This is a genomic window from Bifidobacterium sp. AGR2158 (genome assembly GCF_000424225.1).
GTDB lineage: Bacteria > Actinomycetota > Actinomycetes > Actinomycetales > Bifidobacteriaceae > Bifidobacterium > Bifidobacterium anseris.
The window spans coordinates 1-461,373 of the sequence record NZ_AUJM01000011.1; the positions used below are offsets into that span (position 1 = coordinate 1).

Sequence of the window (461,373 nt, forward strand, 5' to 3'; positions counted from 1 at the left end):
AGGCGGCTTGTTGGCTCCTGCGACTGGGCTTGAACCAGTGACCGTCCGATTAACAGTCGGATGCTCTGCCAACTGAGCTACGCAGGAATACTGCTTCGTCGAATCTCTTCAACGCAACAGAAAGATAATATACGCGTCACACACACGATATGCAAATCGGCGTGTCGTCATCACGGCATCACGATTTGTTCGAGCGGCATCGCCGAATCGATCGGGAAATCCGTCGACGACGGCGTGATGCCCGCCTGCACGAGGTTCGAGCCGAGCATCGCCACCATAGCCCCGTTGTCGGTGCACAGCGCGATGCGTGGCAGTCGCACGTCGACGCCGTGCTCCTCGCCGGCCGTGAGCAGCGCCTGCCGCAGCTGCGAGTTCGCCGAGAACCCGCCGCCGACGATGAGCGTGTCCGCATCGTACTGCGCGCAGCCGCGCATCGCCTTCTTCGCGAGCACGTCGGCGACCGATGCCGCAAGCGACGCGCACACGTCGTCCACCGGAATCGGCTCGCCCGCCGCCTTGCGTTCCTCGATCCAACGTGCGACGGCCGTCTTGACGCCCGAGAAGCTGAAATCATACGGGTGCTGCTTGCCGGCGCGCCCCTGTGTGAGTCCCTGCGGCACATGGATCGCATGCGAGTCGCCGCGCTGCGCGTGTCTGTCGATGTGCGGTCCTCCCGGATACGGGAAGCCGAGCAGACGCGCCACCTTGTCGAAGCATTCGCCGGCGGCGTCGTCGAGCGTCGTGCCGACGACGTCCACATGGCGCGCGATGTCCTCGACGTGCAGCAGCGACGTGTGGCCGCCCGAGACGATGAGCGCCATCGTGTTCGTCGGCAGCGCGCCGAACTGCAGCTGCGTCACGGCGACGTGGCCGATCACGTGGTTGACGCCGTAGACCGGCTTGCCGGCGGCCCATCCGAGCGCCTTCGCGCCGGAGACGCCGACGGCGAGGCAGCCGGCGAGCCCAGGACCTGCCGACACGGCGATCGCGTCGACGTCCGAGATCTCCAGCCCGGCGTCCGCGAGCGCCTTCGAGACGACCGGCACGAAGGCCTGCGCGTGCGCGCGCGACGCGATCTCGGGGATGACGCCGCCGTAGCGTGCATGTTCGTCCATCGACGACGCGACGACGTTCGAGCGCAGCGTGCCACCCTGCACGATCGCCGCCGCCGTCTCGTCGCACGTCGATTCGATGCCGAGGACGATCGGGCCGCCCGTCGGCTGCGCCGTTTCCGTCCGCTCCGTCGTTTTCGTCATCTCCGCCGTCTGTGCCTGTTCCATGCTTCCACCTTGTCTGTCGTGCTTGTTCTGTCGTGCGTTGCCTCGTGCCCGCCGTCAGCGCGCGGCGAATCCCACGACACGCGGCCTGAGCTCGAGGCTCATTGTGTACGCATCCACGCCTTCGGGCTGATAGTACCGTTTGCGCAGCCCCATCCGTTCGAATCCGACGTCCTGATACAGCGCGAGCGCGGCGGTGTTGTCGACGCGCACTTCAAGCAGCATGCGTTCGGCGCCCGCCGCCTTCGCGTCCGCGATCATCCGTTTGAGCAGCGCGCGTCCGATGCCCTCGCGTTGATGGTCGCGCGCGACGCCGATCGTCATGATCTGCGCGTCGTAGCCGTCGTACCAGTAGCCGGCGTAGCCGCGTATGTGCGGCGCCGCGTCGGCTGCGCTGTCCGCATCATCCACGTCCGCATCGGCTGCGTCATCCGCATCGTCGATGTCGAGGTAGTACGAGCGCGCGGGGGCGTCGAGCTCCTGCGCGATGGCGCGTTCGCTCCATGCGCCGGTGCCGAAGAGGTCGCGTTCGAGCGCGCCCATCGCCTTGACGAGCGTCGCGCGGTCGAGTGCATCGGCGGTCACGATCATGCCTGCGCCGTCCCCTCGTCCGTCTTGTGCGCGGGATCGTGGCTGAGCACATGCTTGAGCGGATTCGGCACGCTGACGTCCGGGCGACGCAGATACAGCGGTTCGACGGCGCCCGCACCCTCGTCTGCCGGCGCGTGCGACTGGGCGACCTGCGCGAACAGCCTGAGCCCTTCGGCGCCCATGTCGAGCACGGCGAGGTCGCTGACCGTCTCCACATGTTCGAGGGCTGCCCATGCGGACGCGTACTTGCACGCGCCGTGTCCGATGACGTCGATGACGACGTCGACGCCGGGGTGGGCGACGCGGTAGTCGTCGACGGCCGCGCGCACGCGTTGCGCGATATGGTCGGGCGCGTCGATGTCCATGTCGATGAGCGTCGTCGGATCGCCGTCGTCGGCGTCGAGGTCGGCGTACAGGCCGAAGTAGAGCTGCTTGCGGCGCGCGTCGTTGACGCTGAGCGTGAGCGCGACGAGCGGCGCATCGTCGTCGACGACGCTCACGGCAGCGTAGTCGAAACGGTCGGCGAAGCGCGCGTCGTGGCGGTGCACGGCATGCATGAGCACGGCGTTCGGCGTCAGATCGTCCTGTCCGAGCAACGTCGCGCCCGTCGCGTAGGCGATCGCCTTCGCCGTGACGATGCCGGCGCGCAGCCCGGTGAACGGCGCCGGCCCGACGCCGACGACGATGCGTTCCACTTCGTGCGGCGCGACGCCCGCCTGACTGCAGGCGTCGGCGATGTCATTGCGCAGCCGCTCCACATGGGTGCGCGAATCGTGTTCGACGACCGGGGCGTGTCCGACGATTCCCACGGTCGATCCGAACGATGTGTCGATGACTAAAGTGTGCATGTTCCGTCTTTTCGTTGCAGTGCGTTGTCCTATTGCAGTGCGTTGTCGTGTTGCAGTGCCTCGCCCTCCGCGGATGGGCGCGGCTCGAAAGCGTCAAGGAAGCCGGCCCAGCGCGCACCGACGCCGGTGAGCGTCGCGTAGCGCACGCCGTCGCTCGTCAGTTCGGCACCGTCCGTCAGCTGCCCGACGGGTCGTTCGAGCACGACGTCGAGCCGTTCGTCGGCAAGCGCCGCGGCCATCTGTTCGCCCCATTCCATCAGGACGACGGCGTGTTCGTCGACGTCTTCGAGCTCCTCGTCCAGTCCGAGCGATTCGAGCTCGTCGAGGAGCCGGTCGACGCTGTCCTGTCCGGGCGCGTAGTCGACGCCGCCCAGACGGTAGGCGTCGACATGGATGAGGTGCGCGGTCCGTCCGTCCGCGAAGACACCGTCGAGTTCGCGCGCAATCGTGAATGTCGGCGATACGATCGGTTCGTCGATGCCGAGGCCGGCACCGAATCCCTGGACGAAGGTCGTCTTACCAGCCCCCAGGGGGCCCGACAGCAGAATGACCTCGCCGCCGCGCATGCGTTCGGCCACGGCGGCGCCGAGCGCGCGCATGTCTTCGGCGTGCGGCAGCGCGAATCGTTTCGATTCCATGTCCTTCGACCTTCCGATGTTGGCGATGTCGTCCCCGACCATGTTACTCAACGCCTTTGTTCGCGATGAGCTCTACGCAGCGCTCGATCGCCCAGGCGACGTCGCCGCCCGTCGTCTTGCACTGCTCGTCCGCCCAAGCGAGCCGACGCACGCATCGTCCGAGCGCCTGCGACGACCAGCCCGCGAGCTGCCGCTGCGTCTTGCGGATGAGCCATGGCGGCATCTTCGCCTCGGCGGCGGTGATCGAGCCGGCACGCACGGCGGAGGCCTTCGCCAACGAGCGCAGCTTCATCGCGAGCGCGCCGACGAGCGCGATCGGGTCGACGCCCTGGGCGAGCGCCGAGCGCAGCATGACGACGGCCTGCGCGCCGTCGCAGGCGAGTGCGGCGTCGGCGACGTTGAAACCGGTGACCTGCGGGTTGGCGATCATGTAGCGGTTGACCTGGTCGAGCGTGATCGGGTCCTCGTCGAAGTCGGTGCACAGCTGGCCGATCATCGCGCACAGCTCGCCGAAGCCGTGTTCGCCGAAGACGGCGGCGAGCTGTTCAGCGGCCTGCGGTTCGACGCGCCGGCCGCGACGTTCGAATTCGCCGATCGCGAAGTTGCGTACGCCGCCCTTCTCCTTGAGCGCCTTGAGATCGTCGACCTGCTGCACGGCCGCGCCGGCGCGCCGCAGCTCGTCGACGAGACGTTTGCCTCTGGGGCCGCCGGCGTGGCGCATGACAACGCCCGAGGCGTTCGGGTCGCCGGAGGATTCGCGCACGTAGGCGACGAGGGCCTTGCCGAGCGATTCGTCGGCGTCCTCGAGATGGGTGAGCAGCACGCCGGCGCGATCGCTCAGCAGCGACGGGCTGACCGCCTCGTCGAAGTCGTAGCCTTCGATGGCGCGCGCGTCGAGTTCGACGAAGTCGGCATCGCGGTGGTTGTCGAGCCATCGGCGCACGTCGGCGCGCGCCTCGCGTTCGTTGAGGAACTCGATGCCGCCGAAGACGATGACGCAGTTCGCGTCGTTGTTCACTCCCATAGTCCCAATGTGTGCGCATCGTTGGACAATCACGGCGCCTCCCCGCTCCGCGCGTATATGCCCCAGCGCCGCCGCCGTGCGCGTCGCCGACGGCCGGCTCTGCGATGCCCGTTTCGTCGTCGTCCGGCCTCGCGCCGGCCATCTCGTCGCCGATCTGCGTGACGTACGCCGTGCCGTGCGACGCCGGCATGCGCGGGACCACGCGGCCGCCAGCGCAGACACGTGAGCATCGCCCATGTGCGCTCCCACCACAGACGCATCCGGACGAAGGGCGCGGGCGACGCGCCGATGCGCCGTCCGGACACGGCCGTGCACTGTTTGGACATGTCGTCACGCAGACGCGCCATCGCACGCAGCAGGACGACGATGAGCACCACGAGCGTCTCGGCGCCGGCAAGCCGCAGCGCACCCGCCGTATCCGACGGCCACGCGAGCTGCGCGGACCCGTCGTCCGCACCGAAGACGTCGGCGGCGATCTCGACGCTTTTCGTGCCGAGCGACGCGCACCAGGCGAGCGCGAATCCGAGCGTCGGCATGCACCAGGAGACGGTGTACGCACCCAGTCCGCACACCGTCGCCATGTCCATCCACGGCGCGACGAGCAGGTTCGCCGGCACCGCCCACAGCGCGATCTGCGGCTGCATGAGCAGCTGCAGCGGCGACGTGAGCAGCTGCGCGCCGATCGTCGTGGCGAGCGCGTCCGCCATGCGCCGCGGAAGCCATCGACGCAGCACGGCGGCGAGCGGCCCCGAGACGAGGGCGATGCCGAGCACCGCCGCGCAGGACAACGCGAAGCCGAAATCGGCGGCGCGAGCGGGTTTGATGACAATCGCGACGATCGCCGTCCATAGCAGCAGCGGCGTCGTCTGCTCACGCCTCCCGAGCAGCACATAGCCGAGCGCGAACAGATGCATGACGACCGCCCGCGTGATCGATTCGCTCGGCACGAGGACGGCGGTGAGCGCCACGACGGCGGCGGCACGGGCAGCGGCGACCGCCCAGCGCGGCGCGAGCGTCCACGAGCACAGCACCGTCGCCGCCGAGGCGAGCAACGCATAGTGACCGCCGGAGACGGCCATGAGATGGATGATGCCCGCACGCCGGCATCCCTCCTCAAGTCGGCTCGCGTAGACCTCGTCGACGGGCTCACCCTCACACAGCGCGTCCTGACCGAGCACGCCGAGCGTCAATCCCGGCACGAGGACGCGTCCCTGATCCGAAAGCCCGTCGGCGACGGCGAAGAAGCGCCGCTGCATCGTATGCACGGCGCGTCGCCACGGCGCCGGCGCACGCAGCACGACGGCCGTATCGGCGTCCGCGGCGGCCACCGTCAGCTGCAGCGTCCGCTCATCCCACGGCGCGCGCGCGAGCGTGCCGGACAGTCGGTATTCGCCGCCCTGCACGACGCGCATGCACAACGCGTCAGGCAGCAGCACCCGCACGTCGACGTCCGACGGCATGCGCACGCCACCCGTCTGCACAGCGCCTATCTGCACAGCGCGCGTGGAGGCATGCACCGTGCAGGCGGCCGCGCGCGACGCCGAACGCAGCGCAGGGGCGCGCGTGCGGATATCGACGGTCGCCCGCGCGGAACCCGTACGCGACATGCGGATCGCCGGATCGGCCATGTCGTGCGTCGTCGCGACGGCCGTGGCGAACGCGCCCGTCAGCGCCGCCGCCATGCACACCAGCAACCATGAGGCGCAGCGCAGCGCGGGCGGCGCATGCCCGGCGCGCGCATGGCGCAGCCACGCGTGCACGCCGTGCACCGACGCGAACATGACGGCGCTCGCGCCCAGACACAGCACGACGGCGAGACCGCGCATGCCGCCCGCGCCCTCCTGCAGCGAGGCCGTACCCTCCTGCGGCAGCACGGCGCGCGTCGCGAGCGCCGCCGCCCACAGGCACAGCGCGGCGGGCAGCATGCGCAGGTCGCGTCGCCCCGATTCGCCGTCGGCCCAACGTGCCATGAGGCCGCGCACGCCGTCGGACGCGCGGGGACGTCGCGACGTACGCGTCCGCTGCGCTGTACGCGTATGCTGTGCTACATGCGTCCGCCGTACCGTGCTCGTCATCGCACCGTCACCTGCCCGCGGATCTTCTCGAGTGTCTTCGGGCCGATGCCGTCGATGTTGAGCAGTTCGTCGACCGCACCGAGCCGTCCCACGCGCATGCGATAGGCGATGATGTTCGCCGCCGTCACCGGACCGATGCCCTTGACCGTTTCGAGCTGCTCCTGCGTCGCCGTATTGAGATCGACGAGCTGCGGCGTCGGCTCGGGCGTCGCCTGCTGCTGCTGCGTCGGCGACTGCGTTTGCTCAGGTGACGGCGTCTGCTGCGGCGACTGCGTCTGTTGAGATGACTGTGATGATTCAGACGGTTGTGTTGATTCAGACGACTGCGCCTGTTCGGACGTCTGCGTGCTCGGCGTGCTCGTGCAGGACGGGGCGTCGGATCGCGTCGCGGCGCGTGGTGACGTCACGACGGGCGTAGGTTCGCCCGATGTGGATGCTAGATTAATCGACTGACGTACGAGCAATGTGAGGCTCGCCGCGAGCATCACGACGAGGATCGCCATGACGACGAGCGCATGCACCGGCTCGATGCTCAACCGCGGGCGTGTGCGCGCCGGCGACGCACGCTCCTCATCGTCGGCGCGCACGCCGGCGAGTCCGGACAGCAGCTCCCGCGCGCCGTCATTCCCGATGCCAGCATCTCGCGCGCCGTCTCCTCTTGCACCAACGTCCCTCTCATCGCCATTCTGTACACCACTGTCCTGCATACCGTTGTCGATCGCACCGCCATTTCTTGCACAGCGGTGCATGGCGTAGTCGTCCGCGGCGGGGTCGTCCGGCAGGTAGTCGTCCGGTATGTAAGCGTCCGGTACGCAGTCATCCGGTACGTAGTCGTCCGCCGCGTCGATGACCGTGTCCGCACGGCTGGATGGGACGGCGGGGCGCGGCGGCAACGGCACATCAAGTCCTGCCGCGGGCCTCATGCGCATCGTGCGCCCCGTGCGCATCGCGCCGCCTCCTCGCGTCGGGATGGCCGGCCGGACTTCATCATCGTCGTGGATCATGGACCCCACTATCGCGTCACGGGCACGGACGTGTCCACATGGACGGAAGCATGTGTACGGACGCTCCCCTTGTCCACATTCCACCGAGAGCCAAGAACGGCGTCATCGCAACGAAAAAGGAGGGCGCCCCGTGTGGGGACGCCCTCCTTGCGGCGTGTCGCGATCAGTTGCCGGGAACGACCGACACGATCTTCGGCGCCTTGACGATGACCTTGCGCGGAGGCACACCGCCGAGACGGTCGGCGACCGCCTCGAGCGCCATCTTCTCGAGTTCGTCGGGGTCGATGTCCGGGCTCACCTCGAGCTTGGCGCGTACCTTGCCCTTGATCTGCACGACGGCCGTGACCATGTCCTGTCCCACGTAGCGTTCGTCCGCCTGCGGCCATGGATGGTGCGCGAGCGAATGGTCGTGGCCGAGCCTGCTCCACAGCTCCTCGGCGATGTGCGGGGCGATCGGCGAGACCATGAGGATGAGCGGCTCGATCGCCGCGCGCGGCACACGCTCGAGGCCGGTCAGGTGGTTGTTGAGCACGATGAGCTTCGCGATGGCCGTGTTCGGACGCATCGCCTCCATCTCGACCGTCACGTCGGCAATCGTGTTGTTGAGCAGCTTGAGCGTCTTGTCATCCGGCGTCTCGTCGACGACGGTCGTCTCGCCGGTCGTCTCGTCGACGACGTTGCGCCACAGGCGCTGCAGGAAGCGCATACCGCCGACGACGTTGCGCGTGTTCCACGGACGGGACTCGTCGAGTGGGCCCATGCTCATCTCGTACAGGCGGAAGGTGTCCGCGCCGTAGTTGTCGTACATGTCGTCCGGCGTCACGATGTTCTTGAGGCTCTTGCCCATCTTGCCGAACTCGCGGTTGACGTGCTGGCCGTGCCACGTGAAGGTCGGCTCGCCGGACGCGTCCGCTGGGCCCTCCTCGACCTCGTCGGCCGGGACGTATTCGCCGCGGTCGTCGGTGTAGGCCCAGGCCTGGATCATGCCCTGGTTGAACAGCTTGTGGAACGGCTCGCTGGAGTCCACATAGCCCAGATCGAAGAGGATCTTGTGCCAGAAGCGCGAATAGAGCAGATGGAGCACGGCATGCTCGACGCCGCCGATGTACAGGTCGACGCCGCCGGACGTGCCGGCCGTCGGATTGTGATCCGGGCCCATCCAGTAGTCGTATTCGTCGCGTTCGACCATGTGCTCAGTGTCGTGCGGGTCGAGGTAGCGCATGTAGTACCAGCACGAGCCGGCCCAGTTCGGCATCGTGTTCGTCTCGCGGTGGTAGCGCTTGGGGCCGTCGCCCAGATCGAGCGTGACGTCCACCCACTCCGCGTTGCGGCTCAACGGCGCCTCCGGGTTGGACTGCGCGTCCTCCGGGTCGAAGGTCTTCGGGCTGTAGTCGGGCACCTCGGGCAGATCGATCGGCAGCATCGAATCGGGCACGAGATGGGGCACGCCCTCGTCGTCGTAGACGATCGGGAACGGCTCGCCCCAGTAGCGCTGACGGCTGAAGAGCCAGTCGCGCAGACGGTAGCTGACGGCGCCCTTGCCGACCTGCGCCTGCTCGAGCCACGCCGTGACGGCGGCGATCGCGTCGTCGACGCGCATGCCGTTGATGTCGAGCGCGTCGCCGCGCGCCCACGTGGCGTCGACCGACGAGTTGACGACGACGCCATCATGGGAGACGAACGGTGCCTTGCCTTCGTAGTTTGCGAGCGAGTCGCCGCTGTTGGGTAGCGGTTCGACGGTGTAGATGACCGGCAGACCGTACTTGGTCGCGAAGTCGTAGTCGCGCTGGTCGCCGCCCGGCACGGCCATGATCGCGCCGGTGCCGTAGTCCATCAGCACATAGTCGGCCGTGAACACCGGCAGTTCGGCGCCGGTGATCGGGTTGATCGCGTACAGGCCGGTGAACAGGCCGGTTTTCTCCCCCGCGTCGTTGACGCGGTCGGCCGCGGTCTTCGCCTCGGCCACCATGCGGTAGGCGGCCATCGCCTCGAGCGGCGTCGCATAGCCGCCGGTCCACTGCTCGGGCACGCCGTCGGGCCACTGCTCGGGCACGTGCCCCAGCAGCGGATGCTCGGGCGAGACGACGCAGAAGGTCGCGCCGAACAATGTGTCCGGACGCGTCGTGTAAATCTCCATGTCCTCGAGCGTCTCGCCGGTGCGCACCTTGAAGTGCACGGACGCGCCGTGCGACTCGCCGATCCAGTTGCGCTGCATGAGCTTGACCTTCTCGGGCCAGTCGATCGTGTCGAGATCCTCGATGAGGCGGTGACCGTAGGCGGTGATGCGCATCGACCATTGGCGCAGCTCGCGCTGGAACACCGGGTAGTTGCCGCGCTCGGAGCGTCCCTCGGCGGTCACCTCCTCGTTCGCCAGCACGGTGCCCAGACCCGGACACCAGTTGACCGGCGACTTCGAGATGTAGGCGAGACGGTAGCCGTTGAGCACGTCGGCCTGCTCGGCCTCGCTCAGCTCGTCCCATGCACGGCCCTCATGGCCGTCGATCGCGCGCTCGCCGGAGCGGAACTGCTCGACGAGTTCGCCGATCGGGCGCGCGCAGCCCATCGAACCGCTCGGGTTGCGCTTGTCCGGGTCGTACCATGCGTCGAAGATGCGCGAGAAGATCCACTGCGTCCAGCGCACATAGCCGGGTTCGATCGTCGCGAAGGAGCGGCGGTCATCGAAGCTCAGGCCCATGCGGTGCAGCTGACGGCGCATGTTCGCGATGTTCTGCTCGGTCGTCACGCGCGGATGCTGACCGGTCTTCACGGCGAACTGCTCGGCCGGCAGGCCGAAAGCGTCGTAGCCCATCGCATGCAGCACGTTCTCGCCCTTCATACGGTGGTAGCGGCTCACCACGTCGGAGGCGAGGTAGCCGAGCGGATGGCCCACATGCAGGCCCTTGCCGGACGGGTAGGGGAACATGTCCATCGCGAAGAACGGCCGGCGGCCGTCCGCGTGGCGTCCTTCGCCGTCGGTCAGCTCGCCTTCGACGTTCGCCGCCCAGAACGTGCCATGCTCGTCCCAGATCTTCTGCCATTTGCCTTCGATGGTCTGCGCCATCGCGGCGTTGTACCGGAATGCGGACTGATCCGCATCATGCGCCTGCGCCTGCGCGCTCGGTTCGATCTCACTCATAGGGCACGATTATCGTTTTTCAGCTGGACAGTGCCCCGCCGGCCGTCCGCAGTACGAACGCGCGGTTCAGCTCTCGTCGCGCGAGGCGACGATCGTGGGCGGATTGAGCGCGAAGTCGGTGCCGATGCCGAGCGCGCGCTCCGCGTCGTCGGTGATCCTGTCCCATGTGCCGTCGTCGATCATGTCCTGCAGCACCATGTTAATCTGTGCGACGAACTCGTCGCGGTCACCGCCGGTCGCGACGGCGTAGCCGCGGCGGCCAAAGGGCGCGTCGACGAGGTCCGCGTAGGCGGCGCCCGCCTCGGAGCGCAGCCCGGCAAGCACCGGCCTGGAGCCGGCCACGGCGTCGCTTTCGCCGGCGAGCAGCGCGGAGACGCACTTGTTGAAATCGGATTCCTCGCGCCAGCGCACGCCGTCGACGCGGCGTTCCAGCTGTCCGCGCACGTCGTCATCCTCGACGACGCACACAGTGCGGCCGCGCATGTCGTCGGCGCCGCGGATCGTCTTCCTCTCGTCGGCGCGCACGAGCAGCCCGTCGTCGGCGATCAGGTACGGTCCCGAATAGCGCACGTCGCCGCCGCGCGAGGCGAGCTCCTTCGTGAACGCGCGCGCGTCCTTGCCGCCCTCGTAGGCATACGACGTCATCGCGAAGTCGATCGTGCCGTCAGCGAGCATCGCGTCGCGCCGCGCCATCGTCATCGGATGGAAGACGATCTGGCGGTTGCTGTAGCCGATCTTCTCGGCGACGTATTTGGCCACGTCGACGCTCAGGCCGCTGTAGCCCTCCTCGTGGTACCAGCTGACGCCGGGCTCGTCGACGGCGACGCCGATGTTGATCATCGGCCCATCGGCCTGCCCGGGCACGGACACCTGCACCGACGTGCCGCATGCGGCAAGCGGCGATACGGCCGCCGCGGCGCACAACATCGCGATGATCCTCGTTCCTCCACGGCTACGCATGCGACCTCACTTGAACAGACGGGAACGGGTGAGGAACCACATCACGAGCAGGGCGAGCAGCATCGCGAGGACGATGATGATCAGGAATCCCCAGCGCGAGCCGGTGAAGGGCATGCCGAGCATGCCGTTCTGGAAGTTCATGCCGTACATCGAGAAGATGAGCGTCGGGATCGACAGCGTGATCGAGATGATCGTGAAGATGCGCATCACGTTGCTCAGGTTGTTGGAGACGACCGACGAGAACGCGTCGGTCATGTTCGCGAGGACGCCGCTGTAGATGTTCGCCATCTCGATCGCCTGCTTGTTCTCGGTGATGACGTCGTCGAGCAGGTCCTCGTCCTCCGGGTACTGCTTGATGCGCGAAAGCGTCGTGAGCTTCTCCATGACGATCTCGTTTGATTTGAGCGACGTGTTGAAATAGACGAGCGTCTTGCTCAGCTCGAGCAGCATCAGGATCTCGCGGTTCTGCATCGAATGGCGCAGACGCAGCTCGAGCTTGTCGGTCTCGCCGTCGATGATGCGCAGATAGCGCAGGTACATCGTCGCGTTGCGGTAGAGGATCTGCAGGATGAAGCGCGAGCGCATGAAGGTGTTGAATCCGCGGATCGTGCCCTCCATGAACGGGTGGAGCACCGGCGTGTCCTGCATGCACACGGTGACGATGAGCGTGCGCGTGACGATGATCGACAACGGGATCGTCTCGTACCAGTTGCGTCCGGAGCGCTCCCCGACCGTCGGGATGTCGACGATGATCATCGTGTAGTCGTCCTCGACGTCGACGCGCGAGCGTTCCTCGTCGTCGAGCGGCGCGCGCAGGTCGGCGAGGTCGATGCCGGTCTCCTGGGCGACGGTGGTGAGTTCGACGTCGGTGGGGTCGCACAGCGCGAGCCATGAGCCGTTCTCCGGCTTGTCTATCTGTTCGACCTGTCCGTGAACGGTGCTGAACATGCGCAGCATGAGATCACCCGCCTCTCATTTCCATTCGCCGGGCCGCGCGGGGACGCGGCCAGTGTTGCGTAGACGTCGACGGTGCAGTGGACGCCGACAGTGTGTGAACGTCGGCAGTGCACACGCCGACGGTGCAGCCATCGACAGTACGACCATCGACATGCAAGCATGAACAGCTTAGCCGCACCTATGAGACACGCCGTCCGGGGCGGCCCCGGGCGGCGTGGCGTGGATTGGTTTGTTGATCGGTGAGGGGATGCGTTCAGCCGGCGATTGGCTTCCACATCGGCATGTCGGGGCTGCGCAGCTCCTGGGGGCCGTTCTCCCAGTCGACGAATTCGGCGATCTGCGGCCCCCTGTTGAACTCGGCCAGCAGCCAGCGGTCGCCGTCAGCGCCGCGTTCGAGGGCCATGCGCGACCAGAAGGCGTTGCGCATGCCGTCGAGGCCGTTGGCCTCGTCGACGTCCATGCCCAGCAGCGTCGCGATCGTCGCGACGATCCACGAGCCGTGGGAGACGACCATCAGCGTTTCCTCGCCCGGCTCATCCCGCGCCTCGCGCACATAGGAGCGGATCGCCTCGGCGCCGCGCTCGCCGACCTCGCGTCGGCTTTCGACGCCGTGGGTGAGTTCGCCGCCCTCGTGGCGCTTCCATGAACGGAAGTCCTCGGGCCAGCGCTCGAGGATCTCGGCGCGCGTCATGCCCTCCCATTCGCCGAAGGCGCGTTCGCGCAGCCGCGGATCGAGCCGCACGTCGAGGCCGAGGATGTCGGCGAAGGCGTGCGCCGTCTGCTGGGCGCGGAACAGGTCGGAGCTGACGACGCGCATCGTGCGTGCCGCGGCGGGCGCCTTGCGGTACTCCTCGATATCGGCGGCACGCACGGCGCTCACGGGCGGCGTCGGCAGCAGGTCGGGATGGGCGGCGATGTTGCTCACCTTCGCCCAGTAGTAGCGCTGCGCGAGCGCGAGGCCGCTGTGGTCCACCTGCCATTGTCCGATGATGTCGAGGGGGACGTCGATCTGTCCCTGCAGGCGCCGTTCGAGATTCATCGAGGTGCGCCCGTGGCGCAGCATGACGATGTCGGTAATCATCTTTCCTTCTGACTCCTTACTTCGGGGATGGCGGCGGTGCGGCGGGCGGCTCAGTCCTTCTCGATCGTCTTGCCGGCGTGCGCGCCGGCGGACAGGTCCTCGATCATGTTGATCGTCATGACCGGCACGCATGCCGGGACCTTCGTGCCGCGTTCCTCGGCGAGCTTGACCTGCTCGTCGTAGATCGCGTCGTCGGTGTGCAAAACGACCTCGCCGCGGAAGCGGTATCCCTTCTTCTGCTCGAAGTTGACGAACGCGATGACGAGCGGGCTACCGTTCTCGAGGTTGCGGTAGGTCTGGCCGGCGGTGCGCTCGTGGTAGGCGAGGTGCTCGTCGTCGAGCACGAACATGCTCATCTTCGGGCCGAGGTCCGGGATGCCGTCGGGGCTGACGGTGGCGACCCACGCGAGGTTGTCCTTGATGAAGTCCTTCATTGCTTCGGTAAGCTGTGCCATAGGGGGCTCCTTTCTGTACGCTCCCCACACTACGCGGCCGCGGCCCGCCACACGCCCCGTTGCGCTGTGAAGTGAGCCGGAGGCATGTCGTCTTTCCCACATGTGACCTCGCTCACGTCGGCGTCCCACGCCTCAAAAACTTGCGCCGATAACGAAAAACCCGGCCGAAGCCGGGTGAAAATCTGTCGTGGAGCTAAGGGGATTCGAACCCCTGACCCTCTCCATGCCATGGAGATGCGCTACCAGCTGCGCCATAGCCCCGAATTGGGGGAATCTGTTGCCAGATACCTTCGTGGAGCTAAGGGGATTCGAACCCCTGACCCTCTCCATGCCATGGAGATGCGCTACCAGCTGCGCCATAGCCCCGTCGGCTTTCCAGCCAACTCGAGATAGCCTACATCATGGATTCACGATATGCAAAAGCCCGGCGTGTCGCGTTGTGCGGCATGCCGGGCTCCGCTGTCGTCATGGGTCACTGGGCCTGCTGTCCGACGTCGTCCTTCTGCCGTCCGTCGTCCTGCTGGCCCGTGCCGTCCTGCCCCGAGTCGGTCGATGCGCCGGACTGCGATCCGTCGGCGGCGTCCGTCTCCTGGCTCGCCGACGGCGACGCGCTCGGCTCGACGATCTGCGAACCCGAGCCCGAGTCGTCCTTCGTGCCGGACTCGTCGTCCTGCCGGCTGTGCCCGTCCGTCGACTGCGTGGGGGAGGAACCCGGCGACGACGTCGCATCCGTCGACGGCGTGATGACGGTCGCCGACGGCGACGGCGAGAGATCGCCGCCCTCCTCGCTCGTCATGCTCGGGCTGACGATGTCATGGACGACCGAATCGGTGCCCCTGCCGCCGGTGAGTGCGAGGATGACGCCGGCGGTCACCGCGACGGCGATCAGGCCGGAGACGACGGCGACGACGATCGCCACGCGCTTGTCGTGACGGGTGAGCTGCGGCCTGCCGTGCGACGCCGCGGCGGACGCATCCGACGTGACAACGCGACCCTTGCGGCTGCCGCCCTTGCGCGACGAGCCGTGCTTGCGCGTGTCGTCGGCGGCGTCATCGGCGTCGCCCTCTCCCTTCTCGCCGAGCTGCTGCGCGGCGGCGTCCTGCAGTTTCTTGCTCGACGCGTCGATGACGTTCTGATAGATCTGCGAAGCCGATGTCGACACGATCGAGGCGACGGCGACGCCGATCACCGAACCCGCGATGCCGATCTTCGACGACAGCAGGAACGACGTGACCGCCGCGAGCGCGCCCGCGAGCAGCTGGGAGAACGATAGTCCTTTGAGAAAATTCTTCACGATCGATTCATCCGGTCATGGCGCGTCCGGCGCCCAGGACGGGCGTCGGACGCGGCGGTGGGCAAAACTGCCATAAGCATAGACCAGTTCACTGTCCGTCAGCCGCATGCCGTGTCGGGTTCTCCCACAGCTCAGTGTCGGCGAGCGCGGGCCCGTGGTTGTAGTCGACGAGGATCCAGCGGTCCGGGTCGTCAAGTCCGGCGTTGACCAGACGCGCCCAATGCGCGTTGCGCATCGACGTGACGGAGACGAAATCCGGCAGCGCCGATCCGATGCCGAAGAGCACCTGCAGCGTGTTCTCGATGAGCGCGCCGTGGGAGAAGACGAACAGGTCGGTACCCGCTCCCGCCCGGTGAGACCAGTCACGCAGCGCCTCGACGCCGCGGGTGCCGGCATGCTCGTGGGATTCGGCATGGTGGCGCATCTCGCCGCCCAGACCGCGGCACCACAGCGCGAAGTCCTTCGGCCACTGCGCGTCGAGCTCCTCGCCGGACATGCCCTCCCAGTCGCCGAAGCTGCGTTCGCGCAGCCGCGGATCGGTGTGGACCTCGAGGCCGAGCGGGTCGGCGAACAGATGCGCGGTGCGGCTCGCGCGCCGCAAATCGGAGGCGACGACGAGCTGGCGCGCGCCCGGATCACGTTCGACGTAGAGCCTGCGCAGCGCGTCGCCGGTCTGGCGCGCCTGCCACAGCCCGACATCGTCGAGCGGGATGTCGATGCTTCCCTGGACGCGGCCGGCAAGATTGTACGAGGTGCGCCCATGCCGCACGAGCGTGATCGAACGCACCGTCTCGATCGCCGTCATTGTCGCGTCTCCGTCAGGCGGCGTCGTCGGCCGGCGCTTCGGGCAGTTCGAGGTCGATGCGCGGGCAGTCGCGCCACAGCCGCTCGAGATGGTAGAAGTCGCGTGCCTCCTCATGCATGACATGGACGATGAAGTCGCCGTAGTCGAGCAGGATCCACTGCGCTTCCTGGATGCCTTCGCGGCCCTTGGGCTGCAGCTTGCCGCCCTTCGTGTACAGGTCCTTCTCGATCTCCTCGGCGATCGCAAGCACCTGACGCTCGTTCGTCGCGGACGCCAGCAGCATGCAGTCGGTGATGCCGATCAGGTCGCTCACGTCGTAGGCGACGATGTCCGACGCCTTCATGCGGTCGGTCGCGGCCGCCGCGATCCTCACCGATTCGATGGATGATTCAAGTGCCGTCATATCAACGCTCCCAAGCTGGTTTCCAATGCTGCACGATGTGCTGCGTGTTCTCCGAATAGACCATCGCGTCATCCGGCACGTCATGGCGGATGACTGATCCGGCGCCGCTCGTGACGTGGTCGCCGACCTCGACCGGCGCGACGAAGAGGTTGCCGGCGCCAATGTGCACGTCCGAGCCGATCGTCGTGTGGTTCTTGTGCACGCCGTCGTAGTTCGCCGTGATCGTGCCGCCGCCGATGTTCGTGCGCTCGCCGAGGTCGGCGTCGCCCACGTAGCTCAGATGCGGCACCTTCGTGCCGTCGCCGATGTGCGCCTTCTTCATCTCGACGAAGGCGCCCGCCTTCGACCCCTTGCCCAAGTCGTTGCCGGCGCGCAGATACGTCCACGGGCCGATCGTCGCGTCGCGGCCGATGTGCGACTCCTGCACGCGCGAACGTTCGACGTGCGCGCCGGCGTCGACGGTCGCGTCGATGAGCGTCGTGTAGGGGCCGACGACGGCGTCCTCGGCGACGACGGTGCGCCCCTGCAGGAAGCAGCCGGGCAGGATCGTCGCGTCCGCGCCAATCGTCACGTCGTCCTCGATCCACGTCGTCGACGGATCGAGGATCGTCACGCCCTCACGCATCCAACGTTCGCACACGCGCATGTTGTGCGCGCGGGCGAGCGCGGCGAGCTGCACGCGGTCGTTGACGCCCTCGACGCTCAACGGGTCGGGCGCGGCGAAGGCGCCGACCTTGCCGCTCGCCTTGGCCGCCTTGAGCGCGTCAGTCAGATAGAACTCGCCCTGCGCGTTGTCCGCGTCGAGGTCGGCGATCGCGTCGGCGAGCACATGCGCGTCGAAGACGTACACCGACGTGTTCACCTCGCGCACCGCCAGCTCGCTGCTGTTCGCGTCCTTCTGCTCGACGATCTTGAGGACGTCGCCGTCGGGATCGCGGATGATGCGGCCGTAACCGGTCGGGTCGTCGAGCACCGTCGTGAGCACTGTCGCGTCGTCGCCGCTCGCCGCATGGTAGTCAAGCAGCGCGCGCAGCGTCTCCGTGTCGAGCAACGGCATGTCCGAGGCCGTGATGAGCACGTCGCCATCGAGGCCACCGTCGGGCGACAGGCGGCGCATCGCGCACTGCACGGCGCGGCCGGTGCCGGGGATGTCGTCCTGTTCGACGATCGTCACGTCGGGGTCGTAGCCGCGCGCCGCCTCGGCGACGCGTTCGCCCTGATGACGCACGACGACGGCGAGCGTCTCGGACCCGAGCGCCTCGACGGAGGACATGACGCGTTCGAGGAAGGTCTTTCCCGCGAAGGTGTGCAGCACCTTCGGCTTCGACGAACGCATGCGCGTGCCCTCGCCGGCTGCCAGCACGATTGCGGCGGTTACCGTCATCTGTTCTCCTTTGGTGGATTGGGCCGATGGCCCGTCATGATCCCTGATGCGAAAGGCGTCCGCATCCAAACGTCGAAAGCCGGATGCGGACGCCGCTGGCTCCCCCACCTGGACTCGAACCAAGACAAAGGGTTCCAAAGACCCGTGTGCTGCCATTACACCATGGGGGAACGGCGGGTCGCGCCCGCCAAGTATCCATTATGCCATAGGGCCGGACCACAGGTCCTCCCCCGCCCGATCAGGCGAAGAGGAAGCCCTGCCCGTGATGCTCGGGATAGGTCTCGAAGAGCTCGGCGACCGAGCCGTCCTCGAACACGGCCTTGATCGCGCTCGCCAGCAGCGGAGCAATCGACAGCACCGTCAGGCCGTCCCAGCGCTTCTCCTCGGGGATCGGCACCGTGTCGGTGAGCACGACCTCGCGTGCCCCGCAGCTCTTGAGCCGTTCGACGGCCGGCCCGGAGAGCACGCCGTGCGTCGCCACGACGGTCACCGACTTCGCGCCGGCCTCCTGCAGCACCTTGCACGCGCCGGCGATTGTGCCGGCCGTGTCGATCAGGTCGTCGACGAGCACGCAGTCCTTGCCCTTGACGTCGCCGACGACGCGGTTGGCGACGGCCTGGTTCGGCCGCGTGATGTCGCGCGTCTTGTGCACGAAGGCGAGCGGGCCGCCGCCGAGGCGCTGCGCCCACTGCTCGGCGACGCGGATGCGGCCGGCGTCCGGGGAGACGACGGTCACGTTGTCGAGCTGGTTGGAGAAGCGGTCGCGGATGTAGTCGACGAGCACCGGCATCGCGATGAGATGGTCGACCGGGCCGTCGAAGAAGCCCTGCGACTGCGCGGCATGCAGGTCGACGCTCATGATGCGGTCGGCACCGGCCGTCTTGAGCAGGTCGAAGACCAGACGGCATGAGATCGGCTCACGGCCGCGGTGCTTCTTGTCCTGACGCGAATAGCCGAGCAGCGGGCTGACGGCGGTGATCGAACGCGCCGACGCGCGCTTGAGGGCGTCGATCATGATGAGCTGCTCCATGATCGCCTGATTGACCGGGCTGCTGTGGCTCTGCAGCACGAAGACATCGGCGCCGCGCACGGACTCGGTGTATCGCACGTACATCTCGCCGTTCGCGAAATCGTAGGCGGTCGTCTCGAGCACGTCGATGCCGAGCTGGTCGGCGACGTCCCGGGCGAGCTTGGGATGCGCCCTTCCGGTGACGAGTATCAGGTTCTTGTCTGGTTTGCCTTCGAGGATTGCGCTCACCGTATCTCCAAACGTCAGTTGGTTCGTAACCGTGTCCTCAGTGTAGTGCCGACAGCTGACGTGCGCCGGCGCGCGCGTTCAGTCGCACGTGCGGTACAGGCCGTGCTTGCCGATGTACTGGACGACGCCGTCGGGCACGAGATACCACACTGGCTCGCCGTGCGTCGCGCGCTCGCGCACATCGGTCGACGAGATCGCCAGCGCCGGGATCTCGAGCATGTCGACGCGTCCGGCCGGCAGCGTGACCGCCGACGAATAGCCGGGGCGCGTGACGGCGACGAAATGCGCGATGCGGAACATCTGCTCGACATCCTTCCATCGCATGATCTCGGCGACGGCGTCCGCGCCGGTGATGAAGAACAGCTCGGCGTCCGGGTACAGCGCGCGCAGATCGCGCAACGTGTCGATCGTGTAGGTGACGCCGGGACGGTCGATGTCGACGCGCGAAACGGTGAACTTCGGGTTCGACGCGGTCGCGATGACGGTCATCAGATAGCGGTCCTCGGCGTTCGTCACATGCTTGTCGAGCTTGAACACCGGCCGTCCGGTCGGCACGAAGACGACCTCGTCGAGGTCGTACACCCACGAGACCTCGGAGGCGGCGACGAGGTGGCCGTTGTGGATCGGGTCGAAGGTGCCGCCCATGATGCCGATGCGCGGGCGCGCATGCCAGTTGCCGCGCGGCGAGCGGCGCCCGGGCGGCGAGACGAGATGCGCCGTCGCCGCGTCGGTCACGGACAGCTCGGCCATGCGACGCGGCGCGCCAGTGGCCGCGTCGGCCACGGCATCGGCGTCGGCGGGGACGTCGTTCGTCATGTCGGCATACGTCATGTCAGTGCTTCTCCTGGGCGTCCGCCGCGGCGCTGTCCGCGGCGACGCGGTCGATCTCCTGCTGCAGCGTCAGTTCCTGCGCGCGGTCGTCGGCGGCCTCGCCGTCCGGATCGATCTTACCCATGTCCTCGTTCCACTCGTCCTGCACGACACGCCGGATCTCGGCGAAGGTCGGCAGCAGGAAGGACGGCTGGAACGCGCGGCGCACATGGGCGACGCGCTCGGTGATGCGGATGAGTGTGTCGGTCATGCCGTCGATGTCGTTGTCGCGTTCCATCGAGCGGAAACGGTCGATGTAGTCCTCCATGAGCACGATCTGCTCGACGACGTCGCGGTAGCGTTCGTCGTCGACCTCCACGACGTCGTCGGCGTCCGTCTCCGGCCAGCCGATGAGCACCGCGTCGGCGTACTCGAGCGACGCGCGCTGCCCCGCCGAGGCGATGCCATCCTCGATCTGCACGAGGAACACGTAGCGCACGAGGCTGAGCCGTTCGGAGGCGACCTTGAGCAGGTTGCGCCGGTCGGCGAGGTCGACGCCCCACGGGTTCGCGAGCACGTGGGCGTCGTCGAAGGTGACGGTCGGCATGCCGTCGCGCACGCCGCAGGTCACGTCGGCGCCGCCGGCGGCCGCGCGCGCGGCGGCGTGCGCGTCAACGTCGTTCATATTGGCGTCGTTCACGTCGACGTCGTTCACGTCGTCGCTCATGCCCTCACCTGACCCGTGCCGCAGCCGATCCACTTCGTCGTCGTCATCTCCTGCAGACCCATCGGGCCGCGCGCATGCATCTTCTGCGTGGAGATGCCCAGTTCGGCGCCGAAGCCGAACACACCGCCGTCGGTGAAGCGCGTGGAGGCGTTGACCATGACGACCGCCGAGTCGATGTCCTTCGTGAACCGTTCGATCGCGCCGTAGTCCTCGGCGAGGATCGCCTCGGTGTGATGCGTCGAATAGCGGTTGATGTGCGCGATCGCCTCATCCATCGAATCGACGACGCGCACGCCGATCTCAAGGGCGAGGTACTCGGTGCCCCAGTCGGCCTCGTCAGCCTCGAACAGCTTGATGTCGCGGATGTTCGCATCGCCGATGATCCGGTAGGCGACCTCGTCGGCGTGCATGACGACGTCCTCCTGCGCGAGCGCGCGCGCCACGGCCGGCAGGAACTCGTCGGCGACGTCGCGGTGGACGATGAGCTTCTCGGCGGCGTTGCACACGCCGACGCGCTGCGTCTTCGCGTTGAGGATGACCGGAATGGCCTTGGCGAGGTCGGCGGAACGATCGACGTAGATGTGGACGTTGCCGGCACCGGTCTCAATGACCGGGACCTTCGAGTTCTCGACGACGGCCTGGATGAGCCTGGCGCTGCCGCGCGGCACGAGCAGGTCGATGTGGCCGCGCGCTTCCATCATCGCGGTCGCGCCCTCGCGGCCGTAGGCGTCGACGGTGCCGACGAGCGCGTCGTCGAAGCCGAGTTCGCGCAGCGTGTCCGCGACGATTGCGAGCGTCGCCGCGTTCGTGCGCTGCGCCGCATGGCCGCCGCGCAGGATCGCCGCGTTGCCGGACTTGATGCACAGCGAGATGACGTCGACGGTCACGTTCGGCCGCGCCTCGTAGATCATACCGATGACGCCCATCGGCACGCGCACCTGCTGCAGACGCAGGCCGTTGGGCGCCTCGAAGCCGCGCACGACCTGGCCGACCGGGTCGGGCAGCGTCGCGACGTGGCGCATGTCGTTCGCCGACGCGGCGATGCGCGTCACGTCGAACTTGAGACGGTCCAGCTTGCCGGCGTCCATGCCTTCGGCGAAGGCCTGCTCCATGTCGAGGGAGTTCGCCCCGGCGATCTCGTCGGCGCGCGCGTCGAGCGCGTCGGCGATCGCCTCGAGGATGCCGTTCTTGACGTCGGTCGTGGCTTTCGCGAGCTTCGCCTGCGCGGCCCCGGCACGGTCGGCCATCGCGCACACCGCGTCGAAGACGTCGTCGCTGACCTTGTTGTGTTCGCTCTGTGTGTTCGTCATACTTGCACATTAGTGGACGCCATGCCCTCATGCGGCGCATCGTCCACGCATCGTCCACGCATCATGCACACGTTTTCTCTTTATATCGTGCATACATCGCGCGCGCATCGCATAAGCATCACGCACGGCCGCGCGTTCCGCAACACGGACAGCGCGCCCGTGGCTTTCGTTGGTGAAGCCTATACTGAAAATCATCCACACACTGCCATCTTCCTACATTGTTAAGGACGGACGAGTGAACAAGTTCCACAGCACACGCAGCACGACCGACTCACTGACCTCGAAGCAGGCGATCCGCAAGGGCATCGCGGACGACGGAGGCCTGTTCGTCACCGACGAACTCGGCGAACGCCTCGTCCCCATCGACGATCTGGCCGGCAAGAGCTATCAGGACATCGCCTACGACGTGCTTTCCGTGCTCCTCGACGACTTCGGCGAGGACGAACTCAGGGAATGCATCGCAAAGGCCTACGGGCCGCAATGGTCGGACGGGCGCATCACGCCGGTCAGGCCGCTCGGCGAGGACTGGGTCATGGAACTGTTCCACGGCCCCACCTGCGCGTTCAAGGACGTCGCGTTGCAGATCCTGCCGCGCTTCATGGCGCGCACGACGCCGGCCGACGGCGACCCGGACGAGAAGATCATGATCGTCACGGCCACCTCCGGCGACACCGGCAAGGCCGCGCTCGCCGGCTTCGCCGACGCCGAGGGCACCGGCATCACCGTCTTCTACCCGCAGGGCCGCGTCAGCCGTGTGCAGGAACTCCAGATGACGACGCAGACGGGCGGCAACGTCAACGTGTGCGCGGTCGAAGGCAACTTCGACGACGCGCAGTCCACCGTCAAGAAGATCTTCGGCAACAAGGAGCTCGCCGCGCGCCTCGAAAGGGACGCGCACGTCGTGCTCTCGTCGGCCAACTCGATCAACGTCGGCCGCCTCGTGCCACAGGTCGTCTACTACTTCTCCGCGTACGCGCAGCTGCTCGAGGCCGGCGCGATCAAGGTCGGCGACGCGGTCGACTTCGTCGTGCCGACCGGCAACTTCGGCGACGTGCTCGCCGGCTACTACGCGAAGATGCTCGGCCTGCCCGTGCGCCAGCTCGTCGTCGCCTCTGACAGGAACAACGTGCTCTTCGACTTCCTGACGACCGGCACCTACAACCGCAAGCGCCCGTTCTACGAGACGATCTCGCCGTCGATGGACATCCTCGTCTCCTCGAACCTCGAACGCATGCTCTACTACATGAGCGAGAAGGACCCGCGCCTGACCGCCTACCTGATGAACGACCTTAACGAATGGGGCGCCTTCGAAGTGCCGCCGGAGCTGCTCGTCCAGATCCGCCGCCTGTTCGCCACCGGTTGGGCCGACGAGGACCAGGTGCGCCAGATGATCGCCGAATGCTGGGACGAACACGGCTACGTGCTCGACCCGCACACCGCCTGCGGCTACTTCGTCATGAACCAGATGCCCGCCGAAGCCGGCGTGCCGCGCGTGCTGCTGAGCACCGCCAGCCCGTACAAGTTCCCGCGCGTCGTCAACGAGGCGCTCGGCCTCAAGCACGACGGTACCGACTTCGAATGCATGGACGAACTGAGCGAGAAGACCGGCACCGAGATTCCCACGATGCTGCGCGCCCTCGAAACCGCCGACGTGCGCTTCCGCGACTGCGTCGAGATCTCCGACATGGGCCACTACGTCGAACAAAGCGCCGACCGGCTCTGATGGCCGCCGCCCTTGACCTGAGAACGCCCGCAGTCCCCGACTGCGGGCGTTCTTCATCGTTACGGGCAGCACGTCGTTACGGGCAGCACATCGCTACGGGACGCACGTCGCTACCGGTAGCGACGACAGCCGATGCCGCTACCGGTAGCACTCCCCTTTCATCGAATTTCAACGCAGCCGGCGCGGCGCGTCATCGAAATCGAACAGTACGCCGTCGGCGAGCGCGCAGATGCGCGCCCAAGCATGATCCGACGAGTCGTCATGCACGGCCCACACCTGCATCCCCACCGACTTCGCCGACCGCATACCGGCGAACAAATCCTCGAACACCGTGCAATGCCGTGGATCGACGCCGACCTTCTTCGCCGCCAGCAGATATACGTCCGGATGCTCCTTGCCCCGATCGCCCGCATCGTCCACGCCGACGACGGCGTCGAACAAATCGATCATCCCCGCATGACTCAGCGCAGGCGTCCGCAGATTCGGCAGCATCGTCGTGGCGACGGCGAGTTTTGCGCCGCTGTCCTTGAGCGCACGCAGATATTCGACGGCATGCGGCTTCGGCTCGACGATTTGCGCGTACATCCCCTCCGCCATGGCGTTCCACTCGTCGACGAGCGCCTGCGGCGTGTCGTGCAACCCGAAACGCTCGATGGTGTATTCGGCGATCTCCATGAACTGCATGGCGCTCACCTTCGCCATGTAGTCGTCGGGAACCGCGATGCCGCGTTTGGCGAGGAACTCCTCATCGATCCGATCCCACACGCCCATCGAATCGAGCAGCGTCCCGTCCAGGTCGAAGATCGCGGCGCGTCCCGAATTGTCGACGACGCCGTCGCCATCGTCGACGTTGATGCCGCTACCGGTAGCGACGTTGCCCGCCGACGTGCCTCCCATAGGAATCGTGCCCATGCTCTTCTTCTCCTTTTACTGATTTACTGACTCACTGACTCACTGATTCACTGATTTGTTGATTCACTGATTTGTTGACGTCCTTTTCTGACTGTCGTCGTTCGTTTTGCGCTTGTCATCACGCTACCGGTAGCAGCACGACCACGCGTAACGACGACCGTTAGCGGCAGCAACTACTGCTACCGGTAGCAGCGTCCGCTACCTGTAACGCGCATCGCTACCGGTAGCGGCGAACGTCGCCGTCAGCGTTCGCCACCCGTAACGACGATTGCGTCACGCGGCAGACGGCTACCGGTAGCAGTCGCCGCCCGTAACTGATGTTGGCCGCCCGTAGCACAGCATGACTGCCCGTAATCAACGATCACTACCGGTAGCAGCCACTGCCCGTAGCAACGGCCACTCCTGATTGGCGACGACTTCCTGTAATCAATGACGACTGCTCACAGCAGCTGCTGCCCGTAATCAACACGATGACTACCCGTAACGATCACAACGACGACTACCTGTAGCGCTACCCGTAGCACTACCCGTAGCGAGACATGGGACACGAAACACACGCGACGGCGGCGCTCACAGTCAGGTCAGACGGGAGGCTGCCAGGAGTTCCCTGGCGTGTTCGAGGGAGGTGGGGGTCGTGCTGCCATCGAGCATGCGCGCGATCTCCTCGGTGCGCGCATCGCCGATGACCTCGCGCACATGCGTGCTCACGACGCCGTCGCCGTCCTCGCTTTTGCCGACGACGAACTGGCTGTCGGCCCACGACGCGACCTGCGGCAGATGCGTCACGACGATCACCTGCGCATGCCGCGCAAGCCGCGCAAGCCTTCTGCCGAGCTCGACCGCGGCCTTGCCGCCCACGCCGGCGTCGACCTCGTCGAAGATGAAGGTCATCGACGGAACCGTGTCATCCGCGGCACCATCCGCACTACCCGTACCATCATCAGCGCTACCCGTACCACTCTCCGCACCGTCCGTCTCGCCGGACGCGCGTTCGCCGGCGCATGACAGCTCAAGCGCGAGCATGAGACGGCTGAGTTCGCCGCCGGACGCGCTTTTGCCCATCGCGAGCGCCGGCGATCCCTTGAACGGCGTGAACAGGAATTCGACGTCGTCGCCGCCGTTCGCGTCGAGCGCGTCGGCGCCGTCGCGCGCATGCACGTCGATCGTCAGTGATGCGCCGGCCATCGCAAGCTGCGCGAGTTCGCCGTCGACGTCCTTCGACAGTCGTTTCGCGGCGCGCTCGCGCGTCTTCGTCAACACGACGGCCGCCTTGCGTGCGGCGTCGAGGCAGCGTTCGCGTTCCGCCGTGAGCTCACCGAGCTTTTCGGGAGACGCGTCGAGATCCTCCACGTCGAAACGCGCCTTGTCGCGCCATGCGATGACGTCGTCGAGCGTCGGCCCCCATCGGCGCGTGAGCTCGTCGAGTTCGTGGATGCGCCCGTTGATCGTGTCGAGGTCCTCCCCCGACTCGTCGAGGTCGAGCTGCTGCGACAACGTGAACGAGATGTCCTCGAGTTCCGCCTGCAGCGAATCGAGACGGTCAGCGCACTGTTCGAACACGCCGCCCAGGCGGATGTTGCGCAGCGCCTGCGACGCGTAGCGGACAAGCTCGTCGGCGCCGCGGTAGTCGTCGCCGTCGCCCTGTGCGGAGTCGAGCGCCGCGAGCGCGCCGGCGACGCCCGCGTTGATCTGCGCGGCGTGTTCGATGCGTTCGCGTTGGCCTTTGAGTTCCTCGAGTTCGCCCGGCTGCGGGTCGACGCGGTCGATGCGCGCAATCGATTCGCGCAGATAGTCCGCCTGCTGACGCATCGACGATTCCTGCGAGCTGAGTCTGCGCAGACGGTCGTCAATTTCGCGGTACGTGTTCCACGCCTTCGCGTAGGTGCGCCGCTGCCTGCCGTTGTCCGCGCAGCGGTCGAGGAACTCGCGTTGCCTCGCCGGCGATGCGAGGCGCAGCTGGTCGCTTTGCCCATGGATGGTGATGAGTTCCGCCGCGAGCGATGCGAGCACCGATTTCGGCACCGTCCTGCCGCACAGGACGGCGCGCGAACGTCCCGACGCGGGCACCGTGCGCGACACGAAGACCTCCCCGTCGTCGGCCGCCGCGCCCGCCTGTTCGGCGATTGTGAGCGCTGCGTCGCCGTCGTTGACGAGGAAGATGCCCTGCGCCCACGCCTGCTTCGCGCCCGCGGAGACACGGCCGGCGTCGGCGGCGCCTCCGGAGATGAGCCTGATCGCGCTGAGCAGCATCGATTTGCCGGCACCGGTCTCGCCGGTGATCGATGTCATGCCGCGCGCGGGAACGAGCTTCGCTTCCCTGATCGGTCCGAGATCACGCAGTTCGAGTTCTTCGAGCACCTGTCACCGTTCCTGTTCCGTCGAGGCGCCGGTCGCTGATGCGCCGTTCGTCGATGCTGCATCGTTCGTCGACGCATCGCCCGTCGTTGCCATGTCCGCGTTTTCGGGATCGTCGAAATCGCCCTGCCCGCGCAGCGACGTGTCGACGCGCGCGCCGCCCGCCGGATGCAGGTCGCGCCACCCGACGACCGGAAGGTTGAACTTCGTGACGAGTCGACTCGTGAACGGCGCGTCGGACAGCCGCGCCAGACGCAGCCGTCCGGACGACTGGCGGATATCGACGCGCGCGCCGCGCGGCAGCGGCCGCTGGCGGCGTCCGTCGCAGCAGATCCAGCCGTCGGATGTCGAATCGTCGTCGATGCGGATGGAGAACGTCGAATCCGAGCCGATGACGATCGGCCGGGAGAACAGCGCGTGCGCCGCGAGCGGCACGAGCAGCAGCGCCTCCACCGTCGGCCAGATGATCGGGCCGCCCGCGGAGAACGCATACGCGGTCGAGCCGGTCGGCGTGGAGACGATGATGCCGTCGCAGCCGAAGGAGCTCATTGCCACACCGTCGACGGCGATCGACAGCTCGACCATCTTGCCGCGGTCGGCGCGTTCGATCGTGATGTCGTTGAGCGCCCAGTCGCCGAGCGGCTCCTGCGCGCCGGGCAGCCACACGTCCACATGCGCGATCATGCGTTCGTCGATTGTGTAGTCGTGCACGGCGATGCGGTGGATCGCCTCATGGATCTGGAAGCTCTCAAACTCGGCGAGGAAGCCGACATGGCCCATGTTGATGCCGAGGATGGGCACGTCCGTGCAGGTGACGAGTTCGGCGGCGCGCAGGATCGTGCCGTCGCCGCCGAGCACGAGCACGATCTCGGTGTCCGGGGCGACCTTCGGCGACGGCGAACCGAAGTCGGGCGCCTCCGTGTTGTCGATGACGGCGACGTCGAATCCCTCGTCTCGCAGCTGCGCGATCGCGTTCTCGACGACCGCGCTGCGCCGGAGCCTTTCGTGGGTCACGACGACGACATGGCGCGACCCTCTCGTTTCCGCTGCCTGCATGGACACCCCTTTACGCATGATGTTTCCCCTCACAGTGTAATGGACGCTGTGCCGTGCGCGACAGGAACGCGACGGTCGCCGCCGCTGGGTGCGCCGTCGCCGCACGCGTCGTTAAGGGCAGCACCTCGTTACGGGCAGCATCGTTACGGGCAGCACTTCGTTACGGGCAGCATCGTTACGGGCAGCATCGTCATGACGTCGCTACGGGCTGCACCTCGTTACGGGTAGTCGCATCGCCGCGGCATCGTTACGGGCGGCAGCATCGCCCCGCCATCGTTACGGGCTGCCGCATCGTTACGGGCAGCATCATCGCCACGGGTGGCATCGTTGCTACGGGCAGCGGCATCCTTACGGGCAGCCGTCGCTCATTACGGGTTGCACGCGGCCATCACGAGACTCGAGATATTCGAGATCACGTGCATCCCGTAAGACGACACGACATACGATGCGCATCCCGTAAGGCAGCGCGCATCCCCTAAAGCAACGCGCAGCGTGCATCCCGTAAACGATGTGCGTCCCGTAGAGAATCACGCGCATCACATAAAACAACGTACGTCCCGTAAGACAACATACGATGTGCAGTTCGTAGGCAATCCACATCCCGTAAGACGACACACGACGTATGTCCCGTAAGGCGACGCGCAACCCGTAGCGACGTCGGGGCGGGCTTGCGCACGTCGGACAAAAAGCACGCGCGAGTGGGCGAAACGTCGCCGACCCATCTACAATGGCAGCGTATCGACAACACGGATGGCGACCAATCGGAGGCAGCATGGCCAATCTCCTGTTCGACGAATCGGCGTCGAACAGCGACGCGTCGAAGGGATACGCCTGGTGGTTCTCCGGCGACACCTTCGAACAAGCAGCCGCTAACGAACGCCGTCCACTCAAACGTTCGCTCTCCTACCGGCTCAATTCGCATCCGGGACGACTGACGATCCTCTACTTCCTGCTGCTCATCAGCGTCTCGACGGGGTTGCTGCTGCTGCCGATAGCCACGCAGCCGGGCGAGAAGACCGAATTCTCCACGGCGTTCTTCACGGCGGTGTCCGCGCTGTCCACCTGCGGAATCTCGATCGTGAACACCACGACGCACTGGACGTACTTCGGGCAGGCCGTGCTCATCTTCTCGGTGCAGCTCGGCGGCCTCGGCGTCATGACCTTCGCGTCGCTCATCGCGCTCGCGGTCAACCATCACCTCAAGGCGATACAGCGTCTGCTCACGGCGAACGAACTCGGCACGAACAAGCTCAGCGAGATCCGCGGCGTCCTGACCGTCGTCCTCACAACGACCTTCGTCATCGAGCTCGTCACGTTCATCGCCCTGTTCCCCGGCCTGTTCCACGTCAACAAAGGCGACGTCGGCAGCACGTTGTGGGAATCGCTCTTCTTCGCCGTGATGGCGTACAACAACGCCGGTTTCACGCCCGACGGCGCCGGCCTGTACGTCGACAACTGGGCGGTCGGCATGCCGATCATGCTCTCCGCGTTCTGCGGCACCCTCGGTTTCCCCGTCATCCTCAACATCTACCGCACGGCGCGCCGCCACCAGAGTCCGAAACGGTGGAGCCTGCATACGAAGATCACGCTCGTGACGACCTTCGCGATCGTGTTCGCGTCCCTCATCTGGTTCCTCACGGTCGAATGGGACAATCCGGCGCTGTTCAAGTACGCCGACGTCGAAACGCGCATGCGGCGTGCGATGGTCGCCGCCGTCATGCCGCGTTCGAGCGGCTTCGACCTGTCCTGGGTGCCGCAGGTGAGCGAGGCGACGAAGGTGTTCATGAGCGTCGTCATGTTCATCGGCGGCGGAAGCACGTCGACGGCCGGCGGCATCCGCGTGACGACCTTCGCCGTCATCCTGCTCGTGTGCAAGGCCGCGTTCACCGGGCACAGCGACGTCACCGCGTTCAAACGGCGCATCCATACGCACGTCGTCATGACGGCGGTGAGCATCACGACCGCCTGCTTCGCGCTCGTGCTCGTCGCCTCGATGGCGCTCATGCTCATCACCGACGCGTCGTTCAGCCACGCGATGTTCGACGCGTGCTCCGCGTTCGGTCTGGGCGGATATTCGGTGGGCGTCGCAAACGTGGACGACCCGGCCGCCCTGTATATCCTCGCCGCGACGATGATCGTCGGACGCATGGGACCGATGACGCTCGCCTACGCCGTGAGCCGCCCCCGTCAAAGCGAGGTCGTGCGCTACCCCACCGACCAGATCGTCGTCGGCTGACCGAGTTTTTCGATTTCTCTTTCCTCGCACTGCGCGCGTTCTTCGCGTTTCCCTCGCCTCACCGTTGCTTACGGGCGGCACGCGCGCCGCGCCCGCTTACGGGAAGCACCTGCCGCATTTGCTTACGGGAGGTATCGATTACGGGCAGCACATCGCTACGGGTAGCACATTGACTACGGGCAGCATCGCAACGTCGTCTGCAGACGACGGCCACATGCACGCGGATGGCGTCCTGATCATCGTTACGGGACGCACATCGTTACGGGCAGCGCAACGCTACCGGCAGCACATCGTTATCGGCAGCGCATCGTTACCGGATGCACATCGTTACGGGTAGCATGCTGTAGCGGAACACAAAACGGATGCGCGGGCAACTCGCCGCCGACGTATCGACTACCGGTAGCACCCACAAATCCAGAGGAGGTCACAATGGCAGATAATCGCAGCGTGCTCGTCGTGGGACTCGGCCGTTTCGGCAGCGCGGTCGCCACGACGCTCGACGAGATGGGACAGGACGTGCTCGCCGTCGACAAGGACGCCGAACTCGTCAACCGCTGGTCCGCGCAGATCCCCACGGTCCAGGCGGACATGACCGACGTCCTCGCGCTCGAGCAGCTCAACGCCGCGGACTTCGACATCGCCGTCGTCGCGATCGGCGACAGCGTCGAGGCATCCGTCATCACCGCAGGCAATCTGCTCGACGCAGGCATCTCCGACATCTGGGCGAAATCGGTGTCCAAGGAACACGCGCGCATCCTGCAGCGCATCGGCGCGCGTCACATCATCAATGCGGAAACCGACGCCGGCAAACGCGTCGGCCATCTCGTCTCCGGCAACTACCTCGACTACATCGAGCTCGAAGGCGCCTACAACGTCGTCAAAATCCACACGCCGTCCCAGTTCGTCGGCTATACGATCGGCGACGCGAAGATCCACGACCGTTACGGCATCACGATTGTCGGCGTCAAATCGCCGGGACATGAGTTCCAGTACGCCTCCAACGACCTCGAGCTGCGCCGCAACGACGAACTCATCATCATGGGCAAGCAGGACCAGATCGACCACTTCATCCGCGGCTGACCTTACCGGTAGCACGCCGCGCTTGTCTCGATGAGCGATCTTGGGGTGCCGCCGAGTGCAGTTGCGCTTGCGGGTGGCACGTTCATGCGCAGCCCGTAAGCGCAGACTTGCGTCGTGCCTACGGGCTGCGTTTTCTTATGGGTTGCTGCATTCTCTTACGGGCAATCTTTTCTTACGGGTTGTACCCTCTTACGGGCAGCGCGTGCTTGGAGCGGACACATGCTTGGAGCGGCGCGTGCCTACGGGTAGCGTTTGCTTACGGACAGCATGCTACCTGTAACGATGTGCATCCCGTAACGTTGCACTACCCGTAGCAAAAGTGCTGCCGATAGAGATGCTACCCATAACGCAACGCACTACCCGTAAGCAAAACGCGCTGCCCGTAGCGCGTCACCCTAAGCATGTGCCCCGCTGAGCGTGCGCTGCCCGTAAGAGAGTGCATCCCGTAAACAAAAAAGCGCTGCCCGTAAGACAGCGCTCGGATACGTACGTCGCGGAATCACGGCATTCGCGCGTAGAGCAGGTACTCCAGATTGCCGTGGGTGCCTTCGATCGGCGATGGGGAGGTCGCCACGACGTGCAGGTCGCAGGCGCGCGCGCATTCGACGACGTGATCGAGGGCGGCGCGCCGCTTCGCCGGGTCGGTGACGATGCCGTGTTTGCCGAGACCTTCGCGTCCCACTTCGAACTGCGGCTTGACGAGCAGCACGATCTGCGCCCCCGGCGCCGCGATCCGCGCTACGACCGGCAGCACATAGGTCAGCGAGATGAAGGAGACGTCGGAGACGATCATCTGCGGGCGGTACGGCAAATCGTCGGCGTCGACGTCGCGGATGTTGACGCCGCTCATCTCGATGACGCGCGCGTCCGAGGCGATCCTCGGATCGAGCTGCCCATGGCCGACGTCCAACGCGATCACATGACGCGCTCCCCCACGCAGCAGCACGTCGCAGAACCCGCCCGTCGACGCGCCGATGTCGAGGCAGTCGAGCCCCTCGGGACCCGTCAGCCCTTCGGCGGCGAAGACATCGAAGGCGCCCAGCAGCTTGTATGCGCCGCGCGACACGTAGTCGTCGGCGCCACGCACCTCGATATGCGCGTGCGCGCCCACCTTCGTCGATGCCTTGCGCGCCTGCACGCCGTCGACGTACACGTGGCCGTCGTCGACGAGCCGGCGCGCCTTGGCGCGCGAAGACGCCAACGCGCGCGCAGTCAGCACGACGTCAAGCCGTTCGTCCGCGCCCACGTCACGCCCCATCGACGTCGAAGGAGAACGAGGGCAGCATCACGCCATCCAAGTCGACGCCGTCGTCGCGCAACGCCCAGCCGAGCGCGCACGCCGCACGCAGCGCGTCGACGCTCGTCACATCATCGACGGCGATCGCGTCGTCGGCGAACCACGCCTTCGCGTCACGGCAGCGGAACACGTCGCCGCGCACGCCGCCGCCGCGCTCGCAGGTGACGGCCGGCTGCGCCTCGTTGAGTCCGCGCAGATCGAGCGACACATAGGTCGGCCGCAGCTCCTTCGGCGCGCGGATGAGCAGATCCGGATCGGTGACGCCGGTGAGCACGAGCAGCGAATCGTAGCCGCCGCGGTTGCCGGCTTCGATGTCCGTGTCGAGACGGTCGCCGATGGCGAGGCTGTCGGTAACCGAGACCATGCCCTCGCCGTCGTGTGCGGCGAGCATGCGCGCCTCGTCGTACATCGCCGGCTCCGGCTTGCCCGCCGACGCGACCGGCCCGACACCCGTCGCGTTGACGACGGCCTGGATCATCGAGCCGCAGCCGGGCGCCACGCCGTGTTCGCGCGGAATCGTTAGATCACGGTTCGTCACAAAGTAGCGTGCGCCGCGTTCGACGGCGAACGACGCCTCGGCGAGCTGCTGCCATGTCATCTGCGGATACCAGCCCTGCACGACGGCGGTGGGCGCGGCGCCCGCGTCGTCCACGCCGGCGTCGACGATGCGCAGTCCCGCCTTGCGCACCTCGTCGCGCAGATGGTCGGCGCCGACGACGAACACGTCGGCACCCTCCTCGACATGCCGTGCGACCATGCGCGCCGCGACGACGGACGACGTGATCACCTGCCACGCGTCGACGTCAAGTCCGAAGCCGCGCAGCTGTTCGGCGACCGTTTCCTGCATGCGCGACGAATTGTTCGTCGTGTATTCGATCGTCATGCCGCGGCCTTCGGCGTCACGGATGGCGTCGGCGGCGTGTGCAACCGGCTTCTTGCCGTAGTAGACGACGCCGTCGAGGTCGAGCAGGGCGAGACGGTAGCGCCGCGACAACGGCGTGTTCGTTGGTTTCAGCACGCCGCGCTCACTCCGTTTCGCTCTTGAGCTGCTCTTCGTAGTCGCCGACCTCGACGTCCTCCTCGTCCGTGTCGTCCTCGGCGTCGGTCAGATCGGGGTCGCCCATCACGCCTTCCTCGTCGCGGCGCGTGTTGCGTTCCTGCATCTGGGCGGGTTCGATGTCCATTTCGGCGCCGGCGCGCTGCTCCTCCTCGGGGATGCGCGTCTCGTCGTCCATGTTGACGCCGTCCTCGTCGTCCAGCGGCGCGTACTGCGCATCGTCGGGCGTCACGCCGAGCTTCGCCTGCAGATCCTCCGGAAGATCCTCGACGTCGTAGTCGACGACGAAATCGTCGCTCGTCTCGTCCTCGTCTACGTCGGCGTAGCGCGCCTCGAGATCGTCGATGAGTTCGTCGAGCGCGACGGCCTCGTCATCACGTCCGGCCTTCGTCAGGAAGTACTGTTCGGCCTGCGCGGCGCGCATGCGGTATTCGCCGGCGAGTCCCTTGGCGTGCACGAGCTTGGAGACGACCTCGATCGCCTGATTGACCATGCCCATGTCGTTGAGCGCGCCTGCGTAGACGAGGAACATCTCCGCCTTCGCCTCGCCGGTGAGCTGCTTGGCGTTGTCGGACAGCGCGATCTCGACGGCCTTCTTCGGCTTGCCCAGTCCGCGCTCGCAGTCGGCCATGAACGGCAGGTAGTCGAGGTAGCCGTTCATGCGGAACGCCGTCTGGAATTCGCGCAGCGCGAGCTTGTAGTCGCCCTGACGGTAGGCGACCATCGCAAGCGTCTCGCGGGCGATGTCGACGCGCGACGCCTGCTTGGCGGCCCACTTGGCATGCGCGAGCGCCGCCTGCGGGTCGTTCGCCTCGAGCGTGTACGCGGCGAGGATGTGCAGACCGATGTTCTCGGCATGCTCCTTCGCAAGTCCGCGCAGACGTTCGCGCTCATCCTTGCTCAGCATGCTCCATTCGAGGCCCTTGGGCATGACCGGCTCGCCCGGACGGCGGTCCGTGTACGGGTTCTGCGACGGGAAGCTGACGGTGCCGTCCGAGTTCCTGCGCGAGTGCGACATGTATTCGGCGCGCTTGCGCTCGTGGTGTGCCTGACGTTCGGCGCCGTCGTAGCGCGGGTTGCGACGATCGTTGCTGTTGCGGTCGCCACGATGGAAGTCGCGACGATCGTTGTTGTTGCGGCGGTCGTTGTCGCCACGACGGAAGTCACGACGGTCGTTGTTGTCGCCACGACGGAAGTCACGACGATCGCCGTTGTTGTTGCGACGATCGTTGTCGCCACGACGGAAATCGCGACGATCGCCGTTGCCGTTGCGCTCGCCGCGGTGGAAATCACGGTGACCGTTGTTGTCGTCACGGCGGAAGCTGCGACGCTGGCCGTCACCGTCACGACGGAAGTCACGACGGTCGTCGTCGCCGCGGCGGAAATCACGACGCTGACCGCCGTTGCCGCCACGATGGAAGCCGCGACGCTGACCGCCGCGCTCGTCGTCGCGCCCACGGAAACGATTGCCCGAACGCTGGCCGTCGTTGCCGTTGCCGTTGCGATGGAAACGACGCTGGCCGTCGCCGTCACGACGGAAGTCGCCGCCGCCTTCGCCGTCGCGGCGGAAATCATCATTCCTGCCGCCGCCGTTCGCGTTGCGGTGGAAGTTGCGTCCGCCGCCATTGCGGTCGCCGCGGCGGAAGTTCGAGCCGCCGCGCGAACGGAATCCGCCGCCGGAGCCGCGACGCTGGCCGCCGTTGCCCGATCCGTAGCGACGGTTGCCGCCCTGGGAATGATGCTGTGATCCGCGTTCGTCTGCCATGTTCGTACCTTTTCATTCAAGAGGCGGGCATGTGCGCCCGCCTCGTCCGTCATTGTCTTCCAGTGTAGCCAATCGGCGATGCCGATCCGTCGTTTCGGCTGTCGGTGTGCAAGAAATCAGCCGAGTTCGACGACGCCGAGCGCCTTCTTGCCGCGGCGCAGGATCGCGAAGCGTCCCTGCAGGAAATCGTCGCCGCCGAGCAGCTGCTCCTCATCCCCGACGCGCGCGTTGTTGAGGTACACGCCGCCGGACTTGATCGTCTTCCTCGCCTCGGAGATCGACTTGAACAGACCTGCCCGGACGCCGGCTTCGCTGATGCGGTCGCCGGCGGCGGCTTTCGCGAAGGCCTTGGCGCCGTTCTCGTCCTCGACTTTGAGTCCTTCGAGCGCGGCCTCGAGGATGTCCTCGCTGATTTCGGCCACGTCGCCGCCGCGGCCGAACAGCGCCGTGGAGGCCTCGATGGCCTGACACGTCGCGTCGTCGCCGTGCACGAGGCTCGTGACCTCCCATGCGAGCGCGCGCTGCGCCTCGCGGGCGCCCGGGTTCGTCTCGGTGGCTTCGAGCAGCTCCTCGATGCGCGCCTTCGGCAGGAACGTGAAGGCCTTGAGCAGGCTCTCCATCTCGGCGTCCGGACGGTTGACCCAGAACTGGTAGAACTTGTAGGGGCTGAGCATCGAGGCGTCGAGCCAGACGGCGTTGCCTTCGGACTTGCCGAACTTCTTGCCGGTCGCGTCGGTGATGATCGGGCTGGCCATGACGTTGACGTTGACGCCGCGCACCTTGTGGATGAGGTCGAGTCCGGATGTGAGGTTGCCCCACTGGTCGGAGCCACCAAGCTCGAGGACGCAGTCGAAATGGTCGTACAAGTGCAGGAAATCATTGCCCTGCAGCACCTGATAGCTGAATTCGGTGAAGGAGATGCCCTCCTCCGAGTTGAGACGGCGAGCGACGATGTCCTTCGACAGCATCGTGCCGACGCGGAAGTTCTTGCCGACGTCGCGCAGGAAGTCGAGCACGTTCATCGTCGCGGTCCAGTCGTAGTTGGACACGAAGGTCACGGCGTTGTCGCCCTCCTGCACGAGGATGTCGCCGATCTGGATGCGCAGACGCTCGCACCACTGTTCGACGACGTCCTTCGGGTTGAGGATGCGTTCGCCGGACTGACGCGGATCGCCGATAAGGCCGGTGGCGCCGCCGACGAGGGCGATTGGATGATGTCCGGCCTCCTGCAGGTGGCGCATGATGATGAGCTGCACAAGATTGCCGATGTGCAGCGACGGCGCTGTCGGGTCGAAGCCGCAGTAATAATGGATGGGCTCCCCGTTCAATGTCTCGGCGAGTCGATCCCTGTCGGTGGATTGCGAGATCAACCCGCGCCATTGCAATTCATCGAGCACGGAGTCGAATCCGGCTTCCTTGAAATCGATGACGTGAGCCATGCCAAACATCTCCTTGTGAATTTTTCGAACGTGTTCCCCCGACCTGCTCCCGGCGCGGGCAAACATTGTCAGTGTGTCACACCTCGCCGACACTGCCCAGACAGCCCCGGCGCTCCCCGAACGGCCGTACGAGCGACGACCAAACGACAACCCGACGACGCTCTGCGCCCGCCCTTCCCTTACAGGCTGCACTTGCTACGGGCAGCACATTCTTACGGGCTGCACGTTCTTACGAGAGGCATCCTCTTACGGGAGGCACCTCCTGCGCGAGACTACCGGAAGCATCCCGTACGTTACGGGGAGCACACCGCCGATCGTTATGGACAGCACCGCACTCTCTGGCGCCGTCACGTTCTTACGGGCAGCACTCCTCTTTTACGGGCAGCACCTGCACCCGGGTCGTTGCCGACGTCATCAAGCAACGGGCAGCTCGTTCTTACAGGTCGCACTCCTCTTACGGGAAGCACTGCGTAGCGACGCACTTCAGCGCTCATCTCTCCTCATCGTCAACGCTACGGGCGGCATCTTCTCCTGTTTTCTTCCTCTTACCGGCAGCCATCCGAATCGTCACCGCACGCCGCAGTCATCGGGACGACCGCCACCTCCTCAACGTCATCGTTCTCGCCTTACCGGCGGCACCGCTCCCCCACCTGTTCGTGCTTACGGGCGGCACGCGTACGCCGCACACGCCGCAGTCGCGACGCAATCGTCTCCTGAACGGCGCTCACCGTGTCGGCGACGTTGACGATGACTCCCTCGAGATATCGCGGCGGCACCGGCGTCAGCGGAAACATGTGCGTGCGAATACTGTTCAAGACGACGTCGTCGAGCTCGAAATCGGCGCGCGCGTTGGCTTCCGCGGTATACGGATGACGGAATCCGTGCAGCCGATGACTGCCGCCGTCATCGTCGTGCCAATCGTAAAGGAAGTAGTCGTGCAGCAATGCCGCCCGTACGAGCGCGCGCAGATCTACACAATTCCACAGGCGCAGCCGGTCGGCGATCCACACGCTCAGCGCTGCCACCCGTAACGAATGCTCATACGTCGTGACGTCGCCGTGTTGCAGGCTTCTCCTTTCGATCTCCATATGCTCGTGCTTCAGGATGTCCCGCCCATAATGACGCACTATGGTATCGATGCGCTCGCGACTCAGCACGTGATCTCCTTTGCAATCCATCCGCTTCGAGCCTTCCACTAAGACGGCCGCGTCGGCGCAGCCCGTAAGAGCGACAACCCATAGGATGCACTGCCCGCAAAGCATGCACGATGGCGATCGTGTGCCCGTGCGGGACGTCTTCGACACTGTTAAGGGATGCCACCCGTAACGACGACCACCCGTAAAAGAAAGTGCCACCCATAACAACGGATGTTCGCAAGAGCGCCGCCGGTAACGATGACCGCCTATGCGAGACAACTGCCTGTAACGACGATTACCGTAACGACAACTACCCGTAACAATGGCCACTCGTGATGATGACTACTCGTAACAGCAACGACTGCCCGCAACAACAACGACCACTCGTAACGACGACAGCTACCCGCAACAACAACCACCCGTAAGAACGCGCACATGTCTGCGTGCAGACGGGAAGGGCGGCGCACTGTGGCACCGCCCCTGCTTTGGACGTCCCTCGACGGGGCGCGTCACTGCTTCTTCGTGAGGGAGCCTGCCGCCTTGTAGGCGATGCCGTCGCTCTTGATCTGGAACATGCCGTGCAGACGTTCGATCTGCGACTTCGCGGACATGATCTGTTCGCGCACACGCGTCGGCGCCGTGCCTCCCTTGCCGGCGCGCGCAGAGACGGACCCCTCGGTCGACAGCACCTCGCGCACCTTCACCGCCTGCTCCGGCGGCACGAAATCACGGAAGATCTCGATGAAATCGTCGTCGGACAGATCCCACAGCTCCTCGTGGCGGCTTTCGGCGAGCTTGACGCATGCGCCGGAAAGCTCATGCGCGTGGCGGAACGGGACGCCGTTCTTAACGAGCCACTCGGCGATATCGGTCGCGAGCGCGAAACCGGTCGGCGCCTCCTGTTCGAGACGCTGCGCGTTGAAACGCATCGTGCGCACCATGCCGGTGAACGCGGGCAGCAGCACTTCGAGCGTGTCGGTCTGGTCGAACACCGCCTCCTTGTCCTCCTGCAGGTCGCGCGCGTACGCGGTGGGCAGACCCTTGAGCGTCGCGAGCAGGCCAGTGAGGTCGCCGATGAGACGGCCAGCCTTGCCGCGCGCGAGTTCGGCGATGTCCGGGTTCTTCTTCTGCGGCATGATCGACGAGCCAGTGGAGTACGCGTCGTCGAGCGTGACGAAGCCGAACTCCTGCGTGTTCCAGATGATGATCTCCTCGGACAGTCGGGAGACGTCTACGCCGATCATCGCGGCGATGAACGAGTATTCGGCGACGAGGTCACGACTCGACGTGCCGTCGATCGAGTTTTCGGTGACCTTCGTGAAACCGAGTTCGCGCGCGACGGCCGTCGGCTCCAGCCCGAGCGTGTTGCCTGCGAGTGCGCCGGAGCCGTAGGGGCTCGCGTCGACGCGGCCGTCCCAGTCGATGAACCGTTCGACGTCGCGCAGCAGCGGCCACACGTGCGCCATGAGCTGATGCGCGAGCAGCACCGGCTGCGCGTGCTGCATATGCGTGCGACCCGGCATGACCGTGCGTCCCGCCGCCTTCGCCTGTTCGCACAGCGCGTCGGCGAGCGCGAGCACCTGCTTGGCGACGATGCGCGCATGGCGGCGCAGCCACATGCGGATGAGTGTCGCGATCTGGTCGTTGCGGGAACGGCCGGCGCGCAGCTTGCCGCCGAGTTCGTCGCCGGCGATGTCGATGAGTCCGCGTTCGAGCGCCGTCGCCTCGTCCTCGTCGTCCTCGATCGGCGCGAATTCGCCGCTGTCCACGCGGCGCTGCAGCTCGTCGAGCGCAGCTTCCATGCGCTGCAACTCGTCGGGGGTGAGCAGGCCCGCGCGGCCGAGCGCGCGTGCGTGGGCGCGCGATCCGGCGATGTCGTCGTCGGCGAGTCGCCAATCGAACTGCGTGGATTTGCTCAGCAGCGCGAGCTCCGGCGACGGACCGGAGGAGAAACGGCCTCCCCACAGCGCGAGATGCTCGCCCGACGGCTGCTGCGACGCGGCCGTCGTGGTCTCGATGTCGGTCGTTTCGACGATGTGTTCGTCACTCATGTTGTCTCCATGTCTTCTTTGTTGTCGCGTTCTTCTTGTTGTCGCGCCGACGACGTGCCGCGTCATGCGCACGTGTGCTACGGGTGGCGCGCGTCGCATCGTGCGCCTGTGCTTGCCGCCGATGCCCAATCCTACCGATATTCGAAGAAATCCGTCGTCGATTGTCAATCGTCGATCATCGATTATCGCGCGACCGTCAGGCGATGCAGGCGTTACGGGATGCATCATGGCGACCGATGCCACCCGTAAGCAGGATGCGCGTCGCCGCAACGATCATCGACGTCGCGCATTTTGGAATCGCCGAGCGATCACGGACGTGCCACCCGTAACGCATGAGTCGACAAAGGTCGACGAGGGTCGACGAAGAATGCGCTACCGGTAGGAGATGTGCCGCCCGTAAGCGAGCGACGACGTGCCGCCCGTAAGCGATGCACGGCATCAACGTGCCGCCCGTACGCGATGCACAAACGTCGACATACTCCCTGTAAGCGCACGTCGTCGCACTACCCGTAAGCGAACGCCGACGCATGTGCGAGGCACGTTTGCAAAAAGGGCGGGGAGACGCCCAGCACGGACGGCCGGACGTCTCCCCGCTCGAGGTGTGCGCGCAGACGGCGCGTGCGACGTCACTCGACGTCGTTGTCGGGAACCTCGATGCCGTTGCCGAACTTGACGTCGCGCGCGGCGGCGACCTTCGTCGGCAGACCGTAGATCTCGATGAAGCCGTTCGACGCGTTCTGGTCGAAGGTGTCGCCGGAATCGTAGGTCGCGAGGTTGTAGTCGTAGAGCGATTCCGCGGAACGACGGCCGACGACTACGGCGCGGCCGCCGTGCATGACCATGCGGATTTCGCCGGAGACATACTGCTGCGTGTCGTTGATGAACGCGTTGAGCGACTTGACGGCCGGCGAGAACCACTGCGCGTCGTAGACGAGCTCGGCCCAGCGCTTGTCGATGTCGCGCTTGATGCGGTGCTGCTCGCGTTCGAGGCACATGTTCTCGAGCTCCTGATGCGCGGTGATGAGCGCGATCGCGCCCGGCGCCTCGTACAGCTCGCGCGACTTGATCCCGACGAGACGGTCCTCGATGAGGTCGACGCGGCCGATGCCCTGCGCGCCGGCGCGGCGGTTCATCTCCTCGATTGCCTGCAGCGGGGTGACGTCGCGGCCGTCGATCTTGACTGGCACGCCCTGCTTGAATTCGATGACGACCTCGTCCTCGACCGGCGGGAAGTCGGGATCGTCGGTGTAGGAGTAGCAGTCCTTCGTCGGCGCGTTCCACGGATCCTCGAGGAAGCCGGTCTCGATGGCGCGGCCCCACACGTTCTGGTCGATCGAGAACGGGCTCTTCTCGGTCTGCACGATCGGCAGCTTGTGGTCGTTCGCGTAGGCGATTTCGACGTCGCGCGTCAGCGACAGGTCGCGGATCGGGCTGATGGCCTTGAGTTCGGGGTCGATCGACTGGATCGAGACCTCGAAGCGGACCTGGTCGTTGCCCTTGCCGGTGCAGCCGTGCGCGATCGTGTCGGCGCCGAACTGATGGGCGGCGCGCACGAGATGCTTCGTGATGAGCGGACGCGAGATCGCGGAGACGAGCGGGTACACGCCTTCATACATCGCGTTCGCCTTGAGCGCCTGCATGCAGTACTCGTTCGCGAATTCGTCGCGCGCGTCGACGATGTACGCCTCGACGGCGCCGCACGCGAGCGCGCGTTCCTTGATTGTCTCGAGGCTTTCGCCGCCCTGGCCGACGTCGAGTGAGACGGCGACGACGTCCTTGCCCGTGCGGTCCTTGAGGTACGGGATGGCGACCGAGGTGTCGAGACCACCGGAATACGCCAGCACAATGCGATTCTGTTCGCTCATGAGTTGACCTTTCTGTTCAGATATTCATAAGTATATACAGTCCTCTGTATAAATATTCATCCGTGTCCACCAACGGCGTCGTCATCGTCTCCCCTCGCTACCGGTAGCGGCAACGACGTGCCACCCGTAAGACGATGATGACAACGATGACGATGACGGCAGCGACGACGCGGTGTCGGGGACGCGATCCATCAGCGCGCCATCAACGTGAGCGTCGTCTTTCATGACCTTCGGCACATCTGGGATTCCGCGATGCACGACACACGGCGCACAGCGCACCCGTACGACAGGCGACACGCGACGTGCAACGGGCAGCGCATCCCGTAACACATGACGCACAGCGCGCTCCCCACCATGCACCTCCACACCGCGCGGCATTTCCATACTGCGCGCTCTCGCCGCGCACAGCACAACAACAAAACAGCACAACAACAAAAAGGGAAGGCCGCGCGAGGCGCAGCCTTCCCTGAATCGGTTTCGTCACGGAGCGATCGACTCAGCTCTGCGTGGAGGCGACGTCGAGCAGCCACGCGGAGCGGCGTTCCGCCATCGTCTCGTCCACGCAGATGACGAGGACGGTGTCGTCGCCGGCGATCGTGCCGAGGACGCCGCCTATCGGATGCTTGTCGATGACGCTCGCGACATACTGCGCGGCGCCCGACGACGTGTGCACGACGATGAGGTTACGGGCGGAGGCCACGGACGTCACGAGGCCGGACAGGATGCGCGTCATCTGCTGCTGCGCGCGCTCGTCGCTGTCGACTCCGGTGGCGGGAATCGGCTGGTCGTCGATCGTGTACGCCACCTTGCCGTCGGGCAGCCGCGTCTTCGTCGCGTTCATCTCGTCGAGATCGCGGCTGAGCGTCGCCTGCGTCACCTCGATCCCCTGATCGGCGAGAATCTCGGAAAGCTGCGACTGCGACGTGACCACATGGTCGGCGAGCGCCTGTTCGATCGCGTTGAGACGCGCGGCACGGCTGGCGGGACGCTGCAACGGCGTCGTCGAATCCGTCATCAGACAAGCAGGCTTTCGTCGCCGCGCTGCTTGCCAATGAGCCACGTCAGCAGCGCCTTCTGCGCATGCAGTCGGTTTTCGGCCTCGTCCCAGACCACCGACTGCGGACCGTCGATGACGGCGGCGGTCACCTCCTTGCCGCGGTAGGCGGGCAGGCAGTGCTGGAAAAGCGCATCGGGCTTCGCGAGCGCCATGAGCTCCTCGTTGACCTGATACGGCCAGAACGGCTTCGAGCGCACGGCGTACTGGTCCTCCTCGCCCATCGACACCCACGTGTCGGTGAAGACGCAGTCCGCGTCACGCACCGCCTCCTTCGGATCGGTGGTCACGAGGATGCTGCCGCCCGTAGTGGCGGCGATCGCCTCGGCGTCCTGCACGACGGCGTCGTCGGGGAGGAATCCGTTGGGACCCGCCACCCGTACGTGCATGCCGGCGACGGCACCCGCGAGCAGGTAGGAGTTGGACATGTTGTTCGCCGCGTCGCCGAGGTAGGCGATCGTCATGCCTTCGAGCGCGTCCACGCCGCCTTTGAACTGCGCGATCGTCAGGAAGTCGGCGAGCACCTGGCACGGGTGGAATTCATCGGTGAGGGCGTTGACGACCGGCACCGTCGCGACGCGCGCCATCTCCTCAATGCGCGACTGTTCGAAGGTGCGCCACACGAGCGCGTACGCCATGCGCGTGAGCACTTCGGTGGTGTCGGAGATCGGCTCGCCGCGGCCGAGCTGGGAGCCCGACTTGTCGATGACGAGGGGGTAGCCGCCGAGTTCGGCGACACCGATCGAGAAGCTGGAGCGCGTGCGCGTGCTCGGCTTGTCGAAGAGCACGGCGACGCCCTGCGGTCCCTCGAACGGGCGGTGGTAGAACCTGTTCTCGCGGAACTTCATGCCGAGTTCGAGGATCTGCTTCTGCTCGTCATGGTTGACGTCGTCGTCGCGCAGCATGTGACGGAGCTGTCCCATGATGGCCTCCTTTTGTGCTTGTTGTGTTGTGGTTGGTGGGTTGATGGAGTGGGTGTAGTCGGTGTAGTCGGTGTAGTCGGTGTTGGTTGGGTCGGTTGGGTCGGGTTCGCCGTTACAGGTCGTACGCTACGGGTGGCCGCTCTCACGGTAGTGATATTACGGGCAGTCGTGCTACGGGCGGCGCGATCGTCTCAGGCGCATGCATCGCCGACGTCGTTACGGGAAGCACGACCCGTCAACGGAATGCCGACGATGCCGCGCGGCATCACCTCCGTATCCACCCGCCTGAGACGGCGAACGTGTGCCGATGGACGTGCCACCCGTAACGATGACTGCCCGTAAGTGCGCGCACATCCCGTAAGAAGATGTGCTACCCGTAAGCGGACATGCGTCCCGTAAGCAACGTGCCACCCGTAAGCGAACGCGACTGCCGTAGAACGACGTGCATCCCGTAAATGGAAGTGCTACCCGTAAGCGATTGCGCATCCCGTAAGCAGACACACATCCCGTAAGCGGACGTGCCACCCGTAACGGCGACAGGAAATCAGTCGTTGGGCAGGTCTTCGGGCAGCTGGGCGAGGATCGCCACCGCGTCGTTCACATCCTGCTCGCTGACGACGAGCGGAGGTGCCAGACGGATGACGTCGGGAGCGCACGCGTTGACGATGAGCCCGTGCTCGAGCGCCCAGTCCACCGCGGCATGCGCGCACGGACGCTTCAGCACGATCGCGTTGAGCAGACCGCGGCCGCGCACCAGCTCGAACAACGGGTTGTCGGTGGCGCGCAGGTCGGTGCGCAGCTGCTCGCCGCGCACTTCGGCGCACTGCACGAGCCCCTCGTCCTCGATCACGCCGATCGTCGCGAGCGCGGCCGCCGCACCCAACGGGTTGCCGGCGAAGGTCGACCCGTGGGTGCCTGGGGAGAACAGCGAGGACAGCTCCTCGCCGAAGCTGATCATGCCGCCCATCGGGAAGCCGCCGGCGACGCCCTTCGCGAAGGTGACGATGTTCGGCGTGACGCCGCCGAGGTCCTCGCGCTGGAACGCGAACCAGGATCCGGTGCGTCCGATGCCGGTCTGCACTTCGTCGATGATCATCAGCGCGCGCCTCTCGTCGCACAGCGCACGCACGCCGCGCACGTAATCGGCGTCAAGCGGCAGCACGCCGGCCTCGCCCTGCACGAGCTCCATGATGACGGCCGCCACCGGTCCCTTATCGGCGGCATCGAAGGCGGCGCGCATCGCATCGATGTCGTTGGCGTCGACGAATTCGACGTTCGGCACAAGCGGCTCGAAGGGCACGCGGATCGCGGGTTTCCAAGTCGCCGATAGCGCGCCCATCGTGCGCCCGTGGAAGCCGTGCGTCAGCGCGATGATGCGGTACGGCTTGTCCGTGCCGAGTTCGTCGCGCAACCGCGCCCCGTAGAGTTTCGCCATCTTGAGCGCCGCCTCGTTCGCCTCCGCTCCCGAGTTGCCGAAGTAGACGTGCGATCCCTGCGGCGCGCCGGCGAGCGTGATGAGTTTTTCCGCGAGCTTAATCTGCGGACGCGTCGCAAAGTAGTTGCTCACGTGCGCGGCCTGCGCGGCCTGCGCGGCGACCGCCTCGATCCACTTGGGATGCGCATAGCCAATCGAATTGACGGCGATGCCTGCGAGGAAATCGAGGTATTCGTTGCCATCGACGTCCCACACGCGTACGCCCTGCCCATGGTCGAGCACGCGCAGCGGCGTGCCGAAGACGTGCATGTGCACGTCGTTGTATTCGTCGAGCAGCCGCTTGTCCTCCGTGAGCGCACCGCGCGCCGCGTTATCGGTAGCAGTCACGTTCACGCTACCGGTAGCGATCTGCGAATCGTTCGTGTCATGCTCGGTTGTCATATGCGTTCCTCATTTCCAGTCCTTCGCCGGGTTCGACCATCGTGCCGATTCCGGCGCTTGTGAATACCTCGTTGAGTATCGAGTGCGGCTTGCGGCCGTCAATGATGTGCGCCTGCTGCACGCCGCCGTCGATCGCGCGGATGCACGCCTCCATCTTCGGGCGCATGCCGCTTTCGAGCCGTGGCAGCATGTCGCGCAGATCCTCGACGCCGATGCGTCCGATAAGCGAATCACGGTTCGGCCAGTCGGCGTACAGACCATCGACGTCGGTGAGGATGATGAGCTTGTGCGCGCCCAACGCGGTCGCGAGCGCGGCAGCGGCGGAGTCGGCGTTCACATTGAGCACCTCCGTCGCATCCTCCTCGTTCGGGGCGACCGACGACACCACCGGTATGCGTCCCGAATGGATGAGGTCGATGACGGCGGACGCGTCGACGCCGATGACGTCGCCGACCAGGCCGATGTCGGTGGGCTTGCCATCGATGACCGGCATGCGCTGCGTCGCCGAGAAGAGCGCGCCGTCCTCGCCCGACAGTCCCACCGCGTACGGGCCGTGGGCGTTGATGAGGCCGACGAGCTCGCGCGATACCTTGCCTGTGAGCACCATGCGCACGACGTCCATCGCCTCGGGCGTCGTGACGCGCAGGCCGCCCTTGAACTCCGAATGGATGCCGAGAGCCTTGAGCATCTGTGAAATCTGCGGGCCGCCGCCGTGCACGATTACGGGATGCAGACCCACCTGACGCAGGAACACCATGTCGTCGGCGAAGCAGCTCTTGAGATGATCGTCGACCATCGCGTTGCCGCCGTATTTGATGACGACCGTCTTCCCGTAGAACTCCTCCAGCCACGGCAGCGCCTCGATGAGCACCTCCGCCTTCTGGTCCGGACGCAGATCCGTATGCACGTCCAGGTGGAAGCCCGGACCTTTCAGTTGTTTCGTCATGATTCCTTATCGTTCTCCTATTCTCGCGCCGTCGGCATCCGCGCGTCCGCGCTCCCAGCGCCACCCGTGTCACCCGCTTACGGGTAGCACGTCCTCTCTCTTACGGGTAGTCAGATTTTTTACGGGCAGTCCTTTCTCTTATCTCTTAGTGGTAGCGTCTCTTAGTGGTAACGCACGCTTTTTCCTCTTAGTGGTAGCGCACGCTCTTACGGGAGGCACACCGTTATTGGCAGCGGATTGGGCCACCCAACGACGAACGACCTTCCGCGGCCGATCGATATGACCTGCCACCCATAAGAGCGAACTGCCCGTAGGATCGACGCACTACCCGTAAGCGTGACGCGCCGCCGCAACAACCTGCCACCCGTAAGAGCGGCAACCGCCGCCCGTAGCAGCGGGAGGCGTTGCCGCGCGCCGCGTTCAGCTTTCGTAGTCGGCGTTGATGTGCACGTATTCGTGAGTGAGGTCGTCGGTCCACACAGTGGCGGTGGCGTCGCCGACATTGAGTCCGATGACGATGTCGACCTCGCGCGCCGTCATGTCGACTTCGCTGCGATCGCGCCCCGGCTTGCCGCCGTCGCACACCCGCACCCCGTTGACGTCGACGGTCACCTGATCGGGGTCGTAGGGCGCGACGTCCACCGGCACGGTGCCCACCGAGCTGACGATGCGTCCCCAGTTCGGGTCGTTGCCGCTGATTGCGCATTTGAGCAGGTTCGACGCGGCCACTGCACGCGCGCAGGCGAGCGCGGCGTCCTCGTCGGTGGCGCCTTCGACGGTGATCTTGATGTCGTGGCTCGCGCCTTCGCCGTCGCCGATGATCTGGCGTGCGAGCGACGCGCAGCAGCCGGCGACGAGCGCATTGAACTCGTCCGCGTCCGGCGTGATGCCGGAGGCGCCCGATGCGAGCAACAGCACGGTGTCGTTCGTGGACATGCAGCCGTCCACGTCGATGCGGTTGAACGACGTGTCGACGGCGGCGCCGAGTGCCGCCCGTAGCTGTTCGGGCGTGACGACGGCGTCGGTCGTGATGACGCACAGCATCGTCGCGAGCTGCGGCGCGATCATGCCTGATCCCTTGACCATGCCACCGATGCGGAATCCGTTCGATCCCAGACGCGTCACGGTCTTCGGCTTTGTGTCCGTCGTCATGATCGCGTGCGATGCGTCGTCGCCCGCCTGGACGGTGTCGTCGAGGGCGTCGAACGCGGCCTCGACGCCGGCGAGCACCTTGCTTAGTGGCAGCAGTTCACCGATGAGACCGGTGGAGCATACGGCCACGTCCTCGACGTCACAGCCGAGCAGTTCGCCGGCCTTGCGCGCCGTCGCCGCCGCCTGCTCGTAGCCTTCGAGTCCGGTGCATGCGTTAGCGCCGCCGGAGTTGAGGACGACGGCGTCGAGTTGACCGTCCTTGACCGCTTCGCGCGACCACTGCACGGGCGCGGCGCAGAATCGATTCGTCGTGAACACGCCGGCGGCCGCCTTGAGCGGGCCGTTGTTCACGACGAGCGCGAGGTCCTTCTTTCCTTCCACCGACGAGATGCCTGCAACCACGCCGGCCGCCGTGAATCCTTGTGCAAACGTTACGCTCATGGTGCCACTCCGATCTTGCTGAGTCCTGTTTCTTCGTTGAGTCCGAACGCGAGGTTGAGCGATTCGACCGCCTGCCCCGCCGTTCCGCGATTGAGGTTGTCGATCGCCGCGAATGCGTGCAGCGTTCGGCTTCGTCGGTCGACCGCCACCTGCACGTGCGCGGCGTTCGAGCCGAGGACGTTCTGCGTCGCCGGCATCACACCTTCGGGCAGCACGAACACGAATGGCTGTCCTTCGTACGCCTTCGTCCATACGGCGCGGATGTCGTCGTCATCCATGTCGAGCGCCTTGTCGGTGAGTTTCGCGCTCACCGAAGCGAGGATGCCGCGCGACATCGGCACGAGCATCGGCGTGAACGCGAGCATGAACTCGTTCGCTGCTTCGGCGCCGAGGCCTGCCGCATGCGCGAAGTTCTGCAGGATTTCGGGGATGTGGCGGTGCGTGCCGCCGACCGAATACGGCGTCGCCGAATTGAGTGCCTCCGAGGCGAGCAGATTCGTGCGCTTGAGGCTTTTGCCGGCGCCCGAATAGCCGACGGCCAGGTCGGCGACGATCGTGTGCGGCACGATGAGATTCTCGGCGATCGCCGGCTGCATCGCGAGCGTCGTGGCCGTGACGTTGCAGCCGGGCCCCGCAATGCGCCGCGTCCCCCTTCTTACGGGCAGCGCGTCCTGCACGTCCTCCGCCTGCCGCATCTCGCTTACGGGCAGCACATCCTGCGCCCCTCCCGCGTCGTGCATCTCGCTTACGGGCAGCACGTCGTCCGCAGCGACGCCGCTGATGACGTCGCGCTGGCGCAGGTACCGCCCGTTGGCGTCCTTGCCCAGAATGAGCTCGGGCATTCCGTAGGTCCAGTGTTCGTAGAACGCGCCGCCGTAGTAATCGTCCCATGCCTGCTGCATCTCCAGACGATGGTCGGCGCCCAGATCGACGACGGTCGCCGACTCGTCGAGCTGCGCGGCGAGCGCACCCGATGCCCCGTGCGGCAACGCCAGAATGATGACGTCGTGTCCGTTGAGCGCCTCGGCCGTCGTATCGACGATGGTCAGGTCGGCCAGCTGAGGGATATGCGGCTGATAGGCGCCGAGCTTCTCACCGACCGACGAATGACCGGCGACGGTCGTCACTTCGAAATTCGGATGGGTCGCGAGAATGCGCAGCGCCTCCCCACCCGCGTAACCGGTCGCACCCGCGACCGCGACGGTGTACTTCGTCATTCCCGTTGCCTTCCTTTCCGACCCCGTCGGGGCCGTGCCGTCAGTGTTCGCCGTTGGTCGCCAATCCTCCGCCGCGCGTCCACACATCCGCGACCCTTACGGGTGGCATCCCATCGTCTCGGCATCCGGCGGCCAATTCCCTTACGGGTAGCATTCCGATTCCGCGAACCGCGACGCGCGCGTGCATATGCGCATGTGCATCGGCGACTTCCGCGACGTGGCCGTGACACCCCGAACGGGCCGTCATGCCTTACCGGCTGCAGTCGACCCTTCCGCCGGCGCCATGCGCGCGAAGTACACAAAACAGCCTGATCCGAGGATTCCGCGTTCGCGCACATGCCGCCGGTAACGGTCGACGACAGGAGCCGCCATCAGAGCATCCGATGCGACCAACTTTTTGGTTATACAGATGACGATACACTTTATGCAGTACATTGCATAATTATGCATTCATGATCGCGAGAAAGTGCCGCGCTCCCCTGTGCTTGCGCGTGCGTACGCCACCCATAAGCGCAGCCGATCGATGAAACGACGAAGAAGACGCCCAAACGACGAAGAAGACGCCCAAACGACGAAGAAGACGCCCATCGCCTTGATACGACTACCCGTAAGCATGACCATAGCGCACGTCTACTCAACACGACTACCCGTAAGCATGACGACACACATCGATTCATCACGACCACCCGTAAATACGACCACCCTAAACACGACCACCCATAAAAACACGACCACCCATAATCACGACCGCACATCCGCCAATCCGCGTGCCGACGCCGACGTTTCCGCGGCGCACGCCGCCGCGATCCACGAGATCACGCCGCCGCAATCCGCACTACCGCGCAGCCGCACTTCGACTACGCCACGCAGTCCCAGCCGGGAAGGGGCGCGCGCAATGCCTGGTCGGCGATCGCCTCGAGCGGAATCACGTCGTCGGTCATATAGCGCACGCCGGTGCGCTCCTCGAGCGCGTATGCGACGCGTCTGGCCATCCATGCGCGTGCATCGGGCGTCGCCATGTCGACGCGCGTCACCTGCACGTACCGCCATCCGGAGCATTCGATCTTCGCGCGGCGTATGCGATCGCGCTCCAGCTGGTTGAGATGATGCGCGCCGTCGTACTCGCAGATGACACCGGCCTCGACGAACACCAGGTCGCCGCGCACGACGGTGCCGTCGTCCAGCATGATCGACAGGTTGGCGACGGGCTCCGGCAGTCCACGTTTCCTGAGTTCCAGCGACAGCCGCGCCTCCTGCGGCGACTCCATGTTCGCGCACAGCAGAGCGATCGCGCGACGCGCCTTCTTCACGCCGCGCGGCGCACGTTTGCGACCGAGGGCGTGCAGCTTGCCGAGTCGTTCCATCCGCGTAACGAACACGTCAAAATCCTCGATTGTGACGCGCTTGTGCACGACGTTGCGCATGAGCAGGCAGTCGCCGAGCGTCACAAGTTCCTCCAGCGACAGGAAACGGGCGAGCATGAACCACGCGCATACGACGCTCACGCAGCGCACGCCGGGCATCGGCTCGACGATCTGCAACGGGATGTTCATGTGATAGTACCGCGCGCCGCGCAGTCGGGTGCGCGTGTTGCGGCGTGTCGCGAGGACACACAAGTCGTCGCCGCTGACCGTCTCCCCGTACTTGGGCAGCGTGCGCGGCAGCGGCACACCTTGCAATCGCAGCGCGGTGAACCCGCCGAACAGCAGGTCATGGCTGACTCTCGCGCGTGCGTCCATGCATCGCGCGATCTCCTGCGCCTGCAGTTCGATGAGCTGCAGATGCATCGGCAGCAGATTCGGCGCGCTGCCCTCGCGGAGCCTGCGCTCGTACTCGTCTTCATCGCCGACCGTTTCGTAGGCGGCAGCATCCATTCGCGTTTCCATGTGACGACGGTACGGACGCGTCATGAGCCGTGTCTACCCCGGCGGGGGTATGTGACCGGATGGGTGTGTCGACGGCGTGTCGCCGGCGTGTTGCCGGCGTGTCGTTGTGGATAACTTCCTGAGGACCATGTTTTCCCGTGCGATTGGCGCCATTTCCCCTGTTCGCCTTCCGCGATGCCGTCCGTTGTGACGTCGTCTGGGGCACTGTCGTCTACGACGATGTCGTCGATCTCCCGATTCTCCACCCGCTTACCGGCAGCTCCCCCTCGTGCATCCTTCCCCATGCACAATGCTTACCGGCAGCAGCACACGCGCTCGCCCACGTCACCCCTCGACGACGACGTCATGCTACGGGTGGCACTGCGACGCCGTCGTCGGACTCGATTCACATCCCCATCGCAGACGTCACGCCGTTACCGGATGCACCGCCCGTAGACGACGGCGAAGGCGTCGGCGTGGACGTCGCGGAAGAAGTCGGCGTCGGCGTGGGCGTGGAGCCGTCCGTACCACCCGTAGTGCCGTTGAGTCCCAGCATGTGCAGCATGTCGTTGAGGACGTCCTGGGTGGAAACGCCGTTGATCATCATCCAGATCATCGCAATCGAATAGATGACGTTGATGATGACGGCCGCCAGCGCGAAGCCGAAGCCCTTCATGCGCATCAGCTTCGTGCGGTACATCCCGAAAGCGCCGAGCAGCGCGGGCAGGAACGGTACGGGCAGCAGCAGCGACAGCGCGAACGCGACGATCGAGCTGACGTCCCAACGCCCGTAGTACACGTTCTGGTTGGGGTCGTCGAGGTCGATGCCCTGCACATAGCGGGGCAGTTTCCCGCGATTGTCGGCATTGTAGTTGCGGCGATCGCCGAATGGCGCGTTCGGGTCAGCGTTCTGTCCGGTTCCGGGCGCGGCGGGCCACTGCCCGTAGCCCGCTGCCGGCGGCATGCTCATCGGATTCGGCTGACGCTGGACCGCACGGCGCTGCTCGATGCGGATCTCCTCGTCGCGGGCCTCGCGCTCGACCTGTTCGTGCGTCTCTCCGCCTTCCGGACGTCCGAAGAGATACGGGTCGTAATCCGGCGGGAACTGGTTGTCCATCGCGCCGTACGCCAGAGCGTTCGGCTGTCCCTCGACCGGCATGTCGGTCTCCAAGATGGCCTGCGACACTTCCGATTCCGGAATGTTCGCAGCGTTTTTGTCTTTTGAGTCGGCTGGCGCATCAGCGGTCGTCGACGACGCGCCGGCGGACGCAGTTGGCGCGTCGGACTGCGTGGGCAGCGCGTTCGATCCTTCTGTTTCAGGACGGCTCGTCGATTCGGACGCATCCGAGCACGATGCGGTCGGCACGGCGTTCGCATCGTGCTCGGATGCGTCCTGCGGCTTGTTCTGTTCCGGTTCGCTCATCTCATGTCCTTACCGGTCGTCGGTCACGACGTCCATTCTTGCGTTGTCCTGACATATACATCTATGCCATCTATGATGTCGCGCAACCAGCCGCCTGCTACGGGTGGTTGCGCTCGCCCGCGGCCACCGATCCGTCGTCGCGTACGGCCGCCTCCCGTAGCGCAGATCCCGGCGGCGACGTCGACCCAGTCTTACGGGCGGCACTCGTTTCACAATCGGGGTGCCGCCTGTCGCGGACGATCATCATCGTCGGCATTCGTGTCTTGACCGGCGTGGGCGGACGACCGTCGCACGACTGACGTTCATCGATACACACGCTACCAGTAAGAGAAAACGCCCGCATAACTTGCTGCCCGTAAGCGCAATCCCCGACCATCGGGCGCCCCTGGGGCAACCGCCTGTAAACACCGACGCCGCGTACGGGCGATGCATATACGATCCCTTGACGACTACTTCGCAACGCCATCCCGTAAGCGCATGCCGCCGCCCGTAAGAGTTACGACTGCGGGAGGCAGCCGCCCGTACGGACTCCGCTTACGGGCAGCAACCACCCGTAAGCAGACACCCATAATCGACTACCCGTAAGCAACCCGCCGCCCGTAATAACAGCAGCCGCCCGTAAGCTCATCGAACCTCAAGGGACGACGATAACGACGACGGCGGGGGATGACGTGCGACACGTCGCCGTGTCGCACGTCATCCCCCGCCGCGGCGGTCACGCGCGCAACTGCGCGCCGAGCGTCGCCGCGCGCTCGACGATCCTCGCGCGGATCGCCTCGCTGTCCTCGCTGGTGAGCGTGCGGTCGGGCGCGCGGAAGGTCACTGCATACGCGAGCGACTTCTTGCCTTCGCCGAGCTGGTCGCCTTCGTAGACGTCGAACAGTTCGATCGATTCGAGTACGTCGCCGGCGGCCTGTCGGATCGCCTCTTCGAGCTCATGCGCGGTCAGCGCGTCCGGCATCGTGAACGCGAGGTCCTGCTTGACCGGCGGGAACGTCGAGATCGGCTTGGCCTGCACCGGCTTGTCGCTCAATGTCGCGAACAGCGCGGTCAGATCGATCTCGAAGGCGGCCGTGTGATGCGGGAAGCCGAGTTCGTCGTCGACCTTCGGATGCAGCTCGCCGACGAATCCGACCGTCTCGCCTGCCGCGACGATGCGCGCGGCGCGTCCCGGATGCCACTGCGCGGGCACGTCCTCGGCCTTCGGCTGATCGAGCACGATGTCGGCGCCGAGGCGCTTCGTGACGCGGCGCGCCACCTCGACGGCGTCGCTCCAGTCGACGACGCGCCTGTCGCCGAGCCATCCGTCGTCCTCGGCAAGCCCGGTCATGATCGCGGCCACGTGCAGCGGCTGTTCGGGCAGACCCGCGTCGAGCGCGGCGAGCTGTTCGTCGGTCGGCTTGACGGCGCCGGGCAGCGCGGGAATCGCCGGCGCGTTCGGATCGGCGAGGTAGACGTGGCCGATCTCGTAGCAGCTGACGTTCTCGATGCCGCGGCGCAGGTTGCGGCGCACCGTCTGCGCGAGCGTGAGCAGCAGCTCGCGGCGCAGGAACGGACGGTCGTCGGCGAGGGGGTTGACGATCTGCACGCTCACCGGCTCGACCTGCTCGGCGTCGATCATGAACGCCTTATAGTCGGCGGGACCGACGAAGGGGTAGCTGAGCGTCTCGACGAGGCCGTATTCGGCGAGCTCGTTCGCGACCTCACGCTTGCGTCGCTGGTCGGAGGTCAGTCCCACATGGCCTTCGACGGGCGCGTGCGGCACGCGCGTCGGGATGCGGTCGTAGCCGTAGATGCGCGCGATCTCCTCGACGAGGTCGCACGCCTCGTTGAGGTCGGGACGCCACGACGGCGGCGTCACCGTGAACTCGCCGTTGCCGCCGCCGCCGACAACGCAGCCAATGTCGGTGAGGATGCCGTTGATCTCGTTGAGGTCGAGGTCGAGACCGGCCACGCGCTTCGCTTCGCTCGCCTTGAAGACGATCGGCGTGCGTCGCGGCGTCGTGTCGACGTCCTGCGGCGTCAGCGACGGCGTCGCCTCACCGTACTTCTCCAGCAGCTCGGCGGCCATCTGCGCGGCCGCCGGCTGCAGCTTGTCGTCGACGCCGCGTTCGAAACGTCGCGACGCCTCAGAGGGGATCTTGTGGCGGCGCGCCGAACGCGCGATCGTGATCGGGTCGAAGTGCGCGGCCTCGAGCAGGATGTTCGTCGTCTCGTCGGTCACCTCGCCGTACATGCCACCCATGACGCCGGCGATGCCAAGGATACGCGAACCCTGCTGCCCGTTGGGCGAATCGGTGATGAGCAGATCCTCGGGATCGAGGTCGTGTTCCTTGCCGTCGAGCGTCGTGAGCTTCTCGCCCGCCTTCGCGCGGCGCACGACGATCGGGCCTTCGATCTTGTCGAGGTCGTAGGCGTGCATCGGCTGTCCGAGATCGAGCATGACGTAGTTCGTGACGTCCACCGGCAGCGACAGCGAGCGCATGCCGGCGCGCGTGAGCCTGCGGCGCATCCAGTTCGGCGTCGCGCTGCCCGGCTGGTAGCCGCGCACGGTGCGTGCGTAGTAGCGGTCGCAGCCGACGACGCCGTGGATCGGGTTGTCGTCGTCGATGATGACGTCGATGTCGCGCGTCGTGTCACCGGTGTCCTCGACGTGCGGGACGCGTTCGTCGAGCGCGGCGACCGGATCGGTGAACTTCGCGCCGGTCGAGTTGTGGAATTCGCGTGCGATGCCGCGGTAGGAGAACGCGTAGCCGCGGTCGGGCGTCACGTTGATCTCGAGGATCGGCTCGTCGAGGTGCAGCAGGTGCATCGCGTCGTCGCCCGGTTTGAGCGCGTCGTATTCCTCGGGCGTGAAGCCGTAGTCGCGCAGCAGGATGATGCCGTCGTGGCTGTCGCCGAGCCCGAGTTCGCGCTCCGACGCGCACATGCCGTCGGAGATGTGTCCGTAGGTCTTGCGCGGCTCGATCTTGAAATCGCCAGGCAGCACGGCGCCGGGCAGCGTGACGACGACCTTCTCGCCCGCCTTCATGTTGGGCGCGCCGCATACGATGCCGCGCGGCACCTTGTTGCCGTTCTCGTCGACGTCGTTGTATTCGTCGCCGACGTCGACGTGGCACCAGTTGATCGTCTTGCCGTTCTTCTGCGGCTCGGGAGTCGCGTCGACGACGTAGCCGACGACGATCGGCCCAGTCAGCTGCGAGGTGTGGATCTCCTCCTCCTCGAGTCCGACGCGCACGAGGTCCTTCGCGAGCTGCTCGTAGGTCAGTCCCTGAGGGACCTCGACGTCGTCGCGCAGCCAGTCAATATCTACCATTGGCATTGGGTATCACTCCCCCATCACAAACTGTTCGCTGAAACGCACGTCACCTTCGACGAGGTCGTGCATGTCGTTGATGTCGTGGCGCAGCAGCAGCGTGCGCTCCACGCCGACGCCGAACGCGAAGCCGGTGTAGTCGTCCGGGTCGATGCCGGCCGAGCGCAGCACGTTCGGGTTGACCATGCCGCAGCCGCCCCATTCGATCCAGCCGGGGCCGCCCTTCTTGTCGGGGAACCACAGGTCGATCTCGGCGCTCGGCTCGGTGAACGGGAAGTAGCTCGGGCGCAGGCGGCTCTTCGCCTCGGGGCCGAACATCGCGACGGCGAGCTTGTCGAGCACGCCTTTGAGGTCGGCCATCGTCAGGTCCTTGTCGACGGCGAGCGCCTCGACCTGGTGGAAGACCGGCGTGTGCGTCGCGTCGAGCTCGTCGGTGCGGAATACGCGTCCCGGGCAGGCGATGTACAGCGGCACGCCGTGGTTGATCAGGCCGCGCACCTGATCGGAGGAGGTCTGCGTGCGCAGGACCATGTTCGAGCCGACGAAGCCGGCGGCGTCCTTCGCCTGGTTGCCTTTGACGTAGAAGGTGTCCTGCATCTGGCGCGCCGGATGGTCGGGGCCGAAGTTGAGCGCGTCGAAGTCGAACCATTCGGTCTCGACCTCGGGGCCATCGGAGATCTGCCAGCCCATGCCGACGAAGAAGTCCTCGATGTCCTCCATGAGCTTGGGCAGCGGATGGCGCGCACCGAGCGGGCGGCGCCTTACGGGCAGCGTCATGTCAATCGTTTCGGAGGCGAGTTCGGCGGCCTCCTCGGCGGCCTTGACCTCGGCCTCCTTCGTGCCGTACGCGCGCCCGAAGTCGGCGCGCAGCTTGCCCATGAGCTTGCCCGCCTCCTTCTTCTGATCCTTGTCGAGCGAGCCGATCGCCTTGCTGGCGAGCGTCATCGCCGACTGCGCGCCGGCGTACTTGCCGCGGATGGCCTTGAGTTCCTCCATGCTGGAGGCTTGTTCGATTGCGGCGATGCCTTCGGCGACGGCTTGCTGCACCGCATCGGCATCGAATTGCGTGTTCCCTGCCACGAGTTACCTTTCATCAACAGGCGTCTTCTGGCGCGAAATCGCGTCATTCCAACGTTTTATCGACTTCACATTCTTTCAATACGACTCGACATAGCCAACGTCATCAGCATGACCGCCGCGCTCGTGCCGAGATTGAGCGATTCCGCTTTGCCGTAGATCGGGATCGAGCATACGACGTCGGCGCGCGACAGCAGCGCGTCGTCGAGGCCGCGCGCCTCGTTGCCGAAGAGCACCGCCTTCGCGCCGTCGAGCGCATCCCCCTGCCGCACGAGGTCCGGAAGGCTTACGGGCGGCATCTGTTCCGTCCCGTACACGTCGGCGGCGATGACGCTCGCCTTACGGGCCGCGCACATATCGAAGAAGGCGTCCTCGTCCATGCGCAGCACCGGCAGATGGAAGAGCGATCCCGTCGTCGCGCGGATGACCTTCGGATTGAACACGTCGACGCAATCGCCGACGAGGACGACGGCGTCGCAGCCGGCGACGTCGGCGCTGCGGATGACGGTGCCCGCGTTGCCGGGGTCGCGCACCTGCCAGAACGCGGCGATGAACGGGCGCGGCGTTTCGGGTATCGTCGACAGCCGTTCGCGGCATCGTTCGAGGTCTCCGACCGCGAACACGCCCTGCGCATCCCGGCTCACATGGTCGATGGCGTTACGGGTCGCTTTGTGCACGTAGACGCCTTCGCCCATCGCGAGTCCGGCGAGCGATGCGACGGTCGCGTTCGCGAAGGCCGCGTCGGGGGCGTCGCCGTCGGCGGCGACATACAGGTCGCGCACGACGTCGGGCTGCCAGGTGAGCGCCTCCCGCACCGCCTGCGGCCCTTCGATGATGAACCGTCCGCTTCGTTCCCTATGCTTACGGGATGCAAGCTCGACGAGCCTGCGCACGCGTTCTGACTTCGTGTTCGTGATTACATGGTTGTCGATCGGCATACCCGCCACCCTACCGCGATACCCAGTCCTGCCCGTAGGCTTCTCACCACCGTCTCCACCTGCGAATCCTTACGGGCAGCATCTCCACGTACGTCTCCTTACGGGCAGCGTTCTCCTATACACGATTCCCTATGGGCAGCATCGGTATCGGTATTGCTTACGGGCAGTCCCCTCTTATGCTTATGCAGACGTCATCCATGACATGCACGATTGCTTACGGGCAGCACGTTCCCCTTTGCCGATATCGGTCTCTATTTACGCGCGGCATCAGCGCTTGCGCAACCTTACGGGAAGCATCAGCGTTCCTTACGGGCAGCACGTCCCTCTTATCGCACTATCGGCCGTCCTCTTCCTTTATGGGCTGTGTTTTACAGGTAGCTGTCATCTCTCTTTCTCGTGGAGAGCCGCAATCACGATAATGCGTCTGCGCATACGAACGAATGTCCCTCTCCCTCTTGCGAGCATGTTCGGAGATCGTTCTTCAGGAGATTGTTCTTCAAGGGTGTGCCACCGCCGATATCCAGGAAGTCGCCGAATCGTCGACGTCTTTGCGCTGCTTCCCGTAGCTTTCCATACCGTTCCCCGAGGATGCGCGACTGCTACCGGTAAGGCATCCGCAGCCATCCCGCGAGAGCCACCCGTAACGAATGAGTACCTCACGCACGATTGCCGCCGGTAACGCACGAGCGTCACCGGCAATGTGCGACACCACCCGTAGCGCGCGATGCCACCCGTAACGTAACGACGTGACGGTAAGACGCCTCTCGATAACCGAGACGCCACCGCTAACGCACGACACCACCCATAGCGCGAGACACCCCGATAACCGAAACACCACCGGTAACGCGACGGCAGCGCACATCCGCCGACCATCCGCGAATCGGCGATCTCCGCGTCGGCGACGTTATCAGTTGAGTCACAGTCGGCTTTCAGGAAACCGTCGGCGATGATTCGGCGTCGTTCCAGCGATTCCCACGACCGGCCCCAACTTCGGACTTTACGCTGGCGGCGTACGGCAACCGTCGGCACCACCAATACCAACCATACAGACCAATGAATCTTCGAAGGACGACCATGTTCATCATCACCAACGCGATGAGGAACATCACCCGCAACAAAGGGCGCAGCGCGCTCATGATCATCATCGTCGCGATCGTCACCGCGGCGGCCACCATCGGACTCGCCATCGTACAGGCGGCACAGCGGGCGCGCACGGATGCGCTCGCGAACACGACGCTCTGTGCGCAGATCACGCTCGACCGCGGCTCGTTGATGGACAAGTCGCGCTCAAACGGCGCCGGCGACGGCAAGCCGGACATGGACGCGATGCGCGAGGCCGTCGCCGGCAAGACGCTGATGCTCGCCGACTACGAGCAATACGCCAAGACGTCGTACGGCGTCGCGTCGTCGTATTACATCGAGACGGCGTCCGTCGCCTCTGCAAACGATGGCATCGAAGCGGTCGACACGAACGGCGGCACCATCAAGGAGAACGCGGACACGAAACAGTCGACGCAGTCAGACGAGACGAACAACAACGCGCAATCGAACAAAGCAAACGACGGCGCGCAGTCGAATCCGCCGCAGATGCCCGATGCGGGCACCCCTCCGGAAGGCAGCGGCGCGCAGATGACGGTCGGCGACTTCTCACTCGTCGGATTCTCCAGCGACGAGGCCATCGCGAACGCTCCGAACGGCTCCTTCACGATGGACAGCGGCCAGGTCTTCGGCTATGACACCGATGACGATAACGATGTCATCATCTCCGACACGCTCGCCGCTGCGAACGACGTCGAGGTCGGCGACTCGATCGTCGTCGCGAACGTCGCCAACGAGGACACGACGTACACGTTCAAAGTCGTGGGCATCTACAGCAACACGAACGATTCGTCGGCGCCGATGGGCGGCCCGATGTCGTCGAACGCGAGCGACCCGGCGAACGCGATCTACACGTCCGCGTCCACGCTCGACAAGCTCGGGCTTACCGCCGATAAGACGATCGACGTGACTGACGCGCACGGCGACACGCGCGCGATGCAGGCGGCGACGCTCAGCTATACCTATGTGTTCGACGGCAAATCCAAATACGATGAATTCGTCCGCAGCGTAAAGGCTGCGGGTCTCGGCGACGAATACACGGTCACTTCGCAGGACGTGCAGCAATATGAAGCGAGTCTGCTGCCGATAGAGAACCTCGCGAAGTTCGCGAGGACGCTGCTCATCGTGGTGCTGGCGGTGGGCGCCGTGATACTCGTCGTGATGACGATATTCAACATCCGCGAACGCAAGTACGAGATCGGCGTGCTCACGGCGATCGGCGTGCGCAAAGCCAAGGTCGCGGCGCAATACGCGGTGGAGCTGCTCGTCGTGACGCTCATCGGCCTCGCCGTGGGCGTGGGCGTCGGCGCGGGCGCATCGGTGCCGGTGTCGAACGCGCTGCTTTCATCCCAGATCGAGGCGCAGCACACGCAGCTCGCCCAGCAGCGCGAACAGTTCGGCCGCGACATGCAGCCCGGCGGAGGTCCACGTCCGGACGCCGACGCTACGGGCAGCAGCGGCACCGACGCTACGGGTGGTAACTCTACGGGTGGCACCGACGACGTCCCGAGCAACGGGCAGCAGCTTGGCAACGACGTGCGTGACGGCTTCGGCAGGACGTCGCAGGCGATCGCGAAACTCAACGCGACCGTCAATTGGGCCACGCTCGGATGGATGCTGCTCGTCGGACTCGGTCTGACGTTACTGGCGGCATTCGTCGCCGCGGTGTTCGTCATGCGATACGAGCCGCTGCAGATCCTGGCCGATCGTTCATGACACGCCGTGCCGCCATCGTCGTTGCGATCGCCTATGCCCTCGCCGCTCAGCGCGTGACCGCCGTACGATCGGCGGCGCGCGCCCGACCGACGACTTCGCGCACATCGTTACGGGAGGCACGAGCCATCACCCGTCGTCATCGACGACACGCCGCACACAGACACCACAAATAATCATCAAATAATCAGGCATCTATCGATTTCAAAGGAGCACATCATGACGAAGACACCCATGCCGCAGACAGATACAGTGCACGACGAGGACGTCGCCCGTAAGTCGGTGCTTGTTCTGGACGACGTGAGCTACGCCTATGCGAAAAACGGACGGAACGTCATCAGCCACGTCAGCACATCGTTCCGCAGCGGCGAAGTGACGGCAATCGTCGGTCCGTCGGGCGCCGGAAAGACGACGCTGCTGTCGCTGATCAGCGGCCTGACCACACCGACCGCGGGCGCCGTGCTCTTCGACGACCGCGATCTGGCGACGATGGACCGCTACCGGTACCGCAGTCGCGACATCGGCGTCATCTTCCAGAGTTTCAACCTGCTGCCGCAGCTCACCGTCCTGGAGAATATCATGTTGACGATGGATGCTTCCGGTAAGCGTTTCGACCGCCCGAAAAAGGACATCGCGCTCGATCTGCTCAAGCAGGTGCATCTGCCCGAACGATACGCAAACGAACGCATCCTGCATCTGTCCGGCGGCGAACAGCAGCGCGTGGCGATCGCCCGCGCGCTGAGCGACGACCCGCGCGTCATCATTGCCGACGAGCCCACCGGCAACCTTGACGGCGCGACGCAGGCGGACATCATGCGAATCTTCACCGATCTGGCACACAAGGACGGCCGCTGCGTCATCATCGTCACGCACAGTCCGCAGATCGCCGAGCAATCGGACACGGTGTTCAGGCTGAATCCGCGCCCGCTACCGGCGACGTGTGCTACCGGTAGTGGGCGCCGTTCGCCGCATCGCAGTCGATAACCATTACGGGCGGCAATCACTACGGGCAGTAATCACTACCGGTAGTAGTCACTACCGGCAGTAGTCACTACGGGCAGCGCATCCGTTATCGGCGCCACACGTGCTACCGATAACGGCGTACGCACTACCGGTAGCAACAACTACCGGTAGCACTGCACGCGCTACCGATAACGACAACCACCGATAACGACGCGCGGTGTCGACGCGGCTTGCCGCCGTATCGACACCGCGCGTCCTCTCCATTCGCCCACGCCGCACACTGCACACGACACATGCGGCGAGCTCTCAGTTGCCCATGAACGAGAACGTCCCGGCGAACGCGGCGCTCACCAATGCGATCGTCGGCAGCGCGGCGCAACCGATAAGGAACCACCAATCGCGCGCATGCACTTCGCTCACACGCGCGTGGCTGCGCGGGGCGACGCCGCCGAAACCACGCGCCTGCATCGCCGTCGCCAGCGTCGTCGATCTGCGGATGGACAGCACAAGCAACGCGAACGCCTGAGGGAAGAACGCAGCGACCTTGTTGTCGTCGCCGAGTCCGCGCGAGCGCCGCGACGCCGTGAGCGCCGTCCAATCATCCTGAAGCACCGAGAACAGCCGCATTCCCGCCAATCCGCCGTAGACGAAACGATCGGGCAGATGGAGCAGCTCGCTGAATCCGTCGGCCAGGTCGGTCGCGTCGATGCCGAGCACGGCGATGATCGCCGGAATGCCGATTGCGAGGATGCGCAGCGCCGTAGCGAGCGCCAGCTGCGCGGAACGGTCGGTGACGGCGATCCACCCCCACTGCCACCAGACGTCGCCGCCCTGCTTGCCGTACAGCAGCACCGCGAGCGCCGATCCCGGCGCACCAATGAAGATCGGCCATGTCGATTTGATCACCCGCCACGGCGTGAAACCGATGATCATCAGCACGAGGAATTCCGCCGCAAGCGCAACGGTGGCGGAGACCCAATCGAGGCTGAGCAGAAGCGGCAGCGACGCCAGGAACGCGCCGCCGAGCCGGAACACCGGGTTGAGCGACGCCAGATACGGCGAACGACTCGCCGGCTTGATGCGATCGTGCCGTTCGTTGACGGCGCTCACCTGCACGATCTGCTCGCCGTGCATCGCCGCATCCGTCGTCTTCGAGGTCGATGACGCCGCCGACGCCGCCACGACGTCGACATTTTCATCATCATCGTCGACACGCCCACGCTTACGGGTGGCACGTTCATCATCGTCGACACATCCACGCTTACGGGTGGCACTCCCTATGCCGTCCGTAGCAGCATCGGCATCGTCGATGCCGACGACGGCGCGCTTCGGCGCGACACGACTACCCGTAACCGCGTCGACGTTATCAGCAGCACCGCTGGCAGCGCCACCCCTAACACCGCTACCCGTAACGACACAACTACCCGTAACGACACAACTACCCGTAACGACACGGTCGTCCGAATCATCGTCATCCGCAGCATCGTTGTCGCTACCGGCAGCGCCGCCACCCGTAACATCGCTACCGGCAGCACTACCCATAACATCGCTACCGGCAGCACTGCGCGCACCGCCCGTAACGCGACAGCCGCCCGCTTCGGCGGCGACGAGTTCGACGACCCTCGCGCCGAGCGCGGTCACCAGCTCGCGGTCGTGCGTCACGACGATGATGCTCACGCCGTCGCCGCGCAGACTCAGGATGAGCCGCACGATCTGCATCCAGGTGCGCCGGTCCTGCCCGAAGGTCGGCTCGTCGAGGATGAGCACCTTCGGCGCGGCGGCGAGCGCGGCGGCCACGGTGAGCCGTCGTTTCTCGCCACCCGAAAGCGTGTACGGGTTCACATCCGCGTACTGCGCGAGATGGAAACGCGCGAGCAGCTCCTGCGCGCGCGCACGCGCCGTCTCCTCGTCGATGCCGGTGCGTCGCGGCCCGAGCATGACCTCATCGAGAACGCTCGAGCACGCGAACTGATGCTCCGGATTCTGGAACACGTACGAGATGCGCGACGCGAGCTCCGTCGAACTCCAGTCGATCGGCCATGCGCCGTGCGTCCCTTCGGCGAGCGATGCTCCGGCCACGACACGCCCGACGACCGGCTCGAGCAGTCCCGCGAGCGTGAGCGACAACGTCGATTTGCCGGCGCCGTTCGCGCCCACGAGCGCCGTGATCTGCCCGGGGCGGAACGACACGCCGATGTGTTTGGCGATGGCGTCGCCGTTCCTGCCGATGCCGAGGTCGTCGGTGCTCAGCACGATGTCGCCGCGGCCGCGCGCGGGGTCGCAGTCGGGCTCGCCGTCGACGTGCATCCGCGTGATCTCGTCGCCCTGCCGCCGGTAGCGTTGGGGCACCCAGATGCCGAGTTCGGCGAAGTCGATCGTCTCGTCGCCGAAGACCTCGTCCGGCGTGCCGTCCGCGATGACGACGGTGTTGCGAAAGCCGTCGCGCGCGATCTCGTCGTCGTATCCCTGCTGGCTGACGGCGCGTTCGTCGTCGTTTTTTTCGAGGCCGAGCACGACGACGCGGTCGATGAGGTCGATCCAGCGGTCGGCGCGGTGTTCGACGAGCACCATCGTGCATCCCGTACGTTCGAGCACGTCGCGTACGGCGCCGACGATCTGCACGACGCCGTCGGGATCGAGGTTCGCCGTCGGCTCGTCGAGCAGCAGCACCTTCGGTTCCATCGCAAGCGCGCCGGCGAGCGCGAGACGCTGCATCTGTCCCCCCGACAGATGCATGACGGAGCGGTCGAGCTGCAGTCCTCCGAGTCCGACTGCGTTCAGCGACGCGTCGACGCGCTCCCATATCTCTTTGCGTGGCACGTCGAGGTTCTCCGGACCGAACGCCACGTTGTCGCCGATGCGCTGGAAGATCGCCTGCGCGTCCGGATCCTGGAGCACGAGTCCGACGGCGCCGCGCGCGCGGTGCACTTCGACGCCATCGATGTCGATGACGCCTTCGGTGACGCCGCCGTCCGCGTCCATGACGGGCTCGTCGCCGTCGTGTTCGGCGAGCGTGGCTGCGTCCTCGTCGCCGAGCAGTCCCGCAGCTCCTTCGAGGATCGTCGATTTGCCGATTCCCGACGCCCCGAGCAGCAGCACATGCTCGCCCGCATCGATCGTCAGGTCGAGGCCGCGCACGGCAAATCGTTCGCGTGACGCGTGGCGGTATCCCCATTTGCGCATGCGCAGCGTACCGCCACGGCGCACTTCGTGTTCCTCTCCGTTCGCGCGATCGGCCACACGCGTCGCCGACGTGGTCGTGTGTTCGTTTGTCTGAGGCACTCGAATCGTTTCCTTTGCTTGAACTCGTTGCGCATTCGCCGCCGACCTGCGCCGGCAGGTGCCGCCCCTAACGTTACCGGTGGCACCCGTCGGCGAACCGCCCGTCACTTTCACCGCTACCGGTAGCGTTCCGTTACAGGTAGCACCACTGTTACGGGCAGTACCGCCGCTACGGGCAGCACCACCGCTACGGGCAGCGTTCTCATTACCGGTAGCGTTCCGTTACGAGCAGTCCTATCGTTATGGGCAGTACCTCCGTTATGGGCAGCGCTTCCGCTATGGGTAGCGTTCCGTTACGGGCAGCACCACTGCTACGGGCAGCATCCCGCCGACGCGTCGTCCACCATCCGTTACGGGCGCCACCCTGCGATGTGCCACCCGTAGGATCTGCGGAAAGGCGACGTGCACCTTCCGCATCGCACCGCCACATCCGCATCGCGTCATGCATCGTTCGCTTCCGTGGTCTTACGGGCGACATCCCCCGATGCACTGCCCGTAAGCGTCGACCACAGTCGAAAACGACGTGTCCCATGGCGCTACCCGTACGCGTCGGCGGTACCCTCCGATGTACCACCCGTAGCGACGGATGCAGATGACGGCTGCGACTCGCGGCCCTGTACGGCGAATCCGACAGCGGCGACGATCGTCGAACACTGCCACCCGTAGCGATGAATTCGCCGATGCCGACGATTGCCCGTAGCACGACAGCTGCCAGTAACGGCGAAGATCGCTACCCGTTTCTCCTGAGTACACTGACCTCCGCCACCGCGACCGTCGTCCCGCGACGCCCACGTCCGCTACCTGCCGAGCGCCGTCTTCTTCGCTCGACGGATCCGGCGTCCCGATTCGAAATCGTCGAGGGCACCCGTCTTCGCGATCGCGATGTAGAGGTACCACATCGCGACGCCGGCAATCAGCGCACCGGAGGCGACGGTCGCCAGCAGATAGACGACGCCGTACGTCTTTCCAACATCGATCGCCTGCAGGTTCGTGAAGAATGAGTACGCCCAGCAGCCGACGCCGCTCAACGCGCCCGAAAGCACCGTCGTGCCGAGGTTCCATTTGCGGTACAGGAACACCGCGAAGCCGATTTCGGCGCCCAGACCCTGGGCGAAGGCGATGAGGAAGGTGCTCACGCCGCCCCACATGTTGCCCATGAGCGCCTCAAGCACGCCGGCGACGAGCTCCGCGTAGAGCGCCGCACCCGGCTTGCGCACGATGATCGCCGCCAAAGGGCCGGCGAACAGCCACAATCCGTTGATGATGCCGGCGAGCCCCGGTACGACGGCCTCGAGAAACCCCCACGGGGCCGCGGAGAAGAAGGCGACCAGCCAGTAGATCAGCGCGGACGCGACGCCCACGACGGAAGCCACGGCAATGTCGACGACACGCCATTTCATATTCGGTTTCGCTTCGATGATGGAAGCAGACATAACTTGTGCCTTTCTTGTCTCGCCATGGCGACGAATCGCCATGGATGTTCAGGCACGGGAAATCTACGACGTCCGTGCGCCGGCATTGTCCGGATTCACGTTCAATCGGTCGAGGTACGCCCTCTCTCAGCCGGCGTCCGCACGATGCGTCATCGTGCGGACGTCAGCCCCCGTGTCGCCCAAAAGTCTATGACGACCCGCCGACCGTGGACGACGTCGCCGCCGCGCCGAGCGACACCGTCCGCGCAACGTCCGCGCAACGTCACTCGACGTCACTCGACGTCCCTGTTCGGGATCTGTTCGACATTCGTGCAACGCCCGCGCAACGTCCCCGCATCGCCCACGCATCGCCCACGCATCGCCCACGCATCGTCCACGCATCGTCCACGTGATGTTCACGTGATGTTCACGCGACGCCGACAATCGCCACGGCGACTATAGTCATGCTCAGTATCGTATGATCTTATGGGCGGCAGGACGTGCAGCCGCATGCCGCACCTAACGGAAGGCCGATATGCAGTTCATCATCGTGGACAACGACCCGCGCGCCGCGGACAGCGTCGCAGGATTCATCAGATCCGCCTATCCCCAGGCGATCATCCATCAGCTGCGCGGCACCGAGCAGAACATCATCGAGGAATGCGACGTCGCCGACCTCGTTGTGATGGACATGCAGCTGTTGAACGAATCAGGCCCCGAGCTGTGCGCGAGGCTGCGCAGAACCAATGGACGCACGCCCGTGCTCGGCATGACCTGCTTCCCGAAGGCCTACTATGACAAGCAGTTCCGCGCTGCGGGCGGTCAGGGGCTCGCGCACAAGGAGGAGCTCAGCAAGTTGCTGACGATGGTCAAACTCTTGCTGCGCGGCGGCGCCGAGCCGGGATATCTGCCCCCGGAAGCCGCGCAGCGTGCCGTGCTTGAGCGCGACGCCCGCGCGGAGGCGACGGGCGACGAGGATCGGCTCAACACGCTGACGCCGACCGAACGCACCGTGTACCGTCTCATGAGCGAATACGGCAACGATCCGTCGCGGATCGCCGAGCAGCTCGGCGTCAAACCTTCGACGGTGCGCACCCACATCCGTGCGATCCGCTGCAAACTCAATCTGCCGACGACGAAGGACCTCATGCGTCTGCTGCTGCGACGTCGCAAGCGGTAGCGTCCGCGCATCACCGTCCGCCGCTGTCGATGTCGACGAATCGACTGATGGAAACGTGCCGATATTCGCGACAACGACTGCCGCTTATACGCGACCTCGTATGCGCGCATGCATTGCTCGCGTACGTCATCCGCGCATTGTCCCTGTCATCTTGATAGGCGATGCGACGCTTCCGCGCCGCCGCCCGTGGTATCGTCGACGCCGCATGCACCGACCCCTCCGACCCGTGCCACCCGTAGGATTTCACGACAGCCGCCCGTAACGATGCGCTTGTGCTACCCGTAAGATTCCGCGACTGCTACCCGTAAGACTAGGGCGGCGCACGCGCTGCCCATAAGAGCAACGCACGCGCCGCCCATAGCGATGCTTTTGGGGGGTCAACGATGCTTGAACAGTTTGAAGAGCTGCGACTGGCGCACCGTGAGACCGGTGACCACGGCCGCGATGATCACCGCGGCGGCCGTCGCCAACGGCGCCCTGCATGCGGTCTGGATGACCGTCTGCGCATCGGACGGCGCCATCCGCACGCAGTAGGCGCATATCAGCGCGCAGGCGCTCACGGCACCCAGCGCCGACCAGACGAACGCCTCCACCCCTATGCCCAACAGCTGCGCGCCTTTGGACTGGCCTGAATGCAGCGCGCCGGCATATTCCAGACGTCTGCGTTGCACGGCATAGACGCCGATCGCCACGCCGCACAACGCGGCGAGCACCGGCACCCATCGGGTGGCGCGCGCGACATACGTCCTGTACGGGTCGTATTGCGCGTCGAATCCCTTGTTCACGCCGATGACTGCCGCCTGCATGCTGCGGCCGTCGGCGATCAGCGTGGAGTACATCAGGTCACTCGCCTCCTGCGAATGCGGCCATTGCCTCACCCAGCATTCGTTGAACCGCTCCCCCGAAGCCTGCCGCGGAATCAGGAACGTGTATGAGAACCGGGTGTCGCGTCCGTCATTGGGCCACGCATACACCTGTGCGACTTCCATGACGCCCTGACTGGTCTGTACACGGCTTCCTTCACTCAGGCCGAAGTCACGTGCCACGTCTTCGGGAATCCACACGCCGGAGGTATCCACCTTCGTGATGTGCGCATCATTGGATGCGATGAGCTCGAGCATGCCCGGACTGACTTCGAACGACTGCAGCGCCTTGCCCGGCGTGGACAGCAACGCAATCTCCGCGCCGGCATCCACGGCGCCCGCATGCATGCCAGCGCTTGCGGTACCCTCCGGCAGCCCATCGCATGCCACGCCGTCCACACCGCCGTCCGTGGCGATCATGTCGGCGTCGGCCAGCGCATTCACGCGCGTCTGCACCTCCTGCTGCATCGTGATGATGTCGTATGCCTCATAGCCGCCGAACAATACGCCGCACAGCAGCACGGCGAGGCACAGGACGACGGCGTGCGCCGTACCGGAGTCGATGTTGCGCATGGCTTCGGAGAACACCGAACGGATCTTCATGGCTGCTGCACCTCCTCGTCTTCCCGTGGCGCATAGTGCGCCAGATCGATGATGCGCCCGCAGGCGTCCCGCGTATCGGGGTCATGTGTGGCCACGAGCACGATCATGCCCTGTCCGGCCAGATTGCCGAGCACATGACTCACCGAGTGCGCGGTGCGCGTGTCCAATTGGGCGGTGGGCTCGTCCACAAGCAGCATGTCCGGATGCGAGCACACGGCCCGTGCGAGCATGAGCCGCTGCGCCTCGCCGCCGGACAGGTCACTGAACCGCCTGTCGGCGGCGTATTCAAGATCGAACATCCCCATGGCTTCCAACGCCTGCGGTTCGGCCTGTCGGCGGGTCATCCCCTTGGCGAGCAACGGGAACACCGCATGGTCCAGCGCGCTGCGGTTGGCCACGCCATACGGGTTCTGGAACACCCAACCGGTGCGCGTGATTTCCTCACGTCTGACCGAGCCGGCGTACGGCTTCTCCCACCCGGCCAGAATGGACAGCAACGTGGACTTGCCGCAGCCGGACGGCCCGCATATGGCCACGGTACTGCCAGGTTGCACAGTGAAGCTCAGATGTTCGAACAACAGATCGGTGCCGGCGAAACGATGCGCCAAATCCTCCACAACCAACTGCATGATCACTCGCAATGCAACGTGTTGAGCTGCGGCCCGATCACTACGGTCTTGATCTGGCCGACGTTCCCGTTGACCGGTTGCACGAGGCTCGCGCCGAGCTCGCTGCTGATGATCTGCACAGGCATCGCGGAGACGTCATCGGAGTTGCGCACGGCGATGCACGCGGCCGTGCCATCGACGTCGAACACCGCGGCCGCCGGCACACGTAATACCTGGATGGTGTTGGCGAACGTCACCTGGGCGTCTATGCCCGCCGCACGTTCCTCCGGCGTCTTGCTGGCGTAGGCTTCCGTCTGCGCGATCTGCCGCAGTGTCTCGGCGTCGGTGATCTCCACGCTGCCTGCCGGCAACGCCGAGGTCACGCCGCACACGGTGATGCTGCGTTCCTGATCCGACGGCCGGCCGCCACGGATCGTGAGCTTCGTCAACGTGCCGGGAACCGTGCCGATCGCGGTCGCCGCGCTGACCGTGGCGCCCTGCTGTGCGCTCCAGTTGCGCACATTGACCACGTCTGCGGGAATCCACATCGTATCGGCGAGGCTCAGCTCCTCGGTGCCGGCGTTGCCCGAGTCGATCATCAGCTGTCTCCAACCGTTGCCGGTATTCCAATTGAACACATCCGAACCGGGCACCGAATCGTATCCCAACCTGCTCAGTTCGTCATTGAGCGAGCGCACGTCCTCGCCCTTGTCGCCGGTCTTGAGATCCCGGAACAGCGGCGTGTCCGTATGCAGCGCCACGACCACTCTGTCGTTGACCTGGTAGACGCGCGTGCCCGAGCGAATCTCATCATCCGTCCAGTTTTCCGTCACGATGCCGGACGCATTGCCGAGCAGTTCCTTGTCCGCGGAGATGGTGGGCACCACGTTGACCTGTTGCGCGCCGGAGTAGTCCTGTACGCTGGCACCCGCCGACGTCAGCGTCCTCGCGGCGCCCAATGTGACCGGAGCCCTGTCCGGCAGCCATAACGCGCATGCGCATACGGTCAGTGCGGCCACGGTGATCGCCGTGAGCAGCACCCACGTCCATGCCGCGACGCCATGTCTCATGTTACGCCGCTTGCGCTGCTTCGTTCCCTGATGAACCATAGGTCTTCCCCCTCCGACCGGCTTCCCTGCCGTTACGTTCCGTGTATTTATCGTTCAGTGATACAGGCGATAAACGCGCAATGCAACCAATCTACGCATTTTGCGCATATGGGTCCCCCGGCGTGTCGCATATACGCAAAACGCGCAAGTCGGTTGACGCCATCCGATATGCAATGCCATGCTGTACTCGACATCGATGCAGGGAATCGATGTACAACAATTGGACGAAGAAGTCCTACGAAGAAAGAAAGGAGAAGGAGTCATGAAAGTGAAATCCTTCGTCAAAGGTACGGTGTCCGCACTGCTGGCCGCCGGCGTCGCCCTCAGCTGCGCATCCGTGGCCAACGCGGCAAGTGCTACCTACTACCCGATCAGCAGTGGTGTGATCGAGAACGGTTACTACCGCGGCAGCTATACGGCCGCCGCCAAACGCTCGTACATTACGCTGAGTTCCATGTCACATACCACGAAATGCTACGCAAAGCAGGACGGGCATTCCACGGAGGCGTCCAGCGTCGGCAACCCCGGCATGGGGTGCAGCGCCGTCCAGACCGGCACCGATCTCACCGTCGGAGACTACGTCAGGTATGTAGTGTCCTGATTTGAATACCATCAATATTTCCGTCAGGTTGAATCAGAACATCAATCGATTCAACCTGACGGAATTCCAATTATTTATAGTAATGGATACCAGACGATGAATACCAAACGACTATATTGCGCGGTCCTGGCAGCAGGGCTCCTTATCCTCACCGGCTGCGGCACCGTCAACGCATCACCCCAACACGCACCCACTGGCTCATCCACTGAGGTGGCCTCCGCAAAAATCGCGTCATCGCTTTCCGAGCGCATTCAGAATCTTCTTGCGATGAATGATACGATGGCACAGCCGATGTCCGAGAAGCAAATAGCGATTCTCAAAAGAGCCCTTGACCATGACGGCAAAGTGTCCAAAACTGATTACGATCAAGCATGGAGCAACTACCAACAGTGCGTCATCGATAAAGGTTATGCGGCCCCTACCAGCACCATATATTCCGACGGGATCCGCGGCAGCACAACAGTGACCGACGCCGACGACCGAGGAGAAGACGCCCTGCATAAGGCCCAAGATGATTCAGATGCCTGCAGATTGAGCGAGTATCAGTCGGTGGATGAGATGTACCGATTGTCCTTAGGCAATCCACAGCTGTACGCCGACCGTGATGAAGGCTTCGTGGACTGCCTCAAACGCAAAGAACTGGTGGATCCCTCCTACACCGCACAACAGTTCAAGAAGGAATTCGAGCAAAGCGGTGAGGAGTACTCGGCAAACCCGGAACAGTATCCCCCCAAAGAAGCTTGGCAAAAGTCACAGGAGGTCTATTCCTTTGACTTTTACGACAGTCAGGTGCAATACTGCTTCGCCACCAATGGGCATGACGTGAAGACATGGGCGCCCGAATCGGATGAGGGTGTGTGGCATCCATTCCGCAACAACAACCAATAACGTCCACGCCATGATGAGGGAATCATGAAGGCATAACGGACGACACCCACACACTCCATCGGACGTCAACGCATGAAGAAGGTGAGATGATGAGGAACTCACATGGATGGAAGCTCGCGGTGCTCGCCATCGCGGTATTGGTCACGACGGCTTCATGCACGAACGGCCACAACCAGACCGACGTGGACGGCGCGACGACCGCACCACAATCCGACGTATCCGATGCAGGCGCCAACGCGAAGCTGGCCTCATCCTTCACGGAACGCATCAACACGTTGCTTGAGCTCGACGACCAAAGCGACGAGGCGGACCGCATGAGCCAGCAGCAGCGGGACATGCTGCAGCGGGCGCTCGCGCATGACGGCATCGTCAGCAAAGCGGATTACGAGCAGGCGTGGGAGAACTACAAACAGTGCCTCGTCGACAAGGGATACACCAAGCCCGATCTGCCTCGGTACGCCAACGGATTGTACAGTCCGATCAAATCCACCGACAGCTCGACGCTGACCGAGGAGGAACGCGACAAGCTGATGGCGGATATGCACGCATGCTCGAACCATTATGTCGCAGTGGACGAGATGTACCGCTACAGCATAGCCAATCCGGATATGCTCTCCAACAACGAGGAGGCGGCCGTCGACTGCCTGCACCGTAAACACGCCGCCGAATCCTCGTACACGGCTGCCGAATACCGCCGGGACAACGCCTCCTACGAAACATATCTATCGCAGCATTCCGAAGACCCCGACCGTTACGAGCAGGCGCGCAGACAGTACAGGCTGGATCTCGGCAACGGTGACGTCGTCACCTGTCTGGTCGCGAACGCCAATCAGATGTACACCGACGACACCAACCCATGGAAGCCGTTCGGCTGATGAATATCGGCTAATGAATATCAATAGATAGTAGAAATAGATAATAGATAGTGGAATCATCAAAAGCCATGGCGCAGACGGATCCGCCCGTCTGCGCCATGGCTGGCATGAGCACGCCGAAATCGGGATGGCATGAACATGCTTCATAGGAGGGAGGAAGACATGCATCTGATGATGGTGGAGAACGATCCGCGCGCCGCGGAGAACATCGCCAGCTATCTGAGGTTGCAATGTCCGAACATCAGCATCCACACCTTGCGCGGCAATGAACATGATGTGGTGACGCAGTGCGACGGATCGGATATCGTGCTCCTCGACATGCACCTCATTCCCCAGTCGGGTCCGGCAATTTGCAGACAGCTTCGCACCATCAACGACCACACCCCCGTGCTCGGCATGACATGCATCGCGATGGAGCATTATCTCGACGAGATCACGGCGGCGGGCGCGCAGGGACTGATGCAGAAGGAACAGCTGGCATACCTGCCCAAGCTCATCGAACTGCTTATTCAGGACGGTACGACGAGGGGATTCCGAACCGCCCGCGACGCGCATGCCGCAATCATGGAGGCGACCCGATCCGGCGAGGCCGACCACGGTACACTCCCCGCGCCGCGCAATCCACTCACGCCTCAGGAACAGGAGACCTTCGCGTTGATGCGGCAGTATGGCGCGGACAGTGCGACCATCGCCGCGCACATGGGGCTGAGCGCCTCCACCGTACGCGGCTATATGCGCAACATCGCCGCCAAATACGGCGTAGGCTCACCCAAGAACGTCGTCAGGCTGCTGCTGAACGGACGTTGACGACGGCATCCAGGTGTGGCACGCGGTCATCTCCGCTGATCGGCAGTTCGACGTAGCCTTTCCAAACGCCGTCCACCCGTTCATGGCTGAATGTACCACCCATCGACGTGATGAGCGAGCGCAGGACGCGGATGCCGTTGCCTCCCTGTATCTTCGCTTCGCTCGATTCGGCGATGTCGTTCTCGTAGACGATGCGTACATGGGCGGCGGTCTCCTCCATGCGCACCTGATATCGCCCCGCGGCGTCGCCGTGTTTGAGGATGTTGGCGTAGATCTCGTGGCAGATCAGCATGACCAGTCCGTCGATCTCCCGATCATGGACGTTCGCGTCGCGCATGACATCCACCTCGGTGTCGCCGGCGAATCCATGCCGATGCAGCAGTTCGTCGCCCGCTTTCCCCTGATTTTTCAGTACCGTGGCGATGTCCTCGTCCCGACTGTCGGACAACCGCAGCGACATCGAATCATCACGCAGCTGCATGATGATCCCACGCAGGTCGCCTAAGGCGTTGCTGGCGTATTCCCCGACGCGTTCCCACCGCTCGTCGTCCGATTTGCCCGGATCGGCGTTCCTCAGCTGTACCTCCATCGAGATGAGGGCGAGCTCCTGGGACAGGGCGTCATGCAGGTAGGCGGCCAGATACTGGTTCGATTCCAGCTGCCTGACCTTGACTTCGAGCTCCACGGCTTTGCGCAGCTGTTCGTTGCGCCGGTCGTTCCAAGCCAGGAACCGGCCGACGACGACCATGGCGAGATACACCATGCAGAACGCCGTGCAGCCGTAGGGGGAGAAGGAGCCCAGCTTGACGTTCGTCTCTATGCATGTATATGCGGCCATGACGAACCACAGGGCCGCGGCGATCCTGGTCGATGTCTTATAACTGATCAGCACCACGGCGAGGAACAGGAAGTAGGCCGTGAACTGCCCGTAGCCGGGGATGGCGTATTCGCCGACGCCGTTGAGCAGCAGCACCGCGACGGACGCCCACACCGGGAACCAGTAGCAGCATACGACGATGGCCTGGGCCACCATCAGCCACACCATGGTGCCGGCGGAGGGCTTGGGCATCGCGTACACCCATACGTTCAGCTCATACAGCACCGAGAACACGATGATGAAGAAAGCGATGTATGGGTGCCGGATGCGCCTGATCCCGCGTCCTTTCGACGTCATTGCGCGTGCGCCCTGCCTCAGATCAGGCACAGGCCGAGCCAATGCAGGAACGCATTGCAGCCCCTGCCCGATTCGGCCGTGGTCGGCGCGGCGTCCATCGTGTCGACCTGCATGGAGGCGGCCGGCGCGGCCTGCATGGAGCATACCAGACCGATGGAGGCGATGATGGAGGCAATGGACATGATGATCTTCTCCTTTATTCGTGATGATCCCATTCGGGATCATCCGTGGTTTCAGTTCCTGCCAAGCTTATCAAGCAGCAGCGCCTCGGCGATGACGTCCTTCTCGAGTCCGGAGACGCTCACCGATTCGTTCGGACTGTGCGCGTTCGAGATCGGGTCCTCGGGGCCGGTGACGAGCACCTGCGCGTCGGGGAAGATCTTCTGCAATTCCGGGATGAACGGGATCGAACCGCCCTCACCCTTGTTCACCGGGGCGACGCCGAAGGCCTCCTCGAGCGCGGCGGCCGCGTCGGCGCTCGCCTCGCAGTCGGGATCCATCGCCCAGCCCATGCCGGCGTCGAGCGGCGTGACGTGCACGTCGGCGCCGAAGGGCGCGTTGCCTTCGAAGAACTCGACCATCGCGTTCATCGCGGCGTGCGGGTCCTGCAGCGGCGAGACGCGCAGACTCACACGGAACGTCGTCTCCGGGCTGATCACGTTGAACGAACCGTCGACCGGATGAGCGTCGAAGCCGATGACGGTCGCGCTCGGCTTCGTCCACAGCCGCGAGGCGAGCGAGCCGTCGCCGGCGAGCCGGTAGGAGTCGACGACACCCGCCGCCGCGCGCATGTCCGTCTCCTCGACGTCGCGCTGCAGGCCGCCGATCGGGTCGCCGCCCTCGACGCCCGGGATTGCGAGCGCGCCGTCCTCGTCGTACATCTTCGCGATGAGCATCGCCGCGAGCGTGTTCGCGTCCAGGATCGGGCCGCCGTACTGGCCGGAGTGCACCGGATGCTCGAGCACCTTGACATGCACGTCGCAGGTCGCGTTGCCGCGCAGCGACGTCGTCAGCGACGGCACATCGGGCGCCCAGTTGCCCGAGTCGGCGACGATGATCACGTCGGAGTCGAATTCGTCGTGGTGTTCCTCGATGAAGGGGATGAAGCTCGCCGAGCCCATCTCCTCCTCGCCCTCGAAGAAGATCTTGATGTTGACGCCGAGGTCGTCGCCGAGCGCCTTGAGCGCGCCATAGTGGATCGCGATGCCGCCGGTGTCGTCGCAGGTGCCGCGTCCGTACAGGCGGTCGCCCACCTGCGTGACCTCGAAGGGGTCGGTGTCCCATTCGTCCGGGTCGGGTACGGGCTGCACATCGTGGTGTGCGTACAGCAGCACCGTCGGCGCGTCCGGATTCGTCTCGAGCGAGCCGATGACTTCCCATGCACCCGCGGATCCGTCGGGGTTGTGCGACTGCACGACGCGCGCGTCGACGCCGACCTCGCGCATGATCCGCGCGACGTACTGCGCGGACTCCTTCATATGATCGCCGGTGATGCCCTGTGCGGACACCGACCTGAGCGCCACCTTCTGCCGTACGACGTCCATGATGCCCTGCCAGTCCGCCGCCACGCGCGCGCGGATCTCCTGTGCCGATATCTCCATGTCGTTCCTTTCGTCATTGCCGCCCGTGCCGCGGCGCGGCCATCCGACCGTCGACCCGTCTGCGTCGTCTGCGCCGTGCGCATCCCGTACGTTGCGCGCATTGCGCATGTGCACGTCGTTCGTCGTGTGGATCGCACGGCGAACGACGAAGCGTCGCATGTGCCGCCCGTAACGTCGAAGCCGATCGCATCGACGCTCCTGACGCTTACGGGTCGTATGTTTCGATTGTCGATTGTAGGCGGCTTCACCGTTCCGCGCCATGTCCTGTGCCGAGGGCGGCGGCGTGGCCTCGGCGTCGATGTCTTCACGTACGCTCGGCTTCATGGCAGTGAACAAGAAGGACGAAGGCAACGAAGGACAGGTCGCGCGCAACGCGCACGGCGAGAACGCGCAGCTCAAGGATGAACAGGGCGGCAAGGGACGTCCGACGCCGAAACGCAAGGAGGCGCAGGCGAAGAACATCCGACCGCTCGTGCCGAAGGACAGCGCCGCACAGCGCAAGGCGGCGAAGCAACGCATGCGTGAACGCGAAAACCGCGAATACGAGGCGATGCGCACCGGCGACCTGCAGAACATGCCAAAGGCCGAACGCCTCCCCTGGCGCGTCTATGTGCGCGACTATGTGGACGCCCGATTCAACATCGGCGAGTTCTTCATCCCCGTCGCGCTCGTCATCCTCGTGCTGTCCGTCATCGTCACGGCCTTCGCCAGGCAGATCCCGTACAGCATCCAAATCACGCTGATCCTGATGACGCTCCTGTACGTGTATCTGTTCGCGATCATCATCGACGTCGTCGTGATGTGGCGCAAACTCAAGAAACTGCTCATCGCCAAATACGGCGAGCAGGCCGTCGCCAAGGGCATGCGCACCGGATCCTATGCGTGGAGCCGCGCGATCCAGCTGCGCCGCTGGCGTCTGCCGAAGCCGCGTTACAAGAAGCGCGGCCACTGGCCCAAGTAAATCGTACGCAAACGCGATGCGCGGGGCGGTAGGGAGTCAACGATTCCCCGCCACCCCGCGCATTTTGTTGTTCGGGTGGTCGCGTGACCGCGTCGTGTCGCGCGCTCTCGCTGCGTCGCATGTTACGGGCAGCACCGTTCTCTTACGGGCAGCTCTTTCGTTACGGGCAGCGTTCTTCGTTACGGGAGGCGCCCTCTTACGGGACGCATCATTCTTACGGGAAGCACCTTCGTTACGGGCGCCATCTCGTTACGGGCAGCATCTTCGTTAGCGGTAGCACTCGAACTCTGCCGTCACTCTCCTTCTCCTCGCAGGCCGCGTGCTCCCGCTTGATCGATATGGGAAGTATCCCTCCCGTACACATAATCATGACCTCCCGTAGCCACATCGACGATCGCGATCACGATGAGCGCGATCGCCACGACTGCCCATAAGCGCGACGCCTGCTTCGTGCGTCGGTGATGCTCTGCACATCGGAAACGTGGAATCAGTACAACGACTGCCTGTAAGCCCAAACGATCACCCTCAGAAACGAGGACTGCCCGTAACTACCCGTAACAACGACAGCTACCCGTAAGCGTGAACAGCGCCTACCTGTAACGAAACGGCCACCCATAACGATGATGACTACCTGTAGCAACGACGACCACCCGTAAGCACGAACAACGATGACAGCTACCCGTAAGACAAGCACCTACCCGTAACGACGATGACAACAGCTACCCGTAACAACAGCCGCCGCCCGTACGCCGCAGGGCGTCGCAGCGCGGCGGCCTTTGCGTCGCATGCATTACAATGGTTGCCGGTCCATCGGTAGTACACCGCAGCTTTCTGGAGGCATCGTGGCATCCCAACATTTCGACATCGCAATCATCGGCGCCGGACCCGGCGGCTATTCCGCCGCCCTGCGCGCAGCCGAACTCGGCAAATCGGTCGTCATGATCGAACGTGACGAGACGCTCGGCGGCACCTGCCTCAACCGCGGATGCATCCCGTCGAAGGCGCTCATCACCGCCACCCGGACGCTCGACGCGCTCGCACACGGCGAGACGATGGGCATCGTCTCCAAACTCGAGGAGATCGATTTTGGACGCCTGCGCGACTATCGCGAACACACCGTCGCGACGCTCGTCGACGGACTGCGCGCGCTCATCGAATACCGCGGCATCACCGTCTACCGCGGCGACGCGTCGCTGGGCGCCGACCGCCATGTGCGCGTCGTACCCTCCGCCGGCCAGGAGCATGTGCGCAGATTCACGAAAAACGGCGGCTTCGACGAGATCACCGGCGACCTCGACATCACGGCCGACGACATCGTGCTCGCTACCGGCTCGCGCCCACGTGACCTTCCCGGCACGACATACCACGGCGCGATCGTCGATTCGACGGCCGCGTTGTCGCTCAACACGTTCCCCCACAGCGCGGTCATCATCGGCTCCGGCGCCGTCGCGCTCGAGTTCGCGTCGATTTGGAACAGCGCGGGCAGCGACGTGACGCTGCTCATCCGCAAGGACAACGTGCTGTCGAAAAGCGACCGCCGCGCCGCGCTCGCATTGTCACGCGAACTCAAACGACGCGGCATCAACATCATCCGCGATGCGCACGTTCGCAGTGTCGATACCGGCGTCAACCTCGGCGCGACCGTGCACTACACGCTCGGCGATGACGACGAGGAGCGTACGATCTGCGCGGAGATCGCACTCGGCGCGATCGGCCGCGCGCCGAACACGGATGAGCCGTGGTTCGCCGACTGCGGCGTCGCGCTCGACGACGCCGGCATGGTCGTCATCGATGAATACGGTCGCACGAACCTCGACCATGTCTGGGCGTTGGGTGACATCACCGCCGGCCACGCGCTCGCGCACCGCGCCTTCGCGCAGGGTCTCGTCATCGCCGAGACGATCGGCGGACTCAAGGCGCGGCCGGTGAACGAGGACGCGATCGCGAACATCGTGTTCAGCTCGCCGGAGTTCGCCACCGTCGGACTCACGCTACGGGATGCGCAGGCGGACGCACGCTACACCGACGTCAGGGAGACCGTGTTCCCGGTGATGTCGAATCCGCGCATGGTCATGAACGCCACCGGCGGCTCCTTCTCGATCGTCAGTGGCCGCGACACGTCCGGCGACGACACCGAGTATGTGCTCGGCGTACACATCGTGGCACCGGATGCGAGCGACATGATCGCCGAAGCCCAGCAGATCATCGCCAATCGCATTCCGCTGCACGAGGCGGCCGACGCGATCCATCCGCATCCGACCTTCAGCGAGATGCTCGGCGAGACGCTGCTCAAGGCCGACGGCCGCCCGCTGCACACCCGCTGACGCCGCAGTTTCTTCGATTTCCCAGCGGGGTGACGCCGTCCACACGACGACGTCACCCCCTTTTTTCGTAACTCTGTCGCGCCCGCGCATCCCTTACGGGTTGTACACGCTTACTCTTACGGGCAGCGCACTTCTTACGGGCGGCACCCTCCTACGGGCAGCACACACTTATGGGCAGCGCACTTCTTACGGGCAGCACATCTCCGTCCTCTCGCATCTCTTATCGGTAGCACGCCACACTTCTTACAGGCAGCGCACTCCCTCGCCGCCCACCGAACAATTCACGAGAACCGCGGTCACGCTTATCGGCGGCATCGATGTAACACAAGAGGGGATGGTCAACTGATAGAGTATGGAACCATTGCAACAGCACGCATCCGATAGCGTTCGAAAAATGTTCGCAAAGCAATTAGGAGAGGCGATACATGGCATCGAAGGACGAGCAGCCGAAGAAGAAAAAGCGCGGCATGTTCAGCCAGATCAAGCAGATCTACCAGTTCACGCATAGAGAGGACAAGGCGCTGCCGTGGATCGTCGGCGGCGTGTTCGCGGTTCCGATCGTCATCGGGCTGGTCTGCGGATTCGTGTTCCACTGGGGATGGTTCGGGTGGATCAGTTGGATGATCCTCGCCGCCGTCACCGGCTTGCTGTTCGCCACAATCGTGCTCACGCGCCGCGCGGACGCCGTCGGCTTCAAGCAGCTCGAGGGTCAGCCGGGCGCGGCAATCAGCGTCCTCGGCAACATGAAAAGGGCCGGCTATGACTTCCCGCAGGAACCGGTGTGGGTCGACCCGCGCTCGCATGACGCGATCTGGCGCGGCACCGGCTATCAGGGCATCTATCTGATCGGCGAGGGCGACTACGGCCGCGTCATGCGCGCGATGGACCGCCAGGAGAAGATGATCAAAGGCGTGACCGCCGGTTCGCAGATCCCGATCTACCGCATCTGCGTCGGCACCGGCCCCAAGCAGGTGCGTCTCAAGGATCTGCGCAACGTCATCCTTAAGAAGCGCACGTACATCCCGAACACGAGCTCCAACAAGCTCGTGCGCACGGTGAAGAAGCGCCGTCGTTTTGTGATGACGAAGGATCAGCTGATCACGCTTAACGAACGCCTGCATACGCTGCAGCGCAAGAGCAGCATGGGCGTTCCCAAGGGCATTGACCCGATGCGCATGCAGAAGGTCAGCAAGCGCGCGATGCGTGGACGCTGATTCTCGTCGTCTAAACTGTTCGGGACCGGTTTCGCCGGTCCCTTTTTCTTTGTCTATATTTTGTTCACCTGTATTTGTTCGCTGTGATTGATCCGTCCGCGAGCGCAGCCGACGTCATCTGCACGACTCTTCTGTGACCTTCCGCATCGTCATTGCATAGTCGATGCATAATCAACGATTGCGCAAAAGAGGGAGGCTGCCCGTAAGCAACGGGCGCCCGTAAAGAGACGACCCCCGTAAGGAGACGACAGTTCGTAGCAATTGCGGCACGTAAGCGATCGCTACCCATAACACTCGCTACCTGTAACGACTGTCTCCCGTAACGAACATTTTCCTTACGGGTAGCACCGAGGCATACGCCACCCGTAAGAGATCGATCACCGTATGCATGGACAACCGTCATCACTTCCGATGATCACGACCACCCGTAATGAAAATGAATAGTGTTGTCCGCACGAACAAGCCGACGACGACTGCCCGTAACGACTGCCACCCATATGAATGACCCCCGCAACAACCGCTACCCGTAACGATTGCGGCCCGTAGGAACGACCACCCGTAAGAAGAACGACCACTGCCCGTAAGAACGGCAACGGCATCACGATGTCCACATTGTGCGCAGGGGCATGATGGCGGCGGTGCGTCCTCCGTGACGCGGCATCGCCGTCGTTTCAACGTTTCCGACGTGCCGACGATTGCGCCCTTACCGCCCGAAACATATTCGTAACTCAAACTTCGAGTGAGCGAAACGCTGCGACCTATGCTGATACCCGTAACCACTTATTGAAAGGAGCGGTCCCGTGACCACACTCGAAACCAAGGAAGACGCCGAGGCCCTGATCAATCAGGAAGGCATTGAATATGTCTCCGTTCGCTTCACCGATCTGATTGGTGTTCAGCAGCACTTCACGGTCCCTGCCAGCGAATTCCTCAATGACGCATTCGACGAGGGCATGCCGTTCGACGGTTCCTCCATCGAAGGCTTCCAGGCCATCAACGAGTCCGATATGAAGCTCGTCCCGGACATCACGACCGCCTACGTCGATCCGTTCCGCAAGCACAAGACGCTCAACGTCGCGTTCTCGATCGTCGATCCGCTGACCGATGAGCCGTATTCGCGCGATCCGCGTCAGGTCGCGGCGAAGGCCGAGGCCTATCTGAAGTCGACTGGCATCGCCGACACCGCCTCCTTCGCTCCGGAAGCCGAGTTCTTCATCTTCGACAAGGTCCGTTTCGGCAACGACATGCGCGGCTCCTTCTACGAGGTCGACTCCATCGAAGCCCCGTGGAACTCCGGTCTCGACGTCGAAGAGGACGGCACGCCGAACATCGGCTTCAAGAACCGCGTCAAGCGCGGCTACTTCCCGGTCCCGCCGATCGACCACACGCAGGATCTGCGCGACGACATGGTCTCCAACCTGCAGAAGGTTGGCCTCATCCTCGAACGCGCGCATCATGAGGTCGCCGGCGCCGGCCAGCAGGAGATTAACTATCGCTTCAACTCGCTGCAGCACGCGGGCGACGACCTGATGAAGTACAAGTACGTCGTCCACGAGACGGCCGCGCTCGCCGGCAAGGCCGCGACCTTCATGCCGAAACCGATCGCGGGCGACAACGGTACCGGCATGCACTGCCATCAGTCGCTGTGGAAGGACGGCAAGCCGCTGTTCTACGATGAGAAGAACTACGGCGGACTGTCCGACATGGCCCGTTGGTACATCGGCGGCCTGATCAAGCACTCCTCGTCGGTGCTCGCGTTCACGAACCCGTCGCTCAACTCGTATCACCGTCTCGTCCCGGGCTTCGAGGCGCCGGTCAACCTCGTCTACTCCGCGCGCAACCGCTCCGCCGCGATCCGTATCCCGCTCGCGGGCACGTCGCCGGCCGCCAAGCGCATCGAGTTCCGTGCTCCGGATCCGTCGTGCAACCCGTTCCTCGCGTTCTCCGCGCAGCTCATGGCGGGCCTCGACGGCATCCTCAACCACATCGAGCCGCCGGAGCCGGTCGACAAGGATCTCTATGAGCTTCCTCCGGAGGAGCATGCCGGCATCAAGCAGGTGCCGTCGTCGCTCGCCGAGGCGCTCGACGCCCTCGAGGAGGATCACGACTTCCTAACCGCCGGCGACGTCTTCACCGAAGACCTCATCGAGACCTGGATCGACCTCAAGCGTGGCGAGATCGATCAGGCCCGCCTGCAGCCGACCCCGCTCGAGTACGAGCTCTACTTCCACATCTGATTCCTTAGGAATCCGATAAAAACGGATGGCATTCACGCAATGCCATCCGTTTTTTCATTGCCCTCCTCCGACGCCCCGCCCATCCCCATCGTCTCCCCATCCCTATCGTCTCGCCCGCCACCTCTTACGGGTAGTACATCCCCTTATGGGCGGTGCATCCCCTTACGGGCAGCACCTCCTTCTTATCTTATGGGCGGCACGTCCTTCTACAGGTGGTATGTCTCTTACAGGCAGCACTGCTTACCGGCAGCACTGCTTACAGGGTGCATCTCTCCTCCACTTTCCTCACTCTCCTACTCCGTCCACGCTGCATCATCGTCATCGCGTTATCGACCGACCAAAATACATGCCCTCTGCTTTACTGGATGCTGACACGGGGGCTTGCCAGGCAGGCTGAGAGGAAGCGTGAGCTTCGACCGCATGAACGTGAATCGGGTAATGCCGACGCACGGACGTCTCTTTCCCCGTGCCTTCCACCATATGAATTTCCATATGACTATGACAAGGAAAGGCACTCCCATGACCGATACCGAAATCAATGCCTCCCGCATCCCGTACGCGTCACGCCGATGGCGCGTCGTCGATCTGGTGACCGCCACCGCCATCGCCGCCGCGTCCGGCCTCATCTTCTGGGTGTGGGATTTCGTCTGCACGGCACCGCTGGCGCTGTTCGGCGCGCTCACCCCCGGTTTCGAAGGCATCCTCAACGCGTTCTGGCTGTTCGCAGGCCCGCTTGCGGCCATCATCATCCGCAAACCCGGCGCAGCGTTGTATGCGGAGACCGTCGCGGCGATGCTCGAACTGCTGCTCGGCAACCAATGGGGAGCAGGCGGCTCCCTCGTCGTCGGCATCATGCAGGGGCTCGGCGCCGAACTCGGCTTCGCGCTGCTCGCCTACAGGGTGTGGAATCTGGCGAGCACGATGCTTTCCGGCGCTTTGGCCGGTCTCGGTTGCGGCATCTACTACTGGATCACGAATCCAGGCTGGGGCACGCTGCGCGCGAGCGTCTATCTGGGCACGTCGGTGGTCTCCGGCGCGCTCATCGCGGGCGGCTTGGGCTGGGCGCTCTACCGAATGCTGCTGAAGACCGGCGCGCTCGACCATTTCGTATCCGGACGTCGATGACAATCGACTGCAACCCGTAGTCGTCGGGCGCATGTGCCTGCGATGCTTACGGGTTGCATATCGGTGACGCGTCCCTTCTTCGAAACCGAAATGAGGCGTCTGCGCGGGCGTTGCGATCCGCCGTTTCCGGATCGCAACGCCCGTTGCCGTTTCGTTCGCCTCTGGCGCGCCGCCTGCGCATGCAATACAGTGGGTCGTTGTTCGACCCTGACGACAATTTGCCTCGGGTCCTTTTCCCATTCATGCAGAAAGGCATCGAAATCGAATGAGCGATGAGACGACGATCATTGAACACGCCGTGCTGGAACGTTTGGATCACGTCATCGACCCCGAATTGGGTCGTTCCGTGACGCAATTGGGAATGATCGCCAACATCACCGTCATTCCGACTTCCGGCGCCGCGTCCCCCGACGCTACCGATGACGTTTCCCCCCATGCTACCGGTAGCGCCTCCTCCATGCTTACGGGCGGCACTCCCAACGCCGCTGCCCGTAACGCCGCCGACACCGACGTTGATCTTACGGGTAGCACCGACGACCCTGCCACCCGTAACGACGCTGCCCGTAGTAGTAGTGCCACCCGTAACGATGTCGACGATGCTGCTACCGGTAGCAGTGCTACCCGTAACGATGACGATGACGATGCTACCGGTAGCAGTGCCGCCCGTAGTGATGTCGACGATGCTACCCATAGCGGTGACGACACCGCCGCACGCGGGCGCGCGTATGACGTGGTCGTCGAGGTCGAGTTGACGGTGCCTGGCTGCCCGTTGTCCGAGCAGATCGCCGCGCAGATCGAGCAGGCGGTGCGCAGCTACCCGTACGCACGGCTCACGCCACGCATCAACGTCGGCACGATGGCCGACGAAAAACTGCAAGCGCTCGTCAGCGACCTCAAGGCCGCACGCCGCGAGAACCCGTTCAACAAACCCGGCATCAAGACGCGCATCTTCGCGATTGCCTCCGGCAAGGGCGGCGTCGGCAAATCGTCGATCTCAGCGAATCTCGCAGCCACCTTCGCCGCACTTGGCTATGACACTGCGGCGATCGACGCCGACATCTACGGCTTCTCGCTGCCGCGCCTCTTCGGCGTGCACAGCCAGCCGACGAATCTCAACGGCATGCTGATGCCGGTCACGTCGTGGGGCGTCAAACTCATGTCGATCGGCATGTTCGCTGGCTCCGACCGCGCGATCCTGTGGCGCGGCCCCCGCCTGCAGCGTTCCCTCGAACAGTTTCTCGCCGACGTGTGGTGGGGCGAGCCGGACGTGCTCATCCTCGATCTGGCGCCCGGTACCGGCGACATGGCGATCTCCGTCGCGCAGGCGCTGCCGAACGCCGAACTCGTCGTCGTCACGACGCCGCAGCCTTCCGCCTCCGACATCGCCGTGCGATCCGGACTCGTCGCGCTGCAGGTGCCGATGCACGTGCGCGGCGTCGTCGAGAACATGAGCTATTTCGACCATGCCGGCGAACGTCTCGAAATCTTCGGCGCCGGCGGCGGTGAACGCGTCAGCGAACAGCTGTCACGCGCACTCGGCCACGACGTGCCGCTGCTCGCACGGCTGCCACTCGATCCACGCATCCGCGAGATCGGCGAAAGCGAAGGACGCCCCGCCGTGCTCAACGAGGACGGCACGCTGCGCGACGACGACTTCGGCGACACCTTCGTCCGCCTCGCGCGCACACTCATCGACGACGTACCACCGACGTCGGCCGCCGATAAGCGCTGACGTTTCCGCGATGTTGTGACAGTGTCATGTCGTCGACGTCGTCACAATCTGCGCTAACGTCATCGTGACGTGATGACGCCATCTTCATGATGATGTCGCGTCGTCACGACTCTCGTCAGCGGCGTCGTGACGTCACGACGTCATCATGACACCATCATAACGCCGCCACATCGCCGCCAATCCGCGCTGATGTTTCCGCGACCCTCACTGCCACAGTCACCACGCCACAGTCACCGTGCCGCCGTCGCCAATCCGCGTCACGCCTCGGCGGACACGCTGCGTTCGTTGGCGTGCGTCTGCTTGACGCCCGCGACGGTGCCGGTGGCGAGCAGTTCGTCGAACTGCCGTTCGTCGATCATCGGAATGCCGAGCGCCTCGGCCTTGGCCGCCTTCGAACCCGCATTCGCGCCGACAACGACCCAATCCGTCTTCTTGCTGACCGATCCAGCGGCGCGACCGCCGCGTTCCATGATCGCCTCCTTCGCCGAATCGCGCGAATAGGTCTCCAACGAGCCGGTCACGACGACGGTCTGTCCGGCGAGCGTCTGCGGCAGGTCGCTCCTATCCGCCTCCATGCCGACGCCGGCGCGTTTCCATGCGGCAAGCACCTTGCCGCGCCAGCTCGTCGGATCCTTCGCCTGCGCGAACCAGTCGACGACCGATTCGGCGATCTCGGGGCCGATGCCGTCGATCTGCATGAGCTCGTCGACGGTCGCGTCCTCAATCGCGTCGAGTGTGCCGAAATGCTGTGCGATGAGACGCGCGGTTGGCGGCCCGAGCCGGCGGATCGACAATGCGACGAGCACACGGTCGAGGTCGGTGTGCTTGGCCTTGTCGACCTCGTCAAGCATCTTGCGGGTCGTCTCCGTGGGACAGATGTAGATGTCGCGGCCGCTGCGCTCGTCGACGCCGACGACGACGCCGTCGGAGGGCACGGGCTTCGCGTCGCTCGCCTTCGTCGGCGTCGTCCAGAACGCCGGCACGCGGTGCCACAATCCCGATCCTCCGATGCGTTTGCGCACCTTGCGCCGCCTGCCGTCCTCGATTTTCTCGCTCACCTCGATGATCGGCGCCTCGCGCCACACGAACACGTCCTTGAGATGGCGCGCGTCGAGGTCGAACACATCCGCCTCGCTCGACAGCACCGGCTGCTGCACCTGAGGCAATCCTAGCCCTTCGGGGGCTATGTACGGCTCGGGCTCCTCGCCCGGCCGCACGCGCAGTTCCATGACGTTGGGCGCGTACGCCTCGATCGAGGCCGGTCGGTTGTCCTCCGGGTTCGTCAGCGCGATCGCGCTCTGCTCGCCCAGATGCTCGATGTCGAAGGCCTTGCGCGAGGCGAGGTTGATGATGCGTTCCGTCAGCTGCGCCGGGCACGATTCGGCGTTCGGGCACCGCAGGTCCTTGTCGCCCTCTTTCATCGGACGCAGCAACGTGCCGCACGACGGGCAGTGCGTCGGCATGTGGAACTCGCGCAGCTGCCCTTCGCGTCCCTTGCGGCGCGCGAGCACGGGGCCGACGAGTTCGGGGATGACGTCGCCCGCCTTGCGCACGACGACGACGTCGCCGATCAGGATGCCCTTGCGCTTGACCTCATAGCCGTTGTGCAGCGTCGTGCGCGAGACCGTCGAACCGGCCACGTAGACGGGTTTGAGGATCGCGACCGGCGTGACGCGGCCGGTTCGTCCGACCTGCACGACGATGTCGAGCAGCTCGGTGTTCACCTCCTCGGGCGGGTACTTGTAGGCGATCGCCCAGCGCGGCGCGCGCGACGTGGCGCCCAGACGCCGCTGCAGGGCGAGGTCGTCGACCTTGACGACGATGCCGTCGAGCGCATGTTCGATGTCGTAGCGGTGCTCGCCGTAGTATTCGATCATCTCGATGATCTCGTCGAAGTTCGTCACCTCGCGTGTGTGCGGCGAGACCGGCACGCCCCACCGCTGATACAGCGCGTACGCCTCGGACTGGTCGTGCACTTCGTCGGCGACGTCGACAGGCTTGCCCGGCCCCCAGACGAGTTCGCCCAGGCCATGCGCGTAGAAGCTTAGATGCCTGCTCGCCGTGATGCGCGGATCCTTCTGGCGCAGCGAACCGGCTGCGGCGTTGCGCGGATTGGCGAACGGCGCCTTGCCTTCGTCCTCCTGGCGTTCGTTGAGCGCATGGAAGTCGTCCCAGCGCATGAACACCTCGCCGCGGATCTCCACGAGTTCGGGGATGTCGCCTTCGGGGCCGCCGAGCGTCGCGGGGATTGTCTGGAACGTGCGCACGTTCATCGTGATGTCCTCGCCGGTCACGCCGTCGCCGCGCGTCAGGCCCTGCGTGAGCACGCCGTTGCGGTAGATGAGGTTGAGCGCGAGCCCGTCGATCTTGATCTCGCAGGTCATCGGCAGCGGCTTGCCCTCGGGCCAGTCGAGCGCCGCGCGCACGCCGTCGTACCAGGCGCGCAGCTCCTCGTAGGAGAACACGTCGTCGAGGCTCATCATGCGCGACGGATGGCGCACCGAGGCGAACTCGTTCGAGAACGTGCCGCCCACGCGCCGCGTCGGCGAGGACGGTGAATCAAGCTGCGGGAACGCCGCCTCGAGCCGCTGCAGGCAGCGCATGCGCGCGTCGTAGGCGGCGTCGGAGGACACCGGCGCGTCGTCCACGTAGTAGGCCATCTGGTCGGTTTCCACCCATGCTGCGAGCCGCGCCCACAGCCGCGCCGCCTGTTCGGCGCTCAGGGCGTCCACGTCGAGGTCGTCGAGGTCCATCGCGTCGTTGTCGTCGTATCGAAGCGCGTCGATCCACTCGTCCGAGCCGATGACGTCCTTCGCCTCCTTCGCGTCCTCGCCGCCGCCAACTGCTGCCTGCATGTGCCGCACCTTTCCGTCCATGTCTTCCGGCCGTCCGCGCCCGGCGCGCCGAACCGTCCGGCCCTTTCCCAATATATCGGCCGCACGACGCCGACCCGCCGCCGATGCGGCGAAAACCTTACGCGTTGAGCGAGCGCAGGAACTGTATCTGCACGATGTCCGTGTCGTCGCCGACGAGACGCATCGCGGCCACGGCGAGCGTGCGCGCCGGGACGAACATCGCACGGTCGACGCACATGCGCGCCGCGTCGAGCACGATTGGCACGACCTCGGTGCGCGGCCACACCGGCACGTCGTGTGCCTCGAGCGTGTCCATCGCCTCCTGCAGCGTCAACGGCAGGCGGATGCACTGCGACTGCGCGCGCGCCCTCACCTCGTTCATCTCGGTCGTCCGCGTCGCCGTGTCGTCGCCGATCGCCCCGCTGAGCATGTATGCGGCGTAGGCGACGTCGAACTCGTCGTGCATCCACGCGGCCTGCGCGAGACGGTAGTAGGCGTAGGCGGCGTCGGATCGGTCGAGCGAGACGCGCAGCACGTTCAGGCATGCCGCCCTCGCCGAATCCCAGTCCTCGTTCTGCGCGAGCTGCACGGCGAGCTTGAGATGCGTGAGCGCGTAGGACGGTGCATAGGCGACGAGCGCGTTGAGATGCCTGAGCGCGGCGCCGGGCCCGTCGAACTGTGCGAGCGCGTCGGCGAGTTCGAGATGCGCGTAGAACAACGTGTCCGGAATGAGCACGGTGCGTTCGTCCGGCAGCGCGAACAGACGGTTGTAGACGACGCGGTCGGCGTACGAGTTGAAGTAGCGCGGCACGCCGTCGATGTCGCGATACACGTCGTCGAGGGCGTCGACGACGCGTTCGACGCCCTCGAGCGCCTGCTTGGGCTGTCCGGCGAAGAAGAGGTCGCGCGCCTTAAGCCGCGCGTCATCGAGGTCCTTCAGCAGCGTCGACGTGAAGTCGGGCGTGTCGTCGCCGTCGATGAGCGCGGACGTGATGTCGGTGGCGTGCGCAAGCAGTTCGGGGTCGCCGATCCGTTCGATGACGTCCATCGCCTGCTGCGCCTTCGTCGCCGACGACATGCTCGTGTCGGCGGCGAGCGTGTGGAAGCGGCCCAGCGCGTTGCTGATGAGATCGTCGCGTTGGATCGCCAGACCGAAGGTGTCGTCGGCGCCGAGCACGTGCGCCGCGCCCGGGTCGAGCCTCCTGTCGTGCTCCTCGGGGGCGTCCTGCGCGCCCTGCTGCGAGAAGCGCGCGTCCGAGATCGAGAATCCCGGATCCACCGTCCTCAGTCCCCCGTCGTCGTCGAACGCGAGCGCCGCGTCGAACATCCGATAAGTGCCGACCGGATCGGCCAAGCCGTCCTTCTCCAGTCGTTCGAGGAACGCGGCGCGCGTGAAGACGACCGTCGTCAGCGTGCGCATCGTCGGCCCCTGCCGCAGTCTTTCGATCGCGTCGTCGCCAAAGCCCGCGCCCGCGCCCGCGGACGTCGCGGTGCGCGCGCCGCCGGAGCCGTCCGCCGTCTGCGCCGTCTCCTCGTGCTCGTCGTGTGCATTGTGCGCTGCGTCGTGCGTCGCGTCGAAAGGCGGCGCGTCGTCGGCGTGTTCGTCGTGATTGATGTCGTCGAAGGCGAAGGCGACCTCGTCGATGCCGCCGCCGCGCATCAGCGCGTCGAAGTCCTCGTCGCCGTCGCTGCCCCCATTTTCGTCGCGCGCGACGTCCATCGACGGCACGGCGGGCGGCGTCATGATGCGCGTCGGATTGCCGTGGCGGTCGCCGTCCTTCGGCCCCGACTTGCCGCCGAAATGGTCGGCGTCGGCGTCGCCGAGGCGTTCGAATGCGCTGAGCGCGTCGTTGATCGTCGAATGGATGACGTCGTCCTGTTCGGCGATCGCCTCCTCGAGGCCGGGCGACTCGATGCGTATCGCCACCTCGTCGATTCGCGCGTCAACGCCGAACATGAGTGCCGCGAGCATGACACCGACGCGCAGGTTGTAGCGTGCGCTCATCCGTGCGCGCCACGCGTCGTCGGTCGGCGTCCAGCACCGACGTGTCGCGTCGTAGACGCCGCGCGGCATGAGCGCCGGACCGGCCACCGTGAACGCGAGCGCGGCGGTGCTGCCTTCGAGGTTGAGTCTGAAGTCGCAGTCGAAACGATACGGCAGCCGCATCGAACGGATGAGCCGTGCGAGCGACTGACGCACGACCCATTCGCCGTGCCGACCGTCGCCGATGCCGTCTGCATGCGCGACGTCGTCATCAATATTGACATCATCGATATCGATGCCAGCGCCGCCGACGTCAGCAGCGTCATCATCGTCGTCGTTCGCGTCGCGCAGATCCTCGGCGAACAACGCGCCGGCGGCCGCGCGCCGTTCGCGCACCGGGTCCGGATGCTGCATCGCGATCGCCTGCGCCGTCAGCTCGGCGAGGGCGACGAAGTCGTTCACGACGCCGAAGTCGGCGTCGTCAGGGTCGATGTCACGCGACGAGTCGAAGGCGATAAGCGCCGGATTCTCAAGGAACGTGCGGTCGACGAGCGCGACCTGCGCCGCCGTCGCCGTGTCCTCGGTCGGCCGCGAGCCGCGCGCCGCGTTCCCGTCGAGCCATGCACGCAAAGCGGCGACGCGGTTGAGCGCGCCTTCGATCTTGAGCGACGTGAGCGCGGCGTCGAAAGGCATCGGCATGTCCCACGTCAGGAAATAGTTGCCCGAGTACGGCGAACGCAGCGTGTGCATCGGCTCGGCGCCGTGGTCGGGCAGCAGTCCCGGCACGTCGTCGAGCGCGCCGGATTCGCGCATGAGCCTCATCGCGTACTCCTCGAGTCCCGACACACGCATGCCGAGCATCCTCGTTTCCTCCTCGTCGCGCACGCTCATGCGGATCGCGCTCAATGGTGCCTGCCGCGACAGACGCCACGCCAGGTCGGCGGCGCCGAAGGGGATGAGACGGCCGCGCAGCCGCGGCTGCAGATAATCGGCGAAGAAGGCGACGGTCACGGCGTCGCGGTAGCCGAGCCCGGTGCGCAGCGCGTCGGGCAGGTCGGCGCGCATCGATTCGAGCGTGTAGCCGGCGGAGGCCTTCGTCCATCGTCCCACGGCGACGCCGTCGGGCTCATCGAACGCGACGACGACGCCGCGACGCACGCCGCCGCGACGCACGGACGCGTCGTCCGCTTCGAGCACGAGTCGCGGTTCGAGCGACTGCAGGTCGGCGCGCGGCTCGCCGGTCGCGAACACGCGGCCGCGGTCGTCGGCGAGCGCGAGCTGCACGAAACGGTCATGACGGACGAACAATCCGATAGCGAAGGTGCGCGTGCCGGGGATCTGCAGCCAGCCGGGCGTCGCGTCGTGACGTTCCATCGGGAATCCGTCGAACATGCGGCGGCGTGCGAAGGCGCCGACGCGGTAGGTCTGCGCGTCCGGCGGCACATCGTCGCTCCAGCGGAACATCGTGCGCAGCGACCTCAGCGCGCGTGCGAGCGACGGCGGCAGCACGTCGCCGTCCGCGCCGGCATGCGCATGCGCGCGTGTGCGGGTGTGCGCGTCGTCCGTCGCCGTCGTCTCGATGGGTGCCGTGTCCCCGCGGCCGCGGCCTTCCATCCGTCCCCGTCCTGTGCGCGCTGCGTGCCGTTGTCTCATACGACTAATGTACAACGTGCCCACCGATACCCATGGTGCCGTTAGAATAATGGCTGTGATTTCCCGCTGTCTCCCCCGGCCGCGCCGATGGCGCATCCTGCGTTCGGCGCTCGTCGCGCTCGCGCTCATCCTCATCGCCGAATGCGTCGTGTGCAATCTCGCGCATTGGCGTTCGATCGGCGCGTCCACCGACTCCGCGTCCGCCTCCAACGCGCTCGGGCAGGGACTGTCGCGCACCGCGCAGGGACTGCTCGAAGTGCGCGACCCCGCCGGCGCCTACGTCGAGGTGAAGGCGGACGGCAGCAGCGACTACTGGCGCGCCGACGCGACGCCGGCGACGCATGTGCAGGCGGTGCGCGACGGCGCACGCGGCGACGACGTCGTCTCCACCGTCCATCTGCGGCTGGCGACGCGCGCCGGCGACGGCTGGGACATGGACTCCCCCGGCGTCGTCGTCTCGCCGGCGACACCGTCGGCGCTGCTGTTCCGCGCACCGGCGCGTGGACTCGTGCGCGTCTGGATCGAGGAGCCGCGAGGCACGCTCGTCCCGATCGAGAACTTCCGCGCGAACGTGCGCGTCCCCTTCGTCTTCGACTGGGCGCGCGTCGCGACGATGGCCGTGGCGGCCGCGCTCGTCATCCTGCTGCTGCCGTCGACCGGCCTGTGGAGCATCGCGCTGGACGTCTCGAACCGACGGCAGCGGCTCGTCTTCGCGTTCGCCGCCGGCGCGCTCGGCGTCTACGTCGTCGCGCGCAGCGTCATGATCATCGGCTACGCGCATCCGCTCGTCTTCCACAAGGACGGCGGCTACACCTTCGACTTCGATCAGTACGGACACCTCGCCGACGCGCTGCTGCACGGACGCGGCTCGCTCGACCTTCCCGTCCCCGACGCGCTCGCCCGCGCCGACGACCCCTACGACGCCGGCGCGCGCGCGCGCATGCTCACCGACGGCGTGACGCCAATCTACTGGGACTACGCGTTCCACGATGGCCGATGGTACTCCTATTTCGGCGTGCTGCCCGCGCTCGTGCTGTTCGCGCCGTTTCGCATCGTCACCTCGTGGTTCACGCCGGGCGGCCTCATGCTGCCAACGACCTGCGCGCAGCTGTGGCTGATGGCCGGCGTCACCATCGTCGCCTGCCTGCTCGTCATCCGCCTGCTCGCGCTCGTCGCGCCACGCACGTCGCTCGCCGCCGTCATGCTGCTGTGCGTCGCGACGATGCTCGGCGCGAACCTGCCGTATCTGTGGTTCCGCACGAACTTCTACTCGATCCCCTTCTCCTCGGGTCTGCTGCTCGCGATGCTCGGCCTGTGGCTGTGGCTCGGCGCCGTACGCGTGCGTGACGACGGTGGTAACGGCGGTAGCGGCGGACGCACGCTGCGGATCGTTTCGATGCCACATGTCGCGTGGGGCGCGCTGTGCATCGCGGCGACGATTGGCTGCCGTCCGACCTTCACGTTCACGGCGCTGTTCGCGCTGCCGCTGTTCCTGCCCGAACTGCGGCGCGCGGTGCGAACGCGAGCGCGCGGACGCATCGCGCGTCTCGCCGCCGCGCTGCTGCTGCCCGCGATCGTCGCGGCGACGCCGATCCTCGTCTACAACCAGCTGCGCTTCACGTCTCCCTTCGACTTCGGCAACGCCTACCAGCTCACCGTCACCGACATGACGCGTTTTCACACGCCCGCCGGCAACATGCCGCTGACGGTCCTGTATTATCTGTTCCTGCCGCCGCGTTTCACCGGCACGTTCCCGTTCCTCGCGTTGTCGCCGACGCCGCTGCCGAGCTGGTCGTTCACCGAGCCGTGCGTCGCCGGCCTGTTCGCGCTGATGCCGCTTGCGCTGTGTGCGTTCGCGTTGCCGTGGCCGGCGGTGCGTCGCCGATGTGGCGTCTGGTGGCCGACGCTCGTCACGGCGCTCGCGCTCGCGATTGCCCTCGTCGTCTTCGATGCCTTCGTCGGAGGCCTCGGTTGGCGTTACATCGCCGATTTCGGATGGCTGTTCATGGTGGCCGCCGTGCCCGTCGTCGCCTTGACGATGCGTCGATGGCCGTGGACGCGCGCACTCGTCACAATCGTCGTGTGTGCGTCGCTCCTGCTCGCCGTAGCATCCTGCTTCGTCATCGGCCGCGACGACATGCTCCTTACCAACGACCCAGCCCTCTTCCACCAAGTGCGCACCTGGTTCCCCCTCCTGTAAGCCCGTACTCCTGTAATCCCCGCTACCGGTAGCCCCCACTGTTACGGGCAGCACCTTGTTACGGGCAGCACCACTTGTTACGGGTAGCACCGCTTGTTACGGTTAGCACTCGGCGCTATAGGCAGCATCACTTGTTACAGGCAGCACCACTCTGCCACCGGTAGCGGTAGCGCTACCGGTACGGGCAGCATTCGTCGTTACCGGCAGCACTCATCTCTATAGGCAGCATCTATCGTTACGAGTAGTACCTATTGCTATGGGTCGCATCACTGTTACAGGCAGCACCACCGCCGCAGTTCGGCACTCGCGTTACCGACGCACCCGCGTTACGGGCGACATCGTCACTGCCAGTAACAAACAGCGCCTGCTACCGGTAGCAGGCCCTACGGGCAGCACTTCTTCGTCACCGGTGGCGCTTCATGCCGCTACCCGTAAGGACGTTCGCTGCCCATAAGATCATCCACTGCCCATAAGACCACCTGCTACCTGTAAGAACGTCCACTACCCGTACAATCACTCGCTACTGATACGACCATCCGCTACCCGTACACGAATGTGCTGCCCGTAAACGCCGGCAGACGGATATGCTGGCACATGGAGGCGCATGGATACAATGGCCCTATGAGCGTTTTCGATTCGTTGTTCCACTCCCGCCGCCACCAGACACCGGCCACGACCGTCGACATCGCGATGCACGGCGCCGGCTACGTCTACTCGGACGGCGCCGTCGGCTGCGAACCCACCGACCTGCGCATCGCGCACGACGGCGGCAACGTGGCCGTCATCGGACTCAATGGCGCCGGCAAATCGACGCTCATCCGAATGATCGGCGCACAGGAGTCGCCGACGTCCGGCGTCGTCGACTACATCATCGACGGCGAGCCGCGCGACCTGTCACGGCGTGCGGACCGTCCGGTCATCGCCTCGGCGGTCGGCTATGTCGACCTCGAGCATGTGCGCAGCCATTTTCAACGTGCGAAATCACTCGAGGACGCGCTCGACGGCTATCTCGAACGCCACCATGTGCCGCCGGCCGAACGCGCCGCCCGCATCGGCGACCTGCTCGCCGCCTTCGATCTGAGCGAAGTGCGCCATATGCATCTCGACACGCTCGACGGCGAACGTCTGCATCTGCTCGCGATGGCCGTCGCCTGCTGCCATCTGCCGGCGATGCTCGTCGCCGACGAACCGACGCGCGGCCTCGACGAAATCAGTTCGGCGCATGTCGCGCAACGGCTGTTCCGCTACGGCAAGCCGGTCGTGTTCACGACGCACGACGTCGAACTCATCGCCGACGAACGCTATGAAATACGGCGCGTGCTCGTCATGGACGAGGCGCACATCGTGTTCGACGGCGACCCGAAGCACGCGACCGATTTCTACACGCAGCTCATCCGCAGCAAATATCAGTCGATGTCGAGCCGCTGACGCACCGCGTCGAGCACGGTCGCGACGTTGCACGCGAACTGCGGCGCTTCAGGCAGCAGCGAAATCGCAAGGTAGCCGTTCGACGTCATATCGAAGAAATACCCCGGCTGTCCGCTTGTGCACATGTTGTCGATCATCGACAGAACGAGATCGTTCTCATCGATGACGCCGGGAAAACGCAGCAGCACGTTCCAGCCGCCCTCGGCGCGCAGCACGTCGACAACACCGAGATCGTCCTCGTCGAGCATCCGGTGCAACGTCGCCAGGTTCGCACGAATGCGCGCGCCGACGGCGTCGAGTTGCTGCGGCGCCTCGCGCAGCATCGCCGGTATGCGGTTGGCGACGATCTCGCTCATCGGCAGGAAATCATCGGCGATGATGTCGAGTCGCCGCCGTGCCTCGCGCACATCGTCCGCGGGGCCGGACACGCGAATCCATCCCACCTTCGCGTGCGGCGCGGCCAACGTCTTCGAAAAACCGTCGAGCGCAAACGTGAGCACGCGCGGCTCGCCGGAAAGTCGACGGTTGCCGTCGAACGGCTCCAACGGGTAGTCGAAGAACACCTCGTCGGCGATGATCGCGATTCCGTACCGGATGCACAACGCGACGAGCGCCTCACGCTCGGCCGGCTTGATGTACGATCCGGTCGGATTGTTCGGGTTGATGACGACAATCGCACGGATGCGCCGTTCGGTATCCTCGGCGAGCATCCGTTTGATCTGCGGGATGTCGATGAACCACGAGCCGTCGAAGCGCAGCTGGTAGAAGCGCGCCTCGACGCATTCGAGCCGGGCGATCGATTCGATGAGCGGATACCCTGGCTTCGGCGCGAGCACTGCGTCGCCGGCGTCGCACAACAGTTTCATCAGCCACGCATACGCCTGCGACGTCGAACTGAGCAGATAGACATCATCAGCCTCCGCCGTGCCGTTATCGGCAGCAGCGTCGTTACTGGCGGCACTCACCCGCATATCGTTATCGGCAGCAGCATTCGCGCTCACGTTATCGGCAGCAGCATTGTTATCGGCAGCGCCATCGCTACGGGCAGCACCCCCGATTCCCTCTCCTCTATATATAAGGTCATCCGCATGCGCATGCGTACGGGTGGCACTCTCGACGGTGCCGCCCATAGCGACGTGCGCGGCGACCGATTCGTCGGAGGCGTCAGCCGCATCCGGAACGTAAGGCTCGACGGTCGCGTTGATGTACTCGGCGATCGCCTCACGCGCGTAGCGCTGTCCGCGCGGCTCGGCGGCATAGACCGCCGATAGCGACGACGGCGCCAGGCCATGCCTCGTCGGATTCGAATCATTGAGCGCGAGCGGCCGTATCCCCTGCGCCTTCAACGCGGCTTCGGCCTTCGCGATCGGATTTGGCTCGTCGATGTCTACTCTCTGGGAAAAACGCACGTCTCCAATCTACGCGCACCTCCACATCTTCGTATCTTTGTTCGATTTCCAACGACCTTACGCAAGCAGCAGCCATCCGCCGCCCGTAGCGACTGCCACCCGTAATGACTGCCCGTAAGAGACGACTGCTCGTAACGACTGCCCGTAAGCAACGACTACCCGTAGGCAACAACTACCCGTAACAACGAGATCACGCTCACTACGTCTCTGCAACAACGACTACCCATAACGATGACTGCCTGTAAAAAACAACGTCCCGTACCAACGGGCGTTCACAACAACGACCGCCCGTAAGCAACGACGACCGATCGCACTAACGATCGCTCGCGAAGAGACGACTACCCGTAAGCGACAACCACCCGTAACCACCATCATCATTGATATCGGGTCGCCCATGACGAAGGGCGGCCGTCGGAGTGTTCGCTCCGGCGACCGCCCTCATGACGGTTCGGCGTCGTGTGCGACGCCTCACGCGCATGCCGAATCAGTCAGCGTTCTTCTGCATCTTCGTGCTCGCGTAGTACGCGGCGCCGATGATGCCGGCCTCGTTGTGCAGCTTCGCGGCGACGATCGGCGTCTTGATATCGATATACGGCAGGAACTTCTCCGAGACGCGGCTCACGCCACCACCGACAACGAACAGCTGCGGGCTGAAGTACAGCTCCATCAGGCTGTAGTACTTCGTCAGGCGCTTCGCCCACTTCTTGTAACCCATGTCGAGCTTTTCGCGCACCGAGGAAGCCGCGTACTTCTCGGCGTCACCCTTGCCCTTCGGCAACTGGATGTGGCCGAGCTCGGTGTTCGGGATGAGCACGCCGTCGTAGATGAGCGCGGTGCCGATGCCGGTGCCGAGCGTCGTCGCGATGACGAGACCCTCCTGGCCGGCCGCCGCGCCGAAGCGCTGCTCGGCGACGCCGGCGGCGTCCGCGTCGTTGACGACGGTCACCGGACGGCCGCAGGCCTCCGAGAAGACCTCGGTGACGTCGACGCCGATCCACGACTGGTCGAGATTGGCCATGTAGTCGAGCTTCTGTCCAGGCTTGACCGGCGCCGGGAACGCGATGCCGACCGGAACATCCTCGGGCACCTCGAAGTGCTCGAGCTGCTGGCGGACGATGTCGCCGACCGCCTTCGGGGTCGAATGTTCCGGAGTGAGAATCTTCAGACGCGGCTCCGCGAATTCGCCCTTCTCCAGATTGACCGGCGCAGCCTTGATGCCCGATCCTCCAATGTCCACGCCGAACGCCTGTGCGGTCTCAATCATCGTCAACCTTCCTTACCGTTTCCAGGGGTGTCACCCAGTGATTCACCATCTCGGGCCCGTCCGCGGATGCGTCATGCGTCCGTGGATGACGGCCTTACTACATGATATATTAGTTCAACCAGTAAACATTCGTGTTTTGCAAACTATCCACATTATGAAACGGTGTTTTCTGATAACGATTGCCATGTTGCGTTTCCTCGCGCTCCCGCATCGCACAAGGGTTTCCCTGACCATCGTTTTCCCGATGACGTCCCGTCCGACGCCGTTTTCAGACGCATCCGTCACCGCCGACGACGTCCGTTTATCCCGACCTGCGTATACAGATAGAGAACGTAGTTTCAGGGAAGGTGCAATTCCTTACTGGCGGTAGCGCCGCGCATCCGATGCGCCCACGGCGAAGCCCGCAACCCGCGAAAGCGGTGGATTCGGTCGGATTCCGAAGCCAACGGTGACAGTCCGGATGGAAGAAACGGAGCTCTGCGATGAGCACGATCAACGATGCCCTCATGCCCGCATCCAACCAGCCGACCGACGGTGAACACCCAGCAACCGACGGCGCCACGAATCCAACGTCCCCCACTGCTACCGGTAGCGCATCCGCTACGGGCAGCACTGCGACCGCTACCGGTAACGCTGCCACTACCGATAAGGCATCTGCTACCGGTAGTGCCATCTCTGCCGATACCGCCGACGCCAACATCACTCCTATCGGCAGCACCTCCGACGCCGCTGCCGATAACACGTCTGTTACCGGTAGCGCTGCGACTACCGATAAGGCATCTGCTACCGGTAGCACAGTAAGCGATGTATCTGCCACCGGTAGTGACACCTCTGCCAACGCCAACGTCACCGCTACCGGCAGCACCACCGCGTTCTCCACGCATTCCACGCGCGCGTTGCGCGATCATCGTCCCGACGACGCGCATTCGACCGGCGTCGGCGACGCAGGACGCTGGTCCACACGCCGCATCGCGATGTACGCGCTGTTCGTCGCGCTTGCGATGGCCGTCAGCTTCCTCGAATTCCCGCTCATGCCCGCGGCTCCATGGCTCAAATACGACCCCTCCGGCGTCGTCTGCCTCGTCGCCGGTTTCGCCTTCGGCCCATCGGCGGCCGCGATCGTGAGCGTTCTCGGTTTCCTCCCCCACCTCTTCACGAATCCGTGGGGCACTCTGATGGCGGTGCTCGTCGCCCTCGCCCTTTCGGTGCCCGCCGCCCTCATCTACCGTCGCCGTCGCACGCGCGCGTCGGCGCTCGTCGGCATCCTCGTCGGCGCACTGATCGCGCTCGCAGTCGCAATCGGCGCGAATCTTGTCATCACGCCGATGTACGCGTACATGTCGATGGCCGACGTCGCGAAGCTCATCGTTCCGGTGCTGCTGCCGTTCAACCTCATCAAGTTCGCGCTCAACGGCGTCATCACGTTCCTGATCTACAAGCCGATCTCCACGCTGCTCAACCGGGGTCAGCGGTGACGGCCGCCCCTCGCACCGTCGTCGACATGCGCGACGTGCGGTTCAGCTACGACAGCGGCGCGACCTGGACGCTCAACGGCGTCGATCTTCAGGTGCGCGAAGGCGAACGCGTCGCCCTCGTCGGATCGAACGGCTCGGGCAAGTCGACGCTGTCGCTGCTCACCGCAGGACTCGCCGCCCCCGACGGCGGCACCGTGAAACTCGCCGGCGAATCCGTCTTCGACGATGACGGCGGCGCGCACGCGGACGCGTACCGCCGCGCGCGCCGCGACATCGGCATCGTCTTTCAGAATCCGGAAGATCAGATCGTCACGACCGTCGTAAGCGAAGACGTCGCGTTCGGTCCAGAGAATCTCGCGACGCCGCGCGAGCAGATCGGCGAACGTGTGCATGACGCGCTCGCGACGGTCGGCATGACCACGTTCGCCGAGGCGAACCCGGTGGATCTTTCGGGCGGTCAGCAGCAGCGCGTCGCGATCGCCGGGATGCTCGCGATGCGTTCGCGACTGCTCATCCTCGATGAACCGACGGCGATGCTCGATTCCGAGGCGCGCGCCGACGTGCTCGCCGCGCTCGACGATATCCAGGCGCGCGGCACCGCGATCATCATCGTGACCCACGACGCCACCGAGCTCGTGCACGCGACGCGCACGCTACGTCTGGAACACGGCCGTCTGCATCCGGTAACCGAATCCGCCCATCCACTGCCCGTAGTTTCCCCCTCGTCCTCCCCGACCCCGATGTCACTACCGGTAGCAACGTCCGATTCCCTATCGGCAGCGCCATCCAACTCGCTGCCGGCAGCGTCCTCTCCCGCCGATCTCTTATCGGGTGCACGTTCGGCGTCGGCTGCATCCTCTTCCGACTCTGATTCCTTACCGGATGCACCCTCCACGCATCGTCATGGGGTGCCGCCCGTAACATCGACGCCGGCGGTCATCTTCGACCATGTGACCTTCCGCTACCCCGGCTGCGCCAACGCGGTACTCGACGACTTCTCGCTACGGGTGACGTCCGGCTCGACGCTCGCGGTCGTCGGCAGGAACGGCTCGGGCAAGACGACCTTCGCGAAACTGTTGTGCGCCCTGCTGAAACCCGAGGCAGGATCGATTCGCGTCGCCGACATCGAACTCGTCCACGCGAATCGCAAGGAACGCGCGGCGCTGCGTCGCGGGCTCGGTTTCATCATGCAGCATCCCGAACGTCAGCTGTTCGCGAAGACGGTCGCGCAGGATGTGGCGTACGGTCCACACAACCAGGGGCTTTCCGACGCCGACGTGCAGGAGAGGGTGGACGAGGCGCTGCGGCTTGTCGGCGCCGAACATCTGTCGGCGCGCGACCCCTTCACGCTTTCGGGCGGCCAGCAGCGGCTCGTCGCGATCGCCGGCGTGCTCGCATGCCACCCGAAAGTGCTCGTCATGGACGAACCCACCGCGTCGCTCGACGACACGGCGCGCGCACGCATCCGCGACATCATCCGCAATCTGCGCATGCGCGGCGTCACGATCATCATGATTACGCACGATCTCGCGATGGCGCATGCGCTCGCGGACGCCATCGTCGATTTCCCGCCGTCGAACATCGCGACAGCGCGCGCCGACACCTCCGATGCTACGGGCGGCACGACGAACATCGCGAAAAACGACGCGCGCGTCCCCGTTTCCGAAGGCGCCGGCGACGTCTCCGCCACCGCTACCGGCAGCACTGCCGATAACGCTACCGGTAGTGAAACTGCCACCGGTAGCACTGCCGATAACGACGTCACTACCGGTAGCGGCAGCTCTGCCGATAACACCGCCGGCAACATTATCGGCAGCAGCGACGCTACCGGTAGCGGTCACACTACCAATAGCAACGCTGCCACCACTAACGACGCTGCCACCACTAACGGCAGCACGAGCCCTAGCGGCAGCACCACCGTTAACATCGCCACCACCCATACCGCGCACCCGCACGTCGCTACCGGTAGCGACACCGCGCACGCCGCCGACACCGCGCACGCCCGCGATCGATCATCGCGAGACACGCCGCCGGAAACGATTTCCATGAGTGACCCCGACTATTCCTGGATATCCTCCCTCGACCCGCGCGCGAAGATGCTCGGCGTCCTTGCGCTCATGTTCACGGCTTTCGCGATGTCGACGTGGCCGCAGCTCGCCGTCGGATTCGTCGCGACCACCGCGATCACGCTCGCGAGCCGTGTCGGTCTGCATCGTCTGCTTGCGTCGGTGCGCGTCTTCCTGATGCTGTTCGCCGTGAGCGGCCTGCTCAACCTCGCCGTCGTCCGCGACGGCACGCCGCTACTGCACATCGGCGGATGGACGATCACCACGGGAGGCGTATACGTCGCGCTCCTTTATATTTTGCGTTTCGCGTTTGTCATCATCCTCGGTGCCGTCATGTTGCTCACGACCACGCCGACGGCGATGTCGAACGCCTTCGAACGACTGCTGCATCCGCTGCGCCGATGGATCCACGTGCAGGAGATCTGTCTGGTGCTCTCGCTCGCGCTGCGGTTCCTCCCCACGCTTGTGCACGAAACCGTCTCGATTCGCGACGCGCAGGCTGCGCGCGGCGGCTCGATCGAATCAGGCGGCATAATCAAACGGATGCATGCGATGTGCGCAATAGTCATCCCCGTGTTCGCCGGCGCGATACGACACGCCGACAACCTCGCACTCGCACTGGATGCCCGCTGCTATCAGGAAGGCGTACGACGCACACAGTGGCATCCGCTGACGATGCGTACGCGCGACTGGCTGTTCTGCGGCGGCGTTGCAATCGTCATCGCGCTGGTCATTCTGGCACATGTGTTCAATATGTGAACAAAACGCGTGAGGCAGGTCACAATATGCCATGATGTCTTTCAGCGACAAGCGAACAAGTGATGACACAATCTTCATCTGTTCGCGAAACAGAGACGAATCAACGTCAACGGAGCGGAAATCATCGCCCACGGTTCCCACAAGGAACAAGCCGTGTACGAATTCCCTTCGCGAGTCGTATATGTGCGGCCGTCCGGCAACCACGGACAGCCGCACATCTTTTTTCGCGTCCGACGATCGTCAATCCGCTGATGTCGCGTCGCACGCCGTGACATCGCTGCCCGTAAGCGCGCACGTCCCGTAAGCAATGCGCCGCCCGTAAGCGAGACCTTCCCGTGAACGATGCACTACCCGTACGAGAGACATCCTCTGTACCAACGCTGCCCGTAAGCGAGACCCTCCCGTAGAGCGTTGTGCCATCTGTAGACACGTGCTCCCCGTAAGCACAACACACTTCCCGTAAGCATGTGCTACCCGTAAGCACACACTCCCGTAAGCACACACTCCCGTAAGCGAGACGTTGCGCAACAGGGTGCGGCGAGCGCGCGTTCCTCGCATCGCTGATTACGGCGCGCGTCAGGCGCTCCCCTTCTACGATGGGACGCACAGGAACAAGTCCTTTCGATCTCGGCGCCGTCATTCCGCGGTGCACAACGCGCACAACGCGCACAACGCGCACACAGCGCACACAGCGCACGCGGCGCGCAGACGGATCGGAGGGATGTCACAGCGAACGAGGAATCGAGGAATCGTGAAGCCCACAGCACATGACGTCATACTCAACAACGACGTGCTCATCCCACAGGTCGGTCTCGGCGTCTTCCGGACGCCCGACGGCCCGACGACCGTCGACGCCGTGCACGCGGCACTCGAATGCGGCTACCGTCACATCGACACGGCGAGCATCTACGGCAACGAGGAGTCGGTCGGCGAGGCCGTCGCCACGAGCGGCGTGCCACGCGAGGACGTGTTCATCACGACGAAGCTGTGGAACGAAGACATCCGCAAGCACCGCACGATGGACGCGTTCCAGGAGAGCCTCAACCGTCTCGGCACCGACTACGTCGACCTCTACCTCATCCATTGGCCGGCGGAAGGCTGGCAGGACGCGTGGGACGCGATGCAGGAGATCTACCGCAGCGGCCGCGCACGCGCCATCGGCGTAAGCAACTTCGCGAAGAACCACCTCGATGAGCTGCTGGCGAACACCGACGTCAAGCCGGCGGTCAACCAGATCGAATCGTCGCCGACCTTCCCGAATCAGGACATGGTCGACTACTGCCGCAAGCTGGGCATCGCCGTCGAAGCGTGGAGCCCACTCGGAGGCACCGGCAGCGATCTGCTCAAGGACGAACGACTCATCGAAATCGGTGAAAAGTACGGCAAGTCGTCGGCGCAGGTCGTCATCCGTTGGCATCTGCAGCGTGACGTCATCGCGCTGCCGAAGTCGGTGCACAGCACGCGCATCCAGCAGAACATCAACGTCTTCGATTTCGAACTCGACGACGAGGACATGCGCAAGATCAGCGCGATGGACACCGGCAAGCGCAACGGCGCCGACCCGAACGACTTCGACTTCTGACGCCACGCGCCGGCGTCGTCTTCGCTGGTGCGTCGATCGGGTGCGTCGGATATGATGGTGCGGTTACGCACTTGATGAATCGATGAATCACGTCACAAGAAGGAAGACGACACCCATGGCATTGACGAAGAAGCAGACGAAGCAGCTGCGCGCGATGGCGAACCAGCTCAAGCCGCTCGTGTACATCGGCAAGAATGACCTGAGCGAATCCGCGATCAGGCAGGCGGACGAGACGATTGAGAAGCGCGAACTGATCAAGGGACAGGTCCAGGACGGCTCCGGCATGGATGCGCGCGAGGCCGCCGAACGTCTCGCCGACGCACTCGGCGCCGACGTCGTGCAGGTCATCGGCAACCGTTTCATCCTGTTCCGCGTCTCGAAGCGCGACGACGTCGAGCACATCCGCCTCGTGCGCGAGTGAGACTGCGCGCGAACAAGATTGTGCGCATGTGAGACTGCGCGAGTGAGTCACCGTCGATTGAACGACGACGCAAACGAAGAATGATGTGGGGATGGATTCCGCAGCTGTTGGCGGAATCCATCCCCACATCGTTTTCATCGCACGCCCGCGGCCAACCTACGGGTGGCACGCCATAATCGCTTACGGGCAGCACTGCTTACGGGCAGCACATCGCAATCCCTTACGGGCAGCACTGCTTACGGGCAGCACTCTGTGATTCTTACGGGCGGCACATCGCAATCCCTTATGGGCGGCACATCCCGTCGATTCACTGCGCGTCGATCGCCGCCCATTGCGGCTTCCAGCTCATCTGTTCGTCGTATGCGCTCGCCCAGAACATGTATTCGTTCTCGACGCCGTGGATGAACAGTTCGACGAGCCGCTCGCGTTTCTCTTCGTCGGCGTGCGCGACGAGTCGTTCGATGTGCGCGAGCAGCCACGCCGACGACTGCCAGAACTCGTCGGTCTTGTAGGTGTCGATCCAACTCTTGTACGGGTTGTCGTCGAGCGTGTCGGCGAATTCGGCCGCGAGCCGCTGCCCGTAGTCGGCGTACACCCAGGCGCACGGCAGCACGGCGACGAGCACGTCGAGCAGGTCGCCGCCGTACGCGACCGACAGCATGTGCGTCGTGTACGCGCGTGCGAACGCCGACTGTTTCGCGTGCGCCATCTCCTCGGGCGTAATGCCGTACGACGCCAGATAGTCGCTGTGCAACGATTTCTCGACATCGAAGATCGCGCGCTGCACGTCGACCATGAACTTCATGATCTCCGCATCGTCGGTCTTCGTGAGCGCGAGCGCATGCACCTTCGCGTAATCGTTGAGATACAGCTCGTCCTGCTTGAGATAGAACGCGAACTTGCGTGTCGGCAACGTGCCCGCGCCGAGTTCGCGAATGAACGGTTGCCTGTAGCCTTCCTCCCATACCAGATTCGCCGCGTCGCGCATCCGCTGTGCAAACGGCGGCAGATTCGTCAGCGTGATGGCGGATGCGTTGCCGGATTCGGCTGTAGTCATAATCGTCTCCCTACGATGGTGTCAACCAACAGGTTCAAAGGGTCAGACCGAAGTCTTCTCAACCCCTGACGTACTCACGCGGATCGCGTAATCGCTTCGGGGTTCCCCTGCGTGTGTGTCGCGCATGACGCGCGCCCCCAGTATGTCAGCATTCCCCGACGACCCCGCGCATACGGGCAGCCGTTGAGATTACGGGTGGTCGTCGTTCTTACGGGTAGCCTCACTCTGTACGGGTTGCAGTCATTTCTTCGTTACGGGTGGCCGGCGTTGTTACGGGTGGTCGTTCTCTTGCGGACAGTCGCATGGCTTACGGGGTAGCGGCCTGCCGATCGCGTACGGGCGGCGGCTTCTTCTTACGGGCAGCCTTGCCTCCGCCCGCACGACGACCACCCATAAGAGAGCGACCACCCGTAAGAACGATGATCGCCCGCAGCAGTGATGGCACCCCGTAAGCGAACGATCATGTGCTGGCGCAACGACTACCCATAAGAGAACAGCTACCCGTAAGAGAACAACTACCCGCAACGGCGATAGCTACCCGTAACGACAGCAGCTACCCATAACAGTGATGACTGCCAGCAACGACGACTACCCGTAAGAAATCCGCCGCCCGTAAGAACGACGGCTGCCCGTCAGAGAAGAGCAGCTGCCCGTAGATGACTACCCGTAAGAGAACAGCTGCCCGTAACGGCGACGACTACCCGTAGGAACGCCGACCGTCCGTAGACGATTTGCCGCTGGCATGCGGGGGATTTCGTATACTACTGGTATGAGATTGATCGGCAATATTCTGTGGCTCATCCTTGGCGGTCTGGAGATCGCGTTCGCGTGGCTCGTTGTCGCTCTTGTGCTGTGCATCACGATCGTCGGCATTCCACTCGGGGTCCAGGCGTTCAAGATGGCGAAGCTGACGCTGACGCCCTTCGGCACGCATGTCGTCTACGGCGGCGGTGCCGGATCGCTGCTGCTCAACATCATCTGGGTCGTGCTCGTCGGTCTGTGGATGGCGATCGGCTACTGCGTCGCCGGCCTGGTCAACTGCATCACGATCATCGGCGTGCCCTTCGGCATCCAGAGCTTCAAGATGGCCAAGCTGGCGCTGTGGCCCTTCGGCTCACAGATCATCTGAGACAGCCCAACCACATCCAACAGCGCAGGGGCGGCCCGCATCCCGTCATCGAGAAGCGGTCCGCCCCTGACCTTTTCCCCCGTCCGACCTTCCCCGCGCGTCACTCACCCGCGCCGACCGTCGACCGCCGATCAATAGCCGTGCGAATGCAGGTACGCGTCGTCGAATCCGAAGTAGTGCCCGATCTCGTGCAGCACCGTCTTCTGGATCTGCGTGATGAGTTCCTTGTGCGTGTGGCAGACGCGCTCGTGCGGGCCGCGGAAGATCGTGATGACGTCCGGCAGTTCGCCAGCGAAGCTGAACCCGCGTTTCGTGATCGGCGTGCCCTGATAGAGGCCGAGCAGTTCGCCGTGTTCGACGTGGGCCGACGCGAGCTGTTCCTTCGACGGTTCGTCGGCCGTCGTGATCGCGATGTTCTGCAGTGCATCCTTGAATTTCTGCGGCAGCCCCGCGATCGCCTCGCGCACGGCGGCGTCGAAGTCGCGCTTACTGATCTCCATCGTCGTCTCCTTCCATTCCCTGATATCCGCCGTCATCCTCGATGGCCGCGACCGCCGTCTCCACTTCGCGCAGTCGCACGCGCAGATCGCGTTCGATATCGACGCCGTCACGCCGTGCCTCGCGCACAATCCGCAGGATCCGGTCGGCGTAGTCGTCCGTAAGCGCGCTCGGCGCGTCGAAGGCGGCGTCCAACGCGTCCGCTCGCTCCGACTTGCCGATCCGCGAGACGACCTTCGCGGCGCGTGGCAGCGCTCCCTGCGCCTTCGAGATGCCGTCGAGCACCGATGCGCGCCGCTTCTCGCGTTGTTTCATCCGCTCCCACAGCGCAAGCGTGCCGTCGGCGTCGAGCGGCTGCGCCGTCTCGTCGTCGGGCGCAAACACCTGCGGATGACGTGTGATCAGCTTGTCGACGAGCCTGTCGCACACCTCGTCGAGGTCGAAGGGGTCGTCCGGATCCTCGGAGCACACCTGTGCCTGGAACACCGACTGCAGCAGCACGTCGCCGAGTTCCTCGCGCATGTTGTCGCGATCATCGGTTTCGACGGCGTCGACGTACTCGTAGGTCTCCTCGAGCAGCGGCTTGAGCAGCGACTCGTTCGTCTGCGCACCGTCCCACGGACAGCCGTCGGGACCGTGCAGGATTGCGACGAGCGCGCGCACGCGTCCGAACGCGTCCGGCGCGTCGCGCACGGGGTCGAGTTTCGAGCATCGTTCGTAGCCTTCCGGCAGCCGGTAGCCGCCGCCGGCGTCCTGATTGCGCGTATCCGCCATCGTTCAGTCGCGTCCGAGCGGGTTGACGCCCTCGTTCGCCGGCGACGTCTCGTTGTCGTAGACGAAGGCGTGCAAATGGTCGTCGAGCGCGTCGTCTTCGGCGTGCACTTCGGCGTCCTCCTTCGGCGTATGCGGCTCGTTGTCGAGCACGATCGACTCCGCGCGCCGCGTGAGTCCCGCCTTGTCGTAGAACGAGTAGTCGCATGCGCTGTCGGTGAACAGGAAGTAGCGTTCAACGCCTGCCTGATGGAAACGGTCGGTCATCCATTTAAACAGATGGGCGCCGACGCCCTTGCCGCGCATGTCCGGGCGCACAAGCAGCAACACGAGCTCGCCCTGATAGGCGTGGCCGTCCTTCTTCGCCTCGGCGATCATCCTCAGATTCGTGTCCTCGTAGCGTTTCATGTCGCGCAGCGCCTTGCGTCCGCGCGCCGACGTGAGCAGCGACGCGAGCAGCCGCATGTTGTGCACATGGTGGTCGTTGAGTCCGTTGCGGGTCTCATGCGAATCGATCCTGCCGAGCACGACGCCGACGATCTGCCCGTCGCTGACGGCCACCTGTGCGGCCGTCGCGCGGCCGAGGCAGTGCTCCAGATCGATTTCGGCGAGCTTCATCTCGAGTGCGTGATCCATCGTCGGATCGGTGTGCCATGCGTCGCACAGCATCTGCGTGATCGCCGGGTAATCCTCGCGGCGCAGCGTCCTATACGTGATTGCTTCGTTCATACCTCACATGCTACGCGCCGCACGCGCCGCCACGCCGTGATTCACCTTCCGGCGTGCGCGACATTGTCCGTCAGCACCCGCGTGCACGCTGTTGTCGCCGTCGACGTCACACGAGACGTCCGCAGGCGCCGTCGATGTCCCGCAGACGCCTGAGCAGACGGATGAGGACGCCGCTTTCGAGGCATTCGGCGAGGTATCCCTCGTTGCGGCGCTCGCGGTAGACGATCATCGTGACGAGCGCGTCGATGAGTTCGGCGTCGAGTGTGGAGACGTTGAGGATCGGGATTGACACGTCCTTGTCGAGCCCGTACCGGCGCAGTGTGCGCACGTAGTCGTGGTCACCCTGGTTGATGACGATGTCGATGAAGCTCAGGACGACCTCGTTGTAGACGCAGTATCCGACGTTGTGCATCGCGAGCGGCCCCTCGGTGAGGAACTCGACGTGGTAGAGCGGCTCCGACGGAGTCTCGAAGGGTTCGATGTACGAGGTGAGCCAGTCGTAACGTGGCCCGTCGGGCTCGTCCTCGCGTATCACGTCGATCACATCCGCGTAGTGGCCGAACCTGGCGCGGTCGATGTCCGCCGCGTCCGCCGTGCGCGTCATTGCACTGCCCTTGAGCTCCGTCGGGCTCGGCAGCGTGATGCGGAAGCGGTAGCGGCGCGCGATCTCGAGCACCATCGCGACGATGTGCGCGCACACGTGACGCGAGCGCGCGACATCGCAGGTGCAGACGACCTTCGCGACGACGTCGTGCCGCATGAGCAGATCCACCCGTTCCTCGTGTCCTCCGTCGCGCACGACGGCATGCCGTATGCCGAAGGACGTGTCGACGAGGTCGACGACGGCGTCCTCATCGAACAGCCGTGCGCCCGCCGCGAGCGCCTCCGGGCTCGACCATGACGCGAGTTCGCGCATGCCGCGGCCGATGATAATGCCCGATTCAATGAGACGCAGACGCGACTGGTTGCCGATGCGCAGCGTGGCGCGGCGTTCGTCGGGGATCTCAAGTTCGCGTTCGGCGGCCATTTCGATTGTGTCGTGCGCGTCATGGCGCCGGGGGTCGGCGTTGAGTTCGTTGATGCGCACGATGTCGGAGTTCTTGATCGCTGTGCCGGGGATGCGGTGCCAGGCACTGACGATCTGCAGCACCTTGGAGTCCTCGTACAGCACGATGAAGTTGCGTCCGATCGACGCGTACCACCATTCGTCGAGCGCGTTGTTGGCGACGTCCATCATCGCGTCCTTGGCGACCTTCCAGCTGGGCATGTGCCGCTCGTCGGTGTGGAACAGCTCGGCGAGGTTGGTGCGGAACGCCTGCGAGTACATGACGCCGCCGGTGACGCCAGAGGACATGAGCGCGCGGAACGACCGGTAGGTCACGGGCACCGACGCGATGTCGCACTGTTCGTAGACGGTGCCGGGTCCGTAGGTGATGAGCGGGTCGTCGCCGCGCAGCGAGCCGTCGAGCGTCGGGTATTCGCACAGCGTCATCGCGCCGCATTGCATGCACTGTTCGAAGACGCGGCCGCCGGGCAGCGTGACACCGGTGTCGAACTCGCAGTCGTAGTTGTAGTGGGCGAGCGACGACGATGGGATGAACCCGAACATCTGCGGACCTTGCGTGTCGAGTCCGTGCAGCGGCGCTCCACATACGCACTGTCTCCTGACCAAGCCTACCTCCTTCACCGGCCGACGACCGTAGGGGCATTATCCCTGTGACCCGCCTTTTGAGAAAATGATTATCAGCCTCCAGCAGAACAGGGAGCTCAATAGTCATCTTTTGCCATCTGTGATGGGTTTAGTATAGCATTCTGTTCTCTGATAGCGAACTGCACACGTTGATCGCGACACGCTCGCGACGGCGTCCGCAGGCATGCTGCAGACGCTTACGTAACCGTAGGAAGCACGGTCGTGCGACGGCTACGGCAGGGCGCATCGCGCATGGTTTTTGTATCAGCGACCGAGTAATCGTATATCTATGAGCGAAGACAACATCAAGCGCGTCGGACGCGCCGACGACGAAGTCACGAACGCGACGACGATCGTCAAGGAATATACGACCCCGCTGCACGAACCGATCGATCCGGACATCAACCTGTTCGATTTCCTCGCCCGTCGCGCCGAGCGCGACGCGGACGGCTCGATGGTGTGCTATAAGGACGACGCCGGCGCTTGGCAGACGTTCTCGGCCGCCGAGTTCCGCGACAAGGTCATCCAGATCGCGAAGGGACTCATCGGATGGGGCGCGCGCCCGGGCGAATCAATCGCGATCATCGCGCACACCCGCTGGGAATGGGTCGCGCTCGACCTGGCGATCATGGCGATCGGCTGCGTGACAGTCCCCGTCTACGAGACGAACTCCCCCGCGCAGATCCGCACCGTCTTCAACGACGCGTCGGTCGTGCTCGCGTTCGCCGAGGACGACGGCCAGCGCGACAAGGTCGAGTCCATCAACGCCGACGTCGCATCGCTGCGCGCGACCTACATCATCGAATCTGACGCCGTCGACGCAATCATCGCCTTCGGCGCGCATGTCGGCGACGACGAATTCGAGAAGCGGCGTAAGGCTGCGCATGGCGAGACGCTCGCGACGATCATCTACACCTCCGGATCGACCGGCACGCCCAAGGGCATTGAGATCAGCCACCGCAGCATGGCCGCCGAATGCATGCATGCGCTGCAGTACATGCCGCGCGCGATCGACATCCCCGACCGCCGTCTGCTGCTGTTCCTGCCGATGTCGCACGTCTTCGCGCGATTCATGACGATCGTCGCCTTCGCCGGCACGCTCACGCTCGGCCTGAGCAGCAACATGAAGACGATCATCAAGGACTTCGAATCCTTCGGCCCGACGCTGCTGCTCGCCGTGCCACGTGTGTTCGAGAAGGTGTACAACGCCGCCTCGCAGCGCGCCGGCAGCGGCTTCGCCGGACGCATGTTCCTGCGCGGCGTCAAGGCGGCGCAGAACTGGTCGTCCTACGAGCAGTCGGGCGAGAAGATGCCGCTGTCGGTCAGGATGAGGCACGCGTTCTACGATCGTGTCGTCTACAGGAAGATCCGCACCGTCTTCGGCCCGAATGCCGACTTCGCGATCACCGGCGGCGCGCCGATGGATCCCGACCTCGCGCACTTCTACAACGGCATCGGCATGCCGCTGCTCGAGGGCTACGGCATGACCGAGACCTGCGGACCGGTGAGCGTGAGCCTGCCGGAGAACAACCACATCGGCACGATCGGCCAGCCGCTGTGCGGAACGACGGTCGGCATCGCCGAGGACGGCGAGCTGTGCTTCCGCGGCGCGAGCGTGTGCATGGGCTACCACAACCAACCGGAGGTCACCGCGCAGCAGATCACCGACGGATGGCTGCACACCGGCGATCTCGGCGACGTCGACGAGGACGGCTTCATCACGCTCACCGGACGCAAGAAGGACCTCATCATCACCGCCGGCGGCAAGAACGTCTCCCCCGGCCAGCTCGAGACGACGGTCATGACGTCGCCGGTCGTCGCGCAGTGCCTCGTCATCGGCGACCGCAAGCCGTTCATCGCCGCACTTATCACGCTCGACCTCGACGACGCGAACGCATGGCTCACGTCGCAGGGCGCCGCGCCGGCCGCCTCCCTCGAGGAGCTGTCGAAGAACCCGATCGTCTACGCCGAGGTCGAACGCATCGTCAACAAGGCGAATGAAGGCGTCTCGCGCGCCGAATCGATCCGCAAGTTCGAGATTCTGCCCGACGAGTTCACGCAGGACAACGGCATGATCACGGCGAGCCTCAAGACGCGCCGCAAGCAGATCATCGACCACTACCGCAAGCTCATCGACACGGTCATCTACGTGCCGCGCAAGAAGTAAGCGCGCAGGCGACATCCGCTTGTCGTCGACGCCATATGCGAAGGCGCGCGGGTCCAGATGGGCCCGCGCGCCTTCGCATATGTGTAGCTGCAGACGCCGACGGTCAGCGGCGGAGCATGCGCTGCGAGCGGCGGCGGAAGGCGGCGAACAGCATGCACCACGAGGCCACGACGATAAGCAGCATGAGCGCGAAGGTCCACATGCCGCCGACCGCAGTCGCATGGGCGAAGCGCGGCGTGCCCTGAACACCCTCCCCCGCCTGCGCAATCGCGAACACCGTCGAGAAGAGCGTCGTGCCGGCGGCGCCGCCGAACTGCAGCGACGTGTTGAACACGGCGTTGCCGTCGGGGGAGAATTCGGGCGCGACGTCGTGCAACGCCGAGGTTAGGATGTTCGAATAGCCGAGCGCGTAGCCCACGCCGAACACGAAATACAGTCCGGCGAGCAGCGCTGGCGTCATATGCATCGAGCATGCGAGCATGAGCGCGAGCGCCACGATGCATGCGGCGAACGCGCACAGGATCGGCCGCGTCGCGCCGTAGCGGTCGTAGAACATGCCGCCGACCGGCGCGAAGAACGCGCCGATGAGCGCGCCCGGCAGCACGAGCAGGCCGGCGACGAGCGCCGTCGTGCCGAGCGAGAGCTGCGCGAGGTTCGTGATGACGTAGCCGAAGCCGATGCCGACCATGGGCATGAGCAGGTAGGCGGCCAGATGGAACAGGACGACGCGGTCGCGCATCCACCCCAGACGGATGAGCGGCGAATACGAGCGCCGCGTCGACCACACGAAGAACACGAGGGACGCGACGCCGACGACGAGCGCGACCGACGCGACGATGATGGTGGAGACGACGCGCCTGCCGGACACGGCGTCGCTGACGGCGACGCCCGCCTGATTGATCGCGAGGATGAGCGACGCCAGTCCGACGACGATCGCGAGGAACTGCAACGGGTTGAGTTTGACTTCCTCGAGCGGCCTGCGCTGGCGGATGCAGATCAGGCCGATCGGCAGCGAGACGAGCAGCACGACGGGGATGACGAAGACGAAGATGCTGCGCCACGGCAGCACGCTCGTCACGGCGCCGCCGACCGTCGGGCCGATCGCCGGCGCGACGGTGATGACGAGGGAGCCGACGCCCATGAGTCTGCCGACCTTCGCGCGTGGCGACTGCTGCAGGATGATGTTCATCATCAGCGGCGTCGCGACGCCCGATCCGACGCCCTGGATGACGCGCGCGAGCAGGATGACGGCGAAATTAGACGTGAAGATCATGATCGCCGAGCCGACGACGGCGAGGACGACGGCGGCCACGAAGGTCGAACGCATCGTGAAACGGCGGTTGAGGTACGAGGACAGCGGCATCGTGACGCCGACCGACAGCAGGTAGATCGTCGTGATCCACTGCACGGTCGCCATGTCGACGCCGAATTCCTCCATGAGCTGCGGGAACAGCACCGTCATGACCGTTTCGGTGAGGATGCCGATGAACGCGAGCGAACCCACCGCCACGATCGAGCCGATGAGGCGGCGCGGGATACGTTCGTCGGCCGCGTTCGGGGTGGTGCGGACGGCCTCTTGCGCTGCGGTGGTGGCGACGTTCGGGTTCCCTTCGCGCTCGGCGGTGTCGGTGAGTTTCGTCTGTTTCACGCTCAAAACGGGCATGCTCCTTCCCGTTTCTGCGCACCCCGCGACGGGGAACGCAGAAACGCCTCTGTCTGTGTTGCTGTTGCTGATCGCCGACAATGTCTGTCGATCGCCGGCGATGTCGCAGTCGTGACGACTATCGATGATCGGCCGTGCCATCGCGCATCGGCGACGCGCCCGGTGCGCCCGCCCTGTGCAGGATCGAGCGGATGGCCTCGAGACGCGGCCCGAGCTCGTGCTCGTAGCCTCTGTCATTGGGATGATAGTACTCGCGTCCCACCAGTTCGTCAGGCATGTACTGCTGCGCGGCGACGGCGCCGGGGGCGTCGTGCGCGTACTGGTAGCCGCGGTGATTGCCCCAGCTCTCCATCAGCTTCGTCGGCGCGTTGCGCAGATGCAGCGGCACCTGCCCGATGCGGCCGGCATCGACGTCCGCGAGCGCCGCGTCGATCGCCAGATAGCTCGCGTTCGACTTCGGCGCCGTCGCCACGGCAAGCGCGGCCTCCGAGAGGATGATCCTCGCCTCGGGCATGCCGATCATCGCCACCGCCTGCGCGGCGGCGACGGTGACCTGCAGGATCTGCGGCGCGGCCATGCCCACCTCCTCGGCGGCGGCGATCATGATGCGCCGGGCGATGAACCTCGGGTCCTCCCCCGCGCGGATCATCCGCGCCAGATAGTGCAGGGTGGCGTCCGGATCCGATCCTCGCATCGATTTGATGAACGCGGAGACGACGTCGTAGTGGTCGTCGCCGTCCTTGTCGTAGCGCACGGTGGCGGCGTCCATGACCTGCGCGACGACCTGCGGCGTGATGACCGGCTTGGACCTGTGTGACCCGCCTGCGGCATGCTGCGGCTCGTCGAGCGCGCCGGCGGCGGCCTCGAGTATCGTCAGCGATTTCCTTGCATCGCCGCCCGCCATGCGGATGATGTCGTCGAGCGCCGCGTCGTCGAGCGTGACCTTGCCGTCGAGTCCGCGCGGGTCGTCGACGGCGCGCGTGACGACCTGTTTGAGTTCGTCCGCCTCGAGCGATTCGAGCTTGACGACGACCGAGCGGCTCAGCAGCGGCTTGATCACCGAGAAGCTCGGGTTTTCGGTCGTGGCCGCGATGAACGTGACGTCGCGGTTCTCGACGCTCGGCAGCAGTGCGTCCTGCTGGGATTTGGAGAAGCGATGCACCTCGTCGATGAACAGGACCGTCTCCTTGCCTTCCGTCACGAGCCGTTCGTGGGCGCGCGCGAGCACGGCGCGCACGTCCTTGACGCCGGAGGTGACGGCGGACAGTTCCTCGAAGACACGTCCCGATTGCTGCGCGACGATATAGGCGAGCGTCGTCTTGCCCACGCCGGGCGGCCCGAACAGGATGATGGAGCTCGGCGCCGTCAACGATCCGCGCGACGCGGGGTCGGCGAGTCTGCGCAGCGGCGAGCCCTGCGCGAGTACGCGTCGCTGTCCGACGACGTCGTCGAGCGTCGTCGGACGCATCCGCACGGCGAGCGGCCGCACGAGTTCATCATCGGCATCGGCGGCCGAGAACAGGTCTTCCGTCATGACCTCCAGTCTAACGTCTTTTGCTTCGAACATTTGTTCGACACGCTGTCGCTGCGGCCGCGCCGCGCCTCGCATTAGACTGGACGATATGACGGATGCAACGAAGTACGGTTCCCTCGGCGAGCTCGCGCCGAGCTGGGGTTCGCATATGGAGCCCCTGAGCGACGACGAGATCTACGAGCGTTTCTTCACGTGGGTCAACGACGTCAAAGGCATCGAGCCATGGCCGCATCAGGAGGAGGCAATCATGGACCTGCTCGCCGGCGACCACGTGATCCTCAACACGCCCACCGGCTCGGGCAAGTCGCTCGTGGCGCTCGGCATGCACTTCGCCGCGCTGTGCACCGGCAGGCGCTCCTACTACACGGCACCGATCAAGGCACTCGTCTCCGAGAAGTTCTTCGACCTCGTCGAGGTGTTCGGCCGCGACAACGTCGGCATGATCACCGGCGACTCCCACATCAACGCCGAGGCGCCGATCATCTGCTGCACGGCGGAGATCCTCGCGAACCAGGCGCTGCGCGAGGGCGTGCACGCGGACATCGGCTGCGTCGCGATGGACGAGTTCCATTTCTACGGCGATCCCGAACGCGGCTGGGCGTGGCAGGTGCCGTTGCTCACACTGCCGCAGACGCAGTTCCTGCTGATGAGCGCCACGCTTGGCGACGTGTCCGCGATTGCGGACAAGCTCGAGATGATGACCGACGCCGACGTCGACGTCATCGCCGATGCGCCGCGCCCGGTGCCCCTCTCCTACGAGTACACGCTCAACCCGCTCGAGAAGACCGTCGAACTGGCCATCGACAAGCATGAGACGCCGGTCTACGTCGTGCACTTCTCGCAGGACGCCGCCCTCGACACCGCGCAATCGCTCGCGAGCGCCGGCGTCTCCAGCAAGGAGCAGCGCAAGGCGATTGCCGAGGCCATCGCCGGCACGAAGTTCACGACGGCGTTCGGCAAGATCCTCAAGCGGCTGCTGTCCAACGGCGTCGGCATCCACCACGCCGGCATGCTCCCGCGCTACCGGCGTCTCGTCGAACAGCTCGCGCAGAAGGGCCTGCTGCCGGTGATCTGCGGCACCGACACGCTCGGTGTCGGCATCAACGTGCCGATCCATTCCGTCGTGCTCACCCAGCTCACGAAGTTCGACGGCTCGCATATGCGCCGTCTGCGCGCCCGCGAATTCCATCAGATCGCAGGCCGCGCCGGCCGCAGCGGCTTCGACACCGAGGGCCTCGTCATCGCCGAAGCTCCCGAATACGAGATCGAGAACGCGAAAGCCGTCACGAAGGCCGGGGACGATCCGAAGAAGCTGCGCAAGATCAAACGCAAGAAGGCACCTGAGGGGTTCGTGACGTGGAACGAGCAGACCTTCGACAAGCTGATCGACGTGGCCCCCGAGACGCTTGTCCCCCAGATGCGCATCACCCATGCGATGGTCCTCAACGAGGTCGAGCAGGGTGGAGACGCGCGCCGGCGCATCGATGCGCTCATCGACGACTCTCAGCAGACACCCGAGCAGAAGGACCAGCTGCACACGCGCGCCGACGAGATCTTCACGACGCTGTTCGACACCGACGTCATCGAGACCGAGGATCGCCCCGACGGTGGCAAGGACTACTACCTGACGGTGGACGTGCCACGCGATTTCGCGCTCGACCAGCCACTGAGCCCGTTCTTGCTCGCCGCGCTCGAACTGCTCGACCCGGACAGCGAGACCTACGCGCTCGACGTGATCTCGATGGTCGAGGCGACACTCGAGGATCCCAAGCAGGTGCTGCGCGCGCAGGAACGTCAAGCGCGCGACGCCGCGATGGCGGACATGAAGGCGGACGGCGTCGACTACGACGAGCGCATGGAACGCATCCAGGAGATCACCTATCCGAAGCCTCTGGCACAGCTGCTCGACGCCGCCTTCGCCACGTACCGCCATGATGTGCCGTGGGCGAACGACTACTGGCTGCGCCCGAAGTCGGTCGTGCGCGACATGGTCGAGACGGCCTCCGACTTCACCGGATACATCACCCGCTACAACATCGCGCGGTCCGAGGGCACGCTGCTGCGCTACCTGTCCGACGCCTACCGCGTGCTATCGCGCACGGTGCCCCCGGAGAAACGCGACGAGCGGCTCGACGACATCATCGCTTGGCTGCGCGTCGTCGTCCGTTCGATTGATTCGAGCCTCGTGGACGAATGGGAGAACGCCGGGCGTCTCGACGCCGGCGAGGCGGCGACGCTCGCCGCGCCGGCCACGGCGGACGCCGTCGTCGAGGACCGCCGCGGCCTGACCGTGCTCGTGCGCAACGCGCTGTTCCGCCGCGTCCAGCTCATCGACCTCGACGATCCGGAGGCGCTCGGCGCGCTCGACAAGGATTGGCATTACGGCGTGCACGAATGGGAGGACGTGCTCGACGCGTTCTACGATGAGCACGAATACGTCGCCACCGACATGAAGGCGCGCAGCGGCGAGTTCTTCATCATCGACGACCGCGACGAGAAGCGCGGCCACACGTGGACAGTGCGGCAGATCCTCGATGATTCCGACGGCGACCACGACTGGGCGATCACCGGCGTCGTCGATCTGGACGCCACGCAGGAGCAGGGCGAAGTCGTCTTCCGAGACTACAGCGTCAGGAACATGACCGAATCCGAGTGAGGCGCGCCCGCGTACAACGATCGGTGTGCGCGACGACTGCAACGGCTGCTGCTGCAACAGCTACGAAGACTGGAACAGCTGCAACAGCGGCAGCGGCGATCGGAGCGCGGACTCGGCTCACGAATCCGCGTTGAGTCGACGGATCGCCTCGTCGCGATCCACGTCGAGCGGCGGCCACGTCATGTTGAAGTTCTTCATCGTCGTGCGCAGCAGTTCGGAAACGACGATGCGCGAATACCAGCGTTCGTCGGCGGGCACGAGATACCACGGCGCATACGAGGTGCTCGTGCGTTCGAACACGTCCTGCCATGCGGCCATGTACTCGTCCCAGCGGTCGCGCGCGTCGAGGTCGCTCGGATCGAACTTCCAGTATTTGCGCGGATCATCAAGACGGTCGAGGAAATGCTTGCGCTGCGCCTCCTTACTGGAGACGAGGAAGATCTTGATGATCGCGCATCCGCTGGCGACGAGGTCGCGTTCGAAGGCGTTGATTTCGCCGTAGCGTTCCTGCCACACCTCCTGCGGCACGGTCCCGTAGATGTGCGGCATGACGATGTCCTCGTACTGCGAACGGTCGAAGATCGAGATCCAGCCGTTCGCCGGCAGCTCCTTGCGGATGCGCCACAGATAGTCGTGCCGCTGCTCCTGCGGCGTGGGTGCGCCGAAGCCATGGTAGTGGATGCCCATCGGGTCGACCTGACTGAACACATGACGGACGATGCCGCCCTTGCCGGAGGCGTCCATGCCTTGCAGCACGATGAGCAGCCGATGATGGTCGCCGCGTATGCCGTTGGCGTACATGAGCCGCTGATAGCGGGCGATTTCGGTGGCGCTCAGCGCGATGAACCGTTCGCCGTCGTTCTGGTCGCCGTCGAATCCAGGGGTCGAGCCGGCGTCAATGGCGGTGAGTTCGGTGTTCGCCGAGAACCGAAGCCGCTGCGCCGGAGGCAGCGTCCACACCGAGCTGAGCATGTCGCTGGATTTGGCCGCGCGCGCAAGACGTTCGGTGATCGTATCGGCGGCTTCGACGTCCTGTGCATGCGAGGCGATCCGCTTCATCGTCTTCTTGATGTTCTTCGACTGCTTGTCTTTCGCCATACCCCAAGTCTACCGCCGTCCCCTTTCCCCCCTCTTCCTTACTGTCAGCACTCCATTCTTACCGGCAGCCACCCTTACGGACAGTGCCACCCTTACGCGCACCACTCCATTCGTCCTTACGGGCAGCATCGGTCACGTTCGACGCCGACGCTTCATTATCGGCAGCGCATCATCGCAATCGACACCTGCATCCGCTACCAAAGCGAATGCCCGTAACGACGTGCTGCCCGTAACAACACGACTGCCCATAACGACGAAGGCGGCCACGGGCAGAGCGGGAAACAGATTCCTTTTCCAACCGTGGCCGCCTTACGACCGTGGTGCACGCAGCCGCGTCACGACCTTCCGGAGCCCGGCTTCATGCGGCCGCCGAGACCCTTGAGGTGGTGCTGATGGCCGTCCTTGGCGACCTGGCTTTGCGGCTGCGTCTCGTCGTAGCCCTGCGTGTAGCGCGTACGCCTCCAATTGTGAATCGACGCGTTCGTGCCGCGGTGATGCACATGGTAGAGACGCTGCGAACCGCCCAACGGACGCTCCTCGCGCGCGACGGCGATCTGGTTGACGTTCGACGGGTCGAGGATCGCGATCGGCGCGACCGGCTCGGCCTCGGTGGGCGCCATCGTGCGCTGCTGCATGCGCACAGGCAGCCATTCGGCGAGCCTCGACAGCAGCCAACAGAGGATGAAGTAGATGACGCCGGCCACGACGAGCGTCTGCAGGATGTTGAAGTACATCGAACCCAGTCGACGCGACTCCTGCAGCAGATCGGTGTACATGATGATCGAGCCGAGCGCCGTGTCCTTGAGCACGACGACGAGCTGCGTGACCGCCGCCGGCATCATCGCGTAGATCGCCTGCGGCACTTCAACGCTCAGCAGCGACTGCGTGCGCGTCAGGCCGAGCGCGACGGCCGCCTCATGCTGCCCGTTGGGAAGGTTGCCGACGCCAGAGCGCACAAGCTCGGCGACGACCGAGCCGTTGTACAGCACGAGCGAGATGACGACCGCCCAATACGCCGGGCTCGGCAGATCCATGAACGCGAACCAACGCCAGAAGAAAATCATCATGATGAGCACCGGCACGGCACGGCAGAATTCGATGACGACGCCGCACACACCACGCACGAGCGCGTTCGGGATCAGTCGTCCCACGCCGAACAGCAGACCGAAGACGACGGCGCCGATCACGGCGAGGAACGTCGCGCGCAGCGTCGCCCACAGGCCGGGCAGATAGAAGTCGGCCCATGCCTCGCCGTCGAGCGCCGGCTTCCACAGCTCCCAGCTGAGCTGGTTCTCGCCGTCCGGCGGATTGTGCAGCCGCATGATGATGAGGACGGCAATCGCGATGAACACGATCGCGGCGCTCCAGTTGATGATCTTGATCCTCTTGAGCATCCTCGGACCGGGCTGGTCGAAGAGCAGTGCGCTTTCATTTGCGGCCATGACTCACCTCCGAACCGCGAGCTTGTTGGACAGGAACGTCGTCAGCAGACCGATCGGGATGATCAGGATGACGTAACCGAACGCGAAGATCAGGAAGATCTGGATGATGACGTCCGGACGGAACTCAATCATCTCGCTCATCAGCGACGAGGTTTCGGTGGCGACCGACGCCGCCGCCGCGACCGTCGAGTTCTTGAGCAGCGCGATGAGCGTGTTGCCGAGCGGCGCGACGGAGCCGCGCAGCGCCTGCGGCATGATGATGAGCGTCGCCGACTGCATGAAGTTGAGTCCCATCGCGCGTGCCGCCTCCGCTTGGCCGAGCGGCACCGTGTTGATACCGCTGCGCAGCGATTCGCAGACGAACGCCGCCGTGTACAGCGACAGGCCGACGACGGCGAGCCAGAAGAAGTTCGTCTCGAAGTTGTCGGAGAAGCTCAGCTTGAGCTGCGCGAACGCGCCGAGCACCATGAAGACCATGATGATCGTCAGCGGCATGTTCTTGAAGAACTCGACGTAGCCGCCGGCGACGTGGCGCATGGACGCGATCGGCGAGATGCGCATGAGCACGAGGACGATGCCGAGGATCGCCGAGAACAGCGCCGACCAGAACGTCAGTTCGAGGTTGACGAGGAACGCGGCCGGTATGTTGTACTGCTGGAACAGCGAGATGAATCCCTCCATGTCACTCCCCCTCGTCCGGTTTCGGCGGATTGTACTTCGGGTTCGGTTTGTAGCCGGTGCCTTCGGTCGCGCTTTCGATCGCGCGCTCCCATTCGCCGGTCTTCTCCATGTCCTCGATGGCCGCGTTGATCTTCGTCGCGAACTCCTTGGAATCGGCGTCCTTCTTGATGCCGACGCCGTAGTATTCCTCGGTGAACGGCTTGCCGACGACCTTGAGCTTGCCGCGCGACGCCGAGGCGAGGCCCGCGAGGATGATGTCGTCGGTCGTCACGGCGTCGACGATGCCGGAGAGCAGCGCCGTCGCGCATTCCGCGTAGCCCGGCTGCTCCATGAGCTGCACCTCCTTGGCGAATTTCTCCTTGACGACCTTCGCCGACGTCGATCCGGTGACCGAGCACAGGCGTTTGCCGTTGAGGTCCTGCGGTCCCTTGATCGAGTCGTCGTTCGCGCGGACCATGAGATCCTGTCCGGCCACGAAGTACGGGCCAGCGAAATCGACCGCCTTCTTGCGTTCGTCAGTGATCGAATATGTGGCGAGGATCATGTCGACGTCGCCGTTCTGCAGCATCGCCTCGCGCTGCTTGCTCGGCGCCTCCTTGAACACGATCTGCGAATCGGTGTAGCCCAGCTGGTTCGCGATGTAGCGGGCCACGTCCACGTCGAATCCCTCATAGGTGCCCGACTTCTTGAATCCGAGTCCCGGCTGGTCGAATTTGATGCCGACCTTGATGACGTCGCCATCGTCTGCGCTGCTCGATCCGCATGCCGCCACCCCCGCGGCGCACGCGAGCGCACACAGCGCGGCGAGCCCTTTGCGCAGCAGTGTGCGCATGGTTGTTCGTTGGGTCATTGTTCCTTCTTTGCTTGCTTTCCTTCGCCGGGCCGCCCGCTCCTCCCGCCGGCGTCGCCGGCGTCGTGTGCGGACACCGACGCGCGGCGTCAGTGGGTGAGGATCTTCGACAGGAAGTCCTTCGCGCGTTCCGTCTGCGGATGTTCGAAGAACTCGTCCGGCGTGCCGCGTTCGAGGATCTGCCCGTCGGCCATGAAGATGATGCGGTCGGCGGCCTTGCGCGCGAAGCCCATCTCATGGGTGACGCACAGCATCGTCATGCCTTCGTGGGCGAGTTCGACCATGACGTCGAGCACTTCGTTGACCATTTCCGGATCGAGCGCCGACGTCGGCTCATCGAAGAGCATGACCTTCGGGTGCATCGCGAGCGCACGCGCGATCGCGACGCGCTGCTGCTGGCCACCGGAGAGCTGCGACGGCATCTTGTTCGCCTGGGAGTCGACGCCGACGCGCGCAAGGAGGTCCATCGCTTCGCGTTCCGCCTGCGTGCGGTCCATGTGGCGCACCTTGATCGGCGCAAGCGTCACGTTGTCGAGAATCGTCTTGTTCGCGAAGAGGTTGAAGGACTGGAAGACCATGCCGACTTCGGCGCGCAGCTGCGCGAGCGCGCGTCCTTCCTTCGGCAGCGGCTGTCCGTCGATGCGGATGACGCCCGAATCGATCGTCTCGAGACGGTTGATCGTGCGGCACATCGTCGATTTTCCGGAGCCGGAGGGGCCGACGATGACGAGCACTTCGCCCTTTTTGACTTTGAGATTGATGTCGCGCAGCACGTGCAGATTGCCGAAGTGCTTCTCCACGTGCTCGAGTTCGACGAGGTAGCGGTCGTCGCCCTGCGCGCCCTGTTGTGTTGCTGTAGTTGCTGTCATAGGCGCACAGTCTAAGGTTTGCGTGTTTCAAATGGCAAACGCAATAAGGAACGTTCGCCGATTCCGAATCTTTTTTAGTCAGATCGTGGAATGTTGTATCATTACCCGCTCTGTGCGGATGGGCGCGCCGATGAGGGACGGGTATCGTTCATCGGCGCGCCCGTCCCGATGCGCGTGCGCTATGCGCGATGTATGGGTGCGGGAAGTGTTCGGCGGTCGTTGTTTCAGACGATGCGCTTGTGCGAGGCGAGGAACTGCACGGCCTCGGCGATCGCGGAGTCGCGGTCGGCGCCGGTAAACGGATGGCCGAGGTGCGCGTACAGGCTCACCGCGCAGTTGGGCATCGCCGCGCCGTATTCTCTGGCGGCCCCCTCGCCGATGACGGCGTCGTCCTCGCCCTGGATGGCGAGCGTCGGTCCCTTGAACATCGCCGTCGTCTCATAGATCGGCAATGTCTGCGCAATGCGCACGTATTTGCCGGCGACCGTCTTGCCGTTGGCAAGCGTGATCGTATCGGGGACGTGGTTCACGTCGAAGGGCACACCGAGCAGCGTGCCGCGCAATGCGTCGTCCTTGATCGTCGCGGCCGGCGCGAGCATAACGAGATTGTTGATGACGTCGGAGTACATACCCGCCGTCATGCCGGCGATGACGCCGCCCTGCGAATGTCCCATCAGCGAAATCTCGGTCGGCTGGATGCACATGCGCACATAGTCGAGCACGGCGATCGCGTCCTCGATCTGGTTGAACACGTCGGAATTGGCGAAGTCGCCGTCGCTGCTTCCGCGGCCGTTGAAGTCGAAACGCACGACGGTGAAGCCCTGTTCGACGAGTCCGTCGGCGATCTGCTGGTAGACGTCGCCTTCCTTGGCGCCCATGTCGCGCATGAACCCGTGCATGAAGATGACGGCCGGCCCGTGCGGCGCATCCTGCGGCCGTTCGACGAGTCCGCGCAGCGTGAGCCCATCACGTGTGATGTTGATTTCCTCGCTTGTCTTGTCCGTCATCTGCCATCCTCCTGACCATTGGCGTGCACTACCGGCAATCGTAGACGTCACCGCCGCACCCGTCCCCCATTCAAGCCGAGAGCCAACCTCCTACCGGTAGCTTTCAGATTCCTTACGGGCTGCACGGCGATTCCTTACGGGCTGCACGCGTTGATTGCTTACCGGCAGTACCGCTACCGGTAAGCGTCCCCTTGCTACCGGTAGTCGAAACAACACCGGTAAGCAATCAGCATTGCTACCGGTAGTCAGTACAACGCTGCTACCGGTAGGAGTGGGACGGGAGGGCACGCACACTGCTTGGAAGAGGACGCGCGGCGCAGCATACGCACAAGGGCGGGGCGGAACTCTTGGGTTCCGCCCCGCCCCTACATCGACGAAGCGATATGCATCAGCCGGATGCGTCCATCAGCACGTCCAAATCGACGTCCGAATCAACGTCCACACCAGCCGGAGAGACTCAGTCGTCCTCCTCCGGATCGTAGTCGACGCCGGTCTCCGCACGCTGCTCGTCGCTGATCGGCGCAGGTGCGCCTGTGAGCGGGTCGCGGCCGCCGCCGGCCTTCGGGAAGGCGATGACGTCGCGGATCGAGTCGGCGCCGGCGAGCAGCGCGACGGTGCGGTCCCAGCCAAGCGCGATGCCCGCGTGCGGCGGCGCGCCGTACTTGAAGGCCTCAAGCAGGAAGCCGAACTTGTCATTCGCCTCCTCAGGCGTGATGCCGAGCACGTTGAGCACGCGGTCCTGGATGTCGTCGCGATGGATACGCACCGAGCCGCCGCCCATCTCGTTGCCGTTGCACACGATGTCATACGAGTCGCTCATCGCATGCTCCGGATCCTGATCGAAGGTGTCGATCCAATCCTTCGACGGCATCGTGAACGGATGGTGCATCGACGTCCACTTCGAGTGGCCGACGGCCACGTCGTCGTCATCCGGATCGTCGGTACGCTTGAACAGCGGGAAGTCGACAACCCACGTGAACGCGAACTCGTCGGGCTTGAGCAGTCCGGCGCGCTCGGCGAGTTCGACACGCACGGCGCCGAGCAGCAGCTGCGAGGATTCGCGAGCGCCCGCGGCGAAGAACACCGCGTCGCCGTCCTCGGCTCCGACGGCCTCCTTGAGACCTGCGCGCTCAGCCTCGGACAGGTTCTTCGCGACCGGTCCCTTGAGTTCGCCGTCCTCGGCGAAGACGACGTACGCGAGACCCTTCGCACCACGCTGCTTCGCCCAATCCTGCCACGCGTCGAACTGACGGCGAGGCGTCGCGGCGCCGCCCTTGAAGAGCACGGCGCCCACGTACGGCGCCTGGAACACGCGGAACGGCGTGTCCTTGAAGTAGTCGGTGAGCTCGACGAGTTCGTTGCCGAAGCGCAGATCCGGCTTGTCCGAACCGTACTTGTCCATCGCGTCCTGCCACGTGATGCGGTCGATCGGCAGCTTGATGTCGTAGCCGTCGGCCTTCCAGATCGCCGCGATGACCTGCTCGGCCATCGCCATGACGTCCTCCTGGTCGACGAAGGCCATCTCCATGTCGAGCTGCGTGAACTCGGGCTGGCGGTCGGCGCGGAAGTCCTCGTCGCGGTAGCAGCGCGCGAACTGATAGTAGCGTTCGACGCCCGCGACCATGAGCAGCTGCTTGAGCAGCTGCGGCGACTGCGGCAGCGCGTACCACGAACCCGGCACGAGACGCGCCGGCACAACGAAGTCGCGCGCTCCCTCCGGCGTCGACTTGATCATCGTGGGCGTCTCAACCTCGGTGAAGCCGAGCTTGTCGAGTTCGGTGCGCGCGGCGCGCATCATGTCCGAACGCAGCTTGACGTTGCGCTGCATCGCCGGACGACGCAGATCGAGATAGCGGTACTTGAGGCGCACGTCCTCGCCCGGCAGCTTGTTCTCGGATTCGTTTTCGAGCGCCGTGGACACCTGGAACGGCAGCGCGTCCGACTTGGCGAGCACGTCGATTTTGTCGGCGACGACCTCGACCTTGCCGGTCGCGAGATGATCGTTCTCGTTGCCTTCCGGACGCAGGCGCACGGTGCCTTCGACCTCGATGACGTATTCGCTGCGCAGCGGCCGCGCCAGCTCCTCGTCGTTGATGACGACCTGCACGAGTCCGCTGTTGTCACGAAGGTCGATGAAGGCGACGCCGCCGTGGTCGCGGCGACGGTCGACCCAACCGGCGAGCGTGACGCGTTCGCCGACGAGATCCTCGGTAACCTCGGTGGCGTGATGGGTGCGATAAGCCGTCTGGCTCATACTTCCTCTATTCTGTTCGTTTTTCGGTTGTTGTGGTTCGTTCGTTTGCGCCGACGCGCGCCGCGTCGACGAGACCGTGTCCGCTCGACGCGCAGCGCCGCGGACAGTGGCGACTCAGGCGTTCGTCGTCACCGTTTGCCGGGCATACACAGTATCCGGCTCCCATGACTGCGCATCGGCGTCGATCTGCTCGCCGCTGACGATGTTCTTCACCTGGTCCGGGCCATCGTCCGTCGGGTCCTCGTTGGGGAACCACACGTACGGGATGCCGAGTTTGTCGGCGTATTTGATCTGCTTGCCGAGCTTGGCCGCGCTCGGTGCGACGTCCGCCGCGATGCCGCGCGCACGCAGCTGACGCGCGACCTCGTTCGAGTCGGCACGGTTCTCCTCGTTCCACACGGCGACGAGGACGCACGCCGGCGAGATGCGCGACGCGGTCGCGCCCGCCGAGTGCAGCATATAGGAGACGAGCCTCGACAAGCCGATCGACAGGCCGACGCCCGGGTATTTGCGGCTGCCCTGCGTCGCGAGGTTGTCGTAGCGGCCGCCCGAGCAGATCGAGCCGAGCGAGTCGGCGCCGTCGAGGAAGGTCTCGTAGACGGAGCCGGTGTAGTAGTCGAGTCCGCGGGCGATCTTGAGGTCGGCGATGACGGAGCCGGGACGGATGCGCGCGGCCTCGTCGACGATCATCGTCAGCGTGTCGAGGCCTTCCTTCGCCATCGCGTAGTCGTCGCCGTCCATATCGATGTGGTGGATCTCGCACAGGCCGTTGAAACGGTCGATGAGCGCGCCGCCGTCGGACGCGGTGATCTGCGCGAGTTCGAGGCATGCCTTCGCCTGGTCGGGCGTCGCGCCGCATTCGGACACGAGCAGCGAGGCGACCTCGTCGGCGCCGATCTTGTCGAGCTTGTCGATCTCGCGCAGCACGCCTTCGATGTCTTCAAGGCCGAGGCCGCGGTAGAAGCCTTCGGAGAGCTTGCGGTTGTTGGCGTGGACGGTGGCCTTCGGCAGACCGAACTCACGCAGCCGTTCGAGCGCGCCGACCATGACGAGCGGCAGCTCGACCTCATAATGCTCGGGCAGCGTGCCTTCACCGACGACGTCGATGTCGGCCTGCACGAACTCGCGGAAACGGCCCTCCTGTGGACGTTCGCCACGCCACACCTTCTGGATCTGCCAACGCTTGAACGGGAACGGCAGCTGGCCCGAATGCTCGACGACGTAGCGGCTCAGCGGCACGGTGAGGTCGAAATGCAGACCGAGACGCTGCTCGACGGGGGTGTCGGACTCATGGCCGACCTCCTGCAGACGCGAGAGCAGGTAGATCTCCTTGCTCGTCTCGCCCTTCTTGAGCAGGCTCGACCCCTGTTCGATCGCGCGGGTCTCGATGCCGATGAACCCGTTGAGTTCGAATACTTCACGAAGCGTGTCGATGACACGCTGCTCCACTACGCGTTCAGAGGGGAGCCACTCTGGGAAACCTGAGATAGATGCACCTTTTGCCACGGTTCCACATCATAAGGGATGTCGCGGAAAATGTATCGATACCATTGCCTACACTAAGGGCGTAAGAGTGTGAATACGTTCCCATTCTTACGTGTCCACCAAGCCTAAGGAGCTGACCATGGCCGACAACAACGTCACCGAACCCCAGACCAACGACCCGACGCAGCAGAGCGCTGCCACCGAGGCGGCGAAGAGCGCGAAGGCGGCGCCGACGCCGGCGGCCATCAAGGCCCATGCTCCCTCACCGGCGGCGTTCGCGAAGAGCGCGACGCATGCGCCGGCGGCGAAGACCGGCGGCTTCGGCGAATCGGAGATCAAGGACGCGGAGCGCTTCGGCCGTGTCGATGACAACGGCACCGTCTACGTCAAGGACGGCGACACGGAACGTGAAGTCGGACAGTTCCCGGACGCCTCGAAGGAAGAGGCGCTCTCGCTGTACGCGCGCCGCTACCTCGACCTCAAGGCGAAGCTCGATCTGTTCGCGCAGCGCCTCAAGTCGAACTCGATCAAGCCGCGCGAGATCGACGAGACGGTGACAGCGCTCGGCGAGGAGCTCGCCAAGCCCGACGTCGTCGGCGACATCCCGGCGCTGCGCACCCGTTTCGAGGAGCTCAAGACGAAGGCGCAGGAGAAGAAGACATCAATCGCCAACGCACGCAAGGAGGCCGTCGCGAAGGCGGTCGCCGAACGCACGAAGATCGTCGAGAAGGCGGAGGAGCTCGCCGCGAACCTCGGCGACAACACGAACTGGCGTTCCACGGCGGACAAGTTCCGTTCGCTGTTCGACCAGTGGCAGCAGCATCAGCGCACGACGGTGCGCATCGACCGTGCGGACGCGGACGCGCTGTGGAAGCGTTTCTCGTCGGCGCGCACGACCTTCAACCAGTCGCGCCGCAAGTGGGCGCAGGCGCGTGACAACGAGCGCGCGACCGCACGCAAGGCCAAGGAGGCAATCATCGCCGAGGCGAACGAACTCAAGGATTCGACCGCCTGGGTGGAGACCTCGCATCGTTTCAACGATCTGATGGCCCGCTGGAAGCAGGCGGGACGTGCAGGCCGCCAGGAGGACGACGCGCTGTGGGCGCAGTTCCGCGAGGCGGCGGACACGTTCTTCAACGCGCGTCAGGCCGACCGTGACCAGATGAACACCGCCGAGAAGGAGAACCTCGCGAAGAAGGAGGCGCTGCTCGTCAAGGCCGAGGCGCTTGTGCCGGTCAAGGACGAGGCCGAGGCGAAGAAGGCGCGTCAGCAGCTCGCCGAGATCCAGGAGGAATGGGATCAGATTGGCTACGTGCCGCGCGAGGACATGCACCGCATCGAGTCGCGTCTCGACGACGTGGACAAGCAGATCAAGGCCGTCGAGGACGCCGCATGGAAGCGCAGCGACCCGGAGGCGGACGCCCGCAAGTCCAGCTTCGAAGGACAGCTCAAGGCGCAGCTCGATGAACTCGACGAGCAGATCGCCAAGGCGAGCGACCCGAAGGTCAAGGCGAAGCTCGAGGCCGAAAAGGCCACGAAGGAGCAGTGGCTCAACGCGATCATGTGATCGCCGCCAGCCGCATCGCAGCCAATACAAAGAGAAAGAGGAGGGATGCGCCCAAGGGTGCGTCCCTCCTTTGTTGTCTTTGTGCGTTGTCTTTGTCGCCCTCCCCCGCCGCCTTCCGCTACCGGTAGCACTGCTCCCCAATCCTTACGGGCGGTTCGCATCGCACGCGACGCTTACGGACAGCATTGTCTTACGGGCAGCATGGTCGTATGGGCACGGTCTTCTTACGGGCGGTATCACTCACGCATCATGCTTACGAGCAGCACTACCCGAACGCACACATGTCGTTGCCTGCGATGACATGCGCGGAGACAACAACAGTGCAACGGACACCCGAATCGGATATCCGCTGCACCATGAAGAACACTGCGATCGATAAGAAATCGCAATCACAAAAACAATGCATAATCAGCGCATCGCAGGCAGCGCCCCGTAAGCGAGGAGGTCGTCGCCCGTAAGTGCCACCCATAGGCGATGCCACCGCTAAGCAGCACCGCCCGTTATCGGTAGCGCGCGCCACCAATAAGCGCCGCTACCGGTAACGCGATCGCTACCGGTAGCGGTCGCAGATGTCACTCGAAGAGAACCATGTTCGGGTCGTCGGTGGCGGTCTCGTACTTGGTGCCGTCATAGACGAGGAAAGCGCCGGACTGCATGTCCTTGCCGCTCAGGTGCTCCATGTTGACTTCGCTGATCTCGTTGACGATGGCCGCGAGCGCCGGACCTTCCTGAATGTACTGCGCGGCGTTGAGCGAAGCCTCCTGCTCGTCACGCGGCGCGGCGGCGAATACGTCGTCGGCGTAGGCGCCGATCGCGGTGCGCAGCGGATCGTCGGCATCCTCGAACTGCGCGCCGAGCCACGACTTCACCGTCTCATGTGCGATCGTGAGCAGCGGCGTGCGGAAGCTGTCCGTCTTCAGCGACGAGCGCATCGTGTCCACGTCCTGCGCGGCCGTGTCCTCGTTGATGAATGACGTTTCCTCATCAGATCCGACATGTGCCGCGATCGTCGAGACCGCCGCCTTGACGAAGTCCGACGCGAGCGCGCCGACACCTTCGCTGTCAGGGAAGTATCCGTCGAAGGCGTCGTGCTGATACACCTCATATGCGCGCGTCAGCGCCTCCGCGTCGATTGTCTGCGAGTCAATCGTGCCAAGTTCCAAAGCAGCCATAGTGCAAGTCCTTTCGTATTCATCGTCTTTTTCGATGACTACTGACGATGGTAGGCGCGCCGCCCGTGACCTCCAATGATTCTCCCCATCAGGGGAATCGCCGGATATGCACGGCCATTTCGGCATGGTTCTGCCGCATTTTCCGCCCGCCGCATTTACGCATGGCGAACCGACCTGCATGCGGCGTCGCGTTGTGCAAGGGACCGCGCATCCGGTAAGCATGAACGATGTGCCGCCCGTAAGAACGACGCCGCCTATAAGAGTGACGTGCTGCCGATAAAACGATGCCACCCGTAAGTGCAAGGTGCTGCCTGTAAGAATGACGCTGCCCGTAAGAACAACGCCGCCCGTAAGAGTGAGGCTGCCTGTAAGTACAACGACCCGTAAGGATGACGTACCGCAAGAACGACGTGCTACCCGTAAGCACAACGACTTCCCGTAAGAGCCACGCCTTTACAGCCCGGAAAAACGCGAAAGGGCGCGCACCGGAGTGGTGCGCGCCCTTTCGCGTAGGGTCAAAGGCCGTCAGCGGCAGATCATTCGGCGCCGCCAACCGGCTGCGGCTCCTCAACGACGATGTCCTTGCTCTCGTCGCCCTCGTCGGCCGCGGGCAGCTCGAAGGGTTCGCCCTTGAAGGTGAACTCGCCGAGGATGCCGTCGCCTTCGGCGTCGACGATCACGCGTTCGTTGTCCTTGAGCTCGCCCATCAGGATCTTCTCGGAGATCGTGTCCTCGATGTCGCGCTGGATGACGCGACGCAGAGGACGCGCACCGAGCAGCGGATCGAAGCCCTTCTCCGCGAGCAGATCCTTCGCCTTGTCCGTCAGGTCGAGCTCCATGTGGCGCTCGAAGAGACGATCGTTGAGCTGCTTGACGTCCAGATCGACGATCTGGCGCACCTGCGGCTCGGTGAGCTGGCGGAACACAATGATGTCGTCGAGACGGTTGAGGAACTCGGGACGGAACTGCTGCTTGAGCTCGTTCGAGACCTGATCCTTCATCCGCTGGTAGCTCGACTCGGTGTTGTTGCCCATGTTGAAGCCGGTGTTCGCCGCTTTCGCGATGTCACGCGTGCCGAGGTTCGTCGTCAGGATGATGATCGTGTTCTTGAAATCGACCTTGCGTCCCTGACCATCGGTGAGATGGCCGTCGTCGAGCACCTGCAGCAGCGTGTTGAAGATGTCTGGATGCGCCTTTTCGATCTCGTCGAAGAGCACGACCGAGAACGGCTTGCGACGCACCTTCTCGGTGAGCTCGCCGCCCTCCTCGTAGCCGACGTATCCCGGAGGCGCGCCGAAGAGGCGCGACGCCGCGTACTTCTCGGAGAACTCCGACATGTCGACGCGGATGAGCGCGTCCTCATCGTCGAACAGGAACTGCGCGAGCGTCTTGGCGAGCTCGGTCTTGCCCACGCCGGTCGGGCCGGCGAAGATGAACGATCCTGCAGGACGCTTCGGATCCTTGAGTCCCACACGCGTACGACGGATCGAACGGGACAGCGCGGAGACCGCCTCGTCCTGGCCGATGATGCGCTTGTGGAGCTCCGATTCCATCGACATGAGCTTCTTCGATTCCGCCTGCGTGAGCTTGAACACCGGGATGCCGGTGCTCTGCGAGATGACCTCGGCGATGACGTCCTCGTCGACGACCATGCGGACGTCGGATTCGCCTTCGCGCCAGGCCTTCTCCTTCTCCTTGCGTTCGCTTTCCAGCTTCTCCTGGCTGTCGCGAAGCTCGGCGGCCTTCTCGAACTCCTGATCCTTGATCGCCTGGTCCTTGTCCTTGGCGATCTTCGCGATGCGGTTGTCGAGCTCCTTGAGCTCCGGCGGGGCCGTCAGACGCTTGATGCGCAGACGCGCGCCGGCCTCGTCGATCAGATCGATCGCCTTGTCGGGCAGGTTGCGGTCCTGAATGTAGCGCGCGGAGAGCTCCGCGGCCGACTGCAACGCGCCGTCGGTGATCGTCACGTGGTGATGGTTCTCGTAGCGCGCACGCAGACCCTTGAGGATCTCGATCGTCTCGGCGATCGACGGCTCGGCGACCTGAATCGGCTGGAAACGACGTTCGAGCGCCGCGTCCTTTTCGATGTACTTGCGGTATTCGTCGGTCGTCGTCGCGCCGATCGTCTGCAGTTCGCCACGAGCGAGCATCGGCTTGAGCATATCGGATGCGCCAAGTGCGCCGTCCGCGGAGCCCGCGCCGACGATCGTGTGGATCTCGTCGATGAACAGCACGATGTCGCCGCGCGTCTTGATCTCCTTGAGCACCTTCTTGAGGCGCTCCTCGAAATCGCCGCGGTAGCGCGATCCTGCGACCATCGAACCAAGGTCGAGCGAATACACCTGCTTGTCCTTGAGCGTCTCGGGAACGTCGCCCGCGACGATCTTCTGCGCGAGCCCTTCGACGACGGCGGTCTTGCCGACGCCCGGCTCGCCGATGAGCACCGGGTTGTTCTTCGTGCGACGCGACAGCACGACCATGACGCGCTCAATCTCCTTGCTGCGTCCGATGACCGGGTCGAGCTTGCCTTCCTGCGCCTCGGCGGTGAGGTTGCGGCCGAACTGGTCGAGGATGGCGGAGCCGCTCTGGCCGCGCTTGTCCTGCACGCCGCCGGCGTTCGCCATGTCGCCCTTGTCGTCCGAACCGTTCGAATTGCCACGGATCATGTCGATCGTCGTGGTGCGCAGTTCCCCGAGGTCCACGTCCATCTTGATGAGGACCTGAGTGCCCACGCCTTCACCCTCGCGGATGAGGCCGAGCAGGATGTGTTCGGTGCCGATGTAGCTGTGCCCCAGCTGCAGTGCCTCACGCAGCGAAAGCTCCAGCACCTGCTTGGCGTGCGGTGTGAAGGGTATGTGGCCGTTCGGCGCCGCATTGCCCTTGCCGATCATCTCTTCGACCTGCTTGCGCGTGTCCTCGAGCGTGACGCCTTTGGCCTCCAGGGCCTTTGCGGCGACGCCCTCTCCCTCACGAATCAGGCCGAGCAGCAGATGCTCGGTGCCGATATAGTTGTGCTGGAGGGCACGAGCCTCTTCCTGCGCGAGCACGATGACGCGCCGCGCACGGTCGGTAAACCGTTCGAACATGCTTGTCCTTCCATGACTTGGTAATTCCACATCACTCTACAGATTTCTGATGACGTTTATTTCCACGTCGTCCGAGTTTCTCCGCCGGACGACTACGTTATGCTTGAAGACGGTGAGCGAAGCCGTGCGCCGGAGCGTGCGCGGCGGGGAACACGGCCGACGCCGCATGGGCGACGCGGCCCATCCATCTACCAACGAAGGAGCAACGCATGAGCGCAACCATCGATTCTCTCAATCCCTCCGGGGACATCGTCGTCGGCGTCGACGGCTCCCCCGAATCGTTCTCTGCGCTGCGCTGGTCGCTGCAACAGGCGCGGCTTTCCGGGCAGCGCGTCAACGCCGTGTACGGCTGGTCGTATTCGTGGGACATGGGTCCCGAACCGTCGAACAAGGAGGAGGCGGACGCGCTGCGCAAGCGCATCGCCGACGAACTGCACGTCTGGGTGGAGTCGGCGTCGAAGGACATGGATCTCGCCGACGAGCAGATCAAACTGACGTCGTTCCGCGCGGCGGCGAGCACGGCGCTGCTCGAGATCGGCGCGAACGCGCAGCAGATCGTCATCGGACGCCGTTCGATGAGCCGTGTCGCCCGCTGGCTGCTCGGCTCGCTCTCCTCGTCGCTCGCCGAGGAGGCGACCGTCCCGGTCACGATCATCCGCAGCGCGCAGGACGAGGACATCGACGTGCAGGATCAGATCGCGAACGCGTTGTCGCCGAACGATCAGGACGTGCATTTCGTGACGCCGCACGTCGAGATCCCGCGCACGGCGCGCCCGATCGTCGTCGGCGTCGACGGCTCGGACACGTCGCGACGCGCGCTCGTGTTCGCGGCCGGCCTCGCGAAGCTCAACGACGCGCCGCTGCACGTCATGTTCTTCTGGAGGATCAAGGATCTGGGCACCGTGCCCGGATACGAGACGAGCGTCGCACCGATGGAAGTCGCCCAGAAGTACGCGATGCACCGCCTCGAGGAGTTCATCGACACGACGAAGCTGCCGAAGTCGCTCGACGTGACGCCGAACGCGTTCCACATCTCCCCCGGCAAGGGTCTCGTCAGCGCGTCGCGGTACGCGCGCCATGTCGTCGTCGGCTCGCGCGGACTGAACGGATTGGACGCGCATTTCCTCGGCTCGGTCTCCAAGCAGGTGATTAATTCGGCCGAATGCAACGTCACCGTCGTGCACTGAGCGATGTACTTGCGGCGCGGTTCACCCTGAGCTCAGCGTCGCGGCGCATCCGGCCGCATCGGCGCATAGACTAAGTGGATTTGGAAGGCTGATGAGGACACGATGACGAACGACACGCATGCACAGGACGAGAACGCGAACAACGATGACGAGATGAACGGCGATGTGAACGACGGCGGCACGACGTCGGCGCATGAGATCGAGGAGTCGGTCTCGGCGGACGACGCGACGAAGGAACCGTCGACCGACACCGTCGAGTTCAATCGGCCCTCGCCGCCGTCCTTCGCGCCGCATGCCACTGGCAGCGACGACGATGATGACAATGACAACGATATCGGCGACAACGATGCCGATGACGACAGCGACGACAGCGAAGGCTACAAGTCGGCGCTCGCCAAGCACAAGGATGGCGACGACCATCCAGATCATGAGGGCCATGACGAGCTGCGCCGCTCAACGGAACGCCGCCACCGGCTGCCGTGGCTGACAATCGTCATCGGCGTGCTCGTGCTGTGCGCGGCCTTCGGCTACCTGTACGCGAACGGCAACATCAACGGCACGCCGCGCGCGCAGGCGATGAGCTCATGCCAGACGGAGGCGGCGAAAGCGTCCGAGGCGAAGCGGCTCGCGGACATGGCGATCAGCTCGGCGAAGTCGTACATCGACGACCCGAAGACGACGATTGACTCAACCGACCTGCGCCGCCTGAACGTCCTGATGGACGACGCCGGCAAGGAGCCGGCGATCCCGGCGTGCACGATCACGACGCGTGACAACGATCTCAAGGCGCACGCGAAGACGTCGAAGGAGCTGCACGACGTCTACATCACAATCGCGAAGGAGCTGCTGGCGATCACCGGCGGCACGATCGACGGCCTCGACGCCGCATCCTCCACCGAGACGACGACGCCGGAGCCGACGGCGACCGTCACCGAGGAGCCGGCCGTGACGCCGACACCGACCGCCACCGAGGAATCGTCGCCGACTCCGGCGCCAAGCGCGAGCGCGTCGTCGTCCGCCTCGCCGTCGCCGAGCGCGACCTCCTCGCCGTCCTCGCCGTCGTCACCGAGCGCGTCGTCGTCGCCGAGCGCGTCGTCGTCGCCGTCGTCCGACGCTTCCACCGACCAATCGACGACGTCGCATACGAAATCGCAGTCGGCAAGACAATCGAATGCGAAGTCGGACGCAGCCTCCACGGCCGACCGCTGACGGGTGCCTGATACGCAACTGAAGCGGGGCGTGTGACGAATCCTGTTCGTCACACGCCCCGCTTCACGTATGGAGTCAGCTGTGCTTGTAGACTGCCGGGCGTCAGTCGTGCGCCTCCTGATACGGCTCGGCCGTGTCGTCGTCCGCCGTATCAGCATCCGCAGCCACGACATCTTCCGTGGGTTCGACTTCGTCCGCGGTTTCGGCCTCGGCGATCTCCTCCGTCGTCTGCACGGGATCCTCTGGTGATTCCTCGGTTTCTTCGACCTCTTCCGTGGATTCCGCCTTGGCAGATTCCTCGGCAGCCGCGTCCTGTGCATCGACCTTCGCCTTGAGCGTGTCGTCGAAGTCCTCGCCTTCACGCTCGGCGTCGCCCGTCAGTTCGGCGACGATCTGCGTGTGGCCCATCGTGTCCGCATCGTCCGCGTCGGCGACGACCTCATGCTGCTCGTCGGCGACGATATCGTCGGCCGCGTCGACGATCTGCTGCGCCGACGTCTGCTGCTCCGTCGTGGCCGTGTCCTCATCGACAATCGTCTCGTCGGCGACCTCACGCGGTGTATCGGCGTCGGGCATCGGCACGTCGGCGTCCTGCGCGGCGCGGCGTTCCTCGTCGCGCAGGACGGCAACCGTCTGCGCAGCCGCATCCTCATGACCGTGCTTCTTCGCGTCGACGACCGTTTCGATCAGTTCGACGTCGCCGCGTTCCTCACGCGGACTCTGCGCGACGATGTCGATGTGCACGTCGTCGTAGGCGGGCTTCGTCTGGATCCACAGACGGCTCGGCTCGGGCGGTTCAATCTGCGAATGCTCGCCACAGCCGTGGTCGAGCGAGACGACGCGGCCGTCGTCGGGACTCCACCGGTTCGCGCAGACGCCGAACATCTCGGACAGGTCACCGCGCAGCGGAATGAAGAAGCCACATGTCGAGCACACGTTGCCGTTCGCCGTCTTCGTCGACAACGACTTCGGTCCGTGCGGGCCGTCGTACCAACGCTGCGCCGTCTGCGCGCGTCCGATCGCCGACATCACCGAACGCCGCGACAGATCGAACTCCTCGATGACGTCATGCAGATCCTGCTGCGTCGTCGCCGAACCGTCCTCGCCGTGCGCGTCGTCGACATGTCGATGTTCGGTATCCTCGGCGTTGTCGATGCTTGCGACGTTCTCGACGCCCTCGGCGGCCTCGGTCACCGTTTCGACGCCCTCGGCGACCGCCGCGGCGTCGTCGAGCCGCGTCTCGGTGACCGTTTCCGCCGCCGATTCGGCAGCTGATTCGGCGTTCTCGGCCGTATCCTTCACCGCGTCCTCATTGATTTCGCCATGCGTCGACTCGATTTCGGCGACCGTCTCCTCGGTGACGCCGGGCTCAAGCCGTTCGTCGTCGGACTCGGTGCCGATCGAATCGGTCACCGACAGGTCCGACGGTTCGAGACGATCCTTCCACGGCACCCACGGCGGCGGCAGCAGTGCCTTGTCGGTCGGGATCAGCGACGCCTCGTCGACGGTCCATCGGTCTGCCTCGACGTCGTGGAACAACGTGACCGACCACTGCCAGCCTTCGTAGCCGACCATCGTCGCCACGAAACGGAAATCGGTCACGCCGTCCGAGGTCGTCTCGCTCGTCACGAAGTCGCCGACATGGGCGGCATCCTGCGCCGTGTCGATCGCGACGGCGCGCGCGAGCGCCTCCGGGTCAAATTCTTCTGCCATCGTTCATTCCTGTACGTCGAAGTTGTCCGCAACGGCGCGCAGCAGCTGCGCAAGCTTGCGGCTGTCCGTCTGCGACGGGTAGCGGTGGCGGCGCAGCTGGTTGCCGGCGTTGTCGAGGAGCTTGATGAGGTCCTCGACGATCGCGGCCATGTCGTCCGGCTTCGGGCGCGTCGCCTTGACGAGCGACGGCGCCGCCTTGACGGGCGTCACGTTCATCGCGACCGGTCCGCGGCTGGCGTCGACGACCGAGTATTCGACACGGGCGCCTTTGCGCAGCTCGCTCACCCCAGCAGGGAGCGAAGTCTGGGGAAGGAACACGTCCGAACCATCATCGCCGGTGATGAATCCAAATCCCTTCTTCGCATCGAACCAACGTACACGTCCGCTAGGCATGTCCACCTCTCACTTACCAGATTGTCCTGTTGCCGCCATCCGTTGGGCGGCCCCGCGTTCTTACCAAAACTTCATTCTACCGCACCGCCTGCGCATCCGTCGAGCGCTTGCGCTCGGCATAGCCGCACATTGACTCCGCGCCCGTCCGCTCAGCCCTGACGGCGCCGTCCTCTGCTCTGCCGGTCCGTCCGCTCCGCACCGGCGTCCGCAGGCTGCGGCGATGCAGCGGCGCCGGAGGACTCGCCGTGCCCGCGACGCGCGGTGTCTTTACGTGCGGCATCCTTGCGTGTTGATTCCTTGTGCGCAGTGTCCTTACGCGCAGTGTTCTTACGCGCAGATTCCTTACGCGCAGATTCCTTGCGCGCGGCGTCCTTATGCGCCGTGTCCGCGGCGGCCGCATCCTCCAACGTCGTGTCGTCGCCGTGCGTGAGCGGCAGGACGAGCGTCAGCGTCAGGCCGCCGCCGTCGCTTTCGCCTGCACAGATGAAGCCCTGATGCGCGTTGATGACCGACTGCGCGATCGCCATGCCGAGTCCGGTGCCGCCTTTGAGGCGCGCACGCGACGGGTCGGCGGTGTAGAACCGTTCGAAGATTCTCGGACGTGCCTCGGCGGGCACACCCGGGCCGTGGTCGGCGAAGCGCGCGACGGCGACCATCATGCCGCGGTTCGTCGTCGCATATTCGGCGGCCGCGCGCAACACCCGCACCATCGATTCGTCATCGGGCGGCAGCTGCGTCAGTTCTTCCGCGTCCATCGACACGCCGATGACGCCGAGCGAGAGTTCGACCGGCGAATCCTGCGGCGTGTAGCGGTGGATGTTGCCGACGATGTTCGTGACGACCTGCTGCAGCCGTGCACCGTCGGCGATGATCGTGACCTTCGGCAGCGGCCCGTCGGTCATCGCCAGCCGCGGATGCGCGGGATCGTTGAGATTGAGGCCGACGACGCCGGTGCGGATCCGGCGTTCCGGGTCGAGCGCGTGCAGGTCGCTCGCCGAATCCGCGAGCACGACACCGAGGTCGACGCGCTGCGTGATCGAGATGCCGCGGCCTTCGTCAAGCCTGGCAAGCGACAGCAGATCCTCGACGAGCACCGTCATGCGCGCGCTCGACGCCTCGATATGGTCGATCGAATCGTCGGCGCGTGCGAGCGCGTCCGCCGGGTCGCCGGCGCCGCGCTGCATCTTGTACAGCTCCGCGTAGCCGTGGATCGCGGCAAGCGGCGTGCGCAGCTCGTGGCTCGCGTCGGAGACGAATCGTTTCATCTTGTCGGTCGTCGCCTGCTGCTGGCGGAAGCTGTGTTCGATCTGCGCGAGCATGAGGTTGAGCGAACGCGCCAGCGAGCCGATCTCAGTGCCCTCCGGCGCCGAGGGAATGCGCTGCGAGAGGTCGCCGTTGGCGATCTTCGCGGCCGTCTTCTCGATGCGTTTGAGCGGTTCGAGCGTGCGTTGCACGAGTAGCGCACTGACGACACCGCCGAGCATGACGACGGCGATGCTCACCATGACGCAGAACTTCGTCAGATTGTCGATCATGTCGATCTGGTTGCCGAGCGACAGACCGATGTAGATGATGCCGCGGTCATGCTGGATGCCGTTCGCGTCCTCGCTGATCCAGCGCAGCGCGACTACGCGCCACGGATATTCGGCCATCGTCATCGTCGAATGGTCGGGCGTGCGCGTCGCGTTCGACGTGTCGACGATCGCCGGCGTCGTATAGGGCTTGGCGAGTTCGTGGCCGGCGAGGTCGCCGTTCTCGGGCAACCGCGGGCGCGAGACGACGCCGTCCTTGTACACTGGCTGCAGCAGCACCGTCGACGTGTGCGAGGTCGCGTCGTAGGCCTGCACGTAGTAGCTGATCATCGGGTTCGACGCGTTCGCCTTGTCGTTGAGCAGCACCGTGTTCTTGAAGACGAGCTCCGCCTGCTGCAGCAGCTGGCTGTCGGTGCGCTGCATCATGTAGTTGCTCACGAGCTGCGTGATCGCCAGCGAGATGCACACAGTGCCCACCGACAGCAGCACGATGATCGACGCGACGAGCTTCGCACTCAACGAGACATGCGCCAATGGGCCGTCCTCGCCGCGCGAGGACGTGCCCGTGCCGGTCTTGCCCATCGTCTGTGCCTCCCCTGATTGCCTGCCGTCGCCGCGCTCAGCTGCGTGGAACCCTGATCATGTAGCCGATGCCGCGCTTGGTCTCGATGAGCGGCTGCACCTTGTGCTTCGTGCCGTCCTCGTCGGTCACCTCGAGGTCGTCGACCTTCTTGCGCAGATAGGAGATGTACGATTCGACGATCGCCGCGTCGCCGCCCCAGTCGTACTGCCAGACATGGTCGAGGATCTGCGCCTTCGACAGCACACGTCCCTCGTTGTCCATCAGGTAGCGCAGCAGCTTGTATTCGGTCGGGCTCAGCTCGATCTGCTGGCCGGCGCGCGTCACGTCGTGCGAATCCTCGTTGATCTCGAGGTCGCCGACGCGGATGATCGGGTCGTCCTCGACGTGTTCGCGCGTGCGGCGCAGGATCGCGCGAATGCGCGCGACGACCTCCTCGAGGCTGAACGGCTTGGTCACATAGTCGTCGCCGCCGACGGTCAGTCCCATGACCTTGTCCTGCGTGTCGTCGCGCGCGGTCAGGAAGAGGACCGGCGCGTCGATGCCTTCCTGGCGGATGCGGCGCGTGACGGTGAAGCCGTCGATGTCCGGCAGCATGACATCGAGGATGACCAGATCCGGCTTCGTGCGTTCGATGACCTCGATTGCCTCGGATCCCGAGGCAGCGGTCTCAACCTCGTAGCCGGCGAAGTGCAGCGAGGCGACGAGGAGTTCGCGGATGGACGGTTCGTCGTCGACGACGACGATCTTTGCTTCAGTACCTTTGCTCGCGTTCATACCGTTCATGATGACCTCGCCGACTGAAGGTTTCCTGAATGTCCGCTGTGAGTTCCGTTTCGTCGCATCCGTGCGCGCCGGCGACGACTCAGCCCTTGTATTTCGCATGCGGGTCGTCCACCTGGGCGGCGGCTGCGGCGGCGGATGTGTCGTTGGTAGGGGCGTCGTCGGCGGACGCGGCGGGCGATGCGGCAGCGCCGGCGGCGGCGTCGGTGTTCTTGGCGGCCGTATCGTCGGCGGTCTTGGCGGCGTCCGCATCGTCGTCGTGCACCGCTTCCTCCTCGCCGGAGACGTCCTTGGCGTCGTCGACCTCGCGTCGGCGGCGCACGACGATGACGACGCCGACGACGACGGCTGCGAGCGCGACGACACCGATGAGGACGGCGATGCCGACCATCGTCACCGAACTCGACGTCGACGTGTCCTTCTCTTTGATGATGACGTCCATCATGTCGATCGCCGAACGCGCCCAGTCGGGGCTTTCGCCGGCCTTGACGCCGGTGAGCGGCGCCGAGGCGGCCTCGGAGAGCGCGTCGACGCTCTTCTGGCTGCTGAGCCATTCGTCCGAGCCGGGCGAGACGACGACGGCGAGGTTGCCGTCGTTCGTCGCGACGGCGAGCAGCACGGTGTTCGGCGCCGGATCGAGCGAGCGCAGCGTCTGGCGCGCCCAGTCGTCGGGCGAATCGGTCGAGTTGAACGAGTCGACGTAGATGAGGCGCACCTGCACACCGGTGCGTTCGCGTGTGCGCGTGATCGCGTCGGAGACCTTCGCGATGTCATTGCCGAGCAGGTTCTGCGTGTCGAGGATGTAGCTGCTGTTGGGATCGACAGTCGTCTCATCGGTCGGCGATGTCGACGGCGACATCAACTGTGACGTCGTCGGCGACGGCGTCGCCTCGTCGGCGGACGCGGTCGGCGCCATGAGCGACGCCCCGGCTGTGACGGCGAGGACGAAGGCGAGCACGACGGCCGCGCAGCGGCGTGCGAGCTGCGCCGTCACGCCGCGGGAGAAATGTGGACGACGGTACCGTCCGTACACATGGGTCGTTGCGCCTTGGTTCTCGATTCGCATTGTCATACAGTCCACAGTACCGGTCGGCGGTCACATGCCCTCCGGCGTTCCGTCTCGGCGGAACAGGTCATCAAGACAACGGAAGAAAGGAACAGGCAGATGCCCCAGTATCAGGTGGATTCGGAACGCATCCAGGCGTCGGGCGCCGCCGTGTGCTCGTCGGTCGCCCAGATCAGGCAGGCGGTCGGCGGCATGTACGCGAACCTCAACGCGCTGCAGGACTGCTGGCATGGTGCCGCGGCGACGCAGTTCACGGCGCTCGCCGCGCAATGGCGCGCCGCGCAGCAGCAGATGGAACGCTCGCTCGAGGCGATCCAGCAGGCGCTCACGCAGGCGTCGACGGTGTACGCGGACGCCGAGCATGCGGCGGCGCGGCTCTTCTCCGCCGGCTGACACGGCGCGGGCAGCCGCGTCCCGGATCGGCCGGACCACGCACGTCCGGACGACGTCCGCATGAGAGAGGTCCCGGCTTCCCCCTCGGGAAACCGGGACCTCTCTTCATCAGACAGCCGTCAGACGGCGGCATCCGTCGCCGTCAGTGGCATGCCATGCGGTGGTGTGTCATAGGCATCGATCAGTAGCCCATGTCCTGGCCAGCGCCGGCGGCCGGAGCCGGTTCCGGCTTGTTCGCGACGACGGCCTCGGTCGTCAGGAACAGGCCGGCGATCGACGCGGCGTTCTGCAGCGCGGAACGGGTGACCTTGACCGGGTCGGTGACGCCGGCGGCCATCAGGTTCTCGTAGGTGTCGGTCGCGGCGTTGAAGCCTTCGCCCTCGGGCAGCGACAGCACCTTGTCGAGCACGACGTCGCCGGACAGGCCGGCGTTGTCGGCGATCTGCTTGAGCGGGGCCTCGACGCCGCTGAAGACGATCGCGGCACCGGTGGCCTCGTCGCCGTCGAGCTTGACGTCCTTCTCGGCCTTCGCCGCGGCCTGCACGAGCGCGACGCCGCCGCCGGGCACAAGGCCCTCTTCGATGGCGGCCTTCGCGTTGCGCACGGCGTCCTCGATGCGATGCTTGCGTTCCTTGGCCTCGACCTCGGTCGCGGCGCCCACCTTGATGACGGCGACGCCGCCGGCGAGCTTGGCAAGACGCTCCTGAAGCTTCTCACGGTCGTAGTCTGAGTCGGTGTTCTCGATCTCGGCGCGGATCTGCGCGACGCGAGCCTCGACATCCTCCTTCGAGCCGCCGCCGGAGACGATCGTCGTCTCGTCCTTGGAGACGATGACCTTCTTCGCGGTGCCGAAGACGGACAGGTCGATCGAGTCGAGCTTGAGGCCGATCTCCTCGGAGACGACCTGGCCGCCGGTGAGGATGGCCATGTCCTGCAGCATCGCCTTGCGGCGGTCGCCGAAGCCCGGTGCCTTGACGGCGCAGGACTTGAAGGTGCCGCGGATGTTGTTGAGGATGAGGGTCGGCAGCGCCTCGCCGTCGACGTCCTCGGCCACGATGAGCAGCGGCTTGCCGGTCTTCATGACGAGCTCAGCGATGTGGACGACGTCCTGCTGCGAGGAGACCTTGTTCGACGTGAGCAGGATGTACGGATCGTCGAGGACCGCGGTCTGGTCCTCGGCGTTGGTGACGAAGTACGGAGAGATGTAGCCCTTGTCGAAGCGCATGCCCTCGGTGAACTCGAGGTCGAGGCCGAAGCGGTTGTTGTCCTCGACGGTCACGACGCCATCCTGGCCGACCTTGTCGAGCGCCTCGGCGATCTTCTCGCCGACCTCGGGATCGGCGGCGGAGATCGTCGCGGTCGCAGCGATCTGCTCCTTCGTCTCGACCGGCTTGGCGGATGCGACGAGTTCCTTGACGATGGCGTCCGAGGCCTTCTCGATGCCGCGGCGCAGCGCGATCGGGTTCGAGCCGGCGACGACGTTCTTCAGGCCCTCATGCACGAGCGACTGGGCGAGCACGGTCGCGGTCGTCGTGCCGTCACCTGCGACGTCATCGGTCTTCTTCGCGACTTCCTTGACGAGCTCGGCGCCGATGCGCTCGAACGGATCCTCGAGGTCGATCTCCTTGGCGATGGAGACGCCGTCGTTGGTGATGGTCGGCGCACCGTAGGTCTTGTCGAGCACGACGTTGCGGCCCTTCGGTCCCAGCGTCACCTTGACGGTGTCCGCGAGCTTGTCGAGACCGGCCAGCATGCCCTGGCGCGCTTCCTCATCATATTCAATGATCTTTGCCATATGTTCCTCCGCTATGGGATAGATACGTCATTACGACATCACCCGGAACATCGGAGCGGCCGCCGACCGTCAGCTTTCAGCGATCACTCCCATCGCCCGAGTGCTACATGGCAGATTAGCACTCTCACCGCTTGAGTGCCAACCCGACATGCTGCACATTGCGCTGTGGGCAAGAATAGCCCTGCTCCCATCCGACCACGCACGGCCGTCGCGTGCGGCGGACGTCGGCGGATACGACAAGGCCGGACCCTTCCCGCTGGTAGTCGCATGCGGGTCGCGGTCCGGCCTTGGACGAGGCTTGCGGCGAGACGCTACCGCTGAATCACCGATACCTTCGTCGCACGAAGCCCCTTCGGTGTGTCCTCCAGTTCGAACTCGACGGCGTCGCCTTCGCGCAGCGTGCGGAAGCCATCCGACTGAATCGCCGAATAGTGGACGAAGACGTCGTCGCCTCCCTCCGCCGTCGTGATGAAACCATATCCCTTGCCCGCACTGAAGAACTTGACGGTTCCCTGTGTCATTTTCCCTAATTCTTTCTTTAGCCAAACCATAAATGACCACGACCGGCAGGACCCGTGACCTAAAACGTCCCCAATCATCGGGAGCCAGACCGCGATCGCGATTCCAGTGTAGCCACCCATATGCCCCACGACGCGACCCGCGCGCCGCATATGGACGCCCGGAGAGCCCCCGCAACGAAAGAAAAGCGGGTCCGCGCGCCTTTGAGACACGCGAACCCGCGAAGCGATGGGGCCACAGGATGCTCACTGCATGAGCACGACGACGATCGGCGCGCCGATGCCGGGCGCCTGCTCGATGGTGGCGATGCCGAGCGTGGAGGCGACTGCCTGCGCCGTGGCCAGATCGGCGTCGTTCTGGTACCACACGACCGTCTGCCCCGGCAACGCCATATCGCCCGGATTCATCGGCGTGGCGTTCGGGTATCCGTCGGCGACGAGCTTCTGCGCCTCGGTGGACGCGTAGCCCTCCCGCGTCGTTCCGTTGACGACGCTAATCGCCGCCGCCTTGTTGACCTGCTGCGACTCCTCGGGCGTCGGCGCCTCGGAGGATTCGGACGGCGACGCCGACTCGGAGGGCGACGTCGATCCGGCGGGCGATGCCGACTCGCTTGCCGACGCCGATTCGCTCGACGACTCGGACGGCGCGGCGGCCGTCGTCGTCTGCGCGACCTGCGCGCTTGAGATCGACGACGACGAGACGCGTCCGCGCAGCAGGTTCGCCGCCTCGCCGGAGAAGATGCTCCAGAACAGCACGCCGGCGGCGACCGCGGCGATGATGACGATGACGAACGGCGTGAGCCTGACACCCAGGGAGCGTGCGCCCCGGTGCACGCCGACCGGTCCCTGCGGCGGGTCATCGTAGGCGTCCTTCGGGTAGGAGTCGTAACCTTCGCTGTCCTTGCGAGCCATAATGGTCCTTCCGTGTCTTACGAGCGTGTGCGCGGCCGGCGCGGCCGTCAAGGCGCGCGCACGACGTTCCCGCAACTCACTATAACGAAGGCACTGGGCACGCCGCAACGCCGCCGGCCCGCGCCGCGCGGTAGCCTTGGAACCATGAGCAGACCATGCAGACCACTGAACGAATCGATCGACCCGCAATGGGCGCTCGCCCTCGCCCCCGTCGAAGAGCAGATCCACCACATGGGCGACTTCCTGCACGAGCAGGCCGCCGAAGGCAAGCAGATCCTGCCGGCCGCGCACAACATCCTGCGCGCGTTCCGCGAACCGTCCTTCGACGCGGTCAAGGTGCTCATCGTCGGGCAGGACCCGTATCCGACGCCTGGATACCCGGTCGGCCTGAGCTTCTCGGTGGCGCCCGACGTGCGTCCGCTGCCCAAGAGCCTGATCAACATATATAAGGAACTGCAGGACGACCTGCATGTGCCGCCGCCGCGCAACGGCGACCTGAGCCCGTGGACGCGACGGGGCGTCATGCTGCTCAACAGGAGCCTGACCGTCGAGGCGCACCATCCGAACAGCCATCAGGACAAGGGCTGGCGGCCGGTCACCGACGCGGCCGTCAGGGCGCTCAACGGCCGCGTCGATGATCAGGGCCGGCCACTGCCCCTCGTCGCGATCCTGTGGGGCCGCAACGCGCAGACGCTCGCGCCGCTGCTGACGAACGCCTTCATCATCGCCTCGGCGCATCCGAGCCCGCTGTCCGCCTCGCGCGGCTTCTTCGGCTCACGCCCGTTCTCGCGCGCCAACGCGGCGCTCGAGGCAATGGGCGCCTCCCCCGTCGACTGGTCGCTGTAAACGGGGCGGGGCATCAGACCGGGCCTTGAGCGAACCGCCCCGGTTACGCCGAGCGCAGCCCGCGCTCAAGCATGACAAGTACAATGTGCTCTCGAATCTATCCGTACTACAGAAGAGTGCATGCCATGGCCTTGTTCCAACAGCAACCACAGACGCCACCAGCCGCCCCTCCGGCGGCACCCAAACCCCCGGCGCTGTCCGCACAGGACGCGGCCCGTGCGCAGCAGCTCGTCGCCCGGATCCGCAACCGTTTCACAGGCACGCTCGTCGGTCAGGACAACCTGCGCGAATCGCTGATCACGACGCTCGTCGCCGGAGGCCACATCCTCATCGAATCAGTGCCGGGACTGGCGAAGACGACGGCCGCCCAGACGCTCGCTACCTCGGTGTCCGGCACCTTCAAACGCGTGCAGTGCACGCCCGACCTGATGCCCTCCGACCTCGTCGGCACGCAGGTCTTTGACTTCTCAACGCAGCGCTTCTCGACGCAGATCGGCCCGATCCACGCGAACTTCGTGCTCCTCGACGAGATCAACCGTTCGAACGCGAAGACGCAGTCGGCGATGCTCGAGGCGATGGCCGAGGGCGCCACGACGATCGGCGGCCAGCGCATCCCGCTGCCCAAGCCGTTCATGGTCATCGCCACGCAGAACCCGATCGAGGAGGAGGGCACCTTCAACCTGCCCGAGGCGCAGATGGACCGCTTCATGATGAAGGCCGTCATGACCTATCCGACGCCCGAGCAGGAGGTCGCGATGCTCACGATGCTCACGCGCCGCGGCTCCGACACGCTCGACCCGACGGCCGTGACGCCGGACGTCGTCTCGATCGCCGACGTCGAGTTCCTGCGCACCGCCGCGCGCCATGTCCACGTCGCGGACCCGATCATGAAATACGCGGTCGACATCGCCGACACGTCCCGCGGCGGCGGCCCGAAGCCGGTCCAGGGACTCTCGTCGCTCGTGCGCCTCGGCGCCTCGCCGCGCGCCTCGATCGCGCTCGTGCGCATCGGTCAGGCCTCGGCGCTGATGGCCGGCCGCGACTACGTGATCCCCGAGGACCTCAAACGCTTCGCCCACGAAGTGCTGCGCCACCGCATCCTGCTGACCTTCGAGGCGCTCGCCGACGGCGTCGACGCCGATCAGGTCGTCGACCAGATCGTCAGGGCGGTCCCGGTTCCATGATCGACGCCCGCCGACACGAAGACCCGGTGCGCCGGCGCATCGAGGCCCTGGGCACGTCGATGTCGCTGCCGACCGTCGCGCGCGCGCTCGGCGTGCTCGAAGGCGAACACCGCTCGCCCCGGCGCGGCGGCACCGACGACCTGCTCGACGTGCGCGCCTATGAGATCGGCGACGAGGCGCGTCAGATCGACTGGAAGATCAGCGCACGCTCCGGACGCACGATGGTCGTCCAACGCGAGCGCCGCTCGTCCAGCCGCGTCCATCTGCTGCTGGACGGCGGCCGCGAGATGACGGCCACGTGCCCGTCCGACGAACGCGCGTACGCCGTCGCCGCGAACGCGCTGTGCATGTTCGCGGCGCTGACGCTGCGCCGCAGCGACGACGTCTCCCTTGTGCTGGGCGACGCGTCGCGCATCACGCGCGTGCCGTTCCACGGCGGCTTCGCGCAGTTCGAACGCAGGATCGACGAAGCGATCGACCGCCGCTGGACGCAGCCGCGCAACCTCGGCGCGCTGCTCGACTACGCGATCCGTCTGCGCGACCGCCACGCGCTCGTCGTGCTGGCGACGTCCGACGCCACCGTCGGCGACGACGAGCTGCGCCGCATCCGTCGCATCGCGCAGACGCACCCCTTCGTCCTCATCGATGTCGCCACCGTCAACCCCTTCGCCGCCGAGCCCGTGCCCGGCCGGCGCGGCGTTCGCGTCAGAAACGGCGCGAACGGGCGGCGCGTCCCGGCGTTCCTGACATGTCGCGCGCTCGCCGACGAGGTCGCCACGCACCGCGCGTACCGTGTCTCGGCGCTGCGCCAGGAGCTGTCGCGCTCCGGCGCGCGGCTCATCCACGCCGATTCGAGCGAGGCAATGTTCCATGATTTCGTCCGTCTGATCTCGCTGAGCCGTCTGGGCACGCCCGGCGCGCGCTCGCATCTGCGCACCGATCGCGCCGACAGGGAGGTGTCCACATGAGCCCGTCCGTTCCGACGACGCTGCTGCTGGCCGTCCAATCCGACGACCTGCGCCCGGTCGCGGCCCCGGATCTCGCGCCGCAACTGTGGATCTGCGCCGGCGTCGCGATCGCCGTCGCGATCGTCTGCGTCGCGATCGCGTTCCTGCCGCGCCGCGCGTCCGCGAAACGACGCGAGACCGGCGCGCACGCCGACGGTTCCGACACGCGCGCGTGGCTGGCGCGCATCGACGCCGTTGTGCGCGACTACGACGCACAAGCGACCACGGCCGACGAGGCCTATGCGCGCCTCGCCGCGATCGCGCGCGCCTTCGCGTCGGCGCGTTCGGGCCGTCCGCTCGCCACGCGCACGCTGCATGACCTCGAACGCGAGCCGCGCGGCGGCGACGCCGGCAACTGGGACGCGCTGCGCATGACGATCGCCGCCCTCTACCCTCCCGAATTCGCCGACGACGACCATCCGAGCGTGCGTGAGGCGTCGGTGGCGACGGCCGCCGGCTGGGTGTCCGATCTTGTGGAAAGGTGGCGCTGACGATGCTGCACTGGCAATGGCCCTGGGCGATCCCGATCGCCTTCGCCGCGGCGTGCGCGATCGGCGCGCTCGCCTTCTGGCTCAACGCGCGCGGCGGCGCCGACCCGGCCGACGCCGTGGCCTGGGACGTCGACGACGGTCTGGGCACCGAACGCGGCTCGCGCATGCTGCGCCTGTGGCGCCGGCTCAACCATGCGGCCGGCGCGCTCATCGCGTTCGCGCTCATGCTCGCCTGCGTGTTCGCGGCGCGCCCGGCGCAGGTGGACGAGCAGGCCGAACGCAGCGCGACGCGCGACATCGTGCTGTGCCTCGACGTCTCCGGCTCGGCGCTGCCCTACGACCGTCAGGTGATTGACACGTACCGTTCGCTCGTCACGCGTTTCCGCGGCGAACGCATCGGCATGAGCATCTTCAATTCGACGTCACGCACTGTGTTCCCGCTCACCGACGACTATGCGATGGTCAGCCGCCAGCTCGACGAGGCGAGCACGCTGCTCAAGGGCGTCGAGTCGCAGGACGACATCGACGGCATGAGCGACAGGCAGTACCAGCAGGTCTCCGACTGGCTCGCCGGCACGCAGAACCGCAAGAACGCGACGAGCCTGATCGGCGACGGCCTCGTCAGCTGCGCGGCGATGCTGCCCGGCTTCTCCTACGGCAAGTCGTCGTCGGACATGAGCCGTGACGCGTCGATCGTGCTGGCGACCGACAACGTCGTCTCCGGCACGCCCACCTACACGCTCGACGAGGCGCTCACGATGACGTCGAAGGCGCACATCGCCGTCGACGGCCTGTTCTCCGGCCCTGCGCAAATCGAGGGCGACGAGGCGACGACACGGATGCGCACGCTCATCGAACAGCATGGCGGCGTCTTCCTCACGCAGTCGAACGGCGATTCGGTCGACGCGCTCGTGCGTTCGATCGACGCGCGGCGCACGAAGGACGTCGAGGAGGCCGGCCGCGCCGCATGGACGGACGCGCCGGGCTGGTGGACGCTCGCGCTCGCCGTGCTCGCCGGCGCATGGCTGCTTGTGGCATGGAGGTTGGCACGATGAACGGATTCACCTTCGCACCCGCGCTCGGCTGGATCGCCGCGTCGATCCTCGCGGCCGCGCTCGCCGCGCTCGCCGTCGGCGTCATTGTGCTGCATGCGCGCCGTCCGGGCGACGAGACGATTGGCATGTGCATCAGGCGCGTCGTGATCTGCGTGCTGCTCGCCGTGCTCGCGCTGACGCCGAGCATCGCGACGACGACGACGAGCCGCGCCGTCAACGCGACCGACGTCGTCATCGCGACCGACGTCACCGGCTCGATGGGCGTGACCGACGCGACCTACGGCGAGCGGCGCGGCATCAGCCGTCTCGACGCGACGAAGGCCGCGATCGACGACATCACGGCGAGCTACGCGAACTCGAGCTTCGCGGCGCTCAGCTTCGGCTCGGCAGCCACGCTCGACGTGCCGCTGACGCCGGACGCGGCGGCGATTGACCATTGGGCGTCCTCGCTGCACACCGAGGCGACGACCGCGTCATCGGGATCGTCGGCGGACGCGGCGATCGACCAGCTGCTGCTGACGCTCAAGTCGATCCGCGACGCGCATCCCGACGACCGCATCGTGCTGTATCTGATCACCGACGGCGAGCAGACGATCCCGACGTCGCGGCGCACGTTCTCGTCGCTGCGCCGCTACCTCGACGACGCCTGTGTCATCGGAGTCGGCACCGAGGCGGGCGGCAAGGTGCCACGTCCGGCCGCCGACGGCGAGGAAGGCGGATGGATCGTCGACCCGTCGACCGGACAGCCGGGCGTCTCGATCATGGACAGGCGGCAGATCGAGTCAATCGCCGACGAACTGAGCGGCTCCGCGCTGTTCACGACGGACGGCGGCACCGTCGCCTCGTCTGCGATCACGAAGGAGTCGCGCCAGTGGCGCGCGACGACGACGGACAAGGAACGCGTGCGTGTCACGCCGGTCGTCTGGCCGGTCGTGCTCGTGCTGCTCGCCGTCATGGCGTGGGAGGCCGGCGCATGGTTCGGCCAGTCGAGGAGGCTGCTGCAATGAGCAAGGCATCATCCAACAACGCGACGTCCAAGTCGACACGACGGCCGCGGCGTCTGCCGCTCGCCGCGCGCATCGTGCTGCTCGTCGTCGCCGTCGCGGCCGTCGTCGTCGCCGTCTGGTCGTTGTGGAACGTCCACGCCACCGCCGAGAACATCGACGCCACGGCGACGCTGACGCGCACGATCGACGAGGCGGCCAAACCCGACGCCGACTTCAAGCGGCTACTCGCGCAGCAGCGGCAGACCGACGCCCGCTACGACGCGCTGCTGGACGCGAAGGCGACGCTGCTGCCCGAACTCGTCTCGAACGTCGAGCGCAACGCGCGCACCTCCAAGACGCTGACCGGACGCCTCGAGGAGAGCCTCGCGCAGCAGGAGCGCGACAAGCAGTCGCAGGACGCCGGCGGCACAACGACCCAGAACGCTGAGCGCGGCGCCGACCCGGCGCTCGACGAGCAGGAGCAGCGCAAGCTCGAGGAACTGCTCAAGAACAACGAGCCGACCGAGGGCGACGCGTCCACGTCGACGCAGGACGGCAAGCGCACGCAGCAGGGAGGCACCGCCGGCAGCCAGGACGCCAAACCCTGGTGAGCGGCGCCGTTGACGCCCTCTCCTCCGTCTGCCTATCAAATCGCATCAATCATATCAATCACAGGCCCTGCCGCATCCGCAAATTGTGGACGCGGCAGGGCCTGTCTACATCCTGTGTGGACACAGGCGGATGTTATCCACACGTCGTGTCGTCCACATTTCGGGGCTGAGCCTGCCTTCCGGTCACAATGGTCCGCTCGGCTGGACACGGCGGACGTCGTCGGCGTCCAATGGAGGCATGGACACGACATACGACATGATGCGAACGGCCGAACCGATGCACGGACGCCGGCCGATACGACCACTGGACGGCGCTTCGGCGCTCATGCCGCCGACGACGATGGCGCCGCTGCTGCGCGACGACGGCACGGCGATGCTCGAGGCCGTCATGGCCGACTGCCATCAGCTCATGCGACGCATGGCAGACGAATGCGCGACGACAATCGACGAGGCCGTCGGCGCGCTCGGCGCCGCACGGATCGACGGATGGCACGGCACGGCCGCCGAACTCTACCGCGAGCGCATCCGCTCAGCCGGCACGCAGGCGCGCATCGTGCGTGCGCAGGCCGGGCTCGCGCCGGCGATGCTGCTGGGAACGGCGGGTGCATGATGACCAGGCAAGTGACCTCCTCGGTGCACGGTGGCTCCTTCAGCGTCGCCGATGACGGTGCCTACCTCGAGGCGTGGGCGCGGCTCGACGCGACGCAGACGGCGCTGAAGGCCTGTGCCGCCGCATGGACGCGCACGGCCTTCGCGTTGTCGACGCGGCAGATGGACATGCTCGCCAGGCAGCCCGCGATCGACGCGGCCGGTACAAGCGGCGCCATGTCGGCCGCGCTGACGCATCGCATCACGCGCGCCGTCGACGCCTGTAACGACGTCGGCGCGATGCTGCGCCGCATCGGCGACGAATGCGGACGCCTCGCCGACCTCGTCGCGCGCGCCCACGGCCTGTACAACGCGGCCGAATCAGACAACCGATGGATGACCTCGAAGGTCGTGCAGATGCTGACGACGATCAATCCGTTGGCGATGACGGCCGTCGCCGTCGGCACGGGTCTGGGCGGGGCGGCGTACGGGAAGGCCACGGAAGGCTCCTTCGGCGTCGCGCACGCATCGCACGCCACCGCGTGGATGCAGGAGGGGCTGATGGCCGGCATCGGTACGCGGCTCAACGCGTTGAATGAGATGGGCGGCCTGGCCGCGATTGGCGATGACGGTCGGCATGTCGCCGGCGCGGCCGGACGGATCGCGGCGCTCAGCGCGCCGATCAACGACCGTCTGCAAGGCGATCGTCTCATCGTGACGCGGACGTCGCTGAACGCCGGCGAACGGCCGGTCGGCTACGTAGACGGCACGGCCGGGGCGCTGCACGACCTGCGCCGGCTCGGGGCGGCGAACGGCGACGGTGCACGCACGGGGCTGTCCTATGCGACGATCGCGATCTCACGCTATGCGCGTGCAGACGGCACGAACGCGTGGCTCGTGACGATCCCCGGCACCGACGGGCAGCCGGATTCGCCGTTCGGGTGGGAGCAGAACGTCGAACTCATGGGCGACGACGCGGCCCGACGGGCGCGGGCGGACAGCGCGCGCTTCGTCGCCGAGGCGATGCGGCTCGCCGGCATCGACGCCGGCGAGCCGGTCGCGCTCATCGGGCATTCGCAAGGCGGCATCGTCGCGGCGACGCTCGCGAGCGACTACGTCGACGAGTTCGCCATCGAGCACATCGTAACCGCCGGCTCGCCGATCGCGAACCATCCGATCGGCGAGGACGTGTGGGTGACGAGCATCGAGATGGACGACGAGCTCGTCGCCGCGCTCGACGGCGCCGCGAACCCGGAGCACGAGCGCTGGCTGACGGTGCGCGGCTCGCTGAGCGAGGCCGACGACGACCGTCCGCTCGTCTCGAGTCCGGTCGACATTCCCGACGGGCCGCTGCGGATGACGCACGACCTCGCCTTCCACGAGGCCGCGTACGCGAGCGCCGCGCAGCTCGGCTCGCCGGCGCTCGAACGGCACGACGCGCATCTGCGCGGAACGATCGCGGGCGAGTATCAGGGCACGACGTACTGGCGCGGCCGCATCGGCGACGACGGAGACAAGTGAGCGCCACACCCCGGCGTCTCATGGATGGGACGCCGGGGCCGCCGCGTTCACGGTTCTGCGTAGAGTGAAGGACATGAAGCTTACCGACATCACCCCCGCCATCGCGCTCACGCCGCTTGATGGCCGTTACCATGCCCAGACCGCCGAGCTCGTCGAATATCTCAGCGAGCCCGCCCTCAACCGCGAGCGCATGCGCGTCGAGGTCGAGTGGATGATCATGCTCGCCAACGGCTACGCCGGCAACGGCTGGAAGCCGATCGTCCCCGGCGTCGAGCCGCTGACCGAGCAGGAGCAGGCCTTCCTGCGCGCGATCCCGGAGGAGTTCGGCGCCGAGGGCATCCGCCAGCATGCGGCGCACGAGGCCGTCACGCACCATGACGTCAAGGCCGTCGAATACTACATCGACGACCAGCTCGACAAGGCGGCCGACGTCCTCGGCCACCCGACGCAGCTGACGGGACTCAAGACGCTCGTGCACTTCGCCTGCACGTCGGAGGACATCAACAACCTGTCGACGGCGCGCTGCGTCAAGAACGCCGTCGAACGCGTCTGGCTGCCGGGCATCGACGCGATCGTCGACCTGCTCGCCGAGCAGGCGGAGCGTTTCAGGGACCTGCCGCTGCTGTCGCTGACGCACGGCCAGCCGGCCACGCCGACGACGCTCGGCAAGGAACTCGCCGTCTACGTCTACCGCCTCAACCGTCAGATCAACCATGTGCGCGCGCAGCAGTACCTCGGCAAGATCAACGGCGCGACCGGCACCTTCGGCGCGCATCTGGCCGCAATCCCGGACGTTGACTGGATCGACGTCTCGCGCGTTTTCGTCGAGGACCGCATGGGCCTGACATGGAACCCGCTGACGACGCAGATCGAATCGCACGACTGGCAGGCGGAGCTCTACGGCACGATGAGCCATGCGAACCGCATCATGCACAACCTGTGCGTCGACGTGTGGATGTACATCTCGCGCGGCGTGTTCGCGCAGGTGCCGGTCAAGGGCGCGACCGGATCGTCGACGATGCCGCACAAGATCAATCCGATCCGCTTTGAGAACGCCGAGGCGAACTTCGAGATCTCATGCTCGCTGCTCGACACGCTTTCGGCGACGCTCGTCGAATCCCGTTGGCAGCGCGACCTGACCGATTCGACGACGCAGCGCAACATCGGCTCGGCGATCGGCTATTCAGTGCTCGCGCTGAACAACCTGCTCGGCGGCCTCAAGTCGATCCATCCGAACGAGACCGTCATCGCGCGCGAGCTCGACGAGAACTGGGAGGTGCTTGGCGAGCCGATCCAGACGGCGATGCGCGCCTGCGAACTCGCGGGCCTGCCCGGCATGGAGAAGCCCTACGAGAAGGTCAAGGAGCTGATGCGCGGCCATGAGATCGGCCAGCAGGACGTCGAGGCCTTCATCGACTCGCTCGCCTTCGACGAGGCGAGTGCAGCGCGCCTCAAGGCGCTGACGCCGGCGACCTACGTGGGCGCCGCCTCGAAGCTCGTTGACTACGACCGCTGACCATCGCCGCCTGCAACTGCGGAACAACGGACCGCCGTCCGGTCGCCCGCGAATCATCGATGATCCGTACGGCGTCCGGACGGCGGTCCGTTGTTCGCCGGCGCCCATTCGCCCACGCCCATCCGTGCATCCCCTGTCCATGTCCGTGTCCACGGCCGGCCGGGTTTGGCAGCCGCTCCCCTAGAATGGTAGGGTTCGAAGGCGGCACGACCGGCGTGGACGACGCCCGCCGCCGCCACCCACAGGAAAAGGACGCCGATGCAAGCATCTGAACAGGGAACGCCTGCGGCTCGGCCGCACGACGGCGACGGGCCGCAGGCCGGCGACGTCGTCATCGCCGACAACGAGCCGAAACGCGCGCATGTCTTCTCCGATCTGCTCCATGCGGCCGCCGCTCTCATCTCCGGCGTGCTCATCATCGTGTTCGCCGTCTATCTGCGCGGCATCACACAAGGCGTCGAAAGCGACGCGCACACGGCGGCGCGCGCCCTCGAATGGCTGCTCGACGTGCCCGCGTCGTTCCTACAGCAGCTCATCGTCGTGTTCACCGTCGTCAGCGTGCTCGTCCAGCTCGTCATCAACCGCGACTGGCTGCGCTCGGCTTGCGCGGTCGGCGCGCTCATGCTCGGCTTCGGCGCCGTCTGGGGCGTCTCCTATCTGCTGTCCACGCAAGGCTCGGCGATCCTCGTCAACTCGCTGCTGTCGACCGGCACGCACACCGGCACGACGCTGCTACCCGATTTCTACGCGTCGATCGGCGCCTTCCTGACGGTGGCGGGTCCACGCCGCATGCATTCGACCGTCAAATGGGGCTGGAACGTGCTGTTCATCGGCGCGCTGCTACTCGTCGTCAGCTCGTGGAACTCCGTCCCCGGCGTCATCGTCTCGATCCTCATCGGCCGCATCGTCGGCCTCGTCATCCGCTTCGCGATCGGCACGCCGAACTCGGGTGCCTGGGGCGTGCACGTCGTCTCGGCGCTACGCCAGATAGGCCTCGACCCGACCGAGCTGCGACTGCGCGACGCCGACGGCGCACACGACGGCATCCTGCGCACGTCGCTCGAGGACGACCTCGTCGAGAACTCGCGCATCTACTCGTGCCGCACGAAGGACGGCGCACGCTACGTCGTCTCCGTCCTCGACAACCAGCTGCACGTGACCGGCTACCTCAACCAGATGTGGCAGCTCATCCGGCTCAGCGGCGTCGCCGTGCGCCACGACCGTTCCGCCGTCAGCGCGACGCACCACCATTTCGCGATGCTGCTCGGGCTGCGCAACCTCGGGCTCGCCTCGATGCACCCCTACGGCGTCGTCGATTCCGGGGAATCATCGATCCTCGTGCTCGACCGCGACTCGGCGCTGCGTCCCGCCGACGTCGACCATCTCGATGACGAGGCGATCGCCGGATACATGACCTATCTGCGGCGCGCGCACCGGCGCGGCTACACACACCGGCGCATCACGACCGACGTCCTCGCCCGCACGAGCCATGGCACGCCGGTCATCGCCGGCTGGCAGAACGGCGACGACGCGAGCTCGCCGGCCAACATCTCGCTCGACAAGGTGCAGCTGCTCGCCCTGTTCGCCGCGCTTGTCGGCATCGAGCGCACGCTGCGCGTCGCACGGCGCGTCTGGGGCGACGACACGCTCGTCAACCTCACGCCCTTCGTGCAGAAGGCCGCCGTGCCGGCGTCGACGCGCACATTGCCCGGCTGGAACAAGACGCTGCTCGAGGATCTGCGCAAGGCGATGGGCGCGCTCGCTCCCGAGGAGGTCTCCGAATCGCTCGAACAGGTGACGCTGTCGCGCTTCAGCGCACGTTCGTTCTTCGCGCTCGCGCTGCTCGTCATCGCCGTCGTCGTCGTCATCACGCAGATGAACCCGAGTGAGATGATCAAGGCGGCGCGCGACGCGAACATCTGGATGGCGCTCGTCGTGCTGCTGTTCAGCTTCCTCGCCTGGGTCGGCTCAGCCGTCTCCCTTGGCGGCTTCATCGACCCCGACCGCCGCCATCCGCTCGGCATCCTGTTCTCGCAGATGGCCGCCGGCTTCACCGCCGTCTCGATGCCCGCCGGCATCGGCCCAGCCTTCGTCAACCTGCAGTTCCTGCGCAAAAGCGGCTACCGCAACACCGTCGCCACGGCGATCATGAGCGCCGTGTGGGCCGTGCAGGCCGCCGTCACCGTGCTGCTGCTCATCGGCATCGGCATCTTCACCGGCCGCAACTCACTGTCGAGCATGGTGCCGACGAACACGCTGATCATCGTCATCGCCGCCGTCGCGCTCATCGTCTCGGTCGCGATGGCGATTCCGCCGGTGCGCAAGAAGGTGACCGACAAGTATCTGCCGCTCGTCAAATCGTATGCGCGCAGCCTGCTCGAGACGTTGACGCAGCCGACAAAACTCATCGTGAGCGCCGCCGGCGGCCTGCTGCTCAATCTGGCCACCGGCTTCGGCTTCTGGGCGGCGCTTGAGGCCTTCGGATACTCAACGAACCCGATCGAGACGACCTTCATCTTCCTGCTCGCGAACACGCTCGGCTCCGCCGTGCCGACGCCGGGCGGCCTCGGCGCCGTCGAGGCCGCGCTGTCGGTCGCGTTCACGGCCGTCGGCGTGCCGTCGACGATCGCGATCTCGGCGACGCTCGTCTACCGTCTCGGCTTCTACTGGCTGCGCATTCCGGTCGGCGCGCTCGCGATGAAGTGGCTCGACAAGCACAATCTGATCTGATTTCAGGCCTCCGAAGGGGCCATGAGGACGCCTTCGGAGGCCCAGATGGGCGCGCCAAACGCGAAAAAGTTCCCAAAACCCTTGCGAAACGCCGCTTTCCACACATTTATGCGCTAAGATTCATTACTGAACATGTGGTTGAGACGTGCAATGGGCTCAACCCCTGAACCAAGAAGGATGCTCACATGGCATACAACAAGTCTGATCTCGTCACCAAGATCGCTCAGAAGTCCCACCTGACCAAGGCTCAGGCTGAGGCCGCCGTCAACGCATTCCAGGATGTGTTCGTCGAGGCCATGAAGTCCGGCGAAGGCCTGAAGCTGACCGGTCTGTTCTCCGCTGAGCGCGTCAAGCGCGCCGCCCGCACCGGCCGCAACCCGCGCACCGGCGAGACCATCGAGATTCCGGCGACCTACGGCGTGCGCATCTCGGCCGGCTCCCTGCTGAAGAAGGCCGTCACCGAGTGATCGGCTGACCATACCGAGTCATCGAACCGATGAGGCCCCGACCAACGCTGGTCGGGGCCTCATCGGTTCTCCTGTGCCATCAAGCACATCGAATATACACTCAGACGGCCGCGTCACCCTCCCCTGCATCACCGGCAGCATCGACGAGTGCGAGCAGCTGTGCATACCGCTCGTCGCCGACGGCGTCGAATGGGTCGAGGATCATGACCTCGTCCTTGACCGGTTCGGTGAGCCGCAGCTGCGTCCAGTCGCACGACCATGTCACCGGCGCGGCCTCAGCATGGTCGACGAAGGCGCCGCGCAGCACGGCGCGCGTGCCTGCAGGCGGCGTCGTCACGGCCGCCTCGATCTGCGCGTCGTCGCACAATGTGCGCATCATGCCGTGCCGCGTCAATGAATCGAACAACGCGCCATTGGCGATGTCGTGGTAGTCGAGGTCGAGCTGCGCGAGCCGCATCGGGTCGACGGTGCCGCGAGCGGCCAGACGCGCGGCGAAGCGCCGCTTGCATGCCCAGTCGGCACGGTCGGCGAGCGATTCCGCGCCGTCATCGCCATCATCGTCGCCATCGTCGAGCGCGTCGAGGCCACGTCCCCAATCGCCGAGCACCTCGTCGAGCGTCGTGAGCGGGTCGCCGGCGAGGGACGCGGCGACCTCGTCGCGTCGCGCGTCGACGAAATGCAGCACCGCGCCGAGCACGCGCCGCTGCAACGCGAGCGGGCTCGTCGTCGTGCCGTCGGCGAGCCGCAGCGTCGCGCGGGCACCGTCGGTGTCGACGGCTAGGTTCGCCTCGACCGGGTCGGCGAGCGCAATCGATTCGAGTCCGGTGGGTGCCGCATGCCGTGCGCCCCATTCCATCAGGCACAGCACGAGATGCGTCGTCGCGAGCTTCATCATCGTCGCCCACTGCGAACGATTCGAATCGCCGATGATGACGTGCAGGCGGCGGAAGGATTCGGGGTCGGCGTGCGGCTCGTCGCGCGTGTTGATCATCGGCCGCGAGCGCGTCGTCGCCGATGAGACGGTCTCGTCGACGAAGGCGGCGCGCTGCGTGACGTGCCAGCGTGCACCGTCGAAGCGGCCAGCGCCGGTGAAAATCTGGCGGGTGATGAGGAACGGCAACAACTGTGTTTCGATCTGCGTGAGCGCGACGCCGCGGCGCACGAGGTAGTTCTCATGGCAGCCGAAGGAGTGGCCGGCGCTGTCCGCGTTGTTCTTGAACAGGTGGACCGTCGCGTGCTCGCCGTGCGTTTCGCGCAGACGCCGCTGCGCGTCGAGCGCCATGTCGCGCATGATCCGCTCGCCGGCGCCGTCGGCAAGCGTCGCGTCGCCGGGCGTGCGCGCCTCGGCAGTCGCGTATTCGGGATGCGCGCCGACGTCGAGGTAGAGCCGTGAGCCGTTCGTCAGGTAGGTGTTCGTCGAGCGTACGCGACGCATGATCGGCTGGAACATCATCATCGCGACCTGTCCGGCGTCGCACGGGCGCGATGCGCCGGTGACGCTCACGCCGTATTCGGTTTCGATGCCAAAGATGCGCGCAAAGTCGTCGACATGCGTCGACGCGCAGGCGTGGCCGCGGTTGCCGCTGTCATGCAGCTGCGGCATCACTGGCCGCCCTTCTGCACGAAGCCGTTGACGTATTCCTCGGCGTTCGCTTCGAGCACCTCCTCGATGTCGTCGAGGATCGCGTCGAGGTCGTCAATCGCGGCGTCGGCGCCCGTCTCCTGCGTGCGGAGCGCCGCGTCGGCAGCCGCCGTCTGGTCGTCATGCGTGTGTGCTGTGTTGCGCTGTTCCTGTGGCATCGTCGTTCCTTCGGTGCAGGTCGTCGTTGTAGGCGAATCATCGATATGTGATTGCCAGACTACTGCATTAGAGCGGACGATGGTAGCGGCAGCGTCGTCGTCGACGTCGCTACTGCGCGTTGTCGGAAGGCTGCGCGTTGTCCCAGGACTCGACGAGGTAGGGCTTGAGGTCATCGAGGATGAGACCGTTCGTCGCAACGAGGTTGTTCTCGCTGCGCCAGTGAATCAGGTCGCCGCGCCAGTTGCTCAGCTGGCCCTGCGCCTCCCACAGCACGACGGCACCGGCGGAGAGCGCCGGGACGTCCCATTTGTGCAGATGCGGCTCGAAGTAGGCGTCGTAGGTGCCGTCGGCGACCTTGCACAGATCGAGCGACGACGGACCGACGCGCTTCATGTCGGCGGGGCGTCCAGCGATGTCGGCGACGACCTTGAGCGCGTGGCGCGCCTCGTCGGATTTGAACGACATGCCGAAGCCGATGACCGAGCCGTCGAGGCTGCTCGTCGTCGACGGCATGATCTTCTCGCGTTTCTCGCCGAGCGGCGTCGCGCGCATGCGGATCGCGCCGCTGCGGCGCGCGGCGATGTAGGTCAGCTGCAGCGCCGGGGCGTGCACGACGCCGAGGATCGGCTGCGCGGAGCCGAACTCGTTGAATTCGAACAGCGAGACGGTGACCGACCATTCGGCCATGTTGCGCGTGTAGTTGATGACGCCGTCGATGCCGCCGATGCACCAGTAGCGGTCCCCCGCATGCCATTCGTCGCTGCGTTCGTCCCAGCGGCCGTTGAACGGGTCCACATAGGTGAGGCGGTTGTAGATGAACTGGCTGAGGCGGCCGTCCAGTTCGAGCCCGCGCGAATAGTCGCGTGCCGCCGCGCTCACCTCGGTCAGGCTCCGTGGCGTCACCTGGTTGCTGAGCGCGTGTTTGCCGGCGTCCTGAGCGATGCGGGCGACCTGCATCGCCAGGTCGCGCAGTTCCATCGTCATCGTGCCCGTCCTCGTTTCTCGTCGGTTGCGTCCTCGGGGCGCGCCGGCGTGTTCACGTCGGCCGTCGCGTCCCGCCGGCATCGCTTCGATACGGCGTCGGCCATGATGTCGGGACGCAACGACGACCGAAATAAGTATAACGTTTGCATAGCCGCTCCAGCCATCATACCGCACGCCTGCCACCGTCGTCGCACGCGGCGTCGACCGGCGCGCCACCGAGCGCGCGCAGGGCCTGCCATGCGTCGTCCGCATCGGCGAGCGCGTCGGTGCAGGCCTCTTGCGTAAAGGCGCGCGGATCGCTCATGTCGAGCGTCCACTGCCTGCCGTCGGCGTCGTCGCGCGTCGTGACACGCGTCCACGATACGGCGCGCAGCTGCTGGGGCCATCGGCGCACAAGCGTTCCGCGGAGCCACGCGCGCGTGTCCACGGGCGGCTCGCCCACGGCGGCGGCGATCTCCTCGTCGCTCGCCGTGCGTTCGGTGCGCGACCTCACCTTCGCATAGATCGATTCGGACTCGTCGAGGCTCGCCCAGCGCAGGTCGATCGCCTGCAGCCGCGGATCAGCCAACGCCTGATCGAACGATTCGCTCGGGTGCAGCCTGCGGCGCATCCCCTCGACGATCTGCCATTTGCACAGCCATTCAAGGCGGCTCGCCTCGGCAGACGACTGCAAACGTTCGCCGTCGTCGGCGTGGCGCATGGCGGCCACGTCAAGCAGCGCCTGCTTCCACATCGCCATGACCGAGCGCGTCTCGCGATCCGGCCACACCGGCTCGCCGCGCGTGTCGGTGCCGTGGACGGCGGCGGCCGTCTCGTAGACGAGCGCGCTGAGCATGACCTGGATCTGCCACGCCGTCATCGTGCCGCCGTGCGCCATCGCGAGCGGCTCGGCGAGCGTCAGGTCGTGCGAGACGCGGTGCATCGCGTCGACCGGGTCGTCGAGCCGCAGTTCCTCGAGGCGTGCGGCGACGTCGATGCCGGCTTCGTCGGCGTGCTCGAGCGTCCACAGCAGCATGCTCGTCGTGCCGAGCTTGAGCACGCGCGGCACGTCCATGCGGTTCGCGTCGCCGACGATGACGTGCAGCCGGCGCATGTCGGCGGGCGCGTGCGACTCGTCTCGCGTGTTGACGATCGGACGGTCGAAGGTCGTCTGCAGCGCGACCTGCATATGAAAATAATCAGCGCGCTGGCTCAGTTGGTAGCCCGGCCGCTCGCCGCGTTCGCCCAGACCGATCCTGCCCGAGCCGGTGTACTGCTGGCGCGTGATGAAATGCGCCGTCATCATCGCCGCGGTCGTGTCGAAGGGCACGTCGCGGCGCATCAGATAGTTCTCGTGCGAACCCCAGCTCGCGCCCTTGCCGTCGACGTTGTTGCGGTAGAGCCGCAGCGTGCCGTCCTCGTGTCCCTCGGCGTTCGCGCATGCGGCGGCGCGGCGCATCAGCACGTCGCCCGCCGTGTCGTAAACGACCGCCGTGAACGGGTCGTCGGTCTCCGGCGACGAGTATTCGGGATGCGCATGGTCGACGTAGAGCCTGCCGCCGTTGGCGGCGAGCACGTTCGTGATCTGCGGCTGCGGCTCGTCGGTGAGCATCTCCGGGCGCGCGGCGGCGCGTTCAAGGCGCTGGCCGCGCATGTCGTTGATCGGGTCCTCCTGACGGTAGTCCCAGCGGATGGTGCGCGCCGCCTCGTCGCCGGCGCCGGCGATGACGTCGAAGGACCACTGCACCGGGTTGCCGCGATCCGCCATAACCGCGTACTCCGTCTCGGTGCCGATCACCCTGCGCACGCTCATGCGCGCCCCCTTCCCCGGTCCGACCCGTCGCCGGCGCCGCCGTCGTTGTTGCTGACGTTGTCATTGTTGATGTCGTCATCATTGTTGGTGCCGTCGTTGTCGACGACATCATCGTCGCGCCGCAGTTCGACGACGTGGCCATCGCCGAGCGCGTTGACCTTCGCCCATTGCACGGCGTCGATGCCGCCGAGCGTGTCGCGCACCGAACGATGCTCGTCGTCCACGGCCGCCGCGATCATCGCGGCGTCGAGTGCGACGGTCTCGCCGCTTCCGACGCTCGCCTTGACGGCCGCCGTCTTCGCACGATCGACGATGTTGCGCAGCATCGCGCCGGAGACGACGTCGGCGAGGTCGAGCGAGCGGCTCGAGCCGTCATCGAGCACGGCACGACCGAGCCTGCGCGCGCCGTCGCGCCGGTAGACGTCGTCGACGAGCGTGCGCGCGAGCGCAGCCGCGTCGACGCCGTCGGCGTACGGCAGCCGCGGCGTCAGATAACGCGCCGTGATCGCGAGCGCGGCATCCCTGTCGGGACGGTCGACACGGATCTTGACGTCGAGCCTGCCAGGGCGCAGCACGGCCGGGTCGATCATGTCGACGCGGTTCGACGCGCCGATGACAATGACGTTGTCGAGCCGTTCGACGCCGTCGAGTTCGGCGAGAAACTGCGGCACGATCGTCGTCTCGACGTCCGAGGAGACGCCCGAGCCGCGCGTGCGCAGCAGCGCGTCCATCTCGTCGATGAAGACGATGACGGCCTGTCCTGAGGCGGCGCGTTCGCGCGCGCGATCGAACAGCAGGCGGATGAGGCGTTCGGATTCGCCGACGTATTTGTTGAGCAGCTCGGGGCCTTTGACGGCGAGGAAGACGCCGCGCGCGCCGTCGCCGGCGAGTTCGTGCGCGATCGCCTTCGCGATGAGCGTCTTGCCGTTGCCGGGCGGCCCGTACAGCAGCACGCCCTTGGGCGGCGTCAGCCTGTAGGCGGCATACAGGTCGCGATGTTCGAACGGCAGCTGCACGGCGTCGCGGATGCGCGCGATCTGCGCGTCGAGGCCGCCGATGTCGGCGAAGGAGACGTCCGGAGCCTCCTCGAGCAGCAGCTGCGCCGTGTCCTCGCGCGGCACCATCGCCACGGCGAAACGGTTCGACGGGTCGACGACGACACGGTCGGCGCACGTCAGGCGCGCGTCGCGCAGATCATGGGCGCGGCGCACGAGACGACGGTCGCCGGAGGCGTCGACGATGATGACGCGTCCGTCGTCGAGCACGTCGTCGACGGCGCGCACGGCTCCGACGGTCTCGGCTGCGGCGGTCGCGACGACGACGAGGTTCTCGTCGAGCAGCAGCGTCATACCCGGCTCGAGTCGCGCGGCGTCGACCTGCGCGGCCACCGGCACGATCATGCGGCGCGCACCGTGCATCACCTCGACGCTCGCGTGGCGCACACCGTGGTCGTCGCTCGCGCATTCGTGCAGCCGCAGCATCGTCGCGAAACCCAGCGGGGGTCTGGTGAACTGCTCGAGTTGTGATTTCGCCTTGGCGAGCTCGTCGGTCGCGCGCCGAAGGGCGGCCGCGAGCGCGTGGTTCTTCGCCTGCAGCCGGTCGGCGTACGCGGCGAGCGCCTCGGGGGAATCGGCGGCGGGACCGCCGGAAACGTATGGATCGTGCATCGTCCACCTCGCCATGCGCTTCATCGGATGCTTCCCACGCGCGGTGCGGACGGTTCCGGCGCAGCGCATGACGAAAAAACGGCCGGACGGCGTCCTTCGCCGCATCGGGTGTCGCCCCGTGAGGCGACACAAGCCCAAGTGTAGCGGAAGAGCGCCGTCCGGCCCTGACTTCAACGCGTAGCGCGTACCGTCATGCTACCCGTCGGAGCGTGTTGCGCGGCGCTCGCGTATCAGATTGCGAATCCATCGTGCGCCGAAGAAGAGGAGGACGGCGGCGAAGACGACGATGATGACGTCCTCGAACACGTTGAGCACGCCGAGGATCGAGCACCAGCGGTCGCCTAACATGTATCCGGCGGTGACGAGCACGGTGTTCCACACGGCCGAACCGAGGAAGGTCCACAGTGAGAACTGCGCGAAGTTCATGCGGTTGAAGCCGGCCGGGATTGAGATGAGCGAACGGACGACCGGGATGACGCGGCCGAGCAGCACCGACCAGGTGCCGTATTTCGTGAACCAGCGGTTCGCCTTGTCGACGTCGTCGCGGCTGACGCCGGGGATGCGGTCGGCGGCGCGGTGGATGCGGTGCAGGCCGAACCAGCGGGCGATGCCGTAGAGCGCCCATGCGCCGAGCAGCGAACCCATCGTCGCCCACAGGATCGCGGCGACCAGTCCCATGCTGCCGCGCGCCGCCGTGAATCCGGCGAGCGGCAGGATTATCTCGCTCGGGATCGGCGGGAAGATCGATTCGAGCGCGATCGCGAGCGCGACGCCGACTCCGCCGACCGTCTCCATGAGCTGCACGAGCCATGCGGTCATCGAGCCGATGAGGCCGTCCGAGCTCGTCGCGCACTGCAGCTGCTCGTCGACCGGAATCTGGGAGAGAATCATCGAAAAACGCATTGCACCATTGTCCCAACGTTTTTCGACAATCGTCACTATGAGCCCAACACCTTTGCAAATCCTTGACGATACGGCCGATGAGGACACGGCCTCCATGCCCGCGGCCGACGCGCCCACGCTGCGTCGCCCCGGCCTGCTCGTCATGGACGTCGACTCCACACTCATCGACGAGGAGGTCATCGACGAGCTCGGCGAGGCCGCGGGCGTCGGCGAACGCATCAGCGCGGTGACGGCGCGCGCGATGAACGGTGAACTCGATTTCGCGCAGGCGCTCGACGCGCGCGTCGCACTGCTCGAAGGACTGCCTGTGTCGATCTTCGACGACGTGTACCGCAGGCTGCATTTCACGAACGGCGCGCTCGAGCTCATCGACGAGCTGCACGCGCACGGCTGGAAGGTCGGCGTCGTCTCCGGCGGATTCCATGAGATCGTCGACCGGCTCGCCGAGTCGGCCGGACTCGACTACCGCATCGCGAACCGGCTCGAGGTGGACGACATGTCGCGCACACTCACCGGACGCGTCGCCGGGCCGATCGTCACGAAGGACGTCAAACTGCGCGCGATGCGCCGGTGGGCGGCGGACAACGGCATCGACGCGGACCAGACGATCGCCGTCGGCGACGGCGCGAACGACCTGCCGATGATCGGCGAGGCGGCGCTCGGCATCGCGTTCTGCGCGAAGCCGGCCGTGCGCCGCGCCGCGCCGCATACGATCGACGAACGCGACCTGACGCGTGTCCTTGGCTATCTGCGGCGCTGACGCGCGATTCCAATCGACATACAGTTCGATGTACAGTCGATTCGATATATATACGACGCGGCCGGCGGCACCGATCAAGTGCCGCCGGCCGCGTCATGTTTCACGCGTGTTCTACGGCTGCATGTCGCGCAGCCGCTCGATGTCCTCAGTCGAGGAACGCGCCGGGTCCCAGATGCGCGCCGCGCGCCCATTCGGCCGCGCCCATCTCCTTCTTGCCTTGCGCCTTGACGAGCTGCAGCTCGAGTGCCTCGGTGCTCGTGCCGACCCACACATGATGTTTCGTGGCGCGCAGCTCACCGGGCTTGAGGTCGTCGGGGACCTCGACGCTTTCGCGCAGCTCGGCGCTCGCCGGCGACGCCTTCGTCACATGCAGCGTCGTCGGCGCGAGCGCGTCGCCCTGCACATGCAGGTCGCACCATGCGCCCGGCAGCGGCGTGCAGGCGCGGATCTGGCGGTCGAGCGCGAAGACGGGCACGTCGAAGCGCATGTGCGCGTCGTCGTGAGAGATCTTCGCGGCCACTTCGAAGGCGCCGGCCGGCTGTTCGACCGGCGTGATCTGGCCTTCGGCCATGCCTTCGAGCGAGGCGGCGAGCAGATGCGCGCCGTCCTCGGCGAGACGGTCGAGCAGTTCGCCGGCGTTCTCATGCGCGCCGATCTCGACCGTCGACTGCGCGAGCACCGGACCTTCGTCCATGCCCTTCGTGACGCGGAACACCGACGCGCCGGTCACCGATTCGCCCGCCCAGATCGCGCGCTGCACCGGGGCGGCGCCGCGCCACTGCGGCAGCAGCGAGAAATGCAGGTTGTACCAGCCCAGCGGCAGCGCCTCGAGCACCGGCTCCTTGAGGATCCTGCCGTAGGCGACAATCGCGGCGGCTTCGGCGCCGGTCGCCTTGAGCGCCGAAAGGAAGGCCTCCTCGTTCGGATCGCATTCCATGACCGGCAGCCCCAGTTCGAGCGCGGCCATCTTTACCGGGCTCGGCATGAGTTTGCGGCCGCGTCCGGTCGGCGCATCGGGGCGCGTGAGCACGGCGACTACCTCGAAATGCTCGGTGTCCTTCGCCAACGTCCTCAACGAGGGCACCGCCACCTCCGGCGTGCCCGCAAACAGTACTCGCAGCATCCTCACGTTCTCCTTGTTCGTTGTCCATCCATATCCATGACGTCGTCATCGCGGCGCCGCCGGTCGTCCCCCCATCGTAGTCGACGAGGCCGGCACGCGAGGCGTGTCGCCGTGAGCTGAGCGTCACAGCAGGTCTTTGGGATCGACGCGGAACCGAAGTTCGCCGAATTCGCGCGCCGCGACGTGCGTGGCGACGGCGGTGCGCAGCCGCGCCGCCAGTTCGGCGCGCCGCGCGTGCGCAACGAGGACAACGGCCCTGACGCGGTCGCGCATCTGCTCGAGTTCGCGCGAGTCGACGGTGCGTTCCGGTGGAATCGGCACCGGGCCGAGCACCGCCGGGAACTCGTCGTCGCCCAGCCGCAGTCTCGCCCAGTCGCCGTCGCCGACGACGCCGATGCGCCGCAGCGCCTCGGCGACAGCGTTGCGCTGCCCCCACACGCAGGCGGCGCTCACGACCGGCGGCAGCCCCGCCTCGCGCCGCTGCGCGAGTTCGGCGGCGGCGAGCATGCGTGAATCCCACATCATCAGCGACTGCGCGATCACCGGATCGGTCTCGCCGATGAGCAGTCCCGCTCCCCCGTCGGCGCGCGGCGCGCACAGCGCCATCGCACGCATCCAGTCGCGCAGCACGTCGATGTATGCGTCGATGTTCTGCCGGTACAGGCTCGTCCACGCGTCGAGGATCGCGACGGCGCGGTAGGCGCCGGCGCGCACGCGCGGCTCCGCTCCGGGCGTCGCGATGACGATTGCCGGCGCGTCGGCGACCTGCTCGATGACGCCTTGCGGCTGATGCGGGCTCGACAGGATCATCGGTACGCCGCGGAAGAGCCCCTGCAGTTCCTGCGCGGTGCCGGCGGCACCCACGCGCACGACGCGCATGCGATCGCCGCCGCAATGCGGGCAGTGCCAATCGACGGCCGGCGCGCCGCACCAGCGGCAGCGCGGCGTCGCGTTTGCTCCGACGCGTTCGAGTGGCCCGGTGCAGCGCAGACAACGCGCCTGCCGCAGACAGCGCGCGCACACGAGCGATTCGCTGATGCCGTCGGAGGGAATCGAAAACAGGACGGGACCGTGCTCGAGCGCGCCCGACAGCACGCGCACGGCGGTGTGCGGCACGCGAGCGCCGATGCTCGGATCGGCGAGCCTGGCCAGTTCGTCGCGGTTGAGCCAGCGCACCGGCGGCGCGGTGGCACGTGCGACGTCGCGGTACGGCACGATCGCCGTGCTCGGCCCGCTCACGGCGACCGGCATCGCCGTCGTATCCTCGCATTCCCATTGGCTGAGCACGCTGCGCGCATACGCCATTGCGACGAAGACGCCGTCGTGCAGCCGCGCGCGCAGCCGGCACACGCCGCGCGCGTTCGCGTATGGCATCAGCCCGTCCGCGTACTGGTAGGCGCCGTCGTCGAGCACGGCGAACAGCACGGGTCCCGACACCGGCGCGTACATCGCCGCGCGCGTGCCGACGACGCAGCGCACGCGCCCCGAGGAGACGGCGAGGTAGGAACGGTAGCGTTCGGCCGGCCCGAGCGATCCGCTGAGCACGGCCACGTCGCCGGCCCACGTATCGCCGTCGGGCGCGAAGGCGGACAGTCCGGTGCCTTCGAGCGCGCGCATGAGCTCCCACACCTCGCGCATCGACGGCATGACGAGCACCGCCGACGTGCCGTGCGCGAGCGCCGACGCCGCCATCCACGCGAGGTCGTCGATGGCCAAGCCGGCGACGGCGTCGACGACGAAGGATTGGAAACGGCCCGCGCCGAGCGCGTCGGCGAGGACGTGCGCCTGCTCGTAGCGGCGCGCGAAGTCGCCGCGCATCGCGACGACGGCGGCCGCGCGGGCGTTGTCGATCGATGGGACGTCGGATCGCGTGGCATCGGTTGGTGTGTCGTCGGGCTGCATGACGACGTCTTGCGCAGCGGCGAACTGTGCAGCGGCGAACTGTGCCATCTCCTTGTCTACGGCGGCGATGCGCTGCGGCAGCGCGACGCGCACGATATTCGCGCATGTGCCGCCGTATGCGTCGGCGATCGCGGCGACGTCGCGGCGCATCTCGTCGCCCATGACGACGCCGCTGAGCACGCGTTCGATGTAGCGCAGCGCCGACGCGTCGGTGTCGCTGTGCTCGACGCGTTCCCAGATGATGCCGGAGACACGCTGGCCGCCGAAACGCACGCGCACGAGGCAGCCGGGACGCGCCGCGTCGTCGAGGCGTTCGTCGATCAGATAGTCGAAGCAGCGTCCCAGATGGGTGGCCTGGATGTCGAGGACGACGCGCGCGACCGGCAGCTGCGCGGCCGGCGTATGGGTCGCCTTGCCGCGCGTGCGCCGCGTGCGCGGCTGCATGCCGTCGAAGGTCGGCTGCATCGCTTCGCTCATGCTCATGATTCCCAGTGTAACGGCCGTCTCGGCGGCCGCCGGCTCAGTGAATCTGCTGAATCCGTCTCAGTGGCGGGGCCACCACGGGCGCAGCGGATAGACGTCGGTGCCGTTCGCCTGCGGCTTGACGGCGAGGAACTGGTGCACCTGGATGTTGTTCATCTCGAAGTTGTAGGCGCAGCCGGCCATGTACAGGCCCCACAGGCGTGCCTTCGGCGCGCCGACGAGGCGGACGGCCTCGTCCCAGTGCGCGACGAGGTTCTCGTTCCAGCGGTGCAGAGTCAGCGCGTAGTGCTGGCGCAGGTTCTCCTGGTTGACGACCTCGAAGCCGGTGTCCTGGATAACCATCTCGATCTCGGCCGGGCTCGACAGTTCGCCGTCGGGGAAGATGTAGCGGTCGATGAACTCGCCCGCCTTCTTGCCCTGATGCGAGTTGCAGCGCGTGATCTGGTGGTTGAGCAGCATCGCGCCCGGCTTGAGCTTGTCGTAGATCTCCTTGAAATACGCCGGATAGTGCTTGTGGCCGACGTGCTCCATCATGCCGATCGAGCAGATCGCGTCGAAATCGCCTTCGGGCACGTCGCGGTAGTCCATCAGGCGCACCTCGGCGAGGTCCTCGAGGCCCTCGCGCCTGATCCAGCGCTGCGCCCATTCGACCTGCTCTTCGGAGAGCGTGACGCCGAGCACGCGGATGCCGCGCCTGGCGGCCTCGATCTCCATCGATCCCCAGCCGCAGCCGATGTCGAGTAGGCGCGAGCCCGGCCGGAGCGCAAGCTTGTCGAGGATGAGGTCGAGCTTGGCCTTCTGCGCGGCCTCGAGCGACATGTCCGGCGAGTCGAAGACGGCGCAGGTGTAGGTCATCGACGGACCGAGGAACAGCGCGTAGAAATCATTCGACTGGTCGTAGTGGTAGCTGACGGTCGCCGCGTCGCCGGCCTTCGAATGCGGCAGCAGGCCTTCGGTCAGACGGCGCAGCCTGCCGGGGCCCTCGATGCTCGGCGGCGCGGGACGCCGGATGCCGTGGGAGGCGATCGACGCGAGCGCATGCGCGAGCTGCGCCGGGTTCGGCGTGCGCAGATACGGCTTGACGGCCACGAGGTCGCCGAACAGGCGGTAGGGGTCGCCCGGCACGAGCTGCGGCGAGTCGATGTCGCCTTGCAGATAAGCGCGCGCCAGCCCGAGTTCGCCGGGCGCGTTGACGAGATGGTAGACGGCCCGCGAATTGTTCACGGTGAGCGTGACCGGCGCGTCCGGGTCGCCGAAGCTCGAACCGTCGAAGGCGGTCACATGAATCGGCGCGTCCGGTTTGACGAAGAGCCCCACCATCTGCGCGACGGTCATCGATGCCATTGTTCGTTCCTCCTCATATACGCTCTGCACGCGTGCGGCCGCACGGTATGTTTCCGGCCACGTGCGGCCGCACGATGCCGGTTGTTCCGGCGACCATTGGTCCCAGCTTGTTCCAGCAGTCTATCCAAGCGAGGTTGCCGGGCCGTTCAGCTGCCGGTAAAACCGACGGGACGCCATCGCGGCCGATGGCGTCCCGTCATGGTGTTCACTTTCCGTCGCGTTCGGCGGCGATCGCGTCCCTGAGTGCGTCGACGCGGTTCGTCGCCTCCCACGGGAAGTCGGCGTCCTCGCGTCCGAAGTGGCCGTAGGCGGCCGTCTTCGCGTAGATCGGGCGCAGCAGGTCGAGTTCGTCGACGATCGCGGCCGGGCGCAGGTCGAAGACGCGGCGCACGGCGCGCTGGATCTGCTCGCGCGTCACGCCGTCCATCTCGGTGCCGTAGGTCTCGACGTTGATACTCACCGGGTCGGCGACGCCGATCGCGTAGGCGACCTGCACCTCGACCTTGTGCGCGAGGCTGGCTGCCACGATGTTCTTCGCGACCCAGCGGGCCGCGTAGGCGGCGGAACGGTCGACCTTGCTCGGGTCCTTGCCGGAGAACGCGCCGCCGCCGTGGTGCGCGGCGCCGCCGTAGGTGTCGACGATGATCTTGCGGCCGGTCAGGCCGGCGTCGGCGGCCGGGCCGCCCATGATGAACGAGCCGGTCGGGTTGACGAGCACACGGTAGTCGTCGTGGCGCACACGGTCGGCGAGGACCTCGTCGAGCACCGGCTTGATGACGTGTTCGTCGAGTTGCTCCTTGAGCCAGTCCTGACGCACCGACGGGTCGTGCTGCGTCGAGACGAGGACGGTGTCGAGACGCACCGGCACATCATGCTCGTCGTATTCGATCGTCACTTGCGTCTTGCCGTCGGGGCGCAGGAACGGCACCTCGCCGGACTTGCGCACGTCGGTCAGGCGCTTGGCGAGACGGTGCGCCAGATGGATCGGCAGCGGCATGAGCACGTCGGTCTCGTCGCTCGCGTAGCCGAACATGACGCCCTGGTCGCCGGCACCCTGCGCCTCGTAGCGTTCCTCGCGCGACGCGGCGCTTTCGGCCTCGCGGCTCAGCCGCGACACACCCTGGTTGATCTCGGGGCTCTGCTCGGTGATCGACACGAGCACGCCGCACGAATCAGCGTCAAGGCCCACCTCGGAGCTCGTGTAACCGATGCCGCGCACGACGGAGCGCACGATGTTCTGGATGTCGCTGTAGCCTTCGCTCGAGACTTCACCGAAGACGAAGAACTGGCCGGTCGTCGCCGAGGTCTCGACGGCGACGTGCGAATGGGGGTCCTGACGCAGCATGTCGTCGAGGATAGCGTCGGAGATCTGGTCGCAGATCTTGTCCGGGTGCCCTTCGGTCACCGATTCCGCGGAAATCAACTTGAGTTCGGCCATAAAACTCCCCTGATGCTGGTGGTGTGGGATGCGGCGGGCGCATGGGTTGGACACGTCCGCGACACATCATAGTCGCTTCGTCGCATATTAGACGACCTCCGATTTCCGATGCCGGATATTACGCGACATGGGAAACCGGAGGTCGTGTTCCGATCGGCGGTGCGGCCGAGGTCGTTCGCGGACCGTCAGCCGTGCGCCCTCATGGGATCAGTTGCCCTCGTTGAGGTCGTCCTCGCCGAGGGTCTCCTCGAGCAGGCCCTCGTTGATCTCGCGGAACGCGATCGACAGCGGCTTCTCCTGGCTCTGGTACTCGACGAGCGGGCCGACGTTCTGGAGCAGTCCCTCGTTGAGCTGCGTGAAGTAGGAATTGATCTGACGGGCGCGCTTCGCGGCGAAGATCGCCAGCGCGTACTTGGAGTCCGCGTGCTCCATCAGGTCGTCGATCGGCGGATTCGCAAGTCCGGTCGGGGTAGGCTCGGTACCGAATGCCATAGTTGAGGTCTCCAAATCACTCGCACGATGCTTGTTCAGCTTGTTCAAAACAGTCATTCTATCTCAGGGCGCAGACCCGTACACGCCCCGTGCGCAAGTCCGCCCGCCGCGCGCACCGGATCGGTTCGGCGACGTGATTCGGCGACGTACATTGTCAAGGTTCCGCGAAGATTTCCCACGATATGACCATTCGGCGGCACGCCGCTCACCCGGTGCTGTTGAATGACGTGTTATGGAAATGCGATCTGCGAAAATCATGAACGGACGAATGTTCGCCGGCGCCCGCGCGCTCTACCGCGCCGCCGGCGTCGATGGCAAGGACTTCGGCAAGCCGATCGTCGCCATCGCGAACTCCTTCGACGAGTTCGTCCCCGGTCACGTCCACCTCAACAAGGTGGGACGCCTCGTCTCCGAAGCCGTCAAGAAGGCCGGCGGCATCCCGCGCGAATTCAACACGATGGCCGTCGACGACGGCATCGCGATGGGCCACACCGGCATGCTCTACTCGCTGCCGAGCCGCGAGATCATCGCGGACACGGTGGAGTATCAGGTCAACGCGCACTGCGCCGACGCGCTCATCTGCATCTCGAACTGCGACAAGATCACACCGGGCATGCTGATGGCCGCGCTGCGCCTGAACATCCCGACCGTCTTCGTCTCCGGCGGCCCGATGGAATCGGGTACGACGGTGTTGCCCGACGGCACCGTCAAGGAGAACACCGACCTCATCGACGTCATGTACGCGTCGGCCGACGACGACATGACCGACGAGGACCTGCTCGCCTACGAGCGCACCGTCTGCCCGACCTGCGGCTCGTGCGCCGGCATGTTCACGGCGAACTCGATGAACTGCCTGACCGAGGCGATCGGCCTCGCGCTGCCCGGCAACGGTACCGTCCTCGCCTCCCATGGCTACCGCAGGCAGCTGTTCGAGCGCGCCGCACAGACCGTCGTCGACATCGCGAACCGTTACTACCACGAGGACGACGAATCCGTCCTCCCCCGTTCGATCGCGACGAAGCACGCCTTCGAGAACGCGATGACGATGGATGTGGCGATGGGCGGCTCGACGAACACGGTGCTGCATATCCTCGCGATGGCGCAGTCGGCGGACGTCGACTTCACGCTCAACGACATCGAACGCATCTCGCACACCGTCCAATGCATCTGCAAGGCCTCCCCTTCGGGCGAATGGGAGATCTCCGACGTGCACCGCGCCGGCGGCATCACCGGCATCCTCGGCGAGCTCGACCGCGCCGGCAAGCTGCACCGCGACGTGCATTCGATCGACTATCCGTCGCTCGAGGCGAAGCTCGACGACTGGGACATCATGCGCGAGACCTGCACCGACGAGGCGAAGGACTTCTTCAAGGCCGCGCCGGGACACATCGTCTCCCCCGAACCGTGGACGCACGAAACGAAGTTCGATTCGCTCGACACCGACCGCGTCGCCGGCGCGATCCACGACGTCGAGCATCCGGCGGTCACCGAGGGCGGCCTCGCCGTGCTGCGAGGCAACCTCGCCCCCGACGGCTGCGTCGTCAAGACCGCCGGCGTGCCGAAGGAGATCTGGACCTTCCGCGGCCCGGCGCTCGTCGTCGAATCGCAGGAGCAGGCCGTCGAGGTCATCCTCAACGACACGCTCAAGCCCGGCCAGGCGCTCATCATCCGCTACGAGGGTCCCAAGGGCGGCCCAGGCATGCAGGAGATGCTCTACCCGACCTCCTTCGTCAAGGGCAAGGGCATCGGCAAGGAAGTCGCGCTGATCACCGACGGCCGCTATTCGGGCGGCTCCTCGGGTCTGTCGATCGGCCATGTCGCGCCGGAGGCCGCCAGCGGCGGCACGATCGCGCTCGTCGAGGATGGCGACATCATCTCGATCGACATCCCGAACCGCACAATCAACGTCGAACTGTCCGACGAGGAGCTTGCCGGACGCCGCGCGAAGCTCGAGGCCGGCGACGGCTACGTCGCGCACCGCGACCGTCAGGTGAGCCAGGCGCTCAAGGCCTTCGCCGCCTTCGCGCGCTCCGCCGACAAGGGCGCGACGCGCGATCCGGAGCTCATCGACCGCCTGTCCGGTCTGGCCTGACCGAGGCCGCCGCGCGCATAGCAGCGGGCCCCGCCGATTCCGATGAATCCGGCGGGGCCCGCTGCTGTATCTACGTCTGTGTTGCTGTATCGGTATCGCTACTGGACTCTATTCGGCGATGCCGTATTCGTCGGCGATGATTCTCCACAATTCGTCGGCGGTGCGTTCGACGTCGCGGTTGACGATCGTCATATCGAATTCGGATTCGGCCGCCAGCTCGACCTTCGCCGTCTCGAGGCGCCGCGCCTGCTGCTCGGGCGTCTCGGTGCCGCGTCCGGCGAGGCGCCGCTTGAGCTCCTCGAAGCTCGGCGGCGCGATGAACACGGTGACGATCTCGAGTCCGAGCTCCTTCGCCCGTTCCTTGACGCGGCGCGCGCCCTGCAGATCGATCTCGAGCAGCGTCGGCGTGTTCGCGTCCAGATGCTCGCGCACCGGCGCCAGCGGCGTGCCGTAGTGCGCCATGCCATGCACGACGGCCGTTTCGAGGAACTCGCCGGCGGCTTCCTTGGCAGCGAATTCGCCTTCGTCCATGAACCAGTAGTCGACGCCGTCGCGTTCGCCGGGGCGCGGGTCGCGCGTCGTCGCCGAGACCGACACCCACACCTCAGGATGCTTGGCGAGCATCGCCGCCTCGACGGTACCCTTGCCGACCGCCGTCGGCCCGGTGAGCACGACGAGCCTGCCGCCCTTGCCGGCGTCGTTCGCCTCGTCGACGATGACCTGTGCCTGCTGCTGTTGCGAATGTCCCACGTTGCGCTTCCCGTATCTCGTTGTCATGCGACGACGCCGCCGCATGGGTTGGTCTGGTGATTGAACTGATGATTGATTGAATCGTTCTGCCGACTGTGCGCTCTGCCAACTGTGCGGCGTCGATCAGTCGAGCGTCTCCTCCATCAGCGCGAGACGCACGTCGAGCGCGATGCTTTCGGTGGCCTGGATGAGCGACTGGATGTTCGGACCGTGTTCGGCGATCGCGCGCGAGACGGTGACGAGGACGTTGCCGTGGGTGCCGCGGAACACGGTCTTCAGATCGCGCGCCTCGGCACCCTGCCAGCCGTAGCCCGGTGAGAGGATCGGCCCGGTGAAGCTCGACGGCGCCACGCCGCTTTCCTGCAGCCACTGGCCGATCGTCGCGCCGATGATCAGGCCGACTGAGCCGAGGCCCGGCGTGTCCATGTTGTATTTCTGCGCGGTGTTGGCGATGCCGTAGGCGACCGTCTGGCCTTTGTACTCACCGGTCTGGCGGATCGCCGTCTGCAGGCTCGCGCCTTCCGGATTGGACGTAAGCGACGCGATGAACACGCCGCGTCCGTTGTTGAGCGCGTCCTCGATGACTCCGCCGAGCGAACGCGCGCCATAGTACGGCAGCAACGTGATCGCGTCGGCGAGCATCGGCGCATTCGGCTTGAAGTAGGCGTCGGCGATCGCCGAGATCGTCGTCGACAGGCCGCCGTGCAGGCAGTCGACGATCGTGATGATGTCCATCTGCCGCGCGGCGAAGAGGACGCGTTCGAGCGCCGCGTAGCCGCGTGAGCCGTAGCGCTCGAACATCGAGGTCTGGAATTTGACGGCGGCCGCGCGTCCGTTGGCCGCCTGCAGCATGCGCATCGCGTAGAGTTCGGCGCCTTGCGCGTCGATGTCGTAGCCCCAGTCAGCGAGCAGCTTGCGATGCGGGTCGATGCCCACGCACAGTGGGCCGTACTGTTTCATCGAATTGCTCAGCCGCAATCCGAAATCGGATCGCAAAACAAGCTGCTCCTGCGTGCTGGGGTCGGTCATGATGCTGCTCCTCCCCTTGGTGTGAAGGTCGGTTATCCGTTGTCTTTCGCACGGCGCTCAAGGGCGAATAGCTCACGGGCATGCTCCTGAATGCTCATGACCTGGTAATCGTTCGCCTTGACCGCCTCTATCGCCAATAGTACCGCAGAGAACTCGGTCATCGTTGTGAACTGCGGCACATCGGCGGCGATCGCCGCGGCGCGGATCGAATACCCGTCCGAACGCGAACCACGCGAGTTCGGCGTGTTGAGGATGAGGTCGATCTTGCCTTCCTCGATGAGCTCGACGACGTTCTTGCCGATGCTGCCGGGCGCCTTCGTCACCTCGACCGGAGCGTTCGGGTCGGTGTCGACGCGCGCCGTGATCTTGTCGACGATCTTCGAGTCGATGCCGTAGCGACGCAGCACCGAGGCGGTGCCTTCGGTCGCGCAGATCGTGAAGCCGAGCTCGGCGAGACGCACGGCGAACAGCGGCAGCTGACGCTTGTCGGTGTCGTTGACCGAGATGAAGACGGTGCCGGAAGTGGGCAGGCCGCCTTCGTACGCCGAAAGCTGGCTCTTGGCGAAGGCGTGCGGGAAGTCGCGGTCGAAGCCCATGACCTCGCCGGTCGAACGCATCTCGGGTCCGAGCAGGATGTCGACGGTCTTGCCGACCGGCGTGCGGAAGCGCTTGAACGGCAGCACCGACTCCTTGACGGCCACCTGCTGGCCGATGCGCACATCGCCGCCGTCGCCGTGCGGCAGCAGCAGGCCGTTGTCGCGCTGCTGCTGGATCGTCTCGCCGACCATGATGCGCGCCGCGGCCTTCGCGAGCGCGACGCCGGTCGCCTTCGACGCGAAGGGCACGGTGCGCGATGCACGCGGGTTCGCTTCGATGACGTAGAGCGTGTTCGCCATGAACGCGTACTGCACGTTGATCAGGCCCTGCACACCGCAGCCCTTGGCGATCGCGAGCGTCGCCTCGCGCAGACGGCGGATCTGGTCGTCGCTCAGCGTGCTCGGCGGCAGTGTGCACGCCGCGTCGCCGGAGTGGACGCCGGCTTCCTCGATGTGTTCCATGATCCCGCCGATGTACAGCTCATGGCCGTCGAAGAGCGCGTCGACGTCGATTTCGATCGCGTCCTGCAGGAACTTGTCGATGAGCAGCGGCGAGGGCAGACGACCGGAGACGACAGTGTCGGCCTTCGCCTGGTCGAGCGCGCGGTTGACGTACTTCTCGAGCTGCGCGTCGTCGTAGACGATCTCCATGCCGCGTCCGCCGAGCACGTAGCTCGGGCGCACAAGCACCGGGTAGCCGATCGAGTGCGCGGCCTCGAGGGCCTCGTCGAGGCTGAGCGCGGTGCCGAAGCGCGGCGCGTTGAGCTTCTCGGCACGCAGCACCTCGCCGAAGAGCTCGCGGTTCTCGGCCAGATCGATCGATTCGGGGGTCGTGCCGAGGATCGGCACGCCCGCCGCCTTGAGGCGCGCGGCGAGCGAGAGCGGCGTCTGGCCGCCGAGCTGCACGATGACGCCCTTGATCGGCCCCATCTTCTTCTCGGCCTCGTAGATCTCGAGGACGTCCTCGAAGGTCAGCGGCTCGAAGTAGAGACGGTCGGACATGTCGTAGTCGGTCGAGACGGTCTCCGGGTTGCAGTTGACCATGATCGTGTCATAGTCCTTGCCGAGCTCCTGCACCGCGTGCACGCAGGTGTAGTCGAACTCGATGCCCTGGCCGATGCGGTTGGGGCCGGATCCGAGGATGATGACGGCTTCGCGGTCGCGCTTGCGCAGCTCGGTCTCGTCGGCGTAGCACGAGTAGTAGTACGGCGTGGCCGCGTCGAACTCGGCGGCGCAGGTGTCGACGGTCTTGTAGACCGGGTGCAGCCCGTAGTTCCAGCGCAGTTCGCGGATCGTGTTCTCGCCGGCGTCGCCCAAGCCGCGCAGATGCGCGATCTGCAGGTCGGACAGGCCTGCGAGCTTCGCCTTCTTGAGCAGGCGCGGCGAGAGCGTCTCGGCGTCGCGCACCTGCATCGCCATGTCGTTGATGCGGGTGAACTGGCGGATGAACCACGGGTCGATCTTCGTGGCCTCGAAGATCTGCTCCTCGGTGGCGTCGCCCCAGATCGCGCGCATGAGCTGCAGGTAGCGGTGCTCAGTCGGCGTCTTCATCGCCTCGAGCAGCTCGTCGACCTCGTCCTTGCTTGGCTTCTCGCCATCCCAATTGAAGCCCATATCGCGCTTGTCGATCGAACGCATCGCCTTGCCGAGCGACTCCTCGAAGTTGCCGGCGAGCGCCATCGCCTCGCCAACCGACTTCATCGACGTCGTCAGCGTCGGGTCGGCGCCCGGGAACTTCTCGAACGCGAAGCGCGGCACCTTCGTGACGACGTAGTCGATCGTCGGCTCGAAGCTCGCCGGCGTCGACTTCGTGATGTCGTTCTGGATTTCGTCGAGCGTGTAGCCGAGGGCGAGCTTCGTCGCGATCTTCGCGATCGGGAAGCCGGTGGCCTTCGACGCGAGCGCCGACGAGCGCGAGACGCGCGGGTTCATCTCGATGACGATGATGCGGCCGGTCTCGGGGTGGATCGCGAACTGGATGTTGCAGCCGCCGGTGTCGACGCCGACGCCGCGGATGATCGCGATGCCGATGTCGCGCAGCTTCTGGTATTCGCGGTCGGTGAGTGTGAACACCGGGGCGACGGTGATCGAGTCGCCGGTGTGCACGCCGACCGGGTCGACGTTCTCGATCGGGCAGACGACCACGACGTTGTCGTTGCGGTCGCGCATGAGCTCGAGCTCGTATTCCTTCCAGCCTTCGATGCCCTCTTCGATGAGCACCTCGTCGGTCGGCGAATAGTGGATGCCGGCACCGGCGATGCGGTGCAGCTCCTCGGTGTCGTGCGCGATGCCCGAGCCGAGGCCGCCCATCGTGAACGACGGGCGCACGACGAGCGGGAAGCCGAAGCGTTCGGCGATCGCGTCCACTTCCTCGAGTGTGTGCGCGATGTCGGAGCGTGCCGATTCCGCGCCGGCCTCCTCGACGACCTGCTTGAACGATTCGCGGTCCTCGCCGCGGTCGATCGCCTCAAGCGAGGCGCCGATGAGCTCGACGTTGTACTTTTTGAGCACGCCGGCCTCGCCGAGGGCGACGGCCGCGTTGAGCGCGGTCTGGCCGCCGAGCGTCGGCAACAGCGCGTCGGGGCGTTCCTTGGCGATGATGCGTTCGAGGATCGGCGTGGCGATCGGTTCGATGTAGGTGGCGTCGGCCATCTCCGGGTCGGTCATGATCGTGGCCGGGTTGGAGTTAACGAGGATGACGCGGATGCCTTCCTCACGCAGGACGCGGCAGGCCTGGGTTCCCGAATAGTCGAACTCGGCGGCCTGACCGATGACGATCGGGCCGGAGCCGATGACCATCACCGACTTGATGTCGTTACGCTTGGGCATTCGTGGATTCCTCCTTGGCATTCTTGGCGTTGGCGTCGTTCATCATCGCGACGAAACGGTCGAACAGATAGGCGGCGTCGTGCGGACCGGCTGCGGCCTCGGGATGGTACTGGACGGAGAAGGCGGGGATGTCGACGCACTGCAGGCCCTCGACGACGTCATCGTTGAGGTCGACGTGGCTGACGAAGACCTTGCCGTAGCGGCCGTCGTCGAACGGAGCGTCGACGGTTTGACCGATCGGGGCGTCGACGGCGAAGCCGTGGTTGTGCGCGGTCACCTCGACCTTGCCGGTCGTGACGTCCTTGACCGGCTGGTTGACACCGCGGTGGCCGAACTTGAGCTTGTAGGTGCCGAAGCCGAGCGCGCGGCCGAGCAGCTGGTTGCCGAAGCAGATGCCGAAGAACGGGTATCCGGCGTCAAGCACGCGGCGCAGCAGCGCGACCATCTGATCGGCCTGCTCCGGATCGCCCGGTCCGTTGGAGAAGAAGACGCCGTCGGGGTTGAGCGCCTCGATCTGCTCGAAGGTCGTCGTCGACGGCAGCACGTGCACGCGGCAGCCACGTTCGGCCATGCGGTGCGGCGTCATCGCCTTGATGCCCAGATCGATCGCGGCGACGGTCGCGACGGGTTCGCGTCCCTCGAATTCGCCGGTCGGTTCGATGACGTAGGCTTCATCGGTGCTCACCTCGTCGTACAGGCTCATGCCCTTCATCTGGGGCGTGGCACGCACGTCGGCGAGCAGTGATTCGATCGTGCGCGGCTCGCCATCGGCGTCGACGAGCGCGTCGCCGGAGAAGATGCCGGCGCGCATGACGCCCGCATCGCGCAGATGGCGCACGAGCCTGCGCGTGTCGATATGGCTGATGCCGACGATGCCGTCGGCGACGAGCGCATTGTCGAGCGTGCCGTCGGCGCGCCAGTTGCTCACCGTCGGGCTAGGGTCGCGCACGACGTAGCCGGCGACCCAGATGCGCGAGGATTCCGGATCCTCGTCGTTGACGCCGGTGTCTCCGATGTGCGGGAACGTCTGCACGACGATCTGACGGTCGTAGCTTGGATCGGTGAGCGTCTCCTGATAGCCGGTCATCGCGGTGGAGAAGACGATCTCCCCGCGCGTCTCGCCGCGCGCGCCGTAAGGTTCGCCCACGTAGACCTGACCGTCCTCGAGCACGAGGACGGCGTCGTCGGCGGTGAAAGCGGATGCCGAGTCGATCTGGTTCACCCAAACCCCCATTCATCAAAGGTTGTCGAAAAAACGATGGATAGCGGCCGGTTGAGACTCGCGACCCGGCCAAACGCGTCGGCTTATTCGGCCTGGTCGGATCGCCCATCCTTGCCGTCGGGATGCTCGGCGGCGCTTATCGCGCTGAGCAGGCCGTGGATGAAGGACGGCGCATCGTCGTCGCACAAGGTCTTGGCGAGGTTGATCGCTTCGTCGATGGCCACTTTGTCGGGAACCTCGTCGTTGTAGACGATCTCCCAGGTCGCAATACGAAGGATATTACGGTCGATGACGTGCATGCGGCGCACCTTCCAGCTGGTGGAATGGTCGTTGAGCATGCGGTCGATGTCACGCCGATGGTCGGCCACGCCGCGCACGATTTCGACGGCGTAGTCGGGAAGCGGTGTCTGCGCGCCCGGTTCGGCGATGCGCTCATCAAGAAGGGACAGGATGTCCTGTCCCTTCTCGTCCGCTTCATACAACGTGTTCAGAGCCCTCTTGCGAGCGGTGGAACGTGCCATGGAGCTGATGGTCCTTACTGGTTGTGCCTGATCAGTTCTCGCGGCCCAGGTAGGAGCCGTCCTCGGTGCTGACCTTGACCTTCTCGCCTTCGCCGATGAACAGCGGCACTTGGATCTCGGCGCCGGTCTCGACGGTCGCCGGCTTCGTGCCGGCGTTCGAACGGTTGCCCTGCAGGCCCGGCTCGGTGTGTGTGACGGTCAGGACGACGGACGCCGGCAGTTCGACGGACAGCGGCTGGCCGTCGTGGAAGGAGACGATGCAGTCGGTGCCTTCGAGCAGGTACTTCGCCTTGTCGCCGACGAGCGTCTTCGGAATCATGACCTGGTCGTAAGTGGTCATATCCATGAAGACGAAGTTGTCGCCGTCGTCGTAGGAGTACTGCAGCGTGCGGTTGTCGACGGTCTCGAACTCCATCTTCATACCCGCGTTGAAGGTCTTGTCGACGATCTTGCCCGACAGGACGTTCTTGATCGTCGTGCGCACGAAGGCGGGGCCCTTGCCCGGCTTGACGTGCTGGAACTTGATGACCTGCCACAGCTGGCCGTCCAGGTTGAGGATGGATCCGTTCTTGATGTCGTTGGTAGTCTGTGCCAAATTACTCACCTATTCATTCGACGTGTCGTACAGCTATACAAAGAGCCTTGCATATTATGCCAGCACCTCCATACAGGGACCACGTAAGCGTCCTGCGGAACCCGTGTAGCGGACGCATGGCTGGCCGCCCACGGTTACGCCGTCGACCGCAACGGGCGGCCGCCGCCGGCGAAACGCGCTATACCTGTGTGCAGTACCTACGTCAGTACCTACGTCAAGGAGGCATCCATGATCGATCCACTCGTCAACGACGCGCTGCTCGACGGCCGCTCCGTCATCATCGTCGGCGCCGCGCCGCTCGCCGACAAGGTGACGACGTTCCAATCCCTCGTCGACGCCGTCGCCGATATGCGCAAGCTCGCCATCATCGACGAGAAGCACGTCCTGCCGACGGTGCCGCCGTCCGCAAACGTCATCGACGTCGAGTTCAAGGGCGTCGACACGATCCACCGCGAGATCCGCGAGCATGACGACACGGCCGTCGCCGTACCGAACATGCGTCGCGGCGACATCGTCCGTCTGCTGATGGACTTCGCCGGTCAGGAGAACGGTCAGGTGCTCCTGATCAACGACGCGCGCTCGGACGCCGAGGACACGCTGCGCAACGACCTGCCGATGATCCTGCTCAAGTCGTCGCCGTCCGGCCATACCGAGTTCTCCGATGCAGCGATCAAGGCGATGAATCCGGTCGTCGTCTCCCTCGACGAGAACGGCAACGTCGACTCGCTCAAGGTCGTCGATCTGCACAAGGAAGGCCTGCACACGGTCACGTTCCACTGATCACGTTTCACCGATCCGTCCGCCGCTGCACATGACGGCCGCCTGCGCGTCCACTTGGCCGCGCAGGCGGCCGTTTCTTGTGGCTGCCCGTTTTTGCAACTGTCCAGCTTTTGTGACTACGCACAAAAATCGCCGCGCCTCTCCCCGCGATTCGCACAACGCGCGCACATGCCGCGCGTCCGTAGACTGGGCACGTTCGCCGCGCCTTCGGGCGCGCGCATGTCCATGTCCGCCATCGAAAGTGCAGCATCCATGATTCGCAGCAGAACCGCGCAGCTCATCCTCCAGACTTTCTACGTCGCGCTCGGCGCCGTCGGCGTCCTCGGCAGCCTCGGGCTGTACGACGCCGAGTTCGACGCCGACTTCTTCGTCTACTTCACGAACCTGTCGAACTACCTGTGCATCGCCGTCGTGCTGTGCGAACTCGTTCAGACGGCGCACCGCCGCGACGACGGCCCGGTCACCTTCGCCCCGCAGCTCAAGTTCGTCAGCGTCATCGCGATCCTGCTCACGTTCTTCGTCTTCAATCTGCTGCTCGCCGGGCAGCCCGACCGCGACCCCGCGCAGAACTTCCAGGTGACTAGCCTGCTCTTCCACGTCGCGCTGCCGCTGCTGTTCACCTTCGACTGGCTGCTGTGCTACGAACATCGCCGCGTCCGCTGGACCTATCCCTTCGCTGCGACGATCTTCCCGCTGTGCTACGTCGGCTTCGTCTACATCCGCGCATGGCTGTGCCATTTCGATCCCAGCACGCCGCTGCTCTACCCCTATTTCTTCCTCGATGCCGCACAGCTCGGCGTCGGCGGCGTCCTGCGCTGGATCGGCGTCCTGCTCGTCGCGTTCATTACCTTCGGCTATCTGATGGTCGGCCTCGACCGTGTGCTGCCGACCAACGCCGACGCGCCCGCTGTGGCGCGCGCCTCCGCGACCCAAGTCGACTGATCCGCAACCGCCACTTCTCCCCCGCAGCCGCCCACCCGGGCGGCTGTTCTGGTATACGGCGGCTGTGTGCCGCCCAGATGGCAGTACGTGATTGATGTCAACCACAAACTTCCACCCACAACCTTCACAACGGCAGTCTGCGATTGACCGCAACCGCCGACTGCCGCGGACCACCCCAGAAACAGCAGTACATGGTTGACCTTAATCACCGACTTCCATCAGCGGCCCCCACAATATCAGTCGGTGATTGAGCAATCATCAACTTCCACCAAATCCTCACATTGGACCCCCAACACGCCGCAGATACAAGGAAGCCCCCACCGGTTGGGGTGGGGGCTTCCTCAGTCGCGTACTACCGCGTCAGATCCGCTGAAACAAAATCAGCCGAGGATCTTGGTGACACGGCCCGAGCCGACGGTGTGGCCGCCTTCGCGCACTGCGAAGGTGAGGCCCTCTTCCATCGCGATCGGCTGGATCAGCTCAACCGTGAAGGTCGCGTGATCGCCAGGCTGAACCATCTCGACGCCTTCCGGCAGCGTGATGACGCCGGTGACGTCCGTCGTGCGGAAGTAGAACTGCGGACGGTAGTTCGAGAAGAACGGCGAGTGGCGGCCGCCCTCATCCTTGGTGAGGACGTAGACTTCGCCTTCGAACTTGGTGTGCGGGGTGACCGAACCCGGGGCGGCCACAACCTGGCCACGCTCGACGTCGGTACGGTTGATGCCGCGCAGCAGCAGACCGGTGTTGTCGCCAGCCTCGCACTCGTCCATCTGCTTGTGGAAGGTCTCGATGGAGGTGACGGTGGTGGTCTGGGTCGGGCGGATGCCGACGATCTCGACGTTGGTGTTGATCGGCAGGCGGCCACGCTCGACACGACCGGTGACGACGGTGCCACGACCGGAGATCGTGAAGACGTCCTCGATCGGCATCAGGAACGGCTTGTCGAGGTCATGGACCGGCGTCGGGATGTAGTCGTCGACGTCGTTCATCAGTTCCTTGACGGTCTCGACCCACTTCTCGTGATCCGGAGCATCGTCGTGCAGCGCGCCGTAAGCGGAGGTGTGGACGACCGGGCAGTCGCGATCGAAGCCGTTCTCGTCGAGGAGGTCACGGACCTCTTCCTCGACGAGCTCAATGAGCTCTTCGTCATCGACCATATCGCACTTGTTCAGCGCGACGAGGATCTTCGGGACGCCAACCTGACGGGCGAGCAGGACGTGCTCGCGGGTCTGGGCCATCGGGCCGTCGGTGGCGGCCACAACGAGGATCGCGCCATCCATCTGGGCGGCGCCGGTGATCATGTTCTTGACGAAGTCGGCGTGGCCCGGGCAGTCGACGTGAGCGTAGTGACGCTTCTCAGTCTGGTACTCGATGTGGGCGATGTTGATGGTGATACCACGCTGCTGCTCTTCCGGAGCGGCGTCGATCTGGTTGAAGTCGTACTCCGGGTTCAGATCCGGGAACTCATCGTGCAGGACCTTGGAGATCGCTGCGGTGAGGGTCGTCTTGCCGTGATCGACGTGGCCGATCGTACCGATGTTAACGTGCGGCTTAGTACGCTCGTACTTTTCCTTTGCCATGTGTTTGTCCTCCTGGACGTTCTCGTAGTAAGCCTTGATCGCTCAAGGCACTTGCTACAGTTTACTGGGTTTCTGGGTTGTCGCCACTTGTAGAGCCCGAACCCAGTCAGCGCTACAGAATATTAGCGCTGACTGGAGACAGGTTCAAGCCAAATGGCAGCGCGTGTCACTCGCCGCGCTGGGCCTTGATGATCTCGTCCGCGACGGCCTTCGGGACCTCCGCGTAGGAGTCCATCTGCATCGTGAACATCGCACGACCCTGGGTCTTGGAACGCAGGTCGCCGATGTAGCCGAACATCTCGGACAGCGGGACCTTCGCGTCGATGACCTTGACGCCGGTGGCGTCGTTCATCGACTGGATGGCGCCACGACGGGAGTTGAGGTCGCCCATGACGTCGCCCATGTACTCCTCCGGGGTACGGACCTCGACGGCCATGATCGGTTCGAGGATGACCGGCTTGGCCTTCGGGGCGGCTTCCTTGAAGCACATCGAGCCCGCGATCTTGAACGCCATTTCCGAGGAATCGACGTCGTGGACCTGGCCGTCGACGATCGTCGCCTTGACGCCAACGACCGGGAAGCCCGCGAGGATGCCGGATTCCATGGCCTCCTGCACGCCGGCATCGATCGAAGGGATGAACTCCTTCGTGATGTGGCCGCCGGTGACCTCGTTCGCGAACTCGTAGACCTCGCCGTTCTCGGTGTCGAGCGGCTCGAAGTTCATGAGCACCTTCGCGAACTGGCCGGAACCACCGGTCTGCTTCTTGTGCGTGTACTCCTGGCCGATGACGGCCTTGCGGATCGTCTCACGGTAGGCGACCTGCGGTTTGCCGACGTTGCACTCGACCTTGAACTCGCGGCGCATACGGTCGACGATGATGTCGAGCTGGAGCTCGCCCATGCCGGAGATGAGGGTCTGGCCGGACTCTTCGTCGGTCTTGACCTGGAAGGTCGGATCCTCGTCGGAGAGCTTCGCGAGGGCGAGGCTCATCTTCTCCTGGTCGGCCTTCGTCTTCGGCTCGACGGCCACCTCGATGACCGGGTCCGGGAAGGTCATGGACTCGAGTGAGATCGGGTGCTTCTCATCGCACAGCGTGTCGCCGGTCGTGACGTTCTTCAGACCGACGAAGGTGTAGATGTTGCCCGCCTCGGCCGCGTCGACCGGGTTCTCCTTGTCGGCGTGCATCTGGAAGATCTTGCCGACGCGTTCCTTCTTGCCCTTCGTCGAATCGAGCACGTTGTCGCCCGGCTTGACGGAGCCGGAGTAGACGCGCACGAAGACGAGCTTGCCGTAGAACGGGTGGGTCGAGATCTTGAAGACGAGCGCCGAGAACGGATCGTCGAGCGTCGGCTTGCGGTCGATCTCGATGGACTCGTCAGACGGGTCGAAGCCGACGATGGACGGGACGTCCTCCGGGCTCGGCAGGTAGTCGACGACGGCGTCCAGCATCGGCTGCACACCCTTGTCCTTGAACGCGGAACCGCACAGGACCGGGTAGGCCTGACGCGAGATCGTGAGCGTGCGGATGCCCTTGCGGATCTCCTCTTCGCTCAGTTCGCCGGTCTCGAGGTACTTCTCGATGAGCTCCTCGTCAGACTCCGCGACCTGGTCGAGGAGTTCGGCACGGTACTGCTCGGCGCGTTCCTTGAGATCGTCCGGGATGTCCACGGTGTCGTAGTGCGCACCCATGTCGTCCTTGACGTCGTTCCAGACGTAGGCCTTCATGCGGATCAAATCGACGACGCCGACGAAGTCGTTCTCGGCACCGATCGGCAGCTGGACGACGAGCGGGGTCGCGCCGAGCTTCTCCTTGATGGTGTCCACCGAGTAGTAGAAGTCGGCACCGAGCTTGTCCATCTTGTTGATGAAGCAGATGCGCGGGACGCCGTACTTGTCGGCCTGACGCCACACGGTCTCGGACTGCGGCTCGACGCCTTCCTTGCCGTCGAAGACGGCGACGGCGCCATCGAGGACGCGCAGCGAACGCTCCACCTCGGCGGTGAAGTCGACGTGGCCCGGCGTATCGATGATGTTGATCTGGAACTTGTCGCCCGTGTCATGGGTCTGACGGTTCCAGAAGCAGGTCGTCGCGGCGGACTGGATGGTGATGCCGCGCTCCTGCTCCTGGGCCATGAAGTCCATCGTCGAAGCGCCGTCGTGGGTTTCGCCGATCTTGTAGTTCTTACCGGTGTAGTACAGAATACGCTCGGTAGTGGTGGTCTTACCGGCATCGATGTGCGCCATGATGCCGATGTTACGAACCTGGTTGAGGTTGGTAAGCACGTCCAGTGCCATGAATGTTCCTTAACTCTTCGTTTCTGTGGCTAATTACCAGCGGTAATGAGCGAAGGCCTTGTTGGCTTCCGCCATCTTGTGCGTGTCCTCGCGACGCTTCACGGAAGCACCGAGGCCGTTGGAGGCGTCGAGGATCTCGTTGGCGAGACGCTCAGCCATCGTCTTCTCACGACGGGCGCGGGAGAAATCGGTCAGCCAACGCAGCGACAGCGTGTTCGCGCGGGCCGGCTTGACCTCAACCGGGACCTGATAGGTCGCACCGCCGACGCGGCGGGAACGGACCTCGAGCGACGGGCGGATGTTGTCCAGCGCGCGCTTGAGCACCGCGACCGGCTCCTGGTCAGTCTTCTCCTTGACCATGTCGAGCGCCGAGTAGACGATGTCTTCGGCGATCGACTTCTTGCCGTCGAGCAGAATCTTGTTGATGAGCTGTGCCACGACGGTCGAGCCGTAGATCGGGTCCGGCAGCAGCTGGTGTTTCTTGGCGGGTCCTTTACGTGACATATCTCTTACTTCGCCTTCTTTGCTCCGTACAGGGAACGGCCCTGCTTACGATCCTTGACACCCTGCGTATCGAGCGCGCCGCGCACGATGTGGTAGCGCACGCCCGGCAGATCCTTGACACGGCCGCCGCGCACGAGCACGATCGAGTGCTCCTGCAGGTTGTGGCCCTCGCCCGGAATGTAGGCGGTGACTTCGACGCCCGAGCTCAGGCGCACACGAGCGACCTTACGCAGAGCCGAGTTCGGCTTCTTCGGCGTCGTCGTGTACACACGGGTGCACACGCCGCGGCGCAGCGGGCTTCCCTTGAGCGCCAGCGTCTTGGACTTCTTCGGCTTTGCCTTACGTCCCTTACGGACAAGCTGTTCAATAGTAGGCAACTTGAATTCTCCGATTCAGTGGTTTCTGTTCTTCCTAGTGAAGCCGACTGATCGCAGCCTCACTCTCCCCCGATGCACTGAACGAAGAAAAGACAGCCACTGTTCACCGGCCCGATGACCCTTCGTTCTCTCACTGGTCGCATTGCTGCGCATGATGCAAACGAACTCGGGGATATCCCAGCACATGCTCCTGTCACATAAGGTGCGCGGCTGGCACACACAATCGATGAATATACCACGAAGCCCGGATAACAATCAATTGTGAAGGCTCCCTCGGTGTGTCTTCACAATTGGCTCTCCACCGCCGCGTCCTTGTCGTATCCCACTGCGTCCCGTTCCATCTTCCCCGTCGACGACCCACCCCGCAAGCGGGCCCATCCGCGGGCAGAATCCTCGCCCCTACCGACAAACCAACCCGCTCCGGGGCGACCCATCGCCGGAGTCGACGAACCAACTCGCAACTAGACCCTTCCGCAGGCCGAACCGTCGCCAACGTCGACGAACCGACCCGCATTGCGATCCCTCCGCGGGACGGATTGTCGACGCGGACGACGGAACGGGGCGGAAGCGCCGGCCGAGAACGGGCGCGGAAACACGAAGACCCTCCGCGAGGGAGGGTCTGAGGTGGGGTGGCTAACGCGGCTCGAACGCGCGACCTTCTGAACCACAATCAGATGCTCTACCAACTGAGCTATAGCCACCATCGCAACGGTTCCGTGAAGAACCGGGCAACAGATGAACACTATACACCATCCGCCCCCGACCCGTTCCCACGGCGTGTCGCATCCGGTGCACGGCCTGTCGCGAACCAATCGGGAGTAGACTGGAGACATAATTCAACAGGGCTACAACATGAAGCGCATGTGGCGCTGCAACTCCTTTCCAGCATGATGGTTTCCTTGATCAACGGTGCATGGTTTCCTGATGCGAATGAATGACGCATGAGCCGCATGAATGATGGATTGAGATCGAACGGCGCTCCTGATCGAGACGACCCGCACGGCGTGCATCGAAGGCGATACCCGCCCCACGGCCACGCCACCCGCTGGCAGCGGCTGGCACCCCGAAAGAGGCTGACCCCACCGAAGAGGTACACCACAACACTAGGGTCCGATTCCGCAGGAGGATCCAGCGGGAGTCATCCACGAGGAGCCGACGCACAGCGCAGGCGCAGACACAGGCACAGCGCAGGCACATGGTGGTGCGAACGCGACGCGCATCCCCGCGGATTCGACACAGCGCAGGAAGGCGCACAGGTCGTCCGACGACAGTGAGGATGAGGTACAGAGGAAACAGAAAAAACAGACGAGGCGGCCCCCGAAGCTACCTAGACACTCCGGGGGCCGCCCCTTTTTTTGTGTTCGGACTTCCCTCCGTTCCCATACCAGCGTTCCCATACCAGCCCCCGCACCGCCATCGTCTACGCTGGAACCATGATGATCCTCGCCCTCCCCGCAGCCGCCACATCCGTGGCAACCGCCACAACCGCCGCAACCACCGCCGATTTCATTGCGCGCCGCCAGTTCGCCCCGTGCTACATCTGGCTCGACATCGCGTTCCTCGTCCTGTACGCCGGACTGCTGCTGTGGCGCCGTCGCCGCATGACGGTGCTCATCGGCCTCGCCGCCGGGCTCCTCTACTTCGCCGTCGACTTCGGCATCTTCCATCTGGCCCTCCATACGCGTTCGATCTCGCCGAACGCGTCGTTGTTCTGGGTGCTGCTGTGGATGTCGATGAGCTACGGATTCACGAACTTCACCTGGATCTGGCTATATCTGCGCCGCGACGACCGTCTCATCGAATGGTCGACGCTGATCTTCGGCTGGTGGTTCTGCGCGCCGCTCATCGCGCAGACGCTCACGTCGCGTTTCCTGCCCGGCCAAGCCGCGCACCCGATCGTCATCCAGCGCACGACGGGCGCCTACCACGGTTGGATGGCGCTCATCCTGTTCGTCGGCTACGCGGCCGTCATTGTCCACAACCTGGGCTTCGCCCTGCGTCCCGCGCTGCGCATCGACATCCGGTGGCTGCTCGTGTGCGGCATCGGCATCCAGTTCGCGTGGGAGCTCGCGCTGCTGCTCGGCGGTATCCGCAGCGCCGGACTGAGCCCGCTGCAGTCGCTCAAGCCGCTCGTCATCGATTCGCTGTTGGAGACGAACCTCTGCATGCCGTACATCTACCTGATCTTCCTCGCCGTCTCCGCTCGCTGGCATGAGGATCTGAGCGCCCGCATGCCCGCGCTCTCACTGGCGCAATCGCTCGAACGATCCGTCACGCGCGCCCCGCGCGTCCCCCGCCGTCCGTTCACCGTCACCGCAATCCGCGGCACGCAGCCGCCGACCGACTAGACTTGCCTACGATACGGACCACGCATATCCCGACCCAACACGTCCAGACCCAAGGAGCCCATCATGCTGTCCTTCCAGAACGATTATTCCTCGACGGCCGCGCCGCAGATCCTGACCCGCATGCAGCAGATCGAGCACGAGCAGCACCCCGGCTACGGCACCGACGACTATTGCAAGATCGCGGCGGACAAGATCGTCAAACTGTGCGACGACCCCGAGGCGCAGGTGTGGTTCCTCGTCGGCGGCACGCAGACGAATCAGACGGTCATCTCGGCGATCACGCCGCAGTACGCGGGCGTCGTGTGCGCGGACAGCGGCCATATTAACACGCATGAGGCGGGCGCGATCGAGGCCACCGGCCACAAGGTGCTCCCGCTGCCAAACGAGGACGGCAAGATCACGGCGGCGCAGCTCGACGACTACTGCGAGCGCTTCTATGCCGACGCCAACCACGAGCACATGGTCTTCCCCGGCGCCGTCTACATCTCCCAGCCGACCGAATACGGCACCGTCTACACGCTCGAGGAGCTCGAGGCGCTCTCCCAGGTCGCGCACGACCGCAAGCTGCCGCTGTTCATCGACGGCGCGCGCCTCGGCTACGCGCTGACGAGCGACGGCAACGACGCGAACCTCGACGACATCGCGCGCGTCGCCGACGTCTTCACGATCGGCGGCACGAAGGTCGGCGCGATGTTCGGCGAGGCCGTCGTGTTCACGCGCGGCAACACGCCGAGGAACTTCACGACGCTCGTCAAGCAGCACGGCGCACTGCTCGCGAAGGGTTGGCTGCTGGGTCTGCAGTTCGACACGCTGTTCACCGACGACCTGTACTTCAAGCTGTCCGAACATGCGAACAAGGAGGCCGACAAGATCCGTCAGGCGCTGACGGACAAAGGCTACGACGTGGCCTTCGTCTCGCAGACGAACCAGATCTTCATCACCGTCTCCGACAAGAAAGCTGCCGAACTGGCCAAGCATGTGACGCTCGGTTTCATGGAGGCCGTCGGCACCGACCGCGTCATGCTGCGCATCTGCACGAGCTGGGCGACGACCGACGAGCAGACGGCCGAACTGATCTCCTACCTGTGAGTTTCCGTGAATTGATTTTTGCGAACCGATTCCCTCGCTGCATCGATTCCGAATACGGCTGCGGCCGCCGACGTCCCGTGACGCCGGCGGCCGCAGCCGTTCTTATCATCTTGTGCGATGTCCTGCGCACAATGTCATTACCGTCATTACCCGCGCGACGTCACCGTCCGTCCGAATTGCCGGCGGCGCGCTTGCCCGCCTGATGCGCGGCGATGACCTCGCGTTCCATCCGCACGAAGCGTTTCACCGACTGTTCGACCGAATACGTCTCCTTCGTGTGTTCGGCGTAGGTCTGCCCCCACTCGTTGAGTTCGCGCGGATGGTCGATCCACCAGTCGATGCGGTCGGCAAGCCCTTCGGGATGCCCGACCGGATACGACGACTCCGGCGTCAGCGAGAACTGCCCGGCCGCGCTCAGCGGCGAATCGGCGATGACCGGCACGAGGCCGCACGCCATGCCTTCGATGACGCTCACCGATTCGAGATCGGCGATCGACGGATGGCACAGCAGGTCGCACGAGCGCAGCAGATCCGGCATGTCGGCGTTGCGGTGGAAGCCGATCGTCGCCGGGCGTTTGAGCAGCTTGCGCGCCTTGCGCATGACACGGCGCCTGATCGGGCCGGTTCCGGCGATCGTCAGATGGATGTCGTCGGCGTGCGCGCTCATCGAGATCGCCTCGATGAGCTCCACATGGTTCTTCTCATTGGCGAGCCTGCCCGAGGCGATGATGCGGAACGGCACGCCGGCGGGCTCGGCGCCTGGACGCTGCTGCTTCGCAGTGAACCTCGGCTGGTAGCCGTTCGAGATGACGTAGATCGGCTCGCCGTAATGGTGTTCCTCGAGCAGATGCGCGCCGAGCCTCGTCGGCACATGGATCGCGTCGACGTTGCGGTAGAGCCAATGGTGGAAGAGCCAGTACAGGAACGAGTTCATGCCGGGGATGTAGCGCAACGGACCCGCCGAATACATGACGTTCTCCGGCTGCACGTGGAATCCGGCGGTCACCGGCAGCCCGTGCTCGCGCGCGTTCTCGAGCGCATGCCGTCCGAACTTGAACGGCTCGTAGATGTGCACGACGTCGACGCCGTCGAAGGCGCGGTCGAAGAGCGTACGGCTCGGCTGCGCGAACTGCATCTGCTGCTTCGCCGAGATCCAGCTGACAAGCGGGATGCGGTTCTCCCTCGCCGGGTATTCGGGCGCGCCGATGCCGACGAGGCGCACCTCATGCCCCTGCCGCCGCAGCTCCGCCGCCCATTGGGTCGCCGAATTGGAGGTACCGTTGCCGCCGTTGCCGGACGTGTCGACGACGAGCGCGACCTTGAGCGGCCGTTCGTCGTGCTGCTGCTCCGCGTCAGCGGATGCCGTGTTCTGTTGTGCGCACATAGTCGTCCAGTCTAGCGGCCGCGGCGCCGAACCGGCGGTTCGTGCCCACGCGGCGCCCACGGCGCGGCCGTGCACTGCCGGTGGCACAATGGTTGCCATGACGAAAATCGATTGTGCACTCGGCACCCCCAACGGCAAACATCCCACCCGCGCGCTCCTGCTCGGCTCCGGCGAGCTCGGCAAGGAGGTCGCGATCTCGCTGACGCGTCTCGGCGTGCGCGTCATCGCGGCCGATTCGTATGCGGACGCGCCGGCGCAGCAGGTCGCGCACGAGGCGCACGTCGTCGACATGGCGAACGCCGATGCGTTGCGCGCACTCATCGCCGACGTGCATCCGGACATCATCATCCCCGAGGTCGAGGCGATCGCGACGTCGGTGCTCGAAACGGCAGAGCACGACGGCGTGCGCATCGTGCCGAGCGCCAGAATCGCGGCGACGTGCATGGACCGCGAGGCGCTGCGCACGCTCGCCGCGCGCGAACTCGGACTGCCGACGACGACGTTCCGTTTCGCCGGCACCCTCGACGAACTCAGGCAGGCGGCCGACGCGATCGGCTATCCGTGCGTCGTCAAGCCGGTCATGAGCTCCTCCGGGCACGGCCAGTCGGTCGTGCGCGCCGCAGACGGCGTCGACGACGCGTGGACGGCGGCGCAGCAGGGACGCCGCGCGCACGACGAAGGCGACGTCTCCCGCGTCATCGTCGAGCGTCTCGTCGACCTCGACTACGAACTGACGATGCTCACGGTCAGCTCGATCTCGGGCGTCGTCGTGTGCGAGCCGATCGGACAGCGGCAGCAGGACGGCGACTACCGCGACTCGTGGCAGCCGGCGAACGTGGCCGCCGACGTGCTCGAGGAGGCGCGCCGCATCGCGCACGCCGTCGTCGAGGGACTCGTCGCGCGCGCCGGCACCGACACGGCGTGGGGCGTCTTCGGCGTCGAACTGTTCGTGCTCAAGGACGGCACCGTCCTGTTCAACGAGGTCTCGCCGCGGCCGCACGACACCGGCATGGTCACGATGATCAGCCAGCGGCTGAGCGAATTCGACCTGCATGCGCGCGCGATGCTCGGCGTGCCGGTCAAGGAAGGCCACGTCGCGCTCAACATCCCGAAGTACACGGCAGCCGCGAGCCATGCGATCGTCGTCGAGGGACACGGCGAGGCCGAATTCCACGACCTCGACGAGGCGCTCGCGCAGCCGGGCGTCGACGTGCGCGTGTTCGCCAAGCCGAAGGTCGACGGTCACCGTCGCATGGGCGTCGCGCTCGCGCTCGGACAGGACGTCGAGGAGGCGCGTATCCGCGCCGTCGAGACCGCGCAGGCGCTGCAGATCAGCATCGTGTGAGCCGCGCGCGGGCGCGCCCCGCACGTTGTTTGAAACGTGAGAAGGGACGCGCCCATGTTGCCGCCGCTTGCTAGGCTGAGGGCGTCAGTTCACAGCGTTCCATTCCTCTTATCCACGGAAGGCAGAAGCAACACCATGCAGAAGATGGACAAGCTCTACGAGGGCAAGGCCAAGAAACTGTACGCAACGGACGACCCGGACGTCCTGTGGGTCGAATACATGAACCAGGCGACCGCCGGCAACGGCGCGAAGAAGGCTCAGATTGAAGGCAAAGGCAGCCTCAACAACCGCATCACCTCGGTCCTCTTCGACCTGCTCAAGGCGCGCGGCGTGGACTCCCACTTCATCAAGCGCATCTCGGACACCGAGCAGCTCGTGCGCTCGATGGACATGTATCCGCTTGAGATCATTATGCGCAACACGGCGGCCGGTTCCTTCGCGAAGCGCTACGGCGTCGAGGAAGGCACGAAGCTCGAGCGCCCGATCCTCGAGTTCTGCTACAAGTCCGACGAACTCGGCGACCCCTTCATCAACGACGACGGCATCGTCGCGCTCGGCCTGGCCTCCGACGAGGAGCTCGCCGAGATCTCGAAGCAGGCGCGCGCCGTCAACGACGCGCTGCTCGACATCTTCTCGAAGATCGACGTGCAGCTCGTCGATTTCAAGATCGAGGAAGGCAAGACCTCCGACGGCACGATCCTGCTCGCCGACGAGATCACGCCGGACACGTGCCGCCTGTGGGACCTGAAGGACGGCTCGGGACAGATCGAGCATCTCGACAAGGACCTGTTCCGCCGAGACCTGGGCAACATCATCCCCGCCTACGAGGAGATCTACGACCGCCTGACGGCACTCGCCGAGCAGGAAGGCATCGAACGCGCCGAATGACGCCGACGGCCCGCATCCGGCACCCACCGGATGCGGGCCGTTTTGCCGTCCCCGGCGGCGCGCCGCCTGTGGCCGCGTGCCCTTCATCCCCCAATTTCATTGCATTCCTACCCATTCCACCTGCAACCATCAGAGTCAAGAGAGCAAGGAAGAACCGTGGTTTTCCGCGTATATGTTGAAAAGAAGCCGGGCTTTGACGTCGAGGCCCAGCAGCTCACCCAGGAACTCAGGACGATTCTGGGCATCAAGCCGCTCGAACGGATCCGACTGATCAACCGCTACGATGTCGAAGGCATCGGCGAGGAGCTGTTCGGACAGGTCGTGCCGACCGTCTTCAGCGAGCCGCAGTCCGACGAGGTGTCCTTCGACCTTCCCGACTTCGGTGACGATGCCGTCTTCGCCGTCGAGTTCCTGCCCGGTCAGTTCGACCAGCGAGCCGACTCGGCGAGCGAATGCATCCAGCTCATCAGCCAGGGTGAACGGCCGACTGTGCGCTCGGCCACGCTCTACGCGCTCAAGGGCAACCTGAGCGCGCCGGACATCGACGCAATCAAGAAGTACGTCATCAACCCGGTCGAAGCGCGCGAGGCGAGCCTCGCGACGCGCGACACGCTCGCGACGCAGATCCCGACGCCCGGCAAGGTCGAGGTCATCGACGGTTTCCGCGACATGGACGACGAGCAGCTCGAACGCTTCATCGACGACCGCGGGCTCGCGATGGACGTCGCCGACCTGCAGTTCTGCCGCGACTACTTCGTCGGCGAGGAACGCGACCCGACGATCACCGAGATCAAGGTCATCGACACGTACTGGTCCGATCACTGCCGCCACACGACCTTCGGCACGCAGCTCGACCATGTGACGATCGACGACGAGACCGTCCGGGGCGCCTTCGAACGCTACCTGAGGATGCGCGAGGAGCTCGGCCGCGGCGACCGTCCGGTGACGCTGATGGACATGGGCACGCTCGGTGCGAAGTGGCTCAAGGCGAACGGCATCCTGACGAACCTCGACGAATCCGAGGAGATCAACGCGTGCACCGTCAAGGTGAAGGTGGACGTCGACGGCGAGGACGAGGACTGGCTGTTCCTGTTCAAGAACGAGACGCACAACCATCCGACCGAGATCGAACCCTTCGGCGGCGCGGCGACCTGCATCGGCGGCTGCATCCGCGACCCGCTGTCGGGACGCTCCTACGTCTATCAGGCGATGCGTGTGACCGGCGCGGCCGATCCGCGCACACCTATCGACGAGACGCTCGAAGGCAAGCTGCCGCAGCGCAAGCTCGTCACGACGGCCGCGCACGGCTACTCCTCCTACGGCAACCAGATCGGTCTGGCGACCGGCCAGGTCGATGAGATCTACCATCCGGGATACGTCGCCAAGCGCATGGAGGTCGGCGCCGTCGTCGCGGCGACGCCCGCCGACCATGTGCGCCGCGAGACGCCGGCGCCCGGCGACCGCATCATCCTGCTCGGCGGCCGCACGGGACGTGATGGCATCGGCGGCGCGACCGGCTCGTCGAAGGCGCACAACGTCGAATCGCTCGAACTCGACGGCGCCGAGGTGCAGAAAGGCAACGCGCCCGTCGAGCGCAAGCTGCAGCGCCTGTTCCGCCGCGGCGACGCGTGCCGCCTGATCAAGCGCTGCAACGACTTCGGCGCCGGCGGCGTCTCGGTCGCGGTCGGCGAGATCGCCGACGGCCTCGACGTCGACCTCAACCAGGTGCCGAAGAAGTACGAGGGCCTCGACGGCACCGAGCTCGCGATCTCCGAATCGCAGGAGCGCATGGCCGTCGACGTGGCCGCCGAGGACGTCGACGAGTTCCTCAGGTACGCCGCCGAGGAGAACCTCGAGGCGTCGGTCATCGCGACCGTCACCGAGGAGCCGCGCATGGTCATGCGCTGGAACGGCGACGCGATCGTCGACCTGTCGCGCGAGTTCCTCGCGTCGAACGGCGCCGACAAGCATCAGGACGCGCATGTGACCATGCAGGACGGCTACGTCACGCCGTTCAACGAGGGCACGCTCGCCGAACGCATGGACACGATGCTCTCCGACGTCAACGTCGCCTCGAACAAGGGCCTGTCCGAGCGCTTCGACTCGACGATCGGCGCCGGCACCGTGCTGATGCCGTTCGGCGGCCGCACGCAGCTGACCGCGCCGATGGCGATGGTCGCCAAGCTCCCGGTGTTCGGGGAGACGACGACTGCGTCGGCGATGGCGTGGGGCTTCAACCCGTACATCATGGAGAAGAACCAGTTCACCGGAGCCTACCTGTCCGTCGTCGAATCGCTCGCCAAGCTCGTGGCCGCCGGCTTCGAGCATGAGAAGGCGTATCTGAGCTTCCAGGAGTACTTCGAGAAGCTGCGCGACGAACCGGAACGCTGGGGCAAGCCGCTCGCGGCCGTGCTCGGCGCGCTGATGGCGCAGGTCGACCTCGGCGTCGGCGCGATCGGCGGCAAGGATTCGATGTCCGGATCCTTCGAGGACCTCGACGTGCCGCCGACGCTGATCTCCTTCGCCGTCGCCGTCGGCAACATGAACCGCGCAACGAGCCCGGAGTTCAAGCAGGCCGGGCACCGCGTCGTGCGCATCGCGCCACGCTACCTCGCCGATGGCCTCACGCCGGACAAGGACGCGCTGCTCGAGGCGTTCCACGTCGTCGAGGAGCTCGTCGACTTCCATGACGCGCTCGCCGTGGCCACGCCGGGATACGGCGGTACCGCGGAGTCGCTGTTCCGCATGACACTCGGCAATCGGATCGGCGTCAGGCTCGACGACTCGATCACCGTCGACGACCTGTTCGCGCCGGCATACGGCTCCTTCATCGTCGAACTGACCGATGACGCGAAGCTTCCGGCGACCTCGAACCTCGTCGAGATCGGCTTGATCGGTGAGACCACTGACGACTACGTCTTCCATGCGGCTAACGAGGATCTGCCGATGGCGCGGCTGCAGGAGACGTGGGAGCGCGGCCTCGAATCGGTGTTCCCGTATCGCACGCCGGCCGGCACCGAGAGCGAGCAGGTCGAGACGATCTCCTTCGAGACGGATCGTCGCGTGCAGTATTCGGGACCGAAGATCGCCAAGCCGCGCGTCGTCATCCCGGTGTTCCCCGGCAACAACTGCGAGTACGACACAGCGGCCGCGTTCGAACGCGCGGGCGCCGAGGTGACGACGCTCATCGTCAACAACCTCACGCCGCAGGCCGTCGCCGACTCCGCTCAGGCGCTCGTCGACGAGATCGGCCGCAGCCAGATCGTCATGATCCCCGGTGGTTTCTCGGGCGGCGACGAACCGGACGGTTCGGCGAAGTTCATCACGGCATTCTTCCGCGCGCCGGCCGTCACCGAGGCGGTGCGCGATCTGCTCAAGAACCGCGACGGCCTGATGCTCGGCATCTGCAACGGCTTCCAGGCGCTCATCAAGCTCGGCCTCGTGCCCTTCGGCGACATCGTGCCGATGACCGACGCGTGCCCGACGCTCACGTTCAACGAGATCGGACGTCACCAGAGCCGTCTGGTGCGCACACGCGTCGCGTCAAACCTTTCTCCGTGGCTTGCGAAGACCGAGGTCGGCGATGTGCACACCGTCGCGATCTCGCATGGTGAAGGCCGTTTCGTCGCATCTCCCGATATGCTCGCGCAGCTCGCCACGAACGGCCAGATCGCCACGCAGTACGTGGACGAGGACGGCGTGCCGAGCATGGACCTGTCGGTCAACCCGAACGGTTCGTTGCTCGCCGTGGAGGGCATCACGAGCCCTGACGGCCGTGTCTTCGGCAAGATGGGCCATTCGGAGCGTTCCGGCAACGGCCTGTATCTCAACGTGCCGGGCAACACCTACCAGCCGATCTTCGAAGCCGGCGTCGAGTACTTCGGCTGAGACGGCGTTCGGCGAACGTCTGGGCGGCCCCGCGGAATTCGTTCCGCGGGGCCGTTCCCATAAGGAGCAGCTGCGTGTGGATACGCAGCTATAAGTAAGGAGGAGCTCATGAGCTTTGCCTCTTCGCAGCCGCGTCCCATGCGGCGCGCCGAGCGCGAGGTGACCGATCCGGCGCAGATCGAGCAAATCCTGCGCGACTGCGATGACATGCGCGTCGCCTATCAGGATGCGCAGGGATTGACGATCGTGCCGGTCAACTTCGCATACACGGCCGATTTCGGGACCACACCGCACCGGCTCACGTTGTTCGCGCATTCGGCGGTCGAGGGGCGCAAGATCGACGCGATCCGCGCCGCCGGCAACGCGCTGCCGGTCGCGTTCGAAATGGACTGTGACACACGGATTCACACCGGTCACACGCCCTGCGCGACGACGACGGAGTTCCGTTCGCTCGTCGGCACCGGCACGGCGAGTCTGGTCGACGACGTTGAGGAGAAGATCGCCGCGTTGCGCCTGCTGCTCGAGCAGTGCGCCGGCATGCCCGACGCGCCGCTGCTCCCCCGTCAGGTGAGCAAGGTGGCCGTGTGGCGCATCGATGCCATCGACTTCAAGGCCAAGCACCATCCTGCACCGGCCCGGCACCGCGACTAGCGCCCCTATCTGCGATTTTAGGGTGGGCACCTCCGGAGACTTGACCGATATTCGTGCGCTTCCTATCGCTTTTGTGTGCATATGGTAGGTTCAAGGGGTATCCGAGCAGAGGTCTTCAAAACAGCACCACCCCAAAATCGCAGATAGGGCCACAACACCCATGCGCCATCACTCCATACGATGGGTCGACCATCCAACCGCAACCACCCAACCGCATAGCTCGATTGTTTGCCTGGACAACCGAGCTATGCGGCCACGGTGGCATCCAGCGGGGAATGCGCATGGGCAGAATGAGCGGTCGCATGCGGATCTGAGACAATATGTGCGCATAACCGCCAATCATGTGCAAATATGTGCGCATACGATGATCCAAGCCGAGATAGCCTCCTTCCCTGCGGCGCATATCTCGTTTTTTCATATGAATTACCGAGATATGCGTCCGACCTTGGCTGGTTCGGCAGGCGACATGAATCAATGCCGCCGATCATACCCAAGCACCATTCCGCGCCGGCTATGCCCCGACTGCCCTCCTCCTCGCCTTTCATAACGAACGCGGGCCCGCGCACCCAACCGGATGCGCGGGCCCATCTCCGTCAGCGGAGACCAGCGGATCGTATCTACAATCCCAGGATCTGCTTCTTCTTGAGGTTGAACTCCTCCTGCGTGAGGATGCCGGCGTCAAGCAGTTCCTTGAGGTTCTTCAGCGCCTCCATCTGCTCGGACAGCGACATCGACGACTGCGCGGACGGCTGCGCAGAACCGCTCTGCGCCGCCGCGTCGGACTGCGCAGCCGACGTCGTCACCGCGGCGTTCGCCGAATTGACGAGCTGCCCCATCTGCTGCCCGGGCATCGCGCCGGTCATCGGGTTGACGCCCTGTGCGAAGCCGACGCCGAGCATCATGCCGCCCATATCGCCGAATCCGTTGTCCTGCACGCCCTGGGCGATCTTCTGCTGCGCCGCGATGTTCGACGCCTGCTGCGAGACGTTCTCGTATGCGGTCACGTTCATGCGGTTCGCCGCGTACTGCTTAACGAGTTCGCGCGATTCCGGCGTGAACTCGATGCTTTCGATGCCGATACCGGCCAGATGGATGCCGAAGCGCGACTCCCACGTGCCGGCGTTCGCCGCGTCCGCCGAGATCGCCTGTGCGATCGCGTTCGCTTGGCTCGGCAGTTCGGAGATGCGGTATTCGTTCGACAGCGAATTGAGCGCGACCGAGAACGACTGCATGAATTCGCTCAGCAGCTGCGATTTCGTCTTCGGCTCGTCGAAGCTGATGTAGTCGACGTTCGGCGGCACGAACTGTCGGATGAAGGCGGTCGGGTTCGTGATGCGCAGCGACATCATGCCGCGTGCACGGATGTCCAGATCGGTGTCGTAGAACCTGTCGTGGTACATCAGCGGCGCCGGCGTGCCGAATTTGAGGCCGCGGATCTCGCGCAGGTTGACGAAGGCGACGCGCTTGTTCGCCACTGGCTCGCCGCCGTACTTGAAGCGTTCGCCGATCTGACCGAAGATCGACTTGCCGATGCCGTCGCCGGCGAAGACGCTGTCGGTGCCGCCGGTGCGGTATTCATAGCCGCCCGATTCGGTGATGATGTTCTCGATGCCCGACTGGTCGAAGATGAACGCGGCCGTGTTCTCCGGCACGTAGATGCGTGACCCATTGGAGATCACCGCGTCCGAATGCCGCGTGTTCGAGCCGCGCCCGCGGTTCGTCTCCTGGTAGACGCCCGGCATCAGCGCCGCATGCTCGTCGAAGCGGTCCACGGTGATGATGTCGAGCCACTGGTCGGCGAAGGTGCCGCCCAACGCCCCGGTGAATGCCCTGATTAACGCCATAGCTGCCTACTTTCTGAAGTTCCCGTGGATATGGTTTAGAGGTGTTCGTTCCTGCCGCAGTATTCGCATGTGACCGACGCGCCTTCGGTGCCGTGCAGCGCGGCCCCGCAACCGAAGCAGGTTTTCGACACCGTCTTCGCAGCCTTCGGCTTAGTCAGGCCGCTCATGTTGAACGCCTCCGCCATCTCCTTGGTCGCGCCGCTCAACGCGCTGGCGATGCCGCTAATGAACGTCTTCGGCGCACCGACGATGTCCTCATCGCTGCCGGTGATCTCCTTGTTGATACCGTTCGCGAGCTTCATGAGATCCGTATGGGACTCCATACGCAGTTCGATCTTCCCTTTGCGTAGCAGAATGTCGCATTGGTGGTTGTCGCCTTTGTCGATGATGAGCTGTGGCTTGCCGTTCACCACCTTGATATCGCGCAGCGCCCACGAGAACGTGTGGTCGATGTCCTTGCCGAACATCTTGATCTGCGTGTACGTGAACACGAGACTCATGTTGGTCAACGTCAGTTCTCCGCGCTCGAAGCCCTTGAAATCGGGGCTTTCGCAACCGACGCCGTCAAACTGCGCGATGATGCCTTCATTCGGCAGCAGATCGATGCTGTGCATATCTGTCCCTCCTCACTTCCTTGTGGAATGTGCTTCTCTCAGCTAAATTCACCGTACCAGAGCGGCCTTAGCTGTCATGCGCTGGCGACTGCGTTCTTGTTGCCGCGCTTGACGACGATCATCCAGATCGATCCTACGATGACGGCGACGGCGGCGATGTAGAACAGATAGACGCCGAAGCCGAGGCTATAGGATCCGTATGGGGTGAAGCTCATATTGAAATAGACGTAGGTCAATGTCGCGATGATCGCGAAGACGAGCGTCGGGATGCCTTTCGCGGCGATCGCGAAGATGAGCGCGAGCACACCGCATGCCGCGATGACGATGATTATGCCGAGGATGACCTCGGATACGCCGAAGCTCATGTTCGCGATCTGCTGCATTTCCTTCCACCGTTCCGCGATCGTGAACGCCGTCATCGTGTCATTGCTTGCCGTGGCGTATGGCAGCACGAGTGAGACGAGCATGACGAGTGATCCGATGATCGTGAGCGCGCGCGGTCCTGCGAGTGATGTCCTCTTCATGATGACTCCTTATATAGAAAAGAAAGATTGATTGAATGAATGGATGATTGCTACCCATGACTGATTTGGACGACGATCGACGCGCACAGCAGCAGTACTGTCGCGACACATGCGATCGCGAGCGCGATCAGGACAAGGTTGCGTCCTGACACGTGCCCTCGGCGCCCAGTGACCGCGAATGCCACGCCGCATATGGTGAACATGAGGATGATGAACATGAGGGCGCCGCTCCAGTTCGGGCTCCATTCGTCGAAGCTTGATACGCCGTATATCGCGCCAAGGCATGCGACGACGACCGCGGCGATCGCCCATTTTGAACGTGGTCCGTTGTTGTCCGCGGTGATCCAACGCCAGAACCGCCGTTTCGCGATGACATCCGAGGGAACGACGGTGCTCTGCGCGGCCATCTGTTCGGCAAGCTCACGGTACAGGCGGCTGCATGCGCCACTGCTGTCGTTCGCGCCGAGCGGCGCGTCGATGATGACCGCACTCTGTTCGCCGCTTTCGACGACGCGCGCCTCGTATGTACCACCACCGTTTGGAAGATGGAAACTCACGGTGCGCGCGGCGTCATCGTTGCCGACCACGTCGAATCCCGCACTGTACCGCAACGTCTGCAGCAACGTGGCATAGGTCTGCGCGACGGGCGCTTGATAGCTTTGCCGAGCTACTGGCACGCGGTGTGTCGCGGGATTCGATTCGGTCATGATGGGTCCTTCGGATAAGTGGATTGTGATTGGGAGTGGGAATGGGAGTGGATCAGCCGACCGAGGCGAGCCGCTGGTTGACGCGGTTCATGACCCCAAGGTAGTACTGCAGATCGGCGTCGGTCCATGTGGACTGATCCATTCCCTCGATCTTCTGCGTCATATCCGAATATTCCTGCATCATCTTGAGGTATTCGGTCATCATGCCGGACTGGTCGGAGGACGAATTGTACTTCTCCATGAAGTCGCAGTACTTGTTCATATACGACTCGTAGGAATCCATCGCTTCCTTGACGGCAGGGGTCACGCCACCGGAGTTCTGGTTCTGCGCCTCCTGCTGCTTCTTCGCTTCCTCCTCCTGGGCCTTCCTCCCCTGCTCTTCGAGGCGCTTCTGCTCCTCCTCGGCCTTCTTGCGCTCCTCCTCGGCCTTCTTCTCCTCTTCGGCCTTCTTCGCGGCTTCCTCCTCGGCTTTCTTCTGAGCTTCCTCCTCTGCCTTCTTTTCCTTTTCGCTCATATCAGCGCGATATCGTTCGGCAGATTTGACTGTAACATCCATTTCTCCGAAAGAACTATAGTGTGTTAAATCAATATAGTTTCCCTCAGAATCTTTTGCACTATAGTCAGAACTTGAGCTTTTGTAATCTCCAACGAATCCATTGTCCTTTGTCTTGCTCACGTATTCTGCGAACTCAGCATCATCGACATTACAGACCTTGATACTCACGTAATCCGCATCATCATTCCATACATAACCCTTGAGTTCATTGGGCTTCGGAGCTTTCGCACCTACACCAGCCGTCGGCCAGCTAATTGCTTCGCAGAAGGGGTCGTCAGCAGCGGAAGAAGACGCGCTGGAGTCAGAGGACGACGATTCCCTCGCCCTGGAACCGGTTGCTGTGGCACCGATGAGCGACAGCACCAGCGCGACGATGGTGGCGCCCGCAGCGATCACCGTGAACAGACGGCCATGTTCCTTGCCCGGCTGCGTATTCAGATACGCAGCCGCACACAACACCGCGGCGATAACCGCGAAGACGATGCACAGCACAACCGGCGGATGCATACCGAGGGCCACAAAACCGAAAATCAGGAACACGACGGAGACCACAAGCGCGACAATCGCCATCGTGGACGTCTTGCCGGTGTTCTCGTCGGTCAGCAGCGCTGCGAACTTGTTCTTCGGCGCGCGATGCGTCGGGGCGCCCGACTGATTCTCGCCGGCGGCGGCGTCCGCAGCCGGAGCAGCCGATGCCACAGGCGCCTCCGGCGGTGTCGGCATCGTCTGTGTCGGCTGTTCCTGCGTGTTGAGCACGGTCGTCGTCGTGGCCGGCATCGTCTGCGTCGCACCCTGCACCATCAGCTGGTCGCCGAGATCCTTGTAGAATTTTGCGATTTCCGACTGCGCATCTTCGCCGGCTTCGACCGGCACCGTCACCTGCACGATGCTGGAGGAAGGATCGGAGCCTTCCGCCACCTTCGCAACGAACAGTCCACTGATGCTCGGAGCGCTGAACGTGACGGTCCTTGTCTGATCGTCCTTATGGATCAGATCGAATCCAGCGCTGAACTGCAACATCTGCTCCAATGCCCCGTATACGTCATGCGTCGATGCCATATATGTCTGTTGACTCGGCTGCGAACCCGCTCCCGGATTCACTTCTGGCGTGGCCATGGCTTCTTCCCTCCTCGTTGGCGTCAGGGTGCGCGGATGCATGACCATGCATCCGCGCACCCGATCACCTATCGGTCGTTCTGCTCCGGCAGAGAACTCCCCATGGCGGCCGCCGGGCTCCCGTCGTCCGCAGGACGCGGACGGCCGTCGTCCGACGACACCTCGCGTGCCACCTCATCCAACTCTCGAACGCCGCGCAGAATCATGCTTGCCAACTGAGCGAACATATCTGCACTCCTTTCTGACGAGAGATACTCCACGACCGGCCTTCGGTCATGGCGGACTTGTGTCCTGTCATGCTTCTCGTCATTAAGGGGCATGTTTTATTCGCGAACCGTTCTCCTTACTCTCGCGAAATCGGCGGTTTTCCGGGGATTATGACGAGTTCTCTGCCCTGTTGTTCCATTCTCGAAGCTTCGTCATATAGTGTCAATGACATATCATGTTATAAATACGCGGATTAAGAGAAGGGGAATATAGCATGGATGATATAACCCAGCTTCGCGCCGCCTGCTGGCGGCAACGACTGCGCGAGTGTCTGAAGGAGCGTGGCCTCACACAGGTGGAATTCGTCAGCGCGCTCAACCGCACCTATCTGACGCGCTTCCACCAGAAGGACGTCAGCAGGTGGCTCAACACCGGCAACCAGACCGCCAACGGCGTCATCGGCTTTCCCAAATACGAGACGATGATGCTCATCGCTGACTTCCTCGGCGTCGACGTGGGCTATCTGACCGGCGAAACCGACGAGACGTCCTTCGATCTGGAGAAGGCGAGTTCTTATACGGGTCTGAGCAGCGACGCCATCCTGTCCATCCGCCAGTGGATCGACGCCCCCGACAACTCCCCCGATGCCGAGCTGCGCGATTGGCGCGCCGATACGATCAACCGCCTGTTCTTCTCCTCGTATTTCGACGAGCTGGCGGCCAAGATGCTCACGCTCTACGAGATGTCCACGATCTGCTACACCAATCCCGAGCGCTTCCAGAATCTGATGCGATCGCTCGCCGCCAGCAGCGATATGCCAAACGACCTGACCTTCCAATTGATCATCGGCGCGTTCTACGGCATGGCGAATGAATCGTTCTCGGCGCTGCTCAAGGACGCCTACCCCACCCCGATCGAACAGCAATTCGAGTATTCCCTCGACATGCAGGACATGGCGGACAAGCAAGAAGATGAAGATGATGAAGATGATGAGGATGATGAGGATGATGACGAAGATGAGGGAGACATCTCCGATCCCGAAGACCTGTGGTTCGGCGCGCTCTGAAATCCACCACCCGGCGCATACGCGACCGCACCGACATCCGCATCCACATCGGTTCCGGCATATATTACATCCATGACATAGGGCATCCGCGTTGCCACATAGCGAAGCGCCTCGGCGGCGATGCAGTCAACGACGCATCGCCAACGAGGCGCTTCGTTTCTATATCCGCCTATCGTCGCAACGATCAACGATCGCTCGGCTTTCCGGCGGCTTGCTCAGGCGTCCTTGTCGCCGCTCTGCTGGAACGTGAAATGCAGTTGGGTCTCCGGACTGACGCTTCTGACGATGGACGTGTAGAACGACTTCGCCTGCTCTTCGAGAATGTCCCTGTTCGAATCGACGTATTCCTTCTTCGCCTTCTCAGTGAGGATGTTGTTGACCATGTCGAGGGAGTCGATCTGCTGCGTGCCGAAGCTCAACGCCCCATTCTGTTCGACTATCACCCGGTACTCGGGATCGTCGTAGCCGATGAATTTGAACTCGGGAATCGTGATATAGAAGGCGTTCTCGCCGGTCTCCTCGATGACGACGTCCTTGCCCTCGAATCCGAGCTTCGCATCGAAGGTGTACTGGATGAACCGCGCACGTTCGGTGCCGGGAATCTCCATATTGAAGAAATGGCTCTTGTTCTCCTTCGATATGATGCCGGTCACGCCCAGTCTCAGCAGCGACACCTCCCTCGTCCGTCGCATCGAACGGATCACCTGCGTATCCTCGGTGCCCTTCTCACGCATTGACGCCGGCATCGTCCACGGAAACAGCGAATAGAATCCAACGCTCGTGGCCCATCCTGCTCCCATAGCAGCCAGCAGCCCCACGATGACAACCCAGATTTTCCACTGCTGCCACCACTTCTTCTTCTCATCATCCTTACCAAGGCTGCCACTTTCGTTCGTTGTCATCGTTTCTCCTCCTTCGCTCCCTTCGGGAAACCATCGGTTCCCATATGCGACGATGCATTCGGTACAGCTTGACGGGAGCGCCCAACGCCTTCACGCTCGCGCTTCGCCCCGCCGCAGATTTACTCTATCAGAGAATGCGGCGCCAGCATGACCATAGCCCGTAATCTCCGCAGATACCTGCGCGCAGATGCGATATAGGCGCGATCGTCACGCCGACCAACTCTTGTGCACACCAAGGAAACTAGATAATACCGCGTGATCTGATTCATTCTCCCGAGTCGGAAGAATCCAGACAAGCACATTCCATGCGGCACGGCCCCTCCCCGTTGACGCCGTGCCGCATGTCGACTCCGCCACCGCCTACTTCTCCCGTCGCAGGAACGCCGACTTGACGAGGTCGATGATCATCTGCCGCATGTCCTTGCCGCCACCCTGCGCGGCTTCGGCGATAGCGCTGACCTTGCCGAGGTACGCGTTGCCGAACTGCTCCTCCATCAGCTGCCGCACCCAACCGAGGTCGCGCATGCTTCTACGCCCGGTGTAGACCTGTTCGAACGCGGCGACCGCGCCTTCGCCGAGCGCGGCGATGATGCTCGCGGCGACGATCGCGTTGACGACGCTCGCGGCGAGGTTGAGCCCCGGAATCGCCTTGATCGCGCTGATCGCCGAATGCGCGATGACGCTCGCCGTGCCCACCTGCACAATCGAATCGAGGAACTGCTTGGCGTCCTCGTCCTTGTCGATGCCGTACAGGCGCGCCAGACCGTTCAGCTCGGCGAGCTCCAGCGGGGACAATACGAGCGTGTCGGCGATCGGGATCGGCACGGCGCCCACCGTGGCGCCAGCCGCGACGCATGCGCCGATCAGACCTTGCGCGAGCATGCGCTTGCGCGTCAGCTTGAACTGCTGCAGGTCGTGTGCACCGCCGCGAAGCCCATCGGGCATCGCCTCCATCGTCGCGTCGATGAGGTCGGCGACACCCTCCGGCGCCGCGAACGCCGTGTCGTTGATGACGTAGGTCTGCGCGACGACCGGCACAATCGCGCGCAGGTTGTACTCGATGCGCGTGCCGTGGAAAGCCTCCCGCACCATCGCGACGTTGCGTTCGCGGTCCGGCTGCGAATACGATTTCGTGACGGCGGCGACGATCGGCACCGACTTCCACATCCGCACCGCGTTCGCCAGATTGCGGATTGTCTCACGGAACAGCTTCGCCGCCGTGCCGTCCACGCAGAACCAGATCACGTTGATGCGCGTGTTCTCGTTGCCTTCCTTCGCGCTCGCCCGCGACCATGCGCGCACCGCGTGCACGGCGCGCAAAGCCGCGATTGGCGACGGCTCGAAGCCGATCGAGTCGATGACGCGGAACGGCACCGACGGGCTTTCGTAGATCGAGAGCTCCTTGGTCGTGCCGCTTGTGCCGAAGCTCGTCTTCGCGACGTCGTCGCCGATGACGGCGTTGATGAGCGTCGATTTGCCGACGCCCGAGTTGCCCAGCACGAGCACATTGCCTTTGGGAGCCAGCTGCCGCGACGGCGGCATGGGCCGCGCGCCGTCCGTCTTGCCATTATCGTATGCCATGCCGCCATCTTAGCCGCATCCGGAGCGGCCGCGCCATGGCGGCCGCTCCGGCGATATGCGTCGGCCTACGCCCTCACTTCGTCTGCGACGACGATCCCGACTCATCGTCGCTCGAGCCGGAGCCTCCGGTCAGCGCCTTCCTCGACTCCTCGGCGGCCTTCTTGCGTTCCTCGGCGAGCTTTTCCGCCTCCTCGGCCGTGCGCGGCGTGCGCACGAGTTCCGAACCGGTGGCCTCAACCATCATGTCATCGACACGGTCGAGCATCGCGTCGAACTCCTTCTTCTGCTCGGGGGTGAGTTCCGTGTCCTGGACCGCCTCAAACTGCGCGAGGATGTCCTCCATCTGGCTGTTCCATTCGATGTAGCCGTCCACCTCGTCCGCCGGCAGGCCGTCCTGGCTGTTGAGCAGCTTCGCGTAGTACGCATATTTCGTCATGAACTCCTCGTAGTTCTTCATGACCTGTTCCGGATCGGTCGTCGATGGCGTGACCTTCTTCTTCTCGCCGTCCTCACCTTCCTTGTCCGCGTCCGCGCTTTGCGATGTGGACGCGGACGGCTTGGCTTCGGCAGACGCGTCCTCCTTCGTGTTGAAGCGCAGCGCGACGATGATGCCGACGGCGACGAGCGCGGCGGCGACGACGCCGACAACGGCGATGATCCAGATCTTCTTCTTCGACATCGGCTGCTTCGATTCCGTCTGCTGCGGTTCCGTGGTTTCCATCCGAACTCCTTGACCTCGGCGACGGCGGGTGGCGCCGTCCTCCTTGCGTGCGACCGACATGCGACCGGTGTCCGTCGCGCATCCATCGTTTGTAGAACGATGGTCTCAACTTATCTTCCATCCTAACAAATCAGACGATGACAACGTCGGACACCGCGACTGTTTCACGATGTTTTTCGACACAATCTTCACGCTTCACGCGCGACCTTCACGCTTCGCGCATCCCACCTTCACACCGCGCACACCACTTTCATGCGCCGAGTTCACCCATCGATTGCATCCGCCGACACCGCCGCCCTCATCCGTCGACGACGATGCGCACGATGTCCGAACACGGTACGACGCACGCCGCGCCGTGTTCATCCACGATCAGCAGCCGGTGCGCCGTCCCGTCATAGCGCGTCACCGCGCCGCGCACCGTCACATACGTGCCGAATTCCTCGTCGACTTCGCTGTTGATTCCACCATCGATTCCGCCACCGATTCCGCCATGCTGACCTCCACCACGATGCCGGCTCCCGTCATCCTCAGGCACGAAGTACGTCACTGCGACGCGCGGCGCATCGTCGAAGCGCGCGAGCAGCGTGGCGAGACACCGATCGAGCTCCTTGCGCGCGTCCTGCCCCAGTTCGATGCGTCGCACGCGTGGGCGTGCGGCATCCTCGATGATCTCCTCGTATCCAGCGAGCGCCGCGAAAGGCATGAACTGCGCAGCCCGCTGCGCCGCCGACAGCGGCGCATGGACTTGCGACCGATGATGCGGCATGTCGATGATATCGTCGTAGCGATGCGTGCGTTCGAGGCTCATGCGGCGTGCCCTCCAATCTGCCCGTTGCGTTCGACACCGGTCGCGCCGTCCTCGAGGTTGCGCCCGGTGATCACGGCGTTGCCGCCGAAGCGTCCCTTAATGCCAAGCAACGCGCGCTGCACGGCGAGTTCGCGCGCATCGCGGTCGCCCTCACGGTCGCCGTCACAGCTGCCATCGCGACCGTCCGTCCCGCGCATGCCACCCCCACCGTCCACACTGCCATCATCCGCGCCATCCGTATTGTCGACGGCGGCGAACAGATCCGGCTGCTCATACCTTCCGCCATGCGGGGCGCCTGCCCCGACGCTGCGCCCATCCGATCCGCCGACACTCGACCCATCATCGACCCTCGTCGCGCTCACGGCGACGTGCCGCACGAGCAGGTCCGGGTCGACGGTCCGCTCGAAGATCTCGGCGAAGGCTTCACGCAGCCGTGCCGCGTTCGCCGTCGCCCGGCCCATCCGATGCGAACCGTGCGCGCTTTTCGGCACGCGTCTGCCGTAGCGGTCGGCGACGACGGGTCCCGCATACCCCTCGCCGCGTGCCCCGCCGAGGCTCGTGGCGTCGTAGCTGACGGTGAGCGTGACCAGATCGGTCATCTCGCCGTGCCTAAGCAGGTCGTAGGCGAGCTCGTTGGCCATCTCGAACACGATCGTGCGCGCCCGCGCGTACGCGTACGGCTCGTGCAGCACCTGCCCGCAGCTCATCGTCGAGTCGTGCGGACGGTACGCCTTGATGTCGGCGATCGTGCACGGCTCCCATCCCCACGCGTGGTCGATGAGCAGCTCCGCGTTGACGCCGAACAGCCGGTAGAGCAGCCCCTCGTTGTAGTAGTCGTTCGGCGAGCCGACCGAGCAGCGCGCGACGTCGCCCATCGTCAGCAGCCCGTGATGTTCGAGCGTGCGCGACATGCCCGGCCCGATGCGCCAGAAGTCGGTGAGCGGCCGGTGCGCCCACAGCGCGCGCCGGTATTCCATTTCGTCGAGCCGCGCGATGCGCACGCCGTCCTCGTCCTCCGGAATGTGCTTGGCGACGACGTCCATCGCAACCTTCGCCAGATACATGTTCGTGCCGATACCTGCCGTCGCTGTGATGCCGGTCTCGCGCATGATGTCCGCGACGATGCGCCGCGCGAGTTCATGCGCGTCGCAGCCGAAGTATCCCAGATACGACGTGGCGTCGATGAAGACCTCGTCGATCGAGTAGACGTGGATGTCCCGCGCGTCCGCATAGCGCAGATAGATGCCGTAGATGCGCGCGCTCGCTTCGAGATAATGCGCCATGCGCGGCTTCGCGACGATGACCTCCGCCTTGAGCGACGGGTCCGCCGCGAGCGCGGCCGCGCTCGTCGATGCACCTGCGAAGCGGCGTCCCGGCGCGCGCAGCCGCCGTTGCTCGTTGATGTCGCGCATGCGTTCCTCGACTTCGAACAGCCGCGGACGGCCGCCGATGCCGAGCAACGCCTTGAGCGATGGCGAGACGGCGAGGCAGATCGTTTTGGACGTGCGCGAGCGATCCGCGACGACCAGATTGGCGTCGAGCGGATCGAGCCCACGCTCCACGCATTCCTCGGATGCGTAGAACGACTTGAGATCTATGGCGAGATAGCTCCGTGCGTCCATGCCCTCCATTATCGAACAAACGTTCGAACCTGTCGAATCCCGCGTGCCGCGAGCGCCGTCGCGCCTGCCGCACGCGCCCCGCCTTACGCGTGTCCCGTCACGCAAACTCCGCCGCGCAGATCGCCGCGACCTCGCGCACGCACGCCTCGGCCATCAGCCTTCCCGCCTGCGCCGTCGCGCCGCGCGGATCGGCGAGGCCGCCGTAGGCGGGCACGTCGCCTTCGCGCACCGGGTAGCGCACGTACGGCTTGGGCGTCACCGGCTCCTCGTAGACGATACGGTCCATGTGCACGAGTTCGGGCGCGTAGTGCAGCATGAGCGCGGTCTCGGTGACGGCCGCATGTTCGAGCGCCCATCCGGGGAACTCGAGGTCGCCGGCGAACACTTCGTCGATGACGTCCGCGGTGAGCGGATCCCACCAGTTCGTCTCGATGATCGTCGCGACGCCGCCGGTCTCGCGCGTCACGAGGTCGATGGCTTCGACGATGAACGCCTCGTTTTCGAAGTGCGCGTTCATGACGACGATCTTCGTGAAGCCGTCGTCGATGAGTTCGCGCAGCACGTCGTGCATCTGCGCGATGACGGTGGCGCCGTTCATGTCGATCGTGCCGGGGAAGAGCGGTCCGCCTCCGGAGAGCGGCTTCGATTTGTATCCGTAGTTGAGCGTCGGCATGACGGTGCCGTCCACGGCCTGTGCGAGGTCCTCGGCGATGCATGCGGCGAGCGTCGCGTCCGTCTGCATCGGCAGGTGCTGGCTGTGCTGTTCGGTCGACCCGATCGGCACAATCACCGGCTTGTCCTTGCGCGCCGCGAATTGAGGCCATGTCATTTCGTCCATGCGGTAGGTCATCGTCTTCTCCTTATGTGCTCCGTTGATTGATGTTCCGCTGATTGATTACTGCTGCGTTGATTGATTGCCGCCGCGTTGATTCGACTGATCGATGCTGATTTCAGATCGCGCCCAGATCCTTCTCGGTGTTCTCATGCGACAGGCACATCGCCACGAGCGCGACGGCGGCGGTCGCCACCATGTACCAGGCCGGCGCGATCGGCGAGCCGGTGGCCCAGATGAGCCATGTCGCGATGAACGGCGCCGTGCCGCCGAAGATGGCATTCGCGAGGTTGAAGCTGAACGCGAATCCGGTGAAGCGCACGCTCGTAGGGAAGGTCTCGGTCAGGTAGCTCGACAGCGTGCCGTCGTTGGCGGTGAGCGTCGCGCACAGCGCGAGCTCGACGAGCAGCACCGGCCAGAACGCGCCGGTCTCGAGGATCATGAAGGCCGGGACGGTCAGCACGATGAAGGCCACGCAGGCGCCGATGAGCACCTTCTTGCGTCCAAATCGATCGGAGATGTGCCCCATCGCAAAGACGAGCCCGATGTACAGCACGAGGCAGATCGTCGTGACGAGCGAGGATTCGGAGACGGCCATGCCCACTGTCTCGGTCAGATAGGTCGGCAGATAGGTCAGCACCGTGTAGAAGCCCACCGCGTTGAGCATGCACGCGCCGAAGCTCAGCAGCACCTGCTTGAAGTGGTGGCGGAACAGCGTGCGCAGCGGCGAGACGGGACGCCCGGCATCGTATGCACCCTCCTGCTTGCGCTCGAGTTCAGCGTTCATCTGCTCGTAGATCGGCGAATCGGCGACGTTGTTGCGGATGTAGTGCACGATCAGGCCGAGCGGGCCGGCCATCAGGAACGGCACACGCCAACCCCAGCCGCCCATCGCGGCCGCGCTCAGATGCGAGGTCATCACCATCGCGAGCGTCGAACCGGCGAGCAGGCCGATGGCGGTCGACGCCGGGATCAACGAGCAGTAGATGCCGCGGCGCTTCACCGGCGCGTATTCGCCGAGGAACGTGGCCGCGCCGGCGTATTCTCCGGACGCCGAGAAGCCTTGCACCATGCGCAGCGCCAGCAGCAGCAGCGGCGCGACCAGGCCGATCACCGCATAGGACGGCAGGCAGCCGATGAGGAAGGACGCGCCCGACATGAGCAGGATGGACAGGCTCAGCGCACGCTTGCGGCCGAACCGGTCGCCAAAATGACCCCAGAACAGCGCGCCGACCGGCCGAAGCACGAACGACAGCGCGAACACGCCGAAGGTCTGCATCAATGCGACGGTGCGGTCGGCCGACGGGAAGAACACGCCGGCGATCACCGTGGCGAAGTATGAATACGAGGCGTAGTCGAACCATTCGATGAAGTTGCCGAGGAACGACGAGAGCGCGACCTTGCGTACCATGCCCTGCCGTTCATCCACCGAGGAACGTGCGACGCCCTCCAGTTCGCGCACCTCCATGCCCATATCCGTTATGGCGCTCATGGCATCCCACCTTTCCGACCGTTGGTCGTGTTTGATCGCTTGTCATTGTCACGGCCGATGCACCGTGCTATCCGCGACTATCCCGCGCCGCGTTTGCCTCGTCATGAACGTGCCGTTAATGCGTCCATCGGCGCGCAGGACGTTTCGTCAACAACGATCCGCGCCGACCCAAGCTGATTGCGTCCCCGCCGACGTCTGGCCGTCACGCGTCGAGAGCGCGAGCTGCGCGGCGAACAGCAGCAACGACCATGCGACGCCGTCGTCCGGCGTGATGCCGGAACGACGTTGCACTTTGTCCAGTCTGTTGTAGAGCGTCTGGCGACGGATGCCCAGCGACGCGCATGCCCGCGTCCTGTTGTCCCCAGCCGCGAAGCAGGCAGCGAGCGTCGTGAGCGCGACGTCGTCGTCCTTCAGCGATTCGCCGAGCATGACGCCGAGCAGCATCGCGAGCGCGGTCCCCGTCTGTGCGACGTGCGCGAAGCGTGCGAGCAGCCCGTCGTACACGGTGCGCATCGTCCCCCACGGCGGCGCGGCGTCATGTATCGTCGCACGCATGACGCCGATGACGTCGGCGAGCATGCCGGCCTCCAAGCTCGCGCGGCCGCCGATCGCCCAGACGTCGCCGCCGTCGGCCACGACGTCGGCGAGTATTCGCGCGCACGTCACCGCGAGCGCCGCCGGATCGCCCACGCACGCCGCCGCGTCCGTCCTCACAATGTCCGTATCACCACTCGTCTTCGCCGCGCACGGCACGCCGACGACGCCGAACAGCACGCCGCCTTCGAGCAGGCACAGCGTGCGCGCACCATCGATCGCCGCGAATCCGGACAGCAGCCGTTCCATGCCGGCCGCGGATGCGACAAGCGAACGCATCCCCATCGCAAACGGGTAGTACGCCATCTCCCCGCCTGCGCCGAGCGCGCCGAGCATCTGGGCGACGTCGGCCGCCTGACGCGCGTCCGCATGCACGCCGTCGGCGGGGCCCGAGAGGATGCGCGCGGTCATCGACACGGAGACGTCCCACGGCATGAGCGCCGCCATGACCTGCGAGACGACCTGCGCGATCTGCGTGCGCGTGCGTTCATCGAACAGGCGCACGCGCTGCGAGATCTCGAGCGTGGCGATCGGCACTCCTTGACGTTCGACGGCGATGAGCACGGTCGGCTCGTCGCCGGAGTGGATGCGCGGGCCGGCGAAGGCGACCGGCAGTCCGTCAGCGTCGAAAATCGCGACCGATTCCCCACAGATGCGCGCAAGGCACGCGCCGACCTGCCCCACGTCGTGCGCCTGCGCGAGTTCGCGCCGCAGCACGGTGGACAATGCGTCCACCTCCATCTGCACGAGGAACTGATCCTTGACGATGAGCGTGTTCACGCTCTGGCAGGCGTCCACAAAGGGAATACGCGCACGCAGTCCGATGACGGGAAGCGCGCGTCGACGTGCGCGTTCGAGCAGCGCCGGCGGCACTTCGCGCAACCCTTCGACGAGTTCGACGACGATGCCGGCGGCGCCGATGTCCGCGAGCGAATCGACGTACCGCGCGAGTTCGGCGTCGTCGAGATGCGCGAACAGCGCACTGCCCTCAACAATGACGAGCTCACCTCCGCACAGGAAGCGCGCGACGTCGTAGCGCTCGTTCGTGTACGCCCATCGGACGGCGTTGCCGAGCGAGGCGTCGGCTGCCTCAACAACCGGGTCCGCCTGCGCGAGCACGGATCTTTCGAGCGCTTCCCTCACCGTCACCGTCATACAAACCGTCCATTCCCGGCCTCCGCGCATTCACACGGACGCCATCCGCCTGCAAATGATGACGGCGACAATAGCGGCCAAGGATTACGCAAGGCCGCGGCCGCCGTTACCTGCACGTCACGGGGCCGCAATGACATGACATGACACGTCACGACACGAAAGGGCATATGATGACCGCCACACTCTTCACGAACGCCGCACTGCGCGGCCACGACCGTCTGCAGGACCTGCTCGTCGAGGACGGCCGCTTCCGGCTTATCGGACCCGATCTGGCGCCGCAGCTCGCCGCGCAGGGCCGCGACCTCGCGCGCATGGACGTCGTCGACCTCGGCGGACGGCTCGTCAGCGAGCCGTTCTGCGACACGCATCTGCATCTCGACTATGTGTTCACGTCGCGCAAGCCGGGCGCCGCGAACACGTCGGGCACGCTGTTCGAGGGCATCCAGCGCTGGGGCGAGACGAAGGCGGATCTGACGGTCGACGAGGTGAAGGCGCGCGCACGCCGTGCGGTGGCGATGGAGATGCGCCACGGCGTGCAGTACATCCGCACACACGCCGACGTCACCGATCCACAGCTCACGTCGCTGCGCGCGCTGCTCGAACTGCGCGAGGAGCTCGCCGACCTCGTGACGATCCAGATCGTCGCGTTCCCGCAGGAGGGCATATATTCGTATCCCGGTGGCGCCGAACTCGTCGAGGAGGGACTGCGCATGGGCGCCGACTGCGTGGGCGCGATCCCCCACTACGAAGCGTGCCGCGAGTTCGGCGAACGCTCCATCCACACGACCGTCGAGCTCGCCGCCCGCTACGGCAGGCTCATCGACGTGCACTGCGACGAGACCGACGACCCGAACTCGCGTTTCGCCGAGCTGCTCGCCGCGCTCGCGCACGCCGAGGGCATCGGCGCGATGACGACGGCGAGCCACACCTGCTCGCTCGGCTCGGCCGACGACAGCTATTTCTTCCATCTGACCAAACTGCTCAAACAGGCGCGCATGAACTTCGCGTGCGCACCCACCGAGAACCTCTATCTGCAGGGCCGTCAGGACACCTTCCCCAAGCGCCGCGGCATCACCCGCGTCAAGGAGCTCACCGACGCGGGCATCAACGTCTCGCTCGGCCAGGATTCGATGCAGGATCCGTGGTATCCGCTCGGCAACGGCAACATGATGATCATCCTCGATTACGTGCTGCATCTGGCGCAGATGATGACGCCCGCCGAGATCGACCGCGCGCTCGACCTGCTCACCGTCAACGGCGCGACGACGCTGGGGCTGCGTGAGGGTTACGGCATCGACGAGGGCAAGCCGGCGAACTTCGTCGTCCTCGACGCGCCCGACGCGTTCGGCGCCGTGTATGAACGCGCGGACGTCGTGATGTCGGTGCGCGCCGGCCGCACGCTGTTCACGGCGCCCGATGCGCTGCGCACCGACGTGCCGCTGCTCGCCGACCATCTGCGCCCGGCGCCCCCGATCGCCGCCCGCCCCTTCGCCGCCGCCGGGCAGTTCACGCGCGCGTGACGTCATCCATGCACGGCTCTGACGTCGTCCGTGCATAGCCCCGGTCACCCGTTTCGAGGTGCCCGGGGCTGTGCATATTGAGGTGCGCTGTCCGGCATGTGAATGCGGTCGCGACGTAGAATCGGCGAAATCATGCGGTTTTCGTGAAACCGCGGTTTTCCGATGTAGCCGACACTTGCTAGGGTTTATCCCGTAGCGAATCCCTTGTCTCCAGTTGTGGAAGGAGTTTTGGCTTGTCGGCTGAACTCGAAGAGATCCATGAGGAATGTGGCATTTTCGGCGTATGGGGACATCCCGATGCCGCGCGTCTCACTTACTTCGGATTACACGCATTGCAGCATCGTGGACAGGAGGGGGCGGGCATCGTCTCCAACGACCACGGCCATCTCATCGGACACCGCGGGCTCGGCCTGCTCACCCAGGTGTTCCAGGACGAGAAGGACATCCAGCGGCTGCAGGGCGACGCCGCGATCGGCCATGTCCGGTACGCGACCGCCGGCTCCGGCGGCATCGACAACATCCAGCCCTTCGTCTTCCGTTTCCATGACGGGGACATGGCGCTGTGCCACAACGGCAACCTGACGAACTGTTTCTCGCTGCGCCGTGCGCTCGAGGACGAGGGGGCGATCTTCCATTCGAACTCGGACACCGAAGTGCTCATGCATCTGGTCCGCCGTTCGGTGCGTGCGAAGATCACCGACAAGCTGCAGGAGGCGCTCAACACGATTCACGGCGGCTTCGCGTATCTGATCATGACCGAACATGAGATGATCGGCGCGCTCGACCCCAACGGATTCCGCCCCCTGTCCCTGGGCCGCATGTCCAACGGCGCCTACGTGCTCGCGTCCGAGACCTGCGCGCTCGACGTCGTCGGTGCCGAACGCATCCGCGACATCCAGCCGGGCGAGATGATCGTCATCGACGACTCCGGCTACCGCATCCACACGTACACGAGCCGCACGCAGCTGTCCATCTGCTCGATGGAGTACATCTACTTCGCGCGTCCCGACTCGGACATCTACGGCGTCAACGTGCATTCCGCACGCAAGCGCATGGGCGCGCGCCTCGCCCAGGAGTCGCCGGTCGACGCGGACATGGTCATCGGCGTGCCGAACTCGTCGCTATCGGCGGCCTCCGGCTACTCCGAGGAGGCGGGACTGCCCAACGAGATGGGCCTGATCAAGAACCAGTACGTCGCGCGCACCTTCATCCAGCCGACGCAAGCGCTGCGCGAACAGGGCGTGCGCATGAAGCTCTCCGCCGTCAAATCGGTCGTCAAAGGCAAGCGCATCGTCGTCATCGACGATTCGATTGTGCGCGGCACGACGTCGAAGCGCATCGTGCAGCTGCTCAAGGAGGCCGGCGCCGCCGAGGTGCATATGCGCATCAGCTCGCCGCCGCTCAAATACCCGTGCTTCTACGGCATCGACATCTCGACGACGCAGGAGCTCATCGCCGCGAAGAAATCGGTCGACGAGATCCGCGAGTTCATCGGCGCGGACTCGCTCGCGTTCCTCTCCCTCGATGGCCTGATCGAATCGATCGGACTGAACGCGGACGCGCCGTACGGCGGCCTGTGCGTCGCCTACTTCAACGGCGACTACCCGACCGCGCTCGACGACTACGAGGCCGACTTCCTCGCCTCGCTCACCCCCGAGGATCGCGTCACGCTGCCCGGATACAACGGCAAGAAGACGATGTACGAGGGCACCGAATACACGATGCACCAGAAGCCCTTCGGCGAGCACGCCTCCGACGAGCCGACCGAATACATGGTCCCGAACATCTAGGCCGCCCCTTGCGTCCGCGGACCATCCCATCAACCATCCGAACACCAATGGAACAACTCGCCGATCTACGCGGCGGACAGGAAGGTCACCATGCCACAAGCATATGAAGACGCGGGTGTGAGCGTCGAAGCCGGCTACGAAGTGGTCAAGCGCATCAAATCGCACGTCGCACGCACGGATCGCCCGGGCGTCGTCAGCGGCATCGGCGGTTTCGGAGGTCTCTTCGACCTCGCCTCGCTCGACTACAAAGAGCCGGTGCTCATCTCCGGCACCGACGGCGTCGGCACGAAGCTCGTCATCGCCAAGCTCATGGACAAGCACGACACGATCGGCGTCGACTGCGTCGCGATGTGCGTCAACGACGTCGTCGCCCAGGGCGCGCAGCCGCTGTTCTTCCTCGACTACATCGCCTGCGGCAAGAACGACCCGGCCGTGCTCGAACAGGTCGTCTCCGGCGTCGCCGACGGCTGCGTGCAAGCCGGCGCCGCACTCATCGGCGGCGAGACCGCCGAGATGCCGGGCATGTACGACGCCGACGAATACGATCTGGCAGGCTTCACGGTCGGCTGCGTCGAGCGCGCGAAGATCGTCGACGGCTCCGCGATCCGCTCCGGCGACGTCCTCATCGGCCTGCCGTCAACCGGCGTGCATTCAAACGGCTTCTCGCTCGTGCGCAAGGCGCTTTTCGAGCAGGCCGGCTACACGGTGCACACGCGCCTGCCCGAGCTGGGCGACCGTGAGCTCGGCGACGTGCTGCTCACGCCGACGAAGATCTACGTCAACGCGCTCATGCCGCTGTTCGAGGCCGACCTCGTGCACGGCGTCGCCCACATCACCGGCGGCGGCTTCATCGAGAACGTGCCGCGCATGCTGCCTGACGGCCTCGCCGCGCGCATCGACCTGAGCGCCTGGCCGGTGCCGCCGATCTTCGACGTCATCGAGAAGGCCGGCGACGTCGACCATATGGAGATGTACAACATCTTCAACATGGGCATCGGCATGGTCGTCGCCGTGCCCGCCGACCGCGTCGACGAGGTCATGAACCTGCTCGACCACGCGGGCGAGGCGGCGTACCGCATCGGCGCCGTCGTCGACAAGTCCGGACAGGACGTCGAGCTCGTCTGAGCCATCCGAAGGCCGTGCGCGTCACGCGTGCGGCCTTCCGCGTTGTCTTCCCCCGACGATTTTGCGTTGTTTCCAACGATTTTTTTCAACCACTCCCCCGAAGAAAGAAGAGACATGAAGGTTTTGGTCATCGGTTCCGGTGCGCGTGAGCATGCGATCGCCGACGCGCTGCTGCGCGGCGGCAGCGTCGAAGAGGTCACCGTCGCCCCGGGCAACCCGGGCATGGAGCTCGACGAGGGCATCCGCACACTGCAGCTCGCGCCGTCGAATCAGGCCGCGCTCATCGACTTCGTGCGCAACAACGACTACGACTGGGTCTTCGTCGGCCCCGAGGTCCCGCTCATCGACGGCATCGTCGACGCCTTCGCCGAAGCCGGCATCAAGGCCTTCGGCCCGCGCAAGGCCGCCGCGCAGATCGAAGGCTCGAAGGACTTCGCCAAGCAGCTCATGGAGCGCTACGGCATTCCGACGGCCGCCTACAGGACCTTCGACGAGCTCGCCCCGGCCGTCGAATACGTGCACGAGCACGGCGCGCCGATCGTCATCAAGGCGGACGGTCTGGCCGCCGGCAAGGGCGTGACCGTCGCGATGGATGAAGAGACGGCCGTCGCCGCGCTCAACGACATCTTCGTCGACCATCGTTTCGGCTCGGCCGGAGCGAAGGTCGTCATCGAGGACTTCCTCGAAGGTCAGGAGTTCTCGCTGATGAGCTTCGTCAACGGCACCAACTTCTGGCCGATGCCGATCAGTCAGGACCACAAGCGCGCCTACGACGACGACCAGGGTCCGAACACCGGCGGCATGGGTGCCTACAGCCCGGTTCCGCAGATCGGCCAGGACGTCATCGACGAGGCGATCTCGACGATCGTCAAGCCGACCGTCGAGGCGATGGCGCAGGACGGCACGCCATTCACCGGCATCCTCTACGCCGGCCTCATCGCGACCGCTGACGGCCCGAAGGTCATCGAGTTCAACGCACGCTTCGGCGACCCGGAGACCGAGGTCGTGCTGCCGAAGCTCACGAGCGATCTCGGCACTGCGATCGACGCGATCCTCAACGGCGAGACGCCCGAGTTCACGTGGGACGAGGACAACGCGACGCTCGGCGTCGTGCTCGCCTCCGACGGCTATCCGAACGACGTCGTCAAGGGCGCGCGCATCCCCGAGCTGCACGTCGACGCCGACTCGCACGTCTATTACGCGGGCGTCGCGCGCGACGGTGACGGCCTCGTCGCGAACTCCGGCCGCGTGCTGCTCGTCGAATCCTCGGCGCCGACGCTCGCCGAGGCGCAGCGCAAGGTCTACGCGATCCTCGACGGCGCCGACACGACCGGCATGTTCTACCGTCACGACATCGGCGCGAAGGCGCTCAAGGGCTGACGGCACCTAATACCATCTTCATAGCACGGGGCGGCATCGATGATGCCGCCCCGCTATTCGTTCGAGCCGGCTACACGTCATGCACGGTTCCGTCATCCAACATGATCTTCGGCATTTATGTCATTCCACCACATATCTCAATGGCCTCACCATACAATCCCATACCCAAAATGTGCACAGTGATGGACAGAACCTCAACGCTTCATCCATGATGTCCCAAAGCTTCAATGAAGAAACGGGGATAGCGATGAGGAAGATGATTGCCTTACTCTCAGCATTATGCGTTGCGGCCATACTGGCAGGTTGCGGCCAATCACAATCCGCACAACCAGTCAATTTCGACAAGAACGATGTCACGTTCACGGGAGCAAATTCCGTCACTTTTCAAAAAGCATACGATATGACACAATCCGATGTCGTACGAAAGATGCTCATCGATGAGCATATTACCGATGCGGAATTTGATCAGGTAAGACAGATGTATGCCGACTGCCTCGGGGAGAAGGGCGCCACCGTGGAATACGAGGGAACGGACGGCAGAAGAAGTGAACGTTTTCCTCCCGGAGTCAGCGTCGATCAAATAGATGAATACATACAAGAATGTGTCGCCGACACTGCGTTGCCTTATGTAGAGCAGCTGCATCAGCTCGATGGGCAAGATCCCGACTCCGATTCCGTGGAGGCGCTTGTCGCCTGCCTCAAGCGTCATGATATTGCCGACCAGACAATGACCGCCGACGACTACAAGCGCATCGTCACCGACCCCAACCTCGACGACGAGTATTTCGGCAAATACTTCAACGAGCAACGTGCCGACTACGACGCCGAGAAATCACCCGCCTACTGGGCCTGCAACGCCAACCCCAACGCATAAGGCCGAATTCGCAACATCACGAGAGAAGCCATCCCCATGAACAATCACACGCACCCAAGGAGCATGCGCCACACGCCGCGCATCAGCATGTCAGTCATCGTGTTGCTTTGCGCGGTCATGCTCGCCATCGGCATGGGACTTGCATTGCTTCTCATACGCCCCATCCCTCCCAAGGACCTTGACTCGAAGGCGACAGCCGGCACGATGACCGTCGAGGACGGCGTCTTCGACGATCGGCGCGCCGTGACCTTCCGTCTCACCCAAAGCAGCGCTTCGACATTGCAGATGCCGCAGGACGGGACGCTCACCTCCTCCACCTGCACCGCCGGCGCCGCATTGCATTCGGGAACGTCGATGTTCTCCATCAACGATCATGCCGTGCTGTCGCTGCATACCAGCATCCCGTTGTACCGGCCGCTCGCCATCGGCACGCAGGGAAACGATGTGCGCTCGTTGCATGACGCACTACGTGACCTTGGATATGCGGCCCCCGATACGGATACGTTCTCCTCCGACTCCATCGCCGCGTTCAACGCGCTCGCCGAGAAGACCGGGGCTCCCCTCATCACGGCGGACAACGGATGGAGCTTCAATCCAGCTCAGATTCTGTGGCAACCCGCCAGTGCGATGACAATCCGTCAATGCCCGGTGCGAGTCGGCGCGCAGGTCCATGCAGGAGACAACATCGCACAAACCGCCCCGATCATCACCAACGTCGCAATCATCCGTACTCCCGAAAATGCGGACGGGCAGCCGGCGGCGGGTAAACGCACGGTGACGATATCCGACAAGACCTTCGAAATAGACGACGATGTCACACAGATGAACGATCCGGCTTTCCTCAACGCAATCGCGGCGAGCCGCGAATACCAGTCGATGCTCTCCGGCAGCGGATCGGGCGTTTCGGCATCGTCGTCCTCGGGCGCATCACCACAGCAATCCGCCGCAGCAGACGGCTCGTCCGTCGACGTCATCTATCAGTGGTCGCTGGCAGAACCGCGCGCAGTATCGATCGTTCCTCCGTCCGCACTGACCGGTGTAAGCAGCGGGAAGGGCTGCGTGACCGTCGACGGCAGGCCACAGCAGGTGACGATCGTGGCCTCGCAGCTGGGAAGATCGATGGTCTCCCCGCAATCAGGCACATTGGAGCATGTTGACGTGCCCGCCGACAAGACGGTGAGTTGCCGATGAACGCGGCGAACACAATGGACGCAACGGTCCTGTTGCACGATGTGGGCCACGCCTTCCATGCGAGCCACGGAGGTCATGATGGTGCGGACATGCTGTTCCATGGCCTCACACGCCGATTGGACGCAGGTCACGTCTATGCATTGATCGGACCGTCCGGCTCAGGCAAATCCACGTTGCTTTCGATCATCGCCGGATGGATCACGCCGTTGGAGGGAAGCGTCGAACGTGTGCATTGCGAACAGCTGCATTGGGTGCAGCAGAACCCGCACGGCGTCGCGTACCGTAGCGCTCTCGATCATATGACATTGCCGTTCATCGCACGCGGCGAGCGTCGCGAGGCGGCGAACCGCCACGCGCTTGCGCTGCTTGCCGCTTTTGGACTCAAATCCCTTGCCATGCGCAGGTTCTGCGACCTGTCCGGCGGCGAAGCGCAACGTCTGATGCTCGCTCGAGGCATCGCCACCGCACCCCAGCTGCTGCTTGTGGATGAGCCGACCGCGCAGCTCGACCGGCACACCGCGAAGGAAGTGAACGACCATCTTCACGCGTTGGGCCGATCCGGCGTCATCGTCGTCATCGCCACCCACGATCCAGATACCCGCGACGCATGCACCGACGTGATCGATCTGAGGGACTACCAATGAGCGCAGCACGGAACGGGCACAGTTGGGCACAGCGAGCGCAGATGCGGCTGCGCGGCGTGACCAGCGAAGCCATGCGCGACATCCTTACCGGCACGACGCATGCGTTGCTGTACGCGGCGGCGCTTATGGCCATCATGCTCGCCGCCGCAGGTGCTGAGCTGTTCCAACTGCGCTCGATCGGCGAACGCATCGACGACTACGTCTCCTCGGGGGCCTCGACCTACGTCGTGGAGTATCCCGGCCGCATCGACGCGCGATCCTGCGAGTCGCTCGCCGACGTCCCGGGAGTGCATGCCGCCGGCGCGATCCGGACCGCCGAGACGCGCATATCGTTCGCCGTACTCCCCTCCACGTCGCTGCCGCTGCTGGAGGCGACGCCGGGCGCGGTGCAGGCGCTGGCCTCCGCGAACAGCCGCGATACACGCGCGCTTACCGGCTCCGAATCGAGCGGCATCTGGCCGTCCGGTCAGGCTGCCGAGACGCTCGGCCTGGCAAGCGGGCAGACGGCGAGGCTCGCCGACGACACACCGGCGACAATCGCCGGGGTCTACCCTTCCCCCGAGGACGGACGCAGCTCCAATGCAACCTATGCCGTCGTGCAGCCGGTGCCCCGGGACGGCGTATTCGACGAATGCCTGGTGAAGACATGGCCCGTCCCCGATTCGATCGAATCATTGGCGCTGCTCAGCGTCGGCACCGTGTCCGACGACAGGGACAACCGCCCCACCGTACGGCAGCTCAACACAAGGTTCGGAGCCCGGCTTGATTCCTCCACGTTGTTCTCATCTCGCGCAACGGCGTGGATGCCCGCGCTGGCCGGAGGCGTCGCATTGGCGCTGGGCTTCGTCGCCGTGTGGACGCGGCGTCTCGAATTGGCGTCCGCGTTGCATTGCGGCGTACCGAAAACGGCGCTTGTGCTCCAGATGATGCTGGAGACGACCAGCTGGACGTTCGCGGCGACCGTGCTGTGTCTGCCGTTGCCGTTGTCCGTCATGCATCTGTGGGCGGGTTCCGCGCCGCAGCAGATCGTCGTTCTGACGCTGCGCCCGATGCTCGCCGCCGCTTTGGGTGCCCTCGCCGGGGCCACGGCCGGCGCGCTGTGCGTGCGCGAGCGCGACCTCTTCGCCTATTTCAAGCACCGCCTATAACCATCGCAGCCCTCCTGCCCGACACAATGCAGACGCGGTTGCCGGCGGCATGACCGCCGGCAACCGCGTCATAGGCCGCGTCGGATTGCTACTCCTGCTGCGGCTTGGGGATCAGGAACGAGCAGGCGAGGGCGAGGGCGAGCAGGATGATGCCTCCGACCATCGACGCCATGTACCCGAAGGTCGCGCCACCGGATGCCGTGAACGCCTTCTGCAGTCCGTACAGCACCGCATAGCTCAATCCGGCTCCCAGGTTGAATGCGCCGGCGTTCAGTCCGGGCAGGTAGCCGGGATTGTCCTCCGGGGAAAGCACGATGCCCAGTCCGTTGAGCATGATGTTCGCGGTGCCCGCATACGAGACGCCGAGCACGACCGACAGGACGATGAGGTTCCAGATCGCGGGGCCGTGGCAGACGAAGATACCGAAGACCATCGCGATCGCGGAGACGACGAGACCCGCGCGCAGCACGAAGCGGTATCCGCGCTTGGATGCGAGCACACCGGCGACGGGGCCGAAGGCCAGACCGACAAGCGCGTACGGGGTCAGCGTGAACAGCGAGACGGTGTCGGTGGAGATGCCCGCGCCGAACTGCGTGTCCTGCGCAAGCGCCGGGACGATGCCGTTCATGATCGCGAAGACACCGGTCATCGTCAGCAGCGTGGTGAGCAGCAGGCCCCAGGTGCGGCGCTGCTTGAGGTACTTGGTGGCGACCATCGGATTCTTCTTATGGTTCTCGACATGCCAGAAGCCGATGAACAGCGCGGCGCCGGCGACGAGCTCGATCGCTACGAGCCACCAGTTGGCGCCGGCGAGCTTCTGGATCTGGTCGATGGCGAGATAGACGGCGAGGAAGGCCGCGGACAGCAGCAGCACGCCAAGCCAATCCATCTTCTCGCTCTCCTGCGCGCGGCTTTCGGTGGCGAAGAGCCAGACGAGGATGATCGCGAGGAGCGCGACGCCCGCCATCACCCAGAAGATCGAGCGGAAGCCGAAGTGGCCGGCGAGCCAGCCGCCGAGCAGCGCGTCGACGCCGCCGATGCCGCCGTTGACGGCGGTCAGGATGGCCATAAGCCGCGCATAGTGCGCATCGTCGGTGACGCGAGCGTGCAGCATGAGCAGTGTCATCGGCACGACCGGGCCTGCGACGCCCTGGATGACGCGTCCCACCATCAGCATCGGCACGTTGACGGCGAGCGCCGAGATGCAGCAGCCGATGCCGGTGAGCGCGAGCATGCCGATGAGCACCTTCTTGCGTCCTGCAAGATCGCCCAGTCGCGGCAGGAACAGTGAGAACACGGCGCACGCGGTGAAGAACACCGTCTGTGTCATGCCTATCTGGGCGTCGTCGCTGCGCAGCTGATTGGCCATTGTGGTGAGCGCCGGGGACAGCATGGACGCATTGAGCTGGAACGCGAAGATGGCCGCCATGAGCGCGACCATGAGCGCGACGATGGATTTGCCGTCGCCGTTGTTCTTCACGGGTGCGACGGGCTTCGTCGATGTGGACATGATGGATGCTTCTTTCGTTGAATCTTCGTTGATCCCTTTGGGCTTGCGCCCGGTTCAGCCGAGCGCCTTGATGGCGTCGATAACGAGGTTCCAGAACTTCTCGACGTCCAGATGGACGGCGACCTGCGTGTGGCATTGCTCGGCGGGCGGCTCGGCGCCACGGAAGTCGGCGACGGTCATGCCGAGGGTGAGGTCGCCGTGGATCTCCACGTCCACCGGGCAGCGCCGCGTCGTGATGACGGTGGGGTCGATGAGGTACGCGACCGTGCACGGATCGTGCACCGGCGGATCGACGAAGTCCTGATTCTCGCGGTAGGAGGCGCGGAAGAAGTCCATGAGCCCGCTGACGAAGGATGCGAGATCGGTGCCGAGGTCCTCCATGCGCCGCTGCACGGCGGGCGTGCACAGCGCCTGATGCGTCAAGTCGAGACCCACCATCGTGATGGGCCAGGATTCGTTGAACACGATGTGCGCAGCTTCGGGGTCGACCTTCACGTTGAATTCGGCGACGGCGCTCCAGTTGCCCACATGGTAGCCGCCTCCCATCAGGACGACCTCCTTGACGCGTTCGACGATGCGCGGTTCGAGGCGGGCCGCCATCGCGATGTTCGTCAACGGGCCAGTCGGCACGAGCGTGATCGTCTGCGGCGGGTTGGACATGATCGTGTCGATGATCCAGTTGACGGCGTGTCCTTCGTCGAGCGGGCGGCTCGGCACCGGCAGCTCGACGCCGTCGAGTCCGCTCTGGCCGTGGATCGTCGCGGCGGCTTCGGGCTCGCGGATGAGCGGGCGTCCACAGCCCATGTGCACCGGCACATCGACGGCATGCGCCTTCTCCAGGACGGCGCGGGCGTTGTAGGTCACCTTGTCGAGGCTCTGGTTGCCGCCGACGGTGGTCACGCCCAGCAAGTCGATCGCGGGGTTGCCGAGGGCGAGCAGGATGGCCACGGCGTCGTCATGCCCGGGATCGCAGTCGAGGATGATCTTCTTTCCCATGGTATTCTCCTTTGAATCCAATCTCAGCGGCGATGCGCACAGGCTTATCTATCCGTGCATCACATCATCACCACGTCGGTAAAACGTTTTACCAACTACAAGAATAGACGATGACAACAAAATCCCCCGAGATTTTACTCTGGGTAAAATGTCAGGGGATCGTGATGTGCATACCGGCGACGCCGCGCGGGGCGGCCGGTCTCACTTCGGCAACGTCATGAAATCGGTGTCCTTGAGGTAGTTCGCGCCGGCCGTGATGTCGTATTGGATGAGACGGTAGTCGGCGAGCAGCTGCTTCGTGGCGGCGTCCATGTCCGCGTAGTTCATCGGCTCGCCGTCCTCGTTGAGGTAGATCGCCTGCCCTTCGGGAATGCGGTCCCAGCCTTGGATCGTGTTGACGACGGGCGGCTCCATCGCGGCCACATGCTCGTGCATGCGCGTGAGGAAGCCGATGTACGGCGAGACCTTCGCGTTCATCTGTTCGGCGGCCTGCGCGATGAAGAAGTTCGGCGACGTGTACGCGCTGTCCTCGATCTTCGTGTCGTGGCTCCATGACGCCTTGTTCGACCAGATGAAGTAGTCGGTCAGATGCAGCCCGATCGAGTTCTTCGCGTCCGCGCCGGCCGTCGAGTAGATGCCGGGCAGGTGGTCGCCATAGAAGACGACGGTGATCGGCTTGTCGATCCCGTCGAGCTCCTCGAGGAAATCCTTCGTCGCCTCGTCGGTCAGCTCCATGCCTTTCGCGTAGGTGCGGATCGACTTCTTCTCCTTGTCGGTGAGCGGCTTGTCCGAGCCGGCCGCGTCGGTGACCTCGAACTCGTTGTCCTTGTACCAGTCGTTGTACGGCATGTGGTTCTGCATCGTGATGACCTGCAGGAACTGGTTGCCGTCACTCTTGCGGATCTCCTCGACGGTGCTCTTGTAGGTCGCCTCGTCGGAGACGTACGGCGAATCGTCGATCTTGTCCTGATGCGCGATGATGTCCTCGCCCTTGAGCGCGTAGAAATGCGAAAAGCCAAGCTTCTTGTAGTTCGTCTCGCGCGAGTACATGCTCGGCTCATACGGATGCAGCCCGATCGAGTTGCTCGGCGGCCCCCACAGCTGATTGACGCTCGGCGTCCAACATGCGCCGGGCACGAGCTGCTGGTAGGGGCTCGTCAGCGACGCGTCGAAGTTGACCATGCTCATGCCGGTCAGTCCCATGTATTCGAGGTTCGCGGTGCCGCCGCCGTAGCCGGACGACAGCATCAGGCCGCTCGTCGTCTCCCCCTTGATCTTGCGGATGTCGGGCATCGGATCCTTGTTGAGTTCGACGCCGGGCACGCGCGTGGGGTCGGAGAACGATTCGGACAGCACGTAGACGACGGTGCTGTCGTCGAGCGAATGCGTCCTCTTCTCGTTGATCGCCGCCGCCTCTTTCGCGTAGCGCGCCGCGACCTCGTCCATCGTCTCCTTGCTGTACGTGGCGGGCATGTCCATGACCTTCGGATCGACCTGCCGCAGGAACGAGACGACGACGCCGTTGCGCTGCGCGTCGTAGACGGAATCCCACATCGACGGCTTGTCACCCATGCCGCGCGAGACGTGGTATCCCCACGAGCCGACACTGCCGACGGACTGCGCGTAGCCGGCGACGGCAAGCGCGGGCAGCAGCATGAGCAGGATGCGCGTGCAGGCGCCGACGGCCTTGTTGCCGCCGGCGATGAGCGCGCCGCGGCGCGGGTCGAGACGCCAACAGACGACGGCGACCACGATCGAGACGACGATGATCGCGGCGGCGATGGCAATGATGCCGCCCGCCTCGGGCGGCAGGAACTTCATCAGGTCGCCGGTGTTGCCGCCAAGGAAGTTGAGGTCGGAAGGCAGGATCGCCTCGTACCGCGTCGCGATCTTCATCTTTTCGGCAGCGGCGATGACGGCGGCCACGGACAGCAGGATCGGCGTCGCCACCCAGAAACGGTTCGTCGCCATGAGCAACATCAGATAGACGAATCCGATAATCAGCAGGTTGAGCAGCAGCACGCAGTTGCCCTGCGTGAACATCTTGTGCCACATCGCGCCGAGACCCTCGTTCGCGCTCGACAGCTGCACGCGCGTCGACGTCAGCGCGACGCCCCACTGCATGATCGCGAGCGCCGCGTAGTCGGCGAGCAGGAAGACGACGGCGTAGACGACCGCCCAGACGGCGCGTGTGCCGTGTGCGCCGCGCGGACGCATCGCGCGGGCCTGCTCCGGGTCGATCGTCCGGATCGTCAGTTCCTCGATGTCGGCGTCTGCTCGCCGTTGTTCGTTGTCCACTGTCTTGCCGCTCCAGATGTCTTGGGTTCTTGGATTCACCAGTGCCGATCCGTCCGCGATGAGTCGGCGGTACGGTCTCCCGACGGGAAAGGGCGCGACCATTGTCCCCCGACAAGCTGACAATCCGCTGTGCGATGAGCCGGCGGCATCGGGCGCCCGGTTCAGCGATGCGGCGAATCGTCGGCGCGCCACCCGACGGCGCCGTTACAGTGTGTACCGCCCGCACGCGGGCGTCGAAGGATGTTGCAGCCGCCACCGATGGGAGGACGATCATGGCTTGCGCCACCGCATGGGAAGGGTTCTACGCGATCCGCATCACGCGCGGATGGTTCCCGATCCTGTTCTGGGCGCTCGTCGCGCTCGGACTCGCCACGCTCATCATCGCGCAATCGGACCGGACACACCGCCGCGCGCTCGCCCGACAAGGGCTCGTCGCGCTCATCTGCGGCCTCGTCGGCGGCGCCGCCGTCTGGTTCGTCTCGAACGGCATCGTGCTCTTCGGCGTCGAACTGGGACGGGACGTCATCATCGCCTGCGCCGTCGGATTCCTGCTGCTCGGCTTCTTCGTCGCCGCCGCCATCGGCACGCGCGGCTGGCGGCGCGCGCTCGCGATCGTCATGGTGCCGTTGACGTTCGTCGCCACCGGCGTGCGCGTCAACGCGATCTACGGCGAATACCAGACGATCGGTTCGCTCGTCGACTATTCGCCCTATCCGCACATCTCGACGCTGCACATCTCACTCGACACGGTCAGCGTCGACGCATGGGCCAAGCAGGTCGACGCCGGCGAGGTGACGCCGGCGAAGGAAGGCAAGCTGCTGTCGGTGGACATCCCGAACCCGGCGTCGAAGTTCCGCGCGCGCAAGGGACTCGTGTGGCTGCCGCCGGCGGCGCTCGCGAAACGGCCGCCGAAGCTGCCGGTCATGGTCATGCTCGCCGGCCAGCCGGGCAGTCCGACGCGTTTCTTCACGGCGAGCGACACAATCGCCGACCTGACGCGGTACGCGAACAAACATGACGGTCTGGCGCCGATTGTCGTCTCCCCCGACCAGAACACGGCGGCCTCGCGCAACTCGCTGTGTTCGGACACGACCCGATGGGGCAAGGCGGAGACCTACCTGACGCGCGACGTGCCCGACTGGATCCGGCGCAACCTGCCGGTGAGTGAGAATCCGGACGAGTGGACGATCGGCGGCTTCTCGCAAGGAGGCACCTGTTCGACGCAGATCGGCCCGAACCATCCGGAACTGTATGGCAACGTGCTCGCCGTGGACGGCGAGATCGCGCCGACGGACGGTAGCGTCGAACAGATGGTCGAACGCTATTTCGGCGGCGATCGGGCCGCCTACGAGCGACAGGTGCCCGTCAACGCACTGCGCGCGCACGCGCCGTCGAACCAGACGATGATTCTGGCGGCCGGAGAAAAGGACGTCGTCTCGACGGCCAACATCGCTACGATTGGTGAGGAAGCGAAAAAAGCCGGATGGAAGGTCGTCGAGATCAAGGTCAAGGACGCGGGGCATGACTGGCGGGCGGTCAACGAGACGCTCGCGGTCGCGCTGCCGTGGCTGTGCGACCGGATGGGACTGGACGTCGGCGGGGGTCGGGACGGCGAGGCCGGCACCGACGAGCGACGGCAACGGAAGGAAGAGCGGATGGAGACGAATCCGGGAATCGAGGTGCTGCAATGAACGGCGCAACGGCGGCGCGACGGCCGCATGACGACGGCGGGGTGGGCGCCCAGCTCGGCCATGACCTGCGACGGTGGGCGCACGAGCAGCGGTTCGCGCTGTGGACGACCTTCGCCTTCGTCGTCGTCAACCTGTGCTGGTGGCTGTGGTATGCGGTGCAGCACCGCACGCTGCCGTACGCGTCGATGCGCACGACGCTCGGCGCCTTCGACCTCGCGAGGCTGATGCCGTCGCTTGTGCTCACACGCAGCGTCTTCCAGCTTGTCGTCGAGGCGCTGCTGATTCTGTGCATGCTGTGCATCGCCGAACCGATGATGGGCGTGTGGCGCACGGTCGGCGCGAGCCTGACGAGCGCCGTCGTCGGCATCGGCTTCGGCCTGCTGCTATGCGCAGGCTTCAACACGCTGCTGCAGGACAACGCGATCATCTACCACGTCCCGTTCACGCTCTCGCCGCTCGTGCTCGTCATCGGCGCGCTGTTCGCGTCGACGGCCTTCGCCTATCAGCTGTGGCGTCGGCGCATCCGGCTGATCGGCTACACGGCGATCCTCGTCGTGCTGCTCTACGGCGGCAACCCAGGCGACTACTGCATGCTCGTCGCCGCCGTCGCCGGCCAACTCATCGGCCGCGCGATGGCCGGGCCGCCGATTGAGGACGAGGCGTGGCACTGGCAGTACAGCAGCTCGTCCGAGACGCGCCGCATCCTCGGCGCAATCGGCGCCGTGCTCGCGCTCGGCCCGATCGTAGCCGCCACGTCGCGCTCGCATGCGGGTCCGCTCACCGGACTCGCATGGGTGCTCAGCCCCGGCTCGGTCAACACCGGCAAGCTCGCGAGCTGCATGCACGGACAGGTCACGAGCGGCTGCTTCCGGCAGTACGAGCTTATGCGCGCAAGCATGACCGGCGACCTGATCCGCTCGGTGCTGCCGCTGCTCGTCATGCTCGCGCTCGCCTGGGGCGTCTATCTGGGCCGCCGCACGGCCGCAGTGTGCAGCATTGTCTTCTATCTGGCGTCGAGCGTGATCACCGTCAGCTATTACTTGGTGATGCCCTTCGCGCTCGGTAGCTCGGCCACGGCGTTCTCGGGGCGCGCGATCGAGACGTGCCTCGTCAACACGCTCGTGCCGCTGCTGTACGCCATCGCGATCATCGCGAAACTGCCGGACTTCTCGATTCGCACGAAGGCGCGTCCGCTGCGCATCGGTCTGATCGTGCTCGGCGCGACTTTCGTGGCATGCGCGGCCGTCTATCTGATCTTCGGCCTGACGCGTCCCGGCGATTTCACACCGCGTCCGGGCCTGCGCGTGCTGCTCGCCGAACTGCCCGGCCGGTTCCTGCCGATAGGCTTCCTGACGAACACGCGGTTGGCCTTCATGCCGGACACGCCTATCGCCTCCCTCGTCTACCAGGGCGTCGGCATCGTGTTCTGGGTCGTCTTCGTCGTCGTCGCCTTCGCATGGCTCAACGCGACGATCGACTACGACAGGAAGGCTCGTGCGCGCGCCGAGGAGCTCGTCGAGCACGGCGGCGAATCAATGAGCTTCATGACGACGTGGGAGGGCAACGAGTACTGGATTTCGCCGACCGGCCGTTCGGCCGTCGCCTATCGCGTGCTCAACCACATCGCGCTGACGACGACCGGCCCCTTCGGCGACCCCGAGGAGTGGATGAGCGACCTCGACGAGTTCGCGCGCTTCTGCCGCGACCATTCGTGGTCGCCGGTGTTCTACGCCGTCCATCAGCCGGCGCGCGACCATCTGGCGACGCTCGGCTGGCATTCGATCATGGTCGGCGACGAGATGGTCATCGACCCACAGAGCTGGAAGACGACCGGCAAGAAATGGCAGGATGTGCGCACCGCGATCAACAAGGCGAAGCGCGAAGGCATCACCGACGAGATGAGCACCTACGAGGACGCGCCGGCCGACGTGCAGACGCAGATCCAGGAGATCTCCGAACAGTGGTCACAAGGCAAGGCGCTGCCCGAGATGAAGTTCACGCTCGGCGGCGTCGAGGAACTCAAGGATCCGCGCGTGCGCATCCTCTACGCGATCGACGTCGACGGCGTCGTGCAGGCGGTCACGAGCTGGCTGCCGACGTGGCGCGACGGACACATCGCCGGATGGACGCTTGATTTCATGCGCTACCGTCCCGGCAGCTACAACGGCATCATGGAGTTCCTCATCGCGCGCATGGCGCAGCGCATGCACGACTGGGATGAGGAGCATCCTGACGAGAAGGTCGACTTCATCTCGCTGTCGGCGGCGCCGCTGACCGGACTGCACGATGCGTCCGAGGCGAAACCGGACGACGACACGAACATCGACGGCACCGTCATGCTCCAGCATTCGCTCGCGCTCGTCGCCGACCTGCTCGAACCCGCCTACGGCTTCAGGTCGCTGTACAACTTCAAGAAGAAGTTCCAGCCCTCCGAGCATCCGGTCTACATCTGCTACCCGGATTCGGCGCTACTCGCGAACCTCGGCATCGCGATCGTGCGCGCCTATCTGCCGACGCTCACGTTCCGCGGCGCCCTCGGCATGCTCTCCACGTTCAAGCCGAAGAAGGACGCAGCGAAGACAAACGCAGCGAAGAAGGAGGGTGCAGCGAAGGAGACTGGAGCTGAGAAGGACGACGCGCCCGCGCAGCAGGCTGCGCCTGCAAAGGACGATCGTCCGCAGGCGCCGAAGCAGGATACGATGTCGCTGAAGCAGCCGAAACAGCCAAATCAGCAATAACACCGCAACCGCGCACAGCGGATATGCGAAGGGCCGCGCACGAACGTTCGTGCGCGGCCCTTCGCTCTCTCTAGTCGGCCTGATCGGCCTCGTCGGCGTCCGATGAGGTGGCCTGACGCTCGCGGCATTCGGCGCACAAGCCGAAGACCTCGAGCGTGTGGGATTCGATCGTGAAGCCGTGGGAATCGGCGACCTTCCTCAACCACTGTTCGCTCGGCGGATCGATCTGAACGGTCCGGCCGCACGAGACGCACACGAGGTGGTGGTGATGGCTGTCGTCGCCGCACAGGCGGAACAGCTGCTGCCCGTTCATGCGCACGGTGTCCACAAGGCCCTGCTCCTCCATCGCGTTGAGCTGACGGTAGACAGTGGCCAGGGCGATGTGTTCGCCGGCCTCCTCGAGCTGTTCGTGCAGACTGCGGGCGGAGACGAATCCATCCGCCCCCTTGAGCGATTCGCGGATCACGTCCTTCTGCCGTGTGTTGCGCATACGGTCGTTGTGCTCCTTCCCAAGCGGCGTCCCGTGCGACAAAGCCGATGCCCGTCGCGTCCACGGACGCCTATGATTCCTACCGATCTTCCGGCCCGCCGATTCCCGACGGCGCGCGATGCACACGAAACGTGCACGTCCCGCGTCTCGCTCAGCGGTTGGTGATGTCAGCCCAGCAGCCGGTCGCGTCGAGTTCGGCGACGGTGCGTTCCGCGTCGTCGGTCAGCACGGTGATGTGCCCCATCTTGCGGTTGTGCTTCGCCTCGGCCTTGCCGTAGTCGTGCACATGCCATTCGGGATGGTCGGCGATCGCCGCGCGCGTCGGTGCGACGTGCTGGCCGAGCACGTTGACCATGACGGCGGCCGGCGTGAGCGCCTGCGGCTGCGCGAGCGGCCATCCGCAGATGCCGCGCACATGCAGGTCGTACTGGTCGAAGTCGCACGCCTCGATCGTGTAATGGCCGGAGTTGTGCGGACGCGGTGCGAGCTCGTTGACGATGAGCGAGCCGTCGGCGCACACGAACAGTTCGATCGCGAGCGTGCCCGCCAACGCGAAACCTTCGGCGAGCGCGACGGCCAGTTCGCGCGCACGGGCCGCCATGTCGTCATCCATCGGCGCCGGCATGATCGTCTTGTGCAGGATGTTGTCGCAATGGATGTTGCGCACGACCGGGAAGGTCACGTAGTCCTCGCCGTTGCCGCTCACGAGAATCGATGCCTCGTAGTCGAAGTCGACGAATCCTTCGAGGATCGACGGCGGGAAGTCCTCGTCGTCCCACACGCGCGCGAGGTCGTCGGCGTTCTTGAGCACGATCTGCCCGTGGCCGTCATAGCCGCCTTCGGCCGTCTTGAGCACGGCCGGATAGCCGATCCGTTCGAGCGCGGCGTCGAGTTCGGCGCGGCTGTTCACCGGCGCCCACGGCGCCGTGGCGATGCCGTGGTCGTTGATGAAGGTCTTCTCGGCGACGCGGTTCTGCGTCACGCGCAGCAGGTCGGTGCCCTGCGGGATCGCGACGCGGTCGCGCACCGCGTCGAGCGCGTCGGCGTCCACGTTCTCGAATTCGTAGGTGAGCACGTCGCTGCGTTCGGCGAGTTCGCGGATCGCCGCCGTGTCGTCATAGTCGGCGACGATCTGGAAGTCGGCGACCTGCGCGGTCGGGCAGTCCTCGGTCGGGTCGAGCGTGCCGACGCGGAATCCCATGTATTTGGCGGACAATGCCATCATGCGGCCGAGCTGACCACCACCGACGATGCCGATTGTGGCCCCCGGCGCCAGCATGGTCGTGCGTCCCGCGGTTTCCTCAGACAAGCTTGGCATTGGATTCGTCCACCTTCTTCTTGAGTTCCTCGCGGTAGTCGTCGAGCGCCTGCGCGAGCGCCGCGTCGTTCATCGAGAGCATGCTCACGGCGAGCAGTCCGGCGTTCGTCGCGCCCGACTTGCCGATCGCCGTCGTGGCGACCGGGATGCCGCCGGGCATCTGCACAATCGACAGCAGCGAATCCCAGCCGGACAGCGCGTGCGACTGCACCGGCACGCCGATGACCGGCAACGTCGTCTGCGCGGCGACCATGCCCGGCAGATGCGCCGCGCCGCCCGCGCCGGCGATGATGACCTTGATGCCGTCGGTGCGCGCCGCGTGCGCGAACTCACCCATGAGTTCGGGCGTGCGATGCGCGGAGACGACCCGCTTGAGATACGGCACGCCGAAGCGCTCGAGCATCTCGCAGGCGTGCTTCATCGTCTCCCAGTCGCTGGCCGATCCCATGATCACGGCCACTTCGGGCTTGCTGGCTGTCATTGTTACCTCCGCAATGATGTGGACGGGTGGTTTGCTGCGTGTCCCACTGTACGCCGACCCGGCGCGCACGGCACCGCGGCGCGCGCCCGTCGTCTCACATCGCGGCGCGCTTCCTGATCATCCCGGCTCGGCCCGGCTCACGCCGTGCGCGGCAGCCCGCGGATGCGCGCGACGATCGCCTCGACCGTCATCCCGTAGCGCGAGTCGAGTTCGGCGAGCGGCGTGCGGTCGGTGAATTCCTTGTCGGCGCCGAAGTTGAGCACATGCATGCGCGCGTCGGGCATCTCGTTCGCGTAGAAGGCGGTGACCTTCTGCCCCCACCCGCCTTCGAGCTGCGCGTCCTCGAGCGTGACGACGACGTCATGGCGCGACGCGAGCGCTGTGAGCGTGCGTTCGTCGAGCGTCGAGAACTGCAATGGGTCGATTAGCGTCGCGTCGATGCCGCCGTCGTTCTTGCCGCTGTCGGCGAGCGCGTCGACGACCGCCTTCGCCGTCGGATACGCGTTGCCGAGGCCAAGCACGGCCACGTCACGACCGTCATGTGCGATGCGGTAGCCGCTCCACGGGGCGTCCGCGTCGGTGCGCTGCGGCTTGGCGGTCGCATCAGCGTCGAGAAGACCCGCGCGTTCGGCGTCGAGGATCGCCGCGCCGGGCACGCGGATCAATGTCGGCGTCGTATTCGCCGGCGACGTCGACCATGCGAGCATGTCGAGGAACATGCGTCGCGACGTCGGCGCAAGGCAGCGCAGGCCGGGGATGTTGCCGAACATCGTGATGTCGAAGGCGCCCGAATGCGTGTTGTCGGCGTCGGATACACCGCCGCCGAAGGACAGCAGCGTCACCGGCTCGCCGTTGATCGCGACCTCCTGCTGCAACTGGTCGAAGGTGCGTTGGAAGAACGTCGCCGACGTGGCGACGACCGGCCGCCCGCCCGCCTGTGCGATGCCCGCGGCGAACGCGACCGCATGCTCCTCGGTGATGCCGGTGTCCACGTAGTGCGCGCCGGCGTTCGCGCGGAAACGCTGCGTGATGCCGTTCGATCCGGGCGTCGCTGGCGAGATGACGACGAGTCCCGGCTCGGCGTCGAAGCGCCGCTCAAGCGCCTCCATCGCCAGCTGTCCGTAGTATTTGCGCGCGCCGAGCGGCTTGTCGGCGTCGCTCATCGGCGGCTGCCAGTGGTTGGCTTCGCAACGGCCCTCCCTGATGCCGTGCGCGGCGTCCTCGGCGTCCATGCCGAGGCCTTTCGTCGTATGGATGTGCAGCACGATCGGATGGTCGATGTCCTTGACGTCCTCGAAGGCGCGCACGAGCGCATGCACATCGTTGCCGTCCTCGACGTAACGGTAGTCGAGACCAAACGCCCGGAACAGGTTCATGGCGCAGCGACCGTGTGAGGCGCGCATCTCGGCGAGCGTCGCGTACATGCCGCCGTGGTTGTCCGCGATCGACATCTCGTTGTCGTTGAAGACGACGATCAGGTTGCCGCCCTGCTCGGCAGCGTTGTTGAGCCCCTCGAAGGCGACGCCCGAGCTCAGCGCGCCGTCGCCGATGACGGCGACGACGTTGTTCGTCTGTGGCGCGAGCCCCGCCGCCCGGCGCATGTCACGCTCCTTCGCCAGACCGCAGGCGAGCGAGATCGACGTGCCGGTATGCCCCAGCACGAACAGGTCATGTTCGCTTTCGTCCGGATTCGTGAAACCGGTCACCGTGTCGAACAGCGACGGATCGCGGAACGCCGGCGCACGCCCTGTCAGCATCTTGTGCACATAGCTCTGGTGGGAGACGTCGAAGACGATCTTGTCGAAGGGTGATTCGAAGACGCGGTGCAACGCGACGCTCGCCTCCACAAGACCCAGATTCGAGCCGATATGGCCGCCGTGGCGTTTGCCGAAATCGACGAGCGTATCGCGGATCTGCGCGCACAGGGCATCCAGTTCGTCCCCGCTGAGCCTTTTGACGTCCTCGGGTGCATGCATGTTCGCCAGAATGTCGCCGGTCATGAGCCTGATCAGATCCTTACGCTTGCGTTCGATGGACGCGGGTGTGCGCCCCCGGGAACCATATTATAGTGTGCCAGCCTCGAGGCGGCCCGCGACGCGTTAGAATGACGGTTGGCGGGCGGACGACGTGGACGCCCGAACGGATGTAAGGAGCGGCGATGAGGGCCGTATACGCACAGGACATCAATCCGCAGCATCCTCTCGAGGCGCTCGCGGTGGGCGAATTACCGACGCCGCGGCTGCCGTACGGGTGGACGCGCATCAGGACGCGCGCCGTCTCGGTCAACCATCACGACGTCTGGTCACTCAAAGGAGTGGGATTGTCCGCGGACATGACGCCGATGATCCTCGGCACCGATGTGTGCGGCGTGCTCGAGGAGGAGCCGGAGGGACGCACAGGGCTCAAGGCGGGCGACGAGGTCGTCGCTTACACGGTCATCGGCGCGGACGGCGCGGGCGTGGCCGCCGGCGAACGACGCACGATCCTGTCGGAGAAGTATCCGGGCACGATGGCCGACAAGACGCAGGTGCCGGCGGCGAATCTGTTCGCGAAGCCGGCGAACTGCACGATCGAGGAGGCGGCCGCGCTCGGCACGAGTTAGCTCACCGCGTATTCGATGCTGTTCTCGCGCGAGCACGGCGCGCAGGTGCAGCCCGGCGACAGCGTGCTGATCCAGGGTGCGGGCGGCGGCGTGGCGAGCGCGGCGATCCAGCTCGCGCATGCGGCCGGACTCGAAGTCTTCGTCACGTCGCGCAGTCCAGAGAAGCTCGAGGCGGCACGACGCATCGGCGCCGACGCCGCCGTGCTCACCGGCGAGAGGCTTCCACACAAGGTGGACGCCGTGCTCGATTCGGTCGGTTCGGTCACGTGGGCTCATTCGATCCGTTCGGTGCGTCCCGGCGGCGTCGTCGTCACGTGCGGCGCGACGAGCGGCGACCAGCCGGGCGCCGAACTGACGCGCGTGTTCTTCCAGAACATCCGCATCCAGGGCAATACGATGGGTTCACGCGATGATTTCGCAAGGCTGCTGCGCTTCGTCGAGCACGCGAACCTGCATCCGATCATCGACGCGACCTATCCGGTTGAATACGCGAAGGACGCCTTCGCCCGAGTCCTCTCCGCCGACCTCTTCGGCAAAGTGGTGCTCACGTTCTAAAGCGCCAAGTATGTGAGTGCGGGTGCGGGATGCGAAGTGCGGGGATGGCGAGAACGCCATCCCCAATCGTGACCCCGGACGGGCTCGAACCGTCGACCTTGAGATTAGAAGTCACATGCTCTATCCAGCTGAGCTACGGGGCCAAGCCTGAATAAGTATAGCGCACGTCTGAAGAAACCGCCGACCATCCCCTCCATCCCAGTCCCATTCCGGGTCGAACCATCGCCCCGGTCGACGAAGCTACCCGCAAACAGGCCCAGTTCCGGGCCGAGCTGCCAACCACGCCGATCAACCTGCCCGCTTTGGGTCGAACCATCGCCACCGTCGACGAACCAACCCGCAAACCAGCCCTGTTCCGGGACGAACCATCGATCACGTCGACGAACCAACCCGCCAGAGGGCCTCGTTCCGGGTCGGGATGTCGACTGCGTCGACGAAACGACCCGCAGATCACCCACGCACCGGACCCAAACCTACTCGATAATCAGCGCCAGCAGGTACAGCAGCAGCAGGAACATCACGCTCACCGCCGTATACATGGCCAGATAGCGGCTCTTCTTGTGTGGATAGGCGCGGGCGTAGTTCTTGTAGGTGATCAGCGACGCCATCGACGCGATGAGCGTGCCCATGCCGCCGATGTTCGTGCCGATGATGAGCGGCACCCACTGGTCGCAGAATCCGGACAGCAGCAGCGAGGTCAGCACGTTGCTGATGACCTGGCTGGATACGATCGACACCTCAAGCGGACGCTGCCCGACGAAGGCCTGTGCGATCGCGCAGAACTCCGGCACGCGTTTCATGTTGCCGATGAAGATGAAGAACATGATGAACGTGAGCGGCAGGCCCCAGTCGGCGTGCAGGAACGAGCGCCGGTCGCAGATGAGCATCGCGGCGGCGGTCACGACGCACATCACCCACAGCGGAATGAGGTCGCTGACCGTGAGCACGCACACGAGAAACACGCCGGTGTACACAATCGCGCGCCATCCGCCGTATCCGGCGCCGTAGCCGGTGACCTTGATCTCATCGGGCTGCGCGCGCGAGGAGTCCGGCGCGAGCACGCCGCGTTCGATGCCCTTGCTGTCCATGCCTTCGAACTCGGTGATCTTGCGGCCGCGGAACACGACCGCCGTGACGAGGACGAGCAGTACGGCCGAGAGCGCCGAATACGGCGCCATGATCTCAAGGAAGCGTCCGGTGCTGATGCCGGTGAGGGCTTTGAAGTACAGGTTGTGCGCGTTGCCGATCGGCGTCAGCATGCTGCCGGTGTTCGCGGCGACCGTCATCAGCGCGCACACGATGATCGCCTTGTCCTCCATGTGCGCCATCGTCAGCACGGCCAGTCCGAAGGGCACGAAGGTGAGCAATGCGACGTCGTTCGTGATGAACATCGACGAGATGAAGGTCAGTGACAGCAACGTGAGGACGAGCCCGCGCGCCGTGTGCACGCGACGCAGCAACGACGCGCCGATGATCCTGAAGACGCCGATGCGCTGGAATCCCGCCACGACGAGCATCAGGCAGATGAGCTGTGCAATCGTGCTCACGTGCACGTAGCCGCCGTAGTCGCCGTCCGGCGGCACGATGAAGCATGATATCAACGCGAGTATGGACGCGACGATCAATATGGTCTCGCTGCGCATGAACGTGAGCACCCGTTGCCGCATTCATCCTCCAGAACGCACCTGCTAAAACAAGCCTATCCTACACGAAATCGCGCCGTTGCAACGATTCGGCGTGGTGTTTCCCCGACCGTTTCCGCCGCGCACACCCGCAATCTGTTGCAATCATTACGTTCGTGCGCCGACGTTTTTCATACGCAGCCGTCGTGCTGTGTCGGCTGCGCATTATTAGTTCGTCGAAATGACTAAACCTGCCGCTTTCCTGACGATTCCGCTCACCCGCCGAAGATGCTCGCCTTGAGTTCCTTGCGCGCCGTCTCGAGATGCTGCAGCACGCCGAGCAGCTCGATCTGCCGCTTCGAGTCCTGCGTCTGCGCGATGCGGTGCTTCGTCTGTTCGATTGTGCGCATGTAACCGGCGTCGAGCAGCTTCGCTAGCAGCTGGTTCGCGTATTGCCGTTCCGACTGCGTCGCCTCACGCAGCGGCTGCGTGACGACGCCGGCGCCCCCGTGCATGTCCTGTTCGCGCTGCACGGCGCCCTCGTCGAAGCGCAGCGGCAGCGGCATGACGGCGAGTTCGTTGATGACCTGTCCGAGCATCGGGCCACCCGCTTCGAGCAGATGCTCGAACCACTGCTGCTGCGTCGACGAATCCGGCGGCAAGCCGCCCGCCACGTCGACCGCCTGATACAGCGTCTGGAACACCGGCGTCTGGAAGCAATGCACATTGAGGCCGCGGAACAGCTCGGCGTTGACGGCGCGCGGGATCTGGATGAGCGTCGCCATGAACTGCTGCTCGCAGATGAACACCGGATCGGGCACACGGTAGAAGGTCTGCCTCTCGGCGTTCGCCTGCTCGATGAGCCGCGTCTGCACGACGGTCGGCTCGCTCTGGCGTTCCATCTCGCCGGCGCGCGGATAGCGGTTGCGGCGCGGCGCGTACGCGTCCTCGTCGCGTACATGCAGCGCCTTGCGTGCCGCGATGACCTCGCGCCGCATGACGTCGAGGTCGACGCCGATCGCGCGCGCCTCCTTGCGGGCGTACAGATCCCACAACGAACGATCGCGGATCTGCGCGATGAGCGGCGCCGTGGCTTTGACTGCGCCCATTTGCCCTGCCGTGTACGACGTGTCGAAGCGGTTGACGGCGGCGCCGAGCACGAAGTCGTACAGCGGCTTCGCGTTCTCGACGAGCGCGCGCAGCGCGTCGTCGCCGTGCTGGATGCGCAGGTCGCAGGGGTCGAGGTTGTCCTCGGCGACGGCGACGAAGGTCTGCGACAGAAACGCCGTGTCGAGGCCGAATGCGTGCAGCGCCGCCTTCTGTCCGGCCGCGTCGCCGTCGAAGGTGAAGACGATGCGCGAGCTGAGCGCCTGCCCTTCGACATTGAGCGGGCCAACGAGCTGCACGGCGCCGAGCGAGTCGTCGTGGATGAGGCGGCGCACGATCTTCGCATGCTCCTCGCCGAACGCGGTGCCGCAGGTGGCGACGGCCGTGTCGATGCCGGCCAGATGCATCGCCATGACGTCGGTGTAGCCTTCGACGATGACGACCTGCCGTTTCTTGACGATCGCGTCCTTGGCGAGGTCGATGCCGTAGAGCACCTGGTTCTTGTGGTAGAGCTGCGTGTCCGGCGTGTTAATGTACTTCGCGCCGATCTGATCGTCGTCGTACAGTTTGCGCGCGCCGAAGCCGAGCGTGCGGCCGGTCGAGTCGCGGATCGGCCATGTGGCGCGGCCGCGGAAGTAGTCGTAGATGCCGCGCTGGCCCTGACGCGCCAGTCCCGCGTCGAGCATCTCCTGCTGCGTGTAGCCTTTGCCGGCGAGGTGGCGCACGAGGTTGTCCCAGCCCTGCGGCGCGTAGCCGCAGCCGAAGCGCGCGCAGTCCTCGCGGCTGAAGTCGCGGCCGCCGAGCAGCTGTCGTGCCGGCAGCGCCTCCTGCGTCGTCAGCTGTTCGACGAAGAATCGCTGCGCTTCCTCGTTCATTTCGAGCAGCCGTGTGCGCTTCGAGCCTTTGCGCGCGTTGTCGGAGCCGCGTCCCTGCTCGCGATGCAGCTCGATGTGGTATTTGTCGGCGAGCAGTTCGACGGCGTCGGGGAAGTCGAGGTTCTCGCGTTCCTGCACGTAGCCGAAGACGTCGCCGGAGCGTCCGCAGCCGAAGCAGTGCCACAGGCCCATCGACGGGCGCACGTAGAAGCTCGGCGTCTTCTCATCATGGAAGGGACACAGGCCGGAGAACGAGCCGACACCCGCCGGCTTGAGCGACACGCTCGCGGATACGATGTCGTACAGATCGGCCGCGTTCCTTACCTTGTCTATATCCTCTTGCCTGATCAAGCCCGCCATGAGCCAACATCATATCAGCCGACCGTCATCGCGGAAGCCGACGTGCACCGATGCTTCACGGACGCGGCGCGTTCACGAACACAGCAGCGTGTGCATCGTCATCGCCGACGCGTCGGTCAGGCTTGCGACCTGATCGATGGCGACGCGCAGCCGCGCGCCGTCGTCCGCCGCATCCATCCAATCCTCCCAGAACACGCGTTCCAACGCGAAGGGCGGCGTCGAACGGTCGTTCATAATCACTTCGACGAGGTCGGTCACGATGCGCTGTTCGTCCTCCTGCATCGGCGAATGGTCGCGCGGTTCCATCAGATAGTGCACGGCGATGCCTTTGAGCACGAGGATCTCGTAGCGCGTCGCGTCGGGCACGGCGAGCGCGCCCGCGTATCGCGTCAGCGCGCCAGGTCCGTGGATCGCGCGCATCGCCGCCTCGACGCTCAACGCGAACCTGCCGATGAGCATGCTCGTGACGTTCTTGAGCTGCGCGAGCGCGCGCCGCGAGCCGTCGAATGTCTGCGGGAACGCGTCGATCGCGCGCAGCCGTCCGAAGGCGCGCACGAGTTCGTCGGGATTCCACTGCGGCCCGTACCACGCGATGATCTCGCGCACGATCGCGTCGACGACGGCTGTGCGCGCGAGGTCGCCCAAGTCGGCGGCGCCGATCGCGACGGCGTCCTCGAAGTCGTGCACGCTGTAGGCGATGTCGTCGGCGAGGTCCATGACCTGCCCTTCGAGCGGCACGGTCTCGTCGGGCGCGCCCTGCTTGAGCCAACGGAAGACGTCCGTGTCATCCGGGTAGACGCCGAATTTGCGGCTGCGTTCGCCTTTCGGGTGCGCGTCGGCGCGCGCGTAGTCCCACGGGTATTTGACGGAGGCGTCGAGGCATGCGCGCGTGAGGTTGACGCCGGCGGAGCGTCCGTTCGTCCGGAAAATCTTCGGCTCGAGCCGCGTGAGCAGGCGGAAGGTCTGCGCGTTGCCTTCGAAGCCGCCGATGTCCTTGGCGAGCGCGGCAAGCGCGCGTTCGCCGTTGTGTCCGAAGGGCGGGTGACCGAGGTCGTGTGCGAGGCATGCGCAGTCGACGACGTCGGGGTCGCAGCCGAGCATCTGCGCGATCTGGCGGCCGATTTGCGCGACTTCGAGCGTATGCGTCAGGCGCGTGCGTGCGAAGTCGTCGGTGCCGGCGACGAGGATCTGGCTTTTCGCGCCGAGCCTGCGCAGCGCCGACGAGTGGATGAGGCGCGCGCGGTCGCGTTCGAAGGGCGTGCGACGGCCTGATTTCGGCGCCTCGCCGACCCACCGTTCGACGTCGTGCGCCGTGTAGCCGTCCGGCGTCGGCTCGCCGATTGCACTCTCTTTGCCCATCGTCGCCCCTTCCCTCGCGCGCCGTGCAGCTTCGTTACAGGATGCTTGCCGGGTCGAGCTTCGTAAGATCGTCGGCGTCGAGCACGTCGGTCGCGTGTTCGTACAGCCTCGGGATGCGGTTGCGCAGGCAGGTGAAGATCTCGTAGCTGATCGTGTCGGCAGCGCGCGCCCAGTCGTCGGCGGTCGGCTCGCCGTATGCCTCGCCGCGGCCGGGGCCGAAGAGTTCGACGGTGTCGCCGATGGCGACGCCGAAGTCGTCGGCCATGCCGTGCAGATCGATGATGAACTGGTCCATGCACACGCGGCCGCTGACGCGCATGAGCTTGGGGCCGTCCTTCGTCATGACGCGCACCGGGCCGCCGGGCATCGTGCGGGCGCGCGATCCGAGCGCGCCGAGTTCGTCCGCACCAGATGCGGAACGGTGGATGCCGTCGGCGTAGCCGACCGGCACAATCGCGACGCTCGTGCGTTCCTCAGTCAGGTAGATGCGCCCGTAGGACAGGCCGCTGTGCGCATCGACGTCCTTGACCGAGCTCAGCTGCGCCTGCAGCGTCATCGCGGGCTTGAGGCCGTAGCGTTCGGGGCTGCCCATGTCCGGGTCGGCCTCGTAGCCGTACAGGCCGACGCCGGGGCGCACAAGGTCGTAGTGGATCGCCGGGCGGCTCAGCGTAGCCGCCGTGTTCGCCAGATGCCGGATCCGCGGTTCGATGCCGGCGTCGGCGAGGCGTGCCGTGAATTCCTCGAAGCGCGCGATCTGCGCTTCGGTTTGTGCGACGAAGTCAGCGTTGCTCGGGGCATCGGCGACGGCGAGGTGGCTCCATTGGCCGACGATGTCGAGGACGCCTTCGTCGCGCAGCGCGACGAGTGTTTCGGTCGCTTCGGACAGATTCTCGAACGTGAAGCCGTTGCGGCCGAAGCCGGTGTCGACCTTGATATGCACATGAGCGGGGCGTCCCGCCTCGCGCGCGGCGGCAGCGATATGTTCGAACGCCGTCGTCGTGGCCACCGACAGGTCGATGTCCGCCTCGATGAGTTCACGGTAGGGCGCCTCGAGTGGATTGTTCACCCAGGTGAGGATGCGCGCGCGGTCGGGGCCGATGCCGGCGCGGCGCAGCAGCAGCGCCTCGCGCGCCTGCGCGGTGCCAAGCCAGGTGGCTCCGCCGGCGAGTGCGGCGAGCGCGGTCGGAATCAGGCCGTGTCCGTAGGCGTCGGCCTTGACGACGCCCATCACCGCCGTCTTTCCCCCCTCGCGGTTCACGACGTCGACGAGATGGCGCATGTTGTCTCGGATGGCGGCGAGATCCACGATCGCCTGCGCCGGATACCGCCGGCGCGCGGCCCAGTAGTTGGCTTCGCCCTGAGGCGAGGAGAAATGCGGTTCGGCAAGTGCTTGTGCGGTCATATCCGGTATTGTCGCGCACCGCTGTGACGTCGGCGTGCAGTGCCCGTTCACCATTCGTGCCGCTGGTAGGCGATGCGCGTCGTGTCCTCGTCGCGGTCGAGCAGCTGGATCAGGCCGCAGCGCGCGAATCCGCAGGTCTCGAGCACATGCTGCATCGCCTTGTTGTTCGGATGCGTGTCGACGCGCACGTTGCCGTAATGCTTGAGGCACCATTCGACGCAATCGCGCGCTGCGTGTCGCACGAGACCGCTTGACGCAATCCGGTGGATCGTGACGTAAGAGGCGTTGTCGAGCCACGCGCCGTTGATCTTCACATAGGTCGGGTCGATGCCCGGACATACGGCGAACTGCGCGAGGATGCGCTCATGGCCGTCGACCGTGTCTACGAGCAGCATCGTGCGGTGGTTGGCGATGTCGTCCTTGACCACTTCGGACCTCGGGAACGTGTTCCCCCACTGCGTCGGGTTACCGTTGCGTGCCATCAGTTCGCGCGCACGCGCGTAGTTGCGTTCGATCTGCGGATAGTCCTTCATCGTCGCATGGCGGAACCGCCGTGTCGATACGCTGCCCATTGCGTTGCCTCTCCTTGATGTCGATGCCATATTCGGACGATTCCCTTCGGCGCGCGTCCGTCGACGGGCGCGCGCCGAAGTCCGCTCGTCTCAGACGACTTTGCGCTCGAAGGGGTCTGAGCTGATGCCCTGCTCGAGGATGTCCCTCGCCCACTGCTTCGCCGTGAACAGGCTGTGGTCGCGGTAGTTGCCGCAGCTTTCGATCGTCGTGGCCGGCACGTCGTCCCACGTCGCCTCGTTCGCGATGAACTCGAGCGACTCCTTGAGTGCCTTCGCGACGTCCTCGGTGGAGTGTTCACCCCAGGTGAGCAGATGGAAGCCTGTGCGGCATCCGAACGGCGAGCAGTCGATGTAGCCGGGGATGCGCTCGCGCAGCAGCACGGCGATTGTGTGTTCGATCGTATGCAGGCCGCCGGTGGGGATCGCGTTCTCGTTCGGCTGGACGAGACGCAGGTCGTAGTTCGAGATGACGTCGCCGTTCGGGCCGGTCTGCGTGTCGATGTAGCGCACATACGGCGCCTTGACCTTCGTATGGTCGAGCTGGAAGCTTTCGACGACCGGCTTGTCCTGCTGCTCCTGTGCCATGGTCTCCTCTTTCGTTTCGTCGTTGTTCGCCGCGTCCCGGCGAACCCATGCCGCCCCCATGACGCGGTGGGGCACCGGACGCACGGCACGCCGTACGGGCGCATGCCATCCCACAGTGTATCGCCGCGAGTGTATCCGCACACCGGCGCGTCGCAATACGCGGCGGCGCGATGCACATCGTGCTTCCAGTGTGCGCGGCCGACGGACAAGGCATCGCGATGGACCGGCCGCCAACGCCCCGGACGAGATAACGGGAAATCAGGACGAGATAACGGGAAATTAGACAGACATCGGGCCGGGTGATCTTTTCTCCACCTCAAGCGAACGCCGTTCGTCGGGCTTCATAGTATGGCCATCAACGCGTCGGTACGCCACAAGCTCTTCGCCGTCGCCAGCAATGCATCAAGTCCGCAACCGAACGCATGCGCCGCCATGTTCCATCAGAACGCGCCGCCGCCTTCCGAACGCCCACCCCACCGAACGCCGTCCGCCGCGTGCGCGGACAGCCCAGCACTCCTCCCCCGGATGGATGGAGGAGACACCAGACATAAGAAAGAAGAGCTTTTCATGGCCACCTTCGTCCAAGACACCGATGTCCGTCCCGGCCCGAACCGCTACGTGAGCGATCCGGGAGTCGCCAAGATCGTCCCGCAATACCTCGAGGACTATGAGCATCCGGTCATCATCACCGGCGTGAAATCAGCACAGGCGTTCCTGGACTACAACGACGCGGACGAGTTCTTCGCGCCCGCGCTGCGCTACGACGGCACATCGAGCGAACACAACGCACGCGAGCTCGCCGAGCAGGCGAAGGCGCTCGACGCGGACGCGATCGTGGCGATCGGCGCCGGCAAGCTCTCCGACACGGCGAAGAACGTCGCCGACATGCTCAACCTCGATCTGATTATCGTGCCGACGCTCGCCTGCGCATGCGCCGCCTACTCGCCGTATTCGGTCGACTACGACGACGAGCACCGTTTCCTCGGCGTGCCGGTGCATCCGAGGAACAGCACGGCGCTGCTCGTCGACGCGGCGATGATCGCGCGGGCGCCGTCCGAGAAATTCGTCGGCGGCATCGGCGACACGCTCGCGAAGTTCTACGAATCCGACCCGGTCTTCGCACAGGCGGACGACCTGACGGTCTTCGATAAGCTGTCCCGGCACAGCGCGCGCCTTGTGCGCGACACGCTGCTCGAGGAGAGCGAACCGGCGCTTGAGGCGCTGCGCGCCGGCGACTACGACGATGCGCATGTGCGCACGCTCATCGACACAATCATCGGACTGGCCGGCACCGTCGCCGGTTTCGGCGGCGTGAGGGCCCGCGAATCCGGCGCGCACACCGTGCATGACGGCCTGACGCGCATCCCGGGTTCGGCCGAGACGATGCACGGCGAGAAAGTCGCCTACGGCGTCATGGTGCAGCTTGTGACCGAAGGCAAGGAGGACGAGGCGCGGGCGTTGCTGCCGTTCTACGACCGCATCGGCCTGCCGCATTCGTTCGCGCAGATGAACCTGCCGTTCACCGACGAGAATCTGCGCGTCGTGGCCGATTTCGCCGCCGCCGAGGGCTCGCCGTTCCACGCGGCCGTGCCGGACGTGACCGCCGAGCGGATTATCGATGCAATGCGTGTCGTCGAAGGCTTCCCTCAGGCGTGATCCTCCGGCCGGGCGACCTTCTGTAGTCCATCCGGATGGACTACAGAAGGTCGCCCGGCACCCCATAGGGCATCCCAGCGATCGCTACCGGTGCATTCCACGACCATTCCGTTCGCAGATGCACTCCTTAGCGATCGCTACCGGTGCGTTTCATGACCATTCCGTTCGCGAACCGTATAATTCCGCTCCTCCTCAGCTAAAATACGGATAATCTCCCATCACAAACACGCCGACACGCCCGGGAATGCGCCCACGGCACCATTCCCCCGCGCGACCGACACGGCCGGGCGAATCCCGATACGCTTGGAATATGGCATTCTTGATTATGTGTATCGTGGCGCTGGCGATCAGCGCAGTGGGGTTCCACCGCTACATCTGGTTTATCTCAATCGGCTACGGCTTCTCAATCGCCGGCATCGGTTCGGCGCTGCTCATCTACTTCGGTCTTCGCGGCGGACTGACAACCGTCGCGGCCGTCATGGCGGCACTGCTCATCGTCTACGGGCTGCGGCTCGGCGGTTATCTGCTCATCCGCGAGTACCGCAGCTCCTCCTACCGGCAGGTGATGCAACAGGCGATCGACAACGGCGCGCATGTCAGGCCGCCGCTCAAGCTCCTGACCTGGATCGGGTGCGCGCTGCTGTATGTGTGCGAGGCGTCGCCGATCGTGTTCCGCCTGCAGAACCACGCGGGCACCGACGCCGTCGCCATCACGGGTGCCGCGATCATGGCGGCCGGCATCATCCTCGAATCCGCCGCGGATCTGACGAAGAACCGCTTCAAGCAGCAGCATCCGCACGCTTTGTGCGATGTCGGCCTGTTCCGTCTTGTGCGCTGCCCGAACTATCTGGGCGAGATCATCACATGGACCGGCGTGTTCGTCTCCGGCGTCACCATCCTCAACGGCGTCTGGCAGTGGCTCGCCGCAGTCGGCGGCTATCTGTGCATCTGCTGGATCATGTTCGGCGGCGCACGCAGGCTTGAACTTCGCCAAGACAAGGAGTACTCCGACGATCCCGACTACCGGCGCTACGCCGAACGCACCCCCATCCTCATCCCCTTCATTCCGCTGCACAGCCTGAGCAACGCCAAGTGGCTCATCGGCTGAATTTCGGCGCGTCACGCAGCAGCGGCGCCTCTTCCGGCATCCTCCGTGCGGCGCTGCGCTGCTGCTATGCTCGGGTATGCGGACGAGGATCCGACGGGAGGTGAACGGTCATGCGGCGCAGAATCATCATGAACCGCACCCACGAGACCCTGGCGTTCGATTTCGACGAGCGCACCGGGCATGCCGTAGGCACTGCCGCCGTGATTGACGAGCGACGCATGCCGCCGGAATTCACCACGCATGGCAAGCACGCCGTCTATGCGCATCGAGTGGATTCCTGGTGGCGAGGAAGGGCGATCCCCTCCACCCGTGACGGCATTACCCGCGTGCTCGCGGACCTGCGTCTTTCCAATACCGTCGAACTGCTCGACCGCACCCGCGGCCTGAGCCTGTCCGACCAATACTGGGTGCGGGACGCGGACGAAGACGTGCGCTGGGAGGACATCAACTTCTTCAACAACTCCTTCCCCGAACAGCTTGGATACGCACTGCTGTCCGAACGCTCGTCGTCGCACCGGTTCAGTTTCGACGCACCCGACGCATCCACCGGCGGCGACCTGCCGAAACGATGGACGGTAGGAGCGGATGGGACACGGCTGCTCATCAAGGCCGGTCGTACCGGTCAGGAACCGATCAACGAACTGATCGCTTCCCGCCTCGCGGACCGTCTGCATATTCCCGCCGTACGGTATACGCTCGGCGAATACGACAACCGTCCTGTCTCGATCTGCGCGGAGATGCTCTCGGACACCGAGGAGCTAATCAGCGCATGGCAGGTGTTGGGCACCGTAAAACGGGACAACCGCCTGTCCGCCCGCGATCAATGGCTTGCCGCCGCAGCTGCATTGGGCGCCAATGAGCAGGAGACGTCCGACGCCACGGACGACTGGCTGCTCATCGACTGGCTCATGCGCAACATCGACCGCCACTACAACAATTTCGCGTTGATCCGCGACGTGGAGACCCTTCACGCGCGCCCCGCTCCCCTCTTCGATACGGGAGCCTCGCTGTGGGCCGGCGAACTGCGCATCAGCAATGCGGACTACAAGGCCAGGCCGTTCTTCGTCACAGCCAAATCCACCACGGCGCGCAGGCAACTACATCTGATACGCCATTGGGACCGCTATGACCTGGATGCGCTGGACGACTGGCCCGAGGACGTCGCCCGCCACTTGGGCGAGTATGGACTCATGTCGGAGGTCCGGATCCACCTGATCCGACAGGCGCTGCAGGAACGCATCCAGCAGGCGAAGCAGGCACGCGACCGATAACGCACGACATTCGGCCGATGCACGCCCACTTCGGCGTTCCTTTCCGAGCGTACTATGTAAGGCATGTCGAACCTCACCATCCGCCGCGCCCAGCCTTCCGATTCCGCCGCCATCATGAACCTGCTGCGCCAGGTCAACGACGTGCACGCACACGGCCGCCCCGATTTGTTCGTCGAGGGCCGCACCAAGTACACGCCCGACGAGCTCGCGCGGATCATCGTCGACGACGACCGTCCGATCTTCGTAGCCGCAAACGAGGACGGTGCCGTGCTCGGCTACGCCTTCTGCGTGCGCGAGGACCATGCGGGCGCCAACAACCTGCAGCCGATCGCCACGCTGTACATCGACGACATCTGCGTCGACGAGTCCGCCCGCGGCAAACACGTGGGCACCGCGCTGTACCGTCACGTCCTCGACTACGCCCGCACGCACGGCTACCACAACGTGACGCTCAACGCCTGGGCCGCAAATCCCGCCGCCGTCAAATTCTACGAGTCGCTCGGCATGCGCGTCTACAAATACGGCATGGAGCAGATCCTGTAGGTACGCGTCCGCCCGACGCGCGTTTGCCTTCCCTCGATTGTCTTGTATAAGATACTGCACAAGATACTGCACAAGATACTGCGCAAGATACTGCACAAGACAATCGGCGGCACTCGACCGCCGCCACGACACGAGGAGCAACCATGCGCGCGATAACCTACAGTTCGTTCCGCAACAATCTCAAGGAGAATATCCGCCAGATCCGCGAGGACGCGGAGCCTCTGCTCGTCACCAACAAGGACGCCGAGGACAACATCATCGTCATGAATCAGTCCGACTACGACAGCCTGATGGAGACGCTGCGCATCTACCGTAATCCGGCGATGTATGAGAAGATCCTCCGCGGCATGCGTCAGGCGCAGCATGGCAACCTGCATGAGCACGGACTACTCGACGAGGACTGACCGATGAACCTGACGTGGACCACCGACGCCTGGGACGATTATCTCTACTGGCAAGGCCAGGACCGGAAGACTCTCAAACGCATCAACACGCTCATCAAGGACATCATGCGCAATCCTTTCGAAGGCATCGGTAAGCCCGAGCCACTGCAATGGGATTTCGCCGGCGCATGGTCGCGACGCATCAGCGAGAAGCATCGTATCATCTACATGCCCACAGCGGAAGCGATCGTGATCCTTTCCTGCCGCGAGCATTACTGAACACTCAACCGCCGCAGACCAGCATGCGCCGCCCATGTCAGCCAGCATTACGATGTCTTGATTCGAATCTTTGGCCAGCATCCTTGTTCGTCACCCAATGCCATCGTCACGTGTTTCGTACAACATTCCGTTCGATTGTTTGATTCAGTTGTCTTCTTTATCATTGAGAGTGCTTGACCGTTTCCGGAAGTCTGTAAAGGATGTGAGACAGTGGCGACCTTGACCGTGCAACCGCAGGTACTGCAATGGGCCATGCGCAACGCCGACGCCGACGCCGGCGCAGTGGCTGCGACCAACGGCGATCTTGCACAGCTGCCCAACTGGCTGGATTCCGACGAGCCGCTGCGACTCTCCTTCACGAAGGTCTCCAAGTTGAGCAAGGCCCTCCATGTGCCTTTTGGCAGTCTTGTTCGTTCCATGCCTACTCCACAGGAGGAGGAGCCATTGCTGCGGTATCGAACAATCAACAACGATGCTGCTGAGATGAGTAATGATCTTAGGGATGTGATTCGCGCGATGCGGACCCGTCAGGACTGGGTTCGAGACGAGATGATATCCGCTGGTTTCGAGAAGAGCTCCATTGTGGGCATGGCGAAAAGCTGTAAGGACTCGGAGTCGTTGGCGGCAAACATCCGTCATGTTTTGTCCTTGGACAACCGTCATATCCTGAAGAAGCAGGACAATGACCGCTTCCGCTATGTACGCAAGCAGGCTTCTGACGCCGGTTTGATGGTGATGGTCGATTCCATGGTGGGAACGAGTCGCGGGCGCTTGGACATCAATGAATTCCGCGCTTTTGTGCTATTGGATGATATGGCTCCGCTGATTTTCATCAACCGCAACGATTCCTACAGAGGCATGATGTTCTCGCTGCTTCATGAGGTGGGTCATGTGCTGTTGGGCACCAGTGAGCTCTATAACGAGCCAATGTTCGAAGCCAGCCGAACAGCCAACGAACGGCTCATCAACCGCGCCGTAGTTCAAGCGTTGGTCGAAGATGATGCCTTCAAACAGGTCTGGTTGGGCCATATCGACTCCGGCCCTATCGCAGCGGCGGATGAATGCGCGCATCTATATGGACTGAGCGCCTTGACGATGGCCGTCCATGCATGCGAGCTTAAGCTTGCGACCCGCCAGGATGTGGAAGCCGTCAAATCTCACACGCGGCAAATGCTGCAGGCGAAGGAAAGCGCCGATAAGAAGCGGGACGGCGGCAATCAGAACGCGAATACCGCGTTCCATCTTGACGATCGCTACGTATGGATGGTCAGCGAAAGCATCAAGAACGGATCGTTGCCGTACACCGATGGACTCGATCTGCTCGGCATCCGCTCCTTGCGTGCCTACGACGGCCTGCTGCGAGAGAAGGGACTGAATGATGTCTGACCCCTATCTCGTCGATTCCAATGTGCTAATCAGCTCCCATCGGGTGCATTATCCCTTCAGCACGAAGATGTTCCATCCCTTCTGGCAGGCGCTGGAGCAGGCCGCCTCGGACGGCATGCTTCTCATGCTTGATGTGGTGTACGACGAACTCGTGCCCAAGCAAGCACCACCCAATACATGGGACATGTTGACCCAGTGGACCGAAGCGGTCTTCAGGGATAGGATCCTCAGCCGCAAAACGGATGCGGTCTTAGCCGCATACGTCGAAGTCCAGGATTATCTCGTTGACTGCAAATGCTATCAACCGTCCGCTGTGAATCAGTGGAGCGCGGAATCCAAAGCCGATCCTTGGCTCATCGCCGCAGCCAAAGTGCATGAAGCCGTAATCGTCACCGATGAGGGAACGGACAAGCCGACTCCGAAACAGCCCATCAAGAAAGAGCCGAAGATTCCCGACGTTGCATCCTCCTTGGGCGTGCGGACCTGTACGACCCGGCAGTTGCTCGGCGACACAAGCCTGTTCAAAGCTGCCACCTATCCGATACAGCCTTCATTCTGAGATACCTTTCGCCAGATTCCAAACTCGGTTCTCGCACAACTGCAACTCAGAAGCCGTCATACGCGTCATCCTTAGACTCATCCCAATCGGATGGCAACACCATGCGCCCGGGCTTGGGTTCCTGAGCACGCGGCACGGTTGTCGCGCTTGCCGATTCCTCGCCTCCGCGTTACCCCACCCGCACCGCGTGCTCGCGCAGGAAGCCGGCGAGTTCGTCCGCGCCGCCGCGGCCGGTGACGATGTCTTGCACCCACTGATACAGCTCGTTGCCTTCGGCGTCCTCGGCGTCCTTCGCCCGCACGTTCCAGCCGCGCATCGCGAGGATTGCGAGCGCCATCTTCACGGCCGTGCGCTTGTTGCCGTCGGGGAAGATATGGTCCTTCGCGAAGCGCGTCGCGAAGTCGGCGATCTGCGCGAACACGTCCGCGTAGCGTTGCCGCGGCGCGATGCCGAAGAAGCTCAGGAACGTCGCGCCGAGCACCGACTGCACGCGTCCGAGGATCTTCTCGTCCACCGAGGCGGGCGCGGTCGGCGTGATGTCGAGTCCGGTGCCGCGGATCGTGTCGAGGTACACTTCGAAGATCGATTCGGCGATCGCGTCCATCTGCATCACGTCGCCGTCGAGTTCGATCGGCGCGACGTCCAGCGCCGTATCCTGCATATCCTGTTCCTCGTTCATCATGAGTTCTCCAACAGCCGCAGCGCGTTCGGGTATTCCCACGTCACCTTGTCGACGCAGCCGGCGAGCGTGCGCGTCGGCGCGGCGCGGCACATGTCCACCGACTTGAGGATGTCGTCGATGTCGATCGTCGCCGATTCCCTGTTCTTCGCGCGTCGCCATGCGCCGTCGTCGGCGTTCGACATTGCCAGCAAATCGATCGCGGTCAGTGCGCCGAGCGTGTCGACGACGCGCGCGACGACCCGTTGCGCCGACGCGTCGAGCGCCGGCTCCTGCCATTCGTCGCGCTGCCTGATCATCCGCGAGCCAAAGGGCGCGTACTCGTCCCATACGGCCGGCTCGATCGGTCCGCGTTCGCCGACGGCGACGTCGTCCGCGAACAGCGGCTCCCCGTTTACGCGCAACGCTTCGACCTGACACCAGTAGACGAGCAGATTGAGTTTGAGATTCGTCAGGAACCGTTCGCTCCCGTATTGCGCGACGATCCGCCGTGCGACCCGAAGTGCGTCCATGCCGTCCGATTCCTTCCGCGTGCTTTCACCTTGTGCGCCGTGTCGCTGTGTGCGCAGGTGTTTCCAACATCGACCCTACTCCTCCTCGTCGTCGCCGGTCAGATGCTGGTAGAGTTCCGCGCTCAGCGGCCTAGTCAGGCGTAGGTCCATTTCCACGAGCCGAACCGTTTCGCCCTTCTTGTCACGCGTCGTCTCATGCAGGTTCGAGTACGATCCGACATGACCGACGTAGTAGTACAACTTGAGTTTCTCAGCGTCAGCCTTGCGCATGACGAACAGCGGAATGAAATGTGTCGCCGTCCAGTCATCCTCGCCGTGGCCGTGCATCATCCATGTGATCTCACTGGACTCGAGACTGCGCTTGTCCTTGCTGAACCAATGCATCTCTTGGGGGTTGAGGAAGCGGTCCTCATACTGGCTGTTCGCGTATTTGACGAATATCGGCATGCTGTCGCCGTACTTCGGAATCCGATAGCCGCCGACGCTGCTGCCGTTGATCTGTTTAGGCCAGCCGAGCAGCCGTTCCACTTCGAACATCTTGTATCGATGCTCGTAGACGAATCCGCGATCGTCCTGCAACGAACGTCCCGTCTTCGCTGATTCCTCGAGGAGATCCTTGAACCGTTGCAGGCCTGTGCGTACATTGTCGACGAAGAACCGTGCAAACGTGTCGTTGCCGGCGAGCATCGCCGCGAAGTCGGACGTCAAACCGATTCCATCGCCGACGCGCGTGATGAGCGCCCGCTTACCGTACGATTCCTTCGCCTTCGTGTCGAAGAACGACCAATCAAGCACACGGAGCGCCGATTCGAACTGCGTGTCGGTATGGTACGACGTCGGGAACCGCCGCGCGACCGCTTCCTTCAGACGTTCCGCGGGGATCAATCGCTCCGATGATGCGTCGAAGGATGGCGACGGCTTGAGCAATTCGTCGAGGATGACCAGTTCCTGCGGACGGATCGCGACCAGCAACACTTCCGTGGCCATTTTGAGCCACTGTTCGCCCTGGGTGTCGACTGGCGCGAACGTATCGATGAATCCTCCCTCACCAGCCTTGCGCGACAGCACCGTTTCCGACCCGCGCGCGAATTCGTAATAGCTGTTGGCCTTCTGCGCCATCGTCATCACCAACGACGGGTCATGCAGATAGATGTCCGTCAGCATCGGCACGCGGCCAAGTTCGTTGCGGATCACCGCATACTTGTCGCGCAGCATCTTCATATCCGACCACGACGCCGTATCCAACGATCTGAGCACCTGCTTACGCGAGATCTCATCGAAACTGATCGATGACAGGCCGATCGCTTCCCGCTGCATGTTCTTGCGCGCGCTGTCGCTGTCGCCCGCGTTCCCGTACAGCGCGACCGGAATGAGATAGTTGTTCTGATAGTTGCCGATGAAATCGATGACAGTGACGCAGGTCTTGTGAGGGAACTTGCGCAGTCCGCGTCCCAGCTGCTGCGTGAACACGATGCTGGATTCGGTGTTGCGCAGCATCACAATCTGGTTAATCGCAGGGATGTCAACGCCTTCGTTGAATTTGTCGACAGTGAAGATGTAGTCGAGGTCACCGGCTTCAAGACGATTGATTGCCTCCTCCACTTGCTTCGGCGGCGTGTTACCACTGACTGCGACCGTCTGGTAGGTCCGTTCGGCCTGCTGGTTGATCTCCCTGTTGAACATCGCGGACAGTCGTTCCGCCTCTTCAATCTTGGAGCAGAACACCAGTCCGGTCACCCGCTCGTCGTACGAGCCGTACTGTTCGATCTTGCGAATGATGTAGCGCACACGATCTGGTTCGGTCAGTTCCTCGAGCGAATACTGCATCCACTGCTTGTCCTTCTTCGAAATCCCCGCGTCCGAATCGACGTATGTGCCGTTCGTCCCGAGGAATTCGTGTACGCCGTAGTAGTGGAACGGGCACAGCATGTTCTCGTCGAGCGCCTTCTGCAGACGGATCTCATAGGCGATGTTGTGGTCGAACAACGAGAAGATGTCAAAGTTATCGGTTCTTTCCGGCGTCGCCGTCATGCCGAGCATGAAGTCGGCTTCGGAGAAGTAGTCGATGACCGAACGGTAGTTGTTCGCGCCGGAATGATGCGCCTCATCGATGAGCACGTAATCGAAATCGTCGGGTTCGTACCATTCCTGCATGTGGCGACGCAGCGTGTCCACGGAGGCGAACACGTATTTGGTGTCATGCTGCTTGCTGTTGCCGGTGAGCAGTCCCAGCTCGCTCTCGTCGCAACCAAGCACGCGCTGGTAGGATGCGCGCGCCGACTTGAGGATTGTGTCGCGATTAGCAACGTACAGCATGCGCTTCGGTTGGAACGCGCGGACGTCGAACGCGGAAAGGTAGGTCTTGCCGGTGCCTGTCGCCGAAATGACGATGGCGTGCCGTTCCCCTTCGTCGCGCAGCTTCTGGATGTTCGCGAGGGCTTCTCGTTGCATCGCGTTCGGCTCGATTTTCTCGTCGCGTAATTGTTGGAGGATCTGCTCACGCGGCGGCGTATGCCGGTTGTAGTCCTCCTCGTACTGCGCGAGCCACTCATCGGTGAGCGGGATGGACTGACGCACCTGGTCGTCCAACTCATCCTTGACCTGTTCGATGAGCTGCGCCTCACCGGTCGACGAGACGCGCAGATTCCATTCGCGTTGGGTCTGCAATGCGGAGGATGTCAGGTTCGAACTGCCGACGTACAGGTTGTAGTAGGTGCGGCCACCTTCCATATGCCGCGTGAACAGGTAGCCTTTCGGATGGAACGGCTGGTCCTGCGTGGTCACGTCATCCGTGTCCTCCTTGCCCGGACGTTCCCAGATAAGCACTTCCACATTGGCGTATTGCTGGAGTTTCATCAGTTCCTTGAAGGCTTCCGGCTTGTTGAAGTATCCCTTCGTCGACGTGATGATGCGGTTGCGCCTTCCGCCTTTGTCAGCATGTTCGACGAAAGCCTGGTACATCGATTTCAAAGCGTTCTCGTTGACGAACGCCACCGAGATGTCGAAGGCTTCGCTGTCCCTGATCTCCTCGCGGATCGCGTTGCCCATCGTACTTCCCGGCTGGTTCGAGATGAGCTTGGGCACGAAGCGTTCCTCGGCGGAATCATCCTGCCGTATCAAGCCGCTGAGCACGCCGTCGATGATGCTCTCATCGAAGTCCCTTTGCCCACCACGGGCCGCGTTCGTCTCCTCGGCAATCATTTCTTCCATGCCACTGTGCACGTTCCCCTCCCAATCATGTGATAACTACTGCCGTAATCGGCAATTCAGATGTGCGGCGATTCCCGATCACAACGTCATTTTCGAGATACGCTTCACCGCGTCGTGGTCGACCGGCACCCAATTGAGCTGCGGCATATCGACCGGCGCCACCCATTCGATGCGTTCATGTTCGGTCAGTACCGGCGTGCCTTCGATCAGATGGCACAGGAATGTCGTCAGTTCCACGTTGCCGAAGTCGTAGAGGTGGTCGCTTGTGCAGATCTCCTTATCGACGTCGATCTCGCATAGCAGTTCCTCCTCGATCTCACGTCGGAGCGCCTGCCGCGGCGTCTCGCCCACTTCGATCTTGCCGCCGGGAAACTCCCAATATCCAGCAAGCGACTTGCCCGCGCCTCTTTGCGCGCACAGCACCTTGCCGTCCTTGACGATCGCTGCGCCGACGACGCGGATCTGTTTCGGCTCATTCGGTTCATCCGTCATGGAACGCCTTCCCTTCATAGCCAACAGCTGGATCCAGGATACAACGCGTTCGGCGGCGACACGATCGGATGGCTGTCTCACAGGCTACGATGCCCAATATGAAATAGCTCGAGAACGACAGATACGCGGTATCGAGGATTCCGCGCGCATAGTCGCTTGCGGCACGCACCGACCCGGGCTGTGGATCAGTCGAGATCAATCGAGCAGAGTAAGCTGCTCGGCCTCATCGGACGCGCTCGGGGAAGCGGCATGCCCCGGATACACGACCCGCAAAAAATCTTCCTTGCTCGCCAGCGCCTCATCCAGCAGATCCTGCCTGCTGAGCGACACGAAGATGGCGGCAGCTTCCGCTTGGCAATTCAAGGATCGCTTCGGATTGAACATGATGTCGGTGAACGCATCGTACGCCGTGACCTGATCCGCCAGATCATCATGCTCACGCAGCGCGTTGACGTACAGCCAGTTGTAGAAGAAGGTCTGTGGTTCGGAAGAATACTCCTCGCCCTCAAAACAGAACCCAGTTATGCCGCCGCTGTTCCTCAATCGCGGATCACGCTTGGCGACGATGGAGGGCTGGTCCAAGAGATCCGAGTACGGTCCACCGCGTTCGAATCTCTTGCTGCCCTGAAATGCGGATTCCACGGAGCACGCCTTCCTTCCGGGCGTATGCAGCATAAGGTTGAACGCGCTGAGCTCCACACCCAACTGGTCCTCCGATTTTCCGGAGATCTCCAGGATGTGCGCGCCCTCGTGCCGCAAGGCGAATGCCTGATGAAGGCTTCGAATGCTGCGCTTCTTCTGAACATCGGAGAAACCGCTGAAATACTCGAATTCCGTGTCCTCCGGCACACAGTACCTATCATCCAGCGAAACCTTGAATACCGGCCGTACCGCCATTATTGCCTTCCTGCTTCGTTTGGCTTCTTCCAGTAGTGCGCGTCCTGACAAGGTGAGAAAGGGATGCCTGCTTACTGACGACAGAGACACGGCCGAGCGAATAGCGATATGGCTGAAGGGCCGTATCGGCGCCCAAGGCGGAAATTCGCTGCCGGAGCACGTTCAAGGTGGGAGACGCCTCACCGCCGCACTATCCCCTCCCCTTGCGGGGCGTATCTGCGCTGAGGGAGAGCATCTTCTGGGAAAAAGCCGAGTATCGGCCTCTGAGCGCATTGGAATCATGCGGTTTTCGCGACCGATACTCGGCCATATGGGAGAAGTTGCTCTCCCTCAGCGCAGATAGGGCTTACAGACGCGTATTCGGCTCCTTGTCGGCCCAGATCGTCCGTTCGTCCAGTTCGACCAGATCGCTCAGTTCGCGCGGTTCGCACAGTCGGACGTATTGCCGCTGTTCGTCGGGCTGTTGTTCGAACCGTTGCCGACGAAGATCCACTGGAACATCGAGAATCCGTGGTTGTCGATCACGAGCACCTTCGCATTGTTGCCGCCCGCCTGCGACGGCTGGTTCGCCACGTTCAGCACCGTCTTGCGGCTGCCGAGCACGAGCAACAGCAACAAGCCGAAGACGCCGAGGCACACGAGCAGCACGGTGTGGTGACGCTGGATCCATGGTTTGACCGGGCAGGCACGACCGGCGTCCGCACGGCAGCCATCGTCGCAGGATCGGTCGTCGCGCGCGACGTTAGCAGACATGGTCGGCATCGTCATATCGGCATCGGCGGTATTCTGGGTCATCGGCGCTCCTCGTCATATCGGTCGGCATCGGTCGGCGGAACGGCAACGGTTCCGTCCATCACACCGTAGCAGCGGATGCCGTGGCGGCGGCGCGCTCATCTTGGTCTTTGGAAATCACCCGGCGGAATGCGCAGCGAACGCAGCAGCGTCTTGTGTTCGGCGGATACGCGGTAGGATTCGCAGGCCTTCTGGATCGTCTTGTTATGGGTCCACGGATCCAAGCTCCGCTGTTCGAGCAGTGGCAGCGCGCTGCGCCACTGCTTGGCGAGTGCGGTCGCGAAGTACCATGCGCGCGCCATGTTCACGTAGTAGTCGTCGGAACGAATGACCTCGACGAGCCGCAGTTGCATAGGATCGAAACGGTCGTCGAGGAAATCGGCCATCAGCGCCACGACGGCGTAACGGACCGTGTAGGCATGGTCGTCACGCATCCATCGCGCGAGTTGGTCGAGCCATGTCCGCGCGTCGGCGTCAGAGTGGATCGGGACGCGGATCGTGTCGGTGACGGCCCAGTTGTCCGTATATGGCAGGAACCTCGACAGCGCGACGATCGTCTGCTCGATCGACGGGTACACGTCGCCGATCAGGATCGCGTGCAGCATGTTCTCCTCGAAATAGCGATGCGGAAGGTCGGCGAGAAATTCATCGAGGATGCGCGAATCGCCGCGGCGCAGCCGCTTCGCGAGCGCGCGCAGCTGTGGCACGCGAATGCCGATCATCGTGGCGGGATCGATGGTCGGGACGAGCTTCGCGTTGAAGGCCTTGTAGTCGGGTTCGGCGAGGGATTCCAGACATGCGCGGATGGACACCACGCCGTCAGGAAACGCCTGGGAGATCGTCGGGGACACCGTGGGCTCCTTATCGGGAACGGATGGGCGATGCGCGAGAACAGGCGGCTATGCGCGGATCATCTTGAGCATGCCGGGGCCGTCCCACTCGTTGGGACGCGGCTCGAAGCCGTGGCGCTCGTAGAACGCGACTGCGCCCTGCGAGGAGATGAGTTCCAGACTGACCGCCCATCCCGGCCGCATGCTTTCTCGCACATAGCCCTCCACCGCCGCGAGCAGCGCGCTGCCGACGCCCTGCGACTGCGCAGCCGGCATCACCGCGAAATCCTTGATGTAGAAGGACATGCCGCCGTCACCAATCAGCCGGACCATGCCGACCACATCCGCGCCGCTCACCGCAGCGAAGGTCGCAAGCGAGTTCGCCAAGGCCATCTCCACCTGATCGGTTCCCGGCGCATCCCATCCGACCGCCGTGAACAGCCGCAGGAACTCCTCCGCGCCCAGAGCATTGCGTCTGATTTCAACGTTGTTCATCCGCTCACCTCCTCAAGTTCACGATATACCATCACCCATCCTCGAGCACCGTGCCCATGCGGTGAAAGCTGAGTCTCAGAAGAAGAAAGCGGACCGCCGGCATCCGAGGCGCGATGCCGATCGTCTGCTGCGAACCCCGATGGTCGCGAAGCGGGAACAGCGGGGACCCCAATAGTGAGGGCGTCCGACCGTATCCGTATTCGCACGCGCATGAGCATACCGCATACAGGCACGGCCGTTCGTACGGATGAAACACATCGTTGACGAACGCGTCATCTGAATGCCGACCGCACGTAACGCAACGCCCATATTTTAGGGAATCACAAGTTTTCCTCGTTTTCCTTCATACCAAAACGGGAAGGCTTGATTCGCGAAGCAGACGCATCGCCAGAATCTCGCCGAGACAGCACACGAAACGTGCGGTCCCGAGCGAACGGCCGAAGCGCCGAGCATCGTGGGACCGCCGAAAAGAACAAGGCAGGATCCCATGGCTCATCACTCACTCATCATCAAGAACGCTCAGATCTGCACGATGGACGATGATCTGCGCACCATCCCCCTCGGATACGTGACCGTCGATGGCCCGGACATCACGGCAATCGAATCCGGCGAACTCTCCGCGGACGAAACCGCGGAACGCGTGATCGACGCCACCGGCCAAGTCCTCTTCCCCGGATTCATCAACACGCACACGCACATCTTCCAGTCGTTCCTCAAAGGCCTCGGCTCCGACCACCGCCTCATTGAATGGCTCAACCGCTCCGCGCTTCCCTACGGCACGTTCATGACGCCACACCAGCACCGTCTCGCCGCCCAGCTCACATGCATGGAGGCGATCAAGTCTGGATGCACCTCGCTATGCGAGTTCTTCTACACCGATCAGCAGCCGGAACTCGCGGACGGCTGTATCGCGGGAATGGAGGACACGGGAATCCGCAGCGTGTTCATCCGTACGTTCCAAGACCGCGGAGCCGACTACGGGATGCCCGAATGCATGATTCAGACGGCCGACGAGGCGATGGCCGAGGTCTCACGGCTGCGCGACGACTACGGCGACCGCGGAGACATGCTGCAGATCTGGACGGGACCGGATGTGACATGGTCCACTTCCCGCGAAGGATACCGGACGATGCTCGACTACTGCGAACGCGAGGGCGTGCGCTATGCGATGCACATCGACGAAACCGAGGTGGACGACGAGATGTGTCAGGCCAACTATGGGCAGGACATCGTGCAGATGCTCGAGAAGATGGGATTCCTGTCCGACCATATGCTCGGCGTGCACTGTGTGAATCTCACCGATTCCGAAATCGACTGCTTCGCGCGGTGCGGCGTTTCGGTGAGCTACAATCCGGTCTCCAACATGTATCTGGGGTCGGGCGTCGCTCCGGTACGCGAATGCCTGGATGCCGGCATCACCGTGTCCGTGGGCACCGACGGCGCGGCAAGCAACAACGCCACCGACTATCTCGAATGCCTCAAGTTCGCGGCGCTCATCCAGAAGGGATTCAGCCGGGACGCCGCCCGGATCACCGCTGCGGAAATCGTGCGGATGGCCACGAACGGCGGTGCCCGGGCCATCGGCATGAGCGATCGTCTCGGCAGTCTCGAAGCAGGCAAGCATGCCGACATGTTCCTCTTCGAACCACGCAGACTCAAGTCGATTCCGATGCACGATCCGTACGCGACGCTCGTCTACTCATCCTCCCAGGAGAACATCGCGGCCACGATCGTGAACGGACGGATCGTGTATGAGAACGGCGAGTTCGCATGCGGCATAGACGAACGGGCGCTCGCCGAGCAAATCGAAAAGGAACTGGACACACTGCGCGCACAGGTCGAGCAGGCGCACACCGAGCGGGTCGCCTGAGCACGGAGAGCGTTTACAGAAGAACAACGGAACATGACGGACGCAACCGTAATCGTACTAAGGAGTAATCATGACGATGCAGAAACACCCGCGGCTCATCGCGGGAATCAATGACAGGCTCTCCCTCGGCAAATCACTGCTCCTCGGCGCGCAGCACGTGCTTTCCATGGATCTCTACATCATGCCGCTCATCCTCGGCGGTGCCCTCGGACTGGCGAGCGGCGAACTCACCTACTTCCTCCAGATGAGCTTCCTTGCATGCGGCATCGCCACACTGCTGCAAAGCGGGTTGTTCATGAAGTTCCCGATCGTGCAGGGCCCCTCCTATGTGCCGCTCGCCGCGCTGTGCACGATCGGCGCGACGATGGGCATCCCCACGATGATCGGCTCGCTCATCCCCGGCGCGCTACTCGTGATGGCCTTGGGCGCCACAAATATGTTCTCACGGTTCATCAGACGCGCCATTCCACCGGTCATCGGCGCAATCATCATCCTCATCGTGGGCATCACGCTTGTCCCGACGGCCGTCACCGGAGTGTTCAGCACGAACGGCGATCTCACGGCGAACGCGGTGAGCGGATGCGTGACATTCGCGCTCATCGTCGCCTGCATGATCGCCCGATACTGTTTGAAGAACGGCGCACGACTGCAGATGGTATCGGTCATCCTCGCGGTGGCCGTGGGCACCGCGGTCGCCGCAGCCATGGGGACGGCCGACTTTAGCGCGGTCGGCTCGGCCTCGTGGTTCTCGCTTCCGCAGCCATTCCACTTCGGCATGCCGAAGTTCGACCTGCAGTCCTGCCCGCTTATGGCGGTGATGTATCTGTTCATCCTGCTCGACACCACCGGCACATGGTTCTCGGTGGAGGCCATCACCGGCGAGCCGCTCACCGATAGGCGCATCAACCGCGGCACGGTGGGCGAAGGCCTCGGCTGTCTGATGGGAGCACTGTTCGGAGGCACGCCGATGACCGGTTACTCATCGAACGCCGGACTGATCGCCATCACGCGTGTGGCCTCAAGGCGGGCCATGCTCGCCGGCGGCGCGATTCTCGTGGCGCTCGGCTTCTGCCCGAAGCTCATGGCGGTGATCACCTCGGTTCCGACGGCCGTGATCAACGGCGTGTTCGCGATGGTATGCATGACGCTCATCTCGAATGGCGTGAAGATGCTGCGCGAATCAGTGCTCGACGACCGCACGATGCTCATTCTGGGAGCCTCGCTGCTGTGCGGCATCAGCACGATAATCCTGCCGGCCGAAGTGGTGGCGGCGGCCCCGCAGTTCGTGCAGTATCTCCTCTCCTCCGGCATCGCCGTCGGCGGCACCGTGGCAATCCTGCTGCAGCTGCTGCTGCCGGGCGGCAGACGCGAAACGGTGGACGAGGAAGCGGCGGAGGTCGCCGCCGGTGAAGGCGAAGACACGAAAGCCTCAGCACCCGCCTGCGCTTCTTCCTCAACAATGATGCCCGAATGCGTCATAGGCATCGAGTGAGCGGTTGCACGACGAATCAGCCGCCCAGTATGCGGTCGCAGCAGACGCTACGGCCGCATCATTCGTTGCACTCCACTAGCGCAGCGCGTCCATCACTTCCCATGCCACATACTCCTCCGCACGTGTACCCGTGGTGCGCGTCTGCTTCAGTATGCCCTCCTTCACCAGATTGCGCACGGCGTTGGCCGCGGACGAACGGCCTATCTGCAAACGGTCGGCCACGACCGGAACCGTGACGTACGGGGATCCTATGAGCAGCTCCGCCACACGATGCGTGGTCTGGCCATAGGAGGATGCGCGCTCACGGTATCGCGACGTCAGTTCGATGAGCGCCTTCACACGGACCAGAGCCTCGTTGGCGGATTCCTCGATGCCCTGGCAGAAGAACAGAATCCAATCCTCCCACGCGCCTGCCGTGGAGACTCCGAGCAACAGATCCTGATAGTCGCCGCGGCGGCTCTCGAACCACGGCGAGATGGACATGAGCGGCTCGTGAAGCAGGTCACGCTGCATGAATTGCAGAAGAATGAGGAGACGCCCTATACGCCCATTGCCATCCGTGAACGGATGCAAGGTCTCGAATTGGTAGTGGAACATGGCGGATTCCAGAACGGCGACGCCGGGATCGGAACGCTGCGCCCACCAGCCGAACAATGCACCGACCTCATCGGCGAGGGGCTGCCCGGGCGGCATGGGCACGAAGCGCGCATCCTCGATACGTCGATTGGCCGCACCGATGAACACCTGGGTGGAGCGAAGATCACCGGCCTGATCGTTCTGCGAACGCGTTCCCATAACAAGTAGCTGCTGCAGTTCTCTGATCAGTGAGACGCCGATGGGGCGTCCCTCTTTCACGGACAGCACGCCATGGTTCCACGCATCGACGTAGTTGAGGACCTCACGCATCGACTCACTGAAGTGCTGCTTGGTCTCTCCGACCTCATAATCGGCGGCGAGTACGGTCTCGAAGCGCTCATACGTGCCTTCGAGCGCACTGGTGCTCTGCGCCTCGCGCCTGACGGTCGGGCGCAGCAGCAATCCCGGATTCGGAATGCCGGCACCCAACGATTCAAGCTTGCCTATCGCGGAAGTCGCGCGGCTGACCGCTGCCATTACGGGAAGCGTCGGTTCGGGATAGCCATCGAGCCGGTCGGGTCGGAATGCACAGGTGTGGTATTCAACGGGCCCATAGCCGGTCAAGATCTCGCCCTCCAGCGGCAACAGGGTTCCGGGAGCGGTCTTCGTGAATATCTCCTGTTTCATTATTCAAGATTTACACAAGTTCTGGACATCACGTACAACATCCACCTACTTCTTGAACACTGAGGGAAGTTATGTTCAGAAATGGTATTCATCTTGAATATCGAAGCCTTGAATGTTCAAGCATCGATACATTCAAGCTTGCAATGTTCAAGATGAGGGCCGATTTTGGACAAACGCGGGATGCCAAGGTGAGGAAAACGCGCCGGCGCACTCTGCCGCACCGGGTGTGCATGGAAAGCGGAAGGCCGCCGGATTATGCCGGCGGTCTTCCGCCTCTCTTATCGTCTTGCGGCGGGACGGTTTCGCTCAACGTTCCGGATGGCGTTCCGCGAACTCGGTGATGCCGTAGATCGCGGCGGCGGAGTTGGTGCAGGCGGTCGGGACGCCGGCGGTCGTGTGGTCGAAACCGAAGATCATGTTGAGGAAGCTCATCGTCTTGTCCTTTCGTCCGTGGCGCTTGGTGCGTCGTTCTTGTTGCTTGATGGTTACAAGATACGGCGTCGGCGCGGTCCGTCACATCGGACTGCGGGATGAATCCTGCAGGCGACGCGACGCTCCCTCAGCCTTGAGGATGATGCCGGAGGATGATGGGGCGATGACAGGCACAGATGGACGAACACCGGGCGTGGACGGCAGAGTTTCGGCGCGGATAACGAGGTCACAATGCGGCCTCGGACGGACCATGGCGGCCCCAGGCGGGTGTCGGCAGCACACCTCGGCTTGTATCTCGGCTGGGAGGTAACGTTTTTCCGCATATCGCCAAGCATGGCTCCCGAGGAGAAGCCGTTTTGAGGCCCTCTACTTGGACTCCCCACGGAAAAAGCTACCGCCCAGCCGAGATGGGTGTCGTGGATGAGGGAAATGCCCCTCCGACGCTATGCTTGGGCGTCATGACGAAGCAGCAACTCACGACGCAACGGCTGATACTGCGACCTTGGCGCGATTCGGACGCGGCGGCGCTGTACGAATACGCGAAGAACCCGAACATCGGTCCGGCCGCCGGATGGCCGGCGCACCAGAGCGTCGAGGAAAGCCTTGATGTGATCCGCAACGTGTTCAACGGCCCCGAGGACTATGCGATCACGCTCGCCGAAGATCCGGACACGGCGATCGGCGCGATCTCGCTCAAGCTCGCCGGCGACTCCGATCTCTTCCCGGCCAACGACACGACGCAGGCGGAAATGGGATTCTGGATCGGCGAGCCGTTCTGGGGCAACGGCTATGTCCCCGAAGCGGCCTGCGAACTGCTGCGGCACGGCTTCGAGGATCTGGATCTGGCCGCGACCTGGTGCGCATACTACGAAGGCAACGTGAAATCGGCACGAGCCCAACAGAAGATCGGTTTCGAGCCCGTGCACGTCATACCGGATACGCCGGTGCCGCTGCTGCACGAAACGCGCACGACCCATGCGAACCGGATGATGCGCGCCCGCTGGCAGGAACTTCAGGCATGTCGACGCACAGGCGGCAAAACCAAGCGCCAGTAAGGGTTTGCCGCCCCTAACATCCAAATTACATAAGGTCCACTTACCAGATTACATAACCCCTACCTATCGAATTACATAACCTCTACCTACCAAATTACATAAACGCCACCTTCCGGATCGCATACGAAGATCGCCTGCGCATACCGCCCAACTACCGCCCAACCACCGCCCAGCCATCTCCCGATTGCACCACACGCGCGCATCTGGGCCAAACGGCGCCCGCCGGTTACACTGGTGCGTTATGACGATTTCGCAGGAGGAACTCGACGCGCAGGCGCTCGCGACATTGCGCAGGTACTTCGGCTATGAGGATTTCCGCCCCGGGCAGGGCGCGCTCATCCACGCCATCCTCGAAGGACGCGACGTGCTCGGCGTCATGCCGACCGGCTCCGGCAAATCATTGTGCTACCAGATCCCGTCGCTGCTGCTGCACGGCCTGACGATCGTCATCTCCCCGCTGATCTCGCTGATGAAGGACCAGGTGGACGGCGCGAACGAAATCGGCATCCCGGCTGCCTTCATCAACGGCTCGCAGTCGATCGACGAACAGGAGGACGTCTTCGCCGCCGTGAACGCCGGCCGCGTCCGCCTGCTGTACGTGGCGCCCGAACGACTGGAAACACAGCGGTTCATGAACTTCGCGACGCACGCGGACATCGCGCTCGTCGCCGTCGACGAAGCGCACTGCGTCTCCCAATGGGGTCAGGACTTCCGCTCGTCGTACCTCGGCATCGGCGACTTCATCAACGCGCTGCCCGACCGCCCCACCGTCGCCGCATTCACCGCGACCGCCACTGAGCGCGTGCGCCGCGACATCATCAGCATGCTCGGCCTGCGCGACCCGGAGGTCGTCGTCACCGGCTTCGACCGCACGAACCTGTACTTCGACATCCTCAAACTCGGCACGCGCGACAAGGCGAACTGGATCGCGCGCTACGTGGCCGGGCACGCCGACGAATCCGGCATCATCTACTGCGCGACGAGGAAGCAGACCGAGGAGCTCGCCGACACGATCAACGCGCTCGTCCCGCAGCTGCGCCCCGCGGCCGGCGTCGACGCGCCGCAGCCCTCCTCCCCGATCGCCGTCGCCTACCACGCCGGGCTCCCGCCGGCGCAGCGCGAGCGCGCGCAGCGCGACTTCGTGACCGACGCGGTGCCGCTCGTCGTCGCGACGAACGCGTTCGGCATGGGCATCGACAAGTCGAACGTGCGCTACGTCATCCACCACAACATGCCGGAGAGCATCGAGGCCTACTACCAGGAGGCGGGACGCGCCGGACGCGACGGCGAGCCGAGCCGCTGCACGTTGCTGTGGAACGAGTCGGACATCGTCACGCGCCGCAGGCTGCTCGACAACGGCGGCGCCAACGAGCGCCTCACCGAGGACGAGCAGGAGCAGGTGCGCCGGTGGAAGCGGCACCTGCTCGACGCGATGGTCGGCTACTGCCGCACGACCGCATGCCTGCACCGCTATATGACGCGCTACTTCGGCGAGGACGGCGACGCGGCCTCGGGCGCGCATTGCGTCGGCGGCTGCGTGAACTGCGACAGCACGTTCTCGACGACGGACGTCTCGCGCATCGCGCGCACAATCAGCCGATGCGTGCACGACCTGGGGCAGACGTACGGCAGCGGCAAGATCGTCGCCGTGCTGCGCGGCTCGCAGGCGAAGGACGTGCTCGAACGCGGACTCGACCATGCGCCGACCTTCGGCGCGCTCGCCGACGTACCGCAGTCGACGGTGCGCGACGTACTCAACCAGATGGTCTCGGACGGATTCCTGACGATCACCGAGGGACGGCTGCCTATCGTCATGTTCGGCGCCCGCGCGGCCGAGACGATCGACCCGGCGTTCCATTACGAGATGAAGAGCATCACGCGGCCGAAGCCGGCCTCCTCCCCGCGCCCGTCGAGCCCGGCGACGGAGCCGACGACCTTCGGCGGCGGCCATGGGGGCACCGACGAGGCGCTGTTCGAACATCTGCGCGGACTGCGCCGCGACATCGCGCGAGAGATCGGCAAGCCGCCGTACATCGTCTTCTCGGACCGCTCCCTGCGCGACATGGCGTCGCGCCGCCCGCACACCGACGACGAGTTCCTCGAGGTCAGCGGCGTCGGCGCGTCGAAGCTCGGCAAATACGGCGAGCGCTTCATGCAGGCGATCGCCGACTTCGAGGACTGAACGCGGCGTTGGGCGGCGCCCGCACCGCCGAGACCCCGCGGCCTTCGCCCGGGACTACTCCCCGAGCGCGGCGAAGGCGCCTTCGAGGTCGCCGATGAGATCGTCGACGTCCTCGATACCGACGGACAGGCGCACAAGATTCGCCGGCACTTCGAGCGCAGTGCCCGAAACCGACATGTGCGTCATCGCGGCCGGCACCTCGATGAGCGATTCGACGCCGCCGAGCGATTCAGCGAGCGTGAACAGCCGCGTCGAGGCGGCGAAGCGTTCCGCCGCCTCCTTGCCGCCGGCGATCTCGACCGAAATCATGCCGCCGAAGCCGCCGTGCATCTGCCGTTCGGCGATCTCATGGCCCGGATGCGATTCAAGCCCGGGATACCAGACGCGTTCCACGCCGTCGTGCCCCTCGAGCCAGTGCGCGATCGTCATCGCGTTCTCGCTGTGCTTGCGCACGCGCAGGTCGAGCGTCTTGAGTCCACGGATGTCGAGCCACGAGTCGAAGGGTGACGGCACGGCGCCGGCCGCGTTCTGCAGGAACGCGACCCGCTGCGCGAGCTCGTCGTCATTCGTGGCAACGGCGCCGCCGACAACGTCCGAATGGCCGCCGATGTACTTCGTCGTCGAATAGACGACGGCGTCGGCGCCGTCGGCGAGCGGATGCTGCAGGACCGGCGACGCGAAGGTGTTGTCGACGACGACGCGCGTGCCATGCTCGTGCGCGAGCGCCGCCGTCAATGCGATGTCGGTGATGCCCAGCAGCGGGTTCGACGGCGTCTCCACCCAGATGTAGCGGTACGCCTTGCGTGCGAGCGCCGTGTTGACGGCGGCCGGGTCGGTGATGTCGATGACGTCGAGTTCGACGCCCCACGGCACGAAGACCTTCGCGAGCAGGCGGTAGGTGCCGCCGTAGACGTCGTTGCCGATGAGGATCGCGTCGCCCGGCTGGAGCGTCGAGCGCAGCAGCACGTCAATCGCGGCGAGTCCGGAGGAGAACGCGATTGCGTGCTTCGCGCCTTCGACGGCGGCGAGTTGTTCGGTGAAGGAGTCGCGCGTCGGGTTGACGGAGCGACTGTAGTCGTAGCCGTGTCGCAGGCCGCCGACGCCGTCCTGCTTGAAGGTCGAGGTCATGTAGATCGGCGTGGAGACGGCGCCGGTGATCGGGTCCGGCTCCTGCCCGGCGTGGATGCCGCGCGTCGCGATGCCGTAGGTCGTGGTTTCGTTGACGTCGAAGTCGCTCATGGTGGTGTTTCGTCCTTTGCTGCGATTGATGATGTGCTGTTCAGTGATTGCGTATATGTGGATACGTGATTCGTCCGATGATCTCCGCCACCGCGCGCCCGCTCAAACGCGGCGCGGCCGTGCGATGTAGCTCGTGACGCTGCCGTGGCCGTGCCCGCGCAGCGGCGTGTGATGGATGAGGAAGGTCGTGCCGCCGGCCGTCCTCGTCCCCGTCGTCCCCGTCGTCCCCGTCGCCGCCATCGTCATCGTCGTCGTGTGCATCGTGTTGTGGTTCATGTTCGTCGTCTCCCCTGTCGTGTTCCGTCGTATGTTCCGCTCTGCGTTCCGCCCTATGCTCAGGCCGGCAGCAGCGCCTCGTCAACGATCGACGGGCGCGCCGTGGCGGCGACGACGTCCGCGTAGCCGTGGTCGATCATCCAGTCGTCGTTGAAGATCTTCTCGAGGTAACCGCGACCGGAGTCCGGCAGCAGCACGACGACGGTCTGCGTCTCGTCGAGGTCGTGCGTCTTCGCGTACTTGACGGCGGCGGCGACGGCCATGCCGCTCGAACCGCCGACGAGCAGCCCTTCTTCGGCGGCGAGGCGGCGCGTCATCAGGAACGCCTCGGCGTCGGTGATCTGCACGATCTCGTCGGCGATGTGCTGGTCGTAGGCACCCGGCATGAAGTCCTCTCCGACGCCTTCGATGTTGTAGCCGTGGATGTTGTCCGGATTCGAGTAGATCGAGCCTTCCGGGTCGGCGCCGATGACGGTGACGGCGCCGTCGGAGACGTCCTTGAGGTAGTTGCCGGTGCCGGAGATCGTGCCACCGGTGCCGATGCCTGCCACGAAATGCGTGACGGCGCCGTCGGTCTGCGCCCAGATCTCCGGGCCGGTCGTCTCGTAGTGGCTGCGCGGGCCGGCGGGGTTGAAGTACTGGTTCGGCTTGAACGCGCCCGGGATCTGCTCGGCGAGGCGGTCGGAGACGCGGTAGTAGGAGCGCGGATCGTCCGGTGCGACGTCGGTCGGCGTGACAACAACCTCGGCGCCGTAGGCGCGCAGCACGGCGCGTTTGGTTTCGCTGACCTTGTCCGGCAGCACGAAGATCGCGCGGTAGCCGCGCTGCTGGGCGACGAGCGCGAGGCCGACGCCGGTGTTGCCGGAGGTCGGTTCGACGATGATGCCGCCGGGCTTGAGTTTGCCGTCGCGTTCGGCGGCGTCGATGATCCGTTCGGCGATGCGGTCCTTCGACGAGCCGCCCGGATTGAAATATTCGACCTTGACGGCGATGGTGGCGCGCACGCCTTCGGTGACGTGGTGGAGCTTGACGATCGGGGTGTTGCCGATGTTCTCGGCGATGGTTTCCTGCAGCATGATGATTCCTTCGTAGTACGGTTGTGGTTTGTTTGTTTTCTCCGCCGCAATGCATTGTCTGCATTCGACTCTTGGTTTTCATTACGCCACAAGCTCGCTTTGGAACCGTATTACGCACAGTTTGCCTATATGAGTCCCGACGATCCGCCGACGTCTCCCCACCGAAGTTACGTCAGCAACGGTTGGAAAACTTTGGAATCATTGGGTTTCGCAGATGAAACATCTGATATTGACACCAAATCGCATCGATGAATGATGCTGATGAATGATTCTGCTATCTCAAGTTATGCGTCGATACCCGCGCGCCGGAGGCGTCGGTCAGCGACAACAACAACATGAGCGATTGATCATGGTTGCAAGAATATGACATCGTGCCGACAAACAAAACCTCCGCTGTCCGCATACTGAACACTCGCGCTCGCGAGGAGGGCGCTCACAGTGTCGCCGCGGCGACGAGGGCGCGGGTGTAGGGGGCTTGGGGATCGGCGAGGACGGCGGCCGCGCTCCCCTCTTCGACGATGACGCCGTCATGGAGCACGACGATCGTGTCGGCGATCGACTGCACGACGCCGAGGTCGTGCGAGACGAGCAGCATCCCCATGCGCGGATCGTTGGCGCGCACGGCGGCGAAGGCGTCGAGGATCTGCAGGCGCGCGGCCACGTCGATTGCGCTCATCGCCTCGTCGGCGAGCAGCAGCCGCGGCCCGGTGACGATCGCGCGCGCGATCGCGACACGCTGCGCCTGCCCGCCGGACATGTCAATCGGATAGCGCCCGAGAAAATCCGACGGGTCGAGCGCCATCAGCCGTAGCGCATCTCCCACCCGCGCGACGAGTTCGTCCTCGTCGCCGATCCGCCGCCCCTTCCGTCGCAGGCGCAGCGGTTCGCTCACCGATTCGTAGGCCGTCCATCTGGGGTCGAGCGACGCGAAGGGGTTCTGGTAGACGATGCCCGAGGCGTGCCGCAGCCGCCGCATCCCCTCCGGCGTCGCGATCGGCTCGCCGTCGAAGCGCACGACGCCCGAGTCGGGCGTCTCCAGGCCGAGCAGGATGCGTGTCAGCGTCGATTTGCCCGACCCCGAGCCGCCGATGACGGCGACGCATTCGCCTTCGTGCACGCGGATCGTGCAGCCGTGGAGCACCTCGTGCCGTCCTGCGCCCTTGCCGAAGCTCTTGCGGATATCGACGCCCTCGAGCAGCGTCGGCGCACCGTCCATGACCGCCGTGGTCGTTTCGTCCATCCCGCTCATCGCCGCCCCTCCGTTCGCGTCGCCGATGTCATTTCGATGACCGTCTCCTCAACGACTCTCTCCTCGGCGTCCATCCGCTCCTCGCCAGTCATGGCCGTCTTGTCGCCGTCCGCCGTCTGCTCGCCGACGTGCAGCGTCAGCCGCCGCGCCGCCTCGACGAGCGTGCGCGCCTGCGACGTGCGCGGCGTCTCGAGCAGCGCCGCCGTACGTCCCTGTTCGACGATCCGTCCCGCGTCGAGCACGTAGCAGTACTGCGTCGCATGCGCGAGCACCGAGAAATCGTGTGTAATGAACAGCAGCGCCGCGCCGGCCTCGTCGACGAGCGAGACGAGCAGGTCGACGATCTGCCGCTGCGTCATCGAATCAAGCGCCGTCGTCGGTTCGTCGGCGATGATCAGGCGCGGCGACGTGATGAGCGCCGTCGCGATGCCGACGCGCTGCTGCTGGCCGCCGGACAGTTCATGCGGCCGCCTGCCGTACAGATCGTCGGGCAGCCCGACCTTGCGCATCATCGCGCGCACGCGCGCTTCGCGTTCGTCGGCCGTCAGCTCATAGTGCAGCGCGAGCGGCAGCGCGATCTGCCTGCCGACGGTGAGCAGCGGGTTGAGCGATGTTCCCGGATTCTGGAAGACCATGCCGACGGCGGCACCGCGCAGCGCGGCCATCTCGACGTCCGGCAGCCCAACGAGCTGGCGGCCGCCGAGTTCAATCGAGCCGCTGCGCTCGGCCGTCGGCGGCAGCAGACCCATGATCGCGCGCGAGATCATCGACTTGCCCGAACCGGAAGGTCCGACGAGTCCCACGCGCTGCCCGTCGCGCACTTCGAGATGCACGCCGTGCAGAATCGGCCGCGATGCGATCGCGACCCGCAGATCATCGACGACGACGCCCATCGGCACCTCGCAATCTCGGGTTGGTGAGTGGATCGGCGGCCTCACGCAACGCGTCGCCGAAGAGGTTGAGCGCCACGACGATGACGGTCACGAGCAGGCCCGGCCACAGCACCGTCAACGGATAGATGTTGATGAAACGCACCGACGTGCTCAGCGAATGCCCCCAGCTGGGCACGCCCGACGGCACGCCGACGCCGAGATAGGTCAGCCCGGCCTCGGCGAGGACGGCCGTGCCCGCCGACAGCGAGCACTGCACGATGAGCGTCGGCATGATGTTCGGCACGATGTGCGTGACGAAGACGCGCATCGCTCCCGCGCCGTTCGCACGCGCCGATTCGACGTACATGCTGCGCGCGGCGAGCATCGCCGACGGACGTGCGACGCGCGCGAGATTGAGCCCGTAGCCGAAGCCGCAGGCGAGCACGATGACGGCGACCGACGCGCCGAGCGGCACGGCAAGCATCAACGCGATGAGCACCGTCGGAATCGAGATCAACGCGTCGATGAGCACGACCGAGCCGTGCGCGAGCGCGGCAGCGCGCGACGTCATCGCGGCGACAAGCAGCAGGCCGATCGCGAGCGCGACGAGCACGGTGAGCACGACGATGACGAGGTCGGTGCGCGAGCCGGCCATCAGCCAGCTGAAAACGTCGGCACCCACGCCGTCGGTGCCGAGCCAGTGGTCGGCGGACGGCGGCGCCCAGACGGCGTATCCGTTCGTCTCCCACAGTGAACGCGGCGTCCAGATCAGCGAGACAAGCGAGACGAGGATCCACAGGCCGAGCGTGACGAGCGCGAAACGGCCGGTGCCGCGCGCCCACATCGACGCGACGACGACGCCGGTGCGCCGCAGCCGACCGCGTGGGCCGCGCTCGACGACGCCGTGCGCGGCCGCGGAGGTTGCGTGTTGATTGTCATTCATCGTCCTGCCCCAATCTCGGGTCGAGCGCGCGGTGCGTCAGGTCGACGAGCAGGCCGATGACGAGGAAGAACGCCGCGAGCATGAACAGTTCGCTCTGCACGGCGATCAGGTCGCGGTGCGTCAGGTCGTCGACGAGCCCGGAGCCGATGCCGGGCAGCGCGAACAGGTTCTCGATGACCATGACGCCGGTGATCATCTCGGCGAAGGTCAGTCCGACGACGGAGACAAGCTGCGGCATCGCCAGCCGCAGACCGACGTGCGTGAGCGCGCGCCGACGCGTCATGCCGCAGGCCATCGCCATCTCGATCGCGCCGGTCGAGGCGACCGACTGCAGCGCCGAACGCGTGTAACGCATGATCGACGCACCGACGATGACGCCGACGGTGACCGCCGGCAGCACGAGCGCGGCGAACGCACGCCCGGGGCTGGACCAGCCGTCCTGCGGGAATCCGGAGGCCGGCAGGATCGGCAGCAGCCCGGTGCCGCGCCCGAACAGCAGGATGAGCACGAGCCCCGCCCACAACGCCGGCACGGCACCGCCGACGATCGCGACCGCCTGGTAGAGGCCGCGGGCGCGCGCGGATTTCGCCATCACCGACGCGCAGCCGAGCGGCACGCCGAGCGCGAGCGCGATCAGCAGACCCAGCACGATGAGCGGGAACGTGATCTGCGCGCGTGCGCCGACGACGGATGCGACCGGCTGCCCGGTGAGCATCGTCGTGCCGAAGTCGCCGTGCGCGAGTCCCGCGATCCACGCGCCGTACTGGGCGACGAGCGGACGGTCGAGTCCGAGTTCGGCGCGCAGCGCGGCGACGCGTTCGGGCGGCGAGTTGAGTCCCGCCATGATCGTCGCGAGGTCGCCCGGCAGCACGCGCAGTGCAAGGAACACGACGACGGAGACGACGAACAGCGCGAGCGCGAACAGCGCGCAGCGACGTGCGAGGTACTTGAGCATCGGCGGGTCAGCCTTCGGTCATCAGATCAGCGCCCGTTGTCACTTCGCCGGCGTGTAGGCGACGTTCCACAGCGGCAGATACGTCTGGTTCATGTTGAGCGGGAAGCCGGTCACGCCCTTGTCCATCGCCGTCGTGATGCGGTAGTTGAGCAACCAGTCGGCGGCCGCGTCCTCGCTGACGATGCGCGCGGCCTTCGCGAGCTTCTCGTCGCGCGTCGCGTCGTCGGTCGCGTGCAGCGCCTCGTCGGTGAGCTTCTGGACGTCCTTGTTGTCGTAGCCGTAGTAGTAGTCGGGGTTCGACCACTGCGTGAAGTCGTGGCTTTCGTTGTGGTCGACGAGCGAGAGGTCGTAGTCCTTGTCGGTGTACACGTCCTGCAGCCATGTCGAGAACTCGACGACGTTGACCTTGAGGTCGATGCCGACCTCCTTGAGCTGCGAGCGCAGCTGGTCGCCGATCTCGCTGCCGTAGGTGTTCGCGTAGGTGAGCGTGAGCTTGAGCGGATGGTCCTTCGTGTAGCCGGCCTCCTTGAGCAGCGCTTCCGCCTTGGCCGCGTCGTGCGGGTACAGCTTCGTCAGGTCCTCATAGCCGGGGTCGAGCGACGGGATCGGGCCACCGAGCGCCTTGTCGACGCCGCCGCGTGCCGCGATGAGCTGGTCGTGGTCGATCGCGTAGCGGATCGCCTGACGCACCTTCTTGTCGGCCGTCGGCCTGCCGGCCGCGTTGTTCATGCCGAGCACGTACTTGTCAGTGCCTTCGCCGGTCTTGACGACATATTTGGCCGTGTCCTTCCTGAACGGCTCGGCCAGCTGCGCGCTGATCGGCGCGAGCACCTGCACCTCGCCCGACTTGAGCGCATTGACGGCCGCGTTGTCGTCGGCGTAGTAGCGCACGACGACCGTCGGCGTCTTCGGCTTGGCGCCCCAGTACGTCGGGTTCTCCTCGAGCGTGATCATCGTGTTCGGCTTGAAGTCCTTGACGAGGTACGGGCCGGAGCCGACGGCCTGCGTCTTCGCGACGTACTTCGCGTCCTTGTCGAAGACAAGTCCGGCGCGTCCGGTGAGCGCCCACAGCAGCTGCGAGTAAGGCTTCGACAATGTGATGACGACGGTGTCGTCGCCGCTGGCGCCGATGGTCTCGAGGTTCTTGAGCGTGTCCGCATCGTGGTACTGCTTCTTGACGAGCTCGTCGAGCGACCAGACGACGTCCTCGGCCGTCAGCGCGTCGCCGTTCGAGAATTTCACGCCGTCTCGCAGATGGAACGTGTACTTGAGGCCGTCGTCGGACACCTCCCAGCTTTTCGCGAGCGCCGGGACGACTTTGTTCTCGCTGTCGCGCGCGACGAGCCCCTCGTAGACGTTGCCGATGAGGATCTGGTCGAGGCTCGAGCCGGCCGTGTTGCGGATGTCGAGGTTCGTCGGCGCAAGCTTGAGGCCGATCGCGACGCTCGACGCGGCGCCGCCGTCCGCCTTGGCGCCGCCTTGCGAGTTGGCGGCGCGCACGCCGAAGACGACGGCGATGAGGACGGCGACGACAAGGAGGACGCCGATCCACGGCGCCGCCTTGCGCGGACCGCCCGGTCGCTTCGACTTCGCGGCGAGCGAGGCGTCCGTCGTCATCGAAGTGTTCGTGTCCGCCTGCTGCGGCTGCTGGTTGCTGTGCTGGTTCTCGGTTGCGCCGGCCTCGCCGTGCGCACCATCTGGTGATGCCATCTTCTGGTCTTTCGTTTTCGTTGGTCGGGTTTCCCGCTTACGGGCGCAGTCGGCACGCGGCGGGCGGTTGGCCGCCTCGATGGGTCGGCCACCACGCGTTATTGTAGAGGACGGTCCATATTTGCCGCGCCAGGCGCGGCGTCATCACCGAGCAATCACCAAGCAAAGGAGCGCATATGCTGATCGCGGTCGATATCGGCAACACGAACATCGTCATGGGATTCGTCGACGACGACGAACGGATCTTCGGCACCTACCGCGTCACGACGAAGGCGAACCACACGTCGGACGAGTACGGCCTGATGCTGCTGCAGTTCCTCGCGCTCAACAAGCTCAAGCCGGCCGACGTCGACGACGTCATCATCGCCTCCGTCGTGCCAAAGGTCATGCATTCGTTCACGTCGAGCATCATCAAGTTCCTCGACGTCGACCCGATCGTCGTCGGCCCCGGCATCAGGACGGGCATGAACATCCGGATCGACGATCCGCGTTCGCTCGGCGCCGACTGCCTCGCCGACTGCGCGGGCGCGTACGCGACCTACGGCGGCCGCGTCCTCGTCATCGACATGGGCACGGCGACGACGTACAACTACGTCGACGCGCACGGCACGATCACCTGCGGCCTCGTGACGACCGGCATCCGCACGGCCTCGGAGGCGCTCGCCTCGGCGACGGCGCAGCTGCCGGAGGTGCAGATCGCGCGGCCGACGACGATCCTCGCGAAGAATACGACGAGCGCGATCCAGGCGGGCCTCTACTACGATTTCCTCGGTGGCATCGAACGGATCATCACGCAGTTCCACCGCGAGATCGACGACGACTTCCGCGTCATCGCCACCGGCGGACTCGCGCGCGTCATCGAGACGCCGATGATCGACATCGTCGACCACGACCTCATCTTCAAGGGGATGCTCGCAATCTGGCGGCGCAACGTGTGAGCCGCGCGGCTCAGTGCATCGTGAAGCCCTGGTTGGCGCCGTACTCCTTGAGATCGGTCTGCCATAGCGCAATGCCGTCGCGCAGCGTGACCTTCGCGCCCGGCTTGGCGGGCAGGTCCTTGACGTCGACGAGCCCCTCCTGCAGGCGGCGTATCGCGTCGTTGTAGCGTTCCGCCTCGTTCGCCCACGTGTACGCGGTGCCGACGGTCGCGCGGAAGTCGGCGCGCGCATACACTTCGAAGGGCAGGTAGCTGAAGCGTGTGCTCACGCGGGCCGCGGCCTGCGCGAGCACACGGTTGAACTTCTGGCCGCCGAAATACGGCACGTCGAGGCCGCGCGCGTCGGTGACGGTCGTCTTGTCGAGGAACGCCTCGCTGTCGAGCGTCGCGTTGTCCGCCGGGAACGAGCCGCCGTCGACGCGCGTGCGGATGCCGGTGCGACTGTGGCATACGTAGTCGACGAACCGGAACGCGGCGTCGGGTTTGCGGCTCGAATTGAGCACGCCGAGCGCGGATCCTCCGTTCTCGGCGTTCGTCGGCTTCCCGTCGCGCGTCGGCATTTGCGCGACGCGCCACAGGCCGGCCGTGCCGGGCACGTCGGCGAGCAGCAGCGACGGCATCCACGCGCCTGCGAAGACAGAGGCGACCCGTCCCGAGCCGAGCGCCTGCTTCCAACGGTCCGACCAGGTGACGAGCGTCGTGTCGACGAGGTCGTCGTCGATCATCTGCTGCCAGAACTCGGTGAAGGCCTGCGTGCCGGCGTCGGTATCGAGCGTGATCGAGACGTCCTTGCCGTCCTTGCTCGTATGGTAGGGCGTGCCGCCGGCGAGCCAGATCATCGCATTGTAGAAGCTCGCGTCGCCGGCGTCGGCGGCGATCGACACGCCGATGTCCTTGAGTTTCACGGCGGCTTCGCGATAGTCGTCCCAGCTGCGGATCTTCGTCGCGTCGACGCCGGCCTGGCGGAACACGTCCTCGTTGTAGAAGAAGGCCATCGGGCCCGAATCCATCGGCACGCCGTAGACACGGCCCGCCAACTGCACCGACGCCCACGAGCCGGGCGTGTAGAAATCGCCGTACCCCTTCGTACGGTCGGTCAGGTCGCGCAGTTGTCCGCTGACCGCGTACTGCGGCAGTGCGAAGTATTCGAGCTGCACGACGTCGGGCGTGCCGTAGCCGTCCTGGATGGCCGAGTTGAGCTTCGCATAGTCGGCGGTGCCGATCTGCGTGACGTGGATGTCCGGGTTGTCCTTCTCGAATCCCCGGATGAGCGCGGCCATGCTCGGCTCCCACGACCACACGCTGATCTGCGTGCGCGTGTCGCCGTGTCCGCAGCCGGCCGCGGACACGGCGCCGGCGAGCGCGAGGAGCGCCGCGAGCGCACGCGTCAGCCGTCGGCGCGCGCCGACGGTCCTCGGAAAGCGGATCTTCGCAAAGCGGAAAAACTGCACCGTTTCAATATAGCCGATGTGCGCTATCGGCCGTCGTCATGCAGCCGCCCGCAGACGGCTGCATGACGACGGCCGCCCATGCGTCAGATATCGATGCTGACGCCTTCGCCGGGGCGCACGGCGATGCGCACGATGTCGCCTTCCTTGACGCCGTTCGAGGCGAGACGCTGCTGCGGGACGCTGACCTTGTCCACGCCGGTCTCGGTCTTGCGCGCCGTCTTGCTCGGATGGGCGTTGTACCACAGGATCCGCACGTCGGCGGTGCCGTCCGATTTCGGATCGATGTGGTTGACGATTCCCTTCTGATGCCAGCTGCTGCGCTTGTCGTCGTCGTAGATGATCGGCGTGCGGTAGAGCTCGTCCTGCTTGTCCGCGTCGATGCCGGCGAAGTAGCGCTCCTCGCGTTCGCCGTTGTCGCGTCCGAGCACGTAGGCGATCGCCGCGAAGGCCGCGAGCGCGACGACGCACATCGTGATTGCATATCCCATATCTGCTCCTTGGTCACTACCGTTGTAGCAAATCCGGGCAGCCGCGGAACTGTTTTGCGCTACCTGCACAAGCGATCCGTGAACAATCGACGATCAAAAACAGCCGACCGACGACCAACACGCGCCGCGTCACCCGTGCAGCAGCGGGACCTGCGACGTGAAGACGCGACGTTCGCCGCTCAGCGGATCGGCGAACTCGAGGCGGCGCGCGACGAGTTCGAGCGGGCGGGAGAAGTCGTCCGACGCGCGTTCCTCGATCGCCGGATAGAGGTCGTCACCGACGATCGGCAGCCCGAGCGCGTTCATGTGCACGCGCAGCTGATGCGTCTTGCCGGTGCGCGGTCGCAGCACGTAGCGGGCGATCGGCGTGCCGTCAGCAGCGTGTCCAAGCGACTGTGCGCGTTCGATGTACGTTTCGGCGTTGACGATGCCGGGCGTCTCGCACGCCTGCAGCACGCCGCGCGTCTTGACGATGCGCGAACGGCGTTCGAGCGGGAACGGGCGCGGCGGCTCGAGGCGGCGCACGGTGCCGGTGCGGGGCCTCGACGCCGGACGCAGCGGCGCCGCGCATTCGTAGGTCTTCACGGCACGCCGCTCCTGGAACATCGTCTGGTAGGCGCCGCGCGCCGCCGGGTCGCGCACGAAGACGAGCACGCCCGCCGTCGCCCGGTCGAGCCGGTGGGCGGGCGTGATGTCCGGGTCGTCGTACTGTGCGCGCAGCCGCATCAGCGCCGTCTGCCGATACCACATGCCGCGCGGCATCGTCGCGAGGAAATGCGGCTTGTCGATGACGATGATCGCCGCGTCCTCGTACAGCACCGGCATCGCGAAGGGGATGTCGGGCTCATCGACGACCCAGCGGTGACGCCGTGGCGTGCTCACTCGACGGTGACCGACTTCGCGAGGTTGCGCGGCTTGTCGACGTCATAGCCCTTCTGGTTGGCGATGTCCATCGCGAGCAGCTGCAGCGGGACGACGTCGACGAGCGGGCTCATCAGCGTCGGGCACTGCGGACGCCAGAAGATGATGTCGGCGTAGCGTTCGACGTCTTTGTCGCCTTCCTCGGCGACGGCGATGATGTACGCACCGCGCGCCTTGACCTCTTCGATGCCGGAGATGACCTTCGCGTGCAGGATGTTGCGTCCGCGCGCCGGCGGCACGATGAAGACGACCGGCTCGCCTTCGTCGACGAGCGCGATCGGGCCGTGCTTGAGCTCGCCGGCGGCGAAGCCCTCGGTGAAGGTGTAGGCAATCTCCTTAAGCTTCAACGCGCCTTCGAGCGCCACCGGATAGCCGACATGGCGGCCGAGGAACAGGAACGAGTTGGCGTCGGCGAGCTGCTCGGCGGCCTTGGCGACGCGCGGCGGCTGCGTGTCGAGCACCCACTGGATCTTCTGCGGCATCGCCTTGAGCGAATCGAGCGTCTGGTGGATCTCGTCGCGGAAGACGGTGCCCTTGAGCTGCGCGAGGTACAGGCCGAGGATGTAGGCGGCCGTGATCTGAGCCACGAAGGCCTTCGTCGAGGCGACGGCGACCTCCGGGCCGGCGTGCGTATACAGCACGGCGTCGGACTCCCTCGGAATGCTCGCACCCTGCGTGTTGCAGATCGCGAGGACCTTCGAGCCCTGTTCGCGCGCGTGTCGCAGCGCCATCAACGTGTCCATCGTCTCGCCCGACTGCGAGATCGCGACAACGAGCGTGCGGGGCGTCAGAATCGGGTCGCGGTAGCGGAACTCGTGCGCGAGCTCGACCTCGACGGGGATACGCACCCAATGTTCGATCGCGTATTTGGCGACCATGCCGGCGTAGCTCGCCGTGCCGCAGCCGATGACGATGATCTTGTCGATCGCTTTGAAGTCGTGTTCGTCGATGCGCACCTCGTCGAGGTTGATGTTGCCGTCGTCGAGACGGCCGAACAATGTGCGCTGCACGGCGGCCGGCTCCTCGTGGATCTCCTTGTCCATGAACGAGTCCCAGCCGCCCTTTTCGGCGGCGGACGCGTCCCAGTCGATCTCGTAGACGGCCGGGTCGGACACCGTGTTGCCGTCGAAATCGGTTACGGTCACGCCGTCGGCCGTGATCATGACGGCCTGGTCCTGGTCGATCTCCATCGCCGTCTTCGTGTATGCGACGAACGCGGCCACGTCGGAGCCGAGGAAGTTCTCGCCGTCGCCGAGTCCGACGACGAGCGGCGAGTCGTGGCGCGCGCCGACGACGACGCCCGGCTGGCGGCAGTCGATCGCCAGGATCGTGAACGCGCCCTCGAGCATGCGTCCCAGACGGCGCATCGCCTCGAACAGGTCGGGTTCGCCAGTTTCGGCGATGACGTTGTCGACGATCTTGCCCAGCAGCTTCGCGGCGACCTCGGTGTCGGTGCTCGACGCGAAGCGGTAGCCTTCGGCCTGCAGGTCGAGGCGCAGCTGCGAGGCGTTCTCGATGATGCCGTTGTGGATGATTGCGACCTTGCCGTCGCGGCTCGAATGCGGATGCGCGTTGACGTCGTTTGGCACGCCGTTCGTCGCCCAGCGCGTATGTCCGATCGCGACCGTCGCCTCCGGCAGCGGATCGGCCTTGATGTCGTCGATGAGATTGGACAGCCGTCCCGCCTTCTTGCGCACGGCCACACGCTCCATGCCCGGTGCCGTCAGCGCCACGCCGGCCGAATCATAGCCCCGGTACTCAAGGCGCTGGAGGCCTTGGAGGCACACTTCGAGCGGCCGCATCGACGGGGAGTTCACATTACCTGCATAACCTACGATTCCACACATAGGCAACAGCATAACGGACAGGCGACGCAAATGCATGTGTCCGTGGCGAAACCACCCACTCCCCCACGATTCGTCCACATCGGTATAGCGCTCAACTCAGATGAAAAAACCGGCCCGCGCGCCGCGAAGGCGCCGGGCCGGCCTGGGTAGGTCACTGCGCAGCTATGCTTACAGCACGTGCTGCAGGAAGTCCTTGAAGCGGGCCTCCTTCGGCTCGTCGATGATCTCAGGGCCGCCGTGCTCGACGACGACGCCGCCGTCCATGAACACGATCTGGTCGGCGACCTCCTTCGCGAAACCGATCTCATGGGTGACGACGATCATCGTCATGCCTTCGTCGGCGAGCTCGCGCATGACGCCGAGCACCTCGCCGACAAGCTCCGGATCGAGCGCCGATGTCGGCTCATCGAAAAGCATGATCTCGGGTTTCATCGCGAGCGCACGCGCGATTGCGACGCGCTGCTGCTGGCCGCCGGACAGCTGCGCCGGATAGTAGTCGAGCCGGTCGCCGAGCCCCACGCGCGTAAGCTCCTTGACGGCGAGTTCGCGCGCCTGCGCCTTCGGCATCTTCTTGACGTGCACCGGCGCCTCCATGACGTTTTCGAGCGCCGTCATGTGAGGGAAGAGGTTGAACTTCTGGAAGACCATGCCGAGCTTGGCGCGCTGGGCGGCGACTTCCTTGTCGTTGAGCGTCTGCAGGCTGCCGTCAGGCAACCGCTTGTAGCCGATCATCTCGCCGTTGACGTCGATCTCGCCGCCGGTGAGCGTCTCGAGCTGGTTGATCAGGCGCAGGAACGTCGACTTTCCCGATCCCGAAGGACCGAGGATCACCGTCACCGTGCCGGGCATGACCTTCATGTCGATGCCCTTGAGCACATGCAGGTCGCCGAAGGCCTTGTGCACCTGCTTGGCCTCGACGGCCGGCATCCCCGGCTTGGCGGCGTCGCGCTCGGCGGCCGCGTCCTGATTGGCGAGGTCCTTGTTGTTCTCGTCGCTCATGCTGTGCGTCACATCCTTCCCAAGTGGACGGCCGCCCGAGGGCGGCCATGCGTCATGCGCTAGGCGTTATATCCGAGGAACGCCGCCTCGTTCGTCTTGTCGACATCGTCCTTCGGTTCGCCTTCGGTCTTGCCCGGCAGCGGAGGCTGCTTGCCCTTCGTACCGACCGGGCGCGCCTCGAAGCCCTTGCCGAAGTGCTTTTCAAGCATCGACTGGATGACCATGAGGATCGACGTGATGAGCAGGTACCAGATGCTCGCTACGAGCAGCAGCGGGATCGGCTTGTAGATGCGGTTCGCGATCGCGTTCGTCGCGTACTGCAGTTCGAGCGTGAACGGGACGGCGAGCACGAGCGACGTCGTCTTGAGCATGCCGATCGTCTCGTTGCCGGTCGGCGGGATGATGATGCGCATCGCCTGCGGCAGGATGACGCGGCGCATGATCATCGAACGCTTCATGCCGAGCGCCTGCGCGGCCTCGGCCTGTCCCGGGTCGACGGCTTCGAGGCCGGCGCGCACGATCTCGGCGAGGTAGGCGGCCTCGTTGAGCGCAAGGCCGATCCAGGCGGCGTTGAACGCGGTGATGACGGTCTGCGAATCGACGCTCCAGAATTCGATCGACGTCAGCGGGATGCCGATCGAAAGCCGCGGGATCAGCACGGCGAACAGGCCCCAGAACACGAGCTGCGTGTAGACAGGCGTGCCGCGGAAGAACCAGATGTAGAACCAGCTGACGCCGCGCAGCACCGGGTTGACCGATTTGCGCATGATCGCGAGGATCACGGCGAGGATGATCGCGACGACCATCGAGATCACGGTGAGCAGCAGCGTGTAGCCGACGCCTTCGAGCACGCGTTCGTTGAACAGGTACTTCCAAACGATGTTCCACTCGAACCGCGGGTTCGTGACGAGGCCTTTGACGAGCATCGCCGCGAGGATCGCCACGATGACCGCGGCTACGATCGAGCCGGTGCGTCTGACCGGTTTAGCTGAGATGCGGTTTGGGATTGGCAGTCCCTCACCGTCCGGTTCCACATGATGCGGCATGGTCACTCCTTAGCTGTTGCGTTGCCTGTGACGTCCCTGAGCTCAGTCGAGGTCGGTCGGGTCGATCTCGGCCTTGTCGATCGCGCCGTTCTCGACGCCCCAGGCCTTGAGGATCTTCATATAGTCGCCGTCGTCCATCAGATGCTGCATGCCGGCCTGCACGGCCTTCGCGAGCTCGGTGTCGCCCTTCTTGATCGCGATGCCCTGCTTGACGACGCCTTCGGCGCTGCCGAGCTCCTCGAGCTGGTCGCCGGTCTGCGAGATCGCGTAGCCGGCGACCGGCGAATCGGCGTAGAACACGTCGGCCTTGCCGGTGACGACGGCCGTCGCTGCGTCGGTCTGCAGCTTGCTTGGCAGCACCTCGACGGCCTTCTTGCCGTCGGCCTTGCACTGATCCTTGATCTCGTTGGCCTCTTCCTCCTGCGTCGTGCCCACCTGGACGGCGATCTTCATGCCGCACAGGTCGTCGGTGTCGACGTTCTCGGGGTTGCCCTTCTTGACGGCCCAGCTCGAGCCGGCCTTGTAGTAGCTGACGAAGTCGACGGCGTCCATGCGCTCCTGCGTGATCGTCATCGCCGTGATGCCAAGGTCGTACTTGCTGCCCACGGACGGCACGATCGAGTCGAAGGTCGACGAGACGATCTCGGTGTCGAGTCCGAAGACCTTGCCGAGCGCCTTGGCGAGGTCGACGTCGTAACCCTGCGGCGTCTTGCCGTCGTCGGCGAGGAACTCGGCCGGTGCGTAGGACAGCTCCATGCCGACGGTGAGCTTGCCGCTGTCGGCGATCGACTTGGGTACCATCGCCGCAATCGCGTCGTCCTTCTTGACGCTCGCGACGTCGAAGGCGCCCTGCTTCGCCGCTGCGGCGTCGCCCGTGTCGTCGCTCGTGCCGCAGGCGGCGGCTCCGAACAGCAGCGCCGCGCCCGCGAGCGCGGCGGCGAACTTCTTCAATCCATGCATGGACATGCTTCTCCACTCTCCCGTGCGACGAAGCCATCATCATGCCGACGTCTGCCGTCGACGTTGACGCTTCCGGTCGCACTCTCGAAATACGTCAGTCAGTGTAGTGCATCGTGTGCTACGAAACGGTTAAGCCGACCATCGTCGACGACGCACACGTCGTACTGAATAAATATGTAGTATCTTGCATAAACATGCATGGCGTGGTTCTGCGCTGTGCGCGAACCACGCCATGTCATTGGTCATCGTGTCCGGTGTCTGACCATCAAGCCGTCACTTCGTGTCGGTCGGGTTGATCTCGGCCTTGTCGATCGCCCCGCCCTGAACGCCCCACTCCTCGAGGATTGCCTGATAGGTGCCGTCGTCCATGAGCTTCTGCATCGCCTTCTGGACGGCTTCGGCCATCTGCTTGTCGCCCTTCTTGACGACGACGCCCTGCTTCGTGACGCCGACGTCCTCGCCAAGCTTCTCGAGCTGGCCGCCGGTCTGCGCGACCGCGTAGCCGGCGACCGGCGTGTCCGCATAGAATGCGGAGGCCTTGCCGGTCGTCACGTTCGTCGTCACGTCGGTCTGCAGCTTGTTCGTCAGGACCTCGATCTCCTTCTTGCCGTCGGCCTTGCACTGCTCGTTCATCTCGGTCACCTCCTCTTCCTGGCTCGTGGCCGTCTGCACGGCGATCGTCTGGCCGCACACGTCCTTCGGGTCGATGCCGTCGGGGTTGCCCTTCTTCGTCACCCACATCGAACCGGCCTTGTAGAAGCTGACGAAGTCGACGGCGTCCATGCGCTCCGGCGTGATCGTGAACGACGAGATGCCCAGATCGTACTTCGAGCCGACCGACGGGATGATCAGGTCGAAGCTCGCGACCTTGTTCTCCGCCTCGAGTCCCATGACCTTGGCGAGCGCCTTCGACAGGTCGACGTCGTAGCCGACCGGCGTCTTGCCGTCCTCGGCGAGGAACTCGGCCGGTGCGTAGGAGGTGTCCATGCCGACGGTGAGCTTGCCGTCCTGCTTGACGTCGTCCGGCACGAGCGCGGCGATCTCGTCGACGGTCTCGACCTTCGAGACGTCGTAGCCCTGCGTCGTCTTGCCTTCGGCGTTCTTCGTGCCGCTTCCCGTATCGTCGCTCGTGCCGCAAGCGCCGGCCGCGAGGCACAGCGACGCGCCGAGCACGAGCGCCGCGAGGTTCCTGAACATGTTCTTCTTCTGCTGCATTGGCGTACCCTGTCTTCTCTGCTGTGTGCCGTCCGGGCCCGCGCCCGAATCCGCACACAGCGTACGCCGCCTCATGCTACGAGCGCGTTTCGCCTGTGCAACATCTGGCCCCGTTCAGCCGCGGGCGCGCATGTTGCGGTAGCGCAGCATGCGCTGCGCCTCGCGCTTGTCCTGATCCTCGCGCAGCGCCTGACGCTTGTCGTATTCCTTCTTGCCGCGTGCGAGCGCAATCTCGATCTTCGCGCGTCCGTCCTTGTTGAAGTAGATGCTCAGCGGCACGATCGTGTAGCCCTTCGCCTGGATCTGGCGGCCGAGCTTCTCGATCTGCGCGGCGTGCAGCAGCAGCTTGCGCTTGCGCTTGGGCGCGTGGTTGTTCCACGTGCCGTTGAGGTATTCGGGGATGTTGGCCCCTTCGAGCCAGATCTCCCCGCGCTTGTCGATGCTGACGAAGGCCTCGGCGAGCGACGCCCTTCCCTCGCGCAGCGACTTGACCTCGGTGCCGGTGAGCGCAATGCCCGCCTCGTAGCGGTCCTCGATCTCGTAGTCGTGCCGCGCCCGCTTGTTGCGTGCGACGATCTGGTCGCCCTCGACCTTCTTCTGCTTCGCCATCGCCGCTCCTTTCCTCATGTCCTCATATCGTTGGCAATGCCATGTCTCGTCCAGCGTGGCCGCCTGACCTTCCGACCTTCCACATTAGCGCAGCATGCGCGAATCCGCCGCCCGCGCATGGCGGATACGGCGGATTCGGCGCGATGTGCACGGCAGATCAGTGCACGTAGCGGAAACGTCCGGGGTTGTACAGCGTGCGGTAGGTGATCGTGTACAGGCCGGCGACGTTCGATTCGGAGATCGTAATCGAGTTCGCGCCGACGCTTTCGACGACGGCGACATGTCCCCACGGCGACGACGCGCCTTCCTGACCGGGCAGGAACGAGAGCGCGGCGCCGACCTGCGGCACGTTGTCGACGCGCAGGCCGTAGCGCGGCGCGTTCGCCGCCCAGTCGCCGCCGTTGCCGAGGTAGGACGGCGTGCCGATGCCCATCTGCTTGCGGCGTTCGTAGGCCCACCATGTGCACTGGCCGGCCGCGTAGGCGTTGCCGTAGTCGCCGTTCGACGTGCCCTGTCCACCGGTCGATCCGCCCGAAGGCTGCGTCGGCTGGGTCGGTTGCGTCGGCTGGGTCGGCGTCACAGGAGTTACAGGCTGACTCGGCTGCGCCGGCTGACTCGGCGTGGCGGGGGTCGTCGTCGAGCCGGTGTTCGTGTTCGCCGGCGGCTGCGTCGTGCCCTGCGCCTGCTGCTGGTGCACGCGTTCGGCCTCGGCTGCCTGCTCGGCCTGGTATTTGCGGTTGTTCGCGTCGATCTGCGACTGCAGCATGACGGTTTCGGCGGCCTGCTGCGCCGCGGCCGTGCTCAGTTCGCTTTTGCGGCTTTCGAGGTCGGAGCGGATCTGCTCGCCCTTGACACGCTGCGCGTCGAGCGAATCGCGCTTCGCCTGCGCGTCGGAGGCCGCGGACTGCGCGGCGGCCGACTTCTCGTCGGCGTCCGACTTGTATTTCGTGATGCGCGCCTCGATCGCTTTGAGGCGTTCGCCGCGGTTCATCGAGATGCTCAAGCCGTCGGCAGCCTCGGAGGCGGCATTCGCCTCGGAGCGCGACAGCGCGTCGCGCGACTGCATCTGACGGATGAACGCCTTCGTGTCGGTCGCGCCGGTCATGATGCTCATGACGTCCGACGTGTCCGAGCCGTGCATCGATTCGCGGGCGACGTGCGCGACGGCGGCGTGCGCGTCGTCGTAATCCTCGCCGGTCTTCTTGATTTCGGCCTCGAGGTTCTCCTTGTCCTTTTGCGCGGCCTTGAGGCGCTGCGCGGCGGATTCGGCCTCGGCCTTGGCGGACGCGGCGGCGGCGTTCGCCTCCTGCACGGCCTTCGCGGCCACCGGGATCTGGTTGTTCGTCAGATCGTCGAGTTCGACGATCTTGTCCGCCAGGTCGCTGTTGACGCCGGCGAGCTGGTTGCGCAGCTCGGCTTCGCGCTGCACGCTCTGCTGATGCGAGTTCTGCGCGTTGACGAGGTCGCTGTAGGTGTCCGCATGCGCCTGCGGGACCGGCGCGATCACCGGCGCCGCGAATCCGACCGCGCACAGCGAGACCGCGAGCAGGGTCGCGATCCATGGGCGACTTGCAGTTCCTCGAGTCATGGCACACCTTTCGACGTCACTCACGGCAACCAAGCCTAGCATTGCCACCTGAGGGGAATGCGGCGTGCCGTGGGCGCCGCAGCATTTCATACACAGTTTCTCCACATTCTTCACACATCCGCGCAGAACGATCCATGCAGAGCGATCCACGCAGACGCGCGGCGCGCGTCAGGCCTTGAGGTAGCGGTTGAGCGCGACCGACGAGGCGATGACGGACAGCAGCACGGCGCCGACGATCAGGATCGGCGAGATCAGCAGCACGGTGCCCTGCGTGACGTACGGGATCCATGTGACCGATTTGGCGAGCCAATCGGTGATGAAGACCTTGACGAGCGCGCTCAGCGCGAGGCACGACAGCACCGAGCCGAGCAGCGCGGCCACGGCGCCCTCAAGGATGAACGGCAGGCGGATCGTCCAGTTCGACGCACCGACGAAGCGCATGATCTCGGTCTCCTCGCTGCGCGAAGCCGCCGACATGCGGATCGTCGTGCCGGTGAGCATGACGGCGACGATGACCATGACGGCCGCGAGCATCGCCGTCGCCGCCGTCGCACGGTTGAGCACGGCGAAGACCGGCTCGAAGATCTGCCGCTGGTCGACGACGTCCTCGACGCCGTCACGTCCCGACAGCACTTCGGAGACGACCTTGTACTTCTCCGGGTTCTTGAGTTTGAGCCACAGCGAGCCCTGCATGTCGGCCGCGGTGAGCGTGCGCCCTTGGAACTCGCCGTTCGGATACTGCTTGAGGAACGAGTCGTTGTAGAAGTCCTCGGGGCTCTCGTAGGTCACCGACGAGACGTCGTCGCCGAGCTCCTGCTGGATGACGTCCTGCAGCGCGTTGATCTGCTGCGCCGTCGCGGCCTTGCCCGCGGCGCAGTTCGGCGATTGGCTCGTGCCGTCCGGGCACAGCCATACGACGACCTCGACCTTGTCGTACCAGTCGCCCTTCGCCTTCGTGATCTGCGCCTGCGTGAGGAAGGACGCGCCGATGAACAGGAATGAGATGAAGGTCACGAGCATGACCGACAGCAGCATCGGCACGTTGCGCCGCAGGCTCGTCCACGTCTCGCTGAGGATGAATCGCAATCTCATCGGCTGCCCTCCTGCCCATGCGCGCCGTCATGGCCGCGTCCGTGCCGCGCGCCCTGCCGCGGAGGCCGAGGCGGCCTCGGCGGCTGCGGCGGCGCGAGCGGCGGCGTCGGCGGCTGTGCTGTCTCGGTCGGCTGGGTCATCTCAGCCGGCTGTGTCGTTTCGGTCGTCGTGCTTGTTTCGACCGTCGTGCTTGTTTCGACCGTCTGGGTCGTTTCAGTCGTTTCGACTGTTTCGCTCGTCGTGGAAGTCGCTTCGGTGTTCGCGTTGTCACCGTCCTCGCGCTGCGCGAGTTCGTCGAGCGTCAGTCCGCCGCCCCATGTGAGCGTCTCCTCGACCGGCGCGAAGACCTCGCCGTAGCGTCCGGTCTTGCCGGCGTGCACGCTCTTCGCGAGTCGTGCGATGCCTTCGCTCGATTCGTGTTCGATCGCGTCGTTGACGGCGTCGGCGGCCGCTTCGGCGCGTTCGATGCGTTCGCGGCGGTTCTTCGGCCGTGCGGCGTGCGCGAGGTCGGCGGCCGACGCCATCGACGCATCGCCGCTGATGGCGTCGTGCGCTTGCGCGGCGACCTGCTCGTCGGGGAAGTACAGCGCCGAATCGTAGACGCCGGCCGCCTGGTCGCGCACGATCCTGCCATTGTGCAGTTCGACGACGCGTTTGCGCATCGAGTTGACGATCTCCTCGTTGTGCGTCGCCATGACGATCGTCGTGCCAGTGCGGTTGATCGCGTCGAGCACCTCCATGATGCCCAGCGACGTCGTCGGATCGAGGTTGCCGGTCGGCTCGTCGGCGAGCAGCAGCTGCGGATGGTTGACGTAGGCGCGCGCGATCGTGACGCGCTGCTGCTCGCCGCCGGACAGTTCGAGCGGCTTGTTGCGTTCCTTGCCGGTCAGGCCGACCGTCTTGAGCACCTTCGGCACGAGCGAGCGGATCGCCGAACGCGGCGTGCCGATCACCTCGAGCGCGAAGGCGACGTTCTCCCAGACGGTCTTGTTCGTCAGCAGCTTGTAGTCCTGGAAGATCATGCCGACCGAACGCCGGTAGACCGGCACCTGCCGGTTCGGCAGGCGCCGCAGGTCATAGCCGCCGACGCGAATCTCGCCGTCGGTCGCCTCCTCCTCGTGCAGCAGCAGGCGCAGCAGCGACGTCTTGCCCGAGCCGGAGGCGCCGACGAGGAAGACAAAGTCGCCGCGGTCGATCTGCAGGTTGACGTCCTCGAGCGCGGGACGCGTGGAGTTCGGGTAGATCTTGCTCACATGGTCCATCGAGATCAGCGCCATGTCATCTCCAATCCATCGTGCGCACGGCTGCGCGGGACGCGTCGGTCGTCGTGCGGCAAGTCTACTCGGCGGCCTGCTCAGCGGCCTCGCGGCGCTGCTCATGGCGCCAGCGGATGCCGGCCTGGATGAAATCATCGATGTCGCCGTCGAAGACGGCCTGCGTCTGCGAGGTCTCGTAGCCGGTGCGCAGGTCCTTGACCATCTGGTACGGGTGCAGCACGTAGGAGCGCATCTGATCGCCCCAGCTGGCCTTGATGTCGCCGGCGAGCTCCTTCTTCTTCTTCGCCTCCTCCTCGTGGCGCAGCACGAGCAGGCGCGACTGGAGCACGGCCATCGCGGCGGCGCGGTTCTGGATCTGCGAACGCTCGTCCTGCATCGTCACGACGATGCCGGTCGGCAGGTGGGTGATGCGCACGGCGGAGTACGTCGTGTTGACGCCCTGACCGCCAGGGCCGGAGGCGCAGTAGGTGTCGACGCGGATCTCGCTGTCCGGCACGTCGATGTGGTCGGTCGCCTCGACGAGCGGGACGACCTCGACGGCCGCGAAGCTCGTCTGACGCCGGCCCTGGTTATCGAAGGGCGAGATGCGCACGAGGCGATGCGTGCCGCCCTCGACGGACAGGCGTCCATACGCGTAAGGCGCGTCCACCTGGAAGGTCGCCGACTTGATGCCGGCCTCCTCGGCGTAGGACGTGTCCATGACCTTCGCCTTGTAGCCGTTGCGTTCCGCCCAGCGCAGGTACATGCGCAGCAGCATCTGCGCGAAGTCGGCCGCGTCGACGCCGCCGGCGCCGGAGCGGATCGTCACGACGGCGGAACGCTCGTCGTATTCGCCGTCCATCAGCGTCTGGATCTCCATGTCCTCGAGGTCCTTCGCGATCGAGCCGATCTCGTTCTGCGCCTCGGCGAGCGTGTCCGCGTCGTCCTCCTCACGGCCGAGCTCGACGAGCGTCTCGACGTCGTCGATGCGCGAGGCCGCCGAGGACAGCCGCTTGATCTGCGACTGCACGGCGGAGAGCTTCGACGTCACCTGCTGCGCGTGCTCCGGGTCGTCCCACAGGCCCGGCTCGGCCGCCTCGACCTCGAGCTCCTGCTCCTGACGCTTGAGACGGTCGACGTCGAGCGCAAGCGCGATCTCCTCGTATTTGGCGCGCGCGTCGGCGATCGCCTGGGAAAAATCAAATTCTGCCATGATGCTCCTCAAAAAAACTCTACAAAATCGTGGGTTCGGTATCGTTCCGCGCGTCCAGCAGGCGCGCGAGGCGGGGTTCCGCGCTCCCCGCTCCGGTGTCGTCCGTCATCTCGTCGAACTGTCATCTCGTCCAACTGTTCGGGACGGACATGCATTCCCGGACGTCCATGTCACGGGAACATGGAGGTTCAAAGGCCGGACAGGACCATCGGGACGCACATCCCGACGACGATGGCCGCGATGACGGCGACGGTGAGGATGCGGCGCAGGTCATGGCCGCCCTCGTCTCGACGTTCCGGTTCATGCTGGTTCTTGGCGCTCACAGGAACCACAGTGTAGCGCACACCCAACCCGTGTTCGCGCCGGGCCGCATCCGCCCCGTGCCCATGCGTGCCCGCGCACGCCGCAGTGGCCCCACGGCGCATCCCCCGTTGTATCGTGGGAAGCGCGCGGCGCGCGTGGATGCGCCGTGGCAGCGCGGCCGGCACGACGCCGGCCGGCACCGTCTTCACTGAAGGAGCGCACATGACCGATGAACGCTGGGCATGGGGCTGGGGTCTCGCCAACGTCGACGCCGCCGGCAACACCCTCGACGTCTGGTATCCGAAACTTGAGATGGGCGAAGCGAAGCCGTCCGCACCGGCCGGCACGCACGGCTTCGGCACGCTCGTGCACGACGGCCCCGACGCGCGCGGCGTCAAGCGCGTGCCGGTGTTCACGGCCGCGAACATCGACGAACCGATCGCCGACGCCGCCGACGCCTACCTGCGCCTGCACCTGCTGAGCATGCGCATGGTCAAGCCGAACTCGATGAACCTCGACGGCATCTTCGGCGCGCTCAACAACGTCGTGTGGACGAACTACGGCCCCTTCGCCGTCGAGGACTTCGCGCTGCGCCGCCTCGACGTCATGGAGACGAACGCCGGCGCCGCGATGCCGGGCATGCGCGCCGAGGTCAACGTGCTGTCGATCGACAAGTTCCCGCGCATGCTCGACTACGTCGTGCCCAGCGGCGTGCGCATCGGCGACGGCGACCGCGTGCGTCTGGGCGCCTATCTGAGCGAAGGCACGACAGTCATGCACGCCGGCTTCGTCAACTTCAACGCCGGCACGCTCGGCACCTGCATGATCGAAGGCCGCGTCTCGCAGGGCGTCGTCGTCGGCGACGGCTCCGACGTCGGCGGCGGTGCGTCAATCATGGGCACGCTGTCGGGCGGCGGCAAGCTGCGCAACTCGATCGGCGAGCATTCGCTGCTCGGCGCGAACGCCGGCATCGGCATCTCGCTCGGTGACAACTGCGTCGTCGAAGCGGGCCTGTATGTGACGGCCGGCACGAAGATCGAGGTGTGGGACAAGCAGAAGGCGGCCGCGGGCGTTGCGCTCGACGTCGTCAAGGGTGCCGAACTGAGCGGCAAGGACAACATCATGTTCATCCGCAACTCGCTGACCGGCGCCGTGCAGGCGCGCGCACGCAAGGTCGGCATCGCGCTCAACGACGCGCTGCACAAGAACTAGCAGAAACATGTACCCGCTCAGCGCAGATGGGTTTTGCGAAACGGCATAATACCACCGTTTCGCAAAACCCATCTGCGCTGAGCGGGTACATGCCCTGAGTAATAAGGGGGGTGGCATGAACATCGACATCGTCTGCGTCGGCAAGGTCAAGGAACGCTATCTGCGCGACGCGATCGATGAATACCGCAAACGCCTGTCGCGCTTCGCCAAAATCGACATCGTCGAAGTGGCCGACGAGAAGACGCCCGAACACGCCTCCGACGCACTCAACGAGCAGATCAAGGAGAAGGAGGGCGAGCGCATCCTCAAGCATCTCAAGGGCGACGCCTTCGTCGTCGCGCTCGCAATCGAAGGCGGCCAGTTGACGAGCGAGCAGCTCGCGACGAGGATCGCGCAGTGGGGGCTGCATGGCGTCAGCCGTCTGCAGTTCGTCATCGGCGGCTCCCTCGGCCTCGACCCGCGCGTGCTGACGCGAGCGGACATGCTGCTGAGCTTCTCGAAGATGACGTTCCCGCACCAGCTCATGCGCGTGATCCTGCTCGAACAGATCTACCGCGCCTTCAAGATCAACGCGCACGAGCCGTATCACAAATGATCACACGCATATGAAAACGCGCGCCCTGCACGGGCGCGCGTTTTCATATGCGGGCGGGACGGCTCAACCGCGTTCGTCCATCGGCACGTAGTCGCGCAGCACCTCGCCGGTGTACACCTGACGCGGACGACCGATCTTCGTCATCGGGTCGGCGAGCATCTCGCGGTACTGGGCGATCCATCCGGGGATGCGTCCGAGCGCGAACAGCGGCGTGAACATCGACGGGCCGAAGCCGATCGCGCGGTAGATCAGGCCGGTGTAGAAGTCGACGTTCGGATACAGGTGACGCGAGACGAAGTAGTCGTCGGTGAGCGCGATCTGTTCAAGCTTGAGCGCCACGTCGAAGAGCTCCTCGTCGCCCGGCAGCAGCTTGAGCGTCGCCTTCTGCTCCATGATGCGCTCCAGATAGTGCTTCGCGATTGCCGCGCGCGGATCGTAGGACTTGTAGACGCGGTGGCCGAGGCCGGAGATGCGTTCGCCGTTGAGCTTGGCGCGGTCGACGAACTCGCGCACGCTCATGCCCGAGTCGCGGATCGCCATCAGCTGGCGCAGCACCGCCTCGTTCGCGCCGCCGTGCAGCGGCCCGGACAGCGCGTTGATGCCGGCCGCCACCGCCGAGTACAGGTTCGCGTGCGCCGAGCCGGCGATGCGCACGACCGATGTCGAGCAGTTCTGCTCATGGTCGGCGTGGATGATGAGCAGACGGCCGAGCGCGTGCACGTAGAGCGGATCGGATTCGAAACGCTCGTACGGCACGGCGAAGCACATGCGGATGAAATCGTCGACGTAGCCGCGCGCGTAGTCCGGGTAGAGCATCGGCTCGTCACGGCGGCGCCGCAGGATGTAGCTGACGATCGTGCGGGCCTTCGCCATGATGATCGTCGCCGCCTCGTCGAGCTGTTCGGGGTCGTCGATGTCGGTCGTCTCCGGGTTGAAGGTCGCGAGCGCGTTGATTGCCGAGGCCATGACGCTCATCGGCTGCGCCTCGCGCGGGAACGAGCCCATGAAGGTGCGGAAGTCCTCGCCGACCATCGTGTGGTGGTTGATGTCGTCGACGAACTTCTCGTACTGCGCGCTTGTCGGCAGCTCGCCGTGGCGCAGCAACCACGAGACCTCGAGGAAGTCGGAGCGTTCGCACAGCTGCTCGATCGGATAGCCGCGGTAGCGCAGGATCGAATGTTCGCCGTCGATGTAGGTGATCTTCGACTCGCATTGCGCCGTCGTCAGGAATCCGGGATCGAGCGACACCCATTTGTCGTTGCGCAGCGAGGACATGACGATGCCGTCGGGCCCCGCGCTCGCCTTCACGACCGGCAATTCGAACTGGTTGGACTCCACATGCAACTGCGCTACGCCCATGCCGCCTCCTGTCTGTGCTGTTCGCTTCCTTCCGCCCGCGTCACCGACGGGGACCCGACATGGGTCCGCCTCTGTCCGGCGGCGGGCACTGCCGACCACTATAAGGTATCCGTATTTCGGCCGGCCGCGGCCGTCTCAAAAGCGTGTCGCGTCCCGATATGCGGCGAGGACTCGCGCGGATGCACGGGTCCTCGTCATGGAATCATTGCATGCACGGACGCGCCGGCGTCGTTCAGCCCTTGAACTCCTCGGAAATCGGGTCGCCTTCGCGCTGCGTGAGCACGATCGGGCCGCCTTCGGTGATTGCGATCGTGTGCTCGGAATGCGCGCCGCGCGAGCCGTCCTCGCTGCGCAGCGTCCAGCCGTCCTTCGGATCCTGATAGATCTCGTCGGTCGTCTTCATGAACCACGGTTCGATCGCGATGACGAGGCCCGGACGCAGCTTGTAGCCGTGATGCGCCTTGCCGTCGTTGGGCACATGTGGGTCGCCGTGCATGATGTGGCCGACGCCGTGGCCGCCGAAGTCGAGGTTGACCGGGTAGCCGTAGGCGCGCGCGACGTCGCCGATCGCATGCGAGATGTCGCCGAGGCGGTTGCCCGGCTGCGCGGCGGCGATGCCGGCGGCGAGCGCCTCCTGCGTGGACTTGATCAGGCGCAGGTCCTCGGGGTCCTTGTCCTTGCCGACGACGAAGCTCACGGCGGAGTCGGCGACCCAGCCGTCGACGCTGATCGCCAGATCGAGGCTGACGAGGTCGCCGTCCTTGAGGTCGTAGTCGTAGGGCACGCCGTGCAGCACGGCGTCGTTGACGGATACGCAGATGTAGTGCGCAAAGGGGCCGGTGCCGAAGTCCGGCGCATAGTCGACGTAGCAGGATTCGGCGCCCTTGCGGTCGACGATGCGCTGATGCACGAATTCGTCAATCTCGAGCAGGTTCGTGCCGACCGTCGTGCGTTCCTGCAGGTCGTGCAGGATGCCGCCGACGAAACGGCCCGCCGGCTTCATCGCTTCGATTTCCGAATGCGTCTTGAGTTCGATCATGGAGTTGCTACCACCTTTCCCATGCGCCGACCGTTGCGGCGATTGTGCTGACATCCACCCTATCCCCCACAGCTTACATTTGCGAACGTGGCGGATACGGCATCGGCTATGGCATCGCGAAGGCCGGCCGCGCGGATGCGGGCGACCGGCCTTCGGTAATCAATCAATAATCACCATGACTGAATCGGACGACTCAGTTCTTCGGCACGCGGCCGAAGGTGAAGGCGCGCACAATCGCGACGATGCCCATGACGATCATCGCGCAGCCGCCGAAGATGATGAGCGCGACGGTCGAAGCCATCGGCATGCACAGGATCGCGAAGCCGGCGATGATCGAGATGATCGCGTAGGCGATCGCCCAGCCGGAGCTCGGCATCGACCACGATTCGGCGAGCGCCATGACGCCCTCCATGATCCAGCAGATGCCGACGACGAGCGTGAACATGACGGCGAGCGTCGCCGTCGAGAACGCCGTGTAGCGCAGCACGACAAGACCGCCGATGATCAGGATGATGCCGATGAGGATGCCGAGCACGCGCCATCCCGCCGGCAGGCCGACCTCGACGATCGAGCTGACGATACGCACGATGCCGGAGATCAGGAAGTAGATGCCGAGCATGATGCAGGCGACGATGAGCGTCTTGCCCGGCCACACGAGCAGGCAGATGCCGAGCGCGAGCGCGGCGAGGCCGATGACGGCGTAGGCGATGCGCACGGCGTTCTTCGCGCCGGTCGGCAGCGACTGCTCGACGAGCCGGAACGGGCTCCAGTTGCCGTTCGGCGAATCATTGACGTTGGACATGATGACTCCTTTCCTCCTGCCGCGGCGCTGACGGCCCGCGCCCTGAAGCGCCGCGCGTCGTATCGTTCCGCGACCACATGGTCCTTCCGCAGGCTCGCCCTGCGGTCATGTCTCCAGTGTGCTCCCCCACTGCCTTGCGCCGCCGCGTTTTCGCAATTGTTTCCCTTCGCGCGTAGTCGGCAGCGAAATCGGTCGATGTATGCCCTGTCTTGTGCGGGCATGTTCTTGATCGTGTACGCCGGCGGCGTTGTCGCAAAATGACCTATAGTGTGGAACCATGAGCAACACCTATCAATCCGGCATCGATCCGGCCGCATTCTCCTCCGTGATCCGCCCCGCCGACGACCTGTTCCGCTACGTCAACGGCCCGTGGATCGACACCTACGCGCTTCCCGACGACCGTTCCCGCTACGGCTCCTTCGACCGTCTCGCCGAGAACGCCGAATCCCAGATCCGCGACATCCTCGAATCCGACGGCGACGAGGCCGCCAAATCGAAGGCGATCTACCGTTCCTTCCTCGACGTCGATGCCGTCGAAAAAGCCGGCGCCACGCCGATCCGCGCCGACCTCGACCATATCGACGCCGTGCAGACGAAGGCCGAGCTGACGGCGCTGCTCGGCGAGATGAGCCCCTACGGAGGCCCCGACCTGTTCGGATTCGACATCTTCGGCGACTTCAACGACCCTGACCACAACATCATGCATCTGAGCCAGGGCGGCCTCGGGCTTCCCGATGAGGCGTACTACCGCGAGGACCACTACAAGCCGATCCGCGACGCCTACGTGACGATGGTCGCCCGGCAGTTGAAGAACGCCGGCTACGCCGACGACGCGCAGGAGCAGGCTGAACATCTGCTCGAGGTGGAGACGACGATCGCCTCCCACCATTGGACGAACGTCGAGACGCGCGACTCGCAGAAGACGAACAACCCGACCGATTTCGCCACGCTGGCCGCGATGCTCGCCGCCTTCGACATCGAGGCGTGGGCGAAGGCGATGCAGACGTCGTACGACCGTTCGGCGACGGCGCGCAGCTACCCGGTTGACGTGCTCGGCGCGCTCGCGCACGTCAACGTCATGGAACCGTCGTTCCTCACCGGACTGAATACGTTCTGGGCGGACGCTGACCTCGAGGACCTCAAGCTGTGGGCGCGCGTCCACGTCATCGTCGGCCGCGCGAGCATGCTGTCGGGCGATTTCGACACGACGAACTTCGACTTCTATGGCCGCACGCTTTCGGGTGCCAAGGAGCAGCGCACCCGCTGGAAGCGCGGCGTCTCGCTTGTCAACGGCATCTGTGGCGAGGACGTCGGCCGCGTCTATGTGCGCGAGCATTTCCCCGAATCGTCGAAAACGCGCATGGAGCAGCTCGTGCACAACCTGATCGAGGCCTACCATGTCTCGATCCTCAACAGTGACTGGCTCGGCGACGAGACGAAGCGCAAGGCGCTCGACAAGCTCGACCATTTCGAGGCGAAGATCGGCTACACGAACCATTGGCGCGACTACACGGCGCTCGACGTCGACGCGTCAGCGTCGCTGATGGACAACATGCGCGCGGCCTCGGTCTACGAATTCGGCTACCAGATGGCCAAATGCGGCAAGCCTGTGGACAAGGACGAGTGGCTGATGAACCCGCAGACGGTCAACGCCTACTATGAGCCGACGCTCAACATCATCGTCTTCCCGGCCGCAATCCTGCAGCCGCCGTTCTTCAACCCGGATGCCGAGGACGCCGTCAACTACGGCGGCATCGGCTCGGTCATCGGCCATGAGATCGGCCACGGCTTCGACGACCAGGGCGCGCAGTTCAACGGCGAAGGCAAGCTCGAGGACTGGTGGACCGCCGAGGACAAGGCGCGCTTCCAGCAGCTGACGAAGACGCTCATCGACCAGTACGACCGTTTCGTGCCCGCGCAGCTGCAGGAGAAGTACGGCGACGACCCGACGAAGGCGCCGCACGTCAACGGCGCGCTGACGATCGGCGAGAACATCGGCGACCTGTCCGGCGTCAACATCGCGCTCAAGGCCTACGCGTTCTCGCTCGACGAGGCGCAGGGCAAGCCGATCGACGGCGACCCGACGGCGATCGAGGCGGCGCTCGACACGGCGCCGACGCTCGACGGCTTCACCGGCCTGCAGCGCTTCTTCCTCGGCTATGCGCTGATCTGGCGCACGAAGAACCGCGACGAACTCGCCGAGCAGTATCTGCAGATCGACCCGCATTCGCCGGCCGAATGCCGCACGAACGGCATCGCGCGCAACGTCGACCTGTTCTACAAGGCCTTCGGCGTCACGCCCGACGACCGCATGTGGCTCAAGCCGGAGGAACGCGTCCACATCTGGTGACGCGACGGCGATAACAAACGACGGTAAGGCGGAAGGGGACGCCGCGGCGCGTGCCGTGGCGTCCCCTTCCGCCTTCTCTTTTCTCTGCCTGATTGTCTTCGGCCTACTGCCCGCCGTCTGCAGTCTTCTGTCAGAAGTCGGCTGTCAGAAGTCATCTGGCGGTGCGCCGACGGCGACAGGTTCGGCGGCCTGATCGGCCACGGCCTGCGCTTCGGCGACGACTTCGGCCTGCGCGGCCGCGTCGTCGGTGACCTCGCCGGTGCGCGGATCGATCTGCACGCCATCGAGGTCGACCGGCGCGTCGTCGACGCCGTCCGCCTGCCTCGGCCGCCTCGCGCCCTGCGTGTCCGACTGACCCTTCGCAAGCCTGCGCACGACCGAGATGCCGTAGTTGAGGTCGTGGCCGACGTTGCTCGCCTCGATGAACGTGTGCGAACGTGGCTTGCCGTCCTCGCCCGGCCACTCTTCGGTGGATAGCACGCCGACGACGATGACGGCCTCCCCCTTGTGCAGCGAATTGACGATGTTGAGCGCGAGCTCGCGGAACGCCTTGACGGTGATCCACGTCGTCGGCAGCGACTGCCATCGTCCGTCGCCGTCGCGGTAGCCGCGTGTGCATGCGAGGCGGAAGCGGCATGCGGCGCGCGCCCCGCCATGCAGGCCGAGCGGCGTCGGTTCGCTGCCGAGGAATCCGGTGATCGTGATCTGTCCCTGTTGTATCGCCATGGTCGTGTCCTTTCGTCTGGCTGCGCCGTCTTCGACGCCCCTGATCGGGTCCGGCTTGGTCCGGTTGGGTTCCACCACTATCGGCGTGGAGACATCCGCGGCGCAAGCCTGACGGGGGTATGTGACCGGAAGGGTGTGTCGCGCCCGAAATGTGGATGGACGGGACCTCTATCCACACCAATCCACATGCGCGATGTGGATGGATTCGTCGGATTATGCACGGCGCACATGCCGTGCGCCGGCCTGTCGCCACCGTGCTCTCACACACCGTGCGCTCACACGAAGAGGACATACGAAAAGGCCCGCCACCTTCCGGTGACGGGCCTGGGCATTCATGCGATCGGACGATCAGAGCATCCGGCGCAGACGGTCGGCGATGGCCTGCGCCGCCGACTCGGCCGGCACAGCCTCCTTGTTGCCGCCGTCGCGGTCGCGTACTTCAATCGTGCCGTCGTTGACGGTGTCGCGTCCGGCGACGGCGATGATCGGCACGCCGATGAGTTCGGCGTCCTTGAACTTGACACCCGGCGAGACCTTCCGGCGGTCGTCGTAGATGACCTCGACGCCGTCGGCCTCAAGCTGTTCGATGAGACGGTCGGCGGCTTCGAAGGCCGCTTCGTCCTTGCCGGTCGCCACGACGTGCACCTGGGCGGGCGCGATGTTCGCCGGCCAGGCCAGGCCGCGCTCGTCGTGATGCGTCTCGGCGATGCAGGCGAGCACGCGGCTCACGCCGATGCCGTAGCAGCCCATCCACACCGGCACCGTCTTGCCGTTCTGGTCGAGCACCTTGAGGCCGAGCGCCTCGGAATACTTCAGGCCGAGCTGGAAGACCTGACCGATCTCGACGCCGCGTTCGAAGCTCAGCGGGCCGGAGCCGTCCGGGCTCATGTCGCCGTCGCGCACCTCGACGGCCTCGACGACGCCGTCGGCCTTGAAGTCACGACCGTAGACGAGGTCGTAGTAGTCGACGTCCTGTTCGTCGGCGCCGGTGAACCACGCCGAGCCTTCGGCCACATGCGCGTCGATGAAGTAGCGCAGCGCGCCGTCGGCGTCGTTCTGCGGGCCGAAGCCCATCGGGCCGATGAAGCCCTGCACGAGTTCGGGATGCGCCTTGAGGTCCTCCTCGGTGGCTTCCTCGAGCTCGGCCGGGGCGAACTGCGCCTCAAGGCGCTTCATGTCGATCGTGCGGTCGCCGGGGATGCCGACGACAATCAGTTCGTGCCACGGTTCGTCATGCTCGTCGTCCTCGGCGTGCTTGACGGCGACGACGACGTTCTTGAGGATGTCCTCGGCCTGCCATGCACGGCCGTCGGTGCGCGGATAGGTCTCGTTCGCGAACGCGACCATCTCGTCAATCGTCTTCGCCCCCGGCGTCGCGCGCTTCTCGGCAGCCGGCGTCGCCGAGCAGTCGATCGCCTCGATTTCGGGCGTGTGCAGCGCCTCGACGTTCCATGCCTTGCCGCTCGGCGCGAGCGCGAAGGTGTCCTCGCCGATCGGCATCGGCGCGAGGAACTCCTCGGATGCCGAGCCACCCATCGGGCCGCTCATCGCGAACACCGGCACGTACTTCAAATCGAGCCGCTGGAAGATGCGCTCGTAGGCACCGCGCTCGTCCATGTAGGCCTTGCGCATGCCCTCCTCGTCGACAGTGAACGAATAGGCGTCCTTCATGATGAACTCGCGGCCGCGGATCAGGCCCGCGCGCGGACGGAACTCGTCGCGGTACTTCGTCTGGATCTGGTAGAGCGTCACCGGTAGGTCCTTGTAGGACGAGTACATGTCCTTGACGAGCAGCGTGAACATCTCCTCATGCGTCGGCGCGAGCAGATAGTCGGCCTCGTGGCGGTCCTTGAGACGGAAGATGTTGTCGCCGTACTCCTCCCAGCGGTGCGTCGCCTCGTACGGCTCGCGCGGCAGCAGCGCCGGGAAGTGCACCTCCTGGGCGCCGATGCCGTTGATCTCCTCGCGAATGATGCCCTCGATCTTGTTGAGGACGGCCAGGCCGAGCGGCAGCCAGGTCCAGATGCCCGGCGCGGCCTTGCGGATGTAGCCGGCGCGCTGGAGCAGCTTCGCGGAATCGACGTCTGCGTCGGCGGGGTCTTCGCGCAGCGTACGCAGGAACATGGTGGACATTCGAAGAGCTTTGGTCATACCTGTTAACCTACGCGGCTTGCGGGACGAACGGCGGCGCATGCGGACGCCCGGCGCGCAGCCGTCGTCGCGCGGTCCGGGCGTCCGCATGCGCCGCCCTATCGACTCACTTCGCCGTCACTTCGCCGTCACTTCGTCGTCGTGCGTTTCGTGTGCTCCTCGTCGTCCTCGACGCGCGCGTCGACGTCGTTCTCGAGGATCTCGTCGTTGACCGAGCCGAAGGGGTAGACGAAGATCATCAGCATGCCGACGCAGCCGAGGAAGTACAGCACGTCGCACAGCGCGACCGAGCCGAAGCTCACGAAATCGTTCGGAATCAGCAGGCCGACGACCATCAGGAACATGCCGACGACCGGCAGCAGCTGCCACACCCACGGGTTCGGCGCATGCTCGCGCTCCTTGACACGCACCGACAGCGCATAGAACGGGATGATGAACATCAGGCCGCCGACGATCGTCAGGATGTCGGAGAGCTTGATCCAGTTCCACAACGGCACCGGCTGCGCGTTGTAGGTCAGGAAGGCGACGAACAGCACGATCGCGCCGATCCCCGAGACGATATACGCGTTCCTACGCTTCATGATGCCTTCCTCCTGCCTGCCGCACCGCCGCCGAAGCCGCGATGCCGATCATTCCTTTATTGAATTGTCGATTCACATTGTAGTGACGCGCCGCCGCGCGCATGTTCACGACGGGCGTGGCCGACGATGCGACACAGCCCACCCGCACAACCGCGCGTCGTCAGAACAGCTCGTCCTGCGCGAAACCATCGTCGTCCTCGGCGGCGACCTCCGCATGGCGCTGCGCGGCGGCGATCGACGCGGCGCCGTCCTCGTGCAACGCGCGCGCCGCCTCGGTCGAACGTTCGCGCAACGTTCCGTCGAGCCGCACGGCATCGTCGCTCACATCGAACATGCGATTGCTGACGCCGTCGAGAAACAGCCCGTCGAGCCGTTCCACTCGGGAAAGCGCGACGTAGCCCATGCCGGGCGCGAAGGTGCGCTTGAGATCCATGACGGCCGCGTCGAGCGTCATGCCCTGCGATTTGTGGATCGTGATCGCCCACGCGCAGCGCAGCGGCACCTGTGAGACAGCGGCGAGCGTCTTCTCGTTGTCGGTGAGCTCCCAGTCGCTCGGCTTCATCGTCACGACGTTGCCGTTCTCGAAGGCGACGATCGGCCAGCCGCCCTTGGCCTCCGTCGCGAAGCCGCGCACGGTACCGAGCGAGCCGTTGACGAACTGATGGTCGGCGTCGTTGCGCACGGCCATGACCTCGGCGCCCTCCTTGAGCGTGAGCACGTCCGGGGCGAGCATGTTGCGTTTGAGTCGCTCGACGAGGTTCGCCGGCCCCGCGCAGGTCGCGTAAAAGGTGTGTGCGGGCGCGTCAATCGCGGCGAGCATGCGATCGTTGAGCTGATCGGCCTGACGGTTGACGGGGAACAGGTTGACGGCGGTGCGTCCCTCCGGCGGCCGCACGCCAAGGCGCGTGACGAGCAGGTCGCGGTCCTGCTGCGAGACACGGCCGTCGCGGATGTCGGTGAGGACGCCGAGCAGCGCGCCGTCGTCCTGACGATGCTGCTCGTCGAGATAGCAGACGACCGGGTCGAGTTCGTCCCACGCGAAGGATTCGGTGACGAAGCCCCCCGGGTTGCGTCCAGCGCGCGCGTAGCGCTCGCGTTCGGCGACGAATTCAGGGCTCGGCGTGACGACGTCGTGGTTGCGCGCGCCGACGCTCACCGGCGGCAGCTGGAAGAAATCACCGGAGAGCACGACCTGCACGCCGCCGAAGGGACGGTCATCGCGCCGCACGACGCGCATCGCGCGGTCGACCATATCGAACAGCCACGCGTGCATCATCGAGACCTCGTCGATGACGAGGATGTCGGTCGCCTGCAGCGCCTTGCGTCGGCGCGTGCGCACGTTCTTGAGCACCTGTTCGGTGAGCGCGTTCGCGACGCCGAGGCCGCTCCAAGAATGGATCGTCTGTCCGTTGATATGCGTGGCCGCGATGCCCGTGGACGCCGTGACGGCGACGCTCGCGCCGCGTCTGCGCGCGCCGGCGACGAACTCGTTGAGCGTGTACGTCTTGCCGGCGCCGGGAGCGCCGGTCAGGAAGACGCTCGCGCCGGCGTCCATGATTTCGAGCGCCTCGGCCTGCCGCATCAGCGCACCAGCCGATCGACGACGCGGATCACGCCTTCTTCCGTGTTCGCCGGCGCCAGATAATGCGCGACCTTCATGACCTGCGGATGCGCGTTCGCCATCGCGAACGAGTAGTCGCCCTCGCGCAGCATGCCGATGTCGTTGGGATAGTCGCCGAAGACCATCGTCTGCGCGCGCGTGATGCCGAGCGCGCGCTGCAGCGCCTTGACGCCTTCACCCTTGTCGACGTTGCCGTCCATGATGTCGACCCAATGCGGGCTCGACGCGGTTGCCGCGTACGGGGATTCAACGAAGCCGAGTTCGCGCTCGGCCATCGCCTGCGCGTCGCCGAAATCGAAGATTGCGAGCTTGAGGATCTGCTCGTCCTTGTAGCGCAGCACTTCGCGCAGATCGGGCACGACGGTCAGCTTCGTGTAGTATTTGCTCGCCTCGGCGATGAACGGCGCGTCGTCACGGCTGACGTAGGCGCCGCCGAGCGCGCAGATGACGAGGCCGAGGTCGTCGCTCGTGCGTTCGGTCATCGCGATCGTCTTGTCGACGATGTCGCCGCTGACGCCATGCGTTTCGATGACCTCGCCGTCGAGCGCGACGACGTTGCCGTTCTCGGCGATGATCGGCAGCCGCTGCGGCGCGTCGGCGAACATCTTCTCGAGCGTCTGGTACTGCCTGCCGCTCGCCGGCACGAAACGCACGCCGAGCTGCGTGAGCCGGTCGAGCATCGGCTTGAAGCCGAGCGGGATCTGACTGTCGGCGTCGAGCAGCGTGCCGTCCATGTCTGCGACGACGAGCTTGATGTCGTCAAGCGCGTCGAGCGTCTTCCAATCCTTGGGTTCCTCATCGTTCGTCATGGGTGGATTCCTCCTCATCCTCGTTGGTTCACTGATTCACGATTGTCGATTGCTTGCGCGCGTCTGTCTGCGCGCGCCGCGCGTCGCGTGCGCGCAGTCTCACTGCTGCGCAGTCACTGCTGCGCAGTCACTGCCGCGCGATGCTCGTGTGTTCGATGTCGTCGGCGATGCGCTTCGCGTCGGCCGCGTCGGGGCCGGGCTCCGGCGCCATGACGGCCGCACGGTAGTAGCGCAACTCGTCGAGCGATTCGATGATGTCGGCGAGCGCGCGATGACCGCCGTTCTTCGCCGGACGGTTCTCGTAGACGGCCGGATACCAGCGGCGCGCGAGCTCCTTGATCGTGCTCACGTCGATGACACGGTAGTGCAGATGACTCATCAGGCCGGGCATGTAGCGGTCGAGGAACTTCTTGTCGGAGCCGACCGAATTGCCGGCGAGCAGCGGCTTGACGCCCTCGGGGATGAAACGCGTGACGTAGTCGATGACCTTCTGCTCGGCCTCCTCGACGCTCAGTCCCTGCTCCCATTCGGTGATGAGCCCCGAACGGGTGTGCATCGCGCGCACGAAGTCGTTCATATGCGCGACGGCGGCGTCGGAGGGTCGGATGACGAGGTCGATGCCGTCGTCGAGCACGTTGAGTTCGAAATCGGTGGGGACGACGGAGATCTCGCACAGTTCGTCGTGGAAGACGTCGAGCCCCGTCATCTCGCAGTCGATCCAGATGAGCCGTGAATTCGTCGCCGAATACACCTCGTCGTCATGTGCGTCCACCATAGCGTGCCTCTTTTCTCGCGTTTCATTGTGTGCCGGCGTTCATTGCGTGCTGTTGTCGCGCTGTTGCCGCGTTCCATTGTCGCACTGTTGTCTGTGTTGTCTGTTCGTCGATGCAATCTCGCGGCGCACGTCCGCCGGATGCATCGCGACGCGCGGACGAGCCGACCCCGCGCCGAACATTCGAGCCTACCTCACGTCGCCGCACGCACGTTAAGTTCTATCCTGAACGCAAAACATCGGCCGCGCGTCGCAGATACGACAAACGGGGCTGTGCACATGATTCCACGTGCACGACCCCGTCGTGTCGTCATCGTTCGGACGGCTGATCAACAGCCGTCCTTCGCTCAGCCGGCGTGGCGGCCGGTCGAGCGGCGGCGGCGCAGCTGCAGCGTGCCGAGGCCCGCGCACAGCAGCGCGGCGGCGACGGCGACGATGAGCGCGACGCTCGAGCCGGTGTTCGCCGTCGACGTGTCCGTCGTCGGCGCCGACTCGACGGTGCCCTCCGGCTGCGTCGGCTCCGGCGTGGCGGCCGGCGTCGTCTCCTCCGGCTCCGGCTCCGGCGTCACCGGCGACTGCGCGACGGCGAGACGGCCGTTGTTGCCGAGCGCGACGTCGACGGTGGTGCCGTCCCAGCGCGGCGCGATTGCCGCGGTCGCCGTCTTCGTCACGTTGTCCTTCTTCGCGACCGTGTAGTTCGCCAAGCCCATGCGCACGGTGCCGGCCGGCACGAAGACGTCGCCGTTCGCGCCCGTCTGCGTCTTGCCGGCGGCGTCGGCGCCGTTGACGGCGACCCACTGCTCATGCTTCGCGTTGTCCGCGTAGTAGGTGCGCAGATAGTGGTAGGTCTTGCCTTCCTCGATCGACTTGGCCGGGTCGGACACGTTCTCGGAGTTGTACAGCGGCGTGTCGTTGACGAAGTAGTAGAAGTCGTTCGACTTCGCCGGCGTGAACGTCGCCGTCGTCGAGCCGCGCTCGGCGTCCTCTTCGTACTTGTTCGACGTGAAGGTCTCGCCGTTGTCCTTGACGTACGCGGCGAGCGCCTCGTCCGGGTTCGCGAGCGCATCACGCACGCCATCCTTGAGGCCGACCGAGTAGAAGACGCGGATCGGGAACGTGTCGTTGATCGTCGTCGTCACGTTGCCGTCCTGATCGACGCTCGCCGAATACAGGCGCAGCGGCAGCAGCTGCTCGGGCACCTGCACGCGCACTGTTTCGGTTTCGCCGTGCGTCACGGTGACGACGAGATCGGCGAGGTTCGCGGTGCCGTAGATCGGGTTGCCGTCGACTTCGCCTTCGAAGACGTAGGTCGTCGTCGCACCGTCCTCGGAGGTTTCGGAGGTCTTTGCGGTGAACTGCCTGCCGGCGAAGACGACGCTGTTCATGTCGCGCACCGTCATGTAGGCGCCGAGTTCGTCGGTGAACGTGATCGTGCCGCGTTCCATGCCCGATTCGGTCGTCGTCGCGATCGGCGACGACGGCTTGCTCGAGATCGCCGTCCAGATGTCGTTGAAGATGTTCTTGAGCTGGTCGGCGTTGTTGGCGTTCATGTAGTAGTCGGAATCCGGCGCGCGCTCGCCGAGGTCCTGCATCGTCGTGGCGTTCGGATAGTTGCTCGAGACGGCCTGCATATAGCGGTTCGACGTGTAGCTCAGGTTGTTGATGTCCGGCGTGTTGAAGGTGCCGACCGCATAAATCGGCGTGCCGGAGTCCTTGAGCGACTTCGCCTCGGCGACGGCCTCGTCGTAGTCGAAGGGATCGCCGTCGGTGAAGAAGATGACGACGGAATCGGCGTTCGTGCGCTTGTCCTCGTCGATCAGCTGATGGGCGAGCTGCAGGCCTTCGGCGGAATAGGTGCCGCCGAGGTCGCGAAGGCCGTTGACGATGCCCTGCAGGGCGGCCGTGTCGTCGGTGAAGCGCGATTTGATCTCCGCCCTGCTTTCGAAGGTGACGATGCCGGCGCGGTTCTTCGCGGCCGCATCGGAGATCTGCGCGTTGCGCGCGGCCATCTGGTCGAGGAAGCCGTTGACGGCGGTCTTCAGCGCGTCGAGACGCGTGATGCGCGGCATACGGCGGTAGAGCTGGACATGATCCGGATCGGTGTCTTCAGGGCTCATCTTCGGCGTGTACAGCACCGATCCGTCCCTATCGGTGTACTGCCAGTGACCGGTCGTCTCGTTCATAATCGGATACACGGCCGTGTAGCTCCCGGAGTCGCTGCGGACGAACAGCGTCTCGCCGGTGACCTCGCCGTAGACCGGCGTATAGGTGTAGTCCATGTTGGAGGACATCGAACCGGAGACGTCGAGCACGAGCGTGACGTCGAGCGGCTTGTTGCCGCTGCTCATGCCGGTGATCTGCTGGGCGCTCGACATCGCGGACAGGCCGACGAGGAAGTCGGCGGCCTTGTCCTTGCCGACGACGACCTGTTCGCCGTTGCCGGCGTCGAGCGTCACATCGCCGGTCGTGACCGACTTGTCGGTCCAGACGCGGCCGTTGGAGCGCGGGTCGAGCGGGTTGCCGACGCCTTCGGTCCACTGCGTGAAGGTCGTCGGGTCGGCGCTCGCCGTCAGTTCGGCGGCGTGCGCGCGGCCGACGCCGAACATCGCGGTCGCGACGAGCATTGCGAGCGTCACGACGACCGCGGCAATGCGAACGATTGCACCTCGCGCACCGGGCTTCTGTGTAGCTTGGATATCCATACCGGGTTCCTTACTGCCTCTCGATAACGGAAAACCGCGATACCTCCGCGATTCCTTACTCTTTTCTCGTCTTCCCCACCCTCGAACACTTCCTCCGATGGCGAACGAATACGATAGCACCTTCAACATTACCCGAAGGTTTGCACAATATTCCCACAATCCCACCGTATGAGCACCCCGCAACCCAGGCGCCCCACTACCACAACCATGTCAAACAGCAGTCCGTGATTGAACCCAACCACACATTGCCACCGCCACCCCGCCAAACAGCAGTACATGATTGAACTCAACCACATACTGCCACTGCCACCCCGTCAAACGGCAGTCCGTAGTTGACCCCAATCTCAAACCGCCGCAATCGCCGCCATCCGCGGCAGTAGGTGATTGACATCAACCACAGACTGCCGTAGCAACCGCGTCAAACGGCAGTAGGTGGTTGAGGATAATCGCGGACTGCCATTGCTGCCCTTAACACAACTAAAAACAGGGGCGTTCGGGAGGAACGCCCCTGCTGGGTAAACCTTTTGGTTACGCCGTATCGGTCACATCACACGGCAGCGCACCGCGCACCACACGGCACACCGCAACGCGGATCAGCGGCCGGAATAGTTCGGTGCTTCGGCCGTCATGACGATGTCATGCGGATGCGATTCGCGCAGGCCGGCGTCGGTGATGCGGATGAAGCGGCCCTTTTCGCTCATCTCGGGGATGTTGTGCGCGCCGATGTAGAACATCGACTGGTGCAGACCGCCGATCATCTGGTACAGCACGGCGTTGAGCGGTCCGCGGTACGGCACTTCGCCCTCGACGCCTTCCGGCACGACCTTGTCCGAGCTCGTGACATCCGCCTGGAAATAGCGGTCCTTCGAGTACGACTTCTTGCCGCGCGGAGCCATCGCGCCGAGCGAACCCATGCCGCGGTACAGCTTGTACTGCTTGCCGTGCAGCAGTACCTTCTCACCCGGAGCCTCCTCGCAGCCGGCGAGCACGCCGCCGAGCATGACCGAGCTCGCGCCGGCGACGAGTGCCTTCGCGATATCGCCCGAATAGTGAATACCGCCGTCGGCGATGCACGGGATGCCCGCGGCGCGGCAGGCGCGCGAAGCCTCGTACACTGCCGTCAGCTGCGGCACGCCGACGCCTGCGACGACGCGCGTCGTGCAGATCGAGCCGGGGCCCACGCCGATCTTGACGGCGTCGACGCCCGCGTCGATCATCGCCTGTGCGCCCTGACGCGTCGCGATGTTGCCGCCGATGATATCGACGCCGTTGAAGGCCGGGTCGTTCTTGATGCGGCGGATCATGTCGAGCGCGAGCTTAGCTTCGCCGTTCGCCGTGTCGACGACGAGCACATCGACGCCCGCCTCGAGCAGTGCGCTCGCGCGCTGCCAGGCGTCGCCGAGGAAGCCGATGCCGGCGGCGACACGCAGACGTCCCTGCTCGTCCTTCGTCGCATCCGGGTACTGCTCGGTCTTGACGAAGTCCTTGACGGTGATCAGGCCGGTGAGGTGGCCTTCGGAATCGACGAGCGGCAGCTTTTCGATCTTGTTCGCCGCGAGCAGGTCATGCGCGTCCTGCTTCGAGATGTTCGACGGACCGGTGATCAGATGGTCCTTCGTCATGACGTCCTTGACGCGCAGATGGTCGTAGTCGTCCGACGCGATGAAGCGCATGTCGCGGTTCGTGATGATGCCGACGAGCTTGTTCTCATGGTCGACGACCGGCAGTCCGGAGATGTGGAACTTGCCGCACAGCTTGTCCAGATCGGCAAGCGTGACGTCGGGGTTCACGGTGAGCGGGTCGGTGATCATGCCCGATTCGGAACGCTTGACGTAATCGACCTGCGCCGCCTGATCGTCGATCGACAGATTGCGGTGCAGGACGCCGATGCCGCCGTTGCGAGCCATCGCGATCGCCATCTCGGACTCGGTCACGGTGTCCATCGCGGCGGAGATCGCCGGAACCTTCATCGTGATGTTGCGGGTCAGATGGGTCGTCGTATCCACCTCGGAGGGGATGACGTCGGTCTCGTTCGGCAGCAGCAGCACATCGTCATAGGCGAGGCCGAGCTGGGCGAAGATGGGGGGAAGTGGAGCGTACGGGGATTCTGCATGCATATCAGGATTTGTAGCCATAGGCCTACTATATGGACGCACGGCGACGAACGCCACTCACCGTTCCACGATGCAACATCGACGATTGACGCCCCCCTCGCCGACCGTCGCGACGCGCCGTGCGCGAGCCGTCCGCGAGCACCGCGAAGTCACAGCAAAATCAACGCAAAATCGACGCGCAACCACTGCACAATCAACGTAAGCACAATCAACGTAAGCGACCGCCGCGCGTTCCGCTTTCCCGACGTTCAGTTTTCCCGATGATTCGACGACGTGTCGCGCATGTGCCGTGCGCGGTAGCGGCCGTCGCCGCTGCGCGCGTGCTCGGGATGGTCGGCGTCGCGCTCCTCGGGCAGCTCCTCGACTTCGCCGTTCATGCGTCGGCGGATGTATGGATACATCGTCGCAACGGTGAGCGCGGCGGCGGCCACGAGGAAGACGACGAGCACATGAATCGGGCGGAAAAACAGCAGCATCAGCGAGCCGAAGGCGATGAGCGCCGCCCATCCCCACAGGATGAGCACGGCGCCGCGCACCGAATGGCCGATGCGCAGCATCCGGTGGTGCAGATGCATGCGGTCGGGATGCATCGGCGATTGTCCTTTGCTCAGCCGCCGGCAGATCGCCATCATCATGTCGAGCACCGGCAGGAACAGCACGAGGATCGGCAGCAGGATCGGCATGAACGCGGGCAGATAGATCGACGCGTTCACCGTGGCCGGGTCGATGCGGCCGGTCATGATGATCGACGCGCAAGTGATCAGATAGCCGAGCAGCATCGAGCCGGAGTCACCCATGAACAGTTTCGCCGGATGCCAGTTGTGCAGCAGGAAGCCCAGGCAGATGCCGACCATCGCGACGTCGACGAGCGTCGCCATCGACGCGTACGACGGCGCCGAACGCGCGAGGATGTACGAGTAGATGCCGAAGGCGACGCCGCCGATCGCGACGATGCCGGCGGCGAGACCGTCGAGGCCGTCGACGAAGTTCACTGCATTGATCGACACGACGATGAGCAGCGCCGTGATCGCGATCGAAATCGTCGGCGACGCCGTCACAAGCGAGCCGATCGGCAATGTGATGATCTGCAGGCCGCCCCAAGCGACAAACACCGAGATGAGCAGCTGCCCGGCGAGTTTGAGCATCCAATCGAGATCCCAGATGTCGTCGCACACGCCCAGCAGACAGATGAGCACGGCGCCCGCCATGACGATGTACGCCTGATGGTTCTCGCGGAAGACGCCCTGCAGGAAGTTGAGACGGGATGCGAAGAACATCGCCGTCAGGAAGCCGCACAGCATGCCGACGCCGCCCATGCGCGGGGTCGGCACCGTGTGCACGTCGCGCGCGCGCACCTCGCCGACCGCGCCGACGCGGATCGCCACATGGCGCACGATCGGCGTGTACAGGAAGGTCGCGCAGGCCGCGAGCAGGCAGATGAACAGATAGACCTTCATAGACCGAGGCCGCCGCCGTTCAGATGGATTGCGCGGCGGATGATCGCGGCCGGGATGACGCCTTCGCGCAGAATCGCGATGCCGTCGCGTTCATGCGGGTCGGCGGCGACGACGGTGCTCGCGACATGCCCGGCGGTCGCGCCGCCGTTCAGATAGAGGTCGACGTCGTTGCCAAGCGCGTCGAGCGCCTCTTCGACGCTCTGCGCGCTTTCCTGGCCGGAACGGTTCGCGCTCGAGGCGGCGACCGGACCGAGCGCGCGCAGCACGGTCAGCGACGCGTACGAATTCGGCACGCGCACACCTTGCGTCATGACACCCGACGGCGTGGCCGAAATCGTCTTCAACGTGCAATGTTCGTTCGCCACGGCGATCGGCGAGAACGCCCCCGGCATGAACTGCGCGGCCAGACGGTTGAGCGGTGAAGGCAGCTCGAGACCAAGCGCCTCGATGTCGTCGACGTTCGCCGCGAGCACCTGCAGCGGCTTGGAATGCGGACGCTGCTTGGCTTCGTAGATGCGTTCGATCGCCTCCGCGTTGCGCGGGTCGGCGGCGATGCCGTACACGGTGTCGGTCGGGATGACGACAAGGCCCCCGTCGGCGATGACCTCGCGCGCCAGTTTCAACGATTCCTCGTCGATGTCACGAACGTCGCTCATATTGCGCTCCAAACTCGCTTGATTCCACAGTAGTCATCACTCATCAGTCATCAATCACAAATCACACAGTAACGGCAGCCGCGCGGCGGTCGTCGGCGGCATTCGCGGCCGTCTACAGCTTAGTCGCCACGAGGTAACGCGGACGGCCGGTGAGGTCGCTTTCGGTGCGCGCTTCGGCGAATCCGCTCGCGCGCGCGAACGCGACGGTGCGGTCGGCCTGCGTGACGTCGTGCTCCATGATCAATACGCCGCCGGTGCGCAGCAGCGCCGCCGCGCGCACGATGATGCGCTCCGGCACCATCATGCCGTCGGCCGAACCGCCGTAGAGCGCCGTCTGCGGATCGTATTCGCGCACCTCGAACTGTTCGGGCACGTCGGTGAGCGGGATGTACGGCGGATTGCTGACGACGACGTCGACGGTGCCGTCGAGCTGTGCGAGCGTCGTCGGGCACGTCGCGTCCGCGATCTCGAGATGGTAGTTCGCGGTGATATCGGGGAACGCGGCGCCCACTTCGCTCACGTTGCGGCGCGTCCACTGCGCGGCGAGCACATCCTTTTCGACACCCCACACCTGCGCGCCGGGCACTTCGGTGGCAATCGCCAGACCGATCGCGCCGCTGCCGGCGCACAGATCGACGACGCGCGGGCAGTACAGGCCGTTGCGCGTGATCCAGCCGATGGCCTCGTCGACGAGCAGTTCCGTCTCCTGACGCGGGATGAATACGCCGGGGCCGACCTTGATGTCCAGATAGCGGAACGGCACGTGCCCGACAATGTACTGCAGCGGCTCGCGGCGTTCGCGGCGCGCGAGCATCGCCGCATAGTCGGCGAGCGCTGCGTCGACGCCGATCGATTTGCCAGCGACGAGCTTCGCGACGTCGTCGCCGAGCAGCGCCGCCTTATCGACGTCGCTCAGCGAGGCGCGCGTCGCTTCGGCGAGTAGCAGTTTCGCGTCGTGTCGCGGCGTGTCGACGCCGACGCGGGCGAGACGTTCGCCTCCGGCAGCGATGATGTCAGCGACGCCCTTCGCGCCGTCGACGGCCGCCGCGCGGGCCGTCGCGTCCGGCGCGTGCGCCGTCTTCACGTCGTCCATTTCATCGTTCGCCGATGCCATCGTCGCCTCCTGCATGTGATTGCCGTGTCGTTGATGCTGTTATCGTCGCTGCTGTTGTTGTTTATTGATATCGATGTCGATATCAATGTCGATGTTGTCGATGTCACGCGGATGCGCAGCGCTCACTCGTTGTTCGCGGCCAGACGCTGCGCCTCGTCGGCCTGGATGTCGCTGTCGATGATGGCCTGCAGGTCGCCGTCGAGCACGGCGTCGAGATTGTACGCCTTGTAGTTCGTGCGATGGTCGACGATGCGGTTCTCCGGGAAGTTGTAGGTGCGGATGCGTTCGGAACGGTCGAGCGAACGCACCTGCGAGTGGCGCATATCGGCGGCCTCGGCGGCCTCCTGTTCGTGCTTCATCGCGAGCAGGCGGCTCTTGAGCACGCGCAGCGCCGACGCGCGGTTCTGGATCTGCGATTTCTCGTCCTGCATGTTCACGACGATGCCGGTCGGGATGTGCGTCATGCGCACCGCCGAATACGTCGTGTTGACGGACTGTCCGCCCGGCCCGGAGCTCATGAATGTGTCGACCTTGAGGTCCTTGGGATCGATGTCGATCTCGTCGTCGTCCTCGTCGGCCTCCGGGAACACGATGACGCCGGCGGCGGAGGTCTGGATGCGGCCCTGTGATTCGGTCACCGGAATGCGCTGCACGCGGTGCACGCCTCCTTCGTACTTGAGCGACGCCCACACGCCCTCCTCGGGCGCCGGCGTGCCCTTCGCGCGGATCGCGAGCTGCACGTCCTTGACGCCCCCGAGCTCGGTCGTGTTCTCGCTTTGGATCGCCGTGCTCCAGCCGCGTTTCTCGGCGTAGCGCGTGTACATGCGCAGCAGGTCGCCGGCGAACAGCGCGGCCTCCTCGCCGCCGGTGCCCGCCTTGATCTCCATGATGACGTCGCGCGCGTCGTCCGGATCGCGCGGGATGAGCGCCGTGCGCAGCCGTTCCTCAGCGGCCGGCAGCGCCTCCTCAAGTCGTTTCGCCTCGGCCTCGAACTCGGGATCCTCCCCCGCCATCTCACGGGCGGCCTCGACATCGTCGCGGATATGCAGATAATCGGTGTACGCGGTCACGATGGTGCCGAGTTCGGCATGACGCCGTCCCAGCTTGCGCATCTTGTCCGGGGACGACGCCACATCCGGCTGCGCCATCTGCTGCTCGATCCTGCGGTATTCCTCAAGCGCGGCCTGCGCCGCCGGGAACTGTTCCTCTGCCATCTTCGCCTTTTCGATGCTGCGGCCGCGGGCGCACGCCATCCGGCGTCACGCACGGCCCTCCGTACAAACTGTTCCATCCTAACAAGAGCCGTTGTCGCGCTTGCGGAAGGTGGGGGCTTGGGGGTGTGCGGGAAACGCGCAAGACGCGCGGGCGGGAATAAACACGGGGCCGGGGAAGTTGTCCGCGATGGCAAGGCCCGTGGTTCGCCACGGGACGAGCCGTGCGTTTGCGTCAATGCGCAGCCGTACAATGCATGTATCCGGTTCACGCCTGCCATCGGGGCATGGCGACCCGGGTCCCCCGTATCTTTAGGAGACAAATTATGCAGCCAGGAATTCATCCTGATTATCATGCGGTGCAGGTTACCTGCTCCTGCGGCAACACCTTCGTCACGAAGTCGACCGCCAAGGGCGACCACATGACGGTGGACGTCTGCTCGAAGTGCCACCCGTTCTACACCGGTAAGCAGAAGATTCTGGATACCGGCGGCCGTGTGGCCCGCTTCGAGAAGCGCTACGGCAAGAAGAGCAGCTGACTCTCACGCTGATACGGAAACGCCGGCCTTCGGGTCGGCGTTTTTCGTTATACCGTCCGCGCGCCCCGCGCCGCGACTGCGCAGGGCGATCGCACAAGGGCCGTCCGCGCACCCGCGGCAGCCGCCCAACCGGTGCCCGCGGCCGCGCCGGCCCTTCCGCATCCGCCGATTCCCTGCCGTGCCCCGACCGTAATGGTCATGTCGTTTGCTACACTTTAGCAAGTCGCATCCGCGGTTTCCCGCGATACGACGTGGGGCCTTAGCTCAGTCGGTTAGAGCATCGGACTCATAATCCGCCGGTCCAGGGTTCAAGCCCCTGAGGCCCCACCGGTCACGGCCCGCTGGCGACGGCGGCCCGTCCTGTATGGATCCCCGGCGTGCGCCGACGCGTCCGCGCACGCCGGGGATCCCGCCGATCCCGGCATACCGCTCAACGATACCTGCGCCGTCCGCGCCGGAACCGCACGCACCGGCGACCCATATGCACCAAGGCCTCCGGTCCCCCGTGCCGCGCATCAGCGGCGGTCGTTGTTCTTATCGTCCTGATTCGCGTTGCGGTCGTTGTCCTTGTTGGACTGGCTTTCCGCCTTCTTGCGGTCGGCCTCGGCCTGCGCCTTCTTCTGTGCCGCCTCGCGCGCCTTGCGCTCGTCGTCGGCGATCTTCTTGTCGCGCGACGCGTTGACGTCGCCGATCGCCGACTTGATCTGCTGCTCGCTCGACGAGATCTCGTCGAGGTCGCCTCCGGCCTCGGCCTGCTTCGCCTTGTCGTAGAGTTCGGACAGACGGCTCCACGTCGCCTCGTCCGCCACCTGTCCGCGCGTCAGGTCGAGCGTCGTCTGTGCCTCGCGCAACGTGTCGTCAAGCGCGGCCGTCGCCTCCTCGACCTCCTTGAGCCGCTTCGAGTCGTTGACGCCGTCGACGGCCTCCTGCAGCGAACGCATATGCGCGTCGTACCACTCTTCATGATCGCGGATCTGCTGGATGCGTGCATCGTACTGGTCGACCGACGACACATCGCAGCTCGTCGTCGCCGGCGCCTGCGCCTTGAGCTGTTCGTCGAGCAGTTTGACGGTGCCGCTGTCCGCGACCTGGATGTCGGAGACCGTTCCGGCGGACGCACCGTCGCCCGCACGCAGCTCCTCGTACTGCTTCGCCTTCTTGTCGAGCGCCGTCATCGCGCTTTCGCAACGCGCGTGCTCCTGCGCGAGCTGCTGCTGTCGATGGTTGTGGATCCGCACGCCGGCGAAGATGACGGCGGCGAACAGCGCGAGCGCGGCGATCGATGCGAAGATCACCCACAGATACTTGCGATTGTCGTCTTTCGGCGGCTTATGGCCGGGCTTCTTCGCGAGCGCGGCGATTTCGTTGGGGTTGATGAGTTCGGTCTGCGTGCCGGCTTCGGCTCCCGCGTACACAATCGTGCTGTCGTCCACCATGAACAAACCTTCTTTTCATGTGATGGCGCTCATCTCGATGATGTCGCATGATCTCGTCACGATGCACGCTCTCTCCTGCCGATGCATCGTCGATATCAGTGTACGTGGACGCCTTCCCGTCCGGGCGGCGCCCATCTTACGTAATGGGATGCCGATGGTAGCAGCAACGGCGGTATTCAGGTGCGTTCCACCCCGCCACGTCGCTGATTGCAGCGACAGTGGCGTACGTGGGCGCGCTCACCCGCACACCGCCGTAGGCGCGGATCGTCAGCGATTATCAGCGGCGACCGCGGCGCGGACGGCGCGACCGGAGGCGAAACGGTCGAGGACGCCGGTCTTCGCGATCGCCAGATAGAGGTACCACGAGCAGACGCCGGCGATGAGCGCGCCGCCGATGATCTCGCTCACCATGTGCACGATGCCGCGCGGGCTGAGGAACGCGACGCCCTGATAGCGGAACAGCATCAGGTAGATGCCGTATTCGATCGCCGTGCACACGCCGGAAAGGATCGAGATCGGCAGGTTGAAGACGCGGTACCGCGTCAGCGCGAACGGCAGTTCGGCGAACAGTCCCTGCAGCGCGGCCGACAGGAAGACGAACCCGAGGGAGAACGAGCTGCCGATCAGCATCTCCGCGGCGCATCCGACGAGGTTGACGAACACGGCAGACCCCGGCTTGCGCAGGATGAGCACGGCGAGCGTGCCCGAGAAGTACCATACGGCGTGCAGGATGCTCGCGCATCCCGGCAGCAGACCGCCGAGAATCGGCGAGACCGATGAGTAGGCGAAATTGAATCCCCAGAAGACGACGCCGGCGGCGATGCCGAGCGCGGCGGCCACGGCGATGTCCGCGGTCGTCCAGCGCAGTCGGACGCGCGAACGGACAGGGGTTGGTTGTTGGGTATGGTCGACCATGGAAGTCCCTCTTCCTTACGGTACTGCGCACAGCATGGTATTGGCGGATCGCCGGCGTTCCTTGACCTGCGCAGCTCGGGCGGGAACGCCGCAAGACAGTGTAGCACCGCACCGCAAGACGACCACTATGCGAACTGCATATTGAGATGGAGTACGGGCGCCCTCAGCCGAGGTAGCGCAGCGGGTCGTCGATGAAATTGCGCAAGCCGGTCTGTGCGGCGCCGAACAGCGCCGGGCGAGAGATGCCCGAAGCGCGCAGCAGGCGCACATTGAGCGTGCCGCGCGCGAGGATACGCGCCTGGACGCGCGCCGCCATGCGCTCCAGCACATCCGCAGGCACGCGGGCCCAGCTGCCGCCAATGATCACGGTATCGAGGTCGGACAGATTGATCACCGACGTGAGCATCGACGTCATGGCATGCCCGGCGTCGGCGAACACCGCCATGGCGACCGGATCCCCTTCCCGCACGCGCCTACCGAATTCGTCGAGCGCCGCCTGTGAGGCAGCGGCATTGCCTTCGGCCACGCCGGCGGCCTCCACCATGGATCGGCGGCCGGCGTAGGCCTCGACGCAGCCGCGGCGGCCGCAACGGCAGACGGGCCCATCCATCTGCACCGAAAGATGGCCGATCTCTCCGGCATACCCATGGTCGCCGGTGACCACGCGCCCCCCGCGCACAATGGCGCCGCCGATGCCGATGTCGGTCGACACATACAGGAACGATCCGTTCGGCCCCACAATCCCCTCGTCGGTGCGCTGCGTGGCATACCCCGGCAGCTGCGCCACAGCGGCCATGTTCGATTCGTTCGCCACCACCACGTCGAACCGGCGAATCAGGTCGAAACGGCTCAGGTCGAGGTCTTCCCACCCCAAGTTGCGCGCCATGAGCAGATGGCCGTCCTCGGTCACCAGGCCGGGCAACGCAAGGCCGACGCCGGCGATCATATAGCTCTGCGCGCGCAGTGTCTTCTCCTGTTCGACGAGCATGGCGTCAAGCTCGTTGAACAGCGCGTCGGCGTCGGCGTCGTGCAGGTCGCGCGCGATCCAGCGCTCGGCCACGACACTGCCGTCGAGGTCGAGCACCACATAGCCGTAGCCATCGGTGTTGATCTGGATGCCGATGCCGCACACACTGCCGCCCGCTATGCTCAGCGGCGTGCTTGGACGCCCGTACACCGACTGGACGAGCGGCGCGCCCTCCTTGACGATGCGGTGCGAAAGGAGCATGGAGATGAGCAGCGACATCGTGGCTTTCGTGAGGCCGGTCTCCTTGGCAAGGTCTGCACGGCTGAAAGCGCTTGTGGAACGGAGCATCGTATCAAGCACCACGGATAGGTTGTGGTTGCGTAGGTCATCCTGATTGATGCGCTTGAGAACCGCCATAAGACACTCCTTGCTTGCTCCAGCCCGAGTGTGCAGCCACTCTGCGACCCGCGTGGGCGTTTCCTCGCCGACATATCGTATGCTACACTACCCATTATAGTTTACTCATCTAACTATATAGGCCGTCCGCACGCTTCGCATGCACGCCGCAGTGCCCCGCACACGGCGGACGGACGAACAAAGGAGTCATCTCATGAGCAGAGTTCTCGTGGCCGGGGTCGACGCTTCGACCCAATCCTGCAAGGTCCGTGTCACCGACGCCGCAACGGGCGAACTGGTGCGCTTCGGACAGGCGAAGCACCCCGACGGATCCGTCGTCAACCCGGAGCACTGGTGGCGCGCGTTCCAGGAAGCCGCCTCGCAGGCCGGTGGACTGGACGATGTGTCCGCGATCGCCGTGGGCGGCCAGCAGCACGGCATGGTGGCACTCGACGAACATGGCCGGGTGATCCGCGACGCGATGCTGTGGAACGACACGAGCTCGGCGCCGCAGGCCGAAGCGCTCATCGATGAGCTCGGCGCCGCGCCGGCGGCCGACGGAGAGCCGGAGGACCCGCACCAGCGCGGCATCGAACGTTGGGTGAAAGCCGTGGGCTCCTCCCCCGTCGCCTCGTACACACTCACCAAAATCAAATGGGTGGCGCAGCACGAACCGGCGAACGCGGCACGCATCGCCGCCGTGTGCCTGCCGCATGACTGGCTGAGCTGGCGCATCGCCGGCTTCGGCCCCGTGCAGCCGGGCGAAAACGCGCATCTCGACGCCCTGTTCACCGACCGTTCCGACGCCTCGGGCACACTGTACTTCGACGCCGCCTCCAACACCTACCGGCGCGACCTGCTCGCGCTGGGACTGCAGCCCGACGACGCCTGCACGCCGGGCGCCGCCGCCACCGAGCACGCCGAACGCATCGTGCTGCCCCACGTGCTTGGACCGAACCAAGTTGCACCGGTCAACGCGGATCCGTCCATCGCCGGCGCGCAAGTGCCCGGCGGATGCATCATCGCGCCCGGCGGCGGCGACAATGCGATGGCTTCGCTCGGCCTGGGCATGACCGTGGGCGACGTGTCCGTTTCACTCGGCACATCGGGCGTGGCGGCCGCGATCAGTGAGCAGCCCGTCTACGACCTGAGCGGCTCGGTATCCGGATTCGCCGACTGCACCGGGCATTTCCTGCCCCTTGCATGCACGATCAACGCCTCGCGTATTCTGGACGCGGCGCGCGCAATGCTCGACGTGGACTACGACGAGCTCACCACGCTCGCGCTCGATTCGCACCCGGGCGCCGGCGGCATGACGCTCGTGCCGTATTTCGACGGCGAGCGCACACCGAACCGCCCGGACGCCACCGCCACATTGAGTGGCATGACGCTGCGCAACACCGAGCGCCGCAACGTGGCGCGCGCCTTCGTGGAGGGCCTGTTGTGCTCGCAGCGCGACTGCATGGAGCTCATCCGTTCGCTCGGCGCGCAAATCGACCGGATCCTGCTCATCGGCGGCGGAGCCAAGTCAATGGCGGTCCGCACGCTCGCACCATGCATCCTGGGTATGGATGTCTCATGCCCGGCGACCGACGAATACGTGGCGATCGGCGCGGCAAGGCAGGCCGCCTGGGTGCTCAGCGGCGTGGACGACGCTCCCGACTGGCCGATTTCGATCGACGGGGTGCAGACCGGCGCCCCCACCCCGCAGGTCTATGAGGCCTACGTACAGGCCCGCGGCTGATTCTTTCCGCACCCCAAACGGGTGGCGGGTGCCATCCGCATATCGCGCCCGCCACCCGGCATTCCATATCGTAAATCCTTACCCCTGGAGGCTTCTATGGGCGTTGTCCGGAATCCAATACTCAACTCGGATTTTCCCGATCCCGACATCATCAGGGTCGGCCATACCTATTACATGGCGAGCACCACGATGCATTTCATGCCCGGATGCGACATATTGAGGTCGTTCGACCTGACACATTGGGAACCGTATGGCCATGTCTACCACACACTTGGGCATACGGGCGCCTATATGTTGGACGGCGATCAGGACTTGTACGGGCAAGGCATGTGGGCGCCGTCCCTGCGATGGCACAACGGCAGATTCCATGTGCTGTTCTCCGCGAATGACACCCATACGACCCACCTGTTCACCGCCGAGGACGCCCGCGGTCCATGGCGTCATCATATCGTCCAGGGCTTCTACCACGATCCTTCGCTGCTCCTTGACGATGGGCGTGTGTTCATCGTTCACGGCAACACCACACTGCGGCTGACCGAGATGGAGGTGGATCTGTCCGGACCGAAGGCCGGTGGACTCGACCGCGTGCTCGTGCAGGACCTGCCGAATCAGGATCTGGGATACGAAGGCTCGCATCTGCAACGGCATGATGGACGGTATTACCTGTTCACCTGTCATTTCGCCCGTGGCCACCGCAAAACCGAGGATTGTTTCATCGCGGATTCTCTTGACGGTGAGTTCCGGGGCCGCTGCATTCTGGATGACGACTTGGGATACCATGACCAAGGTGTGGCGCAAGGCGGCATGGTGGACACGCCCGATGGCCAATGGTACGCGTTCATGTTCCAGGACCGCGGGGCATTGGGCAGGACACCCGTGCTCATGCCGATGCATTTCGATACGGACGGCATGCCCGTATTGGGCGTGAACGGGCGGGTTCCGGCATACGTCGAAAGCGCTCCTTCCGTCGAACCGCACCATCATTATGCGCCGCTCAATGGCAATGACGATTTCCGCTACACGCCCGATGACAAGGGAAACATCCATCTGGCCCCCTATTGGCAGTTCAACCACACACCACATGACGAGACATGGTCGGTGACGGAACGCCCCGGCGCATTCCGCATCACCACAAGCCGCGTATCGGCCACCATGCTGCGGGCGACCAATACGCTTACGCAACGCACGACCGGCCCACGGTGCGCCGCGGAAGTAACCATCGACGCCAGCGGACTCATGGAAGGCGACATCGCCGGGCTCTGCGCATTCCAAGGCTGCTACGCATACGCCGCCATAACACGCAGGCAGGGATCTTGGTATGCGATCATGGCGGAGCGCAATGCGCTGCACCCGGACAACACCGCCGAACGCCATTACGACGAGATCCCGGTTGAAGTGGAGTCCCTGCCATTGCCGTCGCCGCAGGCCACGTTCCGCTTGGAGATCGACTACACCGACATGCGCGATACCGCGCGCTTCCTTGTGCGAACAGACGCCGGGTGGATACCGATCGGACATCCCCACCGCCTGTGGTTCAAACTGGATCATTTCACAGGATGCCGGTTCGCGCTGTTCACCCAAGCGACCCGGCATGTTGGAGGACATGCCGACTTCATGCGCTTCCGTTATCACGATGCCTCGGATATGGGAGTCTGATCCATGGTGCGGTCATGCGCCGCGATGCCCACTGCGCATTCCCATGGGGAAACCCAGATGCATGAAGCGGTCGCCATGCATGTCGGTGCGATCCCAACGCACAAGGCCCTGCCCGTTGGGATCGCCCACTGCCGCAAAACACGTCCAATACCGTGACATGCATTGGGAGAGCTCGACGTGGCATCCCCGCATGGGTCGCCAGCATGAACCCAAGGTCCCGAACACGAACCAAAGGTCGGAAGAGTGGAAGGAACCCGCATCATCGCCGGGCATCGGCACATCGAAATGGTAGTAATACGGTGCGCGGCCGCCGCCAAGCTGCCATGCTGCGATCAGCCGGCGGTTGCCTTCGCGGCCAGCCCGTACCTGATGGCCTTGCCCGTCGGGCACCATGAATTCGTCTTGCGTGTCTCCCACCACCAGATCAATGTCCTTGGTTTGGCCGTCAAGTATCAGATCGCGCTCCTGCCGTGGCATGAAGACGCCATCGACACATGGCACCCAATTGGCTATCATCGTCCATGTGGCATCATCCACACCCTCAGGCGCCTCAAGCTGCGACGCCTCCTCGAACAGGGTCTGCGCATCGACACCCCGCGCCTCATCGAGGTTCTCCACCCCCAGACGCCGCATCAACCTTGCGCCCGTCGACTGTGCGGATTCCAATGAGCACAGCGTTGCATTGAAGTAGCCAAGGCCCGCGCCTGATTGCATGATCGCCCGGGAGAACAGTCCGGCATTACCCGGCGCGCAGCATTGCGCCAATACCGAAGCCGCACCCGCGGACTGCCCGAAGACGCATATGCGCGTGGGGTCGCCACCGAAAACGGTGATGTTGCGGCGCACCCACCGAAGGGCGGCCTGTTGGTCCAACCATCCGAAATTCGCATACGGGGCGCCTTCCTCCTGCAGCCAGCGGTGTGAGAAAAATCCGAACACGTTCAGCCGATACGCCACCGACACAACCACAACGCCCTGACGCGCGAGCGCGGTGCCGTCGAACTCCTTCTCCATCGCGCACCCGCACTGGTAGGCGCCTCCATGGATCCACACCATGACCGGCAGGGGTTCGCCGGTGAGGCGCGCATCGGCGCCGCTCCCCCGCAATGCCGGCGTCCAGATGTTCAGATACAGGCAATCCTCATCGAGCGGGATGGCGGGATCCATGCCCCATTCCTTGTCATAGAACGGGTTTGACGCTCCCGGAATGGGTTGCAGGCAGGCCGGGGCATCGTCGAACGCACACCGTACACCTTGCCAAGGCGCCGGCGGCTGGGGTGGTCGCCAACGCCTTGGCCCCACTGGTGGAGCGGCGAACGGCACTCCACGAAAAGCTGTGATGGAGGGATCGCCCACCGCCAATCCCTCCAGTGTTCCCTGCTCGCATGTGACTTGCCTGCGCATCACGCACGTCCCGTCCCGGCATCGACGTCTCCGCCAGCGCGCACCGATGGCTCGATCATGGCACCACGCTTCAAATCATAGGCGAATGGAGGCATCGGAGTGCCCCGGCCATCCACAAGCAGACCACGTGACGGGTTGTTCCGCCATGCATACCGCAGTATGTCGGGACGCCGCTCAGGCAGCGGAATGCACACTTCCGCCCCCTCAACCGTCGCAGGTGCAGGCACCGCGCACATGGCATCGCGCCAGACGAACTCGAATTCGCCCGGATCGCCGCCATCGAGCGTCAACGGTGTGCAAGGGACCGGATTGGCCCCCTGGCGGGCAACAGTGGCATAGGAGACGCACAGCATCCCATCGCGTTCCTCAATCCTCTCCACCATCGGCTGCACATTGTCGCCTCCATAGAGCAGCGCACATGCCGCGTCGAACAGACGTGACGCGACGAGCTTCTTGTCATGCGGATGCAAGTCGTTGGGTTCACCGGCATCCAGCGTCACGACCGTCTTCACGTCGGGCACCTGCTGCCCGACGGCCCACTGCCCGGCGCGTACGAGCGGCCAACCGCCGTCCTCGATGCAATCGATGCTGATGCCGGGCAATTGCACGATGAGGAAGGGCATATGCGGATCATGCCAACGCTCCCGCCACAAATCAATCATCGTGGCAAGCAGCTTGCCGTATTGCGCCGCCCTGGTCCCGGTGTTCGATTCCCCTTGGTACCACAGCGCGGCGCGTACCGGGAAACGGAAGCAAGGCGCGAGCATGGCGTTATACAACCCGGTGGGGCGCCAACGCACGAAATCCTCACTCGGACATGGCCTGTCCATGCTCGCCACGACGGCAAGCCTCCAGATGCCGCTCACATCATGGACCTCATCGCCGACCTGCAAGGTCATCGCCTTGCCTTCGGTCACCCGGCCGGATCCCGCGTTGCAGACAAGGCGCACAACAATCTCGTTGGCCCCCGCGCGCAGCATACCGGCAGGAATCCGGTAGTCACGGGGCTCATATTGGTTGGGGCGGCCCCCTATGTTGATTCCATTGATGCAGGTCTCATCGATGTCAGCCCATGCCCCCAACCGCAGCGTGCCTTCAGCACCCTCGCAATAGGGCGGCAGCACCACTGTCCGCCGCAATTCGAGCATTCCCTGGAATCCCGGCAACCCGCAATTCTCAAAACGTGCCGGCAGGTCGACATGGCGCCAATGCAGCTTGTCGGCAGGAATCCGCCGCGCTTGCAGCTCCTCCATCCATCCAGCGACCGCGGACAGACTCTCTTCGCTCCGCGCCTCGGCCACGCCATCACCCAGATAGGGATCCAGCTCCTCCAACGCTTCAGGACAATCATCGAGTGAAGCGGCGTCCATCCATGCTTCGATGGGGGAACCGCCCAACGATACATTGAGCAGCCCGACGGGGACCTGCAACCACTGGCGCACCATTCGCCCAAAGAAATACGCGACTGCGGAGAATTGACCCAGCGTCTCGGGTGCACACCCCAGCCATGAGGCCTCCTCATGGTCACGCACCGGCCCGGAGAAATCGTATCGGTCCACGACCTTGAACTGGCGCAGCAAGGGGTCATCCTGCCGCTGGAACTCGCTGGGATAGTACGGATGCACCCATTGCATGGAAAGCTCCATATTGGATTGCCCCGAACACAGGAACACCTCACCCGCATAGCATGAGCGCCGTACCGTCGTGCCATCGCCAATCACTTCGAAGGCATACGGGCCGCCAGGATCCAACGCGTCCAACCGCACCTGCCAGCCGCCATCCGCGGTGCTTATGGTTTCCCCCGTACATTCGCCGATACGTACGGAGACACGCTCCCCCGGTGTACACCATCCCCAGATGTTCACGGGTCTGCCGGATTGCAGCACACATCCATCATCCAGCAGCTTTGGCATTGTCAATGTCATATGCGCCCCTCGCCTTCCATGCGGTCATGTCATTTGCACCGCAGATATGAAGATGCACGCTGGGCGGGCCATCCCGGAGACGGCCCGCCCAGCGTGCATCCATGGTCATTCACTCAATTCGCGGTAATCGAAGTCCACGAACTCAGCCGTTGCGTCATACCCCGACAGATCCACTGCCGCAAGACCGACGAACGCACCGGTGAAGAACCCGCCATACCGTTGGTTCACATAGTCGTCCGACAGGATCTTCGCGTCCAGCTCGACACCGAGGTCATGCCACTGCTCACCATCGAACGAATAGTCGTAACCATAGGTCTGCGTACGCACACGCGTACGCAGCCATACAGTCTCCACATCATCGGGAACCGGCACCGCCCGGTCCCGCAGGAACGAGGTGTAGGAGTTGAAATCGTTCTGGGCGACTTCGATCACACGGCACTGCCGCTTCTCATCCCAAGTGACGAAAGCCCACGACCAGCACAGGTCGTTGTAGTAGTTCGTCAGGCCGGCCATCTGCCGGTAGTTGGTGGGGTCGAAGCGCACACCGACAGACGCGTCGAAATCGAATGCCTGCCAACGGCGGGCAACGAGGGACAGGTCGAAGAGGTTGCACAGCGATCCCTGCCCACGCAAGGTCAGCGTGCCGCCTCCGACGGAACCCATCGATTCGTCGAAGGGCACACGCAGCGTGTTCCAATCCAAGGCGAGCTGCGACTCCTCGAAATCATCATGCTGGCTGTGATCGGCCGGTGCCTCGGTCTCGATGGCGTCTTGCGGCGCCTCGACGACGCGTTGTCCGCCATGACCGCCGACGACGACAGGCCAGCCGTCATCGGTCCATTCGACTTTCTGGATGGACGTCTCACGGCCCAGGGTGCACCATCCACGCGGATCGGTCACCGATTCGTTCTCATGGTGCCAGGGCCGGGCACACAGCGACGCGTAGTACCATTCGCCGGATGGCGTATCCACGAGTGCGCCATGCCCCTGCTTCTGCAGATAGCTGCGCGGGGTGTCGAAGTTGCTGATGAACGGGTTGTACGGGCTCCCCTCGAACGACATCGCATCGAGCGTCGAGGAACGCGCGACGACCTCCTGATGCGTCCAGACAGTGCCGCCCTCGGCGCAGAACAGGTAGTACATGCCGTTGATTTTGTACAGGTGCGGGCCTTCGACGAGTTTGACATCGGTGCCGCGCCAAATCGTGCGTTCGGTCTCAGGGAGCAGGCGCATGGTCTCGACGTCGAACTCGGTAAGCGTGATGCCATCGAAGGGATGGTTGTATTCACGGAAATCCCAAGTCTGCTGGACGAGGTACTTGCGCCCGTCATCGTCATGGAACAGGCTTGCATCGAAGCCAACGCCGTTGATCCGGACCGGTTCGCTCCACGGGCCACGGATATCCTCGGCGGTCACGAGGTAGTTCGTGCAGTCCTTGAACGCGCCGTTGACGATTTTGACATCGGAGTACACGAGCCAGAACTTGCCGTCCGCATAGGACAGGTCGGGAGCCCACACGCCGCCGGAGGACGGGTTGCCGCGCATATCGATCTGCGAACGACGGTTCAGCAGGCTCGGCAACAGACGCCAGTGCACCATGTCCTTCGACTCATGCAGACGTACGCCAGGCCACCATTCGAATGTGGAATTCGCAATGTAGTAGGTGTCTCCGACCCTGATCATCGACGGATCGGCGTTGAATCCGGGCAGTACCGGGTTTTCGATCTTCATAACGATCTCCTTAAGGGAAACGGCGGCCCGGTTGTGCCCGGGCCGCCGTGCTTCATGTGTTGCAGGCGGCGGGTCGGATCAGCCCTTGACCGCGCCAGTCAGGCCACCCACGATCTTCTTCTGGAAGATCGTGAAGCAGATGAGGGCCGGAAGCATGGCGAGCGAGGTGAACGCCAGGACTCTGGCCGTATCCACCGAGTGCTGGGAACTGAACATCTGCACACCAAGCGGAAGCGTGTACTTGCTTTCATCACTCAGGACGAAGAGCGGAAGCATATAGCCGTTCCAGCTTCCCACGAAGGTGAGGATACCGGTCGTGGCAACGCCGGGCATCGACAGCGGGATGACCATGCGCCAGAAGAAGCCAAGGCGAGAGCAACCGTCCAGCAGGCACGCCTCCTCCAATTCCATCGGGATGGATTGCAGGAAGGGGACCAGGATGATGATGGTCTGCGGCAGACCGAATGCGATCTGTGGAAGGATGATGCCCGCAAGGGAATTCGACAGACCCAGGTTCCTGATCATCAGGTACAGCGGAGTGATGCCGACGGTCATCGGGAACATGAGGCCCGCTGAGAACAGCGCATACATCAGTGTCGAGTACCGGAACTTGTAGCGGGCGATGACGTAGCTGATCATGATGCCGAGGACGACGACGCCGACCATCGTGCAGATGCCCACAATCAGTGAGTTGACCAGCTCGGTCCAGAAGATGTCACTGGTGATGACTTCCTTGTAGTTGCTGATCACCCAGGGATTCGGCAGACCGGCAGGGTCGTTGGTGATCTGCGCGTTGGTGCGGAATCCGCCAAAGATGATGTAGAGCACCGGGACGACGCAGATCGCCACGAGCACAAGCGAGAAGAAATAGACTATCGGGTTGCCCCATGGGGTCTTTGATGACTTATGGAAACCGTTTTTCTTGGAATATGCCGTTGCAGCACTCATCTCACTTCACTCCTTCCATGGCGACCGCCAGGGCCTCATCCTCTGCGGTCTGCCTCTTCTTGCGCTTCTTGGACGCCTTCTTATCGGTCAAGGCGCCATCGAGATCACGGTTGAGCACAAAGTGCTGGTAGGTCAGCGCCACAATCAGCGAGATGACGAAAATGATGAGGGCGACGGCGGAGCCATATCCGTAGTTGCCTGCACCGCGTCCCTCACGGACCATGTAGGTGGCCATCGTGGAGACGCCGGCCGTCGTGGAAACGTACTGGCCCCAGATGATGTAGACCAAATCGAACAGCTGCAGCGAACCGATCATCGACAGGAAGACCCAGATGCGCAGCGTCGGGGCGAGCAACGGCAGTGTGATGCTCTTCTGGATCTGCCAGAACCCTGCACCGTCCACCTTTGCCGCTTCGTACAGTTCCTCAGGAATCGACTGCATGCCTGCAAGCATGAGGATGACGGCGAATCCGATGTATTTCCAGCTGATGAGTAGCAGCAGCGTCCAGATCGCGACCTTGGGGTTGGCGAGCCAATCGACGCCATGCATGCCGAGTGATTCAAGAATCTGGTTGACCGCGCCCTTCTTCTGGAGCAGCAGGCTCCAGCCGGTGCCGACAATGACTTCCGAAACGACATACGGCACGAAGATGAGCGTACGGATCAGGCCGCGCCCCTTGAACTTCTGGTTGAGCAGGAGAGCGAAGAGGATGGCCAACGGACCCTGGATAACGAGGGATCCGACGACGATTTCAAAGGTGTGCAGGATCGCCTGCTGGAAGTTCGGATCCTTCAACGCCACGATGTAGTTCTGCAGTCCGACGAATTTGCCGTTCTCGGACGGGGTACCAAAGCCCTTCCATTGGTAGAAGCCGTAGTAGGCGCCCAAAATGATCGGAAGAATCACAAAGCAGCAGAAGAGGATGATCGCGGGTGCGGAAAGGATGAAAATTTCGAGATTTCTGCGCCCCTTGCCGTTAGAGGGTTTGCGTTCTCCGCCCCGCTTCTTCGTTTCGGCAACCGGTCGCCCGACTGCCACGGCATCATTCATTTCAGTCATGTCATCAATCCCATGTATCTAAGTTTCGTTGTACGTCATCCAGGGAAAAAGGATGGCTGGACCATGTGGAACAGCCCAGCCATCCCGGACCTTGCTCAGACGCGATCAGCCCTTCTGGGCGGCGTCCTCCATCGCCTTGACGATGTCTTCGGGACTGCCCTGCCCCGACAGCATGTTCACCACAGCGGCATTCAACGCATTGCCGATGTTGGTGCCCAGAGCGGTATCCATCCACAGCTGCATGGACGGAGCCTTGTCCAGATATTCGATGACTTGCTTGAGAGACTCATCGGTCACCACACCACGCGCGGGCTCGGAGGCAGGGATGGTGGAGAACGCCTTGGCGTAATCCTCTTGGTTCTTCTTCTCGCCCATGTAGTTGACGAAATCGATCGAGGTCTGCGAAGCCTTCGGGTTGACACAGAAGTAGGTCACGCCGCCCATGAGCGCACCGGGTTCACCTTCGCCACCGGCGACCTCGGGGAACGCGAAGAATCCAAGGTCAGCCATCGGCTTCTGATCGGGGGTGAGGTCCTTGAGCACGCCCGGCTCCCAAGCGCCCATGAGCTCCATGGCCGCTTTATGGTTGGCGAGCAGGCCCGCAGAGGAGTTGGCGCCCTGCTGTGCGGTCGTGGTCAGGAAGCCGTCGTTGAAGGCCTTCAGGTCGTTGAGCTCCTGCAGCTTCTTGCCGGCGTTGACCCAGCACTCGTTCGAGAAGTCGTGGTCCTGGACGCTCTTGTCGTAGACTTCAGAAGAGCACTCGCGCAGGACCAACCAGTAATACCAATGCGCCGCGGGCCAGGCGTCCTTGGCGCCGAGTGCGATGGCATCGGTGCCGCTGTCCTTGAGCTTCTTCGCGTCCGCGAGCAGGTCCTCGTAGGTCGCCGGCACATCGGAAACGCCCGCCTTCTTGAACAGATCCTTGGAATACCACATGCCGCCCGGTTCCACGCTGACCGGGACGCCGTAGACCTTGCCGTCGAACGTGGCAGCGGAAAGGGTCGTCTTCATATCGGTCTTCACCGTGTCCGAGATCTTATCGGTCAGGTCCATGACCTGACCGGCGTCGATCATCTCCTGGGTCTTGGCGCCGCCAAGGGACATGAAGACATCCGGACCGGACGCGGGATCCTGCATGGCGGTCTGCAGTTTGCCGGCGAAGTCCTCGTTCTGGATGGCCTGGACCTCCACCTTGGTACCGGGGTTGGCCTCTTCGAAGGACTTTGCCAGATTCTCCCAGTACTGACGTCCTTCACCGGCGGAAGCATTGTGCCAGAACGTGATGGTCTTGTCATCGGACGACGACCCCGACCCGCCACATGCGCTCATGCCGATTACGGTCGCAACGGCCAGCGTCGCTGCTGCAAGCGTCTTGAGTTTCATAGTTCCTCCTTGATCTTTGTCCACGTTGACATTGACGTGGAGCCGTCCTCGCTGACGTACATTGCCAGAAGAGCAATGCATCCGAGCTTCTACGAAGCCTCCGGTACAACATTGAGAACTTCCGAAAACTTACGTTGTTTTCGTTGGAAACTATCGTAAACCTACTTTGTCAATCAGTCAAACTAAGTACGTTGTCGGCGTTTCGCGCATTTCTACCCAGAAATATGTTCGCGTTTTCACAACAAGCGTCTCACTTCGCTTGAAAAGTTACGAAACTTTCGCTATTATGGCAGATGGTATCACACCCATTCATTGGCAGCAAAGGAGCTCCATATGCCGGAACCCAAGGTCAGGTTGGCGGACATCGCGAAGAACACCGGCTACTCATTGGCGACCGTCTCCAAGGCGCTCAACGGCCGCTCCGACATATCGGCCGAAGCCCGCGCAGCCATCGACCGGGCGCTCAAGGCCTCGGGCTACCAGCGCCGCGGACAGAAAAACGCCGGCCAACGGTACATCGAAGTGGTCTTCCAGGACCTCGACACGATCTGGGCTCTCGAAGTGCTGCGCGGCGTGCTGCGTGAGACAAGGCACTCGCCCGACATCAGCGTCATCACGACGGAAAGCGGCACACGCCAACACCCCGACGACGACTGGATCACCGGCATGCTGAGGCGCAGGCCATTCGGCGTCATCTTCATCTTCGCCAATCTCACCGAAAAAGAAAAAACCAAATTGCAGGCCAACGGCATCCCCTATGTCATCTTCGACCCTTCAGGCGAGCCGTCGAACGATGATTTCTCCGTGCAGGCGGACAACTGGGCCGGCGGCGTGCTCGCGACTCGGCATCTGCTCGCCCTGGGGCACACGCGCATCGGCATCATCACCGGCCCCGAAGAGATGATGTGCTCGCGCGCAAGGCTCGACGGCTACACGTCAGCGCTCGCCGAACAAGGCATCGCACCGGACCCCGAACTGGTGACCGAAGGCGATTTCACAACCGAAGGCGGCTATGCGCAGGCGATGGAGCTGTTGGCGCAACCAAACCGCCCCACCGCGATCTTCGCCGGCAGCGACCTGCAGGCGATGGGCGTCTATGAGGCCGCCCGGCAGAACCGGCTGCGCATCCCCGAAGACCTTTCGGTCGTCGGATTCGACGACGTGCAGACATCCGCCTTCCTGGGTCCGGCGCTCACCACGGTGCGCCAGCCGTTGCACGACATGGCGGCCGTCTCGACGCGCATGCTTCTGGACACAGCGGAAGGGCGCCCAACGCAGCACCACGTGATCCTGCCCACCACGCTTGTGGTGCGGGGCAGTACACGCAGCCTGCGCTGAGCACTCCACCTATACCTCACAACCGATGAGGCAACCCACAAAGCCGCCGGACCATTCGGTGCTCAGCGGCGCCACGTCGATCACCTCGACAGCCGGCGCCGTCCATGCCTGTTCCGCGGACTGCGCCACGACCACGCGCACCATGCCTTTGTCGAAGACGAGCATAACCGATCCCGACTCCCCCTCGGGGATCGGCACCATGCCTTCCCTGCGCTCCGTCCCCTCGCCGAGCGTCCACTGCACCGACGCACCATCGGTCGCCACGCTCAGTGTATGGCGGCCGTCCTGCCGGATGCGCACCGTGCCACGCGGCGGGCACAGCACCACGCACCTGTCTTCCGGCATACGCCGGTACACCGTGCCATCCGCGCGCACGGCCGCGCCTTCGCCGTCGCCGACGGCAAAAGGCACGCGTGCATCGACGACCGCCTGCGATTCGCACGGCCCGATGCACACGTCGAGCAGGGTCCCGTCCGCCGCATCGATGCGCAATGTCTGCGCCAGACGCCCCGCTCCCCCGGCGAGCACCGGCCATCCTGGGTCATCGGACTCCCCTTGCGCGGGCCCATTGGATTCCAGCGACCATTGCGCCGGATCGTGCTGCCAGTCGACAGGTGCCACAAAGGTCTCCCTGCCCAGGAAACTGAGCGCCCCATGGTCCGCGGTGGGGGTCTCGCGCGAACCCAGGCACGCGACCCACCAGCCAAGCCGTGGATGATGCAGCAGATCGGCGTGGCCCACACACTGCACGCGCTCCTCCAAACCCAGATGCCGGTGTGTCAGGAACGGATTCTTCTTGCACGGATGGAACAGTCGCGCATACCGCCCCACAACCGACCGTTCGTCGGCACGCGGCGCTCGCGGCTCGGTCCCGTCCGCGTGCGCCTGGAACTGCAGGGCTTCGACCGCCGGCCCGAGCCCGTCGGGTGCCCACGTGCGCATGGTCATCTCGCTGTGGTCGAAGCTTGTGCCGCCTTCCGCGGTCATCAGATACACCCAATCGCCGATGCGGTACAGGTGCGGTCCTTCGGCCCACACCGCCTCCACGCCATATCCCGTCCAGAGGACCGTCTTGCCATAGTCGCCGTCTGCGTCATGCGACGCGCACAGCCGCCACGTCTCCGGGTCAATCCGCTGGGTCCACACCTCGGTCTGCCCTTCCCAGCGCGGGCGTACGGCCGGCCTTGTCTGCGTCCAGTACACGGAGCCGTCAAGGTCCTCGAAGATGTCTGGATCGATACCCTCGGCGCCCTCGATCCAGTACGGGCCGCGCCATGGCCCCTCAAGCGCATCGGCTTCGATGATGAAGTTGCCTTGGCTTGCACGGGCCCCCTCGATCGACTCCGGGTCGACCCCAGCTGCGGCGGCCGCATCCAGATCGATGCGGGCGACCGTGCATGCGATCACGTACTTCCCGCGGATCATGCGCAATGTCGGCGCATACAATCCCCCAGAATCAAGCACGAAGGGGATCAGCAGCCGTTGCGCCATCGCCTCGTCGACGGCGTTCCCCGCAAGCTCCCAGTTCGCGATATCGTCTGAAACGTGGATCGGCAGTCCCGGCACCAGTTCGAACGAGGAATTCACCAAGGCCACGCGCTCCCCGGGCTCGTCCCACATCCAGCTTGGGTCGGGGTACATGCCCCGCAGCACGGGGTTGGTGATGTCCATGGTCGCGGTCGTTGCGGTCATCGCGGTCCTCCATATCGGTAGTGGTCGGTCATAACAGTACATTCGGTTCGGCAGCATGGCCGGAGGGTATAGGGCGGTTCGGCGGTGCGCCATGCGCCTTGCGCAAGCAATAGGCGAACACACCGTCGTGCCCGCCCGTATGGAAAAAGCCCATGGGCCTCCGGGAACCGCCGTGCTCCCCGCGCGCGGTGTGTTTGATGGGAAGGATGCGCGCGGAGCGTATGGGTGCACGGTGTGGCCCGGTGGCCCTTGGGCCTGCATCGCGCCTGCAGAGGAAAGGAAAGAACAGGCGGCGATTCATTGGAAGGAAGGAAGGAAAGAAAGAGTTACTGGCGGCATATGCCATACAGCGTGCACTGCATATGCCACGCACTGCAGAGGTTGGATGGACGGTCCGGCCGCCCATGCGGCAAGCGGCCGGACCGTGCGGCGTCAGGCGTTGGCCAGGGCGTCGATGATGTAGTTGTTGATGGTCGCCTTCACGTCCTCGAGGTGATCGGGGTGCGTGGATGCGATGATCTCGGACTGCGGCATGTCGATGGCGTAGTCATTGAGCGACTCGAGGGTGGCGGTGCCGTCGTCGATCGACTTGCCGATGCCCGAATCGTAGGAGCCGTAACGGTTGGCCACAAGGTTCTCGATGTACTTGTCCTGATGCATCTTGTCCGCCACGAGCAGGCCGGCGGCGAACGTGTCCATGCCGGCGATGTGCGCGCGGAACAGGTCTTCGGCGCTGAACGAGGTGCGGCGCGGCTTGGCGTCGAAGTTGAGGCCGCCGTGAGGGCCGATCTGACCTTCGTCGAGCACTTCCCACATGACGGAGGTGGTCTCGTACAGGTTGGTCGGGAACTCATCGAGGTCCCAGCCGAGCAGCATGTCGCCCTGGTTCGCGTCGAGCGAACCGAGCACGCCGTTGTCGCGGGCAACGCGGATCTCGTGCTGGTAGGTGTGGCCTGCGAGGTTGGCGTGGTTGCCTTCAAGGTTGAGCTTGAAGACGTCGATCAGGTCATAGGCGCGCAGGAAATTGCATGCCGTGGCCGCGTCGAAGTCGTACTGGTGCGTCGTCGGTTCCTTGGCCTTCGGCTCGATGAGGAACTGGGCGTCCATGCCGATCTGCTTGGCGTAGTCGGCGCACATGTGGAAGAACTTCGCCATGTGCTCCTGCTCACGCTTCATGTCGGTGACCCACAGGTTCTCGTAGCCTTCGCGGCCGCCCCAGAACACGTAATTCTCGGCGCCCAGGCGCTTGCCGATCTCGAGCGAGTGCTTGAGCTGCGCCGCCGCGTAGGCGTACACATCAGCGAACGGCGAGGTGGATGCGCCGGCGACGAAACGCGGGTTCGTGAACAGCGACGAGGTGTTCCACAGCAGCTTGACGCCGGTGGACTTCATGTTCTCCTCGATCTTGTCGACGACGCGGTCGAGGTTGGCGTTCGTCTCGCGCAGCGTATCGCCCTCCGGGGCGATGTCACGGTCGTGGAAGCAGAAATACTCGGCGCCGAGCTTCGTGAAGAACTCGAAGGCGTAGTCGACCTTCGCGAGCGCGTTGTCCATCGGGTCGGAGTACTTGCCGTCCCACGGGCGCTGCGCGGTGCCGTCGCCGAACGGGTCGGTCAGCGGCGCATCGAAGGTGTGCCACCAGGCGACGCCGAAGCGCAGCCAATCCTTCATCTTCTTGCCGGCGACGACCTTGTCTGCGTCGTAGTACTGGAAGCCGAGTCCCTCCACCGGGCCGTTGCCACGGCCGACGTACTCAATCTTGTCGATGTCCCACAGTCCCATCATGACTCCTTTGTTCTGTGTTGCGCTGTGTCGCGGTGCCGTCTTCGGCGCGTCGCGCGACGGCCGAACGTCGCCGTACCGACCGCTCCCGCCATGGCGGCGGTCGCCTCCGAACGACTATGTTCATTCGTCTTATTAAGTAAGTTACAGCGACGGGCACTATTTGTCAAACCATCTAACTTTTATCGGCGAGTCCCGCGAGATGCCGCCGTTTTCATGTCATCCGCCCATCCGCGCCGCCATGCGTCTGCGGCACCGCGTACGCACCCGGCGCATGCACGCGCGGCGCCGCTCCCTTTGCGCCGTCATGCGGCACGCAGCCGCACAGCCGGCCGATCGCCCGGTGAATCAGCCGCGCAGCCGCCGCACGAATCGTTCGGCGGTCCGCGCGAGCTCGTCGTCGTCAATCGTCTTCGACGAGCCGTGCACGATGAAGGGCTCCTCGTAGTCGAGGCCGAGGTATCGCGCGGTCGTTCGGTACGGCAGCAGCAGCTCCTCCATCGTCGCGCCGTGCTTGCCGTCGGCCGTGTACATGTCCTCGGCGCCGCCGGTCGTCACGGCGAGCAGCATGCGCTTGCCGGCGATCGACGCGCCGTCGCCGTACGCCCAGCCGGGCGTGAACACGGCGTCCTCCCACAGCTTCATCAGCGCCGGCGCGCTGTACCAGTAGAACGGGAAGAGGAACGCGAGACGGTCGGCGGCGTCGCACACGCGGTGCTCCTCGTCGACGTCGATACGGAAATCGGGATACAGCGCGTACATGTCGCGCACGATCACGTCGTCACCCTCGTGCGCCGCACGCTGCGCGAGCGCGCGGTTCACCTTCGATTGCCGCAGCCGGTCGTGGAACACCATCAGCGCCGTCGTCATCGTCGCATCCTCCTTCACGCGCACACGCCGGCCGACATACACAGTCCGTTGCACATCACCGACGCACACAGTGTGGGACGCGCCGGCGGCATGCGTGGCCGTCGTGATTTAATACCGATGTCCAACCTACTCCGCCACGTCTACCCGCCGCACGGCGCGCGCGTGACGGGAAGCCAACCGCAGACGAGGAGCGTACATGGCAGACACAGCCACACCGATCAGCACCGAACACGAGGACACGATCTGCGTGCAGGGCGGCTACCAGCCGGGCAACGGCGAGTCGCGCACGCCGCCGATCATCCAGGCGACGACCTTCAAGTACACGTCGAGCGAGCAGATGAGCCGCCTATTCGACCTGTCCGAGTCCGGATATTTCTACACGCGTCTGCAGAACCCAACGAACGACACGGTCGCCGCGAAGATCTGCGCGATGGAGGGAGGCGCCGCGGCGATGCTCACGTCGTCCGGGCAGGCCGCGAACTTCTTCGCGCTGTTCAACATCTGCAATCAGGGCGACCACATCGTCGCGTCGAGCGCGATCTACGGCGGCACCTTCAACCTGATCAACGTGACGATGCGCAAGATGGGCATCGAATGCACGTTCGTGAGCCCCGACTGCTCCGCGGACGAGCTCGAGGCCGCGTTCCGCCCGAATACGAAGGCCGTCTTCGGCGAGTCGATCGCGAATCCGGCGCTCATCGTGCTCGATTTTGAGAAGTTCGCGAAGGCCGCGCACGCGCACGGCGTGCCGCTCATCGTCGACAACACGTTCCCGACGCCGATCAACTGCCAGCCGTTCCGCTACGGCGTCGACATCGTCACGCATGCGACGACGAAGTACATGGACGGCCACGGCTCGTGCGTCGGCGGCGCGATCGTCGACTCGGGCAACTTCGACTGGCTCGCGCACGCCGAGAAGTTCCCCGGAATGTGCACTCCGGACGATTCCTACCACGGCGTCGTCTACGCGAAGGACTTCGGCAAGGCCGCGTTCATCACGAAGTGCACCGCCCAGCTGATGCGTGACTTCGGCTCGACGCCGGCGCCGATCAACTCGTGGATCATGGGCATGCATCTCGAGTCGCTCGGCGTGCGCATGGAACGCCACTGCGCGAACGCGCTCAAGGTCGCCACGTTCCTCGAGAACGACCCGCGCATCTCGTGGGTGAGCTGCCCGGAGCTGCCCGGCGACAAATACCACGCGCTCGCCGAGAAGTACATGCCGAACGGCACGTGCGGCGTGATTTCGTTCGGCGTTCCCGGTGGCCGTGAAAAGGTGTCCGCGTTCCTTGACCATCTCAAGATGATCGCGATCGCGACGCATGTTGCCGACGCGCGCAGCTGCGTGCTCTACCCGGCCGGCACGACGCACCGTCAGCTCACCGAGGAGCAGCTCGACGAGGCCGGCGTCGGCATCGACCTTGTACGCCTGAGCTGCGGCATCGAGAACGCCGACGACATCATCGCCGATCTGCGACAGGCGCTCGACGCGGCGCTCGGCGACTGAGCGAAACGCAGCCCGGAGGGTTCTGGCCTCGGGATGGCAGCCAAAACGGCTGTTCGCCTGTCACCCCGAGGCCGACCCCTTGCGCTTGCCCACTGTGGCATCCCCTATCCGAATGGCTTCCATTCAGGCGGCTTGTATTCCTGAACATCCATGGCCTCATGATTGTTCGCCAGACACATGGCCGCGTCAACATCGCCGTAATCAAAACTGAAATGCCCGTGCGTCTCGGCAATAGTGGGAGCACGTCCCATACGGCGATCGTTCCAGTATTCGTCGAATCTGCGATTCTCCGCATCGTAGTCCTTCGCCGTATACGACGTCTTCACCAGATTGTTGCGATGCAGGCAATCCACCACCCCCTCCGATGGATTCCGATATAGGTTCGGGTTCGAATGCTGGCGTTGGTACACCTCGTTCACGTTCAGCATCTCCGCCATGCCGCATGCCATATCATCTTCACGCAGTTTTTCCTCCCGCGCCTCCTGCCCTTCAACAGATGCCATTGACCACCGTGCTTGATAAAACTCACCAATCTTCATAATCGGCGGCGCGGCATACCCTTTGTTGACAATGCATTGACGATAGCTCGCCCATGCCTGCTCGTAGTCGGCCCGGCTAACCCGCCCTCCGTTCTCCAACGCCCTCTTCAGAATAGTCACTTGACGATCCCCCATCGGCACCCCTTGCATCTGTCCATGACGAGTTTTCTGATCGAGATCGAGTACCATCTGCACATAGTCCTGCATGGACGAGGCAATGCGTTGACCCTCCACACCAGTATCTGAATCCGCTTCGTCGGAGCCACACCCCGCCAGTAGACCGCAGGCAAAACATGTCACCATGACAATTCCGCCGAATCGGACGAAAAACTCACGCATCATCTTTCGAGTCCTCGCATTCCAACTCAAGATATGGTGTGGTGTGAGACCGCATTCGGTGCAGTCTCACGCCACACCGCACATCGTTCATCATTGAGACGAATCAGAAGAGACGCAATCAACAGCCAGCTCCATGATACTTCATGATACTTGTAGATGCCACCACTCTGCGACATCTACGAACTGAGACATCTACGAACACTATAGAAATCAGGAAAAACGATAGCCAAGCATTCTACCCATATCGTGTATGCGAGCTCAATCAACCTGACAAGAGAAGCTCGGTCGGGCGAATCTGCATCATTCAACACAAGACCAGTCACTGCCGGCATGCTGATCCGACACGGCATGGGACTGCGCCTAGTGCATGAGCGGTATCAGCTGAGCGGCTTCCACGTTTCGAGTTCATCGATAAGCAGGCTGGAGTCATTGGTGACCACACAGGTACGGGCCTGTGGGGCGTTGAAATCAAAGCTGAACGCTTCGCGTCGTTTGGTATAGGCCTCGCGTTCAGTCTTTGTATCAGAGACATCAGTGCCGAAAAAGCGCTCACTTTCGGCACGGTACTGGTTCACTGAATAGTCTTTAGGAACCAATGCGTGGCGGCGAAGGCAATCTACCAATGCGACATCGGAATTGCTGTATAGACTTGGATTTGCCACATTCAGGCGGTAGATATCATCCACTGAAAGCACGTAGCGAGCTTGACAACCATCGACGTCGCTGTTGAGTTTATCCTGCTGTGCCTCGCTCATGCCGCTGGTGTCAATCTTGATCTGGTGGATGTACACCCCGTTAATCAGGCGCATCGTCGGCGGGTTGTACCCCTTGGCAACCAAGCATTGGCGGTAGTTGTCCCATGCCGTCAGATAGTCGGCATGGGAGATCTTACCTTCGTTGGCGAGTGCACGCTCAAGCATCTGCCGCTGCGACTGATCCATATCTGCGTGATGTTCCAGCAGATTCTTGATACGCTCATCGACGCTTCCTGCCATTTGGAATGTGTCGCCGCCGTCGCTCCATTCACGGGAAGAGGAGACGGACGATCCGCAGGCTGTCAATCCTAAAGTCAGCATGGTGCACAACAGCGCACTGCAGCCTCTGCGAATGAAAGGCATTACGATCCACCTTAGAGGTATTTGCGGATTGCCGGCCGATTTGATGGACTGAGAGGCCAGAACTGTTGCGCCGCATGTCTTGCCCACATCGGTTCCTTTCCTCGTCCTTGGGCCATCTTGCACATCGGTGTGCAAGAATCGATGATGAAATATACTCATCATGATCACCAGTATTATGATGGACACGGCATTTCTCAACCGAATGTTCCCATTTTCGGGTATGTGCAATCAATGAACAATTATGGATTCGATGGTTTGTCCTCTACTCGGATGGTTGGTTCCGCGATTGAGATCATCGCGGAACCAACCATCTTCCGGATAAGGCCTAGTTGTTGGAAGGGGACGTCGCGTCGACTGAGCGAAACGCAGCCGCAGCAGACACAGCCGTATAGGCCGTATAGCGAGGCCCCGCGCACGGCAACCGCGCGGGGCCTCGCTATACTTACTGCCCATGCAACGAACGATCGTCACCTCCGTCCCCTTCCTATCCGAGCCGTCGGCGGCCGCCGACCCGAACGATCCGGGCGACGCCGCGATCGCGGCCGATCTCGTCGACACGCTCGCGGCGAACCGCGCGCGCTGCGTCGGCATGGCCGCGAATATGATCGGCAAGCACAAGCGCATCATCGTCTTCGTCGACGAGGATCTCGGCACGATCGGCGTCATGTTCAACCCGATCATCACTCAGGCCGACGGCGCCTACGACACCGCCGAAGGCTGTCTGAGCCTCGAGGGCGAACGGCGCACGCCGCGCTTCGAGCGCATCGAAGTCGACTACCTCACCCGCAAGGGGCGCCCGCGCCACGCCGCGTTCACCGGCTTTACCGCGCAGATCATCCAGCACGAGATCGACCACTGCGACGGCGTGCTCATCTGAACTCCCGACACGCGGGGACTGCTCCCGCGTGTGGGAATAGCGCCGATTGGACGGTTGTTGCCAACTAGTAGACCGCTTTTGGAATAATGGTCGTGCATTTTGTGACCGCTTCGATTCCACGAAGCAAGACGGACAACGGAACGGATTCAACCTTGGCTGAGTTTATTTACCAGATGATCAACGCCCGCAAGGCGTACGGCGACCGCGTGATCCTCGACAACGTCACGCTGAGCTTCCTGCCGGGCGCGAAGATCGGCGTCGTAGGCCCCAACGGCATGGGCAAGTCGACGCTGCTGAAAATCATGGCGGGCCTCGACACGGTCAGCAACGGCGAGGCGTCGCTCACGCCGGGCTTCACCGTCGGCATTCTGCAGCAGGAGCCGCCGCTCGACGAGGACAAGACCGTCGGCGAGAACATCAAGATGGCCTTCGGCGACATCGCGAACAAGGTCGCCCGCTTCAACGAAATCGGCGAGGAGATGGCGAACCCGGACGCCGACTTCGACGCGCTGATGGAGGAGATGGGCAAACTGCAGACCGAGATCGACGCGGCGAACGGCTGGGATCTCGACTCGCAGCTCGAGCAGGCGATGGACGCGCTGCAGTGCCCGGACCCGGACACGCCGGTGTCGGTGTGCTCGGGCGGCGAGCGCCGCCGCGTCGCGCTGTGCAAGCTGCTGCTCGAGGCGCCGGACCTGCTGCTGCTCGACGAACCGACGAACCACCTCGACGCCGAGTCGATCCTGTGGCTCGAAAAGTTCCTGCACCAGTATCCGGGCGCCGTCATCGCCGTCACCCACGACCGCTACTTCATGGACAACGTCGCCGAATGGATCTGCGAGGTCGACCGCGGCCAGCTCTACCCCTACAAGGGCAACTACTCCACCTATCTGGAGACGAAGGCCAAGCGTATGGAGATCCAGGGCGCCAAGGACGCCAAGCTCGCCAAGCGCCTGAAGAACGAGCTCGAATGGGTGCGTTCCTCGCCGAAGGCCCGTCAGGCGAAGAACAAGGCGCGTCTTGAGCGCTATGACCAGATGGAGCAGGAGGCGCGCAACTCGAAGAAGCTCGACTTCTCCGAGATCCAGATCCCGCCGGGACCGCGTCTGGGTTCGACGGTGCTCGAGGCCGAGCACATCCACAAGGCCTTCGGCGACCGCGTGCTCATCGATGACCTGAGCTTCACGCTGCCGCGCAACGGCATCGTCGGCGTCATCGGCCCCAACGGCGTCGGCAAGTCGACGCTGTTCAAGACAATCGTCGGCCTCGAACCGCTCTCCGGCGGCGATCTCAAGATCGGCGACACCGTCAAGATCAGCTACGTCGACCAGAACCGCGCCGGACTCGACCCGAACAAGAACCTATGGGAGGCGGTCTCCGACGGCAACGACTTCATCGAGGTCGGCGGCGTCGAAGTGCCAACGCGCGCCTACGTCGCGAGCTTCGGCTTCAAGGGATCCGACCAGCAGAAGCTGACCGGTGTGCTCTCCGGCGGCGAGCGCAACCGCCTCAATCTGGCGCTCACGCTCAAGCAGGGCGGCAACCTGCTGTTGCTCGACGAGCCGACGAACGATCTAGACGTCGAGACGCTCGAAAGCCTCGAGAACGCGCTCATCGAGTTCCCGGGCTGCGCCGTCGTGATCTCGCACGACCGCTGGTTCCTCGACCGCATCGCCACGCACATCCTCGCGTGGGAGGGCGACGACGAGAACCCGGCGCGCTGGTACTGGTTCGAAGGCAACTTCCAGTCGTACCAGGAGAACAAGATCGCGCGTCTGGGCGAGGAGGCGGCGCGTCCGCACCGTCTGCACCGCAAGCTCACCCGCTGAGCCAGCCGATTGGCGCCGAAGGGCCCGGTTGTGAACACCGCCGCCGCACAACGCGGCGTCCACGTTCGCAGCCGGGCCCCTATGCAATCATGAGCGGCGCAAAGCGCACCCATGACGTTCGCAACGAGCCCTGTCAGCGACCGTAGATGGTGCAAAGCGCACCTGTAACGTTCGCGACGAGCCCCGGCAGCGAACGCGGGAAGTGCGGAACGCACCCATGACGTTCGCGTGAACATCAGCTCCCCCGGCTATGCCGTCGGCTGCAATCATCAGGGCGTGTCCGTTTCTTAACACGCCGCTGATAGATTGCAGACAGTCAACGCACCCGCCCCCCCTACCGGGCACCACCCGACGGCGTGGGGAACGCCGCCCCCGAACAGAAAGGACGCCTCATGACGTCGGACACCACTCCCCTGAAGCATCTGATTGATGTGCTGAGCCTCGGCGAACCTTCCGTCTACCGCGATCACACCTACATCAGCGGCGAAAGCATGTACTTCCCAACCGGCCGCGTCTACGGCGGCCAGGTCATCGCCCAGTCGCTCATCGCCGCTTCGAAGACGGTGCCGGAAGGGCGCGAGCCGCATTCGATCCATGGCTATTTCATCGCCCCCGGCGACATCCACGAGGATCTGCTCTTCGACGTCGAGAATCTGCGCGACGGCCATTCGTTCTCGGCGCGCCGCGTCAACGTCACGCAGTCGCAGGGCGCGATCCTCACGGCAATCGCGAGCTTCCAGAAGAGCGGGCAGTCCGGCTTCGAGTACGCCGACCCCGCGCCGGCCGACGTCCCCGCGCCGGAGACGCTCAAAAGTTCGAAGGAGCTGATGGCTCCATACGCCGATCAGTCGGATTTCGCGAAGTACTACGCACAGACCTCCCCCTTCGACATCCGCTACGTGTCCCAGCCGATCCTGCTCGGCCCGGACAAGGCGAGCGCGGATGCTGACTGCGGCCGTCAGCTTGTGTGGATGCGCGCCGACGGCGAATGCGACGTGTCCCAGACGATGCACCGCGCAATCCTCGCACTCGGCTGCGATCAGGTCATGCTCGAGCCTATTCTGCGTCGCGCAGGCCTGACGGTGATGACGCCGGGCATCTCCTTCGCGTCAATCGATCATTCGATGTGGTGGTACCGCGACATCGACGTCACCGACTGGCATCTGTATGTGCAGGACACGCCCACCGCCGGCCATGGCCGCGGCCTGTCGATGGCGAAGGTCTACCGCCGCGACGGCACGCTCGTCGCCGCGATCGTGCAGGAGGCGATGGTGCGCGTGCCGCAGGAGTGATGATCACACGTCCATCCGCGCGACCACCGTCTGCCGAAGCCGCCGTCACCTGCCGGGTACGGCGGCTTCGTCATTGTCTCCGTCCTGACCGTCGGCCTTCCATGCGACGCCGCGGTCGCGACGCCCGTTGCGCAACCGTTTGCGTTCGATCTTCGGATGTTCGGGACCCTCCGACGGCGGCAGCTGGCAGAAGCCTTCGCCGATGATGCCGCAGACCATATCGATCAGGCTCGCCGCGCATGCGACGACGCATTCGATTGCGATGCGCCGATAGTACGGCGCCTGCAGATGCCCGAGGACCATCAGCAGCTCGCCGCCGTACCAGCCGAGCAGCACAGCGCCGGCGAGCGCGAGCGCCTTCGTGAGGATCAGCGTATCGACGGCGCGCTCGGGCGTGATCGTCTTGAGCTGCACACGTTTGCGCGGCTCGGTCGTCGTGTATCGATGCACCTGCCATGCGGCGACGAGCACGCCGATGCCGAAGACGGCGAGCACCGCCGAGACGAACCACGGCAACCCGAGCAGCGAGACGTGGTGGCGTTCCTCGAGCATGGCCGTCGCGGCGCCGCCGCCGACGCCGAGCACGACCGCGAGCAGATACACCCACCAACGTATGCGATGCGCCCTCATTGCGCGCCTCCGATGATCCAACGGTCCGATTCGAGCCCCGCGAACGGCGTGTCGGGCGCGTTTGCAAGCAGATACGCGAGCGGATCGCCACGGAAGGTCGCGTTCGGATCCATGTCCATCCACGGCGCGAGGATCGCGGCGCGGTTGCCCGCTCCCCCGTCGTCGATGCGTGCGCGGCCGTCGGCGTCATCAATATCGACGATATGCAGTTCGACGTCGCCGTCGTGTGCGCGCGCGGCGGCGTTGAGGAACGCCGTGAGCGCTGCCGCGCCCATTGTCGTGTCGAGCGCGGCGACGGCGGTGCGTGTCTCGCCGCCGTCGGCCGTCATCGCGTGGTAAAGCGGCGAGATGCCCACGATGTGCGTGCCCGGCGCACCGTCGAGCGTGACGATGACGTCGCGGAACAGCTCAGCCGCCTGCGGCGACGCGCTTTCCATCGAGACGACTGCGCGGTGCGACGTCATGTCGGCGTGCATGTCCCCCGTATCCTCTGCCGGCTCAGCGGACGTCGGCACAGCGGTTGTCGTCTCGCCGGACGTCGCGACCCAGTGCACACCCAGACACGCCGGCTCCGGCATCGGCTGTGCCATCTGTGTCACCGATTCCACCGATTCCACCGATTCCACCGACGTCGTCGGCGACAACGTCAGCGTCACCGTCGCCATCGCGGCGCCCGTCTCGCGGCGCGACGCCTCGGCGACGGCGTCGGCGATCATTGCGCCGGTCTCGCCCGCATGCGCCGCCGCCGTGCTCCGAGCAATCTCGATGAGCGTCGTCGCCGACGCGCGTGAGACGAGACCGCCGTCGAGTTCGACGTCGATGTCGAGCCGCGCCGCGCCGGCGAAGGGGTCGTCGACGACGTCGACGGCGCCCACCGTCACTCCCCTGCAGACAAGCATGTGCGTTGCCATGTCCGTGTCCTTCCTGCTTGCCGGTTTTACGACATGTCCGGCCGTCCAATAGGACAGGCCCGGGCTTTGCGGCGCCGGGCCTGTTGAATGACCGACTCGTCGGATCCCGTCAGAACTGCTGCTGCGGGATGCCCGCCGATTCCTTGAGCGACTCGGGAATCGGCACCGGCGGCACATCCGAATCGGGACGGTTCGGGCTGCTGAGCCACACCGGACGTTCCGGCGCCATCTTGATGTCGGCGAAGACCTCCTTGAGCTCCTTCTCGTTGAGCGTCTGCTTGACGAGCAGGCGACGCACGAGTTCGTCGAGGATCTCGCGGTTGTCGGTGAGGATCTGCCACGCCTCCTGATGCGCGGTCTCGATGAGGTCGAGCACCTGCTCGTCGATCATCTCGGCCGTCGCGTTCGAATAGTTGCGCGGACGCAGGCCGTCAAGGCCCTGATCGTCGTCAGAGTCAATCCACTTGACGGCACCGAGCTGCGAGGACAGGCCGTATTCGCCGACCATGTGGCGGGCGATGCTCGTCGCCTTCTCGATGTCGTTCGACGCGCCGGTCGTCGGATCGTGGAAGACGATCTCCTCGGCGGTGCGGCCGCCCATCGCGTAGGCCATCTGGTCGAGCAGCTCGTTGCGCGACTGCGAATAGCGGTCCTCGGTCGGCATGACGGCCGTATAGCCGAGTGCGCGGCCTCGCGGCAGGATCGTGACCTTGGTGACCGGATCAGTGTTGTGCAGCGCGGCGGCGACGAGCGCATGGCCGCCCTCATGGTAGGCGGTGTTGCGCAGCTCGTCGAGCGCCATGCCGCGCGTACGGCGGCGCGGGCCGCTCATCACGCGGTCGATTGCCTCGTCGATCGCACGGTTGTCGATCAGCTGGGCGCCGACGCGCGCACACAGCAGCGCGGCCTCGTTGAGCACGTTCGCCAGATCGGCGCCGGTGAAGCCCGGCGTGCGCACGGCGATCGCGTGCAGGTCGATATCCGGCACGAAGGGCTTGCCCTTCGCATGCACCTTGAGAATCTCCTCGCGGCCTTCGAGGTCCGGCGCCTCGACGGCCACCTGACGGTCGAATCGGCCCGGGCGCAGCAGCGCCGGGTCGAGCACGTCCGGGCGGTTCGTTGCGGCGATGATGATCAGATTCGTGTCGTTGTCGAAGCCGTCCATCTCGACGAGCAGCTGGTTGAGCGTCTGCTCTCGCTCGTCGTGTCCGCCGCCCATGCCGGAGCCGCGCTTGCGGCCGACGGCGTCGATCTCGTCGATGAAGATGATCGCCGGGGCGTTCTTCTTCGCCTCGTCGAACAGGTCGCGCACGCGCGAGGCGCCGAGACCGACGAACATCTCGACGAAGTCGGAACCGGCCATCGAATAGAACGGGACGCCCGCCTCGCCTGCGATCGCGCGCGCCAACAGCGTCTTGCCGGTGCCCGGAGGGCCGTAGAGCAGCACGCCGCGCGGGATGCGCGCGCCGAGCGCCTTGTACTTCGCCGGATCCTTGAGGAAGTCCTTGATCTCCTCGACCTCCTGGACGGCGGCCTCCTCGCCGGCCACGTCCGAGAACTTCGTCTTCGGAATCTGGCCGTCGGCGAGCTTGCCGGCGTTCTTCTTGCCGCCCATGCCGAGCATGCCGCTCGTGCTGCTCATGCGGCTCATCAGGAACCAGCCGAAGCCGAGGATGATCAGGATCGGCAGCATCGACGTGAGCATGTAGGTCAGCGCGCCCTGCGTCTTGATCGTCGCCGTCCAGCCGTTCGCCGGTTTGGCGTCCTCGACGGCCTTGACGATGTCGGCGTCCTGCGCGCTCGCGAAGTAGAACTGCACGTCGGTGCCGTAGTTGCGGTCGTTGCCCGAATCCGGATCCTTGCCCGAATAGGCGTCCTTGAGCTTGAGCTCGACGAGGTTCTGGTTGTCGACGATCGTCGCGTTCGTGATGTTCGACGCGTTGCTCTTGAGGATCGACAGGCCCTGCTCGGTCGTGATCGTCTTCGCGCCGCCGTTCATCGAGAAGAAGACAATGACGAGCGCGATCAGCGCGACAATCGTGCCCCAGAACCACGGCGAGCGCCATGCGCTCCTCCTGCCGTTCTGGTTGCCGTCGCCCGGGCCGTTCGGATCGGACGGGTTGAACGGGTTCGGGCGGTTGCCCGGCGACCCGTTGCGGTTGCCGCGTGGCTGCTGCGGCCCCTGCGGGATGCTCATGCCTGCTCTCCTTCGTATACTTCCGGCTTCAACACCGCGATCGAATCGAGGTTCCTGTAGCGCTCGTCATAGTCGAGTCCGAAGCCGACGACGAACTCGTCCGGGATCACGAATCCCTTGTATTTCACATCCAACTGCACCTGATGGCGTGCCGGTTTCTCCAGCAGCGCGAAAATCTCGACCGAGGCGGCTCCCCTGCGTTCGAGTTCGGCGACGAGCCATTTGAGCGTGACCCCCGAATCGATGATATCCTCGACGATGAGCACGTCGCGTCCGCGCACGTCGGTCGACAGGTCCTGACGCACGGTGACGACGCCGCTGCTCACAGTGCCCGATCCGTAGCTCGACAGGCTCATGTAGTCCGTCTCGAGCGGGATCGACATCGCCTGCGAGAACGCGACCATCGTCGTCGCCGCGCCTTTGAGCACGCACACGAGCAGCGGCGTGCGCCCGCGGTAGTCCTCGCTCGCCTGTGCGGCCACTTCATTGATCTTCCCCATGATCTGCGCATGGCTCAGCAGCTCATGATCGATTTCATGCTCTATGTCGACGATTTGCATGCGTTACATCTTGGCACACCTCAATGACGTGTTTCTGACGATTAGCTGTGCGTTTTCTGGGAAGTCGCACGGCCTGTTGCCCGTGCCAATGCGAGACGAGGGCCTCGACGGCGTCGACATGGCGTCTGCCGCTGCCCGGCGCGCAGATCGCGAGCGCGCGCGCGACGACGCGGAAGCGCAGCGCCGCGTCCTGCCCGGCGAGCGCGCGAGCGTCGATGAACGCGCGCCTGCCGCCCTCCTCGTCGTCCTCGATGCGTACGGTGCGCGCGAAGACGTCGTCGGTCAATCGTTCGAGCAGTTCGACATCGCGCCGTGCGAGCGTGGCGCCGTCGGCGAGCATCGTCGTCATATCGCGGCCGGCGAAGGCGCTCAGGCGCGGCAGCAGCGTGTGCCGCACGCGTGAACGCAGCGGGAAGCATTGCGGCAGCGGCTCGTCGGCGGGCACGCCGTCGCCGTTCGTCGGATCGTCCCACCACTTGAGCGCGAGGTCCTCGCAGATGCGCGTCGTGTCGGCGCGCGCGACGCCGAGCAGCGGCCGCGCGAAGTATACGCCGTCAATGGACTGTGTGGCCGGCATGCCGGCGATGGCGTCGAGGCCTGCCGAACGGATGAGGTCGATGAGCACCGTCTCGGCCTGATCGTCCTTCGTGTGCGCGAGCAGGACGACGGCGGCGCCGAGCGTGCGCGCCTCGTCGACGAGCGCCGCGTAGCGCGCGTCGCGTGCGGCCGCCTCGGCGCCGTCGCCGTGTTCGTCGGAAACGTGCACGTCGCGCACGACGACCGGGTCGAGCCCGAGCGCCGTGCATTGTTCGGCGGCGAGCGCGGCGACGTCGGCGGAACCGGTCTGCATATGGTGGTCGACGATGACGGCGCCGGCGCGCACGCCCCACGCGGCGCACACCGTCGCAGCCACGGCGGCGAGCGCGAGCGAATCGCGGCCGCCCGAGCAGGCGACGAGGATGAGCGGCGCGTCGGCGTCCGGTTTGTGTTCGCCGTGGCGGGCGAAGCGCGCATCCTGCATCGTGACGCCCTGTGCGGCGAGCACGGCGCGTACGGCGCCGATCGCCTGTTTCATCGCGGCCGAATACACCATCACAACTCCGTGAGCGTGGCGACGAACTCGTCGATCGCGTCGCGCGCGACGGCCATGTCGGACGGATTGTTGACGATGACCGAGAACACGGCGACGCCGCCGTCCTTGCGCGAGACGTTGCCGGTCATCGACGTGACGGTGCCGAGACTGCCGGTCTTGACGCGCATCAGGCCTGCCGCGGCGTCGTCGGCGAGGCGGCTCGCGGCGGTGCCGACGAGGCCGGGCACGGACAGTCCTTCGGCGGCCGCCGGCGCGACGCCGACCTCGATGTTGCGCAGCTGCACGTCGGCGAGCGTCGTCACCGTCAGCCGTGAACCCGGAGACAGTCCCGAACAGTCGGCCATGACGAGGCCGTCGAGCGGCACGCCGAGCGCCTCGAGCCGCGTGCGCACGGCCTTGACTGCCGCTTCGGGCGAGTTGCCGGTCTTCATATGCAGCGCGAGCAGCCGACCGAACTGTTCGGCGAGCGTGTTGTCGGAATGCTGGAGCATGAAGCGCATAACGGCGCTCAGCGTCGCCGATTCGACCGACGCGAGCGGTGTGCGTCCCTCGGGCGTGCGCATCTGCTGCAGCGCGTCCGCGTTCGTCACGTCGACGCCGTGTTCGGTAAGGCGCGTGGCGAAGATGGCGGCCGCGTCGGCCGCCGTCGTCTGCGACAGCGGCGGATAGTCGGAGAATCGATCGGGGTCGGCGCCCGCGTCGGCGCGCTGGCGGCCGCCGTCGACGGCCATCGACGAGACGGGCGTGTAGTACAGATGGTCGCCGTTGTTCTCGGCGATGCGTTTGGGTGAGCGTTCATCGCCGAACATCGTGTCGTCCCACGCGAGGCGCACCTTCGTGACGCCGCGTTTGCCCAGCGCGGACGCCGTGCGCTCGGCGAGTGTGCCGAGTCCCGCGCGGCCGTTGACGTGACGCGGGTCGCTTGCGCCGGCACCGAGCAGCATGTCGCCGCCGCCCTGCAGGATCAGCGTGTCCGCGCCGTCCTGTTCGTGCACGAGATGGGTGGAAGTCGTGAACGTCGAGCCCATGTCGAGCGTCGATGCCGCCGCGAGCGCCGTCAGCGTCTTCATCGTCGACGCCGGCTCGCGCGCCGTGTCCTGCGCGCTCGCGGCCGCCGTCGTGCCGTCCGGCTGCAATACGAGCACTGAGACTTCGTTGCCGACGCCTTTCGTGTGGATGAGCGTGTCGATTGCCGCGGCCGCCTTGTTCTTGTCGATGGTGCGCGTCAGGTCGGCGTCGGCGACGAGCGTCGCCCCGACGCGCGCCGAACGCAGCGCCGCCGGCGGACAGTCGACGACCGACGAGAACGTCAGTGCGCCGGGAATGACGCCGAGCCCGTCGGCGAACACGTAACCGACGGCGAGCGCGACCGAGGCGAGCGCGGCGACGACGACGAGGACGACGCGGCGCGCGCGCAGATGACGCCATCGGCGCGCCTGTTCGGCTGTTTGATCGGCGCTCTGTTCAACCGTCGGCGTGCCGTCGTCCTGCATCGCGTCGCCGTCCGTGTGCGGATTCATCGTCCCGTCGCGCACCGCGTGCCTCCCCTCGCCGGCCGCGGCCTGTCGGGGCCGCGAAGATCACTGCTGGAGCGCCGCGAAACCGTCCAAGGTGTCAAGGACCTTGAGCTTGCGGCGCTCCAACAGCTTAGCGCCCAGCCATGTACCAAGCCACAGGACCCCTACGCCGTTGGCGAGCGCGATGGGGATGAGGACCGGATACCACTGGTCGAACACGCCGCCGAAGCCGATGCCGGCGATGACGGCGATCGTCGGGATCATGACGGCCACGAAGAGCAGCATCTGCAGCAGCGGGATGAACATCTGCGCCGCGCCGCGGCCCTGCGGCGTGCTGAACGGCTTCTCGAGCGACGGCGTCGGATACATGAAGACCGGGTTCATCGCCTCGGCCACGCCGATCGTCGCGAGCGTCCACGACCATCCGCACACGCCGATCGTCAGTCCCTGCAGCCAGCCAACGGGCGTGCGCCAGAAGCCGGAGCAGACCATCGAGATGATGAAGAGCACGACGATGCTCACCGTCGCGACGAGCACATACGCGCGTGCACGGCCGCGCCGGTCATCAATCGCGCGCACGCCGCAGATGACCTCCATCGCGAAGCCGCGGCCGTCGTAGCCCAGGCCGTTCGCCTCGGCGATCGCGAACATCATGCAGCTGACGACCATGCCGGTCCACACGTACCAGTCGCCGATCTGACGTCCCATGAACGCGAAGATGAAGACGATGAGCAGCGGCATGATGAACATGACCGACTGGCGCGGGTCGCGCCGCAGCATGCACAGCAGGCGCGCGGTCACGGCGCCGGACGGCGAATCGGGCATCCGTGTGAACATGCCGAGGCCCTTCTCCGCCTTGCCTCCGGAGACGGCGGCGTTGTGCGTGCGCGCGTAGCGCAGGCACCACATCGTCAGCCACCAGCACACGGCGCAGGTGGCGACGACGATGAGCAGGTGGGCGGCGAAGACGCCCCATGCGCCGTCGGCGGCGTCGAAGGGCAGCATGAACGGCGCGCCGAGCGGCGTCCAGCCGATCACCGTGGACGCGCGCACCAAATGACGCACGTCGATCGCCGCGCCCGCCGTGTCGAGGGAGGCCATCGTCATGCTCGGCGCTTCGGCAAGCAGGATGACGATGACCATCAGGACGATGTAGAAGATGTTCTTGCCGGCCTGCGAACGCACGAGGACGCCGAAGAGCGAGAGCAGCGCCTTCGAGCACAGCATCGCCGTGACGATGACGGCGAAGGCGGCGACGACGGCGGTCAGGACGGACGCGGCGCCGAAATGGGCATACGCGGGCGTGAACGCGAGCAGACACAGCAGGAAGGTGATGCCGGTCGGTCCGGCAACGCCGGCGACGACGAGGCCTGTCGTCAATCTGCGGTCCGTGATGCCGTAGATCGCGAAGTTGTCCGGCGTCATCGTCGAGTTCTCGCCGACGATCATCAGCTGGATGATGACGGCGAGCAGGATCGCGAAGGCGCCGGCGATCGGCATCGCGATGCGCAGCACGACGCCGACGAGCGGGTCGGACTGCGCGCCGAGCGCGATGCCGCCGATGAGCGCGCCGACGATGCAGCTAGCGGCGACGATCAATGTGACGACGAAGGCGACGAGCTGCCATGCGGAGCGTTTCAACGTCGCGAAGGTGATCGTCCAGCGCAGCCGCACGAAGGTGCCGACCGACGGCTGCGTCATCGGCGCGGGCGCCGGCTGCATCGACATCGATGATGCGGACGTTGTTTCCGTCGTCGCGCCGCTCATCGCGCGCCACCTTCGTTGACAACGTTTGTAGCGGCGACGGTCGCGGCGGCCTCGGCATCGGTGACGCCGCTTTCGCCGTTCTCGCCGCCGTCGAGCCATGCGATATGCGCGGCACCGTGGCGGCCGCCGACGAGCTGCAGGAAGCGCTCCTCGAGGTCCTCGCCGGCCGCGACGGCGTCGACGGTGCCGGCGGCGACGACGCGTCCGCGATTGATGACGGCGACGTGCGTGCACATGCGTTCGACGAGCGCCATGACATGCGACGAGATGATGACGGTGCCACCGGTCGCGACGTATTCGAGCAGGATGTCCTTGATGTTCGCGCTCGAAATCGGGTCGACGGCCTCGAAGGGCTCGTCGAGCACGAGGATACGCGGACTGTGGATCATCGCCGTCGCCAGACAGATCTTCTTCGTCATGCCGGCCGAATAGTCGCGCACCATGACGTTCGCCGAGTCGATCAGATCGAAGGCGGCGAGCAGGTCGGCGCCGCGGCGCGACGCTTCGGCGCGGCCCATGCCGCGCAGCATGCCGGCGTAGACGAGCAGCTGCATGCCGGTGAGCGTCGTGAAGATCTGGTCGGGCTGCGGCATCAGGCCGATGAGCCGCTTGGCGCGCGCCGTGTCCGCCCACACGTCGTGGCCGAGGATCGTCGCCGTGCCGGAGTCCGGCACGAGCATGCCGGTGAACATGTTGATCGTCGTCGTCTTGCCGGCGCCGTTGGGGCCGACGAGGCCGTAGAACGAGCCGACCGGGATGTCGAGCGACAAGCCGTCAACGGCCACCTTGTCGTCGAAGCGTTTGAACAGGCCACGCATCGAGACGGCCATATGCGGATCGGTGGCGAACAGTCGCGGATCAGGCGCGTTGGGCGCCGGCATCGGGGAAGCTACACTCATGCCTGCCACACTATTGCACACGTCGTCATGGCCGAAAAGCCGTCTCAGCCCGTGGACGGCGGCCGCACGATCGGTCCGCTACGACGCCTGTTGGACGGCGCTGTGCTCGGCGGTCTCCCTGTCCGCCGCCTCCTCCTGCTCGAGCTCCTCGTTGTCCGGCGTGCCGCCCTTGTGCTCGATCGGCTTCCACTGCGCCTTCGAGAAGACGGCCTGGAACGAGATCGGCACATAGCTGAGCATGTAGATCGGGAAGCTGAGCACATAGGCGAACAGCTCCTTGTTCGTCGCGCCGATCCTGCGGCGTTCAACGACGATCGTCAGCGCGGCGAGCGCCATCATGAACAGCAGCGACCAGACGATGCCGTTCATCCAGTTGAACAGCGAACCAAGCTGGCTCGGCCACGAGACGAAGCCGAAGGCGGCGTAAATCGCGCCAAGCGCGATGCGGATCATCGCAAGCAGCATGAACGGGCACAGCAGCAGCGTGAAATCGATGCACGAGAAATCGCGCTCGCGGATCGCGCGGCGGATGAGCGCCGGCCCGTAGTAGCGGAAGACCTGCAGGAAGCCCTTGCTCCAGCGCAGACGCTGACGCCAGCTCTGCGCGAAGGTGATCGGCTGCTCGTCGTAGAGGATCGCCGAACCCACGTAGCCGATGCGGTCGCCATGCAGCACCGAATCCATCGTGAACTCGAGGTCCTCGGTGAGCAGATGGAACTTCCATCCCTTGTTGCGGCGCATGACGCCCTGCGAGAACATGAAGCCGGTGCCGCCGACGTGGCAGCTGTTGCCGAGCCACATGCGCGAGGCGCTGACGAATCTCGACTCACGGATGAACCACAGCGCCGAACCCGACGAGACCCAGTTGTCGGAGAGGTTGACCGAGTTGCGGTAGCTCGTCAGGATGCGGAAGCCGGACTGGAAGCCCTTGTTCATCTCCTCGAAGTAGTGCTCGTCGAGGCGGTTGTCGGCGTCGAAGACGAAGAATGCGTCGTAGCGGTCGGCGGTATGCTCGTCGATCATCGTGTCGAGCAGGTAGGTCAGCGCGTAGCCTTTGCCGATCTTGCTCTGGTCGAAGCGTTCAACGACGTTGCAGCCAAGGTCGCGCGCGATCTGCGCCGTGTCGTCGGTGCAGTTGTCGGCGACGAGCCAGATGTCGAGGAGCGACGACGGATACGTCTGCGTCTGGATGTCGCGGATGAGGTTGCCGATGACGGCGCGCTCGTTGCGCGCGGAGACGAGGACGGCATAGCGCTTGTCCATCGGCGCGTCCGGGAACGTGATCGGCTTGGCGAACAGCGAGATCAGGATGCACACACCCTGATAGATCATGCCGACGCCGCCGACGACGACGAGCAGGATGTCCAGAACGTTGAGCAGCACCATCAGCGCCAATGACTCCTTGGGTTGTCCGGGCCCTTGGACTCGGAACGTCTCTTCTTGTTGTTGTCTTGCTTGCCGCCTTCTGATTCTACCGGCCGCGGCGTTGGGGCGGTGTCGGCTGCGGGCGAAGCGCCGGCGTCCTCGCCGGTTGCGCCGTCCGCGGACTTCGTCGCAGACGCCGTCGCAGTGTCCGTGTGGGGTTCGTCGAGTCCCTTGAGTCCGCGGTGGTGGTCGGAGTCGAGGATGCGCTTGGGGATCGCGACGGTCGGCGAGTCGGCGGTGACATGCGCGGCGGAGTCGCCGTAGGCGGCCTCGCGCAGCTGCGCGATCGCGTCGTCGTCGAAGGAGACGTGCGCCGACGATCCCTTCGCCTGACGCGGCCCCGGCATATGCTCGCCCATCGGCTTGAACACGTGCTCGTTGATCGCATCGGCCGCCTCGACCATCTTCGATTTCTTCTTCGTCGTCGGATCGTTCATCAGCGGCACGTCGACGAGTGGATACTGCTTCATCGAGACCTTGAGCAGCACCTGGATGCTCGCCGTGATCGGCAGCGCGAGGAACGCGCCGAGCGCGCCGAAGATCGAGCCGAAGAACAGCACCGACAGGAACGCGATGCACGGGTTGAGATCCATCGTGCGTTCCGAGATCTTCGGCGACAGCAGCAGGTTCTCGATCTGCTGGTAGATCGTGATGAACACGACGACGCCGATCGCGTAGCCGATGCCGCGCTCGCCCCACGCGAACATCACCGGCAGCGCGCCGCCCAGGTAGGTGCCGATCGTCGGGATGAACTGGGAGACGATGCCGCAGAACAGCGCGAGCGGCAGCCAGTACGGCACCTTGATGATGACGAGGAACACCGACATGCACGCAGCGTTGATCGCGGCGAGGATCGAACGCGAGAACAGGAATCCGGAGATCTGCTCCTGCACGACGGTCCACGTCATCAGGAAACGGCGCTGCGAGCTGGGCGCGATCCACTTGCACAGGCTGCGGCGCAGACGGGGACCTGCGATCGCGATGTAGAAGGCGACCATGAGCGCCGTGATGAAGTTGAGCAGGTTCGTGAAGACGCCGAGCGTCGTGCTGAAGGCCTGTCCCGCGAAATCCGTGACCCAGTTGCCATGGATGTTCTTGATGATCTCGCCGCCGAGGTCGTTCATCTCGGGGATCTTGAAATCGGTCTTCTCGCTAATGAACGCGGCGAGCTGGTTGTACAGGTCGGGGAATCCCTTGACCATCGAGATCATCTGCTGGACGAACATGTTGCCGAACAGCGCGAGCAGCGTGATGACGATGACGATGAGGCCGACGAGGCACGTCACGGCCGCGACGCCGCGACGCCAGCCATGCCTGATGAGGCGCAGGATGAGCGGCTCGACGGCGAGCGCGAGGAACAGCGCGATGACGATGTCGAAGACGATGTAAGTGATCTTGAACCACGACGAATACGCGAACCAGGCGATGAAGACGGCGATCGCCGTGTACAGCAGCGCACGCCCGTACCATTCGGGAGGACGCCTCGGGTCGCCCTTCGCCGGGAACAGCGACGCGACGTCGATCTTGCGCTTGCGCCCCTCCCCCTCGGTTCGGCCCGTGCTCTTCGCGCCGGCCTCACCGGCCGTCGTCTGTGGATCTTCGGTCTGTGGCTCGCTCATGCCCATCATTAAAGCACAGGCGCGGGGCGAAATCCCCACGCCCGCCACCGTGCGTTTCCCGATGCGATTGCGTGATCCGCATGTGCGATGTGCGCGGACGCAGACGGTTTGCAGGAAGCTTACAGGAAGCCTGCAGGCACTGTACGGTCGCGCACATATCCTTAGAACCATGCTGAAAGTATCGATCATCATCCCGGCGTGGAACGAGCAGGACCGCATCACCGACTGTCTGGACAACGCGTTGCGCCAGACGGTGACGCCGCATGAGGTCATCGTCGTCGACAACCGCTCGACCGACGACACGGTGGCCGTCGTCGAGCGCTACATGCGCGAACATCCGCAGGCGCCGGTCAAGCTGCTGCATCAGGACGAGGAGCAGGGACTCATCCCGACGCGCAACTTCGGACTCAACGCCGCGACAGGCGACGTGCTCGGCCGCGTCGACGCCGACTGCATGCTCAAGCCGGACTGGGTCGAGGTCGTCTCCGGGATCTTCACCGAGGACAGGGACGCGATGGGCGCGACCGGACCGGTCACCTACTACGACATGCCGGCGCGCAGGATCGCACTGCGCGGCGACGACAGCGTGCGCCGCCACACCTTCCGCGCCGACGGCGGCAAGGTGCTGCTATTCGGTTCGAACATGGCGCTGCGCGCGAGCGCGTGGCACGCGATCGCCGACGAGGTGTGCCGCGATCGCGAGGACGTCATGCACGAGGACATCGACGTCTCGCTGCATCTGCTCGGCCGCGGCTTCAAGACCGTCTATTCGGAGCGCATGATCTGCGGCATCTCGGCGCGACGCATGGACACGTCGTTCAAGTCGTTCCGCAACTACATGAAGCGCTTCAAGAACACCTTCGAGGCGCATCCGCAGCATTGGCGCAAGCGCAAGTCCGAACGCACGCTGTATCTGATGTATCCGTGGCTGCACGCGCTGTTCCCCGTCTACCAGCAGTACCTTGAATCGAGGGACATCAACCCGGCGCTGCGCATCTGGTTCCGCGAGCAGGCGAAGCTCGCGCGCGAGGAAGGCGATTCGCTCGCCGATCTGCCCGGCATCGACGAACTCGTCGAGGAGGAACCGACCGACATCCCCGGCGTCGACGTCGTCACCGACGACATCGATTTCGACGACGTCAAGGTGGCCGACGGCCTGACGGCGGAGACGCCGGCGGCCGCGGCCGAAGACGCGTGCGACGGCGCCGCCGACGCCGAGCGCACCGCGATCGATGCCGCCGAAGCCGCCGTGGCGACCAACGGCCCGGCGATACCGCCGGCGACGAGCGATCAGGGTTCCGACGCCTCCGCGAGCGCGACGTCCGACGCGAAGGAAGCATAAGCCGCCCCTCGTCGTCGTCATCGTTCTTCTTCGTCATCATCCGCGGGCATGCCCGCGCCGACATCCCAGCAGCCTCCGCCGCATCAGCCGGCGGGGGCTGCTCGCATAAGTCGCCCGTGCACGACGCCGCAATCGCCGATGCACGACCTCGTGATCGTCAATACACGACTCCATGATCGCTGCGTGATCGCCGCACGACACACCGAATCCACGGCGCCCCCGATTTTGTTCTACCATCGTACTATATATAGTTTTATCAATAAACTAACTCGGTGAACGGGTTATGACAAAGTCGGCAGCGTCGCCGTCGCCACCGTGACGCGCACGCACACCAGAAAGGACCGGACACGGTGCAATACGGCCACTTCGACGACGCACGCAGGGAATACGTGATCGAGACCCCGGCGACGCCGCTCCCCTGGATCAACTACCTCGGCAACGAGGACTTCTTCTCGCTCATCTCGAACACGGCGGGCGGATACTCGTTCTACAAGGACGCGAAACTGCGCCGCATCACGCGCTACCGCTACAACGGCGTCCCCGCCGACGAAGGCGCGCGCAGCTTCTACCTGACGCTGATGGAGCCGACTGACGGCGCCGCCGACCCGATGGACGACGCCGCGCTCAAGCCGGTCGCCAGCTGGTCGCCGACCTTCCTGCCGCTCAAGACGCCGCTCGACTCCTACGAATGCCGCCACGGCATGGGCTACAGCATCTTCCGCGCCTCCTACGCCGGCATCGACTCCGAGCTGACCGCCTTCGTCCCGCTGCACACGCCGGCCGAAATCAACAAGATCACGCTGACGAACACAAACGACGCCGAACGGATCGTCGACGTGACCGCGTGCGTCGAATGGTGCCTGTGGAACGCCGTCGACGACGCGAGCAACTTCCAGCGCAACCTGTCGACGGGCGAAGTCGAAATCGAGCAGAACGACGACGCCACGCTCATCTACCACAAGACCGAATTCAAGGAACGCCGCAACCACTACGCGTTCTACTCGGTCAACGAGCCGACGGTCGGCTACGACACGGTGCGCGACGAATTCCTCGGCAAGTTCAACGGATGGGACTCGCCGCAGGTCATCGCCGAAGGCCGCGCCCACGACTCGGTCGCCTACGGATGGTCGCCGATTGCCGCGCCGCGCGTGCGCGTGCGCCTCATGCCCGGCCAGAGCACGTCGCTCGTGTTCATGCTCGGCTACATCGAGGTCGCCGACGACGAGAAATGGGAGGATCCGAACGATCCGGCGAAGGTCGGCATCATCAACAAGAAGCCGGCGCACGAGCTCTTCGCGCGCTTCGACACGGTCGAGAAGGTCGACGTGGCCTTCGACGAACTCAAGGGCTACTGGGCGTCGCTGCTCGACGGATTCCAGGTCAGGACCGGCGACGACAAACTCGACCGCATGGTCAACATCTGGAACCAGTACCAGTGCATGGTCACGTTCAACCTGTCGCGTTCCGCCTCGTACTACGAATCCGGCATGGGACGCGGCATGGGCTTCCGCGACTCGAACCAGGATCTGCTCGGCTTCGTGCACATGATCCCCGAACGCGCGCGCGACCGCATCATCGACATCGCCTCAACGCAGCTGCCCGATGGCTCGGCATGGCACCAGTACCAGCCACTGACCAAGCAGGGCAACGCGGACATCGGCGGCGGCTTCAACGACGATCCGCTATGGCTCGTGGCCTCCGCCTTCGCCTACCTCAACGAGACCGGCGACGACTCAATCCTGCGCACGCCGGCGCAGTTCGACAACAAGGAGGGCTCCGAGCAGCCGCTGCTCGAGCATCTGCGCCGCTCGGTGCGCTTCACGATGAGCCATCGCGGCCCGCACGGCCTGCCGCTCATCGGCCGCGCCGACTGGAACGACTGCCTCAACCTCAACTGCTTCTCGTCGACGCCGGGCGAAAGCTTCCAGACCGTCGAGAACAACGACACCGGCATCGCCGAATCGGTGTTCATCGCCGGCATGTTCGTCCTCTACGGTGAGCAGTACGCGCAGATCCTCGAACGCTTCGGCGAAGCCTGCGGCATGGATGGCGACGCGGTGCGCGCCGAGGTCGCCGACGTGCGCAAAGCGGTCGCCGAAGTGCGCGATGCGACGCTCGACGCCGGCTGGGACGGCGCATGGTTCCGCCGCGCCTACGACGCGAACGGCAACGCGGTGGGCACCGCCGAGGACAGTGAGGGACGCATCTACATCGAGCCGCAGGGCATGTGCGTCATGGCAGGCATCGGCGTCGATGACGGCCGCGCCGCGCAGGCGCTCGCCTCGACGAAGGAACTGCTCACCTGCCGTTGGGGCACGGCGATCCTCGCGCCCGCCTATTCGACCTACCGCATCGAACTCGGCGAGATCTCCTCGTATCCGCGAGGCTACAAGGAGAACGGCGGCATCTTCTGCCACAACAACCCGTGGATCTCGATTGCGAACGCGATCATCGGCGACGACGACGAGGCCTTCGCCGTCTACACGCGCACATGCCCGGCCTACACCGAGGAGTTCTCGCAGATCCACCGCACCGAGCCGTACGTGTACTGCCAGATGGTCGCCGGACCGGAGTCGCACGCCCCCGGCGAAGGCAAGAACTCGTGGCTGACCGGTACCGCCGCGTGGACCTTCGTCGATGTCTCGCAGTACCTGCTCGGCGTGCGCCCGACCTTCGACGGCCTGCGAATCGATCCGCACATGCCCGCCGAATTCACCGAGCTGCACATCGAACGCTCGTGGCGCGGCACACGCTACATCATCGACGTGACGCGCACCGGAGAGCGTTCGCTGAGCGTCGACGGCAAGAAGGTCGATGGCGACATCGTCCCGCTCGCCGCCGCCGGCGCCAAGGAGGTCCAAGTCACTCTGACGATCTGAGCCCCTGACAGCTGACACCCTCCAACAAAGGACCCGCGGCCACCCTCCGGCCCCGGGTCCTTCCTATTCCCACCCCTGTAACGTTCACGAACGACCACCTCAGCGAACGCTGCTGCACCACCGGCGCACAACCACGTTCGCAAACCGCGGCGGTCAACAACGACGAAACCCTCCCACACGATGTGCGGAAGGGTTTCCGGTGGTGGCTCCGAGCGGCGTCGATCCGCTGACCTAACGATTTTCAGTCGTTCGCTCTACCAACTGAGCTACAGAGCCATGAATCCCACAGAACCGAAGTTCTGCAGTTTTCGCGACCACGACCGGACTTGAACCGGCGACCTCCGCCGTGACAGGGCGGCGCTCTAACCAACTGAGCTACGCGGCCTTGAACCAGAAAGAGGAATTCTCTTCCTGACCAAGCGACCCCGGCCGGACTTGAACCGGTGACCTCCGCCGTGACAGGGCGGCGCTCTAACCAACTGAGCTACGGGGCCGTGTTCTTCGCGGTGAGAAGCTCATCGCGACAACAGATGTATATATTACCGAAATGCTCCCAAAGCGCAAATCACGGCGTGTCGCCTTATGTCGCAGGCCTCACGCCGTGATCCGCGGCGCTCACATCGCGACTTCGTAGACGATCGTCGAGTCGTCGGGATCCGGCAGATGCGAGGCCATGTCGTCGAGGAACGCGATGTCGTCGCCGTCCGAGAAGTCGTTGTGGTCGTCGTAGTAGCCGTCGGTGGTCGTGCATTCGTCGTTGATGCACACCTGCACATGTTCACCGTTGTCGATGACCTTGACGTCCATCGCATTGACGAACCACACGAGCACGCAGATGCCCACGATCGACAGCACGGTGAAGACGGCGCTGATGATCGTGCCGGCGATCGCCATGCCGCGGCTCTTCTCGCCGGTACGCTTGATGCGCACGAGCGCGATGATCGAGATGATCAGGCCTGCGATCGGCATCACGAACGAGAGGATGAAGCCGATGATGCACAGCGCGCTCCAGCGTGCGCCCGGATCGGCGGCTCCCTCGTAGTACTGCGGCGCGCCCGGATACGGCGTCGCCGGACCCGCGTTGTAGCCGCCGCTATAGCCGCCCTGCGCGCCGTACACGCCCTGCGGAAGCGGCTGCGGCGCCTGATACGCCTGCTGCGGCTGTTCACCGTACGCCGGCTGTTCACCGTACGCCGGCTGCTGCGGCGCGCTGTACTCCGGCTGTCCCTGCGGCTGTGCCGCGTTGTCATAAGCGCCCTGCGCGTAGTTCATCGGCTGCTGGGCATCGTTGTGCTGACCATAGTCTTCGTTCATGCGACCCACTCTAGCGAACCCGAACGCCGAACGCGACGTCCGCTTCCGCTGTATGGGCATCGGCGCGGACATGGTCATGAACGTTGCCGCCGACTTGCGCCGCAACCGCAAGAATACCGCCGTAAGAATACTTGCGCCCGCGCGCGCCACGGACACCGTACCGTGGAGACAACGGACATGGCGGCACGTGCCGTCGAACGACAGAAAACGACAGAAAGAGGCAATCATGGCGAACAAGACCGCGACCACCGATCCGACGCAGGATCCGGACGAGCTGAGCGACGCCGAGCTCGAGGAGCTACACGACCCCGACGACGATCCTGACGAGGCGGACGTCGACGCGTCGAAGCACAACGTGAACATCGCCGCCGCCATTTGCGGCGTCGTGTGCGGCGTGTTACTCATCGGCGCCGTATGCTGGCTGCTTGCGCGCCGCCGCGAACATCGCGAGGAACATGAGCTCCGCCGCGATTTCGAGACGCTCAAGCGCAACGTGAAGCGCATGCCGGAACTCGTCAGCGAGAACGACGACGTGCGCAGAGCCGTGAAGACGATCTCGACGCATATGCGCGACATGCGCGACGACGCGCAGGACGTCATCGAGCACGCACACGACGCGCTGCGCCGCTGAATACGGCGGACGAACAACGGGGGCGGCGGCTGCGACGACGAAGGTCGCTTCCGCCGCCCCTGCCGCGTTCATGTGCGCGTGTGACGCGGCGCGCAATCACTCTTCGGCAGCGTCAGCAACAGCGTCAACAACACCGTCCGCACCATCATCGACGACGCGCGCCTCGACTTCGTCGTCTCCGCCGCGCACATGCCGCCCGCGCGCTTCGATCTGCGTCTTCGCGTTGCGCGCGTCGGCGAACTTCGCCCGCATCGTCGGGTTGCCCCATGTGAGCTTGCGGATCGTCAGATCCTGCGCCTTCGTGTTCGCCCGTTCGAGCTGCCGTTCGGAGAGGGCGAGCTCGTTGCGCATCTTCTGCAGTTCCTTGATTGCGTTGTCGATGCGTTTGATCGCCTCGTTGTAGTGGTTTAGCGCCGAGTCGACGTTCTTGCCGAAGGCCGCGCGGAAGTCGTTGAGCTTGTCCTCGAAACCCGTCACATCGATGTTCTGCCGACGCATCTGCTCGACCTCATGCCGCAGCCCGACCGATTTGCGCGCCGCGTTGCGCAGCAGCGTGACCAGCGGAATGAAGAACTGCGGACGGATGACGTACATCTTGTCGTATGCGTAGGAGACGTCGACGATGCCGGTGTTGTAGTAGTCGTTGTCCGCTTCGAGCATGCTGACGAGCACCGCGTATTCGCAGCCTTTCTCGTTGCGGTCCTTGTCGAGTTCCTTGAAGAAGTCCGCGTTCTTGTGTTTGAGCGTCGTCGACTCCATCTCGTTCTTCATCTCGAACATGATCGAGATGTATTCCTCGCCGTCCTCGTCGTAGTCACGGAAGATGAAGTCGCCTTTGCTGCCGGTGCGCGCGTCGTTGTCCTTGTCGAAGTACGCGTGCGGGAACGCGCCCATGCGCGCTTTGTTGAACTCGTTCATGCAGTGCTGTTCGAGCGATTCGCCGACCATTTTCGTCGACAGCCGCGTCTTGAAGTCCTTGAGACGTTCGATTTCCTCGTCGCGCATCTCGAGTTCCTTGCGATGCCGTTCGTCGTCCATGCGCAGTCGTGATTCGTAGGTGTCGGTGATCGATTTCCTGTCGAGTTCGCTCTTGTACTGCTCCTGTTCGAGCGAATGTTTGAGCTCGTCGCGTTCCTTCTCGACGGCGGCGACGGCTTCGCGCACTTCGAGCTGCTTGTGCACGTCCGCCTGTTCGATCGTCGCGTTGAGCTTGGCGATGCGCGTCTCATAGTCCGTCTTCGCCTTGAGCAGCTCGGCCTCGCGCTCGCTCGCCGCCTGCCGCGCCGCCGCCTCGAGCTGCATCTCGAGTTCCTTGATGCGCGCGTCCTTTTCGATTTTCGTCTGCGTGACCTGTGCGTCGAGCTGCGTCTTGAGCGCGTCGAGTTTGGCCTGCGCCTCGCTGTTCGCCTGCTTGAGTTCGGCGTCGGCCTGCTGTTTGATGAGCGTGCTGCGTTTGTCGACCTCCTCGTCGATCGCGGCGCCGCGCACCTGCTGCAGAATGTCGGCGTAGTCGTCCTCGTCGATCGCGAACTGCGTATGGCAGTGCGGACAGGTGATCGCATGTTCCATCCTCGCCCTCCTCAAGCTTGTGGATTTTTCGTTGATGCTGTGGTTTCAGTTAATTTGTTGATTCTGTTGATTCTGTTGATTCTGTTGATTCTGTTGATTGCACAGGTCGAGCCGCCTGCCCGCCTGTCCTACTTCGTCTGCGACGTCTGCGACGTCTGCGACGTGCAGCCGCCTTCCTGACAGACCGTCGTCTCCGGATTGTCCTGATCGAGCCATGTCGAGTCCGGCTGCACCTTGTAGTAGGCGACCTTCTCGCTCGGTGCCGGAGCGAAGGGCACGAGTTGTTTGTCCGGCGTAGCCGAGTCGTAGACGAAGGGGTTGCGCGGATGGGCACCGTCGGCGCTCGCCGTCGTCTCGTCGTAGAGCGAGGGGTCGCGGATCAGCAGATAGGGCCGCGTCGCGTCCGGCTCCTTCGCGTCGTTGTCCTTCGTGCGCGCGAAGTATCCGGAGTTCTCGAGCTGCTTGATGTCGGCGCCGACGGGCACGACGACGAGGAAATCGCTCATCTTGTATTCGAGTCCGCTGTTGTTAAACCCGTCCCCCGGATACTCGGAGGTCGGCGTGCCGTGGTCGCACCATGCGCCCGCGCCGCCCATCTGCCGGGTGCCGCACCACGGCGCGTAGGCGAAGGAGTCGTAGATCTCGAAGGCGCCGCTGTCGCCGCCGATGAGCGAACGCATCAGGCTTTTCGAATTGCGCGAATCGACCGGGTCGCACAGGCCGATGCTCTGCGCGAACGGGCATACGCCCAGGCCGAACTGCGCGTCGCTGCGTCCTTCGATCTGCATACTGCGCACGTAGTCGTCGCCGCTGTAGGCTTGCTGATCCTTGACGAGCGTGATGCAGTCGCCATCGTCGGTGCACCAGTCGCCGAGCAGGATACTCAGGTCGTCGTAGGCGTGGTATTCGTTGCCTTCCGATTCGTCGTGGTCGACGAGCATCGCCTGCTTGACTTCCTTCGGCGTTGCGCCGAAGTAGAGCGTCACGTCCGTCCCGTCGCTCGCGGCGCCAATGTCGGGGTCCGCGGAGACGATCTTGCCGGTCATGTCCTTATCCGCCATCGTCGGCGCCATCGTGACGTCGTAGCCTTTCGATTCGAGCTGCTGCTGCGCCTTGTCCTTGTCCATGCCGGCGATCTCCATCGGGATGCCGGAACGTTTGGTGCTGCCGACGGCGAGCGCGATCTGCCTGACGCCGTCCTGTTCGACGACCGGCTGGCCGTCCGCCGGCATCGACGCGACGACCTTGCCGTCCTGCGTGGACGGCACTTCGACGGTCACGACTTTGACGCCCATGTCGCGCACCCGTTCGACGGCTTTTTCCTTGTCCATGCCGACGGTGCCTTCAGGCACGCCCGGGCCGAGCGATTCGACAACCGTGACCGTCTCGTCACGACCGACGTGTTCGCCCGGCTCATAGCCGTCGAGCCGCAGATAATCGCCCTGCTTGGCGACTCCGTACGCTTTTGTGCGCTTCACATGGATGCCGCTGCTTTCGAGTTTGGCGACCACGTCGGAGGCTTTCGCCGAAGCGTCGATCTGCGGGATCTGCCGCTCGCCCCATGCGCCGAATCCCTTGGTGACGATGCCGGCGACGACGAGTGCGATGACAACGATGACGGCCGCGATCATGATCATGAGCTTGCGGCGCGTGTCCCCCGCCGATGGCGCCATCGACGTCGCTGCCGGCGCTGCTGGAGTCACTGGAGCCGGCGGCGAGGCCATCCTCGTCGCGTCGTTCGTCGCGTCGCCGAGCGTCACCGGCGCGCCGCAGTTCGCGCAGAACATGGCCTCCGGCTTAATCGGCTGGCCGCATCGTGTGCAGTATCGCATCGTCCCCTCCATGGATTCCCTACTGACTGTTCTGTGTATTTCCTGATTTCGAATATATGTTTCGATTTCGGGTGTGTATTTCCATCGTAGTGGCACAGTGACGTCATTCGCCGAGCGCCGTATGAATCCTCGTGACGGCGTACTGCGCAGCGTCGTCGAAGCTGCCATTCGAGCGGTACAGGCCGTGCGCGTCGCCGTGTCCGCCGAGCTGACACGCGAAATCATCGGCGTTGCAATAGCTGATGATTCTGCCGCTCAGCGCGCGCAGATCGTCGCCGCCGCGCGCGCCGAGGATGCCGTCGACTGAGCGATCGTAGTCGCCGGTGCCGTAATCGGCAGAACCATCGAAGCGCGGGTCGCCGAACAGTTCGACGGCGGCGATGTTCGCGAGCGCGCGTGCGCTCACCCGCTGCCCGTCGTCCTTGTTGAAGCGCACGTCGGGTGCGCTCAGCGCGTCGCCGACGACCATCGCGCCCTGCGAGTAGCCGAGCAGCACCGTCTTGACGTCGGGGCACGCCTGCGCCTGCGCGTTGAGCGTCTTGACGAGCATGTTGACGCCGCGCGCTTCGCTGCCCGCCTCCCAAGAAGCCGGATAGTCGAGGTCGTCGATGGCCGCGCGGCCGCCGAGACGATCGTCGATCATGCGCGCGAGTTCGCCCAGCGAACCGTCGCCGACGTTCTCGAGCGTGCCGCGCACGACGATGATGCGCACATCCTTGCCGGCCGGGCAGCTCACGTCGACGTCGCCGCCCCAATGATCGGCGCCGTTGAACAGCATGTCCGATCCGACGCGGCCGTCAGAATCAGTCGGCGATGATGTAGACGACGACGCTGTGGGCGACGGCTCTGTGGGCGACGACGCTGTGGACGACGTCACAGCGGACGGCGTCGGCTGCTGCAACGCATCCTCCGACGATCCGCATCCGGCGCCGACGAGCGTCAGCACGCATGCGAGCGCCGCCGCATACCCGATCCTCCGCGGCGGCCGCCGGCTTGCGATACGCGATCTGTGCCGCATATATATTCCTCCATTCGTCGTGTCGTCGCCGCAGTCGCGAAGACACCCCGCCTCCGCTCAGCGATCGCCAATGCCGCGCCCGGATTCCACCGTGATCGCGGCGTCGCCGCCCGCGAACATCCCGGACATGGTCCGCCTCCGACATGATCGCGAAGACGTCTGCGCGGATGTTCACACGCTCGCAGCGGCGACGATCCACAGGCGCGCGGGCGAATCCCACGCGTTGCATTCCTCGCCGAAGCCGCGCGCGAGCGGCAGCGTCTGCCGCGGCGTCGCCCAGTCGTTGGCGTTGAGTTGGCGTGCGCGCGCCATCGTCTGCGCCAGCGGTCGCACATGCTTGAAGACGCCGTCGTAGACGAAACGTTCCACCTGTTCGACGCGGTTGCGCAGCGCCCGCCACAGCCACGTCTCCTCCCATGCGCGCACGGGCAGTCCGCTGCCATCGAGCGCATGCAGCGTAGCCGAGACGAACAGCGCACGTTCCTCGGCGTTCCACCGCATCGGCGCGCACACGCGCAAACCGATCTTCTGCGCCGTGCTCCCGATGCGGCACAGATCGGCGTGCTTGTGCGCGAGTCCTTCGGCGTTCGCGATGCTCGTCAAATGCCAACCCGAGCATTGCGGACACGGATAGGCGCGACATTCCTCGCGTCTGCCGTTGGCGGAGCCTTTGCAGGAGGCGAGCGCGAGCAGTGCGTCCTCGCGGGTGGGATACCGCCGTTTGCCGCATCGTCTGCTGTAGCCGGAACGGTACAGTCGTGCCATGGCAATCACCACCTTCATCATGCAAGCCGGCATGGCAAGCCGGTGTGTTGCCACCAATTATAGGAACGCGCCGCGGGCGGTCAACCCGCTCCCGCCGATGTGCGCACGACGTTCACCGACGGCTCACAGTCCCCAATGAGCCTCCCGTTCGATCACGCTGGGTTCGACGTCGAGCGCGACCGTCGGGAACGCCATCGGATCGTCGATGAATTCGCGGATGAGCCGCCATTGCCGTCGCGAGATGCCGATGCGCGAGTCGGGACGCACGGCGAGCACCGGGAACAGCGGACCCGCCGATTCGATGACCTGTTTCGCGCGCACCGTGCACTCCTCGTCGTCGATCCACACGATCGGCGTCGGCGTCATCGCATCATCCTCGATGCCGATTCTGCGTACGACGGCGCGCAGTTTGCCATCGCGCAAGCCGGTGCCGGTGACCGGGTCGTACCACAGCGCGGTGCGCACGTCACGGCCGTCCCAGCCGAGCGTCGCGTTGAGCGCCGGCGTGTACGGCTGCCATGTGGACAGCCAGACGAGTTCGATTGTGCCGTCGTGCGCGAGCGCGACCATATCCGCGGCGAGCTCACGCGACCAATGCACCGGGTAGGCCATGCTGCCCGCCGGCACGACGGCCTCGCCGTCCAAAGCAAACGTCGTCTCAGCGTCCGCGCGTGCGTCGGCGTTCGCGAAGGCGTTGAGCACGCCGTCGAAATCGGTGTAGACGACGGCGCGCGACCGCTGCGGCTTCTGTCCGTCGTTCATCGTCATGGCATCCCCTGGTTACGTTGTTGATATGACGTGATTTATGATGGCGCGCCGCGCTCGATGGTCGGCGGCACCGTGCACGCGGCGCATCCTATCGTCCAGATTACTCGGCTTGCCCTGCGCGGCGTCCCGCTCAGCGCACGACGTCGTTGAGCAGCCGCTGCACGCTCGCGATGCGGCGCGCGACGGCCGCGTCGATCGCTGGCATGACGGCGAGCACAGCGCGCGTCTTGTTCGCCCGCGTCCTGCAGAATCGCGCCACTTCGGCCTCGTCGAGCGTGCCGTCGACGCGTTTGCGACGCATCTGTTCGAGCTCGCCGCGGCCGAAACCGCCCTGCGCGAGTGCGTCGAAGGCGGCGTTCGCACCGAGCGCACGCACGTATTCTCCTTCGAGGTCGGGATGGGACACCCACACGTGCCGCGACGGCAAATCATCGACGCGCACGCCGTATTCGTGTGCGATTGCGTCTGCCGCGTCGGCGTCGATGAGCTGCGTGAGCGGCACCTGAAAGCCGCGGTCGCCGAAGACGCGGCTCCATGCCGGCATCTCGCGGCAGCCACCCGCTTCGAGCACGACGACGCCGTAGGTGTCGAGGTTGCGTCCGGTCACGTCGGCGCAGTGTTCGAGCAGCACGCGATCGGTGATGCCTTCGACGACGACGACATGTTCCGCCGTGAGCGGTTCGAGACGGTCGCGCACCCACATGTGCAGCAGCAGCTTGTCGTCGTCGTCGAGAAAGTCGCGTCGCGGCTGCACGACGTCGTCGGCGCGCACGACGACGATCTCGTCGGGTTCGAATTCGCCGATGATGTCGGGCGCGTGCGTCGCGATGATCTTCTGGCTCGGGCCGCGCGCGAGCAGCCGCGCGAGGTTGCGTTGGCTCGTCGGGTGCAGATGTGTCTCGGGTTCGTCGAGTCCGATGACGCCGCCGCAGTTACTGCCGCCGTCACGGTTGCCGTCACAGTTGAGCAGGTCGAAGAGGGCGACGACGAAGACGGCACGCAGGCCGCCCGATTGCGCGCCGAGGTCGCGCTGGCCGTGCGGGCCGCGCAGCTGCAGGCGCACACGGTCGAAGGGGTCGCGCTCGCGCGCGTCGGCGACGAACACGAGGTCGTCGCCGCGGTAGCGTCCCGGCAGCGCCGCCGTCAGCTGTCCGGCGATTTGTTCGCGCAATGTGCGCAATGTCTCGGAGCGGCGCAGCACGCCGTCGGCGTGGCGTTCGGCCTGCACGAGCGCACGGCGTTCGCCGTCGAGGTCGAGCGTCGCAAACAGGCGACGCAGCATCGGCGGGTCGCCGATGTGCGCGTCGGCGTCGTCGGCCATCATCGTCCATCCGATCGCGTCGATCTGCGCGGCTGTGAGCTCAACGCCGTCGTCGTCACCCGTCAGGACGCGCCTGCGGATGTCGATCGTCTCGCCGTCGTCGCCGACGGCCACGTCGAGACGCAGCCGCACGACGTCCGCCGTGTCCGCCGCAGCTGCCGCAGCTGTCACATCCGGCACGGCGAAGACGGCCGGATCGGCGCCGACGAGCGTCGCCTCGACGACGAAGGGATGCGCAGGCTCGCGTACGTCGGCTGCGGATAATGTCGCGTACAACCGTGCGCGCGGCGCGCCGAGCAGCAGGTCGAGGCAGCGCAGAATCGATGATTTTCCCGATTCGTTCGTGCCGACGAGGACGAGGTGGTCGCGCACCTCGATATCGAGGTCGGCCACGCGGCTGTGGTTGCGGATTCTCAGTGCGGACAGGCGCATCGGCACTCCTTCGTCGGCGGCGCGGATGTCTCCACTCTAGCCGGCGCAGGCGATGCGCGGCGCAAATTAAAGCGCCGCGGCATGACCTTCGCCATGCCGCGGCACCTCGAGTATGTTCTTCGCAAAGGGAAAGCCTGTGGTGAGCCTGCCGCCTCCGTTTCCGCCCTGCCGGGCTGAGCTGTGCGCCGAAGCACGCTTGGGTTGCCGTTCGTTTCCCCAGCATTGCAGGCTGCGCATTTCGCGATGCGAAACGACGTATTACCGGCACGTTTCCTCCCCGCTCAACCCTGCTTCGTCGACATGCATAAGCGTTGGAACGACGGCGTTTTCGCCGTGCTGTAGTCGACGGACTGCCGCGTTCACCGTAGGTGGAACGCCGGCGGCCGCGGAATCGGTGCGGCGGATAATACGAGAGGATGTCCGCAGTGCGGATGGGAATCGCGGATACCGCAGCAGCGACACGGCGCAGCGGGCGATACGACACACGGCAGAACACATGGCAGAACACATGGCAGATAAGGAGCATCGGTGGATCTTCTCGAGGCGATGCACAGGCGGCACGCGGTGCGCGCATACACCGACGAACCGATCGACACGCCGACATGCGACGACCTGCGCGCGCTCATCGGCAGGCTCGAGACCGAGGGAGGCATCGAGATGCGGCTCGTCACCGACGAGCCGGACGCCTTCGGCAATGCGCTGCTGCACTACGGCATGTTCAGGAACGTGCGCAACTATGTGGCGATCGCCACCGACCAGACGAAGGACTGGGAGCGGCGTTGCGGCTACTGGGGCGCCCATGTGCTGCTGCGCGCCGTGCAGTTGGGACTCGATACCTGCTGGGTCGGCCTGTCGTTCAGCAAGCATCAGGCGGCACGGCATGCGGCGTTCGACGCCGACGACAAAGTACGCTTCGCGATCGCCGTCGGCCACGGCGTGACGCACGGCAAGCCGTCGCGTTCGAAGACCTACGGACAGGTCGCCTCGGTCGAGGGAGGCATCGCCGTGCCGACGTGGTTCGAGCGTGGCGTCGAGGCGGCGCTGCTCGCGCCGAGCGCGCTCAACCAGCAGCGGTTCATGTTCCGTCTCGAGGCCGACGGGCGCACCGTCGCCGCCGACCCCGGCATCGGTCCATACACGCGCACCGATCTGGGCATCGCGCAGTATTTCTTCGAGGTCGGCGCCGGGGGCGCCCCCTTCGTCTGGCGGTAAAGCGGTAAAACAGTGCCGCCGCACGAACCCTGAGGTTCTGCGCGGCGGTATTGCGAAGATCAACCTGTGATCATCGACGAATCAATCACATGAGGCTGCGGTAGAGCTCGAGGATGTCCTCCTCGGTCGCCTTGCGCGGGTTGCCGGGCGTGCACACGTCGGCGAAAGCGTCGGCGGCGAGCGCCGGAATGTCCTCCTCGGTCGCGCCGACCTCGCTGATCGTCGTCGGATTGCCGAGGTCACGCGTCAGCTTGGCGACGGCTTCGACGGCCTCGTCGCGCACATGCTCGAGATCGCCGGTGTAGGCGTCCTCGACGCCGAAGGCATCGGCGATGTCGCGGTACTTCTCGCCCGAATAGTCCTTGTTGTATGCCATGACCGGCGCAAGCAGGATGCCGTTGGCGACACCGTGCGCGACGCCAAGGCGCCCACCGAGCGGATGCGCCATGCCGTGCACGAGGCCAAGGCCGACGTTCGAATAGGACATGCCGGTGATATACGACGCGTAGGCCATCTGCTCGCCGGCGTCCTTGTCCCCCTCAACGCTTTTGGCGAGGTTGTTTGCGATCATGCGGATCGTCTGCATCGACAGCGCGTCCGAAAGGCTCCATGCGCCCGGCGTGATGACGCTTTCGATTGCATGCGTGAGCGCGTCGAGGCCGGTGGCGACCTTCAGGCCGCGCGGCATGTCGTCGGTCAGGTCCGGGTCGACGAAGGCGGCGACGGGGATGTCGTGCGGGTCGACGGCGACGAATTTGCGCTTGTTTGCCGTGTCGGTGACAACGTAGTTGATCGTCGTCTCGAAGGCGGTGCCGGCTGTCGTCGGCACGCCGAAGATTGGCACGCTCGGATGCTTCGTGTCGGCGACGCCCTCGAGCGAAAGCACGTCGGAGAACTCGGGGTTCGCGGCGACGATGCCAATGCCCTTGCAGGTGTCCTGCGGGCTGCCGCCGCCGAGGCCGATGAGGAAATCGGCGCCGGACTTCTTGAACTCCTCGACGCCATGCTGGATATTTTCAACCGGCGGGTTCGGCTGAACGTCGTCGAAGATCTCGTACGGGATGCCGGCCTCGTCGAGCACGTCGGTCACCTTCTTGACGGTGCCGTTGGAGACAAGGACGGGATCGGTGACGATGAACGCCTTGTGGAAGCCACGCGACTTCGCCTCCTTCGGGATCTCGTTGATAGCGCCACGTCCGAAGTAGGCAGTCTGGTTGAAAATCATGCGGTAGACCATGGTCTTGCTCCTTTGCAAACTGGTCGTCGCTTCACTGGGACGACCCGCGCCCAGTCTATCCGGCGCGGTTGCGGGCCGCAAGTCGCGTACACGGCTTCTTCACCGCCTGCATAGTTCGTCGATCGCATGGCGCGCCGAAGCGACGGAGGCACGTCTCGGTCACTCGCGCCCGCGCAGCCGCTACTGCCGCTCCTGCGCCGCATTGACGACCTGCGGCATGTGGTCGGCGACGTAGGTGAGGAACTCGGGCGTCTTCGACCAGTACTTGACGCCCCAGTTCTCGAAGTCCCAGGTGTCCTTGTACGGCTTGCATTCGAAATCGACGTAATGCACGACGCCGTCCTCGACGACGAAGTTCGTCGGGAAGTAGTTGATGTTGATGTGTCGTGCGGCCAGACGCTTGGCGAGCTGGCGGATCTGGTCGAGGTAGTCGTCCTGCATCTGGTCGGTCAGCACGAGCTCGTAAATCGTGGGGCCATCGACGTACTCCTTGAGGATGCGGTCGTGGTCGAGGTCAACGTCGAGCATCGCGGGCAGCTTGACGCCCAACTCCCGCAGTTTGCGGTAGTCGCGGATCTCGGCCTGCATCTTGTCGGCGTACTGGTAGTAGTCGTACGGCCCATAGTGGATCTGCTTGAGCACGTACTGCACCGGCGGATGCGTCTGCGAGCGCACAAGGAACGAATATCCCCCGTTGCCTCTGCCAAGCAGCCGGAGCACGTCATACGGAGTCCCGTTGACGGTCAACGTTTTGCACTTTCCCATACGCAAAGCGTATCATGCGCCGGTGTTATAGCCCCACGAGGGGGTATCGTTCGGCCGTTTTCCGGGAACACGAGCCGCCCTACATCAGCGGATACATGGAGACGATTCCGACGGTGGATACGGGCACCGCGAGCCCGTCGGCGCCGGCGCTCAGCTGCCTTGAGCGCAGCACGAGCAACGCCGCGACGACGATGACCGCGACGAGCATGATGACGACCATGCGCCGCAGATGTGCGCGTTCCTCGTCGACGGGCATCCCGCACACCGGACACACCTTCGCCTTGTCGTTGATTTCGCTGCCGCAACGTGTACAGCGCCGCATCGCGTCCACCTTCCGTTTCCTCACGGCCGTCGACTCCGTCTGCCGGATCCGGCGACCATCGTTCATCCGTTCATCTGGCCATCCTAGGCGCATGTGAACGCCGCGCATCCCGACACGCCGGCAGCGTAGCGCGGCCGCCGGAGCGGCGCCGGCGGTTGGTACTGGGCTGGCACAGTCGTTGCACAGTCGTTGCTGCGTCGTTACCACAGAAGCGAAGAAGCCTTGGAATCGTTGCAATTCCAAGGCTTCTGAATGGTACCCCCTGAGAGAGTCGAACTCTCGTTGTCAGATTGAAAGTCTGGTGTCCTAACCGTTAGACGAAGGGGGCTTTCGACAACTCAATTGATATTACACGAATCGTCGCATCGCGCAAGCATCGGCGTGTCGCACCCGAAAGCCCCCAAATTCGGGACCCTCAGACGCGGCGATATGTGAAGTCGTGGATGACGCGGCCCGCGTCGAGCCCCTTGCGCTCGAAGTTTGTCAGCACGCGGCCGTCGAAGCGCGGCGACTCCATGAAATCGGCGTGCGGCAGCGCCTGCGCCTCCGCGGCGTTGCCCTTGCCGACATGCGCGGTCGGCAGGCTCACCGTCAGGCCGCCGCCGTTCTCGAAATCAGTACGCGCATCCATGACCTCGTGCACATGCAGCGCGTAGTCCTCGATGTCTGTCGCGATGCGCCACACGCCGCCCTCGCCGAGCGCGTCGCGCACGTCGGCGGCAAGCTCGGGCTGTACGATCCTGCGCTTGTGGTGCCGCATCTTCGGCCACGGATCGGGGAAGAAGGTCCACACTTCGTCGACGACGCCGGGCTCCATGACGGCGAACAGCTCGGGCGCATTGATCTGCGCGATCCGCAGGTTCTCCAGCCCATGCTTGGCCGCGAGCAGCACCGTGTGCGCGACGCCCGGCTCGTAGACCTCGAGCGCGAGGAAGTTGCGTTCGGGATGTGCGACGGCCGCGGCAACGACGTTCTCACCTTGCCCGCTGCCGATCTCGACGGTGAGCGGTGCCGCGGAACCCCAATGGTCGCGCACGTAATCGCCGGTGAAGCGGAAGCCTTCGGCCGGGTCGAGCCTGCCCTCCTCGGCGATGTCTCCGAGGACGTAGCGCGCCGCGTGATTGTCCATCGCGCGCTGCAGCCGCGCGTCGAGGCGCGCCGAGCGGCGCACGAAGGAGAGCACCTTCCTGCCGTGGAGCGGATTGACCGTCTGCGCCGTCTCGACGTTGCCCTCGCCGACGGTCGCCTCGACGTTGTCTTCGACGACGCCCTCGGCGTTGCCCTCGATGTTCTCGATGTTCTGCTGAGCCATACCCACAGTGTATGCGGCGACCTGTATCGGCGGCCGGCACGCGCCGCGAAACCGCAGCCGGCAACGTCAGGCCACGTCATAGACTGAAGAAGGCCGCACGGCGCACAGGCCGCCCAGCTCAGGCGTACGCGAGCGCCGCAGGCCGCAACACACCGAAGTCGCTAATTTTGTGCGATAGTGTTCAAGTGATACACTGTAACCGAACATAAACGAACATTGCGACAAAAAAAGTACCAATATCGTGATGTTCTACCTGTCGAAGGAAGGCTCAACATGACTGTTCTTGTCACTGGCGGCTGCGGCTACATCGGCGCGCACGTCGTCCACGCGCTGCACGAGGCCGGAGAGGACGTCGTCGTCGTCGACGACCTCAGCTACGGCAAGCCGGACCGCATCGGCGGGGCACATCTCTACGGCATGGATATCGCCGCGCCAGGCGCCGGCGAACGTCTCGCCGAAATTATGAAGGCGGAGGACGTCGACGCCGTCATCCACTTCGCTGCGCGCAAGCAGGTCGGCGAATCCGTCGAAAAGCCGCTGTGGTACTACCAGCAGAACATCAACGGCATGCTCAACGTGCTCGAAGGCATGAAGGAGGCGGGCGTGCACAAGCTCGTCTTCTCCTCCTCCGCCGCCACCTACGGCGAGCCGCCGGTCGACGTCGTCCCCGAGGACGTCGAACCGATGATCCCGATCAACCCCTACGGCCAGACGAAGCTCTTCGGCGAGTGGATGGCGCGCGCCTGCGAACAGCCCTACGGCATCCGCTTCTGCGGCCTGCGCTACTTCAACGTGGCCGGCTGCGGCCCCGTCGAGCTCGAAGATCCGGCGATCCTCAACCTCATCCCGATGCTGTTCGACCGTCTCAAGCAAGGCAAGGCGCCCGCGATCTTCGGCGACGACTACCCAACGCCGGACGGCACGTGCATCCGCGACTACATCCACGTCTCCGACCTCGCCGACGCGCATCTCGCAGCGCTCAAGTACCTCGACCGCGACGAGCGCAAGTACGACGTCTTCAACGTCGGCACCGGCGAAGGCACGTCGGTGCGTCAGATCGTCGACGAAGTGAAGAAGGTCACCGGTCTGCCGTTCAAGGAGACGGTCATGGCACGCCGCGCCGGCGATCCGCCGCAGCTCATCGGCTCCCCGAAGCGCATCAACGAGGAGATGGGCTGGCATGCGCGCTACGACGTCGACGACATCGTCGAGTCGGCGTGGAACGCATGGCAGGCGAATCCGGAGCACCACATCGACGTCGAAACGTGGAAGCAGCAGGACGCCTGATTCAGCCGGGTATCGGCACAGTAGACGAACGAAGCCGGGCGGCGCACGAAGAATCGTGCACCGCCCGGCTTCGTCATCGGCGCCGTTTATGTTCGCGGCGGGATGCTCAGCGTCGCTCGTTGTCGAGCTGCTGCTCGACGTAGTCGGCGATGTGCGGGGCGACCTCCTCGATCTGGTCGATCGCAGTCTCGAACTCGCGCATGCCGCCGTACCACGGATCAACGAGATCAATCTCGCCTTCGCGGCCCGGTTGCGGATCGGGCAGCGCCGGGTCGAAGCTACGGTACATGTGTACGTCGCTGCGCTTGCTCAGCGGCAGCATGTGCATCAGCGCATTCATATGGGAAGCGGTCATCGGCAGAAACAGGTCAGTGTCGTCAATCTCCTGCCGCGTGATACGATGCGCGAAATGCTGCGCCGGAATCTCGTAGCCGCGCTCCTTGAGCACCTTGACGGCGCGACGGTCGATCGGATTGCCGTACTCCTCGTCGCTGACGCCGCTCGATTCGACACGCACACGGTCGGACAGACCGCGCTTGGCGAACTCATAACGAAGGATGATCTCCCCCATCGGCGAACGGCAGATGTTGCCGGTGCACACGGTCATGACGGTGTATGGCTTCATCTCTGTCCTCTTCACGTTCCTATCCCTCACATCGGCCGCTTCGACGGCCGTTCATCTCATTCGGTTGGTGTTTCCTCGCTCGCACGCTGATTCTCAAGCGTCACGTAACGGTAGCCACGGATGCCGCCGTCGGCATGTTCCGGACGCATCCAATCGGTGCGTTCTATGATCTCCCAGTCACCGGAGCGCAACGCCTTGTCCAAGTCGGGAGCGTAGGTGTCCGCGTCCACCTCGGCGTCGATCTGCGTCAGATAGATCTTCGACGCGATCGGCAGCATCTGTTCGAAGAGCTGCGCGCCGCCAATGACCCAGATCTCGCTGCGGTCGAGGCCGTCGTCGGGGATTGCCTCCTGACGGGCCAGATCGAGCGCCTCCTCGACGTCGCACACGACGGTCGCACCCGGCGCCCGGAATCCGCGGTCATGCGTGAGCACGATGTTGTCGCGGTTTGGCAGCGGACGGAACTTCGGGTTGAGCGACTGCCAGGTCCTGCGCCCCATGATGACGGGATGCGAGACGGTGAGCGCCTTGAAGCGGCGAAGATCCTCGGGAAGATGCCAGGGCATCGTCCCCTTGTATCCGATGGCGCCTGAACGACCGTCCTTGTCGTTCGCCTGCGCCCAGATCAGATTGATCGAGAAGGTCTTGGCGTAGTCGTCACCCCAGTCATCCTCGAACTCATTTTCGGTAGGCCCGGCAAGACCGGGCACGGGTTCGTGATAGCCACTGCGGCTACTATCATGCTCCATTTCGTCTCCTTGAACGTAAGTAACCGGGTCACCAGTCTATGCAATCCCGACGACGCCCGGCCCCGCTGCGGCGGCGAGGCTCAGACGGCGATCGGCGCCTTGATCGTCGGATGGTATCGGTAGTCGACGATCGTGAAGTCGTCGTAGTCGTAGTCGAACAGCGAATCGGCCTTGCGGATCTCGAGACGCGGATACGGATACGGTTCGCGCGACAGCTGCTCGAGCACCTGATCGACATGGTTGTCGTAGATGTGACAGTCGCCGCCGGTCCAGACGAACTCGCCCGGCTCAAGCCCCGCCTGCTGCGCCATCATCATCGTCAGCAGCGAATAGCTCGCGATGTTGAACGGCACACCAAGGAACATGTCGCACGAACGCTGGTACAGCTGGCAGCTAAGACGGCCGTCGGCGACGTAGAACTGGAACAGCGCATGGCACGGCGGCAGCGCCATATGCTCGACCTCGGCCGGATTCCATGCGCTGACGACCATGCGACGCGAGTCGGGGTCGTTGCGGATCAGGTCAAGCACGTTCGAGATCTGGTCGATCGTGCGGTTCGGATCCTCGGGGGTCGGCGCGGGCCAGCTGCGCCACTGCACGCCGTAGACCGGGCCGAGGTCGCCATTCTCGTCGGCCCACTCGTCCCAGATGTGCACGTTGTGCTCCTGCAGCCAACGCACGTTGCTCGACCCCTTGAGGAACCACAGCAGCTCGTAGGCGATGCCTTTGAAGAACACGCGCTTCGTCGTCAGCAGGGGGAAGCCCTTCGCCAGATCGAAGCGCATCTGCTGGCCGAACAGCGAGATCGTGCCAGTGCCGGTGCGGTCGTTCTTGAGGTTGCCCTCCATCAGGATCCTGCGCAGCAGGTCCTCGTACGGCATCGGGATGTCGGTGTGCGGGCGCGACGGCACGTCCTGTTCACGGATTCGCTGAAGGTCTTGCTGAGTCAATGGCATGGTTGGCCATGATAACCGCAACTTCTGACCTTCCATTCCCGCGCGGCCGCGGCGCCGGAGCCGCCACGGCGACACGGCGGGGCATGGACGCACCTAGAATGTGCTTGACCAAGGCCAGCGGCAACCGCCGCGGAAAAGAGGTACATATGAGCAAGCGACTGTGGGTCGAGAAGAACAAGGACGGCTCGTGGGACGCGTTCAGCGACGACGGCGCCCACATCAAGTTCGGCCATGACCGCGGCCAGTTCACGCCGGGAGATCTAGTGAAGATCGCGCTCGCCGGCTGCGCGGCGCTGTCGAGCGAATTCGCGATCGAGCACGCGCTCGGCGAAGGCCACGGCGCGAAAATCGTCGTCGACGGCACCTACGACGCCGACAACGACTCCTACATCAACTTCAACGAGCAGGTCATGATCGACGCAACCGACGCCGACCTGAGCGAAGAGGACGTCGAGAAGCTCAAGAAGCGCGTCAAGGCGCACATCGAGAAGGGCTGCACCGTCATGCACACCTATGAGCAGGAGACGCCGGTGCGCATGGACATCGAAGTACGCCGCTGAGCGCGTCCGCATACGCATACGACGAACGAAAGGGCGGCCGCTGCACCTCGCGGGTGCGGCGGCCGCCCTTTCGTCGATCAGTCGATTAATCAATCAGTCGTTCTGCTTGTCGTCGTGGTAGTCGGCGGCCTTCGGATCGATCTTTATCTCGATCTGCCGCTCGACATCTTCGTCGGCGCGGTCGACCGGCACTTCGGTGACGAGTTCGTCGAGCGTGACGGTCGCCGTGGGCTCACCCTCCCGCTCGGCGCGCTGCTCCTCGGCTTCGACGAACTTGCGCGGCACGACGAGCACCGGCGAGACCGAATGCTGCAGCAGCCCCTGGCTCGTCGAGTTGAACAGCAGGCCGGTGAAGCCGCCGCGGCCGCACGAGCCGACGACGACGATGTCATGGTCGCGGCTCGCCTTCGTCAGCGTTTCGACGGCGTTGCCGGCGACGATGTTCTTGCGCACGTTGAGCTCCGGATACTTCGCGAGGATCGGCTTGAGTCGCGCGTCGAGCTCGTCCTCGAACTTGCCGCGCACTTCGTCGTCGGCGAGGTTCGTGCTCGACGGCACGACGGTGATCACGTCGAGCTGCGCGCCCCACGAATGCGCGAACTGTGCGGCGAGCTCGAGCGCGCGGATGCCCCACTTCGTGTCGTCGGAGCCGACCGCGACCTTCGTGATGACGTTGTTGAGATGCATCAGGTTGCCCTTGTCGTCGGTGTACGGCACGACGACGATCGGGCAGTACGCGTAGGCCGGCAGGCTCGAGCTCGTCGTGCCGAGCAGGCGTTCGGCGAGGCCGCCCTTGCCGCGGTTGCCGATGACGATGAGGTTGTAGTTACGCGACAGCTCGACGAAGACCGACGACGGATCACCGGTCACGATGAGCGTCTGCGCGTCGACGCCCTGCTCGTCGGCGATCGCCTTCGCCTTCGACAGAATCTCCTGCGCGTCGTTGTGTGCGGCGTTGTCGTCCCCCATCGCCGTGTACGTTGCGTCGAAGGAAACGGCGGCGTAGCTCGGCAGCGAATATGCGCACACAATCTGCAGGCTCAGCCCGACGTGCTTCGCATAGTTGGCGGCCCACCACGTCGCCTTGTAGCTCGCGTGCGACCCGTCGACGCCCACCAAAATCGTGTTGTCGTTCACCATCAGAGACCTCCTTGCCCAGCACAACCTTCTCTTCGGTTGGTTTCCACGTTCAAGAATACCGTGGTTTTCCATCGGCACCTACCTTATCAGCCGAAAAGCCACCCCTCGTTACGCGTGCTCCGCGCGCGAGACAGCTTCTCCCCTGCTTGGTGCGGGTCACTTCGTCGCCCCGATCGACAACCCGACCCACAAATCAGCCCTTCCGCGGGCAGCTCCCTCGAGCCGGCCGACAATCCGACCCGCAACAGACCGTTCCATCGACGCGGTCAACGATCCGACCCGCAAATCAGCCTCTCCGCGGGCAGCTCCCTCGAACCGATCGACAATCCGACCCGCGAACCAACACCCAACCCGCGGAAGAATCGCCCCACCAAACAAAAACGAGGGCGCACGGTTCCGGAGAACCGCGCACCCTCGAGAAAAGTGAAATGTGGGGATTGGGATTACAGCACGCGACGGATGGAGTAGCCGCCCGAGAAGACGGCGAGGCTCGTGATCTGCGTACCCTGGGCAGGATTGAGCGCGTTGACGACCATGCCGTTGCCGACATAGATCGCGGCGTGCATGCCGTTGGCGATGATGTCGCCCGGCTGTGCCTGCGCAAGGCTCGGCACGGCGGTGCCGACAGTGGCCTGAGCGCCCGACGTGCGCGGCAGCGAGATGCCGAACTGGCCGAACACCCACATGACGAAGCCGGAGCAGTCCCAGCCGGCGGGCGTTGTGCCACCCGCGACATACGGCGCTCCGACGTACTTCGATGCGAAGTCGGCGATGGCCTGTCCGTTCTTGCTCGTCGGCACGGGTACGCTCGGCGTTTCGGGCTGCGCGGCCGGCGCCTCTTCGACGACCGGTTCACGTTCCTGGCTGCGGCTCGCAGCGGCCTCGGCCTGTTCACGTGCGGCGGCTTCGGCCTGCTGACGCGCAGCCTCCGCTTCCGCCTGCTTGCGTGCTTCTTCCTCTTCCTTGGCCTTCTGTTCGGCCTCCTTCTCCGCGGTCGACTTGGTCTGAGGAACATTCATGCTCTCCAGGCCACCCCAGTTGGAGTCCTCGTCGACGTTCGTGGAGGTGGCTTCGGCGAAGAAGTTGGTCTTCGCCGTGTTTACTTTGGGGAATGAGCGTGTCGAGACGACGTAATTCGAACTCGACGCTGCATCATCTGCGACAGCCGCAGGCGCACCCACAAGCAGGGATGCGGCGAGTGCTGCAGCGGTAGTAATCGAAATAGCACGTTTCATCTTTTTCATCACCCTCTACGCTAGCACATGCTCGACGCGCCGTTCAGGGGACGACTTCTCGAAACTTATTGCCGTCACTTGCGACACGCCGAATGCAATCGTTATCTCAATCTTTGATGATATAGCGCGGTTTTTCGCTTCGTACGCCATGATCGACGCATATGCAACCGATGTCACCCCACTGCGACGACGCCGGAAGGGTGACGTCGGCGAGGCGTGGACGTCGGCGTCAGTAATGGATATAGGTGAAGGTCTTCGCCTGCTCGGCCGTGAATTCGCGCTGGGAGATGACGCCGAGACCCTCGACGTTCGATTCGGAGATGCGGATCGACCCGTCTGGATTGACGGCTTCGACGATTGCGACGTGGCCGTAGTAGCCATGCGCGCCTTCCTGACCGGGGGCGAACACGAGCACATCGCCGACGGCGCGCGCCTGATTGTCGACCCAGTAGCCGAGCGCCTGCGCCGAGGCACCCCAGCTGCGCGCGTCACCGAAGTGGGATCCGGTGCTCAGGCCGAGCTGATGGCGACGCTCGTACGACCACCACGTGCACTGTCCCCACGGGTAGGCGTTGCCGGTGTCGCCGGTCGCGTGATTCGCATCGAAGCCTGCCGGCAGCTGCTCCTCGTCCTTGTCGACGAGTTTCGAGACTTTGTCGTTGTACGCCTTCGCGGTCGTCAGCGATGCCGTGTCCTTGACGGCGTTCGTCTCGCCGAGGTTCCAGTTGCCGGTGACCGCCGTCGATTCCTGACCATCGATCGCTTCACGCACGTCCGAACGGGAGGCGCCGGCGTCGGTGACGCGCGCGATGTCGAGCGTCTGCGTCGTCTCGGTGCCTTCGGCGAGCGGCAGCATCTCGTCGTCCGTCTTCATGAAGGCCATCGACGTGGCCGCCGTGCCGACGAGCGCCGCGAGCGACGCGGACGCGAGGATCGTGTTGCGGCGCTGCGCGGCTCGCGCGGACTCACGGATCGAGCGACGCGTCAACGGCGCCACCTCATTGAGTTTGCGTGCAAGCGCCGGATCGAGGCCGTCCACTTCGCCGCCAGCGGCTTTGCTGGCGTAGACCGATTCGGCGGAATGCGCACCGTGCTTCGTGGTAAACAGGGACTTCGTCAGGGCTATAGCGCCTGCACCCTTGCGGGTCGCGTGGGCAGCATGCCTCATACGTAAATCACTCCTTATTCAACGTTGCTCAACTGCGTGCACGGCGTGCGTGCGTTCGACTCACAAAAATTCAGGGTACATCATCAAAATGCCAAACCGTGACGCTTCCGCGTTTCCACGGACACCGCCGACCGATGGCACGATTCGTCAAAACCGTGTCGGCAGTAAGCGATTCCGCCTTTCCCCTAAGCGAATATCAACCCATCAAATCTTCACATTTCAAAGTCGCTCCACCACATGTCCCACACATATCCCCGTCTACCGATGCACATCTCCCACACCTATGCCCGTACGCGTGCATACATGTACAGAGAACTGCCCATCCACCCCGTCACCTGTCTCATCCGTGTCCAGATCCGTCGGCGACGTCAACGAACCTACCCATAACGTCCCGATCCGTTGCCCCAGTCGACCAACCAACCCACAACCGACCCACAACATCCACGCCGATGTCCACCAAGCGCCCCGCACGCCGCTGTTTTCCTTTGCTATGGCTACGCTGGGAGCCATGGACACAATCACGATTCCGCAGTCAATGCTTCCCGAGGACGCCCGTTTCGGCTCCGGCCCGAGCAAGATCCGCCCAGAGCAGATCGAGGCCCTCGACCGTGCCGCACTCACCGTGCTCGGCACCTCCCACCGTCAGGCCCCCGTCAAGGACATCGTCGGCTCGATCCGTGAGGGCCTCGCGTCCTTCTTCTCGATTCCTGACGGCTACGAGGTCGTGCTCGGCAACGGCGGCGCGAGCGCGTTCTGGGACATCATCTGCGCATCGCTGATCACGCGTCAGGCCGCCTGCGGCGTCTACGGCTCGTTCAGCGGCAAGATGGCCGCGTCGGTCGAGTCGGCGCCGTTCCTCGAGCCGCCGATTCTGTTCGAAAGCGAACCGGGCACCTATTGCGTCCCCGAGCGCACCGAATACGTGGACACCTACTGCTGGGCGCAAAACGAGACGTCAACGGGCGTGCAGGCCCCCGTCTACCGCATCGACGGCTCGCGCGAGCAGGGTGCGCTCATCTGCATCGACGCGACGAGCGCGGCCGGCGCGATCCCGGTGGATGTCTCGCAGACCGACGCCTATTACTTCTCCCCGCAGAAGGCCTTCGGCTCCGAGGGCGGCCTGTGGGTGGCGCTCCTCTCTCCTGCCGCGATTGAACGCGCTGAGGGCGTGCGCCGCAGCGCGGGCCTCGAGGGTGCGCGCCGCTGGATTCCGCCGTTCCTGTCACTGACGTCGGCGATCGACAATTCGCGCAAGAACCAGACGCTCAACACGCCGGCGCTCGTGACGCTCGTGCTGCTCAACGAGCAGGTGCGTTGGCTCAACGAGAACGGCGGCCTGCCGTGGGCGTCGGCACGCTGCCGCCGTTCGTCGGACATCGTCTACCATTGGACCGAGCATTCCTCCTATGCGCGTCCCTTCGTCACCGACCCGGCCGCGCGTTCGCAGTCGGTCGTCACCGTCGATCTCGACGAGTCGGTGCCGGCGGCGAACGTCATCGCCGCGCTGCGCGACAACGGCATCGTCGATGTCTCCGGTTACCGCAAGCTCGGCCGCAACCAGCTGCGCATCGGCGTGTTCCCGTCCGTCGAGCCTTCGGACGTCGAGGCGCTCGTGCATTGCATCGATTACGTCGTCGAACGGCTCTAGTCGCACCCTGAAATCGCCGATGCCTCACGAAACGCCGGTGTTTCGTGAGGCATCGGCGATTTGTGGGTGGCTTAGAACGGCGTCGACGCCATCAGATACGAGCCCGATTCGCCGCCGACGCGCACCCAGCCGTCGGCGGCCGGGATGAACACGGCCTCCCCCTGACGCAGCGTGCGCGTGCCGGTCTCGGTCGTGCAGACGACCTCCCCCTGCGTGCACAGCAGCACGCGCGGTCCGGCGTGCGGCACGACGCCGCGGCCGCGCACCTGCTGCACGAGCGCGTCGTAGCGCACGGCGAGCCGGTCGACGATCGGCCACGGCTCACCGGCGCCGACGTGGCCGTAGGCGAGCACGTATTCGTTGACGCCGGGCTTGTAGAACACGACGTCGCGCATGAGCAGCGCGCCAAGCCGCGCATCGGAGGGGTTGACGGGCGTCGATGGCCGGCAGTCGACACATTGCAGCAGGTTGGGGATGTCCTTGTGCTTGACGGTCATACCGGCGCGCAACACGTTGTCCGAATTCGTCATGATCTCGGCGCCGGTACCGTATATATAGGCGTGCGGCACGCCGGTCGGCAGGAACACCGATTCGCCTTCGTCAAGCCGCACCGGGTTCATCATCAGCAGCGCGAGCACGCTCGTGTCGCCGGGGAACGCACGTGCGGCGCGCAGCGCGAAGTCGAAGGCCATCGCGTTGCGTGCATGCGGCGCCTGCGCGGCCGCCTGCATCAGATCGTCGATGAGTTCGTCCGGATCGCTCGCGTCGGCCGTGACCGCCGTGTGGAACGCACGGAAGATGCGTTTGCGTGATTCCGGCCAGACCGTCGCGGCGACCGGCATCATCGCGTCGGCCTGTGCGAAGACGGTGAGGGAGTCGTCGCCGCGCCGGCCCCCGGATGCGAAGGCCTGCGCCATGCGCTGCGCGACCGGCGAACGCAGCAGCTGCAGATTGCGCAGCGCGAAGCTGTGCGCTGCGAAGCCGACCGAGGCGAGGAATGGCTCGAGCGCGACGACCATCTCGCTTTTCGCGTTCATGTCCTTGAATGAGCGTTCCGGCGCGTCGAGGGCGATACCGTGCCGATTTTCCATGTTGAAGCCCGCGCGCGCCTGGAAATCGACCGGATGCACCTGCAGCGACAGCGGTTCGTCGGCGGCGATCGTCTTGAACAGGAACGGCAGTTCGGGGCCGAATTCGGCGACGCCGCGCGCGCCGACCATCGCATCGGGGTCGCCGGCGATCATGTCGGTGAGCGCCACCGGACGCGTCACGCCGTCGTCCGGCACGTCGATTATCGATGGCGACTGCGCATGTCCGCTGAACCACATTTCGGCGAGCGGTCCCTGCGCGTCGGCGCCATCCAGATGGAACATCCGCTGCAGGCTGTCGCGCGATCCCCACGCGTAGCGTTTGGGCACCGGGTGGATCGTGTACACGCGCGTTCCTTTCTGCCGTCCGTCCGAACGCCCCCATTGTACGCGATTGCCTTGGGCGCCGGCGCGCCCCACACCGCGCGAATCAGCCCTGAGAATGACTTCGCCGTGTCCCCACCTGTATTAAGGTTGAGGTTTATGAAGTTTGCCCCGATCATCGATCCGCATGCCCGGCGTCCCATGCCGAAACCGGTGCAGGTGGATCTTCGCAAGGCATTCATCTTCGGCATCATCCTGTGGACGCTTGCGCTCATCATATGCGCCTGCTGCTGGTATTTCGGCCATATCCGCTGGTTCCAGATGGCCATGTTCATCTGCGCGCTCGGTGTGCTCATCGGCGTCGCGCTGCTCATCTGGGAGCATTTCGACCGTTCCGACTACCGCCGTCTCGGCCAGTGAGGCGCCGTCCGACGCGCCCGCCTACTGTGCTTTCGCCATCGGCAGCACGAGGCTGAAGGTGCTGCCCTGCCCCGGCCGGCTCCACACCTGCACGCTGCCGTGGTGCGTCAGCGCGACGTGCTTGACGATCGCCAGTCCGAGACCTGCGCCGTCGCCCGTCCTGCCGTTCTGGTTGCGCCCGCGGTAGAACCGTTCGAAGATCCGCTGCTGTTCGTCCTCCCCGATGCCGCATCCTCTGTCGATGACGCGGATGACGGCGTCGCGTCCGTCGCGGCTCGCGCGCACGTCGACGCTGACGGTCGCCCCGCCTGGCGAGTATCGCAGCGCGTTGTCGAGCAGCTTGCCGATCGCGGCGCGGATCTGCGCGCTTTCGCCGTGCACGACGAGCGTGTCGTCGCCGCGCACGATGATGCGCTGCCCGTGTTCGGCGGCGAGCGGCCGCGCGACATCGACGGCCGCCTGTACTTCGGCGAGCACGTGCAACGTGTTGGCGGCGGTCGGCTCGATCTGCTCCTGCGCTTTGATGAGCAGCATAAGGTCGCCGATCATATGGTCGATGTAGCCGATCGTGCGGCGCACGTTGCGCGCGTCGCGCGCGATCTGCGCTTCGTCGAGGCCGCCCTTCTCGAGCGTCGCCGCCAAATGCTTGAGTTCGTCGCTCGGCTGCACGAGGCGTTCCGAGACGTTCGTGATGAAATCGTCACGCACCTGCGCGAAGCGCACGGCTTCGCTGACGTCGTCAAGCAGCACGACGACGAGTCCTTCCGAGATCCTGCCGACGGTGACGTTGAGCCAGTTCGGCCTGCTCACCGTGCTGATGCTCGGCCGACCGTCGTCGTCGGTGACGTCGGCGAAGCGGCGCGGCGTGCGCGTCATCAGCTCGAGCGTGCGCCGGCCGCCGTGTTCGCGCACGTCGCGGATCGCCTCGGCGATCGGCACCGACACGATCGCGTCGTCATCGACTACGCCGAGGCGGTAGGCGTCCGGGTTCGCGCGCACGACCTCGTCCGTCTCGTCGACGACGACCGCGGCGGCGGGGATCATCGTCAGCAGCGCCGCCGTCGAATCCTGCAGATCGTCGTCGGCGTCGTCGTCATCGTCGTCGGCGTCGCGCTTCCTTCTGCCCCCGCGCCACCGCGACCAAACGTCGCTGATGCGTTCCGACAGCGGCATGCCGTCACTCGCACGCGTGAACAGCGGCGTGAGCAGATCGACGAGCAGGATCCCCAATCCGATGAGCGCGCCGATGGCGAACAACGCGAAGGCCGCGGCGATGATGGCGGACGTTTCGATATGCATACCGCTATTGTGGCACACCATCGCGCCGGATGCGGGCTCACGGTTGGCTTCGGCCGGCGCGTCCCTTACACTGGTGACACGGCAGGCCGCCGCAGGAAGGCGCGGCCGATGAACGAAAGGCGGGAAGATGCGCGTTATCTTCAATGAGGGGCTCAAGGCCGTCGCGGACGACCTCGATCATATGGTGCGCAACGTGCGCGACGCGATCCACGGTGCGGGGGCGGCGCTGCTCAGCCAGGATCTCGACGCCGCGCAGAAGGTCATCGACGACGATGCCGCGACCGATGCGCTGTCCACGTCGATCGTCGACCAGTGCGTCGAGCTGCTGGCGCGGCAGAACCCGGTCGCTACCGATCTGCGTGTCGTCGTCTCGACGATGCGGCTCGCGATCACCTTCGAACGCATGGGCGATCTGGCGCGACACATCGCCGAGGCCGCGCGCCGCACCTATCCGGATTCGCCGCTGCCGGCGAACGCCATCGATCTGTTCGCGCAGATGCAGGACTTCCTCGATGTGACCGCCGACCGTCTCGTGACGATGCTCGCCGACCGCGACACGCACACGGCCGACGAGATCATCCATGACGACGACCAGCTCGACGAGCTGCATCGCAAGACGCTGATGCTCGCGCAGTCCGAGGATTTCCAGGGCACGAACCAGCAGCTCATCAACGTCGTGCTCATCGGACGCTTCATGGAGCGTCTCGGCGACCATTCGGTCTCCGCCGCGCGCCGCGTCGTGTTCATCGTCTCCGGCTTCGACCCGTCGAAGGAGCCGGCGCGTGACGAAGGCACCGATATCGACTGATTGACGTCGCTGCGCGCCGCCCACACCGTTGTGGACGGCGCGTGCAAGTTGTCCCCAGATCCGTTGTGGATACTGGGGACAACTTGTATTTGTGTTCGCCGATCAGCGATTGACGTCGACGACGAGCTTGCCGGTGACGCGATGCTCGGCGAGCGAACGCAGCCCCTCGACGAGGTCGGCGAACGGCAGCACGCCGGTGACGAGCGGATCGAGTTCGCCCTGCGAGACCATCGACAGCACGTCCGAAGCCATCGTACCCAGATCATGCTGCTCAATCGGATTGCCGGAGGCGTGCGCGCCGCCGAGGTTGACGACGTCGATGCTCAGGCCGCGCCCGAACATCTGCCCTGCCGAGATCTGCGGCACGTCGACGATCGTGACGAGCTGGCCGTTGTAGGCGAGCCGTTCGAGGTCGCGCTGCGCCTCCGCGGCGCTGACAGTGTCGACGATGAGGTCGGCGCCGAGGCCTCCGGTCAGTTCGCGGATGCGCGCATCGACGTCCTCGGTGCGGTAGTCGATGACCACGTCCGGCCGCACATGTTCGCGCACGAAGTCGACATTGCGCGTCGAACATGTCGTGAACACGGTGACACCGTGCATCTTCGCGAGCTGCGCGGCAATGCCTCCGACCGCTCCGGAGCCGCCGTGCACGAGCGCGGTGCGCACAAGATTGAGGTTCGGCTTGCGGTTGATCGTCTGGTAGGCGGTGAGCGCGCCGCACAGCAGCCCGGCGGCGGTCGTGTACGGCACGTCGTCCGGGATGAGCGCGAGTTCGTACTCCGGCGCGCTCACGTATTCGGCGAAGCAGCCGTTGCGGCGCAGGTCGCCGTGTCCGGCGACGCGCATGCCGACCTCCCACGTGTCCTCGACGCCTTCGCCGATCGCGACGATTTCGCCGGCGACGTCGAGGCCGAGGATATGCGGATACGTCCAGTCCGGTTCGCCGCCTTCGGCGAGCTTATAGTCGACCGGGTTGAGGCCGGCCGCGTGCACCTTGACGAGCACGTGGCCCGGTTCTGCGACCGGCTCAGGCACGTCGGCGAGCGTGATTGCGTCGATGCCGAGTCGGTCGGGACCGGAAATCACATACGCCTTCACTTCGTCGACTCCGGCGCCGTGAAGTGCTCCTCAGCCTCGGGCTTGTCGGAACCGGCAGGCTGCGGGTCGACGCTTTCCTCGGCCGGCGTGATCGCGGCCGTGGCCTCGACGGCGGCCTTGTCAGGGAAGGCGGCCTTCTCGGCGTCCTTTGCCTCCTTCATCAGACGCTCCTCGTCGGCCTGACTGAACGACATGTCGAAGCGCATGCCCGGCTTCATGTCCACCGGATGCTGCGGGTCGGCGATCGCGCCGAATGTCTTGAGCATCTCGTAGATGTAGGTGCCCTTCGTGCGGTTGAGCGCGACCTCGATCGCCTTGCGTTCGATGCCGTTGCGGCCGAAGGCCGTCAGCGGCTCGCCATCGCGCAGCTTGACGGCCGCGTTGAGCATGTCGCGCACGTCGTATTCGCTGTTCCACACCTCGGGCACGCCGCGATCGACGTCGCACAGCGTGTAGACGGCCTCCATGCCGGTGCGCATCGAATATTCGGTCGTGAAGATCGTGTCGCGCGGCTCCTCGGCGAACTGGCCGATGAACGCGAAGTTGACGGCGCCGTCGGGCACGACGTCCGGGCGGTCGCCGAGTTCGCGCGGCATGAAGAACGCGTCGACGTACGGCATCATGACCGGGATCGTGTTGCAGTGCTTCGAGGCGAGCTCGTGGATGCGGTCGGTCGGCACGCCCAGATGGTAGAGCCATTCCTCGCAGATCTCCTCGCCCGTGCAGTCCTGCATCTTCTTACGGATGTAGTTGCCCGGGTTGTCCGGCAGCAGCGCGTCGATCCAGACGCTGATCTGGTCAGCCGGCTGGTCGCGGAACTGCTGCTGGCGGTTAATCGTCCAGCTCATCAGCCAGTTGGAGTCCTCGACACTGACGATGCCGCCGGTCACCGTGTGGCCGCCGAAGGGCGAACGTCCGGTGATCTTCTCGATGTATGGGATGATCTCATCGTCGAGCGTCGTCGCGGTCGCGCTCATCCACTTCGTCAGGTTCGGGTCGTAGATGAACTTCTCCGGGTGGCCGAAGCTCGGGTCGACGGCGGCGATGCGGTTCCACGTGTCCCAGCCGTTGCCCGGCTTGAGCGACGGGTCGAAGCCGGCCGGCGTGTTCTGGTTGCCTTCGGTCGTCGATTCGACGAGGCCGCCGTTCGTGATGAAGACGAAATCGTCCTCGGTGAGTTCAATCGTCTTGCGTTCGTTGTTCTTCAGGTCGGTGATGACAAGCGTCTTGGCGACCTTCTTGTTCGGCGTCGAGTACGGATTGCGCGGGAAGGCGCCGTTCTCGGCCTGCGCGCGGGCGATCTCGTCCATCGCGACGTTCGTGAACTCGCGCTTGGGTCCCATCTCGGTCTCGCTGACCTCGAAGGTCACGTCGTCGACCGAGGTCTGCATATGGAACTGCACGCCGTGCGCCTTCAGATAGTTCATCAGCGGCAGGATCATCGACTCGTACTGGTTGTAGCGGGTGAAACGCAGCGCCGAGAAGTCCGGCAGACCGCCGATGTGGTGGATGAAGCGGTGGATGTAGCGGTGCATCTCGAGCGCCGACTGCCAGTTCTCGAACGCGAACATCGTGCGCCAGTACAGCCAGAAGTTCGAGTTGAGCACCTCGTCGTCGAAGTAGTCGGTGATCTTCTTGTTCGCCAGCTCGTCCTCGGTGGCCAGATACAGCTTGAGGATCTCCATGACGGCCTTGTCGGACAGGCCGAACTTGCGGTCGGTGCGCGCGTCCTGGCCGCGGCCCTTTGTGGCGCGGCACTTCGAGAAGTTCGGGTCCTCCTTGTTGAGCCAATAGTAGTAGTCAAGCATCGAGACATGCTCATCCTCGATGCTCGGCACGTCGCGGTAGACGTCCCACATGACCTCGAAGTGGTTGTCCATCTCGCGGCCGCCGCGCATCACATAGCCTTCGCCCTTGATGAACGCACCGTCGAGCGCGCCGCCCGGCAGCACGTCCTTGTCGAAGACGTGGATGTTCTTGCCCGGCATCTGCGCGTCGCGCACGAGATAGAACGCGGACGTCAGCGCCGCCAGTCCGGTGCCGATGATGTAGGCGCTCTTGTGCTCGACGCCCTCGGGCTTCCTTGGATGGGCGAACGCCTCGAAATTGCCTGCCGAATAGTACATGGTTCCTCCTTCGCGCGGTTCGTTCCACGACGGTTGCTGATTCACGCGTCATCTTGCCGACGCTCCGTCTCCTATTGTCCGTCTATTCCCTCTCGCCGTGTGGAATCTATGCTGTTAGCAAGGTTGCCGGCCTTTTCTCGCCAAAGTGCAGCATGCACGACCGCACTCGCGCGCCGCTCCCCCTCATCCTTCACCCCTCTTCTTCCTCCTCTCTTCACCTCCCTTCCCTCCTGCCCATCTTCGCACAACTCGGTATTTCGTCCGTATTCTTGAGTTGTGCTTTTTCGATTCACGCACAACTCAAGAGAACATGCAGATTCCTCGAGTTGTGCGAACAAAACCAGCGGATGCTCAATCAACAAGCACGCACAACTCGAGAATACGGTCGAAATATCGAGTTGTGCACGACCACACACCCGCGCACGGGAGGCTGCGGGTAGGCTGGATACAGTCAATCAACCAGTCGAGGAGTCAGCAATGGAATTCAGGAACATCATCGCGCGCACGGATGCGGGATTCGCATATTTCGAGCGACTCGCGAGCGCCACGCAGGCGGATGCGGACGTGTGGGCGCGCGCAGTCGGCGGCGCGTCGGTGTTCCTCACCGACGATCTGCTCAACCTCGGTGTGGACGTGCGCGATGTGCTCACGGTCGTGTCCAACGAACCGCTGCGCATCTCAATCGAAGGCCAGCCGATGCAGAACGCCGCCGACCCGCTCCACGCCGACGCGGAACAGCTGTATGCGCAGACGTTCCGACGTTGGCATCAGAGCGCCTCACTCGCGCACACGATGGAGCGCGTGTGGTACGCTGCACGCACGCCGGCGGACATGGATGCATTGCCGAGCGCTGATGCGCTCCGTCTGCTCACTTGGCAGCTGCGCGATGCGCACGACGAGCTCGACTGGCTCGCGCGCGAAGTCGGCGAGGAGACCGCCGCGCGCATCCGCGAGTCGGTCACCGGACCGCAGCCGCCGCGCACGCCGTACACGAAGCAGCCGATGCCACGGTTCAAGCCGTGGGAGATGCGCAAGCCATGGCTGATCTACGAGGAGATCGCCGAACTGCAGAACCGCGACGTGCAGGATGTGCGCACCGCCGTCGAACACCGCGTGAGCGACGGCATGACGCTCGAGGAGTCGCTCGTCACCGAGTACGGCGCGCACCCGACCGCCGGCGTGCTCGTCGGAATCGATCTGGAGACGACGGGACTCTCGCCGGCGTCCGACTACATCGTGGACGCCGGCTGGGAGCGGTTCGACATGACCGGCGGCCGCGGATTCGACGCGCACCGCGAGCAGTACGGCGTGAGTATAGAGCGCGCGGCTCTCGGACTGCGTGAGGCCACCGTCGAACTCAACGGCATCACCGCGGAGTCGCTCGCCGGACTCGTGCCGTTCCAGGAGGACCTCGCTGCGCAGCGCGAGGTGATGGACGCGCTTTCCGGCGCGGTCATGGTGGCGCACAACGCGAATTTCGAGAAGAAGTTCCTCACCGGCAACTGCGCGGGGTTCGCGGAGGCAGTGCGCGCGGGAGACATCCGGATTCTCGACTCGCGCAAGGTGGGCGTGCACAGCGACGACTACCGGTTCCGCGGATTCCGGCTCGACGACTACGCGCGCAGATACGGCGCGCTGGGTGATGACCGCGAGCGCGCGGTGGCCGACGCGGACGGCGAACCGCTCGCGCTCGACCAGGGCGCGAGCGAGCGGCACCTCGGGCTCGAGGACGCGCACATCATGATGCGCGCGATGTTCAACCAGCAGAAGGCTCTTCATGACCGGTATCTCGCCGGCGAGCCGGTCATGAAGGACGACGTGAGCGAGGAGTGACTACTTCGTCTTCGTTGACGTCTTCGTTGACTTGGGCGGCCGCACTGATCCGCGCTTGATTGTGAGCGGCAGTTCCTTGAGGTCGTCGTACGCGAGCGTCATCGCCGCGGTGACTCTGTCTTTGTCGAGTCCGCGTTCGCTGATGACCTCGTCGAGCGCACCCGCGTAGTCCCGCTTGAATCGGTCGTTGATTGACTTCCAGTCGACGTCCCTGAACTGTTCAGAGAGCGAGCCGTCGAGCGGAAGCCGACCCCGCAGCATGAGCACGGCGATGATCGGGTAGCCGGCGTAACCCTGCCAGTAGGTGGCGTTGTCGTTGGACGTGTACGTGTCGCCGTCGAACGTGACGGTGTACGTCTTCGCCTCGTTGGAGGACTCGACGAGCGCGCGGCCAGCGTCGGGCTCGAGCCGGACATGGCCGTCCGCGATGGCCGTCCACGCTTCGGGAATCTTCTCGATCGGTGGCAGTTTGGTCATGGTCGTCACCGCTCACTTGACCATGCGGAAGCCGCCGTCGAAGCCGATCTGCTTCGCGAACATCATGCGCAGCTGCAGGCGGCCGAGCGCCTCCATGTCGCGCGCCTCAGCGATGTCGCCGGCGTCGATGACCTCGAGCGGGCTGCCGTCGAGCGCCTTGGCGAGCGACTTCTTGGCGGCGTCGCTGTCACCGGCCATGAGCACCTGCGCGGGCTTGCCGTCGGCCATCGTGCCCGCGTTCAGGCTGACCGCGGTCGTCGTGTTGAACGCCTTGATGATGTCCGCGTCCGGAATCCTCATCTTGAGCTGGAGTGACGCAGACATGTCCGCGGGAAGGAGCAGCTTGAAGGTCTCGAAGTCGATCGGGTTGGTCGCGTCGACGATGATCCGCGAGTTCAGCTGGTCGCGGTAGCGGTCGGTGATGTCGTCGAACGCCTGGTACGGGACGCCGAGCACGACGATGTCGCCAAGCGTTACACCTTCTCGTGGGTGATGTACTGCACGGTGTTGCCGGCGAGCTCGAAGTTCTTGCCGACTGCGGTGGCGAGATTGCCGTGGCCGAAGATCGTGATGTTCATGGGCGCCTCCTTGGGTGCGCTGTGCGCTGATGTTCTGGCTGACTGAGGCACAATATAGGTCATGTGCGCGGGAGTGGGTGGCGGAATGCTCTGTGGGCTGCAAGGAATGAATCGTAGTATGGCATGTTCTGGCGGCTGATTGATCGGCAGATGTCGCGCACAACGGCGAATTACGGGCGTATTTCGCCGTTGTGCATTCTGCAGTCCTCGGAGGGGCGTCAATCTGCGCTGTTTTTGCGCGGTTCTGATTTATTTTGTTTGATTCTAATTCTATTTCTGACTGACATGTTCGCATTTGTGTGATATTCTCAATCCATCTCGGAAGCCCGCGCGCACAACGGCGAAATACGCTCGTATTTCGCCGTTGTGCGTGATCCTCGTCATGCGCAGGATGTCGACTCGGCGCCGGAATCAGCAATGGGCGTTATCCTCGCGAATCGCAATATGACACGTCGTCTCGAACGCAACGGCCCCGATGACACGGCGCCACATGCAAAATTAGAAAATTGCACTAATATGTATGGTTAACCGACAACACAAAGGAGTAGGGAAATGACTACAGCTGAAGTTACAACCGGCATGGATACGCTCGAAGACCGCTATCGCAAGCTTCGCTTGGCACTTGTGGTGTTCAAGGAATATGCCCATCTGGAAGCACAAAGGAAGGCACACGGCGAGAGCCTCGCACCGCAGCAGAACTACTCCGACAGCCACGGCGAGCGTTTCGAAAACACCGCTTTCATCGAAGCCGTCAAGGAGAATTGCGGCATCGATCTTCAACTGGGGTGGGAGCAACTCACCCCTGACGTCACACTCAACATGCACTTCGTGGGGCAGTTCACCGCGATCAACACCACCCGAAGCACCTACATCAACGTCAATGCCACATGGATCAACATCCTTGCCAGTTTCAATGATGACAAGACGGAAGTCACCGGATTCCAGGCATGTGCCGCACCCAAAGAAGATGCCGACAACTATGCGGACTACGTCTCAACCATCAAGCTTTATCCCCTCAACGATAAAGATTACGCATCAATCAAGGATCTTGGAATCGACAAGGACGAACTGGATAATCCAGACACTATGCCTGCACTGCAAAACCTTTACCATCGCCTGATCGATATCTACAACTTTTTTCAAGCGGGAGAGCAGCATGACGGTCTCAATTAAAGAGAACATCGAGAAAGCTGACCTCAACCACACTAATCTCATCTTCCACGGAGCGCCCGGCACCGGCAAGACTTTTGGCGTGCTCAAGGCTGTCACGGAACTCATCGACGGCAAGGAATATGGTGCTGACTTCACTCAGGAAATGATGGTCGAACGACTACGAGCGGCACAATCAGATGATCGTTCTCGCTTCCGCTTCGTGCAGTTCCATCCGAGCTATGACTACACGGACTTCGTGGAAGGGCTTCGTCCAAATCCGAAAGGCAACGGCTTCTCTCTGCAGGCAGGAACCTTTATGGAGTTCTGTGCGAATGCACGCAATGATCAGAATAATCGTTACTACTTCATCATCGACGAAATCAACCGCGGCGATGTCTCGAACATCTTCGGCGAGCTGTTCTTCCTTCTGGATGGCGGATACCGGGAAGTTGGCATCGACACGCAGTACGCCAATATGCATCAAGTCGAGTTGGCGGATGGAGAGACCTTCGCCCAGCGCTATCTTGATGGTGGAAAGTTCACCATTCCGGAGAACGTAACGATTATCGGCACGATGAACGATATCGATCGAAGCGTCGACTCATTCGACTTCGCTATGCGCCGTCGCTTCAACTTCATCAACATCAGTGCTGAAAACAGCCGTGAGATGCGTGAGGATTTCGACATCACGACGAACAGCTACCAGAAAATGGCAAAGCTCATGGATGCCATCAACAAGGAGATTCGTGAGACCGATGGTCTCGGTGAATCCTATGAACTCGGTGCATCCTACTTCCAGGATCTCGCCAAAGCAGCTAACAATGACCCTGAAGAATATAACAAGGCAAAAGCCGAGACATGGGAAAACCGCGTTAAACCGCTGCTCACCGAGTACCTTCGCGGTTCGACCGATGATAACGCTCTTGGTAGATTCAGTGATATCTGGCACAAGTCCGGGATTTCTGAATCGGATGATCAGGAATAGGCATGATGACTCAGCCAAACGAGTGGGAACCCTGGATTTCCCATAGTGGTGATCTCTCCTATCTCGCTGCGGACAACTCTGTTCTGGATCTCTCTTCAAAAGAAGAGAGATCCAGAACAGATATCTCAAACGGGGTCATCTCCCTCGAGGAAGCATTCAGGCAGGGCCCAATCACATCTGCGGATGCGCAAGATGAACCTGTTGAATCCCCACAAGAGAGCACAGCGGCTCCGGGACTTACCCAATCGCAGATTGATTTCGTCCAGCACCAGCTCATCGACACCAAGGTGCGGGAGAACAGGCATTGGTTCTACTTCAGCGATGAGAAGCATAACGCCGATCTCAGAGACAAGTACGTTCTGGGTTACGGCCCGTGGGTCAACAGTCCGAAGCTGCATCTTTATACGCAGAACATCGCGGGACTAATCCGAAATAACGACGGCACCTTCCAGATGTCCATCTCCTCGCGTTTCTCACGTGATGAGAACGGCCGGCCGGTTCACATCGGCAAGGACTGGTTCTTCAACTACATGATGGAGCGCGTGCTGCACTTCAATCTGCTCAATCTCGATTTCGATGCGAATCCGAAATCGGCATGGACGATGCTGCTGCGACTCATGTTCCCGTCATTCCTCAAGAACGCCGTCTCGAAGGGCATCTTCCGCCAGTACGTCCGCCGATACTATAACGATCCAAGACCGCGCGGAAGAATCGATGTGGCACGTCATATCCGCAAGAACACGCCGTTTCTCGGATCGGTCGCTTATAGCACACGCGAATTCGACGCCGACAATCCGGTGACGGAGCTCATCCGGCACACCATCGAATTCCTTGATTCTCAGGATTCCGACACTCGCAGGATTCTGCATCAGGATCAGAAGACACGAAAGGCTGTGGAGCAGATCCGTCAGGCGACGCCGCATTATGAGTCGGACGAGCGGCGAAAAATCATCAGCGAGAACATACGCAAGCCGGTACTCCACCCGTTTTATCAGGATTACCGCACGCTGCAGCGACTGTGCATCGAAATCCTGACGAATCGCGGCGTTGAGTTCACGGAATCATCGAGCGAGTACACACCGAACGGCATTCTCTTCAACTGCTCGTGGATGTGGGAGTCCTACCTCAACGTGCTGCTGCACGATCATCTGCCGCAGATAATTGCAGTCGAGCACCCGGACAATGCAAGCAGCGAGCATGGGTACCACACTTATGTTGGAGAGGGCGGGAAGAAAACCATGTACCCGGATTTCCTTCTCGACTATCGCAATGGGACAGACAATATTGTTGTTGCGGATGCCAAGTACAAGATGAGCGACACACCGGAACGCGATGATCGACTGCAGCTGCTTGCCTATATGCTTCGCTTCGACGCCAATCTCGCCTTCCAGCTTAACCCGATCTCCGATTTGAAAGTGGCCGAAGCATACTCGGATAGGCAGCTGGATGTGCTTACCGGCTGTGATCTTCTACACGGCGGATCAGCGAAACGACCGGAGGATGCACCCAAGCGTGTCGCCGTGTATCGACTCAATGTCGGGCAGGCGGGGATCGAATCATACGATGACTACCGTGAGAGGATGCAGACTCGCGAGCAACAGTATGTTGAGGCGATGGTGAGGGAAATCGAGAGGGTCTCATCACCCGACAGCGCCCGATAGCATCTTGACCATCGTGTACATGGGCAGCGGAGTTGACTGCTCCGACGGCTCATGACCAGACGGTGGGAGCCGTCATACGCCGTCGGTCCCATCCGTATCATGGACGTTGCGGTATCCCTGCCCTTCATCTCGGAGACCGATTGATCCACTGCATGGGTCGAATCGTACCGGGAGAGGATGAAGGAATCCGGAGCCGCCCATGGCATGGGCGGCTCCGTACCCAAATCAGATGCCGAGCACACGGAATCATCCAGAACATGGACGAAACCGCGTTCGGAAAAGTCACAGCGATACGGCTTTATCCCTGATATGGGCGGAAACGTACCTATAGATAAGCGCATGCAACCTAGCCCGCCCAAGACACGGATGGAAGCGTGCTCGGAGAAGGTCCACGGATACACAATCACCCGAACTGCGGATGATTTCGTGCCTGAGGCAGGCATCAGGAATACCAAACTGCCCGGGACGCGGATGAGAAAGTACCCGGAGCGAGGGCAGCGATACGGCCCCATCCTTGGTACGGGCGGAAACGTGCCCGCGAACCCTCGTACGTCAACGAATCCACCCTGGATCCGGATGAGAACGGGCCCGTAGAGAAGGCACGCAGACGTATCCGCCCCAACCATGGATAACTCCGTACCCGAAATCTGCGCCGACGGAACCGAAGCCCTAGCCCAACGGGAATCAAAGGAAAACAAAGGAAACAGACAGTAAAAAGTCGCCCCGAAACGAAACGTATCGGGGCGACTCAATCGCCGAATCAGAGAATCAGCGGAAAGTCAGCGAGCAGTCAAAGACTCACTTCTGGCCCTGGGCCGCGACAGCGGCAGCACCGGCGGCAGCGGCCTCGGGATCGAGGTACTCGCCACCCTTCTTGATCGGCTTGAAGTTCTCATCGAGCTCATAGACGAGCGGGATCGCGGTCGGGATGTTGACCTTGGCGATCTCCTCTTCGGTCAGACCGTCGAGCATCTTGACAATCGCGCGCAGCGAGTTGCCGTGGGCGGCGATCAGGACGGTCTTGCCGCTCTTGAGCTCCGGGATGATCTCGGCATCCCAGTACGGCTCGACGCGGGCCACGACGTCGGCGAGGCACTCGGCTTCCGGAACCGGATCGCCGGCGTAGCGCGGATCGTTGTTCTGCGCGTACTTGTCGTTCGGATCGATCTCGGGCGGCGGGGTGCCGTAGGAGCGGCGCCACAGCATGAACTTCTCGTCGCCGTACTCCTCGCGGATCTCGGTCTTGTTCTTGCCCTGCAGCGCGCCGTAGTGGCGCTCGTTGAGACGCCAGTCACGCTTGACCGGAATCCACAGACGATCGGCCTCGTCGAGCGCGATGTTCGCCGTGTTGATTGCGCGGCGCAGCAGCGACGTGAAGACGATGTCCGGCAGGACACCCTTTTCCTTCATAAGCTCGCCGCCGTGCTTGGCTTCCTCGCGACCCTTTTCGGTCAGCGGGACGTCAACCCAGCCGGTGAACTGATTTGTCTTGTTCCATTCGCTCTGACCATGTCGGAGCAGTACCAGTTTGTATGTCATACGCTTCAGTCTAGCGTTGCGTGCTGCCAAATCGGCGCGTCGAACAGCCACACGTTTCACATGACGTTTCACGCACGCCGCGACGTTCGGATCATCAATCAGATCATCAATGCGAATCCGTTGAACGTCAGCGCCGTCGCGAGCGCGAGCAGCCCGAGCGAGCGCATCGCGCGCATATAGTTGCGCTTGGCGATGTCGAGCGCGGCGAACCATCCAGTGAGCAGCGCGCACACGGCGCCGAGGATGCCGAGGAACGCGGTGAGTACGGACAGATGCGCGAGCCGCTCCCCCTGTACGCTCGTCGCCGCCCACGCGACGGCCGCGCCGAGCGAGACGATCGCGATGAGCGCGATCGTGCACACGGTGCCCCAAGTGCGGCCCATGCGCACGGCCCACGTGCGCTTGCCGGCCGCGCGATCGGTGTCGATGTCGCGCAGATTGTTGACGCACAGCACGGCGACGGCGACGACGCCGATGGCGGCCGCGCCGACCCATGCGGCCGCGTCGAGTGCGCCGGCGATCGCGTAGGTCGTGCCGAGCGTGGCCACGAGTCCAAAGAAGACGAACACGGCGACCTCGCCGAATCCCATATATCCATAAGGACGACGGCCGCCGACGTAATACCAGCCGGCGGCAAGGCATAGCGCCCCGACGACGATGAGCCACCAGTATCCGGTGATGACGACGACGGCGAGCCCGCATGTACAGGCGAGCGCCGCGTTGACGACGGCCGCCGCGAGCACGTGCCGCGGGGGCACGCCGGATGCGACGAGGCGTGCGGGCGGCACCTCCATGCGGTCGGCCGGCGTGTCGAGATCGTCATCGAGCCGCGCGGCGATCGCACCGGCCGCGCGGTGCGCGTCGGTGCCGCGGATGCCGTCGGAGTAGTCGTTGACGAAATTCGCGGCGATCTGCAGCAGCATCGCGACGAGCAGACACAGCACGGCGACGGCGGCGATGCGCGCGGTGTCCGGCACGCACGACGCGCCGCCGGTGAGGACCGTGCATCGCGACGACGCGGCCGCGCGCTCGCGCACGATGCCGACGCCTGCGGCGGTGCCGATCCACACAGGGGCGACGCTCAGCGCGAGCGTGCGCACGCGCATGCCGCTGATGTACTGGTCGATGGTCACTGTGTCCTGCCTTTCCACATCCGCCATGAGTCGTCGGCGTTCCACACTACGCGCGTCGCGGCGTTTGGCAAACGTCGGCACGCCGATGAGCCACGAAGACCTCCACATTCCGTGGAGGTCTTCGTGGCTCATCGATATCGATATGACCGCCGCGGCGCAGCGGTCGTTCATCATCGATTCAGCTGTGCATATGCAGCATATTCAGCTGTGCAGCACGCTCAGGCGTTGGCGCCCGGCATCGTCGGCGGCATCGTCGGCGCGGACGGCGCCGTAGGGGCGGCCGGGGCCGTCGGGAACTGGCCGGTCGGCACTGCCGCAGCGGCGGGCGCGGCCGGAGCCTGCGGCTGGTTCGGCACACCGAACTGCCAGTTGCTGTTGTCGGTCGTGCCGACCGGCTGCGTCGGCGGGACACCGGACTGCCAGCCGTTGTTCACATAGGCGTTCGTCGGTGCCGGATAGGAGGTCGGGATCGGCGCGGTCGGGCGGGCGGTGCCGTTGGTCAGCTTTGTCTGCTGCGATTCGAGCCACATCGCGATGATCGTGCCGGCGAGCATGAAGATGACGGCGAAGAGCATCAGATAGAAGCCGATGTGGTAGTTCGCATAGCCATGCGTGTTGAACGAGCCCCAGGCGATCTGGTCGATGAAGAGCACGGTATAGACGATCGCGAGCGTCAGAGGAACGGCTTTGTTGTCGATGAACGCGAGTCCGGCGATCGTGACGGTGAGCACGAGGAACTGCCAGCCGAAGAAGACATAAGGCGAGCCCGAGGCGATGAGCGCCAGCGTCTCGCGTGAATACCCCTTCGAGGAGAAGAACGGCACGAACACGGCGATGACGCCGAGCAGCGCGCCGAAGAACGTGATGAAGTCGGCGTAGATGATGTGCAGCTTGCCGAGCTGGATGCGCGTGGCCAACGTGGCCTTGATGTCGGCGTTCTGCTGGCGCGGCGCGCTCTGCGGCGGCATGTACGGGGCGTTCTGCGCGTACTGCGGCTGCGGTGCGCCGAAGGGAGCCTGCGGCGCTGGACGCTGTGCCGCCGGCGCGCCCTGCGGGGGCATCGGTGCGCCCGGCTGCTGCTGATTCGGGTCCATGATTCCTCTTCTTCCTGTCGATTGACGATTACGATGTTCACTCTACATGCCGCGCCTCATTTTTCGCTGACCGCACCATCCCGCGGTCACCTCCCCCGCAACGAAAAACCGGCCCCGAAGGACCGGTTTCATATCATCGTCGTTTCATCGTCGTATCGATGTCACTGCTGCTGCGGCGACTGCGACGTCGGCGCCTGCGGATTCGGCACGTCGCCGTAGGCCGTCTGCTGTTCGACGACGACGTCATCGGCGCCGGTCGGCGAGGAGGGATCGGGCACCTGATAGACGTCGGTCTGCGACACTTCGGTGACTGAAGCCGCCGGCGGAACGGGCGCGGCATACGGCGGCAGCGACGCATCGGCCGCCGGCGCGGCCGGAGTCAGCACAGTCGACGCCGCAGCAGCCGGTGCCGCATACGACGGCGCGGGCGCCGCAGGGGCGACCGGCGCCTGCGGCGCAGCGGGAGCGGGCGGCGTGCCCATCGGATACGGCGCCACCGGCGCGGCCGGAGCGGCGCCCGGCGTCGACGCGGCCTGCGTCTTCTTGAGCTGCATCATGTTGTAGAACTCGATGCCCGTCGCGATGAGGATGACGAACACGGTGACGGCCCACAGCCAGTACCCCGCGCCGTAGCTCACCTTGACCTGCACGAGGTCGGAATACGACGACGCCTCGCCGGCGACATGCCCGGTGTTGACCGTCTCGAACAGCCACAGCAGGAAATTCAGCACGGCCACGACGAACGCCGCGAGCGCCTGACGGATGACGGCGAGCACGGCCACGGCGATAGCGAGGATGAGGACGATCCAACCGTCGCCCTGGATGAGGCTGACCGTCTGCGAGAAGAAGCCGCCGACCGAGACGGTCACGCACGGCAGGAACATCGCGATGATGGCGAGGACGGCGGCGACGACCGTCGTGACGGCGGCGACCGAAACGCCGAGATTGCCGACCTTGACCTTCGGATCGCTCAGTTCGCGCAGCGTACGCTGCATGTCGGGCGCAGGCTGCGGCGCCGACGGCATCGGCGGCACCTGCGACTGTTCGTTGAAACTCATGATCTTCCTCTTTCTCTTGTCTTTCTCTTGTCAAAAAGACGCATGCTCCCACCGGCGAACGCCGCCGGCACAAGTGCGACCACCGTATCAGGAAACGCGCGCGAGGCGCAAAACAGACATCGCCGATTCTGGACATCCCCGATTAGCCGCCCCCCGCATACGACGGCGCGTCTCACACGGCCGGTATGCGGATGCACCCGGACGCGCGAGACGCACCGAAGAGGAATCGAGGCTCAGCTGTTGAGCGGCTTGACGAGCGGGAACGTGATCGTTTCGCGGATCGTGGCTCCGGTGAGCGCGATGAGCAGACGGTCGATGCCCATGCCCATGCCGCCCGCCGGCGGCATGCCGACGCCGAGCGCCTCGAGGAAGTCCTCGTCGATGTCGCAGGCCTCCTCGTCGCCGGCGAGCGCGTCCTTGGCCTGCGCGACGAAGCGTTCGCGCTGCACGATCGGGTCGTTGAGCTCGGAGTATCCGGTCGCCAGTTCGAAGCCGCGCACGTAGAGGTCCCATTTCTCGACGACGCCCGGCTTGGAGCGGTGCGCCTTGACGAGCGGCGACGTCTCGACCGGGAAGTCGCGCACGAAGGTCGGTTCGTAGAGCTTGTCCTCGTAGAAGTGCTCCCACAGGTGTTCGACGAGCTTGCCGTGGTTCTCGACTTCGTCGCGTTCGACGCCAAGCTTGTCGGCGATCGCGCCGAGTTCGGCGACGCTCGTCTCCGGCGTGATCTCTTGGCCGAGTGCTTCGGAGAGCGAGTCGTACATGCTCATCTGCTTCCATTCGCCGCCGAAGTCGTATTCGGTGCCGTCGAGCAGCGTGACCTTCGTCGAGCCGAAGACGTCGATCGCGGTCTTCTGCACGAGCTCCTTGACGAGCTTGGCGATCGTGTCGTAGTTGCCGTAGGCCTCATATGCCTCGACCATCGTGAACTCCGGCGCGTGCGTCGCGTCGACGCCTTCGTTGCGGAAGTCGCGGTTGATCTCGAAGACGCGGTCAATGCCGCCGACGAGGCAGCGCTTGAGGAACAGTTCCGGCGCGATGCGCAGATAGAGGTCGAGGTCGAATGCGTTCATGTGCGTCGTGAACGGGCGCGCCGCCGCGCCGCCGTGGATCGTCTGGAGCATCGGCGTCTCGACTTCGAGGAAGTCGTGCTCCTCGAAGGTGTGGCGCAGCGAGGAGACGGCCTTCGAACGGTTGCGCACCATGTTGCGGATTTTCTCGTCGGCGATCATGCCGATGTACGGCTTGCGCGTGCGTGTGTCCTCGTTGAGCTCCTTGTGCAGCGTCGGCAGCGGCTGCAACGCCTTCGCGGCGATCGCCCATTCGTCGGCGAAGATCGACAGTTCGCCGGTCTTCGACGCGATGACGCGTCCCTTGACGAACAGATGGTCGCCGAGGTCGACGAGCTGCTTAAAGAGCTTGAGCGAATCGGCGCCGATCTGCTTCTTCGAAAGCATCGCCTGGATCGTCGTGCCGTCACCTGCCGCGAGCTGCACGAAGCACAAGCCGCCGGCGTTGCGGATGAACAGGACGCGGCCGGCGATGCCGACGATGTCGTCGGTCTCCTCGCCCGCCTCGAGCTTGCCGTCCCACTTGGCGCGCACCGCGTCGATCGTGCTCGTCACATCGAGCGAGACCGGATACGGGTTGAGGCCGTCCTTGAGCATCATCGCACGCTTGGCGACGCGCATCTGCACCTGTTCGGGGTGCGCGAGCGGCCCGAATTCCTTGTTCGACGGGTCGATGGCCTCGTCAAGCGTCGCGCCCTCGTCGATGCGGCGCGCGATCGCCTCATCCTGCTGGAGCAGCAGTTCGGCGCGTTCGACGGTGCTCATCGACGGCGCCGCGACCTCCTCGTCCTCGACGATGACGGTCTCGTCGGCCTGCGTCCCGGCAAGCGCTTCCTGTTCGTTATGCGTGTTCTGTTCGGTCATGTCCTCGTGTTCGTCCTTTTCGCGCGCATATGCGCACACATATGCGTCCTATGGATATGGGCTCGGTATAGCGCACCAGTGTAACCACCCGCCACTACACGCGTCGAGGCCTCTCCTCCTACTGCGCAACGGTCGCGACACGCCGAAGTTGCAATTCCTTCACAGATGCGTAAACTATCACCTGTTGCCGAAAAGCAACATCGGGCTGTGGCGCAGCTTGGTAGCGCGCTTCGTTCGGGACGAAGAGGCCGCGAGTTCAAATCTCGCCAGCCCGACCACTTCACAAGCCTCACCTTCGGGTGAGGCTTTTCGCGTATCTGCCCCAGTTCGCGGCTTCGTCCGGCCCCGCCGGCTCCGCCCCGCTCCCCTCCTCTGCGTCCCGTTCCATCACCCCCGTCCACGATTCGCCCCACAACCAGCCTGATTTCCGGGCCGACCCGTCGACCAGCTCGACAACTCGCCCCGAAGCGGGTCATCCCGTCGGCCGTGTCGACGAACCAACCCACAAACGGCCCACTTTCCGGGTCGACCCCTCGACCACGTCGACAAACCAACCCGGAGCGGGCCACTCCCTCGACCGTGTCGACAATCCGCCCCACAACCGGCCTAGTTTCCGGGTTGGTTCGTCGACTGCCCCGACGAACCGGCCCGCAGCGCAGACGCCGCCCTACCGCATCGAGGCGCGCTGCTCCTGCGCGGCGGCGCGCTGCGCGTCCTCGGGCTTTTCGTCGGGATGCACGTCCTTGCGCAGCTGCACGAAATCCTTGAAGCTGAGCTTCTTCGCCGGCTCCGGCACGAAGTAGCGGTCGTAGGAGATGAAGCAGCGCTTGTAGATCAGCGCGATGATGATCGAATCCGCGACGAGCGTCAGCGCCGCGACGGCCGCGAGGATGACGAACTGGTATTTCGCCGCGCTCACCGGGCTTTTGCCGGCGATGATCTGGCCGGACATCATGCCCGGAATCGTCACGATGCCGCTCGACGCGAGCATCGCGACCGATGGCAGCAGGCCGAGGCGGATCGACGAGATCATCGACGGTTTCGCCGCCTCCCATTTCGTGGCGCCGAGCGCGAGCATCGTGTTCACCTCCGCGTACCGTTCGCGCATCGATTCGAAGAAGCGGCTCAGGCCAAGCGCGAGCGCGCTGACGGTGTTGCCCAGCAGCATGCCGGTGAGTGGGATGATGAGCTGCGGCGCATACCACGGCTTAGGCCGCACGATGAGTTCCGCGACGATCGCGAGCATGAGCAGCATCGTCACGACGAGCGACAGCAGCACGATGCCGACAAGTCCCTTCGGCGCGCCCGTCGCGCGTCCCATCGTGATCTGCACGGCCGCGAGCAGCATGAGCGCGACGAGTCCGATGACGAGCCACACATTGTTCTGCCTGATCACGTATTCAAGGATGAAGCCCATCGCGAGCAGCTGCACGAGCGAACGCGCCGTCGCCCAGATCAGCGATTTGGCGACGCCCGTCTTCATCAGCGCCGAAATGCCGGCGGCGACGATCACCATGACGACGGCCGCGACAAGTCCCCATATATCAATGTCGAAATACGATTCCATCAGCTCACTCCCCGTTTCCATCCGTCGCGTTTCCGTCCGCCGAAGCGCCGTTGGCAGCAGAAGCCGTCCCGACGACATCCGCCCGCTGCGCTGCGGCGACCTGCGCGGCCGTCGGCAGCGGCACTTCACGCAGCACGCCGTCCTTGAGCACCATCATGCGCGTCGCGCGGCCGTCCGGCACGCGGTGCCGGATGCGTACGACGGCCGTGCCCTCCTGCGCTGCGAGCTTGAGCAGATCGGCGACTTTGTCCGCGTTCTCCTCGTCGAGTCCGGCGTCGACTTCGTCGGCGAGCAGCACGCGCGGTTTCGTCAGCAGCGTGCGCGCGAGGCTGACGCGCGCCGCCTGACCGCCGGACAGGTCGCGCGGCGGCCTATCGAGATCGATGTCCTGGCAGCCCATGCGGTCGAGCGTCGCACGGATATGCGCGTCGGAGAGCATGTCCTTCGGCTCGTTCGCGCGTTCGCTCTGCCTGATTTTGAACGTCCACGGCAGCCGGATCGCGTCGGCGACCGTTTCTCCGATGAGCGTCGACGTCTGCGGCAGATAGGCGACGTTGATGCGCCACTGCTGCGGCGTGAACGCGTCCGAATTCTTGCCGTCGAGCGCGAATGTGCCGCTCGTGTGCACGTTGAGCCGCGCGAAGGCGGTGAGCAGCGTCGATTTTCCCGATCCCGACGGCCCGGTCAGGTCGACGACCTCGCCGCCGTCGACGTGGAACGACAATCCCTGAAACACCGTGGTTTCGCCGCCGCCGTGCCTGGGCATGACCGCCGTCACGTCATGCGCCGTGAACAGATGCCCCGCCGCCGTTTGTGCACCTGTGGATGCGTGCGATGCATTTCCTGTCTCGCTCACGACCTCACCTTCCATCGTTCGTTCGCTGATTGTTGTCCGTCCGCTGATTATTGCCACTGTAGCGCGCAACGCCGCCCTCCGCTGTTTTCCGCGCATGGCGCGGTGACGGCGAGGGGCGGCGTTGGTGTGAGTCCGCCGCGGCGATGGGTAATGGGTAACTGGAAAAGCGAAGTGCCGCGGCGCCGTGTGTCGAGCGATGGGTCCCGATAGTCTCCTTTCGTCGGATGGTTTCGTGAGGGTTACGGATATGGTCGGCTCAGCGGTCGGTGCGGCGTTCGTCACGACGACGGCCGCGCACATGGGCGATGAGGCCCCAGACGATCGCGACGACGCTGAGCAGCACGCCGAGCCCCATGAGCGTCCAGTTGACGATGCCACGCCAGTCGATGTAGTCGAGCAGACCGCTGTTCATCGTCGCCCCGACGAGGATCGTCAGCGCACCGAAGATCGTGACGACGACGCCGAACGCGATTGTGCCGGCGCTCGCGCCGCTCGGACGCACGATCTTGGGTTCCTCGGCCGGCTGCGGCGCGCTGTACATCGGCACTGCGGACGGTGGCGTCGGCTCCGACGGTGGCGTCGCGGCAGCCGTCGTATCAGCGGCGCTTGTCGTTGCCTCAGCGGCGTCCTCGTCGACGACGGTCACGTCCAGCGTTTCCGTACCGAAGGTCGTCGTATCAAGAACCGTATCGTCAAGCGTCGCTGTATCGAGCGTCGCAGTATCGTCGTCCGTCGCAGTGATCGCGGGCGCAGCATCCGACGACCACGACCATCCGGCCGACCGCACGGTCGTCAGCGGCTGCGTCTTGTCGTCGGCGTCCTGCTGCGGCATGACGCACGTCGGTGCAAGATCGTCGCCGCCCGTCTGTTCGATGACGACGGTCGTCGCGTCGTCAATCCTCGACTGCGCTGGCATTTCGCGCGTATCGCCGTCGTCGGGCGTCGGCGCGGCGGCCGCGTCGACGTCGAAGTCGGCGAAGCGTTCGCTCAGCGGCATGTCCATCTCCGTCGTGACGTCCTCCGTCGTGACATCGCCCGCCGCGTCCTGCTGTGCGATGACCTCGGTGTCGTCATCATGCGTATTGTGGTCTGTGTTGTTCATGATCCGTTTCCTGTCCGCTCACCGCTGCGAGGCGTAGCGTACAGTGACGCCGCCCGAGATGAGCACGTTCGGTTCGATGATGAGTTCGGCTTCCTTCGGCGCCTTGTCCGCGCTCGCCGCGCACGGCCAGTAGCGGTCGGATTCGATGAGTTCTTTCATCTGCCCGTTCGCGTCCGCGGCGAGGTCGACCTTGCCGTCCTGCACGCTGACGCCGGTGCACAGGTCGGCCATCTTGCGTGATGTGAAGTACATGTCGTCGGTGTCGACCCAGGTCGTCGTGTCATCGCCGTCGCTCTCGTCGATGTCCTCATCCCTGTCGTCGGGATCGCCGACTTCGACCTCGATGCCGGGCATCCTCACATGGGTGTAGCCGACGATGTCGTCGTTGTCCCAGCCGACGATGTCGAACCGTCCGAGGGCGCTGCCGTTCGAGGAGAACGTGTACGGGCCGCCGACCGCATCGGTCGGGTATGCGCCCAGGATCTTCCACGAACATCCGTCGGGGATCGTCACGACGACGCGCGCGTTCGTCACCGTCATCGGGATGCGGCCCGTCGGGCACGTGCTCGTCCCGGGACGCCCATTGTTGAGCCATACCGTGTGCTTCTTCGTATTGGACAGGTTGACGCTCAGCTGGTTGTAGCGGTAGCTGTTGCCGGTGACGGCGATGCCGCGTTCGAGCTTCTTCCAATCGTCGGCCGACGACGTCAGCTCGACATTGCCGGCGGCGAGGCTGATTGGCGTGTAGTCGTGGTCGATGCTGTTCCTGTAGACGTTGACGGCGGTCCACGCGCCGCCGACCGCCATCGCGCACACGGCGAGGAACATCGCGGTCCAGGCGAAGGGATGCAGGCCGCCGGTGCGCCGTCCGGCGCATCCGAGCACGATGATGACGACGCCGAGCACGGCGCAGACGGCGCCCACATAGAGCACGCCCGGCTGCATCGCGCTGGCGAGCGACATGGTGTTGACGGCGAAGGAGCACACGGCCATCGAGATGATGATCAGCCCGAGCACAAGCAGGACGAGCATCGGGCCGGCCGGCTTGCGACGCATGGTCTTCACCGGCGCCGGTCGCGACGGCGGCGCGACATAGGTCGGCGGCACGGCGGACTGCGGTGCGGGGGCCGGCGGCACCGGCGTAGGCGGCACAGTGGACTGCTGCGCGGTCGCATAGTTCGGCGCAATGGGCTGCGGCATGGCGGGCGCGGCCTTGGTCGCGTCGGTCATGTCCACCGGCGCGCCGCCGCTCATATACATGTCGGGGCGAAAGGGACGGTCGTCCTGCCGCGCGGCGGCACCGGCGGCCGGCGCAGGCTGCTGCGGAGGCATCGCGCCACCGTACGGCATGTTCGCAGGCGGCATGTTCGCAGGCGGATTGCCCGGTCGGACGCCGTCATTCACGGCGAAGCGCCTGCGCCCGTTGTCTACGAGCAGGAAGAACGCGAGCGCGGCGAACAGGAAGGCACCGAAGTTGATGCTCCACGATCCCCACCACAGGAAGCCGAATCCGCTGAACCCGCCGATGAGGATGCACAGGATGACGCCGACGAAGGACCAGTCCCAGTGGCCGTCGATCGCCTCTTCGAGCAGGATCCGGTGGTCGAGCTCGTCCGGCAGCAGCAGCCAACAGATGCCGTAGAGCACGGCGCCGAAGCCGCCGAGGAAGAAGGCTACGACCATGAGGACGCGCACGAGCGTCACGTTCCAGCCGAGTTCACGGGCGATCGCGCCGCACACGCCGGCGATGACGCGGTTGTTCGTGCGTTCGACGCGGCTTTCGCGAATCCAGCGGAAGAAGCTCGATTCCGGCTTCTGCGCGGTCGGCTGGGCTTGGGCAGTGTATTGCTGTGGACCCTGCTGACCGGGCTGCCCCTGCGGCCGCGGGTCGTTCTGTGTGTTGCTCATGTCTCCATTACAGCAGTTCGAAGGCGCGCAAAGCCTCCGGGGACACCCTGAATCATCCCTGATTCTTGACGTCGGGGCTCGGTTTTCTCCCTGAACGGCGGCACAATGGAGGCATGCACGACAGCTTTTCGACATGGACAGGTACAGGCGGCGCCTCCGCGGCGCGTGCGGCGGCCGACCGTCCGCTGTATCCGGCGCGGCTGCCGCTGATGCGGCCGCGCAAGGGGCGTTGGATCGCCGGCGTCGCGCGCGGCGTCAGCATGCATCTGGGCGTGCCCGTCGTATGGGTGCGTCTCGCCTTTGTCGTCTTGTGTGCGTTGTACGGCGTGGGACTTGGCGCCTATGTGGCGCTGTGGCTGCTCATTCCGGCAGGCGACCCCGAAGCCGAGGCGCGGCGCATCGCGGCGGTCGCGCATGCCGCTGACGCGCCGCTCGCGAAAGGCAACGCGCGCCCGGGAGCCGCGGACGCGCGCGCCGGAATCGACGATGCAGGAGACTACGACGCGACCGACTACACGGGCCTGAATTCGGCGGCGCCGACGATCAGCGGCGAAAGCCTCAAGCAGCTGTTCGACGAGGCGTCGAAGCCGGCGCTGTTCGCGTCGCTCGGCGTGCTGCTCATCGCATGCACGATCGTCATCAACATGGCGGCGTCGCGCGCTGGCACCATCCTGCCGGCCGCGCTCGCCGTCATCGGTCTCGGCATCGCCTGGATGCGCTACAATGCGCCGCGCGGGCAGGTCATGACGACGGCGATCGGCGTCGCGCTCGAATTCGTCGCCTATGTCGTCTTTCTTGTACAGCCGCTGTTCGCGCATCGCGAGGTCACGCTCGCGCGCAGCCTCGTCAGCGGCCTGCTGCTTGTGTTCGCCGTCATCGGCACGCTCACGCCGTGGATCATGGCGCTGATGCGCGGGTTCACGAACGAGCGCGCGCTCAAGGAACGCGAGGAGGAGCGCGCCGACATGACGGCGCATCTGCACGACGGCGTCCTGCAGACGCTCGCGCTGATCCAGCTGCACGCGGCCGAGCCGCAGACGGTGTTCACGCTCGCGCGTTCGCAGGAACGTGAGCTGCGCAGCTGGCTGTATCAGGAACGCACCACCTCGGATCGGTCGGTCAAGGCGGGGCTCACGCAGATCGCCGCGCAGATCGAGGACAGCCACGGCAAGCCGATCGACGTCGTCACCGTCGGCGACGCACGGCCGAGCGCGCAGACGGACGCGCTGCTCGACGCCGCCGCGCAGGCGATGGTCAACGCGGTGACGCACGGCGGCGAGCCCGTCTCCGTGTACTGCGAGGCGTCGGACACGCTTGTGGAGGTGTTCGTGCGCGACCACGGCGACGGCTTTAGGATGGAGGACGTGCCGCCCGAACGGCTCGGCATCCGCGAGTCGATCATCGGGCGCATCAGACGGCGCGGTGGCAGCATGGAGATCGTCTCGAGGCTCGGATGGGGCACCGAGGTGCGCATGCACATGCCGATCGCCGCGCACAACGACGCTCGCGCGGCGCAGGACGACGCAAAGGAGACAGCATGAGCGAACAGGACGGGACACGGCGCGAGCCGGTGCGCATCGCCGTCGTCGACGACCATGAGATGTTCAGGGCGGGCGTCATCGCGACGCTCGCGCCGATCTTCGACGTCGTCGGGCAGGCGGCGGACGTCGAATCGTCGGTGATGATGATCGCCGACACGAAGCCGAACGTCGTGCTGCTCGACGTGCATGTGCCGGGCGGCGAGGGCGGAGGCGGCGCCGAGATCCTGACGAAATCGCGGCCACTGTCGCCCGATTCGGCGTTCCTCGCGCTGTCGGTCTCCGATTCGGCGCAGGACGTCGGCGCCGTCATCCGCGCCGGCGCGCGCGGCTATGTGACGAAGACCATCACCGGCAACGAGCTCGTCCATTCGATCGAGCAGGTCGCCGACGGCTACGCGGTCTTCTCCCCCAAGCTCGCCGGCTTCGTGCTCTCGGCGTTCCAGGGCGCGCCGCCGGCTGCCGACGACATGGCACGGCCGGTGCACGACAGCGAACTCGACCGGCTGTCGACGCGCGAGCAGGAGGTCATGCGCCTCATCGCACGCGGATACACGTATAAAGAGGTCGCCGCCGAACTGTTCATCTCAGTGAAGACGGTCGAGACGCATGTCAGTTCGGTGCTGCGCAAACTGCAGCTGTCGAACCGCAACGAACTGACGTTGTGGGCGGCCGATCGGCATATTGTGTGATTCGTTGACTGATTCATCGTCTGATTCGTCAGATTGATTGACGTTGATTGATGCACGCGGCGCACGATTCGAACATTTGTTCGCACAAGGCGATCAGAGCGACGGCGTGTGGCGCCGCCGATGCCCTACGATGGTGCTCAGCGAGACGGCGGCGCGGCGGCCCGCGCCCGGAGACACAGGCGAAAGGCGGACGCGATGGCGCATGACGAGGACGATCTGCTGGCGAAACTGACGCGCTTCAGCGAGGACGTTGCGCCGCCCACGACAGCGGACGACGACAACGCGACGGACGACAACGACGCTGCGGACGGCGGATTCGACGTCGACGCGTTCCTGCACGGTCTCGACGCCATCTTCGCGCGGCACGAGGCGGCCACGAAGGCCGAACCCTATCTGCTCGACGCGATGGAGCAGGCCGAGAACGCCGGTGACCTGCCCGGCCTGCTCACCGTGCTCAACGAGACGATGGGCTTCTACCGTTCGCAATCGCGCCACAAGGACAACCAGTGGATCATCCAGCGGGCGATCGAGCTCGCGCTGCGCCTCGGGCTCGAAGGCACCGAGGCGTGGGCGACGACGCTCATCAATGCGGCCACATCGCAGCGCGCCGCCGGCAACTACGAGCAGGCCGAGGACCTCTACCATCAGGCGCTCGACTGCGCGAGGCGCGTCTATGACGCCGACGACCGGCGGCTCGCGGCACTGCACAACAACCTGTCGATGCTCTACGGCGAAACAAATCGCCCCGCCGAAGCTGTCTGCGAACTGCGCGAGGCGCTCGCGATCCTCGAACACGGCAGCCCCAATCCGATGACCGACGTGGACATCGCCTCCACCTGCGCGAACCTCGTGCTCGCACTGCTCACGCAGGCCGCGGCAAACAATGAAGCAGCAGACGACAACAACAACGACAGTGTCGCGACGCTCGACGAGACCGCCGCATACGCACGACGGGCATTGGAGATCTACCGGGCCGCCGGGGCCGAAGGCAGCGCACACTATGCGTCGGCGCTCGCGGCGGCCGCGCAGGTGGCGTTCACACGCGGCGATCCGGCGAGCGCCGTCGACCAGTACGAGCGCGCGCTCGCGATCATCCGTACCTGCTACGGCGAGCACACCGATTACTATCGCGTCACCGAAGCCAATCTCAGCAAGGCGCGCGAAGCGCTGCGCGCCGCCGGAGGCATGATGGACGCGCATGCCGACAGCCCGCAGGAAGTCGACGCTGCGAATGCCAACAACAGTGCAGACGGCGGCACTACGAACGCCGAGACTATGCCCAACGGTTCTGCAACCGCCGCCGCGACGGCTTCTCCACGCCGCAGCGGCCTGCAGCTCGCCCGCGACTTCTGGCTCGTCTGCGGCAAGCCGATGCTCGAGGAACGCTATCCCGATTATGTCGGCCGCATCGCCGCCGGTCTGGTCGGTCCGGGTTCGGAATGCTTCGGCTTCGACGACGCGACCTCCGAGGACCATGACTTCGGCGCGCGGTTCTGCCTGTGGCTCACCGACGACGACTATGCGCGGATCGGCGAGCAGCTACAGCGCGACTACGAGGCGCTCCCCCGCGAATTCGACGGCGTCACACGTTCCACGACGACGCCAAGGGCGTCCGGCGACGACCGACGCGACGGCGTGTTCACGATCGGCGGTTTCTTCACGTCGATCACCGGATACGCGAGCGCGCCGGGCGCTGACAAGCCGCATCTGTGGATGACGCTCGATGAGGCCACGTTGGCGAACGCGACGAACGGGCGCGTCTTCGCCGATCCGCTCGGCGCGTTCTCGAAAGCGCGCCAATCGTTCAAGCTCATGCCTCAGGACGTGTGGCTCGCGTGGATCTCGCGCAGGCTCGGCATGATCGCACAAGCCGGCCAATACAATGTGCCGCGCATGCTCAAGCGTGGCGACGGCGCGGCCGCGTGGCTGTGCATCGACGAATTCACGATGGCCGTCTCCTCGCTCGTGTTCCTGCTCAACAAGCCGGTGACGGTCGGCTATGCGCCGTACTACAAGTGGCGGTTCGCCGCGCTGCGCGCGCTCAGCCGGCGCGCCGGCATGCGGCTGACCGAGGTGTGCGACGAACTCGAGACGCTGCTGCGTCGCTCGTCGGCCGCCTGCTTCGCCGGCGCCGGATTCGGCGAAGGCGGCGCCGGCGCCGCGCCGCACATCAAAGAGGTCGAGCGCATCATCGAGACGATCTGCGCGCAGATCGTCGACGAGCTGCGTCGGCAGGGACTGACCGATGCGGACGCCGACTTCCTCGAATGGCAGCGCCCCTATGTTGAGGCTCATATCCACGACCCCTCGCCATGCCTGCACAGCCTGTGATGGCGGAACCTGTGACAGCGGAACGAGCCACGACGGTGGAGGAAACGGAGTCATGATGACACGAGAACAAGATGCAGCACAGAATGGCAACGCAGCGCAGGACGGCGAGCGGGAGGCGCTCGTCGAGGAAATCGTGCGCCACGAATGGGACATGTTCCAACGCACGACGAACGAGGGCGGCCGCGCCGCCTGTCAGGGCAACTGGCCGATGTTCGCGCTGATGCGCACGAGCCAGTTCATGCCGTGGCCGGTCGCGCTCATCAGGTCGTATCTGCAGGACCTCAGGGACGCCGAGCGCGAAGGCCGCAACCTCGTCGAGGAGAAATACGCGCGCATGATGGCGTCGACGGAGCCCGAACGCTTCCGGCGCGACATCGCCCCGCATATCCCCGCATTGGACGGCGCACGGGTCGCCCGGCAGGAGCGGATCGTGGCACGGCAGCTCGACTGGGCACGCGATTTCGTCGCGCACTTCCCGCACATCGGCGCGAACATGCGCGTGCTGTCAAGCGATCAGGACACGCTTGAGCGCACGTCGTACGAGACGTATCTGCGCGGCGAACTGGGCACCTACTCGCCGCGCACACTCGCGCTGTACGAGGATTTCGTCGCACGAACGCAGGCGCATGGCGGCAACCTCACGCAGCAGACGGTGGCGTGGACGATGCGGATGGCGGGCGCCACTTCGCTCGAAGAGGCGGAGCGGACGCAGACGGAACAAGCACAGCACGAACGGACACAGCACGATGAGGCGTCATCCGGCGCGTTTTGAGCTTTGCGCCGAAGAATCGGCAACCCTGGCGATACAGTGAGGAACCGTGCAGCATTTCTGGAAGCAATTCGCATGGACGCTCGTCGTGTCGACGGTCACGCTCGCGTTGTTCCTCGGCGTGAGCGCGTTGATGATGCCGTCCTGGCGCATCGAACCGCTCAGCGCGCATCTGACCGTGTCGACGAGCGACACCGCGATCGCCGCACGCGGCATCACGACACCCCAGGAAGGCACCTACAAGGTCAAGGAGACGAAGATCCGGCTCCCGATCAGCGGCGGGAAGACCGTCAACGCGATCGTGCGCGAACCGGTCGGCGCGCCGCAGGGACGCCCTGCCTGCTCCTTCGTGCACGGCGCCGGCACCGGCAAGGCCTCCGAGGTCTACGCGGACATCGCGAACGCGATGGCGTCGGCCGGCATCACGACGCTCGTGCAGGACAAACGACTCGACAACTACACGCCGCTGTCGCGCGACTACATGTCGAACGCCGAGGATTACCTCGCCGGCCTCGATGCGCTGCGCGACTGGCCGGGCGTGGACCGCACGAAGGCCGGCATCTACGCGGAATCGGAGGGCACTTGGATCGCGACGCTGATGGCGGACAGGGACAAGGACATCGCGTTCGCGATCCTGACGTCGGCGCCGGTGTTCTCGCCGCGCCAGCAGATGGCGATGGCGGCGACGCAGTATCTCAACATCGTCGGCGCGCCGAGCGGCGTCATCAACATCATCCCCAAGCTCATCAGCCTCGACTTCGCACCCTTCGGCCTCGCCTACGCCGACTTCGACGCGGCCGCCTACCGGCACAACCTGACAATGCCGCTGCTCGTCAACTACGGCACGCGCGACCCGTCGATGCCCTGTGAGCAGGGCGCGCAGAAGCTCATCCACGAAGCCCATGACGTCGGCAACGAAAACGTGACGGTGCGCTACTATCCGACGAACCACCAGATGCGCACCGGCTCGTCGCTGTCGCTGCCGGGACTGCAACTGGAGCCGCACTACACGCACAATCTCGAGGACTGGGTGAACGCGGTCGCCGCCGGCGCGACGGACTCTGACTGGACGACGCCGCCGATCGCCGGCGCGCAACCCTTCCAGGAGTTCGCCGTTCCTGCCAACGTCAAGCCGGGCTGCGTTCATTCGTTGCTCGAGGTGCTCATCGTCGACGCGCTCGTCATCCTGCTGTGGCTCATCGTCGTCATCGGCTGCTGCGTCGCGTTCGCACGCAGACGACATTGCGACGCCGAATCGCCGGGACGCAAGGGACGCACGCTCGTGCACCGGTACACGGCACAGTCGAAGGCGCTTATCATCGGCAACATCATCCTCACGCCGGCACTCACCTGCGGTTTCCTCGCCTACTTCGCGTTCGTCGCACGCGCCACGCTCAGACTCGAGGACCATGCGGCGGCGCTCGAAGCCGGATGGACGGCGCTGCGCATCGGCTCGCTCATCGCGATCGTGATGCTGTGCTGGCTGTGGGTGCGCCTCTACTTCTTCTACGGTCCCGGCGAGCTCGATCCGCACGGCGTCGACGGGGACGCCCCGCGCAAGGAGTACCGTATGGCGCGCGGCCACAGCTGGATCATCGGAATGCTCTCCGCCTGCGTGCTGCTGGCGCTGCTGCTCGGCGACTTCTTCGGCCTGATCGGCTCGTAGCATTCACAGACACGGCGACGGCCGGGCCGCCCTCGACGTCGCTGCGTCGTGGTGCGGCCCGGCCGTCGCTGTGTCGATTCGATGGATGCGCCGTGCCCGAATCAGCTCTCCGCCGGCGCGGCCGAGCCGATGACGTCGCGGATCGCCTTGTCGAAGGCGTCGATGAACCAGTCGAAGTCCGCTTCGGTCGTCGTGATGTTCGGGTAGACGCGCAGGATCGTGTCGTCGTTCGTCGACGTCATCGTGTGCACGTAGTACTTCTGCGCCATGACGGCGGCCACGCGGTTCGCGTAGCCCACGCCGTCGGCGTCCACGCCGAACTTGAGGCCGATCATGAATCCGCGTCCGCGGATCTCCGCGATGACGTCCGGGTACTTCTGATGGATCTGTTCGAGCTTGGCGAAAATGTACTTGCTCTTCTCGCGCACCTGGCCGGCCACGTCGTGCTCAATCATGTACTGCAGCGAGCTGAGTGCGACGGCGGCGGAGATGTTGTTGTCCTGATAGGTGGCCGTGTGCATCATCGCGCTGTCGTAGGAGCCGTAAGCCTCCTGATACAGGCTGTCCTTGACCTGGATGCCGGAGACCGGCAGCACGCCGTCGCTCATACCCTTCGCGAAGGTGAACGCGTCGGGGACGAGACCCTCGTAGTACTGGTGCGCCCAGACGTAGCCGGTGCGGCACGAGCCGGCCTGCACCTCGTCCATGATCATGTAGACGCCGTATTCGTCGCACAGGCGTCGGATCGTCGGGAAATAGTCCTCCGGCGGCACGACGACGCCGCCTTCGCCCTGGATCGTCTCGGCGATGAACGCGATGACGTCGCCCTTCTTGAACTCCGCCTCCACGGCGTCAAGATCGCCGTAGGGTACGTAGGTGTGGTCGGCGATGACCGGCTGCCAGCGGCGCCACACGTCCTTGCCGCCGGCGCTGACGGCGCCGAGCGTCTTGCCATGGAAGGAGTTGAGCGTCGAGACGATGCGCTTGCGCTCGGGATGATGGCGTCCCGCCGCGATGCGCACGAGCTTGAGCACGGCCTCGACGGCCTCCGCGCCGCCGCCGCCGTTGACGATCGTGCGCGTCAGCTCGGGCGTGACGAGCGCCATGTTGTGCGCGAAGGCCGCCGTGATCGGCTTCAAGGCGAGCGGATCCATCGTCAGTGGCTTCGTAGCGAGGTATTTGCGCACGTTCTCGACGATGAACGGGTTGTTGTGGCCGAGCAGGTAGACGCCGACGCAGCCGATGAAATCGAGGCGCTTGTTGCCGTCCGCGTCCCAGATGTAGCAGCCTTCGGCGCGCTTGATGTCGAAGGTGAGGCCGCCTGCGAGGCCGAGCTTCGTGCGGTATTCGTTCATGTGCTTCAGCTGCATGTCCTTGACCTGCTCCTCGGTCAGGTCGAAGGCCTCGTCAAGGCTGATGAATCCCGGGTAGAGTTCCGATGCGGCAGTCATGATGACATCCTTCCGTTGTTTTTTGAGCGTATGCTCACTTTAAGGCAACGAGATTTTCTAACCGGTTTCCCATATGTTTCCAACGATGACGACAGATGTCAACTCTGTTACATGAGCAAACGCTCACCCTCATCAATACATCAATACGCACGCTGCCCCCGCGCGCGTCGTGTTCAGTGCAGCCGCACAATGGCGCGCGCGAGATCACGCGCCGCGAGCGCCGTATGCTCGTCCTCGGACATCGCGAACTCGACCTGCGCGTTGTCGACGATATCGACGACGGCGTCGGCGAGCACCTGCACCGGGCAGTCGTCGGCGACCTCGCCGAGTTCGCACGCCTGCTCGAGGAAATCGACGAGCTTGACGCGCCAGCAGTTGTGCGGCTCGACGTAGGAGCGCCGGTCGCGCACCTTCGCGGCCCAGTAGGCGACGACGATGCGCGCCTCCGCCTGCGACACGCTCGTCACCGGCATGAGTTCGTCGATGAGCGCATGGACGGCGTCAAGGCCGCGCCGACCTGCGATGCCGCGTTCGATGCGCGCGTTCGTACGCGCGACGACCTCGCGGTAGGCGCGTTCGACGATCGCGTCCATGTCGTCGAAGTACCGCCACAGCAGGCTGTTCGAGACGCCGAGCTGCGCTGCGAGTGCACGCGACGACGCGGCGTCGAGGCCGCGTCCGCGTTCGACGAGCGTCAGGAACGCGTCGATGATCTGCTGGCGCCGCTCTTCGTGATCGACGATCTTCGGCATCGTCCTCCTTATTTCGTTTCCGCTGCGATGTGCACGACTGCGACATGCACGATTTGCCATAGTACGCGAACGCGCGGTCGGCCCTTCCGACAATGTTCGGAAACGGTCGACCGCGCGGGATTCGCGGAGCTGCGCTCAGCCGGCGATCGCCGACTCGAGCGCACGGTAGGCGTCGTCGCTGCGCCTGCGCATGATGATTGTTTCGACGACGCCGACGGCGAAGGCGGCGCACGCGCATGCGACGAGCGTGCGGCACGTGACGCCGAAGCTCGCCTCGCCGACGAGGTCGGGGAAGTACATGACGGCGCACGCGAGGATCGCCACAAGCAGCAGCACGCCAACGCCGGGCGCGACAACCGATTTGAGGACGCCTTCGCCGGCGCGCAGGTCGGCGCGGCGCACGAACATCACAACGACGGACAGGCAGGCGAGCACGAGCAGCATGACGAAGCCGAGGACGGCGACGCCGGAGAACCATGAGAACGCCTGGGTGAAGGGGTCAAGGCCGGCGATGCCGACGCACAGGACGACGCCGACGGAAGCGGCGGTCGCGACGAGCGACGCGAAGGTCGGCGAGCCGTGACGCGCATGCAGACGGCCGAGCACGGACGGCAGCGCGCGGGCGTCAGCCATCGCGCGCATGTAGCGGGCGAGCACGTTATGGAAGGAGAGCACGGCCGCGAACAGGCTCGTGATGATGAGCACGCTGATGACGTTCGCGAACCAGCCGCCCACGTACTTCGCGCCGGTCGCCTGGAGCATATCGCCAGCGGTGAGCGCGTCCGCGTCGACGGCGCCGTCCGAGCACCACGCGACGACGATCGCGAAGGACGAGACGAGGTAGAGCAGCGTGACGAATACGACGGCCACGTAGGTCGCGCGCGGCACCGTCACGTCGGGGTCGCGCGCCTCGGCTCGGTAGATCGACGTCGATTCGAAGCCGACGAAGCTCGCGATCGCGAAGATGATCGCGACGCCGGGGGCGCCTTCGAGCGACGCGGACGGGCTGAACGTGGCCGCAAAGTCGACACCCGCGGGAAGATGGCGAGCGAAGATCGCGACGCACAGCACGACGGCGACGGCGATCTCGCCGGCGATGAGCACGTTGACGACGTTCGCGCTCATCGCGATGTTGCGGTAGCCGAGGACGCCGGCGAGCGCGGCGGCCGCGAGCGAACACACCCACCACGGCACCGTCAGCCCGGCGATCGAGGCGAGGCATGTACAGATCTGCATGCCGAGGAAGCAGACGATCGCCGACTGGATCATCAGATAAGTGAACAGCGCAAGCGTCGACGCGCCGAGGCCGAACATCGGGTGCAGGCCGCGGCCAATCGCGTTGAAAAAGCCGCCGGAGCCGGTCACGTGGCGGCTCATCGCGGAGAAGCCGATCGAGAAGAGCAGCAGGGCGACGCCGACGACGAGGAAGCTCACCGGGAACGCGGCGCCGTTGCCGGTGAGGATGCCGAGCGGCGTGCCGCCGCTGAGCACGGTGAGCGGCGCGGCCGCGGCGACGACCATCATCGTGATCGCCGGCGTGCCCAGACCAGCGCGCGACGTTGCCGCACGCTGGCCGGCCGTGGCGACCGGAGGAATGCCGGATTGTGGTGAGCATGTGCTCTGGTCCAGATGCGGTGCGGGTATGGATGGTGCGGTCATCGTCGCCTTCTTTCGGTCGGGAACGGAGCGGATATGCTCACGAATCGTTGTTATGCATTGCCTTCACTTGGGTTTCTCGTATCGTTGATCTCCGGCGCCGACTGCGTCCGGATATCGGCAAACATAAACGAGCACCTGCTCACTTACATAATCGCCATGTTTTTGGTTGGTTACGAAAACGCCCCGCTCCCCCTCCGCGGACACACGGCCGTAACATGCGCGCGGCCGGTGCGGCTCCCCACATGACCTCTATGTCTGACCTCCCTGACGGCCCGACGGCCGCCACAAGGCATGACAACGGCATGAAAAAAGGGCTTCCGGTCGAAACCGGAAGCCCTTAGTCGGCGGATAGGGCGAGATTCGAACTCGCGGACGCTTGCGCGTCAACGGTTTTCAAGACCGTCTCCTTAGACCGCTCGGACACCTATCCAATGTGCTTGGCGCACGAACGACCAGTATAGCATGTGCCTGCGTATCAGGCGCCGTATGCGTCGTCCGTGCGCAATGCCGGAAAGCGCGTATCACGCCTCCCACGTCGTCGGCTCGATGATCTCCTTGCCGCCCATGTACGGACGCATCGCCTTCGGCACGACGATCGAGCCGTCCTTGAGCTGATGGTTCTCCATGATCGCGACGAGCCAGCGCGTCGTGGCGAGCGTGCCGTTGAGCGTGGCGACCGGCTCGGTGCCGCCCTCGACGCGTTCGCGGATGTTGAGGCGGCGCGCCTGATACTGCGTGCAGTTCGACGTCGACGTGAGCTCGCGGTAGCGGCCCTGCGTCGGCACCCACGCCTCGCAGTCGAACTTGCGCGCGGCCGAGGATCCCAGATCGCCGGCGGCCGTGTCGATGACGCGGTACGGCACCTCGACCTTGCCGAGCATCTCCTCCTCCATCGCGAGCAGCTGCCGGTGCTGGTCGTAGGAGTCCTCCGGCTTGCAATAGACGAACATCTCGACCTTGTCGAACTGGTGGACGCGGATGATGCCCGACGTGTCCTTGCCGGCGGCGCCCGCCTCGCGGCGGTAGCATGAGCTCCAGCCGCAGTAACGCAGCGGGCCCTTGTCCAGATCGAGGATCTCGTCCTCGTGCATGCCGGCAAGTGCGACCTCGGAGGTGCCGACGAGGTAGTCCTCGTCGGGTTCGCGCAGACGGTAGATCTCATCGGCATGCGAGTTGAGGAAGCCGGTGCCGCGCATCACCTCGGGACGCACAAGCGTCGGCGTGATCGCGAGCACGAAGCCGTGCTCCTGCGCCTGGTCGACGGCCATCGTCAGCATCGCGATCTGCATGCGCGCGATGTCGCCGCGCAGGAAGTAGAAACGCGATCCGGAGACCTTGACGCCGCGCTTCATGTCGATGCCGGCGACGCCCTCCCCGAGCGTGAGATGGTCCTTCGGCTCGAAGCCCTCGGCTGCAAAGTCGCGGATCGTGCCTACCTTCTTGACGACGACGTAGTCGTCCTCGCCGCCTTCCGGCGCCTCCGGCTCGACGATGTTCGACAGCTGCCACATCGCCGTGGTGTACTGTTCGTTCGCCGTGTCCGCGTCCGCCTTGTATGCGGAGACCTGCTCGGAGAGCTCCTTCGTCTGCGCGATGAGCGCGGCCTTCTCGTCGGCGGCGGCCTTCGCGACCTGCTTGCCGATCTCCTTCTGCCTGGAGCGCGCCTCCTCGTACTTCTTGAGCGAGGTGCGGCGCACCTCGTCGCTGCGCAGCACCTCGTCGACGAGTTCGACCGACTCGCCGCGCTTGCGCTGGGATTCCTTGACGACTTCAGGGTGTTCACGGATGAATTGAATATCGAGCATGGCTTAAGCGTAATGCGCGAAGCCGACAGCTGACCGTTGTTTTCCCACTGTTTTCGCGACGCACGCAGCCGCCCGCGCTGCCACGCGCGCGTCGCTTGCTAAGATGGGAAACCGGTAGCTGGCGCGGGCGCCGTCATCGGTGCGGTCCGGCGTGCAGGCGAGGAGAAGCGAGGGCGAGCCATGAATCAACAGGCACTGATCATTCTCGCGGTGATGATCGCGCTCATCGCGATCATCACCGCGATCATCGCCGCCATCCGTATCACGATGCACCGTCGGCGCGTGCAGCGGCTCGAGCAGCGCCGCGACGACCAAGTGCACTACGCGTTCATCATCAACCCGTCCAAGCCGACCGCCGAGACGACGCGCGCGCGCATCAAGGCATACTGCGAACGCAAGGGGCTGACCGAGGTCATGTTCATCGACACGCAGCTCGACAAGGACGGCCGCGTCTGCGCGCAGGAGGCGCTCGCGCGCGGCGCGGACGTCGTCATCGCCGTCGGCGGCGACGGCACGGTGCGCACGGTCGCGTCCGCGCTCGGCGGCACCGGGCATGCGATGGGCATCGTGCCGATCGGCACCGGCAATCTGTTCGCGCGCAACATGGGCATTCCGATCGACGACGTCGAGGCCGCGCTGACGATCGCGGTCTCCCACGGCTCGCATCGCGTCGACGTCGGCCGTCTGCGGATCCTCGACGACCCGGACGAGGACCATGCGCACGCGTTCCTGATCATCGCCGGCGTCGGCTTCGACGCTGTGATGATCGACGACACCGACCCCAAGCTCAAGAAGAACATCAGCTGGCTCGCCTACTTCATTTCCGGCGCGAAGCATCTGTTCACGCCGAAATACCGCGCGTCGATCACGATCAAGGGTCCCGATGGCGAGACATACACGCAGCGCGACACCGAGTTCCGCACGTTCATGGCCGGCAACTGCGGCCAGATCCCGGTGTTCTCGCTGATGCCGGACGCGGCGTTCAATGACGGGCTGCTCGATTTCGAGATGATCGACACGAACGGCGGCATCATCGGCTGGGCGAACCTCTTCGGCGACGTCGTCCACCAGACGATCACCGGCAAGGCCGCGCAGAGCCCGCTGTCGACGCATTCGCACATCGACCAGATGCAGGGCGTGCAGGCCGAGGTCATGCTCGACAAGCCGGTGCCCGCGCAGGTCGACGGCGACATGCTGCCCGAGACACGGCATATCCTGTTCTCCGTCGACCGCGAGGCGCTCCTCGTGCGTGTGCCGCTCGACGACAACATCAGCGCGACGACGCAGATCCCGCCGATCAAGGCGCCGCTCGCCAAGGACTGAGCGCGCTCGCGACCGTCCATCGATTGCGAACGATGGGCGGCCGCGAGCGCCGCGACGCGCCTCTTCGCTCTTTTTTGCCGCCAGCCGCCGCCGATGCCACCTTTGCAATCGATGTCATCTCTGCGCCACAGGCTAAACTGGAACCGCGTCTGCACGGCGACCACGCCCTGCAGCATGGAGCAGTAACTGTTGTCCCATCAGAATGAAGGAAGTATGGTTGCACCTAACGCGGGCATGCCCGCCACTGAAGCAGATCTGATCAACGTCGACGAAGTCATCGGCAAGTACTATGACGTCGTCCCGGATCCGTCGGTCCCTGAAGAGCGTGTCATCTTCGGCACCTCCGGCCACCGCGGCTCCTCGCTGAAGACCTCGTTCAACGAGGCGCACATCGTCGCGATCACGCAGGCGATCGCCGAGTACCGCAAGGCGGCCGGCGTCGACGGCCCGCTCTACATCGGCCGCGACACGCATGCGCTGAGCCTTCCGGCATGGAAGACCGCGATCGAGGTGCTCGTCGCGAACGGCGTGCGCGTGCGCATCGATTCGCGCGACGACTTCACGCCGACGCCGGTCGTTTCCCAGGCGATCCTGACGCACAACCGTGCGGCCGACGGCACGCAGCGCTTCGAGGGCGCCGACCTCGCCGACGGCATCGTCGTGACGCCTTCGCACAACCCGCCGACCGACGGCGGCTTCAAGTACGATCCGGTCACCGGCGGTCCGGCGCCGTCCGACGTGACGAATGCGATCGCGAACCGCGCGAACGAACTGCTCGGCGATTTCAGGAACGTCAAGCGCGTGCCCTTCGAGCAGGCGATCAAGTCTGATCTCATCGAGCGTTTCGACTTCCGTGAACACTACGTCGACGATCTGAAGAACGTCATCGACTTCGACGTCATCCGCAACTCCGGCGTGCGCCTCGGCATCGACCCGCTCGGTGGCGCCTCGGTCAACTACTGGCCGCTCATCAACGAGAAGTACGGCCTGAACATCGGCGTCATCCGTCCCGAGGTCGACCCGACGTGGCGTTTCATGACAATCGACCATGACGGCAAGATCCGCATGGACCCGTCGTCGCAGTACGCGATGAAGGGCCTCGTCGACGAGCTCAACGCCGGCGCGTGGGACAAGTACGACCTCGTCGGCGGCACCGATCCGGACGCCGACCGCCACGGCATCGTCTGCCCGAACTGGGGCGTCATGAACCCGAACCACTACCTCGCGGTGTGCGTCGAGTACCTCTTTGGCGGCAACCGTCCCGACTGGCCGGCGGGCACCGGCGTCGGCAAGACGCTCGTCTCGTCGTCGCTCATCGACCGCGTCGCCGCGTCGATTAACGCGCGCGTCGTCGAGGTCCCGGTCGGCTTCAAGTGGTTCGTCGACCCGCTGTTCACCGGCGAGATCGCGTTCGGCGGCGAGGAGAGCTCCGGCATGAGCTTCCTGCGCTTCAACGGCCGCGTTTGGACGACCGACAAGGACGGCCTGATCCCCGATCTGCTCGCGGCCGAGATCACCGGCAAGACCGGCAAGAACCCGGCGCAGCTGCATCAGGAACAGGTCGAGCGCTTCGGCGAAAGCTGGTACAGCCGCATCGACACGCCGACGACGCTCGAGCAGAAGCAGAAGTTCGCCAAGCTCGACGCGAAGGACGTCACGGCCACGACGCTCGGCGGCGAGGACATCACGGCGATTCTGACGAAGGCACCGGGCAACGACGCGCCGATCGGCGGCATCAAGGTCGTCACCGAGGACAACTGGTTCGCAGCGCGCCCCTCCGGCACCGAGAACATCTACAAGGTGTACGCGGAGTCCTTCGTCTCCCCCGAGACGCTTGACGCCGTCCTCGATGAGGCCACGCAGGTCGTCGACAAGGCGCTCGGCGAGTGATTGTCTGTGTGCGTGCCACGTGACGCACACAGCGAACACTGCCTATAGCACGCGCATCCGCTGACGCATAGGGGAAGCCCCCACAACCCGGCCGGGTTGTGGGGGCTTCCCCTATGCGTCAGACCCAACGCCGCGACGGCGGCACTCACGCCTTGTTCGGGTTGACGAGCGTGCGCGGGCCGTTCGGGTCGCCGACGATGACCTCGTTGACCATGTCGAGGAACAGGCCGTCCTCGACGACGCCCACCATGTTGATGAGGTCCTCGTGCAGGGCCGCCGGGTCGTCGATGCGCTCGAGGTGCAGGTCGACGACGTAGTTGTTCTCATCGGTGCGCACCGGCTTGCCGTCGGCGTCGAGACGTAGCGTCGGCTTGTAGCCGCGTTCCTTCATGCGTTCGATGACGTGCATCGCGCCGAAGGGGATGACCTCGACCGGCAGCGGGAACTTGCCGATGACGTCGACGAGCTTCGAGGCGTCGACGATCCAGACGATGTAGTCCGAGTTGATCGCGACGATCTTCTCCCACAGCAGCGCCGCGCCGCCGCCTTTGATGCCGTTGAAGTTCTTGTCCACCTCGTCGGCGCCGTCAATGCACAGGTCGATATGGTCGACCTCGTCGATGTTGACGATCTTGATGCCGTAGCCTTCCGCCTGCTCCTGCGTGCGGCGCGACGTCGTCACGCCGGTGAACTCGAGGCCCTCCTCCTGCTTGCGGCGGCCGAGTTCGTCGACGAGGAAGCGAACCGTGGAGCCCGTGCCGAGTCCGACGATCATGCCGCTCTTGACGAGCTTCGCCGCTTCGATGCCAGCTTCCTTCTTCATTGCATCCTGCTGTGCCTTGTCCATGACGCTCCTTTTGTTGGTTTCGTCCTTCCGGGGTCGCGCCCCGGCTGCCTTTCAGTGTAGTGGATTCGAACGAACATCGTCATCGCGGACGGTGGATGAGGAACGGCGCGCCGTCAAGCGTGATCGTCCCGTCGCCGTCGACGGTGCCTTCGACTTCGATGTAGCCGCGTATCGCACGCGGACGCCCGTCGTAGTGGGGGCTCGACGACGGCGGCGGCGTGAACGTGACCGTCCCGTGCACATGCAGTCCGCTGTGCCGCAGCAGCGGCTCCGGGCTCGCCGCGTTCTGCCGGCTTGTCGATTTCTCGGTCGGCGCAACATCGTCGTGTGTGACGTCGTCGTGCGCGACAGCCGATTCCTCGTCCGCCGTGCGCGCGGCGGTCGTGTCGGTGTCGACGATGTCGTCCTGCACTGGCTGCGGGCCGTCGGGGTCGCCGACGCCGCCGATGCAGCGCGCGCGCCGGTAGTCGGCGGCCGACAGTTCGTCGTCAAGCAGCATGCGCGCGTCGAGCGGCACGTCGAGGCCGCGCGCATACGACGACGCGAGCAGCGACTGCCAGCCCTCCTTCGGCAGATAGCCGTCGCGCACCGACGAGCGGCAGTCGCCGGCGTAGGTGCGCGCCAGTTCGTCGACCTTCTCGTTGCCGGCGTTGCCGGCGTGCCCCTTGACCCACACGAAGCGCACGGGTCCTTCGCGTCGGCGGATCTCGTCGTCGATTGCGCGGATGAGCTCGGCGTTTTTCACCGGCTCCTTCTTCGAGTTCTTCCAGCCGTTCTTCTTCCAGCCGTGCACCCATTTCGTCGAACAGTTGATCGCGTACTGCGAATCGGTTTCGATGACGAGCTCCTCGTCGCCCGGATGCGTGCGCAGCGCCTCGAGCACGGCGCACAGTTCGCCTATCTGGTTCGTGCCGTTCGTCGCGCCGCCGGCGTCGCAGTCGCCGGTGTGGTCGTGCCCGCGCGTCTCGCGCGTCGGATGGTCCGCCCATGCCCAGCCCATCGGGCCGTTGGGATTGCCGAGCGCGGAGCCGTCTGTGGAAACTGTGATCGTCATGGGTTCCAATGTACGCGCACGCGCGGCCCGCCGGTAAAAGACGATCCCGCGGCCCGCACGAGGATCGTGCATGGCCGCGGGATCGCATGAACGCTGTATCGCGCGGTAAGACTACTTGCGCTGGTGGCGAGTCTTACGCAGCAGTTTGCGGTGCTTCTTCTTGCTCATCCGCTTGCGGCGCTTCTTGATGACCGAGCCCATCGTCAGCCTCCGTTCCTTACTTGAAAGTTTGCAACTTGCCTAACGTTACACTGTTCAGCCGACTTTCGCGAGTCGGCACGCGCTGCGCTCACAGCGGGAACAGCTTAAACACGGTCTCGACGGAGGCCTTCGGCCCGCTGATGCGCACGCATACGGTGTCGTTGCGCCACACCGCTACCGCCTTCGCGTCGTCGCCCTTGTCCGCGTTCACGACGTAGGCGCCGGTGTTCGCGCCGTTGACCTTGACGTTGCCCGCGGCTATCTCGTCGCCGTCGAGCACCTTCGTGAGCGCGTTGTACTGCGAGACCGCCTCCTGCTCGCTCGTCCACTGTCCGACGACGACCTGCACGTCCTTGGCTTCGTCGCCTGTCGAATAGGTGAGCCGATACTCCTCGAGCGGCGACGAGGCGTCCCATTCGTCGGTGGCTTGCGCGTCGGTGCGCGCGAAGTCGGAGACATGCTCGGGCATCGCCTTGAGCAGTTCGGACGCGTTCGCCGGCAGCGCCTTCGCGTCAATCGTCGGACTCGCCGAGGCGACCGCCGTCGGCACATCCATCGGCTGCGGCACATGGCGCACCGCCCATCCCGGCCATGCGAAGGCGCTGATGATCGCGAGCACGACGATGGCGGCCGCCGCGAACACGACGATGCGCGCCTTGCGCGCCGTCGACGAGGTCTGCGTCTGCTGTTTGCCGGATGTGACTGCCATGTGGCCAATCTTGGCACATCCTTCTGACCGTATCCGCCACACGCGCACCCGCATACGGCCTGCGCGGCATGATCGCATCATCAGGGCATCCGTCATGCGCATGCATGCCCCCGCATGGCTTCTCTGCCCTGCCTCCCGCATAACTCGATAGTTGGTCCGTATTGCTGAGCCATGAGAGGACGCCTCCTCATCCGGCCGCCGTCCACGTCATCAGGTTGTTTGATACTGTGCGATGCCGTGCGCCGATGATCGTCATCTCCCGGCGGATGTGCGCATCCGTGCGATTGCGACGCGCATGTCTATCCGTCTGCATGCATCGCTCGATGATCGACCCGAACTATAGAGTTATGCGCGGCGCCCGGGGTCGGCGTGCGCTTCTCACCGCCACGACCGCCACAGCCACCATAATCGCCGCACTCTTGCGCGCGCACGCGAAGGCCGCTAGGTTGCTGCATATGGCGAAAAGCACGACGAGTTACGTATGCACCGAATGCGGATGGACCGGCGCGAAATGGTTCGGTCGCTGTCCCGAATGCGGCCAATGGGGCACGATCGAGGAGTTCCACGAGGCGCGTCCCGCCGCCTCCGGACAGCGCACGGCCGCGCCCGGACGCACGTCGCGCACAGCGCCGACGGCAGTCGCGCTGAGCGCCGCGCAACCGATCACCGACGTCGACACGGCTTCGGTCACGCGCGTGCCCACCGGCTTCGGCGAATTCGACCGTGTGCTCGGCGGAGGCATCGTCCCCGGCTCGGTCGTGCTCATCGCCGGCGAACCCGGCATCGGCAAATCCACGCTGCTGCTGGAGACGGCCGGCAACATCGCGCGCGCCACGCCGTCCGGCAACGTCCTGTACATCTCCGGCGAGGAGTCGCAGGCACAGGTGCGGCTGCGCGCCTCGCGCATCGACGCCGTCGAGCCGAACCTGCTGCTCGCCTCGACGACCGACCTCGCCACCGCGCTCGGCCTCATCGAACAGCACCGTCCGGCGCTCGCGATCGTCGATTCGGCGCAGACGATCGTCTCGCAGGACGTCGATGGCATCTGTGGCGGCTCGACGCAGGTGCGCGAAGTCGCGAGCGCGCTGATCGACACGGCGAAATCGCTCGACGTGCCGGTGCTGCTCGTCGGCCACGTCACGAAGGACGGCTCGATCGCCGGTCCACGCACGCTCGAACATCTCGTCGACGTCGTCTGCCAGTTCGAAGGCGAACCGCAGACGGCGCTGCGTCTGCTGCGCGCCGTGAAGAACCGTTTCGGCCCGACCGATGAGGTCGGTTGCTTCGACATGAGCGGCGTCGGCATCGAGGAGGTCACCGACCCGGCCGGCCTGTTCCTGTCGTCGAACGAGACGCCCGTCGACGGCACATGCGTCACGTTCACGCTCGACGGCCACCGTTCGCTGCCGGTGGAGGTGCAGGCGCTCGTCACCGACTCGGTGCTGCCGACGCCGCGGCGCGCCGTCAACGGCGTCGACTCGAACCGCATCGCGATGCTCGTCGCCGTGCTGTACCGCCACGGCGGCCTGTCGCTACTCAGCCGCGATCTGTATATTTCGACGATCGCCGGCGGCGTCGCGAAGGAGCCGAGCTGCGATCTGGCGATCGTCGCGGCGCTCGCGAGCGCGGCCACGTCCACGCCGATCGCGCGGTCGACGTGCGCGATCGGCGAGATCTCGCTGACCGGTCAGGTGCGTCCGGTGCCGCGTCTCGAATATCGGCTGCGCGAGGCGGCGCGCCTTGGGTTCACGACGGCGCTCGTGCCGCCGATGCGCACGCCGACGTCGATTCCGTGTCTGCGCATCGTCGAGGTGCGTTCGCTGCTCGACGCGCTCGACGCGCTCGCGCTGACGAAGCGGGGCAAGTGACGCTCGCAGTCGTCACTGCCCGACGATTGTGAGCGTCTCGTCGGCGTTGCGTTTGAGTTCGTCGACGAGCGCGTCCACCGAATCGAACTTGATCTGCGGGCGCAGGAAGCGCGCGAATTCAACGCGTACGCGATGTCCGTACAGTTCGAGCCAGTCGTCGGTGACGGCGTAGGCTTCGAGGACGCGCTCGTCGCGACCGGTGGTTTCGTTGAAGGTCGGCTTCGTGCCGATCGAGATCGCCGCCGGCCAACGGTACGGCGAATGCGGCGCGAGGCGGCTTTCGACGCCGCCGGAGGTGTACGGCTGCGTGATCGACGCGACGCCGCCCTCGTCGACGTCGCCGAAGGGGCGCTGCGAGGCCGCGTACGCCTCCTCGCTGCCCAGATCGATGAGCCAGCCCGCGTAGACGCCGTCGACCGGCAGGTAGCCGTCGATCGGCTCGACGAGATTCACCGTCGGGAATCCGATCGTGCGTCCGCGTTCCTCGCCGTGCGTCACCGTGCCTTCGACGCCATGCGCATGCCCGAGGATGCGGTTCGCGTCGACGATCCGCCCCTGGCTGAGCAGCCATCGCACGTTCGTCGAACTCAGTTCGCGCACTTCGCGTGCGTTGACGCGTTTGCTCCACGCGCGCCGTTCCGCCTTGCTCATGCCGGCGAGCGGGTCGCCGGGTTCGCCCGGCTGCTGCGGCGGCTGCGGCGTGAAGGTCGCCGGCACGCGTACATGACCGCCGTTGTCGTCGACGACGTCGAGTTCGAACACGCCGGTGCCTTCGGCGAGCGTCGCGATCTTCTTCACGTCGCCTTCGAGGCCGGCGCCCATGCGCGCGTCCTGCCCGAGCACGAGCGTGCGCATACCGACCCTGCCGACGAGCTGTCCGAGGAAGAATCGGAACGATTTCGCGGCGAATGCGAGATCGTAGTGGACGATGAGCACGTAGTCGACGCCGAGTTCGTCCATCATCCGCAGCCGTTCGTCGACGCCGCTGATCGCCTGCGCGTCGTGCACGTCGTCGGGGACGCCGATGCCGGCGTGCGTCTTCGCGTATTTGTGCACGAACGCTGGCCTCGGATCGAACATGACGACGACGGCGAAGCTGCCGGTCGCCTTCGCGCGTTCGACGGTGCGTCGGATGACGGCCTGATGTCCGCGGTGCACGCCGTCGAACACGCCGACGGTGACAACCGATTTTTTGGTGGTGCTCAGCGTCGGCCATGCGACGTTGCCGCCCTCGTCCGGTTCGAGCCGAATGATGTTCATCTGTGCTGTCCTCCTGTTGCCAAATCCGTGTGCCTGATCCGCATGTCACTGTGCCGTTGCATCTCACTGTGCCGCCGGGAACACGGCGGTCGGCTTGATGGCGTCCTTGTTCGCCTGTTCGACGATCGCGACGACGTCGCCGTCCTCGTCGACGATCGCCGCGCTTCTGCCGTCGACGTGTCCTGTGATCCATCGTCCATAGCGCAGGTCGCACGCCTCGTCACGGCTGACGGCGAGCGTCGGCATCGTCTCGCGTACCGCGTCGGCCATCGCGATGAGGTGCGTCGCGACGCCTTCGGGGCCGATGTCGAGCACGGCGCGGGCGCGCGTCACCCGTTCGCCGTCGCGGTTCGTGTATTCACGCATCTCAGTATGCGCGGCGATGACGTGCGGGTCGTCGACGTTGAAATCGCCGACGGCGAGCCTGCGCAGCCGCGTCAGATGCGCGCCGCAGCCGAAGGTCTCGCCCAGGTCGCGTGCGAGTGCGCGGATGTAGGTGCCGGCCGAGCACGTCACCGTCACGTCGACGTCGAGCACGGGCGTGCCGTCGTCGGCGACCGCCGCACGTGCCTCCCCCACGTCGAACCGTTCGATCGTCACGGGACGCGCCTCGAGTTCGACGTGTTCGCCGGCGCGCGCGAGGTCATAGGCACGCCGTCCGTGCACTTTGATCGCCGAGTAGGCGTTCGGCACCTGCTCGATCGTGCCGTGAAACTCACGTGAAACAACGTCGCGGATCATGTCGACGTCCGGCAACGCGGACGTACGTGCGGCGGCGATGGCTTCGCCGTCGGCGTCGTCAGTCGTCGTGCGCTGGCCGAATCGGATCGTCGCCGCATAGGTCTTCGTATGGTCGACGATGACGTTGAGCAGCCGCGTCGCGTTGCCGACGCCGACGACGAGCACACCGGTGGCCATCGGGTCGAGCGTGCCGGCGTGGCCGACGCGGCGCATGTGCACGGCCGCGCGCACGGCGCCGACGATGTCATGGCTCGTCACACCCTGCGGCTTGTCGACGATGAACAGTCCGTTGAGCGGCTGCACGCCGCCGTCCTTCGCCGCCACAGGCTCAGTCCTGGGTCTCGTCGACCGTCGTCTCCGGCTCCGTGCGCGCGGCCCTCTGGGCCGCGTCGGACGGCACGTCATCCGCGTCATCGTCGAAATCCTCGAGTTCCTCGACTTCGACGACGTCGCCGTCGTATTCGTTGTAGTCGTCCTTGTTCAGATGTTCGCGCTCGTCGAGTTCGCGTTCAATCTCGTCGTCGGACGCGCCGGCATGGTCGGCGAGGTCCTCCTGCTCGAAGTCGTCGTGGCGATACGGGTCGGCGTCGCCGGCGTACTGCGCGCTCGCGCGCATCTTCGCGAGCTCCTCGTCGCGTTTGCGCGCGGTGACGAGGATGTCCTCGATCTCATGCGCTTCGCCGGGCACTTCGTCGAAGATGAACTCCAGCTGCGGCGTGAGCCTCAGGCCAGCCTTCGCGCCGACGACCGAACGCAGGCGCCCCTTCGCCTGGTTGAGCGCCGTGCGTGCGCGCTTGCGCTCGCCGTCGTCGTTGCCGGTGTGCGACAGCGTCGTCCAGTAGACCTTCGCGATCTGTAGATCGTTGGTCACGTGGACGTCGGTGATCGTCACGTTCTTGAGCCGCTTGTCGTGCAGCGTCGACTCCATGTTCGATGCGATGACGCGCTGGATGAGCGCCGCGATGCGTGCGGCGCGCGGATTGGTTGACTGCATGGTTCTTCTTTCCTTACTGCCGTGTCTGGTTTCGTCTCGCGCTAGAGTCCAGCGTACCCGAATGTCGCGCGCAATGGGAAACGCCCATAGCCGAAGGGCCATGGGCGTTTCGCTCAGCGTTTGCCGACTGGTTGCCGACTGATCGGCGCAGCTTACTTGCGTTCGATCTCGCGCATCTCGAAGGTCTCGATGATGTCGCCGATCTCGATGTCGTTGAACGAGCCGAGGTTGATGCCCGCCTCGTAGCCTTCGGTGACCGACTTGACGTCGTCCTTGAAGCGGCGCAGCGAGCTGATCTCGAGGTCGTTGACGGTCGCGACGCCGTCGCGCAGGATGCGCGCCTTCGTGCCGCGCTTGACTTCGCCGTCGAGGACCATGACGCCGGCGATGTTGCCGAACTTCGACGAGCGGAAGATCTCGCGGATCTCCGAATGCGAGGTCGTGACTTCCTCGTACTCCGGCTTGAGCATGCCCTTGAGCGACGCCTCGATGTCCTCGATCGCCTTGTAGATGACCGAGTAGTACTTGATCTCGACGCCTTCGCGCTCGGCGAGGTCCGCGACCTGACGGTTCGGACGCACGTTGAAGCCGATGATGACGGCCTTGTCGACGCTCGCGAGGTTGACGTCGTTCTGCGTGATTGCGCCAACGCCGCGGTGGATCACCTGGATGCCGACCTCGTCGGAGACCTCGATCTTCATCAGCGAGTCCTCAAGCGCCTCAACCGAGCCGGACGAGTCGCCCTTGATGACGATGTTGAGCATATCGATCTCGGATTCGGCGAGCTTCTTCTTGAAGTCCTCGAGCGAGACGACCTTGCGGCGCTTCGCGAGCTGCGCGGCGCGTTCGGTGGCCTGGCGCTTCTCGGCGATCTGGCGTGCAGCGCGGTCGTCCGGAGCGACGAGGAACAGGTCGCCCGCGGTCGGCACCGACGTCAGGCCCAGCACCTGGACCGGCGTCGACGGGCCTGCGGCCTCCATGTTCTTGCCGTTCTCGTCGAGCATCGCGCGGACGCGTCCGTAGGACGTGCCGGCCACGATCGAGTCGCCGATGTGCAGCGTGCCGGACTGCACGAGCACGGTCGCGACGGCGCCGCGGCCCTTGTCGAGCCTCGCTTCGACGGTCGCGCCGCGCGCGTCCATGTCCGGATTGGCGCGCAGATCGAGTTCCGCGTCGGCCGTGAGCAGCACGGCTTCGAGCAGCTTGTCGACGTTCGTGCCCTGCTTCGCGGAGATGTCGACGAACATCGTGTTGCCGCCGTATTCCTCCGGGATCAGGCCGAACTCGGTGAGCTGGCCGCGCACCTTCTCCGGGTTGGCGCCTTCGACGTCGATCTTGTTGACGGCGACGACGATCGGCACATGCGCCGACTGCGCGTGGTTGATCGCCTCGACGGTCTGCGGCATGACGCCGTCATCGGCCGCGACGACGAGGATCGCCACATCGGTGAGCTCGGCGCCACGGGCGCGCATCGCTGTGAAAGCCTCGTGGCCCGGGGTGTCGAGGAACGTGATCTTGCGTTCCTCGCCCTCGAGATCGACGGTCACCTGATAGGCGCCGATGCGCTGCGTGATGCCGCCGGCCTCGCGCGAGATGACGTTCGTGCGGCGAATCGTGTCGAGCAGGCGCGTCTTGCCGTGGTCGACGTGGCCCATGACGGTGACGACCGGCGGACGCGGCTTGAGATCCTCGTCTTCCTGCAGTTCCTCCGATTCGAGGTCGATGTCGAACTGCTGGAGCAGCTCCTTGTCCTCCTCCTCGGCGGAGACGATCTTGATGTTCCAGCCAATCTCCTCGCCGAGGATCTGGAACGTCGCCTCGTCGAGCGACTGCGTCGCCGTGGCCATCTCGCCGAGATGGAACAGCACGGTGACGAGCGCCGCCGGGTTGACGTTGATCTTCTCCGCAAGGTCGGCGAGCGAAGCGCCCTGGCGCAGACGGATCGTCTGTCCGTTGCCCTTCGGGATGCGCACGCCGCCGATGACCGGTGCTTTCAGCTCCTCGTACTCATGACGCTTCGCGAGACGGTTCTTGCGCGCCTTCGAGGACTTGCCGCCCTGACGGCCGAACGCGCCCGCGGCACCGCCGCGACCACGGCCGCCGCCACGGGACGGACCGTTGCTCGAAGCGCCGTTCTGGAAGCCGCCGCCGTTGCCGCCGAAGCGGTTGCCGCCCGGACGTGCGCCGTTGCCGGCGCCCTGACCCTGACGATGCTGGCCCCACTGGCCCGGACGCGCGCCGGTGCCCGGACCCGGACGTCCGCGGAATCCGCCACGCGGGCCGGGACGGCCGCCGCGGCGGTTCTCGTTGTTGTTGACGGTCGGACGCGCCATTGGATGCGGGCGCGGGATGTCGGCCGGCGTCGGCGTATGCATGCCCTGCTTGCGGCTGAACGGGTTGTTGCCCGGACGCGGCGCATGCTGCTGCGCGCCGCCCTTGCCGCCGTTCTGCTGACCCGGACGCGCGGCACGCGGCCCCGGTGTCGGAGCCGCCGGCTTCGCGGCGTGCTGGCCCATCTTTGCGTTCGTGCGCGACTGTGCGGCGCGCGGATTGCGCTGCTGCTCGCGTTCCTCGTTCTTGCGGGCGCTGTTGCGTGCGCCCGGCTTCGCGGCCGGACGCGCGGCACGCGGCCCCGGTGTCGGCGTCGGAGCCGCCGGCTTCGCGGCTTGTGCGGCAGCCGGCCTCGGCGCGGCCGCGGGCTTCGGGGCGGCCGGCTTCGGCGCGGTGTGCTTCTTCGCAGCCGGCTTCTTCGTGTTCGTGTTGGATTCCTGAGACGCCTCTCCCGGCTTCGGGAATGCGGCCTTGAGGCGGCGCACAACCGGCGCCTCCACGGTCGATGAGGCGGATTTGACGAATTCGCCCATGTCCTTGAGCTTTTCAAGGACGGTCTTGCTGTCTACGCCAAGTTCCTTGGCGAGCTCATATACGCGTGCTTTCGGCACTCAATTTCTCCTATTCCTCAGCCGCGCGTATGCGAGCGCAGCTGTTATCTTCTCACGGCGAGCTTTCGGTTTCTCATCGTGCAACCATGGTTGTTCACCCTCGTTCTAGTCCTGAGCGCCGCGCGTGCGCGCGCCGGTCAGTTTGCGGCCTAGCTTACTCCCGCCATTGGATACGCGCGACGGGAATAAGCGGGCGACGAACGACTCAGCCTCGGGCCTCGTCGCCATCCGTTCCGGTGCCCTTGCGCCCGTCGCGTGCGCGCACGAGCTGCTCGGCCTTCTTCCTCGCGTAGGCTTCCTCGGATTCGATGCCGATCTTCCATCCGGTGAGCTTGGCGGCGAGGCGCGCGTTCTGCCCTTCCTTGCCGATTGCGAGCGAGAGCTGGTCCTCTGGGATGAAGGCGACGGCCGTCTGGTTCTTCTCACTGACGACGTGCACATCGGTGACGTTCGCCGGAGACAGCGCGGCGGCGATGAACTTCGCCGGCTCGTTCGACCAGTCGACGATGTCGATCTTCTCCTGACCGAGGTTCTCGATGACGGCGCGCACGCGCGAGCCGCCCGGTCCGATGAGCGCGCCCTTCGGGTTGACGCCCTGCGTGTTCGCGCGCACGGCGACCTTCGTGCGGGCGCCCGCCTCGCGCGCGATCGCCATGATGGACACGGCGCCGGAGACAAGCTCTGGGACCTCGCGTTCGAAGAGCTTGCGCACGAGCTCCGGATGGGAACGCGAGACGATGATCTCGGGTCCCTTGAGGCCGCGCGACACGTTGACAACGTAGACGCGGATGCGCTCGCCGTGACGGTAGCGCTCACCCGGCACCTGCTCGCGGCGCGGCAGCAGCGCCTCGACGTCGCCGACGGCCACATGCACGTTGGCGGTGTCCTTCGCGTCCTGCTGGACGACGCCGGTGATGAGCTTGCCCTTCTGTCCGGAGAAAGCGCCGAAGATCTTGTCGTCCTCCGCCTTGCGGAACAGCTGGGAGATGACCTGGCGCGCCGTGGACGCGGCGAGACGACCGAAGTCCTTCGGCGTATCGTCGTATTCCTCGCCGAGCGTGGGTGCCGGGTGCGGATTGTCTTCGGTGGGTTCCTGGGCGATTTCGTCACGTGCCCAGATCGTGAAGCTGCCTGCGCGCGGGTCAAGTTCGACTCGTGCGTGCTTGGCGGCGTGCGGGGTCTTGAGATAGGCGAGGCGCAACGCCTCGGAGAGCGCCTCATCAACGGTTTCCGCATCGATGTCCTGCTCGCGCGCGAGCTGGTGGATTCCGTTCAGGTCCAGTTCCATGTGCAGACCTCCTCTGAAGTTATGTACGAGCCTGTGCCCTATGGTCACAGTCCCTCATTACTGTAATGTCTCATGCAGACACCTTCCACCCCGTCGACCGCCCGCCCATCGCGCACGCTGCGCACGCGACTTGCAGCGGCGGCCGTCTCATGCGTCCTCGTTCTGTCTGCGGCGTCCTGCGCGGCGCCGCGAGTCGCGGGCCGCGCCGAATCCGAGCGCAGCGTCGACGTCTGCGAGACGCTGCTCACCGAAGCCGATGTGTCGTCGACGCGCGGCGCCGAGGAGGGCGCGCCGAAAATCGCGCGATACACGGCCTTCGAGGACGCGACGCACCGTTGGCTCGACGTCGCCATCCAATGCCCCGCACGTTTCGCCGAGGGCACACTGCGCAGCGCACAGGCGCAGGCCGCCGCGCATGCGCTCGCCCGCACGTCCGGATTCTCCTACGAGCCGCTCACCGTCACACGTCTCGACGACGTCGACGAACTCGGCATCGGCGGCGACGCGCTCGCAAAACTCGCACTCGCCGAGGATCGTGCCGGATTCGCCACCGAAGTGCTCGCCGGCCGTTTCGCCGACGGCGTCGCCTCCGACGCGTCGACGGCCGCGCTCGTCAAGGACGGCGGCCTGCTCGCGATGAGCGACGATCACAAGGAAACGGCGTCGCGGCTCATGTATCTGTCCGACGGTGCGAAGGACCTGCGCCGCAAAGTGTATGCGACGCAGGAGCTCACGGCGCACAGCGCGGACGTCGTCGACCCGGCGACCGGCCTACGCGCGAACACCGTCGCCGTCCTGGAGATCGACTGCGCACGCGAAGAGCTCGCGGCCTTCGACTCCTCCGCGCATGTCGATTACACGACGATGACGCAGCAGCAGCGCACGAAGACGCGCGCCGCCCTCGCGCAGCTGTCGATGCTCATCGCAACACACGCCTACACCGCCTTCACCCTCGGCTATCCCTCCACCGACCCCGCCCTCTTCGCCTGATCCCCCGATTCACCTGATCGATTTCAGCTGATTCGATCGATCATGCTCAGCCTTACGTTTGACTGTGCATCCGCCTCTCTGTTGTTCCTCTGTCACTCTCCGCCCTCTGCCGCCCTGTCCTTCTGACTGCACACCCACGACATCCGGTCGCCGGCCTCCCTTTAACCGTTCGGCGGCATGTCCACAACACCCGATTCTGTGTGCGACATGCCGATGATTTGACGTGCCCACAGCCTGTGGCATAATGAACAAGTTGCTTGATTGCGACGAATGGATGAGTGTCCGAGCGGTCTAAGGAGCACGCCTCGAAAGCGTGTGAGGGCAACCCCCTCCGCGAGTTCGAATCTCGCCTCATCCGCCACTAGGGTTTCCGGCTTCGCCCGGAAGCCCTTTTTTCATGCTGTATCCCCAGTGGTTCCAAGGGTTTCGCGGTATCACCCCCAGTACACCGATTCCCCTCGATCGGCGTCATTCAGCAGCCCGAACGGGGTGAACAACGGGGCGAGGGGGGTGATTAGAGTGGTGGTCCCCGTACGCCGAACCGCACCACCCGCTCTCTCTTTCCCCGACAGCAGTCCGTGATTGACTTCAACCATCAACTGCCGCTGCAGCGCCGTCAAACGGCAGTATGCGATTGAACTCAACCGCCAACTGCCACCACAGCCGTCACACCGTACGCCGCCGGCACTCTCACTCGCCCGGCAGCGTACGACGCGCGCGGATTGCCTCGGCGCGGGCCGCCAGATCGCCGTCGGCCGGGTATGCGATATGTTCGAGCGTCAGTCCCTGCGGCGCGATCGGCCCGGTCGACCCTTCGCGCAACGGCACTGCCATCTTGCCTGAGAACCAGTCGACATCGCGTTTGCCCATACCCACCTGCACGCAGGCGCCGACGAGCGAGCGCACCATGTTGCGTGCGAAGGCGTCGGCGACGATTGTGAAGCACAGCAGCCCCGATTCAACGGCGGGCGTCCGGTAGCGCTCCCCCATGCCCGCGTCGAGCAGCGGCCGCGCCGGCACGCGCGCCCAATACGCGCTCTTCACGTCGCGAATCGTCGTCCCTCCCGGATTCGCGATGGCGAAGGAGCCGAAGTCGTGCAGCCCGAGCGTCAGCGCGGCGGCCTCGTTCATCCGCTCAACGTCAAGCTCGCGATCGGTGCGCCACACAAAGTCCTTGAGCCGCGGATCCCACGGCGCATGCGCGTCGGCGATGCGGTACACGTAGGTGCGTTCGAGCGCGGAGAAGCGCGCGTCGAAGCCGTCCGGCGCGACGGTGACGTCGTGGATCGCGATGTCGTCGGGCATCATGCGCGACAGCCTCGTCGCAAGCGCCTGCACCGGCGTGAGCCGCATATGCCCGACGCAGCGCGCGAGCGCGGCATCGTCGACATCGAGATGGCAGACCTGATGCGAGGCGTGCACGCCGGCGTCGGTGCGTCCGGCGACGGTCAGCCGAGCCACGCCTGTACCGTCATCCCCGCCGCGCAATCCGAGGATCCTGTCCAAGGCCTCTTCAATCGTCCCCTGCACGGTCCTGCCCTGCGGTTGCACCGCCCATCCGTGGAAGGCGGCGCCGTTGTATGCCAGATCGATTCGTAAGCGTGTCACAGGGCGAGCTTAGCAAATGCGCCGACCGCGCGCTCAGCGTCCGTGGCGCCTGCGCAGTCCGGAGAAGACGTACCAACCCGGAATGAGCGTCATGCCGGCGAGCAGCGCGGACAACGTGAACACGTTCCAGAAGCCGTCCGCTCCGGTGATCGGCATATGCGGTGCCGCCGTGGACAGCAGCTCGTAGCGTACGACGCTGCCGTTGTAGTCGTATCGCGCCGTCGTGTCCCATTGGGCGGTCCCGGCCGGATATCCACCTGGATACCGCGCGGTCGTGTCGCCTACGATCCGGATGGACTCCAGATTGTAGCCGGCGGGCACGAGGTCGCCCTCCTTGGCCTTGAGTTCGCTCAACGTCTGCGGGAAGTCGCTCTTCGTGAACACGTCCTGATTGTTCCTGTAATGTCTCGTCAGGTTCTCCAACGGCACGACGCGTTCGGTGCCGGAAGCGTCGACGTACGCCAGCTGCGCGGTGATCGTCGACTTGCCGGAGACCGTGATCGTGGGCGCTCTCTCGTCGCCTGCACGATAGATGAGCGGGGTCAGTTGCAGACCGGAGATGTACAGGCCGGATTCCACCGACTCGCTCTTGCCGGCGTCCACGGCGAGCGTGGGGTCGATACCGTGGAGGATGAAATGACCGGCCACCGTGTTGCTCGACAGCTGCGGCACCGTGATGAGTACCGAGCGGATCGCCGTCCAGTCGGTGACGTGTGCCGCGTCCACGTAGGAGGTCGTATCGGGCACCGCCCTCGCGCTCAATGTGGCCGGCGCCGTGGAATAGGTGACCGTCGTGCCGTCCGGGACAACCGATCGGTCCGTCGCCGTCGTGACGGGTCCCGTCAGGCGTATGCCGAACCCGTCGTCGCCGCCGTCAGGCAGGTTGACGAACTGCTGCAGATTGCGCTGCACGATCGACGAGCCGTTGTTGATGACGACTTCGATGTTTATCTCGCGCGCGTCGCGGAACGTGTTCGTCGCAGCGATGTCGTTCGATTCGCCGTTGCGGCTGAACATCACGTCGAGGTTGCCCTGCACTTGCGTCGTGTTCATCAGGATCCTCGCCGCGTTCACCGACCAGCTGCCGACGCCCACCTCGTAGAGGTCAGCCGTCCTGCCTTCGACCCATGTGGGGTTCCAGGAGGCGGCGCTCGTGTCGACCTTCCGGTTCGTCATCGGCGTCGTGGGACTATACACGTAGATCGAGTACGGGTAGACGCCGGTCGTCGCGTTGCCGAGGATCGACAGCCATGCCTGAGTGTTTGCGCCTTCATTGCAGTTGAACCAATATCCGGTGCCGCGGTAGCTGATCTTGACGACCTCGCGCCCGTCGCTCGCCTGGAATTCGCTGACCTTCGGCGAAGGGCTCTTGCCGTTATTGGAGTTGAGCGACGTCAGGCCCTTCTGGCGGTTGTATACGGTGCCGGTCGGCAGCACGTAGTAGAACTCCGGTTCATATATCGTCGGCGTCGTGCCGCCATAGCCCTGGTAGACCGAAAGGTACCCCGATTCGAGGTTCCCCGGCTCCTTGCCGTTCTGCCAGCCGAAGGGCTGCAGCGCCGCGCGCAGCTGGCTTGGCACGATTACCTGCTGCGTGACGGAAGCCTTCACCGAGAACTGGACGAAACGCCGGGAATCCGCGTCCCATTGGAACGCCTTCTCGGGATCGGTCAGCGAAATCGACGTGATCAGATCGTCGCCGCGCTTGACTGGTGCGCCGTCGTCGTACTTGGCGGCGAGCGTACCTTGCAGATACAGCATGACCCTGCCTGCGCAGTTCGCGTTGTCGTCGGCGAGCGGCGTACATGAGGACGCGTCGGCTGTATGCGCGCCGGCCGCCAGCAGGTTCGGATACAGCTTGGCGGTGCGGATCGGGGAATCCTTGACGCGTGTGATCGTGCCTCCCGCCGCCACGGTGCCGCTTTCCTGCGTGCCGTCGGCCAAGGTGAGTTCGTAGCGGTACGAAGTCAGTCCCTTGAGATCCGTGGCGCTCACTGGCGTGACGATTGCCGTGGCGTCGAAGCCGCTGGGCACGTCCATCGTGATCACGACGTCCTCGAGGTCCTCCGGGCTGTTGTTTGCGAACCCTCCGAAGACGAGCGTCGTCAGATGGCTCGGATCGGTGAGTAGGATGTCGTTGTCGGTGTTGTTGCCGGCGATCGTCACCTTGAGGCACTGCCCGTTGGCGACAGGGCACAGCCCCTTCTGGTCGCTCGAGCGCAGCTGTTCGCTCCAATCGTCCGGCAGTGTCTTGCGCAGGTGGCGCGTGACGCCTTGGGCGTCCACATAGGTCTGGTCGATGGTGATGTCGCCCGAGGCGGTGAAGGTCTGCGTGGCAGTCGTGTTCGCCGCGTTGATGCGGCCTACCAGATAGTATCCCGGCTTGCCTTGATATCCCTGCGCGCCGCTGCCCTTCGGCACAGTGATGATGATGTCGTGGCCTTCGCCGCCCGGCTGGCTGATCGTCGTGGCGTCGTCGAAGGCGTTCTTCGCCGCTGTGGCGTCCGTATTGAGGATGAAATGCGGCGGTGTCGGAATCGTGATCGTCGTGCCGTAGTTGACGGTCGAATTCACCTGCGCGGATGCGTATGACGTGTCGTCGTGCACGCCGTCGGCCTCGTTCACGTCGAAGCGGTACGTGTAGTCGGTTCTGCCGTTGACGGCGGGAACTGACCCTTGGTCCGGCGACGTGCGCACGGGCGCCTTCGGCGACATCGCCGGCTTCACATACTGCCTGATCGTCAGGGGCGGCATCTGCTCGGCCTGTGTCATCGTCTTCTTTCGGCAGGTCCATTTGATCGTCCGCGTCGATTCGCCGATGATCGTCATCGGCACGGACTGCGAAGTGTAGTTGTTGATCGCCGTCAGGTTCACGGACAGTTCGACGGATGCCGATGCGGTCTTGAAGTCGATCGAGAACACGACGGCGTCGGCCGTCTCCGTTCTGGTCACGGTGCCGATGTCGGCAGGCAGGTCGTCACCTGGACCGATGGTATAGGTGCCCGCATAAGAGGAGGATTTCGGGATGGTGACGGTATAGCTCGTGCCTGCCTCGCCCACCACGGCGAGCGTCAATGTGATGCCCGAAGGCGCGTCGGCCACGTTGCCGATCCGGTTCGCGCTCAGATACAGCTTCGCCTTGCCGTCCGCGCTGCTCGCGCTCAAGGCGTCGTCATCGCCGTCCCCGTCGCCGGTGTCCGTCCCATCGGCGGCGACAGCGGTGCGCGACTGCGATGGCTGCGCCACATCATGATCTGGTTGCACACCATATGCCGCGTAGGTGAAGAATCCCAGAATCGCCGTCATCACGACGGCCAGCAGGGCCGCGATGAGGCGACGGCCGCGCATTCCGGTCTGCTCCCTGTATCCGTTCATACTCGTTTCCAATCTGGACTCCCTAGGCAACATTGTCATGCGATGCATCGGGCATGCGGCATCGTTCGTCTATGGGGATAAGTCCGGACACGACGGCTCTGAGCGCCTAGGATAATCGGCGCACGGCATACAAGGCATATAAAAAGGGTCAGCACCTTCAAGGTGCTGACCCTCATATGGTCAGTGGACCGGACTCACTCGGCGTTCTCGGCTTCGTTCGTCGCGGTCTCGGCCGGAGCCTCAACCGGGGCCTCTTCCTTGGCGGCGACCTTCGTCGCAGCTTCGGCTTCCTTGACGACGGCCTTCTTCGGGCTCACCGGCTCGGTGACGAGCGCGATGATCGCGGCCGGAGCGGAATCGCCCTTGCGCGGCGCAATCTTGACGATGCGGGTGTAGCCGCCCTCACGCTGTTCCATCTGCTCAGCGATCTCGGTGAAGAGCTTGTGCACGACGGACTTGTTGCGGATGACGCGCATCACACGACGGCGCGAGTGCAGATCGCCACGCTTGGCGAAGGTGATCAGGCGCTCGGCGAGCGGACGAAGGCGCTTGGCCTTCGGCAGCGTCGTCGTGATGCGGCCGTGCTCGAACAGGCTCGTGGCCATGTTCGCGAGCATCAGGCGCTCGTGTGCCGGGCTGGAAGCCAGACGTGGGCCTTTCTTAGGTGTAGGCATTGTTTCTCCTTGAATGCCCCGCCGGACTCAGGTGGGCAACTGCCCGAGCATCCGAAACCGGCGAAGCGGTGGTTGTGTCGAAAGGGGTTCGGTCTCACTCGTCCTCAGGCGAGAAGAAGGTGCCACCTTCGAGGTTGCTGGTATCGAAGCCGAGCGGCGAGGCCTTGAGCGACAGTCCCAGAGACTGGAGCTTCTCCTTGACCTCATCGATGGACTTCATACCGAAATTACGGATGTCGAGCAGATCCTGCTCCGTGTGATTGACCAGTTCGCCGACCGTGTGGATGCCCTCGCGCTTGAGGCAGTTGTAGCTGCGCTGCGTGAGATTGAGATCCTCGATCGGGACGGCCATCTCCGGATCGGCCTCCTCCACGACGGGAGCGGGACCGACCTCGACGCCCTCGGCCTGCGTGTTGAGCTCACGGCACAGGCCGAAGAGCTCCACAAGCGTCGAGCCTGCGGAAGCGACGGCGTCGCGCGGGGAGATGGCCGGCTTGGTCTCCACATCCAGAATGAGCCGGTCGAAATCGGTGCGCTGTTCGACGCGCGTCGCCTCGACCTTGTAACTCACCTTGAGCACCGGCGAGTAGATGGAATCGACCGGGATGCGGCCGATCTCATCACCATCCTGCTTGTTCATCTGCGCCGGGACGTAACCGCGTCCGCGCTCGACGGTGAACTCGATCTCGAGTTCGCCATCGTCGGCGAGGGTTGCGATGTGCATCTCCGGATTGGCGATCGTGACGCCGGCCGGCGGGGTGATGTCCCCCGCGGTGGCCTCACCCTTGCCGCTCTTGCGCAGATACATGACAACGGGCTCGTCATATTCGCTCGTGAGCACGATGCCTTTGATGTTGAGCAGGATTTCAGTGACGTCTTCCTCAACTCCCGGCAGAGTGGTGAACTCGTGCAGGGCACCGGAAATACGCACCGACGTGACTGCCGCTCCCGGAATCGAGCTCAAGAGGGTACGGCGAAGCGAGTTGCCAAGCGTGTATCCGAAGCCCGGCTCGAGTGGCTCGATGATGAAACGGGAACGCTGAGGGTTGAGCGATTCCTCGGTAAGTGTCGGACGCTGTGCGATAAGCACTGTGTTATCCTTTCAGCTTCGGCCGATGGTGCACTCATCGGCCTCAAGCGGCTCTATGGATGGTTTGGTCTAGTGCTCAGACGTGGCGACGCTTCGGAGGACGCACGCCGTTGAAGGCCACCGGCGTCGCATCGGTGATCGAACCGACTTCGAGACCCGCGGACTGCAGGGAACGGATGGCGGTCTCACGACCGGAACCCGGGCCCTTGACGAAGACATCGACCTTCTTGACGCCGTGTTCCATGGCCTTGCGGGCCGCGGACTCGGCTGCCATGCCGGCGGCATACGGCGTGGACTTGCGGGAGCCCTTGAAACCGACGTCGCCACCGGACGCCCAGGACACAACCGCGCCGGACGGATCGGTGATGGAGATGATGGTGTTGTTGAACGTTGACTTGATGTGCGCCTGACCGACCGGGATCGACTTGCGATCGCGGCGACGAGTCTTGCGCGCAGCCTGCTTTTGAGCTGCCATTGACCCTCGTTTCCTTGTAACGAACTCTTGGTTGATGTGGCGCGGCGATGGTGTGAGCCGTGGCCGCGACCCGGGGCTCACCTATTACTTGGTGGCCTTCTTCTTTCCGGCGACCGTGCGCTTCGGTCCCTTGCGGGTACGCGCATTGGTCTTGGTACGCTGTCCGCGGACCGGGAGTCCCTTACGGTGACGCATGCCCTGGTAGCAGTTGATCTGAATCTTACGACGGATATCGGCGTCGATTTCACGACGCAGATCGCCTTCGATCTTGTAGTTGGACTCGAGGTAATCACGCAGCGTGATCAGCTGCTCATCCGTCAGATCCTTGACGCGGGTGTCCGGATTGATTCCGGTCGCGGCAAGGGTTTCCTTCGCACGAGTGCGGCCCACACCGAAGATGTAGGTCAGCGCAATCTCGATGCGCTTGTCATTGGGGATGTCGACTCCGGCAAGACGTGCCATTGCGATTCCTTCTGTTTCACGCAGGTCTTGCACCGAGTCTTCCGGTTTCCCGGCCCGGGCCTGCGCTCCCGGGGTTCAGTCCTCGCGGACTGTGACTTAGTGCCTGAATTGGTGTGCCGCTGGGTCTGCTCAGCCCTGACGCTGCTTGTGACGCGGGTTGGTGCAGATCACCATGACGCGGCCGTGACGACGGATCACACGGCAGTTCTCGCAGATCCTCTTCACACTTGGGCTAACCTTCATGGTTGTTCCTTACTTTAGCTGTACCTTACTTGTAGCGGTACGTAATCCGACCACGATTGAGATCGTATGGGCTCATCTCGAGCACGACGCGGTCCTGCGGCAGGATGCGGATGTAGTTCTTGCGCATCTTGCCCGAGATCGTCGCCAGCACGATATGCTTGTTCTCCAGCTCGACGCGGAACATCGCGTTCGGCAATGCCTCGACGACTCGTCCTTCGACTTCAATCACACCGTCTTTTGCCATAATCTCGATTCCATTCGATGATCGACTTACTGCTGTGTCCGAAGACACACCAAATTGCAAGAATACACGAAAAGTCCTGAGATACAAATACGGCGTGTCGTATCACGTCCTGTCCTGCACAACCGACGCCGTTCCCCCGATATTCCCCGTGCGTCGCACTCCCCTATCCTATATGTCCTATATGGCAACGTGATCTGTGCCGATATGCGACGACGTGCGGCCGCCTGCCCCCGAAGGGCGCGGCGGCCGCACGTCGGCTGTGTCATCGTATGCGTGTCATTGCGTGCACGCGTTCGGCGTTCAGCTCGCCTTGACGTTCGCGTCGAGCTTCTCGATGATCGTCTGTGAGATCGAGTCGACATCGCCGACGCCGTCGACGGTGATGAGCAGGCCGCGCTCCTTGTAGATGTCGAGCAGCGGAGCCGTCTCCTTCTCGTAGGTTTCGAGACGCTTGGCGATGACCTCCGGCGTGTCGTCGGAACGGCCTTGCTCCTTCGCGCGCTTGGCCATGCGCTCGAGCAGCACGTCGCGGCCCGCTTCGAGCGCTACGACGGCGTCGAGGCTCTGGCCGAGCTCGGCGAGCATCGTGTCGAGCGCCTCGACCTGGGAGGCGTTGCGCGGATAGCCGTCGAGGATCCAGCCGTTGACGGTGTCGTCCATCGCGAGGCGGTCCTTGACGATTGTGTTCGTCAGCGAGTCCGGTACGAGCTCGCCCTTGTCCGTGTAGGACAGCGCTTCGAGGCCGAGCGGCGTCTTGTGCTTGATGTTGTAGCGGAAGATGTCGCCGGTCGAGATGGCCGGAATGTCGTAGTGGGTGGCGAGCAGTGCAGCCTGCGTGCCCTTGCCGACGCCCTGGGGTCCCATGATGAGAAGACGCATGAGCGGTCCTTTCGTTGTCGCATTGCTGGATGAATCCACGTCAAGCATACTCGGACGCGCGAATGCATGAAGCCACCGCCCATGCGGACGGTGGCTTCAGTTCAGGTCGATCGCGGAGATGCCGGTCACTTGCCTTCGATATGTTCGTTGTTCTCGAACAGGAATCCAGCGTACTGGTACTGCTCAGTCTGGGCCTTTGCCTGACGCAGCGTGTCAAGTCCGACGCCGGCGATAATCAGGATCGTCGTACCGCCGAAGGGCAGCTGCGTGTTGAGGTTGAGCGCCATGATGAGCACGGTCGGCAGCAGCGCGACGAAGAGCAGGTAGACGGCACCGACGGTGTTGAGTCGGTTGATGACGTACTTGAGGTAACGCGCCGTCGCGTTGCCCGCGCGGATGCCCGGGATGAAGCCGCCGTACTGCTTCATGTTGTCTGCGGTCTCGTCCGGGTTGAACGTGATCTCGGTGTAGAAGAACGTGAAGAACACGATCATCAGCGCGTACAGCAGGATGTACCACAGCGTCGTCGAGTTCGCGAGGTTCGTGTTGATCCACTGCACCCAGCTCGCGTCGGACTTGCCGAACTGTGCGATGAGCGTCGGAATCGCGAGGATCGACGAAGCGAAGATTGGCGGGATGACGCCGCTCATGTTGATCTTGAGCGGCAGGTAGGTCGACGATCCGCCGTACATCTTGCGGCCGATCATGCGGCGCGTGTACTGCACCGGGATGCGGCGCTGCGAAAGCTCGACGTAGTTGACGAAGACCATGATGACGAGCAGGACGCCGGTGACGATCGCGAACTTGCCCCAGTTGCCGTCGGAGCCGTTCGTGCCGTAGCCGATCTGCCACAGCTGCGGCAGGAAGCCGGAGCAGATGGACAGGAAGATGAGGATCGACATGCCCTGGCCGATGCCCTTCTCGGTGATGAGTTCGGCCATCCACATGATCAGGCCGGTGCCGCCGGTCATGACGAGGACCATGACGACGAGCGTCCAGATCGAACCGTCCGGGATGATGTTCGGGCACTGGTAATTGAACAGCGCGCCGGACTTCGCGGTGACGACGATCGTTGTCGACTGCAGGATCGCCAGGCCGATCGTCAGGTAACGCGTGTACTGCGTGAGCTTCGCCTCACCCGACTGGCCTTCCTTGTGCAGCGTCTCGAAGCGCGGGATGACGACGCGCAGCAGCTGAATGACAATCGACGCGGTGATGTACGGCATGACGCCGAGTGCGAAGATGGACAGCTGGAGCATCGCGCCGCCGGAGAACAGGTTGACCAGTCCGATGAAGTTCTCGGAGCCGGTGCTCGCCGTACACGCACGCACGGCCTGCTCGCTGACGCCCGGGGCGGGGATGAACGCGCCGATGCGGTAAATGATGATCATGCCAAGGACGAAGAAGATCTTCTTCCTCAGCTCCTTGGTTCGGAAGGCCTGGATTAATGTCCTCACCTTGGGTTCCCTCCATGTCTCGTACGAACTCTCTCGCACACGGTCGAAAAACACACTCTAGGGGATGAGTTTAGCCCATCGTGTCTACCGGTTGCGTCGTCGCTTCCAAAATCTATAGAATTTCCGCACATTTCGTATACCGAAAACGTTCGCAGTCAGCCGCGATGCGGGCGTCGGCGCCCACAATACGCGCGGTCGGCGGTGCGGATCCGGCCGCATAACGGTTGCAAACACGGTTTGAATGATACGGGTCCGGATAATGATATGGTCCCCTCCCGCGATGCGTGGAGGGGACCATATCGACTAGTCGATCAGGTCGGGGCGCAAGCCCCGGCCGATCTCAATCAGTCTTCGCTGATCGAGCCACCGGCGGCTTCGATCTTCGCCTTGGCGGAAGCGGAGGCCTTGACACCCTTGATGGTGAAGGCCACCGTCGTCTCGCCCTCGCCGAGGACCTTGACCGGACGGTTGGCGCGCACGGCACCCTTGGCCACGAGATCAGCCACGGTGACGTCGCCACCCTGCGGGAAGAGTTCCGCGAGGGTGCTGATGTTGACGACCTGATACTCGGTCTTGAACGGGCTACGGAAGCCGCGGAGCTTCGGCAGGCGCATGTAGAGCGGCAGCTGGCCACCTTCGAAGCCAGGACGGACCTGGTAGCGCTTCTTGGTACCCTTGTCGCCACGACCCGAGGTCTTGCCCTTCGAGCCTTCACCACGACCGACGCGAATGCGATCCTTCTTGGCGCCCGGAGCCGGACGGAGGTCATGCATCTGCAGAATGTTGTTCTCTTCAGCCATGATCACTCAGCCTCCTCGACCTTGACCAGATGACGCACGACGTTGATGAGGCCGCGCGTCGTCGAATTGTCTTCACGGACGACGCTCTGACCGATCTTGCGAAGGGCCAGCGTCTGCACGGTCGCACGCTGCTTCGGGTTCGCACCGCAGACACCGTGCACGAGCGTGATCTTGAGATTAGCCATCACTCACCATCCTTTGCGGCAGCCTGGGCTTCCTCGCGGGCCTTGCGGGCCTCGGCGATGCCGGCCGCACGAGAGCGGAGCAGCGCATCCGGCGCGACTTCCTGCACGGACAGTCCACGACGGGCCGCGATCTCCTCGGGCTCTTCGAGCTGCTTGAGGGCGTCGACGGTCGCGCGAACCACGTTGACCGCGGTCGACGAACCCATCGACTTCGTCAGGACGTCGGTGATGCCTGCGCATTCCATGACGGCGCGCACCGCGGAGCCGGCGATAACGCCGGTACCCGGAGCGGCCGGACGAAGCATGACGACGCCGGCGTGGTCGCGACCGGTGACCGGGTGGGTCACGGTGCCGCGGACGCGCGGAACGTTGAACAGATGCTTCTTGGCGTCCAGCTGGCCCTTGGCGATGGCCGCCGGGACCTCACGGGACTTGCCGTAGCCGACGCCGACGGTGCCGTTGCCGTCACCGACGACGACGAGCGCGGCGAAGCTGAACGTACGGCCGCCCTTGTGGGTCTTGGACACGCGGTTGATCGTCACGACGCGATCGAGCATCTCGTCGCCGCGATTCTCCTCGCGACGGTTGCGACGCTCGCCACGACGGCCTTCGCCACGCTGTCCGCGACGGTTCCTGCGGTCGTCGTTGTTGGACTCAGCGGTTGCCTGAGTGTTCTGAGTTTCTTCAGCCACCTGGGTTTCCTTTTCGTTGTCGCTCACAGTGCCAGACCTCCCTCGCGGGCGCCATCAGCAACGGCTGCGACGCGACCATGGTACATGTTGCCGCCACGGTCGAAGACGACCGCGGTGATGCCTGCATCCTGAGCCTTCTTGGCGATCAGGAGGCCGACCTGCTTGGCCGCTTCGGTCTTCGTGCCCTCGAAGTCGGCGAAATCGCTCATCAGCGTGGATTCACTGACGATCGTCTTGCCGATCGTGTCATCGACGATCTGGGCGACCATGTGACGGTTGGAACGCGTGACCACCAGACGCGGGAGCTCGGCGGTGCCGCTGATGCGCTTGCGGATACGAGCGTGGCGACGCTTCAGAGCGACCTTCTTGCCTTTACCGTAGATCTTGACGCTCATATCACTTACCAGCCTTTCCAGCCTTGCGACGGATGCGCTCGTCCGAATACTTGATTCCCTTGCCCTTGTAGGGTTCCGGAGCACGAAGCTTGCGGATGTTCGCGGCAACCTGGCCAACGACCTGCTTGTCGGTGCCCTTGACGATCACCTGGTTCGGGTTCGGCAGTTCGAACTCGATGCCTTCCGGCGGCTCAACGGTGATGGTGTGGGAGTAACCGAGCGAGAACTCGATGCCCTTGCCCTTCATCTGAGCGCGGTAACCGGTGCCGACGATGTCGAGGCTCTTCGTGTAGCCGTCATGCACACCCTTGACCATCGAGGCCATGATGGAGCGAGCGAGGCCGTGCTTCGCACGGGTCGGGCGCAGATCGTCGTTGGCAGTGACGATGAGCTCGTTGCCTTCGACCTTGGCCGAGATGCCTTCAGGGATGGTGTAGGAGTCGGAGCCCTTCGGTCCCTTGACCGTGAACTCCTGACCGTTGATCGTGATTTCATCGCCCGCCGGAATGGTGATCGGGAGCTTGCCAATATGTGATGCCATTGTTCAGCTCTCCTTTCTCACCAAACGTAGGCGACGATCTCGCCGCCGATGCCCCGGTCGAGGCATTCCTTCTGGGTCATCAGTCCCGAGCTCGTCGAGATGATGGCGATTCCGAGACCACCGAGCGGCATCGGCAGCGCGTCGGACTTCGCGTAACGGCGAAGGCCCGGCTTCGAAATGCGCTTGATGCCCTGGATGGAGCGCTCGCCGTTCGGGCCGTACTTGAGCGTGAGCTCGAGCGTCTGGCCGACACGGGCCTCCTTGGCGGTGAAGTCCGCGATGTAGCCTTCACGCTTGAGGATCTCGGCGATGTTCTTCTTGAACTTGGAGTACGGCATATCCACGGTTTCGTGCTTGGCCGCGCTCGCATTACGCAGACGCGTAAGCATATCTGCGATCGGATCTGTCATTGTCATTTGGGCTAACGCCCTTTCTCGCCGTGGTTTCCGCCGCCCTTGGGACTGGGACCAGTCCTTCAGGGCCGCGGACCTTCAGCGTCGATATTTACCAACTGGACTTCGTGACGCCGGGCAGCTCGCCGCGGTGGGCCTTCTCGCGAAGGCAGATACGGCAGAGGCCGAACTTGCGGTAGACCGAATGAGGACGGCCGCAGACCATGCAACGGGTGTACGCACGCACCTTGAACTTCGGCTTGCGCAGCGCCTTGACCTTAAGACACGTTTTTGCCATTTCAGTTCTCCTTGAACGGGAAGCCGAGCGCCTTGAGCAGCGCATAGGCCTCATCGTCGCTCTTAGTGGTGGTCACCACGGTGATGTCCATGCCGCGCTGGTGATCGATCGAATCCGGATCGATCTCGTGGAACATGGACTGCTCGGTCAGACCGAAGTTGTAGTTGCCCTGACCGTCGAACTGGTGGCCGTTGATGCCGCGGAAATCGCGGATGCGCGGCAGCGCCAGCGTGAGAAGACGATCGAGGAACTCCCACATGCGGTCGCCGCGCAGCGTGACGTAGGCACCGATGGCCTGGCCTTCACGCAGATGGAACTGCGCGACGGACTTCTTGGCCTTCGTGATCTTCGGCTTCTGACCGGTGATCGCGGTGAGGTCACGCACGGCGCCTTCGATGAGCTTGGAGTCGCGAGCCGCGGCACCGACGCCCATCGAGACGACGACCTTCTCGATGCGAGGGATCTGCATCGGGTTGTCGTGCTTGAATTCCTTCTCGAGTTCAGGGACGATGACGTCCTTGTACTCCTGCTTCAGGCGCGGAGTAACAGGCGCTTCGATGGTGATCTCTTCAACCACTTCGCTCATGCCAGCTCCTTTCCTGACTTCTTCGCAACGCGGACGCGCACGGTCTTGACCTTGCCGTCGCGTGCTTCTTCCTTGACGATGACACCAACGCGCGTCGGCTGCTTGGTCTCGGG

The 461,373-nt window shown here is 64.7% G+C and carries 366 protein-coding genes, 14 tRNA genes, 5 pseudogenes and 2 riboswitches (1 of these 387 only partly in view); of the genes and pseudogenes, 113 read left to right on the plus strand and 272 right to left on the minus strand.

Going from position 1 to position 461,373, the window contains the following annotated elements; all coding sequences use genetic code 11:
- Nucleotides 1-11: 11 nt before the first annotated feature.
- The 24 genes from G606_RS0100420 to G606_RS0100540 all read right to left on the minus strand — a co-directional run bounded on the left by G606_RS0100420 (nucleotide 12) and on the right by G606_RS0100540 (nucleotide 22,037).
- Nucleotides 12-87, minus strand: a tRNA-Asn gene (locus G606_RS0100420).
- Between the two features lie 83 nt (nucleotides 88-170).
- Nucleotides 171-1,256, minus strand: a complete 1,086-nt coding sequence (gene tsaD / locus G606_RS0100425; protein WP_051198386.1) for a tRNA (adenosine(37)-N6)-threonylcarbamoyltransferase complex transferase subunit TsaD — start codon at nucleotides 1,254-1,256, stop codon at nucleotides 171-173.
- Nucleotides 1,257-1,334: 78 nt separating this feature from the next.
- Nucleotides 1,335-1,868: a ribosomal protein S18-alanine N-acetyltransferase gene (gene rimI, locus G606_RS0100430; protein ID WP_026644346.1), complete on the minus strand. Its 534-nt coding sequence runs from the start codon at nucleotides 1,866-1,868 to the stop codon at nucleotides 1,335-1,337.
- Nucleotides 1,865-2,716: a tRNA (adenosine(37)-N6)-threonylcarbamoyltransferase complex dimerization subunit type 1 TsaB gene (tsaB, locus tag G606_RS0100435; RefSeq protein WP_026644347.1), complete on the minus strand. Its 852-nt coding sequence runs from the start codon at nucleotides 2,714-2,716 to the stop codon at nucleotides 1,865-1,867. The genes rimI and tsaB overlap by 4 nt, the downstream gene beginning before the upstream one ends.
- 29 nt (nucleotides 2,717-2,745) lie before the next feature.
- Nucleotides 2,746-3,354: a tRNA (adenosine(37)-N6)-threonylcarbamoyltransferase complex ATPase subunit type 1 TsaE gene (tsaE, locus tag G606_RS09255; RefSeq protein ID WP_051198388.1), complete on the minus strand. Its 609-nt coding sequence runs from the start codon at nucleotides 3,352-3,354 to the stop codon at nucleotides 2,746-2,748.
- 43 nt (nucleotides 3,355-3,397) lie between these two features.
- The gene (gene holA / locus G606_RS0100445) at nucleotides 3,398-4,378 is read right to left on the minus strand and encodes a DNA polymerase III subunit delta (protein ID WP_026644348.1); all 981 of its coding nucleotides are present in this window, start codon (nucleotides 4,376-4,378) and stop codon (nucleotides 3,398-3,400) included.
- Between the two features lie 29 nt (nucleotides 4,379-4,407).
- Nucleotides 4,408-6,348, minus strand: a complete 1,941-nt coding sequence (locus tag G606_RS09260; RefSeq protein WP_034523265.1) for a ComEC/Rec2 family competence protein — start codon at nucleotides 6,346-6,348, stop codon at nucleotides 4,408-4,410.
- Nucleotides 6,349-6,449: 101 nt separating this feature from the next.
- Nucleotides 6,450-7,400 (minus strand): ComEA family DNA-binding protein, encoded by a 951-nt coding sequence (locus G606_RS10590; RefSeq protein WP_231371361.1) that lies wholly within the window; start codon nucleotides 7,398-7,400, stop codon nucleotides 6,450-6,452.
- A gap of 220 nt (nucleotides 7,401-7,620) precedes the next feature.
- On the minus strand, nucleotides 7,621-10,593 hold the full coding sequence (gene leuS, locus G606_RS0100465) for a leucine--tRNA ligase (protein ID WP_026644350.1): 2,973 nt from the start codon (nucleotides 10,591-10,593) through the stop codon (nucleotides 7,621-7,623).
- Nucleotides 10,594-10,659: 66 nt separating this feature from the next.
- The gene (locus tag G606_RS0100470) at nucleotides 10,660-11,553 is read right to left on the minus strand and encodes a transporter substrate-binding domain-containing protein (RefSeq protein WP_026644351.1); all 894 of its coding nucleotides are present in this window, start codon (nucleotides 11,551-11,553) and stop codon (nucleotides 10,660-10,662) included.
- Between the two features lie 6 nt (nucleotides 11,554-11,559).
- Entirely contained in the window at nucleotides 11,560-12,510 is a 951-nt protein-coding gene (locus G606_RS0100475; RefSeq protein ID WP_026644352.1) for a magnesium transporter CorA family protein, read from the minus strand.
- Nucleotides 12,511-12,763: 253 nt separating this feature from the next.
- Nucleotides 12,764-13,591: a histidine phosphatase family protein gene (locus G606_RS0100480; protein ID WP_026644353.1), complete on the minus strand. Its 828-nt coding sequence runs from the start codon at nucleotides 13,589-13,591 to the stop codon at nucleotides 12,764-12,766.
- 50 nt (nucleotides 13,592-13,641) lie between these two features.
- Nucleotides 13,642-14,046, minus strand: a complete 405-nt coding sequence (locus G606_RS0100485) for a pyridoxamine 5'-phosphate oxidase family protein (protein ID WP_026644354.1) — start codon at nucleotides 14,044-14,046, stop codon at nucleotides 13,642-13,644.
- Between the two features lie 188 nt (nucleotides 14,047-14,234).
- Nucleotides 14,235-14,307, minus strand: a tRNA-Ala gene (locus G606_RS0100490).
- Nucleotides 14,308-14,339: 32 nt separating this feature from the next.
- Nucleotides 14,340-14,412, minus strand: a tRNA-Ala gene (locus G606_RS0100495).
- A gap of 106 nt (nucleotides 14,413-14,518) precedes the next feature.
- Nucleotides 14,519-15,340, minus strand: a complete 822-nt coding sequence (locus G606_RS11345; RefSeq protein ID WP_051198254.1) for a hypothetical protein — start codon at nucleotides 15,338-15,340, stop codon at nucleotides 14,519-14,521.
- 88 nt (nucleotides 15,341-15,428) lie between these two features.
- The gene (locus G606_RS0100505; protein ID WP_034523268.1) at nucleotides 15,429-16,145 is read right to left on the minus strand and encodes a histidine phosphatase family protein; all 717 of its coding nucleotides are present in this window, start codon (nucleotides 16,143-16,145) and stop codon (nucleotides 15,429-15,431) included.
- Between the two features lie 13 nt (nucleotides 16,146-16,158).
- Nucleotides 16,159-16,548 carry a ribosome silencing factor gene (rsfS, locus tag G606_RS0100510; protein WP_026644356.1) on the minus strand — a complete coding sequence of 130 codons (390 nt, stop codon included), beginning with the start codon at nucleotides 16,546-16,548 and terminating at the stop codon, nucleotides 16,159-16,161.
- 1 nt (nucleotide 16,549) lies between these two features.
- Nucleotides 16,550-17,932 carry a bifunctional UDP-N-acetylglucosamine diphosphorylase/glucosamine-1-phosphate N-acetyltransferase GlmU gene (gene glmU, locus G606_RS0100515; protein ID WP_026644357.1) on the minus strand — a complete coding sequence of 461 codons (1,383 nt, stop codon included), beginning with the start codon at nucleotides 17,930-17,932 and terminating at the stop codon, nucleotides 16,550-16,552.
- A gap of 96 nt (nucleotides 17,933-18,028) precedes the next feature.
- A tRNA-Gln gene (locus G606_RS0100520) sits at nucleotides 18,029-18,102 on the minus strand.
- Nucleotides 18,103-18,170: 68 nt separating this feature from the next.
- Nucleotides 18,171-19,190, minus strand: a complete 1,020-nt coding sequence (locus tag G606_RS0100525; protein WP_026644358.1) for a ribose-phosphate diphosphokinase — start codon at nucleotides 19,188-19,190, stop codon at nucleotides 18,171-18,173.
- A gap of 78 nt (nucleotides 19,191-19,268) precedes the next feature.
- On the minus strand, nucleotides 19,269-20,006 hold the full coding sequence (gene nadD, locus G606_RS0100530) for a nicotinate-nucleotide adenylyltransferase (RefSeq protein ID WP_051198390.1): 738 nt from the start codon (nucleotides 20,004-20,006) through the stop codon (nucleotides 19,269-19,271).
- A 16-nt stretch (nucleotides 20,007-20,022) separates the two neighbouring features.
- Nucleotides 20,023-20,607 (minus strand): hypothetical protein, encoded by a 585-nt coding sequence (locus tag G606_RS0100535; RefSeq protein WP_034523402.1) that lies wholly within the window; start codon nucleotides 20,605-20,607, stop codon nucleotides 20,023-20,025.
- 116 nt (nucleotides 20,608-20,723) lie between these two features.
- Nucleotides 20,724-22,037 (minus strand): glutamate-5-semialdehyde dehydrogenase, encoded by a 1,314-nt coding sequence (locus G606_RS0100540; RefSeq protein WP_026644361.1) that lies wholly within the window; start codon nucleotides 22,035-22,037, stop codon nucleotides 20,724-20,726.
- 235 nt (nucleotides 22,038-22,272) lie between these two features.
- Here G606_RS0100540 and thrC point away from each other — a divergent pair, with 235 nt between their 5' ends.
- On the plus strand, nucleotides 22,273-23,760 hold the full coding sequence (gene thrC, locus G606_RS0100545; protein ID WP_026644362.1) for a threonine synthase: 1,488 nt from the start codon (nucleotides 22,273-22,275) through the stop codon (nucleotides 23,758-23,760).
- Nucleotides 23,761-23,928: 168 nt separating this feature from the next.
- Here thrC and G606_RS0100550 read toward each other — a convergent pair whose 3' ends face one another.
- From G606_RS0100550 to G606_RS09270, 3 genes are all read right to left on the minus strand, one after another.
- Nucleotides 23,929-24,672 carry an HAD family hydrolase gene (locus tag G606_RS0100550; RefSeq protein WP_269208408.1) on the minus strand — a complete coding sequence of 248 codons (744 nt, stop codon included), beginning with the start codon at nucleotides 24,670-24,672 and terminating at the stop codon, nucleotides 23,929-23,931.
- A gap of 576 nt (nucleotides 24,673-25,248) precedes the next feature.
- Nucleotides 25,249-27,030: a DNA repair protein RecN gene (locus G606_RS0100555; protein WP_026644364.1), complete on the minus strand. Its 1,782-nt coding sequence runs from the start codon at nucleotides 27,028-27,030 to the stop codon at nucleotides 25,249-25,251.
- A gap of 3 nt (nucleotides 27,031-27,033) precedes the next feature.
- Nucleotides 27,034-28,083, minus strand: a complete 1,050-nt coding sequence (locus tag G606_RS09270) for an NAD kinase (RefSeq protein ID WP_081663855.1) — start codon at nucleotides 28,081-28,083, stop codon at nucleotides 27,034-27,036.
- 772 nt (nucleotides 28,084-28,855) lie between these two features.
- Here G606_RS09270 and G606_RS0100565 point away from each other — a divergent pair.
- Together G606_RS0100565 and G606_RS0100570 are read left to right on the plus strand one after the other, a co-directional pair.
- Nucleotides 28,856-30,319 carry a TrkH family potassium uptake protein gene (locus G606_RS0100565; RefSeq protein WP_026644365.1) on the plus strand — a complete coding sequence of 488 codons (1,464 nt, stop codon included), beginning with the start codon at nucleotides 28,856-28,858 and terminating at the stop codon, nucleotides 30,317-30,319.
- Between the two features lie 429 nt (nucleotides 30,320-30,748).
- Nucleotides 30,749-31,399: a potassium channel family protein gene (locus G606_RS0100570; RefSeq protein ID WP_026644366.1), complete on the plus strand. Its 651-nt coding sequence runs from the start codon at nucleotides 30,749-30,751 to the stop codon at nucleotides 31,397-31,399.
- Nucleotides 31,400-31,898: 499 nt separating this feature from the next.
- Here the strand turns inward: G606_RS0100570 and G606_RS0100575 are convergent, their stop codons facing one another.
- The 18 genes from G606_RS0100575 to G606_RS0100660 all read right to left on the minus strand — a co-directional run bounded on the left by G606_RS0100575 (nucleotide 31,899) and on the right by G606_RS0100660 (nucleotide 58,237).
- Complete coding sequence (locus tag G606_RS0100575) at nucleotides 31,899-32,657, minus strand: TlyA family RNA methyltransferase (RefSeq protein ID WP_026644367.1); 759 nt, start codon at nucleotides 32,655-32,657, stop codon at nucleotides 31,899-31,901.
- Complete coding sequence (locus tag G606_RS0100580) at nucleotides 32,647-33,714, minus strand: HAD-IIA family hydrolase (protein ID WP_026644368.1); 1,068 nt, start codon at nucleotides 33,712-33,714, stop codon at nucleotides 32,647-32,649. The genes G606_RS0100575 and G606_RS0100580 overlap by 11 nt, the downstream gene beginning before the upstream one ends.
- Before the next feature lie 7 nt (nucleotides 33,715-33,721).
- Nucleotides 33,722-35,518 (minus strand): hypothetical protein, encoded by a 1,797-nt coding sequence (locus G606_RS0100585; protein WP_026644369.1) that lies wholly within the window; start codon nucleotides 35,516-35,518, stop codon nucleotides 33,722-33,724.
- 116 nt (nucleotides 35,519-35,634) lie between these two features.
- Nucleotides 35,635-36,957 (minus strand): tyrosine--tRNA ligase, encoded by a 1,323-nt coding sequence (gene tyrS, locus G606_RS0100590; RefSeq protein WP_026644370.1) that lies wholly within the window; start codon nucleotides 36,955-36,957, stop codon nucleotides 35,635-35,637.
- A 626-nt stretch (nucleotides 36,958-37,583) separates the two neighbouring features.
- Entirely contained in the window at nucleotides 37,584-38,135 is a 552-nt protein-coding gene (locus G606_RS09275; protein ID WP_051198395.1) for an HD domain-containing protein, read from the minus strand.
- A 467-nt stretch (nucleotides 38,136-38,602) separates the two neighbouring features.
- The gene (gene argH, locus G606_RS0100600; protein WP_081663856.1) at nucleotides 38,603-40,144 is read right to left on the minus strand and encodes an argininosuccinate lyase; all 1,542 of its coding nucleotides are present in this window, start codon (nucleotides 40,142-40,144) and stop codon (nucleotides 38,603-38,605) included.
- Nucleotides 40,145-40,770: 626 nt separating this feature from the next.
- A complete protein-coding gene (locus tag G606_RS0100605) occupies nucleotides 40,771-42,009 on the minus strand; it encodes an argininosuccinate synthase (RefSeq protein WP_026644372.1) in 1,239 nt (412 codons plus the stop codon).
- Nucleotides 42,010-42,505: 496 nt separating this feature from the next.
- The gene (locus G606_RS0100610; RefSeq protein ID WP_026644373.1) at nucleotides 42,506-43,024 is read right to left on the minus strand and encodes an arginine repressor; all 519 of its coding nucleotides are present in this window, start codon (nucleotides 43,022-43,024) and stop codon (nucleotides 42,506-42,508) included.
- A complete protein-coding gene (argF, locus tag G606_RS0100615; protein ID WP_101671024.1) occupies nucleotides 43,024-43,989 on the minus strand; it encodes an ornithine carbamoyltransferase in 966 nt (321 codons plus the stop codon). The genes G606_RS0100610 and argF overlap by 1 nt, the downstream gene beginning before the upstream one ends.
- 541 nt (nucleotides 43,990-44,530) lie before the next feature.
- On the minus strand, nucleotides 44,531-45,808 hold the full coding sequence (locus G606_RS0100620) for an acetylornithine transaminase (protein WP_026644375.1): 1,278 nt from the start codon (nucleotides 45,806-45,808) through the stop codon (nucleotides 44,531-44,533).
- Nucleotides 45,809-45,845: 37 nt separating this feature from the next.
- On the minus strand, nucleotides 45,846-46,808 hold the full coding sequence (gene argB, locus G606_RS0100625) for an acetylglutamate kinase (protein ID WP_026644376.1): 963 nt from the start codon (nucleotides 46,806-46,808) through the stop codon (nucleotides 45,846-45,848).
- A gap of 420 nt (nucleotides 46,809-47,228) precedes the next feature.
- Nucleotides 47,229-48,401: a bifunctional glutamate N-acetyltransferase/amino-acid acetyltransferase ArgJ gene (gene argJ / locus G606_RS0100630; RefSeq protein WP_026644377.1), complete on the minus strand. Its 1,173-nt coding sequence runs from the start codon at nucleotides 48,399-48,401 to the stop codon at nucleotides 47,229-47,231.
- On the minus strand, nucleotides 48,398-49,618 hold the full coding sequence (locus G606_RS0100635; protein WP_026644378.1) for an N-acetyl-gamma-glutamyl-phosphate reductase: 1,221 nt from the start codon (nucleotides 49,616-49,618) through the stop codon (nucleotides 48,398-48,400). Before G606_RS0100635 ends, argJ begins: the two co-directional genes overlap by 4 nt.
- Before the next feature lie 857 nt (nucleotides 49,619-50,475).
- Nucleotides 50,476-51,504: a hypothetical protein gene (locus G606_RS10600; RefSeq protein WP_155802689.1), complete on the minus strand. Its 1,029-nt coding sequence runs from the start codon at nucleotides 51,502-51,504 to the stop codon at nucleotides 50,476-50,478.
- A gap of 385 nt (nucleotides 51,505-51,889) precedes the next feature.
- On the minus strand, nucleotides 51,890-52,906 hold the full coding sequence (locus G606_RS10605) for a hypothetical protein (protein WP_051198259.1): 1,017 nt from the start codon (nucleotides 52,904-52,906) through the stop codon (nucleotides 51,890-51,892).
- Between the two features lie 715 nt (nucleotides 52,907-53,621).
- Complete coding sequence (gene pheT / locus G606_RS0100650) at nucleotides 53,622-56,228, minus strand: phenylalanine--tRNA ligase subunit beta (RefSeq protein ID WP_026644379.1); 2,607 nt, start codon at nucleotides 56,226-56,228, stop codon at nucleotides 53,622-53,624.
- A 6-nt stretch (nucleotides 56,229-56,234) separates the two neighbouring features.
- Nucleotides 56,235-57,302: a phenylalanine--tRNA ligase subunit alpha gene (pheS, locus tag G606_RS0100655; RefSeq protein ID WP_026644380.1), complete on the minus strand. Its 1,068-nt coding sequence runs from the start codon at nucleotides 57,300-57,302 to the stop codon at nucleotides 56,235-56,237.
- A 65-nt stretch (nucleotides 57,303-57,367) separates the two neighbouring features.
- Nucleotides 57,368-58,237 carry a TrmH family RNA methyltransferase gene (locus tag G606_RS0100660; protein ID WP_026644381.1) on the minus strand — a complete coding sequence of 290 codons (870 nt, stop codon included), beginning with the start codon at nucleotides 58,235-58,237 and terminating at the stop codon, nucleotides 57,368-57,370.
- 1,074 nt (nucleotides 58,238-59,311) lie between these two features.
- On the opposite strand from G606_RS0100660, the gene G606_RS09290 reads away from it, so the two are divergent.
- Both G606_RS09290 and G606_RS09295 read left to right on the plus strand, forming a co-directional pair.
- The gene (locus G606_RS09290; RefSeq protein WP_034523280.1) at nucleotides 59,312-61,051 is read left to right on the plus strand and encodes an ABC transporter permease; all 1,740 of its coding nucleotides are present in this window, start codon (nucleotides 59,312-59,314) and stop codon (nucleotides 61,049-61,051) included.
- A 231-nt stretch (nucleotides 61,052-61,282) separates the two neighbouring features.
- On the plus strand, nucleotides 61,283-62,032 hold the full coding sequence (locus G606_RS09295) for an ABC transporter ATP-binding protein (protein WP_051198397.1): 750 nt from the start codon (nucleotides 61,283-61,285) through the stop codon (nucleotides 62,030-62,032).
- Between the two features lie 285 nt (nucleotides 62,033-62,317).
- On the opposite strand, the gene G606_RS11350 is transcribed toward G606_RS09295, so the two are convergent.
- Complete coding sequence (locus tag G606_RS11350; RefSeq protein WP_231371384.1) at nucleotides 62,318-65,194, minus strand: ATP-binding cassette domain-containing protein; 2,877 nt, start codon at nucleotides 65,192-65,194, stop codon at nucleotides 62,318-62,320.
- 896 nt (nucleotides 65,195-66,090) lie between these two features.
- Complete coding sequence (locus G606_RS0100680; RefSeq protein WP_026644383.1) at nucleotides 66,091-66,726, minus strand: ECF transporter S component; 636 nt, start codon at nucleotides 66,724-66,726, stop codon at nucleotides 66,091-66,093.
- A gap of 514 nt (nucleotides 66,727-67,240) precedes the next feature.
- On the opposite strand from G606_RS0100680, the gene G606_RS0100685 reads away from it, so the two are divergent.
- The gene (locus G606_RS0100685; RefSeq protein WP_026644384.1) at nucleotides 67,241-67,885 is read left to right on the plus strand and encodes a LuxR C-terminal-related transcriptional regulator; all 645 of its coding nucleotides are present in this window, start codon (nucleotides 67,241-67,243) and stop codon (nucleotides 67,883-67,885) included.
- A gap of 377 nt (nucleotides 67,886-68,262) precedes the next feature.
- Here the strand turns inward: G606_RS0100685 and G606_RS0100690 are convergent, their stop codons facing one another.
- From G606_RS0100690 to G606_RS0100700, 3 genes are read right to left on the minus strand one after another with little or no spacing between them, the layout of a single operon-like run.
- Nucleotides 68,263-69,351: a hypothetical protein gene (locus G606_RS0100690; RefSeq protein WP_026644385.1), complete on the minus strand. Its 1,089-nt coding sequence runs from the start codon at nucleotides 69,349-69,351 to the stop codon at nucleotides 68,263-68,265.
- The gene (locus tag G606_RS0100695; protein WP_034523286.1) at nucleotides 69,348-69,980 is read right to left on the minus strand and encodes an ATP-binding cassette domain-containing protein; all 633 of its coding nucleotides are present in this window, start codon (nucleotides 69,978-69,980) and stop codon (nucleotides 69,348-69,350) included. Before G606_RS0100695 ends, G606_RS0100690 begins: the two co-directional genes overlap by 4 nt.
- A 2-nt stretch (nucleotides 69,981-69,982) precedes the next feature.
- Nucleotides 69,983-71,068 (minus strand): hypothetical protein, encoded by a 1,086-nt coding sequence (locus G606_RS0100700; RefSeq protein WP_051198261.1) that lies wholly within the window; start codon nucleotides 71,066-71,068, stop codon nucleotides 69,983-69,985.
- Between the two features lie 262 nt (nucleotides 71,069-71,330).
- On the opposite strand from G606_RS0100700, the gene G606_RS0100705 reads away from it, so the two are divergent.
- The 4 genes from G606_RS0100705 (at nucleotide 71,331) to G606_RS0100720 (ending at nucleotide 74,239) form a co-directional block, all read left to right on the plus strand.
- Entirely contained in the window at nucleotides 71,331-71,669 is a 339-nt protein-coding gene (locus G606_RS0100705; protein WP_026644388.1) for a hypothetical protein, read from the plus strand.
- 96 nt (nucleotides 71,670-71,765) lie between these two features.
- A complete protein-coding gene (locus tag G606_RS09315; protein ID WP_155802695.1) occupies nucleotides 71,766-72,557 on the plus strand; it encodes a hypothetical protein in 792 nt (263 codons plus the stop codon).
- 89 nt (nucleotides 72,558-72,646) lie between these two features.
- The gene (locus G606_RS0100715; RefSeq protein ID WP_133120880.1) at nucleotides 72,647-73,432 is read left to right on the plus strand and encodes a hypothetical protein; all 786 of its coding nucleotides are present in this window, start codon (nucleotides 72,647-72,649) and stop codon (nucleotides 73,430-73,432) included.
- 174 nt (nucleotides 73,433-73,606) lie between these two features.
- The gene (locus tag G606_RS0100720; RefSeq protein WP_165778694.1) at nucleotides 73,607-74,239 is read left to right on the plus strand and encodes a response regulator; all 633 of its coding nucleotides are present in this window, start codon (nucleotides 73,607-73,609) and stop codon (nucleotides 74,237-74,239) included.
- On the opposite strand, the gene G606_RS09320 is transcribed toward G606_RS0100720, so the two are convergent.
- Genes G606_RS09320 through G606_RS0100735 form a run of 3 tightly spaced genes read right to left on the minus strand, consistent with a single transcriptional unit; the run spans nucleotide 74,214 to nucleotide 77,014 of the window.
- Nucleotides 74,214-75,413, minus strand: coding sequence for a sensor histidine kinase (locus G606_RS09320; protein WP_101671032.1), 1,200 nt, complete (start codon nucleotides 75,411-75,413; stop codon nucleotides 74,214-74,216). The genes G606_RS0100720 and G606_RS09320 overlap by 26 nt on opposite strands.
- Nucleotides 75,414-75,430: 17 nt before the next feature.
- Nucleotides 75,431-75,595 (minus strand): hypothetical protein, encoded by a 165-nt coding sequence (locus G606_RS11070; protein WP_155802698.1) that lies wholly within the window; start codon nucleotides 75,593-75,595, stop codon nucleotides 75,431-75,433.
- Nucleotides 75,596-75,646: 51 nt separating this feature from the next.
- Complete coding sequence (locus G606_RS0100735) at nucleotides 75,647-77,014, minus strand: dipeptidase (RefSeq protein ID WP_026644391.1); 1,368 nt, start codon at nucleotides 77,012-77,014, stop codon at nucleotides 75,647-75,649.
- Nucleotides 77,015-77,336: 322 nt separating this feature from the next.
- Here G606_RS0100735 and G606_RS0100740 point away from each other — a divergent pair, with 322 nt between their 5' ends.
- The 7 genes and pseudogenes from G606_RS0100740 to G606_RS09325 form a co-directional block, all read left to right on the plus strand.
- Nucleotides 77,337-77,975, plus strand: a complete 639-nt coding sequence (locus tag G606_RS0100740) for a DUF3043 domain-containing protein (RefSeq protein WP_026644392.1) — start codon at nucleotides 77,337-77,339, stop codon at nucleotides 77,973-77,975.
- 842 nt (nucleotides 77,976-78,817) lie between these two features.
- Nucleotides 78,818-80,299, plus strand: a complete 1,482-nt coding sequence (locus G606_RS0100745) for a dihydrolipoyl dehydrogenase family protein (RefSeq protein ID WP_026644393.1) — start codon at nucleotides 78,818-78,820, stop codon at nucleotides 80,297-80,299.
- A 425-nt stretch (nucleotides 80,300-80,724) separates the two neighbouring features.
- Complete coding sequence (locus G606_RS0100750) at nucleotides 80,725-81,513, plus strand: DUF4191 domain-containing protein (RefSeq protein ID WP_026644394.1); 789 nt, start codon at nucleotides 80,725-80,727, stop codon at nucleotides 81,511-81,513.
- Nucleotides 81,514-82,313: 800 nt separating this feature from the next.
- Nucleotides 82,314-83,750, plus strand: a complete 1,437-nt coding sequence (gene glnA / locus G606_RS0100755) for a type I glutamate--ammonia ligase (protein ID WP_026644395.1) — start codon at nucleotides 82,314-82,316, stop codon at nucleotides 83,748-83,750.
- A gap of 363 nt (nucleotides 83,751-84,113) precedes the next feature.
- Nucleotides 84,114-84,221, plus strand: a riboswitch (TPP riboswitch).
- A 48-nt stretch (nucleotides 84,222-84,269) separates the two neighbouring features.
- Nucleotides 84,270-84,875, plus strand: coding sequence for an ECF transporter S component (locus G606_RS0100760; RefSeq protein ID WP_051198265.1), 606 nt, complete (start codon nucleotides 84,270-84,272; stop codon nucleotides 84,873-84,875).
- A gap of 265 nt (nucleotides 84,876-85,140) precedes the next feature.
- Nucleotides 85,141-85,245, plus strand: a pseudogene (locus G606_RS11510) (iron-sulfur cluster assembly protein); the annotation flags it as partial.
- 354 nt (nucleotides 85,246-85,599) lie between these two features.
- Nucleotides 85,600-86,607, plus strand: a pseudogene (locus G606_RS09325) (Mrp/NBP35 family ATP-binding protein); the annotation flags it as partial.
- 257 nt (nucleotides 86,608-86,864) lie between these two features.
- Here the strand turns inward: G606_RS09325 and ligA are convergent.
- Together ligA and G606_RS09335 are read right to left on the minus strand one after the other, a co-directional pair.
- On the minus strand, nucleotides 86,865-89,462 hold the full coding sequence (ligA, locus tag G606_RS09330; protein ID WP_231371363.1) for an NAD-dependent DNA ligase LigA: 2,598 nt from the start codon (nucleotides 89,460-89,462) through the stop codon (nucleotides 86,865-86,867).
- A 118-nt stretch (nucleotides 89,463-89,580) separates the two neighbouring features.
- A complete protein-coding gene (locus G606_RS09335) occupies nucleotides 89,581-93,099 on the minus strand; it encodes a tetratricopeptide repeat protein (RefSeq protein ID WP_155802700.1) in 3,519 nt (1,172 codons plus the stop codon).
- 55 nt (nucleotides 93,100-93,154) lie between these two features.
- Between G606_RS09335 and G606_RS0100780 the strand changes: the two genes are divergently transcribed.
- A complete protein-coding gene (locus G606_RS0100780; RefSeq protein WP_155802703.1) occupies nucleotides 93,155-95,299 on the plus strand; it encodes a hypothetical protein in 2,145 nt (714 codons plus the stop codon).
- A 621-nt stretch (nucleotides 95,300-95,920) separates the two neighbouring features.
- Entirely contained in the window at nucleotides 95,921-96,727 is an 807-nt protein-coding gene (locus tag G606_RS0100785; RefSeq protein WP_026644398.1) for an ATP-binding cassette domain-containing protein, read from the plus strand.
- Here the strand turns inward: G606_RS0100785 and G606_RS0100790 are convergent.
- Both G606_RS0100790 and ppgK read right to left on the minus strand, forming a co-directional pair.
- Entirely contained in the window at nucleotides 96,706-98,136 is a 1,431-nt protein-coding gene (locus G606_RS0100790) for a pyridoxal phosphate-dependent aminotransferase (RefSeq protein ID WP_034523290.1), read from the minus strand. The genes G606_RS0100785 and G606_RS0100790 overlap by 22 nt on opposite strands.
- Before the next feature lie 484 nt (nucleotides 98,137-98,620).
- Nucleotides 98,621-99,400 (minus strand): polyphosphate--glucose phosphotransferase, encoded by a 780-nt coding sequence (gene ppgK / locus G606_RS0100795; RefSeq protein WP_026644400.1) that lies wholly within the window; start codon nucleotides 99,398-99,400, stop codon nucleotides 98,621-98,623.
- A 330-nt stretch (nucleotides 99,401-99,730) separates the two neighbouring features.
- Nucleotides 99,731-99,876: riboswitch (FMN riboswitch) on the plus strand.
- 420 nt (nucleotides 99,877-100,296) lie between these two features.
- On the opposite strand from ppgK, the gene G606_RS11355 reads away from it, so the two are divergent.
- The 4 genes from G606_RS11355 (at nucleotide 100,297) to G606_RS0100815 (ending at nucleotide 105,703) form a co-directional block, all read left to right on the plus strand.
- Nucleotides 100,297-100,875, plus strand: coding sequence for an ECF transporter S component (locus G606_RS11355; protein ID WP_026644401.1), 579 nt, complete (start codon nucleotides 100,297-100,299; stop codon nucleotides 100,873-100,875).
- A 26-nt stretch (nucleotides 100,876-100,901) separates the two neighbouring features.
- Nucleotides 100,902-103,700: an energy-coupling factor transporter ATPase gene (locus G606_RS11360; protein ID WP_231371386.1), complete on the plus strand. Its 2,799-nt coding sequence runs from the start codon at nucleotides 100,902-100,904 to the stop codon at nucleotides 103,698-103,700.
- Nucleotides 103,701-104,451: 751 nt separating this feature from the next.
- Nucleotides 104,452-105,282, plus strand: coding sequence for an aldo/keto reductase (locus tag G606_RS0100810; protein WP_034523294.1), 831 nt, complete (start codon nucleotides 104,452-104,454; stop codon nucleotides 105,280-105,282).
- Nucleotides 105,283-105,397: 115 nt separating this feature from the next.
- Nucleotides 105,398-105,703, plus strand: a complete 306-nt coding sequence (locus tag G606_RS0100815; RefSeq protein WP_026644403.1) for a YhbY family RNA-binding protein — start codon at nucleotides 105,398-105,400, stop codon at nucleotides 105,701-105,703.
- A gap of 307 nt (nucleotides 105,704-106,010) precedes the next feature.
- Here G606_RS0100815 and tenA read toward each other — a convergent pair whose 3' ends face one another.
- On the minus strand, nucleotides 106,011-106,760 hold the full coding sequence (tenA, locus tag G606_RS0100820; protein ID WP_026644404.1) for a thiaminase II: 750 nt from the start codon (nucleotides 106,758-106,760) through the stop codon (nucleotides 106,011-106,013).
- 769 nt (nucleotides 106,761-107,529) lie between these two features.
- On the opposite strand from tenA, the gene G606_RS0100825 reads away from it, so the two are divergent.
- Complete coding sequence (locus G606_RS0100825) at nucleotides 107,530-107,889, plus strand: YccF domain-containing protein (protein ID WP_026644405.1); 360 nt, start codon at nucleotides 107,530-107,532, stop codon at nucleotides 107,887-107,889.
- Between the two features lie 131 nt (nucleotides 107,890-108,020).
- On the opposite strand, the gene G606_RS0100830 is transcribed toward G606_RS0100825, so the two are convergent.
- From G606_RS0100830 to G606_RS0100845, 4 genes are all read right to left on the minus strand, one after another.
- Nucleotides 108,021-108,389, minus strand: a complete 369-nt coding sequence (locus G606_RS0100830; protein WP_026644406.1) for a metallopeptidase family protein — start codon at nucleotides 108,387-108,389, stop codon at nucleotides 108,021-108,023.
- The gene (locus G606_RS09345) at nucleotides 108,376-109,161 is read right to left on the minus strand and encodes a MazG nucleotide pyrophosphohydrolase domain-containing protein (RefSeq protein WP_051198280.1); all 786 of its coding nucleotides are present in this window, start codon (nucleotides 109,159-109,161) and stop codon (nucleotides 108,376-108,378) included. Before G606_RS09345 ends, G606_RS0100830 begins: the two co-directional genes overlap by 14 nt.
- A 3-nt stretch (nucleotides 109,162-109,164) precedes the next feature.
- Nucleotides 109,165-109,887 (minus strand): GNAT family N-acetyltransferase, encoded by a 723-nt coding sequence (locus G606_RS0100840; RefSeq protein WP_026644407.1) that lies wholly within the window; start codon nucleotides 109,885-109,887, stop codon nucleotides 109,165-109,167.
- 106 nt (nucleotides 109,888-109,993) lie between these two features.
- A complete protein-coding gene (locus tag G606_RS0100845) occupies nucleotides 109,994-111,559 on the minus strand; it encodes a DUF6508 domain-containing protein (RefSeq protein WP_026644408.1) in 1,566 nt (521 codons plus the stop codon).
- 307 nt (nucleotides 111,560-111,866) lie between these two features.
- Here G606_RS0100845 and G606_RS0100850 point away from each other — a divergent pair, with 307 nt between their 5' ends.
- The gene (locus G606_RS0100850; RefSeq protein ID WP_051198281.1) at nucleotides 111,867-113,744 is read left to right on the plus strand and encodes an AMP-dependent synthetase/ligase; all 1,878 of its coding nucleotides are present in this window, start codon (nucleotides 111,867-111,869) and stop codon (nucleotides 113,742-113,744) included.
- A gap of 103 nt (nucleotides 113,745-113,847) precedes the next feature.
- Here the strand turns inward: G606_RS0100850 and G606_RS0100855 are convergent, their stop codons facing one another.
- Nucleotides 113,848-115,281, minus strand: a complete 1,434-nt coding sequence (locus G606_RS0100855) for an MFS transporter (protein ID WP_026644410.1) — start codon at nucleotides 115,279-115,281, stop codon at nucleotides 113,848-113,850.
- Between the two features lie 244 nt (nucleotides 115,282-115,525).
- The gene (locus tag G606_RS09350) at nucleotides 115,526-116,941 is read right to left on the minus strand and encodes a replication-associated recombination protein A (protein ID WP_051198284.1); all 1,416 of its coding nucleotides are present in this window, start codon (nucleotides 116,939-116,941) and stop codon (nucleotides 115,526-115,528) included.
- A gap of 88 nt (nucleotides 116,942-117,029) precedes the next feature.
- Between G606_RS09350 and G606_RS0100865 the strand changes: the two genes are divergently transcribed.
- Nucleotides 117,030-119,597 (plus strand): DEAD/DEAH box helicase, encoded by a 2,568-nt coding sequence (locus G606_RS0100865; RefSeq protein ID WP_026644411.1) that lies wholly within the window; start codon nucleotides 117,030-117,032, stop codon nucleotides 119,595-119,597.
- A 117-nt stretch (nucleotides 119,598-119,714) separates the two neighbouring features.
- On the opposite strand, the gene G606_RS0100870 is transcribed toward G606_RS0100865, so the two are convergent.
- The 8 genes from G606_RS0100870 to hisS all read right to left on the minus strand — a co-directional run bounded on the left by G606_RS0100870 (nucleotide 119,715) and on the right by hisS (nucleotide 129,304).
- Nucleotides 119,715-120,695, minus strand: coding sequence for a PPK2 family polyphosphate kinase (locus G606_RS0100870; protein ID WP_026644412.1), 981 nt, complete (start codon nucleotides 120,693-120,695; stop codon nucleotides 119,715-119,717).
- A gap of 335 nt (nucleotides 120,696-121,030) precedes the next feature.
- Nucleotides 121,031-122,137, minus strand: coding sequence for an amino acid ABC transporter permease (locus G606_RS0100875; protein ID WP_026644413.1), 1,107 nt, complete (start codon nucleotides 122,135-122,137; stop codon nucleotides 121,031-121,033).
- A 3-nt stretch (nucleotides 122,138-122,140) separates the two neighbouring features.
- The gene (locus G606_RS0100880; RefSeq protein ID WP_026644414.1) at nucleotides 122,141-122,818 is read right to left on the minus strand and encodes an amino acid ABC transporter permease; all 678 of its coding nucleotides are present in this window, start codon (nucleotides 122,816-122,818) and stop codon (nucleotides 122,141-122,143) included.
- Nucleotide 122,819: 1 nt separating this feature from the next.
- Nucleotides 122,820-123,668, minus strand: coding sequence for a glutamate ABC transporter substrate-binding protein (locus tag G606_RS0100885; protein ID WP_026644415.1), 849 nt, complete (start codon nucleotides 123,666-123,668; stop codon nucleotides 122,820-122,822).
- 89 nt (nucleotides 123,669-123,757) lie between these two features.
- Entirely contained in the window at nucleotides 123,758-124,537 is a 780-nt protein-coding gene (locus G606_RS0100890; RefSeq protein WP_026644416.1) for an amino acid ABC transporter ATP-binding protein, read from the minus strand.
- Between the two features lie 224 nt (nucleotides 124,538-124,761).
- Entirely contained in the window at nucleotides 124,762-125,544 is a 783-nt protein-coding gene (locus G606_RS0100895) for an alpha/beta hydrolase (RefSeq protein ID WP_026644417.1), read from the minus strand.
- 457 nt (nucleotides 125,545-126,001) lie between these two features.
- Entirely contained in the window at nucleotides 126,002-127,798 is a 1,797-nt protein-coding gene (gene aspS, locus G606_RS0100900) for an aspartate--tRNA ligase (RefSeq protein ID WP_026644418.1), read from the minus strand.
- Nucleotides 127,799-127,912: 114 nt separating this feature from the next.
- Entirely contained in the window at nucleotides 127,913-129,304 is a 1,392-nt protein-coding gene (gene hisS / locus G606_RS0100905) for a histidine--tRNA ligase (RefSeq protein WP_026644419.1), read from the minus strand.
- A gap of 118 nt (nucleotides 129,305-129,422) precedes the next feature.
- Here hisS and G606_RS0100910 point away from each other — a divergent pair, with 118 nt between their 5' ends.
- Complete coding sequence (locus tag G606_RS0100910) at nucleotides 129,423-130,850, plus strand: DUF349 domain-containing protein (protein ID WP_026644420.1); 1,428 nt, start codon at nucleotides 129,423-129,425, stop codon at nucleotides 130,848-130,850.
- A gap of 572 nt (nucleotides 130,851-131,422) precedes the next feature.
- Here the strand turns inward: G606_RS0100910 and G606_RS0100915 are convergent.
- Both G606_RS0100915 and G606_RS0100920 read right to left on the minus strand, forming a co-directional pair.
- Nucleotides 131,423-132,022 (minus strand): hypothetical protein, encoded by a 600-nt coding sequence (locus G606_RS0100915; RefSeq protein ID WP_133120883.1) that lies wholly within the window; start codon nucleotides 132,020-132,022, stop codon nucleotides 131,423-131,425.
- Nucleotides 132,023-132,558: 536 nt separating this feature from the next.
- Complete coding sequence (locus tag G606_RS0100920; protein ID WP_026644422.1) at nucleotides 132,559-135,108, minus strand: ATP-dependent Clp protease ATP-binding subunit; 2,550 nt, start codon at nucleotides 135,106-135,108, stop codon at nucleotides 132,559-132,561.
- Between the two features lie 209 nt (nucleotides 135,109-135,317).
- Here G606_RS0100920 and G606_RS0100925 point away from each other — a divergent pair, with 209 nt between their 5' ends.
- Both G606_RS0100925 and G606_RS0100930 read left to right on the plus strand, forming a co-directional pair.
- On the plus strand, nucleotides 135,318-136,295 hold the full coding sequence (locus G606_RS0100925; RefSeq protein WP_034523301.1) for a universal stress protein: 978 nt from the start codon (nucleotides 135,318-135,320) through the stop codon (nucleotides 136,293-136,295).
- 102 nt (nucleotides 136,296-136,397) lie between these two features.
- Complete coding sequence (locus G606_RS0100930) at nucleotides 136,398-137,504, plus strand: hypothetical protein (protein ID WP_026644424.1); 1,107 nt, start codon at nucleotides 136,398-136,400, stop codon at nucleotides 137,502-137,504.
- 102 nt (nucleotides 137,505-137,606) lie between these two features.
- Here the strand turns inward: G606_RS0100930 and G606_RS10615 are convergent, their stop codons facing one another.
- The 5 genes from G606_RS10615 to G606_RS09365 form a co-directional block, all read right to left on the minus strand.
- A complete protein-coding gene (locus G606_RS10615) occupies nucleotides 137,607-139,217 on the minus strand; it encodes a DUF3027 domain-containing protein (protein WP_051198285.1) in 1,611 nt (536 codons plus the stop codon).
- Nucleotides 139,218-139,220: 3 nt separating this feature from the next.
- Nucleotides 139,221-139,610: a cold-shock protein gene (locus tag G606_RS0100940; protein ID WP_026644425.1), complete on the minus strand. Its 390-nt coding sequence runs from the start codon at nucleotides 139,608-139,610 to the stop codon at nucleotides 139,221-139,223.
- A 149-nt stretch (nucleotides 139,611-139,759) separates the two neighbouring features.
- On the minus strand, nucleotides 139,760-141,724 hold the full coding sequence (locus G606_RS09360; protein WP_051198287.1) for an ATP-binding protein: 1,965 nt from the start codon (nucleotides 141,722-141,724) through the stop codon (nucleotides 139,760-139,762).
- A gap of 37 nt (nucleotides 141,725-141,761) precedes the next feature.
- Complete coding sequence (locus G606_RS0100950) at nucleotides 141,762-142,499, minus strand: response regulator transcription factor (protein ID WP_026644426.1); 738 nt, start codon at nucleotides 142,497-142,499, stop codon at nucleotides 141,762-141,764.
- An 88-nt stretch (nucleotides 142,500-142,587) separates the two neighbouring features.
- Entirely contained in the window at nucleotides 142,588-143,577 is a 990-nt protein-coding gene (locus tag G606_RS09365; RefSeq protein ID WP_081663863.1) for a TPM domain-containing protein, read from the minus strand.
- A gap of 93 nt (nucleotides 143,578-143,670) precedes the next feature.
- Here G606_RS09365 and G606_RS0100960 point away from each other — a divergent pair, with 93 nt between their 5' ends.
- The gene (locus G606_RS0100960; protein ID WP_026644427.1) at nucleotides 143,671-143,964 is read left to right on the plus strand and encodes a WXG100 family type VII secretion target; all 294 of its coding nucleotides are present in this window, start codon (nucleotides 143,671-143,673) and stop codon (nucleotides 143,962-143,964) included.
- A 181-nt stretch (nucleotides 143,965-144,145) separates the two neighbouring features.
- Here the strand turns inward: G606_RS0100960 and groL are convergent, their stop codons facing one another.
- From groL to G606_RS0100975, 3 genes are all read right to left on the minus strand, one after another.
- Nucleotides 144,146-145,759 (minus strand): chaperonin GroEL, encoded by a 1,614-nt coding sequence (groL, locus tag G606_RS0100965; RefSeq protein WP_026644428.1) that lies wholly within the window; start codon nucleotides 145,757-145,759, stop codon nucleotides 144,146-144,148.
- Nucleotides 145,760-146,070: 311 nt separating this feature from the next.
- Nucleotides 146,071-146,280, minus strand: coding sequence for a cold-shock protein (locus G606_RS0100970; RefSeq protein ID WP_026644429.1), 210 nt, complete (start codon nucleotides 146,278-146,280; stop codon nucleotides 146,071-146,073).
- Nucleotides 146,281-146,523: 243 nt separating this feature from the next.
- Nucleotides 146,524-147,189: a LytR C-terminal domain-containing protein gene (locus tag G606_RS0100975; protein ID WP_026644430.1), complete on the minus strand. Its 666-nt coding sequence runs from the start codon at nucleotides 147,187-147,189 to the stop codon at nucleotides 146,524-146,526.
- A gap of 144 nt (nucleotides 147,190-147,333) precedes the next feature.
- Here G606_RS0100975 and G606_RS0100980 point away from each other — a divergent pair, with 144 nt between their 5' ends.
- From G606_RS0100980 to G606_RS0101035, 12 genes are all read left to right on the plus strand, one after another.
- The gene (locus G606_RS0100980; protein ID WP_026644431.1) at nucleotides 147,334-148,035 is read left to right on the plus strand and encodes a uracil-DNA glycosylase; all 702 of its coding nucleotides are present in this window, start codon (nucleotides 147,334-147,336) and stop codon (nucleotides 148,033-148,035) included.
- Nucleotides 148,036-148,160: 125 nt separating this feature from the next.
- Nucleotides 148,161-149,219: an AAA family ATPase gene (locus G606_RS0100985; RefSeq protein WP_026644432.1), complete on the plus strand. Its 1,059-nt coding sequence runs from the start codon at nucleotides 148,161-148,163 to the stop codon at nucleotides 149,217-149,219.
- On the plus strand, nucleotides 149,216-150,187 hold the full coding sequence (locus G606_RS09370; protein WP_051198291.1) for a DUF58 domain-containing protein: 972 nt from the start codon (nucleotides 149,216-149,218) through the stop codon (nucleotides 150,185-150,187). Before G606_RS0100985 ends, G606_RS09370 begins: the two co-directional genes overlap by 4 nt.
- Nucleotides 150,184-150,717: a hypothetical protein gene (locus G606_RS0100995; protein ID WP_051198293.1), complete on the plus strand. Its 534-nt coding sequence runs from the start codon at nucleotides 150,184-150,186 to the stop codon at nucleotides 150,715-150,717. The genes G606_RS09370 and G606_RS0100995 overlap by 4 nt, the downstream gene beginning before the upstream one ends.
- A gap of 2 nt (nucleotides 150,718-150,719) precedes the next feature.
- The gene (locus G606_RS0101000) at nucleotides 150,720-151,772 is read left to right on the plus strand and encodes a VWA domain-containing protein (RefSeq protein WP_034523464.1); all 1,053 of its coding nucleotides are present in this window, start codon (nucleotides 150,720-150,722) and stop codon (nucleotides 151,770-151,772) included.
- Nucleotides 151,769-152,779: a vWA domain-containing protein gene (locus G606_RS0101005; RefSeq protein ID WP_026644435.1), complete on the plus strand. Its 1,011-nt coding sequence runs from the start codon at nucleotides 151,769-151,771 to the stop codon at nucleotides 152,777-152,779. Before G606_RS0101000 ends, G606_RS0101005 begins: the two co-directional genes overlap by 4 nt.
- Nucleotides 152,776-153,369 (plus strand): DUF6466 family protein, encoded by a 594-nt coding sequence (locus tag G606_RS0101010; RefSeq protein ID WP_026644436.1) that lies wholly within the window; start codon nucleotides 152,776-152,778, stop codon nucleotides 153,367-153,369. The genes G606_RS0101005 and G606_RS0101010 overlap by 4 nt, the downstream gene beginning before the upstream one ends.
- Nucleotides 153,370-153,607: 238 nt before the next feature.
- On the plus strand, nucleotides 153,608-153,979 hold the full coding sequence (locus G606_RS0101015; protein ID WP_026644437.1) for a hypothetical protein: 372 nt from the start codon (nucleotides 153,608-153,610) through the stop codon (nucleotides 153,977-153,979).
- Nucleotides 153,976-155,478 carry a GPI inositol-deacylase gene (locus tag G606_RS0101020; protein WP_231371364.1) on the plus strand — a complete coding sequence of 501 codons (1,503 nt, stop codon included), beginning with the start codon at nucleotides 153,976-153,978 and terminating at the stop codon, nucleotides 155,476-155,478. Before G606_RS0101015 ends, G606_RS0101020 begins: the two co-directional genes overlap by 4 nt.
- Nucleotides 155,479-155,551: 73 nt before the next feature.
- A complete protein-coding gene (gene purB / locus G606_RS0101025; RefSeq protein WP_026644439.1) occupies nucleotides 155,552-156,994 on the plus strand; it encodes an adenylosuccinate lyase in 1,443 nt (480 codons plus the stop codon).
- 258 nt (nucleotides 156,995-157,252) lie between these two features.
- Complete coding sequence (locus G606_RS0101030; RefSeq protein ID WP_081663864.1) at nucleotides 157,253-159,724, plus strand: lysylphosphatidylglycerol synthase transmembrane domain-containing protein; 2,472 nt, start codon at nucleotides 157,253-157,255, stop codon at nucleotides 159,722-159,724.
- Between the two features lie 185 nt (nucleotides 159,725-159,909).
- Entirely contained in the window at nucleotides 159,910-160,191 is a 282-nt protein-coding gene (locus tag G606_RS0101035) for an HU family DNA-binding protein (protein WP_022857750.1), read from the plus strand.
- A 100-nt stretch (nucleotides 160,192-160,291) separates the two neighbouring features.
- On the opposite strand, the gene G606_RS0101040 is transcribed toward G606_RS0101035, so the two are convergent.
- From G606_RS0101040 to G606_RS0101065, 6 genes are all read right to left on the minus strand, one after another.
- Nucleotides 160,292-161,794 (minus strand): proteasome accessory factor PafA2 family protein, encoded by a 1,503-nt coding sequence (locus tag G606_RS0101040; protein ID WP_026644441.1) that lies wholly within the window; start codon nucleotides 161,792-161,794, stop codon nucleotides 160,292-160,294.
- Nucleotides 161,794-161,991 carry a ubiquitin-like protein Pup gene (locus G606_RS0101045; protein WP_026644442.1) on the minus strand — a complete coding sequence of 66 codons (198 nt, stop codon included), beginning with the start codon at nucleotides 161,989-161,991 and terminating at the stop codon, nucleotides 161,794-161,796. The genes G606_RS0101040 and G606_RS0101045 overlap by 1 nt, the downstream gene beginning before the upstream one ends.
- Before the next feature lie 109 nt (nucleotides 161,992-162,100).
- Nucleotides 162,101-162,976: an inositol monophosphatase family protein gene (locus G606_RS0101050; RefSeq protein ID WP_026644443.1), complete on the minus strand. Its 876-nt coding sequence runs from the start codon at nucleotides 162,974-162,976 to the stop codon at nucleotides 162,101-162,103.
- 163 nt (nucleotides 162,977-163,139) lie between these two features.
- Complete coding sequence (dop, locus tag G606_RS0101055; RefSeq protein ID WP_026644444.1) at nucleotides 163,140-164,768, minus strand: depupylase/deamidase Dop; 1,629 nt, start codon at nucleotides 164,766-164,768, stop codon at nucleotides 163,140-163,142.
- Nucleotides 164,765-166,435, minus strand: a complete 1,671-nt coding sequence (arc, locus tag G606_RS09375; protein ID WP_081663916.1) for a proteasome ATPase — start codon at nucleotides 166,433-166,435, stop codon at nucleotides 164,765-164,767. Before arc ends, dop begins: the two co-directional genes overlap by 4 nt.
- Nucleotides 166,436-166,630: 195 nt before the next feature.
- The gene (locus G606_RS0101065; protein ID WP_081663918.1) at nucleotides 166,631-167,254 is read right to left on the minus strand and encodes a DedA family protein; all 624 of its coding nucleotides are present in this window, start codon (nucleotides 167,252-167,254) and stop codon (nucleotides 166,631-166,633) included.
- A 121-nt stretch (nucleotides 167,255-167,375) separates the two neighbouring features.
- On the opposite strand from G606_RS0101065, the gene serB reads away from it, so the two are divergent.
- Entirely contained in the window at nucleotides 167,376-168,098 is a 723-nt protein-coding gene (gene serB / locus G606_RS0101070) for a phosphoserine phosphatase SerB (protein ID WP_026644446.1), read from the plus strand.
- 145 nt (nucleotides 168,099-168,243) lie between these two features.
- Here the strand turns inward: serB and fmt are convergent, their stop codons facing one another.
- From fmt to rpoZ, 5 genes are all read right to left on the minus strand, one after another.
- The gene (gene fmt / locus G606_RS0101075) at nucleotides 168,244-169,221 is read right to left on the minus strand and encodes a methionyl-tRNA formyltransferase (protein ID WP_026644447.1); all 978 of its coding nucleotides are present in this window, start codon (nucleotides 169,219-169,221) and stop codon (nucleotides 168,244-168,246) included.
- A gap of 123 nt (nucleotides 169,222-169,344) precedes the next feature.
- Nucleotides 169,345-171,606, minus strand: coding sequence for a primosomal protein N' (locus tag G606_RS0101080; protein WP_026644448.1), 2,262 nt, complete (start codon nucleotides 171,604-171,606; stop codon nucleotides 169,345-169,347).
- Nucleotides 171,607-171,666: 60 nt separating this feature from the next.
- A complete protein-coding gene (locus tag G606_RS0101085) occupies nucleotides 171,667-172,950 on the minus strand; it encodes a class I SAM-dependent methyltransferase (RefSeq protein ID WP_026644449.1) in 1,284 nt (427 codons plus the stop codon).
- Between the two features lie 205 nt (nucleotides 172,951-173,155).
- On the minus strand, nucleotides 173,156-174,388 hold the full coding sequence (gene metK, locus G606_RS0101090) for a methionine adenosyltransferase (protein ID WP_026644450.1): 1,233 nt from the start codon (nucleotides 174,386-174,388) through the stop codon (nucleotides 173,156-173,158).
- A 207-nt stretch (nucleotides 174,389-174,595) separates the two neighbouring features.
- Complete coding sequence (gene rpoZ / locus G606_RS0101095; protein ID WP_026644451.1) at nucleotides 174,596-174,880, minus strand: DNA-directed RNA polymerase subunit omega; 285 nt, start codon at nucleotides 174,878-174,880, stop codon at nucleotides 174,596-174,598.
- A 232-nt stretch (nucleotides 174,881-175,112) separates the two neighbouring features.
- On the opposite strand from rpoZ, the gene ilvD reads away from it, so the two are divergent.
- Nucleotides 175,113-176,972, plus strand: a complete 1,860-nt coding sequence (ilvD, locus tag G606_RS0101100; RefSeq protein ID WP_026644452.1) for a dihydroxy-acid dehydratase — start codon at nucleotides 175,113-175,115, stop codon at nucleotides 176,970-176,972.
- Between the two features lie 108 nt (nucleotides 176,973-177,080).
- Here ilvD and gmk read toward each other — a convergent pair whose 3' ends face one another.
- From gmk to efp, 6 genes are all read right to left on the minus strand, one after another.
- Entirely contained in the window at nucleotides 177,081-177,689 is a 609-nt protein-coding gene (gene gmk / locus G606_RS11365; RefSeq protein ID WP_026644453.1) for a guanylate kinase, read from the minus strand.
- A gap of 156 nt (nucleotides 177,690-177,845) precedes the next feature.
- Nucleotides 177,846-178,751, minus strand: a complete 906-nt coding sequence (pyrF, locus tag G606_RS11370; protein ID WP_026644454.1) for an orotidine-5'-phosphate decarboxylase — start codon at nucleotides 178,749-178,751, stop codon at nucleotides 177,846-177,848.
- Nucleotides 178,752-178,783: 32 nt separating this feature from the next.
- Nucleotides 178,784-182,176 (minus strand): carbamoyl-phosphate synthase large subunit, encoded by a 3,393-nt coding sequence (carB, locus tag G606_RS0101115; protein WP_026644455.1) that lies wholly within the window; start codon nucleotides 182,174-182,176, stop codon nucleotides 178,784-178,786.
- Nucleotides 182,163-183,410, minus strand: a complete 1,248-nt coding sequence (gene carA, locus G606_RS0101120) for a glutamine-hydrolyzing carbamoyl-phosphate synthase small subunit (RefSeq protein WP_051198297.1) — start codon at nucleotides 183,408-183,410, stop codon at nucleotides 182,163-182,165. Before carA ends, carB begins: the two co-directional genes overlap by 14 nt.
- A gap of 71 nt (nucleotides 183,411-183,481) precedes the next feature.
- Nucleotides 183,482-183,919 (minus strand): transcription antitermination factor NusB, encoded by a 438-nt coding sequence (nusB, locus tag G606_RS0101125; RefSeq protein WP_026644457.1) that lies wholly within the window; start codon nucleotides 183,917-183,919, stop codon nucleotides 183,482-183,484.
- Nucleotides 183,920-183,950: 31 nt separating this feature from the next.
- A complete protein-coding gene (efp, locus tag G606_RS0101130) occupies nucleotides 183,951-184,514 on the minus strand; it encodes an elongation factor P (protein WP_024540768.1) in 564 nt (187 codons plus the stop codon).
- A gap of 228 nt (nucleotides 184,515-184,742) precedes the next feature.
- On the opposite strand from efp, the gene G606_RS0101135 reads away from it, so the two are divergent.
- Together G606_RS0101135 and G606_RS09380 are read left to right on the plus strand one after the other, a co-directional pair.
- Complete coding sequence (locus G606_RS0101135; protein ID WP_026644458.1) at nucleotides 184,743-185,294, plus strand: hypothetical protein; 552 nt, start codon at nucleotides 184,743-184,745, stop codon at nucleotides 185,292-185,294.
- A gap of 252 nt (nucleotides 185,295-185,546) precedes the next feature.
- Nucleotides 185,547-186,236, plus strand: a complete 690-nt coding sequence (locus G606_RS09380; RefSeq protein WP_051198399.1) for a Pr6Pr family membrane protein — start codon at nucleotides 185,547-185,549, stop codon at nucleotides 186,234-186,236.
- Nucleotides 186,237-186,616: 380 nt separating this feature from the next.
- Here the strand turns inward: G606_RS09380 and tuf are convergent, their stop codons facing one another.
- The 5 genes from tuf to G606_RS0101165 all read right to left on the minus strand — a co-directional run bounded on the left by tuf (nucleotide 186,617) and on the right by G606_RS0101165 (nucleotide 191,694).
- Nucleotides 186,617-187,816: an elongation factor Tu gene (tuf, locus tag G606_RS0101145; protein ID WP_026644459.1), complete on the minus strand. Its 1,200-nt coding sequence runs from the start codon at nucleotides 187,814-187,816 to the stop codon at nucleotides 186,617-186,619.
- A gap of 166 nt (nucleotides 187,817-187,982) precedes the next feature.
- Complete coding sequence (fusA, locus tag G606_RS0101150; protein ID WP_026644460.1) at nucleotides 187,983-190,112, minus strand: elongation factor G; 2,130 nt, start codon at nucleotides 190,110-190,112, stop codon at nucleotides 187,983-187,985.
- A 33-nt stretch (nucleotides 190,113-190,145) separates the two neighbouring features.
- Nucleotides 190,146-190,616, minus strand: coding sequence for a 30S ribosomal protein S7 (rpsG, locus tag G606_RS0101155; RefSeq protein WP_003813834.1), 471 nt, complete (start codon nucleotides 190,614-190,616; stop codon nucleotides 190,146-190,148).
- A 5-nt stretch (nucleotides 190,617-190,621) separates the two neighbouring features.
- Nucleotides 190,622-190,993 carry a 30S ribosomal protein S12 gene (gene rpsL / locus G606_RS0101160; RefSeq protein WP_006294990.1) on the minus strand — a complete coding sequence of 124 codons (372 nt, stop codon included), beginning with the start codon at nucleotides 190,991-190,993 and terminating at the stop codon, nucleotides 190,622-190,624.
- 625 nt (nucleotides 190,994-191,618) lie between these two features.
- Nucleotides 191,619-191,694 (minus strand) — tRNA-His (locus G606_RS0101165).
- Nucleotides 191,695-192,426: 732 nt separating this feature from the next.
- On the opposite strand from G606_RS0101165, the gene G606_RS11095 reads away from it, so the two are divergent.
- Together G606_RS11095 and G606_RS0101175 are read left to right on the plus strand one after the other, a co-directional pair.
- Complete coding sequence (locus tag G606_RS11095) at nucleotides 192,427-193,341, plus strand: hypothetical protein (RefSeq protein ID WP_155802706.1); 915 nt, start codon at nucleotides 192,427-192,429, stop codon at nucleotides 193,339-193,341.
- Between the two features lie 63 nt (nucleotides 193,342-193,404).
- Nucleotides 193,405-194,430, plus strand: coding sequence for a threonine aldolase family protein (locus tag G606_RS0101175; protein WP_026644461.1), 1,026 nt, complete (start codon nucleotides 193,405-193,407; stop codon nucleotides 194,428-194,430).
- Nucleotides 194,431-194,590: 160 nt separating this feature from the next.
- Here the strand turns inward: G606_RS0101175 and G606_RS0101180 are convergent, their stop codons facing one another.
- Entirely contained in the window at nucleotides 194,591-195,814 is a 1,224-nt protein-coding gene (locus G606_RS0101180; RefSeq protein ID WP_026644462.1) for a glycosyltransferase, read from the minus strand.
- An 88-nt stretch (nucleotides 195,815-195,902) separates the two neighbouring features.
- On the opposite strand from G606_RS0101180, the gene purT reads away from it, so the two are divergent.
- From purT to G606_RS0101200, 4 genes are all read left to right on the plus strand, one after another.
- Nucleotides 195,903-197,159, plus strand: coding sequence for a formate-dependent phosphoribosylglycinamide formyltransferase (purT, locus tag G606_RS0101185; protein WP_423734399.1), 1,257 nt, complete (start codon nucleotides 195,903-195,905; stop codon nucleotides 197,157-197,159).
- Nucleotides 197,160-197,294: 135 nt separating this feature from the next.
- Nucleotides 197,295-198,047, plus strand: a complete 753-nt coding sequence (purC, locus tag G606_RS0101190; protein ID WP_026644464.1) for a phosphoribosylaminoimidazolesuccinocarboxamide synthase — start codon at nucleotides 197,295-197,297, stop codon at nucleotides 198,045-198,047.
- A 156-nt stretch (nucleotides 198,048-198,203) separates the two neighbouring features.
- Nucleotides 198,204-201,935, plus strand: coding sequence for a phosphoribosylformylglycinamidine synthase (locus tag G606_RS0101195; RefSeq protein WP_026644465.1), 3,732 nt, complete (start codon nucleotides 198,204-198,206; stop codon nucleotides 201,933-201,935).
- A gap of 108 nt (nucleotides 201,936-202,043) precedes the next feature.
- Nucleotides 202,044-202,586 (plus strand): pyridoxamine 5'-phosphate oxidase family protein, encoded by a 543-nt coding sequence (locus G606_RS0101200; RefSeq protein ID WP_231371366.1) that lies wholly within the window; start codon nucleotides 202,044-202,046, stop codon nucleotides 202,584-202,586.
- A 617-nt stretch (nucleotides 202,587-203,203) separates the two neighbouring features.
- On the opposite strand, the gene G606_RS0101205 is transcribed toward G606_RS0101200, so the two are convergent.
- From G606_RS0101205 to G606_RS0101225, 5 genes are all read right to left on the minus strand, one after another.
- Entirely contained in the window at nucleotides 203,204-204,430 is a 1,227-nt protein-coding gene (locus G606_RS0101205; protein WP_026644467.1) for an SPFH domain-containing protein, read from the minus strand.
- A 35-nt stretch (nucleotides 204,431-204,465) separates the two neighbouring features.
- Nucleotides 204,466-205,044 carry a hypothetical protein gene (locus G606_RS0101210; protein ID WP_026644468.1) on the minus strand — a complete coding sequence of 193 codons (579 nt, stop codon included), beginning with the start codon at nucleotides 205,042-205,044 and terminating at the stop codon, nucleotides 204,466-204,468.
- 74 nt (nucleotides 205,045-205,118) lie between these two features.
- Nucleotides 205,119-205,568 (minus strand): hypothetical protein, encoded by a 450-nt coding sequence (locus tag G606_RS0101215; RefSeq protein WP_026644469.1) that lies wholly within the window; start codon nucleotides 205,566-205,568, stop codon nucleotides 205,119-205,121.
- Between the two features lie 50 nt (nucleotides 205,569-205,618).
- Complete coding sequence (locus tag G606_RS09390) at nucleotides 205,619-206,275, minus strand: hypothetical protein (protein ID WP_051198301.1); 657 nt, start codon at nucleotides 206,273-206,275, stop codon at nucleotides 205,619-205,621.
- Between the two features lie 52 nt (nucleotides 206,276-206,327).
- Nucleotides 206,328-207,947: a DUF6591 domain-containing protein gene (locus G606_RS0101225; RefSeq protein ID WP_051198303.1), complete on the minus strand. Its 1,620-nt coding sequence runs from the start codon at nucleotides 207,945-207,947 to the stop codon at nucleotides 206,328-206,330.
- A 481-nt stretch (nucleotides 207,948-208,428) separates the two neighbouring features.
- On the opposite strand from G606_RS0101225, the gene G606_RS09395 reads away from it, so the two are divergent.
- Complete coding sequence (locus tag G606_RS09395) at nucleotides 208,429-209,220, plus strand: helix-turn-helix domain-containing protein (protein ID WP_231371367.1); 792 nt, start codon at nucleotides 208,429-208,431, stop codon at nucleotides 209,218-209,220.
- 215 nt (nucleotides 209,221-209,435) lie between these two features.
- Here G606_RS09395 and G606_RS09400 read toward each other — a convergent pair whose 3' ends face one another.
- The 8 genes from G606_RS09400 to G606_RS0101275 all read right to left on the minus strand — a co-directional run bounded on the left by G606_RS09400 (nucleotide 209,436) and on the right by G606_RS0101275 (nucleotide 218,927).
- Entirely contained in the window at nucleotides 209,436-210,122 is a 687-nt protein-coding gene (locus tag G606_RS09400; protein WP_231371368.1) for a hypothetical protein, read from the minus strand.
- 360 nt (nucleotides 210,123-210,482) lie between these two features.
- Nucleotides 210,483-211,703, minus strand: a complete 1,221-nt coding sequence (locus tag G606_RS09405; protein WP_051198304.1) for a GTPase — start codon at nucleotides 211,701-211,703, stop codon at nucleotides 210,483-210,485.
- A gap of 73 nt (nucleotides 211,704-211,776) precedes the next feature.
- Nucleotides 211,777-212,424, minus strand: coding sequence for a DUF6591 domain-containing protein (locus tag G606_RS0101250; RefSeq protein ID WP_026644471.1), 648 nt, complete (start codon nucleotides 212,422-212,424; stop codon nucleotides 211,777-211,779).
- Nucleotides 212,425-212,722: 298 nt separating this feature from the next.
- Complete coding sequence (locus G606_RS10620; RefSeq protein WP_051198306.1) at nucleotides 212,723-213,232, minus strand: hypothetical protein; 510 nt, start codon at nucleotides 213,230-213,232, stop codon at nucleotides 212,723-212,725.
- Nucleotides 213,229-214,854, minus strand: coding sequence for a Y-family DNA polymerase (locus G606_RS0101260; protein ID WP_051198308.1), 1,626 nt, complete (start codon nucleotides 214,852-214,854; stop codon nucleotides 213,229-213,231). The genes G606_RS10620 and G606_RS0101260 overlap by 4 nt, the downstream gene beginning before the upstream one ends.
- 97 nt (nucleotides 214,855-214,951) lie before the next feature.
- On the minus strand, nucleotides 214,952-215,692 hold the full coding sequence (locus G606_RS0101265; protein WP_026644473.1) for a creatininase: 741 nt from the start codon (nucleotides 215,690-215,692) through the stop codon (nucleotides 214,952-214,954).
- Nucleotides 215,693-215,804: 112 nt separating this feature from the next.
- Nucleotides 215,805-217,097: an MFS transporter gene (locus G606_RS0101270; RefSeq protein ID WP_034523479.1), complete on the minus strand. Its 1,293-nt coding sequence runs from the start codon at nucleotides 217,095-217,097 to the stop codon at nucleotides 215,805-215,807.
- Between the two features lie 228 nt (nucleotides 217,098-217,325).
- Nucleotides 217,326-218,927, minus strand: coding sequence for a PucR family transcriptional regulator (locus G606_RS0101275; RefSeq protein ID WP_026644475.1), 1,602 nt, complete (start codon nucleotides 218,925-218,927; stop codon nucleotides 217,326-217,328).
- Nucleotides 218,928-219,097: 170 nt separating this feature from the next.
- Between G606_RS0101275 and G606_RS09415 the strand changes: the two genes are divergently transcribed.
- The 8 genes from G606_RS09415 (at nucleotide 219,098) to G606_RS0101320 (ending at nucleotide 228,599) form a co-directional block, all read left to right on the plus strand.
- Nucleotides 219,098-220,447, plus strand: coding sequence for an amidohydrolase family protein (locus G606_RS09415; protein WP_081663921.1), 1,350 nt, complete (start codon nucleotides 219,098-219,100; stop codon nucleotides 220,445-220,447).
- 233 nt (nucleotides 220,448-220,680) lie between these two features.
- Nucleotides 220,681-222,237, plus strand: coding sequence for an amidophosphoribosyltransferase (purF, locus tag G606_RS0101285; protein WP_026644476.1), 1,557 nt, complete (start codon nucleotides 220,681-220,683; stop codon nucleotides 222,235-222,237).
- 90 nt (nucleotides 222,238-222,327) lie between these two features.
- Complete coding sequence (purM, locus tag G606_RS0101290; protein ID WP_026644477.1) at nucleotides 222,328-223,362, plus strand: phosphoribosylformylglycinamidine cyclo-ligase; 1,035 nt, start codon at nucleotides 222,328-222,330, stop codon at nucleotides 223,360-223,362.
- A gap of 114 nt (nucleotides 223,363-223,476) precedes the next feature.
- Complete coding sequence (gene purD, locus G606_RS0101295) at nucleotides 223,477-224,742, plus strand: phosphoribosylamine--glycine ligase (protein ID WP_026644478.1); 1,266 nt, start codon at nucleotides 223,477-223,479, stop codon at nucleotides 224,740-224,742.
- A 208-nt stretch (nucleotides 224,743-224,950) separates the two neighbouring features.
- Nucleotides 224,951-225,616, plus strand: coding sequence for an LptM family lipoprotein (locus tag G606_RS11100; protein WP_133120886.1), 666 nt, complete (start codon nucleotides 224,951-224,953; stop codon nucleotides 225,614-225,616).
- A gap of 204 nt (nucleotides 225,617-225,820) precedes the next feature.
- Entirely contained in the window at nucleotides 225,821-226,807 is a 987-nt protein-coding gene (locus G606_RS0101310) for a hypothetical protein (protein WP_133120887.1), read from the plus strand.
- An 89-nt stretch (nucleotides 226,808-226,896) separates the two neighbouring features.
- Entirely contained in the window at nucleotides 226,897-227,451 is a 555-nt protein-coding gene (locus tag G606_RS0101315; protein WP_231371370.1) for an ATP-binding cassette domain-containing protein, read from the plus strand.
- Complete coding sequence (locus G606_RS0101320; protein ID WP_026644482.1) at nucleotides 227,448-228,599, plus strand: hypothetical protein; 1,152 nt, start codon at nucleotides 227,448-227,450, stop codon at nucleotides 228,597-228,599. Before G606_RS0101315 ends, G606_RS0101320 begins: the two co-directional genes overlap by 4 nt.
- 88 nt (nucleotides 228,600-228,687) lie before the next feature.
- On the opposite strand, the gene uriT is transcribed toward G606_RS0101320, so the two are convergent.
- From uriT to G606_RS0101335, 3 genes are all read right to left on the minus strand, one after another.
- Nucleotides 228,688-230,109 (minus strand): uridine transporter UriT, encoded by a 1,422-nt coding sequence (gene uriT / locus G606_RS0101325; protein ID WP_051198311.1) that lies wholly within the window; start codon nucleotides 230,107-230,109, stop codon nucleotides 228,688-228,690.
- 54 nt (nucleotides 230,110-230,163) lie between these two features.
- Complete coding sequence (uriH, locus tag G606_RS0101330) at nucleotides 230,164-231,105, minus strand: uridine-preferring nucleoside hydrolase UriH (protein ID WP_026644484.1); 942 nt, start codon at nucleotides 231,103-231,105, stop codon at nucleotides 230,164-230,166.
- 201 nt (nucleotides 231,106-231,306) lie between these two features.
- Nucleotides 231,307-233,322, minus strand: a complete 2,016-nt coding sequence (locus G606_RS0101335) for an LTA synthase family protein (protein ID WP_196799989.1) — start codon at nucleotides 233,320-233,322, stop codon at nucleotides 231,307-231,309.
- Between the two features lie 353 nt (nucleotides 233,323-233,675).
- On the opposite strand from G606_RS0101335, the gene G606_RS09420 reads away from it, so the two are divergent.
- Entirely contained in the window at nucleotides 233,676-235,094 is a 1,419-nt protein-coding gene (locus G606_RS09420) for an alpha/beta hydrolase-fold protein (protein ID WP_081663868.1), read from the plus strand.
- Entirely contained in the window at nucleotides 235,091-237,832 is a 2,742-nt protein-coding gene (locus tag G606_RS09425; RefSeq protein WP_081663869.1) for a bifunctional lysylphosphatidylglycerol flippase/synthetase MprF, read from the plus strand. Before G606_RS09420 ends, G606_RS09425 begins: the two co-directional genes overlap by 4 nt.
- A gap of 70 nt (nucleotides 237,833-237,902) precedes the next feature.
- Here G606_RS09425 and G606_RS0101350 read toward each other — a convergent pair whose 3' ends face one another.
- The 4 genes from G606_RS0101350 to G606_RS0101365 form a co-directional block, all read right to left on the minus strand.
- Nucleotides 237,903-238,322 carry a Fur family transcriptional regulator gene (locus G606_RS0101350; RefSeq protein ID WP_026644486.1) on the minus strand — a complete coding sequence of 140 codons (420 nt, stop codon included), beginning with the start codon at nucleotides 238,320-238,322 and terminating at the stop codon, nucleotides 237,903-237,905.
- 151 nt (nucleotides 238,323-238,473) lie between these two features.
- Nucleotides 238,474-239,640, minus strand: coding sequence for a 5-(carboxyamino)imidazole ribonucleotide synthase (purK, locus tag G606_RS0101355; protein WP_026644487.1), 1,167 nt, complete (start codon nucleotides 239,638-239,640; stop codon nucleotides 238,474-238,476).
- Nucleotides 239,624-240,121 carry a 5-(carboxyamino)imidazole ribonucleotide mutase gene (gene purE / locus G606_RS0101360; protein ID WP_026644488.1) on the minus strand — a complete coding sequence of 166 codons (498 nt, stop codon included), beginning with the start codon at nucleotides 240,119-240,121 and terminating at the stop codon, nucleotides 239,624-239,626. The genes purK and purE overlap by 17 nt, the downstream gene beginning before the upstream one ends.
- 137 nt (nucleotides 240,122-240,258) lie before the next feature.
- Nucleotides 240,259-242,121, minus strand: coding sequence for a 1-deoxy-D-xylulose-5-phosphate synthase (locus G606_RS0101365; RefSeq protein ID WP_026644489.1), 1,863 nt, complete (start codon nucleotides 242,119-242,121; stop codon nucleotides 240,259-240,261).
- 158 nt (nucleotides 242,122-242,279) lie between these two features.
- On the opposite strand from G606_RS0101365, the pseudogene G606_RS09430 reads away from it, so the two are divergent.
- Nucleotides 242,280-243,278: pseudogene (locus tag G606_RS09430) on the plus strand (zinc-binding dehydrogenase).
- Nucleotides 243,279-243,347: 69 nt separating this feature from the next.
- Here the strand turns inward: G606_RS09430 and G606_RS0101375 are convergent.
- The 7 genes from G606_RS0101375 to G606_RS0101405 all read right to left on the minus strand — a co-directional run bounded on the left by G606_RS0101375 (nucleotide 243,348) and on the right by G606_RS0101405 (nucleotide 251,160).
- A tRNA-Arg gene (locus G606_RS0101375) sits at nucleotides 243,348-243,421 on the minus strand.
- Between the two features lie 330 nt (nucleotides 243,422-243,751).
- Nucleotides 243,752-244,945 carry an SLC13 family permease gene (locus tag G606_RS0101380; protein WP_026644490.1) on the minus strand — a complete coding sequence of 398 codons (1,194 nt, stop codon included), beginning with the start codon at nucleotides 244,943-244,945 and terminating at the stop codon, nucleotides 243,752-243,754.
- 230 nt (nucleotides 244,946-245,175) lie between these two features.
- Nucleotides 245,176-247,242, minus strand: coding sequence for a DNA primase (gene dnaG, locus G606_RS0101385; protein WP_026644491.1), 2,067 nt, complete (start codon nucleotides 247,240-247,242; stop codon nucleotides 245,176-245,178).
- Between the two features lie 72 nt (nucleotides 247,243-247,314).
- Nucleotides 247,315-248,601: a deoxyguanosinetriphosphate triphosphohydrolase gene (locus tag G606_RS0101390; RefSeq protein ID WP_034523333.1), complete on the minus strand. Its 1,287-nt coding sequence runs from the start codon at nucleotides 248,599-248,601 to the stop codon at nucleotides 247,315-247,317.
- A 34-nt stretch (nucleotides 248,602-248,635) separates the two neighbouring features.
- The gene (gene alr, locus G606_RS0101395) at nucleotides 248,636-250,003 is read right to left on the minus strand and encodes an alanine racemase (protein WP_026644493.1); all 1,368 of its coding nucleotides are present in this window, start codon (nucleotides 250,001-250,003) and stop codon (nucleotides 248,636-248,638) included.
- A gap of 47 nt (nucleotides 250,004-250,050) precedes the next feature.
- Complete coding sequence (locus G606_RS0101400) at nucleotides 250,051-250,575, minus strand: histone acetyltransferase (protein ID WP_026644494.1); 525 nt, start codon at nucleotides 250,573-250,575, stop codon at nucleotides 250,051-250,053.
- A 90-nt stretch (nucleotides 250,576-250,665) separates the two neighbouring features.
- On the minus strand, nucleotides 250,666-251,160 hold the full coding sequence (locus tag G606_RS0101405; RefSeq protein WP_026644495.1) for an S-ribosylhomocysteine lyase: 495 nt from the start codon (nucleotides 251,158-251,160) through the stop codon (nucleotides 250,666-250,668).
- A 567-nt stretch (nucleotides 251,161-251,727) separates the two neighbouring features.
- Here G606_RS0101405 and G606_RS0101410 point away from each other — a divergent pair.
- The 8 genes from G606_RS0101410 to G606_RS0101445 all read left to right on the plus strand — a co-directional run bounded on the left by G606_RS0101410 (nucleotide 251,728) and on the right by G606_RS0101445 (nucleotide 258,345).
- On the plus strand, nucleotides 251,728-252,816 hold the full coding sequence (locus G606_RS0101410; protein WP_034523336.1) for an iron-containing alcohol dehydrogenase family protein: 1,089 nt from the start codon (nucleotides 251,728-251,730) through the stop codon (nucleotides 252,814-252,816).
- 310 nt (nucleotides 252,817-253,126) lie between these two features.
- Nucleotides 253,127-253,924: a DUF1295 domain-containing protein gene (locus G606_RS0101415; protein WP_026644497.1), complete on the plus strand. Its 798-nt coding sequence runs from the start codon at nucleotides 253,127-253,129 to the stop codon at nucleotides 253,922-253,924.
- Nucleotides 253,925-254,034: 110 nt separating this feature from the next.
- Nucleotides 254,035-255,195, plus strand: a complete 1,161-nt coding sequence (locus G606_RS09435) for a HipA domain-containing protein (RefSeq protein WP_051198312.1) — start codon at nucleotides 254,035-254,037, stop codon at nucleotides 255,193-255,195.
- 63 nt (nucleotides 255,196-255,258) lie between these two features.
- Nucleotides 255,259-255,738 (plus strand): GNAT family N-acetyltransferase, encoded by a 480-nt coding sequence (locus G606_RS0101425; RefSeq protein WP_026644498.1) that lies wholly within the window; start codon nucleotides 255,259-255,261, stop codon nucleotides 255,736-255,738.
- A gap of 143 nt (nucleotides 255,739-255,881) precedes the next feature.
- Nucleotides 255,882-256,142, plus strand: coding sequence for a type II toxin-antitoxin system Phd/YefM family antitoxin (locus G606_RS0101430; protein ID WP_026644499.1), 261 nt, complete (start codon nucleotides 255,882-255,884; stop codon nucleotides 256,140-256,142).
- 3 nt (nucleotides 256,143-256,145) lie between these two features.
- Nucleotides 256,146-256,400, plus strand: coding sequence for a Txe/YoeB family addiction module toxin (locus tag G606_RS0101435; protein WP_026644500.1), 255 nt, complete (start codon nucleotides 256,146-256,148; stop codon nucleotides 256,398-256,400).
- Nucleotides 256,401-256,610: 210 nt separating this feature from the next.
- On the plus strand, nucleotides 256,611-257,786 hold the full coding sequence (locus tag G606_RS0101440; RefSeq protein WP_026644501.1) for an ImmA/IrrE family metallo-endopeptidase: 1,176 nt from the start codon (nucleotides 256,611-256,613) through the stop codon (nucleotides 257,784-257,786).
- Complete coding sequence (locus G606_RS0101445; protein ID WP_196799983.1) at nucleotides 257,779-258,345, plus strand: DUF4411 family protein; 567 nt, start codon at nucleotides 257,779-257,781, stop codon at nucleotides 258,343-258,345. Before G606_RS0101440 ends, G606_RS0101445 begins: the two co-directional genes overlap by 8 nt.
- 169 nt (nucleotides 258,346-258,514) lie before the next feature.
- On the opposite strand, the gene G606_RS0101450 is transcribed toward G606_RS0101445, so the two are convergent.
- The 8 genes from G606_RS0101450 to G606_RS0101485 all read right to left on the minus strand — a co-directional run bounded on the left by G606_RS0101450 (nucleotide 258,515) and on the right by G606_RS0101485 (nucleotide 266,252).
- The gene (locus G606_RS0101450; RefSeq protein ID WP_231371371.1) at nucleotides 258,515-259,027 is read right to left on the minus strand and encodes a Fic family protein; all 513 of its coding nucleotides are present in this window, start codon (nucleotides 259,025-259,027) and stop codon (nucleotides 258,515-258,517) included.
- Nucleotides 259,024-259,536 (minus strand): Panacea domain-containing protein, encoded by a 513-nt coding sequence (locus G606_RS0101455; protein ID WP_026644504.1) that lies wholly within the window; start codon nucleotides 259,534-259,536, stop codon nucleotides 259,024-259,026. The genes G606_RS0101450 and G606_RS0101455 overlap by 4 nt, the downstream gene beginning before the upstream one ends.
- A 75-nt stretch (nucleotides 259,537-259,611) precedes the next feature.
- The gene (locus G606_RS0101460; protein WP_051198313.1) at nucleotides 259,612-262,737 is read right to left on the minus strand and encodes a DUF3427 domain-containing protein; all 3,126 of its coding nucleotides are present in this window, start codon (nucleotides 262,735-262,737) and stop codon (nucleotides 259,612-259,614) included.
- 87 nt (nucleotides 262,738-262,824) lie between these two features.
- Nucleotides 262,825-263,238 carry a (deoxy)nucleoside triphosphate pyrophosphohydrolase gene (locus tag G606_RS0101465; RefSeq protein WP_026644506.1) on the minus strand — a complete coding sequence of 138 codons (414 nt, stop codon included), beginning with the start codon at nucleotides 263,236-263,238 and terminating at the stop codon, nucleotides 262,825-262,827.
- 195 nt (nucleotides 263,239-263,433) lie between these two features.
- Nucleotides 263,434-264,135 (minus strand): DarT1-associated NADAR antitoxin family protein, encoded by a 702-nt coding sequence (locus G606_RS0101470; protein WP_026644507.1) that lies wholly within the window; start codon nucleotides 264,133-264,135, stop codon nucleotides 263,434-263,436.
- 411 nt (nucleotides 264,136-264,546) lie between these two features.
- A complete protein-coding gene (locus G606_RS0101475) occupies nucleotides 264,547-264,930 on the minus strand; it encodes a hypothetical protein (RefSeq protein ID WP_231371372.1) in 384 nt (127 codons plus the stop codon).
- Between the two features lie 95 nt (nucleotides 264,931-265,025).
- Nucleotides 265,026-265,778: a DNA alkylation repair protein gene (locus tag G606_RS0101480; RefSeq protein ID WP_051198315.1), complete on the minus strand. Its 753-nt coding sequence runs from the start codon at nucleotides 265,776-265,778 to the stop codon at nucleotides 265,026-265,028.
- Nucleotides 265,779-265,826: 48 nt separating this feature from the next.
- Nucleotides 265,827-266,252 (minus strand): GNAT family N-acetyltransferase, encoded by a 426-nt coding sequence (locus G606_RS0101485; protein WP_026644510.1) that lies wholly within the window; start codon nucleotides 266,250-266,252, stop codon nucleotides 265,827-265,829.
- Between the two features lie 487 nt (nucleotides 266,253-266,739).
- Here G606_RS0101485 and G606_RS09440 point away from each other — a divergent pair, with 487 nt between their 5' ends.
- Both G606_RS09440 and G606_RS09445 read left to right on the plus strand, forming a co-directional pair.
- A complete protein-coding gene (locus G606_RS09440; protein WP_034523339.1) occupies nucleotides 266,740-268,122 on the plus strand; it encodes an amidohydrolase family protein in 1,383 nt (460 codons plus the stop codon).
- Nucleotides 268,123-268,192: 70 nt separating this feature from the next.
- On the plus strand, nucleotides 268,193-269,614 hold the full coding sequence (locus G606_RS09445; RefSeq protein WP_081663870.1) for a solute carrier family 23 protein: 1,422 nt from the start codon (nucleotides 268,193-268,195) through the stop codon (nucleotides 269,612-269,614).
- Between the two features lie 75 nt (nucleotides 269,615-269,689).
- Here G606_RS09445 and G606_RS09450 read toward each other — a convergent pair whose 3' ends face one another.
- A complete protein-coding gene (locus G606_RS09450) occupies nucleotides 269,690-270,877 on the minus strand; it encodes a Fic family protein (RefSeq protein WP_051198317.1) in 1,188 nt (395 codons plus the stop codon).
- A gap of 306 nt (nucleotides 270,878-271,183) precedes the next feature.
- Nucleotides 271,184-271,309 carry a hypothetical protein gene (locus G606_RS11460; RefSeq protein WP_269208409.1) on the minus strand — a complete coding sequence of 42 codons (126 nt, stop codon included), beginning with the start codon at nucleotides 271,307-271,309 and terminating at the stop codon, nucleotides 271,184-271,186.
- A gap of 458 nt (nucleotides 271,310-271,767) precedes the next feature.
- Here G606_RS11460 and G606_RS09455 point away from each other — a divergent pair, with 458 nt between their 5' ends.
- On the plus strand, nucleotides 271,768-272,364 hold the full coding sequence (locus G606_RS09455) for a GNAT family N-acetyltransferase (RefSeq protein ID WP_034523342.1): 597 nt from the start codon (nucleotides 271,768-271,770) through the stop codon (nucleotides 272,362-272,364).
- 241 nt (nucleotides 272,365-272,605) lie between these two features.
- Nucleotides 272,606-274,546 carry a RecQ family ATP-dependent DNA helicase gene (locus G606_RS0101515; RefSeq protein ID WP_034523345.1) on the plus strand — a complete coding sequence of 647 codons (1,941 nt, stop codon included), beginning with the start codon at nucleotides 272,606-272,608 and terminating at the stop codon, nucleotides 274,544-274,546.
- Between the two features lie 54 nt (nucleotides 274,547-274,600).
- Here the strand turns inward: G606_RS0101515 and G606_RS0101520 are convergent, their stop codons facing one another.
- The 8 genes from G606_RS0101520 to G606_RS0101555 form a co-directional block, all read right to left on the minus strand.
- Nucleotides 274,601-275,785, minus strand: a complete 1,185-nt coding sequence (locus G606_RS0101520) for a cystathionine gamma-synthase (RefSeq protein ID WP_026644512.1) — start codon at nucleotides 275,783-275,785, stop codon at nucleotides 274,601-274,603.
- A gap of 102 nt (nucleotides 275,786-275,887) precedes the next feature.
- Entirely contained in the window at nucleotides 275,888-276,061 is a 174-nt protein-coding gene (locus tag G606_RS11105; protein WP_155802709.1) for a hypothetical protein, read from the minus strand.
- A 59-nt stretch (nucleotides 276,062-276,120) separates the two neighbouring features.
- Nucleotides 276,121-277,137 carry a pyridoxal-phosphate dependent enzyme gene (locus G606_RS0101530; RefSeq protein ID WP_423734400.1) on the minus strand — a complete coding sequence of 339 codons (1,017 nt, stop codon included), beginning with the start codon at nucleotides 277,135-277,137 and terminating at the stop codon, nucleotides 276,121-276,123.
- A 433-nt stretch (nucleotides 277,138-277,570) separates the two neighbouring features.
- Nucleotides 277,571-278,353, minus strand: a complete 783-nt coding sequence (locus tag G606_RS0101535) for an ABC transporter ATP-binding protein (RefSeq protein WP_051198406.1) — start codon at nucleotides 278,351-278,353, stop codon at nucleotides 277,571-277,573.
- Nucleotides 278,354-278,382: 29 nt separating this feature from the next.
- Entirely contained in the window at nucleotides 278,383-279,279 is an 897-nt protein-coding gene (locus G606_RS09460; RefSeq protein WP_081663871.1) for an ABC transporter ATP-binding protein, read from the minus strand.
- Nucleotides 279,260-280,102, minus strand: coding sequence for an ABC transporter permease (locus tag G606_RS0101545; protein WP_051198408.1), 843 nt, complete (start codon nucleotides 280,100-280,102; stop codon nucleotides 279,260-279,262). Before G606_RS0101545 ends, G606_RS09460 begins: the two co-directional genes overlap by 20 nt.
- A 91-nt stretch (nucleotides 280,103-280,193) precedes the next feature.
- Nucleotides 280,194-281,156 (minus strand): ABC transporter permease, encoded by a 963-nt coding sequence (locus G606_RS0101550; RefSeq protein ID WP_034523350.1) that lies wholly within the window; start codon nucleotides 281,154-281,156, stop codon nucleotides 280,194-280,196.
- Between the two features lie 39 nt (nucleotides 281,157-281,195).
- Complete coding sequence (locus G606_RS0101555; protein ID WP_026644517.1) at nucleotides 281,196-282,866, minus strand: ABC transporter substrate-binding protein; 1,671 nt, start codon at nucleotides 282,864-282,866, stop codon at nucleotides 281,196-281,198.
- Between the two features lie 176 nt (nucleotides 282,867-283,042).
- Here G606_RS0101555 and G606_RS0101560 point away from each other — a divergent pair, with 176 nt between their 5' ends.
- Nucleotides 283,043-283,804, plus strand: a complete 762-nt coding sequence (locus tag G606_RS0101560; protein ID WP_026644518.1) for a type III pantothenate kinase — start codon at nucleotides 283,043-283,045, stop codon at nucleotides 283,802-283,804.
- Between the two features lie 10 nt (nucleotides 283,805-283,814).
- On the opposite strand, the gene G606_RS0101565 is transcribed toward G606_RS0101560, so the two are convergent.
- The 14 genes from G606_RS0101565 to G606_RS11465 form a co-directional block, all read right to left on the minus strand.
- Entirely contained in the window at nucleotides 283,815-285,194 is a 1,380-nt protein-coding gene (locus G606_RS0101565; protein WP_026644519.1) for an ABC transporter substrate-binding protein, read from the minus strand.
- Between the two features lie 143 nt (nucleotides 285,195-285,337).
- Nucleotides 285,338-285,742: a hypothetical protein gene (locus G606_RS0101570; RefSeq protein WP_026644520.1), complete on the minus strand. Its 405-nt coding sequence runs from the start codon at nucleotides 285,740-285,742 to the stop codon at nucleotides 285,338-285,340.
- Between the two features lie 129 nt (nucleotides 285,743-285,871).
- Nucleotides 285,872-286,567, minus strand: coding sequence for a pseudouridine synthase (locus G606_RS0101575; protein WP_051198410.1), 696 nt, complete (start codon nucleotides 286,565-286,567; stop codon nucleotides 285,872-285,874).
- A gap of 53 nt (nucleotides 286,568-286,620) precedes the next feature.
- Nucleotides 286,621-288,510 (minus strand): glutamine--fructose-6-phosphate transaminase (isomerizing), encoded by a 1,890-nt coding sequence (gene glmS, locus G606_RS0101580; RefSeq protein ID WP_026644522.1) that lies wholly within the window; start codon nucleotides 288,508-288,510, stop codon nucleotides 286,621-286,623.
- A 168-nt stretch (nucleotides 288,511-288,678) separates the two neighbouring features.
- Nucleotides 288,679-289,509 carry an amino acid ABC transporter ATP-binding protein gene (locus tag G606_RS0101585; protein ID WP_081663872.1) on the minus strand — a complete coding sequence of 277 codons (831 nt, stop codon included), beginning with the start codon at nucleotides 289,507-289,509 and terminating at the stop codon, nucleotides 288,679-288,681.
- Nucleotides 289,510-289,568: 59 nt separating this feature from the next.
- Nucleotides 289,569-290,555, minus strand: a complete 987-nt coding sequence (locus tag G606_RS0101590) for an amino acid ABC transporter permease (RefSeq protein WP_026644524.1) — start codon at nucleotides 290,553-290,555, stop codon at nucleotides 289,569-289,571.
- Between the two features lie 42 nt (nucleotides 290,556-290,597).
- On the minus strand, nucleotides 290,598-291,521 hold the full coding sequence (locus G606_RS0101595; RefSeq protein ID WP_155802712.1) for an ABC transporter substrate-binding protein: 924 nt from the start codon (nucleotides 291,519-291,521) through the stop codon (nucleotides 290,598-290,600).
- Between the two features lie 267 nt (nucleotides 291,522-291,788).
- Nucleotides 291,789-292,730 (minus strand): ABC transporter substrate-binding protein, encoded by a 942-nt coding sequence (locus G606_RS0101600; protein ID WP_231371373.1) that lies wholly within the window; start codon nucleotides 292,728-292,730, stop codon nucleotides 291,789-291,791.
- Between the two features lie 114 nt (nucleotides 292,731-292,844).
- Complete coding sequence (smpB, locus tag G606_RS0101605) at nucleotides 292,845-293,339, minus strand: SsrA-binding protein SmpB (protein WP_026644527.1); 495 nt, start codon at nucleotides 293,337-293,339, stop codon at nucleotides 292,845-292,847.
- A gap of 157 nt (nucleotides 293,340-293,496) precedes the next feature.
- Nucleotides 293,497-294,927 carry a CHAP domain-containing protein gene (locus G606_RS0101610; protein ID WP_026644528.1) on the minus strand — a complete coding sequence of 477 codons (1,431 nt, stop codon included), beginning with the start codon at nucleotides 294,925-294,927 and terminating at the stop codon, nucleotides 293,497-293,499.
- 168 nt (nucleotides 294,928-295,095) lie between these two features.
- Nucleotides 295,096-296,019: a permease-like cell division protein FtsX gene (gene ftsX / locus G606_RS0101615; protein ID WP_026644529.1), complete on the minus strand. Its 924-nt coding sequence runs from the start codon at nucleotides 296,017-296,019 to the stop codon at nucleotides 295,096-295,098.
- Entirely contained in the window at nucleotides 296,016-297,296 is a 1,281-nt protein-coding gene (gene ftsE, locus G606_RS09465) for a cell division ATP-binding protein FtsE (RefSeq protein ID WP_081663873.1), read from the minus strand. The genes ftsX and ftsE overlap by 4 nt, the downstream gene beginning before the upstream one ends.
- Before the next feature lie 61 nt (nucleotides 297,297-297,357).
- Entirely contained in the window at nucleotides 297,358-298,488 is a 1,131-nt protein-coding gene (gene prfB / locus G606_RS0101625) for a peptide chain release factor 2 (RefSeq protein WP_026644530.1), read from the minus strand.
- Nucleotides 298,489-298,676: 188 nt separating this feature from the next.
- Nucleotides 298,677-298,811 carry a hypothetical protein gene (locus G606_RS11465; RefSeq protein ID WP_257790230.1) on the minus strand — a complete coding sequence of 45 codons (135 nt, stop codon included), beginning with the start codon at nucleotides 298,809-298,811 and terminating at the stop codon, nucleotides 298,677-298,679.
- Nucleotides 298,812-299,013: 202 nt separating this feature from the next.
- On the opposite strand from G606_RS11465, the gene dapD reads away from it, so the two are divergent.
- The gene (dapD, locus tag G606_RS0101635; protein ID WP_026644531.1) at nucleotides 299,014-300,003 is read left to right on the plus strand and encodes a 2,3,4,5-tetrahydropyridine-2,6-dicarboxylate N-succinyltransferase; all 990 of its coding nucleotides are present in this window, start codon (nucleotides 299,014-299,016) and stop codon (nucleotides 300,001-300,003) included.
- 115 nt (nucleotides 300,004-300,118) lie between these two features.
- Nucleotides 300,119-300,598, plus strand: a complete 480-nt coding sequence (gene rlmH, locus G606_RS0101640; RefSeq protein WP_026644532.1) for a 23S rRNA (pseudouridine(1915)-N(3))-methyltransferase RlmH — start codon at nucleotides 300,119-300,121, stop codon at nucleotides 300,596-300,598.
- Nucleotides 300,599-300,661: 63 nt separating this feature from the next.
- Here the strand turns inward: rlmH and G606_RS0101645 are convergent, their stop codons facing one another.
- The 3 genes from G606_RS0101645 to G606_RS0101655 form a co-directional block, all read right to left on the minus strand.
- Entirely contained in the window at nucleotides 300,662-301,957 is a 1,296-nt protein-coding gene (locus G606_RS0101645; RefSeq protein WP_026644533.1) for a citrate synthase, read from the minus strand.
- Between the two features lie 232 nt (nucleotides 301,958-302,189).
- Nucleotides 302,190-302,996: a type I methionyl aminopeptidase gene (gene map / locus G606_RS0101650; protein ID WP_026644534.1), complete on the minus strand. Its 807-nt coding sequence runs from the start codon at nucleotides 302,994-302,996 to the stop codon at nucleotides 302,190-302,192.
- Nucleotides 302,997-303,189: 193 nt separating this feature from the next.
- Entirely contained in the window at nucleotides 303,190-303,798 is a 609-nt protein-coding gene (locus tag G606_RS0101655; protein WP_026644535.1) for an HdeD family acid-resistance protein, read from the minus strand.
- A 277-nt stretch (nucleotides 303,799-304,075) separates the two neighbouring features.
- Between G606_RS0101655 and G606_RS0101660 the strand changes: the two genes are divergently transcribed.
- Nucleotides 304,076-306,148 (plus strand): M13 family metallopeptidase, encoded by a 2,073-nt coding sequence (locus tag G606_RS0101660; RefSeq protein ID WP_026644536.1) that lies wholly within the window; start codon nucleotides 304,076-304,078, stop codon nucleotides 306,146-306,148.
- 144 nt (nucleotides 306,149-306,292) lie between these two features.
- Here the strand turns inward: G606_RS0101660 and G606_RS0101665 are convergent, their stop codons facing one another.
- From G606_RS0101665 to prfA, 12 genes are all read right to left on the minus strand, one after another.
- On the minus strand, nucleotides 306,293-306,874 hold the full coding sequence (locus G606_RS0101665) for a single-stranded DNA-binding protein (protein WP_026644537.1): 582 nt from the start codon (nucleotides 306,872-306,874) through the stop codon (nucleotides 306,293-306,295).
- Between the two features lie 348 nt (nucleotides 306,875-307,222).
- The gene (locus G606_RS0101670; RefSeq protein ID WP_051198319.1) at nucleotides 307,223-309,007 is read right to left on the minus strand and encodes a proline--tRNA ligase; all 1,785 of its coding nucleotides are present in this window, start codon (nucleotides 309,005-309,007) and stop codon (nucleotides 307,223-307,225) included.
- Nucleotides 309,008-309,153: 146 nt separating this feature from the next.
- The gene (locus G606_RS0101675) at nucleotides 309,154-309,606 is read right to left on the minus strand and encodes a hypothetical protein (protein WP_026644539.1); all 453 of its coding nucleotides are present in this window, start codon (nucleotides 309,604-309,606) and stop codon (nucleotides 309,154-309,156) included.
- Between the two features lie 160 nt (nucleotides 309,607-309,766).
- Nucleotides 309,767-311,188 (minus strand): PIF1 family DEAD/DEAH box helicase, encoded by a 1,422-nt coding sequence (locus tag G606_RS0101680; RefSeq protein WP_026644540.1) that lies wholly within the window; start codon nucleotides 311,186-311,188, stop codon nucleotides 309,767-309,769.
- Complete coding sequence (locus tag G606_RS0101685; protein WP_026644541.1) at nucleotides 311,188-312,036, minus strand: HAD family hydrolase; 849 nt, start codon at nucleotides 312,034-312,036, stop codon at nucleotides 311,188-311,190. The genes G606_RS0101680 and G606_RS0101685 overlap by 1 nt, the downstream gene beginning before the upstream one ends.
- A 127-nt stretch (nucleotides 312,037-312,163) precedes the next feature.
- A complete protein-coding gene (orn, locus tag G606_RS0101690; RefSeq protein ID WP_026644542.1) occupies nucleotides 312,164-312,811 on the minus strand; it encodes an oligoribonuclease in 648 nt (215 codons plus the stop codon).
- A gap of 344 nt (nucleotides 312,812-313,155) precedes the next feature.
- Nucleotides 313,156-315,510 (minus strand): vWA domain-containing protein, encoded by a 2,355-nt coding sequence (locus G606_RS0101695; RefSeq protein ID WP_026644543.1) that lies wholly within the window; start codon nucleotides 315,508-315,510, stop codon nucleotides 313,156-313,158.
- Nucleotides 315,511-316,103: 593 nt separating this feature from the next.
- Nucleotides 316,104-317,645, minus strand: a complete 1,542-nt coding sequence (guaB, locus tag G606_RS0101700; protein WP_026644544.1) for an IMP dehydrogenase — start codon at nucleotides 317,643-317,645, stop codon at nucleotides 316,104-316,106.
- Between the two features lie 227 nt (nucleotides 317,646-317,872).
- Nucleotides 317,873-319,081 (minus strand): MraY family glycosyltransferase, encoded by a 1,209-nt coding sequence (locus tag G606_RS09470; RefSeq protein WP_081663875.1) that lies wholly within the window; start codon nucleotides 319,079-319,081, stop codon nucleotides 317,873-317,875.
- Nucleotides 319,078-319,737, minus strand: coding sequence for an L-threonylcarbamoyladenylate synthase (locus tag G606_RS0101710; protein ID WP_026644545.1), 660 nt, complete (start codon nucleotides 319,735-319,737; stop codon nucleotides 319,078-319,080). The genes G606_RS09470 and G606_RS0101710 overlap by 4 nt, the downstream gene beginning before the upstream one ends.
- Nucleotides 319,738-319,849: 112 nt before the next feature.
- The gene (gene prmC / locus G606_RS0101715) at nucleotides 319,850-320,851 is read right to left on the minus strand and encodes a peptide chain release factor N(5)-glutamine methyltransferase (RefSeq protein WP_231371374.1); all 1,002 of its coding nucleotides are present in this window, start codon (nucleotides 320,849-320,851) and stop codon (nucleotides 319,850-319,852) included.
- 122 nt (nucleotides 320,852-320,973) lie between these two features.
- Entirely contained in the window at nucleotides 320,974-322,065 is a 1,092-nt protein-coding gene (gene prfA / locus G606_RS0101725) for a peptide chain release factor 1 (protein ID WP_026644547.1), read from the minus strand.
- A 323-nt stretch (nucleotides 322,066-322,388) separates the two neighbouring features.
- Here prfA and rpmE point away from each other — a divergent pair, with 323 nt between their 5' ends.
- The gene (gene rpmE, locus G606_RS0101730) at nucleotides 322,389-322,601 is read left to right on the plus strand and encodes a 50S ribosomal protein L31 (RefSeq protein WP_024540314.1); all 213 of its coding nucleotides are present in this window, start codon (nucleotides 322,389-322,391) and stop codon (nucleotides 322,599-322,601) included.
- 253 nt (nucleotides 322,602-322,854) lie between these two features.
- Nucleotides 322,855-322,928 (plus strand) — tRNA-Ile (locus G606_RS0101735).
- A 188-nt stretch (nucleotides 322,929-323,116) separates the two neighbouring features.
- On the opposite strand, the gene G606_RS09475 is transcribed toward G606_RS0101735, so the two are convergent.
- From G606_RS09475 to G606_RS0101755, 3 genes are all read right to left on the minus strand, one after another.
- The gene (locus tag G606_RS09475; protein WP_051198321.1) at nucleotides 323,117-324,037 is read right to left on the minus strand and encodes a hypothetical protein; all 921 of its coding nucleotides are present in this window, start codon (nucleotides 324,035-324,037) and stop codon (nucleotides 323,117-323,119) included.
- A 267-nt stretch (nucleotides 324,038-324,304) separates the two neighbouring features.
- Nucleotides 324,305-324,952, minus strand: coding sequence for an ECF transporter S component (locus G606_RS0101750; RefSeq protein ID WP_026644548.1), 648 nt, complete (start codon nucleotides 324,950-324,952; stop codon nucleotides 324,305-324,307).
- Nucleotides 324,953-325,115: 163 nt separating this feature from the next.
- A complete protein-coding gene (locus tag G606_RS0101755; protein WP_026644549.1) occupies nucleotides 325,116-326,336 on the minus strand; it encodes an ROK family protein in 1,221 nt (406 codons plus the stop codon).
- A gap of 193 nt (nucleotides 326,337-326,529) precedes the next feature.
- Here G606_RS0101755 and G606_RS0101760 point away from each other — a divergent pair, with 193 nt between their 5' ends.
- Complete coding sequence (locus G606_RS0101760) at nucleotides 326,530-328,059, plus strand: xylulokinase (RefSeq protein ID WP_026644550.1); 1,530 nt, start codon at nucleotides 326,530-326,532, stop codon at nucleotides 328,057-328,059.
- Between the two features lie 96 nt (nucleotides 328,060-328,155).
- On the plus strand, nucleotides 328,156-329,715 hold the full coding sequence (locus G606_RS0101765) for a glycoside hydrolase family 43 protein (RefSeq protein ID WP_026644551.1): 1,560 nt from the start codon (nucleotides 328,156-328,158) through the stop codon (nucleotides 329,713-329,715).
- 12 nt (nucleotides 329,716-329,727) lie between these two features.
- On the opposite strand, the gene G606_RS0101770 is transcribed toward G606_RS0101765, so the two are convergent.
- The 6 genes from G606_RS0101770 to G606_RS0101795 form a co-directional block, all read right to left on the minus strand.
- Nucleotides 329,728-331,119, minus strand: coding sequence for a carboxylesterase/lipase family protein (locus tag G606_RS0101770; RefSeq protein WP_026644552.1), 1,392 nt, complete (start codon nucleotides 331,117-331,119; stop codon nucleotides 329,728-329,730).
- The gene (locus G606_RS0101775; protein WP_026644553.1) at nucleotides 331,119-333,044 is read right to left on the minus strand and encodes a sialate O-acetylesterase; all 1,926 of its coding nucleotides are present in this window, start codon (nucleotides 333,042-333,044) and stop codon (nucleotides 331,119-331,121) included. Before G606_RS0101775 ends, G606_RS0101770 begins: the two co-directional genes overlap by 1 nt.
- A gap of 105 nt (nucleotides 333,045-333,149) precedes the next feature.
- A complete protein-coding gene (locus G606_RS0101780; protein ID WP_026644554.1) occupies nucleotides 333,150-334,775 on the minus strand; it encodes a glycoside hydrolase family 43 protein in 1,626 nt (541 codons plus the stop codon).
- A gap of 78 nt (nucleotides 334,776-334,853) precedes the next feature.
- Nucleotides 334,854-335,723, minus strand: a complete 870-nt coding sequence (locus G606_RS0101785; RefSeq protein WP_026644555.1) for a carbohydrate ABC transporter permease — start codon at nucleotides 335,721-335,723, stop codon at nucleotides 334,854-334,856.
- Between the two features lies 1 nt (nucleotide 335,724).
- Nucleotides 335,725-336,783, minus strand: a complete 1,059-nt coding sequence (locus tag G606_RS0101790; RefSeq protein ID WP_026644556.1) for a carbohydrate ABC transporter permease — start codon at nucleotides 336,781-336,783, stop codon at nucleotides 335,725-335,727.
- Nucleotides 336,784-336,888: 105 nt separating this feature from the next.
- The gene (locus G606_RS0101795; protein WP_026644557.1) at nucleotides 336,889-338,166 is read right to left on the minus strand and encodes an extracellular solute-binding protein; all 1,278 of its coding nucleotides are present in this window, start codon (nucleotides 338,164-338,166) and stop codon (nucleotides 336,889-336,891) included.
- A 333-nt stretch (nucleotides 338,167-338,499) separates the two neighbouring features.
- Here G606_RS0101795 and G606_RS0101800 point away from each other — a divergent pair, with 333 nt between their 5' ends.
- On the plus strand, nucleotides 338,500-339,504 hold the full coding sequence (locus tag G606_RS0101800; protein ID WP_026644558.1) for a LacI family DNA-binding transcriptional regulator: 1,005 nt from the start codon (nucleotides 338,500-338,502) through the stop codon (nucleotides 339,502-339,504).
- A 9-nt stretch (nucleotides 339,505-339,513) separates the two neighbouring features.
- On the opposite strand, the gene G606_RS0101805 is transcribed toward G606_RS0101800, so the two are convergent.
- The 3 genes from G606_RS0101805 to G606_RS0101815 form a co-directional block, all read right to left on the minus strand.
- Nucleotides 339,514-341,196, minus strand: coding sequence for a glycoside hydrolase family 43 protein (locus G606_RS0101805; RefSeq protein ID WP_026644559.1), 1,683 nt, complete (start codon nucleotides 341,194-341,196; stop codon nucleotides 339,514-339,516).
- Between the two features lie 432 nt (nucleotides 341,197-341,628).
- Nucleotides 341,629-342,978 (minus strand): xylose isomerase, encoded by a 1,350-nt coding sequence (gene xylA, locus G606_RS0101810; RefSeq protein ID WP_026644560.1) that lies wholly within the window; start codon nucleotides 342,976-342,978, stop codon nucleotides 341,629-341,631.
- 348 nt (nucleotides 342,979-343,326) lie between these two features.
- Nucleotides 343,327-343,848 carry an NAD(P)H-dependent oxidoreductase gene (locus tag G606_RS0101815; protein WP_026644561.1) on the minus strand — a complete coding sequence of 174 codons (522 nt, stop codon included), beginning with the start codon at nucleotides 343,846-343,848 and terminating at the stop codon, nucleotides 343,327-343,329.
- A 196-nt stretch (nucleotides 343,849-344,044) separates the two neighbouring features.
- On the opposite strand from G606_RS0101815, the gene G606_RS0101820 reads away from it, so the two are divergent.
- On the plus strand, nucleotides 344,045-345,355 hold the full coding sequence (locus tag G606_RS0101820) for an O-acetylhomoserine aminocarboxypropyltransferase/cysteine synthase family protein (protein ID WP_026644562.1): 1,311 nt from the start codon (nucleotides 344,045-344,047) through the stop codon (nucleotides 345,353-345,355).
- 104 nt (nucleotides 345,356-345,459) lie between these two features.
- Here G606_RS0101820 and G606_RS0101825 read toward each other — a convergent pair whose 3' ends face one another.
- Nucleotides 345,460-346,236, minus strand: coding sequence for a hypothetical protein (locus G606_RS0101825; RefSeq protein ID WP_026644563.1), 777 nt, complete (start codon nucleotides 346,234-346,236; stop codon nucleotides 345,460-345,462).
- A 374-nt stretch (nucleotides 346,237-346,610) separates the two neighbouring features.
- Complete coding sequence (locus G606_RS0101830) at nucleotides 346,611-347,438, minus strand: hypothetical protein (protein ID WP_155802715.1); 828 nt, start codon at nucleotides 347,436-347,438, stop codon at nucleotides 346,611-346,613.
- Between the two features lie 364 nt (nucleotides 347,439-347,802).
- On the opposite strand from G606_RS0101830, the gene G606_RS0101835 reads away from it, so the two are divergent.
- From G606_RS0101835 to G606_RS0101845, 3 genes are all read left to right on the plus strand, one after another.
- Nucleotides 347,803-348,228, plus strand: coding sequence for a peptide deformylase (locus G606_RS0101835; protein WP_026644565.1), 426 nt, complete (start codon nucleotides 347,803-347,805; stop codon nucleotides 348,226-348,228).
- 152 nt (nucleotides 348,229-348,380) lie between these two features.
- Complete coding sequence (gene ettA / locus G606_RS0101840; RefSeq protein WP_026644566.1) at nucleotides 348,381-350,057, plus strand: energy-dependent translational throttle protein EttA; 1,677 nt, start codon at nucleotides 348,381-348,383, stop codon at nucleotides 350,055-350,057.
- Nucleotides 350,058-350,449: 392 nt separating this feature from the next.
- Nucleotides 350,450-351,349: an acyl-CoA thioesterase gene (locus G606_RS0101845; RefSeq protein WP_026644567.1), complete on the plus strand. Its 900-nt coding sequence runs from the start codon at nucleotides 350,450-350,452 to the stop codon at nucleotides 351,347-351,349.
- A 45-nt stretch (nucleotides 351,350-351,394) separates the two neighbouring features.
- On the opposite strand, the gene G606_RS09485 is transcribed toward G606_RS0101845, so the two are convergent.
- From G606_RS09485 to G606_RS0101895, 10 genes are all read right to left on the minus strand, one after another.
- The gene (locus tag G606_RS09485) at nucleotides 351,395-351,979 is read right to left on the minus strand and encodes a DUF3180 domain-containing protein (RefSeq protein WP_051198327.1); all 585 of its coding nucleotides are present in this window, start codon (nucleotides 351,977-351,979) and stop codon (nucleotides 351,395-351,397) included.
- Entirely contained in the window at nucleotides 351,976-352,890 is a 915-nt protein-coding gene (locus G606_RS10625; RefSeq protein ID WP_051198328.1) for a hypothetical protein, read from the minus strand. The genes G606_RS09485 and G606_RS10625 overlap by 4 nt, the downstream gene beginning before the upstream one ends.
- A gap of 109 nt (nucleotides 352,891-352,999) precedes the next feature.
- Entirely contained in the window at nucleotides 353,000-355,087 is a 2,088-nt protein-coding gene (ftsH, locus tag G606_RS0101860) for an ATP-dependent zinc metalloprotease FtsH (RefSeq protein ID WP_026644568.1), read from the minus strand.
- Nucleotides 355,084-355,647, minus strand: coding sequence for a hypoxanthine phosphoribosyltransferase (gene hpt, locus G606_RS0101865; RefSeq protein WP_026644569.1), 564 nt, complete (start codon nucleotides 355,645-355,647; stop codon nucleotides 355,084-355,086). Before hpt ends, ftsH begins: the two co-directional genes overlap by 4 nt.
- Nucleotides 355,622-356,740 (minus strand): tRNA lysidine(34) synthetase TilS, encoded by a 1,119-nt coding sequence (gene tilS / locus G606_RS0101870; RefSeq protein WP_026644570.1) that lies wholly within the window; start codon nucleotides 356,738-356,740, stop codon nucleotides 355,622-355,624. Before tilS ends, hpt begins: the two co-directional genes overlap by 26 nt.
- Nucleotides 356,740-358,233 carry a D-alanyl-D-alanine carboxypeptidase gene (locus G606_RS0101875; RefSeq protein WP_051198417.1) on the minus strand — a complete coding sequence of 498 codons (1,494 nt, stop codon included), beginning with the start codon at nucleotides 358,231-358,233 and terminating at the stop codon, nucleotides 356,740-356,742. The genes tilS and G606_RS0101875 overlap by 1 nt, the downstream gene beginning before the upstream one ends.
- Nucleotides 358,234-358,320: 87 nt before the next feature.
- Complete coding sequence (locus G606_RS0101880) at nucleotides 358,321-360,024, minus strand: hypothetical protein (protein ID WP_051198330.1); 1,704 nt, start codon at nucleotides 360,022-360,024, stop codon at nucleotides 358,321-358,323.
- The gene (locus tag G606_RS09495; protein ID WP_231371388.1) at nucleotides 360,021-360,905 is read right to left on the minus strand and encodes an ABC transporter ATP-binding protein; all 885 of its coding nucleotides are present in this window, start codon (nucleotides 360,903-360,905) and stop codon (nucleotides 360,021-360,023) included. The genes G606_RS0101880 and G606_RS09495 overlap by 4 nt, the downstream gene beginning before the upstream one ends.
- Before the next feature lie 96 nt (nucleotides 360,906-361,001).
- On the minus strand, nucleotides 361,002-362,309 hold the full coding sequence (locus G606_RS09500; RefSeq protein ID WP_051198332.1) for a glycosyltransferase family 2 protein: 1,308 nt from the start codon (nucleotides 362,307-362,309) through the stop codon (nucleotides 361,002-361,004).
- The gene (locus G606_RS0101895; protein ID WP_026644573.1) at nucleotides 362,309-363,967 is read right to left on the minus strand and encodes an AI-2E family transporter; all 1,659 of its coding nucleotides are present in this window, start codon (nucleotides 363,965-363,967) and stop codon (nucleotides 362,309-362,311) included. Before G606_RS0101895 ends, G606_RS09500 begins: the two co-directional genes overlap by 1 nt.
- A gap of 169 nt (nucleotides 363,968-364,136) precedes the next feature.
- Between G606_RS0101895 and G606_RS09505 the strand changes: the two are divergent.
- Nucleotides 364,137-365,036, plus strand: a pseudogene (locus tag G606_RS09505) (glycosyltransferase); the annotation flags it as partial.
- A 623-nt stretch (nucleotides 365,037-365,659) separates the two neighbouring features.
- Complete coding sequence (locus G606_RS0101905; protein WP_026644574.1) at nucleotides 365,660-368,188, plus strand: GH36-type glycosyl hydrolase domain-containing protein; 2,529 nt, start codon at nucleotides 365,660-365,662, stop codon at nucleotides 368,186-368,188.
- A 200-nt stretch (nucleotides 368,189-368,388) separates the two neighbouring features.
- Here G606_RS0101905 and G606_RS0101910 read toward each other — a convergent pair.
- The 4 genes from G606_RS0101910 to G606_RS10630 form a co-directional block, all read right to left on the minus strand.
- A tRNA-Phe gene (locus G606_RS0101910) sits at nucleotides 368,389-368,464 on the minus strand.
- Between the two features lie 35 nt (nucleotides 368,465-368,499).
- A tRNA-Asp gene (locus G606_RS0101915) sits at nucleotides 368,500-368,573 on the minus strand.
- 35 nt (nucleotides 368,574-368,608) lie between these two features.
- A tRNA-Asp gene (locus tag G606_RS0101920) sits at nucleotides 368,609-368,682 on the minus strand.
- A 121-nt stretch (nucleotides 368,683-368,803) separates the two neighbouring features.
- The gene (locus G606_RS10630) at nucleotides 368,804-369,502 is read right to left on the minus strand and encodes a DUF4190 domain-containing protein (protein ID WP_101671542.1); all 699 of its coding nucleotides are present in this window, start codon (nucleotides 369,500-369,502) and stop codon (nucleotides 368,804-368,806) included.
- A gap of 226 nt (nucleotides 369,503-369,728) precedes the next feature.
- Between G606_RS10630 and G606_RS0101930 the strand changes: the two genes are divergently transcribed.
- Nucleotides 369,729-370,133 carry a hypothetical protein gene (locus G606_RS0101930; RefSeq protein ID WP_026644575.1) on the plus strand — a complete coding sequence of 135 codons (405 nt, stop codon included), beginning with the start codon at nucleotides 369,729-369,731 and terminating at the stop codon, nucleotides 370,131-370,133.
- A 96-nt stretch (nucleotides 370,134-370,229) separates the two neighbouring features.
- Here the strand turns inward: G606_RS0101930 and G606_RS09515 are convergent, their stop codons facing one another.
- The 6 genes from G606_RS09515 to G606_RS0101965 form a co-directional block, all read right to left on the minus strand.
- The gene (locus G606_RS09515) at nucleotides 370,230-371,702 is read right to left on the minus strand and encodes a DUF2130 domain-containing protein (protein WP_081663877.1); all 1,473 of its coding nucleotides are present in this window, start codon (nucleotides 371,700-371,702) and stop codon (nucleotides 370,230-370,232) included.
- Between the two features lie 128 nt (nucleotides 371,703-371,830).
- The gene (locus tag G606_RS0101940; RefSeq protein ID WP_196799985.1) at nucleotides 371,831-373,534 is read right to left on the minus strand and encodes a PASTA domain-containing protein; all 1,704 of its coding nucleotides are present in this window, start codon (nucleotides 373,532-373,534) and stop codon (nucleotides 371,831-371,833) included.
- A gap of 103 nt (nucleotides 373,535-373,637) precedes the next feature.
- The gene (locus tag G606_RS10635) at nucleotides 373,638-374,552 is read right to left on the minus strand and encodes a cutinase family protein (RefSeq protein ID WP_051198337.1); all 915 of its coding nucleotides are present in this window, start codon (nucleotides 374,550-374,552) and stop codon (nucleotides 373,638-373,640) included.
- A gap of 171 nt (nucleotides 374,553-374,723) precedes the next feature.
- Nucleotides 374,724-375,317, minus strand: coding sequence for a hypothetical protein (locus tag G606_RS09525; protein WP_034523356.1), 594 nt, complete (start codon nucleotides 375,315-375,317; stop codon nucleotides 374,724-374,726).
- 123 nt (nucleotides 375,318-375,440) lie between these two features.
- Nucleotides 375,441-376,085, minus strand: coding sequence for an HAD domain-containing protein (locus G606_RS0101960; protein ID WP_034523357.1), 645 nt, complete (start codon nucleotides 376,083-376,085; stop codon nucleotides 375,441-375,443).
- 130 nt (nucleotides 376,086-376,215) lie between these two features.
- A complete protein-coding gene (locus G606_RS0101965) occupies nucleotides 376,216-377,838 on the minus strand; it encodes an ATP-dependent nuclease (protein WP_026644579.1) in 1,623 nt (540 codons plus the stop codon).
- Between the two features lie 528 nt (nucleotides 377,839-378,366).
- On the opposite strand from G606_RS0101965, the gene G606_RS0101970 reads away from it, so the two are divergent.
- Nucleotides 378,367-379,050, plus strand: a complete 684-nt coding sequence (locus G606_RS0101970; protein ID WP_026644580.1) for a nitroreductase family protein — start codon at nucleotides 378,367-378,369, stop codon at nucleotides 379,048-379,050.
- Between the two features lie 85 nt (nucleotides 379,051-379,135).
- On the opposite strand, the gene fucO is transcribed toward G606_RS0101970, so the two are convergent.
- From fucO to trmB, 5 genes are all read right to left on the minus strand, one after another.
- Nucleotides 379,136-380,287, minus strand: a complete 1,152-nt coding sequence (gene fucO / locus G606_RS0101975) for a lactaldehyde reductase (RefSeq protein WP_026644581.1) — start codon at nucleotides 380,285-380,287, stop codon at nucleotides 379,136-379,138.
- Between the two features lie 180 nt (nucleotides 380,288-380,467).
- Nucleotides 380,468-381,052 (minus strand): protein kinase, encoded by a 585-nt coding sequence (locus tag G606_RS0101980; RefSeq protein ID WP_026644582.1) that lies wholly within the window; start codon nucleotides 381,050-381,052, stop codon nucleotides 380,468-380,470.
- Between the two features lie 79 nt (nucleotides 381,053-381,131).
- Nucleotides 381,132-381,374, minus strand: a complete 243-nt coding sequence (locus G606_RS11295) for a zinc-ribbon domain-containing protein (RefSeq protein ID WP_231371377.1) — start codon at nucleotides 381,372-381,374, stop codon at nucleotides 381,132-381,134.
- A gap of 253 nt (nucleotides 381,375-381,627) precedes the next feature.
- A tRNA-Glu gene (locus G606_RS0101990) sits at nucleotides 381,628-381,702 on the minus strand.
- A gap of 87 nt (nucleotides 381,703-381,789) precedes the next feature.
- On the minus strand, nucleotides 381,790-382,686 hold the full coding sequence (gene trmB / locus G606_RS09530) for a tRNA (guanosine(46)-N7)-methyltransferase TrmB (RefSeq protein ID WP_081663880.1): 897 nt from the start codon (nucleotides 382,684-382,686) through the stop codon (nucleotides 381,790-381,792).
- Between the two features lie 273 nt (nucleotides 382,687-382,959).
- On the opposite strand from trmB, the gene galE reads away from it, so the two are divergent.
- Nucleotides 382,960-383,973, plus strand: a complete 1,014-nt coding sequence (gene galE, locus G606_RS0102000; protein ID WP_026644584.1) for a UDP-glucose 4-epimerase GalE — start codon at nucleotides 382,960-382,962, stop codon at nucleotides 383,971-383,973.
- A gap of 106 nt (nucleotides 383,974-384,079) precedes the next feature.
- Here galE and G606_RS0102005 read toward each other — a convergent pair whose 3' ends face one another.
- The 3 genes from G606_RS0102005 to G606_RS0102015 form a co-directional block, all read right to left on the minus strand.
- Nucleotides 384,080-384,598, minus strand: coding sequence for a low molecular weight protein-tyrosine-phosphatase (locus tag G606_RS0102005; protein ID WP_034523358.1), 519 nt, complete (start codon nucleotides 384,596-384,598; stop codon nucleotides 384,080-384,082).
- A gap of 56 nt (nucleotides 384,599-384,654) precedes the next feature.
- A complete protein-coding gene (locus tag G606_RS0102010) occupies nucleotides 384,655-385,347 on the minus strand; it encodes a dihydrofolate reductase (protein WP_026644586.1) in 693 nt (230 codons plus the stop codon).
- A gap of 80 nt (nucleotides 385,348-385,427) precedes the next feature.
- A complete protein-coding gene (locus G606_RS0102015; protein ID WP_196799991.1) occupies nucleotides 385,428-386,228 on the minus strand; it encodes a thymidylate synthase in 801 nt (266 codons plus the stop codon).
- 221 nt (nucleotides 386,229-386,449) lie between these two features.
- Between G606_RS0102015 and G606_RS0102020 the strand changes: the two genes are divergently transcribed.
- On the plus strand, nucleotides 386,450-386,863 hold the full coding sequence (locus tag G606_RS0102020; protein WP_026644588.1) for an OsmC family protein: 414 nt from the start codon (nucleotides 386,450-386,452) through the stop codon (nucleotides 386,861-386,863).
- A 93-nt stretch (nucleotides 386,864-386,956) separates the two neighbouring features.
- Here G606_RS0102020 and G606_RS0102025 read toward each other — a convergent pair whose 3' ends face one another.
- From G606_RS0102025 to G606_RS0102035, 3 genes are all read right to left on the minus strand, one after another.
- Entirely contained in the window at nucleotides 386,957-388,003 is a 1,047-nt protein-coding gene (locus G606_RS0102025) for a universal stress protein (protein ID WP_034523362.1), read from the minus strand.
- Between the two features lie 443 nt (nucleotides 388,004-388,446).
- The gene (locus G606_RS0102030) at nucleotides 388,447-389,238 is read right to left on the minus strand and encodes a C40 family peptidase (RefSeq protein ID WP_026644590.1); all 792 of its coding nucleotides are present in this window, start codon (nucleotides 389,236-389,238) and stop codon (nucleotides 388,447-388,449) included.
- A gap of 229 nt (nucleotides 389,239-389,467) precedes the next feature.
- Nucleotides 389,468-390,406: a CHAP domain-containing protein gene (locus G606_RS0102035; protein WP_026644591.1), complete on the minus strand. Its 939-nt coding sequence runs from the start codon at nucleotides 390,404-390,406 to the stop codon at nucleotides 389,468-389,470.
- A gap of 508 nt (nucleotides 390,407-390,914) precedes the next feature.
- Here G606_RS0102035 and serC point away from each other — a divergent pair.
- Nucleotides 390,915-392,054: a phosphoserine transaminase gene (gene serC / locus G606_RS0102040; protein ID WP_026644592.1), complete on the plus strand. Its 1,140-nt coding sequence runs from the start codon at nucleotides 390,915-390,917 to the stop codon at nucleotides 392,052-392,054.
- A 71-nt stretch (nucleotides 392,055-392,125) separates the two neighbouring features.
- Here serC and manA read toward each other — a convergent pair whose 3' ends face one another.
- Nucleotides 392,126-393,490, minus strand: a complete 1,365-nt coding sequence (gene manA, locus G606_RS0102045) for a mannose-6-phosphate isomerase, class I (RefSeq protein ID WP_026644593.1) — start codon at nucleotides 393,488-393,490, stop codon at nucleotides 392,126-392,128.
- A gap of 135 nt (nucleotides 393,491-393,625) precedes the next feature.
- Here manA and G606_RS0102050 point away from each other — a divergent pair, with 135 nt between their 5' ends.
- On the plus strand, nucleotides 393,626-393,886 hold the full coding sequence (locus tag G606_RS0102050; protein ID WP_026644594.1) for a hypothetical protein: 261 nt from the start codon (nucleotides 393,626-393,628) through the stop codon (nucleotides 393,884-393,886).
- Nucleotides 393,887-393,907: 21 nt separating this feature from the next.
- Here G606_RS0102050 and G606_RS0102055 read toward each other — a convergent pair whose 3' ends face one another.
- Nucleotides 393,908-395,185: a sensor histidine kinase gene (locus G606_RS0102055; protein WP_026644595.1), complete on the minus strand. Its 1,278-nt coding sequence runs from the start codon at nucleotides 395,183-395,185 to the stop codon at nucleotides 393,908-393,910.
- 127 nt (nucleotides 395,186-395,312) lie between these two features.
- Between G606_RS0102055 and phoU the strand changes: the two genes are divergently transcribed.
- Nucleotides 395,313-395,993 (plus strand): phosphate signaling complex protein PhoU, encoded by a 681-nt coding sequence (phoU, locus tag G606_RS0102060; protein WP_026644596.1) that lies wholly within the window; start codon nucleotides 395,313-395,315, stop codon nucleotides 395,991-395,993.
- A 102-nt stretch (nucleotides 395,994-396,095) separates the two neighbouring features.
- Here phoU and G606_RS0102065 read toward each other — a convergent pair whose 3' ends face one another.
- Complete coding sequence (locus tag G606_RS0102065) at nucleotides 396,096-397,079, minus strand: zinc-binding dehydrogenase (protein ID WP_034523523.1); 984 nt, start codon at nucleotides 397,077-397,079, stop codon at nucleotides 396,096-396,098.
- An 8-nt stretch (nucleotides 397,080-397,087) separates the two neighbouring features.
- Nucleotides 397,088-399,217: an oleate hydratase gene (locus G606_RS09535; protein ID WP_051198338.1), complete on the minus strand. Its 2,130-nt coding sequence runs from the start codon at nucleotides 399,215-399,217 to the stop codon at nucleotides 397,088-397,090.
- 477 nt (nucleotides 399,218-399,694) lie between these two features.
- On the opposite strand from G606_RS09535, the gene G606_RS0102075 reads away from it, so the two are divergent.
- Nucleotides 399,695-401,050 (plus strand): 3'-5' exonuclease, encoded by a 1,356-nt coding sequence (locus tag G606_RS0102075; RefSeq protein WP_026644598.1) that lies wholly within the window; start codon nucleotides 399,695-399,697, stop codon nucleotides 401,048-401,050.
- Here the strand turns inward: G606_RS0102075 and G606_RS0102080 are convergent, their stop codons facing one another.
- Both G606_RS0102080 and G606_RS11375 read right to left on the minus strand, forming a co-directional pair.
- Complete coding sequence (locus tag G606_RS0102080) at nucleotides 401,051-401,527, minus strand: hypothetical protein (protein WP_026644599.1); 477 nt, start codon at nucleotides 401,525-401,527, stop codon at nucleotides 401,051-401,053.
- 12 nt (nucleotides 401,528-401,539) lie between these two features.
- Complete coding sequence (locus G606_RS11375) at nucleotides 401,540-402,400, minus strand: NADPH-dependent F420 reductase (protein WP_231371378.1); 861 nt, start codon at nucleotides 402,398-402,400, stop codon at nucleotides 401,540-401,542.
- Between the two features lie 257 nt (nucleotides 402,401-402,657).
- Here G606_RS11375 and G606_RS0102095 point away from each other — a divergent pair, with 257 nt between their 5' ends.
- The 3 genes from G606_RS0102095 to G606_RS09550 are packed head-to-tail and all read left to right on the plus strand — an operon-like array spanning nucleotide 402,658 to nucleotide 405,903.
- On the plus strand, nucleotides 402,658-403,278 hold the full coding sequence (locus tag G606_RS0102095) for a hypothetical protein (protein WP_026644601.1): 621 nt from the start codon (nucleotides 402,658-402,660) through the stop codon (nucleotides 403,276-403,278).
- Nucleotides 403,262-404,242 (plus strand): McrB family protein, encoded by a 981-nt coding sequence (locus G606_RS09545; protein WP_051198342.1) that lies wholly within the window; start codon nucleotides 403,262-403,264, stop codon nucleotides 404,240-404,242. Before G606_RS0102095 ends, G606_RS09545 begins: the two co-directional genes overlap by 17 nt.
- Before the next feature lie 2 nt (nucleotides 404,243-404,244).
- Nucleotides 404,245-405,903 carry an McrC family protein gene (locus G606_RS09550; RefSeq protein WP_051198343.1) on the plus strand — a complete coding sequence of 553 codons (1,659 nt, stop codon included), beginning with the start codon at nucleotides 404,245-404,247 and terminating at the stop codon, nucleotides 405,901-405,903.
- A 798-nt stretch (nucleotides 405,904-406,701) separates the two neighbouring features.
- Here the strand turns inward: G606_RS09550 and G606_RS0102110 are convergent.
- The 5 genes from G606_RS0102110 to lysS all read right to left on the minus strand — a co-directional run bounded on the left by G606_RS0102110 (nucleotide 406,702) and on the right by lysS (nucleotide 412,562).
- Nucleotides 406,702-407,442, minus strand: coding sequence for a phosphoglyceromutase (locus tag G606_RS0102110; RefSeq protein WP_026644602.1), 741 nt, complete (start codon nucleotides 407,440-407,442; stop codon nucleotides 406,702-406,704).
- 98 nt (nucleotides 407,443-407,540) lie between these two features.
- Nucleotides 407,541-408,602, minus strand: a complete 1,062-nt coding sequence (gene menA, locus G606_RS0102115) for a 1,4-dihydroxy-2-naphthoate octaprenyltransferase (protein WP_231371379.1) — start codon at nucleotides 408,600-408,602, stop codon at nucleotides 407,541-407,543.
- Between the two features lie 191 nt (nucleotides 408,603-408,793).
- Entirely contained in the window at nucleotides 408,794-409,669 is an 876-nt protein-coding gene (locus G606_RS0102120; RefSeq protein WP_026644604.1) for a hypothetical protein, read from the minus strand.
- Nucleotides 409,670-409,830: 161 nt separating this feature from the next.
- Entirely contained in the window at nucleotides 409,831-410,727 is an 897-nt protein-coding gene (locus G606_RS0102125) for a hypothetical protein (RefSeq protein ID WP_026644605.1), read from the minus strand.
- 233 nt (nucleotides 410,728-410,960) lie between these two features.
- Nucleotides 410,961-412,562: a lysine--tRNA ligase gene (lysS, locus tag G606_RS0102130; RefSeq protein WP_051198419.1), complete on the minus strand. Its 1,602-nt coding sequence runs from the start codon at nucleotides 412,560-412,562 to the stop codon at nucleotides 410,961-410,963.
- A 300-nt stretch (nucleotides 412,563-412,862) separates the two neighbouring features.
- On the opposite strand from lysS, the gene G606_RS0102135 reads away from it, so the two are divergent.
- A tRNA-Pro gene (locus tag G606_RS0102135) sits at nucleotides 412,863-412,939 on the plus strand.
- Nucleotides 412,940-413,328: 389 nt separating this feature from the next.
- Here the strand turns inward: G606_RS0102135 and G606_RS09555 are convergent.
- The 4 genes from G606_RS09555 to G606_RS09570 form a co-directional block, all read right to left on the minus strand.
- Nucleotides 413,329-414,228, minus strand: coding sequence for an ABC transporter permease (locus G606_RS09555; RefSeq protein WP_081663881.1), 900 nt, complete (start codon nucleotides 414,226-414,228; stop codon nucleotides 413,329-413,331).
- 4 nt (nucleotides 414,229-414,232) lie between these two features.
- On the minus strand, nucleotides 414,233-414,994 hold the full coding sequence (locus G606_RS09560; RefSeq protein WP_231371389.1) for an ABC transporter ATP-binding protein: 762 nt from the start codon (nucleotides 414,992-414,994) through the stop codon (nucleotides 414,233-414,235).
- Between the two features lie 346 nt (nucleotides 414,995-415,340).
- Nucleotides 415,341-416,186 carry a hypothetical protein gene (locus G606_RS10640; RefSeq protein WP_051198347.1) on the minus strand — a complete coding sequence of 282 codons (846 nt, stop codon included), beginning with the start codon at nucleotides 416,184-416,186 and terminating at the stop codon, nucleotides 415,341-415,343.
- An 18-nt stretch (nucleotides 416,187-416,204) separates the two neighbouring features.
- Nucleotides 416,205-418,094: a PspC domain-containing protein gene (locus G606_RS09570; protein WP_051198350.1), complete on the minus strand. Its 1,890-nt coding sequence runs from the start codon at nucleotides 418,092-418,094 to the stop codon at nucleotides 416,205-416,207.
- A 209-nt stretch (nucleotides 418,095-418,303) separates the two neighbouring features.
- Between G606_RS09570 and G606_RS0102160 the strand changes: the two genes are divergently transcribed.
- The 5 genes from G606_RS0102160 to G606_RS0102180 all read left to right on the plus strand — a co-directional run bounded on the left by G606_RS0102160 (nucleotide 418,304) and on the right by G606_RS0102180 (nucleotide 425,090).
- Nucleotides 418,304-419,635 (plus strand): ATP-binding protein, encoded by a 1,332-nt coding sequence (locus G606_RS0102160; protein ID WP_051198421.1) that lies wholly within the window; start codon nucleotides 418,304-418,306, stop codon nucleotides 419,633-419,635.
- Nucleotides 419,632-420,324: a LuxR C-terminal-related transcriptional regulator gene (locus tag G606_RS0102165; protein ID WP_026644608.1), complete on the plus strand. Its 693-nt coding sequence runs from the start codon at nucleotides 419,632-419,634 to the stop codon at nucleotides 420,322-420,324. The genes G606_RS0102160 and G606_RS0102165 overlap by 4 nt, the downstream gene beginning before the upstream one ends.
- Before the next feature lie 195 nt (nucleotides 420,325-420,519).
- A complete protein-coding gene (locus G606_RS0102170) occupies nucleotides 420,520-422,655 on the plus strand; it encodes a DUF4037 domain-containing protein (RefSeq protein ID WP_026644609.1) in 2,136 nt (711 codons plus the stop codon).
- Between the two features lie 55 nt (nucleotides 422,656-422,710).
- Nucleotides 422,711-423,427 (plus strand): DUF4125 family protein, encoded by a 717-nt coding sequence (locus G606_RS09575; protein WP_051198423.1) that lies wholly within the window; start codon nucleotides 422,711-422,713, stop codon nucleotides 423,425-423,427.
- A gap of 46 nt (nucleotides 423,428-423,473) precedes the next feature.
- A complete protein-coding gene (locus G606_RS0102180) occupies nucleotides 423,474-425,090 on the plus strand; it encodes an alpha/beta hydrolase family protein (protein ID WP_423734417.1) in 1,617 nt (538 codons plus the stop codon).
- 101 nt (nucleotides 425,091-425,191) lie between these two features.
- Here the strand turns inward: G606_RS0102180 and G606_RS0102185 are convergent, their stop codons facing one another.
- The 5 genes from G606_RS0102185 to serS form a co-directional block, all read right to left on the minus strand.
- A complete protein-coding gene (locus tag G606_RS0102185) occupies nucleotides 425,192-426,541 on the minus strand; it encodes an aspartate aminotransferase family protein (RefSeq protein WP_026644611.1) in 1,350 nt (449 codons plus the stop codon).
- Nucleotides 426,542-426,714: 173 nt separating this feature from the next.
- Nucleotides 426,715-427,293, minus strand: a complete 579-nt coding sequence (locus G606_RS10645; protein ID WP_051198353.1) for a TetR/AcrR family transcriptional regulator — start codon at nucleotides 427,291-427,293, stop codon at nucleotides 426,715-426,717.
- A gap of 135 nt (nucleotides 427,294-427,428) precedes the next feature.
- Complete coding sequence (locus G606_RS0102195; protein ID WP_081663888.1) at nucleotides 427,429-428,952, minus strand: APC family permease; 1,524 nt, start codon at nucleotides 428,950-428,952, stop codon at nucleotides 427,429-427,431.
- A gap of 345 nt (nucleotides 428,953-429,297) precedes the next feature.
- Nucleotides 429,298-429,382 (minus strand) — tRNA-Ser (locus G606_RS0102200).
- A 91-nt stretch (nucleotides 429,383-429,473) separates the two neighbouring features.
- Entirely contained in the window at nucleotides 429,474-430,757 is a 1,284-nt protein-coding gene (gene serS, locus G606_RS0102205; RefSeq protein WP_026644613.1) for a serine--tRNA ligase, read from the minus strand.
- Between the two features lie 180 nt (nucleotides 430,758-430,937).
- Between serS and G606_RS0102210 the strand changes: the two genes are divergently transcribed.
- Both G606_RS0102210 and pgm read left to right on the plus strand, forming a co-directional pair.
- On the plus strand, nucleotides 430,938-432,080 hold the full coding sequence (locus G606_RS0102210) for a diacylglycerol/lipid kinase family protein (RefSeq protein WP_026644614.1): 1,143 nt from the start codon (nucleotides 430,938-430,940) through the stop codon (nucleotides 432,078-432,080).
- Between the two features lie 213 nt (nucleotides 432,081-432,293).
- Nucleotides 432,294-433,970 carry a phosphoglucomutase (alpha-D-glucose-1,6-bisphosphate-dependent) gene (gene pgm, locus G606_RS0102215; RefSeq protein ID WP_026644615.1) on the plus strand — a complete coding sequence of 559 codons (1,677 nt, stop codon included), beginning with the start codon at nucleotides 432,294-432,296 and terminating at the stop codon, nucleotides 433,968-433,970.
- Nucleotides 433,971-434,115: 145 nt separating this feature from the next.
- Here the strand turns inward: pgm and rpiA are convergent, their stop codons facing one another.
- The 4 genes from rpiA to G606_RS0102235 form a co-directional block, all read right to left on the minus strand.
- Nucleotides 434,116-434,817, minus strand: a complete 702-nt coding sequence (gene rpiA, locus G606_RS0102220; protein ID WP_026644616.1) for a ribose-5-phosphate isomerase RpiA — start codon at nucleotides 434,815-434,817, stop codon at nucleotides 434,116-434,118.
- A gap of 79 nt (nucleotides 434,818-434,896) precedes the next feature.
- Nucleotides 434,897-435,871 (minus strand): ribonuclease H family protein, encoded by a 975-nt coding sequence (locus G606_RS0102225; RefSeq protein ID WP_026644617.1) that lies wholly within the window; start codon nucleotides 435,869-435,871, stop codon nucleotides 434,897-434,899.
- Between the two features lie 111 nt (nucleotides 435,872-435,982).
- A complete protein-coding gene (locus tag G606_RS10865; RefSeq protein WP_004268639.1) occupies nucleotides 435,983-436,072 on the minus strand; it encodes a 30S ribosomal protein bS22 in 90 nt (29 codons plus the stop codon).
- A gap of 88 nt (nucleotides 436,073-436,160) precedes the next feature.
- On the minus strand, nucleotides 436,161-436,781 hold the full coding sequence (locus G606_RS0102235) for a hypothetical protein (RefSeq protein WP_026644618.1): 621 nt from the start codon (nucleotides 436,779-436,781) through the stop codon (nucleotides 436,161-436,163).
- Nucleotides 436,782-437,236: 455 nt separating this feature from the next.
- On the opposite strand from G606_RS0102235, the gene radA reads away from it, so the two are divergent.
- Nucleotides 437,237-438,649 carry a DNA repair protein RadA gene (gene radA, locus G606_RS0102240; RefSeq protein ID WP_026644619.1) on the plus strand — a complete coding sequence of 471 codons (1,413 nt, stop codon included), beginning with the start codon at nucleotides 437,237-437,239 and terminating at the stop codon, nucleotides 438,647-438,649.
- Between the two features lie 12 nt (nucleotides 438,650-438,661).
- Here radA and G606_RS0102245 read toward each other — a convergent pair whose 3' ends face one another.
- The 5 genes and pseudogenes from G606_RS0102245 to nusA all read right to left on the minus strand — a co-directional run bounded on the left by G606_RS0102245 (nucleotide 438,662) and on the right by nusA (nucleotide 445,874).
- Nucleotides 438,662-439,909 (minus strand): riboflavin kinase, encoded by a 1,248-nt coding sequence (locus G606_RS0102245; protein ID WP_026644620.1) that lies wholly within the window; start codon nucleotides 439,907-439,909, stop codon nucleotides 438,662-438,664.
- 63 nt (nucleotides 439,910-439,972) lie between these two features.
- Nucleotides 439,973-440,953, minus strand: coding sequence for a tRNA pseudouridine(55) synthase TruB (gene truB / locus G606_RS0102250; RefSeq protein ID WP_026644621.1), 981 nt, complete (start codon nucleotides 440,951-440,953; stop codon nucleotides 439,973-439,975).
- Between the two features lie 199 nt (nucleotides 440,954-441,152).
- Nucleotides 441,153-441,644 (minus strand): annotated as a pseudogene (gene rbfA, locus G606_RS0102255) (30S ribosome-binding factor RbfA); the annotation flags it as partial.
- Between the two features lie 152 nt (nucleotides 441,645-441,796).
- Nucleotides 441,797-444,586 (minus strand): translation initiation factor IF-2, encoded by a 2,790-nt coding sequence (gene infB / locus G606_RS0102260; protein WP_026644623.1) that lies wholly within the window; start codon nucleotides 444,584-444,586, stop codon nucleotides 441,797-441,799.
- Nucleotides 444,587-444,791: 205 nt separating this feature from the next.
- A complete protein-coding gene (gene nusA / locus G606_RS0102265) occupies nucleotides 444,792-445,874 on the minus strand; it encodes a transcription termination factor NusA (RefSeq protein WP_026644624.1) in 1,083 nt (360 codons plus the stop codon).
- Nucleotides 445,875-445,946: 72 nt separating this feature from the next.
- Between nusA and G606_RS0102270 the strand changes: the two genes are divergently transcribed.
- Together G606_RS0102270 and G606_RS0102275 are read left to right on the plus strand one after the other, a co-directional pair.
- Nucleotides 445,947-446,864 carry a hypothetical protein gene (locus G606_RS0102270; RefSeq protein WP_051198357.1) on the plus strand — a complete coding sequence of 306 codons (918 nt, stop codon included), beginning with the start codon at nucleotides 445,947-445,949 and terminating at the stop codon, nucleotides 446,862-446,864.
- A gap of 272 nt (nucleotides 446,865-447,136) precedes the next feature.
- Nucleotides 447,137-447,225 (plus strand) — tRNA-Ser (locus G606_RS0102275).
- 329 nt (nucleotides 447,226-447,554) lie between these two features.
- Here the strand turns inward: G606_RS0102275 and G606_RS0102280 are convergent.
- The 19 genes from G606_RS0102280 to rplX form a co-directional block, all read right to left on the minus strand.
- Entirely contained in the window at nucleotides 447,555-448,472 is a 918-nt protein-coding gene (locus tag G606_RS0102280) for a tRNA pseudouridine synthase A (RefSeq protein ID WP_026644626.1), read from the minus strand.
- A 33-nt stretch (nucleotides 448,473-448,505) separates the two neighbouring features.
- Nucleotides 448,506-451,847 carry a hypothetical protein gene (locus tag G606_RS0102285; RefSeq protein WP_026644627.1) on the minus strand — a complete coding sequence of 1,114 codons (3,342 nt, stop codon included), beginning with the start codon at nucleotides 451,845-451,847 and terminating at the stop codon, nucleotides 448,506-448,508.
- Nucleotides 451,848-452,041: 194 nt separating this feature from the next.
- Complete coding sequence (rplQ, locus tag G606_RS0102290; RefSeq protein WP_024540952.1) at nucleotides 452,042-452,521, minus strand: 50S ribosomal protein L17; 480 nt, start codon at nucleotides 452,519-452,521, stop codon at nucleotides 452,042-452,044.
- A 94-nt stretch (nucleotides 452,522-452,615) separates the two neighbouring features.
- A complete protein-coding gene (locus tag G606_RS0102295; RefSeq protein WP_024540953.1) occupies nucleotides 452,616-453,611 on the minus strand; it encodes a DNA-directed RNA polymerase subunit alpha in 996 nt (331 codons plus the stop codon).
- Between the two features lie 76 nt (nucleotides 453,612-453,687).
- Nucleotides 453,688-454,086: a 30S ribosomal protein S11 gene (rpsK, locus tag G606_RS0102300; protein WP_024540954.1), complete on the minus strand. Its 399-nt coding sequence runs from the start codon at nucleotides 454,084-454,086 to the stop codon at nucleotides 453,688-453,690.
- An 84-nt stretch (nucleotides 454,087-454,170) separates the two neighbouring features.
- Nucleotides 454,171-454,548 carry a 30S ribosomal protein S13 gene (gene rpsM, locus G606_RS0102305; protein WP_024540955.1) on the minus strand — a complete coding sequence of 126 codons (378 nt, stop codon included), beginning with the start codon at nucleotides 454,546-454,548 and terminating at the stop codon, nucleotides 454,171-454,173.
- Between the two features lie 129 nt (nucleotides 454,549-454,677).
- Nucleotides 454,678-454,791 carry a 50S ribosomal protein L36 gene (rpmJ, locus tag G606_RS10870; protein WP_003814578.1) on the minus strand — a complete coding sequence of 38 codons (114 nt, stop codon included), beginning with the start codon at nucleotides 454,789-454,791 and terminating at the stop codon, nucleotides 454,678-454,680.
- 25 nt (nucleotides 454,792-454,816) lie between these two features.
- Nucleotides 454,817-455,035, minus strand: a complete 219-nt coding sequence (gene infA / locus G606_RS0102310) for a translation initiation factor IF-1 (protein WP_004268611.1) — start codon at nucleotides 455,033-455,035, stop codon at nucleotides 454,817-454,819.
- Nucleotides 455,036-455,335: 300 nt separating this feature from the next.
- Nucleotides 455,336-455,914, minus strand: a complete 579-nt coding sequence (locus G606_RS0102315) for an adenylate kinase (RefSeq protein WP_026644628.1) — start codon at nucleotides 455,912-455,914, stop codon at nucleotides 455,336-455,338.
- Nucleotides 455,915-456,039: 125 nt separating this feature from the next.
- The gene (gene secY / locus G606_RS0102320) at nucleotides 456,040-457,371 is read right to left on the minus strand and encodes a preprotein translocase subunit SecY (protein ID WP_026644629.1); all 1,332 of its coding nucleotides are present in this window, start codon (nucleotides 457,369-457,371) and stop codon (nucleotides 456,040-456,042) included.
- Between the two features lie 344 nt (nucleotides 457,372-457,715).
- Nucleotides 457,716-458,171, minus strand: coding sequence for a 50S ribosomal protein L15 (rplO, locus tag G606_RS0102325; protein WP_024540958.1), 456 nt, complete (start codon nucleotides 458,169-458,171; stop codon nucleotides 457,716-457,718).
- 2 nt (nucleotides 458,172-458,173) lie between these two features.
- On the minus strand, nucleotides 458,174-458,356 hold the full coding sequence (gene rpmD / locus G606_RS0102330; protein ID WP_024540959.1) for a 50S ribosomal protein L30: 183 nt from the start codon (nucleotides 458,354-458,356) through the stop codon (nucleotides 458,174-458,176).
- Nucleotides 458,356-459,075: a 30S ribosomal protein S5 gene (gene rpsE, locus G606_RS0102335; RefSeq protein WP_034247860.1), complete on the minus strand. Its 720-nt coding sequence runs from the start codon at nucleotides 459,073-459,075 to the stop codon at nucleotides 458,356-458,358. The genes rpmD and rpsE overlap by 1 nt, the downstream gene beginning before the upstream one ends.
- Nucleotides 459,072-459,443: a 50S ribosomal protein L18 gene (gene rplR, locus G606_RS0102340; protein ID WP_024540961.1), complete on the minus strand. Its 372-nt coding sequence runs from the start codon at nucleotides 459,441-459,443 to the stop codon at nucleotides 459,072-459,074. Before rplR ends, rpsE begins: the two co-directional genes overlap by 4 nt.
- 1 nt (nucleotide 459,444) lies before the next feature.
- The gene (gene rplF, locus G606_RS0102345) at nucleotides 459,445-459,984 is read right to left on the minus strand and encodes a 50S ribosomal protein L6 (protein WP_026644630.1); all 540 of its coding nucleotides are present in this window, start codon (nucleotides 459,982-459,984) and stop codon (nucleotides 459,445-459,447) included.
- 17 nt (nucleotides 459,985-460,001) lie between these two features.
- On the minus strand, nucleotides 460,002-460,400 hold the full coding sequence (gene rpsH, locus G606_RS0102350; RefSeq protein WP_024540963.1) for a 30S ribosomal protein S8: 399 nt from the start codon (nucleotides 460,398-460,400) through the stop codon (nucleotides 460,002-460,004).
- Between the two features lie 88 nt (nucleotides 460,401-460,488).
- Nucleotides 460,489-460,674, minus strand: coding sequence for a type Z 30S ribosomal protein S14 (locus G606_RS0102355; RefSeq protein WP_004268593.1), 186 nt, complete (start codon nucleotides 460,672-460,674; stop codon nucleotides 460,489-460,491).
- A 1-nt stretch (nucleotide 460,675) separates the two neighbouring features.
- Nucleotides 460,676-461,260, minus strand: a complete 585-nt coding sequence (gene rplE, locus G606_RS0102360) for a 50S ribosomal protein L5 (protein WP_051198359.1) — start codon at nucleotides 461,258-461,260, stop codon at nucleotides 460,676-460,678.
- A protein-coding gene (rplX, locus tag G606_RS0102365; RefSeq protein WP_024540965.1) for a 50S ribosomal protein L24 crosses the window boundary here: on the minus strand, nucleotides 461,257-461,373 show its final stretch. The gene runs 219 nt beyond the window's last position; the window shows 117 of its 336 coding nt (coding positions 220-336); its start codon lies beyond the right edge, outside the window; its stop codon occupies nucleotides 461,257-461,259. The genes rplE and rplX overlap by 4 nt, the downstream gene beginning before the upstream one ends.

What these genes read in the sequence shown, in the direction of transcription:
- G606_RS0101645 (WP_026644533.1), bottom strand. Translation starts at nt 301,957, where the DNA reads ATGGGCGTAGCGCAGTTGCATGTGGAGTCCAACCAGTTCGAATTGCCG.
- G606_RS09500 (WP_051198332.1), bottom strand. Translation starts at nt 362,309, where the DNA reads ATGGTGCTGCTCAACGTTCTGGACATCCTGCTCGTCGTCGTCGGCGGC.
- rpoZ (WP_026644451.1), bottom strand. Translation starts at nt 174,880, where the DNA reads ATGGCATTCGGTACCGAGCCTACCCCGACCGGACTTGCGAATCCGCCG.
- G606_RS0101520 (WP_026644512.1), bottom strand. Translation starts at nt 275,785, where the DNA reads ATGAGCGACTTCGACGTCAACGAAACCACGACCTACGGCATCGCGACG.
- groL (WP_026644428.1), bottom strand. Translation starts at nt 145,759, where the DNA reads ATGGCAAAGATCATTGAATATGATGAGGAAGCGCGCCAGGGCATGCTG.
- G606_RS0100890 (WP_026644416.1), bottom strand. Translation starts at nt 124,537, where the DNA reads ATGACAGCAACTACAGCAACACAACAGGGCGCGCAGGGCGACGACCGC.
- G606_RS0100685 (WP_026644384.1), top strand. Translation starts at nt 67,241, where the DNA reads ATGCAGTTCATCATCGTGGACAACGACCCGCGCGCCGCGGACAGCGTC.
- G606_RS0101595 (WP_155802712.1), bottom strand. Translation starts at nt 291,521, where the DNA reads ATGTCCATGCATGGATTGAAGAAGTTCGCCGCCGCGCTCGCGGGCGCG.
- aspS (WP_026644418.1), bottom strand. Translation starts at nt 127,798, where the DNA reads ATGAGCCAGACGGCTTATCGCACCCATCACGCCACCGAGGTTACCGAG.
- fusA (WP_026644460.1), bottom strand. Translation starts at nt 190,112, where the DNA reads ATGGCACTGGACGTGCTTACCAACCTCAACCAGGTTCGTAACATCGGC.
- G606_RS0101825 (WP_026644563.1), bottom strand. Translation starts at nt 346,236, where the DNA reads ATGATGCGTGAGTTTTTCGTCCGATTCGGCGGAATTGTCATGGTGACA.
- purT (WP_423734399.1), top strand. Translation starts at nt 195,903, where the DNA reads ATGGTTGCCATGACGAAAATCGATTGTGCACTCGGCACCCCCAACGGC.
- G606_RS11460 (WP_269208409.1), bottom strand. Translation starts at nt 271,309, where the DNA reads ATGAGCTTCCTCAACATGATCTTCGGTTTCGACCACACGACCGCCGGC.
- G606_RS10620 (WP_051198306.1), bottom strand. Translation starts at nt 213,232, where the DNA reads ATGAGCCTCGAACGCACGCATCGCTACGACGATATCATCGACATGCCG.
- G606_RS11295 (WP_231371377.1), bottom strand. Translation starts at nt 381,374, where the DNA reads ATGCGGCGCTGTACACGTTGCGGCAGCGAAATCAACGACAAGGCGAAG.
- G606_RS0101895 (WP_026644573.1), bottom strand. Translation starts at nt 363,967, where the DNA reads ATGAGCGAGCCACAGACCGAAGATCCACAGACGACGGCCGGTGAGGCC.
- radA (WP_026644619.1), top strand. Translation starts at nt 437,237, where the DNA reads ATGGCGAAAAGCACGACGAGTTACGTATGCACCGAATGCGGATGGACC.
- G606_RS0100480 (WP_026644353.1), bottom strand. Translation starts at nt 13,591, where the DNA reads ATGATTACCGACATCGTCATGCTGCGCCACGGGCGCACCTCGATGAAT.
- metK (WP_026644450.1), bottom strand. Translation starts at nt 174,388, where the DNA reads ATGGCCGAACTCAAGTTGATTTCCGCGGAATCGGTGACCGAAGGGCAC.
- ppgK (WP_026644400.1), bottom strand. Translation starts at nt 99,400, where the DNA reads ATGATTGAGACCGCACAGGCGTTCGGCGTGGACATTGGAGGATCGGGC.
- G606_RS09560 (WP_231371389.1), bottom strand. Translation starts at nt 414,994, where the DNA reads ATGCCCAGGCACGGCGGCGGCGAAACCACGGTGTTTCAGGGATTGTCG.
- G606_RS0101470 (WP_026644507.1), bottom strand. Translation starts at nt 264,135, where the DNA reads ATGGCGGTACGGCCGGTATTCAAGGTTTCGCTGGATGATAGGTACTGT.
- G606_RS0100470 (WP_026644351.1), bottom strand. Translation starts at nt 11,553, where the DNA reads ATGCGTAGCCGTGGAGGAACGAGGATCATCGCGATGTTGTGCGCCGCG.
- G606_RS0100575 (WP_026644367.1), bottom strand. Translation starts at nt 32,657, where the DNA reads ATGGGGCGTGACGTGGGCGCGGACGAACGGCTTGACGTCGTGCTGACT.
- G606_RS0100920 (WP_026644422.1), bottom strand. Translation starts at nt 135,108, where the DNA reads ATGTTCGAACGGTTTACCGACCGTGCGCGGCGCGTCATCGTGCTCGCG.
- G606_RS0101845 (WP_026644567.1), top strand. Translation starts at nt 350,450, where the DNA reads ATGACGTCGGACACCACTCCCCTGAAGCATCTGATTGATGTGCTGAGC.
- G606_RS0102025 (WP_034523362.1), bottom strand. Translation starts at nt 388,003, where the DNA reads ATGGTGAACGACAACACGATTTTGGTGGGCGTCGACGGGTCGCACGCG.
- G606_RS09370 (WP_051198291.1), top strand. Translation starts at nt 149,216, where the DNA reads ATGATCGACGCCCGCCGACACGAAGACCCGGTGCGCCGGCGCATCGAG.
- rpsM (WP_024540955.1), bottom strand. Translation starts at nt 454,548, where the DNA reads ATGGCACGTCTTGCCGGAGTCGACATCCCCAATGACAAGCGCATCGAG.
- G606_RS09390 (WP_051198301.1), bottom strand. Translation starts at nt 206,275, where the DNA reads ATGACCGAATCGAATCCCGCGACACACCGCGTGCCAGTAGCTCGGCAA.
- tsaE (WP_051198388.1), bottom strand. Translation starts at nt 3,354, where the DNA reads ATGGAATCGAAACGATTCGCGCTGCCGCACGCCGAAGACATGCGCGCG.
- G606_RS10605 (WP_051198259.1), bottom strand. Translation starts at nt 52,906, where the DNA reads ATGAGCGAACCGGAACAGAACAAGCCGCAGGACGCATCCGAGCACGAT.
- argB (WP_026644376.1), bottom strand. Translation starts at nt 46,808, where the DNA reads ATGACGAAACAACTGAAAGGTCCGGGCTTCCACCTGGACGTGCATACG.
- prmC (WP_231371374.1), bottom strand. Translation starts at nt 320,851, where the DNA reads ATGGCATCGGCGAACGATGAAATGGACGACGTGAAGACGGCGCACGCG.
- rlmH (WP_026644532.1), top strand. Translation starts at nt 300,119, where the DNA reads ATGAACATCGACATCGTCTGCGTCGGCAAGGTCAAGGAACGCTATCTG.
- G606_RS0101675 (WP_026644539.1), bottom strand. Translation starts at nt 309,606, where the DNA reads ATGAAGCGTAGGAACGCGTATATCGTCTCGGGGATCGGCGCGATCGTG.
- G606_RS0100910 (WP_026644420.1), top strand. Translation starts at nt 129,423, where the DNA reads ATGGCCGACAACAACGTCACCGAACCCCAGACCAACGACCCGACGCAG.
- G606_RS09555 (WP_081663881.1), bottom strand. Translation starts at nt 414,228, where the DNA reads ATGGAATCGTATTTCGACATTGATATATGGGGACTTGTCGCGGCCGTC.
- G606_RS0101775 (WP_026644553.1), bottom strand. Translation starts at nt 333,044, where the DNA reads ATGACATTGACAATGCCAAAGCTGCTGGATGATGGATGTGTGCTGCAA.
- G606_RS0100885 (WP_026644415.1), bottom strand. Translation starts at nt 123,668, where the DNA reads ATGACCCAACGAACAACCATGCGCACACTGCTGCGCAAAGGGCTCGCC.
- G606_RS0102270 (WP_051198357.1), top strand. Translation starts at nt 445,947, where the DNA reads ATGCAGACACCTTCCACCCCGTCGACCGCCCGCCCATCGCGCACGCTG.
- G606_RS0101415 (WP_026644497.1), top strand. Translation starts at nt 253,127, where the DNA reads ATGGCATTCTTGATTATGTGTATCGTGGCGCTGGCGATCAGCGCAGTG.
- alr (WP_026644493.1), bottom strand. Translation starts at nt 250,003, where the DNA reads ATGACCGCACAAGCACTTGCCGAACCGCATTTCTCCTCGCCTCAGGGC.
- G606_RS0101790 (WP_026644556.1), bottom strand. Translation starts at nt 336,783, where the DNA reads ATGACTGAAATGAATGATGCCGTGGCAGTCGGGCGACCGGTTGCCGAA.
- G606_RS0101265 (WP_026644473.1), bottom strand. Translation starts at nt 215,692, where the DNA reads ATGGACGAAATGACATGGCCTCAATTCGCGGCGCGCAAGGACAAGCCG.
- G606_RS10640 (WP_051198347.1), bottom strand. Translation starts at nt 416,186, where the DNA reads ATGAACAACACAGACCACAATACGCATGATGACGACACCGAGGTCATC.
- G606_RS09260 (WP_034523265.1), bottom strand. Translation starts at nt 6,348, where the DNA reads ATGGCACGTTGGGCCGACGGCGAATCGGGGCGACGCGACCTGCGCATG.
- G606_RS0101750 (WP_026644548.1), bottom strand. Translation starts at nt 324,952, where the DNA reads ATGGTCGACCATACCCAACAACCAACCCCTGTCCGTTCGCGCGTCCGA.
- G606_RS09550 (WP_051198343.1), top strand. Translation starts at nt 404,245, where the DNA reads ATGATGACTCAGCCAAACGAGTGGGAACCCTGGATTTCCCATAGTGGT.
- G606_RS0100635 (WP_026644378.1), bottom strand. Translation starts at nt 49,618, where the DNA reads ATGACGAAGTACACCGTCGCGGTCGCGGGTGCGACCGGTTACGCGGGT.
- G606_RS0101380 (WP_026644490.1), bottom strand. Translation starts at nt 244,945, where the DNA reads ATGCGGCAACGGGTGCTCACGTTCATGCGCAGCGAGACCATATTGATC.
- G606_RS0101880 (WP_051198330.1), bottom strand. Translation starts at nt 360,024, where the DNA reads ATGAGCGGCGCGACGACGGAAACAACGTCCGCATCATCGATGTCGATG.
- G606_RS09395 (WP_231371367.1), top strand. Translation starts at nt 208,429, where the DNA reads ATGGATGATATAACCCAGCTTCGCGCCGCCTGCTGGCGGCAACGACTG.
- G606_RS09275 (WP_051198395.1), bottom strand. Translation starts at nt 38,135, where the DNA reads ATGGATTGCAAAGGAGATCACGTGCTGAGTCGCGAGCGCATCGATACC.
- rpmE (WP_024540314.1), top strand. Translation starts at nt 322,389, where the DNA reads ATGCAGCCAGGAATTCATCCTGATTATCATGCGGTGCAGGTTACCTGC.
- G606_RS0101585 (WP_081663872.1), bottom strand. Translation starts at nt 289,509, where the DNA reads ATGAGCGACGAGAACAACAAGGACCTCGCCAATCAGGACGCGGCCGCC.
- xylA (WP_026644560.1), bottom strand. Translation starts at nt 342,978, where the DNA reads ATGGGACTGTGGGACATCGACAAGATTGAGTACGTCGGCCGTGGCAAC.
- G606_RS0101560 (WP_026644518.1), top strand. Translation starts at nt 283,043, where the DNA reads ATGCTGATCGCGGTCGATATCGGCAACACGAACATCGTCATGGGATTC.
- G606_RS0101040 (WP_026644441.1), bottom strand. Translation starts at nt 161,794, where the DNA reads ATGCCGCAGCTGCATGACAGCGGCAACCGCGGCCACGCCTGCGCGTCG.
- G606_RS09360 (WP_051198287.1), bottom strand. Translation starts at nt 141,724, where the DNA reads ATGGGCAAGACCGGCACGGGCACGTCCTCGCGCGGCGAGGACGGCCCA.
- G606_RS0101000 (WP_034523464.1), top strand. Translation starts at nt 150,720, where the DNA reads ATGCTGCACTGGCAATGGCCCTGGGCGATCCCGATCGCCTTCGCCGCG.
- pyrF (WP_026644454.1), bottom strand. Translation starts at nt 178,751, where the DNA reads ATGACCGACCCCAGCACGCAGGAGCAGCTTGTTTTGCGATCCGATTTC.
- G606_RS0101545 (WP_051198408.1), bottom strand. Translation starts at nt 280,102, where the DNA reads ATGTGGGCGCGCGGCACCGGCCGTTTCGCGCTCGTCACGCTCGGCCTG.
- G606_RS0100750 (WP_026644394.1), top strand. Translation starts at nt 80,725, where the DNA reads ATGGCATCGAAGGACGAGCAGCCGAAGAAGAAAAAGCGCGGCATGTTC.
- G606_RS0100610 (WP_026644373.1), bottom strand. Translation starts at nt 43,024, where the DNA reads ATGACGGATTCGACGACGCCGTTGCAGCGTCCCGCCAGCCGTGCCGCG.
- G606_RS0101270 (WP_034523479.1), bottom strand. Translation starts at nt 217,097, where the DNA reads ATGGTACGCAAGGTCGCGCTCTCGTCGTTCCTCGGCAACTTCATCGAA.
- G606_RS0100925 (WP_034523301.1), top strand. Translation starts at nt 135,318, where the DNA reads ATGAGCGCAACCATCGATTCTCTCAATCCCTCCGGGGACATCGTCGTC.
- G606_RS0101670 (WP_051198319.1), bottom strand. Translation starts at nt 309,007, where the DNA reads ATGTCCACCATGTTCCTGCGTACGCTGCGCGAAGACCCCGCCGACGCA.
- G606_RS0101820 (WP_026644562.1), top strand. Translation starts at nt 344,045, where the DNA reads ATGGCAGACACAGCCACACCGATCAGCACCGAACACGAGGACACGATC.
- G606_RS0101575 (WP_051198410.1), bottom strand. Translation starts at nt 286,567, where the DNA reads ATGCCGGTGCTGTACGAGGACGCGGCGATCATCGTCATCGACAAGCCG.
- argJ (WP_026644377.1), bottom strand. Translation starts at nt 48,401, where the DNA reads ATGAGCGTAACGTTTGCACAAGGATTCACGGCGGCCGGCGTGGTTGCA.
- G606_RS0102055 (WP_026644595.1), bottom strand. Translation starts at nt 395,185, where the DNA reads ATGCATATCGAAACGTCCGCCATCATCGCCGCGGCCTTCGCGTTGTTC.
- G606_RS0100895 (WP_026644417.1), bottom strand. Translation starts at nt 125,544, where the DNA reads ATGACGGACAAGACAAGCGAGGAAATCAACATCACACGTGATGGGCTC.
- tsaD (WP_051198386.1), bottom strand. Translation starts at nt 1,256, where the DNA reads ATGACGAAAACGACGGAGCGGACGGAAACGGCGCAGCCGACGGGCGGC.
- G606_RS10865 (WP_004268639.1), bottom strand. Translation starts at nt 436,072, where the DNA reads ATGGGCTCGGTCATCAAGAAGCGCCGCAAGCGGATGAGCAAGAAGAAG.
- uriH (WP_026644484.1), bottom strand. Translation starts at nt 231,105, where the DNA reads ATGGGAAAGAAGATCATCCTCGACTGCGATCCCGGGCATGACGACGCC.
- G606_RS0100700 (WP_051198261.1), bottom strand. Translation starts at nt 71,068, where the DNA reads ATGGTTCATCAGGGAACGAAGCAGCGCAAGCGGCGTAACATGAGACAT.
- G606_RS09350 (WP_051198284.1), bottom strand. Translation starts at nt 116,941, where the DNA reads ATGACGGAAGACCTGTTCTCGGCCGCCGATGCCGATGATGAACTCGTG.
- pheT (WP_026644379.1), bottom strand. Translation starts at nt 56,228, where the DNA reads ATGCCAATGGTAGATATTGACTGGCTGCGCGACGACGTCGAGGTCCCT.
- G606_RS0101535 (WP_051198406.1), bottom strand. Translation starts at nt 278,353, where the DNA reads ATGGACGGTGCGCCGACGCTGCTCGAGGGCGTCGATATCCGCAAGAGC.
- G606_RS0101030 (WP_081663864.1), top strand. Translation starts at nt 157,253, where the DNA reads ATGCAAGCATCTGAACAGGGAACGCCTGCGGCTCGGCCGCACGACGGC.
- G606_RS09450 (WP_051198317.1), bottom strand. Translation starts at nt 270,877, where the DNA reads ATGAAACAGGAGATATTCACGAAGACCGCTCCCGGAACCCTGTTGCCG.
- G606_RS0102170 (WP_026644609.1), top strand. Translation starts at nt 420,520, where the DNA reads ATGGCGCATGACGAGGACGATCTGCTGGCGAAACTGACGCGCTTCAGC.
- fucO (WP_026644581.1), bottom strand. Translation starts at nt 380,287, where the DNA reads ATGGTCTACCGCATGATTTTCAACCAGACTGCCTACTTCGGACGTGGC.
- G606_RS09460 (WP_081663871.1), bottom strand. Translation starts at nt 279,279, where the DNA reads ATGGGCGTCGTCGTCGATGATCTGCGGGTCGCGATCGCATCGCGGCCG.
- ftsX (WP_026644529.1), bottom strand. Translation starts at nt 296,019, where the DNA reads ATGAGATTGCGATTCATCCTCAGCGAGACGTGGACGAGCCTGCGGCGC.
- G606_RS0101425 (WP_026644498.1), top strand. Translation starts at nt 255,259, where the DNA reads ATGTCGAACCTCACCATCCGCCGCGCCCAGCCTTCCGATTCCGCCGCC.
- arc (WP_081663916.1), bottom strand. Translation starts at nt 166,435, where the DNA reads ATGCACGATCCATACGTTTCCGGCGGTCCCGCCGCCGATTCCCCCGAG.
- G606_RS0100485 (WP_026644354.1), bottom strand. Translation starts at nt 14,046, where the DNA reads ATGGCACAGCTTACCGAAGCAATGAAGGACTTCATCAAGGACAACCTC.
- G606_RS0102005 (WP_034523358.1), bottom strand. Translation starts at nt 384,598, where the DNA reads ATGAAGCCATACACCGTCATGACCGTGTGCACCGGCAACATCTGCCGT.
- G606_RS10645 (WP_051198353.1), bottom strand. Translation starts at nt 427,293, where the DNA reads ATGCCGAAGATCGTCGATCACGAAGAGCGGCGCCAGCAGATCATCGAC.
- G606_RS0100815 (WP_026644403.1), top strand. Translation starts at nt 105,398, where the DNA reads ATGGCATTGACGAAGAAGCAGACGAAGCAGCTGCGCGCGATGGCGAAC.
- fmt (WP_026644447.1), bottom strand. Translation starts at nt 169,221, where the DNA reads ATGCTGCGAGTACTGTTTGCGGGCACGCCGGAGGTGGCGGTGCCCTCG.
- G606_RS0101390 (WP_034523333.1), bottom strand. Translation starts at nt 248,601, where the DNA reads ATGGGCAAAGAGAGTGCAATCGGCGAGCCGACGCCGGACGGCTACACG.
- G606_RS0100740 (WP_026644392.1), top strand. Translation starts at nt 77,337, where the DNA reads ATGGCAGTGAACAAGAAGGACGAAGGCAACGAAGGACAGGTCGCGCGC.
- purM (WP_026644477.1), top strand. Translation starts at nt 222,328, where the DNA reads ATGCCACAAGCATATGAAGACGCGGGTGTGAGCGTCGAAGCCGGCTAC.
- holA (WP_026644348.1), bottom strand. Translation starts at nt 4,378, where the DNA reads ATGGGAGTGAACAACGACGCGAACTGCGTCATCGTCTTCGGCGGCATC.
- G606_RS09345 (WP_051198280.1), bottom strand. Translation starts at nt 109,161, where the DNA reads ATGGCGGATACGCGCAATCAGGACGCCGGCGGCGGCTACCGGCTGCCG.
- G606_RS0102015 (WP_196799991.1), bottom strand. Translation starts at nt 386,228, where the DNA reads ATGCCGTACGAGGACCTGCTGCGCAGGATCCTGATGGAGGGCAACCTC.
- tenA (WP_026644404.1), bottom strand. Translation starts at nt 106,760, where the DNA reads ATGACTACAGCCGAATCCGGCAACGCATCCGCCATCACGCTGACGAAT.
- G606_RS0100565 (WP_026644365.1), top strand. Translation starts at nt 28,856, where the DNA reads ATGGCCAATCTCCTGTTCGACGAATCGGCGTCGAACAGCGACGCGTCG.
- G606_RS0101085 (WP_026644449.1), bottom strand. Translation starts at nt 172,950, where the DNA reads ATGGCATCGATGACCGTCGCGCAGATGGTGGGGCTCTTCGTCAAACCG.
- G606_RS10635 (WP_051198337.1), bottom strand. Translation starts at nt 374,552, where the DNA reads ATGCGGCACAGATCGCGTATCGCAAGCCGGCGGCCGCCGCGGAGGATC.
- smpB (WP_026644527.1), bottom strand. Translation starts at nt 293,339, where the DNA reads ATGGCGAAGCAGAAGAAGGTCGAGGGCGACCAGATCGTCGCACGCAAC.
- uriT (WP_051198311.1), bottom strand. Translation starts at nt 230,109, where the DNA reads ATGTCCACATCGACGAAGCCCGTCGCACCCGTGAAGAACAACGGCGAC.
- G606_RS0101940 (WP_196799985.1), bottom strand. Translation starts at nt 373,534, where the DNA reads ATGCGATACTGCACACGATGCGGCCAGCCGATTAAGCCGGAGGCCATG.
- leuS (WP_026644350.1), bottom strand. Translation starts at nt 10,593, where the DNA reads ATGAGTGAGATCGAACCGAGCGCGCAGGCGCAGGCGCATGATGCGGAT.
- G606_RS0101455 (WP_026644504.1), bottom strand. Translation starts at nt 259,536, where the DNA reads ATGGACGCACTTCGGGTCGCACGGCGGATCGTCGCGCAATACGGGAGC.
- G606_RS0100840 (WP_026644407.1), bottom strand. Translation starts at nt 109,887, where the DNA reads ATGAACGAAGCAATCACGTATAGGACGCTGCGCCGCGAGGATTACCCG.
- G606_RS0101010 (WP_026644436.1), top strand. Translation starts at nt 152,776, where the DNA reads ATGAGCAAGGCATCATCCAACAACGCGACGTCCAAGTCGACACGACGG.
- G606_RS0101515 (WP_034523345.1), top strand. Translation starts at nt 272,606, where the DNA reads ATGACGATTTCGCAGGAGGAACTCGACGCGCAGGCGCTCGCGACATTG.
- glmU (WP_026644357.1), bottom strand. Translation starts at nt 17,932, where the DNA reads ATGACGGTAACCGCCGCAATCGTGCTGGCAGCCGGCGAGGGCACGCGC.
- G606_RS0102095 (WP_026644601.1), top strand. Translation starts at nt 402,658, where the DNA reads ATGACTACAGCTGAAGTTACAACCGGCATGGATACGCTCGAAGACCGC.
- G606_RS0101610 (WP_026644528.1), bottom strand. Translation starts at nt 294,927, where the DNA reads ATGACTCGAGGAACTGCAAGTCGCCCATGGATCGCGACCCTGCTCGCG.
- G606_RS0101445 (WP_196799983.1), top strand. Translation starts at nt 257,779, where the DNA reads ATGTCTGACCCCTATCTCGTCGATTCCAATGTGCTAATCAGCTCCCAT.
- G606_RS11070 (WP_155802698.1), bottom strand. Translation starts at nt 75,595, where the DNA reads ATGTCCATTGCCTCCATCATCGCCTCCATCGGTCTGGTATGCTCCATG.
- G606_RS0101460 (WP_051198313.1), bottom strand. Translation starts at nt 262,737, where the DNA reads ATGATTGCCGAGGAGACGAACGCGGCCCGTGGTGGGCAAAGGGACTTC.
- G606_RS11095 (WP_155802706.1), top strand. Translation starts at nt 192,427, where the DNA reads ATGATGATCCTCGCCCTCCCCGCAGCCGCCACATCCGTGGCAACCGCC.
- G606_RS0101020 (WP_231371364.1), top strand. Translation starts at nt 153,976, where the DNA reads ATGATGACCAGGCAAGTGACCTCCTCGGTGCACGGTGGCTCCTTCAGC.
- G606_RS0100970 (WP_026644429.1), bottom strand. Translation starts at nt 146,280, where the DNA reads ATGACACAGGGAACCGTCAAGTTCTTCAGTGCGGGCAAGGGATATGGT.
- carB (WP_026644455.1), bottom strand. Translation starts at nt 182,176, where the DNA reads ATGCCCAAGCGTAACGACATCAAGTCGGTGATGGTCATCGGCTCCGGC.
- tyrS (WP_026644370.1), bottom strand. Translation starts at nt 36,957, where the DNA reads ATGGCTCACGTCATCGATTTCAAGGAAGCCGGATTCGACTCCGTGCTC.
- G606_RS0100930 (WP_026644424.1), top strand. Translation starts at nt 136,398, where the DNA reads ATGACGAACGACACGCATGCACAGGACGAGAACGCGAACAACGATGAC.
- G606_RS0101550 (WP_034523350.1), bottom strand. Translation starts at nt 281,156, where the DNA reads ATGCTCAAGTACCTCGCACGTCGCTGCGCGCTGTTCGCGCTCGCGCTG.
- G606_RS0101530 (WP_423734400.1), bottom strand. Translation starts at nt 277,137, where the DNA reads ATGCTGCAGGAAACCATCGCCGAGAACATCGGCAACACCCCGATCGTC.
- G606_RS0101785 (WP_026644555.1), bottom strand. Translation starts at nt 335,723, where the DNA reads ATGAGTGCTGCAACGGCATATTCCAAGAAAAACGGTTTCCATAAGTCA.
- G606_RS0100825 (WP_026644405.1), top strand. Translation starts at nt 107,530, where the DNA reads ATGAGATTGATCGGCAATATTCTGTGGCTCATCCTTGGCGGTCTGGAG.
- G606_RS10590 (WP_231371361.1), bottom strand. Translation starts at nt 7,400, where the DNA reads ATGCGCACGGGGCGCACGATGCGCATGAGGCCCGCGGCAGGACTTGAT.
- rpsG (WP_003813834.1), bottom strand. Translation starts at nt 190,616, where the DNA reads ATGTCACGTAAAGGACCCGCCAAGAAACACCAGCTGCTGCCGGACCCG.
- rplF (WP_026644630.1), bottom strand. Translation starts at nt 459,984, where the DNA reads ATGGCATCACATATTGGCAAGCTCCCGATCACCATTCCGGCGGGCGAT.
- rplE (WP_051198359.1), bottom strand. Translation starts at nt 461,260, where the DNA reads ATGAGCGAAGTGGTTGAAGAGATCACCATCGAAGCGCCTGTTACTCCG.
- G606_RS0102225 (WP_026644617.1), bottom strand. Translation starts at nt 435,871, where the DNA reads ATGACGATCACAGTTTCCACAGACGGCTCCGCGCTCGGCAATCCCAAC.
- prfB (WP_026644530.1), bottom strand. Translation starts at nt 298,488, where the DNA reads ATGGCAGAATTTGATTTTTCCCAGGCGATCGCCGACGCGCGCGCCAAA.
- G606_RS0100880 (WP_026644414.1), bottom strand. Translation starts at nt 122,818, where the DNA reads ATGGAGGGATTCATCTCGCTGTTCCAGCAGTACAACATACCGGCCGCG.
- G606_RS0101350 (WP_026644486.1), bottom strand. Translation starts at nt 238,322, where the DNA reads ATGCGCAACACACGGCAGAAGGACGTGATCCGCGAATCGCTCAAGGGG.
- rimI (WP_026644346.1), bottom strand. Translation starts at nt 1,868, where the DNA reads ATGATCGTGACCGCCGATGCACTCGACCGCGCGACGCTCGTCAAGGCG.
- G606_RS0100550 (WP_269208408.1), bottom strand. Translation starts at nt 24,672, where the DNA reads ATGGGCACGATTCCTATGGGAGGCACGTCGGCGGGCAACGTCGCTACC.
- G606_RS0101680 (WP_026644540.1), bottom strand. Translation starts at nt 311,188, where the DNA reads ATGCGGCAGGCCGAGGCGCTCGAAATCATGGACGCCGGCGCGAGCGTC.
- G606_RS0102355 (WP_004268593.1), bottom strand. Translation starts at nt 460,674, where the DNA reads ATGGCAAAAACGTGTCTTAAGGTCAAGGCGCTGCGCAAGCCGAAGTTC.
- tilS (WP_026644570.1), bottom strand. Translation starts at nt 356,740, where the DNA reads ATGGTGTATTCGGCCGCGATGAAACAGGCGATCGGCGCCGTACGCGCC.
- G606_RS0102285 (WP_026644627.1), bottom strand. Translation starts at nt 451,847, where the DNA reads ATGAACGGATACAGGGAGCAGACCGGAATGCGCGGCCGTCGCCTCATC.
- G606_RS0101485 (WP_026644510.1), bottom strand. Translation starts at nt 266,252, where the DNA reads ATGAACAACGTTGAAATCAGACGCAATGCTCTGGGCGCGGAGGAGTTC.
- G606_RS0101320 (WP_026644482.1), top strand. Translation starts at nt 227,448, where the DNA reads ATGAGCGCAGCACGGAACGGGCACAGTTGGGCACAGCGAGCGCAGATG.
- orn (WP_026644542.1), bottom strand. Translation starts at nt 312,811, where the DNA reads ATGGTGGACGCACATGACGACGAGGTGTATTCGGCGACGAATTCACGG.
- G606_RS0100475 (WP_026644352.1), bottom strand. Translation starts at nt 12,510, where the DNA reads ATGCTGCGCATGTTCAGCACCGTTCACGGACAGGTCGAACAGATAGAC.
- G606_RS0100735 (WP_026644391.1), bottom strand. Translation starts at nt 77,014, where the DNA reads ATGGAGATATCGGCACAGGAGATCCGCGCGCGCGTGGCGGCGGACTGG.
- G606_RS0101080 (WP_026644448.1), bottom strand. Translation starts at nt 171,606, where the DNA reads ATGAGCATGAGCGAAGCGATGCAGCCGACCTTCGACGGCATGCAGCCG.
- G606_RS09380 (WP_051198399.1), top strand. Translation starts at nt 185,547, where the DNA reads ATGATTCGCAGCAGAACCGCGCAGCTCATCCTCCAGACTTTCTACGTC.
- G606_RS0102165 (WP_026644608.1), top strand. Translation starts at nt 419,632, where the DNA reads ATGAGCGAACAGGACGGGACACGGCGCGAGCCGGTGCGCATCGCCGTC.
- G606_RS11105 (WP_155802709.1), bottom strand. Translation starts at nt 276,061, where the DNA reads ATGAACCACAACACGATGCACACGACGACGATGACGATGGCGGCGACG.
- phoU (WP_026644596.1), top strand. Translation starts at nt 395,313, where the DNA reads ATGCGCGTTATCTTCAATGAGGGGCTCAAGGCCGTCGCGGACGACCTC.
- G606_RS0101410 (WP_034523336.1), top strand. Translation starts at nt 251,728, where the DNA reads ATGGCCACCTTCGTCCAAGACACCGATGTCCGTCCCGGCCCGAACCGC.
- G606_RS0101780 (WP_026644554.1), bottom strand. Translation starts at nt 334,775, where the DNA reads ATGAAGATCGAAAACCCGGTACTGCCCGGATTCAACGCCGATCCGTCG.
- G606_RS0101450 (WP_231371371.1), bottom strand. Translation starts at nt 259,027, where the DNA reads ATGATGAACGAGGAACAGGATATGCAGGATACGGCGCTGGACGTCGCG.
- G606_RS0101405 (WP_026644495.1), bottom strand. Translation starts at nt 251,160, where the DNA reads ATGGCACAGGAGCAGCAGGACAAGCCGGTCGTCGAAAGCTTCCAGCTC.
- glmS (WP_026644522.1), bottom strand. Translation starts at nt 288,510, where the DNA reads ATGTGTGGAATCGTAGGTTATGCAGGTAATGTGAACTCCCCGTCGATG.
- lysS (WP_051198419.1), bottom strand. Translation starts at nt 412,562, where the DNA reads ATGAGCACCGTCGAACGCGCCGAACTGCTGCTCCAGCAGGATGAGGCG.
- purB (WP_026644439.1), top strand. Translation starts at nt 155,552, where the DNA reads ATGAAGCTTACCGACATCACCCCCGCCATCGCGCTCACGCCGCTTGAT.
- dapD (WP_026644531.1), top strand. Translation starts at nt 299,014, where the DNA reads ATGACCGATGAACGCTGGGCATGGGGCTGGGGTCTCGCCAACGTCGAC.
- G606_RS0101315 (WP_231371370.1), top strand. Translation starts at nt 226,897, where the DNA reads ATGCTGTTCCATGGCCTCACACGCCGATTGGACGCAGGTCACGTCTAT.
- G606_RS0101180 (WP_026644462.1), bottom strand. Translation starts at nt 195,814, where the DNA reads ATGTGCGCACAACAGAACACGGCATCCGCTGACGCGGAGCAGCAGCAC.
- G606_RS0101435 (WP_026644500.1), top strand. Translation starts at nt 256,146, where the DNA reads ATGAACCTGACGTGGACCACCGACGCCTGGGACGATTATCTCTACTGG.
- G606_RS11100 (WP_133120886.1), top strand. Translation starts at nt 224,951, where the DNA reads ATGATGTCCCAAAGCTTCAATGAAGAAACGGGGATAGCGATGAGGAAG.
- G606_RS0101710 (WP_026644545.1), bottom strand. Translation starts at nt 319,737, where the DNA reads ATGAGCGACGTTCGTGACATCGACGAGGAATCGTTGAAACTGGCGCGC.
- G606_RS09545 (WP_051198342.1), top strand. Translation starts at nt 403,262, where the DNA reads ATGACGGTCTCAATTAAAGAGAACATCGAGAAAGCTGACCTCAACCAC.
- G606_RS0100570 (WP_026644366.1), top strand. Translation starts at nt 30,749, where the DNA reads ATGGCAGATAATCGCAGCGTGCTCGTCGTGGGACTCGGCCGTTTCGGC.
- tsaB (WP_026644347.1), bottom strand. Translation starts at nt 2,716, where the DNA reads ATGCACACTTTAGTCATCGACACATCGTTCGGATCGACCGTGGGAATC.
- G606_RS10630 (WP_101671542.1), bottom strand. Translation starts at nt 369,502, where the DNA reads ATGAACGAAGACTATGGTCAGCACAACGATGCCCAGCAGCCGATGAAC.
- prfA (WP_026644547.1), bottom strand. Translation starts at nt 322,065, where the DNA reads ATGGCAGAGGAACAGTTCCCGGCGGCGCAGGCCGCGCTTGAGGAATAC.
- G606_RS0100785 (WP_026644398.1), top strand. Translation starts at nt 95,921, where the DNA reads ATGAGCGTTTTCGATTCGTTGTTCCACTCCCGCCGCCACCAGACACCG.
- purC (WP_026644464.1), top strand. Translation starts at nt 197,295, where the DNA reads ATGCAGAAGATGGACAAGCTCTACGAGGGCAAGGCCAAGAAACTGTAC.
- G606_RS0101590 (WP_026644524.1), bottom strand. Translation starts at nt 290,555, where the DNA reads ATGCCGCATCATGTGGAACCGGACGGTGAGGGACTGCCAATCCCAAAC.
- G606_RS0102120 (WP_026644604.1), bottom strand. Translation starts at nt 409,669, where the DNA reads ATGGACCCGAATCAGCAGCAGCCGGGCGCACCGATGCCCCCGCAGGGC.
- ftsE (WP_081663873.1), bottom strand. Translation starts at nt 297,296, where the DNA reads ATGGCGCTGATCTCGATGGACCATGTGAGCAAGATCTACCCGAACTCC.
- ftsH (WP_026644568.1), bottom strand. Translation starts at nt 355,087, where the DNA reads ATGAGCATCCCGCAGGGGCCGCAGCAGCCACGCGGCAACCGCAACGGG.
- G606_RS0101200 (WP_231371366.1), top strand. Translation starts at nt 202,044, where the DNA reads ATGAGCTTTGCCTCTTCGCAGCCGCGTCCCATGCGGCGCGCCGAGCGC.
- G606_RS09525 (WP_034523356.1), bottom strand. Translation starts at nt 375,317, where the DNA reads ATGGCACGACTGTACCGTTCCGGCTACAGCAGACGATGCGGCAAACGG.
- guaB (WP_026644544.1), bottom strand. Translation starts at nt 317,645, where the DNA reads ATGGCTACAAATCCTGATATGCATGCAGAATCCCCGTACGCTCCACTT.
- G606_RS0101875 (WP_051198417.1), bottom strand. Translation starts at nt 358,233, where the DNA reads ATGCAGGACGACGGCACGCCGACGGTTGAACAGAGCGCCGATCAAACA.
- G606_RS0100915 (WP_133120883.1), bottom strand. Translation starts at nt 132,022, where the DNA reads ATGGCTGCTTTGGAACTTGGCACGATTGACTCGCAGACAATCGACGCG.
- G606_RS0101805 (WP_026644559.1), bottom strand. Translation starts at nt 341,196, where the DNA reads ATGACCGCAACGACCGCGACCATGGACATCACCAACCCCGTGCTGCGG.
- G606_RS09335 (WP_155802700.1), bottom strand. Translation starts at nt 93,099, where the DNA reads ATGAGACAACGGCACGCAGCGCGCACAGGACGGGGACGGATGGAAGGC.
- G606_RS09365 (WP_081663863.1), bottom strand. Translation starts at nt 143,577, where the DNA reads ATGACAATGCGAATCGAGAACCAAGGCGCAACGACCCATGTGTACGGA.
- G606_RS0100870 (WP_026644412.1), bottom strand. Translation starts at nt 120,695, where the DNA reads ATGGCGAAAGACAAGCAGTCGAAGAACATCAAGAAGACGATGAAGCGG.
- G606_RS0101015 (WP_026644437.1), top strand. Translation starts at nt 153,608, where the DNA reads ATGGACACGACATACGACATGATGCGAACGGCCGAACCGATGCACGGA.
- G606_RS09445 (WP_081663870.1), top strand. Translation starts at nt 268,193, where the DNA reads ATGACGATGCAGAAACACCCGCGGCTCATCGCGGGAATCAATGACAGG.
- purE (WP_026644488.1), bottom strand. Translation starts at nt 240,121, where the DNA reads ATGACAGCCAGCAAGCCCGAAGTGGCCGTGATCATGGGATCGGCCAGC.
- serS (WP_026644613.1), bottom strand. Translation starts at nt 430,757, where the DNA reads ATGCTCGATATTCAATTCATCCGTGAACACCCTGAAGTCGTCAAGGAA.
- rpsK (WP_024540954.1), bottom strand. Translation starts at nt 454,086, where the DNA reads ATGGCAGCTCAAAAGCAGGCTGCGCGCAAGACTCGTCGCCGCGATCGC.
- G606_RS09415 (WP_081663921.1), top strand. Translation starts at nt 219,098, where the DNA reads ATGACCGCCACACTCTTCACGAACGCCGCACTGCGCGGCCACGACCGT.
- G606_RS0101475 (WP_231371372.1), bottom strand. Translation starts at nt 264,930, where the DNA reads ATGACCCAGAATACCGCCGATGCCGATATGACGATGCCGACCATGTCT.
- G606_RS09320 (WP_101671032.1), bottom strand. Translation starts at nt 75,413, where the DNA reads ATGACGTCGAAAGGACGCGGGATCAGGCGCATCCGGCACCCATACATC.
- G606_RS0100975 (WP_026644430.1), bottom strand. Translation starts at nt 147,189, where the DNA reads ATGGCTCGCAAGGACAGCGAAGGTTACGACTCCTACCCGAAGGACGCC.
- G606_RS0102110 (WP_026644602.1), bottom strand. Translation starts at nt 407,442, where the DNA reads ATGACATACAAACTGGTACTGCTCCGACATGGTCAGAGCGAATGGAAC.
- G606_RS09515 (WP_081663877.1), bottom strand. Translation starts at nt 371,702, where the DNA reads ATGGAACATGCGATCACCTGTCCGCACTGCCATACGCAGTTCGCGATC.
- G606_RS0101005 (WP_026644435.1), top strand. Translation starts at nt 151,769, where the DNA reads ATGAACGGATTCACCTTCGCACCCGCGCTCGGCTGGATCGCCGCGTCG.
- G606_RS0100760 (WP_051198265.1), top strand. Translation starts at nt 84,270, where the DNA reads ATGACCGATACCGAAATCAATGCCTCCCGCATCCCGTACGCGTCACGC.
- G606_RS0101800 (WP_026644558.1), top strand. Translation starts at nt 338,500, where the DNA reads ATGCCGGAACCCAAGGTCAGGTTGGCGGACATCGCGAAGAACACCGGC.
- G606_RS0100985 (WP_026644432.1), top strand. Translation starts at nt 148,161, where the DNA reads ATGGCCTTGTTCCAACAGCAACCACAGACGCCACCAGCCGCCCCTCCG.
- G606_RS0101795 (WP_026644557.1), bottom strand. Translation starts at nt 338,166, where the DNA reads ATGAAACTCAAGACGCTTGCAGCAGCGACGCTGGCCGTTGCGACCGTA.
- G606_RS0101770 (WP_026644552.1), bottom strand. Translation starts at nt 331,119, where the DNA reads ATGCGCAGGCAAGTCACATGCGAGCAGGGAACACTGGAGGGATTGGCG.
- ilvD (WP_026644452.1), top strand. Translation starts at nt 175,113, where the DNA reads ATGGAAATGCGATCTGCGAAAATCATGAACGGACGAATGTTCGCCGGC.
- G606_RS0100585 (WP_026644369.1), bottom strand. Translation starts at nt 35,518, where the DNA reads ATGGCAGACGAACGCGGATCACAGCATCATTCCCAGGGCGGCAACCGT.
- G606_RS0100850 (WP_051198281.1), top strand. Translation starts at nt 111,867, where the DNA reads ATGAGCGAAGACAACATCAAGCGCGTCGGACGCGCCGACGACGAAGTC.
- dop (WP_026644444.1), bottom strand. Translation starts at nt 164,768, where the DNA reads ATGAGCGTGCGCAGGGTGATCGGCACCGAGACGGAGTACGCGGTTATG.
- G606_RS09485 (WP_051198327.1), bottom strand. Translation starts at nt 351,979, where the DNA reads ATGAGGGCGCATCGCATACGTTGGTGGGTGTATCTGCTCGCGGTCGTG.
- rsfS (WP_026644356.1), bottom strand. Translation starts at nt 16,548, where the DNA reads ATGACGGCACTTGAATCATCCATCGAATCGGTGAGGATCGCGGCGGCC.
- G606_RS0101065 (WP_081663918.1), bottom strand. Translation starts at nt 167,254, where the DNA reads ATGACCGCATGGCTCGTGCAGCTCATGGAGACGGTCGGCGGAGTCGGC.
- G606_RS0100505 (WP_034523268.1), bottom strand. Translation starts at nt 16,145, where the DNA reads ATGACGGCGATCGAGACGGTGCGTTCGATCACGCTCGTGCGGCATGGG.
- G606_RS09575 (WP_051198423.1), top strand. Translation starts at nt 422,711, where the DNA reads ATGACACGAGAACAAGATGCAGCACAGAATGGCAACGCAGCGCAGGAC.
- G606_RS0102245 (WP_026644620.1), bottom strand. Translation starts at nt 439,909, where the DNA reads ATGAACATCATTCGGCTCGAACCGGACGAGGGCGGCAACGTCGCATGG.
- G606_RS10615 (WP_051198285.1), bottom strand. Translation starts at nt 139,217, where the DNA reads ATGGCAGAAGAATTTGACCCGGAGGCGCTCGCGCGCGCCGTCGCGATC.
- G606_RS0101695 (WP_026644543.1), bottom strand. Translation starts at nt 315,510, where the DNA reads ATGGATATCCAAGCTACACAGAAGCCCGGTGCGCGAGGTGCAATCGTT.
- G606_RS11350 (WP_231371384.1), bottom strand. Translation starts at nt 65,194, where the DNA reads ATGCGCAAATGGGGATACCGCCACGCGTCACGCGAACGATTTGCCGTG.
- G606_RS0101400 (WP_026644494.1), bottom strand. Translation starts at nt 250,575, where the DNA reads ATGGGCAGCGTATCGACACGGCGGTTCCGCCATGCGACGATGAAGGAC.
- G606_RS0101815 (WP_026644561.1), bottom strand. Translation starts at nt 343,848, where the DNA reads ATGACGACGGCGCTGATGGTGTTCCACGACCGGCTGCGGCAATCGAAG.
- G606_RS0100705 (WP_026644388.1), top strand. Translation starts at nt 71,331, where the DNA reads ATGAAAGTGAAATCCTTCGTCAAAGGTACGGTGTCCGCACTGCTGGCC.
- G606_RS0101930 (WP_026644575.1), top strand. Translation starts at nt 369,729, where the DNA reads ATGGCGAACAAGACCGCGACCACCGATCCGACGCAGGATCCGGACGAG.
- G606_RS09440 (WP_034523339.1), top strand. Translation starts at nt 266,740, where the DNA reads ATGGCTCATCACTCACTCATCATCAAGAACGCTCAGATCTGCACGATG.
- G606_RS09425 (WP_081663869.1), top strand. Translation starts at nt 235,091, where the DNA reads ATGAACGGCGCAACGGCGGCGCGACGGCCGCATGACGACGGCGGGGTG.
- G606_RS0101570 (WP_026644520.1), bottom strand. Translation starts at nt 285,742, where the DNA reads ATGGGATATGCAATCACGATGTGCGTCGTCGCGCTCGCGGCCTTCGCG.
- G606_RS0101665 (WP_026644537.1), bottom strand. Translation starts at nt 306,874, where the DNA reads ATGGCGATACAACAGGGACAGATCACGATCACCGGATTCCTCGGCAGC.
- G606_RS0100690 (WP_026644385.1), bottom strand. Translation starts at nt 69,351, where the DNA reads ATGAAGATCCGTTCGGTGTTCTCCGAAGCCATGCGCAACATCGACTCC.
- nusA (WP_026644624.1), bottom strand. Translation starts at nt 445,874, where the DNA reads ATGGAACTGGACCTGAACGGAATCCACCAGCTCGCGCGCGAGCAGGAC.
- G606_RS0101655 (WP_026644535.1), bottom strand. Translation starts at nt 303,798, where the DNA reads ATGTCCAACGTCAATGATTCGCCGAACGGCAACTGGAGCCCGTTCCGG.
- G606_RS0101275 (WP_026644475.1), bottom strand. Translation starts at nt 218,927, where the DNA reads ATGACGGTGACGGTGAGGGAAGCGCTCGAAAGATCCGTGCTCGCGCAG.
- G606_RS0101685 (WP_026644541.1), bottom strand. Translation starts at nt 312,036, where the DNA reads ATGACGAACGATGAGGAACCCAAGGATTGGAAGACGCTCGACGCGCTT.
- G606_RS0100540 (WP_026644361.1), bottom strand. Translation starts at nt 22,037, where the DNA reads ATGACGAACACACAGAGCGAACACAACAAGGTCAGCGACGACGTCTTC.
- serB (WP_026644446.1), top strand. Translation starts at nt 167,376, where the DNA reads ATGAGCCCAACACCTTTGCAAATCCTTGACGATACGGCCGATGAGGAC.
- G606_RS0101760 (WP_026644550.1), top strand. Translation starts at nt 326,530, where the DNA reads ATGAGCAGAGTTCTCGTGGCCGGGGTCGACGCTTCGACCCAATCCTGC.
- galE (WP_026644584.1), top strand. Translation starts at nt 382,960, where the DNA reads ATGACTGTTCTTGTCACTGGCGGCTGCGGCTACATCGGCGCGCACGTC.
- G606_RS0100695 (WP_034523286.1), bottom strand. Translation starts at nt 69,980, where the DNA reads ATGCAGTTGGTTGTGGAGGATTTGGCGCATCGTTTCGCCGGCACCGAT.
- G606_RS0100720 (WP_165778694.1), top strand. Translation starts at nt 73,607, where the DNA reads ATGGTGGAGAACGATCCGCGCGCCGCGGAGAACATCGCCAGCTATCTG.
- G606_RS0102235 (WP_026644618.1), bottom strand. Translation starts at nt 436,781, where the DNA reads ATGGCAGTCACATCCGGCAAACAGCAGACGCAGACCTCGTCGACGGCG.
- G606_RS11375 (WP_231371378.1), bottom strand. Translation starts at nt 402,400, where the DNA reads ATGCGAACATGTCAGTCAGAAATAGAATTAGAATCAAACAAAATAAAT.
- G606_RS0101335 (WP_196799989.1), bottom strand. Translation starts at nt 233,322, where the DNA reads ATGCGTCCGCGCGGCGCACACGGCACACGCGCCGTCTGGGCGGTCGTC.
- G606_RS0101600 (WP_231371373.1), bottom strand. Translation starts at nt 292,730, where the DNA reads ATGCAGCAGAAGAAGAACATGTTCAGGAACCTCGCGGCGCTCGTGCTC.
- G606_RS09290 (WP_034523280.1), top strand. Translation starts at nt 59,312, where the DNA reads ATGTTCATCATCACCAACGCGATGAGGAACATCACCCGCAACAAAGGG.
- map (WP_026644534.1), bottom strand. Translation starts at nt 302,996, where the DNA reads ATGATCGAACTCAAGACGCATTCGGAAATCGAAGCGATGAAGCCGGCG.
- G606_RS10625 (WP_051198328.1), bottom strand. Translation starts at nt 352,890, where the DNA reads ATGGCAACGCACATGCTTGTCTGCAGGGGAGTGACGGTGGGCGCCGTC.
- G606_RS0101965 (WP_026644579.1), bottom strand. Translation starts at nt 377,838, where the DNA reads ATGCGCCTGTCCGCACTGAGAATCCGCAACCACAGCCGCGTGGCCGAC.
- G606_RS0101050 (WP_026644443.1), bottom strand. Translation starts at nt 162,976, where the DNA reads ATGACGATGGAACTGCGCGACCTGGCGATGCAGGTCGCCCGCATCGCT.
- G606_RS0102185 (WP_026644611.1), bottom strand. Translation starts at nt 426,541, where the DNA reads ATGACTGCCGCATCGGAACTCTACCCGGGATTCATCAGCCTTGACGAG.
- G606_RS09455 (WP_034523342.1), top strand. Translation starts at nt 271,768, where the DNA reads ATGACGAAGCAGCAACTCACGACGCAACGGCTGATACTGCGACCTTGG.
- G606_RS0101310 (WP_133120887.1), top strand. Translation starts at nt 225,821, where the DNA reads ATGACCGTCGAGGACGGCGTCTTCGACGATCGGCGCGCCGTGACCTTC.
- G606_RS0100875 (WP_026644413.1), bottom strand. Translation starts at nt 122,137, where the DNA reads ATGGCCGCAAATGAAAGCGCACTGCTCTTCGACCAGCCCGGTCCGAGG.
- G606_RS0100950 (WP_026644426.1), bottom strand. Translation starts at nt 142,499, where the DNA reads ATGAACGCGAGCAAAGGTACTGAAGCAAAGATCGTCGTCGTCGACGAC.
- G606_RS09315 (WP_155802695.1), top strand. Translation starts at nt 71,766, where the DNA reads ATGAATACCAAACGACTATATTGCGCGGTCCTGGCAGCAGGGCTCCTT.
- G606_RS0102075 (WP_026644598.1), top strand. Translation starts at nt 399,695, where the DNA reads ATGGAATTCAGGAACATCATCGCGCGCACGGATGCGGGATTCGCATAT.
- G606_RS0101980 (WP_026644582.1), bottom strand. Translation starts at nt 381,052, where the DNA reads ATGGGAAAGTGCAAAACGTTGACCGTCAACGGGACTCCGTATGACGTG.
- tuf (WP_026644459.1), bottom strand. Translation starts at nt 187,816, where the DNA reads ATGGCAAAGGAAAAGTACGAGCGTACTAAGCCGCACGTTAACATCGGT.
- hpt (WP_026644569.1), bottom strand. Translation starts at nt 355,647, where the DNA reads ATGCAAATCGTCGACATAGAGCATGAAATCGATCATGAGCTGCTGAGC.
- G606_RS0102195 (WP_081663888.1), bottom strand. Translation starts at nt 428,952, where the DNA reads ATGACCGCACCATCCATACCCGCACCGCATCTGGACCAGAGCACATGC.
- G606_RS0101835 (WP_026644565.1), top strand. Translation starts at nt 347,803, where the DNA reads ATGCAACGAACGATCGTCACCTCCGTCCCCTTCCTATCCGAGCCGTCG.
- G606_RS0101210 (WP_026644468.1), bottom strand. Translation starts at nt 205,044, where the DNA reads ATGCACAGCATCGATCTGCTGCCGAATGAAGGCATCATCGCGCAGTTT.
- G606_RS10600 (WP_155802689.1), bottom strand. Translation starts at nt 51,504, where the DNA reads ATGGAAACGCGAATGGATGCTGCCGCCTACGAAACGGTCGGCGATGAA.
- G606_RS0102050 (WP_026644594.1), top strand. Translation starts at nt 393,626, where the DNA reads ATGAAGTTTGCCCCGATCATCGATCCGCATGCCCGGCGTCCCATGCCG.
- G606_RS09400 (WP_231371368.1), bottom strand. Translation starts at nt 210,122, where the DNA reads ATGACAACGAACGAAAGTGGCAGCCTTGGTAAGGATGATGAGAAGAAG.
- G606_RS0102125 (WP_026644605.1), bottom strand. Translation starts at nt 410,727, where the DNA reads ATGAGTTTCAACGAACAGTCGCAGGTGCCGCCGATGCCGTCGGCGCCG.
- G606_RS0101755 (WP_026644549.1), bottom strand. Translation starts at nt 326,336, where the DNA reads ATGGCGGTTCTCAAGCGCATCAATCAGGATGACCTACGCAACCACAAC.
- G606_RS09495 (WP_231371388.1), bottom strand. Translation starts at nt 360,905, where the DNA reads ATGCCGGCGCCCAACGCGCCTGATCCGCGACTGTTCGCCACCGATCCG.
- G606_RS09535 (WP_051198338.1), bottom strand. Translation starts at nt 399,217, where the DNA reads ATGTACTATTCGGCAGGCAATTTCGAGGCGTTCGCCCATCCAAGGAAG.
- rplR (WP_024540961.1), bottom strand. Translation starts at nt 459,443, where the DNA reads ATGAGCGTCAAGATCTACGGTAAAGGCAAGAAGGTCGCTCTGAAGCGT.
- G606_RS0101765 (WP_026644551.1), top strand. Translation starts at nt 328,156, where the DNA reads ATGGGCGTTGTCCGGAATCCAATACTCAACTCGGATTTTCCCGATCCC.
- G606_RS09470 (WP_081663875.1), bottom strand. Translation starts at nt 319,081, where the DNA reads ATGAAGGTCTATCTGTTCATCTGCCTGCTCGCGGCCTGCGCGACCTTC.
- G606_RS0101660 (WP_026644536.1), top strand. Translation starts at nt 304,076, where the DNA reads ATGAGCAACACCTATCAATCCGGCATCGATCCGGCCGCATTCTCCTCC.
- G606_RS0101430 (WP_026644499.1), top strand. Translation starts at nt 255,882, where the DNA reads ATGCGCGCGATAACCTACAGTTCGTTCCGCAACAATCTCAAGGAGAAT.
- G606_RS0101260 (WP_051198308.1), bottom strand. Translation starts at nt 214,854, where the DNA reads ATGGACGCACGGAGCTATCTCGCCATAGATCTCAAGTCGTTCTACGCA.
- pgm (WP_026644615.1), top strand. Translation starts at nt 432,294, where the DNA reads ATGGTTGCACCTAACGCGGGCATGCCCGCCACTGAAGCAGATCTGATC.
- G606_RS0101465 (WP_026644506.1), bottom strand. Translation starts at nt 263,238, where the DNA reads ATGACGGATGAACCGAATGAGCCGAAACAGATCCGCGTCGTCGGCGCA.
- G606_RS0101555 (WP_026644517.1), bottom strand. Translation starts at nt 282,866, where the DNA reads ATGGCATCACCAGATGGTGCGCACGGCGAGGCCGGCGCAACCGAGAAC.
- G606_RS0102315 (WP_026644628.1), bottom strand. Translation starts at nt 455,914, where the DNA reads ATGCGTCTTCTCATCATGGGACCCCAGGGCGTCGGCAAGGGCACGCAG.
- rplQ (WP_024540952.1), bottom strand. Translation starts at nt 452,521, where the DNA reads ATGCCTACACCTAAGAAAGGCCCACGTCTGGCTTCCAGCCCGGCACAC.
- G606_RS0101175 (WP_026644461.1), top strand. Translation starts at nt 193,405, where the DNA reads ATGCTGTCCTTCCAGAACGATTATTCCTCGACGGCCGCGCCGCAGATC.
- G606_RS0100865 (WP_026644411.1), top strand. Translation starts at nt 117,030, where the DNA reads ATGACGGATGCAACGAAGTACGGTTCCCTCGGCGAGCTCGCGCCGAGC.
- G606_RS0100995 (WP_051198293.1), top strand. Translation starts at nt 150,184, where the DNA reads ATGAGCCCGTCCGTTCCGACGACGCTGCTGCTGGCCGTCCAATCCGAC.
- G606_RS0100830 (WP_026644406.1), bottom strand. Translation starts at nt 108,389, where the DNA reads ATGGAGATCAGTAAGCGCGACTTCGACGCCGCCGTGCGCGAGGCGATC.
- purD (WP_026644478.1), top strand. Translation starts at nt 223,477, where the DNA reads ATGAAGGTTTTGGTCATCGGTTCCGGTGCGCGTGAGCATGCGATCGCC.
- G606_RS09405 (WP_051198304.1), bottom strand. Translation starts at nt 211,703, where the DNA reads ATGGCATACGATAATGGCAAGACGGACGGCGCGCGGCCCATGCCGCCG.
- G606_RS0101135 (WP_026644458.1), top strand. Translation starts at nt 184,743, where the DNA reads ATGATCGATCCACTCGTCAACGACGCGCTGCTCGACGGCCGCTCCGTC.
- G606_RS09475 (WP_051198321.1), bottom strand. Translation starts at nt 324,037, where the DNA reads ATGGTGGACGACAGCACGATTGTGTACGCGGGAGCCGAAGCCGGCACG.
- G606_RS0101035 (WP_022857750.1), top strand. Translation starts at nt 159,910, where the DNA reads ATGGCATACAACAAGTCTGATCTCGTCACCAAGATCGCTCAGAAGTCC.
- nusB (WP_026644457.1), bottom strand. Translation starts at nt 183,919, where the DNA reads ATGGCACGTTCCACCGCTCGCAAGAGGGCTCTGAACACGTTGTATGAA.
- rpiA (WP_026644616.1), bottom strand. Translation starts at nt 434,817, where the DNA reads ATGGACAAGGCACAGCAGGATGCAATGAAGAAGGAAGCTGGCATCGAA.
- G606_RS0100660 (WP_026644381.1), bottom strand. Translation starts at nt 58,237, where the DNA reads ATGCCGATCGACAACCATGTAATCACGAACACGAAGTCAGAACGCGTG.
- carA (WP_051198297.1), bottom strand. Translation starts at nt 183,410, where the DNA reads ATGGGGGTTTGGGTGAACCAGATCGACTCGGCATCCGCTTTCACCGCC.
- rpmJ (WP_003814578.1), bottom strand. Translation starts at nt 454,791, where the DNA reads ATGAAGGTTAGCCCAAGTGTGAAGAGGATCTGCGAGAACTGCCGTGTG.
- G606_RS0100680 (WP_026644383.1), bottom strand. Translation starts at nt 66,726, where the DNA reads ATGTCTGCTTCCATCATCGAAGCGAAACCGAATATGAAATGGCGTGTC.
- G606_RS0101250 (WP_026644471.1), bottom strand. Translation starts at nt 212,424, where the DNA reads ATGGAAACCACGGAACCGCAGCAGACGGAATCGAAGCAGCCGATGTCG.
- dnaG (WP_026644491.1), bottom strand. Translation starts at nt 247,242, where the DNA reads ATGGCGGGCTTGATCAGGCAAGAGGATATAGACAAGGTAAGGAACGCG.
- G606_RS0101225 (WP_051198303.1), bottom strand. Translation starts at nt 207,947, where the DNA reads ATGGCCACGCCAGAAGTGAATCCGGGAGCGGGTTCGCAGCCGAGTCAA.
- G606_RS0101205 (WP_026644467.1), bottom strand. Translation starts at nt 204,430, where the DNA reads ATGGCGTTAATCAGGGCATTCACCGGGGCGTTGGGCGGCACCTTCGCC.
- purK (WP_026644487.1), bottom strand. Translation starts at nt 239,640, where the DNA reads ATGCCAAGCTTGTCTGAGGAAACCGCGGGACGCACGACCATGCTGGCG.
- G606_RS0102160 (WP_051198421.1), top strand. Translation starts at nt 418,304, where the DNA reads ATGCGGCCGCGCAAGGGGCGTTGGATCGCCGGCGTCGCGCGCGGCGTC.
- rpmD (WP_024540959.1), bottom strand. Translation starts at nt 458,356, where the DNA reads ATGGCTAATCTCAAGATCACGCTCGTGCACGGTGTCTGCGGTGCGAAC.
- G606_RS0102080 (WP_026644599.1), bottom strand. Translation starts at nt 401,527, where the DNA reads ATGACCAAACTGCCACCGATCGAGAAGATTCCCGAAGCGTGGACGGCC.
- rpsH (WP_024540963.1), bottom strand. Translation starts at nt 460,400, where the DNA reads ATGACAATGACAGATCCGATCGCAGATATGCTTACGCGTCTGCGTAAT.
- G606_RS0101045 (WP_026644442.1), bottom strand. Translation starts at nt 161,991, where the DNA reads ATGCCACAGGAACAGCGCAACACAGCACACACGCATGACGACCAGACG.
- G606_RS0102020 (WP_026644588.1), top strand. Translation starts at nt 386,450, where the DNA reads ATGAGCAAGCGACTGTGGGTCGAGAAGAACAAGGACGGCTCGTGGGAC.
- nadD (WP_051198390.1), bottom strand. Translation starts at nt 20,006, where the DNA reads ATGACGAACGACGTCCCCGCCGACGCCGATGCCGTGGCCGACGCGGCC.
- G606_RS0100960 (WP_026644427.1), top strand. Translation starts at nt 143,671, where the DNA reads ATGCCCCAGTATCAGGTGGATTCGGAACGCATCCAGGCGTCGGGCGCC.
- G606_RS09570 (WP_051198350.1), bottom strand. Translation starts at nt 418,094, where the DNA reads ATGAGCAACACACAGAACGACCCGCGGCCGCAGGGGCAGCCCGGTCAG.
- menA (WP_231371379.1), bottom strand. Translation starts at nt 408,602, where the DNA reads ATGGCGGATGTGGAAAGGCAGGACACAGTGACCATCGACCAGTACATC.
- rplO (WP_024540958.1), bottom strand. Translation starts at nt 458,171, where the DNA reads ATGGCTGAAGAGAACAACATTCTGCAGATGCATGACCTCCGTCCGGCT.
- G606_RS0100980 (WP_026644431.1), top strand. Translation starts at nt 147,334, where the DNA reads ATGAGCAGACCATGCAGACCACTGAACGAATCGATCGACCCGCAATGG.
- G606_RS09270 (WP_081663855.1), bottom strand. Translation starts at nt 28,083, where the DNA reads ATGCAGGCAGCGGAAACGAGAGGGTCGCGCCATGTCGTCGTCGTGACC.
- infA (WP_004268611.1), bottom strand. Translation starts at nt 455,035, where the DNA reads ATGGCAAAAGACGGTGTGATTGAAGTCGAAGGACGAGTCGTCGAGGCA.
- G606_RS0102030 (WP_026644590.1), bottom strand. Translation starts at nt 389,238, where the DNA reads ATGAAACGTGCTATTTCGATTACTACCGCTGCAGCACTCGCCGCATCC.
- G606_RS0100715 (WP_133120880.1), top strand. Translation starts at nt 72,647, where the DNA reads ATGAGGAACTCACATGGATGGAAGCTCGCGGTGCTCGCCATCGCGGTA.
- G606_RS0102035 (WP_026644591.1), bottom strand. Translation starts at nt 390,406, where the DNA reads ATGAGGCATGCTGCCCACGCGACCCGCAAGGGTGCAGGCGCTATAGCC.
- G606_RS0100940 (WP_026644425.1), bottom strand. Translation starts at nt 139,610, where the DNA reads ATGCCTAGCGGACGTGTACGTTGGTTCGATGCGAAGAAGGGATTTGGA.
- G606_RS09420 (WP_081663868.1), top strand. Translation starts at nt 233,676, where the DNA reads ATGGCTTGCGCCACCGCATGGGAAGGGTTCTACGCGATCCGCATCACG.
- ligA (WP_231371363.1), bottom strand. Translation starts at nt 89,462, where the DNA reads ATGCAGGCAGCAGTTGGCGGCGGCGAGGACGCGAAGGAGGCGAAGGAC.
- G606_RS0101365 (WP_026644489.1), bottom strand. Translation starts at nt 242,121, where the DNA reads ATGACCGGCGACATTCTGGCGAACATGCATGCACCCGAGGACGTCAAA.
- G606_RS0102010 (WP_026644586.1), bottom strand. Translation starts at nt 385,347, where the DNA reads ATGGAGCATGATAGTAGCCGCAGTGGCTATCACGAACCCGTGCCCGGT.
- G606_RS0102210 (WP_026644614.1), top strand. Translation starts at nt 430,938, where the DNA reads ATGAATCAACAGGCACTGATCATTCTCGCGGTGATGATCGCGCTCATC.
- G606_RS11360 (WP_231371386.1), top strand. Translation starts at nt 100,902, where the DNA reads ATGCGCGACGTGCGGTTCAGCTACGACAGCGGCGCGACCTGGACGCTC.
- G606_RS09435 (WP_051198312.1), top strand. Translation starts at nt 254,035, where the DNA reads ATGCGGCGCAGAATCATCATGAACCGCACCCACGAGACCCTGGCGTTC.
- G606_RS09295 (WP_051198397.1), top strand. Translation starts at nt 61,283, where the DNA reads ATGCCGCAGACAGATACAGTGCACGACGAGGACGTCGCCCGTAAGTCG.
- G606_RS0101215 (WP_026644469.1), bottom strand. Translation starts at nt 205,568, where the DNA reads ATGAAGAGGACATCACTCGCAGGACCGCGCGCGCTCACGATCATCGGA.
- G606_RS0100605 (WP_026644372.1), bottom strand. Translation starts at nt 42,009, where the DNA reads ATGAGCGAACAGAATCGCATTGTGCTGGCGTATTCCGGTGGTCTCGAC.
- trmB (WP_081663880.1), bottom strand. Translation starts at nt 382,686, where the DNA reads ATGGCTCAGCAGAACATCGAGAACATCGAGGGCAACGCCGAGGGCGTC.
- serC (WP_026644592.1), top strand. Translation starts at nt 390,915, where the DNA reads ATGGACACAATCACGATTCCGCAGTCAATGCTTCCCGAGGACGCCCGT.
- G606_RS0100535 (WP_034523402.1), bottom strand. Translation starts at nt 20,607, where the DNA reads ATGCCGACCGTCACCTTCGACGACGCCCACGTGCTCGCGAACCCGTGG.
- G606_RS0101960 (WP_034523357.1), bottom strand. Translation starts at nt 376,085, where the DNA reads ATGACGATGAACGACGGACAGAAGCCGCAGCGGTCGCGCGCCGTCGTC.
- argH (WP_081663856.1), bottom strand. Translation starts at nt 40,144, where the DNA reads ATGAGTGACGAACACATCGTCGAAACGACCGACATCGAGACCACGACG.